Source organism: Ekhidna sp. (assembly GCF_039960695.1).
Classification (GTDB): domain Bacteria; phylum Bacteroidota; class Bacteroidia; order Cytophagales; family Cyclobacteriaceae; genus Ekhidna.
Window position 1 is genome coordinate 173,014 of sequence record NZ_JBDVKP010000004.1, and the last position, 460,106, is coordinate 633,119.

General features: G+C 39.1%; 409 protein-coding genes and 1 tRNA gene (1 of these 410 running past the window's edge). 235 read left to right on the plus strand and 175 right to left on the minus strand.

Annotated elements, in window-relative coordinates; genetic code table 11:
- Both ABJG98_RS01505 and ABJG98_RS01510 read right to left on the minus strand, forming a co-directional pair.
- Nucleotides 1-1,522, minus strand: the 5' portion of a protein-coding gene (locus ABJG98_RS01505; RefSeq protein ID WP_348277686.1) for a carboxypeptidase-like regulatory domain-containing protein. It extends 854 nt beyond the left edge of the window; the window shows 1,522 of its 2,376 coding nt (coding positions 1-1,522); its start codon is at nt 1,520-1,522; its stop codon lies off the left edge, out of view.
- On the minus strand, nt 1,519-1,941 hold the full coding sequence (locus ABJG98_RS01510; protein WP_348277687.1) for a transcriptional repressor: 423 nt from the start codon (nt 1,939-1,941) through the stop codon (nt 1,519-1,521). Before ABJG98_RS01510 ends, ABJG98_RS01505 begins: the two co-directional genes overlap by 4 nt.
- Before the next feature lie 82 nt (nt 1,942-2,023).
- On the opposite strand from ABJG98_RS01510, the gene ABJG98_RS01515 reads away from it, so the two are divergent.
- Together ABJG98_RS01515 and ABJG98_RS01520 are read left to right on the plus strand one after the other, a co-directional pair.
- A complete protein-coding gene (locus ABJG98_RS01515; protein WP_348277688.1) occupies nt 2,024-2,227 on the plus strand; it encodes a DUF6728 family protein in 204 nt (67 codons plus the stop codon).
- Between the two features lie 18 nt (nt 2,228-2,245).
- Nucleotides 2,246-2,971 (plus strand): transporter, encoded by a 726-nt coding sequence (locus ABJG98_RS01520; protein WP_348277689.1) that lies wholly within the window; start codon nt 2,246-2,248, stop codon nt 2,969-2,971.
- On the opposite strand, the gene ABJG98_RS01525 is transcribed toward ABJG98_RS01520, so the two are convergent.
- From ABJG98_RS01525 to ABJG98_RS01535, 3 genes are read right to left on the minus strand one after another with little or no spacing between them, the layout of a single operon-like run.
- Nucleotides 2,968-4,224, minus strand: a complete 1,257-nt coding sequence (locus ABJG98_RS01525; RefSeq protein WP_348277690.1) for a hypothetical protein — start codon at nt 4,222-4,224, stop codon at nt 2,968-2,970. The genes ABJG98_RS01520 and ABJG98_RS01525 overlap by 4 nt on opposite strands.
- Complete coding sequence (locus tag ABJG98_RS01530; RefSeq protein ID WP_348277691.1) at nt 4,221-4,649, minus strand: Rieske (2Fe-2S) protein; 429 nt, start codon at nt 4,647-4,649, stop codon at nt 4,221-4,223. Before ABJG98_RS01530 ends, ABJG98_RS01525 begins: the two co-directional genes overlap by 4 nt.
- A gap of 1 nt (nt 4,650) precedes the next feature.
- Nucleotides 4,651-5,844, minus strand: coding sequence for a di-heme oxidoredictase family protein (locus ABJG98_RS01535; protein WP_348277692.1), 1,194 nt, complete (start codon nt 5,842-5,844; stop codon nt 4,651-4,653).
- A 356-nt stretch (nt 5,845-6,200) separates the two neighbouring features.
- On the opposite strand from ABJG98_RS01535, the gene ABJG98_RS01540 reads away from it, so the two are divergent.
- From ABJG98_RS01540 to ABJG98_RS01600, 13 genes are all read left to right on the plus strand, one after another.
- Nucleotides 6,201-13,874 carry a DUF6443 domain-containing protein gene (locus ABJG98_RS01540; protein ID WP_348277693.1) on the plus strand — a complete coding sequence of 2,558 codons (7,674 nt, stop codon included), beginning with the start codon at nt 6,201-6,203 and terminating at the stop codon, nt 13,872-13,874.
- 4 nt (nt 13,875-13,878) lie between these two features.
- On the plus strand, nt 13,879-14,331 hold the full coding sequence (locus tag ABJG98_RS01545) for a hypothetical protein (RefSeq protein ID WP_348277694.1): 453 nt from the start codon (nt 13,879-13,881) through the stop codon (nt 14,329-14,331).
- Nucleotides 14,332-14,390: 59 nt separating this feature from the next.
- Entirely contained in the window at nt 14,391-18,764 is a 4,374-nt protein-coding gene (locus ABJG98_RS01550) for a PKD domain-containing protein (RefSeq protein ID WP_348277695.1), read from the plus strand.
- Between the two features lie 189 nt (nt 18,765-18,953).
- A complete protein-coding gene (locus tag ABJG98_RS01555) occupies nt 18,954-19,388 on the plus strand; it encodes a hypothetical protein (RefSeq protein WP_348277696.1) in 435 nt (144 codons plus the stop codon).
- A 16-nt stretch (nt 19,389-19,404) separates the two neighbouring features.
- Nucleotides 19,405-26,307, plus strand: a complete 6,903-nt coding sequence (locus tag ABJG98_RS01560; protein WP_348277697.1) for a DUF6443 domain-containing protein — start codon at nt 19,405-19,407, stop codon at nt 26,305-26,307.
- Nucleotides 26,285-26,929 (plus strand): hypothetical protein, encoded by a 645-nt coding sequence (locus tag ABJG98_RS01565; RefSeq protein WP_348277698.1) that lies wholly within the window; start codon nt 26,285-26,287, stop codon nt 26,927-26,929. Before ABJG98_RS01560 ends, ABJG98_RS01565 begins: the two co-directional genes overlap by 23 nt.
- Nucleotides 26,930-27,182: 253 nt before the next feature.
- Entirely contained in the window at nt 27,183-27,308 is a 126-nt protein-coding gene (locus ABJG98_RS01570; protein ID WP_348277699.1) for a hypothetical protein, read from the plus strand.
- Between the two features lie 6 nt (nt 27,309-27,314).
- The gene (locus ABJG98_RS01575; RefSeq protein WP_348277700.1) at nt 27,315-27,953 is read left to right on the plus strand and encodes a hypothetical protein; all 639 of its coding nucleotides are present in this window, start codon (nt 27,315-27,317) and stop codon (nt 27,951-27,953) included.
- Between the two features lie 65 nt (nt 27,954-28,018).
- Nucleotides 28,019-28,426 (plus strand): hypothetical protein, encoded by a 408-nt coding sequence (locus ABJG98_RS01580; RefSeq protein WP_348277701.1) that lies wholly within the window; start codon nt 28,019-28,021, stop codon nt 28,424-28,426.
- Between the two features lie 354 nt (nt 28,427-28,780).
- Entirely contained in the window at nt 28,781-28,987 is a 207-nt protein-coding gene (locus ABJG98_RS01585) for a hypothetical protein (protein ID WP_348277702.1), read from the plus strand.
- A 168-nt stretch (nt 28,988-29,155) separates the two neighbouring features.
- Nucleotides 29,156-29,707: a transposase gene (locus ABJG98_RS01590; protein WP_348277703.1), complete on the plus strand. Its 552-nt coding sequence runs from the start codon at nt 29,156-29,158 to the stop codon at nt 29,705-29,707.
- A 219-nt stretch (nt 29,708-29,926) separates the two neighbouring features.
- Entirely contained in the window at nt 29,927-31,780 is a 1,854-nt protein-coding gene (locus ABJG98_RS01595) for a hypothetical protein (RefSeq protein ID WP_348277704.1), read from the plus strand.
- 37 nt (nt 31,781-31,817) lie between these two features.
- Nucleotides 31,818-33,665 (plus strand): DUF3857 domain-containing protein, encoded by a 1,848-nt coding sequence (locus ABJG98_RS01600; protein WP_348277705.1) that lies wholly within the window; start codon nt 31,818-31,820, stop codon nt 33,663-33,665.
- A gap of 54 nt (nt 33,666-33,719) precedes the next feature.
- On the opposite strand, the gene ABJG98_RS01605 is transcribed toward ABJG98_RS01600, so the two are convergent.
- Nucleotides 33,720-35,021 carry a hypothetical protein gene (locus tag ABJG98_RS01605; RefSeq protein WP_348277706.1) on the minus strand — a complete coding sequence of 434 codons (1,302 nt, stop codon included), beginning with the start codon at nt 35,019-35,021 and terminating at the stop codon, nt 33,720-33,722.
- Between the two features lie 413 nt (nt 35,022-35,434).
- On the opposite strand from ABJG98_RS01605, the gene ABJG98_RS01610 reads away from it, so the two are divergent.
- The 16 genes from ABJG98_RS01610 (at nt 35,435) to rplT (ending at nt 50,655) form a co-directional block, all read left to right on the plus strand.
- A complete protein-coding gene (locus ABJG98_RS01610) occupies nt 35,435-35,782 on the plus strand; it encodes a hypothetical protein (protein ID WP_348277707.1) in 348 nt (115 codons plus the stop codon).
- Between the two features lie 411 nt (nt 35,783-36,193).
- Complete coding sequence (locus ABJG98_RS01615) at nt 36,194-39,709, plus strand: PKD domain-containing protein (RefSeq protein ID WP_348277708.1); 3,516 nt, start codon at nt 36,194-36,196, stop codon at nt 39,707-39,709.
- Nucleotides 39,710-39,712: 3 nt separating this feature from the next.
- Nucleotides 39,713-40,939 (plus strand): hypothetical protein, encoded by a 1,227-nt coding sequence (locus ABJG98_RS01620; protein ID WP_348277709.1) that lies wholly within the window; start codon nt 39,713-39,715, stop codon nt 40,937-40,939.
- A 28-nt stretch (nt 40,940-40,967) separates the two neighbouring features.
- Nucleotides 40,968-41,327 (plus strand): MmcQ/YjbR family DNA-binding protein, encoded by a 360-nt coding sequence (locus ABJG98_RS01625; protein WP_348277710.1) that lies wholly within the window; start codon nt 40,968-40,970, stop codon nt 41,325-41,327.
- Entirely contained in the window at nt 41,328-41,612 is a 285-nt protein-coding gene (locus tag ABJG98_RS01630; protein ID WP_348277711.1) for a GNAT family N-acetyltransferase, read from the plus strand. It begins immediately after the preceding gene.
- Between the two features lie 101 nt (nt 41,613-41,713).
- Nucleotides 41,714-42,514, plus strand: a complete 801-nt coding sequence (locus ABJG98_RS01635; protein ID WP_348277712.1) for an energy transducer TonB — start codon at nt 41,714-41,716, stop codon at nt 42,512-42,514.
- A gap of 63 nt (nt 42,515-42,577) precedes the next feature.
- Nucleotides 42,578-43,264: an SGNH/GDSL hydrolase family protein gene (locus ABJG98_RS01640; RefSeq protein ID WP_348277713.1), complete on the plus strand. Its 687-nt coding sequence runs from the start codon at nt 42,578-42,580 to the stop codon at nt 43,262-43,264.
- 96 nt (nt 43,265-43,360) lie between these two features.
- Entirely contained in the window at nt 43,361-44,173 is an 813-nt protein-coding gene (locus ABJG98_RS01645; protein WP_348277714.1) for a hypothetical protein, read from the plus strand.
- Nucleotides 44,166-45,158, plus strand: coding sequence for a glycosyltransferase (locus tag ABJG98_RS01650; RefSeq protein ID WP_348277715.1), 993 nt, complete (start codon nt 44,166-44,168; stop codon nt 45,156-45,158). Before ABJG98_RS01645 ends, ABJG98_RS01650 begins: the two co-directional genes overlap by 8 nt.
- Nucleotides 45,159-45,216: 58 nt before the next feature.
- A complete protein-coding gene (locus ABJG98_RS01655) occupies nt 45,217-45,501 on the plus strand; it encodes a hypothetical protein (protein ID WP_348277716.1) in 285 nt (94 codons plus the stop codon).
- Nucleotides 45,501-46,277, plus strand: coding sequence for a LexA family transcriptional regulator (locus ABJG98_RS01660; protein ID WP_348277717.1), 777 nt, complete (start codon nt 45,501-45,503; stop codon nt 46,275-46,277). The genes ABJG98_RS01655 and ABJG98_RS01660 overlap by 1 nt, the downstream gene beginning before the upstream one ends.
- A 39-nt stretch (nt 46,278-46,316) precedes the next feature.
- Nucleotides 46,317-47,384, plus strand: a complete 1,068-nt coding sequence (locus ABJG98_RS01665; RefSeq protein WP_348277718.1) for a hypothetical protein — start codon at nt 46,317-46,319, stop codon at nt 47,382-47,384.
- Nucleotides 47,384-49,327, plus strand: coding sequence for a threonine--tRNA ligase (gene thrS / locus ABJG98_RS01670; protein ID WP_348277719.1), 1,944 nt, complete (start codon nt 47,384-47,386; stop codon nt 49,325-49,327). The genes ABJG98_RS01665 and thrS overlap by 1 nt, the downstream gene beginning before the upstream one ends.
- Before the next feature lie 71 nt (nt 49,328-49,398).
- A complete protein-coding gene (gene infC, locus ABJG98_RS01675) occupies nt 49,399-49,953 on the plus strand; it encodes a translation initiation factor IF-3 (RefSeq protein ID WP_348278093.1) in 555 nt (184 codons plus the stop codon).
- Between the two features lie 23 nt (nt 49,954-49,976).
- A complete protein-coding gene (rpmI, locus tag ABJG98_RS01680) occupies nt 49,977-50,171 on the plus strand; it encodes a 50S ribosomal protein L35 (RefSeq protein ID WP_348277720.1) in 195 nt (64 codons plus the stop codon).
- A 142-nt stretch (nt 50,172-50,313) separates the two neighbouring features.
- Entirely contained in the window at nt 50,314-50,655 is a 342-nt protein-coding gene (gene rplT / locus ABJG98_RS01685) for a 50S ribosomal protein L20 (protein ID WP_348277721.1), read from the plus strand.
- A 168-nt stretch (nt 50,656-50,823) separates the two neighbouring features.
- On the opposite strand, the gene ABJG98_RS01690 is transcribed toward rplT, so the two are convergent.
- The 3 genes from ABJG98_RS01690 to ABJG98_RS01700 form a co-directional block, all read right to left on the minus strand.
- Complete coding sequence (locus tag ABJG98_RS01690; RefSeq protein WP_348277722.1) at nt 50,824-56,814, minus strand: T9SS type A sorting domain-containing protein; 5,991 nt, start codon at nt 56,812-56,814, stop codon at nt 50,824-50,826.
- A gap of 216 nt (nt 56,815-57,030) precedes the next feature.
- Nucleotides 57,031-58,077, minus strand: a complete 1,047-nt coding sequence (locus tag ABJG98_RS01695) for a response regulator (protein WP_348277723.1) — start codon at nt 58,075-58,077, stop codon at nt 57,031-57,033.
- Nucleotides 58,078-58,378: 301 nt separating this feature from the next.
- Nucleotides 58,379-59,671 (minus strand): PAS domain-containing sensor histidine kinase, encoded by a 1,293-nt coding sequence (locus ABJG98_RS01700; protein WP_348277724.1) that lies wholly within the window; start codon nt 59,669-59,671, stop codon nt 58,379-58,381.
- A gap of 120 nt (nt 59,672-59,791) precedes the next feature.
- Between ABJG98_RS01700 and ABJG98_RS01705 the strand changes: the two genes are divergently transcribed.
- Nucleotides 59,792-60,217, plus strand: coding sequence for a universal stress protein (locus ABJG98_RS01705; protein ID WP_348277725.1), 426 nt, complete (start codon nt 59,792-59,794; stop codon nt 60,215-60,217).
- A gap of 1 nt (nt 60,218) precedes the next feature.
- A complete protein-coding gene (locus ABJG98_RS01710) occupies nt 60,219-62,591 on the plus strand; it encodes a heavy metal translocating P-type ATPase metal-binding domain-containing protein (protein ID WP_348277726.1) in 2,373 nt (790 codons plus the stop codon).
- On the opposite strand, the gene ABJG98_RS01715 is transcribed toward ABJG98_RS01710, so the two are convergent.
- The 3 genes from ABJG98_RS01715 to ABJG98_RS01725 form a co-directional block, all read right to left on the minus strand.
- Complete coding sequence (locus tag ABJG98_RS01715; RefSeq protein WP_348277727.1) at nt 62,584-63,420, minus strand: sulfurtransferase; 837 nt, start codon at nt 63,418-63,420, stop codon at nt 62,584-62,586. The genes ABJG98_RS01710 and ABJG98_RS01715 overlap by 8 nt on opposite strands.
- Nucleotides 63,421-63,429: 9 nt before the next feature.
- Nucleotides 63,430-63,723 (minus strand): thioredoxin, encoded by a 294-nt coding sequence (gene trxA, locus ABJG98_RS01720; RefSeq protein WP_348277728.1) that lies wholly within the window; start codon nt 63,721-63,723, stop codon nt 63,430-63,432.
- A gap of 80 nt (nt 63,724-63,803) precedes the next feature.
- Entirely contained in the window at nt 63,804-65,192 is a 1,389-nt protein-coding gene (locus tag ABJG98_RS01725) for an MBL fold metallo-hydrolase (RefSeq protein ID WP_348277729.1), read from the minus strand.
- Nucleotides 65,193-65,331: 139 nt separating this feature from the next.
- On the opposite strand from ABJG98_RS01725, the gene ABJG98_RS01730 reads away from it, so the two are divergent.
- Entirely contained in the window at nt 65,332-65,787 is a 456-nt protein-coding gene (locus tag ABJG98_RS01730) for an OsmC family protein (RefSeq protein ID WP_348277730.1), read from the plus strand.
- Nucleotides 65,788-65,821: 34 nt separating this feature from the next.
- Here ABJG98_RS01730 and ABJG98_RS01735 read toward each other — a convergent pair whose 3' ends face one another.
- From ABJG98_RS01735 to ABJG98_RS01745, 3 genes are all read right to left on the minus strand, one after another.
- Nucleotides 65,822-66,211, minus strand: a complete 390-nt coding sequence (locus ABJG98_RS01735) for a hypothetical protein (protein ID WP_348277731.1) — start codon at nt 66,209-66,211, stop codon at nt 65,822-65,824.
- A gap of 90 nt (nt 66,212-66,301) precedes the next feature.
- A complete protein-coding gene (ric, locus tag ABJG98_RS01740) occupies nt 66,302-67,036 on the minus strand; it encodes an iron-sulfur cluster repair di-iron protein (protein WP_348277732.1) in 735 nt (244 codons plus the stop codon).
- 11 nt (nt 67,037-67,047) lie between these two features.
- Nucleotides 67,048-67,509, minus strand: coding sequence for a hypothetical protein (locus ABJG98_RS01745; RefSeq protein ID WP_348277733.1), 462 nt, complete (start codon nt 67,507-67,509; stop codon nt 67,048-67,050).
- Between the two features lie 181 nt (nt 67,510-67,690).
- Between ABJG98_RS01745 and ccoS the strand changes: the two genes are divergently transcribed.
- The 16 genes from ccoS (at nt 67,691) to ABJG98_RS01825 (ending at nt 84,334) form a co-directional block, all read left to right on the plus strand.
- A complete protein-coding gene (gene ccoS, locus ABJG98_RS01750; protein ID WP_348277734.1) occupies nt 67,691-67,900 on the plus strand; it encodes a cbb3-type cytochrome oxidase assembly protein CcoS in 210 nt (69 codons plus the stop codon).
- Entirely contained in the window at nt 67,876-70,044 is a 2,169-nt protein-coding gene (ccoN, locus tag ABJG98_RS01755; RefSeq protein ID WP_348277735.1) for a cytochrome-c oxidase, cbb3-type subunit I, read from the plus strand. The genes ccoS and ccoN overlap by 25 nt, the downstream gene beginning before the upstream one ends.
- An 11-nt stretch (nt 70,045-70,055) precedes the next feature.
- Entirely contained in the window at nt 70,056-70,247 is a 192-nt protein-coding gene (locus ABJG98_RS01760) for a CcoQ/FixQ family Cbb3-type cytochrome c oxidase assembly chaperone (protein WP_348277736.1), read from the plus strand.
- Nucleotides 70,234-71,208 (plus strand): cbb3-type cytochrome c oxidase N-terminal domain-containing protein, encoded by a 975-nt coding sequence (locus ABJG98_RS01765; RefSeq protein WP_348277737.1) that lies wholly within the window; start codon nt 70,234-70,236, stop codon nt 71,206-71,208. The genes ABJG98_RS01760 and ABJG98_RS01765 overlap by 14 nt, the downstream gene beginning before the upstream one ends.
- On the plus strand, nt 71,209-72,636 hold the full coding sequence (ccoG, locus tag ABJG98_RS01770; protein ID WP_348277738.1) for a cytochrome c oxidase accessory protein CcoG: 1,428 nt from the start codon (nt 71,209-71,211) through the stop codon (nt 72,634-72,636).
- Between the two features lies 1 nt (nt 72,637).
- Nucleotides 72,638-73,096 (plus strand): FixH family protein, encoded by a 459-nt coding sequence (locus ABJG98_RS01775; RefSeq protein ID WP_348277739.1) that lies wholly within the window; start codon nt 72,638-72,640, stop codon nt 73,094-73,096.
- Nucleotides 73,093-73,773, plus strand: a complete 681-nt coding sequence (locus ABJG98_RS01780) for a sulfite exporter TauE/SafE family protein (protein ID WP_348277740.1) — start codon at nt 73,093-73,095, stop codon at nt 73,771-73,773. The genes ABJG98_RS01775 and ABJG98_RS01780 overlap by 4 nt, the downstream gene beginning before the upstream one ends.
- Before the next feature lie 66 nt (nt 73,774-73,839).
- Nucleotides 73,840-75,975, plus strand: a complete 2,136-nt coding sequence (locus ABJG98_RS01785) for an ATP-binding protein (RefSeq protein ID WP_348277741.1) — start codon at nt 73,840-73,842, stop codon at nt 75,973-75,975.
- A 78-nt stretch (nt 75,976-76,053) separates the two neighbouring features.
- Nucleotides 76,054-77,397, plus strand: coding sequence for an oxygen-independent coproporphyrinogen III oxidase (gene hemN / locus ABJG98_RS01790; protein WP_348277742.1), 1,344 nt, complete (start codon nt 76,054-76,056; stop codon nt 77,395-77,397).
- Between the two features lie 121 nt (nt 77,398-77,518).
- Nucleotides 77,519-77,983 (plus strand): cytochrome c, encoded by a 465-nt coding sequence (locus ABJG98_RS01795; protein ID WP_348277743.1) that lies wholly within the window; start codon nt 77,519-77,521, stop codon nt 77,981-77,983.
- 18 nt (nt 77,984-78,001) lie between these two features.
- Complete coding sequence (locus ABJG98_RS01800; protein WP_348277744.1) at nt 78,002-78,568, plus strand: fasciclin domain-containing protein; 567 nt, start codon at nt 78,002-78,004, stop codon at nt 78,566-78,568.
- A gap of 16 nt (nt 78,569-78,584) precedes the next feature.
- Nucleotides 78,585-80,546, plus strand: a complete 1,962-nt coding sequence (gene nosZ / locus ABJG98_RS01805; protein ID WP_348277745.1) for a Sec-dependent nitrous-oxide reductase — start codon at nt 78,585-78,587, stop codon at nt 80,544-80,546.
- 74 nt (nt 80,547-80,620) lie between these two features.
- On the plus strand, nt 80,621-81,637 hold the full coding sequence (locus ABJG98_RS01810; protein ID WP_348277746.1) for a nitrous oxide reductase accessory protein NosL: 1,017 nt from the start codon (nt 80,621-80,623) through the stop codon (nt 81,635-81,637).
- On the plus strand, nt 81,634-82,860 hold the full coding sequence (locus ABJG98_RS01815) for a nitrous oxide reductase family maturation protein NosD (RefSeq protein ID WP_348277747.1): 1,227 nt from the start codon (nt 81,634-81,636) through the stop codon (nt 82,858-82,860). The genes ABJG98_RS01810 and ABJG98_RS01815 overlap by 4 nt, the downstream gene beginning before the upstream one ends.
- Complete coding sequence (locus ABJG98_RS01820) at nt 82,857-83,555, plus strand: ABC transporter ATP-binding protein (protein WP_348277748.1); 699 nt, start codon at nt 82,857-82,859, stop codon at nt 83,553-83,555. The genes ABJG98_RS01815 and ABJG98_RS01820 overlap by 4 nt, the downstream gene beginning before the upstream one ends.
- Complete coding sequence (locus tag ABJG98_RS01825) at nt 83,552-84,334, plus strand: ABC transporter permease subunit (protein WP_348277749.1); 783 nt, start codon at nt 83,552-83,554, stop codon at nt 84,332-84,334. Before ABJG98_RS01820 ends, ABJG98_RS01825 begins: the two co-directional genes overlap by 4 nt.
- 8 nt (nt 84,335-84,342) lie before the next feature.
- Here ABJG98_RS01825 and ABJG98_RS01830 read toward each other — a convergent pair whose 3' ends face one another.
- Complete coding sequence (locus ABJG98_RS01830) at nt 84,343-84,882, minus strand: cysteine dioxygenase family protein (protein WP_348277750.1); 540 nt, start codon at nt 84,880-84,882, stop codon at nt 84,343-84,345.
- A gap of 278 nt (nt 84,883-85,160) precedes the next feature.
- On the opposite strand from ABJG98_RS01830, the gene ABJG98_RS01835 reads away from it, so the two are divergent.
- From ABJG98_RS01835 to ABJG98_RS01845, 3 genes are all read left to right on the plus strand, one after another.
- Complete coding sequence (locus tag ABJG98_RS01835; RefSeq protein WP_348277751.1) at nt 85,161-86,072, plus strand: universal stress protein; 912 nt, start codon at nt 85,161-85,163, stop codon at nt 86,070-86,072.
- 10 nt (nt 86,073-86,082) lie between these two features.
- Nucleotides 86,083-86,928, plus strand: coding sequence for a universal stress protein (locus ABJG98_RS01840; protein WP_348277752.1), 846 nt, complete (start codon nt 86,083-86,085; stop codon nt 86,926-86,928).
- Nucleotides 86,929-87,001: 73 nt separating this feature from the next.
- Nucleotides 87,002-87,484, plus strand: coding sequence for a hypothetical protein (locus ABJG98_RS01845; RefSeq protein WP_348277753.1), 483 nt, complete (start codon nt 87,002-87,004; stop codon nt 87,482-87,484).
- Here ABJG98_RS01845 and ABJG98_RS01850 read toward each other — a convergent pair.
- From ABJG98_RS01850 to ABJG98_RS01865, 4 genes are all read right to left on the minus strand, one after another.
- Entirely contained in the window at nt 87,478-88,407 is a 930-nt protein-coding gene (locus tag ABJG98_RS01850; protein WP_348277754.1) for a hypothetical protein, read from the minus strand. The two genes, ABJG98_RS01845 and ABJG98_RS01850, sit on opposite strands and share 7 nt — an antisense overlap.
- Before the next feature lie 117 nt (nt 88,408-88,524).
- Nucleotides 88,525-89,406, minus strand: coding sequence for a M91 family zinc metallopeptidase (locus tag ABJG98_RS01855; RefSeq protein ID WP_348277755.1), 882 nt, complete (start codon nt 89,404-89,406; stop codon nt 88,525-88,527).
- Nucleotides 89,407-89,523: 117 nt separating this feature from the next.
- Nucleotides 89,524-90,039: a hypothetical protein gene (locus tag ABJG98_RS01860; RefSeq protein ID WP_348277756.1), complete on the minus strand. Its 516-nt coding sequence runs from the start codon at nt 90,037-90,039 to the stop codon at nt 89,524-89,526.
- Between the two features lie 173 nt (nt 90,040-90,212).
- Nucleotides 90,213-90,286: transfer RNA gene (locus tag ABJG98_RS01865), tRNA-Asp, on the minus strand.
- A gap of 130 nt (nt 90,287-90,416) precedes the next feature.
- Here ABJG98_RS01865 and ABJG98_RS01870 point away from each other — a divergent pair.
- Genes ABJG98_RS01870 through ABJG98_RS01880 form a run of 3 tightly spaced genes read left to right on the plus strand, consistent with a single transcriptional unit; the run spans nt 90,417 to nt 92,586 of the window.
- A complete protein-coding gene (locus ABJG98_RS01870; protein WP_348277757.1) occupies nt 90,417-91,361 on the plus strand; it encodes an acetyl-CoA carboxylase carboxyltransferase subunit alpha in 945 nt (314 codons plus the stop codon).
- Nucleotides 91,362-91,366: 5 nt separating this feature from the next.
- Nucleotides 91,367-92,035 (plus strand): hypothetical protein, encoded by a 669-nt coding sequence (locus ABJG98_RS01875; protein WP_348277758.1) that lies wholly within the window; start codon nt 91,367-91,369, stop codon nt 92,033-92,035.
- Complete coding sequence (locus ABJG98_RS01880; RefSeq protein ID WP_348277759.1) at nt 92,032-92,586, plus strand: lysophospholipid acyltransferase family protein; 555 nt, start codon at nt 92,032-92,034, stop codon at nt 92,584-92,586. Before ABJG98_RS01875 ends, ABJG98_RS01880 begins: the two co-directional genes overlap by 4 nt.
- Before the next feature lie 68 nt (nt 92,587-92,654).
- Here the strand turns inward: ABJG98_RS01880 and ABJG98_RS01885 are convergent, their stop codons facing one another.
- Both ABJG98_RS01885 and ABJG98_RS01890 read right to left on the minus strand, forming a co-directional pair.
- Nucleotides 92,655-93,440: a C4-type zinc ribbon domain-containing protein gene (locus ABJG98_RS01885; RefSeq protein WP_348277760.1), complete on the minus strand. Its 786-nt coding sequence runs from the start codon at nt 93,438-93,440 to the stop codon at nt 92,655-92,657.
- Nucleotides 93,441-93,448: 8 nt separating this feature from the next.
- Nucleotides 93,449-94,570, minus strand: a complete 1,122-nt coding sequence (locus ABJG98_RS01890) for a Nif3-like dinuclear metal center hexameric protein (protein ID WP_348277761.1) — start codon at nt 94,568-94,570, stop codon at nt 93,449-93,451.
- Between the two features lie 123 nt (nt 94,571-94,693).
- On the opposite strand from ABJG98_RS01890, the gene ABJG98_RS01895 reads away from it, so the two are divergent.
- Together ABJG98_RS01895 and ABJG98_RS01900 are read left to right on the plus strand one after the other, a co-directional pair.
- Complete coding sequence (locus tag ABJG98_RS01895; protein WP_348277762.1) at nt 94,694-96,550, plus strand: putative porin; 1,857 nt, start codon at nt 94,694-94,696, stop codon at nt 96,548-96,550.
- Nucleotides 96,550-97,149 (plus strand): tRNA-(ms[2]io[6]A)-hydroxylase, encoded by a 600-nt coding sequence (locus ABJG98_RS01900; protein ID WP_348277763.1) that lies wholly within the window; start codon nt 96,550-96,552, stop codon nt 97,147-97,149. Before ABJG98_RS01895 ends, ABJG98_RS01900 begins: the two co-directional genes overlap by 1 nt.
- 43 nt (nt 97,150-97,192) lie before the next feature.
- Here ABJG98_RS01900 and ABJG98_RS01905 read toward each other — a convergent pair whose 3' ends face one another.
- Nucleotides 97,193-98,449 carry an asparagine synthetase B gene (locus ABJG98_RS01905; protein WP_348277764.1) on the minus strand — a complete coding sequence of 419 codons (1,257 nt, stop codon included), beginning with the start codon at nt 98,447-98,449 and terminating at the stop codon, nt 97,193-97,195.
- A gap of 60 nt (nt 98,450-98,509) precedes the next feature.
- Here ABJG98_RS01905 and ABJG98_RS01910 point away from each other — a divergent pair, with 60 nt between their 5' ends.
- Nucleotides 98,510-99,748, plus strand: a complete 1,239-nt coding sequence (locus tag ABJG98_RS01910) for an ABC transporter permease (RefSeq protein ID WP_348277765.1) — start codon at nt 98,510-98,512, stop codon at nt 99,746-99,748.
- Here the strand turns inward: ABJG98_RS01910 and ABJG98_RS01915 are convergent, their stop codons facing one another.
- The 3 genes from ABJG98_RS01915 to ABJG98_RS01925 all read right to left on the minus strand — a co-directional run bounded on the left by ABJG98_RS01915 (nt 99,749) and on the right by ABJG98_RS01925 (nt 103,177).
- A complete protein-coding gene (locus ABJG98_RS01915) occupies nt 99,749-100,981 on the minus strand; it encodes a pyridoxal-dependent decarboxylase (protein ID WP_348277766.1) in 1,233 nt (410 codons plus the stop codon).
- 93 nt (nt 100,982-101,074) lie between these two features.
- On the minus strand, nt 101,075-102,724 hold the full coding sequence (locus ABJG98_RS01920) for a hypothetical protein (protein WP_348277767.1): 1,650 nt from the start codon (nt 102,722-102,724) through the stop codon (nt 101,075-101,077).
- 66 nt (nt 102,725-102,790) lie between these two features.
- Nucleotides 102,791-103,177, minus strand: a complete 387-nt coding sequence (locus ABJG98_RS01925; protein WP_348277768.1) for a hypothetical protein — start codon at nt 103,175-103,177, stop codon at nt 102,791-102,793.
- A 115-nt stretch (nt 103,178-103,292) separates the two neighbouring features.
- Here ABJG98_RS01925 and ABJG98_RS01930 point away from each other — a divergent pair, with 115 nt between their 5' ends.
- Nucleotides 103,293-103,823 carry an adenine phosphoribosyltransferase gene (locus ABJG98_RS01930; protein ID WP_348277769.1) on the plus strand — a complete coding sequence of 177 codons (531 nt, stop codon included), beginning with the start codon at nt 103,293-103,295 and terminating at the stop codon, nt 103,821-103,823.
- Here the strand turns inward: ABJG98_RS01930 and ABJG98_RS01935 are convergent.
- From ABJG98_RS01935 to ABJG98_RS01965, 7 genes are all read right to left on the minus strand, one after another.
- Nucleotides 103,817-104,188, minus strand: a complete 372-nt coding sequence (locus ABJG98_RS01935; RefSeq protein WP_348277770.1) for a hypothetical protein — start codon at nt 104,186-104,188, stop codon at nt 103,817-103,819. The genes ABJG98_RS01930 and ABJG98_RS01935 overlap by 7 nt on opposite strands.
- On the minus strand, nt 104,185-105,024 hold the full coding sequence (locus ABJG98_RS01940; RefSeq protein WP_348277771.1) for a metal ABC transporter permease: 840 nt from the start codon (nt 105,022-105,024) through the stop codon (nt 104,185-104,187). The genes ABJG98_RS01935 and ABJG98_RS01940 overlap by 4 nt, the downstream gene beginning before the upstream one ends.
- The gene (locus ABJG98_RS01945; protein ID WP_348277772.1) at nt 105,024-106,310 is read right to left on the minus strand and encodes an iron chelate uptake ABC transporter family permease subunit; all 1,287 of its coding nucleotides are present in this window, start codon (nt 106,308-106,310) and stop codon (nt 105,024-105,026) included. The genes ABJG98_RS01940 and ABJG98_RS01945 overlap by 1 nt, the downstream gene beginning before the upstream one ends.
- On the minus strand, nt 106,310-107,125 hold the full coding sequence (locus ABJG98_RS01950; protein WP_348277773.1) for a metal ABC transporter ATP-binding protein: 816 nt from the start codon (nt 107,123-107,125) through the stop codon (nt 106,310-106,312). The genes ABJG98_RS01945 and ABJG98_RS01950 overlap by 1 nt, the downstream gene beginning before the upstream one ends.
- A 21-nt stretch (nt 107,126-107,146) precedes the next feature.
- Nucleotides 107,147-108,055, minus strand: coding sequence for a zinc ABC transporter substrate-binding protein (locus ABJG98_RS01955; protein WP_348277774.1), 909 nt, complete (start codon nt 108,053-108,055; stop codon nt 107,147-107,149).
- The gene (locus tag ABJG98_RS01960) at nt 108,056-108,733 is read right to left on the minus strand and encodes a metal-dependent transcriptional regulator (protein WP_348277775.1); all 678 of its coding nucleotides are present in this window, start codon (nt 108,731-108,733) and stop codon (nt 108,056-108,058) included.
- A 96-nt stretch (nt 108,734-108,829) separates the two neighbouring features.
- On the minus strand, nt 108,830-109,927 hold the full coding sequence (locus ABJG98_RS01965; RefSeq protein WP_348277776.1) for a hypothetical protein: 1,098 nt from the start codon (nt 109,925-109,927) through the stop codon (nt 108,830-108,832).
- Between the two features lie 23 nt (nt 109,928-109,950).
- Here ABJG98_RS01965 and ABJG98_RS01970 point away from each other — a divergent pair, with 23 nt between their 5' ends.
- Genes ABJG98_RS01970 through ABJG98_RS01980 form a run of 3 tightly spaced genes read left to right on the plus strand, consistent with a single transcriptional unit; the run spans nt 109,951 to nt 112,223 of the window.
- Nucleotides 109,951-110,763 carry a 2,3,4,5-tetrahydropyridine-2,6-dicarboxylate N-succinyltransferase gene (locus tag ABJG98_RS01970; protein WP_348277777.1) on the plus strand — a complete coding sequence of 271 codons (813 nt, stop codon included), beginning with the start codon at nt 109,951-109,953 and terminating at the stop codon, nt 110,761-110,763.
- Nucleotides 110,764-110,813: 50 nt separating this feature from the next.
- Nucleotides 110,814-111,599 carry a DUF3108 domain-containing protein gene (locus ABJG98_RS01975; protein ID WP_348277778.1) on the plus strand — a complete coding sequence of 262 codons (786 nt, stop codon included), beginning with the start codon at nt 110,814-110,816 and terminating at the stop codon, nt 111,597-111,599.
- 33 nt (nt 111,600-111,632) lie between these two features.
- Complete coding sequence (locus ABJG98_RS01980; protein ID WP_348277779.1) at nt 111,633-112,223, plus strand: tetratricopeptide repeat protein; 591 nt, start codon at nt 111,633-111,635, stop codon at nt 112,221-112,223.
- Between the two features lies 1 nt (nt 112,224).
- Here the strand turns inward: ABJG98_RS01980 and ABJG98_RS01985 are convergent, their stop codons facing one another.
- Complete coding sequence (locus ABJG98_RS01985; RefSeq protein WP_348277780.1) at nt 112,225-113,640, minus strand: Na+/H+ antiporter NhaC family protein; 1,416 nt, start codon at nt 113,638-113,640, stop codon at nt 112,225-112,227.
- Nucleotides 113,641-113,643: 3 nt separating this feature from the next.
- The gene (locus ABJG98_RS01990) at nt 113,644-114,195 is read right to left on the minus strand and encodes a DUF4136 domain-containing protein (RefSeq protein ID WP_348277781.1); all 552 of its coding nucleotides are present in this window, start codon (nt 114,193-114,195) and stop codon (nt 113,644-113,646) included.
- Between the two features lie 227 nt (nt 114,196-114,422).
- Between ABJG98_RS01990 and ABJG98_RS01995 the strand changes: the two genes are divergently transcribed.
- On the plus strand, nt 114,423-115,232 hold the full coding sequence (locus ABJG98_RS01995) for a hypothetical protein (protein ID WP_348277782.1): 810 nt from the start codon (nt 114,423-114,425) through the stop codon (nt 115,230-115,232).
- Here ABJG98_RS01995 and ABJG98_RS02000 read toward each other — a convergent pair whose 3' ends face one another.
- The 3 genes from ABJG98_RS02000 to ABJG98_RS02010 form a co-directional block, all read right to left on the minus strand.
- Entirely contained in the window at nt 115,233-116,621 is a 1,389-nt protein-coding gene (locus tag ABJG98_RS02000) for a sodium-dependent transporter (protein ID WP_348277783.1), read from the minus strand.
- Between the two features lie 79 nt (nt 116,622-116,700).
- Nucleotides 116,701-118,131, minus strand: a complete 1,431-nt coding sequence (locus ABJG98_RS02005) for a TonB-dependent receptor (RefSeq protein ID WP_348277784.1) — start codon at nt 118,129-118,131, stop codon at nt 116,701-116,703.
- Nucleotides 118,132-118,247: 116 nt separating this feature from the next.
- Nucleotides 118,248-120,056, minus strand: coding sequence for an acyl-CoA dehydrogenase family protein (locus tag ABJG98_RS02010; RefSeq protein WP_348277785.1), 1,809 nt, complete (start codon nt 120,054-120,056; stop codon nt 118,248-118,250).
- 234 nt (nt 120,057-120,290) lie between these two features.
- On the opposite strand from ABJG98_RS02010, the gene ABJG98_RS02015 reads away from it, so the two are divergent.
- From ABJG98_RS02015 to ABJG98_RS02050, 8 genes are all read left to right on the plus strand, one after another.
- The gene (locus tag ABJG98_RS02015; RefSeq protein ID WP_348277786.1) at nt 120,291-120,707 is read left to right on the plus strand and encodes a DUF2141 domain-containing protein; all 417 of its coding nucleotides are present in this window, start codon (nt 120,291-120,293) and stop codon (nt 120,705-120,707) included.
- Between the two features lie 5 nt (nt 120,708-120,712).
- Complete coding sequence (locus tag ABJG98_RS02020) at nt 120,713-121,750, plus strand: histidine kinase (RefSeq protein WP_348277787.1); 1,038 nt, start codon at nt 120,713-120,715, stop codon at nt 121,748-121,750.
- Nucleotides 121,747-122,499, plus strand: a complete 753-nt coding sequence (locus ABJG98_RS02025) for a LytTR family DNA-binding domain-containing protein (protein ID WP_348277788.1) — start codon at nt 121,747-121,749, stop codon at nt 122,497-122,499. Before ABJG98_RS02020 ends, ABJG98_RS02025 begins: the two co-directional genes overlap by 4 nt.
- Nucleotides 122,500-122,581: 82 nt before the next feature.
- The gene (locus ABJG98_RS02030; protein WP_348277789.1) at nt 122,582-123,685 is read left to right on the plus strand and encodes an acyl-CoA desaturase; all 1,104 of its coding nucleotides are present in this window, start codon (nt 122,582-122,584) and stop codon (nt 123,683-123,685) included.
- Nucleotides 123,686-123,688: 3 nt separating this feature from the next.
- Complete coding sequence (locus tag ABJG98_RS02035) at nt 123,689-124,261, plus strand: uracil-DNA glycosylase family protein (protein WP_348277790.1); 573 nt, start codon at nt 123,689-123,691, stop codon at nt 124,259-124,261.
- A gap of 45 nt (nt 124,262-124,306) precedes the next feature.
- On the plus strand, nt 124,307-127,438 hold the full coding sequence (locus ABJG98_RS02040) for a T9SS type A sorting domain-containing protein (RefSeq protein WP_348277791.1): 3,132 nt from the start codon (nt 124,307-124,309) through the stop codon (nt 127,436-127,438).
- Nucleotides 127,435-127,902: a hypothetical protein gene (locus tag ABJG98_RS02045; protein ID WP_348277792.1), complete on the plus strand. Its 468-nt coding sequence runs from the start codon at nt 127,435-127,437 to the stop codon at nt 127,900-127,902. Before ABJG98_RS02040 ends, ABJG98_RS02045 begins: the two co-directional genes overlap by 4 nt.
- Before the next feature lie 81 nt (nt 127,903-127,983).
- Nucleotides 127,984-128,163 carry a hypothetical protein gene (locus tag ABJG98_RS02050; protein ID WP_348277793.1) on the plus strand — a complete coding sequence of 60 codons (180 nt, stop codon included), beginning with the start codon at nt 127,984-127,986 and terminating at the stop codon, nt 128,161-128,163.
- 36 nt (nt 128,164-128,199) lie between these two features.
- Here the strand turns inward: ABJG98_RS02050 and ABJG98_RS02055 are convergent, their stop codons facing one another.
- The 3 genes from ABJG98_RS02055 to smc all read right to left on the minus strand — a co-directional run bounded on the left by ABJG98_RS02055 (nt 128,200) and on the right by smc (nt 133,330).
- Complete coding sequence (locus ABJG98_RS02055; protein ID WP_348277794.1) at nt 128,200-128,802, minus strand: DinB family protein; 603 nt, start codon at nt 128,800-128,802, stop codon at nt 128,200-128,202.
- A gap of 62 nt (nt 128,803-128,864) precedes the next feature.
- A complete protein-coding gene (locus ABJG98_RS02060; protein ID WP_348277795.1) occupies nt 128,865-129,794 on the minus strand; it encodes a hypothetical protein in 930 nt (309 codons plus the stop codon).
- 14 nt (nt 129,795-129,808) lie between these two features.
- Nucleotides 129,809-133,330 carry a chromosome segregation protein SMC gene (gene smc, locus ABJG98_RS02065; protein WP_348277796.1) on the minus strand — a complete coding sequence of 1,174 codons (3,522 nt, stop codon included), beginning with the start codon at nt 133,328-133,330 and terminating at the stop codon, nt 129,809-129,811.
- 301 nt (nt 133,331-133,631) lie between these two features.
- Here smc and ABJG98_RS02070 point away from each other — a divergent pair, with 301 nt between their 5' ends.
- Both ABJG98_RS02070 and ABJG98_RS02075 read left to right on the plus strand, forming a co-directional pair.
- A complete protein-coding gene (locus ABJG98_RS02070; protein WP_348277797.1) occupies nt 133,632-134,000 on the plus strand; it encodes a response regulator in 369 nt (122 codons plus the stop codon).
- 48 nt (nt 134,001-134,048) lie between these two features.
- Nucleotides 134,049-134,549: a hypothetical protein gene (locus tag ABJG98_RS02075; RefSeq protein WP_348277798.1), complete on the plus strand. Its 501-nt coding sequence runs from the start codon at nt 134,049-134,051 to the stop codon at nt 134,547-134,549.
- Here the strand turns inward: ABJG98_RS02075 and ABJG98_RS02080 are convergent.
- Nucleotides 134,546-134,935: a cytidine deaminase gene (locus tag ABJG98_RS02080; RefSeq protein ID WP_348277799.1), complete on the minus strand. Its 390-nt coding sequence runs from the start codon at nt 134,933-134,935 to the stop codon at nt 134,546-134,548. The genes ABJG98_RS02075 and ABJG98_RS02080 overlap by 4 nt on opposite strands.
- A gap of 91 nt (nt 134,936-135,026) precedes the next feature.
- On the opposite strand from ABJG98_RS02080, the gene ABJG98_RS02085 reads away from it, so the two are divergent.
- The gene (locus ABJG98_RS02085) at nt 135,027-135,512 is read left to right on the plus strand and encodes a nuclear transport factor 2 family protein (RefSeq protein ID WP_348277800.1); all 486 of its coding nucleotides are present in this window, start codon (nt 135,027-135,029) and stop codon (nt 135,510-135,512) included.
- Nucleotides 135,513-135,818: 306 nt separating this feature from the next.
- On the opposite strand, the gene ABJG98_RS02090 is transcribed toward ABJG98_RS02085, so the two are convergent.
- The 6 genes from ABJG98_RS02090 to ABJG98_RS02115 all read right to left on the minus strand — a co-directional run bounded on the left by ABJG98_RS02090 (nt 135,819) and on the right by ABJG98_RS02115 (nt 147,301).
- Nucleotides 135,819-136,520, minus strand: a complete 702-nt coding sequence (locus ABJG98_RS02090) for a LytTR family DNA-binding domain-containing protein (protein WP_348277801.1) — start codon at nt 136,518-136,520, stop codon at nt 135,819-135,821.
- Nucleotides 136,521-136,525: 5 nt separating this feature from the next.
- A complete protein-coding gene (locus ABJG98_RS02095) occupies nt 136,526-139,321 on the minus strand; it encodes a histidine kinase (protein WP_348277802.1) in 2,796 nt (931 codons plus the stop codon).
- Between the two features lie 89 nt (nt 139,322-139,410).
- Nucleotides 139,411-140,697 (minus strand): citrate synthase, encoded by a 1,287-nt coding sequence (locus ABJG98_RS02100; protein WP_348277803.1) that lies wholly within the window; start codon nt 140,695-140,697, stop codon nt 139,411-139,413.
- A 70-nt stretch (nt 140,698-140,767) separates the two neighbouring features.
- Nucleotides 140,768-141,592, minus strand: coding sequence for a prohibitin family protein (locus ABJG98_RS02105; RefSeq protein ID WP_348277804.1), 825 nt, complete (start codon nt 141,590-141,592; stop codon nt 140,768-140,770).
- Nucleotides 141,593-141,654: 62 nt separating this feature from the next.
- The gene (locus tag ABJG98_RS02110) at nt 141,655-144,015 is read right to left on the minus strand and encodes a penicillin acylase family protein (protein ID WP_348277805.1); all 2,361 of its coding nucleotides are present in this window, start codon (nt 144,013-144,015) and stop codon (nt 141,655-141,657) included.
- A gap of 58 nt (nt 144,016-144,073) precedes the next feature.
- Entirely contained in the window at nt 144,074-147,301 is a 3,228-nt protein-coding gene (locus tag ABJG98_RS02115) for a hypothetical protein (protein ID WP_348277806.1), read from the minus strand.
- Nucleotides 147,302-147,349: 48 nt separating this feature from the next.
- Between ABJG98_RS02115 and ABJG98_RS02120 the strand changes: the two genes are divergently transcribed.
- Entirely contained in the window at nt 147,350-147,853 is a 504-nt protein-coding gene (locus ABJG98_RS02120; RefSeq protein ID WP_348277807.1) for an OmpA family protein, read from the plus strand.
- Here ABJG98_RS02120 and ABJG98_RS02125 read toward each other — a convergent pair whose 3' ends face one another.
- Nucleotides 147,854-148,429: a hypothetical protein gene (locus ABJG98_RS02125; RefSeq protein WP_348277808.1), complete on the minus strand. Its 576-nt coding sequence runs from the start codon at nt 148,427-148,429 to the stop codon at nt 147,854-147,856.
- A gap of 2 nt (nt 148,430-148,431) precedes the next feature.
- Here ABJG98_RS02125 and ABJG98_RS02130 point away from each other — a divergent pair, with 2 nt between their 5' ends.
- Entirely contained in the window at nt 148,432-149,574 is a 1,143-nt protein-coding gene (locus ABJG98_RS02130; protein WP_348277809.1) for an AI-2E family transporter, read from the plus strand.
- Here the strand turns inward: ABJG98_RS02130 and tyrS are convergent, their stop codons facing one another.
- Nucleotides 149,575-150,852 (minus strand): tyrosine--tRNA ligase, encoded by a 1,278-nt coding sequence (gene tyrS / locus ABJG98_RS02135; RefSeq protein ID WP_348277810.1) that lies wholly within the window; start codon nt 150,850-150,852, stop codon nt 149,575-149,577.
- Nucleotides 150,853-151,025: 173 nt separating this feature from the next.
- Between tyrS and rimK the strand changes: the two genes are divergently transcribed.
- From rimK to ABJG98_RS02165, 6 genes are all read left to right on the plus strand, one after another.
- Nucleotides 151,026-151,910, plus strand: coding sequence for a 30S ribosomal protein S6--L-glutamate ligase (gene rimK / locus ABJG98_RS02140; RefSeq protein ID WP_348277811.1), 885 nt, complete (start codon nt 151,026-151,028; stop codon nt 151,908-151,910).
- A 170-nt stretch (nt 151,911-152,080) separates the two neighbouring features.
- Complete coding sequence (locus ABJG98_RS02145) at nt 152,081-152,926, plus strand: Ku protein (protein WP_348277812.1); 846 nt, start codon at nt 152,081-152,083, stop codon at nt 152,924-152,926.
- Complete coding sequence (locus ABJG98_RS02150; protein WP_348277813.1) at nt 152,926-153,537, plus strand: tetratricopeptide repeat protein; 612 nt, start codon at nt 152,926-152,928, stop codon at nt 153,535-153,537. Before ABJG98_RS02145 ends, ABJG98_RS02150 begins: the two co-directional genes overlap by 1 nt.
- Nucleotides 153,534-153,902, plus strand: coding sequence for a hypothetical protein (locus ABJG98_RS02155; protein ID WP_348277814.1), 369 nt, complete (start codon nt 153,534-153,536; stop codon nt 153,900-153,902). Before ABJG98_RS02150 ends, ABJG98_RS02155 begins: the two co-directional genes overlap by 4 nt.
- Nucleotides 153,903-153,961: 59 nt before the next feature.
- Nucleotides 153,962-154,654, plus strand: a complete 693-nt coding sequence (locus ABJG98_RS02160) for a TIGR04283 family arsenosugar biosynthesis glycosyltransferase (RefSeq protein WP_348277815.1) — start codon at nt 153,962-153,964, stop codon at nt 154,652-154,654.
- Nucleotides 154,655-154,697: 43 nt separating this feature from the next.
- Nucleotides 154,698-156,050 carry a hypothetical protein gene (locus ABJG98_RS02165; RefSeq protein WP_348277816.1) on the plus strand — a complete coding sequence of 451 codons (1,353 nt, stop codon included), beginning with the start codon at nt 154,698-154,700 and terminating at the stop codon, nt 156,048-156,050.
- A 2-nt stretch (nt 156,051-156,052) separates the two neighbouring features.
- Here ABJG98_RS02165 and ABJG98_RS02170 read toward each other — a convergent pair whose 3' ends face one another.
- Complete coding sequence (locus tag ABJG98_RS02170; RefSeq protein ID WP_348277817.1) at nt 156,053-156,709, minus strand: alpha/beta family hydrolase; 657 nt, start codon at nt 156,707-156,709, stop codon at nt 156,053-156,055.
- Between the two features lie 16 nt (nt 156,710-156,725).
- Here ABJG98_RS02170 and ABJG98_RS02175 point away from each other — a divergent pair, with 16 nt between their 5' ends.
- Genes ABJG98_RS02175 through ABJG98_RS02185 form a run of 3 tightly spaced genes read left to right on the plus strand, consistent with a single transcriptional unit; the run spans nt 156,726 to nt 158,405 of the window.
- Entirely contained in the window at nt 156,726-157,457 is a 732-nt protein-coding gene (locus ABJG98_RS02175) for an MBL fold metallo-hydrolase (RefSeq protein WP_348277818.1), read from the plus strand.
- Nucleotides 157,457-157,819, plus strand: a complete 363-nt coding sequence (locus tag ABJG98_RS02180; RefSeq protein WP_348277819.1) for a VanZ family protein — start codon at nt 157,457-157,459, stop codon at nt 157,817-157,819. The genes ABJG98_RS02175 and ABJG98_RS02180 overlap by 1 nt, the downstream gene beginning before the upstream one ends.
- The gene (locus ABJG98_RS02185) at nt 157,812-158,405 is read left to right on the plus strand and encodes a pseudouridine synthase (RefSeq protein WP_348277820.1); all 594 of its coding nucleotides are present in this window, start codon (nt 157,812-157,814) and stop codon (nt 158,403-158,405) included. Before ABJG98_RS02180 ends, ABJG98_RS02185 begins: the two co-directional genes overlap by 8 nt.
- Here ABJG98_RS02185 and ABJG98_RS02190 read toward each other — a convergent pair.
- The 4 genes from ABJG98_RS02190 to ABJG98_RS02205 form a co-directional block, all read right to left on the minus strand.
- The gene (locus tag ABJG98_RS02190; RefSeq protein ID WP_348277821.1) at nt 158,391-158,771 is read right to left on the minus strand and encodes a DoxX family protein; all 381 of its coding nucleotides are present in this window, start codon (nt 158,769-158,771) and stop codon (nt 158,391-158,393) included. The genes ABJG98_RS02185 and ABJG98_RS02190 overlap by 15 nt on opposite strands.
- Nucleotides 158,768-161,956, minus strand: coding sequence for an ATP-binding cassette domain-containing protein (locus ABJG98_RS02195; protein WP_348277822.1), 3,189 nt, complete (start codon nt 161,954-161,956; stop codon nt 158,768-158,770). Before ABJG98_RS02195 ends, ABJG98_RS02190 begins: the two co-directional genes overlap by 4 nt.
- A 64-nt stretch (nt 161,957-162,020) precedes the next feature.
- On the minus strand, nt 162,021-162,836 hold the full coding sequence (locus ABJG98_RS02200) for a hypothetical protein (RefSeq protein ID WP_348277823.1): 816 nt from the start codon (nt 162,834-162,836) through the stop codon (nt 162,021-162,023).
- A gap of 92 nt (nt 162,837-162,928) precedes the next feature.
- Nucleotides 162,929-163,345: a DUF2061 domain-containing protein gene (locus tag ABJG98_RS02205; protein ID WP_348277824.1), complete on the minus strand. Its 417-nt coding sequence runs from the start codon at nt 163,343-163,345 to the stop codon at nt 162,929-162,931.
- A 119-nt stretch (nt 163,346-163,464) separates the two neighbouring features.
- Between ABJG98_RS02205 and ABJG98_RS02210 the strand changes: the two genes are divergently transcribed.
- The 19 genes from ABJG98_RS02210 (at nt 163,465) to ABJG98_RS02300 (ending at nt 183,714) form a co-directional block, all read left to right on the plus strand.
- Nucleotides 163,465-165,168 (plus strand): DEAD/DEAH box helicase, encoded by a 1,704-nt coding sequence (locus ABJG98_RS02210; protein WP_348277825.1) that lies wholly within the window; start codon nt 163,465-163,467, stop codon nt 165,166-165,168.
- A 70-nt stretch (nt 165,169-165,238) separates the two neighbouring features.
- Entirely contained in the window at nt 165,239-165,454 is a 216-nt protein-coding gene (locus ABJG98_RS02215) for a cold-shock protein (RefSeq protein WP_348277826.1), read from the plus strand.
- Nucleotides 165,455-165,571: 117 nt separating this feature from the next.
- On the plus strand, nt 165,572-166,150 hold the full coding sequence (locus tag ABJG98_RS02220; protein ID WP_348277827.1) for a chemotaxis protein CheW: 579 nt from the start codon (nt 165,572-165,574) through the stop codon (nt 166,148-166,150).
- 36 nt (nt 166,151-166,186) lie between these two features.
- On the plus strand, nt 166,187-168,706 hold the full coding sequence (locus ABJG98_RS02225) for a methyl-accepting chemotaxis protein (RefSeq protein ID WP_348277828.1): 2,520 nt from the start codon (nt 166,187-166,189) through the stop codon (nt 168,704-168,706).
- Between the two features lie 298 nt (nt 168,707-169,004).
- Complete coding sequence (locus ABJG98_RS02230; protein ID WP_348277829.1) at nt 169,005-170,129, plus strand: porin; 1,125 nt, start codon at nt 169,005-169,007, stop codon at nt 170,127-170,129.
- 9 nt (nt 170,130-170,138) lie between these two features.
- Entirely contained in the window at nt 170,139-170,627 is a 489-nt protein-coding gene (locus tag ABJG98_RS02235; protein WP_348277830.1) for a YfiR family protein, read from the plus strand.
- A gap of 68 nt (nt 170,628-170,695) precedes the next feature.
- Entirely contained in the window at nt 170,696-172,837 is a 2,142-nt protein-coding gene (locus ABJG98_RS02240; protein ID WP_348277831.1) for a methyl-accepting chemotaxis protein, read from the plus strand.
- Nucleotides 172,838-172,853: 16 nt separating this feature from the next.
- On the plus strand, nt 172,854-173,597 hold the full coding sequence (locus ABJG98_RS02245; protein ID WP_348277832.1) for a ParA family protein: 744 nt from the start codon (nt 172,854-172,856) through the stop codon (nt 173,595-173,597).
- 7 nt (nt 173,598-173,604) lie between these two features.
- Nucleotides 173,605-174,408, plus strand: a complete 804-nt coding sequence (locus tag ABJG98_RS02250) for a chemotaxis protein CheW (protein ID WP_348277833.1) — start codon at nt 173,605-173,607, stop codon at nt 174,406-174,408.
- A complete protein-coding gene (cheB, locus tag ABJG98_RS02255) occupies nt 174,405-175,439 on the plus strand; it encodes a chemotaxis-specific protein-glutamate methyltransferase CheB (protein ID WP_348277834.1) in 1,035 nt (344 codons plus the stop codon). Before ABJG98_RS02250 ends, cheB begins: the two co-directional genes overlap by 4 nt.
- On the plus strand, nt 175,440-177,152 hold the full coding sequence (locus tag ABJG98_RS02260; protein ID WP_348277835.1) for a chemotaxis protein CheA: 1,713 nt from the start codon (nt 175,440-175,442) through the stop codon (nt 177,150-177,152).
- Nucleotides 177,153-177,172: 20 nt separating this feature from the next.
- On the plus strand, nt 177,173-177,985 hold the full coding sequence (locus tag ABJG98_RS02265; protein ID WP_348278094.1) for a protein-glutamate O-methyltransferase CheR: 813 nt from the start codon (nt 177,173-177,175) through the stop codon (nt 177,983-177,985).
- Between the two features lie 9 nt (nt 177,986-177,994).
- A complete protein-coding gene (locus ABJG98_RS02270; protein ID WP_348277836.1) occupies nt 177,995-178,357 on the plus strand; it encodes a response regulator in 363 nt (120 codons plus the stop codon).
- Between the two features lie 75 nt (nt 178,358-178,432).
- Nucleotides 178,433-179,029 (plus strand): hypothetical protein, encoded by a 597-nt coding sequence (locus tag ABJG98_RS02275; RefSeq protein WP_348277837.1) that lies wholly within the window; start codon nt 178,433-178,435, stop codon nt 179,027-179,029.
- Between the two features lie 66 nt (nt 179,030-179,095).
- Nucleotides 179,096-179,458: a response regulator gene (locus ABJG98_RS02280; RefSeq protein ID WP_348277838.1), complete on the plus strand. Its 363-nt coding sequence runs from the start codon at nt 179,096-179,098 to the stop codon at nt 179,456-179,458.
- A 15-nt stretch (nt 179,459-179,473) separates the two neighbouring features.
- Nucleotides 179,474-182,080 carry a nitrate- and nitrite sensing domain-containing protein gene (locus ABJG98_RS02285; protein WP_348277839.1) on the plus strand — a complete coding sequence of 869 codons (2,607 nt, stop codon included), beginning with the start codon at nt 179,474-179,476 and terminating at the stop codon, nt 182,078-182,080.
- Complete coding sequence (locus tag ABJG98_RS02290) at nt 182,077-182,448, plus strand: response regulator (RefSeq protein ID WP_348277840.1); 372 nt, start codon at nt 182,077-182,079, stop codon at nt 182,446-182,448. Before ABJG98_RS02285 ends, ABJG98_RS02290 begins: the two co-directional genes overlap by 4 nt.
- On the plus strand, nt 182,438-182,905 hold the full coding sequence (locus tag ABJG98_RS02295; protein ID WP_348277841.1) for a chemotaxis protein CheX: 468 nt from the start codon (nt 182,438-182,440) through the stop codon (nt 182,903-182,905). The genes ABJG98_RS02290 and ABJG98_RS02295 overlap by 11 nt, the downstream gene beginning before the upstream one ends.
- 8 nt (nt 182,906-182,913) lie before the next feature.
- On the plus strand, nt 182,914-183,714 hold the full coding sequence (locus tag ABJG98_RS02300) for a hypothetical protein (protein WP_348277842.1): 801 nt from the start codon (nt 182,914-182,916) through the stop codon (nt 183,712-183,714).
- Here the strand turns inward: ABJG98_RS02300 and ABJG98_RS02305 are convergent.
- A complete protein-coding gene (locus ABJG98_RS02305; protein ID WP_348277843.1) occupies nt 183,711-185,321 on the minus strand; it encodes an ATP-binding cassette domain-containing protein in 1,611 nt (536 codons plus the stop codon). The two genes, ABJG98_RS02300 and ABJG98_RS02305, sit on opposite strands and share 4 nt — an antisense overlap.
- Before the next feature lie 244 nt (nt 185,322-185,565).
- Here ABJG98_RS02305 and ABJG98_RS02310 point away from each other — a divergent pair, with 244 nt between their 5' ends.
- The 4 genes from ABJG98_RS02310 to ABJG98_RS02325 all read left to right on the plus strand — a co-directional run bounded on the left by ABJG98_RS02310 (nt 185,566) and on the right by ABJG98_RS02325 (nt 191,848).
- Entirely contained in the window at nt 185,566-189,006 is a 3,441-nt protein-coding gene (locus ABJG98_RS02310) for an ATP-binding protein (RefSeq protein WP_348277844.1), read from the plus strand.
- Between the two features lie 192 nt (nt 189,007-189,198).
- On the plus strand, nt 189,199-190,335 hold the full coding sequence (locus ABJG98_RS02315; protein ID WP_348277845.1) for a hypothetical protein: 1,137 nt from the start codon (nt 189,199-189,201) through the stop codon (nt 190,333-190,335).
- 7 nt (nt 190,336-190,342) lie between these two features.
- Nucleotides 190,343-191,086, plus strand: a complete 744-nt coding sequence (locus ABJG98_RS02320) for a hypothetical protein (RefSeq protein ID WP_348277846.1) — start codon at nt 190,343-190,345, stop codon at nt 191,084-191,086.
- Nucleotides 191,087-191,224: 138 nt separating this feature from the next.
- Nucleotides 191,225-191,848 (plus strand): hypothetical protein, encoded by a 624-nt coding sequence (locus tag ABJG98_RS02325; protein ID WP_348277847.1) that lies wholly within the window; start codon nt 191,225-191,227, stop codon nt 191,846-191,848.
- Between the two features lie 137 nt (nt 191,849-191,985).
- Here ABJG98_RS02325 and ABJG98_RS02330 read toward each other — a convergent pair whose 3' ends face one another.
- Nucleotides 191,986-192,540 (minus strand): pyridoxamine 5'-phosphate oxidase family protein, encoded by a 555-nt coding sequence (locus ABJG98_RS02330; protein WP_348277848.1) that lies wholly within the window; start codon nt 192,538-192,540, stop codon nt 191,986-191,988.
- A gap of 281 nt (nt 192,541-192,821) precedes the next feature.
- On the opposite strand from ABJG98_RS02330, the gene ABJG98_RS02335 reads away from it, so the two are divergent.
- Nucleotides 192,822-193,214 (plus strand): hypothetical protein, encoded by a 393-nt coding sequence (locus tag ABJG98_RS02335; RefSeq protein WP_348277849.1) that lies wholly within the window; start codon nt 192,822-192,824, stop codon nt 193,212-193,214.
- A 77-nt stretch (nt 193,215-193,291) separates the two neighbouring features.
- Here the strand turns inward: ABJG98_RS02335 and ABJG98_RS02340 are convergent, their stop codons facing one another.
- From ABJG98_RS02340 to ABJG98_RS02370, 7 genes are all read right to left on the minus strand, one after another.
- Nucleotides 193,292-194,644 carry a tetratricopeptide repeat protein gene (locus tag ABJG98_RS02340; RefSeq protein WP_348277850.1) on the minus strand — a complete coding sequence of 451 codons (1,353 nt, stop codon included), beginning with the start codon at nt 194,642-194,644 and terminating at the stop codon, nt 193,292-193,294.
- A 242-nt stretch (nt 194,645-194,886) separates the two neighbouring features.
- Nucleotides 194,887-195,843, minus strand: a complete 957-nt coding sequence (locus ABJG98_RS02345; RefSeq protein ID WP_348277851.1) for a hypothetical protein — start codon at nt 195,841-195,843, stop codon at nt 194,887-194,889.
- A 55-nt stretch (nt 195,844-195,898) separates the two neighbouring features.
- On the minus strand, nt 195,899-196,117 hold the full coding sequence (locus ABJG98_RS02350; RefSeq protein ID WP_348277852.1) for a hypothetical protein: 219 nt from the start codon (nt 196,115-196,117) through the stop codon (nt 195,899-195,901).
- A 173-nt stretch (nt 196,118-196,290) separates the two neighbouring features.
- Nucleotides 196,291-197,013: a carboxypeptidase-like regulatory domain-containing protein gene (locus tag ABJG98_RS02355; protein WP_348277853.1), complete on the minus strand. Its 723-nt coding sequence runs from the start codon at nt 197,011-197,013 to the stop codon at nt 196,291-196,293.
- Between the two features lie 20 nt (nt 197,014-197,033).
- Nucleotides 197,034-197,669: an outer membrane beta-barrel protein gene (locus tag ABJG98_RS02360; protein ID WP_348277854.1), complete on the minus strand. Its 636-nt coding sequence runs from the start codon at nt 197,667-197,669 to the stop codon at nt 197,034-197,036.
- Between the two features lie 293 nt (nt 197,670-197,962).
- A complete protein-coding gene (locus ABJG98_RS02365; protein ID WP_348277855.1) occupies nt 197,963-198,724 on the minus strand; it encodes a LytTR family DNA-binding domain-containing protein in 762 nt (253 codons plus the stop codon).
- Nucleotides 198,714-199,772: a histidine kinase gene (locus ABJG98_RS02370; RefSeq protein ID WP_348277856.1), complete on the minus strand. Its 1,059-nt coding sequence runs from the start codon at nt 199,770-199,772 to the stop codon at nt 198,714-198,716. Before ABJG98_RS02370 ends, ABJG98_RS02365 begins: the two co-directional genes overlap by 11 nt.
- A gap of 319 nt (nt 199,773-200,091) precedes the next feature.
- Between ABJG98_RS02370 and ABJG98_RS02375 the strand changes: the two genes are divergently transcribed.
- From ABJG98_RS02375 to ABJG98_RS02410, 8 genes are all read left to right on the plus strand, one after another.
- Nucleotides 200,092-201,624 (plus strand): M20/M25/M40 family metallo-hydrolase, encoded by a 1,533-nt coding sequence (locus tag ABJG98_RS02375; protein WP_348277857.1) that lies wholly within the window; start codon nt 200,092-200,094, stop codon nt 201,622-201,624.
- A 263-nt stretch (nt 201,625-201,887) separates the two neighbouring features.
- Nucleotides 201,888-203,060: a hypothetical protein gene (locus tag ABJG98_RS02380; protein ID WP_348277858.1), complete on the plus strand. Its 1,173-nt coding sequence runs from the start codon at nt 201,888-201,890 to the stop codon at nt 203,058-203,060.
- 31 nt (nt 203,061-203,091) lie between these two features.
- Nucleotides 203,092-204,072, plus strand: a complete 981-nt coding sequence (locus ABJG98_RS02385) for a hypothetical protein (protein ID WP_348277859.1) — start codon at nt 203,092-203,094, stop codon at nt 204,070-204,072.
- On the plus strand, nt 204,073-204,480 hold the full coding sequence (locus ABJG98_RS02390) for a hypothetical protein (protein WP_348277860.1): 408 nt from the start codon (nt 204,073-204,075) through the stop codon (nt 204,478-204,480).
- Nucleotides 204,480-205,385, plus strand: a complete 906-nt coding sequence (locus tag ABJG98_RS02395) for a hypothetical protein (RefSeq protein WP_348277861.1) — start codon at nt 204,480-204,482, stop codon at nt 205,383-205,385. The genes ABJG98_RS02390 and ABJG98_RS02395 overlap by 1 nt, the downstream gene beginning before the upstream one ends.
- A gap of 1 nt (nt 205,386) precedes the next feature.
- Nucleotides 205,387-206,679, plus strand: a complete 1,293-nt coding sequence (locus ABJG98_RS02400) for a carboxypeptidase-like regulatory domain-containing protein (protein WP_348277862.1) — start codon at nt 205,387-205,389, stop codon at nt 206,677-206,679.
- On the plus strand, nt 206,679-207,692 hold the full coding sequence (locus ABJG98_RS02405; protein ID WP_348277863.1) for an OmpA family protein: 1,014 nt from the start codon (nt 206,679-206,681) through the stop codon (nt 207,690-207,692). Before ABJG98_RS02400 ends, ABJG98_RS02405 begins: the two co-directional genes overlap by 1 nt.
- A complete protein-coding gene (locus tag ABJG98_RS02410; RefSeq protein ID WP_348277864.1) occupies nt 207,689-209,452 on the plus strand; it encodes a hypothetical protein in 1,764 nt (587 codons plus the stop codon). The genes ABJG98_RS02405 and ABJG98_RS02410 overlap by 4 nt, the downstream gene beginning before the upstream one ends.
- A 3-nt stretch (nt 209,453-209,455) precedes the next feature.
- Here ABJG98_RS02410 and ABJG98_RS02415 read toward each other — a convergent pair whose 3' ends face one another.
- From ABJG98_RS02415 to ABJG98_RS02435, 5 genes are all read right to left on the minus strand, one after another.
- Entirely contained in the window at nt 209,456-214,141 is a 4,686-nt protein-coding gene (locus tag ABJG98_RS02415; protein ID WP_348277865.1) for an IPT/TIG domain-containing protein, read from the minus strand.
- Nucleotides 214,138-214,524, minus strand: a complete 387-nt coding sequence (locus ABJG98_RS02420; RefSeq protein WP_348277866.1) for a hypothetical protein — start codon at nt 214,522-214,524, stop codon at nt 214,138-214,140. Before ABJG98_RS02420 ends, ABJG98_RS02415 begins: the two co-directional genes overlap by 4 nt.
- Nucleotides 214,521-214,796: a hypothetical protein gene (locus tag ABJG98_RS02425; protein WP_348277867.1), complete on the minus strand. Its 276-nt coding sequence runs from the start codon at nt 214,794-214,796 to the stop codon at nt 214,521-214,523. Before ABJG98_RS02425 ends, ABJG98_RS02420 begins: the two co-directional genes overlap by 4 nt.
- Nucleotides 214,797-214,798: 2 nt before the next feature.
- Nucleotides 214,799-215,401, minus strand: a complete 603-nt coding sequence (locus tag ABJG98_RS02430) for a hypothetical protein (RefSeq protein WP_348277868.1) — start codon at nt 215,399-215,401, stop codon at nt 214,799-214,801.
- A gap of 107 nt (nt 215,402-215,508) precedes the next feature.
- Nucleotides 215,509-215,976, minus strand: coding sequence for a LytTR family DNA-binding domain-containing protein (locus ABJG98_RS02435; RefSeq protein ID WP_348277869.1), 468 nt, complete (start codon nt 215,974-215,976; stop codon nt 215,509-215,511).
- A gap of 336 nt (nt 215,977-216,312) precedes the next feature.
- Here ABJG98_RS02435 and ABJG98_RS02440 point away from each other — a divergent pair, with 336 nt between their 5' ends.
- Complete coding sequence (locus ABJG98_RS02440; protein ID WP_348277870.1) at nt 216,313-216,774, plus strand: DUF4440 domain-containing protein; 462 nt, start codon at nt 216,313-216,315, stop codon at nt 216,772-216,774.
- 175 nt (nt 216,775-216,949) lie between these two features.
- Nucleotides 216,950-217,543: a hypothetical protein gene (locus ABJG98_RS02445; protein ID WP_348277871.1), complete on the plus strand. Its 594-nt coding sequence runs from the start codon at nt 216,950-216,952 to the stop codon at nt 217,541-217,543.
- 5 nt (nt 217,544-217,548) lie between these two features.
- Here ABJG98_RS02445 and mnmE read toward each other — a convergent pair whose 3' ends face one another.
- On the minus strand, nt 217,549-218,910 hold the full coding sequence (gene mnmE, locus ABJG98_RS02450; protein ID WP_348277872.1) for a tRNA uridine-5-carboxymethylaminomethyl(34) synthesis GTPase MnmE: 1,362 nt from the start codon (nt 218,908-218,910) through the stop codon (nt 217,549-217,551).
- Between the two features lie 147 nt (nt 218,911-219,057).
- On the opposite strand from mnmE, the gene ABJG98_RS02455 reads away from it, so the two are divergent.
- From ABJG98_RS02455 to ABJG98_RS02475, 5 genes are all read left to right on the plus strand, one after another.
- Nucleotides 219,058-219,384: a helix-turn-helix transcriptional regulator gene (locus ABJG98_RS02455; RefSeq protein ID WP_348277873.1), complete on the plus strand. Its 327-nt coding sequence runs from the start codon at nt 219,058-219,060 to the stop codon at nt 219,382-219,384.
- The gene (locus tag ABJG98_RS02460) at nt 219,381-222,020 is read left to right on the plus strand and encodes an ABC transporter permease (protein ID WP_348277874.1); all 2,640 of its coding nucleotides are present in this window, start codon (nt 219,381-219,383) and stop codon (nt 222,018-222,020) included. The genes ABJG98_RS02455 and ABJG98_RS02460 overlap by 4 nt, the downstream gene beginning before the upstream one ends.
- Nucleotides 222,021-222,096: 76 nt before the next feature.
- Nucleotides 222,097-222,414 (plus strand): metalloregulator ArsR/SmtB family transcription factor, encoded by a 318-nt coding sequence (locus tag ABJG98_RS02465; protein WP_348277875.1) that lies wholly within the window; start codon nt 222,097-222,099, stop codon nt 222,412-222,414.
- Nucleotides 222,415-222,422: 8 nt separating this feature from the next.
- On the plus strand, nt 222,423-222,944 hold the full coding sequence (locus ABJG98_RS02470; RefSeq protein ID WP_348277876.1) for an SRPBCC family protein: 522 nt from the start codon (nt 222,423-222,425) through the stop codon (nt 222,942-222,944).
- A gap of 21 nt (nt 222,945-222,965) precedes the next feature.
- Nucleotides 222,966-223,490, plus strand: a complete 525-nt coding sequence (locus ABJG98_RS02475) for an SRPBCC family protein (RefSeq protein ID WP_348277877.1) — start codon at nt 222,966-222,968, stop codon at nt 223,488-223,490.
- Here ABJG98_RS02475 and ABJG98_RS02480 read toward each other — a convergent pair.
- Complete coding sequence (locus tag ABJG98_RS02480; protein WP_348277878.1) at nt 223,483-224,688, minus strand: sterol desaturase family protein; 1,206 nt, start codon at nt 224,686-224,688, stop codon at nt 223,483-223,485. The two genes, ABJG98_RS02475 and ABJG98_RS02480, sit on opposite strands and share 8 nt — an antisense overlap.
- Nucleotides 224,689-224,699: 11 nt before the next feature.
- On the opposite strand from ABJG98_RS02480, the gene ABJG98_RS02485 reads away from it, so the two are divergent.
- The 8 genes from ABJG98_RS02485 (at nt 224,700) to ABJG98_RS02520 (ending at nt 232,643) form a co-directional block, all read left to right on the plus strand.
- Nucleotides 224,700-225,161, plus strand: a complete 462-nt coding sequence (locus tag ABJG98_RS02485) for a hypothetical protein (RefSeq protein WP_348277879.1) — start codon at nt 224,700-224,702, stop codon at nt 225,159-225,161.
- 224 nt (nt 225,162-225,385) lie between these two features.
- On the plus strand, nt 225,386-227,251 hold the full coding sequence (locus ABJG98_RS02490; protein ID WP_348277880.1) for a DNA topoisomerase IV subunit B: 1,866 nt from the start codon (nt 225,386-225,388) through the stop codon (nt 227,249-227,251).
- Nucleotides 227,251-227,757: a hypothetical protein gene (locus ABJG98_RS02495; RefSeq protein ID WP_348277881.1), complete on the plus strand. Its 507-nt coding sequence runs from the start codon at nt 227,251-227,253 to the stop codon at nt 227,755-227,757. The genes ABJG98_RS02490 and ABJG98_RS02495 overlap by 1 nt, the downstream gene beginning before the upstream one ends.
- 63 nt (nt 227,758-227,820) lie before the next feature.
- Nucleotides 227,821-228,438 (plus strand): SatD family protein, encoded by a 618-nt coding sequence (locus tag ABJG98_RS02500; RefSeq protein ID WP_348277882.1) that lies wholly within the window; start codon nt 227,821-227,823, stop codon nt 228,436-228,438.
- A complete protein-coding gene (locus ABJG98_RS02505; protein WP_348277883.1) occupies nt 228,431-228,748 on the plus strand; it encodes a hypothetical protein in 318 nt (105 codons plus the stop codon). The genes ABJG98_RS02500 and ABJG98_RS02505 overlap by 8 nt, the downstream gene beginning before the upstream one ends.
- Entirely contained in the window at nt 228,749-231,343 is a 2,595-nt protein-coding gene (locus ABJG98_RS02510) for a DNA gyrase/topoisomerase IV subunit A (protein ID WP_348277884.1), read from the plus strand.
- On the plus strand, nt 231,344-232,006 hold the full coding sequence (locus ABJG98_RS02515; RefSeq protein WP_348277885.1) for an RNA methyltransferase: 663 nt from the start codon (nt 231,344-231,346) through the stop codon (nt 232,004-232,006).
- Nucleotides 231,999-232,643 carry an ElyC/SanA/YdcF family protein gene (locus ABJG98_RS02520; RefSeq protein ID WP_348277886.1) on the plus strand — a complete coding sequence of 215 codons (645 nt, stop codon included), beginning with the start codon at nt 231,999-232,001 and terminating at the stop codon, nt 232,641-232,643. Before ABJG98_RS02515 ends, ABJG98_RS02520 begins: the two co-directional genes overlap by 8 nt.
- On the opposite strand, the gene ABJG98_RS02525 is transcribed toward ABJG98_RS02520, so the two are convergent.
- Complete coding sequence (locus ABJG98_RS02525) at nt 232,640-232,963, minus strand: Hpt domain-containing protein (RefSeq protein ID WP_348277887.1); 324 nt, start codon at nt 232,961-232,963, stop codon at nt 232,640-232,642. The genes ABJG98_RS02520 and ABJG98_RS02525 overlap by 4 nt on opposite strands.
- Nucleotides 232,964-233,093: 130 nt before the next feature.
- Between ABJG98_RS02525 and ABJG98_RS02530 the strand changes: the two genes are divergently transcribed.
- From ABJG98_RS02530 to ABJG98_RS02540, 3 genes are all read left to right on the plus strand, one after another.
- Entirely contained in the window at nt 233,094-233,555 is a 462-nt protein-coding gene (locus tag ABJG98_RS02530; RefSeq protein WP_348277888.1) for a hypothetical protein, read from the plus strand.
- Between the two features lie 68 nt (nt 233,556-233,623).
- The gene (locus ABJG98_RS02535) at nt 233,624-234,169 is read left to right on the plus strand and encodes a rhomboid family intramembrane serine protease (RefSeq protein WP_348277889.1); all 546 of its coding nucleotides are present in this window, start codon (nt 233,624-233,626) and stop codon (nt 234,167-234,169) included.
- 28 nt (nt 234,170-234,197) lie between these two features.
- On the plus strand, nt 234,198-235,247 hold the full coding sequence (locus ABJG98_RS02540; RefSeq protein ID WP_348277890.1) for a PA0069 family radical SAM protein: 1,050 nt from the start codon (nt 234,198-234,200) through the stop codon (nt 235,245-235,247).
- A 72-nt stretch (nt 235,248-235,319) separates the two neighbouring features.
- Here the strand turns inward: ABJG98_RS02540 and ABJG98_RS02545 are convergent, their stop codons facing one another.
- From ABJG98_RS02545 to ABJG98_RS02555, 3 genes are all read right to left on the minus strand, one after another.
- On the minus strand, nt 235,320-235,676 hold the full coding sequence (locus ABJG98_RS02545) for a DoxX family protein (RefSeq protein WP_348277891.1): 357 nt from the start codon (nt 235,674-235,676) through the stop codon (nt 235,320-235,322).
- 92 nt (nt 235,677-235,768) lie between these two features.
- Nucleotides 235,769-236,434 carry a hypothetical protein gene (locus ABJG98_RS02550; RefSeq protein WP_348277892.1) on the minus strand — a complete coding sequence of 222 codons (666 nt, stop codon included), beginning with the start codon at nt 236,432-236,434 and terminating at the stop codon, nt 235,769-235,771.
- Nucleotides 236,431-237,444 carry an AMP-binding protein gene (locus ABJG98_RS02555; protein WP_348277893.1) on the minus strand — a complete coding sequence of 338 codons (1,014 nt, stop codon included), beginning with the start codon at nt 237,442-237,444 and terminating at the stop codon, nt 236,431-236,433. The genes ABJG98_RS02550 and ABJG98_RS02555 overlap by 4 nt, the downstream gene beginning before the upstream one ends.
- A gap of 5 nt (nt 237,445-237,449) precedes the next feature.
- On the opposite strand from ABJG98_RS02555, the gene ABJG98_RS02560 reads away from it, so the two are divergent.
- From ABJG98_RS02560 to ABJG98_RS02570, 3 genes are read left to right on the plus strand one after another with little or no spacing between them, the layout of a single operon-like run.
- Nucleotides 237,450-238,007, plus strand: coding sequence for an RNA polymerase sigma-70 factor (locus ABJG98_RS02560; protein ID WP_348277894.1), 558 nt, complete (start codon nt 237,450-237,452; stop codon nt 238,005-238,007).
- The gene (locus tag ABJG98_RS02565) at nt 237,997-239,403 is read left to right on the plus strand and encodes a carboxypeptidase-like regulatory domain-containing protein (protein ID WP_348277895.1); all 1,407 of its coding nucleotides are present in this window, start codon (nt 237,997-237,999) and stop codon (nt 239,401-239,403) included. Before ABJG98_RS02560 ends, ABJG98_RS02565 begins: the two co-directional genes overlap by 11 nt.
- 58 nt (nt 239,404-239,461) lie before the next feature.
- On the plus strand, nt 239,462-240,382 hold the full coding sequence (locus tag ABJG98_RS02570) for a FecR domain-containing protein (protein WP_348277896.1): 921 nt from the start codon (nt 239,462-239,464) through the stop codon (nt 240,380-240,382).
- Between the two features lie 17 nt (nt 240,383-240,399).
- Here ABJG98_RS02570 and ABJG98_RS02575 read toward each other — a convergent pair whose 3' ends face one another.
- From ABJG98_RS02575 to ABJG98_RS02590, 4 genes are read right to left on the minus strand one after another with little or no spacing between them, the layout of a single operon-like run.
- A complete protein-coding gene (locus tag ABJG98_RS02575) occupies nt 240,400-241,248 on the minus strand; it encodes a 1,4-dihydroxy-2-naphthoyl-CoA synthase (protein ID WP_348277897.1) in 849 nt (282 codons plus the stop codon).
- Nucleotides 241,229-242,869, minus strand: a complete 1,641-nt coding sequence (gene menD, locus ABJG98_RS02580) for a 2-succinyl-5-enolpyruvyl-6-hydroxy-3-cyclohexene-1-carboxylic-acid synthase (protein WP_348277898.1) — start codon at nt 242,867-242,869, stop codon at nt 241,229-241,231. Before menD ends, ABJG98_RS02575 begins: the two co-directional genes overlap by 20 nt.
- On the minus strand, nt 242,870-244,033 hold the full coding sequence (locus tag ABJG98_RS02585; protein ID WP_348277899.1) for a chorismate-binding protein: 1,164 nt from the start codon (nt 244,031-244,033) through the stop codon (nt 242,870-242,872). It abuts the gene before it with no gap.
- Nucleotides 244,033-244,467 carry a hotdog fold thioesterase gene (locus tag ABJG98_RS02590; RefSeq protein ID WP_348277900.1) on the minus strand — a complete coding sequence of 145 codons (435 nt, stop codon included), beginning with the start codon at nt 244,465-244,467 and terminating at the stop codon, nt 244,033-244,035. The genes ABJG98_RS02585 and ABJG98_RS02590 overlap by 1 nt, the downstream gene beginning before the upstream one ends.
- Nucleotides 244,468-244,496: 29 nt before the next feature.
- Here ABJG98_RS02590 and ABJG98_RS02595 point away from each other — a divergent pair, with 29 nt between their 5' ends.
- Entirely contained in the window at nt 244,497-245,108 is a 612-nt protein-coding gene (locus tag ABJG98_RS02595) for a histidine phosphatase family protein (protein WP_348277901.1), read from the plus strand.
- Here ABJG98_RS02595 and ABJG98_RS02600 read toward each other — a convergent pair.
- The gene (locus tag ABJG98_RS02600) at nt 245,083-247,242 is read right to left on the minus strand and encodes a helix-turn-helix domain-containing protein (protein WP_348277902.1); all 2,160 of its coding nucleotides are present in this window, start codon (nt 247,240-247,242) and stop codon (nt 245,083-245,085) included. The genes ABJG98_RS02595 and ABJG98_RS02600 overlap by 26 nt on opposite strands.
- A 191-nt stretch (nt 247,243-247,433) precedes the next feature.
- Here ABJG98_RS02600 and ABJG98_RS02605 point away from each other — a divergent pair, with 191 nt between their 5' ends.
- The 3 genes from ABJG98_RS02605 to ABJG98_RS02615 all read left to right on the plus strand — a co-directional run bounded on the left by ABJG98_RS02605 (nt 247,434) and on the right by ABJG98_RS02615 (nt 251,165).
- Nucleotides 247,434-248,303 (plus strand): hypothetical protein, encoded by an 870-nt coding sequence (locus ABJG98_RS02605; RefSeq protein ID WP_348277903.1) that lies wholly within the window; start codon nt 247,434-247,436, stop codon nt 248,301-248,303.
- 57 nt (nt 248,304-248,360) lie between these two features.
- Nucleotides 248,361-250,673 carry a non-homologous end-joining DNA ligase gene (gene ligD, locus ABJG98_RS02610; RefSeq protein ID WP_348277904.1) on the plus strand — a complete coding sequence of 771 codons (2,313 nt, stop codon included), beginning with the start codon at nt 248,361-248,363 and terminating at the stop codon, nt 250,671-250,673.
- Between the two features lie 108 nt (nt 250,674-250,781).
- Nucleotides 250,782-251,165: a response regulator gene (locus ABJG98_RS02615; protein ID WP_348277905.1), complete on the plus strand. Its 384-nt coding sequence runs from the start codon at nt 250,782-250,784 to the stop codon at nt 251,163-251,165.
- On the opposite strand, the gene ABJG98_RS02620 is transcribed toward ABJG98_RS02615, so the two are convergent.
- A complete protein-coding gene (locus ABJG98_RS02620) occupies nt 251,158-253,572 on the minus strand; it encodes an ATP-binding protein (protein WP_348277906.1) in 2,415 nt (804 codons plus the stop codon). The genes ABJG98_RS02615 and ABJG98_RS02620 overlap by 8 nt on opposite strands.
- A 36-nt stretch (nt 253,573-253,608) precedes the next feature.
- Here ABJG98_RS02620 and holA point away from each other — a divergent pair, with 36 nt between their 5' ends.
- From holA to ABJG98_RS02660, 8 genes are all read left to right on the plus strand, one after another.
- Nucleotides 253,609-254,631: a DNA polymerase III subunit delta gene (gene holA, locus ABJG98_RS02625; protein ID WP_348277907.1), complete on the plus strand. Its 1,023-nt coding sequence runs from the start codon at nt 253,609-253,611 to the stop codon at nt 254,629-254,631.
- A 53-nt stretch (nt 254,632-254,684) separates the two neighbouring features.
- Nucleotides 254,685-257,618: a tetratricopeptide repeat protein gene (locus ABJG98_RS02630; protein ID WP_348277908.1), complete on the plus strand. Its 2,934-nt coding sequence runs from the start codon at nt 254,685-254,687 to the stop codon at nt 257,616-257,618.
- On the plus strand, nt 257,619-259,274 hold the full coding sequence (locus ABJG98_RS02635; RefSeq protein ID WP_348277909.1) for a hypothetical protein: 1,656 nt from the start codon (nt 257,619-257,621) through the stop codon (nt 259,272-259,274).
- Between the two features lie 57 nt (nt 259,275-259,331).
- Nucleotides 259,332-260,570 carry a hypothetical protein gene (locus ABJG98_RS02640; RefSeq protein ID WP_348277910.1) on the plus strand — a complete coding sequence of 413 codons (1,239 nt, stop codon included), beginning with the start codon at nt 259,332-259,334 and terminating at the stop codon, nt 260,568-260,570.
- Between the two features lie 74 nt (nt 260,571-260,644).
- Nucleotides 260,645-261,319 carry a MotA/TolQ/ExbB proton channel family protein gene (locus ABJG98_RS02645; protein ID WP_348277911.1) on the plus strand — a complete coding sequence of 225 codons (675 nt, stop codon included), beginning with the start codon at nt 260,645-260,647 and terminating at the stop codon, nt 261,317-261,319.
- Complete coding sequence (locus tag ABJG98_RS02650; protein ID WP_348277912.1) at nt 261,319-261,708, plus strand: biopolymer transporter ExbD; 390 nt, start codon at nt 261,319-261,321, stop codon at nt 261,706-261,708. The genes ABJG98_RS02645 and ABJG98_RS02650 overlap by 1 nt, the downstream gene beginning before the upstream one ends.
- Nucleotides 261,708-262,508 (plus strand): hypothetical protein, encoded by an 801-nt coding sequence (locus tag ABJG98_RS02655; RefSeq protein WP_348277913.1) that lies wholly within the window; start codon nt 261,708-261,710, stop codon nt 262,506-262,508. The genes ABJG98_RS02650 and ABJG98_RS02655 overlap by 1 nt, the downstream gene beginning before the upstream one ends.
- Nucleotides 262,505-263,722, plus strand: a complete 1,218-nt coding sequence (locus tag ABJG98_RS02660; RefSeq protein ID WP_348277914.1) for a folylpolyglutamate synthase/dihydrofolate synthase family protein — start codon at nt 262,505-262,507, stop codon at nt 263,720-263,722. The genes ABJG98_RS02655 and ABJG98_RS02660 overlap by 4 nt, the downstream gene beginning before the upstream one ends.
- On the opposite strand, the gene ABJG98_RS02665 is transcribed toward ABJG98_RS02660, so the two are convergent.
- Entirely contained in the window at nt 263,719-264,246 is a 528-nt protein-coding gene (locus ABJG98_RS02665; RefSeq protein ID WP_348277915.1) for a hypothetical protein, read from the minus strand. The two genes, ABJG98_RS02660 and ABJG98_RS02665, sit on opposite strands and share 4 nt — an antisense overlap.
- Before the next feature lie 32 nt (nt 264,247-264,278).
- Between ABJG98_RS02665 and trmB the strand changes: the two genes are divergently transcribed.
- A complete protein-coding gene (gene trmB, locus ABJG98_RS02670; protein WP_348277916.1) occupies nt 264,279-264,938 on the plus strand; it encodes a tRNA (guanosine(46)-N7)-methyltransferase TrmB in 660 nt (219 codons plus the stop codon).
- Here trmB and ABJG98_RS02675 read toward each other — a convergent pair.
- Genes ABJG98_RS02675 through ABJG98_RS02690 form a run of 4 tightly spaced genes read right to left on the minus strand, consistent with a single transcriptional unit; the run spans nt 264,935 to nt 268,552 of the window.
- Nucleotides 264,935-265,642: an NAD(P)H-dependent oxidoreductase gene (locus ABJG98_RS02675; protein ID WP_348277917.1), complete on the minus strand. Its 708-nt coding sequence runs from the start codon at nt 265,640-265,642 to the stop codon at nt 264,935-264,937. The two genes, trmB and ABJG98_RS02675, sit on opposite strands and share 4 nt — an antisense overlap.
- Nucleotides 265,643-265,668: 26 nt before the next feature.
- Nucleotides 265,669-266,343, minus strand: coding sequence for a LytTR family DNA-binding domain-containing protein (locus tag ABJG98_RS02680; RefSeq protein WP_348277918.1), 675 nt, complete (start codon nt 266,341-266,343; stop codon nt 265,669-265,671).
- On the minus strand, nt 266,340-267,368 hold the full coding sequence (locus ABJG98_RS02685; protein ID WP_348277919.1) for a histidine kinase: 1,029 nt from the start codon (nt 267,366-267,368) through the stop codon (nt 266,340-266,342). The genes ABJG98_RS02680 and ABJG98_RS02685 overlap by 4 nt, the downstream gene beginning before the upstream one ends.
- Nucleotides 267,369-267,373: 5 nt before the next feature.
- Nucleotides 267,374-268,552, minus strand: coding sequence for an acyltransferase family protein (locus ABJG98_RS02690; protein WP_348277920.1), 1,179 nt, complete (start codon nt 268,550-268,552; stop codon nt 267,374-267,376).
- A 158-nt stretch (nt 268,553-268,710) separates the two neighbouring features.
- Between ABJG98_RS02690 and ABJG98_RS02695 the strand changes: the two genes are divergently transcribed.
- Nucleotides 268,711-269,655, plus strand: coding sequence for a hydrogen peroxide-inducible genes activator (locus ABJG98_RS02695; RefSeq protein WP_348277921.1), 945 nt, complete (start codon nt 268,711-268,713; stop codon nt 269,653-269,655).
- Here the strand turns inward: ABJG98_RS02695 and ABJG98_RS02700 are convergent, their stop codons facing one another.
- A complete protein-coding gene (locus ABJG98_RS02700; protein WP_348277922.1) occupies nt 269,656-270,162 on the minus strand; it encodes a 3'-5' exonuclease in 507 nt (168 codons plus the stop codon). It abuts the gene before it with no gap.
- A gap of 195 nt (nt 270,163-270,357) precedes the next feature.
- On the opposite strand from ABJG98_RS02700, the gene ABJG98_RS02705 reads away from it, so the two are divergent.
- On the plus strand, nt 270,358-272,124 hold the full coding sequence (locus tag ABJG98_RS02705) for an ATP-binding protein (protein ID WP_348277923.1): 1,767 nt from the start codon (nt 270,358-270,360) through the stop codon (nt 272,122-272,124).
- A gap of 7 nt (nt 272,125-272,131) precedes the next feature.
- On the opposite strand, the gene ABJG98_RS02710 is transcribed toward ABJG98_RS02705, so the two are convergent.
- The 3 genes from ABJG98_RS02710 to ABJG98_RS02720 are packed head-to-tail and all read right to left on the minus strand — an operon-like array spanning nt 272,132 to nt 275,232.
- Complete coding sequence (locus ABJG98_RS02710; RefSeq protein WP_348277924.1) at nt 272,132-272,914, minus strand: hypothetical protein; 783 nt, start codon at nt 272,912-272,914, stop codon at nt 272,132-272,134.
- The gene (locus ABJG98_RS02715) at nt 272,895-274,553 is read right to left on the minus strand and encodes a transcriptional regulator (RefSeq protein WP_348277925.1); all 1,659 of its coding nucleotides are present in this window, start codon (nt 274,551-274,553) and stop codon (nt 272,895-272,897) included. Before ABJG98_RS02715 ends, ABJG98_RS02710 begins: the two co-directional genes overlap by 20 nt.
- 49 nt (nt 274,554-274,602) lie before the next feature.
- Complete coding sequence (locus tag ABJG98_RS02720) at nt 274,603-275,232, minus strand: hypothetical protein (RefSeq protein WP_348277926.1); 630 nt, start codon at nt 275,230-275,232, stop codon at nt 274,603-274,605.
- A gap of 63 nt (nt 275,233-275,295) precedes the next feature.
- Here ABJG98_RS02720 and ABJG98_RS02725 point away from each other — a divergent pair, with 63 nt between their 5' ends.
- From ABJG98_RS02725 to ABJG98_RS02785, 13 genes are all read left to right on the plus strand, one after another.
- Complete coding sequence (locus ABJG98_RS02725; protein ID WP_348277927.1) at nt 275,296-275,610, plus strand: thioredoxin family protein; 315 nt, start codon at nt 275,296-275,298, stop codon at nt 275,608-275,610.
- On the plus strand, nt 275,611-275,853 hold the full coding sequence (locus ABJG98_RS02730; RefSeq protein ID WP_348277928.1) for a hypothetical protein: 243 nt from the start codon (nt 275,611-275,613) through the stop codon (nt 275,851-275,853).
- Nucleotides 275,854-275,982: 129 nt separating this feature from the next.
- A complete protein-coding gene (locus tag ABJG98_RS02735) occupies nt 275,983-277,092 on the plus strand; it encodes an inorganic phosphate transporter (RefSeq protein WP_348277929.1) in 1,110 nt (369 codons plus the stop codon).
- A 40-nt stretch (nt 277,093-277,132) separates the two neighbouring features.
- On the plus strand, nt 277,133-277,471 hold the full coding sequence (locus ABJG98_RS02740; protein WP_348277930.1) for an arsenosugar biosynthesis-associated peroxidase-like protein: 339 nt from the start codon (nt 277,133-277,135) through the stop codon (nt 277,469-277,471).
- A complete protein-coding gene (arsS, locus tag ABJG98_RS02745; protein WP_348277931.1) occupies nt 277,471-278,508 on the plus strand; it encodes an arsenosugar biosynthesis radical SAM (seleno)protein ArsS in 1,038 nt (345 codons plus the stop codon). Before ABJG98_RS02740 ends, arsS begins: the two co-directional genes overlap by 1 nt.
- A gap of 30 nt (nt 278,509-278,538) precedes the next feature.
- Nucleotides 278,539-279,510: an arsenosugar biosynthesis arsenite methyltransferase ArsM gene (gene arsM, locus ABJG98_RS02750; RefSeq protein WP_348277932.1), complete on the plus strand. Its 972-nt coding sequence runs from the start codon at nt 278,539-278,541 to the stop codon at nt 279,508-279,510.
- A 201-nt stretch (nt 279,511-279,711) separates the two neighbouring features.
- Nucleotides 279,712-280,827: a tRNA 2-thiouridine(34) synthase MnmA gene (gene mnmA, locus ABJG98_RS02755; protein ID WP_348277933.1), complete on the plus strand. Its 1,116-nt coding sequence runs from the start codon at nt 279,712-279,714 to the stop codon at nt 280,825-280,827.
- 13 nt (nt 280,828-280,840) lie between these two features.
- Nucleotides 280,841-281,584, plus strand: coding sequence for a hypothetical protein (locus tag ABJG98_RS02760; RefSeq protein WP_348277934.1), 744 nt, complete (start codon nt 280,841-280,843; stop codon nt 281,582-281,584).
- Nucleotides 281,574-283,232, plus strand: coding sequence for a S8 family serine peptidase (locus tag ABJG98_RS02765; RefSeq protein WP_348277935.1), 1,659 nt, complete (start codon nt 281,574-281,576; stop codon nt 283,230-283,232). The genes ABJG98_RS02760 and ABJG98_RS02765 overlap by 11 nt, the downstream gene beginning before the upstream one ends.
- Entirely contained in the window at nt 283,232-283,885 is a 654-nt protein-coding gene (rpe, locus tag ABJG98_RS02770) for a ribulose-phosphate 3-epimerase (RefSeq protein ID WP_348277936.1), read from the plus strand. The genes ABJG98_RS02765 and rpe overlap by 1 nt, the downstream gene beginning before the upstream one ends.
- The gene (locus ABJG98_RS02775; protein WP_348277937.1) at nt 283,845-286,259 is read left to right on the plus strand and encodes a TonB-dependent receptor; all 2,415 of its coding nucleotides are present in this window, start codon (nt 283,845-283,847) and stop codon (nt 286,257-286,259) included. Before rpe ends, ABJG98_RS02775 begins: the two co-directional genes overlap by 41 nt.
- Nucleotides 286,260-286,302: 43 nt before the next feature.
- Nucleotides 286,303-286,887: a penicillin-binding protein activator LpoB gene (locus tag ABJG98_RS02780; RefSeq protein WP_348277938.1), complete on the plus strand. Its 585-nt coding sequence runs from the start codon at nt 286,303-286,305 to the stop codon at nt 286,885-286,887.
- A gap of 81 nt (nt 286,888-286,968) precedes the next feature.
- Nucleotides 286,969-288,363, plus strand: coding sequence for a hypothetical protein (locus tag ABJG98_RS02785; RefSeq protein WP_348277939.1), 1,395 nt, complete (start codon nt 286,969-286,971; stop codon nt 288,361-288,363).
- Here ABJG98_RS02785 and ABJG98_RS02790 read toward each other — a convergent pair whose 3' ends face one another.
- Nucleotides 288,364-288,657: a thiamine-binding protein gene (locus tag ABJG98_RS02790; RefSeq protein WP_348277940.1), complete on the minus strand. Its 294-nt coding sequence runs from the start codon at nt 288,655-288,657 to the stop codon at nt 288,364-288,366.
- Nucleotides 288,658-288,765: 108 nt separating this feature from the next.
- Here ABJG98_RS02790 and ABJG98_RS02795 point away from each other — a divergent pair, with 108 nt between their 5' ends.
- The 10 genes from ABJG98_RS02795 (at nt 288,766) to ABJG98_RS02840 (ending at nt 300,283) form a co-directional block, all read left to right on the plus strand.
- Nucleotides 288,766-289,377 (plus strand): hypothetical protein, encoded by a 612-nt coding sequence (locus ABJG98_RS02795; RefSeq protein WP_348277941.1) that lies wholly within the window; start codon nt 288,766-288,768, stop codon nt 289,375-289,377.
- A gap of 34 nt (nt 289,378-289,411) precedes the next feature.
- On the plus strand, nt 289,412-290,362 hold the full coding sequence (locus tag ABJG98_RS02800; RefSeq protein ID WP_348277942.1) for an FKBP-type peptidyl-prolyl cis-trans isomerase: 951 nt from the start codon (nt 289,412-289,414) through the stop codon (nt 290,360-290,362).
- Between the two features lie 20 nt (nt 290,363-290,382).
- Nucleotides 290,383-291,474, plus strand: coding sequence for a hypothetical protein (locus ABJG98_RS02805; RefSeq protein ID WP_348277943.1), 1,092 nt, complete (start codon nt 290,383-290,385; stop codon nt 291,472-291,474).
- A gap of 109 nt (nt 291,475-291,583) precedes the next feature.
- Complete coding sequence (gene gyrA / locus ABJG98_RS02810; RefSeq protein ID WP_348277944.1) at nt 291,584-294,121, plus strand: DNA gyrase subunit A; 2,538 nt, start codon at nt 291,584-291,586, stop codon at nt 294,119-294,121.
- A gap of 12 nt (nt 294,122-294,133) precedes the next feature.
- The gene (locus ABJG98_RS02815) at nt 294,134-295,318 is read left to right on the plus strand and encodes a tetratricopeptide repeat protein (protein ID WP_348277945.1); all 1,185 of its coding nucleotides are present in this window, start codon (nt 294,134-294,136) and stop codon (nt 295,316-295,318) included.
- 69 nt (nt 295,319-295,387) lie between these two features.
- On the plus strand, nt 295,388-296,008 hold the full coding sequence (locus ABJG98_RS02820) for a Crp/Fnr family transcriptional regulator (RefSeq protein WP_348277946.1): 621 nt from the start codon (nt 295,388-295,390) through the stop codon (nt 296,006-296,008).
- Between the two features lie 58 nt (nt 296,009-296,066).
- Nucleotides 296,067-297,791, plus strand: coding sequence for a sulfate permease (gene sulP, locus ABJG98_RS02825; RefSeq protein WP_348277947.1), 1,725 nt, complete (start codon nt 296,067-296,069; stop codon nt 297,789-297,791).
- Between the two features lie 61 nt (nt 297,792-297,852).
- Nucleotides 297,853-299,262 carry an MBL fold metallo-hydrolase gene (locus ABJG98_RS02830; protein WP_348277948.1) on the plus strand — a complete coding sequence of 470 codons (1,410 nt, stop codon included), beginning with the start codon at nt 297,853-297,855 and terminating at the stop codon, nt 299,260-299,262.
- Between the two features lie 34 nt (nt 299,263-299,296).
- Nucleotides 299,297-299,857, plus strand: coding sequence for a YeeE/YedE thiosulfate transporter family protein (locus ABJG98_RS02835; RefSeq protein WP_348277949.1), 561 nt, complete (start codon nt 299,297-299,299; stop codon nt 299,855-299,857).
- A gap of 12 nt (nt 299,858-299,869) precedes the next feature.
- A complete protein-coding gene (locus tag ABJG98_RS02840; protein ID WP_348277950.1) occupies nt 299,870-300,283 on the plus strand; it encodes a DUF6691 family protein in 414 nt (137 codons plus the stop codon).
- A gap of 6 nt (nt 300,284-300,289) precedes the next feature.
- On the opposite strand, the gene ABJG98_RS02845 is transcribed toward ABJG98_RS02840, so the two are convergent.
- Nucleotides 300,290-302,296, minus strand: coding sequence for a tetratricopeptide repeat-containing sensor histidine kinase (locus ABJG98_RS02845; protein WP_348277951.1), 2,007 nt, complete (start codon nt 302,294-302,296; stop codon nt 300,290-300,292).
- A gap of 299 nt (nt 302,297-302,595) precedes the next feature.
- Between ABJG98_RS02845 and ABJG98_RS02850 the strand changes: the two genes are divergently transcribed.
- Nucleotides 302,596-303,696: a serine hydrolase domain-containing protein gene (locus ABJG98_RS02850; protein WP_348277952.1), complete on the plus strand. Its 1,101-nt coding sequence runs from the start codon at nt 302,596-302,598 to the stop codon at nt 303,694-303,696.
- 78 nt (nt 303,697-303,774) lie between these two features.
- Here ABJG98_RS02850 and ABJG98_RS02855 read toward each other — a convergent pair whose 3' ends face one another.
- From ABJG98_RS02855 to ABJG98_RS02930, 16 genes are all read right to left on the minus strand, one after another.
- Nucleotides 303,775-304,797: a fatty acid desaturase gene (locus ABJG98_RS02855; RefSeq protein ID WP_348277953.1), complete on the minus strand. Its 1,023-nt coding sequence runs from the start codon at nt 304,795-304,797 to the stop codon at nt 303,775-303,777.
- 934 nt (nt 304,798-305,731) lie between these two features.
- Nucleotides 305,732-306,037, minus strand: coding sequence for a hypothetical protein (locus ABJG98_RS02860; RefSeq protein WP_348277954.1), 306 nt, complete (start codon nt 306,035-306,037; stop codon nt 305,732-305,734).
- 196 nt (nt 306,038-306,233) lie between these two features.
- Entirely contained in the window at nt 306,234-306,929 is a 696-nt protein-coding gene (locus tag ABJG98_RS02865; protein ID WP_348277955.1) for a hypothetical protein, read from the minus strand.
- Complete coding sequence (locus tag ABJG98_RS02870; protein ID WP_348277956.1) at nt 306,929-307,717, minus strand: tetratricopeptide repeat protein; 789 nt, start codon at nt 307,715-307,717, stop codon at nt 306,929-306,931. The genes ABJG98_RS02865 and ABJG98_RS02870 overlap by 1 nt, the downstream gene beginning before the upstream one ends.
- 3 nt (nt 307,718-307,720) lie before the next feature.
- A complete protein-coding gene (locus ABJG98_RS02875) occupies nt 307,721-308,113 on the minus strand; it encodes a hypothetical protein (protein WP_348277957.1) in 393 nt (130 codons plus the stop codon).
- 86 nt (nt 308,114-308,199) lie between these two features.
- On the minus strand, nt 308,200-309,315 hold the full coding sequence (locus ABJG98_RS02880) for a putative phage abortive infection protein (RefSeq protein WP_348277958.1): 1,116 nt from the start codon (nt 309,313-309,315) through the stop codon (nt 308,200-308,202).
- Nucleotides 309,316-309,329: 14 nt separating this feature from the next.
- Entirely contained in the window at nt 309,330-310,337 is a 1,008-nt protein-coding gene (locus ABJG98_RS02885; protein WP_348277959.1) for a hypothetical protein, read from the minus strand.
- Between the two features lie 72 nt (nt 310,338-310,409).
- A complete protein-coding gene (locus ABJG98_RS02890) occupies nt 310,410-311,135 on the minus strand; it encodes a phage Gp37/Gp68 family protein (protein ID WP_348277960.1) in 726 nt (241 codons plus the stop codon).
- A gap of 3 nt (nt 311,136-311,138) precedes the next feature.
- Nucleotides 311,139-312,314, minus strand: coding sequence for a three-Cys-motif partner protein TcmP (tcmP, locus tag ABJG98_RS02895; protein WP_348277961.1), 1,176 nt, complete (start codon nt 312,312-312,314; stop codon nt 311,139-311,141).
- Between the two features lie 1,141 nt (nt 312,315-313,455).
- Complete coding sequence (locus ABJG98_RS02900) at nt 313,456-313,698, minus strand: hypothetical protein (RefSeq protein WP_348277962.1); 243 nt, start codon at nt 313,696-313,698, stop codon at nt 313,456-313,458.
- A gap of 7 nt (nt 313,699-313,705) precedes the next feature.
- Nucleotides 313,706-314,101 carry a hypothetical protein gene (locus ABJG98_RS02905; RefSeq protein WP_348277963.1) on the minus strand — a complete coding sequence of 132 codons (396 nt, stop codon included), beginning with the start codon at nt 314,099-314,101 and terminating at the stop codon, nt 313,706-313,708.
- A gap of 52 nt (nt 314,102-314,153) precedes the next feature.
- Entirely contained in the window at nt 314,154-314,957 is an 804-nt protein-coding gene (locus tag ABJG98_RS02910) for an HNH endonuclease (RefSeq protein WP_348277964.1), read from the minus strand.
- Nucleotides 314,954-316,471: an ATP-binding protein gene (locus tag ABJG98_RS02915; RefSeq protein ID WP_348277965.1), complete on the minus strand. Its 1,518-nt coding sequence runs from the start codon at nt 316,469-316,471 to the stop codon at nt 314,954-314,956. The genes ABJG98_RS02910 and ABJG98_RS02915 overlap by 4 nt, the downstream gene beginning before the upstream one ends.
- Nucleotides 316,472-316,477: 6 nt before the next feature.
- Nucleotides 316,478-317,263 (minus strand): hypothetical protein, encoded by a 786-nt coding sequence (locus ABJG98_RS02920; protein WP_348277966.1) that lies wholly within the window; start codon nt 317,261-317,263, stop codon nt 316,478-316,480.
- Nucleotides 317,256-318,482 carry a DEAD/DEAH box helicase gene (locus ABJG98_RS02925; protein WP_348278095.1) on the minus strand — a complete coding sequence of 409 codons (1,227 nt, stop codon included), beginning with the start codon at nt 318,480-318,482 and terminating at the stop codon, nt 317,256-317,258. The genes ABJG98_RS02920 and ABJG98_RS02925 overlap by 8 nt, the downstream gene beginning before the upstream one ends.
- Entirely contained in the window at nt 318,457-319,380 is a 924-nt protein-coding gene (locus ABJG98_RS02930; protein ID WP_348277967.1) for a site-specific DNA-methyltransferase, read from the minus strand. The genes ABJG98_RS02925 and ABJG98_RS02930 overlap by 26 nt, the downstream gene beginning before the upstream one ends.
- Nucleotides 319,381-319,527: 147 nt before the next feature.
- Here ABJG98_RS02930 and ABJG98_RS02935 point away from each other — a divergent pair, with 147 nt between their 5' ends.
- The 8 genes from ABJG98_RS02935 (at nt 319,528) to ABJG98_RS02970 (ending at nt 328,295) form a co-directional block, all read left to right on the plus strand.
- The gene (locus tag ABJG98_RS02935; RefSeq protein ID WP_348277968.1) at nt 319,528-320,106 is read left to right on the plus strand and encodes a hypothetical protein; all 579 of its coding nucleotides are present in this window, start codon (nt 319,528-319,530) and stop codon (nt 320,104-320,106) included.
- A 587-nt stretch (nt 320,107-320,693) separates the two neighbouring features.
- Nucleotides 320,694-321,071, plus strand: a complete 378-nt coding sequence (locus ABJG98_RS02940; RefSeq protein ID WP_348277969.1) for a GntR family transcriptional regulator — start codon at nt 320,694-320,696, stop codon at nt 321,069-321,071.
- Between the two features lie 53 nt (nt 321,072-321,124).
- Nucleotides 321,125-321,994: an ABC transporter ATP-binding protein gene (locus ABJG98_RS02945; RefSeq protein ID WP_348277970.1), complete on the plus strand. Its 870-nt coding sequence runs from the start codon at nt 321,125-321,127 to the stop codon at nt 321,992-321,994.
- Nucleotides 321,994-322,668 carry an ABC-2 transporter permease gene (locus ABJG98_RS02950; RefSeq protein WP_348277971.1) on the plus strand — a complete coding sequence of 225 codons (675 nt, stop codon included), beginning with the start codon at nt 321,994-321,996 and terminating at the stop codon, nt 322,666-322,668. Before ABJG98_RS02945 ends, ABJG98_RS02950 begins: the two co-directional genes overlap by 1 nt.
- Nucleotides 322,665-323,300 (plus strand): ABC-2 transporter permease, encoded by a 636-nt coding sequence (locus ABJG98_RS02955; RefSeq protein WP_348277972.1) that lies wholly within the window; start codon nt 322,665-322,667, stop codon nt 323,298-323,300. The genes ABJG98_RS02950 and ABJG98_RS02955 overlap by 4 nt, the downstream gene beginning before the upstream one ends.
- 70 nt (nt 323,301-323,370) lie before the next feature.
- Nucleotides 323,371-323,685, plus strand: a complete 315-nt coding sequence (locus ABJG98_RS02960) for a YbjQ family protein (RefSeq protein WP_348277973.1) — start codon at nt 323,371-323,373, stop codon at nt 323,683-323,685.
- A 41-nt stretch (nt 323,686-323,726) separates the two neighbouring features.
- Nucleotides 323,727-324,614 (plus strand): ABC transporter ATP-binding protein, encoded by an 888-nt coding sequence (locus tag ABJG98_RS02965; RefSeq protein WP_348277974.1) that lies wholly within the window; start codon nt 323,727-323,729, stop codon nt 324,612-324,614.
- 33 nt (nt 324,615-324,647) lie between these two features.
- Nucleotides 324,648-328,295 (plus strand): M1 family aminopeptidase, encoded by a 3,648-nt coding sequence (locus ABJG98_RS02970; RefSeq protein ID WP_348277975.1) that lies wholly within the window; start codon nt 324,648-324,650, stop codon nt 328,293-328,295.
- 457 nt (nt 328,296-328,752) lie between these two features.
- On the opposite strand, the gene ABJG98_RS02975 is transcribed toward ABJG98_RS02970, so the two are convergent.
- The 3 genes from ABJG98_RS02975 to ABJG98_RS02985 all read right to left on the minus strand — a co-directional run bounded on the left by ABJG98_RS02975 (nt 328,753) and on the right by ABJG98_RS02985 (nt 331,190).
- Nucleotides 328,753-329,268 (minus strand): hypothetical protein, encoded by a 516-nt coding sequence (locus ABJG98_RS02975; protein ID WP_348277976.1) that lies wholly within the window; start codon nt 329,266-329,268, stop codon nt 328,753-328,755.
- Nucleotides 329,269-329,562: 294 nt separating this feature from the next.
- Entirely contained in the window at nt 329,563-329,997 is a 435-nt protein-coding gene (locus ABJG98_RS02980) for a hypothetical protein (protein ID WP_348277977.1), read from the minus strand.
- 5 nt (nt 329,998-330,002) lie between these two features.
- A complete protein-coding gene (locus tag ABJG98_RS02985; RefSeq protein WP_348277978.1) occupies nt 330,003-331,190 on the minus strand; it encodes a DUF2911 domain-containing protein in 1,188 nt (395 codons plus the stop codon).
- A gap of 566 nt (nt 331,191-331,756) precedes the next feature.
- Here ABJG98_RS02985 and greB point away from each other — a divergent pair.
- Nucleotides 331,757-332,272 (plus strand): transcription elongation factor GreB, encoded by a 516-nt coding sequence (greB, locus tag ABJG98_RS02990; protein ID WP_348277979.1) that lies wholly within the window; start codon nt 331,757-331,759, stop codon nt 332,270-332,272.
- A gap of 187 nt (nt 332,273-332,459) precedes the next feature.
- Here the strand turns inward: greB and ABJG98_RS02995 are convergent, their stop codons facing one another.
- The 4 genes from ABJG98_RS02995 to ABJG98_RS03010 form a co-directional block, all read right to left on the minus strand.
- The gene (locus ABJG98_RS02995; protein ID WP_348277980.1) at nt 332,460-334,058 is read right to left on the minus strand and encodes a hypothetical protein; all 1,599 of its coding nucleotides are present in this window, start codon (nt 334,056-334,058) and stop codon (nt 332,460-332,462) included.
- Nucleotides 334,055-334,570, minus strand: coding sequence for a hypothetical protein (locus tag ABJG98_RS03000; protein ID WP_348277981.1), 516 nt, complete (start codon nt 334,568-334,570; stop codon nt 334,055-334,057). The genes ABJG98_RS02995 and ABJG98_RS03000 overlap by 4 nt, the downstream gene beginning before the upstream one ends.
- A 92-nt stretch (nt 334,571-334,662) precedes the next feature.
- Nucleotides 334,663-335,754: a helix-turn-helix transcriptional regulator gene (locus tag ABJG98_RS03005; protein ID WP_348277982.1), complete on the minus strand. Its 1,092-nt coding sequence runs from the start codon at nt 335,752-335,754 to the stop codon at nt 334,663-334,665.
- Between the two features lie 80 nt (nt 335,755-335,834).
- On the minus strand, nt 335,835-337,604 hold the full coding sequence (locus ABJG98_RS03010) for a hypothetical protein (RefSeq protein ID WP_348277983.1): 1,770 nt from the start codon (nt 337,602-337,604) through the stop codon (nt 335,835-335,837).
- Between the two features lie 228 nt (nt 337,605-337,832).
- Between ABJG98_RS03010 and ABJG98_RS03015 the strand changes: the two genes are divergently transcribed.
- Nucleotides 337,833-337,946 (plus strand): hypothetical protein, encoded by a 114-nt coding sequence (locus ABJG98_RS03015; RefSeq protein WP_348277984.1) that lies wholly within the window; start codon nt 337,833-337,835, stop codon nt 337,944-337,946.
- 74 nt (nt 337,947-338,020) lie between these two features.
- Complete coding sequence (locus ABJG98_RS03020; RefSeq protein ID WP_348277985.1) at nt 338,021-338,461, plus strand: hypothetical protein; 441 nt, start codon at nt 338,021-338,023, stop codon at nt 338,459-338,461.
- A 140-nt stretch (nt 338,462-338,601) separates the two neighbouring features.
- Here ABJG98_RS03020 and ABJG98_RS03025 read toward each other — a convergent pair whose 3' ends face one another.
- A complete protein-coding gene (locus ABJG98_RS03025) occupies nt 338,602-339,102 on the minus strand; it encodes a hypothetical protein (protein ID WP_348277986.1) in 501 nt (166 codons plus the stop codon).
- A 366-nt stretch (nt 339,103-339,468) separates the two neighbouring features.
- On the opposite strand from ABJG98_RS03025, the gene ABJG98_RS03030 reads away from it, so the two are divergent.
- Nucleotides 339,469-341,463 (plus strand): DUF4493 domain-containing protein, encoded by a 1,995-nt coding sequence (locus ABJG98_RS03030; RefSeq protein ID WP_348277987.1) that lies wholly within the window; start codon nt 339,469-339,471, stop codon nt 341,461-341,463.
- Between the two features lie 35 nt (nt 341,464-341,498).
- Nucleotides 341,499-342,524 carry a hypothetical protein gene (locus tag ABJG98_RS03035; protein ID WP_348277988.1) on the plus strand — a complete coding sequence of 342 codons (1,026 nt, stop codon included), beginning with the start codon at nt 341,499-341,501 and terminating at the stop codon, nt 342,522-342,524.
- Nucleotides 342,525-342,585: 61 nt separating this feature from the next.
- Here ABJG98_RS03035 and ABJG98_RS03040 read toward each other — a convergent pair whose 3' ends face one another.
- From ABJG98_RS03040 to ABJG98_RS03060, 5 genes are all read right to left on the minus strand, one after another.
- The gene (locus tag ABJG98_RS03040) at nt 342,586-343,437 is read right to left on the minus strand and encodes an alpha/beta hydrolase-fold protein (protein ID WP_348277989.1); all 852 of its coding nucleotides are present in this window, start codon (nt 343,435-343,437) and stop codon (nt 342,586-342,588) included.
- A 7-nt stretch (nt 343,438-343,444) separates the two neighbouring features.
- Nucleotides 343,445-344,293, minus strand: a complete 849-nt coding sequence (locus ABJG98_RS03045) for a hypothetical protein (RefSeq protein ID WP_348277990.1) — start codon at nt 344,291-344,293, stop codon at nt 343,445-343,447.
- A gap of 54 nt (nt 344,294-344,347) precedes the next feature.
- Nucleotides 344,348-346,147, minus strand: coding sequence for a serine hydrolase domain-containing protein (locus tag ABJG98_RS03050; protein ID WP_348277991.1), 1,800 nt, complete (start codon nt 346,145-346,147; stop codon nt 344,348-344,350).
- A 63-nt stretch (nt 346,148-346,210) separates the two neighbouring features.
- Complete coding sequence (locus ABJG98_RS03055; protein ID WP_348277992.1) at nt 346,211-347,122, minus strand: hypothetical protein; 912 nt, start codon at nt 347,120-347,122, stop codon at nt 346,211-346,213.
- A gap of 112 nt (nt 347,123-347,234) precedes the next feature.
- The gene (locus ABJG98_RS03060) at nt 347,235-348,443 is read right to left on the minus strand and encodes an alpha/beta hydrolase-fold protein (protein WP_348277993.1); all 1,209 of its coding nucleotides are present in this window, start codon (nt 348,441-348,443) and stop codon (nt 347,235-347,237) included.
- A 159-nt stretch (nt 348,444-348,602) separates the two neighbouring features.
- On the opposite strand from ABJG98_RS03060, the gene ABJG98_RS03065 reads away from it, so the two are divergent.
- From ABJG98_RS03065 to ABJG98_RS03080, 4 genes are all read left to right on the plus strand, one after another.
- Nucleotides 348,603-350,288, plus strand: a complete 1,686-nt coding sequence (locus ABJG98_RS03065) for a histidine kinase (protein ID WP_348277994.1) — start codon at nt 348,603-348,605, stop codon at nt 350,286-350,288.
- Nucleotides 350,289-350,292: 4 nt separating this feature from the next.
- Nucleotides 350,293-350,991, plus strand: a complete 699-nt coding sequence (locus tag ABJG98_RS03070; RefSeq protein ID WP_348277995.1) for a LytTR family DNA-binding domain-containing protein — start codon at nt 350,293-350,295, stop codon at nt 350,989-350,991.
- 125 nt (nt 350,992-351,116) lie between these two features.
- Complete coding sequence (locus tag ABJG98_RS03075) at nt 351,117-352,238, plus strand: helix-turn-helix transcriptional regulator (RefSeq protein WP_348277996.1); 1,122 nt, start codon at nt 351,117-351,119, stop codon at nt 352,236-352,238.
- 96 nt (nt 352,239-352,334) lie between these two features.
- Nucleotides 352,335-353,534, plus strand: a complete 1,200-nt coding sequence (locus ABJG98_RS03080; RefSeq protein ID WP_348277997.1) for a lipase family protein — start codon at nt 352,335-352,337, stop codon at nt 353,532-353,534.
- Here the strand turns inward: ABJG98_RS03080 and ABJG98_RS03085 are convergent.
- The 9 genes from ABJG98_RS03085 to ABJG98_RS03125 all read right to left on the minus strand — a co-directional run bounded on the left by ABJG98_RS03085 (nt 353,471) and on the right by ABJG98_RS03125 (nt 361,044).
- A complete protein-coding gene (locus ABJG98_RS03085) occupies nt 353,471-353,776 on the minus strand; it encodes a hypothetical protein (RefSeq protein WP_348277998.1) in 306 nt (101 codons plus the stop codon). The two genes, ABJG98_RS03080 and ABJG98_RS03085, sit on opposite strands and share 64 nt — an antisense overlap.
- 64 nt (nt 353,777-353,840) lie before the next feature.
- The gene (locus ABJG98_RS03090; RefSeq protein ID WP_348277999.1) at nt 353,841-354,293 is read right to left on the minus strand and encodes a DoxX family protein; all 453 of its coding nucleotides are present in this window, start codon (nt 354,291-354,293) and stop codon (nt 353,841-353,843) included.
- Nucleotides 354,294-354,303: 10 nt separating this feature from the next.
- On the minus strand, nt 354,304-354,657 hold the full coding sequence (locus tag ABJG98_RS03095; RefSeq protein WP_348278000.1) for a SnoaL-like domain-containing protein: 354 nt from the start codon (nt 354,655-354,657) through the stop codon (nt 354,304-354,306).
- 113 nt (nt 354,658-354,770) lie between these two features.
- Nucleotides 354,771-355,355 carry a Crp/Fnr family transcriptional regulator gene (locus tag ABJG98_RS03100; protein ID WP_348278001.1) on the minus strand — a complete coding sequence of 195 codons (585 nt, stop codon included), beginning with the start codon at nt 355,353-355,355 and terminating at the stop codon, nt 354,771-354,773.
- A gap of 218 nt (nt 355,356-355,573) precedes the next feature.
- On the minus strand, nt 355,574-356,563 hold the full coding sequence (locus ABJG98_RS03105; RefSeq protein WP_348278002.1) for a hypothetical protein: 990 nt from the start codon (nt 356,561-356,563) through the stop codon (nt 355,574-355,576).
- Between the two features lie 123 nt (nt 356,564-356,686).
- Nucleotides 356,687-358,921 carry a tetratricopeptide repeat protein gene (locus tag ABJG98_RS03110; protein WP_348278003.1) on the minus strand — a complete coding sequence of 745 codons (2,235 nt, stop codon included), beginning with the start codon at nt 358,919-358,921 and terminating at the stop codon, nt 356,687-356,689.
- A gap of 1 nt (nt 358,922) precedes the next feature.
- Nucleotides 358,923-359,753 (minus strand): hypothetical protein, encoded by an 831-nt coding sequence (locus ABJG98_RS03115; protein WP_348278004.1) that lies wholly within the window; start codon nt 359,751-359,753, stop codon nt 358,923-358,925.
- Entirely contained in the window at nt 359,750-360,454 is a 705-nt protein-coding gene (locus ABJG98_RS03120) for a hypothetical protein (protein ID WP_348278005.1), read from the minus strand. The genes ABJG98_RS03115 and ABJG98_RS03120 overlap by 4 nt, the downstream gene beginning before the upstream one ends.
- 242 nt (nt 360,455-360,696) lie before the next feature.
- Nucleotides 360,697-361,044, minus strand: coding sequence for a hypothetical protein (locus ABJG98_RS03125; RefSeq protein WP_348278006.1), 348 nt, complete (start codon nt 361,042-361,044; stop codon nt 360,697-360,699).
- A gap of 254 nt (nt 361,045-361,298) precedes the next feature.
- Between ABJG98_RS03125 and ABJG98_RS03130 the strand changes: the two genes are divergently transcribed.
- Together ABJG98_RS03130 and ABJG98_RS03135 are read left to right on the plus strand one after the other, a co-directional pair.
- Complete coding sequence (locus ABJG98_RS03130) at nt 361,299-362,906, plus strand: hypothetical protein (RefSeq protein WP_348278007.1); 1,608 nt, start codon at nt 361,299-361,301, stop codon at nt 362,904-362,906.
- On the plus strand, nt 362,903-364,072 hold the full coding sequence (locus ABJG98_RS03135) for a radical SAM protein (protein ID WP_348278008.1): 1,170 nt from the start codon (nt 362,903-362,905) through the stop codon (nt 364,070-364,072). Before ABJG98_RS03130 ends, ABJG98_RS03135 begins: the two co-directional genes overlap by 4 nt.
- A gap of 53 nt (nt 364,073-364,125) precedes the next feature.
- On the opposite strand, the gene ABJG98_RS03140 is transcribed toward ABJG98_RS03135, so the two are convergent.
- A complete protein-coding gene (locus tag ABJG98_RS03140) occupies nt 364,126-364,761 on the minus strand; it encodes an SPOR domain-containing protein (protein WP_348278009.1) in 636 nt (211 codons plus the stop codon).
- A 224-nt stretch (nt 364,762-364,985) separates the two neighbouring features.
- Here ABJG98_RS03140 and ABJG98_RS03145 point away from each other — a divergent pair, with 224 nt between their 5' ends.
- The 10 genes from ABJG98_RS03145 to ABJG98_RS03190 all read left to right on the plus strand — a co-directional run bounded on the left by ABJG98_RS03145 (nt 364,986) and on the right by ABJG98_RS03190 (nt 370,776).
- Nucleotides 364,986-366,137: a helix-turn-helix domain-containing protein gene (locus tag ABJG98_RS03145; protein WP_348278010.1), complete on the plus strand. Its 1,152-nt coding sequence runs from the start codon at nt 364,986-364,988 to the stop codon at nt 366,135-366,137.
- Nucleotides 366,138-366,344: 207 nt separating this feature from the next.
- Nucleotides 366,345-366,803 carry a hypothetical protein gene (locus ABJG98_RS03150; RefSeq protein ID WP_348278011.1) on the plus strand — a complete coding sequence of 153 codons (459 nt, stop codon included), beginning with the start codon at nt 366,345-366,347 and terminating at the stop codon, nt 366,801-366,803.
- On the plus strand, nt 366,793-367,317 hold the full coding sequence (locus tag ABJG98_RS03155; RefSeq protein ID WP_348278012.1) for a pyridoxamine 5'-phosphate oxidase family protein: 525 nt from the start codon (nt 366,793-366,795) through the stop codon (nt 367,315-367,317). The genes ABJG98_RS03150 and ABJG98_RS03155 overlap by 11 nt, the downstream gene beginning before the upstream one ends.
- A 16-nt stretch (nt 367,318-367,333) precedes the next feature.
- Nucleotides 367,334-367,729, plus strand: coding sequence for a hypothetical protein (locus ABJG98_RS03160; RefSeq protein ID WP_348278013.1), 396 nt, complete (start codon nt 367,334-367,336; stop codon nt 367,727-367,729).
- Between the two features lie 11 nt (nt 367,730-367,740).
- Nucleotides 367,741-368,601, plus strand: coding sequence for a prolyl oligopeptidase family serine peptidase (locus tag ABJG98_RS03165; RefSeq protein ID WP_348278014.1), 861 nt, complete (start codon nt 367,741-367,743; stop codon nt 368,599-368,601).
- A gap of 128 nt (nt 368,602-368,729) precedes the next feature.
- Nucleotides 368,730-369,104 carry a metalloregulator ArsR/SmtB family transcription factor gene (locus ABJG98_RS03170; RefSeq protein WP_348278015.1) on the plus strand — a complete coding sequence of 125 codons (375 nt, stop codon included), beginning with the start codon at nt 368,730-368,732 and terminating at the stop codon, nt 369,102-369,104.
- Nucleotides 369,101-369,730: a mercuric transport protein MerTP gene (gene merTP, locus ABJG98_RS03175; protein WP_348278016.1), complete on the plus strand. Its 630-nt coding sequence runs from the start codon at nt 369,101-369,103 to the stop codon at nt 369,728-369,730. Before ABJG98_RS03170 ends, merTP begins: the two co-directional genes overlap by 4 nt.
- Before the next feature lies 1 nt (nt 369,731).
- The gene (locus ABJG98_RS03180; RefSeq protein ID WP_348278017.1) at nt 369,732-369,944 is read left to right on the plus strand and encodes a GDCCVxC domain-containing (seleno)protein; all 213 of its coding nucleotides are present in this window, start codon (nt 369,732-369,734) and stop codon (nt 369,942-369,944) included.
- Nucleotides 369,945-369,947: 3 nt separating this feature from the next.
- On the plus strand, nt 369,948-370,400 hold the full coding sequence (locus tag ABJG98_RS03185; protein WP_348278018.1) for a hypothetical protein: 453 nt from the start codon (nt 369,948-369,950) through the stop codon (nt 370,398-370,400).
- Nucleotides 370,401-370,410: 10 nt separating this feature from the next.
- A complete protein-coding gene (locus tag ABJG98_RS03190; RefSeq protein ID WP_348278019.1) occupies nt 370,411-370,776 on the plus strand; it encodes a glyoxalase superfamily protein in 366 nt (121 codons plus the stop codon).
- 48 nt (nt 370,777-370,824) lie between these two features.
- Here ABJG98_RS03190 and ABJG98_RS03195 read toward each other — a convergent pair whose 3' ends face one another.
- The 6 genes from ABJG98_RS03195 to ABJG98_RS03220 all read right to left on the minus strand — a co-directional run bounded on the left by ABJG98_RS03195 (nt 370,825) and on the right by ABJG98_RS03220 (nt 376,098).
- Nucleotides 370,825-371,802: a phosphotransferase gene (locus tag ABJG98_RS03195; protein ID WP_348278020.1), complete on the minus strand. Its 978-nt coding sequence runs from the start codon at nt 371,800-371,802 to the stop codon at nt 370,825-370,827.
- A 135-nt stretch (nt 371,803-371,937) separates the two neighbouring features.
- Nucleotides 371,938-372,132 carry a cold-shock protein gene (locus tag ABJG98_RS03200; RefSeq protein ID WP_348278021.1) on the minus strand — a complete coding sequence of 65 codons (195 nt, stop codon included), beginning with the start codon at nt 372,130-372,132 and terminating at the stop codon, nt 371,938-371,940.
- A 49-nt stretch (nt 372,133-372,181) separates the two neighbouring features.
- Complete coding sequence (locus ABJG98_RS03205) at nt 372,182-372,376, minus strand: cold-shock protein (RefSeq protein ID WP_348278022.1); 195 nt, start codon at nt 372,374-372,376, stop codon at nt 372,182-372,184.
- Nucleotides 372,377-372,631: 255 nt separating this feature from the next.
- Nucleotides 372,632-373,690, minus strand: coding sequence for a putative zinc-binding peptidase (locus ABJG98_RS03210; RefSeq protein ID WP_348278023.1), 1,059 nt, complete (start codon nt 373,688-373,690; stop codon nt 372,632-372,634).
- The gene (locus tag ABJG98_RS03215) at nt 373,687-374,658 is read right to left on the minus strand and encodes an alpha-E domain-containing protein (protein WP_348278024.1); all 972 of its coding nucleotides are present in this window, start codon (nt 374,656-374,658) and stop codon (nt 373,687-373,689) included. The genes ABJG98_RS03210 and ABJG98_RS03215 overlap by 4 nt, the downstream gene beginning before the upstream one ends.
- A 3-nt stretch (nt 374,659-374,661) precedes the next feature.
- Complete coding sequence (locus ABJG98_RS03220) at nt 374,662-376,098, minus strand: circularly permuted type 2 ATP-grasp protein (RefSeq protein WP_348278025.1); 1,437 nt, start codon at nt 376,096-376,098, stop codon at nt 374,662-374,664.
- A gap of 216 nt (nt 376,099-376,314) precedes the next feature.
- On the opposite strand from ABJG98_RS03220, the gene ABJG98_RS03225 reads away from it, so the two are divergent.
- The 4 genes from ABJG98_RS03225 to ABJG98_RS03240 all read left to right on the plus strand — a co-directional run bounded on the left by ABJG98_RS03225 (nt 376,315) and on the right by ABJG98_RS03240 (nt 378,623).
- Nucleotides 376,315-376,914 carry an EF-hand domain-containing protein gene (locus ABJG98_RS03225; RefSeq protein WP_348278026.1) on the plus strand — a complete coding sequence of 200 codons (600 nt, stop codon included), beginning with the start codon at nt 376,315-376,317 and terminating at the stop codon, nt 376,912-376,914.
- A gap of 151 nt (nt 376,915-377,065) precedes the next feature.
- On the plus strand, nt 377,066-377,578 hold the full coding sequence (locus tag ABJG98_RS03230) for a hypothetical protein (protein WP_348278027.1): 513 nt from the start codon (nt 377,066-377,068) through the stop codon (nt 377,576-377,578).
- A 23-nt stretch (nt 377,579-377,601) separates the two neighbouring features.
- The gene (locus ABJG98_RS03235; protein ID WP_348278028.1) at nt 377,602-378,030 is read left to right on the plus strand and encodes a PAS domain-containing protein; all 429 of its coding nucleotides are present in this window, start codon (nt 377,602-377,604) and stop codon (nt 378,028-378,030) included.
- A gap of 197 nt (nt 378,031-378,227) precedes the next feature.
- Nucleotides 378,228-378,623: a DUF1987 domain-containing protein gene (locus ABJG98_RS03240; RefSeq protein ID WP_348278029.1), complete on the plus strand. Its 396-nt coding sequence runs from the start codon at nt 378,228-378,230 to the stop codon at nt 378,621-378,623.
- Between the two features lie 24 nt (nt 378,624-378,647).
- Here the strand turns inward: ABJG98_RS03240 and ABJG98_RS03245 are convergent, their stop codons facing one another.
- From ABJG98_RS03245 to ABJG98_RS03275, 7 genes are all read right to left on the minus strand, one after another.
- Nucleotides 378,648-379,178 (minus strand): hypothetical protein, encoded by a 531-nt coding sequence (locus ABJG98_RS03245; protein ID WP_348278030.1) that lies wholly within the window; start codon nt 379,176-379,178, stop codon nt 378,648-378,650.
- 118 nt (nt 379,179-379,296) lie between these two features.
- On the minus strand, nt 379,297-379,695 hold the full coding sequence (locus ABJG98_RS03250) for a DoxX family protein (RefSeq protein ID WP_348278031.1): 399 nt from the start codon (nt 379,693-379,695) through the stop codon (nt 379,297-379,299).
- A gap of 49 nt (nt 379,696-379,744) precedes the next feature.
- Nucleotides 379,745-380,608, minus strand: coding sequence for a LytTR family transcriptional regulator DNA-binding domain-containing protein (locus ABJG98_RS03255; protein WP_348278032.1), 864 nt, complete (start codon nt 380,606-380,608; stop codon nt 379,745-379,747).
- Nucleotides 380,609-380,678: 70 nt separating this feature from the next.
- On the minus strand, nt 380,679-382,055 hold the full coding sequence (locus ABJG98_RS03260) for a hypothetical protein (RefSeq protein ID WP_348278033.1): 1,377 nt from the start codon (nt 382,053-382,055) through the stop codon (nt 380,679-380,681).
- A 94-nt stretch (nt 382,056-382,149) separates the two neighbouring features.
- Entirely contained in the window at nt 382,150-384,741 is a 2,592-nt protein-coding gene (locus tag ABJG98_RS03265; protein WP_348278034.1) for an ABC transporter permease, read from the minus strand.
- Nucleotides 384,738-385,073: a PadR family transcriptional regulator gene (locus tag ABJG98_RS03270; RefSeq protein WP_348278035.1), complete on the minus strand. Its 336-nt coding sequence runs from the start codon at nt 385,071-385,073 to the stop codon at nt 384,738-384,740. Before ABJG98_RS03270 ends, ABJG98_RS03265 begins: the two co-directional genes overlap by 4 nt.
- A gap of 158 nt (nt 385,074-385,231) precedes the next feature.
- A complete protein-coding gene (locus tag ABJG98_RS03275; protein ID WP_348278036.1) occupies nt 385,232-386,464 on the minus strand; it encodes a HAMP domain-containing sensor histidine kinase in 1,233 nt (410 codons plus the stop codon).
- 312 nt (nt 386,465-386,776) lie between these two features.
- On the opposite strand from ABJG98_RS03275, the gene ABJG98_RS03280 reads away from it, so the two are divergent.
- Both ABJG98_RS03280 and ABJG98_RS03285 read left to right on the plus strand, forming a co-directional pair.
- A complete protein-coding gene (locus ABJG98_RS03280; protein ID WP_348278037.1) occupies nt 386,777-387,121 on the plus strand; it encodes a hypothetical protein in 345 nt (114 codons plus the stop codon).
- Between the two features lie 9 nt (nt 387,122-387,130).
- A complete protein-coding gene (locus ABJG98_RS03285) occupies nt 387,131-387,589 on the plus strand; it encodes a globin domain-containing protein (RefSeq protein WP_348278038.1) in 459 nt (152 codons plus the stop codon).
- Between the two features lie 32 nt (nt 387,590-387,621).
- On the opposite strand, the gene ABJG98_RS03290 is transcribed toward ABJG98_RS03285, so the two are convergent.
- The gene (locus ABJG98_RS03290; protein ID WP_348278039.1) at nt 387,622-389,526 is read right to left on the minus strand and encodes an ATP-binding protein; all 1,905 of its coding nucleotides are present in this window, start codon (nt 389,524-389,526) and stop codon (nt 387,622-387,624) included.
- Nucleotides 389,527-389,990: 464 nt separating this feature from the next.
- On the opposite strand from ABJG98_RS03290, the gene ABJG98_RS03295 reads away from it, so the two are divergent.
- On the plus strand, nt 389,991-391,751 hold the full coding sequence (locus ABJG98_RS03295) for a hypothetical protein (RefSeq protein WP_348278040.1): 1,761 nt from the start codon (nt 389,991-389,993) through the stop codon (nt 391,749-391,751).
- Here ABJG98_RS03295 and ABJG98_RS03300 read toward each other — a convergent pair whose 3' ends face one another.
- From ABJG98_RS03300 to ABJG98_RS03310, 3 genes are read right to left on the minus strand one after another with little or no spacing between them, the layout of a single operon-like run.
- Complete coding sequence (locus ABJG98_RS03300; RefSeq protein WP_348278041.1) at nt 391,752-394,280, minus strand: TonB-dependent receptor; 2,529 nt, start codon at nt 394,278-394,280, stop codon at nt 391,752-391,754. It abuts the gene before it with no gap.
- Nucleotides 394,280-395,200 carry a FecR family protein gene (locus ABJG98_RS03305; protein ID WP_348278042.1) on the minus strand — a complete coding sequence of 307 codons (921 nt, stop codon included), beginning with the start codon at nt 395,198-395,200 and terminating at the stop codon, nt 394,280-394,282. Before ABJG98_RS03305 ends, ABJG98_RS03300 begins: the two co-directional genes overlap by 1 nt.
- 48 nt (nt 395,201-395,248) lie before the next feature.
- On the minus strand, nt 395,249-395,764 hold the full coding sequence (locus ABJG98_RS03310; RefSeq protein WP_348278043.1) for a sigma-70 family RNA polymerase sigma factor: 516 nt from the start codon (nt 395,762-395,764) through the stop codon (nt 395,249-395,251).
- Between the two features lie 153 nt (nt 395,765-395,917).
- Between ABJG98_RS03310 and ABJG98_RS03315 the strand changes: the two genes are divergently transcribed.
- The 4 genes from ABJG98_RS03315 (at nt 395,918) to ABJG98_RS03330 (ending at nt 402,326) form a co-directional block, all read left to right on the plus strand.
- On the plus strand, nt 395,918-397,069 hold the full coding sequence (locus ABJG98_RS03315) for a hypothetical protein (RefSeq protein WP_348278044.1): 1,152 nt from the start codon (nt 395,918-395,920) through the stop codon (nt 397,067-397,069).
- 68 nt (nt 397,070-397,137) lie between these two features.
- Complete coding sequence (locus tag ABJG98_RS03320) at nt 397,138-398,376, plus strand: hypothetical protein (protein ID WP_348278045.1); 1,239 nt, start codon at nt 397,138-397,140, stop codon at nt 398,374-398,376.
- Nucleotides 398,377-398,737: 361 nt separating this feature from the next.
- Nucleotides 398,738-400,318: a histidine ammonia-lyase gene (gene hutH, locus ABJG98_RS03325; protein WP_348278046.1), complete on the plus strand. Its 1,581-nt coding sequence runs from the start codon at nt 398,738-398,740 to the stop codon at nt 400,316-400,318.
- 10 nt (nt 400,319-400,328) lie between these two features.
- On the plus strand, nt 400,329-402,326 hold the full coding sequence (locus ABJG98_RS03330) for a urocanate hydratase (protein WP_348278047.1): 1,998 nt from the start codon (nt 400,329-400,331) through the stop codon (nt 402,324-402,326).
- On the opposite strand, the gene ABJG98_RS03335 is transcribed toward ABJG98_RS03330, so the two are convergent.
- The 6 genes from ABJG98_RS03335 to ABJG98_RS03360 are packed head-to-tail and all read right to left on the minus strand — an operon-like array spanning nt 402,323 to nt 408,156.
- Nucleotides 402,323-402,901, minus strand: a complete 579-nt coding sequence (locus ABJG98_RS03335; protein WP_348278048.1) for a hypothetical protein — start codon at nt 402,899-402,901, stop codon at nt 402,323-402,325. The two genes, ABJG98_RS03330 and ABJG98_RS03335, sit on opposite strands and share 4 nt — an antisense overlap.
- Before the next feature lie 43 nt (nt 402,902-402,944).
- Nucleotides 402,945-404,015, minus strand: coding sequence for an alanine/ornithine racemase family PLP-dependent enzyme (locus ABJG98_RS03340; protein ID WP_348278049.1), 1,071 nt, complete (start codon nt 404,013-404,015; stop codon nt 402,945-402,947).
- Nucleotides 404,016-404,017: 2 nt separating this feature from the next.
- Entirely contained in the window at nt 404,018-405,169 is a 1,152-nt protein-coding gene (alr, locus tag ABJG98_RS03345; protein WP_348278050.1) for an alanine racemase, read from the minus strand.
- On the minus strand, nt 405,162-406,298 hold the full coding sequence (locus tag ABJG98_RS03350) for an amidohydrolase (protein WP_348278051.1): 1,137 nt from the start codon (nt 406,296-406,298) through the stop codon (nt 405,162-405,164). Before ABJG98_RS03350 ends, alr begins: the two co-directional genes overlap by 8 nt.
- Entirely contained in the window at nt 406,283-406,729 is a 447-nt protein-coding gene (locus ABJG98_RS03355) for a GNAT family N-acetyltransferase (RefSeq protein WP_348278052.1), read from the minus strand. The genes ABJG98_RS03350 and ABJG98_RS03355 overlap by 16 nt, the downstream gene beginning before the upstream one ends.
- Nucleotides 406,726-408,156: a sodium:solute symporter family protein gene (locus ABJG98_RS03360; RefSeq protein ID WP_348278053.1), complete on the minus strand. Its 1,431-nt coding sequence runs from the start codon at nt 408,154-408,156 to the stop codon at nt 406,726-406,728. The genes ABJG98_RS03355 and ABJG98_RS03360 overlap by 4 nt, the downstream gene beginning before the upstream one ends.
- Before the next feature lie 184 nt (nt 408,157-408,340).
- Between ABJG98_RS03360 and ABJG98_RS03365 the strand changes: the two genes are divergently transcribed.
- The gene (locus ABJG98_RS03365) at nt 408,341-409,225 is read left to right on the plus strand and encodes a hypothetical protein (protein WP_348278054.1); all 885 of its coding nucleotides are present in this window, start codon (nt 408,341-408,343) and stop codon (nt 409,223-409,225) included.
- 48 nt (nt 409,226-409,273) lie between these two features.
- Here the strand turns inward: ABJG98_RS03365 and ABJG98_RS03370 are convergent, their stop codons facing one another.
- The 3 genes from ABJG98_RS03370 to ABJG98_RS03380 all read right to left on the minus strand — a co-directional run bounded on the left by ABJG98_RS03370 (nt 409,274) and on the right by ABJG98_RS03380 (nt 410,607).
- A complete protein-coding gene (locus ABJG98_RS03370; protein WP_348278055.1) occupies nt 409,274-409,837 on the minus strand; it encodes a carbonic anhydrase in 564 nt (187 codons plus the stop codon).
- A gap of 154 nt (nt 409,838-409,991) precedes the next feature.
- Entirely contained in the window at nt 409,992-410,243 is a 252-nt protein-coding gene (locus tag ABJG98_RS03375; protein ID WP_348278056.1) for a hypothetical protein, read from the minus strand.
- Entirely contained in the window at nt 410,236-410,607 is a 372-nt protein-coding gene (locus ABJG98_RS03380) for a rhodanese-like domain-containing protein (protein WP_348278057.1), read from the minus strand. The genes ABJG98_RS03375 and ABJG98_RS03380 overlap by 8 nt, the downstream gene beginning before the upstream one ends.
- 159 nt (nt 410,608-410,766) lie before the next feature.
- On the opposite strand from ABJG98_RS03380, the gene ABJG98_RS03385 reads away from it, so the two are divergent.
- Nucleotides 410,767-411,303 (plus strand): hypothetical protein, encoded by a 537-nt coding sequence (locus tag ABJG98_RS03385; RefSeq protein WP_348278058.1) that lies wholly within the window; start codon nt 410,767-410,769, stop codon nt 411,301-411,303.
- Nucleotide 411,304: 1 nt separating this feature from the next.
- On the opposite strand, the gene msrA is transcribed toward ABJG98_RS03385, so the two are convergent.
- Nucleotides 411,305-411,832, minus strand: a complete 528-nt coding sequence (gene msrA, locus ABJG98_RS03390; protein ID WP_348278059.1) for a peptide-methionine (S)-S-oxide reductase MsrA — start codon at nt 411,830-411,832, stop codon at nt 411,305-411,307.
- A gap of 313 nt (nt 411,833-412,145) precedes the next feature.
- On the opposite strand from msrA, the gene ABJG98_RS03395 reads away from it, so the two are divergent.
- Nucleotides 412,146-412,604: an SRPBCC family protein gene (locus ABJG98_RS03395; protein ID WP_348278060.1), complete on the plus strand. Its 459-nt coding sequence runs from the start codon at nt 412,146-412,148 to the stop codon at nt 412,602-412,604.
- A gap of 2 nt (nt 412,605-412,606) precedes the next feature.
- Here the strand turns inward: ABJG98_RS03395 and ABJG98_RS03400 are convergent, their stop codons facing one another.
- The 3 genes from ABJG98_RS03400 to ABJG98_RS03410 all read right to left on the minus strand — a co-directional run bounded on the left by ABJG98_RS03400 (nt 412,607) and on the right by ABJG98_RS03410 (nt 415,523).
- On the minus strand, nt 412,607-413,320 hold the full coding sequence (locus ABJG98_RS03400) for a hypothetical protein (protein WP_348278061.1): 714 nt from the start codon (nt 413,318-413,320) through the stop codon (nt 412,607-412,609).
- Nucleotides 413,321-413,406: 86 nt separating this feature from the next.
- Nucleotides 413,407-414,858 (minus strand): HD domain-containing protein, encoded by a 1,452-nt coding sequence (locus ABJG98_RS03405; protein WP_348278062.1) that lies wholly within the window; start codon nt 414,856-414,858, stop codon nt 413,407-413,409.
- A gap of 20 nt (nt 414,859-414,878) precedes the next feature.
- Complete coding sequence (locus ABJG98_RS03410) at nt 414,879-415,523, minus strand: TetR/AcrR family transcriptional regulator (protein ID WP_348278063.1); 645 nt, start codon at nt 415,521-415,523, stop codon at nt 414,879-414,881.
- A 93-nt stretch (nt 415,524-415,616) separates the two neighbouring features.
- Here ABJG98_RS03410 and ligA point away from each other — a divergent pair, with 93 nt between their 5' ends.
- The 5 genes from ligA to ABJG98_RS03435 all read left to right on the plus strand — a co-directional run bounded on the left by ligA (nt 415,617) and on the right by ABJG98_RS03435 (nt 421,389).
- Nucleotides 415,617-417,698, plus strand: coding sequence for an NAD-dependent DNA ligase LigA (gene ligA, locus ABJG98_RS03415; RefSeq protein WP_348278064.1), 2,082 nt, complete (start codon nt 415,617-415,619; stop codon nt 417,696-417,698).
- Nucleotides 417,691-418,170, plus strand: a complete 480-nt coding sequence (locus ABJG98_RS03420; protein WP_348278065.1) for a hypothetical protein — start codon at nt 417,691-417,693, stop codon at nt 418,168-418,170. Before ligA ends, ABJG98_RS03420 begins: the two co-directional genes overlap by 8 nt.
- A gap of 6 nt (nt 418,171-418,176) precedes the next feature.
- Nucleotides 418,177-419,058, plus strand: coding sequence for a 4-hydroxy-tetrahydrodipicolinate synthase (dapA, locus tag ABJG98_RS03425; protein WP_348278066.1), 882 nt, complete (start codon nt 418,177-418,179; stop codon nt 419,056-419,058).
- Nucleotides 419,059-419,165: 107 nt separating this feature from the next.
- Entirely contained in the window at nt 419,166-420,395 is a 1,230-nt protein-coding gene (locus ABJG98_RS03430; RefSeq protein ID WP_348278067.1) for a carboxypeptidase-like regulatory domain-containing protein, read from the plus strand.
- Nucleotides 420,396-420,645: 250 nt separating this feature from the next.
- Nucleotides 420,646-421,389 carry a hypothetical protein gene (locus ABJG98_RS03435; protein ID WP_348278068.1) on the plus strand — a complete coding sequence of 248 codons (744 nt, stop codon included), beginning with the start codon at nt 420,646-420,648 and terminating at the stop codon, nt 421,387-421,389.
- Nucleotides 421,390-421,732: 343 nt separating this feature from the next.
- Here the strand turns inward: ABJG98_RS03435 and ABJG98_RS03440 are convergent, their stop codons facing one another.
- The 5 genes from ABJG98_RS03440 to ABJG98_RS03460 form a co-directional block, all read right to left on the minus strand.
- Complete coding sequence (locus ABJG98_RS03440; RefSeq protein WP_348278069.1) at nt 421,733-422,209, minus strand: hypothetical protein; 477 nt, start codon at nt 422,207-422,209, stop codon at nt 421,733-421,735.
- 19 nt (nt 422,210-422,228) lie between these two features.
- Nucleotides 422,229-422,741: a hypothetical protein gene (locus ABJG98_RS03445; protein ID WP_348278070.1), complete on the minus strand. Its 513-nt coding sequence runs from the start codon at nt 422,739-422,741 to the stop codon at nt 422,229-422,231.
- Between the two features lie 212 nt (nt 422,742-422,953).
- Nucleotides 422,954-423,304 (minus strand): IS1 family transposase, encoded by a 351-nt coding sequence (locus ABJG98_RS03450; RefSeq protein ID WP_348278071.1) that lies wholly within the window; start codon nt 423,302-423,304, stop codon nt 422,954-422,956.
- A gap of 402 nt (nt 423,305-423,706) precedes the next feature.
- Entirely contained in the window at nt 423,707-423,883 is a 177-nt protein-coding gene (locus tag ABJG98_RS03455; RefSeq protein WP_047162768.1) for a hypothetical protein, read from the minus strand.
- A gap of 92 nt (nt 423,884-423,975) precedes the next feature.
- Complete coding sequence (locus ABJG98_RS03460; protein ID WP_348278072.1) at nt 423,976-425,238, minus strand: aminotransferase class I/II-fold pyridoxal phosphate-dependent enzyme; 1,263 nt, start codon at nt 425,236-425,238, stop codon at nt 423,976-423,978.
- A 97-nt stretch (nt 425,239-425,335) separates the two neighbouring features.
- On the opposite strand from ABJG98_RS03460, the gene accC reads away from it, so the two are divergent.
- The 4 genes from accC to ABJG98_RS03480 are packed head-to-tail and all read left to right on the plus strand — an operon-like array spanning nt 425,336 to nt 429,052.
- Complete coding sequence (gene accC / locus ABJG98_RS03465; protein ID WP_348278096.1) at nt 425,336-426,829, plus strand: acetyl-CoA carboxylase biotin carboxylase subunit; 1,494 nt, start codon at nt 425,336-425,338, stop codon at nt 426,827-426,829.
- The gene (locus ABJG98_RS03470) at nt 426,830-428,134 is read left to right on the plus strand and encodes a DUF1015 domain-containing protein (protein ID WP_348278073.1); all 1,305 of its coding nucleotides are present in this window, start codon (nt 426,830-426,832) and stop codon (nt 428,132-428,134) included.
- Nucleotides 428,118-428,687 carry a Maf family nucleotide pyrophosphatase gene (locus ABJG98_RS03475; protein WP_348278074.1) on the plus strand — a complete coding sequence of 190 codons (570 nt, stop codon included), beginning with the start codon at nt 428,118-428,120 and terminating at the stop codon, nt 428,685-428,687. Before ABJG98_RS03470 ends, ABJG98_RS03475 begins: the two co-directional genes overlap by 17 nt.
- Nucleotides 428,688-428,689: 2 nt before the next feature.
- A complete protein-coding gene (locus ABJG98_RS03480; RefSeq protein WP_348278075.1) occupies nt 428,690-429,052 on the plus strand; it encodes a DUF5615 family PIN-like protein in 363 nt (120 codons plus the stop codon).
- 19 nt (nt 429,053-429,071) lie between these two features.
- Here the strand turns inward: ABJG98_RS03480 and ABJG98_RS03485 are convergent, their stop codons facing one another.
- Nucleotides 429,072-430,901 (minus strand): OmpA family protein, encoded by a 1,830-nt coding sequence (locus tag ABJG98_RS03485; RefSeq protein WP_348278076.1) that lies wholly within the window; start codon nt 430,899-430,901, stop codon nt 429,072-429,074.
- A gap of 194 nt (nt 430,902-431,095) precedes the next feature.
- On the opposite strand from ABJG98_RS03485, the gene ABJG98_RS03490 reads away from it, so the two are divergent.
- Nucleotides 431,096-431,662, plus strand: coding sequence for a hypothetical protein (locus ABJG98_RS03490; protein ID WP_348278077.1), 567 nt, complete (start codon nt 431,096-431,098; stop codon nt 431,660-431,662).
- A 45-nt stretch (nt 431,663-431,707) separates the two neighbouring features.
- On the opposite strand, the gene ABJG98_RS03495 is transcribed toward ABJG98_RS03490, so the two are convergent.
- The 5 genes from ABJG98_RS03495 to ABJG98_RS03515 all read right to left on the minus strand — a co-directional run bounded on the left by ABJG98_RS03495 (nt 431,708) and on the right by ABJG98_RS03515 (nt 438,929).
- Nucleotides 431,708-434,536 carry a pitrilysin family protein gene (locus tag ABJG98_RS03495; protein WP_348278078.1) on the minus strand — a complete coding sequence of 943 codons (2,829 nt, stop codon included), beginning with the start codon at nt 434,534-434,536 and terminating at the stop codon, nt 431,708-431,710.
- 136 nt (nt 434,537-434,672) lie between these two features.
- Entirely contained in the window at nt 434,673-436,028 is a 1,356-nt protein-coding gene (locus tag ABJG98_RS03500) for an efflux RND transporter periplasmic adaptor subunit (protein WP_348278079.1), read from the minus strand.
- A 29-nt stretch (nt 436,029-436,057) separates the two neighbouring features.
- On the minus strand, nt 436,058-437,413 hold the full coding sequence (locus ABJG98_RS03505) for a TolC family protein (protein ID WP_348278080.1): 1,356 nt from the start codon (nt 437,411-437,413) through the stop codon (nt 436,058-436,060).
- A 1-nt stretch (nt 437,414) separates the two neighbouring features.
- Entirely contained in the window at nt 437,415-438,092 is a 678-nt protein-coding gene (sdaAB, locus tag ABJG98_RS03510; RefSeq protein WP_348278081.1) for an L-serine ammonia-lyase, iron-sulfur-dependent subunit beta, read from the minus strand.
- A 42-nt stretch (nt 438,093-438,134) separates the two neighbouring features.
- Nucleotides 438,135-438,929 (minus strand): thymidylate synthase, encoded by a 795-nt coding sequence (locus tag ABJG98_RS03515; RefSeq protein ID WP_348278082.1) that lies wholly within the window; start codon nt 438,927-438,929, stop codon nt 438,135-438,137.
- A gap of 106 nt (nt 438,930-439,035) precedes the next feature.
- Between ABJG98_RS03515 and ABJG98_RS03520 the strand changes: the two genes are divergently transcribed.
- Together ABJG98_RS03520 and ABJG98_RS03525 are read left to right on the plus strand one after the other, a co-directional pair.
- Nucleotides 439,036-441,231 (plus strand): efflux RND transporter permease subunit, encoded by a 2,196-nt coding sequence (locus tag ABJG98_RS03520; protein WP_348278083.1) that lies wholly within the window; start codon nt 439,036-439,038, stop codon nt 441,229-441,231.
- The gene (locus tag ABJG98_RS03525; RefSeq protein WP_348278084.1) at nt 441,221-441,670 is read left to right on the plus strand and encodes a peroxiredoxin; all 450 of its coding nucleotides are present in this window, start codon (nt 441,221-441,223) and stop codon (nt 441,668-441,670) included. Before ABJG98_RS03520 ends, ABJG98_RS03525 begins: the two co-directional genes overlap by 11 nt.
- Before the next feature lie 2 nt (nt 441,671-441,672).
- Here ABJG98_RS03525 and ABJG98_RS03530 read toward each other — a convergent pair whose 3' ends face one another.
- Nucleotides 441,673-444,126 carry an ABC transporter permease gene (locus ABJG98_RS03530; RefSeq protein ID WP_348278085.1) on the minus strand — a complete coding sequence of 818 codons (2,454 nt, stop codon included), beginning with the start codon at nt 444,124-444,126 and terminating at the stop codon, nt 441,673-441,675.
- A 213-nt stretch (nt 444,127-444,339) separates the two neighbouring features.
- Between ABJG98_RS03530 and ABJG98_RS03535 the strand changes: the two genes are divergently transcribed.
- Nucleotides 444,340-446,073 carry a hypothetical protein gene (locus ABJG98_RS03535; protein WP_348278086.1) on the plus strand — a complete coding sequence of 578 codons (1,734 nt, stop codon included), beginning with the start codon at nt 444,340-444,342 and terminating at the stop codon, nt 446,071-446,073.
- A gap of 63 nt (nt 446,074-446,136) precedes the next feature.
- Here the strand turns inward: ABJG98_RS03535 and ABJG98_RS03540 are convergent, their stop codons facing one another.
- Entirely contained in the window at nt 446,137-446,880 is a 744-nt protein-coding gene (locus ABJG98_RS03540) for a hypothetical protein (protein WP_348278087.1), read from the minus strand.
- A gap of 120 nt (nt 446,881-447,000) precedes the next feature.
- Between ABJG98_RS03540 and leuS the strand changes: the two genes are divergently transcribed.
- Complete coding sequence (gene leuS / locus ABJG98_RS03545; RefSeq protein ID WP_348278088.1) at nt 447,001-449,622, plus strand: leucine--tRNA ligase; 2,622 nt, start codon at nt 447,001-447,003, stop codon at nt 449,620-449,622.
- Between the two features lie 76 nt (nt 449,623-449,698).
- On the opposite strand, the gene ABJG98_RS03550 is transcribed toward leuS, so the two are convergent.
- Nucleotides 449,699-460,075 (minus strand): T9SS type A sorting domain-containing protein, encoded by a 10,377-nt coding sequence (locus ABJG98_RS03550; protein WP_348278089.1) that lies wholly within the window; start codon nt 460,073-460,075, stop codon nt 449,699-449,701.
- Nucleotides 460,076-460,106: the final 31 nt, after the last annotated feature.

Here is a 460,106-nt window from a genome sequence, read left to right on the forward strand (position 1 = left end):
TGAATGTGAAATTTTGATAGTTTAGGTTGTCTCTATATATGTCATTATTGGAATCTCTGCCGCGTACGTTCATATTCATCAGGTCAAAACGAATACCAGCCTCATAGGTGAGACTTTCTTTTTCAAGAGATTCAATGGCAAATAATCCGAGCGTATTGGTATTGTAGTTTGGCACAAATGGGATGGTATTCGTGCCTGGCCGATTGTCGTTGTTTTGATTGATAAATTGGGCACCTAACGTACCTGCTAAGAGGCCTTTGCTTGGATGATCCCAGTCAATATCGATTGTATGGGTCATGAGATTGAGGTTTATAGCTGGTCGTTCATTGTTGGTCCCTCTACGCACGTCAAATTCTTTGCGCTGATTGCGCTGCAGCGCATATTGAAAATCAAACTGTTGCTCACCAAGAAAAAGTGCCGATTCAAGCTTTAACAAGTCGTGGATTGTTTCTTGCCTGGGATTATTAATCTCGTAAGAGAAAGATTTAGTATTCGACGGAATAGGAGAGCGTATAGCTTCCGCAAGACCGGCTAAGTTATCACTTACCGACCCTCTGAGTATGCCCAGCGTTTGTTCAAAATGGCTTACATATACCTTTAGATCAACAATTGGAAAATGAAATTTTGCCCCAGCAGTAAGACTTATTTCCTCTTTTCCAGTATTTGTCAATTGGTAATCTGGCGCATTTAGATCTCCTTGTTTGGTTGCAGAGGCCGTAGCAATCCACGCTGCTCTTTCAAAACCTTGGTTAAGACTGATTTCTCCGGATAGTGAACGGCCATTGGATTGAAAACCTACGTTGGCCTCACCATTGAGTTTAGTATTAAATGAAGACTCAGGAGCATTCACTAAAATCACTCCACCCAATGCGTCAGATCCATAGCGAACCGTTGATGCCCCTTTGATAAGCTGAATTCGATCAATTTGAGAAGCATCGATTTCTACACCATGTTCCGCTCCCCAGGATTGATAGGAGTGACGTACGCCATTGTTGATTATGAGTACTCGGTTGGAATGTAGACCATGGACTACCGGTTTTACGATATTCTGTCCAGTTTTTAAGGTTGAAACTCCCGCACTTTGAGAAAACAAATCTCCGGCACTGGTTCCCAGAGACGCCAACTGATCCACCTTTATATTTATTGGCTCCAGTGTCTTCAACTCATGAGCGTTTAGTTCTTGTTCTACCACCACACTTTCCAGCAAAGTTTCATCGGCCGCCATATAAATGATAGGAGTATTGTGATGAAAGTCGTGATGGTGGGTGAGTGTTTTATACCCAACAAACCGAATTTCCAGATCCACCTCATCTTCACAAATTCCAGTAATCAAGAAAGAGCCTTCCTCATTTGATACAGCACCAAGAGAGGTTCCTACAATTTTAACGGTAGCGAAAGGAAGCGGCTCATTGGTATCTATATCAATCACCTGCCCTTTGATTGAACGATCACAGGGAGTGTCCTGAGAAAATCCTGACATAGATGTGACCAATAGCGAAACAAAAAGGAAATATCTCATCATATCAGGGCACACTTACCACAAATTCCGTCCACAATCATGTTGATTCCATCTACTTTGTACCCGGATGGAACAGTCACATGATGAGCTACTTTTTCTTCTAGGCATTCAATTTGTCCACATTTGTTGCATTTGAAATGCACATGATTATGTTCATGTTGGTCAGGAGAGCACGTATCGTGACAAAGCCCATAAGTCGCTATGCCGGTTTCATTGGGTATTCTGTGTAGAATTCCTGAGTCCAGGAAGCTATTAAGTGTTCGGTATAGGGTAACCCTGTCATATGTGGTAAGCTGATTTTCAAGGTCACTTTGAGATAGTGCACTTTTCTCATCTAAAAAGAATTGCATCACATCCATTCGACAATCAGTAATTCGAAGTTGGTGTGTTTTTAAGATACCTTTAATGTTTTCCTGAGACATAGGGCAAATATAGTTTATGCAACTAAATTGCATTTAATTTTTTAATGAACACTTTTCTAACTTTGTGAGTTGAATGAATAATATGTCAGAACAACAAAATCCAGATAAAGAGAAAGTCAATTATTTTGATTTCAGTGAAGTGCTGACGTATTTCTTCAGAAAGAAAGACCCTAATCGTCCCAAAAGTTTCAACTTAAAGGCTATGCACACCATCAATAAAATATCGATCCTGATATTTTTGGGAGCTGTAATCGTAATGATTGTAAGAGCGATCTCGAGAACGTAGCTTTGTATGATGAAAAAGATGCTCGCCTTATCGGCACTATGTGTTGCCGTCTCAACATTTGCTCAAGATTCAGATCCAATCGCTACGGATCGGCCCACGCAATCAGCCGGATCTACAGTTGTGCCAAAAGGTAGCGCTCTCATAGAATATGGATTTATTTACGAGAAGGCCGGCGATTTTTCAAATGTGACATTTGCTAATGTATTGGCTCGTGTAGGTTTATTGAATGGCGTTGAATTAAGGATCACTCAAAACATCCAGCAGGTAAAGAATGAGCTTACTGACACAAAGGTAGATGGATTGTCTCCGATCACTTTGGGAACCAAAATTCACTTGATAAGTGAACAGGGTGCTGTACCACAGGCAAGTATTATAGGGCAGGTTACCCTATCAAATGGAAATGAAGCTTTCCGACCCGATGAGGCTATCCCGGAAGTGAGATTGAATTTTTCAAATTCATTGTCTGATTTCCTTTCGCTGGGTTATAATATCGGTATGGCCTTTCCAGAAGACAATAAGGTTACGATCTACTCAATGGTTTTGGGTTATTCATTTTCTCCAGGATGGACCGTTTTTGCTGAGCCATACGGGTTTTTGCAAGAGGGTGTTTCAGATCACCGATTCAATACCGGCCTGATCTATCTCATCTCCGATAGGGTTCAATTTGATATCTCCGCTGGAATTGGATTGTCTGATGTTTCACCGGATTCCTTCATAGGTTTTGGTGCCGCGATAGGATTTTAGAAGTAGCTCGAAATTCCAAACTGTATTCCGCCAATTTTTGCAGGTGGGTTGCCTAAGATGTCTTGCTGTTGCATCATGCGGTAGTTGATTCGGATCACAGTTTGAGCCGTTGGTCGTAAACTGATGGCTGGAACGATTGCCCAAATGTCATCAGAAATATTCCCTCCTGTTTCATTGAAGTTTCCCACATTCCAGTCTACATATTCCAACCTGCACGCTACATTCAAAGTAGCTTCTTTAAAGTCGAAGATGTTCCCTTTAATTATTGGCTGTATAACATCCACAAAGCCACCTTTCTGACGATTACCAAATTGCTGGCTAAAGGTCTCGGGAACATCAATAGAAATCCAGGCAAACTCGCCTACTATATTCGTATTGGTCCAGGGTAGCGACGAGTTAATATCAATGGCATAAACATCTAGTCTTCTTTTTTCATCCAGTTCTAACCCATCTTCCTGGTAGGTATTGTATATCCCACCCATGTAGGAAAACCCAATTTCGCCAACTAAACTATGACGCACGGCAACTTTCCCTGTTAGTAGTGGTTCACCGTTACTACTTTCTTCAAACCGTTCTTTGTTTGCTTTAGATGCAGGTAGAAAGGTGCGGTTTTCACCATTATTGATAATGGCATCATTGAACCCATTGGTTAAATATGCTTCATAGCCAAAAGCCCAATCTCCTGAATAGTTTTTACCATATAGCCCAAATCCAACATTGCTCCATGTGGCTGGCAACATCTGTGTCGCAGAAATTGGACGGTCAACGAACTCCCATTTTGGACCATCGTGATTCTGATTGAACGCACCAATGGGATTCATGATCACTCCACCACGGAGATTGAGGAGCGGGTGAAAATTGAAATCCAGGGCTGCAAACTCAATGGCTACTTCTTCTCCACCTTCTTCCAGCTCTATTTCAGAAAGGAATTTGATTTTTGGATGAATAGATGATGCAATAAAAATAGTCATACGTGGCACTCTGAAAGAGTGTCCATCGGTAACTCCATCTTCGCCGATGTACTGATAATCCGCTTCTATGTAGCCACCTACTGACACAGGCAGTTTTCCAACCTGAAGAAATGGACGGTTGTATACGGCATCCATATTCATCGCCCCTTGCTTTAAGGTGTCTTGAGGAACTCGCTTAAGCAATGTACTATCAACTTGTGCAGTAGCAGAGAGTGCCATTACTAGAAATATCAACTTAAAGGGGCTGTAAGGGTGTTTTATGTTTTCAATAAATGATTTCACGAAAGGTCTATTTTGAGTATGTTGTTTGCTGAAGTCACAGGAAATGAGCGAAGGTTGGCGTCTGCTGGTCCATTCTGTACATTTCCTGTTTTGGTGAATTCACTGCCATGTGCAGGACATTGGAGCCTATCTCCAAATACCTGCAATTCAGTTCCCTGATGGGTACATCGCATATATAATGCGGTATATTGAGTAGCGTTTTCTCGAAATACGCTTATCGGATATTGTAACTGATCGTTCTGTACGATCACATACTTACGAACCGAATCACCATCGTTAAAGGCAGAGACATCTAATTCTAAGAAAGAATCTTTGATAGGCGCAGTAACGTACTTGGTGCCAGCACACGAAGAAAGCAGCATGCTTCCGGCCATCATGCCCAGACAACCTGTCCCGCATACCCGTATAAATTCTGTTCTTTTCATTTCAGAGTGATTTTAAAAAAGCAATTAGGTCCTCCTTTTCTGTTTCGCTCATCGCGCTATATGCATCTCTGCTTGCTTGCGCTTCTCCACCATGCAATAAAATGGCTTCCTCTATACTCTTAGCTCGTCCATCATGCATCAGGAAAAATTCACCTCCTTGGGAATTCGGAGATAGCCCCAGTCCCCAGAGAGGTGGTGTACGCCATTCAAATGTTTCGGCCGAACCTTCTGTCACACCATCATCTAAACCAGGTCCCATGTCATGCAGAAGTAAGTCAGTGTAAGGATAAATCGTCTTATTGGATAATGCTGCATTAGGGTTTTGAGGCGTTGTAAATGTTGGAATGTGGCATGCAGAACAATCTATATTACTAAACAAAGCTTTGCCTGAAATTACCGAAGGATCATTCTCATCTCTTGGCAGTGGAGCTTTTAATGTTTGAAGATAAAAAACAACATCTCTAACTGTTTGATCGCTTACTTCAGGATCAGTTGAAAAGCCTGAGTGGGTATCAACCGGCTCAAATGTGGACGTTACGCCCATGTCTTGATTGTAAGCACCTACCGTTTGTTGAAGCAAATCAATAGCTGCGCCCTTTTTACCAAAGCGGCCGATGTATTGACCGGCTACAGGTTGATGATCAGCTCGTGGATTAAAATAGGATGGGGGAGTGATGTAATTGGGAACCCCAGAAATACCGTCGCCATCTGTATCGTTTGGATCTGAATTAGCCAGGATCTGTTCATCTGTTAATGCTTCCAGAAATCCGAGTCCTGTAACGGCTGGGGGAGTAAAATTCATTGAAGGTGTACCTTCAGGAATTCTTTCCGGCTCAAACCCCGGTACTGCCCGTTGCTGAAGTTGAGGGCCACCAATCGTGAGGTCTGGAGGTGTATTTGGAAGTGTCTGACCAAATCGAGTCAACGTCGTAAAGGGATGACCTTTACCATCTCCAGCGTGGCAGCTACCACACGAAGTGGCTACAAATAACGGGCCCAGCCCAGTTTCTTTTGAAAAAACTTCGTCATTGAACGCAACATCCCCGGCAAGAAATTGTGCTTGCTGTGATTGAGTCAAACCCTCAGTTGGCCCATCGAGCAGTTCATTCTCTGCAGGAGCGACTGGAATGATTTTTTCACAACCAAACAATAGAAGCATGGTGGTAAGTAGTGAGATGGTTTGATTCAGATTCATATTTTCATATTCTTTTCTCTTGCGACTATGCAAAATTATAAATTAGTTTACACAAAACAAAAATTTAGATTACTCTAAAAAATAATGATATATGACCTGATCCTAATTGCTTCGTTCAACGAAACGATCATTTCGTCCAGAAAAAGCCATCCTTCATTCATTGGATGTGATTTCTTTTTTATCTGTATGGATAAACGATAACCTTTGTGACGGTAGAAAAATATTTTGTTTAGAAATAGTCTTCTGGAACAATTGAATATTTAGTTTATAGCTAATGCAGTTGTCTAGAAATTATGGATAATTCTTTCATATCGAAATGAATAGAAATATACTTGCCACTGTAACCTAATCGTTAAATGAAGATACTCACCACCAAGATAGTAGTGCTTTTAGCATTGCTAATTTCCATTAATACATACGGACAAGTACCTCTTTTACCTGTAGATGAATTACCGGATGACGATTGCGTTAGTTGCGGAACGGTTTCGGTTAACTTAGTTGGTGCGACTAATGTGAATTTGAATGGCACTTATAGTTATTCAGTAAGCGTTTCGTCCGGATTGCATGGTTCATCTACTTATACTGTTTCTGGTGGACAAATTATATCTCAAAGTAAAACTGCAGTATCGGTAAAATGGACCTCTACAGGATCCAAATATGTTAGAGTTACTGCAATTGTCAATAGAAAATCTTATTTGGCCACTAAATATGTAAATGTAAGTGCACCGCTTACAGGTGGGGGAGTATCAGCTTCAACTTCAACCACTTTTTGCAGTGGAGGAGACCCTGGCATAATCAATAATAGTCAAAGTCCGACCGGAGGAAGTGGCTCTTATAGCTATCAATGGCAAATGATGAATGAAGGTGGCTTGGTACCTGAATCTGAATCTGGACCTTCGCTAAGCTGGTTAAATGTAAGTGGAGCTACATCTTCTTCTTATAACCCACCGGTACTGACTACATCAAGAATTTATCGAAGAAAAGTTACTTCTGGGTCAGCTGTTGCATATAGTAATTCCGTTAGCTATTCCATTGCGGCGGCCGTAAATAAAGGGTCCATCAGTTACAGTGGTGGCGCGATTAACCCAGGCAGTCAGCCAGCTAAAATTACCGGCACCACAGCAACCGGTGGCGATGGAATTGCTTATAGATGGCAATGGAAGCGTGGAACAGAGAGCTCATTCACCAATATTCCAACAAACCTTGGTTCAAGTGTCACCTCACGAGACTATCAGCCACAGGCTTTAGATAAGAATACTGTTTTCAGAAGAAGAGTTAACTCTTGTGGTAAAAACTATTACACCAATCAGGTGACGATAAGTGTAAACCTCAAACCAGGATCCATCTCTGGCAGTCAAACAATTTGCTCAGGAGGAGATCCTTCTAACATATCCAGCACTGCGCTTGCTAGTGGTGGAAACGGCAGTTATTCATACAGATGGCAAAGACGAGAATATAAACCACTCACATTGCCATCGGAACCAACTCCTATCGGGGAAGAGCCTATATCAAGTGGTACAGAATACGCTTGGACCGGCTGGAGTGAAGTGGCATCGGGAACATCTTACAATCCAGGGGTACAAACATTTAAGACACAATATAGGCGTAAGGTCACTTCGAATGGATCGACTAAATACAGCAATGTAATCACGAAGAACATCTACGCTTCCGCAGATCCGGGAACCATTTCCTATTCAGGTGGAAATGTAAATCCAGGAGGCACTCCAAATCAGCTGACAGGAACAGTAGCTACCGGAGGCTCTTCAATCAGCTATCAATGGCAAAAGAAGACCACCGGAGGATACACCAATATAACTGGAGCAACGAATCAAAACTATCAATCAGGATCACTTACCCGAACAACTACATTCAAGCGAATAGCGACAACCAACTGCGGAAGCACTGCAGCATCAAACGCGATAAAGATTACAGTGAATCTAACTCCGGGTTCGATTGCATCAGGAAGTGAGACAATCTGTAGAGATACAGATCCTGCTGTAATAGCAAGTAACTCAGGAGCAAATGGAGGCGTTGGCAGTTATCAGTATCAATGGCAAATGTTTTCAGATTTAGTGCTGATAGAAGAAGGACCAATTGATGGTCCAAGTGCAGAAGAAGGTTGGACAGATATTACTGGAGAGACGAATCTTACGTTTGATCCTCCGCTATTAAACCTGAATCGAACGTATCGAAGAAAAGTTACCTCCGGCACTCAGACTGCTTACACTGCAAGTAAAACGTATACCGTAACCGCTATAGTCAAAAAAGGGTCCATCAGTTACAGTGGTGGCGCGATTAATCCAGGCAGTCAGCCAGCTAAAATTACCGGCACCACAGCAACCGGTGGCGATGGAATTGCTTATAGATGGCAATGGAAGCGTGGAACGGAGAGCTCATTTTCCCACATTCCGAGTAACCTGGGTTCAAGTGTCACCTCACGAGACTATCAGCCACAGGCTTTAGATAAGAATACTGTTTTCAGAAGAAGAGTCAGATCGTGTAGTAAAAACTATTATTCCAATTGGAAAACGATCATTGTAAACCTAAAGCCAGGATCTATTGCAGGTGATCAAATTATTTGCCCAGGCGGAGATCCAACAGACATATCAAATACCTCTATTGCTACAGGAGGTAATGGAGATTACGATTATAAGTGGCAAAAACGAGAATATCGTCCAGCTACTATCAAAGAGTTGGAAGAACCTGTTGAAGAGGGAGAACCGACCGGTCCTGTTAATCCTGAAATTATCTATGCATGGACAGGGTGGGAAGACATCACAGGTGAAGCAGGACTTTCATTAAATCCTGATAATCAAAGTTTTAATACCCAGTATCGCAGGTCCGTAACATCAGCGGGCACAACAAAGTACTCGAATGCAGTGACAGTGAATCTTGTGGATTTGTCAGATGCTGGCATAATCAGCTACGCTGGAGGAACGATTAATGTTGGTCAGATTCCAACAACAATTACGGGAACTTCAGTGGCTTCAAATGAAACTTTCACCTACCAATGGCAGCAAAAAATTGGATCTGTTTTTACAGATATCAGCGGGGAGACAGGCGTTAACTTTATCCCACAAGATCCGCTCACTACGTCTACATATTTTAAAAGGTTGGTGAGAAATGATTGTGGAATAGAACTTTCTTCAAATACCGTAAAAGTACGTGTTCGTCTCATCTCAGGTGAGATAACGACAGATGCTGTAACAATATGTCATGGATGCTCCTCTCCAATTATTAATGCCACTGATCCTCAAGGAGGTACAGGTTCATACAGTTATCAATGGCAGATTTTCACTCCTTTAATAAAGGAAGGAGATCCTCAACCACTCGAAGATGGATACACAGATATACTAGAAAATGGAAATGACGCTTCTCTAAGCTCACGCCCAATATATTTTAATTCCACCTTCAGGAGGGAAGTGACCTCAGATGGTCAGACAGTCTATACCGGTCCGATTACTATTTCAGTTTATCCGATTTTAAATGCAGGGACAATAACTTATTCAAGCAAGGTGTGTGAGAATAACTCACCTAATTTAATTAATGGTACTGCAGCTTCTGGAGGAAATAATAGCTATGAATATCAATGGCAATATTATAATGGAGCACAATGGGTACAACTAGTGAGAGGCTCTCAATATCAAAACTATGATCCAAGTCTACAGTTAACAGCTAATACGAAGTTTAGAAGACGCGTACGTTCTGCTGGAAGTACTTGGAAAAGCTCAAATCAGCTAACAATTGAATTACACGATCTGGCAACAAGTACAGGTCCATTATCTGCGCCAGCTGATAAGGTTTGTCCGGGAGGACAAGTAAGATTTACCTTCAGCCCGGAGAGCATCATCAACACCAATAAAACCTATCTCCAGGTATACCGAGACAACAAGTGGACAAATGTTGGTAAAATTCAAAGCGCTTTGAATGTGAAGGTGCTTGAGGATGATAAATACCGAGTTAAATACGATCAACCATGTAATGGTGATATCTTCTCTAACGTTGTGATTTTAAACTTTTTGGAAAATTGCAACCTGCCTCCTTCACTAGATCAGAATTTTGTAAGAACGGAGATAGCCAGTATCCCAATGTCATCCGAGCTGACCTTGTCAAAAGCTAATAACTATCAAAAATTAACAAACTATTCATACCTGGATGGACTAGGAAGGGAAGTAATGAATGTTTCTGTAGAGGCAGTAGAAGATCAAGAGGACTTGATTCAATACATTTATTATGATGAGAATACTGGAGAAAATACGATTTCGTATTTGCCGTATGCCAAGTCTGCACAACTTCCGGGAGAATTTCAAAGCAATCCAATTAGCGATCTACAGGATTTTTATGGAGGTACAGATAACGTAGCAGTTGACGAAAGATTTTTTAGCGAGACAATTACAGAACCATCTCCTTTAAACAGACCTAAAGAAACCATTGGTGCTGGCAAAGGATGGAAAACTGCTGATGCCAAAATGGAAGTTAAACACCTTTTGTATAATGCAACTGGCAATGAGGTACTTCCAAAATGGAGACTGAAAAGTGGTGGATACCCAGAACGAGATGGTGTTCATGCTGCCAAAACGCTAAACATAGAAGAGGTGATAGATGAAGAGGGAGTAAAATCACAAGTGCTGATTGATATGAGAGGTAGAAAAATTGCCGAGAGAGTATGGAATGAAGGAGAATGGTTTACCACTTACTATGCGTACGATTTACTAGATAGGTTGAGAGTGGTTCTACCCCCTGAGATTGCGACGGTAGCCAGTACCACGAATACAGAAGTAAATAAGTATGGATTCCTGTATAAGTATGATGAATATGGTCGGGTAATTGAAAAGCGACTGCCAGGACAGAAAGACTGGCACTATCTGGTTTATGATAAATGGGATCGATTAGTGCTCACACAAGATCCTAACCTGCGGAAAGACGATAAATGGTTATTTACTAAATATGACGAGCTCAACAGGCCAATCATGACAGGGCTTCTCACCAGCTCAATCGACGTTGCACAATTGAGGTCAAATTTAGGAGGTGGCGTATCATACGCACGGTTTGATACATACAATGGTACAGGTGTAGAAGGTTATAATAATGCCTCATATCCTGCAATTAATTCTTCCACGAAAGTCCTCACAGTCACTTATTATGATAACTATAGTTATTTGGCTCAAAGTGAATGGACAGGAATGTTCGATTTTAAGAACGCAGGTATAGAAGCATCTCATGGAGGTCATTCATACACCTATCCTTCGAGTAGAGATAACCGAGTGAAAGGGATGATAACTGGTTCCAAGACAAAAAATCTGTCTACAGATGAATGGTTGAAAGAATCCAATTTTTATGACCATAAGGCAAGACTCATCCAAAGTACTACAGCCAATGAGAATGGTGGATTTAACAGGATAAGCCACCTCCTTGACTATGGAAATAAAATACTAGCATCTCGAATCACACATAAGAAAGCCTCAAGTGGATCTGTTGTAAATATTTATAGGCGACTAGCATACGATCAAACAGGAAAATTACTAGCTGTTTATCATAAATTAGACGATAACGAAGAAGTACAAATTGCTTTAAATGAATACAATGGATTAGGGCAAATTGTGGGTAAAAATTTGCATTATGATTCTTCCGAAGATGACTTTGCTCAATCCATAGATTATAAGTACAACATCAGAGGTTGGCTGACCGGGATAAATGATTCTAACCTTTCGGATGGTGAAAATGATTTATTTGGTCTGGATATCCATTACAATACGAATGCTGGTCTAACTGGGCAAAACACACTGTTCGATGGCAATATTTCTGCGATGCGATGGAGCAGTTTCAATGATTCTGACACAAGATCATATGCTTATGCATATGATGGTTTGAAACGTATTAAAGATGCCAGTCATTTTAGCGGAGGTGCTGCTATTAATGACTATAGTTTGAAAAATATCCTATATGATAAAAATGGCAATATTAGTAACCTGACCAGATACGGTTCTTCAGCCGCGATAATTGATGAGCTGACGTACAGATATAAAGGCAATCAGCTCAAGTATGTGGAAGATACCAAAGGAGCCGAAGGGTTTGATAATAAACATGTTGGCTCTGAAAGTGATTGGGATTACCTGTATGATGATAATGGGAATCAAACCAAGGATCGCAACAAGCAGATTGCCACGATCTCTTATAATTTCTTAAACCTTCCAGAGCGAGTAGATTTTGAAAATGGTGATTATTTGCTCTTTGCCTACAATGCAAATGGAGAAAAATTGAGGCAAGAAGTTTATGAAGGAGGAAGCCTTTCAAAAAAGAAGGAATATTTAGGTTCGTTCTATTACGAAAATGATGATCTGAAATTCATCAAGCACAGCGAAGGACGAATCACATTTACCAGTGATGATGATCCAAATTATCAATACTACTTAAAAGATCATTTGGGCAATACCCGTTTAACCTTCAGTACCACGCCTGAGATTTATGAAATGAAGGAAACGTTTGAGAATGAAAACGGCCTTTTCATAGACCTTCACAGGCAAACAAATGAAGCAGCCAACACCACACCTGGTGGCAATCAGGTGGGACTTTTGGAAAGTATGCAAACAGGCGCCTTGGGACTTGTGAGTGTAAACAAGGGAGATAAAGTTTCACTGAGTGTAAATGCAAATTACTTAACAGAACCTGATGGAAATTCATTGGCTCGTACGGCATATGATGCATTATTCGGAACTTTTGATGCAGGCTACGGAAGTGGTGCAGAATCAGGTGGAGTATCAGGAGCTACTTCAGGTGCCTTTGACGATGCATTACTATCATCAGGTATGACCGGAAAGGACGCAGTAAATGAAGCTCCTCGTGCATTCTTGAATTTCATCTTTTTTGATAAGGACATGAAGTTTGAATATGCGGGCTTCAAACAAATATCTACAGCAGCATTTGGCTCAGGTAATCAGGAAACAGTGACAATACCAGAGTTCGAAATCGAAAAAGATGGATATATACTCGGCTATCTCAGCAACGAGAACTTCGAGGCAGTAGGTATACATTTTGATGACTTCATCATACATCAAGACAAAGTGAATGTGCTTTTTGCTTCGGATTATTATCCATTTGGTCTGCAGTTCAATGAGTTCACCCGGACAGCTTCTGAAAAAATGCGCTACAAATTTCAAGGGCAGGAACACGACCAAAAGACCGGCTGGGTTCAATTTAAATGGAGAAACCATCAGCCTGAACTTGGTAGGTTCTTTAATGTAGACCCTTTAGCTGAACAATATAGCTATCAGTCTCCTTATAACTTTTCTGAAAACATGGTTACAGCCCATGTAGAATTGGAGGGCAAAGAGGCTAAATACTTTATGATTGACTTCAATTCGGCTAACCCTCAATTGGAGTTATATAAAACAGTAGACTACTGGTTGATACCTAATTCCATGGAGCCGGATATTATTTCTGTAGAAGTTTTAGGGCCAAATCTATCTTATACATTTTCCGTCGCGGGTAGTGGGGGTGATCCTTATTGTGCTGGTTGCGGATCTGGAAATAATCTTGATCAATTTGAATCTTTTGCCAAGAACCCACTTGCTGCAGTTTATAGTAACGAATATGTGACCGACCAGGAAATAATGTCTGATGCCGCAAAAGATCTAATTGTTTCTATTGTTTTAGCAAGGACGATGAGGACATCTGTTCCACGAAGAGGTACTCCATCCATGACAATGGCAAATCGAACAAAAGGTTGGAAAGTTGGCGATCCAATTAATAATTTGACGAACAAAGGCAATGTGCCATCGTGGAGTACAGTAAGGCAAAGACATTGGAAAAACCGTGCCAATAATGCCCAGAGCGGTGAATTTAGTGATACTAATTTATCAAGAATGAAAAAAGGATTGGCTCCCCAAAGGTATAACCCAGAAACAGGAAAAATGGAAAGTATGGAGTTAGATCATAAACCTCCTCAAAGAGACGGTGGACTGTTTGATTTTGAAGAAGTTTGGCCGGATGAACATGCAGCGCAAGATCCGTTTAGACATACAGGAAATTAGTTAAATGGAAAAAATTAACATAGAACAATTATTCATTGATGCCAAAGGTGGTCCAATTGAGGTTAATGGAAGAAAGCTCATAAGCTTAGATAAATTTAAGATGCCTCAAAAAAAAATGTCTTTGAAATTCAATTTTTTGGAGATTGATAGTAAATGGAAACAAGGTTTTGTGATTAAAACAAAAGGAAGCTTTTCTATAGATGAACAAGAAGAAATTAAAAACGCTATTGTATTGTGGGAAGACACAGCCCCTAAAGAAGGGAGTGTTGAAATAAAATCAGTAGATGGGTTAATTGTTATATATAACGTATGGGATGTTGGGGATGGAGTTACACAAGCATGGCATAATGGAGCAGCTATGGAAGTAAAAATAGATAGCTCAACGCGTACTTATTATTGTAATGATGGATACCCTGATCTTGATTTTAACGATTTGGTATTTAGAATATCATGGTAATCGAACAAATGCTATAACACAAGATATCAACGCATTACAAAGGAATTAATAAAATAGAAATGAAATTCATCAAGACAGTAATCAGCATATGTACCATAATTAATGGTTTTTGCATTCAAGCACAGGAATTAGACCAGCAAGACACAATCACATATGACTTTATTAATTCTGTAGATCTTTTGATAAATCCTGATAGTTTATCTGAAGGCATGGTAAAGTTTAGACAAGCTTATCAGGAAATGCTCGGTTCATATGAATTCGATCCTACACTCATAAGTGAATCAGCGAAGGTTGAAATTTTTCAAGCGATCGACTCCTTACGCCAAGGATTGCTTGCAGCAGAGCAGGCTGCTCAGCAAGAGGAAACAACATCTGCTAGAACATCCAGCACTAGTTCAGCAAGCGCCACACCAGGTGAAAGTGGGACTTCTCAAACAGTAGTGGCTTTACCGTCACCATCTTCTTTAGGGAAAGTATCGATTGGTAGTGATATGGTTAATCTGTACACGGGTGATCTGAATTACAATATTCCTTTGTTTAATCTAGAAAGTATAGACTTGAGTGTGCCTATATCCATCAGTTATAATAGCTCGAGTAATAAAGTTGATAATATCTCATCTGAGATTGGGATGGGATGGAGCTTAGCTGCTGGCGGATTGATTACCAGAGTCATGAAGGGACTACCGGATGAATTCCAAGGATCTATAAACGCATCACCAACACCCGGTTCTACAAATACTTTTAATGGGTACGGATGGTTAAAAGTGAAATCACGAAAAATTGAGAATAAGGCTGTCACCATTTTAAGTCCAGATGATTTCAAATCTCGCTTCTCACTAGCTTCGAGAAAAAATATTATTGAAAATTCAGCATTAGGTGGAGATGTTACAAATCAGGTTACTAAAACCGAAGGATGGGATACGGAACCCGATGAATTTTATTTCAACTTTGGAAAGTATAGCGGGAAATTTGTTTTCTCCCAAAGTGGTGATGTTCATATAGTTCCTTCCCAAGAATTGACCATTGATAAAACAACTGGTACGGTGAATGGAAAAGATCAAATAATTGAATTTACAGTACAAACTCCAGAGGGTATTACATATACATTTGGAAGTTCGGATCCGGATTTATTGGATGAAGTTGAAATAAGTCAAATGTATACCTACAGTAATTCAACTTTATATGATTATCCTTTTCTTGATTATTTAAATGACAATGGATATTTAATTCCCTTGTATACTCCTGTTCCTTTCATGAATTGGAAATTCAATAGAGCTAATGAATGGATATATAATAATGATAACCGAAACCAATGGAAGTATCCAGAATTCACATCTACCTGGCATTTGAAAAAAATAGAGTCTCAGAATGATCAAATTGACTTTGAATATCAGGATGAAGGTGAAGTAACATACTTTCAGAATAAATCAGCAAGTGTGAGAATGCCAAATATTCCACGCATTGTTGTAAATGATGGTACGAACAATTTTGTAGTTGGTATTTCACCAGAAGAATACGTGATATCTGCGCAGCGTAAAATATTTCCTGAACTTTCAACCCATACACGAAGCTATCAATACATGATTCTTAAGTCTAAGAGACTTAAATCAATAAGTACTTCAACCGGGTCAGTAGCTAATTTCGATTCCTATGGTTCAAGAAAAGATTTAGTAGGCAGTTCAAGGCTAGGAAAAATTAGAATCAATCAAGGAAGCGATGAAATAGTTTCATATGATTTTGATCAATCGTATATACAATCGGAAGGTGAGCTATATACAATTCTTGAAGGTTTTCATGAGGGCGAACCGATGTTTTACATTGAGGATGACCTTGTTTATGGATTGATGAAAACGTTTGATGATGAAGTGACAGAAAACCACGTGTTAAAACTTATTGATTCAGAACATTTTAGACTAAGGCTAGATCGAATTGTTGAAAAAAGGAATGGAAATGAATTACCACCAACAATCTTGAGTTACAATCAAACCAAGCTTCCAAGGAGATTTTCGGCTGACCAAGATAAGTGGGGATACTATAATAATAATACAAGAAACACTTTAGTCCCTCGACCTTCATACAAAAACATTATAGATAACTCAACAATTAATAGCAGTTTGTTTTTATGGGATCAGATAAAAACCAATCTATCAACTACTGTTGATGATGTTGTCGAAAAGTGGGAATGTGAAAATAATGATTGTGCACGTTTGGGGGGTATCCGGAGTGTTCATTCAGGAAGGGTGCAAGCAGGCTTACTTACAAGGATTGATTATAGTTTAGGAGGTTTTACAAGTTTTACCTACGACCTTGAAAAGGCAGCATATGGAGGCAGCCTATATACTGTAAGTGGTGCCAAAGTTTCTAAAGTTACCTATAGCCCCAATGATGTTTCAAATCCTGTAATGACTCATTATAAATTTGAGGACGGAAGAGCTCCTAATAGTGTCTCATTCGGATATTCCTTAAAATCAAGTGATTATTTCCAAGATGAAATTCACAGAAGTTATACATTCTCCTCGCATCCTATAACAAGTTCATTCACAACTAGTGGTAGCTATGTTGGATTTGGTAAGGTTTCAGTTTATCAGGATAATAAAGGAAAAACCTCATACGAATTTATTACTCCTTTGGATATCCCCAATAAAAGGGCATCTATTTTAGAGTACAACCTAGGGAATCAGTCAGGCAATAATCAATATCCGTTTGCACCTGAAGATAACGATTGGATGAGGGGTAAAATTGATAAAGTTTCATCATTTAAAGAAGGTGAAAGTACTCCATTTATGGTTGTTGACTATGAATACGAGCTTACTGACAATAACCTTCTTTACGGCATGAAACCAGGTTTCTATGGATATCGTAGTCTGCTAGGTGGTGGTTTTCCAGCCTACGAGGCAGCATTCTATAGTTACAATTCGGCCGTTTATAGAGTAAGAGAAACCATCGAAACTCTAGCAGGAGATAGGGATGCAAGTACCTTTACTACCAAGACAGCCGCATTCGACTATGTCCCTGAACACCCTGAGTACACGCGTGGCGTTATCACTACTTATGAAGACGGAAGCCAGGATAGCGTATCCACCAAATATGTTTTTGATTATTTTGAAGAGGGGGATCAAATACCTACTATCGCAGCATTGGATGCCGAAGGCCTCTGGGATTTGAGAGACCATGGTTATGCGTTTACGCCCATAGAAATTATTAAACGGAGAAGACTGAGTTCAACCGATAATTGGTCCGTTGTTGGTGGTCAGATAAGCACATTTCAGAGAGGTACCCGATTCGATTCTAACAGCAGCACTTCAGAGGTCTACCTTAAAGAAAAGAAAGCACTTGTTTTAGACGCCCCAATATCCATGTCGTCATTCTCTGAATCGCATTTAAATAGCAATCAGACACTTTTCTTGACTGACAGCAGGTATAAAGTTCAAACGACATTTTTAGACTATAATTCAAAAGGTCGGCCATTGCGTTCTTCGGATCGAACAGGTGTGGAAACAAAAATGGCCTGGACACATTACAACTCATTGCTAAGTAGTATTACCTCGAATAGCAGTGGGAGTACTCAGATGAAGACTACTTATCAGTATGAGCCACTTGTGGGAATCACTCAGGTGAAAGATGAGAATAATAAGATCACCAACTATACGTATGACAATCTCAATAGGCTGTACTTAGTAAAAGACAATGAAGGAAATATAATGGAGCGCTACCGATACAACTATAGGAACCAATCCCAATCGAGTAGCTTTTACACCAATTTCAGAACAAGTGCAGGATACAATCAAACATGTAATCCGCTACGTTTCTCATCGACAGATATCGAAACTTTTGGAGCTTCAGAGTATACCTGGGATTTTGGGGATGGAGGCATTGAAGAAGAGTGTCCTACCAAACCTTTTCCTGGTGAAGGCCCAGAACCAACTCAGTCAACAATAGGGCAAAATGTCTATCATCGCTTTTCTCAGGCCGGCACATATGATGTGACTGTAACACGCTTCAATCCTGACGTGGGAAAAGAAGTAAGTAGAACTCAATCAATCACGATTTACAATTCAATAGCAACAGTTAAACTTTTTGCGCCCAATCAGGTTCAGGATTGCAGTAGCAATGATGACATGTATGCAGCTCAAGTAGTTCCTATTGATGACGATGGCGGTGACAACCCATCCATTTACGTCCGTGTTGGATATGATAATGATGGAGCGATATGCACCGACGGGGGCTATTCTCATGCGATGCTACGCTACAAAGACTATTATGGAAATTGGCAAGTGTTTAGCAATACCAATTCTGGCACCATTCCAGATGAAGCCTTTAACTATCAGTCCGCTCCTTTTGACATAGAGGTTGAGGGAACCTTCTCAGATAAATGCAGTGCGACTTCTCACGTGGTGACTAAAATTATTCAAGTTGTGCCTTGTTCAAATTAACCGAAGATCCATAGATTCATCAGCTTTTACTAAAACGATTTTTAATTATTTGATTAATCAAATACAATGGTTGTTTAAAAGACATTCAAAAGGCTTTCATATTCAAAAAATCCGCATTAGGTTTGGTCGCTGGTAACGCAACCTGGTTAGTTGCCACCCTACATAGTTTTAGTGAACCTAGCTTAATTAATGAAAACTTTCTCCTTCTTTATTGCATGCGCTTTTGCAATACTATTGTCGAATACGACGCATGCTCAATCTTATTCAGACTTGATCGGAAAATGGAAGATCGACACCGATCAGACCGTAGCCTTGATGAGCACAGATGCAAAAAGTCAATTTGACAGCCTGGATGATGCATCAAAAAATGAGATACTGAATGATCTCCTCAAGCAAAGGTTTACATTCAATGCTGATTCTACTTTTTTAGCCGGCTCTATAGGTGCCAATTTCTATGATGGAACCTGGAAGCTTGTGTCTGACGAATTGCAATTATCTTTTTACAACGGAGCCAACATCTCCCAACAAGTGTCTGTTCCTAATGAGAATGCACTTGTTTTAACGATTGCAAATTCCACTTCTTTCATCACCAATTTTTATCTAAAGAAATCATCAACCAACTAACGCCTACATTCTTCGGATGCAAATTTTAAAGACTCTCTTACTCACAAGCGTATTCGTATTTTTCACAAGCCTTGACGCATCGGCACAACGGTGTATCATCTGTCCTCCAGGCGATGATGGTGGAGGCGGTATAGGAGGCGGTGGCTCAGGTGGGGGCGGAGGCACATCCACAGTGCCAACGGCCGAACCTGCATCAAACATTACTACACAAAGTTTCAACGCTCATTGGTCAGATGTTTCAGGGGCTTCAAAGTATTATCTGGATGTAGCGACCAATAGTTCATTTTCAACGATGGTTTCAGGGTATAATAACCTTGAAATTTCCGGAGGTCTTGAAGGACCCAATGGGGGAGCCCAGCCGCCTTCAATGTATTCAGTTTTTAATATAACGCCTGGCAAAGATTACTTCTATCGGGTGCGTGCGCAGGTCAACGGTACCACCTCTTCCAACTCCAACACGATACAGACAACAACTAACATTTCAGCTCCATCCAAGATAGAAGAAACAAGCAGAACCAACACTTCATTTGTGGCGAGGTGGGGTAGTGTGTCAGGTGCTTTGGCATATCAACTTGATGTAGCAACGAATAGCAACTTTACCAACAAACTCTCCAACTACAATAACAAATCAGTATTAGGAACTAGTCATACGGTCTCAGGACTTACTCCAGGGAAAAATTACTATTACCGTGTACGGGCAGTTGGAGAAGATAAGACCTCATCCAATTCGTCAGCCGTAACTGCAAATACCTCCATTTCTACACCTTCAAAGATAGGAGAGTCCAATCGTACCAATACGTCATTTACTGCACGATGGGGCAGTGTTTCTGGCACACAATATTATATGCTTGATGTCTCCACTACGAGTAACTTTAGTGGTGGCATGATCCACACGAATTTGAACGTTGGAACTGCTACCAGTAAATCCATCACAGGGTTGACTCCAGGCAAAAACTACTACTACCGTGTTCGGGCCAAAGGTGAACACATCACCTCTGGCTATTCCTTAGGAGTAACTGCAAATACAAGTATTTCTGCGCCTTCACAGATACAGGAAAGCAATAATGCTTCAAACGCGTTTACAGCAAAATGGGGAGGAGTGATAGGTGCACAGTCCTACCGTCTGGACGTTTCCACGACGAGCAACTTCAGCAGCATAGTCTCTGGATACAATAACCTGAATGTAGGAAATGTGACCAATAAGTCGGTTACTGGATTGATTCCTGGCAAAAAGTACTATTACCGTGTTAGGGCAGTAGGTGAGCATATTACCTCAGGAAATTCCAGTTACGTAACCGCTAATACAACCATACCAGCCCCATCTCAGATTCAGGAGATCAGCAATGCCACCACATCCTTTACAGCGAGATGGGGAAGTGTTTCTGGAGCCAATTCGTATCGACTGGATGTCTCTTCATCGAGTAATTTTAGCAGTATTTTATCTGGTTATAATAACCTGAATGTGGGCACAGCCACAAGTAAAAGTGTGGTTGGACTAACGCCAGGAATTAAGTACTACTACCGGGTGCGAGCAGTAGGCGCGGATTATACCTCTGGCCATTCAAGCTATGTCGAAGCTCACACCACGATCGAGGCGCCTGCCGTATCGCAGGAGACAAGCAATGCCAACACCTCTTTCACCGCAAACTGGGGAAGTGTAAGTGGAGCACAATCTTACCGATTGGATGTCGCATCAAATTCAAACTTCAATACCATCCTAAGTGGATATAATAATTTATACGCTGGTGGCACCAGCATGTCTGTGAACGGTTTGTCTCCAGGAAAAAATTATTACTACCGGGTGAGAGCAGTAGGTGAAGATATCACCTCTGTGACGTCTTTTACAATCACAGCCAATACCACCATTGACACTCCTGTAACGCTAGATGGAACCAACATCACCCAAACTTCATTCCAGGCAAATTGGAATGCTGTTGCCGGAGCGAATTCATATGAGGTACAAGTTTCTGACGCCTCAAACTTTTCTAATATCATAGATGATGGACTAACCTTATCTGGAACTACACAGTTGACATTCAGTAACCTTACATACGGCAACACTTATTACTATCGTGTGAAAGCGGCAGGAGATGCAGTAGAGTCGGCTTATTCATCGGCAGAAACCGTCTTGCCGCTGCTGACTACTCCAAACATTACCTACACTGGAGGAATCGTATGTTCAGGATCTGATCCCGGCCAGATTTCTGGAAATCCTGCAGTAGGCGGAGACGGCAATTATACCTACCGGTGGAGGTACTACAATGGAACCAGTTGGGTCACATTCACTGACAATACCAATGCAGCCAATTTCAATACGTCCATGACCATCTCAGCTGATCTGACAGTCATGAGACAAGTACAATCAGCGGGAAGCGATTGGGTAAATTCCAATCAACTAGTGATTCCAATCCAACCAGTGGAGCCAAATCCCGGAACACTCAGTATGGCCGCAGGCTCTTACTGCCCGGGCGATGATGTCAGTTTTTCCTTTTCCGGTACAAATTCCAACGTGGACTTGAACAATACCTTTTTAGAAGTACTCAGAAGAGGGGTTTGGGTAAATCTGGGCAACATTCAAACCTCAAAATCATCAATTGTGGAAGATGGCGATGCATACCGGGTACGGTATGAGCAACTGTGCAGCTCGAGTGTGTACTCCAATACAATCACACCTTCACTGCGTACAGACTGCATCGAGCCTCCTTCACCAGACAAAAATTTTGTACGTGTAGAAATACCACGAACGCCAATAGCCGATGCTTCTTTGTTCAGCACCCTTTCGGAAACGGAGAAAGCAGTCAATTACAGCTATTCCGATGGAGCAGGTCGCACAACCATGACCATTAGTGCCAGCGCCGCACAAAATGGTGAAGACGTAGTGCAACACTACGTCTACGATAATGAAGGAAGACGATCGACGAGCTACATGCCATACATAGCAGCTGCAGTCATTAGCGGTGAGCATCGTACTGATCCAGCCACTGAGCAGATCGATTTTTACAACAACCAATCCGATATAGCTAACGATACGCACCCGTTCAGTATCAAGGAATATGATAATTATGGACGTGTGAAAAACATCATTTCTCCGGGACAAGCGTGGCACTCTGCCAACAAAAATTCCCGCGTGAATTATTTCATGTACCAAGCTTCGATGAACGGAACGCTCGATGAAGTGAAAAAATGGGCATTGGGAACGAATGATGTACCTGAAATACAGTCCGTATACGGCAATAACTTGCTATCTATTAGTGAAGCAATTTCACCCGACGGACGTAAAAGCCAGACCATCACCAACGCGCTTGGGCTACCGGTGGCCACACGCAAATGGGACGGAAGCGCCTGGAACACCACATACAATGTCTACGATAAATACGGACGTTTGAGATATGTCATTCCTCCAAAAATGGCCAACAAGACTTCACTCACTGATCTGGAAATCGATGGATTCCTTTTTGAGCAGAAATATGACTCTCGCGGCAGAGTGACCGAATCACGGGCGCCTGGCGCCGGATGGAACTATGTCGTATACGACCAATGGAACCGACCCGTGATGTCGCGACACGATGCGCAAAAGGATGCAAATGGCAATAACATCTGGTCATTTGTAAAATATGACATCTTCGGAAGAACCGTGATGACCGGGATTGTGGTGTCAGACAGTACGCGCAGTGGGCTGCAGGCCATGATGGCCGGTGGGCGTTATGAAGATGTAGCTGCGGATGCAGTAGGATACACCATCAACCAATCATTCCCTGATCTGACACAGGCTGATTTTGATGAGTATGAATTGCACTCCATTAATTATTACGACAATTATGATTTTCTCACGTATGCGGGCTGGGACGCTGAGGGGCACAATTTTTCCCCTTCTACACCTGCTGGCTTTGCTGTGGTTGATACAACTGCTGCGGTGCTGGGCATTACCACAGCATCTAAAGTACGCGTGCTGGGCACCAACCAATGGTTAAACTCCGTGGTGTATTATGACAATAAGCTGCGCGCCGTACAACTAATCTCCGAAAATCACCTCGGTGGTACGGACCGCTTATCGTATGAGATGGACTGGGAAGGGAAAGTCCTGCAAAGTATGATGGACCATCAGGGTACGGAATCCGTGACTGTGCTTTCCGAATACCAATACGATGCTCGAGGACAACACATACAAACATTCGAGACCATCGATGGCTTGAATCGTACACTGGTTGCTGAGTACAATTACAACGTGCTGGGCCAGCTGATGGAAAAAAATATTCACTCAACGGACAATGGAAACTCCTTCCTGCAGTCTGTAGATTATAGATACAACATCCGTGGCTGGCTTTCTTCAATTAACGATTCAGAGTTGAGCGACAGCAGCGAAACCAACACTGACTTGTTTGGTCAGGAATTGAATTATACCAATGCTGTGACCATCAGCGGGCAAGCAGTTGCACCGAACTATGACGGAAACATCACATCCACATCCTGGAACAGCGACAAATCCCCTCTTGAGGGAAGCACGGGTGTTTCAGGTGAGGCAGTCTACGGCTATACATATACACCTTTGAACCAGCTGACTTCAGCTAACTATGCCACCAAGAATGGCGGTAGCTGGAACGGTGATGCGGCCATGTACTCGATGAATGCCACCTATGATGCCAACGGCAACACGCAAACCCTCGAAAGAAATACCGACGGAGGACAGCTGGATGACCTGAGCTATACCTATGAGGCTAACTCAAATAAGCTTGAAGCTGTAGCGGATAACAGCTCAAATAGCGACGGCATGGAAGACTACTTTCCTGGAACAGACTATCAATACGATGCAATGGGAAATCGTACGGAAGACCTGAACAAGCAGATCACGAACATCCGTTACAACCACTTGCAGATGGTGGATCGCATTGAGTTTTTCGATAACACAACGATCAACTTTAGCTACACGGCAACCGGTGGAAAGCTGAGTAAAGAGGTGAAAGATGGTTCCGGTAAGTCCTTAGCCAAAGTAGACTATGTGGGAACTGTCGAATACCTCGACGATGAGATCAATCAGGTGTTTATTGAAGGTGGACGAGCCTACAAGCAAAACGGAGCGTACTTCAATGAGTACTTCATCACGGACAATCAAGGCAACAACCGCGTAGCGTTTGGTGTGTTACCAGACCGATTCATCTACACAGCAACAATGGAGCAATCGCGTAGCGCCTATGAAGAAAGTGAATTCTCGTTCCCGGCAAACATTAGAAGTACTACACAGAATCATACACCACTTGGAAGCGAGAGTGTAGCACTCAATGGTACGGTAGCTGGTAAGGAAGTAGGACCTGCAAAAGTGCTCAACATCACAGCAGGCGATGAAGTGGACATGCAAGTGTGGGCTCGTTACGATTTCACGGCTTGGAACAACACCTCTGTTGCCAACATTGCAAGTATTGTTTCTTCAGCGTTTGGAGGAGCCAGCGCAGGCACCGGCGGTGAGAGTGCAAGCAGTGCGCTAAACAATGCACTGAGCGATCCGGCAGCATCGGGACTGTTTGCAGGCAATGCCAGCGGAGAACCGGAAGCATACCTGCAGTACATGTTCTTTGATGCGAACCACGCGTATGTAGCTGATGGCTCTGGCTTCATAGCCGTAGGAGCAGATGCAGAAGGAGCGTTTGCGAAGCTGGAAAGTGGAACATTGTCGTACAATGAGCCGGGCTACCTGTTCATCTATGTAGTGAACGAAAGCAACCAGGATGCTGACGTCTTCTTCGATGATTTAAAGATCACGCACAGTTCGAGTAGTGTGGACTTCAAGGTATCGCAGGTGAACGAATACTATCCGTATGGTTTGCATACGGACAAAAGCTGGAGACATGAAGGCTATGTAGACCCTGGCATGATGTATCAGGCAGCGTATGCGGGCTATGATAGCTTGACAGGCTACTACGACTTCTTGTACAGAAGCTATGATCCAGCCTTGGGACAGTTCTTTGCTGTAGACCCGATGGCAGGTACACAGACGGCTTATTCACCGTATCATGCGAATTACAATAATCCTGTGATGTATGTTGATCCTTTGGGGTTAGCGCCTGATCGCTGGCCGAGAAAAGACTCAAATCCTAGTGTTAGCGGTGGAGGAGGTAGCAGTGGTGAGCCTGATTTGGGAAGTTGGGTGAGTGTAGGAATGGGAAGTAGTTGGGGTGGCCATGGATATGGAGCTGATTATAGCACATACGTTGAGAGTGATAGGGAAAGATTGATTTCAATGTTGGTAAAGGCGTGGGGTGGAACCGCTGAGGATTCCTATAGAGGATTTTCAATTAGCGGAGGTAATATAGGATTAAGTAGTGCTGTTTATACAATTACTGATTACTATACCAATGGTATTGAAGACGAAGAACACTATATATCTACCTCAGTGGAGTTTGAACACCCAGCTCTTGGATTTACGGAGGCAGATGTTATAGTTAGTTCACCATATGGATCGGGTGTGGAGAGTTATTTTCAAGGTGATAAAGAAGCATTTTATCAAAGAGCTATAAATGGTATGAAGCTGCCAAATGGTGTCACACTTAACAAGGAAAATGTTGAAGTAACGTTTGAAAAACTGCCTGGAAATGCTAGATGGGGAGGTATTACAACTGATGGCAAATATCACGTAAAATTTGATATCAAGAGTTATGAACAAACAGTTGGGAATATTAGAGCTGCCACATTTCATGAAGTCTATGGTCACGGGATATTAAATGCTTCTGCGGGGTATGACCCAGGTGGAACTCACTACAAAGCAGAATTTGCAGTTATACGTAGTAATTATTGGCAGCATACAACTGATGATTATAAGTCATATTCAGTTAGACTTGCATGGTACCTTTGGTCTCATGAAGTGAGCGAATTCAAAAGGATGCCTGAGGATATAATGGATCAATATGATAGATATAAGAATAGATAACCTAAAGAAAGTATTACTGACTGGAACTTTGTTTTCACTCACTTTATTCATTTCTACTAGAACATATGGAGGAGATTGTATTCCGCTTTCAAAGTATGAACGATATGAGAGTCACAACTTTATTGCTATAGTTGACATTAAGAATGTAGGTGAAAACTATTTTGAAATGTCAATCATTGAAACACTGAAAGGCGTGTTGAAATCTAATCCATCAAGGGGATTAATAAATGAGTATAGTATTAAGCCTAAGCAGGGAGAAACTTGGTTATTGTATGGTCAATTAGAAGATGATAATCTAAATGTTGATATATGTAGTGGCTCGAAGAATTTTCATTATCCAATTGCATTTGATCTGGAAGTAAAGGAGCCACCAAAGTTTAATCTTAGTGACGAAACTGTAGTGATCCTTGAAGAGATAAAAAAGGCCAATTTGAAGAATGAGCTTTATTTTGAAATCGAGAATATTAGAGAGTGGAATCGTAAGAAAGAATTACAAAGTAGTCAACAAGACGGGACTGATAAGATAGGTGAGGATTATACGACTTTGGAAATAATCCTTACTGTTTTAGTTGCATTATCATTTATTCTAAATTTCATCGTACTTATTAAAGTTAAACGCTAAGTAGCCTTATCTTCTAGCTTAATTAAGTAAACACATCAAAGCCCCCCAACTGGCGCGGAAGTTACTTCCGTGCCGTTCTGATAATGATAATAAGGTCAGATATCAAAAAGAATTTGGTGCTTCTGGAAATGTTCTCTTTGGTATACCAGCAGGATTTAGTTATACTAATGTTTTTGACGCAAGATCGGAATTAGGAGTTCTTGATGGTAACTATGCTTATGATCAACATTCATTTGAATTTGGAGTCGGACCAGTGGTAATTAAAGGAGAATGGGGAACTGAAGGTGGAAACTTATTTCTAGGAGTCTCAGGTGGAGGTGCAATTGGAGCTGGTGCAATTTTTGGAGGCGAAATATTCTCGGGATTTTTATTTGATTAGTCAGAAATGGTAAAAAAAATTGAATTCATATTGCTAATGATGATATCTGGGTTGATCATCTCTATTATTAATCCTTTTGATCTTAGTTCAAGTGTTATCTCATTTTCTAAATTGGTTAATATTTCAATAATAATATTATTGATTGCCATTTTATTGGTCAAAAATTACAGAGTAATTAAAGAAATTGAACAAATGGGATTTGAAATTATAACATCAAGGTTTACCCCGATTATGGGAAGAATTATACTTGTTTTTATAGTCTCAATTTTAATGACGACTATTTTTTTTAGCCTTTTATGGGATTTTAAGCTGTTAATTGCAACTGGTTTTGTGTTAATCTTTTTTTTGCCTCTTGGACTTTATATGTCTCGTATGAATTTAGTCTTTTATAATAATAGCGAGATAATGATTACCAACCTTTCATATAAGTATAGAATAAACGGAAGTGAGGTCACATTAATAAAAAAAATATTTTTTAGAGCATTTAAAATTGGATTCGAAATCAAAGGAAAGAAAATGGTCAAATTTTTTCACATCCCCTCACCAAGCTTCCAAGAAGAATATAATTCTTATGTTCCAGGCGAATTAACAACTATGATAGACGTTTTAGATATACATAGCAAGTTTATGTCGTCTAGTTTATGAGAGTAATTCATTTTTGATTTCAAAATATTTGTATTCTATACTTAGTATATCTTAAATTATAACTGATGAATCGATTTATTATTCAACTCCTTCTTTCATTAATGCTGGTTTCATGTTTTGCTCCAGATGTGAGGAGAATTGAATTTGAGAAAGAATATGGAATGATTACAAATGACCTTCAGAGATTAGAAGGAGTTATTCATGCTGATTTTGAAGTCTCTGCACGGTTGTTTAATGGGAAAGAGGAGCATACGCTTTTGATTAAGTTGATTAATGAGAATAGCACTTTGGTTAGTGATGAAACAAGGTTGAATAATTTGTGTGAATCTGCGTATCAAATTATTATTAATTCTATTTCAAATGAGAATGATTATGATCAAATTGAGGTAGAAGTGAGGAAGAAAGATGAAAGCACATCTCTGTTTTCGAAATCGTTTCAACCCACAGAGCGGGTACAGAAGAAAGTTTCTTAAGCCTGGATCTAGAGCTGATTTTACTACCAACTATTATGGAATGGGAGGCTTTATAATTTTTCAGAAAACTTTCCCAGCTGTACAACGATCTGTTAAACAAGCTAAAGATCTTAGTTCATGGACAGGTTTTGATTGGAGTCTATTTGATTATTGGGAAAGTAAATAGTATTTATGTTTAGATTATATGATTATCTATACTACAAAATACTGAGGTGCATTGAATTATTAGATGATCAAATGCCTTCGTTTATTGCGCTTTGTATTCTAGGTGTTCTAAATGCTTTTCATCTCGTTATTATATGGTCTATAGCTCTATATTTTTCTCCAGAGATGGACGTATATCGGACAAAAACAATGGATTTTATAATAGCTTTAGTGATTTTTGGAACAAATTGGTTTTTATTCGAATACAAAGCTAGATGGAAGGAAATTTATGATCGATTTGAAAATGAGTCAAAATGGTCAAATGCGATTGGAAGTGTGCTGGTTTTAGCCTTTATTTTAACAAGTATATTGGTATGTTTTAAGATAAGCGGACCTTGGATTGTGGATAACTTTTAGAATTACTCCAGCCTTGGGACAGTTCTTTGCAGTAGACCCGATGGCAGGTACCCCAACTGGCGCGGAAGTTACTTCTGTGCCTAATTGTTTAAAGTAAATAACAAAGCTTACCATAAGTAGACTTCAAATCCTACGGTTGTAATACTAAACTTGCTGTATTCTTGAAACATGAGCGAGAAATACAAGATCAGAGATCAAGAAAGAATCTATTTCATTACTTTCAGTGTAGTTCAGTGGATCGATGTTTTTACACGGTCTGAGTATAAGGATCTATTGATTGTTAGCCTTGACTTCTGTATTCAAGAGAAAGGATTAGAAATTTATTCATGGTGCATTATGACCAATCATTTGCATTTAATTGTTGGTCGTTGTGGAGAATCGAAGATCGAAGAAATTGTAAGGGATTTTAAGAAGTATACTTCAGTTGCATTGATAAAAGCGATTGAGAATAATCCAACAGAGAGTAGAAAGGAGTGGTTGTTGTGGATGTTTAGAAAACTAGCTGAGCGAAGTTCAAAACATCAAAAGTATTGTTTTTGGCAAAACGAATACCATCCTACTGAATTAAGCGATTCTGCTATGATGCAGCAAAAGCTAGACTATGTTCATGCTAATCCAGTAGAGGCAGGTTTGGTAGAGGAGCCTGAACATTGGAGGTATAGCAGTGCTGTCGATTATGCAGGAGGAAAGGGGTTGTTGAGTATTAAGTTTGTGGAGTAGATAGGAAGGAAGCACGGAAGTAACTTCCGCGCTAGTGGGGGGGTAGCAACAACATACGCCTAGAGGGTAATGCAATCTAAGCCAAAATAGTAAGGCTATGTACATATAAAGTATCTGATTTTTTGCGCACAGTAATTGATTTACATACATTTGAGGAACCTAATACCATCGCCGGATTTCGTCCAAATTTTCATAGATATATTTATTTAATCCTTTATTATGAGATTGATTTTTCATTTGCTGGTGATCGTTTCACCTTTAATTCTGTCAGCACAAAAAAATGTTAAGTTCGGGGATGTTTCGCTCGCGGAACTCCAATTGCAAGTATACGATCAGGACTCTTCCGCCAGCGCCGTGGTACTCTATGATAAAGGTGAATTTAAGACTAACGGAGAGTTTACAAGGCATAGAAGAATTAAAATTCTCACCAATGCAGGTAAAAGTTATGCGAATCTGGCTCTTAATATTCCTAGCAAGGGTAACATTAGCGCCTTTGTTTTCAATTTAGAAAACGGACAGATTGTGAAGGAGAAACTTAATAATTCTTCAATTTATTCTGAAGAAATATTTGATGGATTCCATATTTATAAAATCTTTCTCCCAAATGTTAAAGTTGGTAGTGTTATAGATATCCGCTACATGCATTACGGCATACCATTTGAATGGCGATTTCAGGAAACAATCCCCGTTGTTTACAATGAGCTAAAATTAGAGCGAACTCAATATGTAATATTTGAAAAGCAACAAAGAGGCTTTGGCGAAATTGAGAAAATTGCAGAAAATCATTATAAAGCAGAAAATGTTCCAGCATTTGTCATAGAACCAAATGTGTCACACTATTCCAATTATATAACCAAATTTGAATTTCAGCTCACTAAAATCACAGTCCCTGGTTATTTCTATGAAAATATTAGCACTTCCTGGCCATCCATCAGCGAAGAACTTATGGAACATTATCGGTTTGGCCAAATCATTGAAAACTCCGGATACCTCAAGGACTCAATTAAGATTTGGAATAAAAAGTTGACAGAAGATGAAAAAATACACAAGGCTTACTACCACATGCGTGATGAAATAAGTTGGAACAATCAAAATCGACTCTTTGTCAGCCAATTTCAAAACAAGAAATTGAAAAACGAAAAACAGGGAAGTTCTGCTGATATTAATTTGACCCTCATAGCAATGCTTAAGGCGATGGATGTGGAAGTCTACCCGGTCATTTTAAGCACTAGAGAAAATGGCCTATTAAATCCGTTAATTCCTAACCTTTGGAAGGTAAACTATGTCTTGGCATATGTAATAACTGACAAAGGCGGTATTTATTTAGATGCATCCGATAAGAATTTGGTTCCAGGGTTGATTCCTCAGAAATGTTTGAATGGGAATGGATGGTTGATACTTGGTTCAAATGATGGTCAATGGGTTTCGTTGAACTCATCAAATGTTGCTGAAACCTATCAGATGGTTAATATTTTTATGACAGATGTCCAATCACCTGTCGCAGAGGTATCTCAGAAAATATCAAGTTTGAAGTACCTTGAATGGATCAAACGCTATAAAGAATTTGAATCTGATGACAGATTTAGAATTCATCTAAAAGATAAATTTCAAGTAGATGTAGAGTCTTATCAGTCAAAGATTAAACCAGAAAAAGCAATTGTGACAGAAGTTTTTAATGCCGACTTGGATGAGGCTATAATAGACTTGGGTCAGGAACTATTACTGGATCCTTTCGTTTTTTGTGGTTTTGCAAGCAACCCATTTAAATCAGTTGATCGAACGGCTCCCATTGATTTAGTATCAAAACTAAGAGAACGATCAACGATCAATATTACGTTGCCAGATAATTTGATAGTTGGTGAACTTCCAAAATCCGAGGCAATATCAACATTGAATAAGGGAATTGTATTTGTGGTAAACTATTCCCAATTAGGCAATAAACTACAAATACAATATACTTTCGAAATAAATGAGACTGTTTTCCCGCAGGAAGACTATCAAACCCTTAAAAATTTCTACAGTCACATAATCGATAAAATCGAGCAACCGATTCGATTTGTAAAAAAAACCTAGCACAAATTATTCTCAGTTAAGCAAGCTGATCATAATAATGAAAAATCTACTCTACATAGTTTTAATTTTATGTATTCAAGAAGCGACGGGCCAGGCGCGAGAATTTGCAAGAATTAATAAGGAAACTTTGACAGTAGATATAAAGGGTCAGGAACGCCTCCAGGTTACCAATGAATATTCCATTACTATTTATAATGAAGCTGGCTATTCAAGTGCTCACTTCATTGACTATGAGGATCAGTTTCGAAAACTGTCATCCTTTGTTATGATCATCAGAGATAAGGCAGGAAAAAAAATCAAATCAATTGGATCTGGTAAGATTATGAGGTTTTCACTTTCTCAGTCATTTGAAACAGGCGATGCAAACTATGTGGCAGTTGATCCAGAGTACAAAAATTTCCCTTTTACCGTTGAAGTTACTGCTGTTTTTGATCAAAAAGGTTTTTTGAATTTACCGACTTGGATTCCTCGGGATCGGTTCAATGTTTCTGTTGATGCAAGCACACTGAAAGTAGTTATTCCTTTTGATTATCGATTAAGGTTTAAGGAGGAGAACCTTAAAAGTCATAATGTGGAATCTATCAACAAAGGAAAATCTAATCTTCATTCTTGGACTGTAAAAGATTTATCCGCGGTTGAGCGCGACGTGACTTATAAGTCATTTATTGAAGATCAACCTAAGGTATACCTGGCGCCAAGTTCCTTCGTACTTGATGGATATGTAGGTAAAATGATTTCTTGGGAAGGATTTGGTGATTGGTTCTTAGAACTTAATCAAAATAGAAATACTTTGCTGCCAGGAACCATGAAAATGCTGGATGATTTGCCTAATGATGATGTCGAAACTACGGTAGCTACCCTATATAAGTATATGCAAGACCGTACAAGATATGTATCCATTCAATTGGGAATCGGTGGGTTTCAGTCTCTTCCTGCCAAATTTGTAGATGAAAGAGGATATGGAGAGTGTAAGGCCTTGACTAATTACATGAAGGCTATGCTTCATTATAAAGGAATAAAGTCTAATTACATCCTGGCAAAAGCTGGTCAGGATGCTTCGAATATCAAAAACGAATTTCCAAGCAACCAGTTTAACCATGTATTTCTTGGTGTGGTGGACAATCAGGATACCATTTTTTTGGAATGTACAAGTCAAACAATACCTCCAAATTACATTGGAACATTCACAGATGACAGGCATGTGCTTTGGGTAGATAGCGCCAGAAGCCAAATCATAAGAACCCCAGTATATGATGAAAATGAAAATGTGCTTAAAAAAAATGCGAATCTAAATCTGGATGAAAATGGTAATGCCAACCTAGATCTTGATGTTAATTACAACGGTATATTTTTCGATAAATCTTCTTTGTTTAACACGTATACAAGTGAACAATTAGACGACTATAATCTTTCACAATTTGACTACAGAGACTTTACAATAACAAATTTTGAAGTCGATCAAAATGTTAATCTGGCAGAGTTAAATTGTAAATACACATTAGAGATTCAAAACCTCGCCAAGAAAGTCGCTGATCGGTTAATTCTTGTTCCTGCAATGTTACAGCCAATGGATTTCTACATCCATCCAAATGAGTTTACTAGATACCTCGAAATCCGAAGAGGGTTTACCTTAGATGAAACTATTATAGTTGATTTGCCTGAAAATTTCAGAGTTGATGTTAAACCTGAATCTGAAGCAATTTCAACACAATTTGGAAATTATGAGATAAATATTTCATACGAATTAAATAAGATTCGCATCCTTAGGAAGGTAATCATTAAAAAAGGCTCTTATGAGGCAGATACGTTCGATGCTTTTTTAGATTTTAAAAAGAAGATTGAAAAGTTAGACAATCAAAAAATTGTGCTTGGTAAAAAAACTTAATTTAACCTCCTATCGATGAGTCATGTTAGTAGATCACAGCGGAGGATCAAAAACTTAGTCAAATCTAATTATAGCAAATTGACCATTATTAAGATCGTAATTTGAAAAATATAAATTATTTCCAAGGCTAAATGTTTTTTGAAAACTTGCCGATTGAACCTCCGAAAAGTATCTAAAATAATTATCGTAAATAAACTGAGAATTTTGTTTTTTTGGAGATAGCTCATCATGAGATATTGGAAAAAGAAGCCACCCTTCAAAATATGTTTTTTCTCCAGGCTTAATTTCAGAACTTTCTACTGATTTTTGCCCTCCTAAAGCGATCATAATCTCATTACCAATCTTATTTACAATTATTCCTGCATAGCATTCTGATAGGGTAGATATTATATTGCTCATGCTTGTGTTAACTAGGAATTCATCACCATACAAGAAAGTGTTATTCCACGATTCGTATGCTGATGTAATAGTCCAGTCCATAAGTTTTTCTCCTTCTAATGAACTCGCCTTTAAGGCTATCCCATCTGAACAATATCTAGCAGTGAAAATTAAATTACCTGCAATAAATGAATTAGTGTTTTGATTAGTACTTATGCAGAATCCAGGATAACTAACCTTTTTTAATGAATATTTTTTTTCAGATAGTGAAATTGAAATAAGACTTGTGAAGCTATTGTTTGAATCAATTGTGATATGAACATTTGATTTATTAATAAATATCTTCGATGAATTGATCGACTCGAGCTTTCGTAATTCCAGCGAATTATTAATTGTTATTATGTCATTCGTTAGCAAATTTGAATTTATCGTTCCCGTCTGATCGAGTTTACTTTTTAATGCTTCGTAAAGTGAAGTCTCTAATTCATTTGAATTGGAGAAATCAAGTGACCATTTCTCCTTCAAGAAAACAGCGTTAAAGCAGTAAAAATTTAAGGTCGATGAGTTTTTAGTCACCGTCAGAATATAAAAGTCATTCATCGTTGAGAATCTCGAAATCACTTCTTCATTGCTGGGTAGCTTTAGGTTTACTCTGCCATACCTTTGTGTGTTTTTTTCAGTTCTAATAAGTTGGAAATCTATGTATCGATTTTTCTTTTCAATATAGAATGTAATGTCTGAACCATCAGATATGGAGTATCCGACTATATTTTTATTGTTTAATCCCTTTATGTTGTAGGTAGATATTTCGCTTTTTGGGTTAACCGGAATGAGGTTTATTGATTCTTTATCGAACACTGCAATTTTCGGGTTCGATGTATCCAATAATAAAGACTGACCTTTCCCAATTAATCCAAGATTTTCTTCTCTAACAACTTCTTGAGCCTTTGAAGAAAAATTAATTATTAGAACAACCACAAGGAAGTTGAGGAATTTTATTGAGGTTTTCTGTAGTGTATTTCTCATAGCTCAAGCATTTCATGATCAAATCGAAATTCGACCTTTTCTATATTTAGTCTGTTAAAAAAATGATTTTGTTCAGGATATAAGCCCTAAGTAAAACGACTTTTAAAAATATAAATAAATAAGATTATCATGATGGTTTGATATAAAAATTGAGATTGTATGTTAGATATTTTAATGGTAGCTGACATTAGAATGTGATTATTGATGCTTGTTTAAAAGCTCATTTAGAAATTGTCATTGTATAGAAAGGTGTAGCAACAAACTACACGAAGAGACGGAATTATTTCAAAGGAGCCAGCGCAGGTATTGGAGTGGCTGCTGAAGGTGTCATATGCAAGCGGTAAAAGCATTCTAAATTTAAGAAGATGAATTTTAAGAAAATTATTCAAGTTGGTGGAGTAATCACCATTGCTGGATTGATTGTAGGTACAATCTTTAACAAGATTGAACGAAGTAAAATTTATGATTTAGAATGCTTTGGCGTAATAGAGGATATTAGAATTAGTGATGAAAGAGCAGCTCCATACTTTCTAATTAATGGTGAATGGAGGTACTTAAGTTTATATGGTGTAAATATGGTTAGCGAGACAGAAAAATATGATTCTGTAGCTAAATCTAAAGGGGAGAAAGTTCTGTATTTGTATCGAAAAAACGATCTTAGAAGATATAGGTTAGTGCTTGAAACAACGCCTCAGAAACTGAAACTTCATTAATAGATTCTTATTAAACATTCGAAGCCCGCAGCTCGGACATTCTTGTGATTGCTAGAAATTGATTTGAGTTAGGTACGAGCTACAAGCTCGCACCAGTGTGGTTCTTAAACCCCAATTAGATGTGCGGGCGTCCACAAGAAGCAGACACTAGGCGTACGCATTTGCTACGCCTTTATATTTGCCTATCTTCCATAGCAAACAAAGCAATTTAAAGATTGAAAGGATATCGAAAGACGTGAGTGCGACATACCCCTGGAGAAGGATATCGGTAGCACATGAAAGATTCTTGATTTGGCTTTATTTTCCTTTCAATTACGCTTGCTCACATAACGGAAATCCCGTAAGTTTGAAACACTTTTTTTGGCATCGGTAACCTATTTTATTTTGCCTCCTTTTCATCATTGAATCCTTATGAAATCATACATTATTTCAGCAATGCTTTGCATTGCAACCATCTCATTTTCTTATGCTCAAACCTTGCCATCACCTGCATCTCAGGGGATCATTGGTAGTCAAAACAGTAACGGGGGTCTGTTCACAGGCAGTACCACTATAGGTGTGCCATTGTTTGCTGCTACTGCCAATAATGGAGCAACCATACCCGTGTCATTGAGCTACGGAACTTCAGGAATAAAGGTGGGACAAGTAGCTACCCCAGTTGGGCTTGGCTGGAACTTAAACGCCGGAGGTACTATTACGCGTGTGATCAGAGGGATTCCAGATGAATATGCCAGTATGGTAAATGATCCAACAGCTCTTAATCACACCAAACTTAATAATATACTTACAGGCAAAAAGGATGGTGAGAAAGACTTGTTCTATCTCAGCTTTCCAGGTGGAGGTGGTCGTTTCATATTTGAAGGTGATTTTAATGAATACTTGTTGCAAGATGTATGGTGCAACGATGCCTATACAGATTTGCAAGACTGCCAGCAAAACTGCTCTGGAGAAGCTTGCCAGTCGAACTGTCATGACTATACCATGTCGAGACTGGCTTGTGACAATACTTTTAGCTGGTCCAATTTTCAAACCCTTCCATATTCGGATATCAGCATTACTTATTACTTTGATGGCTTTACAGATGGCTACTGGGAAGTGACTGATATGCGAGGCGTAAAATATACGTTTGCAACAACAGAGACGACAACATCGAATAGTACGGAACCGGGTGTACTTACCTATGACCCAGCTAACGCATATGATTATGTATCATCCTGGCACTTGACATCTATCACCTATCCAGATTTGCCAGCAAGTCATGGCATCACATTTACGTACTCTGATTCGGTAAACTTGGTGCAGGAAACATTGAATAAGAAAAGCTACGCTACTGCACCAATATCTGGTGGGTCGCTAACTTTTGAGCATACAGAAATTGTGAGAAGCAAGACCGAAACTGGTGTTAGGTATCTGGAAGGTATTCATTTTACAAAAGGAGATATTGCATTTGGCTATACAGATGAACGCGACGACCTGCCAGGCGCGAAGCGACTAGCCTCTGTGACCTTGAGTGATAAATTGGGCAATGAGGTAAGCACGTATTCGTTTGTCCAAAACTATTTCTCCTCTCGATATTCTTACCTACAGGGAGGCACAAATCCAACGGTGAATAGACCAGAATGTAGCCGCTTAAAACTTGAATCTATATACAAGGACGGTGGCTTTGTACAGTCTTTTACCTACCGAAACGAATTGGATTATGTTCCAGGGTCAGGCATCAACTATTATGAGCTGCCACCACGAGACTCTTATTACACAGACCATTGGGGATATAATAATGCAGGGGATCACCAGGGAACTACCTTCGTACCTTATCCTGCGATAAATGGCGCCTCAACTGAGGAGCGTCCTTCCGCATCATTTACGATAGCTGGTATGGATAAAGACGCTACTGCATATACCCAGGCCAACATCTTAAGTAGAATAAATTTCCCAACTGGTGGATATACTCAATATACGTACGGCAACCATGCTTCCGGCGGCGGCGTGCGATTGGAGCAGGTAGAAACTTTTAATGAGCAGGACGTCAGAGTAGCTGGCAACTCTTTTGCTTATTCAGAACCAGCTGCTTTTTCAAACCCTGTCTATCACCGTACGGAGGATTTAGATTATGAGATAGGTTCAATTCCTTCAGGAAGAGATCGACTGGCTATTTATGAACAGTCGTTATCCAGTGTTTTTGATTTGAATGGAACATCCATTGGATATGGAAAGGTAACTGTGAGCGACCTGATGCGTGGGAATAAGTCAGATCACTACTTCAACAATGATTTACGATTGGACCTGGTAAAACCAGACAAGCATACTTATACAATTGCGGATGATGGTTCATTTATTGATCGTGGAGCTATTACTGATTCGAATCTTGCACCTTTTTCAACTAATTCATTGCTTTTTTATGATCGTGGAAGCTATGATCGAATGGAAGTTTTTGGCGAGGAAGATGCCATAAATCCTATTTTGGTTAGAACGTATAATTATGAGAGCATCAATTCAACTCCCTACTACACGATCCCGTCATTAGCTACAGAAGTAAAAAAGGATTTTGGCAGTTCTCAAGACGTCATGGTTTCCCAGTACGATGTTGTGGTGAAAACCTTTCGGTTGTTATCAACAACAGAAACAACTTATGAAAACGATGGAGAGGTATCGACAACCCGTTTAATCACTTATCACAATAATTTTCCTACACTTACAGCACAGGTAGATGCCAATAATAGCAGGGGTTATAATTCAAAATCATTTTATTCTTATCCGATAGATATTGGAAGCAGTACGAAACACCACATTGGCGCATTAAATACAATGATGTCAAAAGGAATGAATGGGGTCGTGGTACAGTCTGAATCTCAGGTAAATTTTGAAGGTACAGTATATGAAACAACTCAGGTTTCGTTAACCAGATTCAAAAGTGAACATTCACTCATTGTACCTCACCAGCAATTCACACTACTTGAAACACCAAAAAGCAACTGGTCGGAAGCGGATCTTACAAAGATCAATGAATACCTGGATTATGATCCTAATGGATTGTTATTAAGTAGAAAAGGATATGACCAGGTGACAGTCAATATTGAATATGATGCTTATGGGTTTCTCGAGAAAACCATAGTAAATCCTGGGACATCATACGAAAGAGAAACCATTTATGATAATAAAATGCTGGTAGGTTTGAATCAAATAACTGATGCCAATGGACGAAAGGTCAGTAATGAGTATGATGATAGAAATCGCTTGTTGCTTACCAGAGACAATGATGACAACATCACTGCCAGGTATAGATATCATTCTGTCAGCGATAACAATGAGCTGAATGCTGAGATCGCGGTGGATTGGCATCTGGATGGAAATTATGAAGACAGAAACCATCAATTCTCCCTTGAAACTATCAATTGTCCTTACGGTGAATGTAGCTATTCTTGGAATTGGGGAGATGGATCGGGCAATACTGCTGGCACCCAAGCGAGCCATGCATATGCCAGTGGTGGGTCATACCAGATCAAAGTCACCATATCAAATCCAGAATATAATGACGCTGTTATTATCACTAAGAACATCAGCATACAAGCACTTGAGTATTGGACCTTATCAATGAACGGACCATCTGAGCATTGCATCTACGATAGCAATGCTCCTCAGGATTTCGGTACGATTATAGGAAATGGAGTTTCTACCTGTTCTCCAGGTGGACAGTATACCTACGCCTGGTCATATCAGTACAACAGTTCTGGAAGTTTCGTGCCGTTTGGAACTGGTCAGCCGTCTGAGTCATGGCCCCAAAATACAAACGTGACAGGAAATCATAAAGTAAGAGTAACGGTGACCGATCAATGTAACAGAAGTTTAACGGTTACTAAAGATTTTGATATCATTGATTCTGGCAATGATTGTAGCTCAGGTGGTGGAACAGGCAACCCGCCAGAGTAGCAAATGTGGCGGTTAGTTTTTATTTATCTGTTTTTTGGTAGTTTTTCATCAAACGCCCAAATCAAGTTTGACGTCAAAGTCTCTGATAAGCACCTGAAGAAAGTGGAGCAATCAGATGACGCAAAATCTAAGCTCAAAAGCTACAAAGAGTTTTACCGAAAGGATAGCATCAAGGCAGCAAAGAAGGCCTGGAAAGACTATAAGAAAAACAATAAAGACAGCCTTAAGTCTGTAGGCAAGTGGAAGGAAGCCAAAGCCCATCAAAAAGAGCTTCTTCTGGGAAGATATCAACTTAAGAATCCAAAAAAGTATTTTGTAGACCCATCGCATTTCGGCGCTCCAAAAGACTCAATGGATTGGGCAATCCGGCAGCTTGCACGCAATGAAGATTTTGTCCAGGTTCAGAAAATCTATGAAGCCTACGGACAATATGATTCCGCCTATTTAGATCAGTTCCACCCCGATTCAGTTAAATTAGATAGTGCCACCCTTGCCAGTAGGTTTGATATGAAAAAACGACTCGAATCCTACCTACCTCCCGACATGGCCAAAGAAAGTGATTTCAAAGTTGCAGAGCAGATGAAGTACGGTGCAGTTAATGAATACGGTCAGATCATGAAAATAGATCGATCTGGGGTGTCTGACTTCTTTGAAAACATCTCACCTGAGGAATTCACTAAATCTCAACTTTCGCTTAAAACGGCCAAAGAAAAATATGCCATAATACCGGATCTGTCAAAAGAAGAAGAAGGAATCAAGCGTAATTCTCTAAAAGGAACACCCTTAAAAAATCGATTATTCATCAATGGTAATATCACCATTCAATCAACAATTCCGATCATTTTTGATTCCAATATTCAATTAGGATATAAATGGAATAAAGCATTCTCAATGGGTGTTGGCCTGATCATTCGCGAGCAATTGAGCAATCGGGATTCCACCTCATTGACCGGAGATGCACATGGCATCAGTTTATTTGCAAATTACGACATCATGAAAGGATTTTTTCTATACAGTGAATATCAGTTAGTGAAGAACAAATCGCTTTTTCAGGAATCAAGCACAAGCACAAGTTGGCAGTATGCTGCATTAGCAGGAGCAGGAAGACGATTCATCATATCGCGTAGAATGAGCTTAAGCGTATCGTTACTTTATGATTTCAACTACAAGAACAATACCCTAAACCAACGACCACTTACTCCACGAATTGGATACAATATTTCATTTTAGTTGAACAACAATTCTTAAATTGTACTCAATGAATATTGAAGAATTCAGAGACTATTGCATTACTAAGCCCGGAACTACAGAAGAAACGCCTTTTGGTCCAGATACGCTAGTTTTCAAGGTTTTAGGAAAAATGTACGCCCTTACAGGCATTGATACATTCGAGTTTATCAATCTGAAATGCGATCCGGAATATGCCATGGAGTTAAGGGAAAAGTATGATGGATCCATTCGGCCCGGCTATCACATGAACAAACAACAATGGAACTCTGTCTATACAGACGGAGTTGTTCCCGATACGTTGATCAGGCAACTGATAGATGATAGCTATGATTTGATTGTGGCTAAACTTCCTAAAAAAGACAAGGAACAATTAAAATCACTCAAGTAGATGAATTTAGAAATTCAAAATGAGGAAAATGAATCCAAGGGAGCTTATTTCTACAAAAGAGGCACAGAAAGAGTTGCAGAAATGACTTATTCCATTGCTGGAACCGACCGAATAATTATCGATCATACTGAAGTAAGTGATGCTTATCGTGGGGGCGAACTCGGACAGAAGCTAGTAAGAAAGGCGGTAGATGATGCTCGGCGAAAAGGAATCAGTATTGTTCCATTATGCCCATTTGCACGCTCTGTATTTAACAAAAATGAAGAATTGAGGGATGTCCTTTAAGGCATTTTTATTTGATGTTAATCAACTCTGAACCTAGCATAGGTCATAATTAAAGCATCTGATTATCAATAGGTTTACTAGTGTATAAAACCTCATTGATTATGAAGACCTCAGAAAAAAAAGATTCTTCAAACCTACATCTGGAGGCGATCCAGGAACTCTCAAACACTAATCAGCAGATAGTAGCCAAAAATAAAGAGCTCGAACTTTTTCAAGGAATTCTGGATATTAAGAATGAGCGTAGAGAAAATGATATTGCTTTACGACCCTTATTTCTAAATACAGGAATGGTATTGAGTTTACTGTTTGTCATCGTTGCAATTAATTGGAAGTCCTACAATGATAGTGATATTGTTGATCTGGGGAAAGTTGAAACAGATACCAACGAAATAATCGAAATACCTATTAGTAATCAGGAGCCACCACCACCACCTAAACAAGAAGTATTCAAAATCGAGGAAGTGAAGGATACCGAGATCATTAAAGAGATAAATATCAGCCTGGATGTAGAGGTAACTGAGAATGAATCCATCGAAGAAGTCGAAATTACGATTGATGATCAAATGGAAGAGAAGGTAGATGAGGTATTTGTTATTGTAGAGCAAGAACCTATGCCTGTTGGTGGTTTTGAGGCATTTTATTCCTACTTAGGAGATGAACTAAACTATCCGGCAAAAGCCTTAAGATTTGGAGTTTCAGGTCCGGTTTTTGTGCAATTCATCATTGAGAAGGATGGGAGAATCACAGATGCGCAAGTAGTAAAAGGCATAGGTATGGGGTGTGATGAGGAAGCCCTACGGGTAATTAAGGCTGCACCTTCATGGATACCTGGAAAGCAACGTGGTGTCTATGTACGTGTGAAAAAGATCATTCCGGTTAGGTTTACGCTTGCTGATGAGTGATTGAGGAAGGGATTTAAAGACGGTTTTCAGTCAAAATCCTTATTTTGCATAAAATCCCTAATCATGCGTTTCTTTATCGTTTTATGCTTCCTTATTTTCACCGCTTGTGCCACTCAAAAAACTGATTCTATGCCCGAAAATGGATACGTGCACTTAGCGCTTGGAGACTCTTACACCATAGGTGAAGCTGTGAATGTAAATGAAAGGTGGCCTGTTCAGTTGGCTCGTCGTTTACGCAAAGATTCGATTCAGGTAGATCCAGTAATAGTGGCAACTACAGGTTGGACCACAGATGAATTGGTATCAGGAATAGTGAAAGCAGACGTAGAAGGCACTTACGATTTTGTATCACTTCTTATAGGTGTTAACAACCAATACCGCGGATATCCCATCGATCAGTACGAACGAGAATTTAAAAAACTCCTCGATCAGGCCATTCAATTTGCGGGAGGTAATCCTTACAATGTAATGGTAGTCTCAATCCCAGATTATGGCATAACACCATTCGCCCAAAAGAAAATGCTCGATGCAAAGAAAATTTCGAAAGAATTGGACAATTACAATGCTATTGCAGAAAAGATAGCTAAGCTGAGAGATGTAAAATTTATTGACATAACTCCCGGATCAAGACAAGCAAAAGATAACCCTTCTTTGATAGCCTCAGATGGGTTACATCCCTCTGGTGAAATGTACAAAATGTGGGTAGATAGAATGTATGAACATGTGTTTAACAATCTTTCGTCCAGATAAATCTACTAAAAGTTCTATTTCGTCGTTGATTCATAGGTATATGATAAAATACACCTATTTTTGATCCAAATCACTGCTTTGTCACACTCAATCTCAATGAAGAGGCTGTTGCTCATTTTGTGTTATGCATCTTTAATGTCCTGCCAAGACAAGGTGATATGCCCTGCATTTCAGAGTACTTACATTTTGGATGATTCCACACGCAATGCATACTTTTCTTACGTTTGGCAACTTGACGAAAATACGCGCGCGCAATACCTCGCCACACAGCAAGGTGGTAACACTGAAGATACGCTAGGAGTTGTAGCACAGCCAAAAACTGATTATTATGCCTATGCAGGAGAAAAGGTGGTCCCATGGAGGGTTCAAAAGAAATCCAAGTATGGCATAATCAAACAACCCATCTACCCAATAAAGAGCTACCAGATGCGTACAGCTCCAATGGAGAATGTATTGGCTCCGGAACCAATCTCCAACAACTTCGTCGCATCCGACTTCTCAGATTCACTTGGTGTAGATTCTTTGACTATCGCAATGGATTCACTTTCACTTGATTCTGCAACCGTGAAGCCTGTAGTTGCCAAAGAAGAAACCAAATACTTATACGAATACGACCCGAGCGACAATTTCAACGTAGAGCAGGAATACTATAACAAATACTTTGGAGAGAAATTCATAGACAATCGTCCTAAACCAGAGCCCGTTCCTGTAGCCACAGATTCATTGGGTAACCCTTTGCCCGATTCACTTCAAACAAAAGAACCATTCTTCAAAGGATTATTCAAGAAGAAGAAAAAAGAAGAAACACCTCTCGATGATACACCAGAGGAAGCGACACCGCCTGAACCGGAAGAAGGAACCACCGAGGAAAACGGAGAAGAAGGTGGTGAAGAAGGAGGGAATGGGTAATTCCAAACCACTAGTCTCTATCATCCTTCCATTTTATAATGCGCCTTATTTGAAGGAAGCTATCGAAAGTATCCTCAGTCAAACATATCCCAATTTCGAACTTATACTGGTTGATAACGGAAGCACAGATCAATCAAAAGAGACCGCAGAGTCCTTCATTAATCATCCGAATGTAATTCTAATAAATGAGTCTGAAAAAGGAGTCGTACATGCAGCTAATAAAGGTATTGAGCTGGCAAGCGGGGAATTTATCGCTCGCATGGATGCCGATGACATATCTTATAAAGACAGGCTGGAAAGTCAGGTTCAAATGTTTAATGATGATCCTTCGGTTGGTGTAGTCTCCGGATTGATATCATATTTAGGAAATTCAAAAAATGAGGGCTTCATTCATTATGTTGATTGGCTGAATTCAATAAAAACAGCTGACGAAATCAATCTCAATCAGTTTGTAGAATTTCCATTGGCAAACCCAACACTGATGTTTCGTCGGGAGATATTTGCTCGATATGGGGGATTTAGAGATGGAGATTTTCCAGAAGATTATGAATTCTTTCTTCGGCTGCAGTCCTCACAAATAAAAATGACAAAAGTTGATGAAACGGTACTTTCCTGGCGAGACACGGAAACGCGGCTGACCAGAACAGATCCTCGATATTCACAAGACGCCTTCTTCCGATTGAAAGCTAAATACCTTGCCAAATGGCTGGCTCTCAACAATCCATTCCATCCGTACATCTTCCTTTGGGGTGCAGGCAGACGCGCTCGAAGAAGGAGTGATTACCTACTGTCAGAAGGGATAAAAGTGATTAAATACATTGATTTGAAAGACAATGATAAAGTGATGCATTACAAGTCAATCCCTGATCCATCTGATGCGTTCATAGTGTCATATGTTGGAAGTCGAGGTGCTCGGACTGAGATTCGTAGTTTCTTGAATGGAAAAGGATTCAATGAAGGGAATAATTACATCATTGCCTCTTAATAAATCTAAAAATTTTAGTATTTAATATTTTTTACTAAATTTAAGATCAAATTGAAACATGCAGTTAGCAAGAGATTTGATATTAGATGATTATTATAAGCTTAGAATTACTTCAAAGAAGCTAAGCTCAGGTCGCTATCAGGTCAAATTTTTTGCAACAATACGTGAAGAAAAGCAACTCTATGGCTATGTGCTAGTAGAAGCAGGAGAGACATTAAAATCCGTAATCAGTAGAATTAAGAAACGATTAAAGGAGCTTGATTATGGATATGAGAGTAATCATTTCCATTTATATAATGTAGGTCATGAAACTCAACCTACTAACCTTATGATCTTCGAATAATGGCAAGAATACCTAATAACATAAAATTCCTAAGAAAGAAGAAAGGCTTCACCCAGGAAACATTTGCTCAGGCACTAGGCATCAACAGACCATCAGTAGGTGCTTATGAAGAAGGAAGAGCAGATCCCAGGCTTACAACACTATCCAAGATGGCCGAGCTTTTTGAAGTTACCGTCGATGAGCTGATCAGCGAAGATTTGACTAAAGAAAATAGGATTCCGAAACAAAATGTCAAAGTACTTGCAATAACTGTTGATGAGAATGCCGACGAGGAATTCATTCAACTAGTGCCTACTAAAGCTGCAGCGGGATACACGAATGGATACTCAGATCCAGAATACCTAACTGATTTGCCCAGATTCCATCTTCCTGTTTTACCAAAAGGAGGCACTTATCGTGCGTTTGAAATTGCGGGAGACTCCATGTTACCCATCGTTTCTGGTAGCATAGTTATTGGTAAGTACATTGAACAGCTTGATCACATTCGAAATGGGAGTACATATGTACTGGTAACTCAATCTGAGGGAGTAGTATACAAGCGAGTTTTCAATTACATAGAGGAAAAAGGGAAGCTATTTCTTGTATCAGATAATAAGTCATTCAGTGCCTATGAACTCGATCCAACTGAGGTGGTAGAGATATGGGAGGCCAAAGCCTACATCTCCGTCGAATTTCCTGATCCCAATGCTACCAACGATTTATCTATGGATCAATTGATGGGAATGATTGGCAATCTTAGAAATGATGTAGAACGATTAAAGAAGACCACCGACTAGCTTTTATTCCATTTCTTTCGAGCTAACTTTGATCCTCATATGCGAGGATCTGTTTTTATTGTGATTCTGTTTTTAATTGGGTGCTCTTCACCCTCTAAAGACAGAATTATTGTACCTAAACTTCATGCTGGATTCTATTCTGATGCACTTAATAGAATCAACAAGGAACTAGATTCTTCGCCCGAAGATGAGCGTCTCATAGATCAAAAATTATTTTATTGTCAGCAGTTGGAATGGCCGACTACATGTATTTCTGCCCTTGACGCATACAAAGAAATTCATGGGATGACCAATCAATTGGTAGAACAATATATTGCCTATTACAAGAGACATGAGCGTTATCAACTTTTGCTTGAATTGATAGCACGTTGGGGTGAAGAATATGATTTAGGTGAAAAGTACATGGAAACATATATCGATGGCTTAACCAGACTTGGGAGAAATGAAGCAGCCAAAATTGAGTTAAAAGAATATTTAAAAGTCAATCAGTCGCAGACAACAATTTCATTTGCTTCGAAACAATATTTACGAATGAAAGACACTACCCTGGCCGCTTATAACTTAGGAAAGCTCTATAAGCTGGATAGAGGTAGTGATCTTATGTGGGATTACGGGAAGATACTGATATCCCTCGGCTATTATGAATTAGGATTTAGCGTGTTGGATAATTATGTAATCAAGCATCGTGATGACTTTGAAACACAATTTGTATACGCAAAACTGTTGGAAAGAACGAATCGAAATAAGAAGGCGCGAAATGTCTTGAAACTTCTCGTCAGCGAAGATACTGCAGCATATCTGATGGCTGATTTATTCAAAAAAGATTTGATGTGGGATTCAGCGGGCTATGTGCTTAATCGTGTAATTACTAGTGATTCATTGGCCAGAAAGCCTTTTTGGAAGTTGGGAAGACTCTATGAGGATAGAGGATGGTTTCTTTCTGCCATTCCATATTTCGAATATCTGACTGAATTGAATCCTCAAGACACATTAGCGAAGCAAAGAATAGATCTTATACAGCGAAAAATTGCATATTTGCAGCGCTTAAAATTTGAGGAAAATAAGATTCCTACAATAGAATTACAACCAAAAAAAATTGAAAATTAATGAGTGATCAAATCACCATTACACTGCCTGATGGATCCAAACGATCCTATACCAAAGGAGTAACCGCACTTGATGTAGCCACAAGTATTAGTGAAGGACTCGCTCGAAATGTACTTGCTGCTAAAGTGAACGGAGAAGTAAGAGATTCATTCCGTCCAATAGAAGAAGATTCAGAGCTTCAGTTGCTAACATGGAATGATGATGAAGGCAAGTCTACTATGTGGCATTCATCTGCCCACATTATGGCAGAGGCGCTAGAAGCTTTATACCCTGGCATTAAACTAGGAATAGGTCCACCCATTGAGAATGGTTTCTATTACGATATTGATTTTAACGGTGTCGAATTCGATGCAGATAATCTAGAGGTTATTGAAAATAAGATGCTAGAGTTAGCTCGTGAAAAAAATGAGTTTACAAGAAAAGTAATTTCAAAAGCAGATGCCATTACTTACTATAAAGAAAAAGGAGATGAATACAAGCTGGAGCTGATCGATGGGTTGGAAGATGGAAGCATCACCTTTTACAAGCAAGGCAACTTTACTGATCTTTGTCGAGGACCTCATATCCCGCATACTGGCTACGTAAAGGCGGTGAAAATACTGAATGTCGCTGGCGCCTACTGGAGAGGAGATGAGAATCGAAAGCAACTCACAAGGCTTTATGCCATCTCGTTTCCAAAGCAAAAAGAGCTAAAAGAACATTTAGAACTTTTGGAGCAAGCGAAGCTCAGAGACCATCGAAAAATAGGAAAAGAGCTGGAGCTTTTCACTTTTTCTGAGAAGGTGGGCAAAGGTCTTCCATTGTGGCTACCAAAAGGAGCTGTACTTCGTGAGCGTTTAGAAAACTTCTTAAAGAAGGCACAATTAAAAGCTGGATATGATCAGGTAGTTTCTCCTCATATTGGTTCAAAAGAGTTGTATGTGACATCCGGGCACTATGCCAAGTATGGAGAAGATTCGTTTCAACCTATTCATACACCGGCTGCCGATGAAGAGTTTCTACTTAAGCCAATGAACTGTCCTCACCACTGTGAGATTTATAAATCAAAACCCAGGTCTTACAAAGATTTGCCAATTAGGTACGCTGAGTTTGGTACTGTATATAGGTATGAACAAAGCGGTGAGCTTCACGGACTAACCAGAGTGAGAGGATTCACGCAAGATGATGCACATATTTTCTGCAGCCAGGATCAGGTGAAAAGTGAGTTTGCCAAAGTTGTAGACCTGGTGCTTTATGTATTCTCTGCACTTGGGTTTGAAGATTTCACAGCACAAGTTTCATTACGTGATCCAAATAACCCTGATAAGTACATCGGAAAAGATGAAGACTGGGAGAAAGCAGAAGCGGCAATAAAAGAAGTAGCGGAAGAGAAGGAGTTGAACTTTGTTATTGAATACGGTGAAGCAGCATTCTATGGACCAAAGTTAGACTTCATGGTGAAAGATGCACTCGGCAGGAAGTGGCAACTAGGAACCAGTCAGGTTGATTACAGTCTGCCTGAACGTTTTGAGCTAGAATACATAGGTAGCGACAATAAGAAACACAGACCAGTTATGATTCACAGAGCACCCTTCGGATCGATGGAGCGTTTCATTGCTATTCTTATTGAGAATTGTGCCGGAGATTTTCCATTATGGCTAGCGCCGGATCAGATTGCTATTCTTCCGATTTCAGAGAAGTACCACGATTATGCAAAACAACTCTTCATTGAAATGCAGGAGCAAGATATCCGTGGATTTGTAGACGAACGTGATGAGAAGATCGGTAAGAAGATCCGTGATGCAGAGGTGAAAAAAACTCCTTACATGTTAATCGTTGGTGAGAAAGAAGCTGAAGAAGCAACCGTTTCTGTTAGACAGCACGGTCATGGAGATATCGGATCCATGAAAAAAGAAGAATTTGCTCATTTTTTCCACAATAAAGTGGACGAACTTATCAATTGAGTTTTGTTAGGAGTAAAATATCACGATATTTGCGTTTTGTTTTTAATGTTCAACTTAAATAAAGGAGTACAATCGCTAAACTAAGAAGAAGAGGCCCTTCCAGAATTCGAAAAGAAGAGCCCTACAAGGTAAATGAAAAGATCACTGCACGAAATGTAAGGGTGGTTGGAGACAATGTAAAGGTTGATGTTTACCAGATTGAGCAGGCTATTAAAATAGCACAGGAGCAAAATCTCGACTTGGTGGAAATTTCACCCAATGCTGACCCGCCAGTTTGCAAAGTGATTGACTACTCTAAGTTCAAGTACGAGCAAAAGAAGAAGCAGAAAGAAATTAAGGCAAAAGCGCAAAAGACTGTCATTAAGGAAATACGCTTTGGCCCGAATACGGATGATCATGACTTCAACTTTAAGTTGAATCATGCCATCAAGTTTTTGAAAGATGGGGCTAAGGTGAAAGCATACGTTCACTTCTATGGAAGAACGATTGTTTTCAAAGACAGAGGAGAAATCTTACTTCTTAAGTTTGCTCAGGCACTTGAGGAGTTTGGTAAGGTAGAGCAGCTTCCAAAGATGGAGGGGAAACGAATGATTTTGTTCGTAGCACCTAAAGTGGCTAAGAAATAATTAAAACGTAGAATAAAGTAGAAATGCCGAAACTTAAAACAAACTCCAGTGCAAAGAAGCGATTTAAGCTTACTGGTACTGGAAAACTTAAAAGAAAGCATGCATTCAAAAACCACATTCTGACAAAGAAGGAAACTAAGCAGAAGAGAAATCTGCGATACTTCTCAGTTGTGGACAAGGCAGACGAACCAAACATCAAACGCCTGTTGAATTTATAATTTAACCTACACGTAGGTCAAATTTAATTCGGAATGTAATTTCTTTTAAACCCACAGTGTGGGTGGTTAAATGTAAAACCCGGTTATTGGTTGAAAGACGTTGATAAATAAGTAACGCACCAATCGCCAAAACAAAACAAAAATGAGATCAGTAAATCATGTAGCTGCCAGAAATCGTCGTAAGAAGATGATGAAGCATGCCAAAGGATATTTTGGCAGAAGAAAAAACGTTTGGACTGTGTCCAAAAATGCCATTGAAAAAGGATGGCAATATGCTTACCGTGATAGGAAAGCAAAGAAAAGAGAATTTAGAGCACTTTGGATTCAGCGTATCAATGCTGGTGCAAGAGAGCATGGAATGTCTTACTCTGTATTCATGGGTAAATTGACTGCAAAAGGAATCGAAATCAATAGAAAGGCGCTTGCTGATTTAGCGATGAATGAGCCTAAAGCTTTCAAAGCCGTGGTTGATGCAGTGAAGTAAGATTAATAAGTTATCAAGTGAAAACCCTGTCAGCAATGGCAGGGTTTTTTTATGTTTAGATAGAAGAGGTCATACTGGATGCTTATACTAAACGTAAAAACTTAGGTTTAAAAAAAGCCTGATGAATTTCTTCACCAGGCTTTCCTCATCATACTGACACTAATCTTCCTACTTAACTATAAGACGTTTGATTGTGTTTACATCTGGTCCTTGTACCCTGATGAGATACATGCCACTCTTAAGCTCTGTAACATCAAATGTATGATTGCTGATACCCTCTTCATATCTAAAGGATTTTAAAATAGTACCACTAAGTGTAAGTAATTCTACAGAAGTGGCTACGCCATCATTTACCTGAATAATGGCATGATGTTCTGATGGATTAGGGTAGATACTGATAGATACATCTTCGAAAGCGCCTAAGCTGATACGTTTGATTTCAGAGTATTCGAATTGACCATCAAAATCAACTTGTTTCAATCGGTAGTAGTTGAAACCACTCCTCAGGTTTGTGTGAGAAAATGAGTAGCTAGATACACTGTTCACTGTCCCATTTCCATCAACCGTTCCTATGCTTTCAAAGGTGAGCCCATCGTAAGAGTGCTCAATTTCAAAATAATCGTTATTAATCTCTTGTGCCGTAATCCAGGTAAGCTCTGCAGTGTTATTATTCAGTACCACTTTAAAACTGATAAGCTCTACAGGTAATGGTGATACATTGTTGTATAAATAATCAGGGACATTGGCAAACTCACCACTTTGACCTTGTGTAAAGTCATCGAAGTAGTTACCATTTCCATCAGTATCTTCAGCGATTGTAAGCGTTCCATCATCATCATCGTCATCATCTCGGAAGTTTGCCAGTCCATCACCATCAGCGTTTGGTAATGCTGCTCCAATACCTCCCTGATTAGGATCGAATGCATCTATGATTCCATCTCCATCAAGATCAATATTACCTTCATTGGTATCTAGTATCAAGTCTCCATCATCATCCCAGGAGGGTGTCCCATCAAAATTGGAATCATGTCCTTCAAATAAATCTCCCAATCCTGGACTTCCGGCACTATCACCATCTGAATCGGTATCTAGATAATCTGGGTTGGCGTCGCCATCTGTATTGACAATAGATAGGGCAGAACCTCCATTGTCTGGATCTACGCTATCGTGAAGTCCATCACCATCCGTATCTACGAAGTTATCGATGGCGCCATCTCGGTTGGTATCTGTACCATTGTTTTCAGCTGCATCTGTAATACCGTCATTGTCAGAATCTCTGTCTAGGAAATCAGGTAGACCATCATCATAGCCGGTTCCATTGTCAGAGTCTGGATTAGCAAGAGCAGTTCCTCCATTATCAGTATCTACGTCATTGGCGTGGCCATCATTATCCGTATCATTGGCAGATACATACGATGATAAGTATGCTCCTTCAGCAGACATATTTGCTGGTAGTGAACCACCATTTGCTTCTATGGCATCAGGAACACCATCATTGTCTGAATCTAAATCCTGGTGATTAGGGACACCATCCAAATCTTGATCAAAAATGTCACTGATACCGTCAGAGTTTGCATCAGCATAACCAGCAAAGTCTGAATCTTGAAAGTTCAAAATACCATCCGCATCTGCATCTGCAGTAGGGTCGGTGCCATTACCTTCTTGTAGGTCAGTAAGCCCATCATTGTCACTGTCATTATCTGAATCGTCCTGAACGCCATCATTGTCAGAATCAAAGGCGCATGCATCGAATACTAGCCCATCTACAGCGACTGTTCCAGAGTTTCTTTCAAATCGAATATAGCGTACTGCATCAGTTATCGTTGTATATGTGAATGTCTCTTCTGCAGTAAAGGCAATTGTACTCGCATGGGTAAATAAATCACCATAGGTAACATTGTCAGATGAACTTGTAACATTGATTTCATCTCCAATATTAGCGGCTGTAAAATGTATAGTTATTACAGTGCCGGCATCTAAATTATATCCGAGATCTAGGTCTAGTTGATCTCCTGCTCCTAGAACAGCCAGCGGACCTGTTCCATCACCTGGATCATACTCAGGTACACCAAGAGCTGCCGTAGCACCTCCACCACCAATTCCATTCGAAGACTCTACAGCCAAGGCGTTTTGATTAAGGACGGTAACTCTTCCAGTCCCACATGTATTGCCATTTGACTCTAAATAATCAGGTGTTCCATTCGCAGGATTGATATCCACATTTTCATCAGCAGTAGGGGTTCCGTCTCCGTCATCATCATTATCTCTATAGTCCGGTTCGGCATCTGCATCAGTGTTTTGCACTGCAACCGCCGAACCTCCATTGTCAGGATCAAATGAATTGTCAATTCCATCACCGTCAGTGTCTATTCCTGCTAATGCCGCATCAGCCACACCGTCGGCATTGTTGTCATTCCCTTCAATCAAATCAGTAATGCCATCATTATCACTGTCAGAGTCCTGAAAATCTGGAGTACCATCGGTATCGTGATCGTTACCAATAATGGCTGTACCGCCATTATCAGCATCAAAATCATCAGAAATACCGTCACCGTCTGTATCTGTTGCTGTTGGTGCTCCAATATATCCTGCTGTAGTTTGCCCTTCTCTCAGGTCCAGAATACCATCGTTGTCTGAGTCTCCATCTCTATAGTCAAGATTCCCATCGCTATCAGTATCTGTAAATGAGTCTGGGATGCCATTGGCATTGGTGTCTGTCCCTACGGATTCGATAGAATCTGGGATGCCATCTCCATCCGCATCCGCGTCTTCAAAATCATCCAGTCCATCGCCATCAAAATCATTATTTGGCAGAGGTGTTCCACCGGTAAATGCGCCGCCCGTATCATCAATATCGTCTACAAGTCCGTCACCATCTGAATCATTTGCTGTTGCATAGGTTGAGGGATATTGACCGTTTTCATCCATGTTAGCAGGTAATGTACCGTCGTTTGCTTCGTAAGCATTCGGTATGCCGTCACCATCAATGTCTAAATCATATCGATCTACAATGCCATCACCGTCAAAGTCGGTAACATCAGATTGTTGTGTATCTGGAATGCCATCGTTGTTATCGTCAAGGTCAGAAGCGTTAGCAACACCGTCACTGTCCGGATCATCTGTAAATTGTAAGTAATCAGGATTTGGTCCGCCTTGTGTCATGTCATCAGCGAAATTGGCATTTCCATTAAAATCTTCAGAAGAGCTTATTAATCCATCGCCATCGTCATCGGTATCCCGATAATCTGGTCGGGTATCTACATCCAGATCCTGAGTAGGGGCAGTGACTCCAGTTATCGATCCACAAGGAGCGCAATCTGTATCGTAGGCATCATCAAGGCCATCACCATCTGTATCTGTTCCAGAAGCCAGCTCATCAGCGACTCCATCGCTATCATTATCTCTTCCTTCAGTAGAATCGTTGATTCCGTCACCATCAGAGTCTGTATCCAGATAATCTGGAGTTGAATCTCCATTGGTATCTGTTCCTGGAGGAGTGGTTCCTCCATTGTCTGAGTCGTAGCTATTGTCCCAGCCATCTCCATCACCATCTGCACCGGCAGGTGCTACAAAACCAGTGCTTGATTGAGCTTCTACATTATCAGTAATTCCATCATCATCTGAATCAATATCGATATAGTTAGCAAAGCCATCACCATCTGTGTCTAAGGCAAATTTGGAAATACTTCCACTGAGTAGTGTGGTGCCGAACACATCCGGGTCAAAGTCATCATTAAAGCCGTCTCCAGTTGCGTCCGCAAAATTGTCTATTGTTCCATTACCATCAGAATCAGTGCCACCTGCTTCAACTAAATCAGGAATTCCATCACCGTCTGAATCAAGATCTCTGAAATCGTTGACAGCATCGCCATCAGTATTTGGATTGGCAAGTGGCGTACCAGCTGTGTAAGCGCCACCAGTATCATCAACATCATCAACCCGACCGTCATTGTCTGAATCGTTGGCTAACGAGTATGCAGGAGAGTATGCTCCATCTTCATCCATGTTTGCAGGAAGGAGGCCTCCATTGGCTTCCACTGCATCTGGAATTCCATCATTATCAGTGTCTTTGTCCACATGGTCTGGAATACCATCCAGGTCTAAATCTGCATTGTCATTTACCCCGTCTCCGTTAACATCTGTAAAACCAGCAAAATCTGCATCCATGTAATCCGGAATTTTATCACCATCTGTATCTAATGAATGATCAACACCACCACCTTCGGTGATATCGGCAATACCGTTATTATTATCATCAGGATCATCAAAATCTAGTATTTCATCATAATCAGAATCAATTCCGCACCATGAAAAATCATCGAGACCTACAGCTTGATTACCAATAGGAACGGCATTTCCGTATTTGATGACCAATGAATCTACCGATTGCAATAAGCAAAGCCTGACATTACCCAAATATTCATCATCTTCAGAATTATTAGTTCCTGCAATGAAATTATTGGAGTTGAGTTTATTGTAAGCACCGTTGATTATGTTGCTTCCATCCAGGACGATCACATCTCCATCTCTAAAAATATTTACCGCCATTGAGTCCAGATGATTTCCGACACCATAATCAATGTCAAGCAAATCGAAACAGAATCCTTCCAAAGGCTTATCAAATTTTACTCTTAATAAGGTGAAGGCAGTATTAGAAGCTACCGTTTGAAGTACTCTGACGTAATTGTCTGATTGAATTTGATCATCAATTTCATATTCTTGACTAACATTTGATGGATCTGTAAAACTGAAAGTAATATCAACCCCATCAACAGTAAAAACGGGTCCTGGTGTGGTTCCATCTGCAAAGCCATTGAAAGTTAGTACTGAGCCATCATCACAAGCAGAAATATAATCTGGAATACCGTCGGCATTGGCATCTGGGATTTCTGCGCTTGTGAGTGTCCCGTCACCATCGTCATCAGTGTCGCGGTAATCTTCAGTGGTATCATCATCGACAAGATTTGCTGCAACTGCCGCTGCGCTTCCTGTTGAATTGCCTGTTTCATCAAGGCCGTTTACTGTATCCAGGTTGTCATCTATTCCGTCACCGTCTGCATCTGTTCCAGCGAGAGCAAGGTCTGCAACACCATTGAAGTCAATGTCGTTGCCTTCAATGAGGTCACTTACTCCATCATCATCAGAATCATCATCTAGATAGTCGTCTGTTCCATCACCGTCGGTGTCTTCAGGGAAGCCTCCGGTAGCGGGTAAATTTTCAATGGCATCTAATATACCGTCATTATCAGAGTCAAGATCCAATGCGTCTGGCGCTTGATCATTGTCAGAATCGTAACGATCATCGGCGTTATCTCCATTGACATCTACCCTGCCAGGAAAATCGCTATCATATACGTTTGGAATTCCATCGGCATCTACATCACCCGGTGTGTATCCTTCCTCTACATTACTGATACCATCTCCATCTGAGTCAGTTTCCAGGTTATCTCTGGTGCCATCATTATCAAAATCAAAGGAGCAGTAATCAAAATCTCCAATACCTAAATCCTGCTCACCAAAGTCTGCATCTGTATTTGTCCATGTTATTTCTATGCGCTGTATAGGTTGAGCAAAGCAAATTTGAACAGTTGCAGCGTCTGCACCAAAAAATGCAAATTCAATACCTATTCCTTCAAATTGATTGGTTCCATTGTATTGGGTTGTTCCTCCATTATTAATGGTGTAGCTGGCATCCGCAGCATTACCTAAATCAAGTGGTGCTACAGCAAGAGCACTTGTATATGCGTCAACAGTGACAATATCATTAGCAACGACATTGAAGAATCCTGTAAAATCTTGATCTACATCCAATAAGTCGAAACAAAAATCATAGAGTAGATCACCTCCAAAATTTATAGTAATTGTGTTGCTTTCTGTCCCATCGACGAGATCTTGGCTGAGTTCCCAAGAAGTGGACTGTACAAAAGGGTCAGTATACAAATTCCCCGCTACTGCGTCGTTGGTTATCCCGCCACTTCCTGCGATTGAATAGGTAAATCCTACGGTTTCGTCCGTGTGGGTATCACCGTCGATTGGCGCACTGGCAGTATATTCATCCCAGTCAAAATCGGCTCTGGCAGCACAAAGATCTTGTGAAAATGCGGATTGGCCATAAAACATTACCCCCAGCAAGGCGGTGAATTGTAGTAGGTTTTTCATGAAAACAGGTCTCTGATGGTATTAATATTGAGAATTTGTAACAACGCTCATTAGCATATCTATACTTTATCTCGAATTAATTATATCCGCGAATATATCATGATAGACATTATCAATTGATAATTTTTCGATGAAATGTAATTTTTAGTGTTATTTACGATATTATAGGCTGCGATGGATTCTACCCACAGATTTTTTATACCAAGGGTTGATCTCTTAAAATTTCACTTGCTTGATTTTCTCTGGCCTTAGAATGGAAATAGCGCTTCCATTTATTTCTATCCACTCATCTTTCTTGAATTCAGAAAGTATCCGTATTACGGACTCTGTAGCTGTACCGACCATTCCTGCCAGATCTGCTCTGGAAATGTCTATTGTTACTGATTCTTCCGAACCAGTGTAGGTTTCATAAAGCTTGTATAACGAGTCAGCGGTACGCTTTCTTACGGTATTGTATGCCATTTCCATTAGTTCGTGCTCTCTTTGAGACAAATTGTTTGACAGCATTTTTATGAATTGCCCTGAGACTTCTCTGTTCTTAAAAATAAGCTGCTGAAAGTCGCTTTTTGGAATAAGAATTAATTCGGTTTCTTCCATCGTCTCGGCAAATTCGGTTCGAGAAGTATCTTGAATCGTAGATATTTCTCCTAAGAAATCACCTTCTTTCCTTATGTCATAGATAAATTCTTTACCGTCTTCATTTATACGGTATGTTTTTACCTTTCCTTTTTTGATTTTATATACGAAAGAGCCTAAATCACCCTCTCGGTATATAATCTCCTTCTTTTTGAAGCTTTGTGATCTCCTTTCCTTATCTAACTCTTCAATGTTGTCATATTTAGATGCATACGCCACAAGCTCTTCTACTTCAGAGACCTGACTGAGCTCACTATATTTTGTTAGTCTTCGCTCAATTGCCCCTAAGAGTTCCATTTCTTCAAATGGCTTGGTGATATAGTCATCGGCACCCATATTCATGCCTTTTCTAAAATCTGCCTTTTCTGCTTTTGCCGTCAGGAATATAAATGGGAGCGAAGCTGTAGATGGATTTTTTGTTAGTAAATAGAGAACTTCATAGCCATCCATCTCGGGCATCATGATATCGCATAGTATCAGATTTGGATGAGTGGTGAGTGCCTGCTTTACACCTTCTTTTCCATTGGAAGCTGAAGAAACCTTATAATTAGAAAGTTCTAGTAGTTCTACGATGTTTTCTCTCACATCAAGCTGATCTTCGATGACAAGAATATGCTGTTGACTCATATAAGCAATTGCTTTCTTTGAAAAACCAAATTAGTAAAATTGAGTGACGATAATCACTTCTTAGGCTAAGTAAAGTCATTAATGAAGCCAATTGTTTGCTTTTTCTTTGACTTAAAATTTACGATTATGAATATATGGGTTTATTTCAGTGTATTTGCAGCAGCAATAGCTGTTTATGCCATGATTAATATTTTGATGGCACGATTTTCCACAAATAAAAAAATGCTTTGGTTTGCGATCGTAGTTTTAATTCCGGTCCTGGGACCAGTTGTTTACATGTTTAGCCGCAAATCATTAGATGCTAGTTCAAAGGAAGTGAGAAACTGAAGGTGCTGCCTTTTCCCTCTTCACTTGTAAAGGTTATTTGACCGTTGATAAGTTGGACATATTTCTTTACAATGTTCAATCCTAGTCCTGTCCCTTGAATGTTGGTAGCATTTCCAGCTCTAAAGAATCGTTCAAACAATCGCTTTTGTTCAGACTTGGGTATTCCGATACCACGATCTTTTATCTTTATATTCAGCGTATTACCCGAATCAATTATTATTTCTATTTGATCATCTTCTCTCGAATACTTGCTGGCATTTGATATAAGATTTATCAGGATATTCCTTAAAATATGAGCATCAGTTTTGATTTTAGGTGCTTTTCCCTTTACCAAAATCTCTTGTCCTTTTTTTAGACTTGAGCTCATATTCTCGATTATTTCAGTGATTATTTCATTGGGATCAACTTCCAGTGCTTCAACATTTTGTGAGCCACTTTCTAATTTTTCAAGAGATAGGAAATCATTTAGAATGTTTGTAAGGTTATCGACGCTTTTCCGTATTCTTTCCACATGTTTTTCTCTCGCACTTTGCTGATCGCTTTCCTTATACTTTGCAATTAAGTTTGCTGATGATAGAACAGTCGTCAAAGGAGTTCTGAATTCATGACTTGCCATGGATACAAACCTAGATTTTAGTTCTCCCAGTTCTTTTTCTTTTTCAAGGGAAATTAAAATTTCTCGTTCAGCTTTTTTAAGATCCTTTAAGCTTTCCTTGAGTGCATCTTCGGCAAGCTTTCTTTCTTGAATCTGGCTTTCAAGTCCAAGATTCATATGTTCGAGTTCGCTTGTGCGACCTTTTACTTTTTTTTCAAGCTCACTTGTATATTCCTCAAGTTTTTGACGTTGCTCTTCAAGTCTAAATTCATTTTCCTTTCGTATGGAGATATCGGTAATGAAGGCAAAGACCATTTTTTGGTCATGATGCTGTATGTAACTTAGACTTATTTCTAGCGGAAAGGAGCTACCATCTTTTCTAAGTCCAGAGAGATCGCGACCAATACCCATTCGTCGGGGTTGTGGCTTTTTGATGTAGTCATTTCTATACTTTTCATGTTTATGCTGAACACTTTTTGGAACAAACTTTTCAACTTTTGCTCCAATGAGTTCACCTTCTTCATAGCCAAACATTTCCCGGGCTCTGGGATTGACCATTTCTACCTCACCTGTTTTATTAAAGACCATTATGCCTTCTCCCGAGCTCTCAAATAACTTTTCAAGTAGTTCTAAGCCTTGTTTAGAGACAATATCCTTACTGCTTAACTTCATAATCTTTACTTAGAGAAGTAAACCTATGGTGGAATGTGACAAAATTCAATAATAGCCTTGATGAATGTCAATGTTGAGGATAAAAAGACCCTCTAGTTTTGAATCTTAAACTAGAACTGCGTGATCTCAAGTATACTTATTCCTACAGATTTTTCTCCTGCTTCCTGGAACGCTACTCAAGTAGGTTTGGAGTTGTCAAGACTGAATACGGAGGCGATTCTATCATTTCTTCATATCTATCCGCTTGCCGCCCGACATACGCAGAAAGATATACAGGTTATTAGTAAGCAGAAATTGGAGGAAGTTGAAAAACGAATGAATCAACTTGCCGTAGACTTAATAGAGCAACCGGAGCAGCGCATCAAAAACATGGTCTTGTCTGGTAATGTAGAGGAAACCATGATTCGCTTTATCCGAGAAAATCATTTTGATCTTGTAATAGTAGGAATTAATGGAAATGGTCAGAATAATGAGATAGGAAGTCATACTGTAAGTGTGATAAAGGAAAGTGGTATCCCAGTAATGATCGTCCCAAATCGACTCTAAGATGGAGACATTGTATTCTGAAGAAATTGTTTGCCACCATTGTGGAGATTCATGTGATGATTCTATTCAAAATGTAAATTTTAGTTTCTGTTGCTTTGGCTGCAAAGCGGTGTATGAGCTTTTAGATCAGAGTAATCTCAACCAATACTACTCCGAGACTTCTTTAGAAAATAAATCTTTGTCTGAAATAAAAGCAGAACGTAAGTATGCGTTCCTCGACAATGAAGACATTAAAAAGCAACTTTTGAGATTTAAGAATGAAGAATTATCTGTAGTGAAGTTGTTGCTTCCGGGCATTCATTGTAGCTCATGTATTTATTTGCTGGAACACTTGCCAAGATTGGAAAATGCCGCTATAAGATCTGAAGTAAACTTTGTGAAGCGAGAAGTAATTATCACTTTCGATCATAGGCAAAAGTCATTGAAAAATTTGGCAATCTTGCTTTCACAATTGGGCTATCCTCCTGATATCTCACTGGATAGTCTTGATAAGACAAAGAACCAGGTTTCAAAATCTAATATCGGGACAAAAATTGCAGTCGCAGGTTTTTGCTTTGGCAATGCTATGCTCATGAGCATGCCCGAATATCTGGATCAAAACTTTCTACTTACAGATGATTTCAAGGCGGTTTTCAGCTGGGTGAATTTTGCGCTGGCTCTTCCAGTAATGCTGTATTCTGGAAGTGACTACTTCAAAAAGGCCTGGAAAGGCATTCGCTATAGAAATTTAAACATTGATGTTCCCATAGCTATTGGCATTTTTACATTATTCATGAGAAGTGCCTATGAGATAATTTCAAGTACTGGCATGGGATATGTTGATTCTTTATCCGGCCTGGTATTTTTTCTCTTAATCGGCAAATGGTATCAAAGTAAAACCTATCAAGCGCTTTCATTTGATAGGGACTTCACTTCATATTTTCCAGTGTCTGTCACGTGTAAAGTTGATAATGAGGAAATACAAAGACCATTAAAAGAACTGAAAAAGGGTGATCAGGTAATCATTCATAATGATGAGCTTATTCCTGCTGATGGCTTACTGAAGGTGGGTAGAGGCAATGTCGATTACAGCTTTGTTACAGGTGAATCAAAACCTGAAGGTAGAGAACCTGGACAGCAAGTCTATGCTGGGGGAAGACAAAAAGGTGGTGAGTTGGTCGTTGAATTAACAGAAACTGTTAACAATAGTGAGCTTACTAGCTTGTGGAATTCTCAATCCTTCAATAAATCGAATCAGGCTGATTTACATACCTGGGTTGATAAGATCAGCAAGTACTTCACGGCCACAATTATTATCCTCGCCATTTATACGGCTTTTTTTTGGTGGTTAAATGATCCTTCACTCATTTGGAATTCGGTAACTGCCGTTTTGATTGTGGCTTGCCCATGTGCCTTAGCGCTTGTGTTGCCATTCGCCTATGGACATGCAATGCGAAAGCTTGGAAAGGAGGGATTGTACCTTAAAAATGCTGAAGTGATCGAATCGCTGGCCAAGGTGAATTCAATTGTATTTGATAAAACGGGGACATTAACCACAACCGAAGCTGGGTTTGGGTATACTGGAGATGTCATAAAAGGAAGAGAAATGGCGTGTCTGAAATCAGCAATTGGCAACTCTGCACACCCTTTAAGTAGATTAATCCATAATGAACTTCCTGTTTGCATGAAACTACCAATTTCAAGCTTCATTGAGGAGACAGGCAAAGGATTTACTGCTGAAGTAAATGGCCTGCAAGTAAAAGTTGGTTCTGCTGAATACCTGCAAATCTCCACCGAAAATTCTACCATCAATCAATCTAATGTGTTTGTAAGCGTTGCAGATAGGATGGGGCATTTTACGATAAAGTCTGCTTATCGAAAAGGAATTTTTGATATGTTAAAAAGCTTGAAAAGCAAATATTTGTTGACGTTGCTATCTGGTGACAACGACGCTGAGAGACAAAAACTAGCGTCTTATTTTGATGAGTCTTATTTTAAGCAAAAACCAATGGATAAATTGGAATATCTCAGATATGATAATTTGAATCAGTTGATGGTAGGAGATGGTTTAAATGATGCCGGTGCATTGAAGGAAGCATCCGTTGGAATAGCCATATCAGAGGATATACATCAATTTTCACCTGCTTGTGATGCGATATTGTCCGCTGATAAAGCCACCTCTCTACCTGCGATTTTGGGGTTTTCAAAGCGTGTAATGTGGGTGGTCTTTTTTGCATTTGGTATTTCATTCCTCTACAACATTGTAGGTCTTTCATTCGCCATGTCCGGGCGGTTAACTCCACTAATTTCGGCAATTCTGATGCCTATTAGTTCAGTCACAGTAGTAGGGTTCGTAACATTGATGGTGGCCTGGTTGGGCAAGAGGTTCAATTAGTTGCAACTGGCAAATTGGATGGCTGTCCCCATTCACTCCAGGAGCCATCATATACGGCTAAATTTCTGTAACCAACAAGATATGCTGCCAACAAGATGATGCATGCGGTTAAGCCTGAGCCACATGAGAATATCAACTTCTTGTCTTGAATATTTATGGCGTCAAAAACATTCCATAATTCATCAACTTCTCTCATACGGTATCCATCAATGACTTTTGTAAATGGGAGGTTGATGGAATTTGGGATATGACCACCTCTCAAGCCAGCTCGCGGCTCTGGTTCTGTTGCAATGAAGCGGCCATTAGATCTGGCGTCTAACACCACTGCTTCGGGATTACTGATTTGTGCCAAAACATATTCTGAACTCACAAAGCAACTTTTGTTGAGGTTCGGCTCGAACTGTCCTTCTGGTCTCTCAAGTCTCTCTTTTGATTCTGTTGGAAAACCATTTTCGACCCACTCAGGTAATCCTCCATTAAGCACTGCCACTTGCTCAAGGCCCATTGACTTAAACATCCACCAAGCTCTGGGCGCTGAGTAGACGCCATGATTATCATAAATTATAACGATGCTGTTTGTATTGATTCCAAGTTTTCTTGTCTCCATTTCAAACTGTGGTTTGTCACACATCATATGTGGTAAGTCAATGGATGTATCTGAGAAAACTCCGTCGATATCAAAAAAAAGTGCGCCAGGGATTTGTACTTCTTTACTGGGTACTTCTCCAGCAGACTTTGGCTTTGCCAGAGTGGCATCCAGAATAATTAAGTTAGGATTAGCTAAATTCTGATTTAGCCATCCTGATGATACCAATGTTGATATTGACATACCTGAAATTTAGGCACTTTCGATGGCCTGTTCAAGCGTATGTTTTGGAATAGCTCCTGACTGCCTCCAAATCTGTTTACCACTTTTAAACAAGATAAAAGTAGGCACACCTCGAACATTGAATTTGTGAGCTGCCGCTTGATTCTTGTCAATATCAACTTTAATGATCCGCGCTTTCTCACCTATTTCTGACTTCAGTTCTTCTAAAATAGGAGCCATTGTTTGGCATGGTCCGCACCAGGTAGCATGAAAGTCAACCAATACCGGTTGATCTCCATTAATTAATTCATTGAATTTTGACATATCAATCTGCTAACAATGCATATTAATTATTTAGTTCACGGTGTGAAATACATTCTTCTAGCTCTCCATTTGTTATATCGTCAGATATGATCAAAAAGTGTATAGCTTTCGAGATAGTCTGGTATCGTAACATTCCATCCTTTGCCTGCCAATCTTCCCCTTAGTTTCATTGCTTGCTCTCTTTCACCGTGAATGAGAAATGTCATTTTTGGCGGCTCATGAATGTGACCACTCCAAGCTATCAATTCGTCCTGATCTGCATGAGCAGAAAGGCCATCAAGAATGTGAACCTTGGCAGATATTTTCACCTCCTCTCCAAAAATTTTCACACTGTCGTTTCCATTTACAATGTCTTTTCCGCGTGTTCCTTCCGGCAAGAATCCAGTAAATAGTATTGTATCCTGCGCATTTGGGAGCCTATGATAAAGATGATGAAGGATCCGTCCCCCTGTAGCCATTCCACTGGCTGAGATTATGATTGCATGTTCTTTTATGGTGTTTAGAACCTTGGATCTACGCCGTTCGGTTACATAATGTACAAAAGGAGCGTCGAAGATGTGATGTCCAAATTCACTGTCACTTTCCAGGCGGTGATAATTAGTAAACCGTTTATACAATCTTGTTACACTTATTGCCATCGGACTATCCACATAGATTGGACGTGACCTCATATTCTGAAAAATCTTCCATAGATGATACAGAATCAATTGAGTCCGACCGAGCGAAAAAGCCGGTATAAGAAGGCATCCTCCTCGTTCGTCACTTTCCTGGATCAGTTGCCGAAGTTCCATTTCAAGGTTTTGATCTCTGTGATTTCTCCCGCCATAAGTTGATTCCATGAAAAGAATATCTGCCTGAGGTGGTTTTGAGGGCGCAACATGTAGTGGACTGTGTTCGGGTCCTAAATCGCCTGAAAACACAAGAGATTTGACTCCTTGACTCGTATATATTTTTAATTCAATGCTTGCCGCACCTAAGATATGACCTGCATGAAAAAAACGGACTTCTATTACGTCATGTATGCGAAAGGTTTGCTCAAAAGGATGCGTTTCAAATGCATTCAGTGCGTCTAATGCATCTTGAACTTTATAAAGTGCTTTTGCAGGATGGTGTTTGGAGTATCCTTTCTTATTGGCAAATTCAGCCTCTTCTTCTTGTAATTTAGCACTGTCCGAAAGTAGTATCTCAGCAAGTTCCAAAGTTGGTTCAGTGCAATGAATCTTGCCGTTAAAACCATTTTTGTAAAGCAGCGGAAGATAACCTGAATGGTCTATGTGCGCATGAGTTAGTAAGACTGCATCTATGGTCGCCGGATCAATTGGCAGCTCGTCCCAGTTTCTAACTCTCAAATCTTTCAATCCCTGAAACAATCCACAGTCAATAAGCAAACTGTAGTCATCAATTAGTAATAGGAATTTGGAACCTGTAACAGATCCTGCTCCACCGAGAAATTTGATTCGAATATTCACCCAATGAAATTAGGCATTTATGGTCGTAATTCATTTTTATATCCACTGATCATAATCCGCTCATTTGCTGATGAAAATCAGAAGTAAAATGACCTTAATGAGTCTTTTTTGTATCTAAAATCAAAACAATTTAAAAACAATGGAAGCTCACATTTATAATGTAGATATCAATTGGAATGCCGACAGAAAAGGAGTTATGTGTTCACCAGAATTGAATAAGGATGCCAATAGTTGTATTGATGTGGCCACTCCACCCGAATTCCCCAAAGGCATCCCAGGGATTTGGTCACCTGAGCACTTGTTTACAGCAGCGGTAAGTAGTTGTTTAATGACTACTTTTTTAGCTATTGCCGAGAACTCCAAACTCAACTTTGAAAGTTTTAGTTGCAGTTCAAAAGGCAAACTTGAGCAAGTGGATGGAAAATTTTTAATGACGGAGATCTTCTTAGGACCTAAGGTTACAATCACTGATGAAAAGGATAGGGAGCGTGCAGAGCGAGTTCTTCTGAAGTCTGAACGAGCATGCCTGATTTCTAATTCAATTAAATCAGAAGTCATTATGAAAATGACAATTGAAGTAGCGGAAACAGCTTAAAATAAGTATCTCCAGAATAATCTGGAGATACTTTTTATTGAATAAATCCTAAGTAGCAAAAGATTGCTCCAAAAATCACAATTGCAAGGGTCAGGCCACGGCCTTTACGTACTTGCAGAATACCCCTAAATAATTCCAGATAAGCGGGTGCTAGCATTAATAGGATTCCTTTGATCAATGCGATCCAACCAATAATAGTTATAATCACTCGCCAGTCATTTACCCACAAATTGTGATAGGTAACCATTGCCATACCTCCCACGACAGCCATAAATCCACCGAGTAGAGCAGAACCTGGACTATCAACCAATTTCCTAAAAGCAAGCATATATGCTTCTCTAAAAAGGAATAGTCCTATACCAACAGAGAGATACATTACTCCGAGTACGCGTGCGATAAAAATTGAAAGTTCCATGTTATCCATAGTATCCAAAAATTAGTTTATTTCGTGAAACCTAATATCCGTACTTTCACTCCAAATTTGAATGATACTTGTCAGTACTTATACTGATCTTTAGTTGCTCAATTCCATCAATTCTTTTTCCAGTTTTAGGGCTTTAGGAAACAGGATATTATTCTCCAGGTGAATGTGTCGATGTAGGTCATTTTCAAACTCCTGAAGCATAGCATAACTAACGCGATACGTATTGCAGGCATGCGTGGGAGGAGTATAGTTGTTACTTAACTCTGCTATCTCTCTGAATCTATCACCTTCGGTAGCATGCTCATGCTTCATCATATTGATGGGGTTTTCCGCTGTACCAAAATGTGGTGGGATCAATGGTTCGCCACTTGCTTTGGCCTTCATCATCTGTCTAATGAAAGGAAACAAGATCATTTCTTCTTTCTTCATATGCATAGCCAGCTCACCAGCGGAGGCTTCAAATAGCTCATGGATTTTAATCACCTCTGGGTTATGTTCTCCATGCACTGCAGCTACCTTCTTAAGATAGGCTTTGAGTTCAGGGAGTTTTTTCTCTACATAGGTATGGTGTGTTTCTACAATATAATCGGCAAGCACATCTGGGGTCATGTCCTTGGGATGATCGGTAGGTGTATTTTTTCCATGTATTACTTTTTCCAGTGCATTCAAAACTTCGTTCTCATCGATTTTCTTTAGGGCACAAGCTTCACCAATCGTTCGGTCTCCATTGCAACAGAAGTCGATGTTTCTTTCCTTAAATACTGTGGCAGCTCGGTAGTCTTCCGCTACCAACTCCCCAATAATTTGCTTAGATGTTATTTCCATATTGATATGATTTATAAAGTTCTTGTTTTAAAATGCTGAAGCCCATAGGTAAACAGACTGAATACCTTGATGACTTCTGCAATGACGTAAGAGAGGTGAAGATTGGAAGACATGGGTGGATGATTGAGCATGTATAATTCAGCTCTGGCATCAAGTGCAGGTAACAGCCAAATGGATTGAATAAAAAGAATCAGAAGAGGGATAACCAGGATGGCGAAGGCCTTGGTTTTGATTTCCCTATCTAAAGCAGTGCTGATCAGTAGAGAAAGTGCAAATACAATCTCTACTTTATTGAGCGCTCCAAATACTAGCCGCCCAATACCTAAACCGAGGGATAATGTAATCCCCGGTGCTTGAAACTTTAACCATGCTTCCATGAAGCTGATGGCACAAACAAATCCAATCCACAGAAATACGATACTGATGCGTAGTGGGCTCTTCACCACCGCCTCATTCATTGTGGTTGTTTCCATGCTGCAATAGTCAGCATAGGGGGGTAGTTAATGAATGACCTTTGTCTATTTGAATGATGATATTTGTCAGACGCGACCAAAGAGTTGTCTGTCGCAGTTGGCGACCTGATAAAAATCATCCATTCCGCTAACACCTCTCATTATCCAGTCTTTCACTCTCCGCTAATCTTGTCATCGGATTATGAGTGTCATATTTATTCTTATCGCATGTAGCCTACTTCTCGCAGGCAGCTTCCTCGCAGCGTTCTTATGGGCGTCTCGTTCGGGGCAGTTTGAGGATGACTATACACCATCAGTTCGCATTCTTTTTGAAGACGAGGGACCAACGGTCTCTTCAAATAGCATCAATAACAAACCTAGTGACCAATGTCAGAAAACAGCCAAAAAGTAGGTCTTGAGACCTTTCATTATGACAATACCACGGTTCGAAATTTCCTAATCGCCACCACGATCTTTGGAATTATCGGAATGACTGTGGGACTTCTTGTTGCATGTCAGTTTGTGTGGCCAGAAGCCAACTTCGGATTGCAGTATACCACCTTCGGACGCGTAAGGCCACTGCATACCAATGCAGTGATTTTTGCATTTGTGGGTAACGGAATTTTTGCCGGCGTGTACTATTCCCTTCAGCGATTATGTAAAGCTCGAATGTACAGCGATCTTCTTAGTAAGATTCACTTCTGGGGTTGGCAGCTAATCATTCTTTCCGCAGCTATCACGCTTCCATTGGGAATGACCTCCGGAAAAGAGTACGCTGAATTGGAATGGCCCATTGATATAGCAATCGCTTTAATCTGGGTTGTGTTTGGCCTGAATATGTTCATGACTATCATCAAACGTCGTGAGCGTCATCTATATGTAGCCATTTGGTTCTACATCGCTACGTTCGTGACAGTAGCCATGCTGCATATTGTAAACTCATTTGAGTTGCCAATTGACTTTATGAAGAGCTATTCCTGGTACGCTGGCGTGCAGGATGCTTTAGTGCAATGGTGGTATGGACATAATGCAGTGGCATTTTTCCTTACTACACCATACCTCGGTTTGATGTATTATTTTATTCCGAAAGCATCAGGACGTCCGATCTACTCATATAGATTATCGATCATTCACTTCTGGGCCCTCATCTTCATCTACATCTGGGCAGGCCCGCATCACTTATTATACAATTCACTTCCTGACTGGGCACAGTCATTAGGAGTCGTGTTCTCAGTCATGCTGATTGCTCCGTCATGGGGAGGTATGTTAAATGGACTTTTGACATTGAGAGGAGCCTGGGACAAAGTGCGAGAAGATGCCATCTTGAAGTTCATGGTGGTGGCAATCACCTGCTACGGTATGGCCACTTTCGAAGGTCCAATGCTCTCATTGAAGAATGTAAACGCAATCGGTCACTTTACAGATTGGATTGTCGGTCATGTACACATTGGTGGATTGGGATGGAACGGCTTCCTGACTTTTGCAATGCTTTACTATCTCATACCTAAGCTTTATGGAACAAAACTTCACTCACAGAAACTGGCAAATGTCCACTTCTGGATCGGAACCATGGGAATCCTTTTCTATGCAATTCCGCTCTATTGGGCAGGTTTCACCCAAAGTTTGATGTGGAAACAATTCAACCCGGACGGAACACTTGTTTACAGCAATTTCCTTGAAACGGTTACTCAAATTATGCCAATGTATGCTCTGAGAGCATTCGGCGGATTACTCTATCTGTCTGGTGTATTTGTCATGGTTTACAACCTTGTGAAAACGGCTCGCTCTGGTAGCTTCCAGCCAACAACTGAAGCACAAGCAGCTCCTTTGATGAAAGATTACAAACCAGAGAAGAGCGAGCACTGGCACAGAAGAATATTTGAATGGAAACCAATGCGAATGCTTATTTGGAGTTTGATTATAGTCGCCATTGGAGGGGTTATTGAAATTGTGCCAACGTTCCTGATTCAGAGCAATGTGCCAACAATCTCGACGGTAAAACCTTACACACCTCTGGAATTAAATGGGCGTGACATTTATGTAAGAGAAGGCTGCTATACCTGTCACTCACAAATGATTCGTCCATTCCGATCAGAGGTGATGAGATATGATCCTGTGGATTTAGAATACTCTAAAGCAGGAGAGTTTGTTTACGATCATCCATTCCAATGGGGATCAAAACGTACGGGTCCGGATTTACATAGAATAGGAAAGAAATATCCCGACAGCTGGCATTTCTACCACATGTTGGACCCTACCAGTATGTCACCAGGTTCAATAATGCCACCATATCCTTGGCTCTTTGAGCAGGAGTGGGACAAAGAACGAACACCGGCTAAAATCAGGGCCATGCAAACACTTGGTGTACCGTACCCCGACGGGTATGATCAGCAAGCTGTGTCAGACGCAGAAAATCAGGCCGCTTTGATTTCCAAAGGACTTGAGCTCGAAGGAATCAAAATGAGCAGTGATACAGAAATCATGGCTTTGATTGCCTACCTGCAAAGACTTGGGACTGATATTAAAAATGTAGAAGGTGTAACTGAAGGGAAGTAAAACATACAACTATGCTGAAATTTATCAAACATCATATGGAGACTATCGCTGGAATAGAAATTTATCCAGTGATCTCCTTTGTCATCTTCTTTGTCTTCTTTATCGCATTGACGGTATATGTTTTGAAGGTAGATAAGAAGCTATTCAAGGACATATCAAATATTCCATTAGACTCAAACGATACCAATCATGATGAAGCTTAAGTGTACGCTAATGACTTTAATTGTTTTTTTACCAGGAGTATCTTTCGGTCAAGATGCAGGTGCTCAGCAAAGTTTCTTTGAGCAATACCAAGTTGAGTTAATTCTAGGATTGACTGTTCTTATCAGTATTGTTGCAGTAGCAGCTATGTACGTGCTTTTGGTAGCTCTCAAAGTGGTGCTTAAACTTAAGCGTGCTGAGATGGGGATTGAGGAAGAGGAGCAAGAGTTAATTCGAGCTCTGGAAGGAGAAGAGAACGTCGGATTCTGGAGACGATTTTGGAATCGATTGAATGCTTCTGTTCCAGTAGCTAAAGAACATGAAATAGTAACTGATCATGAGTATGATGGTATTCGAGAGCTGGATAATAGACTTCCGCCTTGGTGGCTTTATGGCTTTTATGCTTCCATCTTATTCGCCGTAGTTTATTTTATCAATTATGAAGTACTTGGAACCGGCCAATCACAAGATGAGGAGTTTCAGGCTGAGATGATTCGAGCTGAAGAGGATGTCGAAACTTATTTGGCATCACTGGGTGATTTGATAGATGAAAGCAATGTCACTCTGGCAACAGAGGCATCAGATATCAATGCAGGAAAGGCGATCTATGATGCAAATTGCTCAGTATGTCATGCAGCTGATGGTGGTGGAGGTGTTGGACCGAATTTTACGGACAAATACTGGCTTCATGGCGGAGATATGCCGTCGATTTTCAAAACCATAAAGTATGGTGTCCCATCCAAAGGTATGATTGCCTGGGAAGCACAGCTTTCTCCTAAGAAAATGCAGCAAGTAGCCACCTACATCTACATGATGGAGGGAAATACTGCAGCCAACCCTAAGGAAGTCCAAGGCGATTTATTTGAACGTAATGACACTGAAGAAGAGGGAAGTGAAGATCTTGAGTCCAATCCAAACTACGTGGACGATGAAGCTGCTCTTGAAGGAGATGCGTGCTGCTAAATGGCTGATGTAAAGGATATATATCAAGAACAGGAAAGTGCAGAAGAGACTTTTCGAGACCATCTATCTACGGTAGATAAAGAAGGTAAGCGCGTGTGGGTTTATCCTAAGAAGCCGAAAGGTAGATTCACAAATTATAGAACACTAGTTAGTTACTTGCTGCTTGCGTTTTTATTTGGCGCACCATTTATCAAAGTGGATGGACAGCCATTCTTACTATTCAATATTTTAGAAAGGAAGTTTATCATCTTTGGCCAGATTTTCTGGCCACAAGACTTCTTCCTTTTCGTAATTGGGATGCTCACATCTCTTGTTTTTATCATCCTGTTCACAGTAGTTTTTGGTCGCATTTTCTGCGGATGGATTTGTCCTCAAACCATTTTTATGGAAGGCGTATTTCGTCAGATCGAATACTGGATTGAGGGAGACTATATGGCTCAAAAAAAGCTAAATAAGCAGCCGTGGGATAAAGAGAAGGTTATTAAAAAATCGATTAAGCATATACTTTTCGTTTTAGTCAGTATGCTAATCATGCACACCTTCATGGCTTACCTTGTTGGAGTAAATGAGCTGTGGAAAATAATTGAAGGTGGTCCTGCAGAAAATACTGGTGGTTTCATAGCGATGATGGTATTTACTGGTCTTTTTTATGGAGTTTTTAGTCAAATGCGGGAGCAGGTTTGTACGACGATTTGTCCCTATGGAAGATTGCAAGGGGTGTTGCTAGACAAGCAGAGTGTGGTGGTAGCTTATGACCATGTTAGAGGAGAGAAGCGTGCTAAATTTCGGAAAGAAGAAGATCGTGATGCATTAGGCAAAGGAGATTGTATAGACTGTAAACAATGCGTTTTTGTGTGTCCGACTGGAATAGATATTCGAAATGGAACACAACTGGAATGTGTCAATTGCACCGCATGCATAGATGCGTGCGATTCCATCATGGATCGAATTGGCAAGCCAAGAGGATTGGTACGTTACGCATCTGAAGAGAACATTGCAGATAAGAAACCTTTCCAGTTCACGGCACGAATGAAGGCTTATACAGGTGTTTTGATTGCTCTCGTCGGCGTGCTTGTAACACTATTGCTTGTTCGTTCTGATTTTGAAGCTACCATATTGAGAACGCCAGGTATACTTTATCAAGAGAGGGAAGATGGTATGATTACCAACCTATATCAAGTAAAAATGGTGAACAAAACCAACAGTGCTTTGGATGTAAGGTTCAAGCTATTGAAACCGGAAGGGCAAATAGAAATGATAGGTGGAACGATTGATTTAGAAGAACAAGGTATCGGAGAGGGAGCGTTCTTTGTGGTCATCAATCCGTCTGAAATCGATCAGATGAGTTCAGTAATTTCGATAGGCGTGTACTCTGGAGATAAGTTAGTCGAAACTGTCGAAACTAAGTTTTTAGGGCCGACTAACTAAGTTGATAATTAAGAATGGACAATTAATAATTGAAGACATGAATTGGGGACATAAAATCGTTTTAGCATTTATACTCTTTGCTGCATTTATAGGGTATATGGTGGTCAGAGCTTTTCAGGAAGACTTTGATTTAGTAGCTGAAGACTACTATGCCCAGGAGATCAACTACCAGCAAAAGCTAAATAAGCTTTCGAATACAGCGGAGGATGGCAAATCCGTGGTAGTAAAGCAAAAGGCGGGAGAAATCCTTCTGACTTTTCCCGATGAGATAGCGACTGGAAATATCCATTTTTATCACCCTTCACGGAAGATTTTTGATCGAACCTTCGAAATTTCTCTGACAGATTATAAGCAGAAGATTGAGCGATCCGAGCTAGTGGCTGGAAGCTATCGGGTGAATATCACCTGGAGAAGTAACGACACAGATTATTACCAACAATCAAGTATTTACATCCAATGACGGGAGCATTCCTAATCGGCCTGCTTGGAAGCCTTCACTGTGTGGGTATGTGTGGACCCGTGATGATTGCATTTATGGGACCCAGACAGTCTAAAACTGGATTTTTACTTTATCATATGGGTAGAATCCTCATCTACGTATTTATCGGAACATTGCTTGGTTTAATTGGAGCAACTGCAACGCTATTGGAGATTCAAAAATTTATGGTTTTCGTGCTAGGGATTGGATTAATACTCCTTTACGGTATCCCATCTATAAGGCATGGCCTGGAGCGCTTCTATTATGAATCCAGATTCTATCAATTGCTGAAATCATTTATGTCAAAGAATCTATCCATGCGTAAGCGATGGTTTCTAAGTGGAGTTGCAAATGGGTTTTTCCCATGCGGGCTTACCTATGTGGCTGCTGCAGGTGCCGTAGCGCTAGCTAGTCCACTTCAGGGAGCATTATTTATGGTACTATTTGGTCTGGGTACCTTGCCCGCATTAATCATGGTATCCTTCACGGGTAATATGTTTTCACGAAAACTAAAATCACTTATTCCCAGATCCGTTTCAATTGTCGCCATTCTTTCAGGCTCAATTCTTATTTTGCGAGGATTGCTGACAAGCTTTCCACAATTTAACCAAATGGTACAAGCCAATGCTGCAGGTTTGATCACCATTTGCGGGCTTTAATTCAACTTTTGAGTAGGCTACAAGTTTTTCATTCATTTTTCCATTATCTTTTCCTAAAGGTCTGTTTTGAAAACAATATCAGAAATAAAATCTCTTCGGAGAATTTTTTTTCTTCTCATTGTTAGCTTAACAACCTTAGCTGGTGCCGCCTTTCTTTACATATTGAATGATACCAAGAGGGATAGGATCAATGATCTGACTTATACAGCTAAGGTGATAAAAAGCTACTATGAGTTGAGTTTCCATCAATGGGAGCTTAGTTTGATAAGCTTAGGAAATCGACTTGCTGAAATCGATGAGCCTCAGACAAGACTTGATTATGCAAATCAGGCCTTAGAGGTTTACGAAAAGGAATTGCTAGCATTTGGATTCGCGGATCCTACAGGTCAGGTCATCACTTTCACAGGTCGTTCGGTTAATGATTCTCTCCCCAATTTGGCCTTGTCAGAAAAGACCAGAAGATCCTTCGAATACGCATTGGGCAATGGAGGATTGACATTAGGAGAATGCTACTACTTCGAAAATGTTTCCGACTGGATTCTTCCCATTAGAGTACCAATTTATAATGAAGATGGAGAAATAGTAGCAGTGAACACCTCAGCCATACGCTACAGTTCCATGATTGATGAGCTCAATCAATTTGGTTTTGATCCTCATTATAAAGTTCATTTAATCAATAATGAGTTTGGAACAACACAATTGCTGTACCCACTATCGTCTAAGCAATATGATGGAATATTAGGTTCCGGAAGTCTTTCCTATACCAATCTCGATACAATTAGTTCCTCAGAAGGTGCTTTTTTAGCGATAAGTCTTGATCCACTGTCTGGAGCTAAAATTCTATGTTCCTCCACCATGATTGGACTCATAAATCACCAACTTGTTATTTCAGTAGATCAGTCTTTTCTAATCTATGAATTTATAGATCGATTCAAGCTTGTGTTTATCATCTATTTATTACTCGTGATTTCATCGATTTTTTTGCACAATTACATGAAACGAAATCTTGAAAAATCTATACTTAATTTAAGAACTGAACGAGCCAATTTAAAATCTATCATAGAAAGTACATCTAACATTATCGGGCTTTTTGATAAACAAAAACGACTCGTTGAATTCAATCGTGCATTTAACCTTTCATCAAAAGTCTCGGACGAAATGAAATTAGAAAAAGGCATGGACGTGCTGCGGCAGATCAAGCATAAAGAACGGGCGCTATTGTTTAATGATTATTTTGATCGAGCTTTGAATGGGGAAAAATTCAGTCAGGAAATTAAATTCCCGGGATTAAATAGTGATATCATTCTGAAATTTACTTTCAATCCAGTCTATGATGGTTCAGAGATCGTTGGAATCACATTCTTTGCAGAAGATATTACTACCATTCAAGGATATCAAAAGAAACTAGAGTCTTACAATAAAGATTTAGAGGGAGAAGTTGAAGTGCGAACCAAGGAACTTAAAGCGAAAAATAAGGAACTGGAAGCCGGATATAAAAAGTTACAATCTACTCAACAGCAACTTATTAGAGCGGAGAAAATGGCTTCTCTGGGAATACTCTCAGCAGGAATAGGCCATGAAATTAACAACCCGTTAAATTTCATCAAACATGGCGCGCTTGCATTGAAGGATAAAATGACTCCATCCGGTCAAGATCAATTCAATGAATATTTCTATGCAATAGAAGAGGGTGTAAATAGAGCATCGAAAATTGTAAATGGACTCTCTCATTTCAGTAGAACAGGCGAGTCCATGGAGGAATCGTGCAATATTCATGAAGTATTGGCAAATAGCCTTGCATTGTTGGCCAATCGATTTAGGCAAAAAAATATTGAAGTAAAGACTTCCTACAACGCTGAAGACCCAATGGTAAAAGGCAATGAAGGAAAATTACATCAGGTGTTTACCAATATCATTACCAATGCAGAACAGGCAATTGAAAAAACTGGCGTAATTGTCATTTCAACTAAAAACAAAGAAAATTGGATTCTTATTGAAATCACTGATTCAGGTTGTGGAATGTCTAAATCCACTCTCAAGAAGATTTTAGATCCTTTTTTTACAACCAAAGAACCTGGAGAAGGAACGGGTCTGGGTCTTTTCATAACTCAAATGATCATTGATGAACACGACGGTCAAATGGAAGTTGAGTCTAAGAATGGTGATGGTACGACTTTCACTATCACATTGAATTCCATGTGATATAAATCAGTTCATTAACTCCAATTAGTCATTTAGCCTCGCATTGCACTCAGGTAGTTTTGAGTAAAATTTTGATCGATGCAAGACTTGAGAAAGTACAATCAACCCGTTCCCAGATACACCAGCTATCCCACAGTACCCTTTTGGGAGCCACAGAACTTTTCCATTGAAGCTTATAAGAAAACGGTTCAATCTGCATTTTGGGAAAGCAGCAAAGAGATAAGTATCTATATTCATCTTCCATACTGTGAAAGTCTCTGTACCTATTGTGCTTGCAATACGCGCATCACAAAAAATCATGAGGTAGAAGGTCCATATCTGGATCATGTATTAAAAGAATGGAAAATCTACCTCGATATGTTGCCGGAAAAACCACTCATCAGAGAAATCCATTTGGGTGGAGGCACACCTACCTTCTTTTCACCAGAGAATTTGGATAAACTTTTATCTGGCATCATCAGCAAGGCATCATTAGCGAATGGCTTTCAGATGAGCTTTGAAGGTCATCCTGCCAACACCACCGCCAGACATCTGGAAGCTTTACACTCTATCGGTTTCGACCGGGTAAGCTTTGGAATCCAGGATTTTGATTTGAATGTTCAGAAATTGATCAATCGAATGCAATCGTTCGAGCAAGTAAAATACATAACATCAAAGGCAAGAGAGATTGGCTATAAGTCTGTAAACTATGATGTTGTATACGGTTTGCCAGGTCAAACATCAGCGTCTGTTAAAAACACTTTGGATCAAATCATCGAGCTCCAGCCTGAACGAATAGCCTATTATAGCTATGCACATGTACCGTCGATGCGCCCTGCTCAAAAATCATATGAATCCCACCTGCCAAAGTCAGATGATAAGTGGACGTTTATGCAGTTAGGCAAAGAAATGTTCTGGCAAGCTGGATATGAGGAAGTAGGTATGGATCATTTTGTATTGGCAGGAGATGAACTCTTAGATGCCAGACTGCAAGGTGAGCTCCATAGAAATTTCATGGGTTATACACCATTTACAAGTAAGTTGTTGGTTGGACTAGGTGTCAGTGCCATCAGTGATAGCTGGTCAGGCTTCACTCAAAATGAAAAGAGTATACCCACATACTATGAGCAAATATCGAATGGAAAATTGCCAATCATTAAAGGACATATTCATTCAAGAGCTGATTTGTTTTTTAGAAAGCACATCCTAAATCTAATGTGTGAGTTTAAAACCAGTTGGCTTGAATCAGAATTCATGGAATATGGGGTTTTGTTAAACTATGAATTGCTTGATCAATTGAAAGCCGAGGGCTTTATCACCTACAATGAATCTGGTATAAAGGTGCTCCCTGAAGGAAAAGAAATCATTCGGGTAATTTGCTCTGCGCTGGACGCACGAATGATTGAAAATCATGCAACACCCCAGTTTAGTAACGCGATATGAGAATAATTTTTAGTTGTTAAAACAACTATCAAACAAATATCATATTCCACGCTGACCCAAGTCATAGCTCAAGGTCAATTCCAGAAATACCTTCGAATCATTATTTCAAACCAATAAGATTATGAAAGGTATATATGTAATTGCTTTTTTAGCACTCTTTGCTTTCGCCTGTGGCGGAGGTGATGGTAAAAGCAAAATTGATCAGATCAAGGAACAGTCCAAAATGGAACCTACTGATCCTTATGAAAGCTGGGAAAACAACCACGGAGTTGGTCCCATAAAGGCATTCACACTTCCCGCTGAAATTGATCAAGATTTAGCTCTGAAAGGACAGGAAGTTTACGAAGCCAAGTGCACAGCATGTCACAAAGCTGAGAAAAGATTCATTGGACCTGCACCAAAAGGCATTCTTGAAAGAAGAACACCGGCATGGGTTATGAACATGATTTTAAATCCGGAAGAAATGGTTCAGAAAGACCCAATGGCGAAAAAGCTACTTATAGAATATAATGGTTCCCCAATGGCCAATCAGAATTTAACTCAGGAAGAAGCAAGGGCTGTGCTTGAATACTTCCGAACTCTTTAGCAACCAAACTCTATGAATATGAAATATCTCAGTAACCTAATATTGATCCTGTTCATGACAGTCATGATAGGATCTTGTACTTCACCACAAAGTGAAACGACTGAAAATGAGGATGAGCCAACCAGTCATCCAAGAGGCCAAGCTTCAGTGGAAGATGATGAGTCAGCTAAGAACATCCTGCAAGTAGCCATGTCATCGGAGGTGCATACTACCCTCGTTGCGGGTGTTCAGGCAGCAGAAATTGAGCATGTCTTGGTCAATGCAGGCCCATTAACAGTGTTTGCACCAACCAACGATGCATTTGCAGCATTGCCAGAAGGTGTACTTGATAATCTGTTAAAGCCTGAGAACAAAGGTGACCTGGCAACAATAATTACACGGCATGCAGCTCCTGGATCCTACGATGTAGACGGATTGAAGAAAGAAGCAAGAAAAGGAAGAAAGCTCTACATGGCCACAGGAGATTACCTGGAAGTCGTAGTAAATGGAGATGAGATCACCGTCGGAGGAGCCAAAGTGATTGGCACGATTCAAACTTCCAATGGAGTGATTAATGTCGTGGACAAAGTGATTTTACCTAACTAATTAAATATCAATTATCATGAAGATTAAAATGCATATTCTATTTAAGGCATTTGTGATTACAGCTCTTCTCATTGTCACATCATGCGGACAGAGGGGCAATCAATCAGGTGCGTTAAGCAGCAACATGGCTGAACGTTCTTTTGTGCCACCTGGAGAGCATGATGAGTATTATGCTTTCATCTCTGGAGGCTACAGCGGTCAGCTTTCAGTATATGGACTGCCATCCGGACGTTTGTTCAGAGTAGTTCCTGTATTCTCCGTTGATGCGGAAAAAGGTTACGGTTTCAACGAAGAGACCAAGCCAATGTTAAACACATCATTCGGTCCTGTGCCGTGGGATGATGCTCACCACCCTGATCTTTCTCAAACCAACGGAAAGGTTGATGGTAGATGGTGCTTCATCAATGGTAACAATACACCTCGTATTGCACGAATCAGTCTTTCTTCTTTTGAAACAGAAGAGATTATAGAAATTCCAAATAGCGCAGGTAACCACAGTTCATCTTTTGTAACTGAAAACACCGAGTACGTTGTAGCTGGAACAAGATTTTCCGTACCTGTACCACAACGAGACCTTCCTATTGATGAGTATAAAGGTAATTTCAAGGGAGCCTTGACATTCCTTAGTGTAGATCAGGAGAGTGGAGAGATGGATCTAGCCTTTCAGGTGATGATGCCTGGTTTCAACTTTGATTTGGCTCACCCAGGTAGAAAAAAATCACACGGTTGGATGTTTTTCTCTACTTACAATACAGAGGAAGCTAATACGCTATTAGAAGTAAATGCGTCGCAAAATGACAAAGATTATATCGCAGCAATCAATTGGAAAAAAGCTGAAGAACTGATAGCCAACGGACAGTTCGAAACCATGGAAACTGAGTATGCTCATAATATCTACAGTGAGTCAACGCACATGGCAACTACCACAATGAAGAAAGAAGTGAAGATTCTAGATCCCTCCAAGTATCCGGGTTTGGTTTACTTCTTGCCTACACCAAAATCACCTCATGGCTGTGATGTTGATCCTTCTGGTGAATACATCATTGGTAGTGGTAAACTAGCGGCGGCATTAACAGCACACTCATTTACTAAAATGCTCGATGCTATTGAGAATGAAAAATTCGATGGTGAAGCTTATGGTATTCCGGTACTTAACTACGACGATGTAGTAGCTGGTGTAGTTCAGGGTGCAGGATTAGGTCCATTGCATACAGAATTTGATGCCAAAGGAAATGCATACACTACGTTCTTCATTAGCTCTGAAGTCGTGAAATGGAAGCTCGGTACTTGGGAGGTTTTGGATCGTCAACCAACCTATTATTCCGTGGGTCACTTAATGATTCCAGGGGGTAACTCTCAAGCACCTTTTGGTAAGTACCTGGTAGCAATGAATAAGATCACCAAAGACAGATATCTTCCTACCGGACCTGAGCTTGCTCACTCGGCACAGCTTTATGACATTTCGGGCGATAAAATGGAATTGATCCTTGATTTTCCAACAATAGGTGAGCCGCACTATGCTGCCGGTGCACCAGCTGATTTGATCAAACCAAATCAAACCAAGTTTTATAAGCTAGAGGAAAATATGCACCCGCATGCCACAAAGAGTGAAAAAGATGCTAGAGTAGAACGAAATGGGAATGAAGTCCATGTATATATGACTACTATAAGGAGTCACTTTGCTCCTGATAATATTGAAGGAATCAAAGTAGGAGATAAGGTGTATTTCCACATTACCAATCTGGAACAAGATTACGATGTTCCTCATGGAGTGAGTATGATTGGCGCAAATACTTCCGAGTTACTAATCATGCCAGGTCAAACAGAAACGTTTATCTGGAATCCTAAAAAAGAGGGAGTTTGGCCATTCTACTGCACTGACTTCTGCTCTGCGCTACACCAGGAAATGCAGGGATACGTCAGGGTTTCTGCAAAAGGTGCGGACGTACCATTGAAATGGAGTTTAGACGGGGAGTAGGAAGTTAGGTTTTTTATGTGGCTGTCTCACGATTCGTGAGGCAGCTCACTATTTCCATCAAAAAAGTAAGTATTATGAAACGATCTCAGCTATATATGTTGGTCGGAGCAATATTGCTCAGTGGACTATTTCTTTGGCCTCTTTGGAATATCACCCTGGAAGCACCTCAATACCCGGATGCGATTGGGATGGATATCCACATCAACAAATTCGAAGATGCTAATCCTAATGATATCAAGAATATCAACATAATGAACCACTATGTGGGGATGAAGGATATACCTGAGACCATTCCCGAGTTTAGCATATTCCCAAAAGTCGCACTAGGAATGATCATTCTGGGTGTAATCATTGCATTCATCGGCAAAAGGCCACTCTATATAACCTGGTTTGCCCTTATGCTTGTTTTGGGAACCATGGCTATGTATGATTTTTACCAATGGGAATACGATTATGGGCACGACCTCAAAGAAAATGCTGCAATTAAATTTACAGACGATAAGGGCCAACCGATGGCTTATCAGCCACCACTGATAGGTAGCAAAATGATCTTAAATTTCAGGGCAATCTCTATGCCCAGGCCTGGTGCTTACCTGATGTTTCTTGGTATGGCTCTCTCGGTATTGGCATTCATTAAAGCAAAAAAAGAACAGGTGAGCATACAAGCTGTAGCAGCATTACTTGTAATGGGACTTATTAGTGGATGCTCCTTTGATCCACAACCCATTATTTATGGGCAGGATGCCTGCGTTTACTGTAAGATGACAATCGTAGATAAGCAACATTCAGCTCAAGTGGTGACAAATACCGGGAAGGCCTTCAAATATGACGCTATAGAGTGTATGTTGAACGACCTGAAAGAATGGGAACGCCCTGAGGTGAAATACTACCTCGTTGCTGACTATACAAATCCAGGTCAACTGGCAGATGCGATAAACGCACACTATCTAATATCTGAATCAATCCCAAGCCCAATGGGGGAGTTTTTGACAGCTTTTGAAAATGCAAATGATCGGCTCGAAACAATGGAAGATGTTTCAGGACAGTCACTAAGTTGGACGGAGCTCAAAGCTGAATTTGATGTTCCATGAGAGGCCTGTTTGTTGTATTTATATTCTTTGTTGAAGTAGCAGTAGCTAAGGAAATAAACATCTGCGAAACGTGTGAAGTATCAGATGCCAAGACAGCTGTTGCCTTAGCTAATCCATTTGATACCTTGGTATTTAAAGCTGGAATGTACACCTGCGAAAATCTTGAAATCAGAAAACCATTGACCATTGTTGGACAATTAGGAGCGATTCTTAATGGAAATATGAAAGGCTATGTGCTCAAGCTTTTTGCTGATAGCATCAACATTATTGGTCTAAAAATCATCAATGCTGGGAGGAGTTATACTAAAGACTATGCTGCTATTTATAGCTTCAGAGCGAATCATTTTTTGATTGAAAATAATATAGTGGTTGATCCATTTTTTGGCTTACTTATCGAGAAATCCAAACATGGAATCATCCGCAATAACATCGTCTATGGCACTTCTGTCAAGGAAGATGAAACGGGGAATGGGATTCACGCATGGCATTGTTCCAATCTTCAGATCTACGGCAATGAGGTCTATAACATGCGAGATGGCATTTATCTGGAGTTTGTCGACGATAGTGAGATTAAAAAAAATCACACGCACGACAACATTCGTTACGGTCTGCACTTCATGTTTTCCAACCATGATCAATATTTAAATAATCGTTTTGAAAGAAACGGAGCTGGAGTGGCAGTCATGTTTTCCAAGTTTATTGTGATGAAAGAAAATCAATTTGTGAACAATTGGGGACCAGCTAGCTACGGACTCCTCTTAAAAGAAATTTACGATGCAGAGGTAATTGATAATGAGTTCACAGAGAATACCATGGCCGTTTTTATCGACGGAACCACACGCATCAATTATTCGGGCAACGTATTCAAAAGAAATGGATGGGCAATCAAAGTATCTGGAGGGTGCTACGCCAATCGCATTTACGGGAATGACTTTCTTGGTAACTCATTTGATGTCTCCTATAACTCAAAGATGAATGATAACACATTTGATGGAAATTATTGGGGAGACTACACAGGCTACGATCTGAATAAAGACGGGGTTGGAGATGTACCTTATCGGCCGGTCAAGTTGTTCTCTTATATTGTAAATAAAACACCTGAAACCATCATTTTACTTAGAAGTTTGTTTGTAGATATTATGAATTTTTCGGAAAGAGTTTCACCTGTATTTACGCCAGATAACCTGGTAGATCAGTCACCTTCAATGCAATCATTCAAATGATACAGGTTGAGAATCTTAATAAAAGCTTCGGAAAGCTGGAAGTACTGAAAGGTGTAAGTTTTGTAGTAAACAGGCCTGGGGTTTTCGCAATCCTTGGTCACAATGGATCTGGCAAAACCACGCTACTTAAGATTATTTTGGGCATGGTAATGCCAAATAGCGGAGAGCTGACTGTAAATGATACTGCGATCAAGAAAAGCTGGGAATACCGTAAGGATATTGCATATCTACCACAGATTGCTCGCTTTCCGGATAACCTTACCGTAAATGAATTGATCAATATGATCTTAGACATTCGCAATCAGAAAGCAAGAGAAAAGGAACTCATTGCACGATTTGGATTGGAACGATTTCTCGACAAAAAACTCTCAGACCTTTCAGGCGGAACCAGACAGAAAGTAAATATTGTACTGGCTTTCATGTTTAATGCTGATATATGCATTTTAGATGAACCAACAGCTGGATTAGATCCGGTTTCACTTCTAGAATTAAAACAGTTAATAGAGGAGGAGAAGCAAAAAGGAAAGATTATCCTGATTACCACCCATATTATGAGCTTGGTAGAAGAGCTATCTCAAGAAATAATTTTCTTACTTGATGGTAAGATACATTTTCAGGGCTCAATTGATGAGCTGAATAAGAAGACCAACGAAACAGATTTGGAACACGCAATCGCGGCAATGCTGAAGACATGATAAAAATCTTAAAATATAGCTTTTATGATTTGATGCGCAGTAGGTGGAGCTACGTGTACCTGGCATTCTACATGGCCTTGGGCTTTGTATTGCTCTTCCTGAATTCCGATTTGTCAAAAGCGACGATCACCTTGATGAATATTATTGTGGTGCTTACACCAATGATTGGAACCATCTTCGGTATCATGTATTTCTATAATTCACGAGAATTTACAGAACTTTTACTCTCACAGCCAGTGAAACGTTCGACCATTTTTGCAGGACAGTATTTAGGCCTGTCTCTTTCATTATCTATGAGTTTGATTATCGGATTAGGCATCCCATTTCTCATGTACGGCATAGGTCAGTCGGACGCAATAGCAAACTTTCTCACCTTGCTGATGTCTGGGACTTTCCTGACTTTCATATTCGTGGCCTTATCACTCAATATCGGACTTAGCAATTCAAACAAAATCAAGGGTTTTGGTTATGCCATTCTGATGTGGTTATTTTTTGCTGTGATCTATGATGGCCTTTTCATGATTTCATTGGTTGTTTTTGGCGATTATCCGTTGGATAAGTTCGCCTTGGGTGCATCACTTTTCAATCCCATAGATCTGAGTAGAATAATGATCTTATTGAAGTTAGAGATTTCAGCACTTCTGGGCTACACTGGCGCATTGTTTCAAAGGTTCTTTGGAACCAGCATAGGTTTTATTGCATCAGCATCTATTCTATTGATTTGGATAGCCATTCCATTTATGCTAATCATTAGAAAAGCAGAACGAAAGGATTTTTAAAAGGAGGCCTAAACCTCCTGACTTAATATATTGTAACTCTTGTTTTCCCAAGTATCCATCATGGTGCTATCTGACTTATCTTCATCATAAACATGCCATTTGGTTACAGGCTTACGGTAGATATTTAAACTGACAGATCTGGCTGAATAGGCATTGGAATATCTGTGAATACCTATTTGTTTCATGTAAGAAAATTCATCAGTACCAAGTAGAACATTGCTGACTTTCTCTAGTCGATCATTATCCACATTGATTTTAAAACATTCTTCTCTTAGCACTCCTTCGATGGGATGTACCCAAGCTTCTTGTGTGTTAAAGTCATGAATTGGAGAAGATTGTCCCTTTTCCCAACAAACGAGTAATACCTCAAAATCGTCATTTCGAGCAAGAACATTTCTTGTGTACTTTTCATCGTCCCATGAATAGTAACGTTCAAATTCAGCCCGAGGAACTTTCACTTTATTCATTACATCCAATACATGAGTGCCACTTTCCTTGCATTGATTTAAAGCGTGCACCAATCCTTCAACAGTTGTTATAGTTTCCATATTCTAGTCTTTTTATTTAGTGTCAATTTAAACTGAGCATGCCACTTAAATGATGACGATTCATAGGTCGTGGAATGATATTCATCATCGGGATGATGAAAGTCAATCGGCAAGGCTGTAAAAGTCATTACGATCCAAGCTGACAAATAATAGCTTTGGATAAACCAAAATTGAAAGTGCATGAAGTGATAATAAACATTCGAGGGCTAAAATATGCTGCCCTCTAGAAGGATGTTTGTTGGAATTCCACGTGTACCATTGAATAAAACTATACACAGATGAAAAAGATACTAGTACCTGTCGATTTCTCACATGTAAGTAAACATGCTACTCAGTTTGCAATTGAATTGGCCGAGAAACATGATGCTGAAATCACCCTTTTAAATAGTGTTCATTTTGATTATTACACTGATTATCAGTTTACATCTTTCGCAAGTGCAAAGACACTTATGCAAGATGTTAGAGATGCCATGGTAGGTAAGATGAAAGAATTTGTTTCCAAGTTTAATACTCGAAGAAAGATCAATACCAAAATTGATGAAGTCTACTTGGTAACTGCGGTGAAAGAAATGACCAAAAAGGAAGGTTATGATCTGGTAGTGATCGGAACAAGAGGTTGCTCTGGACTGGAAGAGGTGATCATTGGCTCAAACACAGAGAAGATTGTTCGAAATGCAGCCTGTCCTGTTATTTCAGTTCCTGATAAGATACAATTGGCGGAGATCAAGAAGATTTTGATTCCGCTGGATATTAGAGAGATCAAGAGCAGTTTCTTGAAAGAGGTAGCTAAACTGCAAAGAGACTTTGGAGCAAAATTGGAGTTCCTGTGGGTTAAAACACCTCATAACATTGAGAATGAAGAGATGGTAAGCATAGATTTAACCAAGCAAATTCAAACTCATGGAATCAAAAACTTTGAGTTTACTATTGTGAACAATGTATTTCCCTCAGATGGAATTCTATATCGAGCCGATGAAATAGGCGCGAATATGATCGCAATGCCTACTCACGCAAGGAGAGGGATTTCCCATTGGTTATCTGGAAGCCTTACAGAGGACACTGTAAATCATATTAATATTCCTGTATGGTCATTTAAGATAGATAAAAGCGAAAAATCGATAACTTTAGATAGTGTGGTGCATGCTCATGGGAAACCAGAGTATAAAAAAATCGAAATCTTAACCCATTAATCAAATCAGCATGAAAAAAATATTAGTTCCAGTTGACTTTTCTGAATTAGCCTCTCACGCACTCAATTTTGCTATTGAGTTCAATGCGAAGGTCAAAGGAGAAATTCTCCTCGTTCATGTAGTCGATATTCCTGTCGGCCATGTAAGTTTTACAGGCGAAGTAGATAATCCGTCAGTAGAGAATTTCTATACGGGAGAATATATTAAAGCAACTAAAAATAAACTTGATGAGTGGGCAAAAAGAGTGGAGGATGTTGGGCAGAAGGTTTCAGTACATTTAAAGTATGGAAATGCTTTTACGAGTATTAGCAAAATCGTTGCAGAAGATCCTTCAACCTGGATTATCATGGGATCAAAAGGAGCTTCCGGTTTGAGGGAAGTATTTATCGGTTCGAATGCTGAGCGAATGATCCGATATGCCACTTGTCCTGTGATAATAATTAAAGGAGAAACTCATCTGAAAGATATGAAAAGTATGGCTTTTGCCTCTGACCTAAGTCAAGAGCAGGATCTGATAGCAGATCATGCAAAGGACATTCAGGAAATGCTTGGGTTGAACATGCATCTGGTGAAAGTAAAGACTCCTTATAACTGGTTGGATGATAGCCAGGCAAAAAAGCAATTAGAGCATTTTGCGGAACGCAATTACCTAAAGGATTTTACAGTGACTAGTGTAGATGCGGACTTTACCGATGAAGGGGCCGTGAAATTCGCTGAAGAAGTGGGAGCAGGTCTGATCGTAATTGGCACTCATGGCAAAAAAGGCATTGCACACTTGTTAGGCGGGTCTATTGCTGAGGATATTGTAAATGAATCTAAAGTGCCAATCTTAGTTTTTAAGATTCCTGATTTGTAATTGATAGAAGCGTTTTCAAATTATGTAGATCTTTTGTTGCTTGGCAGCACATCTGATTACTTTTAGGGGGTCAATGAGAAGAGGATTATTGCCATTTTTAATTTGCATTTACGGCTGTGCTGTGCAAAATGCTGACCTAAATGAATCATTAGATGATTCGTATGTTCAACTCAACTTTCAGAATTGTGAACCAGCTAATGAGTATAAATTTCTGGAATTGATTTTACCGCCAGGTTATCGCATGACAAAAGCTGAAGAACACGGATTCTGTGAGTATCGGTTTGAATACAAAGATGAGTCAATTCTTTACATCAGCTCGAATACCTTTTCCGGATCTAAACTCAACTATGAAAACCGGCTTAAGTACAATATTAAGACGTACTCAAAAAATCGTAGTAAAAGTGACACAATAAGAAACGACGGAGTAGAAGAAGATAAGAAATATTGGTTGGAATGGATCAATGGTAGCTATACGGTAGGCTATATCAATGCCGTTGATACAACAAAATTTATTCAAGCACTTGAGAGTGTGCGCTTAATACAAAACCCTCAATAGCGAGCTGGTACTGGAAGAGGATAGGTATAAGGAACCCCTTTCCAAACCAAAGCACCACCCGTATTGGCTTTGAATTTCAATTTCATTTCCATTTCTTTTCTAATAATGTTTTCATGATAAAGAGCCCGTATTTCCCTTGCGGACATAACCTCTCCATAGGCAGGCATAAGTTGATCATCGAGTAAACCATAATTAGCATCATAGGCATGAGCCAGTTCATGAGCTAGTTTGATTATACCTAGAGCTGGTGTCCACCTAATTTCCGCTCCACTGCCAATCTTATCAAATGGCGCATAGTTCACAAGCAATTGGCCTTTATCAATGACTTGAAAAGCATATGCATTGTTATTCAAAAAGCCCAATCGATTATCTGGTAGCGGTACCAAAGTATAACTTTCAGTGATGTTGGAAAGTGATATGACAAACTTGTTTTCTGAGTTTTGAAGTGTCTTGATGATATTTTTAGCATATGGCGACTCTGTTTCTAATCTATTGAGAATTCTAACAGCTTTTTTAAGCACTTTTTTAGTCTCATTGACATCAGCCGCAATAGACACACACTTTTCATTTAAGACCCAAATCCTTTGATTTTTATATTGAAATGTTACATTATTAAATTTTATCCAAAGTCCTCTTTCTAAATAGCATAGATCAGGATCTTTATGCGTGAAGGATGACTTATGAATTAATTGAGCCCTCGGCCCTAAAGGATTGAAGGAGTCAATGAAAACTTCGTCTTTGCAGCAAGAGTAGACTGAGTCATATTCAAGAGTGCTCAGTCGTTTGAATACGCTAAATAAAAACTCCTGTGATATTGTATCAGGTGCAGTTGATTGTTTATGCGCTTCCTGAGCATTTGTGCAATTGTAAAACTGAAGGGTAACAATAATGAATAGTGAAAAAGATAGATTTCCTCTCTGCATGGGCTCTTATTAGAAATAGCATGCAAAGATTTAGTGAGTAATACGTCTATGTAGAATGTCAACGTGTACTTGATGTATACAGAAATACCTACCAGGTGCACAGGAAGTATATTATGATCAATATCGAGCTGGAACTGGAAGAGGATAGGTATATGGCATTCCTTCCCAGACCAAGGCACCACCAGTGTTGGCTTTGATTCTCAATTTTATGTTCATCTCTTTTCTGATCATGTTTTCGTGGAAAAGTGCACGTATTTCCCTTGCCGACATAATCTCTCCATAGGCTTGCATCAGTTGGTCGTCAAGCAAACCGTAATTAGCATCATAGGCATGAGAAAGCTCATGGGCTAGCTTGATTTTCTTATGCTCTGGAGCCCACCGAATTTCTGCGCCGCTGCCAATTTTATCAAAAGGAGCATAATCTACAATCAGGCTTTCTTTTTCGATGACCTGGAATGCATAAGCGTTGTTGTTCAATACACCCAGCCGATTATTTGGTAGAGGAAATAACGTATAACTATCAGTAGTATTGACAAGTGAAATCACAAACTTGTTGTCCGAGTTTTGAAGTGTTTTGATCATATTTCGTGCGTAAGACGATCGTTTTTCTAAGTTCTTCAATGCTTTCACTGTCTTTCTAAGTGCCTTGTTGAATTGGAAATAATCCACCTTGACTAGCTTAGCGTTTGCATCTAGCAAACGAATTCCTTGATCCTCATAAAGAAAGCTTTTGCTACCAAGTTTTATCCATAGGCCCTTTTCCAGCTTTGATGGTGGTTCATTAATACACGAATAAGATTTGTTGCGCATGGATTGGGCATTGGGTCCAAGTGGGTTGAAAAGATCGATGTAACTTATGACTTTTGCTTCCTTGCGAGGTTGGTCAATATTTGAAGTAGCCAAAGCGGCAAACATATCTTGATACTGACCAGCTGCTGATTGAAGCGCTCCCATTAATATCACCAAAATCAAGCCTCTACGTATCCGTTTTAATGTCATTATGTTTTTAAGTCCTAGTTGAGTTGTAAGACTTAAGAAACGGTCATGATGAACCTGTAGCTAACAAAATGAAAGAAAATTTGGTTTTTTGTAAAAAAGAAGATTAAAAAATAACTTCTAATCGAGTTTGAGGTGATGGATATGCTCATCAATGATATCAATGCGATAGGTAATGCTGTTCAGATACTTCACGAGTTCTTTTTCGAACTTTTTGATGTCCTTCTCATATTGTTTTACCGTCTTCTTGTCAAATGTATCATCAATCTCCTTGATCATTGTGCATTCATTCAAAATAAACGTCTTAAAGTTAACTGTAGAATACTCTGTTTCTAATTTTTCAATATCCTCCAGTGTGGCAGCAGCTTCGGCATCTTGAGTTCCCTCGTATTTAGCTTGAACAATGAAATAAAGTGTGGTGTCCCAATGATGTATTTGGTCGAGCAGTCCAGTGGTTTCAGTTTTGTATTTTTCTGAAGAGCAAAAATTTTGAATGCCCTGATAGTCTTTCAATGCTATCGCTGTTTCATCCCATCGCACAGTCAATGCATCTATCACTTTCACAATGTTTGGTGACTGTTGAGCGGTTGTGAAAAAATTTAAAGCAATCAGGACAAAGAAGAATAGTTTTTTCATGGCGGTGAAAGTTATACTTAGAAAGTTGGAAGATATAGAATATTCATGAAGTAGGTCTGGCTATTAACGATCGACTGGCGTTGTTCCCCTATTCCAGAATAATTCTGTTAGAATTGAAAAGTTGGTATAAACAAAAAAACCCATCTCAAAAGAGACGGGTTTTGTGCTTTTAGCGGTCCGGACGGGACTCGAACCCGCGACCTCCTGCGTGACAGGCAGGCATTCTAACCAGCTGAACTACCGGACCGTGCTACAAAAGCGTTGCAAAAGTAAAAGCTTCTATTTTCCTAAACAATAGCTGAATCTTATTTTTCTTAAGAATATTTTAAACCCGTTTAATCCTTTCACAGTAAGTTTGTCCCTGCAAATTCAATCCTATGTTATTAGACTTTGAAAAACCAATTGCCGAGCTAGAATCCAAACTCACAGACATGAAGGAACTGGCCAAAACCAGTGATGTCGATGTGTCGGCCACAGTAGACCAATTGGAAAAGAAAATAGTGAAATTGAAAAAGGAGACGTTTAGCAACCTGACCAGGTGGCAAAGAGTGCAACTCTCTCGTCATCCCGAACGACCTTATACCCTGGATTACATTTATGAGATTACCAATGACTTTATCGAGTTGCATGGTGATCGCACAGTCAAGGATGATAAAGCCATGGTTGGAGGGTTTGGTAGCATCGGTAGTCAGACGGTAATGTTTATTGGCCAGCAAAAAGGAAGATCTACCAAGCAACGCCAAATGAGAAACTTTGGAATGGCTAATCCAGAAGGCTATAGAAAAGCGCTGCGATTAATGAAAATGGCGGAGAAGTTCAACAAGCCTATTGTGACGTTAATAGATACTCCGGGAGCATTTCCCGGCTTGGAAGCAGAAGAAAGAGGACAGGGCGAAGCAATCGCCAGAAACCTGAAGGAGATGACGATGCTCAAAGTGCCAGTGATCTGTATCGTCATAGGGGAGGGCGCCTCAGGAGGTGCCTTGGGTATAGCGATTGGTGATCGCGTCCTGATGATGGAAAATACCTGGTATTCAGTAATCTCACCGGAATCTTGCTCATCCATTCTATGGAGAAGCTGGGATTATAAAGAGCAAGCAGCTGAGGCATTGAAGCTTACAGCTGACGATATGCTAAAGAACAAGCTAATAGATGGTATCATTAAAGAGCCTTTAGGTGGAGCTCATATGGATCTTAACAAAAGTTCTGCTGAGTTAAAGAAAGTTATTCTGAAAGAGCTAAAAGACCTATCAGCGTTGAAACCTCGGGATCGAATCAATCAACGTATAGAGAAATTTTCTTCGATGGGTTCCTATAAATAGAACAAATGAAATCATCTCGCTGGACAGATCACCTCCTTAATTTTCTAGCAGTAATACTTGGTGTATCATTAGCGTTTATCATTTCGAATAAATCGGAGCAAGCCAGGGTTAATAAGGAATTTGAACAGAATCTTGAAGCAATACTAGATGAAGTAGAGTCAGATATCTACACATTTGAGTCATATCAAATACCAGATAATAAGAAGAAATTAAATCAAATGCAGGAAACCTTGCAGATGATTTCCAACAAAGTAGGTGAGGATAGTCTGAATAGCAAGTTGACCGTTTTTTTTGATGTCAATAACTATGCTCCAACAAATATTACGATCAACAGCCTTATTTCGTCAGGCAAGCTCGATTTAATCAATGATTTTGAACTGAAAAGGAAGATATTAGCATATCAAAATACTTCAGAAGAATTGACTGCTCAAGGAAAATTCCAGATTGACTTTCTCATGGATCAAGTCACCCCATGGTTTATAAGAAACAGTAAATTTTTTGTAGGAGTAAAAAGAGGGTGGTACCTGGAAGATAATTCTGAAGCAATAGTCATCTTTTCACTCTATACTTCTTTCGTTGCTAGCAAAATTGGCAAATACGAATCTGCTTTGGAGGAAGCTGAAGTTCTGAAAGACCTGATAAACAAGTATCAATTAGATAAAGGATTGAAATGATTAGGTGGGTTTTATCAAGCTTATATAAGTTGGCAGGTTGGAAAGTTCAAGGAACCAAGCCAGAATTAAAGAAGTATGTCATTATTGTGGCTCCACATACCAGCAATTGGGACTTCTTCGTGGGTTGGGGTGCTCGAAACGTCATTGGATTTTATCCTAACTTTTTAGGTAAAAAAGAGCTCTTCAAAATACCAATTATCGGTTGGTTTCTAGCCTCAATTGGTGGAGTACCAGTAGATCGAAAGAATAAAAGAAAAAGCACCCAGATTGTTCAGCAAGTCGTAGATCTTTATAAAGAGCGTGATGAATTTATCATGACAATTACACCTGAAGGGACCAGGAGCTACTCACCAAGATGGAAAACGGGTTTTTATCGTATTGCCACTGAGGCTAACGTTCCTATTGTCAAGATTGCTTTTGACTATGCTACAAAAACGGTGTATGTAGACGAACCTTTCTATCCGTCGGGAGATATGGATAAGGAGATGGAGGAAATTAAAGATTATTACAGACAGTTTGTTGGAAGAAATCCAGAAAACGGAGTCCGATAGATGCAATGAATGACAAATAAAAAAGGCTACCAATTTTGGTAGCCTTTTTTATTTGAATCTTATGCTATCTAGTCTTTAGTAGCTGCTTTCTTTCTAGTCGTTCTTCTTTTAGGCTTCACTTCCTCCTCAATCACATCTTCAACATCTGAAAGAATTCTTCCACAATGTTCACAAACGATAATTTTCTTCTTTTCCCTAATCTCAGCTTGTTTTTGAGGTGGAACTACGTTGAAGCATCCTCCACATGCACCACGCTTGACAGGCACTACAGCCAGACCATTACGCATGTTGATTCTTACTTTTTCATAAGATTTTAAAAGTCGCTCCTCTACGCCTTTAGTTGCTTTGGTTCGATCTTTCTCCATCTTCTGCTCATCAGCTTCAGACTCTTTTACTATATTCTCAAGCTCTTCTTTTTTACTCTTCAGATCTTTTTCTCTTTCAGAAAGGATAGCTTTTGTTTCGCCCATTTCTTCTTTCTTGCCATCGATCTTCTCGTGTGACTCTTTGATTCGCTTTTCAAGAATTTGAATCTCTAATTGCTGCAATTCCATCTCTTTGGTGATAGCGTCGTACTCACGGTTGTTCCGTACGTTCATTTGCTGCTCTTCATACTTCTTGATTAGCTTTTCAGCGTCCTTGATTGCAGTTTTATTAGCAGAGATCGCATCTTCAAGTGCTTTCTGCTCCTCGTTTTGCTTTTCAATTCGAGTCTGGTATCCTGCTATCTCATCTTCCAGATCCTGAACCTCCTCAGGGAGTGCGCCCCTGATCTTTTTTATCTCATCAATTTTTGAGTCTAGTGCTTGTAGTTTTTCTAAAGCTTCCAGCTTTTTAGCTACTGTATTTTCCATTCAGTTTTCTATAGATATTTGATCGGATTCGTGTCTACCTTCGACAAACGGAACGCAAAGTTAGTGAAATTTTTAGTTAAAGCATCTAGTATTAATTCTTTCGTGAATACTTCACTTTCGTAGTGCCCAATATCCGCAATTATTATATCTCCATTGGCTTCAAAGAAGTCGTGATATTTGAAGTCTCCGGTAATAAAAATGTCTGCTTTTCTGCGAATAGCCTGACTCAAGAGAAAACTGCCTGAACCCCCACAAATTGCGATTGTACGTACTTCTTTCTTTACCAACTTTGTATGGCGAATGATATGAAGATTCATCTGCTTTTTTAAATGTACCAGAAAATCTTTAATCGTCATTTCTGTAACTAATTCTCCAATCATTCCAGAGCCTATTTCCTGATTTACATTGGTAAGCGGATTAATGTAATACGCTACCTCTTCATATGGATGTGCATGAGTCATGGTGCTAATGACATCATTCAGACGAAAGTCTGGGACTAACACCTCAATTCTAGTTTCATTTACCTGCTGTTCTTCACCCGCTTTCCCAATAGTAGGGTTACTTGTTTCATTTCCTCGAAAAGTTCCCATACCTTCCAATTGAAAACTGCAACGATCATATTTGCCAATGTTGCCAGCACCAGCAGCAAACATCGCATCCAGAATTTTTTGCTTGTCATCTGTCGGTACAAAAACTGTGACTTTGGAAAGAGTTGATGTTTTTGGGTTGAGAATAGATACTTTTTTCAAACCTATTTTTTCAGCAATCTTATGATTCACTCCTGTATGTACATTATCCAAATTGGTGTGAATGGCATAAATACCAATGTCATGCTTTATTGCTTTACGAATACATCGATCAATCCAATGTGAATTTCCGATGCCCTTGATCCCCTTAAATATGAATGGGTGATGAGCAATGATAAAATTTGAGTCAGTCTCAATGGCTTCATCTATCACGTCCTCAGTAATGTCCAGTGTGATCAAAGCCTGACTAACTGGATCACTTTTTTCACCAATGAGCAAACCTGAATTGTCATAGGGTTCTTGCAGACTGAGCGGAGCCCATGATTCCAAAAAAGTAGTAATGTCTTTGATTTGCATGAGGTTGTGCAATATTCGTTCGTACAATAATAGTTGATCTAAAAGCGAGTTTTAAATCGGATTTCGAATAATTCGTTCATATTCGGAATGCTTTTTGTAAATGACTCTGAAAAGCATCTTATCCATAAAAAGCAATCATTAAATTTGCGCGTGCGAATATTTTTATTTCTCATAACGTTTTGCTTAATAGCTGAACTGTCTGCACAGATTGTGGACGATTCTACTAAATTGGTGTATGGACCCAAAACCACCGAGTACACCTCTGAAAATAACCTCCTAAATAACTTAGAAGCTTTTCAAAATGTAGATACCTCCATTTATCTATTTGAGCGACAATCATTTTATGATCGATCTGGAAGGCGATTTCAAGATCTGGGAAGTTTCGGTACTGCACTTTTCCCCATATTCTACACCCCGCAAAGCCTTTTTGGGCGCACGTCAGGTTTTGACGCATATGATAGGTATGCATATCAGCCAACCGATGTAAAGTACTACGACACTAAGTCTCCTTTCATCAACCTATTTGTCTATTTGGGTGGTGGAAATAGAAATATTGTATCTCTTGGCTTTTCAAGAAATGTGAATGAGAACTGGAACATTGGATTTGACCTTAGGAAAATTACAACCAATAAACAGCTGGCACCTGAAAACAGAACGGATAGACAAGTTATTGGGACATCTTTTGTTGGCTATACGCATTATAAACATTCAAAAGTACCCTATCAATTAGCAGCGAATTACTCAAGTATGAGTCACAAGGTGGTAGAACTAGGAGGTGCAAGGCCAACTGCTGATTCTTTGCGGACAGATTTCTTTTTGTTCGATAATGCCTTACTAAGGCTGGATGATGCGCAAGGCATAATTAAAACTAATCGGTGGCACTTATATCAGGATTATCAGATAGCAAAACAGTTTCAGCTATATCACATTTTTGATTATCGAAAGGAAACAAACATTTATAAGGATTTTGCGGGAAGTACTGGAGTAGGAGGTTACGATCCATACAATGATTTTTATGAAGACTTCTTAATTGATCCTGATTCCACACAAGAAAGAAACGTGTTTACTTCTTTATCCAACGAAACAGGGATTAAAGGAGATTTTTCATCTGTTTTCTATCGATTTTATGCGCGTTTGCGATCCATCGATTGGCAATATCTTCTATATGATCCAGGAGAAGCAACAATAGAGAAGTACCTCGGTGGGTATGTTCGATTTAATTGGAGAGAAAAATTTGCAGTAACAGGAAATGCTGAATATCTGGTTGGTGGAGAATATCAGTTTGGAGGAACTTTATCTAGTAATTTGATCAATGTTTCATACAATTCCATGAAATTCAATGTTCCTTTTGTCTATTCAGATTACTTCGGAAATCATCATGAATGGCACAATAATTTCACTTCAGTATTTAGCAATAAACTGGTTGGTCAGCTGAATTTGCAAGTGAAGTCATTTGAATTTAAACCCAAAGTGAGTTTAACTGCTTACAACAATTTCATTTATTTTAATCAGGATATTGAACCAGCTCAAGCGAGCGATGGAGTGCTTATCTCTTCTTTTGGAGGAGACTTTAATTTCCGTTTTTTTAATGAAAAAAAGGAAGGTTGGCATTTGGAAAATGAAGTGCTTATATCTAATGTTTCGGGCGGTGATTCTGATAAATTGAGAGTGCCTGATTTGTATTACAATGGCAGATATTTCTGGCGAGGCAACTGGTTTAAAGATCTGGTTCCTGTAGAAGTTGGTATCGATATGCATGGAAGGTCATCGTATTTTGCTAATGCTTATGCACCAGAAATTCAACAGTTTTATCTCCAGGACGACCAAGAGGTTTTTGGATATCTAGCCGCAGATTTATTTGTAAACATGCAAGTGGACAAGTTCTTCTTCGCTTTAAAATGGACACATTTAAATCAGCCGCAGGATGATGGGTATTTCGTGACTCCAAACTATCCGGGTCAGCGAAAAGTTATTGATTTGACAGTTAGATGGATGTTTTTCGATTAATGGAACCTTCAAAAACAACACTTGGACTTGAGTTGCCAACAGATCCACGTTGGGTAAATATCGCAGAAAAGAACATTGAAGATATTTTAGTAGATCACGCATATTGTGAGCAAAAGGCAGCCTCTTCGTGTATTTCACTTATCATCATGTTTCCTGAGCGTGAGAAGCTCATCGATGTGCTAACACCTGTTGTAGCTGAAGAGTGGGCGCATTTCGAATTAGTAATAGAACATTTAAAGAAGCGAGGCTTTAGTTTGGGAAAGGCGCGTAAAGATGAATATGTATCTCGTTTAAACGGTGTAATGAGAAAAGGCGGAACTAGAGATGAACAGCTAGTTGAACGCTTACTGTTAAATGCCCTGATAGAAGCTCGTAGTTGTGAGCGGTTCAAGTTGCTTTGGAAGAATATTGCCGATGAAGAGTTGCAACGTTTCTACTATGATTTAATGGTCTCTGAGGCAGGGCATTATCATAACTTCATTGAGCTGGCAAAAGAGTATTTACCTGAAAAGAAAGTAGAAGTGCGTTGGAAATACTTCTTGAATGAAGAAGCAAAAATCATGAAAGAGCTCACACCGAGAGCTGATCGGATGCACTGATAATCAATTGACTAATTCTAATCCACGATTACTTATTCACTAATCATGTTTTCTGCTTCTTTTTCTTAGCAGCCGGAAACAAGATGTTATTCAATATCAATCGATATCCGGGAGAATTTGGATGTAAGTTTAAATCTGTGGGAGGTTCGTTCACAAAATGTTGATAGTCTTCTGGGTCGTGTCCACCGTAGAAAGTCCAAAAGCCTCTGCCCAAAATTCCATGGACATACTTGGCTTCACTTATGCTAGGTGTTTGTCCCATTACAATCACATCACCTTTTACCAGTTGCTTTTTAAATCCAGTTGTTTGCCCCATGAAACCATGAACAATCTTTTGATGATTTTGAGTGAGCATGGTTGGTATCGGATCCCATTTAGCGGAAAACTCAAAAAGTGTGAAGTAGTCATTGTTTTCAACTAAGCCACGCTCGTTTGCCTGATTATCAATGTTTGAATATTCATACCTCATAGGATCCCGCTCGATGGTGAAATTTTCGAAAGCCATTGTTTTCGAAAAGTCTAACTTAGACTGTGCCCGCGGATCTGCAGGATCTCCATCATAAATGCTTTCCACGATATCCAATCCTTCTGCTGCCAATGCTATGTCATAAGTATCTGTTGCAGAGCACATAGCAAATAGAAAACCACCACTAGCGACATACGATTTAATTTTTTGAACTGTGGCAAGCTTCAATTGAGAAACTTTACTGAAGCCATTGTTTTTAGCTGACTCCTCGTATTCCCTTTGTTGCTGCTGATACCAAGGAAAATGATGATAGGCTCTATAAAACTTACCATATTGGCCGGTAAAGTCTTCATGATGCAAGTGGAGCCAATCATACTTTGGTAGCTCTTCACCCATTATCTCATCATCGAATATCACATCATAAGGTATCTCTGCATATGTCAATACAAGCGTAACTGCATCGTCCCATGGCTGCTTGCTTTTGGGAGAGTAGACGGCAATTTTTGGGAATTTTTCAAGCTTCATCACATCCATATTAGATGAAGGACTGGCAATTACGTTTAAAATTTGATTGGCTTCAGCATCGGAAATTACTTGATAGGATACACCCCGAATGATACACTCATTTTCAAAAGCCTGTAGATGCTTCACCATGAAACTGCCACCTTTATAATTGAGCATCCAATCCACTTCAACCTCTTTAGTTAATATCCAATAGGCTATTCCGTAAGCTTTGAGGTGATTAGATTGGGTCTCATCCATTGGGATAAGGATATACGCCGCCTGACTGGCTATACAGACATTTAAGAAAATTAGTAACAATATTCCCCTCATATGCATCACTTTTGTATATACAACGTTAATCAAAACCTTGTGTTTTACTAAAGTCAACCGATGAACATTAAAGAAAACATCAAAGAAGGGATCAAATCGATCAAGGCCAATAAATTAAGAACCTTCCTTACTGCTGCGATCATTTCTATAGGTATCACTTCATTGGTTGGTATTCTCACTGCGATTGACGGAATCCAGAGCTCAATAAATAGTAGCTTTTCAAGCTTAGGCGCTAATACCTTTGATATCGAAGATAAGCGAAGGTCTAGAGGCTCTTCAGACGGGAAAAAAGAAAAAACGTATCCAAAAGTCACCTATCACGAGTTGCTGACATTTAAAGAAAAGTATGAAGGACCCGGCGTTGTTTCAATATATACGGTAATCACCGGACAGGCTGAAGTGAAATATGGTTCTAAAGTCACCAATCCAAATCAGATTGTAAGGGGAGGAGATGAGAACTATCTAACCGTAGATGGCTACGACGTTGATAAAGGGCGACCTTTTTCGGCTAATGAAAGTTTGAATGGAAGCTATGTGGCTTTGGTTGGTAGTGATGTAATCACTGAGTTGTTTGACGATAACGAAAGTCCTGTAGGTAAGAAGATCAGCTTAATGGGTTCAAAATTTAGAATCGTTGGGACAATTGCCGAGCAGGGCGGTGCAAGTGGAAATTCGAACATTGATCGGACGATCATTATACCTATGCAGACTGCAAGAATCATTGCTCCCGAAAGAAATTTCGGGTATGAGATTGCAGTGTCTGTCCCCGACCCAACTCAAATGGATAATGCAATGGGTATTGCTAGAGGTTTGATGAGAGCAATTCGTCAGGACAGGCCAGGCGAGGAAGACTCTTTCGAATTGTCGGCCAGTAAATCTTTGGCGGAGCGAATGGGAGAGATCACGGGCTACCTAAGAGCTGGTGGCTTCACTATTGGATTTGTCACTCTTATAGGGGCATCGATTGGACTAATGAATATAATGCTGGTTTCCGTTACTGAGAGAACCCGAGAGATAGGTGTAAGAAAAGCACTTGGAGCTACACCTCTCAAGATTCGTCAACAATTTCTTATTGAAGCAATCGTAATTTGTCAAATGGGTGGTATCGGAGGTATCGCTCTTGGAATGGCCATAGGGAACCTTACCTCAATTTTTATTTTTAAATCTGGCTTTGTAGTCCCTTGGCTTTGGATGCTCGTGGCGGTAGCAATCGGAATTGTTGTAGGATTACTTTCCGGATACATTCCTGCTTACAAAGCTTCTAAACTTGATCCAATAGATTCACTGAGATTTGAGTAGTCAGGCATGAGTTACTGGTTGGATTTGCATCATGAATCGATCCAGCTGCCCCTGAGTTACATGATCCATGACTACTATCTTATACCAATTGGGATTCTCATCATGTGTATCCGGTACTAGCATAAATTCTCTGGCCACCTGAGGATCTATTTGTGAAGCTTTAATTGTGACAATATTCATGCGAGGGTCTCTGTAATATTCAATTCCCATATCTGACAATTGATCACACAATCGGTTTGTTTTTTCAAGCAGCTTATTGATTTTCATTTTCCAACCCTCTGAACCGTACGTGCGCATGATCATCCAAACGGCAATTGCATTTGCTCCTGACCGACTACCAACTAGTGTGTAATCCTTGCCTTTTACATAGTTGGCTTCCTCGGTGAGTGCGTATTCCATAAACCCCTTTCTAGTCAGGTAGATTCCGGTTCCATATGGTGATTGTAGCATCTTATGTCCATCCAATGTAAAAGAATTGATCTTAGGATGACTGAAAGTCAGCTTAGAGTTTGAATCTGAAAATGGATAAATAAAACCACCAAAAGCACCATCAATGTGGATTTTATAGTTGAGGTTTAGTTTGTCCGCCCATTCGGTGATCGGATCAATATTATCCACCGAGCCAAACATAGTAGTGCCCATGTTGAGGACTATGATGAAATATTTTTTACCATCAGTGTGAGCACTTTTGAATAGCTCCTGAGCTCCTTCCGAAATTTGTCTGTTTTGCTTGTCTACTGGGAGGACTAGATTGGAGAGGCTCAATAATGAAGCCGCTTTAGGCATGGAGTAATGCGCATCTTCAGTATAAACAAGAGAGATATCCTCTGACTTGGCATTGAATTCTTGTTCATAGTAGCGCTTCAATACCCAAATTGCCTGAATGTTTGCTTCAGTTCCGCCTGACGCAACGTATCCATCATAGCTACTATTCTGACCGCCGAATATTTCCTTTGCACATAGATTAATTAACTCTGCTTCAATTTTCTGAGTCCCTTCAAATGCTGCTTCAGATTCATTCAATGTATGACAGCCAATATGATTGGGATTAGCGATCATAGCAGATAGGAAAGGAGCATCCTTTAGAAAAGGGGCATCGTGATAAAAGACTTCTGTATCTAAGAAAGAAGCCGGAAGGCCTAGAACGGTCTTTTGCCGATAATCTAAATTCTGCTCTAGCGCATTAAATATCGTTTGCTTAATTTTCTTGTGACTATATGATTCCCAGTGCATAATCGTACTTTTTCACAAAAGTAGTTGTTAATGCAACTAAATTCAATTTTCTACCTGAGTTTATGGTTATGTTTGAATTTTCAAGTGAGTAGCCTATAGAGAAATGCTTACACCAAAGTATGGCATCACATATTTGGTTGCTTCATAGCCACCTTCAGCAGTGGGCGTAAACAACCAATAATAATCAACACCAGTCGCTAGGAATTTATTCATGTGATAAATGAATCGCATTTTGGCAAGTGATCGCTCATCAAAGCTGAATGCATCTCCAAGATCATCTAAATCACCTTTTACATAACTGCCATGAAAGGAGAATTTGTTAGCCAGTCTTTCCATATCAGCGGATAACTCAACAAAGGCAGGTGAAGCGGCAGATATATCATCAGGTATCATAAGACTCCCGCCAAGAGAGACCTTTTTCAAAACATGACCCCTCAATGAGCCATAAATTCCATTTTTTCCATCTGTGGTCACAAGTGAAGCAATCCTACGATCCTTATTTATCTCATACATCGAGTTAAAAAATTGTGGAATGTAGTGATCTGAATTATTCAATCGTTCAATTCTAATATCTGTGCTAAATACATCAGCAATGAAATGCATTCTGAAATTCATTCCAATGGAAGTTCCCGAGCCTGTTTTAAAATCACTTTCTCCAAGTACAGAGGCAAATGCTGATAACGTATCACTTTTGATGTTTAATTTAGAATAGGAAGCAAATAAATCAATTTGAATAAATGGTGAGCTTAATAAAGTAACACCCATATCTACACCAAAACCTTTGACGCCAGATTTGGTAAACGAGTATGTTGTACTTGTTGAGTCGCTGGTAATTATACTTGTTTGATCCTTGTCGGAGATAAATGATGCACCTACTTCCAGGGTATTAATCACTTTAATTGGAAAAGCAGAGAGTGGCCTGATGTAGGGTCTTGCAGCAAATAGGTTGAAAGATTCAGGATTTAGATCGCTATAGAGCAATTCAAGGCCGATGAATCTGTCGTAGTTGAAATCAGCATGTATTCCCACTTTACGTTTTTCATAGCTTGTGGAGTTTGTGTAATTATTCATAAGTCCACCATAGCCAAGCATAAGCCCGGAAATTTCACCAGCCTTCACGTAAACAGGATCATTTTTCTGAACTCCATATCTTATGTAGCGAATTAATCTGGCGACACCCACACCATCTTCGAATATTTCTGTTCGTATTGAATTATCATCCAAGCCGTATAAAATTGGCACATTTAAGCCTACGCCAACTTTCCCAAATTTAAACTCAGGAGATAAGACTAAACCGACATAGTCTTTACCATCAATTTGGGTATAGGTCATACCTCCGTTTATACTTCCATCTTCGTTAGGGAGCACCATGGGTTCTCGGAAATCACTAATTGGTGGACGCTCGACTCGCTCTCTTTTTGGCTTAGGTTCTTCCAACTCTTCTGAAGTGAGAGAATCGATCTGACTAATTGTGGATATTGAATCGGGTTTGAGTGTATCTGATTGAATAAGTAGTGACTGCAGCTTTAAGCTATCCAGAGCTAAACTGTCTGACGGGATTTGCAAAGAGTCAATTTTGATTTGCTCATCTTTCTTCTTGCGCTTCTTCTTTTTCTTCTTCTTGTCATCCTCTTCCCATAAATAAGAATAATCCGAATATTTGTCTGAAGTTTCCTGAGAATAACTCTTTGGGAGAAATAGCAATAAGAAGGAGATTAAAAATAAAGCTGACTTGATATTCATAAATTTCAAATGGATTCTTATCTATGTAGACACAGGATAAAAAAAAAGCCCCTAAAAGGGGCTGGATTATTTTAGATAAACTTTCTCTTTCTTATTGTATTTGTTTCGATAAGAGAGCTGGAAGCCATTTTTACCCCATTTCTTGATTTTGTATACGTATGGTATTCTACGTCTTTCCTCAGTAAAAGAGTCATAAGTCAATATTAGTTTGCTGCCGTCAAGCGACCACTCTCCACCAAGTTTAGCGTAGTTGTTTCTATCATGATAAAACTTACGATCAATTCGGATGGTAAACGTTTCACCAATTTCGAAATATGGCCGTTTACTTTTTACGTCCATTACAGACCATTTCTGCTTGGATTGAAGAATCTGCTCCAACTTAGAAAGCTTTTGAGCATTTGCTGAGCCAAATGCCGCAACGGTAATAATGAGTATGATGTATAGCTTTTTCATATCAATTAGTTTGTGGTTAAATGAAACATGTTGTTTGTTTCATGTTGTTTGAGTTCTTTAGCAATGTGTTTTCAAATACTGTGCCTCAATTTTAAAACCTATTTTTTTCCCGCCAATGAATCTTCAAAAAAGAATTACAGAAACTATTCGTACAGTTCCTGATTTTCCTAAACCCGGGATTATGTTTAAGGATATCACACCACTATTAAAGGATGTTGAATTGAGCAAAGAAATTACCCAGGTATTTGCTGAATACTGGGATTCACATGAATTGGATGCAATTGTAGGAATCGAATCGCGAGGCTTTATCTGGGGGAATTCTCTGGCACAACAGTTAGGAATTCCGTTTATTCCTATCAGAAAAAAAGGAAAACTCCCTGCTGAAACGCTCGCCTTCAAATATGATTTAGAGTATGGATCAGCAGAAGTAGAGATTCATAAAGACGCCATTCTTAAGGGTCAGCGTATCTTGATACACGATGATTTGTTAGCAACAGGGGGTACAGCTATTGCTGCAGCGGAACTGGTGAAAATGTCCGGCGGTGTGGTTGCAGGATTTTCCTTTCTGGTAGAGTTGGGGTTTCTAAATGGAAATGAAGTATTGAGAAACTACAATACAAACATTCACTCCCTAATCACTTATTGAGGTTCTCTAAGCATAATCTGAACGAGATTAGCACGGCCAATTGCATTAAATCTGATAGATAGGTATTTAATAGTCTCACTTTTTTCACATCCGTTTGGAGGTGTAAGGCGATAGTGAAAGAACTTTTGGTTACGATCATACAATTCATGTTCTGAAGCTTTGCCCAAAACACTTTCTACTGCATTTTGTGTTCCTTTTAGGAGCACTTCCTGATTGTCTATAATTAGCTGGACTTTGTCAAGTCGATATGTACTGCAGTTCTTTTCATAATTAACCCATTGGTTTTTGTCAAAACCATCTATTGATAGAGAATCGTAGCACGAAGAGAGGAAAATCAAGCTGCAGATAAGTAAACTGTTTTTCATTTTTTTAAGCGAATTATGACATAACAGATAGTGAAAATAATACCTGAAACTGTAACCATAGCACCTGCAATTGATCCATCAAGTAGATAACTGAGCCAATACCCAAAAAACGAGCTCAGTATACCAAACACAGAGCTTAATATTAACATCACTTTGAGTTGATTGGTTATAAGATATGCAGAAGCAGCTGGAGCAATCAATAATGCTACAACCAGAATTGCGCCAACAGATTCAAATGATGCAACAGTAGTAAGAGAAACGAGCCCCATAAGTGCATAATGCCATTTGTTAGTTGAAATACCGACCGCTTTGGCAAATGAAACATCGAACGTCGTGATGAAGAGCTCCTTGTAAAACAGGATTACAAACAGAAGTATTAGAACAAAAACAAAGCTTAGTATAATGACAGCTTTCGGCCCAATTGGATTCCCAGAGGAATCATATATCAAATCGATGGGAACATAGGCAATTTCACCATGCAAAATGCAATCCTGATCTATGTGGGCATTGCCTGCATAATAGGTAACTAAAATTACTCCAAGAGCAAACAGCCATGTAAAAGTTACACCTATAGAAGCGTCTGTTTGCAGTCTTCCTTTCTGATGAAAAAATTCAATCAAGAAAGTGGTGAGTATCCCGAGTATTCCTGCACCTATCAGCATCCAAACTGATTGCATGCTGCCAGCAATGAAAAAGGCTATCACTATTCCAGGCAAAACGGAATGTGAGATTGCATCACCAACCATTGACATCTTTCTCAAGATCAGAAATGAACCCAATATAGCACAGCTAACCGCGACTAAAGAACCTGTCAATATGATCCAAAATGCGTCCATTATTTTGGTATTTCTGAATGGTGTGGATCCGAAGTGGGATATTCCAATAATTTCTCTAAACGAGCCTCAAGTTCTGGCGTAATGACGTGTTCAATAGTATCTGCATCCTCATGTACATGATCTGGTGCTATTCGTAAATACTTAGTTAAATAGAGTTCCCATAATCGATGAAGCCTGGTAATTCGTTTACCTTTTTCAAATCCTTCATTTGTTAAGAACCAGGAACCGTCTGTACGACTTACGTATCCATTAATACGAAGCTTCCTTAAGCCTTTAGTGAGCTGAACAGGAGAAAAATTTCGAATGAGCTGTAGGTCATTCATTGCTACTGTGTTGAAATGCTCTCCGCTATTTTCCCCTATGCGATAAAATGTTTTCAGTAAATTCTCCTCCAGCAATTGTCTTTTAATAGAATACCTTCTCCATTGGCGAATCATTATTCCCTTACTCGGTGCGAAAAAAAATGAGAACAATGCAATGATGGAAAGGACCATTACCATCCATGGGCCGGTTGGCATGGATGGGGCACTGTAGGAAATAAACGCTCCACTGATTCCAGAGAAAGCCCCAAAAGCAGACGCAAGGATAATCATACGTGACAATCTATTGGTCCAATACCTAGCGGCGGCAGCAGGTGTGATTAACATAGCAGCCATCAAAACCACCCCAACGGCCTGTATACCCGTAACAACTGCCAAGACAGTTATAGATGTTAAAAGCACTTCTAAGCGTTTGATTGGCAGGCCAATGACCCTGGCAAACTGTCGATCAAAACTGATGACCTTAAACTCCTTGTAGAAAAAGAAAACAGTAATTAGCACAACGATTGCAATGATGCTGAAGGCTAGCAAATCCTTACCGACAAGCGCTGCTGCTTTCCCGAAAAGGAAGGTATCCAAGCCACTTTGGGATGCATTGCCAGAATGCTGAATGTAGGTCATCAATAATATTCCTACACCAAAAAAGACGGACAGAGAAAGGCCAGTGGCAGCGTCTTCTTTAATCTTGGTGTTTTGTATGATTGCGTCCATAACAAGGATGGAAATCCATCCAGATATAAAAGCACCAATAATGAGCAAGAATGGATCTTTACTTCCTGAAATCATAAATGAAATGCAGATTCCAGGTAACACCGCGTGAGAGATCACATCACCTACAAGTGATTTTTTTTTGATAAAGGTGAAGCAGCCAACTACAGCTGAACTGATAGAAAGCAAAATGGTACCAAAAACCACATATTTGATATTTGGATACTGGAAAGAAAAGAATTCTATCAGAGTTTCCATTATTGCTTTTCTCTTGCTTCAAATTCTCCTTTTTGAACCAGCTCACCAACTTCTGTAAGTAGCGTAAGCTTGCCACCATAAGTTTCTTCAAGAAGGGTAGGAGTAAACACTTCTTTTGTAGGTCCAGAGGCTACCAATCTTAAGTTCAATAAAATCACCCACTCAAAATATGTTTCTACTGATTGTAAGTCGTGGTGAACAACAATAATAGTTTTCCCGTCTTTGGACAGATCTTGCAGAATCTTGAAAATTGCTTTTTCGGTTGCTGCGTCGACTCCGGCAAATGGCTCATCCAAAAAATAGATGTCAGCATTTTGAGTTAGGGCCCGCGCTAAAAAGACGCGTTGTTGCTGACCTCCGGAGAGTTGTGAGATCTGACGTTTGGAATATTTATCCATGCCAACCATCTCCAGAGCTTTCATGGCCGCTTCCTTGTCAGCTTTTCTTGGATTCTTAAATAAGCCTAAATTGGTATATCGTCCCATCAATACTACGTCAAGAACGGAAGCAGGAAAATCCCAATCTACTGATTCTCGTTGAGGCACGTAGCTAACGCGTTTTCTAATATCATCAAGTGATTGATCAAATAGCTTTACATATCCCGAGTTCATATCCACCAAGTCCATGATCGCTTTGATAAGTGTAGATTTACCTGCACCATTTGGTCCTATAATACCACACAGCGTACCAGCTGGAATGGACAAATCTATTCCCCACAACACTGGTTTTTTATCATAGCTAACAGTCAAGTCATGAATCTCCAGAACTGGATTTTCTACTTGTTTAACAAAACTGTTTGACATTGAATCTTTCATAGTATTCAATTATTTTTTGAGCTATTTTAGCGCATTAACAATGGTTTCTACGTTCTTTTTGAACATCCCCACAAATGTTCCTTCTTCTGTTCCAAATGTACCCATCGCATCAGAATAGAGATATCCGCCAATACGCACATTGTGACCTTTTTCTTTACAGCCTGTGACTACTGCATTAATTGATTTCTCAGATACGCTTGTTTCTACAAAAATGGCCTTGATGTTATTTTCAATGATTAGATCAATTAACTCCGCAATGTCCTTGAGCCCAAAGTCAGCAACTGTTGAAATTCCTTGTAAACCTTCCACGCGCATACCATAGGCATCACCAAAGTATGTGAAAGCATCATGAGCTGTAATCAGAATTCGCTGATTTTCTGGAATTTCACTTAATCTATCTCGTACATATTGATCAAGGCTGTCCAACTGTTTAAAATATGTAAGCGTATTCCTTTCATAGAATTCCTGATTAGTAGAATCAAGTTTGATTAACGCATGACTAATGGATTTTACTGCGTATTTCCATCTGCTTACATCAAACCATACGTGTGGGTCATAGGCATCTTGATATCCGATTGCCGATATGAGCATTTCTTTGGGAATAGATTCTGCTGCTGCAACGGTTGGCTTTTGACGTCCAAGCTTCTTCAGTATTTCGCCCATCTTTCCTTCCAGCAAAATTCCATTGTAGATGATTAAATCTGCTTTATTAAACTTAGAAAGATCCCCTTGAGTAGCTTTATATAGGTGAGGATCTACCCCGGGGCCCATGATTGCTTCAGCAGATACTTTATCTCCAGCTATGTTGATGACTGCATCGTAAAGCATGCCTGTGGTTGCTACAACATGTGGTTTATCAGTTGCTTGCTTTGGCTGAGTAGTGCAGCTGGCCAATATAATTACGACAAATAGTATTCGTATTTGATTCATCTATTTTTTATCAGTAAGAGTAATCATCAAATTTTCTGCGACTGGTTTGGATAGGAATTGCTCCGGACCTTCATCTATTGATATTGAAACTGAGCCATCAAAATCAGTTCGATCCAAAACAGTTATTCTGGACCCTAATTTGATGCCCAAAGAATCAAGGTGCTGAAGAAGTAAGGTATCATCATCATTGACGGCTACAACAATTCCTTCTGAATGTATTGTCACTTCAGCAATGGATGCACGTCTTGTTTCTTTCATCACACCATCTTCATTGGGAATTGGATCACCATGCGGATCCATGGTTGGGTATCCCAAAAATTTATCTAGGCGCTTAATTAAACCTGGCGATTTTATATGCTCTAGTTGCTCAGCAATTTCATGTACCTCATCCCACCTGAAGCCCAACTTATCTACTAGGAATACTTCCCATAGTCTATGTTTTCTCACAATGGTTAGCGCAATTTTTTTTCCCTTAGAGAGTAGGGTAGTCCCTTTATATTTCTGATAGCCAATTAGGTTTTTGTGCGCCAATCTTTTCACCATGTCATTAACCGACGCAGGTGTAGTGTTCATGCTTTCAGCGAGAGAATTAGTGTTGACACTTTCATTGCCTTCTCTTGAAAGGTGATAAATGGCTTTGAGGTAATTTTCCTCAGTAAAACTTAGTTCTGAAACCATGATACAAAGCTATAATATTTTTAGATTAATCTAAAAATAAATTTAGAATTGTATTTTTACTCAGTTATAAATAATTGTTAATCAGTATGTTTATGACTAATTAATTAAACTTTCTAATGATGAAATCACTTTAATTGATTCAGCTTCCCAAGTGGCTTCATTCGGATATGAATTAGGAAATAGTTGAGCTGGATTATTTAGCTTTTTGAAGATGTGATTCACATCGGGGTTAGATAATTCTATAGGAATAGCACCGCCAAGATTGATTCCAACTCCACTCCATGTCGTATTTTCTTGAACCACATATGGAAGCTGATATCTTGAATATTCGTAAAGTTTTGTAGGTATTTTATTCTTATTTGCTAGGGCTGGTTTGTATCCAATTACACCAAGATTTGCTTGAGTAATTGATTTTAATATTTCTTCATAAGGAATTGCTTTTGTTGCGATATTCAATTCGAGTGTTGGATACTCTTGTTGCAGACCTGTTAACCATTTTCTTAATTTTTGATCATGTATCTGACCAATAATTGTAAGAGTGGAATCAGCTTCGATTCCCTGAATTTTCTTGAATAGATCGATTGCTTTCCTGACGCCTCCATATTCTGAAATTGTTCCGGAAAAGAGCATCTTCATGGGTTGATGATCGCGCTGTTTGAATTCAAAAAAAAGCGCTTTATTTTCTACTACTAAATAGTTCTTTCTGGAAAATGGTAGTTCATCTAAATAGCAGCTTTCCGCCAACCAATATTGATCAATAAATAACTTGCTTATATTTTCTTTGCATCGAACAATGGTCGCTAAACTCTTTCTGAAAATTGATGAATTAATATGAGCAAGGTTTCGACTGTAGTTTTCCTGAACATCATAGATCAACTTACAGCCTGTAAATATCTTTCCTATAAGTGCAATCATGATCAATTCATGAGTGGAGATGATGAGTAACTTAGGCCTTATCTTAAGAATTTTAATTAGTATGGATCCTCTGATTAGAGCACGTTTTATCCAATTACTTCTCTTTATAGTATGTGTATGAAATAAGATGTTTTCTTCTGCCGATTGTTTTTTCCCACTATTTCCTATGATATTAACTTCATATTTGTTTGTTTTCGCCATTGATTGAGAGAGCTTCCAATAGGCACGTACATCGTCTACTGGTTTAAGAACAGAAGCAATCACAATCTTTTTCTTCATATACTGTAAATATTAGTTATTAGATGGAATTAAAAAACCTCATTGAGGAAGCCTGGGAAGATCGATCGCTTGTTAACAAGAAAGATGTCTCTGTTGCGATTAAAACAGTAATTGAAGAATTAGATAATGGCAAACGAAGAATTGCAGAGCCATCAGGTGATGATTGGGTTGTCAATGAATGGTTAAAAAAGGCTGTGCTCCTCTATTTCCCGCTAATGAAAATGCAGCTGATTGAAGTAGGCCCATTTCAATTTCATGATAAAATCAAACTAAAGTCTGGTTACGATCAGCTTGGGGTTCGGGTAGTACCGCATGCAATTGCGCGCTATGGAGCGTTTATTCAAAAAAATACCGTGTTGATGCCTAGCTATGTCAATATCGGCGCATATGTAGATGAAGGTACGATGGTCGATACTTGGGCAACAGTTGGAAGCTGTGCGCAAATTGGAAAAAATGTTCATTTAAGTGGTGGTGTTGGAATTGGTGGAGTTTTAGAGCCCGTTCAAGCAGCTCCGGTAATAATCGAAGATAATGCCTTTATAGGTTCACGATGCATTGTAGTAGAAGGAGTTAGGATTGGAAAAGAAGCTGTATTGGGAGCAAATGTTGTGTTAACGGCTAGTTCCAAAATTATAGACGTGACAGGAGCTGAACCCAAGGAATATAAAAGTTTTGTACCTCCAAGATCTGTCGTGATCCCTGGTACAATACCTAAAAAGTTTTCTGCTGGAGAATTTCAAGTCCCATGCGCGCTTATTATCGGTCAAAGAAAAGAGAGCACCGATAAAAAGACCTCATTGAACGAAGCTTTAAGGGAAAACAGTCTTTCCGTTTAAACAATGGCATCTTAGTTGTAGTGATGGAAAGCGTACCAACTTTTAAAGTCATGAAAACTTTAGCATTGATTCTCCTGGGTCTTGTTACCAATGCCCAATCACTTGTAGTTAAAGAGAAACCTGTAAGTAAGGGTGAAGAGCTACAGTTTAAACTATCCTATGGCTGGTTTACTATCGGAAGAGGCACTTTCAAAATTTCTGATAATTACGTGATGCAAGACGGTAAGGAATGTATAGAGATTAATGTTCATGGAAGAACAGCTGGTCTTGCTGGAGTGTTTTCAAAAGTAGATGATAGGTGGGGAGCAGTTATTGACAAAAACACCTTGTTACCATACTATTCTTATAGAGACCTTTCCGAGGGCTATTATGACCTGGATGAAAAAGTATACTTCGATTATGATTCTATGGAGGTACGTGTAGAGAGTTCTTCTGCTTCTGATGTGAGACCAACAAAATATTTTGATCTTGAAAAAGGTAATTACTTTGATATGATGGGCGGACTTATGTATGCACGTAGTATTGATTACCGAGGCTTAGAAAAGGGCGATACCATTCAACTCGAAGCATTTTTTGATAAGAAATTCTATGATTTCAGAATGGTATATCACGGAATAGAAATGACTAAAACTAAAGTAGGAGATATCTATTGTCATAAAGTGGTACCAATCATGCAAGAGAATAGTGTCTTCGATGGAAAAAACGCTGTGAGGTTCTGGATTTCTGCTGATGCTAACCGTCTTCCTCTGAAAGTAGCAGCTGATATGAATTTTGGGACAGCCTATTGTGAGCTAACTGCGTATAAAAATGTAAAAAGCGGCATTGATTTTGAATAATAAATCTACTTTTGCCGACTTTATACGACTTACATGAAATACATAGCAATAGCTTTTATCGTTTTAGGTGCCTTGGGATGCAATAATGAAGATTCAATCAATGGAGATGATCTTTTCGATGATGGTGAGTATCAAGAGGCGATTGATGCTTACAGTTCCTATCTATCCACCCATCCTGACCATAAGAAAAGCATTTACAATAGAGGACGCTCTTATGAGGAAATTGGTGACCTTCAAAAAGCGATTGATGATTATAAACAGTTATTGGAATTGGATCCTAAATACATCAATGCATATTTAAGTCTTGCCAAAGTCTCATATAATAATCATGAATACAATAAAGTGCTTATTTATACTGGAGACGCCATAGATCTAAATGAGAACCTTGCTCAAGCGCATTTCTTAGCCGGTAGAGCAGAACATCAATTGGGTTACTTTGATCAGGCATTGGAATCGTACAACAATGCGATCACAATTAATCGTGATTTTGGCGAAGCGTACTTGTACCGGGGAGCAGTTAAAGTAGGTCAGGAAAAACTCAGATCGGCATGTGAGGATTTTAAGTTTGCTAAATCGCTTGATGTTCCTGAAGCTGACAAAGCCATTAAGGATTATTGCAAGTAACTCAGAAAATAAATCCGGCAATTAGGTAAAATACAATTGACAAACCTCCTGTAAAGAGGGCATACGGCAATTGCGTTCTTACATGATCAATGTGATCACAGCCAGAGGCAACAGAAGCAATCAGCGTAGTATCCGATATAGGAGAGCAGTGATCTCCAAAAACACCTCCTCCGAGCACAGCGGCTATGACAAGGTAAATATTGGCGTCTACTGCAAAACTGAGTGGTACTCCAATCGAAATCATAATAGCAAAGGTTCCCCATGAAGTTCCAGTTGCAAACGCAATGAAGCTGCTTATGATGAAAATCAATGCAGGAGCCACCTCAGGAATCAGCCAAGAAGAGGTTACTCTTGAAACGTAAATTCCCGTTCCTAGCTCATTGCACAAGTTGCCAATCGCAAATGCGAGTACCATCAGTACAGCCATTACAACCATATCATTCATTCCTTTAAATGACTCGTCAATAAATGTTTTTATCGTCAACATTTTTTGAAAGAAGTACATAACTGAAGCAACTATAAAACCAGTAAAACAAGCATTTAAAACTGCTTCAGATCCTGATCCGTTGCTTATGCTATGCCAAACTCTATCTGAAAAGCCTCCTTCCAATGTCGAATCCCACCCTCCATAAATGAGGAATATGGGCATGGTGAGTACCATTACGGCTATTGGGATAACCATATTCATGGGAGACGATGTTTTCTCGTCGATAGCTAATTTTTCTTCCGGCAAGGTCTGTTTTCTTTCTGCGAATTTTTTCATCTCTCCAAACTCTTTGCCAGAGAAGGCCAGCCAGAATACAAAGATTAGGGTTAGGATGGCATAGAAGTTAAAGGGGATTGAATAGACCAGCGTCTTGAATGGATCTAAACTTGGAAATGCCAATAGTAATCCCATGACATATGCACCCCATGCATTCAGCGGAAAAAGGACACAAGATGGTGCAGAACTGGAATCAGCTAGGTAAGCCAGCTTCTCCCTAGGTATTTTGTGTTTGTCAAATAATGGTCTAAAAATAGTGCCAACCGTCAAAATGGAAATGTTTGACTCTACGAAAATTAAAAAACCAGTAAGTGCCGATGTAGCTTGAATTTTGCCTTTGAAATTCTTTTGTCCTGAGAGTCTTCTTTGAACCCAATTGATAAACCCATTGATCCCACCTGAATATTTAATGAGCTGAATCATAGCCCCAATAATCAAAGTAAGAATGATTGTACGAGTATTTCCTTTGCTTTGAAAAACGTCAACAAATGCAGTTATAGTAGATAGAAACCCTTCAAATACATTTCCACCCTGGATAATTAGATATCCAACAAATATTCCGAGAGAGAGTGAGAAGACAACTTGTTTAGTTTTAATTGCTAAGCCTATTGCAAGTAGCGGTGGTATTAGTGACCAAAAACCATAATCTGTCATTACTTATTGTCTTACTTTTTTGTTGTCAATCGTTTTTAGTGTCTCATCTACTTCAGCAGAATTTGCACGATAAGGATAGCTGGTAAAAATGTGTCCAACTCCCTTTTCAATGGCTTTGGAAGCCTTTTTTTCCTTTCTCTGTTGGCTCAAATCGTAGCTGCTCTGCCAAACTAATTTTTTATTTGGATCGTAAAGTTCGATCAAAAGTATCGATTCATATATTGTACGGGTGGTCACCTGTGGGTTATAATATGGTCCAACCTGATTTGTATTACTTTCAACGCGCGTACTGGATGTTACTTCATATCTCAAGGTCAGGTCGGGCGAAATATTAGAAACCTCATACGAACGTTTGCTCATTTCCTTTGAGATAGATTTCCTGATTAGATCAAACACTAATGTATTTTCAGGCGTGATGTTTTTCGAATCTGCTTTTGTACTTACTAAACGATACGTTTCAAACTGACTGAAATTAGCGTTTGAATTAACATAGGAAACTACTTTTGGGCTGCAGCTGGATAATAAGACAATGATAAGAAAAAACCACTTTTTCATTTGTGGCTAATTTATCAATTTAACCGGATTAAACGTCGTTGAATTATAGTTTTACAGACCGAAATCCTAACTCATATTTAAAGATGTCTGTGAAAATATGAATATTGAATCTTCATTTAGTTCAAATCAGTAAAAATTAGCTGAGTTATTACGCATACTCATCGAAATAATTAATACTTTTCATTGATATAGCATCATGTTTGAGGAAAGAGATACCAAAAATCGAAATGAATAAACGAACGTGTTTTTTTACACTTAGCGTTTTGGTGATTAGTTCGACTTTCGCTCAAATTGCTCCAAAAGTTGAAACCAACTTAGCTGGAGTTTTTCAGGGGAAAACGCTTTTTATTCAAAATCCTTTTGATAAAACGGATCGGAAGTTTTGTGTCGACAATATTTACATCAACGAAAGGTTTATAGACATAAACTATAAATTAAGTGCAATCAAACTAGACTTTGATGGATATGATCTGTACACACCAGTTAAAATACGAATCGTTCATAAGGACACACTTTGCGCTCCTACTATTATAAATCCAGAGGCTATTCTTTTTCATACAATATTTCGTTTTGTTTCAGTAGCTCTAACTGATAGTGCGTTAATCTGGAGCACAAAAGGAGAAACTGGAGTTGGAGAATTTGAGATTGAAAAACTAACAAACGGTGTTTGGATAGATCAAGAAGTGCGGCAGGGGCTGGGAAGATATGAAGGAGCAGATTACACGTATTTTCCTAATCTCGAAGAGGGTGCAAACAAGTATAGAGTAAAATACAATTTTCCTCGTGGATCTAGAGTGAAATACTTATTCTCCTGGGAAGTAGATTTTGATCATTACCCAGAGCCAGTTGAGTTTAAACCTAAATCAGCTAAAACTAAAGTCTACTTATCAAGGTCTACGCATTACGAAATTTATGATGCAGGCAGCAAGCTGGTACTTGAAGGGCAAGGGACAGTTATAGATGTTACTGTTCTTAGGCAGGGCCAGTATGTCATTTATTTCAATGGAAAAGATCCCGGAACGTTTATTAAGGAGTGATTATCCTAACAAGTTTATTCCAAAGAAGTTATTTAAGATTACTACTATAGATAATATTGCTAATACAGCAGGACATAGGTAAGAAATGCAAAAATTCAACAACTTCTTAATAATGCTGTCATTGAACCCTGGATATCCTTGAGAAATCTCTTCAGCAAGATTCTCCTTTTTCCAAATGTAGGCAGCAAACGTTACGATTAGGAAACCGCCAATCATTAATAGAACGTCAGTAATATATCCTACCAAAGTCATGAAATCACCAGATCCACCAGGAAGCTGAAAAGCATTGGTGAAGAAATCGCTGTACCCATTACCAACCAATGAAGGGATACCAATCACAAAGATTATTAATGACATTATCACTACGGCACGTGACCTTTTCACTTTATACTCGTCTACCACATAGGAAACAGGTACTTCCAGAAGTGATACAGTAGAGGTTAACGCCGCGAAAGATAAAAGAAGGAAGAAAAATCCACCTACAATTACACCTAGGGTACCACCTAGAGTTTCAAATACACCCGGCAGTGTTACAAAAATTAAACCGGCACCACCCTGAACATTACTCATTTCTCCACCTAGATTGTATGCTACAAGTGGAAACATCATTAATCCTGCTATGAAAGCTATTCCAACATCAAATAAGGTGATGAGCGCAGATGACGTAACAATATTTTCTTTCTTTGAAAGGTAAGATCCGTATGTGATAAGTGCACCCATGCCGAGAGATAGTGAGAAGAATGCTTGTCTTAGAGCACCTCCAATCGTGTCAACATTTGTCAGCTTTGAAAGATCAGGAACTAAATAATACTTGACTCCTTCCATTGCATTAGGGAGTGTGAAAGAATAGACAACCAAGGATAAAATCATAATGATTAAGGTTGGCATCAAGATTTTGGCAAGTTTTTCGATACCGCCAGAAACCCCTTTTGAGACAATATAAGCAGTTGTAATCATGAATACGATTGCATAAGCACTCACTTTTAGAATGTCCGATGTGAATGAACCGAATACTTTTCCGATTCCGAAATTACCCATGAGCATTTCTAAGAAATATCCAAAAGCCCATCCAGCAACTACGTTATAGAAAGAGAGAATTAATACACCGCAGAGAATTCCGAATTTGCCAATGATATTCCATCTCTTGAAGCCTAATGAGTTAAACGCTCCAATCGGATTTTTTTCTGTCTTCCTGCCAATAGCCACCTCAGTAACCATCACAGGGAAACAAAGAATAAAGGCAAATATTAAGTAGATAAAGACAAAAGCAGCTCCTCCACCGTCCGCTACCTCAAATGGAAATTTCCAAATATTACCAAGACCAACCGCCGATCCAGCGGCAGCTAAAATAAATCCCAATCTGCTGGAAAAATTTCCGCGAGCACTCATACAAATGTTTTTTAGATTTTGCTTAAAACGCCAAATATAGCAAAAGGAGGGTACCTACAAAGTGCTATGTTATTAGTGGTCAAATCAAATCCTCACCATCAACCTCAATTTCATATGGATAGTTGAAAAGATGATTGGATTTGATGGCTTCAGCGACACGATTTGGAACCAAATCTTCCCATCCATCTTCATCATGTTCAATCATATCTAAGACCTGATCAGAAATAATATGGAGATTGTCTGTTTTAGCATCTGGAATGCTCAGTATTTTATGATTCTCTATAAAATAGTAGAAGAGACTTTCCAAATGACGATCGGGTGTAAAGTCGTTTCCTGTTTTAATTTCTCCTGAGCTTGAATCAATTATTGGATAAACAAATAACTTCACATTGCTTCCAAAAAGACGGGCAAATGATTCCAGTATTCCACCATCTAAATTTTGATAATACTTCTCATCGAAAATTTGAGTCATGTTGTTGAGTCCAATAATGATTCCCAACGTTTTATCTTTTATAAACTGCGAAAGGTATCCAGCTAACTTGTAGTGCTCTTGATAGTTGGATATCATTACATTCTGCCCCAGCGAACACAATAAGTCTACTCTATCTAGGTAGTCTTGCTCGTCAAGCTGCCCAGCAAGTGTGAGATCCTTAAGAGTAATTTCAACTACAGAGACGATATCTTTAGTATGTCCAAGCTCTTTCTTGAAGGCGCGCATACCAGTTATCATCATATCCACATTTACATGAGTAACCGGTCGAAATCGTCCACGCAAAACAATAGCGTTCTTGCGATAAATAATATCGGAAGGTAGAATTACGTTCTTATCTGGTCCGAACATGGCAACCTTTGTAAGTCCGTTTTTCACCAGCTTCAAGGTCATCAGACGATTATCTACATGATGAAAGTCAGGACCTGAGATACTGAACATGTCAATCTCCAGGCGATCTTTCCGAACATTGTCTACCAAAGCATCGATAATTTCTTCTGGTGTATTGTAAGTGTAGCACGAATGAATCAGGTTTACACCAACAATTCCCAGAACCTGCTGCTGCCATTCAGCATCTCGATCTTTTAGGCTTACGTGAATAATGCATTCATTTGGCTTTGAATTGGTATGACGTTGAAACCGGAGTCCCATCCAGCCATGTCCAATATTGCTTCTGTTGTAATTGATAACCTCAACTGTATTCGCAAAAGCAAAGAATGTGGACTTCTTTGCTCTTTGTGTTAGACGTTGATCTAATAGTGTATACTCTCGATCCAACATTCGCAACAGCTTTTCTTGTGATACATATCTATCACACTTGCCATAAATGGCATCACTAAAGGTCATGTCATACGCGGACATGGTTTTAGCAATGGTGCCAGATGCGGCTCCTGCTTTAAAAAAATATGCGGCTACTTCCTGTCCTCCACCAATCTCGGCGACTGTGCCGTAAATCCTCGTATCAAGATTGAGCTGTAAAGCTTTCTCTTTAGTGGTTAGTTTCTTATTGAATTCTTCCATTTGTGGATGCTATGCGTCCCTCTACAAAGCTATTTTGAATTGTGTCCAAAACAAACTGTATATAAAAAAAGCCGACCTAAAGGCCGGCTTTTATAATTTACGAAATAGAATTCTTATTAGTTGTATAAAGAATAAGGGAATTTATTCTCCTTGATCATAACATCTGCAATCGCTTGTCTTAGCTCTTTGGTATTTACAGGGTCCATTTTCGTAAATCGTTTCATACCCATAAGCATTACACGAAGCTCGTCACCTTCAGCAAAGCAGGCAACTGCCTCATCTCCGGAGTTCCTAATTTTTCTAACAGCTTCATACAAGTATAGTTTTGCCATATTTTGATACAACGTGCTTCCCTCTTCTCCGTATTTATTCATCAGTTTCTCGGTTCTGAGTAGGGTAGACTCTGCAGCGTATACTTCAATCACCATGTCAGCAAGGTTCATCAACACTTCTTGTTCGTGATCTAGCTTTGGACCAAATTTTTCAGCCGCTTTTCCAGCAGCCATCAATACTGCTTTTTTCAAGTTTTTAATGACCTCTTTCTCTTTGGCAAGAGGTGCCGATAAATCGGGAGTATCAAATGATGGAACACCAGTCAACTCCTTTCCAACGGCCATGGCTGGTCCCAGTAGATCGATTTCCCCTTTCATGGCTTTTTTGAACATCATCCCAACAAGAAGCATTCGATTAATTTCGTTGGTGCCTTCGTAAATTCGTGTGATACGGGCATCTCTAAAAGCTCTGGCCATTGGAGCTTCTTCAGAAAATCCCATTCCGCCATATACTTGTACACCCTCGTCTACACAGTAGGCAAGTATTTCAGAACCATGAATTTTAATCATGGCGCATTCTATTGCGTATTGCTCTACACCTTTAAGTTTTGCATCGCTGGGGCTCAACCCATCTTCTTGCAGCTTCGCAATTAAGTTCTCGATATCCTGACCAGCTCTATACGATGCTGACTCTGTTGCATAAGTTCGTGTAGCCATGTTGGCTAATTTTTGCTTGATTGCACCGAAATTTGATATTGAAACCCCAAATTGCTTTCTTTCATTGGCGTACTGAGTTGATTTGGTTGCCACGTCCTTACAGCCGTTAATACAGCCAGCGCCTAATTTTATACGTCCTACGTTTAAAACATTCACTGCTATTTTAAACCCATTTTCACGTTCGGAAAGAAGATTTTCTACTGGAACTTTCAAGTCATTGAAAAAGACCTGTCGTGTAGAAGAACCTTTTATTCCAAGCTTCTTTTCCTCATCATTCATGGTAATTCCATCCCATGTTCGCTCAGCTATGAATGCAGATAATTTTTTATCGTCATCAATTTTGGCGAAGATGATTAGTAAGTCTGCAAAACCGGCATTGGATATCCACATCTTTTGTCCATTGATGACATAGTGCTTGCCATCATCAGAGAGTATAGCTTTTGTTTTGCCTGAGTTAGCATCGGATCCTGCATCTGGCTCAGTAAGACAGTAACATGCCTTCCACTCTCCACTTGCAAGAAGCGGAAGGTATTTTTTCTTTTGAGCTTCAGTACCGTAATAGAGTATTGGAAGAGTTCCTATTCCAGTATGAGCTCCGTATGCTGTTGAAAATGATCCTGCTACTGCCATGATATCTGCGATGAGCATTCCAGTATTGAAACTCATGCCTAGCCCTCCATATTCTTCTGGTACATTTACTCCCAAAAGACCCAATTCACCGGCTTTATCCATTAGACCAGCCATTACGCCTTCTTCCATATTCTCAATTCTTTCAGTAATTGGAGTGATTTCTTTGTCTATGAAATCCTGTGTAGCCGCAGCCATCATTTTTTGTTCTTCCGAAAACTCTTCAGGAATGAAGACACTTTCCGCTTGAGTTTCCTTAATGATGAATTCACCACCCTTTAACGCTCTATTTTCTATTGCTGCTTCCATTTTTTGATATCTATATTCTGGTTTATTTTAAATAAAATACGCTGCATGCATAACAAATATACGGATATTTACTCTGCATGCATAACAATTTAGAAATAATTTTAATTCATCTATGCGCTATTATTGTTCTCGGAAAATCGAATAACAGTTCAGACCTAAAAAATGACAGTTGAGTCATGAAAAATTGATGCTTTGATCTGGTTGGTATCAACTTTGATTCAAACAAAAGCAATTATGAAAAAAATATTACTATCAGTTTCTATTATTCTTTGTAGCATTTTATCATATAGTCAAAACTCTTGTGATCTGGTCGTAAAAGTGGAGAACATAAAAGAAGTGAAGGGGTCGCTTAAGATTGCAATTTATAATCAGGAAGATCATTTTTTATCCAAAGAGATGATGAGCGATGGAAAAATGATTGATTCAAACCAAGTAGAATTTATTTTTAAAGGACTCGGTGAAGGAACATATGCAATTTCCCTATATCACGATGAAAATGATAACGGAAAACTTGATGCTAACTTCATTGGAATTCCATCCGAGCCATATGCTTTCTCAAATAATGCGAAGGGAATGTTCGGCCCGCCAAGCTTCGCAGAATGTAAATTTGAAGTTAAAGGTCCTGCTCAAGAGATAGTAATTAGCTTGTAGATCAAATGGTAAAACTTTTTGATACTACATGGCAAAGGCAGCTCATAGAAATAGGATTAATTTTTCTATTCGGAGGAGTTTTACAACTTGTACTTTGGGGGGATCTCACCCGGGTTGAAATGGATTATTACGTAATCAACTTTAGCTATAGTGGTTTTTTTTGGGTGATGCTTTGGAAGGGGAGTGAATATATGGTAGCCCCATTAAATGCACTTTACAGTTGGTTTGAATACCCAGTTAAACGTTTTATCACTAGTGTTTTGGCAATTGTCGTGTATACAAGTTTTGTGGTGTTTCTGCTTGATCTATGTTATGATTATTTTGTTTTTGGGAAAGACTTTAAATCTGCGATAAAAGATCTTAATGGATCACCTCTGACGACAACATTAATGATCAATCTTGTGATAAACACTTTTATGCATGGGAGAGGATTTTTATTAGACTGGAGACAAGCTTCTATTGATCTTGAGAAGTTGAAAACTGAACAGTTATCTTCTCAATATAACAGTCTTAAAAATCAGGTAAATCCTCATTTTTTATTTAATTCTCTTAATGCACTTAGTTCACTGGTTTATGATAATCAGGATAAAGCTGTTGAGTTTATTAGGAAGCTATCACAAGTTTATAGGTATGTCCTGGATTGTATGGATGATGAAGTTGTCTCTTTAGAAAGGGAAATGGCATTTGTAAAGAATTTCATTTTTCTTCAAAAAATACGGTTTGGAGACAATTTGAGAGTCAATATTACTGATGATATGCCCAATTTATTTGTTCCTCCTTTAGCCATTCAAATATTGGTTGAAAATGCTATTAAACATAATGTGGTAAGCGAGAAGGATCCTTTAACCATTGATATTGATCTACAGGGTGAGTATTGTGTGGTTAGAAATAACCTAAAGGAAAAGAATGTAAAAGATTCAATGGGAGTGGGCCTGGAAAATATCAAAGCTCGATACCAGTACCTCACAGATCTCGAAGTTATGATTGCAAAATCTCAAGGCTATTTTGAAGTTAAAATTCCATTACTAAACGTAACAAAATGAGGTTTATAATTATTGAAGATGAACAGCTGGCTGCTAAGCGACTAAGGTTGTTGATCGAAACCCTTCGACCAACCTATGAATTTGTGGCAAAGTTTGATTCAGTGGAATCTGCTTCTATTTCATTGCCTGCACTTTCTTATGATGTCCTGTTCATGGATATTCAGCTCGCAGACGGCATTTCATTCGATATTTTCGATCAGATAAAGGTTGAAAAGCCGATCATTTTTACGACTGCATATGATGAATTCGCCTTAAAGGCTTTCAAAACAAATAGTGTTGATTATTTACTAAAGCCAATTGCTGAAGAGGAATTAAATACAGCAATTGAAAAATTAGAACAGAACTTTAGCAAGCAACCAACCTCTACACCAATTGATTTAAACGACCTTGTAAGATCTATGCAGCCTTTAGGTAAAGAGAGATTTGTTGTTAAGGTAGGAGATCATTTAAGAACGGTAGAAACCTCTGATATTCAATTGGTTTATAGTCAGGACAAAGGCACCTACCTTTACACGAACAGCGGAAAACGTTTCTTGATTGATTACACTTTGGATAAAGTGGAAGATTTGCTAAATAAGGCTCAATTTTTTCGAATTTCGAGGAAATACATGATTAACCTAAACTATATAAAGGACATTATAGCTTTCACAAATTCAAGACTAGAAATTATCATCGATCAATTTGATGAAGATCAGATTATAGTTGCCAGAGAGAGGGTAGGAGATTTTAAATCATGGCTTGATAGATAAAAAACTGCCACTGATCAAATTTATAGCGTAAGTGAAGCGTTTCTTCTGTAAATTTGGTGGTTTCAGATTTTCAAATTTATTTATGTCAGTAGAAACGATGAGCCGTAAGGTTATAAGATTCAAGAATAATTTACACGAGGAGTTTAATAAAACTCTGAACCAACGTGTAAATCAGTATTTTAAAACTTCAAAGTACAGCAGATATGCAAATATTGAAATGGTAATAAAATCCATTTTCATGTTTTGTCTTTATTTGGTGCCGTATTTCATGTTCTTATTCGGAATAGTCCAAAGTATTTGGGTTTTCTATTTAATGGCTTTCCTAATGGGGCTGGGTAAAGCTGGAATTGGGCTTTCTGTAATGCATGATGCTAATCATGGAGCGTATTCCAAAAAGAAATGGATTAACAATTTAGTAGGCTATTCATTGAACTTAGTTGGCGCAAATGCAACCAACTGGAAGATTCAACACAATGTGAAGCATCATACCTACACAAATGTGTCAGGGATGGATGAAGACATTTCTCCTAAGGGTGGTATTTTAAGGTTTGATCCAAATTCTCCAGTTAAACCGCATCATAAATGGCAACATATATATGCATGGTTTCTGTATGGTTTGATGACCATGAGTTGGATTATAGTGAAGGATTGGAGTCAGTTAGCTGAATACACAAAAGATGGACACTTAAAAAAACAGACAAAAAGTATCACAAGGGCCTGGGTGTGGTTGGTAGTTACTAAGGTTTTCTATTATTCGTACATTTTGGCACTTCCAATATTGTTTACATCACTTCCATGGTATCATATCCTTCTAGGATTTATATTAATGCACTATGTAGCAGGTTTCAGCCTTGCATGCATTTTCCAACCGGCACACGTAATGGAAGATCATTCATTTGAAGATGTTGAAGGAAAAGATTTTGTAGAGGAAAATTGGGCAGTTCATCAATTAAAAACTACATGCAATTTCGCACAGAGAAACAAAGTTCTGTCGTGGTTTGCAGGTGGACTTAATTACCAAATTGAACATCATTTATTTCCGAATATATGCCATGTTCACTACCGAAAAATAGCAAAAATTGTGAGGAAAACTGCTGAAGAATATAACATTCCGTACAGGCAATATCCAACATTCAGATCAGCGCTGTTATCTCATGGTAAAATGCTTTATATACTCGGTCGATAGCAGATGAAAGACTTATTAAAAGAAATTAAGAGTTGCACAGTATGCAGCTCTTTTTTTTTGCATGAACCACGTCCCATTGTTAGTATATCTAATACCGCACGCCTCTTGATTGTTGGCCAGGCACCTGGAAGAAAAGTACATGATTCTGGTATTCCATGGGATGATGCAAGTGGAAGGAATTTGCGAAACTGGCTTGGAATCTCTGATGAGACGTTTTACGATACGTCAAAAGTAGCCTTGATACCAATGGGGTTTTGCTATCCTGGAAAAGGAAAATCTGGTGATCTTCCCCCGCGCCCCGAATGTGCACCACTGTGGCACGAGCGTGTATTGAATGAGTGTAAATCAATAAAGCTTACGCTGTTAGTTGGACAGTACGCACAAAACTATTACTTGAGAGATTCGGCTAAAAACAAGCTAACAGACACTGTTCGATCATTTAAGGAGTATCTTCCTAAACATTTACCACTTCCACATCCTTCGCCAAGAAATCGTATCTGGATGAAAAAGAATGAATGGTTTGAAAGTGAACTACTCCCCGAATTGAAGAGTCACATCGAAAAACTGAAATTGTAAAAGCTAGGTTTGGTTATCTTGCCATAATTACCATTATCAGATGTTATGAGAAGAGTCACACCCTATGTCGCAATTTGCGTCATCTTGATTACCGTTTTCTACACTTTTAAGCCCAATAATCAAAAAAGAGAATGGGTCGATTACATTCAAAATCATCCATACAGTCAAAAAGCCGATTTAGGCAAAATTGAAGGTCTTCCAAAGCAAGATCGTCCGGATCTGGCTAGTCAACAGAACTTTCTTATGACCGTGGATCCTGAATTACAATACGTCCCTACGGAAAGACTTTTGAGCGCATTCCAGACCCAAAAGAAATTACAATCAAGGATGTCTGCAGACGCCATAGCTGGAGTTACATGGGAAGAACGTGGGCCAAATAATATTGGAGGAAGAACAAGAGCTCTAATGTGGGATCCGAATGATGCCAACAATGAAAAATTATGGGCAGCTGGAGTTGCTGGAGGTATCTGGTTTAATAATAATATTACTGACGCACAATCCTCATGGCAAAATGTAGATGATTTTATGGCAAACCTGGCCGTTACAACATTGGCTTATGATCCCACAAATACGCAAGTTTTTTATGCAGGTACTGGTGAGGGGTACTTCAATGGAGGTTCTGTACGAGGTGCCGGGATATTTAAGTCCACTGATGGAGGAGCCAATTGGTCTCAGGTTAGCTCTACTGCAACAAGTACATTCAATTTTGTACAACGAGTGGTAGTAACATCGTCTGGAACAATTTTAGCGTCAACTAGAGATGATGGAGTTCAGCGATCCATTGATGGTGGTACTAGTTGGACCACAGTACTTAATGCAAGTTCAACTGGCGCTAGTACCTCTAGAGGAAATGATTTAGAAATAGCCGCGAATGGAGATGTTTATGCTTCACTTGGAATTTTTTCAAATGGTAGCATTCACAGGTCAATAGATGATGGTGCAACTTGGACAGCAATCACTCCGTCCGGGGGATCTCCAGAGCGGATTGAATTAGCAGTCGCTCCATCAGCAAGTAGCAGTACCGCTACAACAGTGATTTATGCGGTTGCTTCTTTCGATGTAAATATCGATTGGTTTAAAAAATCTGTGGATGGGGGAGATACCTGGTCAGATATCACAATCCCAAAATACAGATCTCAGAGCTGTTCAGAAAGCTCGGATGATTTCACAAGGGGTCAGGCATGGTATGACTTAGCACTTGCTGTTAATCCTACCGATGCTGACGTAGTTTTGGCTGGAGGTATCAACGTTTCAAAATCTGCAGACGGTGGAACTACCATGGCAGAGGTTTCCTATTGGACCGGAGGATGCGACGATTACGTCCATGCGGATATTCATAACATTGTATTCAGACCTGGGAACTCTAATGAAGCTGTTATCGGAAGCGATGGTGGTGTAAGCTACTCTGCAGATGTTGGCTCCTCAAGTGACCCATCATTTGATGATAGAAACAAGGATTATAATGTTACTCAATTTTATGCGGTAGCAGCTCAAAATACTGCAGAGGTTGATTACTTTATTGCAGGAGCTCAAGATAATGGAACTCAGCAATTTACGGATGCTAATGGCCTAGCTACTGTTAGTATTAATGGTGGAGATGGAGCTTTCTGTTTCATTGATCAGGATGATAATAATTTTCAAATTAGTTCTTATGTCTACAATGTCTATGATAGGCATGATGCTACAGGAGGGTTCACTGGAAGCCTTGTGAATAATCAGAACAAAGGGAGGTTTATTAATCCAGCTGATTATGACAATTCTTCGGATATTCTTTATTCAGCTGGCGATAGTGACGAACTAATGAGGATTAGCGGCATTACAACAACTCCAAATTCTCAAGAAGCATTAGCAGTTGCATTGGATGGCGGACAAGTATCAACTATAAGAGCCGACGCTTATGCAGACAACAGAGTATTTGTTGGTACTGGAAGCGGTAATATATATCGAATTGATAATGCTGATGCTACACCTTCTGTAAATAATATTACCTCCAACATTACAACGAATGGCTATATTTCTTCAATAGATATTGGTGCATCTGACGATGAAATCATAGTCACTTATTCAAACTATGGAGTGATTTCAGTATGGTATACAGAAGATGGAGGTACTTCGTGGGTAGATAAGGATAACGATGCAAGTTTGCCAGATATGCCAGTTAGATGGGCGCTTTTCAACCCAAACAATTCACAAGAAGTTTTACTCGCGACTGAATTAGGTGTTTGGTCTACTTCAGATATTACAGCTGCCAATCCAGGTTGGCAACAATCCTCTGACAACTTAGCAAACGTACGCTGTGATATGCTACAATATAGATCTAGTGATAACTTAGTAGTTGTTGCTACTCATGGACGAGGAGTTTTCACGTCCAATACATTTGATGGACTTGCGGCACCAACAGATTTTAACGTAACTCAGGATGCGGACTTTATCACGTTGAGTTGGTCAGACAATTCTGCCGACGAAGACAACTATATCGTTGAGAGGTCGATAGGAGATGAAACTTCCTATTCTGTTATTGCTACATTGAACCCAGATACAGAGACCTATGCAGATGCAACTCCAGAAACCAATGAGCTAGTGTATTATAAAGTTTATGGCACATCGGTTTTAGAAGGAGATTCAAGGGTGTTGGAAGCAGAAGTACTGAGTCTTCCAGCAGCCCCTACATTTGGAGCAACAACTGATGCAACCACTGCCGAATTCACAATCAACTGGACAGTTGACGATGGGGCATCCATATTTTTTCTAGATGTTTCGGAGAGCGATGATTTTTCAGATTTCCTCCCTGGATATGAAAGCAGACTTGTTTCAGGTCTATCAAGTACAATTAGCAACAGGCCAAGCGGAACATATTACTTCAGAGTTGCTGCATCTAATACTTCAGGATTATCGGATTTTTCTGCTGTTGGCACTATAATATTGGATCCTTTATCCATTACTGAAAACGAAATCATTGGCTACCCAAACCCAAGTACCGGGCATTTCACGATTAGGGGACTAGATTCAAAAGTTGAGTTTGAGCTAATTGATATGTTAGGACAAAAAGTAGACTTCAAGGTTGTTAATAAAGAGGGAGGGTTTGAGTTTGATATATCAAGTTTAATGAACGGCTCTTATCTACTGAGAATTTCACATGAGTTTGATGTAATCACTAAAACGATAGTCAAGAAATGAGATATTTAATATTAGTTGCTATTGTGGTAATAAGCTGCAAGACCACATCAAAAAACAGCCAGGTTCAAGCTCAAGAGCAAGTCATTTTCGAGGAAGTAGAGAGGGAAGTAACTGATCGCTATGTGCTAGTAAAACTTAAAAATTTGACAAGTGTGAGTCAGATTATACTAGATCCGATGGAAAAGTCAATTGAAAAAGAAGTTAATGGTGAATGGACCAAAGTTGGTGTGCTGTATTGCGATTGTGGCGGACCTCCATGTCCAGCTCCAGCTAACGAACGCTTGATCGAGGCGAGTGCTGTATTTAACTTCAGATGGGATTTGATGATAGAGGATTGCAAGACAAGTGAACAAGGGCAAATGACTGTAAAGGAAAAAGCTCCACAAGGATCTTATCGTGCTACATATAAATACAAGTCAGAAAGTGGTGAAATTCAGCAAATGATCATCAAATTTACGTTGTAATGTAGGTAGACAATATACCCAAAAATGGGTATTGATATTCATTATTTATCGTGAGAAATTAGCAGAATACTTATCACTAATATGAATATTTCAATTATATCTACTTATAAGAAAGAGGTTTCAGAAGAACAATTTGTAGCCAAGAAAGTATCAAGAGTATTGCTTGAGCTTGCAGAACTGCATCTAAAGTCTCCAGATACAAGCCATTTGATATCTGAAGATGGAATAGAAAAGTTGAGAAAGAAGCTTGGAAATAGATAAAGTAAAAAGGGCCTGAATGTTCAGGCCCTTTTTTGGTTAACTTGGAAAATCAGTATTTTCCATTATTTCTCTTATTTGATCGGTATGTCTTTGAGTATGTCCTGACATAAACAGAATCCCCTGATAGGTATCGATTAATCCAAATGGAAACTGCAAATAATGATTCCTAAGATCGGCATCAGTGGACTTAACAAATTTCATATTTGATTTTCTTCTTTCCTTAAAGGTTTTTAGCGTACCATCAAATCCATCAAAACTGTTTGTTGGTTCAAATTCTTTTCGTGTTTTCACTTTTTGCTCACGACTAGTAATCAGTCCAAGAATTTGCTCGTCACTCATCGCCACTTCAGATCTTTTGGAAGGATCACTGTCTCCTTCTAGTCCCATTTGAATCATTCCGATAAGATTTTTCTCGGAGATTGCAATGTGTTCAAGACATTCAGCAATTGACCATGAGTTTTCATCTGGTTTAAAGTTCTTCTGACTTTCAGTAAGCCCATTTACTAATGAAGTAAGTTCACTTTGGGTTTTCTTTAAGTGACTAAGTGCTTTTTTTCTTTCTTCAGTGCTTATGGTTGTTTGGGCTACGGCTGCCGCAACCAACAGAACACCTGTCAAGGTTAGGACTATCTTTTTCATTGTTATAGTATTTTAGTTTGTCGCTTGACGAATAAAGGTATTGGATTTGGACAAATAGTATATTATTTGTCGAGACTAATCAAATAACCGATCGAAAAATTGGATTGGCTGTCAAAGATATATGAGTAGGTTGGCTCTAGATATAACGCATTATAGATCACATTTGCCGCTCTTAGTTTCTCATTATCAGAAGGATATTCTCCTGGTGATTTTAAAACGAAATACCTATTTTCATTTTGTTCGATTTCATCCTTTATAAATTCATAAATCATTCCGCCCAACATAAAGCAGAGGGTTCTGTTTTTTTCAGGTATTTCAAGAATGGCATCTCTAACTTCTCTGAAAACAGTTGTATCCTGAACATCTCCTAGAAAGTATTTAGAACCATGAATATCAATGCTGAGTGTATCATCCTCTTCAATCCATGAAAGCTTAGTATTGCCAGAGCCTATATCAACTAAAAATGATTCATTGATAAACTCGCGAGGTATGGTTGCAATAAGTGCGTATTGTCCTTCATCCTTTGAATTAATGTAATCAAGGTGACGTTTTTGCTTAGAAAGTTCAATCTTCAATTTATCGACTATAGATGCTTGTACAGCGCTCGAGCTGGCAATTATGTGAATGTTCGCCGGACTTACGCCGTACTCTATGATTTCATTTCTGAATTCAGAAATTTTAGTAATAATCTCATTTGTCGTATTTACACCGTAAATGATATTACTTCGACCATAGGAAGATGCTTTCAAAGACCATCTGTTTTGATCGTCAATTTCTACAATGAAATAATTTAAACCTAGCGCACCCAATTCAATAGCTGCAAATAACTTTCCGTTTACTGGTATTGGGGGTTGGTAATCAAAATTCCTTGCTGTCAACTTTGGAGTAGCTGATATTTGAGTTTTATTCTCGCTATTTGTGCTTTGATTTTGTGTGTTACAGCTAAATAGTAACAGACTGAATATGAAGCAGCATTGGACTAGAAATCTCATTAAGGCAATCTAAATTAAGCTAGTTCACGCAAATCTACAGGAACTACCTTAGATACACCTTGTTCTTGCATGGTAACGCCATAAATTACATCTGTGCTAGCCATAGTCCTTTTGTTGTGTGTTACAATTATAAACTGAGAATCTTTAGAGAACTTTCTAATGATTTCGTTGAATTTATCAATGTTTGCATCATCCAATGGCGCATCAACCTCATCGAAGATACAGAATGGTGCTGGCTTAAGCAGATAAATTGAGAATAGGAGAGAAGTAGCTGTCAATGTTTTTTCACCACCTGAAAGCTGATTTATTGTCAAAGGCCTTTTTCCTTTTGGTTTGGCAATGATATCAATTGCACTTTCTAGAGGCTGTTCTGGATTTGTCAGAATAAGGTCACAGTCATCTTCTTCTGTAAAGAGTGTTCTAAAGACTTTTATGAAGTTGTCTTTAATGTGCTGGAAAGCTTCCATGAAGGTTTCTTTTGCTACTTCATCGATCTCACCGATAGTTGTGAGCAAAGACTCTTTGGCATTAAGTAAATCTTCTTTTTGACTGATTATAAATGTATGCCTTTCTTGTATTTCTTCGAAAGCTTCCATTGCCATGGGATTGATAGGCCCCATATTATCAAGCCTATTTCTTAGCTTGTCTACTTTCGTTCGCAGTTCTTCTTCTGTAAATTTTTCATAGTCTGAAATGTCTTCTTTCTTGATTTGCTCTAAATTGATATTAAACTCCACTGATAAGCGATCTTTGACGGAGTTAAGGCCAATCTTGGCATCATTGAGCTTGTTTTGCCACTCCATCAACGCATTGTCAATTCCTTCGCGAGTTCGTTGAGTCTCTCTTAAGTTTTTTTCCTCTTCATCAATGATGCCACGAGCTTCATAATACTCTTTTTCAGCCTCGTTAACACCATTTTCCAAGGCTTCTTTCTCTTCATACATCCCAACTAACTCATCATCACTTGCTGTGCTCTTTTTTACAAGCTCATTGAGATTTGTGGTAGCGTCTTCTAATTCTTCTCTGTTTTGTTCAATTCTATCAAGAGAGGATTGATAGGATTCTTCTTTGAATGATATTTCCTGAAGAATACTATTTAGTTTGTTTTGTTGCTGATGGAAAAGCACATTTTCTTCATTGTAGGAAGTAGACTTCAGATCTAAAGCTTCTTGTAATGTTCCAACCTCTTCTTTTTTGGCTTCTAAGCTGCTTTCAAGTTCACTTAGTTCAGATTTTTCTTTTTCGGCTTGTGGTCGGATGTCTTCAAGCTCTTTTTCCAACAGAATAATTTGTTGCTGTATATCTTCCCTTCTATTCTTATTCGAAGTAAGAAGTTCAACGAATTGCTCTTGTTTGGTTTGAACAGAAATCTCTCTCTCCTTTATTCTGGAAAGAACTTCTTTCACCTCATCAAGTTGTGCTATTTTGGATGAAAGACGTAGTTCATTTAGCTGAGATTGATACTTAGAGACTTTTTGCTCAGAGGCGGCTTGTTGTTTCTTTAGATCTTTTATTTCAACTTCAAGCTTTTCTAAATTTTTGGCACGACCAATACGCTTTCCTTCAAATAACCCTATTGAACCTCCTGAAATACTGTATTGTCTTAAAGTTATTTTACCCTCTGTATCAAGCAATACAGGATTGGAATTTTCAGAATAAGAAGGATTAGGAGATATGTAGACATTCCATAGAAGATGCCTAATTAGGTTTTCATACTTGGCGTCATAGTCAATGAGGTCGAGTGCTGCCAGGCTACCTGAAGGAGTTTCAATATCTTCTGCTTTGTATCCATTAAGCTGATCTAAAATAAAGAAATTAGCTTTTCCTCTAGTTGATTCACTCAATAAATTAACCGCTTTGAGCGCGTCATCTTTCGTTTCTACAATGTAGTAGTTCATGAAAGGTTCGAGGAAATTTTCGATGGTAACCCGATACTCTTCAGGGCAACTAAGTATATCTGAAAGGAGCGGAGCATCTTTCCATTGTGTATTCTTCTTAAGGAACTTGATAGCTTCTGGAAATCCTTCCAAATTGTCAACCAAAGATTTGGTTAGATTGTATTCATTTTGACGTGCATCAAGGGTTCGATTGGTTTTGGCGAGTTCTTCTCTGGACTTATTAAGTTGTGATTCTGTATCTGTAATTTGTTCCTTGAGGCTTTCTTCTGACGACCTTAATTGGTCATAGATTAATTGCTTTTCATTTTTTTCATGTGTTATCTCTGCCAATCGAGTTTTGAACTCTTCCAGATTGGCACTCTTCTCACTAGAGTCTTCACTGGTTTTACTGAGTTCATTCAGCATAGATTTTAGCTGAATGTCCTTAATCTCAATCTCCTTTGTAAGCTGAAATTGATGATCTTTCTTTTCCGAATAATATAGATTGAGTGAACTTAGTTTTTCCTGAGATTCAGTAGTAAGATTTTTTTGTGATTCATAATCATTTTTTAGTGCCTCAACTTTCGAAAGGATGGTAGTTACATCTTTCTCTGCTTCTCTAGCTTCATTTCTTAACCCTTGCAGAGAAATTGCAGCTCTCTCGCTACTTTGTTTGTCATGACTGATTTGTTCCTTTAGCGTGTCAATCTTGTCATGTAAGAATTTTTGTCTCTCATTTTTAATTTTTTTATCACTCTCATATTGACGGATGGTACTTACATGTTCATTCAATGATTTTTGGCGAGAGGATAGGAGCTTTTCTTTTGAAATTAAATCAGCTTTTGCTTTTTCAATGGCTGCTTCTTTTTCATTGACCAGTGCATTTAATGCGAGTTTTTTATCATTTTCTCCTTGAATGTGTTGTTGTATTTCATCGAAATGTACTTGCTGATTGTTCATTGCCTTTTGGGCTAGCGCAACACTTGAGTTTTTATAATCATCCTTAAGCTCATAGTATTTTTTAGCTTGAGAAGCCTGACGTTCAAGGGACTTTAGGTTTTTTTCAATCTCAAATAACAAATCTTCAACTCGTTCTAGGTCCGCATCCGTATCACTAAGCTTTTTGAGTGTTTCCTTTTTACGAATTTTGAATTTAGAAATACCGGCAGCTTCTTCAAACAACGCACGTCTCGAATTGTCCTTATCATTTAATATGTCATCCACCATCTTCAACTCAATGATGGCATAGCTGTTGGACGCAATTCCTGTATCTAAAAACAGATTGGTAATGTCTTTTAGGCGGCAAGTGACACCATTGAGAAGATATTCACTTTCCCCAGAACGATAGTACCTACGAGTGATCGTAACCTGAGAATATTCCGTCGGTATAAGGTTTTTGGTGTTATTGAAAGTCAGAGAAACTTCGGCAAGCTGAGTCTGTTTTCGCGCTTTGGTTCCGTTAAAAATTACATTCTCCATTTTATCAGATCGCAGCACTCGTGATTTTTGTTCACCTAGCACCCAACGAATAGAATCAACCACGTTTGATTTACCGCAACCATTGGGGCCTACTATGCCTGTAATGCCCTCATCGAAGTTTATAACAACTCGATCAGCAAAACTTTTAAAGCCCTTTATTTCTAATTTGGTTAACTGCATGTGGAGTACATTCGGTCATTAAAGGTGAAGCGGACAAAAATATAAGATTCGACTGCAACTAGGTGTTTAGAAATTAAAATTGTTGCTGTGATTTATCCACCTTTTTTCCCCATAATAGCGATTCACTCGTTAAGATCATTTATTCATGTAATTATTTAAAAGATTAATCGAATGATTAGAGGGTAATTCAAATGTTCGTTGCATTATTGTAACAAACACATACCAAATGTGAGAATAACTTAACTTTTTGATAAAAGTCATTTATTTTTAATTAACATAGACTGCAAGGAAAATTCTTAATATGGAGAAACCCACAATTCTGTACGTGGACGATGATCAGTTCAACATTACTCTTTTCGAGTTCAATTTTAAAAATGAATTCGAAATACTTAATGCTACGTCGGGTTCGGAGGCTCTTAGTCTTATTAAAGAACATGATGAAATCGCTGCGATTGTGAGTGATGTGCGAATGCCAGAAATGGATGGAATTGAGTTCATTACCAAGGTGAAAGAAACCAAAGAGAGTTTGCCTTGCTTTTTACTGACTGGTTATGGTGGTGCCCAAGAAGTAGTTGATGCGATTGATCAAAACCTTATCGTAGGATATTTTAGCAAGCCTTTTGACAAAGAAAATATCATTACTACACTAAAATCAACTATTAACGAATAAGAGTGCTCAAAAGCACCGATTTCATTTCTCTTTTTTTAACTTAGCTGCATGGACGATTTTAGTTTCTGGTGGTACATTATTGCGGCTGTAATTTATTTTCTCACTCGAGGAAAGAAGAAAAAAAACCAGCCCAATTCACGTCCCGGATCTGAAAATAACCCTCCAACGAGTCAGCCAAAATCTTTTGAAGACCTCCTAAAAGAAATTACTGAGGGAAGACCAGCGCAGGAGCCAACCATCCAGCAAGAGCCGGTAATTATCGATACCGATGACTCAGAAAAGGAAAATCAAAGATTTGAAGGTGATAAGAGATTTTTTGCTGATGATGAAAGTCGCAGAGTTTATGAAGAGTCTATTAAAATGGCTGAGGGTGCAGACATAGAATTTGCGCCAGATGAAAACTTTCAAGAACCACGACTATTCAAGGGTGTTCAAAAGGATTCAGAAGATGAGGAATGGTCGATAGTTAATGAGATTCATGATGGATTGAATACATCTGAGGCGAAAAAAGCAATTATATATAGTGAAATACTTTCTCGAAAGTATTAGTCTTTGCTTAAGTCAAATGCATTGGGTAGAAGCTCACTCATCTGATGTGAGGTAAAATCGTCTGTTTCACAGAAGCTGAAAACCTTAGGATTACCAAATTCATGAATAACTTGTCTACAAGCTCCACATGGTGGAGTTGGTGTAGGAGTTGGTGTATACACGACGATCGTTTCTATTTCAACATTACCTTCCTGATTGATTGCTTGTGCAATGGCATTACGTTCTGCGCAGATCGTAAGTCCATAAGATGCATTCTCAACGTTGCATCCAGTATATACATTGCCGGATTTGGTAAGCAGTGCGCATCCAACTTTAAACTTGCTGTATGGTGCGTAAGCTTGTTTTGCTACCTTTTTTGCTACATCTTTTAATTGAGTTTCAGACATCTGATTTTGTTAATGATATTTAAATTAGGTTATCCTTTAATTTCAAACTACGTATTTTTTGTAGTTTGCATTTATAAACAAGAAACAATTTATGAAATATTTATTGCTAGGATTACTGGGTGTTGTAATGATCAGTTGTACAGCTCCAACCGAAAAATCTGTAGTAATCACAGATAATGATGAAGCTATACTTAGAGAGTTTAAAACGGTACTGTGGCCAAAAGCCTACGGTCAGCAGGATACGGTCTTGTTGAACGAGCTTCTGCATGAGGATTTTCAGATGATAGATGATAATGGTGATTCATATACAAAATCTGATGAGCTAACGTATATAGCCAATTATGGACCAAGCTACGATGATTTTGATTTTGAAATTATTCGTCTGGATATTTTTGATAATGGAACCGCTATTGTTTCTGGCGTTGGAACAATGAAGGGAGTGGAAGCTGGTGAAGCTTATATCACGAAATATAAATCGAGTAATGTGCTTGTAAAGATAGATGGGCGATGGAAGGCAATTAGTAGCCACGTGAGTGGTGTAAAAGAAGAAAGATTTCCAATGGCACCTACGGAATAAAAGGAATCCTGACCAACTAAGGTCAGGATTGATAGGTCATTAGGTGAATCTAAGCCTATCATAAGCTATATTTAGAATTCTTGTTTGAATTAAGAGAATGAACTTGAGAGCATTGAAAGAATAGCTACTAAGAGAAAGAGCTTCCATGCAATAGCATATAATGGTGGTGCATCGGTGTCAGTGCTTCGACTCATCAATTTATTTTCACAAAGATATTGTTGGTAATCCTCCTGCAAGGGAGATTGTGATTTAAATGAACGAGGGTGCTTTTTTAAGTGATGAATGTGCCGTTTCAATGAACGAAGGTCAGAGAAATTTCTCCATAAGTTCATCTTTTTTACTCTTGGATACTTCTAGAATGTCTCCATTCGAAAGAACTGCTTGAAAGATTTTTCCTTTTTTTAAGTGCTTGATTTGATTAAGATTAACTATATATGAGCGATGAATTCTCAAGAAGGAGCCATGTAGAAGTTGCTCGTAATAACCAAGAGACTTAGATGAAACAAGGGTCCCTTCCTCCGTGTGAAAGACGCTATAATTTTTGTCTGATTGGATATAATGAATTTTATTAAGCTCCATTATATGCATTCCGTCAGCTGTATTAATAGTGATTTTTTGTGCTTCCAATACAGGTTGCTCAGCGTAGGTTAATTCAAAATATCTATTGATGGCTCGCTTTAACTCAGATTTATCAATTGGTTTCAATAGATAGTCCAGGACTGAAAGTCTTAAGGCTTCGATGGCATGTTCTTGATACGCCGTGGTAAGTATTACTTTCACACTTAAGCTTTTTATACGCTCTATCAACTCTAGACCTGTTCCATTAGGCATATTTACGTCTAAGAAAACAAGTTCTGGCTTATCATCTCTTATAATAGTAAACGCTTGCTGAATATTATTTGCAATACCTATCACATTAACTTCCGGGACATGCTTTTCGAGCAACAATTTGAGTGTCTTAATCGCTCTTGGTTCATCATCGACAAGTAGTGTTTTGATTATACTCATACTCATTAATTAAGGCTGTCTGAAAAAGTAAGTTTAACCGTGGTACCAAGTTTGGGAAAACTTTTTATTTCAAAACCGGATGTAATTCCATTGATATTGCCTAACAGTGCAAGACGCTCAGCTACAAGTTTTGTCCCTTTGGAGTCATGCTTAGGTTTATTGATGGATTCATTCACATCAAAACCAATTCCATTATCAATCACACATACCTGAATTCCATTATCAAGTTTGTTAAATTCTATACATATCTCTCTAAATCCTTCTTTCAAAGAGAGGCCGTGCCAAATAGCATTTTCAATAAACGGTTGAATCACCATAGAGGGTATTTTGCTTCTCCTAGGTTCAATGTTCTGATCAATTGAAACTTTGTAATTAAACCCTTTATCAAATCTAAGTTTTTCTAAAGCAACATAGAGTTCGAGCATCTCCAATTCATCGGCTAGAGATACTGTAAGTTGATCAGAGTGATCCAGGACTTTTCGGATCAATCTTCCATATTTTACAAGATATTTATCCGAACTCTCAAGATCGCCCTCTAATACAAATGATTGTATGGAGTTGAGTGCATTGAATAAAAAGTGAGGATTAATTTGGGCTTTAAGTGCTTTTATCTCAGCTTGGGCCTTAGATCTTTCGAGTTCTTTCTTGAAATTTTGATTTCTGTAGTACTGCCGTGTCAAGATTGCTGTGATTAGAAGAAGTGCTAAAGAAGCAAGCACATAGAAAGAGTTTCTTTGCCAGAAGGCGGGTACTATTTCAAATTGATACATTATCGAAGGGGACCAATCACTATTTTTGGTTTTTGCTCGTACCAAAAATGAATATTTGGCTGGTTCTAAACTTGAAAAATTTACTTGATTAGTTTTCGTGTTTATCCAATTGTCATTGAGGAGAGAATCTTCTGGGTCAGTGAGTTGATATTGATACTGAAGACTGCCATGATTTCTATAAACGAGTGCTTTATATTCAATGAAGACAGACTTTGTTTCATGATTTAGTGTCCCTCCAGCGTAGTTGATATTATCAACTAAGATCTTATCAAAATAGAACTTAAAATTATTTGGTTCCCTTAGCCGAATACCTGTAGGAAAAGAATATAGCCCGTCACCAGTTGCCAGATAGATGCTATCATTGAAAACAGCTATGTCATTGATTTTATAATCCTTAAGACCGTCAGATTTATCAAGCAGTGAAATGGACAGTTGGCCTCTCTTCCATTTTAGTTTATTGATTCCCTTTGGTGTTGCGATCCAAAAGATTGAATCTGAAATCAATAACTTGTTGCAGACATTGGATACCAATCCATGTTTGGTGGAAACTTGTGTAACATGTGATCCATTTTTGGTGAGCAAGCCATTCCCATCTGTAGCCAACCATAGTAAATTTTCATGGCATATTTTCATATCATTGATTCGAGCAGTTAAGAGGGGTGATGAGCCTGCACGCGTAATCGAATCAAAATGAAATTGCTGAAGCCCGGTATCTGTACCCAGATAAATGGTGTCTCTTAAAATGGAAATGCTTTTAACATATCCTGGAAATCTAATCACATTTCTTCTTGGATTGGAAAGATTGCCTTCACTGACGTAGTATCTTCCACCTATAATGAAATTACTTGTGTCCCTAAAAGAAATAGTCAGGGCACTTGACGAGATTTTTTTGGAATTAAAGTACGTGCCGCTGTGGCCAACAAACCATAGATCATTATTTAGGTCACGCCCAATATAATTAATACTGTTTTTTGGGACATATCTGATGGTTGAGCTTATTCGATTGTTACGACCAATCTCAGTTATAAATTGAGTACCATGCGTAACAATTAATTTATTGTCTTTTTTTCTTAGTGCAGTGACATTTTTACTATCTAATTTTAATTTAAGTTCTGTTTTTGGTTTAAAATAGATTCCTGACTTTATGGACGTAAACCAGATATTCCCTTCTCTATCTTTGAGAAGTGAAGAGATAAATTGTAATTGTGAGTATTCTTCAAAATGATAAGGTCTTTCAGAAATTGACGATTGTATTTTTTCTGGCCTGAAGAGTAGCAATCTATTTTCTAGCTGCTGAAGATTTAAAATTGTATGAGTTTTGGTAGTAATGATTAGTGAAATCGTATCTTTTAACAAAATTCTGACTAAGCGACCTCTTTCCAAGCGTCTATCATAGGAGATAATATTGCCATCATAGCAGAGAGGATAGGTGTATTCAATTGAAAATTTAGGAGTAACTAATTCTTTGAGTTGTAATGTTGCATCTAGTTTATAAATCTTACTTAATGATAAAATATACACTGCATCATTGCATTTGCATAGTGAAATAAACCTGCTTTGTTGGAGATCTAATTCAACAATATTATCACCTTCAAGAATTTTTATTTTATTTGATACTGAGGCAAAAAATATCTTTCCATATGCTTCGATTATGCTCGTAATTCGCCCTTTAAGATCAAGTTTTTTTAGCCAATCGGTGTTCTTGGAACTATGAATAGATCCGTTTTGCACAAATCCTACTTTGCCATTTAAAGTAAAAAACCAAATCCGACTTTTTGAGTCTTTAAAAAAATGTAAAATCTCTGTATCTGGAATGCCATCATCTAGAGTATAGGTAGTGAACTCATATCCATCATACCTTACAAGTCCGGAATCTGTTCCAAACCATATGAATCCATCATCATCCTGTTCCACGCAATAAACCATATTTGTTGGTAGCCCATCGTCAACAGTATAATTGATAATGCTAGTCTTCTGAGGGAAGATATGTAAGGAGTTCAGGAGGAATAAGATGTATACTAAGGATTTCACTTCGTGAAATTTACAATCTATTATGATTGAAATGCATAAAAAAAGCCCACCAAGATCTAATTAGTGGGCTTTTATTTTAATATGTGAATCTATCTTTTCGAAAAATCTTTATAATCTCGCTCGTTCATTCCCGTGTATACTTGTCTTGGTCTCCCAATCGGCTCGCCATTTTCTCTCATTTCTTTCCATTGTGCAATCCATCCTGGAAGTCTACCTAATGCAAACATTACAGTAAACATATCAGTTGGAATACCAAGGGCCCTGTATATGATTCCGGAGTAGAAGTCTACGTTGGGGTAAAGCTTTCTTTCTACAAAATATTCATCTCTTAATGCTTCTTCTTCCAAACCTTTCGCAATATCTAGTATAGGATCAACAACGCCTAGTTTCTCTAACACGTCATCTGCTGCTTTTTTGATGATTTTTGCTCTAGGATCAAAGTTCTTATATACCCGGTGTCCAAAGCCCATTAATCTGAATGGATCATCTTTGTCTTTAGCTTTACCCATCCATTTTTTGGTATCACCTCCATCTGCTTTGATGTTTTCCAGCATTTCGATTACTGCTTGATTAGCTCCACCATGAAGTGGTCCCCATAAAGCATTGATTCCAGCTGAGATAGATGCCCACAAGCTTGCCTGGCTTGACCCAACAATTCGTACGGTTGAAGCTGAGCAGTTTTGCTCGTGATCGGCATGCAAGATTAGAAGTTTGTCCAAGGCGTTAGCTACGACTGGATCAATTTCATATTCTTCAGCAGGAAGTGCAAACATCATGTTCAGGAAGTTTCCACAATAATCCATTTTATTGCTAGGGTAAATCACTGGATGACCTACCTTTTTCTTATAAGCCCAGGCTGCGAATGTTGGCATTTTAGCTAATAGTCTAATAATGCTTAGTTCTGTTTCTTCTTTAGATCTGTTAGGGTCAAGACTGCTAGGGTAGAAGGCAGTTTGTGCCGTAATCAGAGATGAAAGAACACCCATTGGGTGAGCAGCTGAAGGGAAGCCATCTAGAATTTTCTTGATATCCTCGTTGACAAGTGTATGATGAGTGATATCGCCCGCAAATTTGTCAAATGTTGCCTTATTTGGAAGCTCACCATAAATCAGCAAGTAAGCAACCTCAAGGAATGTGGAATTATCAGCAAGTTGCTCTATTGGATAGCCTCTGTATCTAAGGATTCCTTTTTCACCATCCAGAAATGTGATGGCACTTTCACATGAGCCCGTGTTTTTGAATCCTCTATCAAGAGTGATAACGCCAGATTGACCTCTAAACGAGCTAATGTCTATTGCCGTTTCGTTCTCAGTCCCTACGGTTACAGGTAACTCATATGTTTTACCATCTACGGTTATTTGAGCGGTTTTTGACATGTTATTTATTTCTAATTTGCTGATTTAAAATTTCCACGAAATTAACGATTATAATCCAGATTTTGAAGGTTTAATTGCCATTCAAGATCAGTGGTAGACCTCCATCACCAGCTCCTATTACAATCACTTTTGCATTAGGCGAGTTAGCAAGCTGTTGTGTAGCTTCAATTCCTCTCATTTTCAGTAACTCATCTGTCAAACTGCTATTAATGATTTTATTGGCAGCTGCTTCACCTTCCGCAGCAATACGCTTACGTTCAGCCTCACTTTTTTCACGATCCAGTCTAAATTCATAAGCTAAAGCTTCTTGCTCTTGCTCTAGTTTGTTTTCAATTGCATTTTTAATTTGCTCTGGAAGTTTAATAGATCGTATTAGCAAGCTTTTCATTTCGACTTCATTGCCTGATGCACCCAGCACTAATCGAGTTTCCTCTTTTATGGCTGCTTCAACTTCTGGTCTTTTGGTAGAATAAATTTCTTCGGCGGTATACCTACCCATAACTTGTCTGACAGTAGATCTGGCTTCTGGAATAACCAGTCTTTGAATATAATCTCCTCTGAAGTTTTCCTGAATGGTACCTATGGCATCGTACTTAGGGTGGAATCTTATGGTAACATCAACACTAATACTTAGTCCATTTTTATCCAGCACGTCCATGGTCTCTTCGATTTTGCTCTCAGAGACCTCATATATGTAAATGTCATTCCATGGAGCCTTTACCTGCCAGCCAGGACCAATGATGTTATCTTTTTCTAAAGTTCCGCTGAGTGATCTAAATAGCACTGCTCTTTCTGAGGCTTCAATTCGATAAAAAATTCGGTTGAATGCTGAAATCAGCACAATGAATGCGACGATTCCAATAATGATAAATGGTAAGTACTTACGGTTATCCATATTCTTAAGATTAAGGTTGTCTTATTTTGACGTAAAGATAACATTATGCGACTGTCCGAGGTTCAGTCTGATGGTTTCAAGACAAGTTTATTTTTTGATTGGTTTATACTGTCATAATTCATTTCCATTTTACGGAATTCGCCATTAGCAAACATCAATGCTTGGTCGTCATAGTATGGGCTGAAATAGTTTCCGGACTGACCTGTTGGTAGTATGCTCCAACTATTGTTTCGCACATCACCAAAATCTACAATCCGTCTCGTTGAAGGCCCAAATAAAATGGTTTGTTCTGGAACTTCTTGATACGTATATCCCATGTTATTAATTACCTCATTTGCCCCAGATACCGAAAACTTACCAACGTTTAGAAAACTAATCACGTCACCCATTGCATGTTTGTGGTTAAGGGTATGAGCATCTCCCCATTTCCATTGAGTATAATCTTTACCCCAAATTTCCTCTAGATGACTAAGAGTTATTTCAAATGCTTTTTGGATGATTACAGAACGAGTTTCTTGTTCTTCAGTGTTGAGATCATCCCACCATAATGTTTTTTCATTTTTGATTAAATATTCAGCCGAAACTTTATATGTATGTGATTTTTTGTAAACTGGCCATAAGCTTTCTCCAATCTCATCCTTCATTGCTGCTTTTAAAATTTCATTCACCCATTTTTGAAAAATGAGGGGGCGAGAATCGTCCTTATTGAAATCACATTTCCATGTTAAGAGTGATCGAAGGATATCTCCCCGTTTAGTGTCCTTAATCGCATGCAGGAGAATTCCTTTGATTGCTTCCTGCATCATAGATTTATCATCTAGAAACATCATCTTCATATCTTCTACCGTTGCATTAGAAGAAGGATTGAGGATTTCAGTAATTCTTTCGGATCGATCATCAGGTAAATAATATCCTGAATATAGAATACCTTCTACTGTGTCAGGCTGATTATTGGCACTGTGTACATATCCCCATGGTGGATTGATGGCATGTGGGTTTTTGTTGAAGGCATAAGTTGAATCTGGATCATCCAGTCCTGAAGTGCCATCATAGAAGGTTTTGCTTGTTCGTTCATCTCTACGTCTAATTAGCTTACCAACGGCCCACCAAGCGATATTACCGGCCGAATCACCGTACATAATATTGAGTCCAGGTCCATGAATTCTAGAAGCCGCACTTTCCAGTTCATTAATATTCTCAGACGTAACAAAACCGTAAATAGCCTCTATCATGTAGTTTGGATAGTTGGAAGTGACCCAATGCATACTGACTATGTCATCCAATGGTTCGTCTTGTAAAATGTCCGAAACGATTGGACCATGAATTGTTGAGCGAATGTTAAAAGTGTAATCATTTTCACCTTTCACCTTTATGACTTCCTCTACCAATCCAACTTCTTTCCATTGGCCTTTGTGGAGATACATCATTGAGTCTTCGGAATGGATTTCTTCAACATAAAAGTCCATGTCATCATTTTCAAACATGGTGAGACCAATTGCTTGTTTTTCGGAGTGCATGAGTAGGGGAAAGGGTGCACCGGGGATGTGATATCCATAGTATTCATTTTCTGGCGAAACTAAATGGGCTTCATACCATACAGCTGGTTGCGAGAAAGCAATATGAGGGTCATTAGCTAGAATAACTTTACCGTTCTTGGTTTTTTCTCCTGAAAGTACCCAACTGTTACTGCCTATAAATTCAGGAATATTAAGTTGGCTAAGAACTGTGATTGTTTGTTTTGCTTGTTTTGAATACCTATCGTCAAATGACTGAAGAGTAGATTCACCTTTGTAGTGATAAATGTTTAAATCTTGTAAATACGCTGAGTCAAGTTTTGTTGAAAGTTCAGTTAATACGGGATCAGTGATATGGGCATTCGAAAAGCTAAACGCCATATATGTAAGTGTTTCAAACACATTTTGAACCTCAAATGGTTGGACTTGTAAACCGAGAATTGTATGTTCAAATGGTTTAGGATTAGTGGCTATGTAGTGATTGATGCCATCGAGGTAGGCTTGAATAAGCGGCAAGCTTTCATGATTTCGTTTGATATAACTTTCTGAGGATGCTTTAGCATAGGAGCTAAGTCCCATGGTTCGGAGAAACTTATCTACCTGAATCATATCCGGACCAAAAAGCTCAGATAGTCGTCCACTACCCACATGACGTAATAAATCCATTTGCCACAGCCTTTCCTTGGCATGTATATATCCAAGTGAGCGATAAGCATCTGCTTGATTTTTGGCGTAGATATGTGGGATGCCGTAGGCTGTAAAGTAAATTTCTGTGCTTTCAGTTAATCCATTAATCTGAACTTCTCCAGAATAGGATGGAGTAAGTATGGATTTAATGTAGAAGGCATATGAGGCAACAGCTATAATTAATAATAAAATAACAGTAGCCAAAATTTTAAGAATCTTCATTTATATGATTTTGGTACAAAATAAAAAAGCCGTCTCTAATAGAGGCGGCTTTTTTGTGTTACTCTTCTTTTATTTCTTCATAATCCTTGAAAGGGGAGGTATCTAAACTTTCCACGGCAGATCGGAATTCCAGCCATTTTTCGGCGTAGTAACCGTTGACCATTTCCATTGCTTTGCCTAGATCTTCTTCAAATCTCTTGATGAGTTTGTTTTCAGTTGGCCCCGGTGCATGAAGTGCATTATCTGTATACCTCATAGCTCCAAAGTATGCGCTATTTACGCTATTTGGAGTGCCACGAGTAATCCCTTGTCGATCATCTTCCTCTCCAAGAAATACATCCAGCATATTATTCAAAGTGTCTATAGTAGACTTGCATAAATCCAACTGTTCTTTATACCCTTCTTTGTCTTTATCTTTCAAATCACTTTGAATGCCCTTAGCAATATCTAAGCTTTCCTTGAGTCGATCAACAGCTTTAACACCAGTTGCATATTTAGACTCAAGTGATTTAAGTGCATCATATTGAGCTTTAATCGCTGCATCTGACATTTCTAATCTGGGATCGTATCTAACCTCTATATTGGTGGAGTCCTTTTGATCTCCGAATGTGAATCGTACTTTATAACTTCCTGGGAGTACAGTAAGGCCGCCTGGCTCTCTATTACCTCTTCGATCTCTTCTGCTCATATAGCTAGTACCTTTTTCATCCATGTACCAGAAGGTTCTGTGGATTCCATTCTCCTTTGGTGCTTTTGATTTCAATGTTCGAATTACAGCATCACCTTTGATTATTTCGATAAGAAGGGAATCATACGACACTTTTTCTTCCTTTTTTTCTTCGACTTCTATTGCTTCATCTTTCTTCTTTTTTCCCTTCTTTTTATCATCCATTTTCTCTTTTTTCTCTTCTTCAGGACGGTTTATAGAATAGGTAAGCATCGCACCGTAAGGTCTATTCTCTCCGTTGTATAGTGCATCTCCTCCGAACCTTGAACCTTTAGGTTGCTGATTTGCCGCGAAGTATGCCACAGGTGGATTATAAACGCTAAGTACTTTATCCAGTGTTGATTTTCCGTTTTTAGCAATTTTACGAAGAGGGCGAATATCGTCCAGCACCCAAATAGATCTTCCAAATGTTCCAATAACCAAGTCATGCTCTTCTGGATGAATAACCAAATCATATGCATTTGTTGTTGGAAATCCTTCTGTCCACTTTGTCCAGTTAGATCCGGCATCTATCGAAACATAAAGTCCATCGTCAGTGCCAAGGAAAAGTAGTCGAGATTCTTCAGGATCTTCTACAATTGAAAGTGAGTAGCTTACAGCATCATTGCTGTCTACAATTCGTTCCCATGTTTGGCCATAGTCTCTCGTTCGATAAGCATAGGGTGTGTAATTGAATCTCCGGTAATCATTAGCAACCAGAAGCGCTTCACCTTGATTCTTATTAGAAGCTTTTATTTGAGTGATCCATGTTCCCGGTGGAAGTCCTGGAAGATTTCCACCCACATTGGTCCAACTGTCACCTCCATTGCGAGAAATTTGAACATTACCATCATCGGTACCAACCCAAAGCAAGTCCGAGTTTAGTGGTGAAGGTTCAATTACAATTACTGTGCAGTAATTTTCAGCTCCGGTTGCATCCATTGTCAAACCACCGCTTTCTCCTTGTTTCTGTTTTTCCGGATCATTGGTGGTTAGGTCAGGTGAGATGATCTCCCAATTTTGTCCGCCATCTGTACTTTTATGCACAAACTGACTCCCAAAATATACCACAGAAGGATTCTGCGAATCTCTAGCCATCCCTGCATTCCAGTTGAATCTGAGTTCTTCGTCACCCTCTGGGTAGGTTGGTCTTACTGTTTCATTGTAGCCTGTTTTTCTATCATAAATAGAGGCATATCCCTGCTGAGAGGTTGAGATGCCATATCTGCTATCTCTAGGATCAGGTAAAACATCGAATCCATCTCCAAAGGATATTTCTTGCCAGTAGTGGTTTCTTATTCCTTGGGCTTTCCAAACATATGCTGGGCCTGCCCACGAGCCATTGTCTTGCATGCCGCCATACACATTATAAGGAGTTTCATTATCTACATTGATGTGGTAGAATTGACCGACGGGGAGATTTGAAACGAATCTCCAGGTTTCACCTCTGTCTCTTGTGATATTTAACCCTCCATCATTTCCATCCATCATGAAGTTTGGATCTTTTGGGTGAATGTACCAGGCATGGTGGTCAGGGTGAACACCGTTATCTACACCATATGCTCCCATCAGCTGTGAGAAAGATTTCCCCCCATCGACAGATACATTGACGTATGTGAAAATGCTGTAAACACGATTTTCATTAACGGGGTCTACATAAATTTCAAAGTAGTAGAAAGGCCTGTTTCCAATGTCATTATTATCGTTGATCTTTCTCCATTTGAAGCCTCCATCATCTGACCGATAGAGCGCGTTTTTCTTAGACTCAATAATAGCGTAAACTACGTTTGGTCTTGATGGAGCTATCGCAATTCCCATCCTGCCGAGTTCACCCTTTGGCAGACCATCTTCTTCAGTGCGCTGTTCCCAAGTTTCACCTCCATCGTGAGTAACATACAATCCAGATCCAGGTCCACCCGATTTGAAAAACCAGGGGTCACGTTTGTGCTCCCACATTGCAGCCATTAACTTATTTGGATTGCTTGGGTCCATTACAAGTTCTGCTGCTCCCGTACGAATGTTTGTGAATAGAATTCTATTCCAGGTTTTACCACCATCTGTTGTTTTGTAGACACCACGTTCTTCGTGCTCTCCCCACGGAGAACCGATTGCTGCTACAAATACTGTATTAGGGTCATCCGGGTGTATGATAATTCTATGGATGTGTCGAGTCTTTTCAAGTCCCATCTTTTTCCAAGTCTTACCTGCATCCAGTGTACGGTAAATTCCATCTCCTCCATTGAGTGAGTTTCTTGGATTGCCCTCTCCGGTACCAACCCAAACCACTGAAGGATTTGACTGCTGAATAGCAACTGCACCTATAGAGGCAGTCGTTTGATCATTGAAGATGGGCTTCCAGTCTATCCCTCCGCTGGTCGATTTCCAAACACCGCCTGAAGCAGATCCTACATACATCACATCAGGTTGATTGGTAACCACATCAATAGCGGTGACTCGACCCGACATACCAGCAGGACCGATATTTCGAGGTGCCATGTTTTTGAATGCTTCCATGTCCAGCTTTTGCGCGAAAGCTACGGAGCTGATTGTGAGAAGCAAAGTGAGTAATTTGTTCTTCATATCTTTTAGGTTTCTGTTATTAAGAGTTCCAGTAATTTAAATAGGATAGTGGAGATAGAATATCTGATAATTGATGAATGGTTGAAAGGAAAGATGGATGTTCGAAACAAGGAGTCCCTAAGTCCGTTTATTCTAAACATGCGATTTTTCGCGACCATATTACTTGCATGCAGTATATCCTTTTGCTGTGCCCAAGATCAGCCACAGGCATACATCCTTAAAAGCATCTATTTTGGTGGAGGCAGCTATTACATCGATGATTATCAGCTGGATGAATTAAAACAATTGATAGATTCGGTAGCGGATATCAGGGATTATACGATTACAATCCACAGTCATACCGATAATATTGGTGGAGCTGAGTATAATGAGTGGCTTTCTGAAATGCGAGGAGATGCAGTAATTGAGAGACTTTTGAACTTAGACTTCAAAAGCAACCAAATAGAGAAAAGAGATTTCGGGCAATTCAATCCTGTTTACGACAATAGAACCTGGGAAGGAAGACGGAGGAATAGACGCGTTGATATTATTTTCTGGCCGGTGGTTATGTAATCAGTTCTTAGGTGGATTAATCATAATGTGTGCCCGATGTGTGCCCGGATCCATTATCCAAGGAGCACCGGGAGCTGGGGGACTTAAAGGCATTCCTGTTGATTCTTCTGTGGCGTACGGAATATAGATTACGTATCGAGTATAGAAGTTGTCAATTTCACCTGTCTCCTCATTCAGATCACCTGTAGAAACGTAAAGAGTTGCCTTGTCAGGCATCTCTAAAGTACCAGCAGCAACTTCTTTTTCACGTTTATCAAAAACTTCTTTGGCATTCAGTCCTTGAGCTTTCAATTCTCTTCCTCGAGTCATAAATGGTTCAAGACTTTTGTGATAGGCTGCTACGCTAAATCCCTCCTTAGTGGGATTGTCAGCAATGCAAACGAAATCATTGGTACCTTCTCTCAACATGACCATTTCCCCATTGCGATTATATCCAAGCACTGTTGCTTCTGCTCTCTGATGTTCAGGAGCAGCCAAAACTCCGGTTTTGATTTGGTAGTCTTGATCCGAAACCTCCTGTCCCGTACAACTAAGAAGTAGGATGAAAAGAAGGGAGAGTGATGCGAAATTTTTCATGAATGCAGGATTTGAATCTGAATAAAGATAGCCGATTCCTGTCTGAATTCAATTATTTTGCGATCATGAATTCACCTACTGAGATGGAACGTTCTCTGCGCCACATTAAGATTATCATGATGATCTTTTTGGGTATCGCTGTATTGTATTTGATGCGGGAATTAGCCAATCTGTTGATTCCATTATTCTTTGCTCTATTTTTCGCGGTTCTATTCCAGCCTCTTGTCCAGCTCTTTCAGCGAATTTTTTCTGTGAGCATCAGTATAGCTTTGACCACCTTGGTTACAATGACAGTCTTTTTCTTCATCGGCTTTGGATTGTTTAATGTCATTCAAGCACTAATTGAGAATGGGGATGCAATACTTGATAGTATTTCCAATGACTTACGACCGTTCATTAACGCTTACACTTCATACTTTGGCTTTACATTTGAACGAGGTGAGTTAAGGGGCTTAGTAACCAATATGTTGCAAACCAGTCATTTTTGGACGGTCTCTGGCTCTTTCATCAATACTGTAAGTGGGAAAGCAGCAGAACTCTTGATGACAATCCTATATTTTGCAGGATTGCTAGGTGCGATAACTCAGTATGATCAAACGATAAGTTATCTCATAGGAACATCTAGTAAAGACACTAAGAAGTCTCTTGAAGTCTTCAATCGAATCAAAGATTCAGTTGGATCTTATATCAAAGTTAAAACACTTGTAAGTGTAATGACGGGTATTGCGGTTGGGCTTATCTGTTGGTTCTTTGGGATTGATTATGCCGTGTTGTGGGGATTCTTGGCCCTCGTACTTAATTACATTCCTTACATTGGTTCTCTGATTGCAATTATTCCGCCGCTGGTTCTTGGCATTATAGATTCAAGCTCAGTTTCTCAGGTATTGGTGATCTTCTTCTGTCTGGAAGGAGTGCAGCTGATCATGGGGAATATTGTAGAACCCAAACTGATGGGAGATTCCTTCTCTATGAATACAGTAGCTGTTCTTTTTGGATTCGTATTTTGGGCATTCTTGTGGGGCACAGCAGGTATGCTACTTGCAGTACCATTAACATTTCTTTTCAAAGTCATACTTGAGAATATGTCCGATGCAGGTGTAGTGGTGCGTCTGATGGAGAAGAAAGAACTGGTGAAGAAGAAGTGATTAATTCACTTTGATTAAATAGTAATTCTTCTTTCCTCGTTGAGCTAGTAGATATTTGTCCTGAAGTAAACTAAAATTGACTTCCTGATCCGGCGCTTCTATCTTAGTCTTATTGATACTGACACCACCTCCCTGAATCATTTTTCTTGCTTCCCCTTTAGACTTAAAAATGATATTTTGGGTGGTTTCACTTAAGAAAGTAGTAACATCGGTACCAGACAAATCAGATTTGCTTATCTCAGCTTGAGGCACACCTTCGAATACCTGTAGCAATGTTTTCTCATCCAGACTTTCAAGGTCTTCCGTCGTAGACTTTCCAAATAGGATGGAGCTGGCCTTTATAGCGGTTTCTAACTCTCTTTCCGAGTGAACTCGCGCAGTAATTTCTTCAGCAAGTGTTCGCTGTAGCATTCGTTGATGTGGAGCTTCGCGGTGCTCAGCAATCAGTCCTTCGATTTCTTCACGCTCTTTTAAACTGAATATTTTGATATATTTCTCTACATCCTCATCTGAGGAGTTGATCCAATATTGATAGAACTTATATGTTGAGGTTTTCTCAGGATCTAACCAAATGTTTCCTCCTTCTGATTTTCCAAATTTGGAGCCATCCGCTTTGGTAATTAATGGAGTTGTCATTGCAAATGCTTCTCCCTGATCCTTTCTGCGAATAAGTTCTGTACCTGTCACAATATTGCCCCATTGATCTGAACCGCCGAGCTGTAGTTTAGCATTCTTATTTTTCCATAAGTAATAGAAATCATAACCTTGAACTAGTTGGTATGAAAACTCGGTGAAAGAAAGGCCTGTTTCCAATCTAGATTTAACCGAATCTTTTGCCATCATATAGTTTACAGAAATGTGCTTTCCTACATCTCTGATGAATTCAAGAAAGCCGAATTCTTTAAACCAATCATAGTTATTTACTACCTCTGCGGCGTTTTTACCTTCAAAAGATAAGAATTTCTCCAGCTGTTTTTTCACACATGAGAGGTTATGATTTAATGTATCCTCGTCCAAAAGATTCCTCTCAGAGGACTTCCCAGACGGATCACCAACCATTCCTGTAGCACCACCTACCAATGCAAGTGGTTTGTGTCCACAATTTTGAAGATGAACCAATGTCATTATTTGAACCATATTACCAATATGGAGTGAGTCTGCTGTGGGGTCAAATCCGATATAGGCTGTCGTCATGCCTGTATTCAATTCTTCCTGAGTGCCCGGCATCATATCGTGCACCATTCCTCGCCATTTCAGTTCTTCTACAAAATCTTTCATTGTGTTCATTTAAAGCTCGCAAAAATAGAGGGGATGTTGGTTCAGGTCAACATAATTCAAAGCTAATATTATCTTGGCAGTAGCTTTCATGAATAAAGTTATGAATGAGCCTGATTCAAATAACACTAAACCTATATTTGTTGCTATTTTTAAATAAGTAAATCAAAAGAAAAATGCGCATTGCTGTATTGTCGAGAAATCCAAAATTATACTCCACACAAAGATTAATTGAGGCAGGAGTGAGCAAAGGTCATGAGATGCTTGTCATTGATCATTCTCGGTGCAACATTGAAATAGAGAAAAAGAAACCTAAGATTTATTATAATGGAGAACAAATAACTAACCTAAATGCAATCATTCCCCGAATTGGTGCTTCGGTAACATTTTTTGGAACAGCGGTAGTTCGCCAATTTGAAATGATGAATGTGTTTTCCACAACAGAGTCGGTTGCCCTGGTACGATCTAGAGACAAGTTGAGAAGTCTACAGATTCTCTCCAGAGCTGGTTTGGGATTACCCAAAACTGTGTTTACTAACTATTCGAAAGACGTTGAAACTCCAATTAAGGCTGTAGGTGGTGCGCCATGTGTAATCAAGCTTTTGGAGGGTACACAGGGATTAGGTGTTGTATTGGCTGAAACGCAGAAGGCAGCTGAATCTGTGCTTGAAGCATTTAATGGTCTGCAGGCACGAGTGATTGTCCAGGAATTCATAAAAGAAGCAGGCGGGGCGGATGTTCGTGTATTTGTCATCGGGGATCGGGTAGTAGGTGCAATGAAACGTCAAGGAAAAGAAGGTGAGTTTAGGTCGAACCTTCATCGAGGAGGGAGTGCCGAGATCATAGAGCTTTCTGATGCGGAAGAGCGCGCGGCGCTGAAAGCTGCTAAAGCCATGGGGCTTGGTGTAGCAGGTGTGGATTTGTTGCAATCGTCGAAAGGGCCTTTAATCCTTGAAGTTAATTCTTCACCAGGCCTTGAAGGAATTGAGGCTGCAACTGGAAAAGATATAGCAGGAGAGATTATAAAATACATCGAACGCAATGCAGATTATGATGATTGATAAAGCGCTGATTATCAATTAATTAATATTCATCTTGTTAAGAATAATCAGTGGTTTTGTTGAATATATTTTAAATCATAAAAAATTAATAATCAATAAGTTAAGTTGCTTTACTTTGATTAAAAGTTAAAGATTTTTAATTTTCTGCCTAATTCATTAAATTCATACCAATGCGGGCAATCTGGAAAGGACATATTCGATTCTCAATGGTGACAATTCCAATTAGGATTTATAATGCTATTGACACGGCTCAAAAGGTTCAATTCAACCTTCTTTCAAAGGAAACCAATAATCCTGTCAAGTACGAAAAGCGTGACAAGGTAACCGGCGATGTGCTTCGACAGGAAGATATTGTCAAAGGCTATCAATATGAGCCAAGTCAATTTGTAATTATCGAGCCAGATGATTTTGAAAAGGTTAAGCTTAAGAGCACTAAAGTAATTGAAATTGAAGGCTTTGTTGATGCTAAGGAAGTTCACGAGACACTTTATGACTCACCATATTTTGCTGGACCAGATGGTGATGTTGCAAGTAAGACCTATGCACTTTTAAGCCAAGCTTTGAGAGAATCAGGTAAAGTAGGCGTTGGTAAAGTAGTACTCAGAGATCGAGAAAGCGTCGTTTTACTTACACCTCATGATCGTGGCATTATGATCTACAAATTACGTTATCCAAATGAAGTAAGAAGCATTAAAGATGTTCCTAACGTGAGAATAGAAGAGGATGCCGAAGAGGAACAATTGAAATTGGCTAATATGCTGATCAAATCCATGACCAAAAAGTTCAAAAAAATTGAACTTGAGGACAAGTATAATGAAGCTCTGCGGGACATGATTGACAACAAGATTAAGGGTAATGAAATTGTATCGTTTGTAGAGGAAGAGCCTGAAGTAGTGGATATTATGACAGCCTTGAAGGCAAGCATTGATCAGGCAAAAGAATCTAAGAAGCCAATGAAAAAGGCTGATAAGAAAGATAACGAAGAAGCTAAAGAAGTGAAGCGAAAAGCTAGCTAATGACAAAAGTTGTTCAATTTCCAGTTAATCCTCCTCAGAAACTCGGCCCTAAAAAGGCTAGGAGGAATAAAAAACCAAATCTGGAAGATTATGGACAGCTAAACATGTTCGATCAAATACCAGATAAAACTCCAATAGTATCCTTACCAAAAGCAGGATCATTTTTTGAGGAAGCTCTTGAACTAGATGAGACCGGTCAGGATGCTGCCGAAAAATATTATCTACTTGCGATTGAAAATGATCAATCCGTTGAAGATGCTTATTGTAATCTTGGAATTTTAAAATCAAACCGAGGGGACCTCACGAAAGCCATTGACTACCTCACGCAGTGTTTGAAGAAGAATCCAAGGCATTTCGAGGCACATTATAATTTAGGAAACGTATATTCTGATTTAGGGAATCTTGAGCTAGCAAAAGTTCACTATGAACTTTCGGCTCAAATAGAACCTGAATACCCCAATAGCTTTTATAATCTTGGTTTAGTACTTATTTCAATGAAACGATATAAGGACGCAATCCAAAGCATCAATAAATTCGTAGAATTAGCACCCAGCAATGAACATCAGGTTGCTAATGAACTCATAAAAACCTTAAACGCCATAGCCAAATGACCAGAGACAAACACCCAATACTGAGTGAGCATTTCGAGCGATTAAAAGAGCTAATGCCAGATGTTTATGCCAAGCATTTCAGGGAAGAGAAGGAGACGAAAAATCAAAAACTCTTTAGAATGCTGAAGCATTCATTGGGAGTTATTGAAGCTGTTTATTTACAAAATAGTGATGACTTCTCACTTTCTAAAGCTGAAGAGTATAGCAAAATAATAGAAGAACTGAAGGAATTAGGGTATAGTTATTCAGGCCAACCTGAGTTGATGAGTCTTGCTGCACAATTCATGATTATGAAATCCAAGAAACCGATGGAAAAAGCCAAAGGAGGCGTTCAGAGAGAGAATGACGATCGTAAAGCGATCTAATTGCTAGACTCTAAGAGCCAATCTTTTAATTTCTTCGTAAATAGCTGAAACTAAGTATTGTGTTGATCAGCATTATCATACCTACTTTAAATGAAGAAGAGCATATTGGTTCATTGCTTGAATTTCTTACAAGTCATCCACAAAAAGATCAGTTTGAAGTTATTGTTGTAGATGGCCACAGCACAGATCAAACAATTTCGATAGTTGAGTCCTTTAAAATTCCCCTATTTAAATCTAATCCTTGTTCCAGAGCACGCCAGATGAATGAGGGAGCCACACGTGCCGAAGGAGAGGTATTATACTTTGTTCATGCAGATGTTCAATTAGTTCCAACATTTGTCAATGATATTTATGATGCTGTAAGTCGTGGAATTCAGAGTGGTTGCTACAGATTCAAATTTGAACAACCGACCAATCCATTGTTACACATCAATGGATTCTTTACACGCTTTCCTTTCAAATGGTGTAGAGGAGGTGATCAGACACTTTTTATTGCTAAAGAAGTTTTTAAGAGAATTAATGGATTCGATGAACGTTTTGTGATAATGGAAGATTACGATCTTTTAGACCGTATAGAAAGCCATGGAATTTCATTTGAGGTCATTCCAAAGAGTATAAAGGTTTCGGCAAGAAAATATGAACTAAACTCATATCTAAAAGTGCAGCTGGCAAATCTCAAAGCTATGAAGATGTACAAGAAAGGAATAAATCCCGCGGAGATTAAAAAATTCTATAGCAGCACACTTAATTAAAGTATGCATTCAATCGCTTATTTTTAGGTAACTGAAAAAAGACATGAGCGATATCCCAGAAGATCAGATTGAAGGTTGGCTAAAGAAATTGGAGCGTGAAAGTTGGCAATTGGAATTGCTCGTCTCTGCATTCACTATATTCTTATTGATTGGCGCCAATTCTCAGTTTGGAGAATTTATTGTAGATCTACAATTTCAGTACAATCTTTCGGGAGCCATTTCTGTAGCATACATTTTCCTCATTTTAATTCAAAAATCCATTTTAGCATTAACCATTTGTCTGGTTGTTCATTTAATGCTACGAGGTTTTTGGATAGGAGCTATTGGCCTCAGATCCGTACAATCTACCATTGACTTTGATAAACTCAATTACAACGACTTTTTTACAGATAAACTCAAAAAGAAAGTAATCAGCCTGGATAAGATGGTGATTCTGCTAGATGAAATCTGTAGTGTGATTTTTGCCTTTTCTTTCCTTATTATTTCAATACTTCTTGCCTTTGGAATGTTCCTGGTATTTCTAGCAGTTAGTGGATTTGTTTTAACTACAGCCTTGAGTGCGCTGCCGATTGGAACTTTAAGCACGGTAATTACCATTTTTGTAGCGTCCATCTACTTTGTTTTAATCATAGCTGGGATGATCTACATGATTGATTACTTCACCCTAGGTTTCTTTAAAAAGATTAAATGGTTTTCAAAGATTTATTATCCATTTTACTGGTTTTATAACTTCGTCACTCTATCAGCTCTTAGCAGGAGTATCTACTATTATCTAATAAGCAAGTTTTCGAAGAAACGAATTAGAATCGTATACTCTATAGTTGGCCTTTCCGTGCTTTTCATGATATTCTTTTCATTCGATCAATATCAATATTTCCCAGGCAGCTCAACTGGCAACATCATCAACACAAATTTTTATGATGATCAACGTCCAGAGCATAAATATATAAACTCCATTAGTTTGGAATCAAAGTTTATTGATAAGCCACATTTCCAAGTATTTCTAAGGTACGATCCATCTGACAACCCCTTAATTGCTACTCAATGCCCAGACTTTAAACCTTTGAAAGACGATGGATTGAATATGATACTTCGATTTAAGACGGAAGGAGCAAATTTTCATATAACAGGAATTGATTTTTCAAATGAAGATCAACAACAACTTCTTGAGTGTCAAAAATCAATCTATCAGATCAGCGTAAATGATTCGATCTACTCATCACTTAAACATCATTTCTACATACATCCGGCTAAAGAGCAGAAAGGACTATTGACAACAATCCCAACGGATGCTTTTATTATAGGTGAGAACTTATTGACTATTGAGAAGATCTCCAATGATTCAACTACCTATGCTGACTATGTAAGTGTGCCCTTTTGGTTCAATCCTAACTAGTATTATAGCTTACTTTTCATCCAGTCTGTAGAAGATTGCACTAGAAGTTTCATGACATCTTGTTTAGTCATTCCACTTCTTTTAGGAACATTGAATGAATGATCTCCTTCTTCAATTACCTGCATATCAGCATTTTGCAAAGTTTCTATTACTTCATTCATCAATTCAATATTAGCAAGTTTGTCATTTGATCCTTGAATAAACAATTGAGGTACATTAACCATTTTCAAATGAGCCGCACGATCTTTAGAGTCTCTACCTGGGGCATGTAATGGGAACCCAAAGTAGACAATACCTCGGACGGTTTCAGGATAATCTTGGGCAAGTAAATGAGATGCCATTCGGCCTCCATACGACTTACCTGAAATAAATATTGGAAGGCGGGGATATGTTTTAGAAATATGTTCTACAATAAGCCCCCAGGTTTCAATATTCGCCTTAGGAGATCCTGGCGACTTGCGACCTTGCTCCATGTATGGAAAGTTGAACCTAATTGTTGAAATATTCGCAGCCGCAATATCGCTAGATATTGAAACCATAAAGGGATGGTGCATGCCAGCGCCGGCACCATGAGCGAGAATTAGTATCGCTTCCGGGGTATTGGCTTCTTCAATTTCAATACTGATTTTTCCAAGTTTATCATTTAAGAATAGCTCCATTAGGTAAATTTAGCCAATGGAATTGACTGTACTTGGCTGTGGTGATGCTTTTGGAAATAACGGAAGGAACAACACTTCTTTTTTAATTTCTGAAGATGAAGAACACGTACTACTTGATTGTGGCGCTAGTACATTGATTAGACTAAAACATGAAAAAATCGATCTTGAAAATATCTCGACCATAATTATCTCTCATTTTCACGGTGATCATTATGGAGGAATACCATTTATTCTTATTAGCAGCTTATTTGAAAACCCACGAAATAATCCTCTCACCATTATTGGACCTAAAGGAGTGACTAAACGCATCCATGAATTGCAAGAAGCTATGTATGCTGGAACATCAGCTAAGCTCTCAGAACTAGACCTTGAATTTTTAGAATATGAAGAAGGAAAAAACTTAACAGTAAATGATAAAGTAATTAAGGTATGGTCAGTAGAGCATAGTCCACCTTCACTTCCGCATGCTATTCGTCTGGAATGGAACGAAAAGAAAATCGCTTTCTCTGGAGATACATCTTGGTCAGATAGTCTAATTCCTCTTTCAGAGGATACTGATCTTTTTATTTGCGAATGTAACTTCCAAAATGAAGTCAGTTTTGGCCATCTGAGCTATGAAGAACTCTTTGAGAAGCATGTGTTATTTAACACGAAATCATTATGGCTTACACACATGGCAGACGAGGTGATTAATGCGACTGATTTTGAATTGAATCGATTGTCCGATGGTCAAAAAATTAGCTTTTGATGAATAGTAAAACAATCTGGTTCATCCCAGCAGCGATGGTTGCTTTGGGCATTTTTCTATTGTCAACCTTTCTCTCACTTCCAATACAAGTTGATGGTGTCGGCTATTTAGATAAGATTGAACATTGTTTCGCCTATTTTGTACTTATTGTCAGCTTTTTACTGGCATTCAGGAAAGCTGAATTATTAACACCAAAAAGATCGATTTATTTGCTCATAGGAGCATCAGTCTATGGTTTTGGATTAGAAATGGTTCAATTCATTTTTTTCGATTATCGGTACTTTGAATGGGTGGATGCGCTAGCGAATGTTTTTGGTGTTTTAGTTGGCTTTGTACTATTCAAATTAATATATCGTGGCTAAGAAAAAGCTTTATTTCATTATTCATAAGCCATTTAAGGTGCTAAGTCAATTTACAAATGAAGGAAATAACGTTGGTCTGGGCGAGGTATTTAAAAACCTGCCCAAGGACGTCTATCCCGTTGGACGATTGGATTTAGATAGTGAGGGGTTACTTATTCTTTCAAATGATAAAGAGCTAAATCACAAACTGTTAAATCCAAAGCATAATCACAAACGAACGTATTGGGTGGAGGTAGATGGTAAGCCTGATTCGGAAGCTTTAAATAAACTGAGGAACGGGTTGATAATAAACATTAATGGAAAAGCTCATCATACAAAATCTGCTGATGTAAAAGTTATAAATCCCAATTTGCAGGAACGAAATCCTCCTGTAAACTACGTCAAGCATCCCGAACGTTCTTGGCTGCAAATATCCTTGACTGAAGGAAAGAACAGACAAGTACGACGTATGACTGCCAAAGTAGGCCATCCGACCTTAAGGCTCCTTAGAGTTGCTATAGAAGAATTAAATCTCGAACCACTTAAGTCAGGCGAGATTATACAGATCAGCGAGAACGTGATATGTAAAAAACTAAATCTTCTTTAGTTTCCAATCGAGTGAATATTCCCCACTTCCAAGAAGATAAATAGCTGAAAAACCTAGAAAATATAGCAACGGAAATTCTTTATTATTCCAAGGATCGTCGGCGTGAACTATAAACGCGGCAACAATCATGGTGAGGGCTGGCAAAACTGCTGATATGCGGGTCTTATATCCTAAGATCAACAAAATCGGGAAAATAAACTCGGCCAAAACTGCTAAAATCAAAGTGGGTGTTTCACCAATTCCTACTGGATCAGCAAATGAAAAATCTCCAGACATAAGACTGTTAAATTTACCCCACCCATGTGTAAGCATCATTCCGCCAAATCCAACTCTTAGAATCAGAGAAGTAAGGTTTGTATGTGTCATTGATTTACTGATTTTTTAATCTTTCTAGCACGCTTATATACTCTCGGGGAGCCAATCATAATTAGAAAAGTATCCCAAATTTTAATCCAGGCACCAGGCCTACTTTCATCCTTTTCTTTAGACTCAAAAAACTTAATGATCTTCTTCAAAGTGTTATCCAGTAATGCGAGATAGAGTACAATGCACATGAACCAGATAAAGGCTATGTTGAAATAGAAAGTGGACACTTCCCATCCAGCCAATATTTTTATTGGAGCATAAAAATGAGCTCTGCCTATATTAGAATAAGGCCTCATAAATATCGGATCCTTCTTTTGGATAAGCTGATCATCACCACGATAAACCATATCAAGGTGTGCTCGATTCATCAGGAGATCTGCCAAAAATTCATTGTGATACTTTTTTTCAAGTTCAACAAAACCGTCTTTACCAAGTTCATTGACTAAACTTTGGTACAATTGATCTCGTTTTTGCTGGGCAATTAAATATTCACTAGCAAATTGGTCTTTGGCATATTGCAAATAATCATCAAGTTTTTCCGCAATTGATGTACTGTAGTATTCTGATGTAATCTGTTCAAGATAAGGAAACGTTCTCAAGCCATGTAGATTAGATAAATTTGCGACTTCATTTTTAAGAATTAAGAATGATTGACTTTTATCACTCCAGTCGGCACTGTCCCGAATAATTTGCCTATTGATATTGAATAATTCAGGAACCATGAAAGAACGATAAACAGAGTTTTTGCTTATGTCCTTGTTTACTTCGAAGAAGTGTTTCTCATAATCATTGTATCTAAACTGTGCCACCGCTAAGGCTTCATATGCCCATCTTGATGCCATCATGTCTCCAACAATGGGAACATTTTTTTGATTATTAAGTGAATGATGTAGCTCATCAAACTTGATCATTGCGCCACCAAGCAATAGTTGTGGTACCAGAATAAACGGAATAAGGATATAGATATTTATGACCGAATTTAGAGCGGAGGAGATGTTAAGTCCGATCATATTAGCGAAACATGAAATTGTAAACAACACCGCCCAATAATACATTGTCATCCCGTGGATTTCCAGAATGTAGTTTCCAATGAGAACAAATGTCAGTGTTTGAATAGCTGACAATACAAACAAATAAACCACTTTCGAGTTAATGTAGCTCATTCGTGATAGATTCAGAAAAGATTCCCGTTCAAGGATTTGCCGATCCTTGTATATCTCTTGAGCACTGACTGTAAGCCCCATAAAAAGAGATACTACAATTGACATAAACAGATATACTGGTAGATTAATGTTTTCTGAAAATGCATAAACCTTTTCAGGCGAATATTTTGAGAAATAGCCAAGGATAAATGCCAATAATGGTGCTTCAAGAAGGTTGATAAGCACATATTGACGATTTGATATTTTAGACAATAGATTCCGCTGACTGAAAATCTTAAACTGATTCAAACTATCAGGAATCCGGAAGTTGGTAGGAGGTAAGACAGAGTCATATTTCAGTCGCACCAGTTTTGGAAGAATATTTTCCTTGTATTTGGAGTACCAAACAGATGGATTTACCCGTCGCTTTTTGGTAGATCTTCCACGCTCATCAATTTCTCTTGCTTCAATGATTTGAAGAATTTGCTCTGGGATCACATTGCCGCAACGGGGACACTCACTTTCAGCCGCATTCACCTGAGTATTCATCGTTTTGAAGTAAACTACAGCGTCGATAGGGTTACCATTATAGATAGGGTAACCTCCCTTATCTAGAATCCAAAGCCTGTCAAAAAGCTTAAATATTTCAGAGGAGGGTTGATGAATAATCGCTACAACAAGCTTGCCTTTTCGTGTAAGATCCTTAAGGAGCATCATCATTTTTTCAGAATCCATCGATGACAACCCGGAAGTGGGCTCATCAACAAATAATACGGAGGGTTCTCGCATGAGCTCTAGCGCAATATTAAGTCGCTTTCTTTGTCCTCCCGAGATTGTTTTATTAAGTGGATCACCTACTTTCAAATCCTTAATGTCCTCCAGATCTAAGTCATCCAGCACTTTATGAACTGTTTTGTCTATTAGGTCATCTGAAAAATCACTAAAGCATGTTTTAGCATTGAAATATAGATTTTGATATACTGTAAGTTCCTCGAAAAGTAAGTCGTCCTGTGGGACATATCCTATTACTCCTTCTGTAGAAGCCTGCTCTAGTGAAAATCCATTAATATGCAATCGACCTCCATTCAGTCTCAATTTTCCATTCAGAATATTCATTAAGGTGGTCTTACCTGTTCCAGACCCACCCATGATTCCGATCAGACGACCAGAATCTTCTGAGAATGAAAAAGGTTTCAGTCCGTTGCTGCTATTCCTGAATTTGAATTCAACGTTATCACCTGCAAGAACAATACGTGTACTCGTCTGATCCTGGATAAACTGTTTGGTGATCTCGGATTCGTAGATTGATGAAATATTTGGCCCTTTAATGATGGACCCGGGCTTTAAAATATATGATTTAGCAGGAATTACTTTTATCCCTTCAAGAAATAGATTTAATGGTCCATCGTAACGAAATACAAATGTTTCTACACTTCTAAGGTAAAGTACTGTGATCTTACCAAATAGATTTTGTACAAAAAGGTGTCTTTCTAAATTCCTTGATTTTTTCTTGCGAATAATCCAAGCCATTTCCTCAGGCCATTCTGTTTGCTTGTTGTCAATGATTAGGACGCGCTCTTTATTTATTTCTTTCTCATCGGGCTTGAGAATGAAGTTCTTAAGGTTTACAACATCTTCCTGGTCCAAGTTGAAATTTAATGCCACAAGAGCTGCAAACTCCTCTTCTTTAGCTGTAACTTTTTCATCAGCCCGGATTAGTTCTACCAGTTGCATGAAGACGATAAGTCGCTCCGATCTAAGAAGTTCCTTATTTAATTGATTACAAATCTTTGCGATTTGAAGAATACTGGTACTATCGATGCTGATTCCCTCACTGTCTTTAGCTGTCGGTTGTTCCTTATAAAAATTGAGGTAATCGTAAAATAATTTGATGTACTCAGCTGTTAACGTCTCATTATTTAGGTTTTTTTGTAGATATGGTCGTATGACTAATTCCCCAGAATCAACTACACCGGTATCCTCTTTAGCGCTTTCTATTATAGCGAATAGATGTACAAGTGCATTAATGATGGATTCGGTCATGTGTTTTTAGTATAAAAAAAGCCTCAACTAAGTTGAGGCTCTAAAAATATAGTTTCGTTAATGATTATCCAACGATGTGATCTCTCATCTCTTTCACACTATTGGCAATATCTGAAAATTGTCCGTCTGTCATTTCCACCCCTTCACCTAGTTGTTCATATGTCAGGTTGATAAATCTTAAGTTTGGCAATACTTTACTGACGTTTTCATCGTCCTGATGATTCTCCATCAATTCTACCAGCTTTACAACCTGAGATTTTTGATTAGATAATACAGCCCTAAGTTCACCTTTATTTTCACTCATTTTCACAAGCTCACAAGTAATGTGCAACCCTTCTATCACGCTCCCCGCTATTACGAGGATAGAAGTTTTTTCTTCGCCGTTTTGATTGAGGTAATTATAAGTATCGTAAAAAGATTCTGTGACAATAAAAATTAGTGAGTCAACATTATCCATATTATTCTCGATTCGCTGAGCCATGGAGGAATTGAATGCTGATGTGATGTTCAGATCATCAATGAGTCGCTTAGAAACATCCAGATAATCAATGGTTTCCTGAGTTTTGTCGAATGTAGCTGCATAACTTAAGTCTGCACCATAAACTCCCAAATTAGCAGCTTTTTGCCAGGTCGCTACATACTGGTCAACTTTTGCAGGATCGTTGACTATATCCGCTGAATATGAAGTGTTAGCATTTCCCAGCATTTGAGAAACTTCAAAAGCTGTAGGTAGTGGGTAAGTGAACTCCTTTTCCACAAAACTTTCAATTTCTTCTTTTTTCTCCGCGGTGGACTCTTCAGAGGCTTTGCTTCCTCCTCCACAGGAGATTAGAAAGAATGCCGAAGCAAAAAGCGAAACGTATATAATATTCTTTTTCATGAGATTGGTTTGTTTATCGTCAATTCAAATTCAAGATTAATCTTTTAATTACTTTCATCAAACACTTATCGTGCCTAATTACCCTTAAATCCTTACTTAAGTCCAAATTTAGAGGTATGCCATATTCTTTCATGCAAATAATAGAAGAGCATTTTTATAAAGATCTCAACAAGTGCTATTCCTGAAGCCTTTTCCATTGCATTGGGATCTTCACGAAAAATAAAAAATGCAATTAAGAAAGTAGTTAACGATGCTGTAAACCTCCAAGTTATACTTTTAAACAGGTGTCTTACACTACTCTTAAGATCAATTTTATAATTGAACCATATGCGTTCATGATAATAGTATATGATCATTTTCAAAACAGTTTCTATTGTTGCTACCCAAGATGCTTTTGAGGTGGCATTGGGATCTTCCCGAAAGAAAATCATTGTTAAAATAAAAGTTGTAGCCGTAGCTATGATACGCCAGGTTATTGTTTTTGCTATATGTCTTTTTCTGCTTTGCATCGTTAATTTGTGAGCAGCAAAAATATGCTTCGATTGATTGATGAACTATATTTTAAATAAAAACATATAAGAATCAGCTCAGTTGAGGTAACTTTGCGGCTCATATTAATTAAAGCTCTTTGAACAATTTTGAAAAACTAGGACTTTCACAGTCAATAATTGAAGTCCTGGACAACATGGGTTTTACAGACCCAACCCCTGTACAACAACAATCAATTCCTTTATTACTTACAGAAAACCCAACTGATTTTATTGGGTTGGCACAAACCGGAACCGGTAAAACTGCAGCTTTTGGCTTACCATTGGTTGATTTACTTGATCCGAAGAATGAGCATACGCAAGCTTTGATCATGGCACCTACACGTGAACTTGGTCAGCAAACTGCAAAGCAATTAAAAGATTTTGCCAAGAGTAAATCACGCCTCAACGTTGAGGTAGTTTATGGTGGCGCAGCAATCGTAAATCAAATAAAAGCGCTAAGAAGACCTACTCAAATAATAGTAGCTACACCTGGGAGGTTATTAGATTTAATAAAGCGTAAGGCAGTAAAGTTGGATCAGGTTAAATACGTGATTCTAGACGAAGCGGACGAAATGCTAAATATGGGCTTTCAGGAGGCCATCGATGACATTCTTTCTCATACCCCTGATGAGCGGGTTACCTGGCTGTTTTCTGCTACTATGCCTTCAGAAATACGAAGGATCGTTAAGAAATACATGTCTAATCCTAAAGAGGTTTCAGTCAATACCTCAGAGAAAAGCAATAAGGACATTACTCATAAGTATGTAGTAACAAAGGTCAGTAATAAGCTTCCAGCAATCAAAAGATTCCTTGATAGAGAGCCAGACATGAGAGGGATTATGTTTTGTCGAACGAAGCGTGAAACCCAGGAAATTGCAGATCACCTTAGCCAAAAAGGATATGGCGTTGAGGCATTGCATGGTGATCTTTCACAATCTCAACGAGATGCGGTGATGAAGAGATTCAAGGCTAAATCAATTCACCTTTTAGTAGCCACAGATGTAGCAGCAAGAGGAATTGATGTAAATGACTTGACCTACGTCATTCATCATACATTGCCTGATCAATTAGAAAGCTATACACACCGAAGTGGACGAACAGGTAGAGCAGGAAACAAAGGAGTATCCTTAGCACTTATTAATCCCAGGGAATCAAGAAAGATATCAGAGATCGAGCGAAAGATAAATGTAAAATTTGAGCGTGTAGAGGTGCCTAGTATTGATGAAATGCAAACATCACGCATAGAAAATTGGGCAAGTAATCTGGCAGAAATTGAAATTGATAAGTCAGCGGAACTATTGTTGGAACAGGTAAAATCCAAGTTTTCTCACCTGGAAAAAGAAGATATTCTTAAGAAACTTATAAGTCTACAATTAAATCAACTCACTGTTGAATCTGGCGAAGATACTAACCTGAATGAATCTGCGGGTCGATCTTCAGATCGACGTGAAAGTGGTAATTTCCGAAAATTCTTTATTAACCTTGGTTCTGTAGATGGATTCATTAAGAATGATATGGTTCATTTACTGGCAGACCTTACAGGAATAGAGGCGAAGAATTTTGGCACTATTAAGCTTCTTAGGAATCGTTCATATTTCGAGGTAGATAAAAAGTATGAAGAAAACCTAAGTAAGAAATTTGAGGGTGTCGAGTTCGAAGGTAGAGAAGTGAGGGTACATCCTGATAATGGTTCTTCAAATGAGCGAGAAAGGTCATCAAGCCATCATCAGAAAAAATCAAAAAACCGGCGTTCACATGATAAGAGGGATAGTCGAAAATCTAGCAGGAGGAAGAGAAGATAGTGAATTTTAACTAACTTTGAGTTCTCTAGTAGAAGCATTTCTACATTTTTTACATTACTAAAATTACTACATGTCCAGTTCACAGAACAAATTCATTAAGAACCAAAAGGAAAAAAGGAAACAACAAAAGAAGAAGGAAAAAGAGGAGCGTAAAAAAGAGCGTCAGGAAAACAATACTAAAGGTGGAGACCTTAATGATATGATCGCCTACGTTGATGAATTCGGAAATATTGTTGATGAAAAGCCTGAAGAAAAGCCTGAGAAGAAACCAGGTCAAAAAGGTTAAAATCTATTTATTTTAGAAATGCGCAACCTGCCTCATTATTTTACTGAGTCATATTTAGGTAAAATCCATTCTTATTTAGTTTATTAGATCACTCATTTTTACATCTACTACCGAGTGATGGCGTTAGGACAAAATCTTACAAAAAAAACCGCAAACGAAAAAGCCCCTGTAACACAGGAGGTTATTGATAATAATTCGACTTCTGAAACCGAAGTGTCTGACAAAGAAGAGACTGCAAATCAGAATGAAACGTTTCATCAATTCTGTGTCTTTAAATCCAAAGGCGAAGAATATGCAATTCCAATAAATCTTGTAAAAGAGGTTGTGCCTTTCCCGAAAACTGCACCCGTAACTCAAATGCCAAGCTATATCATTGGTATGGCTAATGTAAGAGGTAATATATACGGTGTTATGGATCTGGGTCGTTTCTTTAATATTCAATTAGAAGAAACTACTGAAAGCAAATATTTGCTCGTTTTAGAGCATGAAATATATCATATGGCAATAGCAATTCCTGATGTGCCTGATACTCTAATGGTGACAGAGCGCATGATTGAAGAGCTTTCTGCAACAAGACTGAAGTCAGTAATTGGCCAAAAGTATCTCAAAGGAATTATTAAAAAAGATCGACGAATGATCATCCTATTTGATATATTAGGAATGATTTCCAGCGACAAGTTCACCGAAACAGACTAAGGTGCTTCTTTACTAGATTAGTTAACCGCAATCAAGATGCTAAAAAACTTTACAATTCGGAGAAAAATGATGTTGTTTATCCTTGGATTAACAGTCATTATCTATGTAATCACGCTAGGATATATTAGCTACAATCTCCGTGGAAACGCCATTTCTGAAGCTGAGAAGCTTGCGGATTCATATGCAATGCAAAAAGCGAATGTCATCAAGACAATCATTGATGAGGATTTGGCAGTGGCTCGAATAATGGCTGAAGCGGTAGAAGAGTATACCTACATGCCTGATGCTCAGCGAAATGAATTACGGAAAACATTTTTGGAAAAAGTACTTAAGATGTATCCCAAATATGACGCTACGTGGATGAGTTGGCAGTTGGAATTCATAGATCCTAATTGGGATAAAAGCTATGGACGCGAAAGATTTAATTCTTACATGGATGGAGATGAAATCAAATCCTCACTAGAACTGGCAGAACTGGATGGTAGAAAGGCAAGTGTAATTTACGAAGCTTTTAAAGAAGATAATAGTATAAAAGAGCTCTTGAGTGAACCATATTGGTATCTTGACTATGACTATTCATCGAACACTCGCGACTCTCTTTTGGGAATTTCTCCGACCGTACGAATGGAAGTAGATGGAAAATTTGCGGGTGTTATTGGGACAGACATGTCAGTGGATGACTTTCAGGGAGTAGCAAAGGTTGATTTTTATGAAAACGCGTATGCTCTGTTAGTATCGAATGGAGGTGTTATAACAGCTCATGCCAATCCTGGACTTTTTAATCAACCAGTTGACACAATCAATGTTGTGAAAAGAAGTCCGATTAATATTTTGGAAAAAATTCAAGCCGGGGAAGCTTTTTCTTATCGCTCTTTTGACGAAAGTATAGATGATGAAGTGTATGTATCATTTGCACCAATACCTGTTGGAAGATCTGGTAATTTTTGGTCAGCAGTTATTGTTGTTCCCGTTTCTGAAATAACATCAACCTTTTATTCAACCTTCAGATTCACAATTCTTATAGGCTTCATTGGATTAGTTTTCTTGACATATACAATTTGGAAATTGGCAAATAGAATCACCGATTCATTAGACATGTCAAATAGCCTTCTTAAAGACCTTGCGAAAGGTGAACTTGACTCTGCTAGACGAATAGAAAAGATTTCTAAAGACGAGTTGGGAGAGATTGCTCACTCTGTGAACACACTCATGGATGAACTGAATAGTAAATCCGAATTTTCAAGGAAAATAGGTGAAGGAGACCTGAATGCTGATTTTGATATAGCGGGAGAGAACGATGTACTAGGCGCTTCACTAATCATGATGAGGAATAACCTAAGGGCCGTGATAGATGAAACCAATGACGTGGTGACACACGCGGAAGGAGAAGGTGATTTAAGTTCCAGAATGAATCCTGAGGGCAAGATGGGAGCGTGGAAAGAGCTTAGCGACTCAATCAATAGCCTGTTAGAGTCAGTTTCCAAACCATTTTCAGAATTAAATGAAATAGCCAATCGTATGGCTGAAGGAGATTTGTCTGTTAGATATACGGAGGAAGCTAAAGGTGATATCCTTAATTTGGCTGAAAACCTTAACAAGGCCCTTGATAATTTGGATGAGTTGCTCAATGGCATTGTTAAAAACGCAAATATCATTGGAGACTCATCAATGGAAATGCTATCTGCAAGTGAAGAGATGAATACGAACACCGGAGAGATAGCTTCAGCCATTGCCGAAATGAGCAGCGGAGCACAGACTCAGGTTAGCAAGGTGGATGAGTCATCTAATCTCGTAGAAAGCATACAGCGAGCTGCCAATATTATGAGTAATCAAGCGGAAGAAATTAATGTGGCGGCACACAAAGTTTCAGAGAGTTCTGAAACTGGGCTTAAGATGGTGAACAAAGTTGGGTTCAGCATGAAAGATATAAAGGCATTTGCCAATGACACCAATCGATCAATCCAGGTACTTACTGAGCGGTCTAAAGAGATAACTAGAGTTCTGGGTATTATCACAGACATTGCTGCTCAAACTAATCTTCTTGCTTTGAATGCTGCAATTGAAGCTGCACAAGCGGGAGATGCAGGCCGGGGATTCGCTGTGGTTGCAGAAGAAATTCGCAAACTAGCTGAAGACTCACGAAACTCCGCGCGCGAGATCGAAAAACTGATTACAGATGTGCAGAATGATACCGCTGCTGCTGCGAAAGTCATAGAGGTGATGAATGAAAGTATTCTTGGAGGGGAGAGCGCTTCAGACGATGCTTCAGAAGCCTTCAGAGAGATTGCTTCCTCTTCAAACCAAAACCTTGAAATATCAAAGCAAATTCTAGAAGCTACTAAGGATCAAATGGACAGTATCAAAAATGTGGTAACCATAACTGAAGGCATTGTTGTAATTGCTGAGGAAACTGCTGCAGGAACCGAGCAGGTTGCTAGTTCAGCAACTGAACTTTCTGCCGGCATGGAAAGCTACACTCAGAAGTCTGAGGAGGTAACTGAGATCGCCCGAAACCTCAAAGAGAAAGTGAGCATGTTTAAATTAAGTAAGGAGTAAGACTTAAGCTCACTGGCTTAATCAAATAACGCATTGAATTTTAATAGTACGGTCGATCCAATCCCTATCTGTTTTTCCGTACCCCAAGGCTTTAAGTCATTCATACCATTCACCTAGCATTTATATTCATCCACCTAGCATTTACCTTCATTCAACTGGTATTCATAGTTACTGAACTGGCATTGATAGTTAGCTGACGAATAATCAGAGGTCTTATAATGCAGGGAACTAAATTGAACATTATTATCATTTGATAATGTTTCAATTAACCACATTATAACTATCAAAACCTAGAGTCATGACGAATCTTTTTTCAAGTAAAAAACTTGTTTTAACCTTATTCTTATTTTCATTAATATCTTGTTTAATAGCTCAAGAGAATGATTTTGATGCCACAGTTGAAGAAGACGATAAAAAAACAGCAACTGGTGGTTTCGGTGCTGACTTAGCTAAAAACCTCAGTTTCGTAAACTTTAATGGATATATCACCAATGAATTTTTTGCTGGAACAAATGGTGGAAATTCCACATTTGATAATCATTATTTCAACGTATTTATCTCTTCCCAATTAACTGACAAAATATTTATAGAAGGCCAGTTGGAGTATGAACACGGAGGACAAGACATCGATGTACGATATGCTTACGCAGATTACAAAGTATCTGAAGCTTTTGTAATTCGCTCAGGTAAGTTCCTTGTGCCTGCCGGACAGTTTAACGAATACCTCTACCCGGAATATCTAAACAAAACTGTAAGCAGAGCTTACGTAAATAGGGAAATCTCACCATCAGCTTGGGGAGAAGTAGGTGTACAAATTAGAGGAAGATTTGATTCAGGCGGCTCTGCAATACCATTTTACTCTGTATACGCAGTAAATGGTCTAAATGGCAATTCAGGAGATGGGATAAGAAATTTAAGAGGAAATGCACGCGATAGCAAAGGAGGTAATGAAAACAAAGCCTTCGGTGGAGCATTTGGAGTGGATATCGGTAAGGATATTACAGTTGCAGCTAATTATTATTCTGGTAAGTACTCTACAGACAATGAATTGAACTTGTCAATAATGGGTGCGTCCTTCTACATGGACAAGGAGAAATTCAGTATCTGGAGTGAGATGCATTTAGCTAAACAGGAAGCCTATAATGATGCTGCAGATGTAACACAAGGAGTTTCAGATCTGGACAAAAGCGGATTCTATATTCAAGGCGGTTATATGATCACAGAAAAACTTGAACCAATAATAAGATACGATGCAATTAAATTAGACGGTGCACCTGATGCTGATCGTTCCCGAATTACATTAGGAGCAAACTACTACTTAGCAAAAACTGCAGTGGTAAAAGTGAACTATGAGCTTGTCAGTGATGATGGCGCAGATCCAGATGATAACTTATTTGGAGTTCAATTATCTGTTGGATTTTAATCAGGAGTCATGCGAAGAATAATTTTTTTAATAACTATTCTATTGATCTCCAGTGCCGGAACCAGGCTCTATTCACAGGTAAATAAATTTCAGGCGTTGTACTTGATCAATTTCACAAAGAACATTAATTGGTCTTCCGATAACATTACAATTGGTGTGGTTGGTAATACAAAGACATTAATTGAGCTGGAGTCATTAGTAGCAAAGTATCCCAACATCTCGTTGAAAAAAATTGCTGGTACAGAGTCAATCGATAAGTGCCAAATTATTTTTTTACCGTCTGCACAATCAAGAAATTTTGAACTCATTCAAAACAAGATTGGAAGTCTGCCAATAATTCTTGTTTCAGAAGATGAGAGCCTTGCTGATAAAGGAGCAGAAATAGCATTTTATATGGAGGGAAATAAGCTAAAGTTCATATTGAATAAATCTGCATTGAATAGTGCGGGTGTCAATGTTGGCGAAAAACTATTTGCTATCGGAAAAGTTATAGAGTAATCAAGTAATTCAGGGCATTTAAGCGATAAGTGCCCTGTTTATCATTTCCTAATCGACACCTACCATCCATGAAGAATATTTTAGCAACCATTGTAAAGAGATTTACTATCTCTAAAAAACTAGCGTTAACAAGTTTCATAGTTATATTTTTAGCCTCATTTAGTGGTATTTATAGTTTGGTCACACTGAGATCCAGCAGGATTATCGATGATCAGCTTTCAAGCGGCTACTATCCACTTACAAGCCAGTTGAAAGATTTCGAGGATATGATAAATCAGGCCAATAGCTTGACTGTCAATTGGATATACTTGCCAAATCCTGAAGATAAGAAGGAGCTAGGTAATATTCAAACTAAAAAATACGCTCAACTAAAAAAAGAGATCATTAAATCCTTAGAAGCCTGGAGTGATTCAAGTCAAGTAAAAGTCTTGTCGTTTCTTGCAGATTTTGAGAAGGTTTTACCTAAAATCCAAGAGATTAAATCGAGTTTAGATACGGAAGAGAGCTATCAGGATGATTTTCTATTGTTTGAATTAATTCCCCTGCTTGATGATGATATTTCTGCACCCTTAAAAGACCTGGAGTCTCGAGTCGCTACTCATATTGAAGATTTGGAGCAAGAAACCACAATGCTCATTGCAAACAAGTTTACTGCATTCGATGGAGTTGAAGTGGTCATTATTATAACAACCCTAATGGCAATTGTAATTGGAACAATCGCAACATATCTATCTACAAGATCAATTGTTGGGCCTGTCAGCAAAGTTAATGCGCTAGCAAGAAGCTTAAGCAAAGGAGATTTAACAGACATTGAAATAAAAGAACGAAATGATGAAATCGGTGATATGGTTTCATCAATTAAAACACTGCGAAAGACGTTGGAGGAAACAGCGAAATTTGCCAACGATATTAGAGAAGGCAATCTTGATACTGATTACCACTTGCTTGGTAAAGATGATGCACTAGGCATCTCCCTTGTTGAAATGAGAGATAACCTCAAGACGGTTATCAATGAAACTAATTCGATTGTTACCGAAGTGACCCAAGATGGTAGGCTCAATAAGCAGTTGAGTATCGAAGGCAAGGAAGGCGCTTGGAAGGCTATTAGCCTATCGATTAATAATCTCTTTGAATCAATTTCGAAACCAATAGAGCCGATGAAATCTGTTTTAGAATCAATGGCTGCAGGAGATTTATCTGTACGATTCGAAGGTCAACTTCATGGGGACTTTAAGCAATTAACTGACAGCTTAAATTTTGCTTTAGACAACCTCAATACCTTTCTATCCAACATACGCGAAAATGCCAATATAATTGAAGAGTCAACGACCGAAATGCTTTCGAGTGGTAGCGAAATGTCTAACAGTACAAGTGAAATTGCGAGTGCAATAGCACAGATGAGTAGTGGTGCTCAATCTCAAGTACAAAAAGTAGATGAGTCCTCCCAATTGGTAGAAAATATTCTTAAAAGTTCAAGTGAGATGGCAACACGCTCAGACGCCATTAATACAGCAGCAAACAAAGGAGTAGATGATAGCGAGCGCGGAACAGAAATGGTCAATAATGTGACCGCAAGTATCAATGAAATAATGGGAGTCTCCTCTTCAACTAACGAATCAATGCAAATTCTAGCTCAGAGATCTGGCGAGATAGGTCGTGTGTTGAGTGTGATTACCGATATAGCTGCACAGACTAACCTTTTGGCATTAAATGCTGCTATTGAGGCAGCTCAAGCCGGTGATGCAGGTAGAGGATTTGCTGTAGTTGCCGAAGAAATTAGAAAACTTGCTGAAGATTCAAGAAACTCAGCCAAGGAGATTGAAAGTTTGATACATGATGTGACGAGTGATACGACCAAAGCAGCAAAACTAATGGAAGCAATGAGTCAAAGTGTCGCTAAAGGAGTTGGAGCTTCTCAGGAAGCTTCTAAGGTATTTACCGACATGGCAGCTTCTTCATCTCATACATTGGATTATTCAGAACAAATATTATCATCTAGTAAAGAGCAATCTGAGAAGATAATGAGTGTGGTCAATATCACTGAATCCATAGTTGTAATTGCAGAGCAAACATCCGCTGGAACAGAGGAGGTAGCATCATCTGCGTCCGAACTATCCGCCGGAATGAACAATTACATCAAAAAATCTAATACTCTGAACGATATTTCTGTGAAATTGAAAGATGGATTGAGTAAGTTCAAGCTATCATAATTTTTTCAGACCTAATATGGCAATTTTCTCAGTTGTAAATCAAAAAGGGGGAACCGGAAAAACTACCACTTCGCTTAACCTGGGAAGTGCACTTACAATGCTGGGTAAAAACGTTTTACTCATAGACATGGATTCTCAGGGGAACTTAGGATATAGTCTCGGTTTAGAGGAAGGACCCACTATTTCTGATGTATTTGAAGGAAGTGCTGAAATAAAGGACATCATCCAGCAAAGAGAAAATATGGATATCGTTCCATCCGACATGCGGTTGGTAGATATTGAACTATCATTGATGGATTTGGACGACAGACACAATATGCTGAATTCCAAGATTAAGCATTTGTCCAAGAAGTACGATTATATCCTAATTGACTGCCCTCCATCCCTTTCAATATTGGCAGTTAATTCATTATATGCCTCTGATAAGGTAATCGTACCGATGCTGATGGAAGTATTAAGTCTCCAGGGTTTGGATCAGATCATACAGACTATAGAAAAAATCAACGCGAGTTATAATAAAAAATTAAAAATACTCGGAATACTACCTGTTATGGTAGACAAGAGGAGAAAGCTCAGTCAGGAGGTGAAAGACCACATCCTTGAAAACTATGACGTGAAGATTTTCGATTCAATGATTAGAAACAATGTAAAGGCTTCAGAAGCACCGTCGTTTGGGCAAAGTGTAGTTGAATATTCACCTTCATCCAATAGTGCCAAGGACTACATGGATTTTGCAAATGAAATTGTAAAGTTAAATTGAAGGAAGTATGGCGTTGGGAAAAAACCTAAAGAAAAGAAAACTGATTGCAGAAAAACAGGCTGCTCCTAAGAAGACAACTTCCAAAAAGAAAAATGTTGTTAAAGCAGATAAAGAATTGATTGAAAAACCGAAAGCAAAGAAGCCTACAAAAGCTTCTAAGCAGAAAGTTCAACCGAAGCCTTTAAAAAAAGTCACCACAAAGAAGAAAAAAACAGTTCAAAATATTCCTAAGGAAAAACCTGCTGTTCAAGACACTGGACTTCCAATTTATATTGCCAGAGAGCTGCATGATCTCAAAACCACACTCAGAAATAGATATAAGGAAGAGGTAGCCAAGTTGAAAGGTGCAATTGTCCAACTTGTAATCATTGAAATCGGCGGCGAACGCTATGCTGTTGATATAGATTGTGTAAAAGAAGTCGTCCCAGCATCCAATCTTTCTAAAACCCCAAATACGCCAAGCCACATTCAAGGTATTGCCAATGTGAGAGGCGCTACATATGTAGTTTTCGATTTGTCTAAGAAATTCAAGTTAGAAGAAGAGGTTACTCATAATTACTTACTGGTTTTGGAGCATGAGAGTATCTCAGCAGCGATCTCGCTCAACCTTCTTCCAACCACTCGTAAAATAAATGGAGACCATATTTCGAGTGAATTGCACATCATAGAAAATGCATCGCTAGACGTTTCTTATATAAAAGGATTGATTCGTGATGAAGAACAATTAATCTATTACCTGGATATCATCGAACTCTTAAAGAATGACAAGGCCATTGTCGTTCCTGATAACCTTATTGACAGCAAGAAATGAGTTCAAGCTTAAAAATATTAGTTGTTGATGATTCTGCATTTATGCGGCTGCTTATAACCGATTTACTTTCTGAAGATTCGCAGATAGAAGTCACTGGAACAGCAATGAATGGCCTTGAAGCTGTGAATCAAGTAAAAGCGTTAAAGCCAGATATCGTATTGCTGGATTTAAACATGGCAGAATATGATGGACTGTATGCTGTTCGAGAGATCATGAAGCAGCAGCCTACACCTATTTTAATATTAAGCTCAGTTGGTAATACAGACTTACAGCCTGTCTTTGAGGCACTTAAGAATGGAGCCGTAGATTACATCAATAAGCCTGATAGAAATAAATCGAAAATGAGAGAGCTTCAAAAAGAGCTCATTCAGAAGATAAAAAGCACATCTAGAGCCAAACCCAGGCAAATATCTGTCGCAAAATCTAAAACGGAGGTTGTTACAAGAAAAAGACGCACCCGTTCGAAATATAAATTAATAGCCATAGGAGCATCCACAGGAGGGCCCACAGCAATCGAACGTGTCATTTGCTCTTTACCAAAAGACTTTGATATTCCGATTATTGTTTGTCAGCATATGCCTGCAATGTTTATCCCTCAATTCGTCCAACGCCTGGGTTCACTTACTAATTTAGAAGTTGTTTCTGCGACAAAGGGAATGAAGCCGACCCCTGGGATTGTAATGTTTTGTCCAGGGCATGCCAATCTTATTTTAACGGAAGAAAAGGGTAAGGTAGTAGTTGACTTTACAGAAGAGGTCTTCAAGGAATACAATAACCCATCGATCAATGCTATGCTACTCAGTGCATCTAAAGTGTATAAAGATAAAATGGTAGGAGTGCTTCTTACCGGAATGGGGAAAGATGGCGTAAACGGGATGAAATCAATTCATAAGGCAGGAGGAAAAACAATTGCACAGAACAAGGAAAGTAGTGTAATTTATGGGATGCCGAAAGCGGCTTCCGAAGCTGGAGCAGTAACTATTGAACTTGATATAAAAGAGATTGGTAATTATTTGGTAAATGGAATCTAAATGAAATCCAAAGAAGAAGAATATCGCCAATTATTTCTAACTGAAGCTCTTGAAAATTTTGAAGAGCTAAATCGTTTATTTGTTGTGCTTGAAAAAGACATTTCCAGCAAGAAAGCGATTGCCAATATTTTCCGTATTGTCCATACCCTAAAAGGAAATGCCATGGGCATGGGATACGATAAAATCGCTGATTTGTCACATGTAATGGAAGATGTGTTTGGAGCAATTAAGAATGGTGAAATTGCTGCAGATAATGAGTTGGTAGATAGCCTTTTCCGCGCCAACGATAAACTTGGAGGGCTTATCAATGCAATAACCAGCAATGAGCGAGTGAGCTATCTAGGCATCAAAACCAAACTGGCAGTTTACCTTAAAAATGCCAAAGAAGAGTTTGCAGCAGGTAGTAAACCTAAAGAAGACCAAGAATTTGAAGAATCTGAAGAATCAGAAACTACAGAAGAAAAACAGGAACAAAGTACAGGGATAAAGTTCGCAGATGTCGTACAAATACCGGTCCGGAAAATGGATGACCTGCTCAATATGGTAGGAGAGTTGGTTATAGAACGAGACAGACTGATATCACTTTTTGGTTCTGAGGGACAAAGCACTTTAGAATTTGAGAGAATTAAACGTATTTCATCCAACCTGCACTATGGAATAATGAACGTGAGGATGGTCCAAATGGGATTCTTGTTCAATAAATTCCATAGAGTGTTAAGAGATGCAGCTTCTACCGAAAAAAAGGAAGTAGAATTGGTTCTCAAGGGGACAGAAGTTGAAATAGACAGAAACATTCTGAAAATCATCAGTGATTCGATGGTCCATCTTGTACGAAATGCAGTAGGACATGGAATAGAATCAGCCGAAGAAAGAAAGGATTCTGGTAAACCAGAAACCGCAACAGTCACACTTTCAGCAGCTCTTGAAAAGGATAGCGTAGCTATTACCATATCTGATGATGGTAAAGGAATTAATACGGAGAAGATTAAAGAAAAGATCGTAAAGCAAAATATGGTCACGCAGGAAGTAGCAGATAAACTTTCTGAAAAAGAGATCATCAGATACATATTTGAACCAGGTTTTTCAAGTGCGGATAAGGTGACTGAAATATCTGGAAGAGGAGTGGGTATGGATGTTGTGAAGAAAGCAGTAGAATCTATCGGAGGTCAAGTGTTTGTCGATACTGAACTAGGGATGGGCACCTCAGTTCATCTAGTCTTACCTTCCTCACTTGCCTTAAAAGGAGCACTCTTATTCGAAGTAGGTGAACAGGAATATGCGATTCCACTCACATATATTGACTCTGTAACGTATCTAAAAAAAGAAGACATTCATCAGGTAGCGGATAGCCTGATGGTAGATTACCAGGACCAATCGATTCCCATTGTTTTCTTGAAAGGGTTGCTTGCCATCAATAGCTTGACTAACGTAGATCAGGCAAGTATTGGGCAGGGAGTATTGCAGGCAGCTAATAAAGATCAAGAGCTAAATGTAATTGTTACCACGCATTCCGGTCGTTTACTTGGATTGGTTGTAGATAAACTTCAAAGACAAAAAGAGATTATAGAAAAGAAATTACCAAAGCCTCTCGATAATAGTAAGCTGCTAAGTGGTACAACTATTTTAGGATCAGGCCATGTTTGTCCTGTTCTTGACGTAGCTTCTATCATGGATGTCTTATTTCAATCATCAACTAAAAAAGTAGAGTCATAGCAACGCTAACAACAGATAGTATAAGCGATGAGGAACTCACCGCCCTTATGCAAGCCATAAACAATCGTTATGGGCTGGATTTCACGAATTATGAACGCACCTCTTTAAAGAGAGGTATCATTCGTTTGATGATGAAGCACAACATGGAATCAATCATTGAGCTTTGGTCCTCAGTGCTGAGAGATAATGAATTTTTCTTAAATGCAATCGATGATCTTTTAGTAAACCTGACAGAACTCTTCCGAAATCCTGATGTTTGGATTAAACTCAGGGATACCGTATTGCCAGAAATTCCCAACAAATCACTGAAAATATGGCACGCTGGATGCTCTACTGGCGAAGAGGTTTATACGATGAATATTGTCCTTGAAACTTTGAATCTACTCAACAGGACAAAATTGGTTGCATCAGATTTAAGTAACAAAGCATTGGCAAAGGCCAAGAAAGGGGATTATTCGTTAGTTACTTTAAAACAATATTTGGTACCATTCCTTAAGTTTTTGCCTGAGAGGGACATGGAAGACTACTTCGACTTTCAGGATAAACACGCAACGATAAAATCAAAGTACAAATCAAATGTAACTTTCAAGAAACACAACCTGGTAATGGATACAATGGAAGATAAATTTGATATTATCTTCTGCAGAAATGTGATGATTTATTTTGATGAGACACTAAAGCACAGAGTATTGGACCTTTTGCATAATTGCTTAAAGGATGATGGCTATTTAATAATAGGTTATTATGATATAATGCCGGATTATGGAAAAGACAAATTCGGCATTTACGACGTGAAAACACGCATTTATAGAAAGATCTCCACAACAAATTAAAGAGAAACTATGCGAGTACTTATAGTAGATGATTCAACGTACATTCGATCAAGTCTCAGGACATTGCTGGGAGAGGAAGGATTTGAGGTAGTCGGCGAAGCAAAAAATGGTGAAATGGCTATTGACCTTGCCATGGAGTTAAAGCCGGACGTGATTACATTGGATAATATCTTGCCAGATATGACAGGTTTGGACGTACTAAAAACATTAAATACAGGTGAGTTTGACTCTTCAGTTATCATGATTAGCGCAGTAGGCCAGCAATCTGCAATAGTAGATGCAATGAATAACGGAGCGAAACATTATCTGGTAAAGCCATTTGACAACTCAGAGTTAATCGCCATTTTAAGGCAACTCGATGAAGAAAGCTAATCGTTCACCTAAAACATTAATTAGATTGAAAATAATAGACTATTTTGACCACAAAACCACGAAACCTAATATTCTATGATGGCAGATTTGAATGATAGCGAAATGAAAGTAGCAACCAAGCTCATTTTCGATGGCCTATCCATGGCAAAGTCCTCTATGGAGCAGATTCTCCAAAGCCCAATCAATATCGAACAGATCGATTATGTAAATGCAGAATTAGATCTAAATCGATTTGGCGGTCCAAACCAGGATGTCCACCTCATTAAAACCGAATTAATGGGAGAGCTTAAGGGAACTAGTCATCTTATTTTTTCTGAAAGAGAAGTAGCTAAGCTATATGAGGCCTGTCTACCGGAGAAAATTGCAAAAGATGACTCCAAGGAAAGTATGATCATGAAACTTGGTTTTCTAACCGAGATAGACAACATGGTTTCGGCAGCTGTAATCACCGAGTTTTCCAACTTTTTAGATGTTGAGATATACGGAAATGTGCCATCTTTGAAAGTGTTAAAAGCAACAGAACTAAATGAATTCATCGTCAAAGAATCCAGCGAATTTGAATCAATTATTCATTTTAAAGCAGTTTTTCATGGAAAAGAACTAGATATATGTCCCGATTTTATATGGGTATTTCACAATAAATTTGTGGACAAAATTAAGAAACTGGTATAGTTACTCATTATCACCCTACCATCGTCAAATCGTTAAATAAGTGATAAAACAGTAATAAAAAGTAAAATGAGCAAGACAGTATTAATTGTTGATGACTCCATCTACATGAGGTCATTAATTAAGACCGCAATGGAAGGTGCAGGTTTTGAAGTTGTAGGAGAAGCGCAGAATGGTGAAAGTGCCATCGATCTGGCTGTCCAGTTGCAACCAGATTTAATTACACTAGACAATATTCTTCCCGATATGATGGGATTTGAAATATTGAAGGTGTTGAAGGATGAGGAAGTACCCTCAAAAGTAATTATGGTAAGTGCCGTAGGCCAGCAAACAGTTGTAAATAAAGGGCTATCATTAGGTGCATCTGAGTATATTGTAAAACCATTTACCGAAGAAGATTTACTTAAAGTGGTAGAAAAAGTACTTGCCTAACCGCATGCATATTTCATGATAAAAAGATTAACCAACTTACCGATACGCCAAAAATTTGCGGTTATTATTATTCCGCTGATCATTATCATTTTGGCATTTGATTACCTTCAAGTCAGATATCACTACCTGGATTATTCAGATAGTGTGAGATTAAATAAGGCAATACGTGTCGGTATAGAAATCAATCACGTAGTACATGAAATACAGAAAGAACGAAGCATTTCCTCAGGATTTTTAGCGAATGAGGGAGAGAGCTTTGGTGTAAAGCTGAACAAACAGAGAGAGAGGACAGACAGTACGCTTCAGCAGTATTATAGCGAGTTGACTAATGGAGAGCTTGATGAATTAATGAGTCTTCATCGAACCGATCTTGATCAATTAAATGCCTTTTTCGATAAGATATCAACCTTAAGAAAAAGTATTGATCAACACCGAATTTCTTCAGAAGAGTCAATCGATCGATTTTCAGAAATCAATAACAACGCGCTTAATACCGTCATAAAGTTAATTGATGAAACCCGCGACAAAGAGATCGCACAACAGATTCATGCGATCATTTATTTTCTGAAATCTAAAGAGTTCGCAAGTATTGAGCGAGCAATAGGAACGCAGGCCTTCTCGCATAATCATATAGACTTTGATTTATATAATCGATTCACAACTCTAGTTGCTCGTCAAAATTCATACCTGGATGCCTTTAATATTATTTCCAATGATCAATCCATTACCTACTATGAACAAATAGTGGCAGGAGAAGAGATAGAAGAGGTTGATCGCATGCGTGAAGTGCTTTTCGCAAATGACACACTCAATGAAAATCCAGATCATTGGTATGAGTCTAGCACAACCAAGATCAACCGACTGAAAGACGTAGAAGACTATATGTCTGACAACATTCAAAAACGGACTCAGGATATTGCACAAACGTCTGTAAAGAATTTCTGGACGTTCTTAATTCTGGATGTTACGATCGGCATCATCGCATTTTGGTTGATGACCACTATTGTCACAAATCTTCTTAAGAATGTAAAGATTCTAGAAGCGTATACACGTAGAATATCAGCCGGTGATATGACTAAGAAAGTTGTCATACCTACTAGGGACGAATTGGGTCAATATGCCAATACCTTTAATAGGATGGTATTGGAAATCAGAAAATCTCAGTTTGAGTTAAGGAAGCAACGTGATAAAGCCAAATTCCTCTACAAAAATATCTACGGTGTTTCTTTAGTCGTATTTGAAAATATTCAGCAGGGAATTTTTCTTTTGGACAAAGAATTCAAAATCTCAAAGTTTCATTCCAAAGCAATGAAAGAGATTTTTAGCAATGAGCGAATAGCAGGAGAGAACTTTGCCAACTTTATGCGCCCATTGATCCTTCCACGAGAATTGGAAGCGCTTGAGATGTTTATGAGACATCTCTTCAATGAAGACATGGATGAGGAAGTTGTCAATCAACTTAATCCGATCGATCAGGTAAAAATACATACGGAGCAAAATGGCATTGTCGCCACAAAATATATCCGAGTAGATTTCACGCGCATCTTTAGAAAAGATAAGATTCAAAATATTATGGTCTCTGTTTCTGATGAAACTGAATCAATCCTACTTCAGCAGCATTTAAATGAAGCTGAGAAGAAGAAGCAACAAGAGACAGAACGGGTATTGAGCATACTTAAGATTGATCCATCAATACTACGTGGATTCCTCCACAACTCACGTAAAATGCTCAAAAGCATCTCGGAGCGTTATGAAAAGAATGACAACGATGAATATGCAGACCTGCTTAGCTTCACATTTGACATTATTCACAACCTGAAAGGAAATGCTGTTGTTATTGGCATGGAACTGATGGCCAATAAATTCCATGAGATTGAGGATTCCATCACAGCACTTCAATCCAAAGAAGTGAGAGGAAAAGATTTCTTAGCTATTCTTTATGAAGTAGACGAGGCAGATCGCATGATTGCTGAAATAGCCGATATGCTATATAAGATCATCAACATCTATAAAAAGTTCCCTGCAGAAGGTGATTCGGTATCAAATATTATGGTCATCGATTCACTCGAGAGAGGCGCGGAACTCATCGCCAAAGAAGTTGGAAAGACAATCAATTTTACTTTTGATAATATTGACAATGTCGTGCTGCCTGAAGCATATATCAATCCATTTAAGGATATAATGATTCAGCTTATTCGTAATTCTGTGGTTCATGGAATAGAGGATCCTAGCGTTCGTATGAGTGAAGGAAAAGTCATTATGGGCGAGATACTTATTGAGCTTTCAAAAAGTGACGATGAAATGTTTATCCGATTCAAAGATGATGGTCGTGGGCTTGATTTAGAACGAATAAAGAGACAAGCGTTGGATCATGGATTGATTACAGATACAGATTTAAAAACCATGGAGGAGTTTGAAGTTATGGGACTTATATTCCGTGAAAACTTCTCCACCGCCGATAAGTCAGACACTCATGCTGGGAGAGGACAAGGCATGCACTTGGTGAAGCGCATTCTAGATGAATATAAAGGAGCCTATGATATTACATCTGTTCCTGGCAAATCATTTGAGATGATCATTAAGCTGCCTGTGTTGAACGTAGATAAAGGAGATGAAGAATGAAGAAGCTTTTGATTGTCGATGACTCATCAGTGATGAGAAGAACCATCGAGAAAAACCTGGCAAACTATGATCTTGAAATAGTTGGGCAAGCATCTAACGGTGTAGAGGCTGTTCAGATGGTCATGGATAAAAAGCCAGATGTAGTCACATTAGATATAACTATGCCTGAAATGGATGGTATAGCATGTCTTCAAGAAATAATGAGGATAAATCCTGAAACTAAAGTGATGATAATCACAGCATTGGCTGATAAACTGACCGGATTAATTGCGCTGGATAAAGGTGCTAGGGGATTTATGTACAAGCCTGTGAATGCTGATGACTTAGCAAAGTCGTTTGACAAACTTTTGAAAAGGGATGGAGAGTAGGAAAGAAGAATTCGAAGCAACATGTAATCTGTTCATTAATTCGGTGAGCAATTACTTCAAGCACCTCACAGAGATAGACTCAGATATGAAAGTACCTTACCTAAAGGAATCTGAGGGTTTGGTTTTGAAGGACTTTACTGGGATGATAGGAATTTCAGGAAGTAGAAAGGGATTTGTTTATATATCTGCAAACCGTGAAATGTTTGCTGATTTAATTAACATGTTTATCGGAATTGAAGATCCTTCGGAAGAGGATATTTTAGACATGGCCGGTGAGATTTCGAATGTTGTTGCTGGTAACGTTCGAGCAAATCTTGGTGCCAATTTTATGATATCCGTTCCTACTGTATTTGAAGGAATGCCTGACGAACTAAACATTCCTGAAAACGTTTCCATGTATGTAATCCCAATAAAATGGAATGACCATGAAGCTTTTGTAGTGTTAGGTTTAGACTGATAGATGAGATGAGCGACCAGCGAAAGGAGAAAAAATTAAATGAGACCAACTGGATCATCAATTTTGACAAAATTGAAGACAGTACAAGGCGCAACTATTTCTCAGTTCTCCCTCAAGAAAATAGGCTCATGGAGCATTTTGCTGAAGCTTTTGTTATCAATAAACCCAAAGGCAGAGTAGGCGGAGACGGATTTTGGCTACACAAGCATGACGATGACGTATATCTGGCGCTTTTCACATGTGTTGGCGAAGGTCACCTGGCTTCCATGATGATTCGAATCTATATGAATGCGCTCAAGAAAATGGTGGAAGGTTATTCCATTGATTTTCCTGGTTCAATACTCCAGTTTTTACATCGTGAAGTGCAAGCTCGCTTCAAGGATAAGAACAACATTCTCTTAAATACCAATGCCAATGTGGGCATTGTAAAGCTTAATACATCCTCCAAGAAAATGGAATTTGCTGGGGCAAACATGGATTTACTTCAGGTGATTAATAATGAAGTGAAGATTGTAGAAGGCGAGAAGAATCAAGTAGGTGAAAATACAGAAACGAGACATAGTTATAGTTCAAACTCACTACAAGACGCAGAGAACTCTAGTTTCTACCTGTGCAGTTCAGGTGTATTTAACCTCATAGGTGGCCCTGACTTCAAGAAACTGTCAATGAATCAGCTTGGCGACTACTTGCTTCAGAACAAAGAATTAGATCTTACCAGTCAAAAACAATTGGCAGAGCAGTACCTAACAACCTGGACCGGTGCAAATCGTCAAAATGATGACATCATGGTCATCGGATTCAGAGCTTAGACACCTGCCGAAATTAGCTTCTTCTTTTCTAAAAATTCATCATACGTACTTAGCGTATCAGTATATCCATCTGGTCGGATCTCCAAAATACGATTGGCCACTGTTTGAGTAAACGTGTGGTCATGCGAAGTGAATAATATCGTACCTGGAAACTCTTTGAGTGAATTGTTCAATGCAGTGATTGACTCCAAATCAAGATGATTTGTTGGCTCATCAAGGATCAATAAATTGGCTCCTTGAAGCATCATTCTTGAAAGCATACAACGTACCTTTTCACCTCCAGAAAGAACACTACATTTCTTGAGTGTTTCCTGCCCGGAAAAAAGCATTTTGCCTAGAAATCCTCGAATGTACACTTCGTCCTTATCCTCTTCTCCGTCAGCGTATTGCCTCAGCCAATCAATCAAATTGTCATCAGAATTGAAATACTCAGAATTGTCATTCGGTAGATGGGCATGTGTGATCGTCTGACCAAACTTGAAATTACCGGAGGATGCCTGTTGTTCTTCCATTAAAATTTGAAAGAAGGTAGTGACAGCCAAGCTATCATCACTGACAACAGCAATCTTATCCCCCTTGTTTACAAAAAGGTCCACATCCTTGAACAGGTACTCTCCATTCAATTCTTTACTCAAACCTTTCGTTTCTAAAATTTGATCACCAGCAATCCTATTTTGAGTGAAAATGATCGCAGGATACTTGCGATTGGATGGTTGAATGTCTTCAACATTGATCTTGTCTAAAAGCTTTTTACGACTGGTTGCTTGCTTTGATTTAGATGCATTGGCGCTGAACCGGGCAATGAATTCCTGAAGTTCTTTTTTCTTTTCTTCAGCCTTTTTATTAGCGCTAGATCTTTGACTAAGTGCAAGCTGACTGGACTCATACCAAAATGAATAGTTACCGGTAAATAGCTTTATTTGACCAAAGTCGATATCCGCGATATGAGTACATACGGTATCTAAAAAGTGCCTATCGTGAGAAACAACAATTAGCGTATTGTTAAATTCCAGTAGATAATCTTCCAACCATGAGATTGTTTGGATGTCAAGGTCATTGGTAGGCTCATCCAGGATCAGGATGTCAGGATTACCAAACAAAGCCTGCGCAAGCAAGACGCGTACCTTTTCAGTTCCATTAAGTTCTTTTACTGTTTTGTAGTGGTCTGCTTCAACTATTCCCAATCCACTGAGCAGGGCAGCTGCATCAGACTCAGCATTCCACCCATCCATATCTGCAAATTTTGCTTCTAGATCTGAAGCTCTATTTCCATCAGCTTCTGAAAAATCGGGTTTGGCATATATTGCATCCTTCTCCTTCATGATGTCCCAAAGTTCTTTGTGTCCCATCATTACCGTATCAAGAACCTGCACCTCGTCATATTCATGATGATTCTGCTTGAGCACAGCCATTCGCTTACCAGGCTCGATTTTGACGTGACCAGCGTTTGCTGCGATTTCACCAGATAGGATTTTAAGAAATGTGGATTTCCCAGCTCCATTTGCGCCGATGATTCCGTAGCAATTGCCAGAAGTGAAATTGATATTCACTTCATCAAAAAGTACTCGTTTGCCGTATTGGAGAGATATATTTTCAGTAGAGATCATAATCAAACAAATTGAGCCGCGAAGTTAGATATAAACTTGACCAGAATGAAGTATATGTCTGAATTTGCATACAATAATCATATTGTGATTATCTTGAAAGTCATTAAGAATGGCTGGTCTGTGACGGAGGCTGCTACATCGTAGGTGTAATTTGATACATCGAAAGCAATGTGTTTGAATCGTTTTGATGTCGTAATTTGCAGTAGTCACCATGGAAGAAGCTACTCATGGTTAGCTCTACTTAATGGAAAAAAGCACACAGAATTTTTCCGAACTAAATGTTCGAAAACTGACGATTAGAATCGTCCTTGCATTCATAGCAGGGGTTACCGCTGTACTTATAACAACATTTTTCGCGCATCGCCAAGTTCAACGCATAGCTGGAGTCAATACACAAATTGACGAAATTCTTAATACCTGTCAAAAACAGCGTACGCTGAGCCAGTATTTAACCAAAAATGCATTGCTGCTTGAATCAGATTCTGTACGTCATAATCTGACTATTCAATTATTAGATTCCTCATTGGCGAGATTCCATCAGAATCATTTGGAAATTGAAGCTGCTTCCGTGCAATTATCAACCTATGATATTGATGTAGCAGAGGTAGATAGTCTGTACAATCAGGTAACACCTTCAATCTCAGCACTCATACGCAGTAGTTATGGTATTCAAGAAGCAGCGAATGCAAGTATTTTCAGGTCCAATATATTGAAGCACGAAGACCATTTTCTCCCGGCAATGAATCTGCTTATTGAAGGGTATCAAGGACTTTCTAAAGTTACTAACCGTCGACTTGTTGAAGCAATTACCACTCAATATTGGATGATTGGAGGTTCAGTAATATTGGCTGCGTCCCTCGTACTGATCTTCACTATACAACTGATGCAGGCCAGGATACTCCGTCAGCGAAGGCACTTTAAGGAAGTGTTGCAATCTAAAGAACGATATGAGCAGGTGGTTAACGGCACTCATGATATTATTTATGAGCTTAATGAAGCTGGCGAATACATTTATATCAATCCAGCATTTGAAAAATTCATTGGATATACGCTAGAAGAAATAAATACTAAAAACTGGTTTGATAATGTGGTGCCAAGTCATCGGGCGAAAGTAGTTGAATTTTATACCAAGGTGATGCGCGACAAGATTGCAGCCAGTTATTATGAGTTTCCTATAGGTACAGCGACCGGGGAGACGAAATGGATTGGTCAAAGTTCTGACTTTGCCTTTGATGAAAACGGAAGAGTTATAAATATTTATTGCATTGCCAAAGACATTACAGAGCTGAAAACATCCACCAGCAAAGAAGAAAAATATAAAATAGGACTAAAGCTCCTTAACGACCTCAATACTTCCCCAGATTTAAACATCCAGCAGCGAATGGAGCACGGGTTGAAATTATGCCTGGAGTATTTGGGACTTGAAACTGGGATCGTGAGTACCATTTGGATGGATGAGTATCGTGTTTCCGCTTATTACCCACAAGACTGTGGCCTCACGTTGAATCAAAAATTTAAGCTTGGAGATACCTATTGTGATCTCACATTAGCGCAGCAGGGTAGAGTGCTTGGTATTAGTAAGATGAGCGAATCTGATCACCTTGGACATCCATGTTTTGAAAACTTTAATCTTGAATCGTACATAGGTGCTGCCTACAGGGTGGATGGAAAAATTATGGGTACGGTCAATTTTACAAGTGCAAAACCACGCCAAGAGCCATTCTCTGAATATGAAATAGATTTTATTTCGCTCGTAGCCCGATGGGTTGGAGGCCTCATGGAGCAACGAGCAAATAGTAGTAAAATTCAAGAAGAGCAAAATTTGCTTAAGACATTTATCTCAAGTGCTCCAGCCGCCATTGCTATGCTGGATAAACACATGAACTACATATCTGCAAGTAAGCGATGGTATAAAGATCAAAATATTGTTGGCGATATCATTGGTAAATCTCATTACAAGATATTTCCGGAAATAACCGCAGAATGGAAAAAAATGCATCAACGTGCATTGGAGGGTGAGATTGTAAAGCCCGGCATTGAAAAGTTTGTGCGGGCCAATGGCGAAGAAAGATGGATGCAAGGCGAGATACACCCCTGGTACACGAGCAAAGATAAAGTTGGTGGTATTATCATTTTTACCAATGATTTAACAGAAGTGAAACGTCAGGAAGCGGAATTGAGATTGGCTAAAGAAGTAGCGGAAGATGCTAGCAAGGTCAAGGAGCAATTCTTGTCTACGATGAGCCATGAAATCAGGACACCTCTCAATGCGATAATTGGTACTACCAACTTGCTGGAAATCGAGCACCCTGAGCTGGAAGGGAGTAAGCGTCTTAATATGCTAAAATTTGGTAGTAATAACTTACTGACACTTATCAATGACATCCTCGATTTCCAAAAAATGGAATCAGGCAACTTTGAGATCATTGCCGAGGACGTAAACCTGATAGAGCTGGCAGAGAGTATAGTGGAAACATGGAAGGCCGTTCCACAATCTGAAAACGTACAGTTGAAAAGTCAGTACGCTATTGGACTTGCAGATCATTATATTTTTGATGGAATCCGACTCACACAAGTCCTCAATAACCTGATTAGTAATGCCCTCAAGTTTACCGAAAAAGGAGAAGTGGAGCTGAGCATTCAAACAGGAGACGAGGGAATCGTCCAGTTTAGTGTAAGGGATACAGGAATCGGGATTCCACCAGACAAGCTTAAGATCATCTTTGAGTCTTTCAAGCAGGTAAACAATGCTTATACATCCAAAGCAGGTGGTACTGGATTGGGCCTCTCTATTTCTAAACGATTAGTTGATATGATGGGAGGTAAGTTGGAAGTTGTATCAGAAGTAGGTAGCGGAACAACGTTCTATTTCTCGTTACCATTAGGTGAGTCGTCAACTAAATCAAGTAGAAAGAAAAAATCAAGAGCTGTCAAGTCAAAACTTGACCTTCATGTATTGCTTGTAGAGGACAATCGGGCAAACCAAGAAATCGCTAAAGGCTTCCTTACGCGTTGGGGCATATCTGTAGATCTTGCTAACAATGGTGAAGAAGCACTCGAAATGGTGTCAGGTAAAGGTTACGACCTGATGATCATTGATGTGCGCATGCCGGTAATGGATGGCTATGAAGCCACTCGCCAGATTCGGGCCATGAATGATGAGTACTTCAAGAAGCTCCCCATCATTGCGCTGACAGCAAGTACACTACTTGAATCACGTTCCAAAATGGAACGCAGTGGCATGAATGAAATCGTTTCCAAACCATTTGATCCGGAGGATCTATTTGAGAAAGTAAGCAGGCTTGGGAAAAAGTCACTTCGCAAGCTCCTGGCTAAAAAGAAGCCTACTGATACCATTCCTCTCAGCAGAAATATTCCATTTGCCTTCTTGCATGAGCTACTGGGAGGTGATGAAGAGAAGGTACGCCTGATTGTAGATATGGCTGTTAAGTCAATCAGCGATGGTATTGTTGGTTCGCGTGAGATGATGTTGGAAGAAGATCGTGAGCGAACATATGACCATCTGCACAAAATGAAATCCAACCTGGCCAATCTAGACTTACGTGACCTTGCCAACCGGATGCCAGACTATCGAGCCGATGATTTCTGGAAGCGCTTGCCCGACTTTCTGGATCGGGTAGAAGAGGAGATAGAAAAGATCAACCAGGAGCTGGTGGCTGGGTGATTCGTCCAGTATTGGTAGATTTTTTAATTCAAAACCAACTTTTTACTTCTTCCTTTTGGCTATGTAGCTAATGCTGCTGCAATTGAGTCACCGAATTTGTTGGGTGATTAGATGCTAAATACCCCCCTGTAGGTATTGTAAATGGGTGACAACTGTATCACCTTTATATGATCAACTAATCATTTATCTATTATGAAATGGAAAAACCATTGCACATATCCTCTACTCGTTCTTTTTTTGGTGTTACTGATATTGCCAATTGAAGCATGGACGCAAGTATCATCCCGTGGGATATCTAATCGGGGTAAAAAGACCGAGTTTTTGGAATTGAAGATTGTGGAAACTGATGCTAATTTGAAATTCGCAAAATCAACTGTCCCATTCGATCGATCCTTTTTTATAAAAGTCAAGCGAAAATCTACCGGGAGTCCAGGTAAAAAGTTGGGAGTTGTCACGCAACAAACCGACACGATAGTAACCTTATTGAGAGACTCTGTCACCTCCTCAAATGATACCCTTCAAACTAAAATTGTGGACACTAGCTCATTGAAGAATGAAGATGCCAAATACAGAAAGAATTCAAGTAAAAAACCTGCAACGATTCAGTCTTTAGTTCTGACTAGAACTACTCAGCGTGTACTCTTACCTGAAAATAATTTTTTAGGTTCAGATTATTCTAACAACATTGATTCAAGTATTTATAGCTACTCCAATCAATCGGGCAAAGTGTATCAAGAAAAGGCTGATTCGGAATTTATCTTTGTGGAGATTCCAAATTTGCTACCGGGAAGCAGCTACAGTTTACGAATTACCTGGGATGTTGCTGGTAAAACTGATATTGAGGAATACTTTTTTACCACTGTCCCTGCTAAGTTAGAATCTCGGGCCAAGGAACGTTTATCGCCACAGTTTGGGGTAGCTTCTGCTTTTTTTAAAGCAGGTGATGGCCAATTTGCCAAAGTAAGCCTCATGTTTGGGGTCTATTACCACTTGCGACCAATCGATCCGAATATCCCTGTTCGTACCTACTCTGCTTTTTCTACTCAAAGGTTATCCATCCTATTAGGAGTTACATTGAATTCACTGGCAGAAGAAGGGTCACGATCCGACCTTTTTGGAAAAAGCAATCTCATGCTAGGGATGGGATATCAGGTATTTGATGGAGTGAAGTTCTCCGTAGGGCAGCTGTTTTTTAATGAGTTGAATCCAAACCAGTTGGTTTCGGATGATCAAAGAGAACTCAAGTCGACACTCTATGTATCAGCCACCGTTGATCTACAGCTGAAAGACTTGTTTGGAGGAGTTATTTCTACTTTAGGCTTTAATTAAAATCATCATGAAAAAATTATTAATAATACTCTTATGCCTCCCACTTGGAGCATGTTATGATACATTCGATCGATTGGATCAGTTTAATACAGATCTTTTACCAAAAGTCAGATTTGAACCTTCTGCATCTGTGCGTGCGAACGGAGTAGACACTGTTACACTCAAACTTCTATTTCCTCTTGCTTCTGACAGAGACAAAATCAAAGCGATGTTCACTACAAAGGTGAGTTCATTTGTTGAAAACGGAGAGATGAAATACACGGCAAGTAGAGTCACAGTCGAGGATATTGATGGGCTTCACTACGTGTTAACTGCACGGATGGTAAGCACTACATCGCCAGGTGAATTTGAATTGTTGTTTGAGGCTACAGAAATCAACTGGTGGGCCTCTAGTAATCTTACTTTCCGCCGTGCACATCCAGCAAGTATCAGCACTAGTGCGAGTAAATTTTCAGTTGCAATCGGTTTTACAGATGAGATACAATTGTCAGCAAACCTAAAATCTGGATCAGGAATAGCCAGCAAAGGAACAGAAGTAGAGTATATTGTTGCTGATTCATTGTCATCAGCAAGTTCCAATCGGTTTCGGGCTCTTACTAAGTCAAATGCATCCGGCGTGAGTAGCGTGTTTTTCACTCCTGGAACATTTGGTGGATATACGGGACCTGTCTCGTATGAGGTTGTTACTATTGATGAAGATGGAGCGGAATTAAGGACAAGCGGAACATTCCAGGTAATTGATCCATCGTAGCAATATTTAACTAAACTCGGCTAATAAACATATAATAGAATAACAAAAAAAGCCACCCTTGTCAGCTTCCCTTTCCCTTAATCTTATGAGATTGATGGTTTTTACTTAATCATTCACAATTGCTAGCTTAGCCTTCTAATGGAAGAAGAAGAAAGAATAGCCCAAATCAATCATGTTGTTTCCAGCTACTTTGAAGAAAAGAAGACGGAAGACACTGTCGCTGTGAAGGAACTGATGCCTTACTTCATAGAGGCCGGGATATTTACTTCGGATCATAAGAAAGGTTTACCGATAAGAAAGGTGCTTCGAGCATTAGATGAACAAAATGCCCTGGACAAGATCCCTTTCGTACATCCGGAGCGAAAGAATAAAAACACGAATTGGTATTTTGTAAGGGAGGGGAGTACTTACGTTTCTAACGCGCCTAATGATACGGGTGTCACTAAATCGCAAAAAAGAAGAGCCTCCGTAATTAACAGTGACGAATACTATGTCATCAACCTGTGCGATGAATTGCTGCAGGAGCAAGCTTCAAGGCAGCACAAATTCAAGTTTTTGCTGGGTGACTATCACAGGGACGGTAGGACCAGAAGTGCTTTACCCGTGGATGCTTATTACCAGAATCACAACCTGGTTATTGAGTTCATGGAAGGGCATCATGCTGAATCTGTGGAGACGGGCAAAAGGGAAAAGAGGACCATCAGCGGCGTGACCTTTTCTGAACAGCGAAAAATATATAGCGAGCGAAAAGAAAGGGTCTAATGACCAACGAGATTAACCTGTTAGTGATTTCACATTCATCTTTTGAATGCAACAGTGAAAAGCGTTTGATAAGAGATCAGGAGAAGGATATGGTCGTTTTAAAAGCGCTCTTAAAGGACCATTTGTAGGCGGAATCTCTAATCTTCAGATTTGAAATCATTGGGCTCGAACCAATGGATTTGACCAAATCCTCCAATGTAGCGGATCGACACAGGAGCCAATCGGTAAAATAAAAAATCGTGCGTAGCGTCGTATGACCTGGACTTTGGAAACTGTGCATAGTAGCGTTCCATTATTTCCTTTTCCTCAGAGAGAACCTCCGTCATGTGACCAATGAGACATATCCTTCCATTTGCTTGTACGTCTTCGCCATCCATCACGATTGTGAGTGAGCAGCGATTGTCTGCTTTGATGTTTTTGGTGTGCTCAGCGATGGTAGAGATAAGTATAACCGGCCATCCTGCAGTGTCGAGACAATAGGGGACCACAGAACCAAAGGGAAACCCATCCAACTTTACAGAGAGGGTAGAGAGCACTCCGTCCTTTTTGGATTTGATGAGGGCTGCTGCATTATCAATGGCTTCTTTATGCATAGTGCTTGCTTGCGAATTTGATTGGGTGAAGATATGTAAATCGGATGGAGCGTGTTTTGAAATGGAGTACAAAAAGTGTTTGCCAAATCGGGGATTCATGGAGGGTTGTGTGGGATGGATGTGGGTATGATTAGCCTTACTTTTTGACACCAAAAAGTAACAAAAAGTGTTTACCAAAATCAATCCAGCCTTTTCACACATGCCATCACGTGATTTTGGCGGAGCTCGCTGTGGCGAACATTGGGTAGAAACGTATATCTCTCGCTAGGCGTAGGTGGTAGCTAACGCCTTTCATTCTAATCAATTAAGCGTTCAATCTGAACTTTTGCTTCGCGTAGTATGTATGAGATTCCGGTATTTGTCGTCCCTCTAAAACCGGAATGACGGTCTTTGATTTATTGCGTCAGTCACTCTCCCTAGGCGTAGGTTGTAGCTACGCCTATCACAAGACCATTCCATTACTCCTCACAATCCTGTATCTTTCTCCTGCTATGGAAGTAAAAGTGATACATAAAAACTCTGCACGAGCATGTGAATGCTGCAGCTCGTGGCTCAAACATTGGGAACGCATCGCCAAAGAAGATGTAGGTACATGCCGGACAAAAAGCTGCACGAATCCAGCCAAGGTTGGCGCACATGTGAAGCGAAAAGCGGGAGATAATAGCTGGCGTATCCTACCTCTGTGTCATGAGTGCCACAAGAAGACGGACTGGCTCACACTCAATAAGAATACCAAGTCGGCAAGTGCGGAGCAGGGCTCATGTGGAAGGTAGTTAGCCCCTCCACTTAACTTAAGATTCCGGTATTTGTCGTCCACCAAAACAGGAATGGTGGTCTTTGTTTTATCACTTCAGTCACCGTTACTATCACTTAGCTTGTCATTGATGCTGCGCAGGGCATTGTCCAGCTCGGTGGCAGATTCTTGCAGGCTTTCGTTTATGAATGGCAGATTCACCGGGTCTTTGGGATCGTATAAGTCTACCAATCCAAGGATGCGAGCAAGTGGAGCTCGTACGATGTGAGAGTTGGAGGAAAGGTATTCTTTTAGCTGCCTGTTTCGCAACTTTAACTCTTCGGTGCGTCTATTTACAATCTTTTCCAGGTTGTTGTTCATCACAATGATTTCATGATTGGCGGCCTGCAGCTCTTCGGCTTGTTTTTCAATCTTCTTATTGAGTGCATGTAGTTTTTCATTAGCTCGTCGCTTACGTGTGTAGTTACGATAAAAAAGGTATGAGATGAGACTCATGGCCAGAAAGCCCACAATCAGCGTGTTTCGAATCCAAATGGCGTTTGCCAGCTCTGTCTCCTGTAGTAATTTTTCCTTTTCTTGTTCGATCTCTAGCTGCACTTGCAACTGCTGGTATTCGTATTCGGCCTCTTGCAGCGCGATGCGACGGGCCAGGTCACGGTTGAACAATGAGTCGTTGGTGGCTTGATAGATTTTATGAAATTGCAGAGCTTGCTCCAACTCATTTTGCTTTTCATATATGCTCGAAAGATGGCGGGAAGCGTCTCGTAATTCGGAGCGCATTCCGGCCGCTGCCGCTACATCATAGGCTTCGCGGAAAGCAGCTTCAGCCTGATCGAGTTCGTCTAGTTTGAGGTACATCTGCCCAAGGTCGATTTTGGTAAGGCTCAGAATGTATTGATTGCGCAGTTGACGAGATAGCTGCATGGCACTGTCTAAATAGATAGCTGCAGAGTCCAATTGATTCGTAAGCACATACGTACTTCCAATGTTGTAAATAGGATAGATGGTTCTTGAAGGGTCATTGGCATCATTGGCGCTGGACCAGGCGCGGCGCAGGTATTCCAGCGCCAGGGGATAGTCGCCTTCTAGCTTGTAGATATATCCGATGTTATTCAGAATGTTGCCTTCACGCGGGTCTTTAAGTTCAGCAAACTGCACGACGGATTGTTTATAGTAGTTCAAAGCACGGTCATGATCACCGATGAAGTTGTAGAGCCGGCCAATGTTGTTTAGACAAGCTGCAATGCGGTCTTTGGATTCATACTCAATATAAATAGCGTGTGATTCCAGGTAGAGTTGCAGCGCTCGGTAGTAGTTTCCCATGTTTGTGTGTGCAATTGCACGACGCATTTTTGCCTCTGCAATTCCCATGCGGTAACCAATGGAAATAGCTAACTCTTCGCTTTGAATGGCAAGTAATAAGGTACTGTCAGGATTCACCGACCGCATCTCATACGCGATTGTATTTAGCAAGTCAACTTTAACAATAGGATCCTCTGTCTCTTTTAGCGCATTCCATAAACTATCTACCAGGATTTGGGAATGAAGGGTTGTTGAAAGGCAACAAAGAACTGATATGGTAAAGACTCTCGGACTCAATAAGTTTATTGGTAGTTGGTTATTTAAGTTAGTAAAAAACTTACACCCCTACAATTCTTATTTATTTGCTTTTACCTGATTGATTGGCTTGTCTAAGTGTTCATCCACCGCCAAAATTTACCTAATAATGTTTTGGGCTGGGGACGTACTTCGGTTTTGATTTTTGGAGCCGTTGTTGATTCTTGCTTGACTTTTTGTCTGGTCTGCACAGCTTTTACCTGTTCAAGCTTTTGCTTATAGTGGTTTTCTTTGCGAGCCTTTCTTTGCTGTTCTTCCTTCTGAAGGCGTCGTTTGGTCTCACGTGCTTCGTATGCGTCCTTCTTACTCTTGGCTTTCAATCGACGGTTCTCCCTTTCTTCATCTGTTAATGGCTGTCGTTTTCTTGGAGGATTTCGGTATTCTCTAAGGTCTTTCTCTGTGATGATTTCCTTCGTCTTCTCTTCCTTTTTCTTGGGTTCAGGCAAGTCTACTTTACCCAAAACTTTAAGTCCGGATAATTCTTTCTTTGGGGCCTTAATGAGTTTGATCTTTTCCAGATCAGCATGAGCTTCTTCTGATTCCAACAGTTCCAGTAGCTTATCAGTCTGAATCACTTCATCCGGAGACGGTTCTACCTTTTCGGCTTTTACTTCTTCTTTGGTTTCCCGTTGCTTTGCAACTTTAATATCTTCTTCAATATCAGATTTCTCATTAGACCGCTCTTCCGGATTTTCTAACTCGCCTTCGACCGCAGCTATTTCTTCCTCTGGAGTAGCAGGCAATGGACGCTCTGCTGGTTTTTCGTTGATTTCTACCGGTTCTTCAATTAATTGAGACTTAGGTTCTTCAACTATTTCCAATACTGATTCTTCTGCTATTTCCAACTCAGCTTCTTCCGCTATTACAGGTTCTACCTCCGGGATCAATTCAAATGCATCAAATACCATGGATTCCAACGCGTCATAGAGTTTAGCATTCGGATGAAACTTTTCATTGGTTTCTTCTTCCAGGAAAGTAATAATCTCCTGAACTGGTATGTCGTATTTTCTGGCAAATTGTCCGATTCTCATTGTGAACTAGGTAGTTGAGCTCCGCAAAAGTAGTTGGTTAGTGCTTTTGATGGAACTATTTCCGTTTGAAAATAAACAGTCCAGCTGCAATGAGCACCAGTCCTATGTATTCAGACACCGGACTGATCCATGCTTTTGTGACAGAATAGTCTGCTAAAGATTCAGCATCTCCAAGGAAGGAGTGATAATAGATCCCCGCTTGTGCCATTAGATGAATGCCTACAAAAGCACCACCCAATAGGATAAGAACACTGGCTGGCTGCTCAGTACGCATCGATAAAATATGCTGGTTAGGTATTTTTTGAATGATACCCCTTCGTTCAAAGCATTACCCATGCCTCTTGCTGAGACATGGGTAGTTTGGAAATCCTATTTCCAAAAGCTCCTGCGTTTTTTGTGAGTACCAGCTAATGCCTTATCAAACTAATTGCAATTGAGCATTCAGTCTTAGCGCTTTTCATAGTGATAAGTGATGTACTCATCATTTTTAAAGAATGTAGCTGAGAAACTGTTGCTTTGAAGGCTGAAAACGGAATGAGAAACTACAGTTGTTCCTTCATCTAATAAAAGCATGAGACTGTTAATTCCAACACCCCACCAGCTTCCTTCTACTAATGAAGCTTCATCACAAGTGATACCCGTATCCTGCAACGTATAGGTTCCTGTCTTCTCAAAGGTTGCGACATTTCCCATGGCACATGAATAGGACGGATTGCCGGATAGATCGTTTCCGACTGAGTCTGAGATTCCGACAATTTCCCAACTTATGCCTGAGGCGCTGGAGATATATGCATTAAGATTTTCCTCTATGGTGGAATATGCGCCATTTATGTCACCATCTTCAACTTCTATGACCAAAGGGTATTGCCAATTGTTTCGATTATCCTTGGCAATATCCAAATAGTAGATTCCAGCTGTTAAATCTGTTATGACTATTTCACCCTCTGTGTCGGTCATATATTGACCTTTCATATTCGTTTCAAAATCCCAACCTTCAATATCTGAATAAGCTTTGATTGTTGCATTAGAGACGGGCGTACCTTCTCCATCTGTGATATCAATTACCATAATTGTAAGGATGCCTTGACTCTCAAATGTTGGCTCTTCGCACCCTGTGCAAAGCACTATAACTAATAAAGTGGTTATTAGATAAAATATTGAATTTTTCATAGCATTAGTTTTTAGTGATTTTAAAATCGGATTTGAGTAGAAATCATGAGCGTTCTGTTTTTCGCGTCAACATCACTTACCAATTGAGACTGACCCAATTGATACGTTAACAGCAGCTCAGTTTTTGAAAAAATTCGGTATCCCAACCCAATGCCAATGCTGATTTCAGAGTCATTGATTGGTGCATCAAAGCTCTCAGAAAAACCCGTGCAATTTCCGTCAAGACACATGACATTTGTAAACTTATGATCATCGTTGAGTAAGATTGAGATGGATGGTTCGCAAATAGCGAATAGATTGTCCATCAGCTGAAAGCTAAATTTCAATGGAATCTCCAGATAATTAAGTTTGGAAGATACTGTTACTTCATTTCTAATTTGTTGACCCGGAAATCCTTCAAATACATCCACCGTTTCAATTCTGGTACCTTTTTGATGATAGCGAAGACCAGGTGAAAACCGGACACTGTTTGATGAAGAGGATACGACTTGATAATTAAATCCCAGATGAAATCCGGGTCGGCTTTTCACTGTTCCGACTATATCATCGCCTTCCCACTTGGAAAGGCTTAGACCGGCGTTTAAGCTAAACTGGCTATACACTTCGTGTGAGCCAAGCATGGCCACCATGATGGTGATTGCTACAAAATGTTTCATAATTGTAAGTTTTTGGTGATACTTTGTTTGCTAACCTGTGTGAGTGTCCAGATCACATTCTCCAATCATCTTATCCTCTTTTACATGCAGTGCAGTCATCAAAAGGGATAACAGCATTATGAGACTGACTAAAATCAGCATTGAGCATATGATCAGATAAATGGAACTAGTCATTTCGCACGGGTTTTTTGTTTCGTCCAAAAGTCTGATAGCCAGACCGCACAGACTAAAAAAAGTGCGTGAACCCGATTATTTCAGGAGTGAGCCCGTAGACATAGGGCGTGCGAGTAATACTACCTATTCAACCATTTTTTGAAATCTGATGATTTTTCGGAACTGACGATTGCTTTTTCTTTAGAGGAGGGTGATAGTTCGATTTTTACTCTGCTCCTGGAATAGGCATACATTTCCTTAATAGCTTGGATACTAATGACGAATTGGCGGTTGATGCGAAAGAAAATTTCAGGATCAAGCAGTGACTCTAATTGGGTAAGAGAATGGTCCACAATGAATCGGTGGTCATCACGAGTGATGATGTATACATATTTGTCTTTTCCATAGAAATAGGAAATTTCATTAACATCAATTGATCTGATACGTTCTCCCGCTGTGACTAGAAATCGCTTTTGATAAGAAGGTTTTTCACTAGGTATTTTGCTCAAAAGAGCCTGAACGTCAGTTTGCTTAATTTCCAGCTTGCGAAATTTGATCAGACTTTGTTCCAGTGCTTCTTTTTGAACCGGCTTCAACAGATAATCAATGCTATTTACCCTGAATGCTTCAATCGCATAGTCATTATGTCCGGTTGTGAAAATGATCGGTGCTTCAAACTGAAGTTGTTCAAAAATCTGAAAGCTCAACCCATCTTCCAGATGGATATCCATGAAGATCAGATCTGGCTGTTGTCCATCAAACCATTCGATGGTATCAGCAATAGAAGTGAGATGTTTAATTACTGATATCTCTTGATCTAGCTCATTCAGAAGGTCCATAAGGTGCCTTGCTGCTGTCACTTCGTCTTCAATGATAATTACATCCATATCTTCAATCTTCACTTTTTAATAAAGGAAGGGATGCATGGAATGCATCCTCTTTTACTTCGAATACAGGGTTACGATCACTCAGTAGTTTATAACGTTCTTTCAAATTCGCTAATCCTACCTTTGTAGATGTTGATTCATCCACTGAAACAGGATTAAGTGTGTTAATCACCTCGACCGTGTCTTTATGGAAACGGAGGGTTATTATTAAAGGTGCGCTTGAAGAGATTTGGTTGTGTTTAATTGCATTTTCAATTAACAATTGAATAGAAAAAGGAGGGATTGAATGAGCGAAAAAGGCCTCTTCATTCTCAAACAAAACCCTAATCTTACCTCCAAACCTTATTTTCTGCAGAACGATGTAGCTATTTACAAACTCCAATTCTTCTTTCACTGACACAAGGGTATCTAAATTGGTGTCGAGAATTCTTCGATAAACGTTTGAAAACTCGCCAACAAAAACGACAGCTTTTGAAGGGTCTTTTTTTATCAAATCAGTCAATGCTGTAAGTGTATTGAATAGGAAATGAGGATCTACCTGATTCTTGAGTGCTTCAAATTTAGATAGAATGTTTTGACGCTGTGATTTTTCCCACGCCAGTTGTATCTCTTTTCTCTGTGTATTTAGGAATATGATTTCATATCCTACGATGAATAAGGCATTGATGGCAACCATGTAAAGAATGTTGTAATAGATGGTTATTTCCAGTCCGTCTGAGGGAAACTGATGGAGAGGAATTAACAGCCCGTGATCTACCCAAACCACCAAAGGAATGGTGATAAGAATGGCTATGGAAGTTGAGCATACAAATTCAATGGCACTTCGTTTGGTGAATCCCTGCTTCCATGGAAAATACTTCTCCAGCAGGTTGATAAGCTTAATGTTACAAAAGAAGATTAGGTAGAACTGTATGAAAGTGTGTAGCCAGAAGGTCAGGAATGCAAAGAGAAAATCTCCAATTAAAAGACTCGGTAATTCGTCATAAATGAGCATCTCCGTGAAGTATTCAGCCTCAACTAAAATGCTCAGGACGAGCGTCAAGATGGTGAGTTTTCTTGTCAAAATATTTGCCGGTTATAGCAGAAGTTATAAAGAATATGTTAGAACATTAAGTGTGACGATAGGTTGAGATGCATGAACTATAAAATGTGGCTGATGGGCTGATTCCAGACCTATGATGCGCCAGGTGTGGATTCTGCGTGCTTACATCCTATATTTTTAAAACAATCGCTATGTGCAAATTGTGACTTTTCAATTCACAGGCAATCAGTTCTTAATCATAAAATTCCGCTGATCAAAAAATACATAGTAAAGGGTCTGTGCTGTGCTATATTTGATATGCATAATTATTGGACAATTCAAAAACCTAAACCTCACTTACATGAAATTTAGATTGTTACTAATCCCAGTACTCCTTTTAGCTTTTATAGTTAAAGGGCAGGAATCCGTCGACACGGAAGCAATAGAAAAAATTAAGAAAGAAGGGCTTGAAAATTCTCAGGTGGAGCAGATCGCTTTTGAGCTCGTTGACAAGGCTGGCCCTCGTCTCTCTAATTCCAAAGGTTACGAACGAGCAGCTACATATGCTATCAATCAGCTGACTGAATGGGGACTGGAGGGTGCGCAGAAAGAAGCCTGGGGTGAATTTGGACGGGGATGGGAAGTGAATAAGAGCTATGTCGCAATGACCAAGCCTTATTACATGCCTTTCATTGCCATACCTAAAGCATGGACAGAAAGTACGGAAGGTCCCGTTTCTGGCAAAGTTCTATTTGTGGAAATCAATAATGAAGAAGACTTTGAAAAGTACCGAGGAAAATTGGAAGGTGCCATCGTAGCATTTAAACCACGTGGTGATCAATCACCAACATTTAAAGCTGATGCACTTAGATACACAGAAGAAGACCTCAACGAGATGACAGAGCCTCGTGCTGAGAGAAGGCAATGGACGGAAGATGAAATAGCAGCCTTCCGTAAGCGCAGGGCCTTTAGTCAAACACTAAACACATTCCTTACAGAAGAAGGAGTAGCTCTAATTATAAAAGGAGTGGGTGGCCGACATGGGACTTTGTTTACCAGTAGTCCTCGGGGGTACAAAAAGGATACACCAAGAGGAGCAAGTGAGCTGGAAATGGCACCAGAGCATGTGAATCTAATGGCCAGACTGGTTGAGAATGGCGTGGATGTAGCCGTCGAAGCGGAGGTAAAAACTACTTTCGATACAGAAGACCTGCAAGGGTACAATGTAGTTGCCGAGATAGCTGGCTCTGATCCATCCTTAAAATCTGAAGTGGTGATGCTTGGCGGACACCTGGACTCCTGGCATGGTGGAACAGGCGCGACAGATAATGGAGCCGGATGCATAGTTATGATGGAAGCAGTACGAATTCTTAAGGCTACAGGATTGCAACCCAAGCGTACCGTCCGAATTGCGCTGTGGGGTGGGGAGGAGCAAGGCATATTTGGCTCACGCAACTATGTGAAAAACCATTTTGGTGATGCAGAGACAATGGCATTGAAACCAGAGCAAAGCAAAATATCAGCCTATTACAACATCGACAATGGAACTGGAAGAATTCGCGGAATCTATCTGCAGGGAAATGAAGAAGTAGGTCCTATCTTCAAAGACTGGTTTGGACCATTTGATGACATCATGGACAATACAACAATTACGCTAAGAAATACCGGTGGTACAGATCACCTGGGTTTTGATGCGATTGGCATTCCTGGATTTCAATTCATTCAAGATCCAGTGGAATACTGGTCAAGGACACACCATACCAATATGGATACATACGAGCGATTGGTAATTGATGACCTCAAGCAAATAGCCACAATCGTTGCAGGATTTGTATATAATACAGCCATGCGGGATGAAATGCTGCCGAGAGAAAAGCTAGAAAAGACTGAATAGTAGCAAAGCAAATAGTACTTGTTAGGGAAATGAGATACCTCTCATTTCCCTAATTCATCAACAGACTCCCAGCCGCCACCTATCGCCGATTGTAATTTTCTGCTTTCCAAGCCAGAAATTAAAAGTAGGTACTCACAAACCAAAACAGCCTTTCCAAAAAAATCTCTTTCCTCCTGTGAGGTGGATAAATATCTTATTGATTGAAGTTATCAATAACTCAATTCTCATTTCATATTTATCACCCTTAACTCACCTCTCATATTATGTCTACTCAAAGTTCAATCGAGACGCATAAAGTAGCTGGAGCTATTGCCAGTATGGGCATAGACGAGCTCATTTTTAATATGGCCAAAGGAATTGCTGATGGTCAGGCCAAACTAGATGAAACATGCATGAAACTGGCGGTCCAAATGGGCGATGCACAAATAGAATTTGGTAAGATACCAGGTACAAACGAACCCGATCTAATCAGTCTGGTAGAGCTAGGCTTTACTCCAAATTTCTATCAGTTTGTTGATACTATATTGGAGATAAATGTATCCGTAACAAGCCAGTATGAAGAGGAAAAGGAAATTGTAAAATCAGACATTGACTCTCAAAGTGATGAAAAAGTGAGCCAAACACAATATGCCCATCAGCGAAATAATAATTATTCCGCATATGGGTATGGTCGCAGCTGGGGATATGGTTATGGTTATTCAAGGTGGGGATATGGCGGCTATGGTTATGGAGTATCTGGTGGAAGCAACACAAATATCAAAGAGAACACCGCTCAAAAGACCAAAACTGTAAAGGTAAATACCGTTGATGCTTCTTTTTCTTCTAAGTATGGATATGAAGTAGCAGCATCATCAGTTATCAAAACCAAGATTGTTCCTATACCACCACCACAGGTATTGGAAGAAGCGGTTCAGAATGCGGCTAAAGAGCGTAAAGAATGGGCCAAGCGCTTTGCTTTGTTGAGGTATTCGAAAATTGTTTTTTCTGATATTTCAGATTCTGCAGTCAAGAGCAAAGAGGTGATTGGTGGATTCCTGGAACATACAGAAGGAGGAGAAACCGTACCAGCATCAACACCTGATTATGGAGCAGCTAAAACCATACAAGATGATTTGATAAGTCTAAATGAAGAGTATGTTAAGCTGAACAATGATCATTGGTCAGTGATAGAGAAAGTTAAAGATCGCAGAAATTTGGATACCTACTTTGATAGCATCAATAAGTCTGTAACTAAGCTGATGGACAATTACGCTGAAGAGAAACTGAAAAAAGCCATTGACACCGATGCGTTAAATGCGGAGTTGCAGGCAAGTTTTGATTTGTTGATTAACATCAAAACCAAATTGGATGAAATTCAGGAAAGACTTCCTTTAACCCCGGAAGAGCAAGCCAAGAAAGATGAGGAAGAAGAAGCCAAAGCTGATTCGGAATCATAAATCGCTTAGACACTAAAGAATTTAAAAATATATGGCACGAGATATTTCACAAGAAACATTAAAGGTTGGCAATGCACTCGCCAGTGTTCGAATAGACGAAATGATAACCAACCTTGCCAAAGGTATTGCCTGGGGGCAGTATGAACTGGATCAGGTTGGAGTCAATATCACCAAGATGATGGGAGCACCTGGCACGGTTTCCATTGGAGGTGAGCAAATATCTATGCTTGAAGCAGGGTTTACTCCCTCATTTTATCATTTTGTAGATACCATTTTGGAGATGAAGATGGAAGTAAACATTCGTGAAGAAGAAGCTTCTTCGACGAGCGTCTCCACTAAGACCAGCAGGGAAAATGAAAGGTCATCCAGCTATAAATTCAGTGCTTCTGGATCTGCAAATCTGGGCTTTTTTAAAATGAAAGCGAGTGCATCGGGTGGTGGAAGCACCAAATCAAAATCAGCTTATTCCAGAGCTGTAGACTCCACGCAATCTCAGAAGTACAGTCAAGATCTCAGTGCTTCAAGTCTAATGAGAACAAAGATTGTCCCAATTCCACCTCCTGAAATATTACTTGAACGGATCAAAATTTTACTTGAAAAATTAAGGAAAGAAGCAGAAGAAGCAGAAACTGCCAGCGAACAAGAAGCACTTGGACTTGAAAAGCTAAATGAAACCAAGCTATTCAGTTTAAGCATAAGCACGGATGGTATAAATGAAGAGGCATTGGACAATCCAACCAAGGATGTTAATGGTCTACTTTATGAAGCCTTTTCGGATCAGGAAGATTACGACCTGCTGAAGTCCATGACAATTACCAAGAAAGATTCGGAAGAAGCTGGTGGAGTTACTGTGAAGAAATGGATTGTGAAGGACAAGATTGAAAATAAGTACATCATTTCTTTAACTCAAGAAATAGATAAAGACGATATTATGGCCGTTCATTCAGGTGGACAAACCCAAAACAGCGCCTTTGCCTTTGACGATCTGTTTGACCTAGATGTCCCACAGTAGATGAAAAAGCTTCAGGGAATATTTGATCGTATCTCCGAAGAATATCATTCTGATATATCTGACCCATCGAAAGTCATCAAAGACCAACTAGTTTATAATTCTAGCTCAAAAGAAAATAAAGAGTTTCCAATTGAGCGTTCAAACTTAAGTACACATTCACGTGACACGCTCAAGGCAATATCGAGTCAAAAGCAAAAAAAAACGACTGACCTATTCCAGCTTCCCGATTTTACCAATAATGATATGAATGTTGACACAAAAGAGATGCTGAATTCAGGAATTGACAAATTAGACACCAATGATGAGGCTATTAAAGCAAAAAAAGCTGTTGATTCTTTGGATGATGATTTAATGAAAGTAGAATCAAAGAAATGGCATTCAAAATTTAATAAAGGCTTTGATGTGTGATGAGGAAAGATAAAAAAAACATACCTGAGATTTCGATTGATGAAGCGCTACAATTGTACATCTCTATGGCCTTTCCTCAAGGAATGCCGGAAGGCGAAGAAGGGGAGCGTATCCTCAAAATTATCAAAGAAAAGATAGCTTCTGAGCGACCTGAATGGGCAAAAGCTTCTGGATGGCTAAGTGATCAAGACGAAGATACAGGCAGCTACTCACAACTTAAACAGCGAGTCGTAGAGGATGCTTCAAAAGAAGATCTTCCTGAAGATTCTGAAGAACGCTACCTCTATCTAAGAAGGCAGGAAGCTAAAGAAAATAGCGAACACAAAAAGATTGAGCAGCAGGAACAGCAGGCAAAGACCGATTTTCGAAAGGCACATGTAGAAAGCAAAGCCACAAAAGAGGATGAGTTGCTAAAACGTGCTGCTCTAATAAAAAAGGTTTTATTGGAGCGGGCAAGCAATAAAATGATGCCTGATTTCGGAGAAAACAAGGTAACGGCATCAACTAGTTCGTCTGTTTCCAAGCCACAAATCAGTGCCATTAAACACGAAACTATCCATCTGGACAAACCCACTTCAACTCAAAAGAGACAAGAAGTCGAACATGGCCGCACGATCAGCGCATCTCTAGATAAGAACAATGAGTTCCGATCAAAGAGAAAACCAGATGCTAAGGAATGGTTCAAAGATTTTAAAAGTCTTAATGTTGAAGACCGGGTGGAATCAATTAAATCCTACAATCAAAAGAAAAGAGAAATGCTTGAAAATAAGCTAGATCTGATGTGGGATGGCAGATCATCAGGCAAGAAGAAAGATGCCTTACGATTTAACGATGAATTTGAAATAAACCAAGGCCTTTCCATTGGACATGGTGGTGCTGACGAGCATGGTTTGACATTAGAATAATATGATTCTTACACAAAGCCCAGATCCGAACATAAGTACATGGGAGCTGGAAAACGCTCTGAAGGTGATCAAAGATCATGTACAAACGTCATCCAAATGGCAGTTGAGGGAAGAATACATTGATCGCGGCATTCTGGACCCATATTATATTCTCATGATTCGGAAAGCAGAAAGTGATAGGCTGGATGATGTCTGGGATCAAAAGGTATTGAAAACATCCACACCCAGTTTCTCATATGTTCACCGTACCAGCAAGTGCACAAAAGCTTATTGGTGCGACATTGATAATTATTCCCTTCAGGAGGTCTTGGATTGTTTCAAGAAGAACTATGATCTGAATAGGCTGCAATTGCCTGGTCTTAAAGGAGACTTATTCGATCCTAAAGATCCACATGAGGCATTCGAAAAGAGGCGCTACATCTACGAGATCATCAGTCCTGTGCATCGACTCACAGGGATTGGTCCAAGCATGTATGCTATCGGGCTTGGAGCGGTTTGCGGCACGGTTTATAATCTTGAAAATCAACCGCTGGATGATGTAGAAGTACAACTTCAGATGGGAGAAGACATACAAACAAGAAGCACCAGAGATGGCGGACACTTTTGGTTTTCTAAGGTTCGAGGTGGAGATTATAATGTGATTGTGAAGAATCGTTCATGCACTTTGCAAGTGATCCGCAGAGATGAATTTGGCAACATCAAAGGGTGGCTCACCGATCAGGACGGCTACCCGGTAGCGAACACGGATGTGCATTTTAAAGCTCCGGACAAAGAAGTATTTTCTGCAACGACGGATGGCACTGGCAAATTCAGTACGGGCCCAGTTCCGGCTTTCCCTGTCTCGGACACGCCACTGGCTAACTATCCTTATGTCATGGATGTGCCCGACTTCCTGTTTTCAATATCCAAGTCTGTTCTGGTGAAAGATGCCATTATCAGTGGGTTATTGCGAACACAAGAAGGGAAAATCATTTCGAATAAAGAAATCATTTTAATGAAAAAAGGGATTGAAGTCACCCGGACATCTACCGATGGCCATGGGAATTTTCAATTCTTTGGGCTAGAGGGTGGAACCTATAAATTATCGGTACCCGAACGTACCATCTATCTGAACCACTTGTCAAACGGAAAGATCACAGGGAAGCTGGAAAACGGAACGGTCAATGAGACACGCATAGAGCTAATTGCTCATGATAGCGTGGTTACCACCGAGCGACTTTCCAGAGATAAAGCATTCACCTTTGACAGGGTGCCGCCTGGGAAGTATGAAGTAAAGACAAAACTTTCTGAGTGATGGCTGCTGTAACCGAAAGTGGAAAAACATATAAGATCACCAAGGGGAGCATCAATGCTCACACAGACTATCAATTGCCGCAGAATCTCGATTCGCAACTCCGAGGTGAATCGCTAAACGCTGCGTTTTCCCTTCAGATCGGTGATAAAATCACTATTGTAGAGATGGTTCGCAGAGTAGAGGAGGCTGAGCCCGACGCGAACGAACCAAAATCCCCAGAGGGAGCAGCAAAGGTAGTTTTCGAAGTTGTAAAGGCGACAGTAGCAGGAAAAGAAGGAGAATACTACATATGGGTTGTGTATAATGGGGTAGAAAAAGTGGAAGAATTTGTAGAAGAGAATGTAGAACCTCCCGAACCTGATCCAATCCCTGATCCACCAGACCCTCCGCAACCAATAGAAAATGAAATCCAAAATGGTGCAGAGGTTCATGTATCCGCAGGGGAGACGGTGGTCTTGGAGGTGAAGTCAGACGGTGAGAAGGGGGAAGAAGAGAATGAGGAAGTTGTAACAGGAAGCATTGAAGTGGAATTGCTGGATGAAGACGGAAAGCCATACGTGAGTGCAGAAATAGTTCATCTGATTGGAGAGCATTCAATACATACGATCGCGATTGATACGCAGGGCAAAGGAGACAAGATAGACATCCCTCCAGGAGAGTATGAGATGGCCATGCAGCTAGGCACGGTTTATTTTGATCAAAATAGGGATGTTTTGATTGGAACTGAGCAAAGCAAACTTGCTGATATATCTAATAAACTTACTCAAGCGAAAGTAGATTTTGAAACAATTCGTTGCATAGGGTATGCGGATAGCGACGGATCACAGAAGTACAATGAAAACTTAAGTTTGAAACGAGCTATACATGTGAAAAGTCTTTTAGCTAAAACTCAAAGTAAAATTAATGGAAGTAAGATTTTAACAAGGATAGGAGGTGTTTTAAAAGGAAGGAGTGAAGAAGAAAAGAAAGTAAATAGAAGGGTCGACATACTAGGATTGATTCGTGAAAAATGACTGATTGGAATCAAAAATATTGTACAGTTAAAAAAAATAAGTCCATAAAAATTAAGTGTGCAATTATTAATGGTAAGACAAAGATCACCTCAACAAAAGTTAATCCAGGTTATTGGGTAAAAGGTGCTTTTGTCAAAAATGCACCTAATGATAATAGTGACGGTGTTATTTCTAGAATTAACCATCTAGGTAATGCCCTATATTATATTTACTTAGATATTCTGAAACTGGCGAACCCGCTTAATCCGAAAGATATTGCTTCGGTTGACCTTAGAGAATTTGTTGACAAACAATATAAAATTTCAAAAAATGGAGATTTAGTAATCCCATCATTTGATTTAGTTAAGCAAGTACTGGGAGTCAGTAGTAATGACATAGAAAGTAGAGATTTTGATAAAGCATTTCTAGAAATTCGCTATTCAATAATTCATGAAGAGCTTTCAAAAACAACATCTGAGGAGGAGGAAAAAAGGATTATAGCAGCATTATCTGATCTTTCAGTAGAAGAATTCTATCAATTAATGAGAAAGCTTGCGTCAAATTCAATGAATAACTGGAGGGGAAAGAAAATGACATTATTAGAATTTCTCTACACTGACCTAAGTGGGGACAATTTGAATGTCTACTTACAGCTTTATAGGACAAAAATGATTTGCTACAGAGCAAATAGTTTAGAAGGGTTTGAAAAATTTTATAATGAAGCATTGGATGGACAACATATTGTTGGGTCTTATCAATATAGGACTGGATTTAAATATATCCGTAATTACCCAGAAGATTCTAAATATGATCTTAAAGGAAATGTAATAACTACTTGGAATCATCACGAAGGAATAGTCCCCCCTTGGAATTCTTCTACAGCAACTATGTCACCTATATCTCTAGCAAGAATTAATTATGAAGACAATGCTCCATACGCTATTATTAGCGCTCCTGAGATGCACGCACTACAAGCAAGCCATGCATTAGATGCATGGTTAGATAAATTAACGATAGTAACACTAGTATCAGGTATTTCAGCAGTTTCATTAGCTAGGACAGTGGCAGGTCGAACAGCAGCTGTTGTCTTAGGAATAGTTCATCCAATTGCTGATGCATTAATTAGAAAATATCAAAAGGAAATTAGTGAAATGGAAAATGGTCCAGCTTTCCTGAAGGGGTGGGATATTTTCAACTACGCACTGTTGGGATTCGGAATATTACAAATTACTAAAGCAACAGGAAAAATTGTTGTAAATAGAATTAATAAGCATGCAAAAAATTTAAAAGCAAAAAACTCACAGCAGCAAAAAATCATCGATGAATTAGTTACAAAAATTGATGATCTAGCTTCAAATATTTTGAAGAAAAAAAATGAGATTGATGCGCTAAGAAGTCGAGTAACTGCTGTTCCGAATTCATTAGAAAATACTGTAAAAAGAACACACGTATATCTAGGAATTGACAATGGAGAAATTAGATATGTTGGAATAACAGTTCAAGATCTATTAGCTCGACAGGCACAACATGTGGCCAAAGGAAAAACTTTTACAATAGCAAGAATTACTACAAGAGAGGCACTAAGTAGAAGGCAAGCAAGGGCGATTGAACAAGTTATCATTAACAAAAACCGCATTGAAAATATTACAAGCTTTGGTGGCCTCCGTATGTTTAATTTAGAATTTGCAAACGCAATTAATAGTATATCACCATCAAGGAAATGGTATGCCGAAGCAGTAAGTTGGGCGGAGAGCTGGTTGAAACTTCACAATTATTTATAGCCCTTAAGAGCTCGGCGAAAACTGCCACATCTGCTGCAGTCTGCCCAGTGACTTGTTGCCTGTGGTACGCGATTCTCCATATCCCTTGCCTCCATACATCATCAGCCAGCCTGTAGGGTTCAGCCAGCAAGCTGCACCATAGCGTGACGAAGGCCAGCTGTCTGGATATGGAATTTTTGGTGCGGTCGCATTTCCCATGTCTCTCATTTCCAAAGGACCGTCAACGTATGACCATTGACCATTCGTGATTTTCCAGAGGTCATTGAGGGGAGCTTCGCGGGTAGAGTCTGTGTTTGATCCTTCACCTCCAAACATCCAAACCACACCATTGGTGTCTTTCCAAACGGAGGCATAGGCACGTGGGCCCGGTCGTTTATTTTGCTGTACGAAGCTATCATTCAAGACCAAGTGGTTGTCCTTTACCATGGTCCACTTGTTCTTCTTAAAGTGCCACAAATCATTCAAACTCCGAACCTGGTTACCAACCACACCATACCCGCCAAATAACCACAACTTACCGGAATCATCGGTCCAGGTGGCGGCACCGCTTCGTGCGGAAGGTCTTTTGTTTTGAAGGTCTGGTGTGTAGTTCTGTGTACCATCTCCATTTTTCAACTCCCATGTGTCACCGTCAAACGTCCACAAGTCGGAGATGTGATATTCTGGCTTACCCGACTCTCTATATTCTCCTCCAAACAGCCACAGCAGGCCGGTCTCGTCATCATACCAGAATGACGGATGCACGCGAGTTAGCGGCCAGTATTCGGTAGTAAATTCTCTTTTATGTTCATCGAGCATAATTAGCTCATCTCCATACGTACCGTGCGCGTCATCATCTTTCCAATCATTGCTAATAGCCATCATTTCCCAACCATCGTCCTCTGTAAACTTCCACAAGTCATTGAGTGACCTTTGTCGGCCGCTTATGTGATATCCGTGACCACCAAACATCCAGAAAACACCTTCACTGTCTTGCCAGAAAGCTGTACCATGACGACCTCCTGGTGTGGTTATCTCCCCAGGAGTGTTGCTGAATTTCGAGAAGCCATTGGTTGTTGACAGGCCTTTGACCCACGTCCAATTGTCTCCATCATACGTCCATAAGTCATTCAGTTGACCACTTCTTGGGTTGGCGTCGTTTCCATACCCACCAAACAACCAAATCTTACCTTTGAGGTCCTGCCATACCGCAGAAAAGCTGCGTGCTCCCGGCATATTTCTGGCGTCTACTTCATTACGCGTCCCGGGGATCGTAAGCACATTGGTTTTATCCGAACCAAACAGCATGGTCCACCCGTCCACCACATGAGTGAATTTTAGTTCTGCTTTCACAATGGCCAGGTGGTCATCAAAACCGGATGATCCCGGTTCCACTCGTATGACCAATGTTCCTTTCTTACCTTCGCCTTGATACGAGATGGTGAATTTTGAAAGTGCGTCCCCGTATGTTTCAAAAGCTCGATCAATGAAAAATTGTCTTATTCCGTCTTTTTCAATAAAAACTGAGAATCTAACGCCATCAGTCTGACTTGCTTCCTGTAGGAAACCCAGTTCGAATGAGAGTTCACATGTACTTGGTAAATAGAAATCCTCAAAGCGGCCATCTATGTGCCTGAATTCCGAATTGGGACAGGTGATCACAAGAGCTCTCGCGTAGACATTATTATCATCCAGTGTCACATTGTCTTTTACTGCTACCGATCCAAACCCTTCGGAAATACTCGCCTCTGATGCAAATGGAAGAATTTCACCACTCGGCAATTGCCAATCTGCATGATGAGCATTTCTGAGAAAATTATAATTGTTTAAGGCACTGACATTGACAAGTGTCGGTGATATTTTGATTGTGTTTTCATCATACACCAATCGCAACTTCGCATTTACGATGGTGAGTTTAGGAGCTATCACCTTTATCAGTTCATTAGTGATTTCAAGAACTTCTAATGGTCCGAATTTTTCAACATAGACACTTGGCAGTCCATTTTCTGTGAAGTGATCACCTCGTAGGATCATTGGGTCACCAGCAGCAATATGCTCGGGTGAGGAATAGATTTCAGCTTCCTGAATGATCCTGAAAGTGACAGATCGCGATCTGAGATTTGGATTGAGATAATCAAAGACATATAGTTCTCCATTGGTGAGCGGTGAATCATGAAGATCTACTTCTAGTTCAGTAGTAGAATTGAAAATGGTGTCTAACCTGATATCATTAATCATCACTGCGGAGAACTTTGTAAACCCTGATCCGGTGATTTTAAACACACGATTTGCTGTAGTCGGGAATTTTTCTATGTCATCTAATTCATACCCAACTATCTCTTTTAGCAGTGCCTCTGTATCGAAATCCCAAACAAATTTTGAAAAATCTGGTAATACCAAGGAGTCGTATTTGCTAAGAATTACAGCACTTGTAAATGATTCTTCGGAGGGGATTAAATGCAATTTTCGTGCTGTCTGCAATTGCATATAGTCCTTCAAAAGGACTGCAACGTCAGAATCAGCATCGTTCAAAAACCAACCGAACGCGTGCTCATTGATGGATAGCGAAAACTCAGCTTCGTTAAAGTGCAACCTGAGAAACAGTCGGTCAAATCCATTCCCTTCCATGATAAGATTAGTAGGGTAGGAGATCGTAGCGTTTGTGTGACTCAGATGAAAAACAATGGACTCATTATCGAGAGATATCTTTAGGTGACCGTGAGCAATTTGGGAATCATCAAGTAAGTCTAATTGGACTTGCAAGTTGTCAATATTGTAAAACTCCCCATAAAATGAAAAGCTGACTGGGAGCGCCTGGTTTAACGAAAGAATACCGTTTTCTTCTCTTTTCTTAATGATTTTATTGGGAAGTAATTCAAACCCTTCGGTACCCCAGTGTTCACTCAGTCCATTCCAAATAGGAGAGCACCAAAGGATGTGTTCATCAAATGTTCCTTGCCTAAACACCGGAATTTTCCGGTTCCAAAGCGTGGTTGTTTCATCGTACTTCTCATCTGAGGCAATGTCTGCACGGATAATGCGTACTTTATCAGTAAATGCACCTGGTTTAAGACCAAAGCCAAGAACCTGCTGTTCATCCGTTTTATCCACATAGGAAGCTTCGATAATACTGACCTCATTTTGCTCAAATTCAAGGTAGAGTCCTTGATGAGATTTACCGAAACCATAGCCATGAATTAGACTTTCGGTCCCTACTACTACGTATTCTGGCACGCCAGTGATGCTTGGTACCTGATAGAAGAATGTATTGGTATCCCACCATTTGTGATGACTGAATAAATACAACCGGCCATCACCCGCATTATCGGGAATGGCTATTAATAACGATTGATCAGATTTAATTGCGTACAGACTGCCTTCTTCCTCGGTGTTATGAGAAAGGTTAAAAGACTGGTCACCAATTTTCAGTTGGGTAACGTTCGAGAAGTGATTTCCAGTGATTCTAACTAGCTCGTTGTGACGGGCTTCTTTAGGTGTGATGCTTTTGATGAATGGTCTTAAATAAAAGATTTGTTCCATTCCTAACTCTTCGTCCCGTGTGAGGAAACTCACCGGACCGGACCTTGCATTTTCCGGAACACGAAATTGAGCTAAAGTTGATGTGTGTGATTCTAAGTGTGCCAACTCTCCATTGGCGAATTTGAGTTTTGTTTCTGGAGAAATATTCTCTCCGACGATTTTGATGGTACTTCCCAGCTTGTTTTCGGGGTTGAAATACCCATAGCTGGAGTTCGTTTCAAATCGCAACGGTGTTGCGTTGATAACAAGCTGGTCAAGGTGCTGAAAAGTTCCTTCTGGTGTGGTGACTTTTAAGTAGCCACTGGTTAAATCAGGTGTTATCTTAAATGTGATTTGCTCGAATGATACTTCTAATGGGGTGATCTTCTTTCCATCTAGGGTGATAGTGGTATCAGCCATATTTAAGGCCCCTAGGTTTTCTCCTGTTATGGTCACTGTTTCACCAGAGGTCGCTCGCTGCTTGTTGACACTAGATATGATCGGGCTGGCAAGCTCAGAAATATCATCAATAGTTCTGTTTTTGGGAGAAAGAAGCAGGAGCTCTAAAAATTCTCCGGAGGTGTCATCGAAGATAAGAATGGCAAAAATTTCATCAGCATCTAAAGTGGATACATACCATTTTCTAGAGTCTCTAATGTACTCCAGCGTTAAGCTGGTGTATTCGATTTTAACTTTACGCTTATCATTATGTTTATTTATTTCTTCAAGGGCCTTTGCACGAATGTCTTCGATCCGCTGTTTGCTGGTCGGTTTAGGTATATTGTTTTCATTGATCCCTTCGTCAGGAACCATTGCAAACTTTAAGGAAATCTTAGAAGACACTTCTTGATTTACATTGGATTTTGCCTGCGTTTTTGCATTGTGAGGTTTAGTCTCTATTTTGAAACTTCCGACCGAGTCATATTTTCCCTTGACTTGCATATTGAGGTCAAGTTTGGCTTCTGGTAGCACAAAAGAAGATGCCTGCGGAAGAATCAATTTTGGATTGGCAAGAAGCTCTTTCAATCTTAATTGCTGTGACTCTATTAAGATTTCGTCCAACTTTTCCTGACTTTGCGAAAGCGCCTGACCAATTTCTTTAACTATATCTTCCATATAGCCAGCACCGTCACTTCCTGATGTAGTTATTACCGATTTCTCGTTTTTCTTTTGATTTAGGTAGTGTTTCATTCTTCTGAATCTGGAATGTTAGCAATCTTAAATTTCAGTCGTACGAGTGGTGACTCTTCGGTTACACTCTTAATGTTTGGCAGCATCAGCATGGGCTCATCTTCCCCGCGTTCTGCTATGAGAGGCAGCGCAAAATCTACTTCCAGGTCCTGTATGATATAATCTTTGATTGTTTCGCTTTCCGCACCTTCCAGTGTATTCGAATTTATGGCCTTGGCCATTGAATTTTGAAAACCATTCATTAAGTCACTGGTTTTAACAGCGATTCCAGTGATCTTCTGACTTTCAGTCTTTGAGGTTTTAAGCTCATTATACAGGTCAAATACAAGATTTCGTAGACTGGTAATTTCGTTCTCCAGTTCTGCTATTGTTTTATCACTCATAAGGCTAGTATAATTTCTTGATTATCAATTCCGGTCATTCCTGTGGTGATGTCAATATTAAATTCCTTGATATCCAGTTGATGGATGCGAATCGCAGTATTAACCGATTTAACATTTTTAACTAATACGATATAACCTCTCAGGAAGTCCGAAAGTCTCGGAGTTTGATCGGGCTTCATTTTTATGGTATGCTTTCCTTGCAGGAAATCAATCTTCCGTATTGGAAGTACAGGCTTTGTTTTTATAGATCGACTAGTGGCCAATTTTTTCATTATCAATCCTCTCGGTATTTAGCTGTAATAATGTCTCCAGACTCATCATCGACAATCAATAATGCACGAAGTATTAAGCCTGATGCCTGCTTGGAGTTTTCTGCTGGCGGATGAACTACCTCGATATACCAGTTCCCGCCTTTATAGGCTTTGTGATTATTGAATGGCCGGAAAAATACATTAAGAAATGCATGGTCATACTTGTGGAGAAGTTGCGCCACTTTTCGCAATCGTGAAATTTCCGAAATCAACACATGTTCATTCCGAACGGTTAGATTTAAATCCTCTTCTATAGGTACCCGCTTCACCTTCAGGTTGAAATCGCTTGAAAGTGTGGTGTCTACACTGTATTTCGAAGTGTATGCTGCGTCAATCATTTGTGAGCGTAGTTCTCGATCCTTATTGATCTCTAGCAACATTTTAACTGCAAGTTCAGCCTCTGGAATTGCATACCAATGCGATGACAATCCAGTTTGTTCTGTTATGCCACTTTCCAATAGTCGGACCGCCGTTTTAATGGAGTTTCTGTCCATCTCATATTGAGATCGGGCTACTGAGGTTATTAAACCAATAATTAAGGATCGTAAATCAATAGTGTCTTGCATAGCTATACTGTTGACTGTTTTAGAGCTGATCTAAATACCGAATGAAAGGATTGATTTTTGATCTGTTTGGTGAGAGTGGTGGGCTTCATAAGAATGGTGATTTTGGGTTACATCCGATTGAAATATGCCAGGAGCTCTTTTCTGTAAGGCTCGCTTACTGGGATGCGTCTATCCATGTAAAAAACATTGGCCTCCGAAAAAGAATCGATATTTTCTAGATTGATCGTGTAGGAGCGATGTACTCGCATGAAAGGATAACTCAGCTCTTTACAACATTGCGTAAGATTTCGTGAGATTGTATAATCCTTTTTGTTGGTTCTGATGAGGGTATAGGCACCCTGCGCTTCCAGATATAGAATGTCGTGATATTGTATTTTGTCGAACCTTATGCCGTTTCGCACAAAAATACCCGGTACATACAGGTTATTTTGATAATTACCAGTACTTAAGGTTTGCTGCTTTTTAGTAAGCAGATTGAAAAGTGGATCGCTTGCAGATAAACTAATTTGTATTTGTACGCCATTCTCCTCTTCCCTCCAAGCGATCTCTGCGTTGGTGGTTTTGAGTTGGTCCATGCTTGGTGAGCTGGTTGTTTATATCTTATTCAAGATACCTCAAAGTCCAACTGAAATAAACCAAAATCGCAATTGATTTAGAAAAATACCCAAAATTGGGTAGACACAAATGAAGTAAATTGTACTATCTCAACATATAACTGTATTGTTCTGGTAGATTCGGGCAATAACTGGAGCTGTACTTGAGCGGCATAAATTCATTTTGTCCTTGTAGCGATCCATTCAGATAGAAATATCTCACCCAAATGAAATAGGAAAGTGCAGATGTTCTTCGGCCAAAGAGGATGAAGCTTTTCTGCTTTTTGACTAAATTGTTTTATATAAAATCGCATAACTATGAAAAATCTAACTACCCTTTTGATTGTGCTTGTTTTTGTTGTGGGATGCCAGCAAACCGGGCCACCTATGTTGACAGATGCCGATATTGCCGACATAGCAACACGTCGTGACATTATTGTAACAATGGTAAAGACTGCTGACTTTAGTCCGGCAGCAGATGTTTACGATCCAAACTGTATCGTACTTCCTCCAGGGATGGACGCCACTAAGGGGATAGAGGCCACCACAAATTCAATGAGTCTGAGTCCTCCTGCAGTTGATTTCAGTATTACCAACAACACTATCGAAGGGAATGGTACATATGCCTTCGCTACAGGTACCTATAAATTTTCCTTTATGGTCAATGATAGTACACAAATGGATGACATTGGAAAATATATTGAAGTCTGGAAAAAGCAAGAGGATGGAACATGGAGGTTGTATCAAGACATTTGGAATTCCAGTGTCTCAATGAACTGATTCTAAGGGAGATAAAAGGAAGGCGCTGAAATAAGGTTGTTAATGAATCAGTCTGAGGGGATTGATTGTTTTAGTGTTACTTCCCCCATTCAAAAATGAAGTAGATGCTCCCCAAACTTATCAACATGGAAATGGTAGAAATAGCTTCTGAGTGAAGATTTAGTATCTATGGATTATGAATAGAAATGCATACCTGGCAGGGATCATTTGGCTCTCGATAATTGCTATATTTAGCTGTTTTTGGATAGCCAATAGCTTAATTCACGGTACAGACTTCAATGAATTCGTCTCTTTTCCAAAGTTGGTAGTCATTGATGGGATTAGCGTACTCCTATGTGAGATAATCCTTCTCATATATTTTCATGCAAAAAAGTATAAAATCACGTTTGCATTCAGTTTGTTATCCACGATCACTTTTTTGGTGCTTTTTACGACCGTGTATCTGTTTTATAATGGGATAGGAACAGGCGTTTTTATCAATCTCATTGTTACAATTCATCTACTGGCAGTGACCATGTTCTCATTGACTCTCATGAGCTCCAAAGCTTCTGATCGACCTCTGTTAAAGACAGCAGGAAACCTGGGAGCTATCGCGGGATTCATTATTCTTCTCACTCATGTTGTTGGGGTTTATATGCCGGAAGGCGCAACTCTGGATTTAATTATCAACATAAATATGTGGGTCGGCAGGCTGGGAGGGCTGATTGTCATCTTCTATATTTTGAACTTCTATCAAGAGATGAAGCAGAAACAGACTTTTGGAGTTTGAAAGTCTCACTTCCCAATACAAAACTTACTAAAGATATTCTCCAGCAAATCATCAGTGGTTACCTCCCCAGTGATCTCCCCCAGATGGAATAGAGCAGAGCGGATGTCCTGAGCGACCAGGTCATTACTCATCTGCCTATTGATGCCTTCGATCACACGATTGAGAGCGTCATCGGTTTGTTGCAGGCTCTCCAGATGTCTGGTGTTGGTTACAATCACATTGGATTGAGCTGGTTTATCCACAAGGGTTTTAAGCTCCTGCTTTAACGTATCGAGATTGTCTTTTTCCTTAGCGGAAATGAAGACTGCTCTTTCTTTCGCTAGTCGATCTTTTAACAAAGCATCTGCTTGATCTACTTTATTCCCTACAATGATGTAAGGCACGTCGGAAGCGTGCAATCCTTGCAATTGCTTATCAATGGATTCAATGGATTCGTTCACCAAATCAAACATGTAGATGACAAGACCTGCTTGTTTCATCTTCTCCAATGTACGCTTCACACCGATACTCTCCACCTTATCTTCTGTCTCACGGATGCCGGCTGTGTCTATGAATCGGAAGGCGATACCGTCCAGGTATATTTGATCTTCAATGAAATCACGTGTGGTTCCTGCCACCTCAGAAACAATCGCTTTTTCCTCATTGAGCAATGCATTCAAAAGGGTCGATTTCCCAGCATTGGGTTTCCCAGCAATGACCGTGGGAACACCATTTTTCAGCACATTTCCGTATTCAAAGCTGGCAATCAACGACTGAATTAATGTTTGAATCTTGTTGATCAAATCGATGAGGCCTTGGCGATCAGCAAATTCCACGTCTTCTTCCGCAAAGTCGAGTTCCAGCTCAATCATCGAAGCAAAGTGCACCAACTGTTCACGCAGGTTTTTAATCTCATCAGAAAATCCACCTCTCATCTGATTCATTGCGGTTTGCTGCATGCCAGCATTTTCCGAGGCGATCAAATCAGCTACTGCTTCTGCTTGAGCCAGGTCAAATCGGCCGTTAAGAAATGCTTTCTGTGTAAACTCACCAGGCTTGGCCAGACGGGCACCTTTAGTTACAATCAAAGTCAAAATTCTCTGGAGGATGTATTGGGAACCATGACTCGATATTTCGATCACATCTTCTTTAGTGTAGGAGTTAGGCCCTTTGAAGATGGATACCAATACCTCGTCTATAATTTCGTTTTGATCATTTCGGATTGTCCCCAAATGAATGGTATGCGAATCCACTTTCGTTAGGTCCTTACCTTTAAAGAGCTCATTCACGATAGGTATGGTCTGAGTTCCGGAAACGCGTATTATGCCCAATGCGCCTTGGCCAGGCGGCGTAGCAAGCGCAGTAATGGTGTCGTTGATCTGAGACATGCTGCAAAGATGATAAAAGGAACGGAGTTTAAGGCATTTGATTAATTGATCTACCCGGGTTTGATAAATTAAATAACATATTTGATTTGCAAATAGGAAATAAATAATTATATATTTGTTTTGTAAATAGGAAATAAATAAGATTTTATGAAACTAGGAGCTTTCGAAGAATTGGTTTTACTCGCAGTAGGTGTATTAGGAGAGGATGCTTATGGGGTTACAATAAAGGAAATTCTCAAAGAGAAAACAGAAAAGAACCCAAGTATTGGTGCATTGCACTCCGCGCTCTACCGACTCGAAGAGAAAGGTTATTTGGAAGCTTCTGAGGGAGGAGCTACTAATGAAAGAGGAGGTAGAAGGAAAAAGTACTACCGACTTACATCTCATGGAATTAAAGTACTGGAGGAAGCTAATGAGCTAAGGATGGCATTCTCAAGAGAAGTGCCAGGACTAAATCTGAATACAAGCTCATGAATATAAAATCAAAACCGCCCAGACTAGCCAGACGAATCCTTCAATGGTTTTGTGATGAACGTGTCCTGGAATTTTTGCAAGGAGACTTGGAAGAACTCTATTTTATCAGACTCAAGCGCTATGGAAAATTCAAGTCTGCTTTTCATTATTTCCTGGATGTGTTCAGCGCCATTCGTCCATTTGCATTTAAACAATCTAGGTCAAACTCAAATATTGCTATGCTTAAAAACTACTTTTTAACCTCAGTCAGAAACTTCGCAAGGAATAAGCGTTACTTTCTGACCAACCTTACAGGACTTACCATAGGGTTAACATGCTTTTCACTTATTGCTTTTTATATCATAAATGAGCTCAGTTACGATCGCTTTCATTTGGATTCAGACAGAATTTATCGCGTAAGTAATGTGGCAGTTATCAATGGAGAGGAAAATAGGGATGCACCTGCCAGTGCCCCACTCGCTTCGGTTTTACTTGAAGAATATCCAGCTGTTGAGCAAGCCGTCAGAATTGTAGAAAGTGATCCAGTCTTACTGGAAGAGTCTGGGAGGAAGTTCATTGAAGATGGGCTACTCTATGTAGATCCATCGTTCTTTCGCGTATTCAATTTCCCATTGATAGATGGCACAGCAGGGACTGTCTTAGAACACCCTCGATCATTGATTCTAACGGAATCCTACGCTAAGAAATACTTTGGAGGGGTGAACCCCATTGGAAAAGAAATAGCTGTGGATACTGATTCCCTCTTTTATATAGTTACCGGCATAATCGCGGATCCAGTAGCTAATTCTCACATTCAATTTGACATGCTGGCTTCATTAAGCACTCTGCCTGATGTAGATAAAGGCAATAATTGGATTGCGAGTCATGCACATACCTACTTAATCCTGAATAATAAAGTAGCCATAGAAGAGATAGAGAAAGACATGAGAAGCATATTCTATAAATACATGGCTCCTCAGATTGAATATTATACCGGTGCATCAATAGGAGAGTGGGAGGCTGCTGGCAATTGGGTAGGATATGAGCTATTCCCTTTGGAAGACATTCATCTCAAGTCCGATTTCGCAAAAGAACTGACTCCAACAGGTAATCTGTCCTATATGTACATCTACGGCGTTATTGGCTTGATCATCTTATGCATTGCCATTTTTAATTACGTAAACATGGCAACGGCACACTCAGCGACTCGAGCGCGTGAGGTTGGTGTTAGGAAAGTGATGGGCTCGACTTGGTCCATGTTGATTAGGCAGTTCATTTTTGAATCAATCTTACTTACCTTATCCGCAGGAATATTAACATGTCTCCTTTCATATACATTAATGCCTTCCTTCCAGGTGATACTCCAAAAACAACTTGCTTTTGGTATCCTTTCGAGCTTTTGGGGTCCCACTGCACTACTGATACTATCAGTATTCGTGGGAATCTTAGCGGGTTCTTATCCGGCATTGGTGTTGTCAAGGTTTCATCCTGTATGGGCCATGAAAGGAACATCTTCATCTTCTAACACCACCGGATGGTTGAGAAACAGTCTAGTGGTCATTCAGTTTGCAGCTTCAATCGTGATTATAATCGTCACTCTCGTGGTTTATAATCAGATTGACTATATGCTCACCAAAAATCTTGGGTTCGACAAAAATCAGGTGCTGGTAATACGCAGGCCTGATGCATTAGGAAATCACCTTGAGGTCTTTAAAAAAGAGATTAAATCGATAGCTAATGTTCAAGATGTTGCCCACACAAAGACTTTGCCAGGAAAGGGATATGACATTCGATCATATCGTCCCGAAAGTCGCTCAGAGACGTTTCTGTTTCCTAATAATTTAGTTGGTTATAAGTATCTGGATGTAATGGATTTAGAATTAGTAGCCGGTCGATTCTTTGAGGAAGAGCATAAGCTGGCAGATATTCACAATGTTGTCCTTAATGAAACTGCTGTTGCTGCACTAGGATTTGAGAACCCTGTCGGTCAAAAACTTACGTCTCCGTGGCACATGGGAGAACCCATTACAATCATAGGTGTGATAAAAGATTACCATGTTGAGTCTCTCCATCAGCCAATAGTCCCTGTTTCATTGGAGCTGATTACCGATAATTCATCGCAATACATAATTGTTAAATTGAGCAGCAGCCAGAATGTAAGAGAAATGATAGAGCAGGTTGATGAACTATGGGCAGACTATACAAATGATCATCCTTTTCAATATTTCTTTTATGATGAAGAATATGAGAAGCTCTATCACAATGAGACAGCTACCGCTAATATTTTTATGGTTTTAGCTTCACTATCAATACTTATTGCATGTCTTGGATTAATTGGTCTCGTTTCGTTTAATATCTCAACTCGAAGGAAAGAAGTAGGTATTCGTAAGGTTTTGGGCGCAAGTACAGCAGCATTGGTTTGGTTACTTTCAAATGGCATGATCAGAACAACCGTTATAGCGACGCTTGTATCTTGGCCAGTCGGTTATTTCTCAATCAATTATTGGCTTCAAAATTTTTCCGAACGTACAGTAATTAATCCATGGAGCTTCATTGTTTCTACGATTATAGTACTTGTTGTTGGAGCAGCAGCAATCAGTTTTCAAACTATCAGAGCCTCGCTTAGTAATCCTATTGAGAGCTTGAGACAAGAATAGTCATCTAAATTAATCTTTTAAATACGTAACCATTTGGTTTCTTTTGTGTATACTTGTAACCAAAAGGTTTCATATTATGCGACGAGACGTATTTCAGGCTATAGCTGATCCTACCAGGCGAGAGATCATCGGATTGGTTTCTCATCACTCAAGGAATGTCAATGAGTTGGCTGACAATTTTGAGATGAGCAGACCAGCTGTTTCAAAACATGTTCGCATTCTCAAAGAATGCGGTTTGGTAACCATTGAAAAGAAGGGAAGGGAGCGCTATTGCCATGCGCAGCTAGATAAGCTTGGAGAGATCGCCTTATGGGTACATCAATACAGACGCTTCTGGAATGCAAGTCTGGATACGTTGGAAGCCTTATTAAAAGAAGATTCAAACAAAAAGTAATAGCTACTATGAATACGTACGGAAAACTAATCAATGACCACACGCTGGAATTTGAACGATTACTACCCGGACCGATAGATCGGGTCTGGGAATATATAACGGATGCTGATAAGCGCGCATTATGGTTTGCCGGTGGCAATATGGACAGTCATCATGGAGGGAAAGTAGAATATCAATTCGACCATAAACGACTTTCTCCGGAACCTGACCCGATACCGGATAAGTACAAAGACCTTGAAGGTGGCATGACATCAGTAGCTGACGTACTTACGTACGATCCACCTCATTTACTAATTATCGGATGGGAAGGAGGAGAGGTCACCTTCAAGCTTGAAGAATTTAATGATCAGGTAAAGTTGACATTAACGCATTCCAATTTACCAACGGATAGAGAAAAGCGTGTCGGAACAATGGCTGGCTGGCATACCCACTTGGATATTCTGGTTGATCGTGTAACCGGAAAGGATCCCAAAGGATTTTGGGGAGTACATGCGAGAATGGAAATAGAGTACACAAAGAAATTCTTCTAAAACAACATAAACTAATGTGAAATGATGAATAAATACGGAAAGCTGGTAGCGCCAACAACTCTACAATTTGAGCGGTTACTACCAGGACCTATCGAACGCGTTTGGGACTACCTGACCGATGCTGAAAAAAGAGCCAAATGGTTTTGTGGTGGATCGACAGGATTAAGCCCAGAAGATGAGATTAAATTCATTTTTTATAACTCTCAACTCGGGTCGCCTACCAAGCCAACTCCGGAAAAGTATAAAGATTATGGAGATGGATTTGAATCTAAGGCTGTCGTCATCCGATCTGAGAAACCCAATCTCTTTGTCATTGAATGGGAAGGTGTGGTCACTTTTGCACTCATTGAGGACGGAGAAATGGTGAAATTGACACTTACTCACGAAAAGCTGCAAGACTTAAAAGAGACTCGAGTTGGAACTTTAGCAGGTTGGCATACTCATCTGGATATTCTGGTTGATCAGCTAAATAACAGGGAGTCTAAAGGCTTCTGGTCTACTCATATGGACTTTGAGGACGAATATGCTTCAAGATTGACTAACTAAGCCTTTGTGCGCTATTTAGCCATATTCCAAACAGCAACACGAATCCTCCTGCAATCAAAAAGGAACTTGTGCCCCCAATTAGAAATACAATGATGACAGCTGAAGCCACCAGCCTTAGATACTCTGACGGAATCCACTTTCTGCGATTCTCCATAAGAATGCCAAGCTGAGCAATGGACCACATGATATAGCCAACCAAGGCAAGCTTCGTATTGAAATCATAATTAGCTTGAGTGAATAGAAATAACGCGGTAAAGGTGAGAACCAAAACGAACTGCACAAATACATACCGGATCATGGGCATGTGTGGGTGCACGTCATATTTGCGATAAGTTTCTTTGTCAACTTCCGGTGCTACCTGGTAGCCTCCTAGTTCTGCTGGCTGCCAGCCAGGTTTGTAGAAAAGCACTTTAAGCTTGTTCCAAAATCCAGGTGTCACTTTTACCTGATTGGTCATATCTACAATAGGAAGTACGTTTGCCCAAACCGGATTCCAGGTATTCGTAGGTTTGGTTACGCCGTATGTTGGCTTTTCTTCTTCCGCCTGAAATGTACCAAACATGCGGTCCCATATCATCAATGTTCCCGCATGGTTGCGATCGATGTATTTTGGATTACGTCCGTGATGAACCCGATGATGAGAGGGTGTATTAAAAAGGAATTCAAACCATTTCGGGAGTTTCTCTATTGCTTCAGTATGTATCCAGAATTGATAAATCAAGTTGATTCCTTTCACCGCAAGAAACGCATACGCGTTGAATCCAATCAATGCCAATGGCAAATAAAAGACCATCGAAAACGCACCGCCGAAGGAAGACTGCCGAAGTGCTACAGACAAGTTATAATCTTCACTTTGGTGATGTACTACATGTGCTGTATTCCAAAGAAAGTTTATCTCATGGCTTGCGCGATGGAACCAATAATAACAAAGGTCCACCAACAGAAAGAGAACCAGGTAGCTCCACCAGGTGTTGGGTATTTGCGAGATAGACCAATAGGTATATACATACTGATACATACCTACCGAAATAACTCCCCATATGGCATTGGTTACTTGTGAAGATATCCCACAACTGATGTTAGAAATCGCATCGTTTGTTCGATAAATTTTGGCCTTCTTAATCAGCTGATAGACCAACTCAAAACCGATTAGCAAAAAGTAAAGAGGAATGGAAAGAATAACTGGGTTGAGATCCATATTCAAATTTAATGATTGAGCGCCATTATGTTCTACTGGTCATTACATTTGCAGCCATGATCAAAGCGATAAAAGTTTTTAATTCCATTTCGGTTTTACTATTCTCGGTCATTCTCCTTTTAGTGTATGCTTACTTACCCATAATGGTCGACCTCAATGTAGAAGGAGTGAAGGACCTGCACAAGCAAACATTCTTCTATTATGCTTTTGGAAGTTTCGTCATAGTCAACCTCATTGTTCGAATTGGAGTAACGCTTGGCTCACGGAAATTACCTGAAAATTTGGCGGCCTGGATACGCGCAATTCTATTCATCATTAATTTCTATTTAGCCTCAATGATTGGCTTCATTGGAGTGATAAATAATACCGGACATATCAATCCTTCCAGCTTCGGCTACCTCAACTTTATAGGCCCAATTTTTTTACTGGTCTGGGGTGTTGGACTGATTTTTTTTCTCTTTAAAAAGAAATAGAACTCACTCTATTTCAGTTTATTAAATTGACTTATTTCAAGTAAAGGTACCTTCGAAGCTTAGGTTGTTACGTGTAAGTGTTGGATTTTTATCATTACTTTGGATTTCGATTAAAACTTGATTGATGTCGCCCAGAGCTTTTTGAGAGGTTTGATCGAAAACAACGGATTTAATAGATGCTGAAATAAATTCAACACGACACAATACAAAGAAAGTACACGTAGATGGCTGAAGCGATATATACCGAAGATAGTATCAAATCACTGGACTGGAAAGAGCACATCCGACTGAGACCAGGTATGTACATTGGTAAGTTAGGAGACGGCAGCTCTCCAGACGATGGGATTTATGTTTTGGTAAAAGAGATCATTGATAATAGCATTGATGAACACATGATGGGACATGGCCGCACCATTGATGTGAAGGTGACCGACCATCGAGTGACGGTTCGTGATTATGGACGAGGTATACCTCTTGGAAAAGTTGTAGACTGTGTGAGCAAAATTAACACTGGAGGCAAGTATGATTCAGGTGCTTTTCAAAAATCAGTGGGGCTTAATGGTGTTGGTACCAAAGCCGTAAACGCACTCTCGAATTACTTTAAAGTACAAAGCTACAGAGACGGTGAAACTAAGGTTGCAGAGTTTGAAAGAGGAGTGGTTACAACCGATTCAAAAGTTCAAAAAGCGGAAGGTAGAAATGGAACTCAAATCATCTTTGAGCCGGACGATTCAGTCTTTAAGAATTATCATTTCATTCCTGAGTATCTGGACAATTTGATGTGGAACTATGCCTACTTAAATGCCGGGCTGACCATTGTGCTAAATGGTAAAAAGTATCACTCCGAAAATGGCCTTAAGGATCTTCTGACCAATAAGGCAGATATTGAAAATTTGCGTTATCCGATCATTCATTTGAAAGGCGAGGACATTGAAGTTGCAATAACCCACGCGAATCAATACGGCGAAGAATATTACTCATTTGTGAATGGTCAGTACACCACGCAAGGAGGTACACATTTGGCTGCTTTTAGAGAGGCATTAGTAAAGACCGTACGTGAATTTTATGGAAAGAACTTTGAGGCTTCTGATGTGAGAAGCGCCATCGTTGGTGCAATCGCCGTGAGAGTACAAGAGCCTGTGTTTGAAAGCCAGACCAAAACCAAGCTTGGTTCTCAAAATGTGGGACCGGAAGGACCTACTATGCGAACGTTTGTCAATGACTTTGTAAAAAAAGAGCTTGATAATTTCCTCCATAGAAATTCCGATACTGCCGATGCGCTACTCAAACGGATTCAGCAATCTGAGCGTGAGCGCAAGGAAATAGCTGGAATAAAGAAGCTTGCCAATGAGCGAGCAAAGAAGGCCAACCTTCACAATAAGAAACTACGAGACTGTCGTATTCACTTCAATGACAAGAAAGGAGATGATGCGATCAAGGATGAGACAATGGTCTTCATCACCGAAGGTGACTCAGCCAGTGGATCCATTACCAAATCAAGAAATGTACAGACTCAGGCAGTCTTTTCCTTAAGAGGTAAGCCATTCAACTGTTTCGGACATACAAAGAAGGTAGTTTACGAAAATGAAGAATTTAACTTACTACAGCACGCGCTGAATATAGAAGACGGACTTGAAGGTTTACGCTATAGAAAGATCGTAATCGCCACAGATGCGGATGTAGATGGTATGCACATCCGCTTGCTTCTGCTTACATACTTCCTACAGTTCTTTCCAGAGCTAGTTAGAAATAACCATATTTTCATCCTCGAAACACCTTTGTTCCGAGTTCGAAATAAGAAAGAGACGATCTATTGCTACTCAGAAGAGGAGCGTAGAAAAGCGATAGCTAAACTTGGAAATAAACCAGAAATCACCCGATTCAAAGGATTAGGAGAGATTAGTCCTGGAGAATTTGCTGAGTTTATTGGTGATAATATCAGACTAGATCCGGTTATTCTGCAGAAGGATACAAGCATTCAGGACTTGTTGACTTTCTATATGGGAAAGAATACACCTGACCGTCAACAGTTCATTATAGATAAACTACGAGTAGAAAAGGATTTGATGGAAGAGGTTGAAGCTGCTTAATGGAGCGCTCTAAGTCCTTGTCGATACAATCAATAAAGCGTTACAAGATATTCACAGCCAGTGTGCTTTCGCTGATAATGCTGGCTTATATCTACATTATGGGGTTTAGTGATAACTGGACTAGTAGGCTGATTGCAGTCAGTTACATCGTGTTGGGTGTTTTTGTGTACTGGCCAAGAGTAAGGGATTTTCTAAAAAAGATTAAAGAAGTGTCCTACGATAAGGAAAATCTTTATGTGAGGGAAGGAGAATATGAAATACAAATACCTTTTTATGAGGTTAAGGACATTGAAATCATGAGTTTAGATGGGTTATATAAGTTTACCTTATATCATTATGATCAATTTGGCAATGAAGTGATCTGCAAACCGTCGCTTTGGTATCCTTTAAACTACAAGAAAATTGATGCCGAACTTAATCGAATTAGGTCTCTAGTTCGGAAAGCTCATCACGACTATAAAGATAAAATAGGCTCTGATCACGGTTTACCCAGTCATTTATTGTAATATTTATGCAAATAATTACTTTTTGTAAAAAAAACACAATAACTTGGTTTTTGTAAATAAGTTATGAATAGGTTCATTCTAATGGCGGATATCGTGAGTAGTCACGAAAAGGATGGTAAGGCATTAATGTCGGACTTCCAGGTGCTTGTCCAGTGGACTAACAAGATATATGGCGATTCAATTGAATCGCCGTTGACAATAACCCTTGGAGACGAGTTTCAGGGAATCGTATCATCAGCATCTAAAGGTTTGGATATCATTCTAGCGATGGAAGAGTATATTCTGGAAGAGGAGTTTGATTTTAAGCTACGCTATGTTCTGAATGAAGGTGAAGTTGAAACGCCTATAAATAAAGACAAAGCCTATGAAATGCTAGGCCCAGGACTTACAGAAGCTCGCAAGATGTTAAATGAAATGAAGAAAGAAAACGGACGTTTTTTACTTTCTATCGAAGCGAGTGATCAGATCAATAAGATGATGAAGATCACGCAGCATTTCATTGATGGTTGGCATCCAAAAGACAGAAGTACAGTTTCAGGATTCTTGCAGGGGCATGATTATAAAGCAATGGCTAAAATCGAATCGAAAGATGAATCCACCTTGTGGAGAAGAAGGAAAAGCCTGGCGATAGATGAGTATATATTATGTAAGGAAGTCATACACCACTTGATAGATGGATAGTTATTTGTATCAAAGTGCCATTTTCGTCATCGGCGAGCTTATAGCATTGGTGATCTTTTTTCTGGTTACTAAAATGTTTAGACGTTCGCTTACGCTAAGCAGCGTATTGCGTGGTGCATTAGAAAGAGGATTTCTATTCATCATATTGTTGGTGAACCTGCCACAAGGGATGGCATTCTTCGGTGCGCTTAAAATAGCCACTCGTCTCAAAGACGATGACAAGATTTCAAATGACTATTTCCTGGTAGGAAATCTAGTCTCAGTTTTAATAGTAGTAGGGTATTACCTAAAAAGTCAATATTTTTTTTAAATGGGAGAAGAACACGAAAACGAGAAAGAAATACATGACGTCATTCCGATATCAGGAATGTATGAAAACTGGTTTCTGGATTATGCATCTTATGTAATCCTGGAGCGAGCCGTCCCGGCAATTAATGATGGATTGAAGCCAGTACAACGGCGGATATTACATGCCATGAAAGAGATGGATGATGGTCGATACAATAAAGTCGCCAATATCATAGGTAGTGCCATGCAATATCACCCACATGGGGATGCTTCCATTGGAGATGCCATCGTGAATCTTGGTCAAAAGGATCTTTTGATAGACACTCAAGGTAACTGGGGAGATGTACGGACAGGCGATTCTGCTGCAGCCGCTCGATACATTGAGGCGCGCCTTTCAAAGTTTGCGCTGGAAGTTATTTTCAACCCTCAGACCACTAAATGGCAGCTTTCATACGATGGACGAAAGAAAGAACCTGTTACATTCCCAGTTAAGTTTCCACTGCTATTGGCACAAGGTGTTGAAGGTATTGCGGTTGGTCTATCTACGAAAATGCTGCCCCACAATTTTTGTGAAATATTGGAAGGATGCATAGCTACATTAAAAGGTAAGAAGGTCAAATTATTCCCAGATTTTCTAACAGGTGGAAAAATTGATGTCAGCGATTATAACGATGGAAAACGAGGCGGTAAAGTACGCGTGAGGGCTGCGATAGAAGAATTAGATAAATCTACGTTGGTAATCAAAGACATCCCTTATGGAACCACCACTACTTCGCTCATCGAATCTATTGTTAAAGCCAACGACAAAGGCAAGATCAAAATCAAGCAAGTAGTCGATAACACTGCCAAGGATATTGAGATATTGGTAAGCCTGGCTTCCGGAATATCTCCAGATATCACCATGGATGCACTTTATGCATTTACAGACTGTGAAGTATCTATTTCTCCAAACGCTTGTGTAATCGTCGATGATAAGCCAATGTTTTTGGGTATATCCGAAATTCTAACACAATCGGTCGATCAGACAACAGATCTGCTAAAGCAAGAGCTTGAAATCGAAAAAGCAGAACTGAAAGAGAAAATTTTCTTCAGCAACCTGCTCAAGATATTCATTAATGAAGGCATGTATAAACATTCGGATTATGAAAATTCGGGTGACTTGCAGAAATGCTATGAAGTCTTAAATGTCCTATTTACCCCATTTTTTGATACGTTCTATCGTGAGATTACCAATGAAGATTACAAACGTCTCATTGATAAACCACTGAGCAGTATTACCCGATTTGATACCAGCAAGGTAGATGCGCAAATTCAGGATCTTTCAGATCAAATAGGAAAGGTTGATCATCACCTGGATAACCTCACGGATTACGCCATTGCCTACTATCAAAACTTGTTGACCAAGTATGGAAAGGACAGAGAGCGCAAAACGGAGATTACCAACTTCGACACCATCAATGTAACAGTGGTTGCAGCCAACAACGCCAAGCTGTACGTAAACAGACAGGATGGTTTCATAGGTTATGGGTTGAAAAAAGATGAATTTGTTAGTGACTGTTCCGATATAGATGACATTATCGCCTTTACGAAGGACGGCAAATGTGTAGTCACCAAGATTCAGGATAAGACCTTTGTGGGGAAAGACATTCTGCATGTAGGTGTTTTCAAGAAGAACGATGAACGCATGGTCTACAACATGTCCTATGTAGATGCAAAGTCTGGAAATTCATACGTGAAACGTTTCCAAGTGCTATCTGTGACAAGAGATCGCGAGTATGACTTGACCAAAGGAGGAAAAGGAAAGGTGCATTACTTTACCGCTAATCCAAATGGCGAAGCTGAGATTGTCACAGTTTCTTTAACTCAAGCCAGTAAAGCGCGTAAGAAAGTATTTGATTTTGACTTCTCAGAAATAGAGATCAAAGGACGGGGAGCTGGTGGTAATATTCTTACCAAGCATCCGGTGAGAAAAGTAGTATTGAAAGAGGAAGGAAAGTCGACACTTGGAGGTGTTGACATCTGGTATGATCCAACAGTAGGTCGATTGAATAGAGAAGAGCGAGGTAACCATCTTGGAAACTTTATGTCTGATAATCAGATAGTTGCTTTTTACAAGGATGGGAGCTATGAAACTACCTCATTCGAGTTGACTAACCATTATGATTTCAACAATGTGATGGGCATTTACAAGCTGGATAATGATGACTCTTTTAACGCGATTCACTACGATGGTGATTCCAAAACTTATTTTGTGAAGCGCTTTATTATCGAGACGAATACCCCGAATAAAAAATTCCCGTTTGTGACAGAAGCAAAAAGTTCTAAACTGGTATTCATTTCTAAAGGCATAGAAACCGACGTGGAAGTGACCTACAAGGATGGTCGAAAACATGAAAAAAAGAAGCTGGACCTCATGAGTCTCATAGACATCAAAGGCTGGAAAGCGATCGGTAACAAGCTTCCTGTGCAGCAAGTAATAACTGTTGATCTTATTAGAGATGAATTGCCATCTGAAAAAGTAAAAATTGATTTGGAGGCGATAAAAAGCACAATACAGACTGAAGTGGAAGAAGAAGAAAATCAGTTGGGTCTATTCGGAGGTGAAAAGAAAGAGTAGATGGATGCCAAGGCGATTATTGATACGCTGGAAGAATTTGTTTCCGACAATAAGCTTGCTCATATTGAGCGGGTCCTGAATCGCCGAACACGGCATATTACACTGATATTCGAAGATATAGATAAGCCACACAATGTGAGCGCTGTTTTGAGAACAGCCGAATGCATGGGCATTCAGGACTTACATTTCATCAAAAACAAAAACGAGTATTCAGTCAATACCGCGATCACTCAGGGAGCAGCCAAATGGGTAACAATGCATCATTACAGTCGGTCGAATGATAATGTAGCAGACTGCTTTGAATCTTTAAAAAAGGATGGATACAAAGTTTATGCTACATCTTTGAATGAAACCTCCAGATCTATCTCTGATTTAGATCCCAATCAAAAAACAGCCATCGTATTTGGTACAGAAGCAGATGGTATTACAGAAGAAGCAGGGGAGAAAGCAGATGGATTTGTTCATATCCCAATGAGTGGATTTACTGAAAGTTTCAACCTATCTGTAAGCGCCGCTATATGCTTGACCGTACTGAAATCAATGCTAGGAGAATGGCCATCACTTTCGGCACAAGAAAAATTGAACTTGCGAGCTGAATGGTACCGCAAGATTGTTCGTGAGGCAGACCTGATTTTAAAGTCCAAGGGGGTGGTTTATGAATAATAAAATAAGAAAACTTATTCGTTTAGCTATATGGATTGGGATTAGCTTATTCTTGTTCATTCTAGCTACAAATATCTGGGTGGTACAATCAACGAAAGACTACATTCATAGCGCAAAAGAGGCGCCTGAAAATGATGTAGCGTTGGTACTTGGAACAAGTAAGAGAACTTCAGAAGGCAGGCCCAACCGTTTCTTTGTAGAACGGATGAATATGGCAGCTACGCTTCACTCAATCGATAAGATCAAGCATATACTTGTGAGTGGAGATAATAGAACCAAATATTACAACGAACCTCGGGATATGCTGCTGGCACTTGGTGATCTCAACATCCCAGAAGAAGATATTTCACTTGATTTTGCTGGTTTAAGAACACTTGATTCAGTTGTGCGGTGCAATGAGGTTTTTGGCCAAAATAGAGTAACAATTGTTACGCAAGAGTTTCATTGTTATCGATCGCTTTTCATTGCCAGATATTTTGGAATGAAGGCCATTGCAGTTTCTGCAGATGATGGCGGTCCTATAGGGAATACCCTAGCACTGCGAGAGGTGCTTGCTCGTACAATGGCCGTTCTTGACCTGTATATCTTACAGCGTAAACCCAAGTATCTCGGAGAGGAAGTTAAACTCCCGATTTAAAGATTAGCCCAATCTTTCAATTGTGAAAGAGCATTCTCACATTGTGAAATGATATCTTTAATTGCTTCATCAGTAGCTTTTTCAGGATTGTGTTGGATCTCTTCCAGAGTTTCTGAGCATGAGAGCTGAATCATCTTTGCTGAAGGCTTTAACTGGTGAGCAGACTTAGAGAGATTATCTAAATCATTAGCTGCTAGCTCATCTTTCATTTTTTGAGTTAGCGATTTGTAGGTTGTTTCAAAGGTCTCAATAAATTCAGCTTTGAATTCCTCATCATCTTCACTTAATACTTCTAGATACGTTAAATCAATTTTTTCCATAATTCGCTTAATCCGAAAGATAAAAGTAATAGCATCTAGGTAAAAAACATACCAAAATTTAGGTATCATGTCAGCATCTTCACAGAAATAATTTTGTATTTTCGAGCCGAAAATTTGAAATCCCAAAGGAATGATCCCAGAATTTGAACCACTAAGAGACGATGAGATTCAGGTAATGCTTCAAGCACCTGTATATGTAGCTATTTTAATAGCCGGCGCAGACGGTAAGATTGATAAATCTGAACGACGAGAGGCCATTGACGTGGCACGTAGTAAGCAAAGTAGATCTAGAGAGCAGTTGCACGAGTTCTACAAGCTTGTAGGTGAGCAGTTTGAAGAAAACTTTAATAAGTTGATTGATGAGCTTCCATCAGGTACTGATGCTCGAATCTCAGCGATAACGACTGAGCTAAGAAAATTGAACTTCATTTTACCAAAGGTTGACAAAAACTTCGCCGTAAAATACCAGGCAAGCTTGAAGGATTTGGCTAAGAGAATAGCTGAGGCGTCTGGTGGTGTTCTTGGATACTTATCTGTAAGCTATGAAGAATCTAAGCTCATGGAATTGAAAATGATCAAAGATCTAGCTTAAGCAACTCTAAGATATAATGACCCTGACCTCAGTAATGAGGTCAGGGTTTTTTATTTTAATTTACCCAAATGCATAAGTCAGGAATCGTACCACCTCTCAGGCTCTGCTTCTTTATGTGGCTTGTGTTTACAATTGAGTTTTATTTGAAAGTCGATTTGGGATACCTGGGAATCTACCCAAGATCAATAGCAGGATTGATAGGTGTTGTGATGGCACCATTGCTACACGGAAATTTCAATCACTTAATGTCTAATACCGTACCGCTTTTGGTCTTAGGAGGAAGCTTATTCTTCTTCTTCCCCTCAATCGCATTACGCGTATTTCTGCAATCATATTTTTTTACAAACCTGCTGGTCTGGATCTTTGGTAGACCTTTTTATCACATAGGTGCAAGTGGGCTTATTTATGCCTTGGCATCATTTTTAGTCTTCTATGGGTTGTTTAAACGCAACTTCAAATCTGTAATTATAAGTGTAATCGTCATATTTTCTTATGGTGGAATGGCATATGGCTTATTGTCGCTTGATGATCGCATCAGTTGGGAATCTCATCTCATGGGAGCCATTGTAGGCTTAGTTTCTGCATATACCCTCCGTAGAAATATTAGGATCTAATTACTAATATATTTAGTAATTTTATTTCATGGAATATTTAAAAGGGAAAGGGGCGCAAATCAATGTTGCGAACAAGTTCGCTCAGCAGAGTATTGAAACCGAAGATTTTGATGGTCTGGACGAAGAGTTGATCAATGAGAAGCCACCTATTCAGATTTTTAATGAAACTCCTAAAAAGATTATCTCTACCAATTCCAGTCCCGATATAGGGATGAATGCTTCCATTAATCCCTATCAAGGGTGTGAGCACGGATGTGTCTACTGCTATGCGCGAAACTCTCATGAATATTGGGGATTTAGCGCTGGGCTTGATTTTGAAACCAAACTTATTGTAAAGCCAAATGCTCCTAAGTTATTGGAAAACGAGTTTTTGAAGGCATCCTATAAACCCCGGACCATCATGCTGAGTGGCAATACGGATTGCTATCAGCCAATTGAAAAGAAGTTTGAATTGACAAGAAAGTTGCTAAGGGTATTTCATAAGTATCAAAATCCGGTTGGGATTATCACTAAAAATGCCCTTGTCATACGTGATATAGACTTGCTGAAAGATCTTGCTGCTAATAACCTTGTTCAAGTAATATTTTCAATTACTTCTTTGGATGAAAGTCTTAGGCAAAAACTTGAGCCTCGAACGGCCAGTGCGACCAAGAAACTAAAAGCGATGGAGTTGCTCGCCAATGAAAATATTCCTGTAGGAGTGATGAATGCACCAATAATACCAGGTCTAAATCATCATGAAACACCCGAGATTCTTAAAAGCGCTGCCAGTGCAGGCGCTTCGTTTGCTAGCTACACCGTAGTGAGGCTAAATGGTCAGATTGGTAAAATATTTTATGATTGGTTGATTAAGAATTTTCCAGACCGTGCAGAAAAGGTTTGGAATCAAATTCAGGACCTTCATGGAGGAAACGTTAATGATACAAATTTTGGAAGAAGAGTGAAGGGTGAAGGGAAGACTTCAGAAGTTATTCGGAGATTGTTCGAAGTGAGTAAGCGCAAATATTTCGCAGAAAGATCCTTTCAACCACTCGATACAACTCACTTTAGAAAGGGAGGAAGCTACAGCCTTTTTTAATAAAAAAACCCTGACAATAAATGTCAGGGCCTCTCTTCATACTTATCTAGAATCTAGATTAAGGTTTTTCTTTTAGTCAGACAGATGAGCGCTCATAAACCAAGCGCCACCAGCCAATGCCATGTCCTTTAAAAACATGGACGAACTTACTGGATCTTGACTTAAAAATCCAGATAAATGAATGAGCACAGCAAACAATGCAAGCATTAAGCCCAATAGCTGAGTTGCTAGTTTGGCCTTTTTACTAATAATGATTGCCACAGCTGCCAAAATCAGCGCAATACCAGTGAGGTAGACAAAGAAAATAGGTGCAGGTAAAAAATCGGGAACCATTCCAGTCATGTCATTTGCTCCCATTAAGTGAAAAATACCGAACATAGCCATCGGCCCTGCATACATGAGCTTTCCAATAAATCCTAAGCTTTTCATAAGGTTGAGTTAAAGGTTGAAGTTTCAAAAGTTAATCATCCTGAATTTACCTTTTTCACACATCAATAGCAAAACATAGAGGGCTGTGAAACCTAGCTATTCAAGCCAATAATCAGTTTATCTAGTTCTTCAAGAACCTTTCGTTCTCTGATCTCATACCACGTGCCGTCACCAAGGTTTATACCATTTTTTTTAGGTTTTTTTTGAGGAGTTAAGGACTCGAAATCCAAGCGATAGATAGTTTTTAGCAACTTACGTCCAGTGTCCCAATTATCACTAATCAGATCATTGTATCTTATGACTCTTTCTGAAAAAGTCCATGTCAATTGATGTCTCTGATCATTGATACAGCATTCTAAATGAAGAGGAGCCTCTCGTTCAGCTTTTTCTAAAATTGCTTGCATCAATTCTTGAAAGATTAACTCTGCTCTTTCAATATCTCTAGGGAATCCGTATTCTTTACCATCAACTCCAACATGCAAATAGGTTTCTGAGTTTGGCTCATCATCAAAAGGGAATTGATGAAAAGATTCAGAATCGGTTTTCCAGTTTGAACTTATTTCACCATTCCAACTAAAGTCATCCGTTCTTGTAAAACCCTCTGAGTGAAGTTCATCGTCAGAAATAGTATCTCGTCCTAGATATTCAAGGTTAAATTCAACCTTCAATTGATTTGCAGTGCTGTCAATCTGCATTACTGTGGCATATGCAAATGGTGGTGACAACAATTGGGGTTGGTACGAAAGAATGATTTTCATAAGGATTGTTCTAGCAGTTCCTGAGTTTTAAGCCGATCTAATTTCCCACTGGATGTTCTAACTATCTGCCTGTTAAAATAGCTTGCTTTTGGTCGATGATATTTTTCCAATTGGCTGAAGTCAATTCTTTTTTCGTCCCCATTGGTAATTAGAATAATTTTTCTACCTAAAATCTCGTCCGGGAGCGATCCAATCATAAATTCACCCGTAACTATAGATTTAAGCTGTCGCTCAATGTCTTCAGGATTTACCTTGATTCCTCCTGAGTTTATCACAAAATCATATCGACCAATCCATTGAAAAGTATTGTTTGAAATAACAGTAACTATATCATTGGTAGTTAGCCACTTGAAATCCGTAATTGCTCCTCTTATTTTCAATAACCCTTTGCTATCCGCAGCTACTTCGTTGTCACCAGTGGTCATAAATAACTCTTCATGCAAAGGCCTTAAAGCTATATGCGAAATGGTCTCAGTCATACCAAATGTTGAATATATGCGTGCATTACTCTGAACGTTTTGAGTAGCTATTGGTGCACCACCAATCAAAATTGTTTTAAACCTGTTCATTTGAGATTCGTCTAATTTTTTAAATTGGAGTGGCACCAGTGAAACAAGGTCGAAAGATTCGTTAGCGAATTCCTCCGAAGATTCGGTTGTTGGATCGACTATGGTTAAATCGTGATCAAAAATTAAACTCCGATAAATAACCATTGCGCCTCCAATATGAAGAGGGCTTAAACACAGGAGGGAAGTCTTGATTTTGTTTTCTGGATCTATGAATGAAAGCGTGGCTCTAGCACTAATTTCTATCTTATCCCTACTAATATTGATTTTCTTGGGTCTTCCTGTTGAGCCAGAAGTTCGGTGCGTAAATACTTGCTTATTTGCATACCACTGACGAATTATTGTCAACACAATATTTTCATGCTCGTTATATCTTTCTGTTGGAAGTTCTTCTTTTAGAATTTCTTCTAACTTTAGGACGAAATTTTTTGATCTTATAATCACTGCGCTTGGAAAACGAAGAGGTAATTGTACATCGGTTAATAAACAAAGATAAACGGGCTTTTGAACTCGTGTTTAACCAATACTACAACATCATGGTTTTGTATGCAGCTCGTTTCATGAATACCCGTGAAGAAGCAGAAGAAATAGCGCAAGATGTCTTCGTAAAATTTTGGGAAAAATGTGATTCACTCTCAGAAGATTCGTCAATTAAGAGTTACTTATACAGATCTGTTCATAATTCGTGTTTAAACACAATTAAACATGAAAAGGTAAAAGATGGATATCGTCAGCACATGATTCACTTCATGGAATCAACGTATCAGAATGAATTTACTGAAGAAGACCCTGAGCTTCTCAGAAATCGAATTACTTCTGAAATTAACAAACTGCCACCCAGATGTTCAGAAATATTTAAACTAAGCCGTTTTGAAGGCCTTAAATATCAGGAAATTGCAGATCACCTTGAAATATCTGTAAAGACTGTTGAAGTGCAAATGGGTAAAGCGTTAAAGGTCCTCCGCGAAAGCCTTCAGGATCTAAAAAACCTCAGAGATGCGAGCTAGTCTAATTGTAGCTTTTTGTATAATTCTATCTCAAGGATACTGTCAAAATCGAAAGAATGATCTTGTAAACGGAAATTTTAATAACCTTCCTCTTGAGGTTATTTTCGACAGTCTAAGTGCTCAAACAAACTACTTCTTCAGTTACAATTCAGATCTTTTGCCCAAGGGTAGTCTTTATTCAATTTCAGCAGACAATACACCCATTGATAAGTTTTTATCGCGTCTTTTAGTAGGAACTGGACTCAAATATTCCTTCTTCAAGGATCAGATCATATTGAATTATCTACCGGTAGAAGCACGAGTAATTAAGAAAAAGAATTTCTTCTCAATTTCAGGCACAGTTTATAATGAAAATGGAGAGACATTGAATAATGCCAATGTCTTTTTAGATGGCACTACAATCGGGGTTTCAAGTGATATAGATGGGAATTATAAACTTGAATCCATTCCACCTGGATTCTACGACATTGTATTCTCGCACGTGGGATATGAAAATGCAGTTTATCAGATTTCTGAGATGAATGGTGGCTCAAGAATCCAGACACATCAAATGGAACTTGACCTTGGACAGTTGGAAGAGGTAGAAGTTATATCAAATCGAATCAATAGGGCTGAAACAAGCTGGCAACGACATTATGCAGTTTTCAGGAAAGAAATTCTTGGTCAATCAGAAAATGCTAAAGAGTCGGTTATAGAGAATCCGGAGGCCTTGGACTTCACATACAATTCTGAAAAGAATTCATTGAGTGCTTTCTCACAATTTCCATTACAGATTCGCAATGATGCCTTGGGATATCGTGTAAGTTATTTTTTAGAGTCTTTTAAGAAAGAAGAATCGGAATTAAGATTTAGAGGTAAAATTAGATTTAGAAATCTGGAACCCTTAAACTCAGTAGAGAAGAGGGAGTGGAGAAAAAACCGCAAGAAAAGTTATTTTGGCTCATTCAACCACTTCAAACAATCACTACTAAGCGGAGAATTGAAAAAGGAAGGATTTAGAATTTACCGGGTAAGAAGTTTAGATAAATTCGAAATCAAGAAAGAAAATGAGCTATCGGTGACTGATATTTTGGTCTTTAAAGGAGACCATTATGAGTTAGATTTTAATAATTACTTGGCAGTGGAATACCGGAAAGAAAAAGAAAGTGAAGACTTCCTGAGGAGTAGCAATTTTGTGCAAACATTATATGCTGAATATATTACTTCGGATGGTATTTTAATAAAAGATCCAGGTAATCAAATTTCTGTGATTCGCCTGCTACGTAATTCTGTTAGGTTAGATTTGTCAGGTGAAGTAATGGATAGATTTGGTTTAACGACATACGGATACTGGGCTTGGGAAAGGACGGCAGATTTAGTACCTATAAATTATGACCCAAAATATGATAATTTGTAAAAAAGCTTTAAGGGGGAACAGACTTCTAAGTTGTTAATAACCAGACGATAACAAGAAAATGGAAGAAGTACTAGCAAAATATTTTTCTGGAGAAGCAAGCAAGGACGAAATATCCTTAGTTGAAAACTGGAGATCGGAATCGAAAAGTAATGCAGAATCATTTTTCGAAGCTAAATCTGCTTGGTTGATTTCGGAGCCTGAGACACCACCACCGTCTCATATTCTATCAGAAATTTTAGAGGAACCGCATGGAAAGCAGGTTCCATTTATTTTACAAAGCTGGGTGAAGTATGCCAGCGCAGCAGTTTTGGTCTTAGCGATTTCATTGCTTTTTATTCTTAATCAAACTGGAGAATCCAATGTTACAAATGAATTTCTTACAGATGGAAGTGAGATTGTTCTTCACGAAGATTCAAGATTGGAGATCATTGCATTTGATGAAAGTATAAGAGAGGTTCGTGTCACAGGAAAAGCCTATTTTGACATAGAGCGCGATGAATCACGTCCCTTCGTTATTCATACACCAAATGCGAAAGTTGAGGTTCTAGGCACATCGTTCGTTGTTGATGCATATGGTTCCAAGACTGAAGTAAGTGTTGAAACGGGTGTGGTCTCTTTGTCTAAGAATTTGAATGGATCTGATGCAGTTTCAGTAAAATTGGAAAAAGGGGAGACAGGCCTTGTTACGAATACCAATACCGGAATTATTAAGAAGAACAATAGAGATCTAAACTACCTGGCTTGGAAGACAAAAGTTATTTCTTTCGATGAGTCAAGCATGGCCGAAGTAATACAAGTAATTGAGGATGTGTATGGAATTGATGTCACATTCGAGAATCCTTCATTTAAAGAATGTAAGCTTACTGCCAAGTTCAATAAGAAAAAAGCGAAGGATGCTATTGAGATTATAGCACGGACGTTCGGAATTGAATATGAGTATTCAAATGGAAAAGCGATACTAAAAGGAAAAGGGTGCTAAACACTCTTTTCCTGTTTTCAAGGAATCCACTTAATGTCACTAAAGTTTGGTTTACGTTTCTCTAGAAAAGCATTTCTTCCTTCCTTAGCCTCATCTGTCATGTAAGCCAGTCTGGTCGCTTCTCCGGCAAATACTTGTTGACCAACCATCCCATCATCTGTTAGGTTAAAGGCAAATTTCAACATTTTGATTGAAGTAGGTGACTTGGCTAAAATCTCTTGAGCCCACTGAAAAGCTTCATCTTCCAGTTTCTCATGTGGTATTACCGCGTTTACCATCCCCATTTCAAAAGCTTCCTGAGCTGAATAATTACGTCCCAAGAAAAAGATTTCTCGAGCTCGTTTTTGACCTACCATTTTGGCCAGATACGCAGATCCGTACCCACCATCAAAGCTAGTAACGTCGGCATCAGTCTGTTTGAAAATAGCATGTTCCTTACTGGCCAGCGTAAGGTCACAAACGGTATGAAGGCTATGGCCACCACCCACGGACCATCCGGGAACTACTGCAATCACCACTTTGGGCATGAAGCGTATCAATCTTTGAACTTCAAGAATGTTCAATCTTGGCATACCATCTTCATCCACGTAACCCTGATGTCCGCGTGCATTTTGATCACCTCCACTGCAAAATGCCCAACCTCCGTCTTTCTTTGAAGGCCCTTCACCACTTAAGAGTACTACGCCAATATTGACATCTTCTCTTGCATCGTGAAAGGCTTTATACAATTCAGCCACTGTTTTTGGTCTAAAGGCGTTTCTTACCTCTGGTCGATTAAAGGCTATACGTGCAACTTTACCTGATTTTTTATAAGTAATATCCTCAAACCCTTCTGCTGAAATCCAGTCAATTTTTGATTCGCTCATTTATGTATGTTTTTAATTCTTTATAGACTCGTTGATTTGTTTCGGGATCAGTAAAAACCTCCAAAATTTTAGGTGTAGGTGAAGGCTGATAAAGTGTAGATAAATTTCCTTCTAAACTATTTAGATCATCTGCTTTTATATATTCTAAGCCATTTTCAGCACAAATATATTCTGCCGTTTTATTATGCCTTGTTTCAAAGTATTCCTCTAGCTCAGGAAGCTTTGATGGACCGTCAATCAGCCTGAAAATTCCTCCACCTTGATTGTTGAGTACAATAACACGCAAGTTTGGCACCTTGTAGTTATTGAAAAAAGCATTGCGATCATAAAGGAATGCTAAATCCCCCGTAATAAGTGTATTAAGTTTCGATGAGACCAGAGATGTCCCAAATGCAGTAGAAGTACAGCCATCGATTCCACTGGTACCTCGGTTGCTAAAGCACTGTATAGTGGGTTTGACTCCAAACATATCAGCGTAGCGAACTGGCATAGAGTTGCTCAAATGAAGATTAGAATCTTTTGGTATCGAATTGATTATTTTTTTGGCAGCCTGAGATTCACAAAAATCAGATTGACCTATAAAATCGGCTAAGGCACTATTGGCCTTCTTTTCGAGTGAAAACCAATCATTTCTAAATGAAACATCGGCGTTTGCTGCGCTCCATTCTTGTAAAAAATCGTTTAAAGGAAATTTAATTATAGATGGATTCGATTGAAATGTATCCACATGTACTCCAGCAGGATCAAAATGAATATGTTTTTTTGGTTTATGAGCTCTCAGGAAAAGTTTGACCTTTTTAGATAATACTGAAAGCCCGCAAGTAATGAGTAATTCCGGTTTTAAATTTTCTTGTTGATGAATGAAGAGATCTGCAAGTTCTATTCCGGCTGTAAGATTATTGAGTGGAAATCTTAATACTGGAACATTTTCTGATAACTTTTCTAATTTTTGGTTGAGTTCAGGATCCGCTGGTTGCTGTCCAATGAGTATAAGTACTTTAGTGTACTTAGATAGCTCATCGATCTCCAATCTTTCAGATTTAGCAGATTCAGATTCTTCCATTTCAACATTTTGGTACGCTAGCTTTTCTGTATTGTTGGGATAGAATGGTTCTTCAAAAGGTATGTTGATGTGAACAGGACCAGTTGGAAGGTTTCCGCATTCAGTAAGCATTTTTATTAAACCTTGATTGTATAGCGTTGCATCCTGTGTGGAATTAACTAAAGGAAGCTGAACAGACTGTTTTACATGATTTTTTAATGCTTCAAACTGACGAATGGTTTGACCATCTCGCTGATCGATAAGATTTGGTGGTCTGTCCGCTGAGAGAACAATAAGTGGTATTTCTCGATAGTAAGCTTCAGCAATTGCTGGTCCATAATTAAGTAGAGCCGTGCCACTTGTACAGCAGAGTACTACGGGTGTTCCGGTTTCTTGTGCTATTCCTAGCGCAACAAACCCAGCAGACCTTTCATCTGGAATAATCCATTTTTTTATCTTCTCGTGCCTGGCGAATGAAATAGTAAGTGGAGCGTTGCGTGATCCGGGAGACATTACAGCGTGAACTACTCCAAGTTGATGGCAGATCTGTGCGGTGTTGAATACAATTGAGTGTAGCACTTATGTAAGCATTGACATCAAAACATCCATTTTTATTTCTGTTTCCAGAAACTCCTTATCTGAAACAGAATCTTCTGTAATACCAGCTCCTGCATAGAAGCGAATAATGTCATTTGCTACTTTCATGCATCGCAAATTAACAAACAGGTTTGTGGAGCCATCAAAATTAACTGGACCCAAAAATCCCGAGTAGAATTCTCGATCGTAGTTTTCTACATCTGCGATCCATGGCTTTGTGTGTTCAATAGGCATTCCACATACGGCCGAAGTAGGATGGAGGAGTTCTAACATCTGGTCAGCTAGATTTTCAAATGCCACTTCCTTATAATCAACGATAAATTCGGTCTTTAAGTGAGCCAAATTCCCTGCTTGAATGGTCTTGGGACCATGTTCATGAAATTCCCGAAGCCTAATTTTCTTGAAACAGTTAATTATGTATCTACTGACGAATGCTTGCTCTTCAATTTCTTTTTGTGTCCAGGCAATTTCACTTAAATTTTGTCCTTCTTCTAGCGTCTTAGTACCTGCCAGTGAAACTGTCCTAAACTCTTCCTTATTGCTGGATAGTAAAAGTTCCGGTGTAGCTCCAATCCAAAGACCTTTGCCAGGGACAAACGTCATATTAATAAAGCCATTTGTATACTTGGTGGCAATAGATTGAAAGAAAGTCCATGGTGAAAAGTTTGCGGGTAATTTTTCATCCTTGAATCTGGACAATACAATTTTTTCGAATTTTCCAGCTTTAATTTGAAGTACTGCATCTTCAACCGCCTGTTCAAAATCATTGGATTTTGTATGAAAAGGACTTTTTGAGTCAGAATCAGAACTGACGCAAGTGTCTGCTAAATCTTCTTTAAACCTGTCAATTTGTGAAGATTTAACCCTAGGATCGATCAGCAATTCATCATTACGGATGACTATATCCGCCGAAATGAAATGTGGCTGTACAGGGTGATTATCAATAAATTCATTGATGAGGAAGCCAGAATGGAGCTTTGAGAGATGAAATTCTTTCAGCTTGTCAATGTCGCTCAATGAAATAATGAGTTGAGTTTGAGATGTATTTGGCATTCGCCAGGCCGCAAACGCATATCCGGCAAGTTCTAACTTCTTGATCAATTGATCCTTTTGGAGAAGATCTAAGGCTTTTTGAATTTCAATCACTACTTTCTATCTAAAATCGCTAAGGTAATCCGACTTACTGCTACGATATCATCATCATCGTTTCTTATTTCAATACCCCACACTTGTGTACTTCGTCCTAAATGCACCGGCTTGGCAACACCCGTTACAACGCCACTTTTTGCTGACTTGATATGGTTGGTATTAATTTCTAAACCAACTGCATACTGTTTATTTAAATCTATTGTGACAGTTGAGCCAATGCTTCCCATAGTTTCAGCTAAAGCAACCGATGCTCCTCCATGCAACAAACCCATTGGCTGCTTTGTTCGATGATCCACTGGCATTGTAGCTACCAGATAATCTTCACCTATTTCGGTAAATTCTATACCCAAATGTTCGACCATACATCCTTTAGACATACTGTTGATCGCGTCCAATTCCAGGTATTCGGGGAAAATTCGTTCTTTTGCCATTATTATAGGCAAACCAAAGTAAAGCAGATTTGAAAAGCAAGACCATATTCATACTTCGACATGGAGAGACTGATTTTAATAAGAAAGGCATGGTGCAAGGAAGAGGTGTAAATGCTTCGCTCAATAGTCAGGGAATAGCACAGGCAAAACAAGCAGGAAACCATTTGGCGAATGTTTCTTTTGATGCTGTTTTTACTTCGGCTTTGATTCGAACCAAAGAAACAGTGGCTCAATTTCCCCTTAATGGGACGCCATTAGTTTCTCACGAAGGATTTGATGAAATAAGCTGGGGCAATCAAGAGGGACAGGTAGCTTCGTATGACGCTAAAACTTTATATGCAGATACTGTGAAAGGATGGAGAAGAGGGGATCTACATCTGAACGTTGGGGGTGGCGAAAGCCCACTTCAAGTGATGGAAAGGCAAAAAGAAGCAATGAGAATAGTTGTTGAGAATGAAGGTGAAAATATGCTTATATGCATGCATGGAAGAGCTTTAAGGGTGCTTCTTTGTTGGACACTTAATTACCCGCTCAACTATATGGACGGGTTTCCACACCAGAATTGTGGCTATTATGTGCTTGGCTATAGAAATGAATCCTATTATTTGAAAGACTTTAATCAAGTGGATCATTTGAGGTAGCATACGCCAATCCCATTTTTATATCACCCCAGGTATAACTATCAGGAAGGGCTGATTTAATTTCACCCGAATTGGTCATTCCTTGTGCGTAACATTTTAAAATAGCTTTGAGCTTGGTTGGTTTTAAGAAATCATTAATGTCAAGGAGTCCTTTTTCAACGTACTGAGCTAGATGACTTTCAATGGTTCCTTGCACAAGGCCACGTTCCTCAGCAATTACCCTTGTTGATTTCCCTGTTTTGTACATTTCATAGGTGATCTCAGCGGTTGGTGTTTTATCCTTAGAAGTTGATTTAGAAAGTTCTTTGATCTTAGAACTTTGCTTAAGCTTTTCCCTTGTCAAAGGAATGCCCTCGTTGATGTGTTGTACGAGAAGATTTAGTTTTACTATTTGCCGCAATTGATTAGCTACTAGGTCTTTGAGTTCTACAAGTTCCGCTCGATAGGTTTTTGCTTTGGTCTGTGTCTTTAGGGTCCGATGTTGCTTAGAAATTAGATCGATCAATTCGGCAAGCTTCTCTCCAAAATATTCACATGCCTTAGCCATGCGTTCTGCCAATAGATGCATGTCTTGTGCCTGCAATATTTTTCTAATTTGACGAAGAAAGTTTTCACCAATTTCTTTTAGAGGGAAAGCTTCATTAATCAAGTCATCCGTCCAGGGCAAATGCTTTTGTTTAAGCGAACGATTTTCATCTTTATTAAACGTTTTTTTATGCTCAACTAATTCTTTCAACATTGGATCAAGCAAAAAGGCCCATTCTGCAAACTCAGCTAGAAATTGCATCCGATCGCGTTCAAATTGCTCCACAAGCTTTTCTTTGCCTTCAAAACCCTGAATATAAAATTGAAGCTGCTCGTCAATAGAAGGTGTTTTCTCAGGAAGTGGACTCGATAAAATCAATCCATCCAATGAAGTAAGCCTTGACAAGGCTACATAGAGTTGTCCTGATGCAAAAGTAGCCTCAAGATCAAGAATTGCCTTTTCAAAGGTGAGACCCTGACTTTTGTGAATAGTCACTGCCCACGCAAGTTTTAATGGATATTGCTTAAACGTTCCGATTACTTTTTTATCAACTTCTTTGCTTTCCTTATCTAAAATGTACCGTACATTTTCCCAGATATATTCTTCGACATTCACTTCGGAATTATCCTCAAAGACCACTTTAATTCCATCTTCCAGGCTAGAAACTGTACCAATTTTTCCATTGAAGAATTGACCTTTACCCGTTGGATCATTTTTTATAAACATCACCTGAGATCCTTCTTTGAGCTTAAGGTCAAGCTCATTTGGATAGGCATTTTCAGAGAAATCACCATCCATTGAAGCGGAAAAAATGACATTGCTACCAGCTAGTTTGGCTAGCTGATTGGAATTGATCTTATCAGCTTTATGATTGTGTGTGGTGAGGTGTATATAACCTTCTTTATCTAAATCAGACGGTCTGTAATGCTCATTTAAAATTTCAATATCGGTCTGGTTTAAAGCATTATGTCTAAGTCTATTCAGAAGATCGATAAACATCTGGTCGCTTTGTCTGAATACCTTATCCAGCTCTACTCTAATAGGAGGATTTTCTTTTAAAGCTCGTGCCTCAAAAAAGTATGGTGAAGGATAAAACTGTCTAATAAGTGCGGCTTCATCATTTCTGACAACAGGAGGTAACTGCATCAAATCCCCGATAAAAAGAATCTGCAAGCCACCAAAAGCATCAAATTGTCGTTTTCTAAGCTTACGTAGTGTATGATCAATGCAGTCAAGTAAATCGGCACGGAGCATACTTACCTCGTCTATTATGAGCAGTTCTAATTCATTGATCAACTTTCTTTTTTGAGCTCCGAATTTGGCTTCCTTAAATAAGGTAGATGGTGTGTTTACTTGAATGTTCCATTCCGAAAAGGAAATCTCCTCTGGTATGAAAACCCCAAATGGAAGCTGCAAGAGAGAGTGTAGAGTGACACCTTCAGCATTGATAGCAGCAATACCTGTCGGTGCAGCCACTGCAGCGTTTTTATAGGTATTTGCGACTATGTCTCTCAAAAAGGTGGTCTTGCCTGTCCCGGCCTTTCCCGTTAAAAAAATGTGACGGTTTGTATTGTTGACGTAGTTGGCTGCTAATTCTGCTGGTTCCATTAAGAGTATTGGATGCTTTAAAACTTAAATTTTATCAAATGAAATGAATATGACTATGTAAATAATGAATATCACTCTTTACACATAACTAAATGATTGAGAATGAAAACATCAAAATTCTTAAGTATTCCACAATTTAGTCACTACATTAAGAGTGATTTTTAAAACTGATCACAAATAATACACCTGCTATGAGGAACCACTACCTCAACCTAAGACGATCACTTAAAGCTTATGCGCTACCAGATACATCTTCAGAGAGTGTTGCTATGCTTTTGGAAGGTAAGTATGAGCTCATTGAAAGGAAAAGTGATTATCCCACGGCCGATACAGATTATGCACATATTAAAACCAAAGAAAGTCAAGAAGTCTGGATCTGCTACAGATGGAAAGATCATATATATGCTGATGTCGAAGAAGTATCGTTAGACCTTACGGATTTTACTTTAGATCAAAATGCGATTGATGAATCTCACTTAACAGATCTTTTGCCATCATTCAGTGAATTTACCTATCATTTACGTACAGCTACTTATCCTTTCAACTTAGAAGGAGTCAATGTTCCGCAGGCACCTCCTGCATCAAACAACTGCTGCACATTTGTAGAGGCTATTACTGTGAAAGCATGGCAAAATTCATATTCAGACTTTAGATGGAATAATAAGAAGCATGGCCAAATGATGATATTTTCTGTAGAAGATTACTTTTCACCTGTAACATGCTTAGTAGAATCAGAAATGGCAATAGCAATTAATGATCAGGATGCAATACCGCATAAATGGAGTGTGATACAAGGCTGGCGAAAAGAATGGTCAGGAGGGCATACTTTCATCATTCTAGATCATCATAAGGAAACGGACAGAATACTTACATTAGAATCTAATAAAGCTTTCGGATTGAATGGTGTGGGGTATAGAATGCTTGGTAATTTTCGCGATATCAATAAGCCATCATCTGATTGGTGGACAGAATCAAAACTTCCAACCTGGGAGAAAATAAAAAACACATACAAATTTAGAAGACAATGTGTGTTGAAAGTGAAAAATGTGAATTGGATCTAGCTTTCTAATAGGATTTTTAGTTGATAAATCATTCTTCAAAGTATCTTCGAAAAGAAGATGGCCAAGCAGAAAATACACGCCGAAGTTGGAAAGCGAGTGATCGAACTCTCTAATCTGGATAAAGTTTTGTACCCGGAGGATGAGATTGTGAAAGCAGAGATCATCGAATATTACCTAAAACTGGCGCCAACCATACTTAATCATATTCGAGGCAGAGCGTTATCGCTCGTACGTTATCCTGATGGGATTTACGGAGAACAATTTTTTCAAAAACATCGCCCTGATTGGACACCTGATTGGATCGATTACAAGCGGTTGGGAAAGGAACGTAAGAAAGAATACGTGGTTGCTAAAGAAGAAGCTACTCTTGTTTGGCTTGCCAACCTTGCTTGCTTAGAGATTCATCAAATTCATAGCTTCTCTGAATTGAGTGATAAGCCAGATTATATCGTTTATGATCTGGATCCTCCGGAAGACGGATCGTTCCCGTTAGCGGACTTAAAAGATATTGCCTTTGCTTTGAAGGAGCATCTTGAGAGATTCAATTATCATGTATTTGTCAAGACGACAGGGGGTAAGGGTCTGCATTTACTTACACCGATTGAGGCTCGTTATTCATTTGAAGAGTGCTTTCAAGCAGCTAAAATGATTGCTTCAGATTTCATTAATAAAGACAACCGAACCACGCTACACATTAAGAAGGAGTCTAGAAAAGGCAGAGTATTGGTGGATATTTATCGCAATAGACCTTCACAAACCATTGTCTGTCCTTATAGCCTTCGTGGAAGACGCGGAGCTCCGGCATCCACGCCAATCACATGGGAGGAGCTTGAAGATCTCCATGACTTATCTCAATGGAATATAAAAACAACCTTAGATCGTGTCTTATGTGAAGGAGATGCCTGGGAGCAAATCAGAGGATGGGCGGTTCCGCTTCATACTGATAAGCGATCAATTCAGGCCAGGGAGCTGCCGCCAAACGATCGACATAAGACACCGGAGCAATTAGCTGATTATGAGAAGAAAAGGGACTTCAATAAGACGCCAGAACCGTTAACCTCGGAAAATGAAACGCCAGGTAGCCGATTCTGCATCCAGCGTCATCATGCCTCACACTTACACTATGATCTTCGATTGGAACAGGATGGCATCCTCAAATCTTGGGCAATACCGAGAGGCATGCCCCCGATGCCCGGTGTAAAGAGACTGGCAGTGCAGACTGAGGACCACCCACTTAAATACCTAACATTTGAAGGAGAGATCCCAAAGGGTGAATATGGTGGTGGTATGATGTGGGTATATGCTACAGGCAAGTATGAGATTACAAAAGAGAAAAAAGATGGGTTCTATTTTCGACTTTCCGGCAGACAACTCAGTGCAGAATATCGCATGCACTTAATGAAGGATAAGGAGTGGTTATTGGAGCGTGTAGATGTACCTCAGCAAAACCTGCTTGAACAAGTATTGAAACCGATGCTGGCGGATGCTTCCAAAAGAGTTCCAGTTGGTGAGTACTACTATGAGTTAAAGTGGGATGGCATTCGGGCACTTATTTATCTAAACGAGGGTCAGCTTAAAATTTATAGCAGAAATGGAAATGATATCACCGAACAGTTTCCAGAATTGAATGTACCAGAACAAGCTTTTAGAATAAACAATGCAATTTTTGATAGTGAAATAGTTTGCCTTGATTCAGAAGGACGAGCCAATTTCAAAAAAGTAATTAAACGTCTGATGAGCAAAAAGAACTTTGATTATGAATCAAAGCGATCCCCAGCTTATTGTTACCTATTTGATTGCCTATATCTAGACGGAAGATCACTTATGAATGATCCTCAAGATCGTAGAAGATGGTGGATGATTGATTCGGTACGTATAGGAGAAACCAACTATAGAGTCAGTCAAACCGAAGAGGATGGGAAAGCATTATTTGCAGCAACAAAAGCACATGGCATTGAAGGAATAGTTGCAAAAAGGATAGATGCAAAATACACTCCAGGAAGGCGAAACGATGCATGGATTAAGGTGAAAGTAAAAGAAACCATGGATTGTCAAATTATCGGATATACAAAGGGTGAAGGAGAGAGGGAGCGCTATTTTGGGTCGCTACAGCTTGCTGAAGAGCAGGACGGAAAACTTATTTATCGTGGTAGAGTAGGGACAGGTTTTGATGATGCCTTGCTTAAATCGCTCACCAAGCTATTTGTGGATTTCATTTCATCAGACAAGCCACTGGAAGCAGAAGCGCATGAAGAGAAGAAGACTGTTTGGCTAAAGCCAGAGTTACTTTGTGAAGTTGAATATTCTATGATCACTGATAATGGTACGTTTAGAGATCCTGTATTCAAAAAGCTTGTTGAGATCGATTGATCATAATCTTTAAACCATCAATCGAATATATATTTTCATCTCTTTGATAAGTCATTAAAATAGGCAATATTGTATGCTTATTTTCTACCCCAGCCGATGGAGAATGCAATGAAGAGAATCGTGTTGATAGATGATGACGCCACTACCAATTATCTAAATAAGTTGATAATTGAGCGTTCTGCGTTAGTTGACGAAGTGCTCACTTTCGACTCTGCGGAAGATGCCCTCAATTTTTTCAACCAAAACAATGATCCTTCTGACGAGGCACTAGTCCTTTTAGATATCAATATGCCAATCATGAATGGATGGCAGTTTCTTGATCAATACAGAGCAATGAGCACTGCGCAAGCAAATAAAATTGTAATGCTTACTTCTTCAATTAATCCGGCTGATAAACAACTAGCTGATGAAAAAAATGAGGTCGTTGATTATAAATCCAAACCTTTATCTGTTGATATGTTAAAAGATTTGGTGTCCTCATATTTTAACTGAGCGATGGGACATACTTTGGAAATTCAATTGTAAAGGCAGTTCCAATTCCCTCTTCACTTTCAACGTTAATGAGACCATTTAAGACATTGATTCTGTTTTTCACAATAAAAAGTCCAATGCCTCTTCCCTCTACATCAAGATGGTAGCGTTGATACATTTTAAATATTTTATCACCAAAACGGCCTAAGTCCATCCCACGGCCATTATCTGAAATTTTAATGTATTGTTTGAGTTCATCTTCGTAGCTATGTATTTTAACATGTAATCTTTTCTTGGGATCAGAAAATTTAATGCTATTCGAAATCAGGTGATAAATAGCATCTGATAAATATGATTTATAAGACTTTAACTTGACTACTTCTAAGTTCTGTTCGATCGTTACTTGATAAGATTTTATTTCATTCTTCAGAAGATCTATTACTTCCTTTATTAATCGCTCCAATGACAATACTCTAAAGTCGGCAGGGACAGGATCATTTTCATTTAGAATAATGCTGAGTTCCTTTATCACCCGATCTACACGATTAGATGAATCAGCAATTCGAGATATGATTTCTTTTGATTCCCCATTTGATTCGAGATTATCGTCTTTAAGAATTTCAGAAAGACCAATGATTTGGGTTAGTGGTTCTCTGAGGTTGTGACTAATGACACTATTGAACTCCTGAAGACTTTTATTTCTGGTTCTCAACTTTTTAATAAGCTCAACTTTTTCCAATTCAAGAATATTTCCTCGCTTCTTCGCGATCGCCACAACTATCAAATCAGCAAGTGATGCAACATAGCGTTGTTCATGAACGTCCCATTCTCTGACCTTATTTTTTGTCATTGTGAATGAAATAAAACCAGTAAAATCACCATCAATAAGAATTGGACCATTCAGGATGGATTCAATACCAAATGGTTTGAAATACTTCTCATAAATATTAGAGAGTCTTCTTTCCTTACTAGCATTTGTAACGGCCACCGTCCTATTGGACATAAATTCTTCAAAAAACTCTACATAATCACTTCTGTCAAATGTAGTAGGTGGAATCTTTGTTGCACTTCTACTTTCCGCAATTGAATGGAGACTAATGGAGTTTTCCTTTTCATCTAAAACCCAATACGTGGCACGATCACAATGAAGAATTTCTTGTGAAACGGAAAGTAATTGACCTAGAAAACTATCAAGACTAAAATTGCTTTCATTTAATTTTTTGGATAAAGACAAAAGCGTTTGAGTGAATCTCGATTCATTCTCTGCTTCTTTCGTGGCCTTCTGTCGCATTCTATATTGATAAGATGCTATAGCTAATCCAAAGACTATTAAGAATGCCAAAGTGATTACTATTAGTCGCGCATCTTCCTCGGCCTGTCTTTGCAAACCCTCTTGACGTAGAAGTTCATTTTCAGCATTTATCAACTCTGATTGTAAGGCAGACTTGATTTTACCCACATTCGAAATAAATTCTGCATTCCTAATGCTATCTCCCAGGTTTTTATGCCGTTCTAAATAGATAGCTGCATTATTTATTTCTGATCTCTCTAAATAGAAATTGTAAAGTTTGTCATATACATCATTCAATAGATCATTCGCCTCATTTCTTTTAGCTAATTGCTCAGTCTTACCCCAATAGTACAAAGCGCTATCTGGAATATTTACTGCATCAGAATTAAAGTAACTACCCATTTTTAGATAAGATCGTATTGCCCCTCTTTGATGTTTGGCTATCAATCGAATGTTGATTGATTTTCGCATCAGATTAATGGCTTTGAGCCAATCTTTTTGAAGGAAAGCACACTCAGCTAATCCATAGTAGCCGTAGCCCTGCCCCCTAAAATGGTTAGCTACTATTGCATTGTTCAGGCACTTACTGAAATATTCTTCTGCTTTGATTATATCACCTTGCATCAAGCTCACCTCTCCTAAGTTGGAGTAAATAATTACCGGTTGGTATTGGCTTATTTTTTCGATTGCGAGTGAGAGGGCTCGATTGAAATACTTGAGACTGGAATCATAAACCTCTTTTCTCCGATACAATTCTCCTATGTTATTATTAAGCCGTACGTACTCGAGCGGATATCTTTCAGGGTTGTAATTCATCGCTTCTAAGTAGTATGAAAGAGCCTGATCTGGCATGCCTATGATAAGAAAGCTATTACCCTTGATAGTTACTGCTCGAATAATTCCTCTTTCATAGTTGAGATCTTTGGCAACAGATATAGCGAGGTTTATGTAATAAATAGACTCTTGCTGGTCAGACATACTAAGTCGGAATGCAATGTCATTAGCCACCGTAACATAGGTTGTATCTCTCAAGTCAAGCCGTGATAAGACAGCCTGTAGACTGTCAATTTTATCTTGCTGAGCGATTAATTGGTGGCTACTCAGGCCAATAATTAAAAGAAATAGAAATTTCCGCATTATAATTTTCTAAGGTAGCCTTTACCTTTGAAAAATATGGCATCAGATTATACTGAAATCCTAAAGGATATTAAGAGCGGCACATTCGCTCCAGTTTATTTTCTTCAAGGTGAAGAAACATTCTTCATCGATAATATTATTGAAAACATTGAGACTTTAGCATTGGATGAAAGCCAGCGAAGCTTTAATCAGATCATACTTTATGGAAAAGATACCAGCCTGACAGATGTCATTGGGGCTGCTCGTAGCTATCCAATGATGGGGGAGCGCCAGGTAGTTATTGTGAAAGAAGCTCAGGAAATGCGTGATTGGACCAAAGATGATAAACAAACTTTGGTGATCAACTACCTTGAAAACCCGTTGGCAAGCACCATTTTGGTGTTTGGGTATAAGTATAAGTCTGTAGATAAACGCACGAAGTTTGGAAAGGTAATTGAGAAGAATTCGGTCTTTCTAAACGCAAAGAAGCTTTATGATAATCAGGTTCCGGATTGGATTAGATCCTTTTGCAAGGCAAAAAGTGTTAAAATCGATGATGGAGCTGTAATGATGCTGTCAGAGAATATTGGCAACAATCTGCAGCGATTGGCAAATGAAGTAGAGAAGCTATTACTTAATGTAAAAAAGGGCCAGGAGATTGACTCAGCAATGGTCCAACGTTATGTTGGTATAAGTAAAGACTACAACATATTTGAACTTCAAAAGGCATTGAGTGCTATGAACAAGCTTAAAGCCCATAAGATTGCCGATTATTTTGCTTCGAACCCAGGTAATAATCCCCTCGTTTTGACGATTTATAGCTTGTTTTCATATTTCAGTAAACTTTTGCTTATTCATCATGCGGAAAATAAAAACGATAAGGCAATTGCATCGTTAATTGGAGTCAATCCCTTTTTTGTTAAAGAATATTTACAAGCAGCACGAAATTATCCGATTCATAAAGTGGCTCAAAATATCAAGCATTTGCATGAAGCAGATATGCAATCAAAGGGAATTGGATATGCTACAAAAAAAGAAGGTCCTGTTTTAACAGAATTGGTATATAAATTGATGAACTAATACAATTTCAAATTAAATATTCGTTCCACTTGATGGTCAAAAACTATTCAACATTGAGAAAATACCTTGTTTTAATCTTTGGGATTTCACTTCATCTATCTGCCGCGCAAAATTCAATTACCAGTGATTCATTCTCAGGGCTTTCAGCTTTTGAAAGTTTTCAGGCTAGAAAATATCAAAGTGTCATCGGAAGTCTGAAGTCGAAAGAGAATAAATCGAAGGATGAGGAAATACTCCTACTACTCAGCGAGTTAAAAACTGGTAATGGAGATGGGGAGCGAATTGAAAAATGGTTGTCTGATAATCCGAAACATCCTATAAAGCCATTAGTAAGTTATCACATCGGAGAATATTTCTTCTATGCAGATGACACAATAAAGAGTGAAAAGTATTTATCTGGTGTGACGGCTACAGATCTTACCAAAAATGATCAAGCATCCTTCGGCTATGTCTATGGTTTATTAAAGCTTAATGAAGCCAATTATAAAAGTGCCAAAAATCTGTTTCAATTTTCACGTAAAAGTGGATTTGATCAAATCAAAAAGCTAGACTATTATGAAGGCTTTGCAGCCTATCATTTGGGAACTAGAGATGAGGCTTTAGTATATTTTGAAAAGGTCAAAGACTCTCAAGAGTTTGGTAATTCTGCTAAATTCTTCATCGCGAAAATGAAGCTTGAGAATAAAGAAGCTGAAGAAGTCATCGCCATGACGCAGAGTGAACTTTCGGATGAAAAGACCTTGACAAATTCAGGGTTTCATCAGTTGATTGGTGAAGCTTATGCCCTTAAAGATCAAGCAGCCAAAGCAGATGCCTTTTTTGAACGTGCAATTGAGTTGCATCCATCTAAACCTTCTGCCGCTTTATACTATCAGGCTGGCGTTTCTAAGTTTAAAATTGGCAATGAAGACTTAGCAATTCAGTTTTTAACTGAATCAGGTTTACAAGGAGGTGAGTATGCACAGTTGAGTGCATTTCAATTAGGAAGGCTCTTCTTGAAGAAGAAAGATTATGAAAAGGCTCTGAGTGCCTATGTGGAAGCGTCAGTATCAAAAGATGAAGTAATCAAAGAAGAATCATATTTCCAGACAGCCAGTATCAATGCGAAATTGGAGCAGTATGCACAAGCTATTAGCTATGCGATTGACTACTTAAGCTTTTTTAAAGACTCTCCAAGGCGTGAAGCCATGCAGAACTTAATTGCGCAATCCTATTTAAGGACATCTAACTATGATCTTGCCATTGACCACTTAAACAAGGTTGGAGAACTTAATGCAACACAAAAGGCAGTTTATCAGAAGGTGACCTATCAGAAAGCAGTTCTGTCATTTAATGATGGCAGATTCGCTGAAGCAGATAATTGGTTTAGACAATCTCTAAAACACACTACAGATCAGTCGCTAAAAAACAGTTCATATTATCATTTAGCTGAAATCGCAATGCGAAATAATCGATACGATGACGCAATTAGTAATTATAAGAAGCAATCTACCTTAAATGCAATCACTCATTATGGAATTGGGTATGCATTCTACAACAAGCAACAATACATGGAAGCACTTCCTCATTTTAGAAGTGCTGGACAGGTCTCAGACCTGAGCACACAGAATGACGCCAAAGTACGTCTGGCAGACTGCTTGTACGCTACAAAATCATATCAGTCAGCTTTCAATATATACAAAGAACTTTCCGGTAAACTAAGTTCTCCCTATTTGACTTTTCAAAAAGGTATGGCATTAAAGAATATGGGGCAGGGAGTTGATGCAATTAGCACGTTTAAAACCCTGTTTACAGATAGTAGATATGCAGCACAGGCAACGTTTCAATCGGGGATGATTCAATTTGAATCAGCGAATTTCGCGTCTGCAGACTCCTATTTTTCACAAGTTGTTGATAACCATCCGACTTCTCAATATTTAGTAGAGTCATTATTGAATAGAGGAGTTTCTAAAAAGAATCTGGGTGATTTGGAAAATGCCAAATCTGATTATGAAACAATTTTAAAAAACCACCTTGCTTCTGATATAGCCATAAACGCAATTTTAGGCCTTCAAGAACTTCAACAGGCTGGAACAGAAGTCAAAAATCTGGATCAATACATCGATCAGTATAAAAAGACCAATCCTGAAAGTGGAAGTTTAGAGGTGATTGAGTTTGAAGCAGCCAAACGGCTATATTTTGATTTTTCATATCAAAAAGCAGCTAAATCATTTGAAAAATACTTAAAAGATTATCCTTCTAGCAGCAATAAAATTGAAGCTAAATACTACCAAGCTGATTCATACTATAGAATAGAAGAATTGGAAAATGCAAAACCAGTTTTTGATGACTTAAAGTTTATCAGAAATCCGCTGACAGGTAGAATTTTGAATCGACTAGGTGAAATCAACAAGAGGCTAGACCTTCCAAAAGAAGCCGAAGAAGCTTACAAGTTATTGATTGATCTAAATCTGAGCACTAAGGACACCTACAATGCAAGACAGGGATTAATGCTCCTTTATTTCAAAATTAAACGATTCAGTGACGCAATTGTGGCTGCCGATGAAATCATAAGTTCCGATTGGAAACCGCTTAATGCTGAACAAGATGCCATTTTAATCAAAGCAAAGAGCTGGTTTCAGCTCGGGAATATTGAAAATGCTAGGATAAACTTCGAATTGTTAGCTACTGGACAAGATGCAAATGGAGCAGAATCGAATTATTATCTGGGACAATTGGCTTATAAAAACGGCGAATACAAGAAATCTCTTGATTTACTTTTTAACCTAAATTCAAATTACGGAAGTTATACACAATGGGTGGACCAATCCTATCTATTAATCGCTAGAAACTACATTGAATTGAACGAATTATTCCAAGCAAAAGCTACTTTAAGATCTATCATTCAACACTCTAATAATGAGACTATTAAGCAAGAATCAAATATACTTTTAATAGAAATTGAACAGAATTCTATTCAATCTGATTCAACTCAAATCAAGGACTAAATGAGGATAATATTAATATTGGCATTCGTGATTACAAACCTGAGCCTTTGGGCGCAGGGTGATAGTACCAAAACTCAGGGAGAGATTATTACCGGAGAGATTGTTATTGAAAAAGACAATAAAATTCTTCTTCCTCAAGCGGATAAAATCTATATCAGAAGTACACCCAAAAACTTTACCAGTCAACCGGTGGAAATAAGCTTTCAAGTAAATGAACCATCATTCCAGTGGCCTGATTATAAATCAGAGGTCCCCTTTAAGTCATTGAAAGAAAGCTATCCCAAAGAAAATTATCAGAACTACGTAAAACTGGGATATGGCAATTATAGCTCACCACTATTTGAGGCAGGTCTCTTCAAAACTTTCGGTGCTTTTGATACTCAAGCAAAGCTTTTTTATGAAAGCTTCAAATCCGGGCCGATTAATGGAGATAATAGTGGCAGTGCAGCAGGAGGAGTTGATCTTGCAGCAACATATAAAAAAGAGTTATTCTCAATTACGCCAGCAATATCATTCAAAAACAGCCAATATAGTTTTTACGGCAATTCCGATAGATTCAATAGCGGTTTTGACACAAGCGATCCTGATGAAATCTCTTTAAACGAATTTTCATTCAACGTGGAGTTAGCTGGTGGCAAAGATGATGTTCGATATACACTGAAGCCTTCAGTGGTTAGTACCAATCAAAATTTAACTGGTCAGTCAGGCCTTAATGAAGAAACCGATCTGGGAATTTCAGGTTCATTAGACTATAAAATAGATGACGCATTTAAAACAGGTTTTAATGTAGACGCTAATATGGCGTCATACAGTGGAGGTCTTAAAATAGACCGGTCTTTGATCAATATTAATCCATGGCTTACACATTCAAGAGATAACCTCAGTATTACGGCAGGTTTCCAAATTTCATCGGGTAAAGTTGGAGACAATTCTAAAACAGGCTTTTATCCCAATGCAAGGGTTAATTATGGTTTAAACAATAAATGGTCAGTTTATGGGCTGCTTTCGGGAGGACAGACATGGAACAATCTAGGCCAATTGATAAATGAGAACCAATTTCTGGATGATTCTTTGGCCATTGTTCAGTCTGAATATACGCTTCAGTTTGGGGGCGGATTCAAAGGAACACCTATAAAAAACGTCCTATTAGATGCAAGTTTGATTTACAGCTCTGTAGAAGGTTTACCTTTTTATATACCATCATCTTCAGATTCATCCAGATATACTTTGGCATATGATACCGAATCAGTAGGTGTTGTCACACTGCAAGCTGGTCTTTCTTTCATGCCCAATACTACAAGCACATATGGAGTAAACATTGAAATAAATGGATATTCTATGGAATCACTTGATCGACCATGGCATAAACCAGCCTATGTATTTAAGGCTTTTACAAGCCATAATATTCAAGAGAAATTGATTGTTTCTGCTTATTTAACAAGTATGGGAGGCATACGAGGACCTGCTAACGTAGATTTTGGGTATGTCAAGCTCCCGGCATTCACAGATTTAGGATTAGGTGCCAAATACTTAATTACTGCAAGGGCATCTGCATTCATTGACGTTAATAATTTGTTGAATAGCGAATACGAACGATATTTGGGGTACCCAACTAGAGGAATTACATTCAAACTAGGAGGTCAGTACCGTTTCTGATATTTTATTTCCTAGTATTGAATTTTATTTTATCTTGGTTCGGTCAAAAAACATACTATGGCTAAAGACGAAAACACCAACGACAAAGACCAGGACGATTTCTTCGGAGATGATGAAGATTTCGGTTTGCCGGAATTAGATTATGAGGCATTAGATGACGATGATGATTCCTCAGAAGAGGAAGAAAGCAAATCAGAGGAACCTACTGCTGAAGAAACGCCCGAAGAATCAAAAGAAGAGGAAGTGTCCGCTGAGGATGAATCTTCTTTTGAAGAAGAGTCAATGGATGATGAAGAGATTCCTGATCAAATTTCAGATGAAGAATTAGAAGCTTCTTTTGAAGATGATGATTCAATGGATGATGCGTTCGATGATGACAGCTCAATAGATGATGCGTTTGACGATGATGGTTCGGACGATGCGTTTGAGGACGATAGTTCAATGGACGATGCGTTTGATGAAGCCGGTGCAGATGATGCGAGTGCAGATGAAGCATCTGATAAAGGTGATTCAGATGAGACTATGGAGGATTTCTATGAAGAAGAATCGTTTGATGATTTTGATGCTACATCCTCTGATTCTGATGAAAGTGGTGAAGAGGTCCCAGATTCAGTATTTGACAGTGATGTCTTAGATGAAGATGAGTTCGCTCAATTCGAGAAAGAGCTAATGGATACAGAAGAGGAAAAAGTAGCCGATATGGATACTTATCAATCTGATTATTCTGACGCACCAACTGAAAGTAAAAGCAAATTTGCAAAAGTAGTAATCATTGGCATAGTGATTTTCGCCGCATTGGGAGCTATTTTTTGGTTTATGTCACCTTTAGGTGGAGGTGAGGAAGCAAAACCTATAGCTGAGAAAAACACACCTAAACCTGCTACTACAACACCAGAAAAGAAGCCAGAAGAAAAACCTGCTGCTACTGAAACAGAAACAGAAACACAAAAGCCTGCGAATAATACAAGTAATCAACCTAAATCAAATACACCAACAAATAGACCAGCAGCTAAGCCTACGACTGTTGCTGCTACTCCCGGCACTGTAAATTCATTAAGTCAAAGAACAGGAAACTTCTATATAGTTGTTGGAAGCTTTTTGGACGGTGATATGGCCATGGATTATGCAACAAAACTCTCAGGCCAAGGCAAGAGCCCTTCAATTATACCTCCGTTTGGTAATGCTGTTACTCATCGGGTGGCTATAGCTGGATATGGCTCTTTGGCTGAATCACAACAAGCTGTGGGTGGTTTCAAAGCTGAATACGGTAATGATATTTGGATTTTAAGGTACTAGACACTAATCCAAGAGATAATACGTTCAGTTTGTTTGAATGGTAATTCGTTCAATTAACTCAATAAAAAGAACATATGCTTATTAGTGTTATGCAAGACCCTATACTCGAGGGTTTAGAATCAGAAGAAACAATCTCATTATTGGAACTCCTGACAAATGGAGGCTACATGATGATACCCATCCTTCTATTGTGGATGGTGGCAATCTACATTTTCGTTGAGCGCACGCGAACCTTAAGTGCTGCAGCAAAAACGCCTGAGTCCTTTAAAGATCAAATCCGTTCACTAGTAATTTCAGGAGATATAAATGGAGCTATGATGCTTTGCAGTAAAACTGAAACACCTGTGGCTCGCATGATTGAAAAAGGAATCAGCAGAATTGGTAATCCTCTTAAAAACATTGAGGTCAGTATTGAGAATGTTGGAAAACTTGAAATCTATCGCTTAGAGAAGAATTTGAACTTGCTGGCTACTATTTCTGGTGCCGCACCAATGATCGGGTTTTTAGGAACCGTCACAGGGATGATTCAAGCATTCATTGCAATAGCGCAGGAAGAAGGAGCAGTAAGTCCGAAATTGCTCTCTTCTGGCATTTATGAGGCTATGATCACTACAGCGGCTGGTCTATTTGTTGGGATTTTAGCGTATTTAGGGTACAATTACCTTGTCTCGAAAGTTGGAAAAGTCATCCATACCATGGAGTCCAACGTTATCGACTTTATAGATCTACTACAGGAACCTAAAAAGTAATGGATTTAAAATCTAAACATAAGGTGGATGCAAACTTTAGCATGTCATCGATGACGGATATTATATTCCTGTTGTTGATCTTTTTCATGCTCACTGCTTCGTTTATCACACCTTCCGGACTTCCAGTGAATTTACCTTCCTCCAAGTCCTCAGAGATCGTTATGCAAAAAGTGAGTGTGACAATCACTAAAAATTTAAGCTATTTCGTGAATAATCAGCGAGTGAATCGATCTTCGCTGGAATCCGTTTTAAGAAGTAACCTTTCAGGCAATGAAGGAATAGTAGTGCTTCACTGTGATGCTTCAGTGCCTGTAGAAAGATTGGTCGAAGTAGCGGGCATAGCTACAGCACTAAAAGCTAAAGTTTCAATTGCAACGAAACCAGAGTGATGGACGAAAGAGAAAAGAAAGAAGAACAAAACAAACGGATCGGTTGGCTAACCTCAATTGGTGTTCAGTTGTTGTTGCTTATTCTGTTCTATTTCATTGTCGCATGGAGAGAGCCTTTTCCGCCCATTCCAGAATATGGAATAGAACTGGGGTTCACTACATCTGCTGGAGCAGCAGCAACCTCATCTCCATCGCAGCAAGCACCTCAAACCAATGAAGTACCTGATGAAACTCAGCATGAGCAAAGCAATGCCGAACCTGTGCAGGAAATATTAGACGCTGAGGAAAGTGTGCAAGAGGAAGCAATAGCTAATGAAGTACAATCTCCGGTGAAAGTTGAAGAGTCTAAACCTGCGGAGCTCAAACCAGTAGAAGAAAAACAGGAAGTTGACTCGAGAGCTGTGATGACACCTTCAGAAACAGATTCTAATGAATCCAGCGATAATCCTTCGGATGGAAAGACAGAAGAAAAAGAAGTTGATCAGCGCGCAATCTATGGAAGTCAAGGTACAAATACCGGAGATTCAGAAGGTGCCAATTTAGCACTTTCGGGTTGGGTTTGGGATAAGAAACCAGAACCAGATGATCAGTCAAGTCAGTCTGGGAAGATCGTGTATAAGATAGTAGTGGATGGAGATGGATATCTGGTAAAAATAGAAACCATTACATCAACTGTTTCTCCCGTTGTTGAGAGAAAATATAGGCAAGCCGTCGAAAAACTTACTTTTAGTAAGACGGCAGATTATAAGACCGCACCGGTCTCTTCCGGTACAATTACTTTTATTATCAAATCTAAATGACGTATTCTGATACGCTCGAGTATTTATATGCTCGATTACCAATGTATCAGCGGGTAGGCCAAGCGGCCTATAAGAAAGATCTGACGAATACAAATAGGTTGATGAGATACCTCAATGAACCTCACACTAAATTCAAAAGTGTACACATCGCGGGTACTAATGGTAAGGGTACCTCGGCCCATAGTATAGCTGCCATATTACAATCTGCCGGTTATAAAACAGGGCTATATACTTCGCCTCATCTTAAAACCTTCACTGAACGAATACGAATAGATGGAGATAATATTTCAGAATCGAAGGTGATTGAATTTGTTGAAAGGATTAAGCCTGCAATTGAAGAAATAGAACCATCCTTTTTTGAGATAACAGTGGCCATGGCATTTGATTACTTCGCAAATGAAAAAGTAGATATAGCTATCATAGAAACAGGACTAGGTGGTAGATTAGATAGCACCAATGTGATTAAGCCAGAAGTTAGCCTGATTACGAATATAGGGTTTGATCATACCGATATGTTGGGAAATACTTTAGCTGAGATTGCTCGAGAAAAAGCAGGCATTATAAAAGATAGAATTCCAGTAGTCATAGGCACAATCCAACCTGAGACTATGCCTGTATTTAAGGAAGTAGCTTCCACACTAAATGCCCCATTGATAGAAGCTGGAGCATCCGATTGGACTCCAAAAAGTCTAGCTCCAAATTACTTAACTAAGAATTACCCTGGCATAGTAGCGGTAATCGAGACATTGAAAAAGGAGGGATGGCAAATTCATGAGAAACATATAGATGTCGGTATTGAGAATGTAAATGAACTCACTGGCCTTAAAGGAAGACTACAAGTTTTGGAAGAAAAACCAATGATAATTGCAGATGTGAGTCATAATGTCGATGGGATGAAGGTACTATTTGACCAAGTGGCGGGACTTTGTAAAGGGACTTTACACCTTGTCTTTGGAACCGTTAAGGATAAAGACCTAAAACCTATTTTTATGAGTTTCCCCAAAATGAGTAAAATCTACTGGACTGAGTCAAATGTACCCAGATCGTTGATTGTGGAGGAACTTGCCATCCAAGGTGTGGTAAATGGAATAGAAGGGGAGTGCTTCAAAAACGTAAATCAAGCCATCAGTCATGCAAAGCAAAAGGTGCAACCAGATGATTTAATATTAATCACAGGAAGCACCTTTGTGGTAGCGGAAATTGAAGAACTTTAGTCTTCGCCTAGATGTAAATGATGGACGTGTTCGTCGATCAAATCAATCTGTTTTGTAATCTCAACTACATATTTCTTCAACTCAGTTTCTAAAGCCTTTACCTCAGCCTTATATTCTGATCCTCCTGCCGCACCAAGATTCTTCTCAATATCATTGTAAGTGTTGCATTCCTGGTGAATAAATCGTCTAAATGATTTGGTTGTATAATCGCTCTCTAATTTTTCTATATCATCAAGTGTAGCCTTTGCTTCTTTATCACCATTGGCATTAAATTTTCTGGTTACAATACCATACAGCAGCGTGTCATAATGATGAATCTTATCGAGCATTGAAATGATTTTTTTTCTGTACTGAGATTCACCGCAAAAACTGCCCAAGCCTGCATAAGTTTGCAGCGTCTTTGCTTCATTATCCCAATTAATAGTGAGGTCATCAATAGCCTTCACTACATCTGTTTCATTTTCCTGTGAAAACGAAAAATAGGTGATGAAGCAAAAGACAAATGTTAGAAGTGTAGATTTCATGGTTGATAAGGATTTACTAGATCAAATAAAAATTGGCAAAAAAAAATAAGTTAACGAAGTTTTCCGAAAACATGGCAAGTAAAAATGTCATAGAACCCGGAAAAGAAAATTTCGAATCAATTCATGGTAAATGGAATGAATTCTTTGGTAATGATAATGAAATAGTCATTGAGTTGGCATGTGGCTGGGGAGAATACACCATTTCATTAGCTGAAAAATTTCCAAACAAAAACTTTATAGGAATTGACCTAAAGGGCGATAGAATATGGAAAGGCAGTCAATATGCACAAAAAAATGACATGTATAACGTAGCCTTTCTTCGCGCACATATCGTCGAAATACTAAAGTCATTTGATGAGAATGAGCTTGATGAAATCTGGCTAACCTTCCCAGACCCAAGACCTAAAGAAAGGGATGAAAAACACAGGCTCTGCAACAAAAGTTTTCTTGAAAAATATGAGCAAATACTAAAGCCTGATGGATGGTTTAGATTCAAAACAGACAATACGGAACTTTTCGAATACGGCCTCCAGGTACTTACTGAGTTTGACATCAAAGATCATGAGTTCACATTTGATCTATACAACTCACCATTGCTAGAAGAGCATCATGGAATCAAAACCAAGTATGAACGTATTTGGACTGAGAAAGGAGAGAAGATCAAATACATGAAGTTCAGATTTTCGAATTAGCGATACTCAGGATTTTCAAAGTTCCACCGCGTACCATCGTCCCAGTCTTTTCTAGAATTTCCGTATGCAGGATAACCCCCGTTATCAAGCATTTCAGCTAAGTGCATAAGATTATATGTCATGAACGTGGTGTTTCTATTGGTAAAAGCATTCTCAAATGCCTTCGATTCCTTATCCATGTAACTAGGTCCAGGTCCAGCTTCACCAATCCAACCACAATCTGCTTGAGGTGGAATGGAATAACCAAGATGCTGAAGAGCATATAAAGTACTCATTGCACAATGCTTAATACCATCTTCATTTCCTGTGATCACACAACCGCCGACTTTACCATAATAGATGTATTGGCCTTTAGCATTTTGATCACCGCTCATGGCGTACAAGCGTTCAATGAGTTTGGTTGCAACTGACGATTTCTCTCCAAGCCATATAGGTGTACCAATTACCAGTATATTGGCCTTTTGTACCTTCTTATAGATTGCTGGCCACGCATCATTTTCTGCTCCGTGTTCGGTCATATCGGGATAAACTCCGTAGGCGACATCATGATCAACAAATCGAATAGATTCTACTTTCACACCTTCTTTTCGCATTATATCCATGGATACATCCATAAGACCTTGTGTGTGACTTTGACGAGGCGATCGCTTAAGTGTGCAATTGATAAAAAGTGCTGATAGTTTGGAGAAATCTGGTTTACTCATAATTTAGGGTTATTATTCTAAGTTAACTAATCCCCTAGAATAGTGTTTAACGCACCCGAACGATGTGATCTGCTTATCGGGAGTTTGACATTTTGTATCAAAACCTGATTGCCTTCTATGGCACTGACCCGACTATTATTAACAATATACTGTTTATGAATTTGAGAAAAATTTGATTTTGGAAGTAGGTCAAAAATTGATTTCAGCGTGTTATGAGTGATGAGTCTTTTGCTGGCACAATGAATAATCACATAATTCTGCATCGACTCTAAATAGAGGATGTCATTAAACTTAACTCGTTCCATTCTTTTATCTGTTTTCACAAAAAAAGAATCGTTTTGTTCTTTAAAGAATGATTTTGCTCTTTCGGTAGCTTTCAGAAATCGATCAAACGAGATTGGTTTCATGAGATAGTCTAGCACATCGAGTTCAAAACCTTCCAAAGCATATTGATCATACGCTGTGGTGAAGATCACTTTGGGTGGATGTTTCAGGTTTTTAATAAGCTCTAGTCCGGTTAGGTGAGGCATTTCGATATCTAAAAACAATAAATCTGGGTTCAACGCTTCCATTTCTGAAAGCAAATCAATCGCGGAGTTGAATTCTCCCATGCAATTGAGATAAGGAATCTTAGCTATATAGCCGACTATTCCAGCACGTGCAAGGGGTTCATCATCTACTACACAACAACTGATGTTCATTTAGCTGGTAATTTTAATTCTATACAATATTCTTCATTCTTCTCCGAAATATTAAGCTCGTGATCGTTTGGATAGAGTAGTTCTAAGCGTCGTTTGAGATTCTTTATGCCAATACCATTGCTATCTGAAGTATGTCGAATATCTCGCTTGCTGTTGCGTACTTTAAAGATCAAATATCCCTTCTTTGCATAAGCAATTATCTCAATTACGGGTTTAGTCCCCTCTACATATTTAAATGCATTCTCCACTAATGGAATTAACAGGTGTGGATATATTTTTCCGGTTAACATTTCATATTCAGTTAATAGTTGCAATGCATCATCTTTTCGCGTTTTATGCACTTCAGCATATAGATTTATAAAATCAATTTCCTGCTGTATATCAACTAACTTTTGCTGATCTTGATACAAACTGTATCTAAGTAGTTCAGATAACTTCTCTACACTTTTTTTGGCATCTGGGACGCTTTTGTCCATCAGAAAATAGATGTTATTGAGGCCATTAAATAGAAAATGGGGACTGAATTGCTCTTTGAGAAAATTCAACTCTGAATTTAAGCGATCATTCTCGACCTTCTGCAACTTCATTTTGCTACTTATAAATTCCTTGACATAAAAGTCACCTCTTCGGATAGCAAAGTATAAAACTATGTATAAGGTTGGGATAATATTAATTTGAACAAAATCGCTAAGAGATAATCCATCGTCTGTAACTGCCGCCATCGGGATAATGGTACAATTAACTACCAGGAGAGCTATTCCAATGACTCTCAACAACTCCTTCCCAAATCGCTTGATTGTAACTTCACTTGCATCTTTTACAAAGTATTTACGCTCCTGAGTACGAATAATGTATGTGAAAATATAGCCAACCAATATGACACACGAGAACTCTATAACATTGATAATCAATGGGCGTTCCCAAAATTTAAAGCCCTTACCCATTGTGTCGTTGACAATGCGTAAGGTGCCATAAATGATAAATCCATAGATCGCAGGAAATATTTTACTCCAAAGTGAATGCATAATTATTAAGCTGCCTTGTATTCTGCTCGCTCTTCCAATTTAGTAAAGTCTTTTTTCTTCGACTTTGCCTGCAGCTCCTTTACACCGAACAGGAATCGCATAATTCGAAATGGACGGATCAGGTATTCGTACCCTGCTACTGAAAGAATGAAGCTTGCGGTACTTACGAATATGTATTTAGCAAGTATGCCTTCATCAACCAGAGTGACAATGTAGTATCCAATGATTATGATAATCGTTTGATGTAGGATGTAGAATGGATAGATGGCCTGATTGGCATATGCCAGAATTGGGTGATTCTTGTTTAAATATTTCTTACCAAATGAGAGCATCGACAGTAACCATAGCCAGCCTGATATTGGGAGTAAAGCCAGATACGCTATTTCGGTAAAACCTTCAATATCCAATCGATTCCACCTGAAATAATTTAATATTATGGTGGATAAAAGGGCTAAACCAATGAGGGTTCTGGTGTCCTTTTCGATTCTCTGCCACATGCTTGGTGCAATACCAGCGAAATAGCCTGCCAAAAAGAAACTAGCCCAGTAGCTCATCCAGCCCCAATCACCAATAAGCGCATTGGTTCTGTTGGTGTATACAGTGAAGCACGTGTAAACAATTACAGAAGGCACAATTAAGATCAAATAAGTAATCGAGCTATGTTTATTGATAAGCTCATTTATATAATCGCGTACTTTGCTTCTCTTTAGTACCAGGAATATTGGTAATAAAACTGCTGAGTAAATAAACAAGTATAAAACAAACCACATGTGATGCCAGGATAAACTTCCTTCCGGATAAGGTATCATTTGGAAAATTGTAGGCCAAAATTCTGCATAGCTAAACGTGGCTCCATTAAATACTCGCTCAAAGTATACTTGTGGCGGCACCACCACAATCATTGCAAATAGAAGTGGTATGACCAATCGATTGTGACGCTCTTTTAAATACCTTAATGGTGAACGCTTTCTCAAGGCGAGAAAAGTACCATAGCCTGAAATGAAAAAGAGCAACGGCATTCTGAATCGACTCAGCCAGAAGTTAAATTCTAGCCACAAGTAGCTAAGCTCGTCGTTTTTAATGTGCCAATCCCACTCGGCGGTAAAGATCATTGCTGTATGAAAATACAGGACCAATATTATTGCAATAATCCGTAGCCAGTCAATGTCATGTCTTCGTTCCATAATATTCGTTTTTATGTTTCGAAGATTGACCACACTATTTGTGGTGAGAAATTATATTGATGACTTGCTTAAAAATGTTGATGAATGACTTTGGCTTTAGCTACAATGAAAGGTAATATGATATATTTATGACTTATTCGTTTTGATTTAATTTACTTATGAACCTCCTGCAATTAGAATATGCTTTAGCATTAGAAAAATTAGGGTCATTCACCAGAGCAGCTCACGCGCTCAATATGACTCAACCCGCTTTGAGTCTGCAAATCAAAAACCTTGAAAATGAAATAGGAATATCACTTTTTGATCGTTCTAGATCACGAATAGAACCAACAGAACAAGGACTAAAATTCCTCCTGAAAGCTGGAGAAATAGTGATGGCTGGCAAGCAGCTAAAAGAGTACGCCATTACTCTTGCAAACCAATTTGGTGGAGAAATAAAGCTGGGTATAATTCCAACGCTATCACCCTATCTGGTTCCTTTATTTCTGGACCAACTACTTAATCAATATCCAGAATTATCATTGGAGATACATGAGCTTTTGACAGAAGAAATACTCCAAAAAATAAGACTAGGCGATCTGGATGGAGGTATTATTTCAACACCACTTGCGAGACAGGGTATTACTGTTTCACCGCTTTTTTATGAATCATTCTACATGTATCATAACTATGAAGATGGTATTCATGCAAAATCATTGAAAGTATCAAACCTGGATTTAAAAAACTTATGGCTCTTGGAAGAGGGTAATTGCTTTAGAGATCAGGTTAGCGACATTTGCTCATTGAGAAATGAGAAAGCATATGCACAAATCTCCTACCACTGTAGTTCCATAGATTCACTGATTCGAATGGTTGACCATCAGGGTGGTACAACTATTCTACCGGAGCTAACAACTTTATGCCTTGATTCTGATCAAGAACAAAATCTGATTTTACTGGAAGACAAAGTTCGAGAGGTTGGGTTTGTTACTCGAAAACTAACAGGTAAGGAACACTTATTTGAAATTATAAATGAAAAGATAATCGAAAGTGTACCGGCCCCTATGCGTGAGAAGCGTGGGAGAGAGGTGGTAGATCCTGGCATCCAGGAAGGATGGAAATGACTAGAAAAGCGAGCCGGTTTTTGGTAATGCTTGTCTTTTCAAGTGCTTTAAATACAACTCAGCGCAAGCGTTTGCGTCGCTCAAAGCATCGTGATGATTCAAAGGGATTTTGTATTTTTTACTTAGGTAAGCTAGGCCTCTACGATAGATAACCCGTGTACAGCGAACTTCAAAATGCGGCTGGACAATATCGTAATAGGCCAAGGCATTCTGCAGGCAATTGACATCAAATGCAGCATTATGTGCCACTACTACCTGATCTTCAATCAAATGCTTGAAATCAAACCAAACCTCCTCGAAAGGTGGAGCGTTAAGCGTATCTTCTGGCTTGATTCCATGAACCTCAATGTTTTTATAGAAGTACTCATTTTTTGGTGGTTGTACCAGCTCATTTACTCTTTCAGTTACGATTCCGTCTTCAACCCGAACAAGGCCAACTTGACAAATACTTGCTGGATTCCATGTAGCAGTTTCAAAATCAAGCGCTGAAAAAGATTCTAAAGACATGTTTTAAAATTACTGTTTAGGAACATATTTTTTGCTGTTTTTAGTATTTAGGCCCTAAGTCTTAACGTTTGAGAGCAGACATTCATCCAATTCTTGATATACTTCGTAGTTTATCTAATTACCAATAGTTTCAAAGTGAGTATTTTGAGGCATAAGATTTCTAATTTTTATTAGAGTTGACTACCGCTAAAATTCATGTTTAAGAGGATCAGCATATTTCTTGTCTTTGTAAGTTTAGCTCTACTGCTTCATGCCAATGGAGATAGTTGGGAGAAGATTCTACGTGATAAAAAAGGTGTTGTAGAATTCTATTGGTATCCCAATAATATTGTAATTGAAAATTCTTTAGATATTATTGATGGTGTTGAACACGATCTGGCCAACGCATTTATCGGGTTTATCAATGAAACGTATGGTGTGGAAATTGAAATGCAATGGATAGAGACTGATAGTTTTGGCGAAGTGCTGGAAACGATAAAAAATGGCAAAGGAGGCACATTTGGATCATCATCAATTTCTATCACACCAGATAGGAGAAAGCTATTCAACTTTACGCCACCATACTTAGCTGATGTAGCCGTATTAATTACAAACGCTAATTTGCCGATAGCTCTTACAGATGATGAGCTAAGGAAGATTTTAAATGGAAGTACAGCTATATCTATCACAAACACTACACTGATACAATCTCTTGAAAACTTAAAAAAAGAGCTCTCAATTGAATTTGAAATAGAAGTCGTAAGAAACAGCGGCAATATCATTAAGAAAATCGGTGAAGAGTCTAATAGCTTTGGCTACATCGATATTGCAAACTTTTTGGTTGCCATAGAAAGTAATACTTCAGTAAGACGCCAGTTTTATTTTCCAGTAAAACTCGAAGGATTAGCAATGATCTTTCCCAAAGAAAGCGATTGGTCTGAGCCTGTAAATGTCTATTTTAAGAGCGAACAATTTCAAAATGATAAACGCAAAATCATTGAAAAATACCTTGGAGCAAATGCTACTGGGATAATTGAGCAAATATCAAAGTCTGCGGAAATTGGGCCATTAGAAGAGATTGTACTTTCCAACAGGGAAAAGGAATCGCAATATGAACAACTATTAGATGCTGCGCGTAGAGATCAGGATTCAGAACGCTTAACCATCATACTTGTTTCCATCATCATTGTTGGCTTAGTTATTCTCTTTTTACTTTTAGCTCTGTATCGAATCAAATCACAAAACACGAACAGATTACTTGAGCAACAACGGTTAGTTGAGGACACAAACAATAAGTTAAGAGGTCTAAACGAAGAGAAAAATAATCTTATTCAAGTGCTGGCACATGACCTTAGATCACCACTATCAAACATCTTAAACGGCGCACAAATTATTGAATCAAATGAAAAACTAAGTGACCAGGGGAATACACTGTTGGGGTTTATACTTCAGTCATCTGAAAAGATGCGTTCATTGATTGATAAAATACTTGATGTAGACGCTATTGAAACCGGTAAGCATAACATCAATTTGGAAAAGCTAAATGTGGAAGGCGTGATTGAACAAGTGCTAAAAGACAACCGGTCAAAAGCCAAAGGAAAATCAATTACATTGGCTAAAAATCTCGAAATTGGATTGTATGTAAAAGCTGATAAAGTCTACACTGCCCAGATTCTTGATAACCTTATTTCTAATGCGATAAAGTACAGTAAAGAAAAGTCTACTATTGAAGTGTCCACTAGTTCTGTTGGCAGAATGACAAGGATATCGGTCACAGATCAAGGGCCTGGACTCACGGAAGAGGATAAAATAAAATTGTTTAAGAAATATCAAAGACTAAGTGCAAAACCGACACAGGGAGAAGCTTCCATTGGTCTTGGATTGTCTATTGTAAAGCTCTTCACTGAAAGGATGGGAGGGACGGTCTCTTTTGATACACAGCTAGGAGTTGGGACTACATTTCATGTAGATCTTCAAAATTGAATCCCGATCAATGACCAATCTCTATTTGATCACACGTTCCAACAAAAGGGACGCCGGTAGAGTGAAATGCATAAGTTATTAATCCAACGTACACTGCAGATTCGAAAGCAGGAGCATTTCCGGGCAAAGTTCCTGTCTCGTTATAAAGCGTCCAATTATCTGCTTGATTTGAGCTGAGATTTGGTTGTTGCCAATACACTACGATCGTTCGATCTTCCATACCTACAATCCGAATATCCGCACGACCAGTAGGAACTGTATTTGCACCAATATCATTGACAGATGAAGATCCATTGAGTGTATTTTTGCCTTCAATAGTAAAACCAGTAGGCCCGCGATGACCAACGACAACATGCGATGAATTTGGTGAACTCAGGTCTAAAACATGAACTTGTACACCACAAAAATTGTAAGGCTCATTTTCATGTCCTGGAGATTCTTGTGAATTGTCAATCGTTCCTATTCCGATATTTCTAGCGATGAATTCAAATGGAAAAACGACACGTTTTGCATCTAATCGTCCTTGATCTTCATTGAAATGTAGCGTAACATTATTGGTGTTTTCGGTAAGCTCTGCTCGATACTTCCCGCCGATCTGTACGACATTAGGAAGAGCAGCTTCATTATTGACAACATAGTCTTCCAATTCTCCACTTCCATTGAATGAATCTATAAAAACATCTTCATCATCCTGATCATCTTCAATTGGTTGAGGATGATCACCTCCGGAAGAACATGAGATCGTGAGAACGAGAGCTACTAGATAGAAATTACTTTTGAATTTTGTCATATAGATTTGGCTGGGGCTTTTCAAACTGGATGAGGAAGTCGATTAGGTTGTCTTCCGTTTTTAGTCCGAGCTTTTTGCGTAACCTATAGCGCGCAGTTTTTACACTATCGGCTGCAATACCTAAAATCTTAGCCGATTCCTTTAGGTTCATGTTCAACCTCAGGAGTGCACACAGTTTCAATTCTGCATTACTGATATCAGGATATGCACGTTTTAAATCTTGGAAGAAACCATCATGCATTTGGTCGAATGTGATTTGGAAGGTTTTCCATTCTTCATCAGACCTAAACGTATTGTCCACAATTCTATTAATACGCGTAAGTTCCTTGTTGGTGCTGATATCTGAATTTTTCTTCAACTCATTAATTTGTGCTTTCAGCTCTTCCATCAACTGGTTTTTTTGCAAAAAACTCATTGTATAAGAAGCTATTTCTTTGTTCTTGACATTGATCTCATCAGACATTTTTTGGAATTGCAGTTGTGAAATGACCTTGTCTTTCTTCCTTTTCTGATAACTGTAAAAGATGAGTAATATGGCTATGAGTATGACGGCCGCTACTCCGATTATGAGCATATTTTTTATGCCTTCATCGATAGCTTTTTGCTTCTCCAACTCAGCAAGTAATCTCTCTCTCTTTGCAGTTTCATACTTGATATTTAGCTCCTCTATTTGCTCATTTATTTCAGCATTTCGCAATTCTTTGTCGATAGCAACTTCTTTTGAGGAGTACTCCAAAGCTGTTTTGTAATCGTTTCTTCGCTTATATAATTCAACTGAATACTGATAAACCCATTGTTCAATTACTTTAAAGTCATGCTTTTGTGCAAGTTTAAGAGCTACATCAAGATGCACCTTTGCTTTAACTAATTGTCCAAGAAAGATTAGCGTTCTTCCCATATTGGCATTAATAGTTGCATATAACCTATTATCTGTACCTTCTTCCAAATAAGCTAGCGCAGAGCTTAAATTATCTTGGGCTATTACAGCATCTTCTCTTTCAGTGTCAGATCCTTTTTCTAGAAAGAGAAGTGCTATGTTATTATATGTTCTAGCTATTCCAACTGAATCATACATCGCTTTTCTTAGCGCCATCACTTCTTTGTAATAATAGAAGGCCGAATCCCGCTTATGTGTCCTTCTGTATGCTACTGCCAGATTATTAAGCACCTTGGCCAGATTAGATGAATCACCTAATGAACGTATTATTTTTTCGCTTGCGAAATAATACGTCTTTCCTCGTTCAGTTTGATCTAAGTCATCGTAGATGATACCAATATTCATATTAATTATCGCCATTCCACGTTGGTTGTTCAGCAAATCATAATACTTAAGAGCGTTCAGGTAATATTCAATCGCGACTGTGTAGTTATCTCGCGCCCAATGTGAAACTCCTAATACATGATTGGCTCTTGCAATTCCAAGATCAGAATCCCATTCTATTGCCTTTTGGAGTGCCAATTGAGCTATCCGTTCAGTTATAATTGGGTATGTATTATAAAGTGAGAAAGCAGTATCGCATAGCCAGACAACAGTCTCCTCAGATTTTGCTTTTGTCTTGAGCTGTTCCTTAATTTCATCAATTTGAGCGTAGGTGGTAATACTTAATGCGCACCAAACAATAAATAAGAATTTTTTCATAATTATCATTTGATAACAATTTAATCAATAGAATTAAATTTAGTTAGACTCAATCTTCCTCTATCAATTCAAGAACATCCATTATTTGACCATAATCTTTAAAGCCAGGGCGTTCTTCCTTCGTTGCTTCAAGCTCAAGTCCTGGAAATTTGTCCAATGCCCTTTCAGAATTAATTGCGTAGCCTTTTAATAGCTTGAGGTTACCATTATAATAGCAAATTTGTGAATCAATCTTTTCAAACAAATCTGGGTTGCTAGACTTTATGAGTACAATCTCAGCAAGTTCATCTAAATAACTCAACGTCGATTTCAATTCATTAAACTCAGCTTCAGTAGTAATACTTAACCTTACAATTAATGGTTTTCCTAAGAGCCCAACTTTCTCAACAAGATTTAGATTAGCGATTTCAATATAGTCAACGGGATATTTCTTAACTGTCTCGCGAATTTGCTCTTCATTGGCACCATGAAACTCACCTGCAAAAGATACACCTGCAACCCAATCAGTAATCTCACCAAAGTCAGCTTCAGTTACAAATGATTTTGCAGTAGGGTCAATTGTGAATCCAATGACATCTACCATCATTCCTGCACAATAGCGAGCATCTGAAAGATTAGATACATTACTAATTTTTACGAACGTTTTTAAGCCCATTGATTTTTTTGAATTTCCTCTCACAAAGAAAACCTTCTGAACGAAACAATTTGAATTATTTTGCTGTTTTGCACAAAAAACATTCTAATGGCAGTAGAACCAAAGACAGACCAGGATTTTAAGCAGGCACTTGAGAAAAGTGAAAAAGTAATCGTAAAGTATTTTGCAGATTGGTGCGGAAGTTGTCGGTTATTTTCCCCAAAGTTTAGAAGACTATCAGAAGACAACCAATATTCGAGTATCACTTTTCTTGATGTAAACGCTGAAAAGAGTCCGGAGGCTAGGAAATTAGCTGGAGTAACTAATCTTCCATTTTTCGCCACATTCAAAGGAGGAAAATTACTATCCGCAGTAGCAACAAGTAAAGAAGAAGTAGTAGTTGAAATGATAAACGCGTTTTAGATGAAAATCCCTGTAATTAAGCAACTGGTAGAAAGTTATTCCAAAGAAGAATTGGTCGAAGCAGAGGCAGCAATTGCTGAAGAAAAAGCTCCCAAAATTGATATTCCCGGAGATGATGAGGGAGAACAATTAACACATGCCTATGCAGCTGTCCAAATCAAAAAATCAATGGAGGTCAATAATGTCGACTTTAAGACAGCACTAAGAGAATATACTGGTCGAGTGAGAAATTCAATATCATAGACTTCCAGCCGACTATTGGATGAAGAAATCCATTGGTGAGAGACTTTACGTAATTCAAGTCACTAGTTTTGATTCCAGATTATTTTCTGAGTCAAAAGACAGGATAACTTAAATTGATACTCACCAAAAATGATTCTACTTGTACTTTTTATAGCTGCGTGTTTGCTCGCTTATGCAAATGGTGCAAATGATAACTTTAAAGGAGTGGCTACCCTCTTTGGCAGCGGTACAACCAATTACAAAAAGGCTATTAATTGGGCCACAATAACAACATTGCTAGGGTCAGTATCAGCTTTCTTTTTAGCAGGCGAACTGGTAAAAAATTTTTCAGGGAAAGGATTAGTTCCTGACTTATTAATTCAATCACCAGAATTCGCTATTTCCATTGCATTAGGAGCCGGCCTTACGGTATTGCTAGCTACAAAAATCGGAATGCCAATATCCACTACGCATTCACTGGTTGGCGCTCTTTTAGGGAGCGGTTTGGTTGCTGTTGGCAGCTCATTCAACTTTGCTAAGCTTGGAGGTACTTTTTTGTTTCCATTGATGATAAGCCCATTGATGGCCGCAATCGTAAGCTTAATAGGTTATGTGATTTTTCGTCAATTGAGATTGATGTCAGGTATTACAAAAGATACTACTATTGAGCTAGGAGACGAGATTGTACAGACAACTGCTGCAGTCGCTTTAACAGAGGGATCTAGTCAAAATCTAAGCTCAGCAGTAATTCATCAATCAATGATGGAAAAATACAACGGCAGGTTGTTGGGGATAAGTGCTCAGAAGCTGCTGGATTTTGCTCACTATTTGAGCGCAGGCATTGTTTCTTTTGCAAGGGGCCTTAATGACACACCAAAAATTGCTGGGTTGCTACTATTCATTCATGTGCTTGATATTCGAGTATCACTGATATCAATCGGATTGATGATGGCAATTGGCGGTCTTATCAACGCTAAAAGGGTTGGACACACGGTGAGCAAAAAGATCACAAGAATGAATCACGGCCAAGGCTTCACTGCTAATTTATTCACAGGAATATTGGTCACGACTGCAAGTATTCATGGAATGCCAGTTTCAACAACTCATGTTTCAGTAGGGTCTATTTTTGGAATTGGCATGGTGACAAAGAAGGCAGATACACGGGTGATAAGAAATATTTTGCTTTCTTGGTTGTTAACATTACCAGTTGCCGCATTATGTTCAGCATTGGTATACCTTGTAATAATAAACTTATACTAGGCTCAACTTTATCAGTGTGCTAATTGTTAACACTTTAACTATGAAAAACGAAACATATTATAATTCCGAAGATCTGAAGAAGTTCGGTGATATAACCGAATGGCAAAAGGAGTTAGGAGACAAATTTTTCGACTATTACGGGAATGTTTTTAAAGACGGTGCGCTTACTGCTCGTGAGAAATCACTGATAGCACTAGCGGTATCACATGCTGTTCATTGTCCTTACTGTATTGACTCATACACCTCTGATTGTCTGAAAAAAGGTGTGGATGAAGAGCAGATGATGGAAGCCGTGCATGTAGCGGCAGCCATTAAAAGTGGTGCCGTACTCGTCCATGGCGTTCAGATGATGAAGCAGGTTAACGATAAATTGATGTAATGTTAAAATCACTTCAAAAGCAAAAACATAAGTTAGGAACTCCTGAAGGTCAAATTGAGGTGCTCGATAATCATGAAGTAATCAACATACCTTCATTTGAAAGCAAACTAAAAGAGCTAGATCAGCTACCTCTTAAACCCACATCCATCGATATATTTCAAATCAATGTAGGCAAAATGTGCAATCAGGTTTGTACGCATTGTCACGTTGATGCAGGCCCCGATCGTAAGGAAATTATGACGCGCGAAACCATGCAACTATGTTTAGATGCTTTGGAAGGCTCAGATATTTCTACTGTGGATCTAACCGGTGGAGCTCCAGAAATGAATCCTGACTTCAGATGGTTTGTTGAAGAGTTGAGTACGCTTGGAAAGCAAATAATTGTGCGCTGTAATTTGACGATCATTCTCGCCAATCCTAAATACAACGATTTGCCAGAGTTCTTTAAGAAGCACAATGTCAATGTGGTTTCTAGCTTGCCTTATTTTACAGCAAAACGAACCGATGCTCAGCGCGGAGATGGAGTATTCGAAAAATCCATCAAAGCCTTACAAATGCTAAATGCAGTCGGTTATGGCCAAGAGGATAGTGACTTAAAACTTGATCTGGTATATAATCCTGCCGGAGCATTTTTACCTGGAGATCAAATGACTTTGGAAAGCCAGTTTAAAAGAAAGTTGCTTGAATTCGATATTGTATTCAATGAGCTCTTTGCAATTACCAATCTTCCAATTAGCCGTTTTCTTGAGTACCTGGTGAAAACAGAGAAATACGAAGACTACATGGATGAGTTAGTAAATGCGTTCAATCCAACAGCTGCTTTAGGTGTAATGTGTAGAAGTACAATTAGCATTAGCTGGGATGGTTACATGTATGATTGCGACTTCAACCAGATGCTTGAATTGAAAGTGAACGGACCTCAACATATTAGTGATTATAATGCCAAGGCTTTAGAAAGTAGAGATATTATCCTCAATCAGCATTGCTATGGCTGCACAGCGGGCGCAGGGTCAAGCTGTGGCGGAACAACTACATGAAATTTTAATTAAGAAGTTATAACCAAAATAATGGAAGCATACTTAGATACTACAAAAGACATTTATAAAAGAGCAGCTGAAACCCCAGATGTAGGATTATGCTGCACGACCACACCAATATGGGCTTTCCCAGGGCTTGATATCCCGAAAATCATGCAGCAAATGAATTACGGTTGTGGAAGTACGGTGCATCCTAGAGATTTAATCAACAACCCTAAAATCCTTTATGTCGGTGTCGGTGGTGGTATGGAGCTACTCCAGTTTTCATATTTCAGTAGGCAAAAAGAAGGAGTAATTGGAGTAGATGTCGTAGATGAAATGCTGGATGCTTGCGAAAACAACTTCAAGGAAGCAGAAGCCTCTAATGATTGGTTTCAGCCAGATTTTGTAAGCCTTAGAAAAGGGGATGCCCTGAACCTTCCAGTTGAAGATGAATCCATTGATGTCGCAGCCCAAAACTGCTTATTTAATATATTCCATGAAGAAGACCTCAAAACAGCACTAAAGGAAATGTACCGTGTGTTGAAGCCTCATGGAAGATTGGTACTTTCTGATCCCATCAGTGAAGATACAATGCCAGAAAACCTGAAGAATGATCCAGAACTTAGAGGTCTTTGTCTAAGTGGGGCATTACCGCTGAAGGATTATATTAAAATGATTACGGACATTGGGTTTGGCACAGTAGAAATACGAGCCAAACGACCGTATAGAATCCTTGATACAAAACATTACGATACAGATCAGCCAATACACATAGAGAGCGTGGAAGTGTGTGCTATTAAAGACCCAATGCCAGTCGATGGGCCGTGTGTGTTTACCGGAAAAACAGCTATCTACACAGGCGGGCAAGAATATTATGACGATCATGCAGGTCACGTGTTGATGTATAACCAACCACTTTCTGTTTGTGATAAAACTGCTGGAAACCTTCAAACACTTGGCAATGATGATGTATATGTAAGTGAAAGTACATTCTTTTATGATGGAGGCGGATGTTGCTAGATATCGCTGATGCAACTTAGCGGATGTCGCATAGTATATATCGCTGATGCAACTTAGCGGATGTCGCATAGTATTCAGAAAAATGAGTTAGTGCTTTACGAGTATACTATTTACTTAATACTAGTCACTAATAACTTATCCATTACCTTTGCACTTTGATGTATAAACCGTGGCTGTGAACCCGGCAGAAGTACGAAACTAATGAGTAAAAAAGGACGAATTTTAGTCGCTATGAGTGGCGGCATTGATAGCTCACTCGCTGCAGTGATGCTACATGAAGAAGGATACGAGGTAATAGGCATGACCATGAAGACATGGGACTATCAAACCTCTGGAGGGAGTTCAAAGGAAACAGGCTGTTGCAGTCTGGATTCCATTAATGACGCAAGAAATATTGCGGTAAACCTAGGATTTCCACATTACATCATAGATATCAGAGAAGAGTTTGGAGATGCTGTCATCGATTATTTCACCGATGAATATATAGCTGGCAGAACACCCAATCCTTGTGTAATGTGCAATACACACATTAAATGGGATGCGTTACTCCGAAGAGCTGATAAGCTTGACTGTGAATTTATCGCCACCGGTCACTATGCAAAGATACGTGAGGAGAATAGCCGATTCATTGTATCAAGAGGAGCAGATGGCTACAAAGATCAGTCGTATGCTCTTTGGGGAATCTCCCAAGAGAGTTTAAGTAGAACCAAGTATCCGCTTGGTCATTTAAAGAAATCCGAGATTTACGACATGGCTCGAGAGCGAGAATTCTATGAACTTGTTACAAAATCAGAATCATATGAAATCTGTTTCGTACCAGACAATGATTATAGAGGTTTTTTGAAGAGACGCGTTGAAGGCATAGAAGAACAAGTAGCGGGGGGAGAGTTTGTGTTAGAATCGGGCGAAGTTGTCGGTAAACATGAAGGATATCCATTCTACACAGTTGGTCAGAGAAAGGGTCTAGGAATTGCTTTAGGTTACCCTGTATATGTCACTGAAATACAGAAAGATACAAACCGTGTTGTATTAGGAACTTTTGATGAATTGAGTAGAGATGGCATGTATGTAAAGCAGCTCAATATGCAAAAGTACACATCGATTGAAGGAGAAAGAAAAGACACCATCACTAAAGTTCGTTACAATGACAATGGCAATCCAGCCGTTATAGAGCAAGCAGGTGATACCATGAAAGTGTTTTTTGGAAATGGCGTAAGTGCCATTGCACCTGGGCAAGCAGCTGTTTTTTACGAGGGTGATGATGTAATTGGCGGTGGTTGGATAACTTCAAGCTTTCATCAGAATAGGGAAAATTGAATTTAATTGAAAGTTGAACAAAATTGACACATCTCCTTTCTACCCTTTTAAGAGGAAATATTCTCTTACAGGAATTATGGGGATGTTAATAATGCTGTTGGCATTGTTAAACACTTCATGTAATGAAACCAAAGAAGTAGGCCCTGAGACATTGGGATATGAGTATTATCCTTTAAATGTTGGCCAATATCGAATCTATGATGTAGAAGAAATAAAGTATCTGGTCAGCGGATTCGATACTACCATCTATCAGCTACGCGAAACCATCTTCGATTCTATTCCATCCGCTGATCGCATTATCTATTTGTTGCGGAGAGACATTAGGCCTGATGCATTGAGCAATTGGGAGAGTGATTCAATTTGGACAGTAACACGTACAGCTAATTATCTATCCATCACAGAAAACAACATTCCTTTTATCAAATTAACCTTTCCTGTAACAGCAGGGAGAGAATGGGATGGAAACAGTTTAAATACAAAGAGTGCGCTCACATATTACTATCAATCAATCAGCAACCAATTAGTCGATTCAATTAGTGCAGATAACCATATTCGATTGATCATTGAGGATATAGAAGAAAATGTAACTGGAGTAGATCTGAGAAGCGAAGTATATGTTGATGGCATAGGTTTAGTTGAAAAAGACTATTTGACACAAAAAAAGTGTACATCCAGCGATTGTGGAGCTGATTTAGGCGAAGTGATTGGTGGGCGTTCATTGAAGCAAACACTAACAGAAATAGGAAATGAAGAATAGTTTACTTCTTGTATACCTCTTGTTTATCAGCTTTAAAATGCTTGCACAGGACGATCCGGAGATAAGCCAGGTCAATCGATACTTTATCTATTTATCTGATAAAGCCGGAACCAACTATCCGTATAGTGTTTCAAATCCAACCGAGTTCTTGACTCAGCGAGCGATTGATAGACGCAGCAAACAAGGTATTGCTGTTGATGAGTCCGACTTGCCAGTAGATCCCAGCTACATTCAGGGACTCAGAGATGCAGGATTGGAGGTTTACTACACTTCAAGATGGCTTAATGGAGTGCTCGTGAATGCTGATACCACTTTACTTGATGAGGCTGCAATGCTCTCATATGTCGATAGCATTGCTTTAATTGCTGACACCACACGTTTAAGTAATGAGAAGACTCCTATTGAACCACCAACAGAGTTTACTGCTCCAGCTTCAGTAGAAGGTGATTCTGACATACAGCTTATGATGCTGGGTGCAGATCAGATGCACACAGAGGAAATCAAAGGTCAGGGAATGCTTATTGCTGTATTGGATAATGGATTTACCGGAGTAAATCTATATACCCCATTTCAGCATGTGTGGGAAAATAATCGGATCGTTGCCACAAAAGACTTTGTTCAAAACTCAGGCAATGTGTTTCAATTTGGGAGCCATGGGACATCTGTTTTCTCCATTATTGCTTCCAAATATGAATCTGGTGATGATCACCTTTTCGGAATAGCCTATGAAGCTGATTTTATCCTTTGCATCACTGAAGACAATCAAGCTGAAAACACCTTGGAGGAATATAATTGGCTGCTTGGAGCAGAATATGCTGATAGTTTAGGTGCTGATGTAATCAATGGATCGTTAGGCTACCGTTTATTCGATATTCCAAGCCACAATTATGACTTTGAAGATATGGACGGGAAAACCACTATTGTTTCAAGAGCCGCTGCTTTGGCTGCAGAAAAAGGAATCATAGTAGCAGTAAGCGCAGGGAATGAAGGAAATAAAAGTTGGGGTAGAATTACTCCGCCAGCAGATGCTAAAGGCATACTTACTGTTGGAAGTGTAAATCCAGATTTCTCATATTCAGCATTTAGCTCTGTGGGTAATACTGCTGATGGAAGGGTTAAACCAGACGTTTCTGCTTTTGGATCAGCCACCACTGTTGTTCGAGGAAATGGAACAATAATGAGAGGTAGTGGCACCAGTTTTGCATCTCCATTAATAGCAGGATTCGCTGCTTGTATATGGCAACTAAATCCAGAAAGAACAGTAAATGAAATAATAGCCTCAATTAAAAATTCTTCTCATCAGTCTGGCAATCCTGATTCACTGTTAGGATATGGAGTACCTAATTATGCATTTGCTAAAGATGTGAGGGCGCTAAATGTAAATGATATCCTGCAAGACAAGGTCACTTTCTATCCCAATCCTTTCAATGGAGATACACTTTACCTTACCGCAGATGGCAAGTTTAAGGATGGAATGAGCATTAAGATTATGGATCCCAAAGGAAGTTTAATTTTTAAAAGAGAATTTAAGCGAAGAGAGATCGAGGAAAATATGGAATTGACGATCGATGGTAGTCAACAAGGAGTTTATTTCTTATTCTTGCAAATAGGAAATAATCAGAAAGTCGTCAAACTCATAAACTTCTAATGTCTAAGAAATTAATTGCTCCGTCATTTCTCGCTGCAGATTTCGGTAATGTGCAGAAAGAGGTAGAAATGCTCAATCAAAGTGAAGCAGACTACATCCATATCGATATCATGGATGGGGTTTTTGTTCCAAATATCTCATTCGGATTTCCTGTGTGTCAGGCTATTTATAAGCATGCAAAAAAGCCAATGGATTATCACCTCATGATTGAGCACGCTGACCCATACCTTGAAGATTGCATGAAAGCAGGAGCAGAGATCATTACTGTACATCAAGAGGCCTGCAGACACTTACATCGAACTGTATCTGAGATCAGAAGGCTGGGAGCGAAGGCTGGGGTAGTCATCAATCCTCATACGCCTGTAAGCTCACTTGAAGAGATTCTACCATTCGTAGACTTAGTTTTATTAATGTCAGTGAATCCTGGTTTTGGTGGCCAGAAGTTTATACAAACCACATTTGACAAAGTTCGAAAGCTTAAAAAAATGATAGATGAGGTAAATCCTGAAATCATCATTGAAATAGATGGTGGAGTGAATGATCAGAATGCCGGAGAGCTTTTTAATGCCGGCGCAGATATGCTTGTTGCCGGAAGTTTCGTTTTTAAGTCGGATGATCCAGCTCAAACTATTGCCAATCTTAAAAAAACCTGATCAGTTGAGGCAGCTGATTTTCCTTATACTGGCAATTCTCATCACACCCTTGATCGCTCAACAGGATCTCATAGAGGGTAGAATTGTGGATGAAAAAGGAGTGCCAATTCCTGCTGTTAACATCATCGTTAAGTCTGATCGCTCAATAGGTACTGTTTCTAATGCCGAAGGTTACTTCTTGCTTGAACTAAAAGCGGGCAGTTATGATCTTATCTTTTCACACATACAATATGGCACATACGAACTGAAAAATATAGCTACAGGTGGTGTGAGTGATTTCACCGTGACATTCAAACCACAGGCAATAAAATTGGACGATGTACAGGTAGAAGGACAAAGAGAACGAGACGCTATAGATCCTGCAGCAAAAATTGATGCAAAGTCTGCCCAGAATCTGCCTTCAGCTTTTGGAGATTTTAATAAAGTCCTTTTGACTTTACCAGGCGTAGCAGGTAACAATGAACTTTCTTCCGCATACAATGTGCGTGGTGGAAATTTTGATGAAAATTTAGTTTACGTGAATGACATTCCTGTTTATCGTCCGTTCCTGGCAAATGCAGGGCGACAAGAAGGATTAAGTTTCATCAACCCAGACTTAGTAGGTGATATAAGTTTCTATGCCGGAGGCTGGGAATCTAAGTATGGAGATAAGCTTTCATCCGCATTAAACATCGATTACAAAGAACCTGAATCGCTAGAAGGGCAAATAAACTTCGGATTGCTTGGCGGCTCGGCGTACATAGGCAATCGCATTAACGACGATATTCAATTTCTTTTTGGTGCTCGTCACCGAGACTCGAGGTATTTGCTGAACACGCTGGAGACAGATGGCCAATACTTGCCCTCTTATACAGACGCCCAGGCATTCTTCACATTTGATCTTACAGGCAAAAACAGTCAACAGATAAATAAGACAAAACTAAACTGGCTTCTCGCTTATGGTCGTAACAGATATTTGACGCTTCCCGAATCCCAAACGACAGAGTTTGGATCCGTTTCACAAAATCTACGAATCCAGACAGCATTCGCAGGAAGAGAAGAGTTAGATTATGATACTTATCAAAGCGGTTTCAACCTCTCTCATCGATGGTCTGATAAGTTTCTAAGTCGCTGGATATTTTCAGGTGTATATACTTCAGAAAGAGAAAATTACAATGTAGAAGGAGCCTATAGAATCTGCGATGTGGACAATAACCCAGGTTCCAATAGCTTCAATGAGTGCGTGGTTGTCAGAGGGATTGGTACCAATTTCAACTATGGTAGAAACAGACTGGAAGCTCAGATTTATAATACAGAGTGGCGCAATGAATACTTACTGTCAGATTGGTCTATTCTAGAAATGGGAATTGGTTATAATCGAAACATCATTGACGATGAACTAAACGAGTATTCATTTTTGGATTCAGCAGGTTTCGTAAGTATAAATGAAAGCACGTTCAACCAATTGGAACTAAATACTGCATCAATTACTGCTTACTTACAGACCACCATTTACAGTAAAGATTCGATGCACGCGGTTAACGCTGGAGGGAGAGTCAACCACTTGGATTACAATGGAGAATTGCTCATAAGTCCCCGATTGATTTATCGATTTAAACCAAACTGGGAACGGGAGACATCTTTCAGACTATCTATTGGGAAATATAGCCAACCACCATTCTACCGAGAACTTCGAGATCAAGCAGGGGAAATTAGAGAAGATGTAGAAGCACAGCAATCCATCCACATCATCGGAGCTATGGAACGAGTGCTGACCTGGTGGAATCGTCCATTCCTATTTACTACTGAAGTGTATTATAAATCGCTTGATCATGTAATTGCTTATGATATCGATAATGTTCGCTTACGCTACTTTGCTAATAATGATGCTAAAGCCAATGCTTATGGGTTTGATTTTAGAATTAATGGGGAATTCATCCCCGGAACCCAGTCGTGGTTCAGCCTAGGAATCCTTAATACTCAGGAAGATATAGCAGAGGATGATAAAGGCTTTATCAGGAGACCATCTGACCAGCGAATTAACCTGGCTTTTTACTTTGAAGACCATCTGCCGAATGATCCAAGCATGAGAGTATATGTGAACTCTGTCTTTGGTTCAGGTTATCCACTTGGTCCACCCAACGAAATAAATGCAAGAAATATTTTTTCGGGAGATGAATATTATAGAATTGATATAGGACTATCTAAATCCTTTGAGCTACAGAATCATAAATACCTGAAAACCTTATGGTTAAGGGCAGAAGTATTGAATGTGCTTGGAGCAGATAACACCTTGTCATATTCATGGATTCAGGACGTAACCGGCGCTCAGCTTGCCATACCCAATTCATTATCGGCAAGGTTTTTGAATTTCAGAATATCAGCGGACTTTTAGGTGAAGGATCACCTATCTTTGTTTCACGATATAGCTTAATAAAATGAAAAAAATCACTCAATTATCCATGCTAGTACTTGCTGTTGTAGTGCTGGCTTCTTGCAATAGGCAAGTTACACGTATCAACCCTGATCAGCAGGTAGACCTCAGTGGTCGTTGGAATGATACTGACTCTAAATTAGTAGCTGAAGAAATGATCCAGGATGTAACTGGTAGACCTTGGCATAATAATTTCAAAATTGAAAACGATCGAAAGCCAGTAGTCATCGTTGGATATGTTCAAAATAAAAGTTCAGAGCATATTGAATCAGAGACATTCATCAAAGACATGGAAAGAGAATTTATCAACTCAGGTTTTGTAAGAGTAGTATCTAACTCTGAATTCCGCGAAAAACTCCGTCAGGAGCGTGCAGAGCAGGGAGAATTTGCTTCCCCGGAAACTCAGGCAAAATGGGGGAAAGAGCTTGGAGCGGACTTTATGATGTTTGGCGTGATCACCGCTGTTACCGATTCTTACAAAAAAGAAAAAGTAGTCAACTACAAAGTGAACCTGGAATTGGTAAGCATAGAAACCAATGAAAAAGTATGGTTAGGAGACAAAGAAATCAAGAAGTACATTAAGAACTAGTGCTATTGATAAGCCGTGAGTTCCTTGCATGGGAACTTACGGTTTTATATCCTCTTTTGTAAAAAATCACCACATCTATTCATGGTTTCAATTAAGACCATATTTTCAATTGCGATCCTTATTGCACTCACAAGTTGTGCTTCATTTTATCAGCTCAATTACGAATTCAATAAGAATTTTGAGCAAGGTAACATTGAGCAAGCAGCAACTATTCTGGATCAGAATAAGAAAGCAGCAAGAAGTAAGACACGTTTTCTATATTATGCCAATCAAGGTGTAGTTGAGCATTTATTAGGGAATTATCAAGAGAGTAATAATTGGCTGGAACAAGCCTATTTATTCGGTGAAGATTACCACAAAAATTATTTAAACTTTGCTGCTTCCTACTTTTTGAATCCAAACTTGATCGTATATCCAGGAGAGGATCATGAGCACCTGATGCTTCTATATTATAAGGCGCTCAATTATTTGAAGATGGAAGATTATGAATCGGCATTAGTAGAATGCAGAAGATTAAATCAGCGTTTGTTTGAGTTAGGAGATAAGTACGTTTCCGAAAGCAAATATCAGAAAGATGCTTTTGTTCATAATCTAATGGGAATCATTTACGATGCGGCAGGTGACTATAACAATGCATTTATCGCATATCGTAATTCCTTGGAAATTTATCAAAAGGAATACACCGAAATGTTTGCTCTTGTAGCTCCTCAACAACTTAAGAAAGACTTGTTGCGAACAGCTTCACTTGCTGGTTTTCAGGAAGAGAGAGATAAGTTTAGTGAAGAACTGGGAATGGAATATGTTCAATTGCCACCTGCGGAAGGAGGCGAATTAGTATTCTTTTGGCACAATGGCCTTGCCCCTGTGAAAGATGAATGGTCGATTAACTTCGTTGCTATTAAAGGTTCTGGTGGTCAGGTATTCTTTCAAAATGAAGAATATGGCTTAAACTTTCCCTTTTATTACGACACCAATGAAGATGGAAATGCCAGTATTACAGACCTGACTGGAACACGTGTCGCATTTCCGAAGTATGTGGAGCGGGAGCCTTTCTTTTCGTCTGCAAGTCTGGAGATCGATAACTACTACTACCCTTTAGAGAAGGCAGAGGACATAAATGCAATTGCTTTTAAGACACTAAGAGAACGAATGTTGGAAGAATTGGGAAAAGGGTTGTTACGGGTAGCGCTAAAAAAGATGGTAGAAAAACAAGTTCGAAAAGAAGATGAAACATTAGGCTTCCTTGTAGGCTTAATCAACTTTGCTTCTGAACAAGCGGATACCAGAAACTGGCAAACCATTCCTCATAGCATATTCTACAGCAGAGTCCCATTGAAAGAAGGTGAAAATCAAATCATTCTGCATACAGATAGTCACAAAGCTGCGGAAAGTCAGCAGACCTTCAAATTTGTAGGTCAGAAAGGAAAGACCCAGTTTCAAACCTACCAGTCTTTGGAAAGCAACATTGCTTTTTAATTACCGATCCAGTCTTTTTTCTTCTACTGTCACATCTCTGTCTGTCCGAACATGCATTTTTATGTTGACCAGAAATTCTCTGCATCCAACATTTATAAGTGCCTCTTGAGCATTGCGAGCTATTTCCTGCAGTTTGTCATAGGGACCCGTCATCACCGTTTCCATTGGAGTGATCATATAATCAACACCGGATTTTTGAATAACCTCGATAGCAGCATCTATTTTATCATAAACATCACCTTCGCGATCCAATGGAACGACCTGAATAGCAAGCTGAATATTCTTATCTATCATCTTTTTGTGTTTTCAGCGAAAATAATCTTAGAATTATTTAGACCCGTACTTTTCCCTATTTAGTTAAAAGGGTTTATTTTGAGGCTGATTAATTAACCGCACCCTAATATGTTCACCGAGTACGAAATAGAGTCCATGATCGAGTATCCCGAAGTTAAAGAGGCTACTATAGCACTGAAAAAGGACTTTTTAAAAACCGAAGCACCATATCTGGAAATCAATGATGAGGATTTTTTCTCATTGATCATCATGGCGCCAACCATTGGTATTGCAATGGCAGATGGAAAGATTACACTATTTGAAGAAATGGCTTTGAATAAGAAAGCCAGGAAACTCTCAAAGGGTGGCTATTTTATGAAGAAAGATCCGGTAGTCTATGCCATGAAGTTTTTGATAAAAAACTACTACAACTGGTCAGACAAATTCATGGGTGTTTTGAAAGAAACAATAAAGATCACTTGCGGGATTAATGAACTAGATCTTGGAAGGCCACCAGGAGATGGAGATATAGATTACAATGAATACAGACAAGCCGTTCTTCATTCACCATACTTGCTGATTCGATTCATTGCGAGTTTTTTCTTGGAAAATGATGAAGACATCATTAATCAGAATCACAAAATAGGGAAGGCAGAATACCAGCGGATGATATTGATTGGAGAAAAACTGGAGCTAGATAAAATTCCTGTTTTCCAAATGTTTTGTAAGACCTTCAAATAATCTATCCAATTCTAACGCGTTGTTGGTGGTAGTGATGAGATACATAGCCATATTAATCTTTGGTATTTTGATTAGCTCTTGTGGCAATGACAATAGTGTCAGGACCACATCAGATGATGAAATACAAGCATGGTTAGATTCCATGAATGTAACAGCCGCTCGCGATGACAATACGGGAATTTACTATTATGCAGACAGCTTAAATCCTTCAGGAAATCAAGCAACTGACGGAAGTGTAGCAGCTATTTATTATACTTTACAAGATCTAAATGGAAACGTAATTGCACAGCATCAAAGGGCAAATGGAGATTCGCTGCTTCACAAAGTAGGAACTTCAGCAATTTATCCCTTAGGCGCTGACTTTGGTGTCAGTTTGATGCGAGTGGGAGAAACCTACAATTTCATCTTACCTCCGAGTCAAGGTTATCAAGATCTAACCTCTGGTGCTATCAATGCAGATCTAATTGCTCACCTTAAGATAACACTTGCAACCGTTCACAATGAAACAGATTTGTTTACTCAAGAGCTGGTAGATATTGATAATTACATTACTTCTAATAACCTCAATGATACCGTTACCAATCCACTTAATACAGTAAAGCAATTTCCAGCCTCGGGTATTTCATTCAAGCGCTTACGTGCTGGTGCTGGCCCAGTGCCTTTAAATGGAGATACTATGATTGTAGATTATACCGGCCGATTCATAGATGATTCTTCATTTGGAAGCGACAATGGATTTCAATGGGTGTATGGATCCGGAAGTCCAAGAGAGCTATTAACCGGTTTTGAGTTTGCCGTTTCCATGATGCAAACAGGCGAACAGTCACTGGTCATGATCCCATCGTCTCAAGCCTATAGAGAGAGTGCTTTAGTAATTCCCAGTTTCATAGTTGATGACCTGATAGCCGATGGAATCATACCTGATTATGTCACTAGAATCCCACCATACCGAACATTATTATTTGAAATCACTCGTGTTGATTAATGGTTTAATTTTGGGATAATTTGCTCGCTGCTGCCAAACGATATAGCCTTTTTATTTTACTAGCACTTCTCGCTGCTGAGGTGGCGGGGCAGGATATCTATGAACGCTACAATATCTATCGAAATCCAGTTAAGGTAATTTTAAATAAATTTAGCATTACCGCAACAACAGGTGTTGGGATTACCAGCTACTCGCACCAGCTTCGAGGCGTTTACTTTTATCAGGATGCTGAAAGCCAATTCATATTTTCAAATGATATTGAAAATCTTGGGAGTAGCTTTTCTGGATATACCGATTGGCTCAACGATCCACAATTGGGGTTTGAAACATCACTGGAAAACCCGTTTGATCTCCCTTTCGAATACCTGCCAAATCCTGTGTATAACCCAAACCTGGGTGACCAAACATTTTTAGTTGATACCGATACAACAGACTTTGGATTTAAAGGTGGGTCTCGTGGAATTCCAATTTCATTAGCTATTCATTACAACTATGATAAGTTCAGATTTGGTCTTGGTTATTCTTATGAAATTCATTTTTTAAGACCCTTGAAGCCTACAGCCTATGGTGATCAGGTTAGAAACTATCAACCCAATGTTGTACGCAGTAGGTACTCCAGATTGTTCGCGACAGCAGGCTATAAATTTTATTCGTTTTGGAGCTATGATTTTGTTGCAGAGCTCCAGGTCGGGAGAATTACTGCTGGTAAGCAGTTTAATAGTGGGGCCATATCAAGAGGTATCTACACCAATATCGGTGTAAGTATCGAAAATAACTGGTCGGAGTACTTCCGTGTAATAATCAAGCCCAGTCTGGAATTTAAATCCTACACAATTAATATCCCGGATGGTTCATCAGTTCAGCATAAATACCCCACATTTTTCATTCAAGCTGGTATAAGTATCAATATTCCGGATATTCGTCGTTCACCAATGAAAAGTGATCACGTACAGTTGAAACATGTTTATACCGACCCCAGAACCGGTCGCAGAGAAGAGGTGAGAGGACAGCCAATATGGAAGAGGCAAAACCCAAAAGTTGGTGAAAATCATCGTAATATTTGGCGCACAAAGAGAAAGAATAGACGCAAGCTAAATCCCACCAAGAATTAAGTTTTTCGAACCTATTTTTAATCCAAATTCTGTTCACCTAAAACCAGTGTTTTCAGCTAGAATTTTGCTAAATTGCGGGTTGATTTTTGGCTAACCCTAATAAGCATAAATGGCAGACGGAGATAACGACAACTTACCCCCACAAGGGAATATCATTCCGATAAATATAGAAGAAGAGATGAGAGGAGCTTACATCGATTATTCGATGAGCGTAATCATTTCACGGGCATTACCGGACGTAAGAGATGGCCTTAAACCTGTTCACAGACGTATTCTTTACGGAATGGACGAATTGGGTGTCAATTACAATAAGTCGTATAAAAAATGTGCGAGAATCGTCGGGGACGTTCTGGGTAAGTATCACCCGCACGGTGATACTGCGGTTTATGACACGATGGTTCGTATGGCTCAAAGTTGGTCTATGCGATATCCGTTAGTGGATGGCCAAGGAAACTTTGGCTCTGTCGATGGTGATTCACCGGCAGCTATGAGGTATACCGAAGCGCGACTGAGACGGATTTCCGAAGAACTACTCTCTGATATTCGAAAGAACACAGTAGACTACGTCCCTAACTATGACGATAGTACCGAGGAGCCAAGCGTATTGCCTTCGAAAATCCCAAACCTATTGGTGAACGGAGCCAGTGGAATCGCCGTAGGTATGGCTACGAATATGGCACCACACAACTTATCAGAAGCTGTGGATGGAGTCATAGCTTATATTGATGATCGTGAGATTACTATAGAAGGTTTGATGCAGCACATCACTGCTCCAGATTTCCCTACAGGAGCGACCATTTATGGATATCAAGGTGTCAGAGCCGCATTTGAAACAGGAAGAGGAAGGGTTGTATTACGAGCCAAAGCCGAATTTGACACTACCAGTAGCGGACGTGAGCAGATCATTGTAACTGAGATTCCATACCAGGTAAACAAAGCAAGCATGATCGAGAAGACGGCTGCTTTGATCAATGACAAAAAAATTGATGGAATTGCAGACATCAGAGATGAATCTGATAAGCAAGGAATGCGCGTAGTATATGACCTGAAGAGAGACGCTATTCCGAACATTGTACTTAACAACCTGTACAAGCAGACTGCACTGCAATCTTCATTTAGTGTTAACAATGTAGCACTTGTAAAAGGACGACCTAAGACATTAAATCTCAGAGACTTAATCGTTCACTTTGTCGACCATAGACACGAAGTTGTGGTTCGAAGAACAGAGTATGAACTAGAAGAGGCAGAGCGTAGAGCGCACATCCTCGAAGGATACCTGATAGCGCTGGACAACTTAGATGAGGTAATCAATTTGATTCGATCTTCAAAAGATCCGGATGAGGCACGCATTGGATTGATAAAGAAATTTAGTTTGTCTGAAATTCAAGCCAAAGCAATTCTGGATATGAGGCTGCAACGTCTTACCGGACTTGAAAGAGATAAAATTCAGAAAGAATACGAAGAAATTCAACAGTTGATCAAAGAGCTTAAGGACATCCTAGGTAATGAAGCTCGGAGAATGCAAATCATTAAGGACGAGCTTCTTGAAATCAAAGAACGCTACGGTGACGAGAGAAGGTCTGTGATTGAGCACAGTGCCGATGAGTTTACAGCAGAAGATATGATTCCGGATGAAGACATGGTTATCACCATTTCACATCAAGGATACATAAAACGTACACCTTTGGTTGAATATAGGACACAAGGTAGAGGTGGAGTTGGTAGTCGTGCGGCCAAATCAAAAGACGATGACTTCACAGAACATCTATTCATTGCATCTGCACATAATTACCTACTGATCTTCACTGAGTTTGGTAAGGTATTTTGGATAAAAGTTTGGGAGCTGCCTGAGGGAAGCAAAACATCTAAAGGACGCCCAATTCAGAATGTAATCAATATAGAGTCTGATGATAAGGTGCGATCTGTGATCAACGTAAAAACACTGGATGATCCAGATTACATCAACAACAACTTCTTAGTAATGTGTACGAAGCGAGGAGTGATCAAGAAAACATCCCTAGAAGCTTACAGTAGACCAAGAAGAAATGGAATCAATGCCATTACAATCCGCGAAGACGACAAATTGCTCAATGTACGACTGACTGATGGCGACAATCATATCGTGATAGCATGTAATTCTGGACGCGCAATTAACTTCCATGAGTCTGATGTAAGATCTATGGGCAGAATGGCCTCTGGTGTGCGTGGAATGAAGATTACAGACAAAGAATTTGTAGTTGGTATGGTTTGTGTAGACAACAAAAACCCTCCAAACCTATTAGTTGTATCTGAAAAAGGATACGGTAAACGATCTAACCTAGAAGATTACAGAATCACCAAAAGAGGTGGTAAAGGTGTTAAGACACTCAATGTAACTGAGAAAACAGGAGAACTTGTTGGAATAAAGGATGTCGTAGATGGTGATGAGTTGATGATTATCAATAAATCAGGTATTGCCATTCGAATGTCTGTTGACAATCTCAGAGTAATGGGGAGAGCAACACAAGGTGTTCGACTTATTAAGCTAAATGAAGATGATGAGATCTCTGCGGTAGAAAAGATTTCCAACATTGGAAATGATGAGGATGAGAACCCGGAAGGAACTGAATCTTCAGAACAAAATGAAAACCAAAAGGATAACGAATAAAAACTAAGAACGATGAGAACATTTTTAACCCTAATGTTAGCGGCTATTTGTGTGGTTGGATACGCGCAGAAAAAGCCGAAAATCAATCAGGCACTTTCTGCTTTGGAAAGCGGAGAATTAGCTGAAGCAAAGTCTATCATTGACGCTGCTATCGAGCACGAAAAGACCAAAGATGATCCAAAAACATGGTATTACAGAGGTCAAATTTATGCGGCACTTGATACGGCAAATAATGAACCTGGCGCACTTGATACATCACTAAAAGCTTTCGATAAAGCGCTGGAGCTTGATCCCGAGCAAAAATCATTTCAGTCTGTTGATTTTAGTACAGGTCAAATAGCTAATGTAGAATCAAAAAGACAGGGTTACTACGCGTTTTATTACAATGGTGCAATCGAAGCCTACAATGAGGATGATTTTAATGGTGCTGCAGATAATTTTGAAACGGCCTATTACATCATGCCTAGTGATACCAATGCGATATTAAATGCAGCGTATGCGGCATCCGCAGCAGGCGATGCTAAAAGAGCTGAAGCTAACTTCAAGAAAACGTATGAGGCTGGAATGAAGGACAAAACCGTGTTCTTACAACTGTATAATTATGCTGTGAAGGATGAGCGACTGGAAGACGGACTGAGTTACATCAAAGAAGCTAGAAACGCTTTTCCTGACGATTTAGAATTCTCTAAGTATGAAATCAATCTATTGATCCGTTTGGAACGCATTGATGAGGCAATGACAGAAATTCAAAACTCGATTGAAAATGATCCTAATAATGCCGATCTATTATTTAGCCTTGGCGTACTGAAAGATGAGACGGGAGAAAAAGAAGCAGCCATGGAAACATACAAGAAGGCTATAGCTGCAGATCCTAATCACTTCAATTCTTACTTCAACATTGGTGCAATGCTTTTCAATGAAACAAACGCACTAGTAAAAGAGCAGGGAAGTCTTAACTACTATCCTGGTAAGTCTTCTGGCTACAAGGCTGATGAGAAGAAAAGATATCAAACGCTTGAAACACAAATTGAAACCAAGCTTAAAGAGTCATTACCTATTTGGGAAAAGCTACATTCACTCAAAAGTGAAGATCCTGACGTTATGAATAGCCTTATCTATGTATACAAAGGATTAGATATGACTGACAAAGAAAAAGAATTAAAAGCGAAATTGGCTGCTGTGTCAGGCGATGAATAACCTTTTAGTTTAGAAAAATATTAAGGCCGATCTTTTTGATCGGCTTTTTTGTTGTACTTCCCATTAGAAATGATACAGGATATACTTAGCATTCATGGCTTTGAGCCAGGCTTGATTCAGGAGATTGAGGAAATCGGATACCTTAAAAAGGTTCAATCCGGTGATCACATCATTGACTCTAATAATCATGAAAAAGTGATCCCATTTGTTTTAGACGGATTATTGAAGGTCTATAGATACAGATCTGATGGAAGTAAGATTCTCTTATATTACTTGGAACCGGCTGAGACATGTTCCATGTCTATCACGTGCTGTTTAGAGAAAAAGAAAGCCAATATACAAGTGGTCGCCGAAGAGGATTCTAAGATTTGGATGATTCCAAATAGCAACTTAGATCGTTGGTTGGTAAAGTATCCTGCCTTTAGGCGATTCATTTTCAGCTCTTACCAGCTCAGGTATGACGAACTCATAGAAACAATTGACAGCCTGGTGTTTACAAATATGGAAGAACGTCTCTTCAAGTATTTATTAGATACGAAGCAAGCAACAGAGTCATTTGAAATTCATAAGACCCATCAACAAATTGCCGATGAACTCAATACCTCACGAGTAGTCATTTCCCGGCTTTTAAAGAAACTTGAATTGGACGATAAAATCTCTCAGCAGAGAAATAGAATTGAAATTCTGTAGTTTTCCGTGTAACAAATGTTACGAATCGCTAGATTGACTTCTGCTACTTTTGCTGCACATGAATCGTCTTGAAAATTCACTTCCTATTTTGCAATGGCTTAAAGGCTACAAACGTGAAAACCTTAACGGTGATTTGTTTGCTGGTATAACTGTCGGGGTAATGTTAATCCCACAAGGTATGGCCTATGCACTTATTGCCGGCTTGCCGCCTGTTTACGGTTTATATGCTTCTATTGTACCACAAGTGATATATGCCATTCTAGGCACTTCCAGGCAGCTCTCTGTCGCACCAGTTGCTATGGATTCTCTGTTGGTAGCTACAGGCGTTTCTGTTCTGGCTACTGAAGGTTCAGATGCATACATCTCATTTGCGATACTGTTGGCATTTTTTATGGGAGCCTTTCAATTGCTGCTAGGTACATTCCGACTTGGATTTATCACCAACTTATTGTCAAAGCCTGTAATCAGCGGGTTTACCTCAGCAGCTGCATTAATCATTGGATTTAACCAACTCAAGTACCTGTTAGGAACTGATATTGAGAAAAGTAATCGTTTTTACGAGGTGGTGATCAATGCATTCAATCACATGGATCAAACGCACCTCATTACCCTGATCATTGGTATTGCAGGCATTGTGATTCTAAAGCTCATTAAAAAGATAAACAAGAAGATTCCAGCTGCACTAATAGCTGTGATAGTAGGTATTGTGGTTGTCTATTTACTGAAACTCGATCAGCAAGGGGTAAGCATCGTACAAAGTATCCCCAAAGGATTGCCAGCTTTTCAAGTACCTGACTTTTCTCTAGGCAGATTTGGAGAGGTGCTTCCGTTAGCATTTACAATATCTGTAATAGCCTTCATGGAGGCATATTCAGTAGCCAAAGCCATCGAGGCAAAAAAGAAAGATCACAAAGTCATTTCCAATCAAGAGCTTATTGGTTTGGGTGCTGCAAATGTGATTGGATCCTTTTTCCAGGCGTATCCCGTTACTGGTGGATTTTCACGCTCTGCCGTCAACTATGAAGCCGGCGCGAACACACCATTATCATCGATTATAAGTGCCATATTGGTCGGATTGACGCTGCTCTTTCTTACACCACTCTTTTATTACCTGCCACATGCTATTTTAGCTGCTATCATCATGGTAGCTGTAAGCGGATTATTTGATTTCTCTTACATGAAGGAGCTATGGCGGAAAAACAGAAAAGAATTTACTGTATTGCTTTTTACCCTCCTTGTTACACTCAATATTGGAATGGTCAACGGTATTGTCACAGGGATTGCCTTGTCTATTCTCTTGTTTCTTTATCGAGCCGCATATCCTCATATTGCACAGTTGGGACGTATCAAAGGGCATCATGAATTTAGAAATATCACCCGCTTCGATGACCTGGAAACCTGGCCTGAGCTTGCCATTTTACGAATTGATGCTCCATTGAGCTTCATAAACATTCAGGGAATCCGAGAGTATATCCAACAAATGAGCGATACCGATCAATCGATTAAAGAAATCATCATTGACTGTGGTCCCGTCAGCCACCTGGACGCTACAGCTTCCGAAGGATTGCATGACCTGCTCAATGAATTGAACCGGAAAGGAGTGAGGCTGGTTTTATGTGACATCATCGGACCCGTAAGAGATACCATGAAGCAGACGGGGTTAACAAAGATTATAGGAAAGAAAAACCTATTTTCAAGTTTAACCGACGCGGTGGAAAATGCTTTAACCGACGCAAAAGACCCACATAAGAAGGTGACACTTCAAACAAATGTGAGAACGTAACAAATGTTACAAACTTGAAAAGCAAAGCACACTACTTTTGTACTGAATTGAATTTAGAGATATGAAAATTGAACAGATATATACAGGATGCCTCGCACAGGGCGCTTATTTTATAGAAAGTGAAGGAGAAGCTGCGATCATAGATCCGCTGAGAGAATCAGCGCCGTATCTGAAAAAAGCGGAAAAAGAAGGAGCAACAATCAAATACATTTTTGAAACTCACTTCCATGCGGATTTCGTATCCGGGCATGTCGATTTGGCTCATAAGACAGGAGGGAAGGTTGTGTATGGTCCCGGAGCTAAGGCTGCATATGATTTTCATGAAGCTACAGATGGAGAAATATTTGAGTTGGGGAATGTGAAAATTAAGACGCTACACACGCCCGGACACACACTTGAAAGCACCACATATCTGTTAATCGATGAGGAAGGTAAAGAACATGCCATTTTCAGTGGCGATACGCTCTTTATCGGTGATGTTGGTCGTCCGGATTTAGCGCAGAAAGGGGCATTAACGCAAGAAGACCTGGCTGGAATGCTCTATGAAAGCCTGAGAAATAAAATCATGACACTTCCGGATAACGTGATCGTATATCCAGCACATGGAGCAGGTTCAGCGTGTGGCAAGAACATGAGCAAGGAGACGTTCGATCTGCTGGGAAATCAGAAGCAAAACAACTATGCGCTGAGAGCTGATATGTCGAAAGAAGAATTCATCAAAGAAGTAACAGATGGGTTACTACCACCGCCTCAATATTTCGCACAAAATGTGGCGATGAATAAGTCCGCTGCAGTAGGGATTGATGCTGTTTTGGAAAAGGGCAATGTGGCACTTGATGTAGACACTTTTGAAGCGATGGCTAATCACGAGGGAGCCCTTGTTTTAGATACACGCCACCAGCGTGAGTTTATCAAAGCACATATCCCTAATTCGATTTTCATTGGCATTGATGGAAGTTTCGCTCCATGGGTGGGCGCGCTGATTCCAGACTTACAGCAGCCTATCGTATTTCTAGCGGATGAAGGTCGGGAAGAAGAAGTTGTGACTCGTCTTTCACGTGTAGGCTATGACAACACCCTGGGGTATCTGAAAGGCGGCATTGAGGCATGGAAAGCAGCAGAGAAGGAAGTTCAGGATATGGAGTCTATACCAGCAGCAGAGTTTGCAAGCCGATATAGCAATGGAAACATACACGTGATGGATGTACGTAAGCCTGGCGAATTTGAAGCAGAACACGTAGAAGATGCTGAAAATATTCCATTGGACTACATCAATGAGCAGATGGATAAAATAGACGCTGACAAGACTTACCACATTCACTGTGCAGGTGGATATCGATCCGTCATTGCTTCTTCCATCCTTAAATCTCGTGGCTTTCATAAGCTCGTGGACGTGGCAGGAGGATACAAGGACATTAAGACCACAAACATTCCAGTTACCAATTTTGTGTGCCCAACCACACAGAAATAAGAATCAAATAGGGAAAATTTAGCAAAATCATTGAATGGAATTTTTAAGCCAACCATGGCCGTGGTACGTGGCAGGACCACTTATTGCCTTTATTATGTTTAGTCTGCTGCTCAGCGGCAAGCGATTTGGGTTGAGTAGCAACCTGCGTAGCATGTGTGCCATCATGGGTGCAGGTAAGCATTGTGAGTTTTTTGATTTCAACTGGAAAGCCCAGAATTGGAACCTTGTTTTTGCATTGGGACTGATCATTGGCGGAGCAATTGCCAGCCAATGGATGTCCGCAGGGAGTGTCAATTTAAGTAAAGAGACAGTGGAAGAGCTCACCGGAATGGGAATTACCAATCCAGGAAAACAACTTATACCAGAAGAGTTATTCAGTTGGAATAACCTGCTGACTATCAAAGGGTTAATATTTGTTGTTTTAGGTGGGTTTTTAGTAGGATTTGGCGCTAGATATGCGGGTGGATGTACTTCCGGTCATGGAATCAGCGGGCTCAGTGATTTACAAATTCCTTCACTCATCGCAGTGATTGGCTTCTTTCTCGGTGGACTGACCATCACCTATCTGTTGCTGCCATACATCCTCAATATTTAAAGCCATATCCTTATGAAGTTTATAAAATTTTTGATTTTTGGAATACTGTTTGGCATAACGCTGACCAAAGCAGAGGTAATCTCCTGGTATAGAATCTATGAGATGTTTCGATTCCAATCTTTCCACATGTATGGCATTCTAGGATCTGCAGTGGTATTGGGAATGATCATCATTCAAATAATTAAGCGTAGGAAGCTTCGATCTGTCGACGGAACACCCATAACGATAGCACCCAAGGAACGCGGCATCTCCCGATACATTCTGGGAGGTTTCATCTTTGGATTGGGCTGGGCACTTACGGGAGCATGTCCGGGACCTTTATTTATACTGGTGGGGAATGGTGTTTCTGTTTTCATTGTCACCATTGCGGCAGCTACTTTGGGCACCTATACCTATGGACGAATCAAGCATAAGCTGCCACATTAGTGGATATTAGGCGAGTTTGAGCTGAACGTAAAAGCTGGTGCCTTGCTCAAGCTTGCTCTTGCACCAGATTTTTCCGTACATGGCATCCACATATTTCTTTGCAATGGAGAGGCCAAGTCCGCTTGAATGTTCATCTGCAGTAGGAGTGGCGCTCAACTTTTGATACATCTGAAACAACTGCGTTTGCTCCTTATCTGAGATGCCGGGACCTTCATCTTTTACTTCCACTTTTGCGAGCCTGTTGTATGATTTTAGTACAACATGAATGTTCTTTTCAAAGGGAGAATACTTGATGGCATTGGAAACAATGTTTTCAAGTACCTGATAGATATAGGTTTTGTCTCCTAAGACAATAATACCGCTTGATAGGTCTCGATGTAACTTAATGTTCTTAGCAAACGCCTGATTATCAAGGTCATCACAGATGTCAGATAAAATATCTGAAAGATTGACTGGCACTAACTTTAAGTTGGTCAATCCTTTTTCAATAGCCTCAACGTCAAGTATTTTGGTGATCATATTAGAAAGACGAATCGCACTTCCCTCGATGATCTCCAATGGAACATCGCTTTTTTTCCGATCGGAATCTTTGATAAGCTGGACAGAACTGATGATGTTAGATAGGGGGTTTTTCAGGTCATGCGCCACAATGTTGATTAGGTCATTTTTCTCGCTGTTTAGGGCTCTTAGCTTTTTATTCTTATTGTCGATCAGTTCATTTTGATTGGTGATCTGTTCATTCACCTCGGTGAGGTAGATACCAAGCATTTTTTGCTTTCTATAGTACCGATAGATAAGTCCGGCAAAAAGTATGGTGAGCACCGTAAATGCTACAAAAAAGTTGGTTTCAAAAGTCTTTTGTTCCAGCTCGATAGATTGGCTATTCAATTGCTCCCGTATGTGCTCATCTTTCATCTTAGCAAACATCCCCTGGATGCTGAGCAGGTTGTTTTCTTTTCTTTTAATGCTTTGAAGTTCCTGATAAACAGCCAGATAGTATTGGAGACTGTCAAAGTTTCTTTGCGTCCCAAAATGAGTAATCAGCAACTTATAGTTGTCAATCAGTAGATCTTTTAAGCCCAGTTCATTAGAAATGGATAGGCTTTTTCGAATGAAATAATAGGCAGAATCAGGTTCTTCATACATTTTCAGATTACCTAAATCCATGTTGATTTCCGCCAGATATGCTTTATCGTCCAGCTCACTAAATAATGCGTGCGCACGCGCCAGATGCAATCGGGCATACCCGGAGGCTTCCAGGGTGGTATACAGCTTGCCCAAACCCTGGTTGGCATACGCTGCATATCTTTTGTCTCCAATTTTTCTGCTGATGTTTATAATGGTTGTGTAATGTTTTTGAGCGAAATCCAATTCATTTTGAGCAAGTTTGGAGCGAGCCAGCGCATTTAATGTCAGCAGGTGACGAGAAGTGTTTGGCTGCAAGCTTGTGATATCCACGGCCATGTTCGCGTAAAAAACTGCACTGTCATACTCAGCTAAATCGTAATAAATTTCTGATAGGTTAGCCAGAATAACGGGGTAGCTCGGATAGTCAAATAGCTGTTTGACGATTAAATAAGCTTGATAATAATAGTTTAACGCTTCGACGTAGTTTCCAACCGTCTGCTCGGTAACACCCAGGTTATTGTAAGAGGAAGCCAGGAGGATTGAATCCTGGAGCTTTTGAGCAATCTGCAAGGCTTTTAGCTTGTAATATTTGCCCGAATCAATCTCGCTCATGTAGTTGTACAGCCCACCGAAAATACGATACGATATGGAGAGAAGTCTCTGATTTTGTTGTTCTTCGGAAAGGCGAATGGCTTCACGGCCAAATGGAATGACAAGCGTGGGATTAGACGTCCAGGCAGATTTGACGATCTCATGGAGTAGGGTGATCCGGTCTTCTTCAGCGGTTTGAGGAAGGAGAATAAGCAAGCTGTCTAGTTTGCTTGACTGAGCAAATGCATTCAATGTAATGAATTGAATGGCGATGATGGTAATCACTTTCTTCATGCAGCACTTACGCGTGACTCAACTAAAGGTAGGTTATTTAACTGGCCGATAGAAATAAGAGCTAACTGTTCATAGACCAAATCATAGGCGTATTTCGACGATTCAAGTGTATTTGATGAGCAATCCAAAATATCGAATTGGTGGTGCATAAAGCTGGCTTGTCGCAGCGAAAGAGTCATTCTTTTTTGTCTTCCAGGGGACGTCAGGGTGGATTGAAAACGGACGTCAGACTTTTGAAGATTTGGATTTACGTATGTCCCAAAGACTGAAATTAAAGAAGAGAATCCAGCAGTTACCAAATGAAAAAAATCAACTACTTATTCGGGCTTTTGATCATCTGTTTTGCAGTGGGCTGCGGTCGTACCGATACAGATCATCCCTCCAAATATGAACAAGCCATTGCGCGAAGCAAGAAGCTTTTAGACTCGATTCAGGTGGAGCGACGAGTGCCCGGACTGGATATCGCTGTTTCCATTGATGGATCGGTGGTTTGGTCTGAGGGTTTTGGTTATGCCGACCTGGAGCACCAGGTACCGGTTATGCCAGGGGTGACCAAATTTAGAATCGGCAGTGTTTCCAAATCGCTGACGGCTACTGCGATAGGCAAGCTTGTTGATGAAGGGAAAATGGATTTGAAGAAAGAAATACAGACCTATGTGCCTTATTTTCCTGAAAAGAAGTACAATCCTACGATAGCGCAGGTTGCAGGGCATCTGGGTGGCATTCGGCACTATCAGCAGTACGAAGAGTACTATCAGATGAATCATTTTAAGAGCTTAGAAGCAAGTCTTTCGATCTTTAGCGAGGATACTTTGCTCTTTGAACCCGGTAGTCGCTATCGATATTCAAGCTTTGGCTATAATCTGCTGGGAGCGGCTATTGAAGGCGCCAGTGGGTTAGATTATCTCACATACATGGAAAAAGAGGTGTTTGCGCCGCTTGAAATGTCCAATACTTGTGCAGACAGAAACAGTGAGGTTATCCTGAATCGTACTTCATTTTATGAGGTAGACACGCTCGGAAAGCTGATAAATGCACCATATGTCAACAACAGCTACAAATGGGCTGGAGGTGGATTTATATCTACGACCACAGATCTGATCAAGTTTGGTCAATCTTATTTAGAGCAACGAATACTTTCAGAAGAAACGATCCGCGAGTTTACAACAGCACAGCAGCTAACCGATGGTACACGAACCAAGTATGGATTGGGGTGGTATGTGGAACCCACAGGCTACAGTCACCCGGGAGGATCCGTTGGGGGAATTGCGGAGTTTAAGATCTATGAAGAAGAGAAGCTCGTGATCGTGTTACTTTCTAATTTGTCCTGGATGAACTATGAAAAGGAGGTGGAGTTAATCGCTGAGGATTTTATTGCAGCGGATATAAAGATGGAATAATAATAAATCCAGAAGTTGGTTGTTTTAGGCAAACTTCAAGACTTATGGCAAAAAAGTGATTTGATATAGAATGGATATTTAGGGCTTTTCTATATGAATGTATTTTTTAAGAAATTCTCTTTGATAGTTCTTAAATGAGGAAATCATTCCTATTTTATTGAGGCAATAAATATAAATCCATGCAAGGTCTAATTGATAAGGAAGAAACCCTGCGCGGGCACTTGTGGGGTAAAGGTGATGATTGTTGTGCCATTCTCCTGAAAACCATCCAGGTCTTGTTTGATTGATGGACAGGTTACTTCTATCAAAATCAATACCATCCTTATGTGCCTCATCACCCTTGCCATGGCCTGTATAATTAAAAGCTCTCACCAACACAAACCAGAACATTGCTGCACTGAATGCAGCTGTAGCGATTGCATGTCCTCCAATAAAATAGAAAATAGCATACCATACTGACCAATTTATAATCCAAAGTAAAATGGTGTATGGGAGTGTGGCAACAGAACCCCATTTCTGATATTGCTCATACGAATTTATTTGGACTCCTGTATGAGTCATGAAATTAGCTGCTCTTTTATAGTCTGATTCAGTCAAATCTTCGGCAATGCTTTGGTGATTTACATCCGACATCATGCAGTACATAAGACCGCCTTTCGGGTTATAAGGATCGCCGGGCTGATCAGACTTTGCATGATGAACATGGTGCGAAATAACGTAAATCTCTTCAGGAAACGTCTTAATGACCAAATTTTGAGTAATAATCCTCCAAATAGGATGTGAGAATGTATATGCTCTATGCGTACAATATCTATGAAACCAAATGGTGCCGTGGGTACTCATTATTATCATCGCATAAAGAACAAAAAAGGTAAGAGTTACAAAACTCAAATGATACACAACAAAAGGAATGAAAAATAGAAATAGACAGAGAACCTTGACCCAACTGATTGCTGAGATCCAGTTTTTCTTATTCTTGAAAAAGTTTAGTCTAAAGAAGAACTCTTTATATAGTTGCTTCTTACTTGGCACTATCAGTTCACCATTTTCGTCTGCCCAACCATAAGTAGGAACTTTGAGTACTTTATCAATAAAGGCCATTTTTTTTGAATTCTTTTTTATGGGCTAGAAGCAATGTAAAGGTAAAGGAATTGGTTGTCTATAAGGTAATAGCCTCAAATAAGACAGAGGATTAAATGGAACGTATAAAGTCTTCTCTATAGATGTTTCTTTGTCAATAAATCATTTCAATGAAGCAGTTAAAAATATTTTCTCAGATCACAAAAAGAACCCCAACACTTGAAAAGTATTTTCAGTAAATTGATAAAGTTCAATTAATAACTGCTGATGAAGAAGTAAAGCTGACTCAGCGGATACGTAACCCAGTCTTATTCGCACAAAGTCCGCTCACAATTGAGGTTATCTCTTAAACGATTTCAAGGGTAAGTAGGGAGAGATTGAAAGCGGCATCTCAAAAAAGTCAACCTTCAAAAATTTATTAATAATGTTGATATACATAATAGGTGTGCTTTGCGCATATTTCTATTTAACATAATATAAATTATATAACAAAGCTGTTATTTATTACTGCTGTGACTTTTGACGATAATCCCGCAGCTTAGATTATATAATGATATTATGTTAACCAGCAAAGCTGGACTGTGACGTGACTACATCTGATTGACATTCTTTTAGATTGTGCTTCTAGCTAAGGTGTTATATAATTTGACGTTAATGTTAAATAGCCGCTCGGCCAGCGCTGCAATCCTTGCGCGCGCCCGTGCCCTGGCCGATCGCCTATTAATAGTTGCCAACGCTCTGTCCCGCTTGTTGCGGGATGTCCACCCAAAGCAAAAGTTTTCCAGCCAACATGCGTCGTTCAAATTTTCAGTATTCGGGTAATTGTTCAGATTTTTTTCATACCCGTCCGAATGGCTTTAGCCGGGCGGATACGCCATTCTCAGCGATTAGTCCCGATAGCTATCGGGATTGGCTGTTCAAACACTTGCAGGCCAGCGCTCTGTTTGGCACGATCCTATTCCATTAAATAGCAATGCTCAAAGTCTTGATCAAATACTCTTTCTAGAGTTTTTATATTAATAACTCGTTTGTTGGATTCTTCAATGATGGGTACTAATCCAAAATAGACAGCTCCAGCTTTGTGACTGTCTTCGGTGATGTTAACCAGAATCATGTGATCTGTATCTCCGGGAAGCTCAGTAAGTTGGTAATCAAAGTATTTATCATCTGGATGCATGTCACCATGATTCATTAATCTTATTCTAGTTCCTCTCCAGAATTCCTTTGACTCATCGATTTCACTTAAGCTGGTAAGTTTCATAATCGCTCACAATTTAATGTCTTTCAGCGGTGTTCGCTATTGCCCTCGTGCCGGGCAGGCAAATACTTTTTTCATTGATAAAAAAGTATTCAAAAAATCTAGCCAAAATAAAACCTCAGCCCACAGCCCAACCCACGCTCGTAATTTTGGCTTTGCCACCGCTCCTAGATGGAGACGGTTCTATTTAACATAATAATTAACTGCCTATAATGGCTGCTTTAAGTTTCAACCTCTTTTGGACAGTAGCCATTTGAATAATTCTTATTCCAAGGATAGCCTCAATAATACTTTTGTTTTTCAGTAGTTCATCAATTATTGATTCTATCTCCTCAGGTTGTCTTGTGCTAGTAATACTCAATACTGGATCTTGTTCAGTGTAATTGTAGAGTACACCTAATGAATCTAAACCCGTATCAAATTCATTAAGAATGTTCTTAAGGACGCTTCTGGTTTGTATTTTAGACCAATATCTTTTTGTATCAACTGTTCGATACGGATAAACTGGTAAAAAAGAGAATTCTCCTGACCTTAATTTCTCAATATCATATGGACAGTATCCGCCAGTAAATGCCATCATATCTTCTTTTAGCATCTCCAACTTTTCTAGTGCTTTCCTGTTAATTTCTTCTAATCTCTTGAGATCATTAAAATATGGTTCAATGGATAATGAGCTATCCACTTTGGAATCTGAATGTAAAGATCTAGTACTATCATCAAGCGATTCGATCAATTGCATTTCTTTACAAATAATTGTAGCCTCTGTGCAATATTGATCATCTACTTTGAAACTGACAGGGGTGCGATTTTGGTTCTCAGGTTTTAACCAGTATTCTGTAGTCTTTTCTGAGCTGCAGGCTATTAAAATCAGACCAATGAAAAGTGCTCTAATCATTACTGCAGTTTTTTGATATTAAAGGTATCTAACTTCGAAAGTGCGTCACGATACTTATCAGTAGTCCAAATTGTGTATCCATTGTTCTGGGAATCAGTACCAAATACCATTATGTTAATTCCCATGTCAGCAAAAGCAATCTGGACTTTATTCATTGAATTGATTTCACCTGAATCGACAAGTTCTTCTGGGATTTGGATATAGAATTCATCTCCTTCCAATTCCTCAAAAAAAGGTGGAAAAAACCCGCTCAAACCATCATCATTATATAGATTAATATCAGGTCGAAGCTGGTGATAGTAAAGAGGATGTAGAGAATCTTTAAGTTCTTCCCTACTCTTAAGACCAGCTTCTTTACCATATACAATTGTTGTTAGTTGCGGAATCATATAACTATATGACCACTCTGATGGGTCTATTTCTAGAGCGGATTTATAGAAGATTATTGATGAATCTATTTTGCCTATTCGTTCATAAGCCCAACCTAGAAAAGCATGATTGTATGGTTCTGACGGATCCATTGCTATAGTTCGGGTAAAGTACTTGATAGCTTCGTCTAGATTCCTCGAGTTAAACGCAGCTAGACCTTTCGTACTTAGAGCTTGATAATTGTCTGCATCCAATGCTTGCAAACTGTCGGCAAGCGGTAGAAGTTCTCTGGCTGATGTGAATTTTCCTAAAGAATCAAGTTGAGCTTCAAGAGAATTAATGATTTCTTCTTCTGTATAAGATTCCGTGGAGCATGATAGAAGTAAGACAGTTAGTAGAACGTAAATGTTCTTTTTCATAGTTTAAAGTGAATTAAGCTGACTCTCAAAACTAAACTCTTGAAGCATTTCAATTGTATTCTTATTGAGATTAATCCCATATTCTGGATTCTTGACTGCTGTGTCTGTAAACAATTGATTTGGTTCGTTCCAGACGGTTGAAGGAAACAGATACTTCGTTGGTTTCTGATTGTCTACAAACAAGACCAACCCAATCCAGAGATCATCTCTCAAACCTCTTTCTAAATCCTTTTTAGAAATGAAGGCATAGTTGGTTTTCTCAATATTGACTTGACGGAATAGAATATCATACTCTTGCTCCCCTACTCTGTTTTGAACTTTGAAATGCGCTCCATAATGATTCAAGTAACTCTGAATAACATGGTGATTTTCAGAAAGCAAGAAAGCTGATTTCATGATGGTCTCTGCTAGTTGATCTAGTTTTGATAGTGGACGAAGTTTAGACCATTGACTATTCAAAATAAAGCGTTATGCGAACTATATCAATCTTCTTCCCATTCAAAAAGCTTTGGTAGCTCTTTCTTAATTCTATCTTCATCATAATTTCTGAATTTCATTTGTTCAATGAATTTCTCCTTTGGAGCAATTCCAAAGCTGGCCAGATTGTAAGGAATGTTTTTAATTATAGCCCAATCCATGAAATAACTAATCAGGGAACCATCAGCATTTCTCTCTTTGATTTTGTTATCTCCCCACCAAATCTTGCCAGGTTCAAAAAAGGAATTGTAATAAATCATGGTTTGCTCATGATTTGATAACTGCGCTCGAATGGTCTTAATATAGGAATATTTTATTTCTCTGTCTTTTTCCTGAACTTCTTCAAATGATGGACTTAGAATTACCATTTTCAACATTTGATAAAGATGTCTAAAATAGTGACCCAATTTCGCGGAGTGTCCATCAAATGGGAAATAATCGATTTGAAAAGAGTACGAATTACTTTTCCCATTAACTCTTAATTTATGATAGTCAGTAGGTCTTCTTTTTTCTTCATTAAAATATGTACTCCTGATGAACCATAACCGACTTTTACATTCCTCCGTGAAGTCATAGTCAGACGGTTTTACATCCTCGTTCTGCTCTCTTGGTATACCAATGAAGAATAAATTGTATGCTACACTAAGTAGATCTTCTCTCTTCAATTCCTCAGACAGAGATTTCTTTTTCAAATTACTACTCTTTGCCAAGTTATTCCATTCGTCTTCAACCACCTTGTAGATGAACTTGAACTCCCCATAAATTCTTATAAGAGCTTTCCTTCCAAAATATCTATTTCCGATTTCAATTTCATTCACATTTTCTTTGTGAAGTTTCAACAACTCATAAAATCGATTTTCGAAGCGATCCAGTCGTATATCTTTTTTAAGTTGCTGATTAGCGTCATATTGAATGTAGAAAGCAAGAAATGTCATTAATACACCAGCGAAACCGATAAATGGAGCCGTAGTTCCTCCAATTGTATCTCCAATTGAACCATCTGATGAACTGAATGTAAGCTCAGGAAACCATGATTGAGTTATCGTTATCGGCATTATTATCAATAACAGTCCGAAAATGAGGAATATCCAATAAAACCAAGGCGGCAATTTTATTTCCATTTATTATCTCCCATTTAAAGCTTGTAACTAGAAACTCTAACCCAGTTGATAATATTTCCTTTGAAAGGCCTATACCATTTTGAGACTTTTTTCCCCTCTCCAATTCCTAATTCGTTTATTCTCTCATCTAACTGCTTAATTGTTGGAACATTATGTATGATCATTTCAATCAACATTCGAGATGCAATTATTTGAGCATAATCGAGATAATTATCAAAATACTTGTAGTCTTCCTTTTTCATTCCAAAGTGAACAAGCTTCGACCTATAGTTATATAATTTTTTCACTTTTTCAAGAATCGACTTACCAGTTTCCAAGTTTTCCCCGCACAAGACGGCAAGATTTCTTCTAAATCTAAATGTTAGTTGCTCTGCTGTTGGCACAATACTCTCTAAACAAATGCAAAGACTAACAAATGACATTTCAAGATCATTGACCCTGAATGACCCAGAATAGTATCTCATTGAGTTTGCCACATACTGGAGTTTCGGAATCCTTTCCTTGATCACCCTCAAGAATTTGCTACTTAGTTCTAGCTGATCTTCGGGGTAGTTAAAATGATACTTATACCAATCTTCATCAGATGGCCATCTAGTCCTATTATTATAGGTACTTAATCCTCCAATATGCATTGAATTGCCATCAAATATTTGAACATCTATAATGTGTTTAATAGATATTATTGATGGATGCATCAAACGTATTGCCTCGATTACATCAAAGTAATCATTAACCTCAACTGGCTTCTCAAAATTTAGTGGAACTAGAATATTAAACTCATCATACCCCCCTACATAGCCAGCATCATTACCACCTCTTAGAACCCACTTTTCAAAATACTCCCAGTTGTACTCAAAACTATCTCCTTTTGATAGAGACTTAATAAAATCTTTAAATTCATCATTCTTGACGTGAAGGCTTCTTATCCCCCAGGGAGATAAATCCAACTTGGATAGCTCAACTAATGAGCCATCAACAACAGCAATCGAAATAAAATGATAATCTTCCTTACGCTTTGACAAACTTACTTTCTTAGTTATGTAATTCTAATTAAAAAGAAGGACGACCAAGTTAAGATCATTGATCATTTAAAATCAAACACTCAACTGCAACTCAATTTCTGGCATCTCGTCATAGGTCTTCCCATTAAGTACTCTCCCATTTTTCTTCTTATTCTTACCACCCCATTGTTTAAAGAAGAAAGCTACCTCGCTTTGCTCGCATTGCTCTTGAATATCTAACACCCATTCTGATTTCATTGGTCTTGGTTTACGACCACTTTCACCACCAACGATTACCCAATCCATCTTTTCAAGGTTCAATTTGGACAAGGGACCAATAAGTGGTTCCAAAGAAAGAAACTTCACTTTTGCATCCGTTTTTCTAAGACAATCTATCCTTGATTCTACCCTTTGATCTTCAACTGAAACACCCATCCATATATTGTGAGACCACTTCAACTTTGGGCTTAATTCAAGAAGTCGCTCCGCTCTTTTAGTAAGTACTTGAAAAACGTGTTGAGGATTTTCACGCATTACCGTGAAAACCTTTTGAATAAACTCAAACGGAACACTCTTATGAAATAGATCACTCATGGAATTAACAAATACGACTTTAGATTTTTTCCATGTATAAGGTGTTTTCAATGCTTCTTCATGTGTTCTAACCATGAAGTTATCTTTATACTTTTCAATGCCCATTGCCTGAAGCCTTTTAGACATAATCTCAGCGTAGCAGAATTTGCATCCTTGTGAAATTTTGGAACATCCTGTTGTTGGATTCCAAGTCATTTCTGTCCATTCTATTGATGATTTAGCCATATGTTAATTATTCAGTTTCAAAATATAGTAAACTTTGGGTTCCTGACTTTTGTAATTTCTATAGTTGATATAAAAGGCTCTCGGAGGAGCTTCAGTATCATCGCTCACGAAACGAACCTCTAGTTGTTGTTTAGATTGCCAACCCCTAAGAAGTTCATTAGTATGCTTTGGTAAAAAGCTCTTCAGAAGCGTAAACTCATATAATCCTCTATTTGACCTCTTCTTCTCAGCAAGAAATTCGGTTAAGTCTTTCTTCAGTACTTTCAATTTCTTCTTGTACTTCGCTTTATTATCAACATCATCAAACAGCCCCAACTGGTCTCCTTCCAATTTGTATCCCTCACCTCGATATTCGTCCAATTGCCACTTTGCTCCTAGAATTTTTTCTAAGCCAAATAAGTTTGGAGTGAGGAAAAACAAGGCGTAGTAGTTTGATTTATCACGTTGGATGTAGTAGGAAGAAGAGTAATATTTCCCTAGGGTTAGTGCTGATTCTATTTCTGAAATGTAGTGAAAAATGTCGGTGATTTGATTGTTTCTAATAGCGTGAGTCTCATGGAAAAAATCTTCTATAAATTCCTTAAGCCTAATATATCCTGTGTTAGTGGTATTTTCTTTTTGAGCAACGGTACTGAAACGATACATCTGAGCAACTGGAAGAAATAAGAGTATTTCGGTATTCTTTTTTCTCATGAGAGAATCAATATCCCCTTTGTGGATTTCCTTATAACCATATGGATCAATTAGAATTAGATTCCTAATTGTTGATGATTGCTTAGCAATTTGTTTCTTAAGAATTCCTATAATTTCCTCTGAGTCTTTGTTGTGAAATTCGAAGTTGCAAACTTTAGTCATACGCTCAAGGTAATTTCTCACCTTGTCAACTTTTTCGGCTTCTCCGTCATTGATAATCAATTTTAGTGGCTTCAGTTTCCAATTTCGACTATTGAAGAGTCTTTTAGTTCTGACAATGCTGTTGTAAGCTAGAATTGGGCTGCCAAATTTTTCATCCTTATAGATTCCTGTACCACAAAAAATATCATATATATTGACTGCAGTAGTGAATTGCGCTAATGACAAAATAGTTAAGAACTTACCCAAATAGGTCTGGTACAAATCCAATTTTGCCTGCGAATGAGGTAATACTAATTCTTTTGCTTTCTTCTTACGAGGTTTCATTCTTATTTGGTGGGCAATGAATGAAGTCTCAATCTAACCAAATTTGGCATTATTACAGAAAACGTAAAGATGATAATAGTTGATTCTAAGACGCACACATTCACCACTCTCCTTCCCTCCTGGCCAACATCCCTCGCTGCGGCATGGTAATTCCTCGCTCGGTAGGAGTGGCGAAAGAGTGCTCCACTTCTACAATAAATTGATATGACTACTCTCTAGTACGAAACCCTGCGCTAACTATTAATCCTGCCCAACACCAAAGCTATCTTAACATAACGCAGAGACATTATATAACACCGCTAGTGATTTGCTGTTTGTGAGCTTTAGCGAACAATTAACATAAAATCAGATATGTAATGTGCGACTGCCTGTGCGCTTGGTCAGTTACATATCGGTTACGATTTTATGTTGAAAGCAAATCACGGTAAGCTTTCCATAAACTCCTTTTGTATATCGGTACAGATCTTATGTTAAGGCAAATCACGGCAATCTCGATCCTGCTCTTAAAATACGAAAGCAATCACGGCCAACTCCAGAACCCATTGATTATATAATTAGACGTTTAATTAGACGTTATATTAACCGGGCCGACGTTTCGGTAGCCGCTCGGCCAGCGCACAAACCCTGCGCTCTGCCGTGCCCTGACCAAACGGCTATTAATAGTTTTCCCTACGCTATTTCAGGCTCTGGCCTGATGACCAACCCAAATGCAAGAGAATCTCAGGCAAAGCTTATCGCTCTATTTTGAAGTATTCTGTACCAATGTCGATTTAATCTTAAATATTGAATTCTCAGCGATTAGAAAACGCCTGCCAAACACTTGTGTTTTCCCGACCCATCGTATCGTAGATCGAATAGCTCACAAATTGATTGATTGGTTTTCGTATGGTGTTCGCTTGATGCCCTCATGCCGGGCAGGCAAATACTTTTGGCATTGGCCCAAAAGTATTCAAAAGCCCTAGCCAAAATAATCACCTTCCCAACGCTCATGCCATCACACGCCCCGGGCATTTTGGCTTTGCCATCCCACCTGGGCGTAAACTCGAGCCGTGGTGGCTTTCATCTTTTTTCATTGCCGGGCCGACGTTTCGGTGAAAAAGTAAACAAAAAATCTAGACAGAAGACTCTACTTAACATAATGTTAGGTCAACATAACTTTATCAGGTTCTATAAATTTAAATAGATGGCTATACTGCTTTCCTGATTTGGTATTTGGGTGAGTTCGTATTCTGATTTGTTCAGGTGGTGCAAATTCACCTGATTTCTTTCTATAAAGATTTCTATCAGCAATCTCTCGACTTATTTCTTCTAGACTGGCAGTCCTATCATCTTTAGAAAGTAAAATGATTGCGATTGCTTCATGAAGTTTCAATAGATTTTCCATTTGTGTATCATATTTTGTTAACCATTACCTCAAATCCATACTTCTCAACAAATTCTTTCATAGTATGCTGATTCAAATTGATACCATACTCGGGATTCTTGACGGCAGAGTCAGTGAACAGCTGATTAGGTATATTCCAGACTGTTGAAGGAAATAAATACTTAGTTGGTTTCTGATCATCTACAAACAGAACTAGCCCAATCCAGAGATCGTCTCTCAAACCTCTTTCCAAATCCTTCTTTGAAATGAAAGCATAGTTGGTTTTCTCAACATTAATCTGACGACATAGAATATCGTACTCTTGCTCCCCTACTCTGTTTTGTACTTTGAAATGCGCTCCATAGTGATTTAGATAGCTCTGGATAACATGATGATCTTCAGAGAGCAAAAAAGCCGATTTCATTATGGCCTCTGCTAGTTGATCTAGCTTGGAAAACGGGCGAAGTTGAGACCATTTATTCTTCAAAACTTTCAAAAATGTTTTCTCGATGGAATTTTAAATATTCTTCCTTCATTTGATACTTTTTTGGAGATGCTATCTTCTTACCTTGAACACGTAGCAGGGCTCCTCTAATTTCGGAGCTGAGGGTATTTGCCCTCTTTGTAATAACCACCTTGAGTTTTTCATCTAAGGTTAAGTAACCCTTATCAAATAATTTGTCATACAAGATTGAAAGACAAAGTCCGTTTCTTGGATCTAATCTGGACTGAATTTCTACACTCCAAGGAACGATATGACTTGCAACCAACAAATCCATCTCTTTGACATCTGATATGCAGCATTTCAAGTTGAAATTATTTACAACTCTACTCCTAAAGAGCGACTGTTTGGTTCTTAACTTTATTACTCGTTTTGCATTTTCAATTGAATAATCATTATTGTCAGCAGAAGAAACTAGAACCTTGTTTTTTTTCAATGAAAATGGTAAACTATAAAACTCAGATACGCTTCTTTTTACCTTAGAAATCCTGAAATTGATTGTATGATATTTTATATCTCCAGCCCACCTCTTTTGCTTTTGATATAAGTTTTCAGGAATTAGCACATCGGAAATGAAATCATATGGAATTGCATAATAATCTGTTTCTACATCTTCATCGCCATAGAAAATTATGTTAAAACTTGTTCCTTTTCTCTCTTTATAACCTTCGAGTTCTTTTCTATAGATACTGAAAAAATAATTGGAAGAAGTAGATGCTTTCCTAACATAGTGATGCTCTGATAAAAACTCTCTATTTAGAGCTACAAAGTTTTTCATTCATCTTCGATGTTTTGCTCAATGTTAAAAGCAACTCTTAGTAGCTGATCCTTCAATAATTTTATTGTGTTGGGATTTACGGTGCCTTTCTTGAACCTTGCCATATGCTCTGAAACTCCATCGTATGTACAATGTCTGAGATAATTTAGAGTTCCATGATCGCCAGTGACTTGATTCCAATGCGGATGAGATGCGTTAACGATGATTATTACTTCATCTCTTTGAGTAGCTTCTACTAAGACGTAGGGGTCATTGGGAGACATTTCTGCATCGATATAGACTTTGACAAATATTCCACCAATCTCTCCTTCAACCTCAGGTTGGGCTCGTTCTTCTATCGTTTCCGCAATAGCATGAATTTGTGCATTAACCTCTTCATCACTTGGAACAATGGTCAGCGAAATTTTATCAACCATTTCAGGAGAAAAGAGCTCTCTCTTCAATTCATCAATAGCTACATCAGTCTCAGCCTGCGAAGGCCCTCTCCCGTCATCCAGAGCCTTTTTCGGAATTTTAGCTATATCACGATAGTCTTTGCAAGCTTCATAAAGTTTGTTTTCTACTTCTTCTTCTTGGCCACCAAACCATTGAATGTCATCCTTTGTGTGACTTACTTCGAAACCGTCAAGATGTATTTCCCCAATTAAGCGTTGGTTTACTAAATCATTGGAACCCTCTTCTTGCCCATAAATAGTACTTGGTCTCCAAGCCTTAGGCCAACCTTTAATTACTCTGTTTGACTGTAATATTGAAAAACCTGCACTTGCTCGACTGCCACTATTTAAAATCCCAACCCAACCTGCAACCGTTTTTGATTCTTCAGTTTCTTCATCTATCGTGAACTCAAAAGTTTTATGATAGGAATTACCATCTCTATCTGATAAAAACTCTGGTTCTTGCCAAGTTAATAACTCACCTTGCCACTCAAGACTTAACCTTTCCTCTCTGATGTCAATTCGATACATGGAACTTAGATAATCACGAATCTTACCAAGAGTTCTTCCATGAAATTGACGATTCAAGTCAGTGATTTCAACAATGGTGTAAGATTTATCAGCTAATTTATCTCCCGTCTCAATATGCTCTAGAGTATTATTTCCACTAGCGACTTCTTCAACATCAACTTTAATATAGTGTTCAATAGTTTCTCCTAGTTTCTTCGTACGAACGCTCCATTTGTTCCCAAGCCAACATGCAGATGTCTTTAAACCTAATCCGTATTTAGATCTTCCTGAAGTCCTGCTGGTGGTCTTCCCAATATGTAAAGCATCTTCGAGTTCATCACCTGTCATTCCAATTGAGTTATCTGAAACTCTCAGAACATCGGAATTTTTGTCATAAACCACAACTACATGTAATCTTTCTCCGCTCTTGTCAAACTTCTTAGTCAATTCCTCTAAGTGATTGAAGAATGATTGAGTTGAATTATCCACTAATTCAGCCATTGCATGCCACGGAGAATATGACAATCGTTTATAAGACTTAATTATGTCAGGCCCTACTTTAAATTCCATATGTACTTATTTATGTTCTTTTATGTGATATCTACTATCAGGCTCTTTTAGCAAAACGTATTCTTTTTTTATATCTAACGGATTATAACTTATCGGATAAAGATAAACTGCATCCATAATATCCATTCTTTTCCATTCAGTTATTGACCCATCAATTTTAATAGTAACCTTTTCCTTATCCGGAACACTCAGAATGCTTGGAGAATCAATTTTCAAAAAATTAGTAAGCAAATGGGCGAATTGGCACTTAGATCTACCCATTCCAAATTTGTGTGGATAATCTCCATTTACCCTATAAATATGATTTCCACTTTCGGATCTAAAGATTTGGAATACTGAAAGTATTGCATTGTGTTTTTCAAGTTTTGCTCCCCAATCTTTCTTTGGAATATCCAATACTACCATTACTCGAGGCTGCTTTCCTTTCATCAATACTTTTAATTTTTCAATATCGAGTGCAGGACATTTGCGGTGGAAATAGGAAGCTACATCAGCTCCATAGACTCCAGCGGAAAGGCAATGAACCTGCGGTAACACATGTCCATTCAATGAATGCCGACTCATCTCAACTTCGATGACCCACCAGTTTAAATACTCCTTATCAATAAGCGCTAAATCTGCCTTGGCAGTTCCGTATTCGGATTCAATAATGATGCCCTTAAACGGAATAGTGTAGTAATCAGGATAAAGCGTTTCAGCATTTTCTAAGAAAAAGTTTTCAAACTCAGATTCTCTCAACGCCTTTGCTGAAACTTCATCGAACCACTCGTTATTTATCAGTAGCCTAGCCATTCAATTGAAATTCCGATTTGATCCACTTTACGTCAATGTGTTCCTGCAACTTCAGGTATTCCTTCATCAATCGTTGCTTTTCTTGGAGAGACGCATATATTGTATAGACATAAGCCTTTTCCTTCCCTTCAGCTGGTCTTAGGACACGGCCTAATCTTTGAATTCTTTGTCTGTTACTGGCTGTAGAACTGGCTATAATAGCAACTGATGTTTTTGGGACATCCATACCTTCATCAAGTGCCTTACAAGTCACGAGAATATTAAAGATGCCTTTTTTAAATAACCTTAAGTTATCCCTTCTTATTTCTGCACCTACCCCAGAATGATATATTACAGATGTCTGCCCTCGCTCGTTTAAAACCTTAAGAATAGCATTCGCACCGTCAATACTTTCATGAAAAATTATTGTTTTTCGATTTCTATTTTCTTCTAATAATTTGACTGCCACTGGAACTCTAACTAAAGCTTCATTGGATATTCTTGACCTTTTGATGAGAAGCATCTCAATCTTGTGTCTATCTCCCTCACCTTCCTCTTTCTTACTTAAAAGAAATTTGAGTCTTTTTGAGATCTTGTCATACTCTTTTTTCTCATGAGGCAATAGATCAATTTCCACATTGATTAGTTCAAAAGGAGAGATGACATTATCATTCAGAGCTTGTAGGTAGTTATACTTATAAATAACCCGTCCTAATCTCGGTATTATGTACTTTTTTAATCCTAGGTCGTACTCTCTATCAGGAGTTGCAGATAAGCCTAAAGTTGCAGCATAAGAGCCCTTAATAGATTCACTGTTGGCCGGACTTCCAGCTCTATGACATTCATCAACTATCAATAAATACTGTTCTTTGTTTTTGAGATTTTTGAGGACATTTCTAGCAGTATTAATCACTAGAAGATTTACCTCATTAAATTTCTTAGGTTTCTCCTGACCAGAAAAACAACTGATATGTTCTCTTGATACTGATAAATCTTCTTCGAACCCCAAATACCATTGATCAAGCAGAGTTATTGTTGGAACAATAACTATGAGTTTCTTGTCGGGAAATGCTTTCTTGAATTCACTAATGCAGAAAAATGCAAATAATGTTTTGCCACCACCAGTTACAACACTAACAATGCCTTTGAAATCCTGTTTCCATTTCTTTAAAGCCTGTTTTTGCCATCCTCTTGGAGTATACTTTGGTTTCCAACTATTTTGCCGCTTTTGCTTTATAATATTTTAATTTATTTCCTTTATCAAACCTACCCACTGATCCCTTTATGTATTCTTCATTAGGCTCGGTTGCTAACCAATTTCTACCTAATCGTTCAGCAATCGCTCCTGTTGTATTACTTCCTCCGAACGGATCCATAACAAGATCGTCTCTATCGGTCAAGAACTTTATGAAGAATTCAACCAAGGACTCCGGCATTCTCGCTGGGTGTGGGGTAAGGTTATTTTTTTTACAATATAACTGATATGGAGTTCCAGATTGGGTATTTGCAGAAGAAATTACATTTGACGGAATAGCCCCTTGATTATCACTTAAAAAAGATTTCTCTCCGATGCTGTGTTCTGATGGTCTCGTGCCCGAATTGTAAGTACCGTTTTCAAGTAGCTTTTTCATAGAATCACTATACTCTACTAAAACGTTCTTGTTGTTTGCTTTGGGCTTTGGAGTCTTGCTCATCCACCAAATATGTGTAAATGAATCTTTTACTCTTATTCTATCAATATTAACCCATTGAGCTGGTGTTGGCAGTTTAGCTGTATTATTCCAAATGAACTGTTGGCACAAATAGTAATTCCCCATTTCTTGAAATTCAAGCAAAGATTTCAATGCTAACGTAGACATGACTGGTTGACCTTTTTCCCATGAATTGCCTACTTCCATTACAATTGAGCCATCATCTTGCAAGTAGTCTCTAAACTTAAGTGCTAACGAAGAAATCCACTTTAGATATTCTTCACCTTGTAGGTTACCATACTTTTTCTTGCGATTCAATGGAAACGGAGGTGAAGTCAGGATAAGATTTATTTTTCCCTTGTATTTATCAAATTTCTTAGATTCTAATGCCTTTTCAATTTTGCAATTGTAAAATATTCCCAATTCTGTCTTATACGCAATCCTCATTAGATCGAAGAATTTTTAGTGTGAAATTAGACGATCGAAGAGCTTTATGCTAAAATAAAATTGCTTTTCTGAATTCACTTGGGTATTATGTCCAATAGGTCAGAGTTCTGAGTAAATATTTTCAAACCATATATTTATCTTTTAAAGATGAGTTGGGAGATTATTTCCGAGAAAAAGAAAACTTGTCCCTGTAAAAGTGGATTCTATACGGTCACACTGAAATTGGATGATTGGAATAGAATGGAGGAGTTTTGGAACATGAATTGTTCACATTGTGAGGATGACTACATTCTTCACCATGATTTTGTAACAAGTTCTGGTTTGAATGAAAAACGGTACTTCTGGATCAAGAAGTCTCAATGGTTGAAATTTGAGAATCTCAAATCGGAAGCAAAAAAGTTTCGTGATTTGTCTGTTGAGATTGCTCGCCGAGAATATCAGGAATTGTGGAATCAATACTTCTTTAAAAAGAAAAAAAAATTCATCTGGAAAGCATTAACCAACAATGGTTCTGTGTATCCTTCCCTATCCACGTTCTACACTCATATTAAAGAATGGGGTATTGAACAATACTTGAGCGATTTTTTCAAGAACTACAATTCACTGGCCCTTCAAATCCTCAATGTTGAGAACAAAGAAATAAGTTCTCTTAGAGAAAAAGCAAATAGTTTGGAGGAAGAAGCCAATAATCTTCTTGAAACAAATAAGATATCTGGTATTAGGTAAATGAATTCTCATTTTGATCGCACACATTTTCAGCCCCTCTTCCCATACCACACCAAAGCTTCAAATGAGTGCTCCACTCCTTCTAGAAATTGACATGACTACATCCTAGCACGAACCCTGCGCTAACTATTAATTCCTACCCAGAACCGAAGCTATCTTAACATAACGCAGAGACATTATATAACAAAACTAGTGATTTGCCGTAATACGAGCATTTGCGAGTATTTAGCATAAGATCAGATATATAACTGTGTGTCGGCTCTGGCGTGGCTGAGTTGTATATCGGTACAGATCTTATGTTAAGGCAAATCACGGCAATCTCGATCCTGCTCTTAAATGAGAAAGCAAATCACGGCCAACTCCAGAACCCATTGATTACATAATGATATTATGTCTGCGTTCATTCTTCACTTGCTTGGCTCAGCTTGCACCCGTATCGAAACTGCAGACAGCAATTCGATAACGTTAGCGTTTCAACTTTTCTACTCCTGATAGTTGCACATTAAAACTAAAATTGTATACTTGCGTATATATACAGTATATACAGTATGAACGATAGTTACAATTTTGTCCCTATTCAAGAATAAATGAAAGTCATTATCTCAAATTCTTCGCCTGAGCCTATTTATGAGCAAATAGGCAAGCAGATCAAATCCCAGATAATCACTGGAGATCTGGAGGAAGGTGCTGCACTACCATCGATAAGAAAGCTGGCGCAGGAACTTCACATCAGCGTGATCACCACCAAACGAGCCTATGAGGAACTAGAAAAAGAAGGCTTTATTGACACGGTTGCAGGAAAAGGAACATTCGTGGCTATCCAAAACAAAGAAATGCTCCGCGAGAAGAAAATGAAATCCATTGAAGACCAAATGACCGACATGGTCAGTGAAGCTCAAAAAATGGGAATCAGTCTGGAGGAGTTACAGGAAATGCTACTCATCCTTTACAGTGGAGATGATTGACAATAAAAAATTAAATATCGCCCTTAAACATTAAAAAACTCATTTCAAAAAACATGACCAATACATTAGAAATATCAAATCTTTCCAAAAGCTACAAAGGATTTCATCTCAACAACGTCTCTTTTACATTACCTACTGGCTATATCATGGGCTTGATAGGCCCCAATGGAGCTGGAAAGACCACCATCATCAAAACCATCATGAATTTGGTGATGAAGCAGGAAGGATCTGTAAAGGTCTTTGGGATGGACCATCAAGAACAGGAAGTAGCTATCAAGAAACGTATTGGGTTTGTATACGATACCCCTGCTTTTTACGCGCACCTCAACCTCAAGCAACTTAAAAATGTTGTTGCTCCTTTCTATGAAAAATGGGATGATGCCGTTTTCAATGATCTCGTTGATCGATTTGGACTGCCTGAAAACAAGTCTCTGAAGAAATTTTCACGGGGCATGACCATGAAGGCCTCCATCGCCATCGCCCTTTCGCATGATGCAGATTTCATCATCATGGATGAGCCTACCTCTGGTCTGGACCCTGTGGTACGCAGAGAGATGCTGGACTTCCTTCGAGGGATCATGCAAGATGAAAACAAATCCATTTTATTCTCTTCTCATGTGACCACTGATATAGAGCAGGCAGCTGATTATATCACTTATGTAAATGACGGCAAAGTGGTTTTTTCCAAAACCAAAGACGAAGTAAATGAAGCATACGCACTGGTAAAGGGAGGAAATGATTTGCTGGATGATGACACAAAAAAGAGCCTGATTGCCGTAAGATCGGGTGACTATGGTTTTGAAGGACTGACAGCAGATTTGAAAGCTTCCAAAATGATCTTTGGTGATAAAGCTGTTTATGACAAAGCGTCTTTAGAAGACATCATGTTTTTTCACAATCTTCAGCTTAAAAACACTCACTAATGCTAAAGCTGGTAATAAAAGATTTCCGAGCTAATACTATGTACCTGCTTTTACTATTGGTAGTCATTGCTGGCATCAGTGTGGGATTCAATTTCTCCATCATTTCAGAGCTGGACATAGAAACAGAATTGTACGTAGTAGCTGTCATTTTAAGTACTACAGTTGCTTCTAAAGTATTTGCAATCAGCGATAATGAATCAAATGCAGACCTGTTTTTTGCAGGACTTCCTGTAAATCGCAAGCAAATGGTCATTGCCAAATACATTTCATCAGCGATGCTTGTTTTGATCACATTGGGTGTTCATTATCTGGCAATTTTATTAAGTTCAAATGAAACGCTAAGGATGGAGCATGCTTTCATGTATCAGCCACCCATTTGGATTTTAACCTTCCTCCTTCTTACCTTTTCTGATGCTTTCTCATTCCCCTTTTTCGTCCGATTTGGACTAGCAAAAGGAGCTATGGCTTATGGCACCTTCCTGCTCACATTGATGATAGTGACCGTACTCACCATCAACATGCTCAACCCGAGTGATCTCCTTTACGAATGGTTCATCATCCTGACGAATCAACACCCAATCGCACTTATTTCAGAGCTAGCAATTTTCGGATGCTTGATTTTAGGCAGTTCGATGATCATCTCCATAAACGCATTTAAACACAAAGACCTATGAACAAAGACATGATCACCCAACTCATTTACCGAGACTTCAAGGTTTATAAAAAAACCATACTTGCACTCTCTTCCTTCATACTGATATTCAGCATGTTCATCACCTTCATCAATACCAACACCCTTGGAATATTCTCTTCCGGACTAGGAAACATCATTATGATTATCCTTGGTGTTTTTGCAGTAGAACAATCCAATAGCGTCGTGAGGATGCATACAGCCAGCTTGCCGGTGACTAGAAAAGAAATTGTATTTGCGCGATTCCTGTCTTCTTCAATCATTGTTTTGGTAAATACTGTTCTTCACTTCATCGTATTTAACACCATTACCATGACAGTGCATGAAGAGCCGGCCACCACGAGCATTGGTTTGTTCATTTTTGCTTTGGTCTATGGAATCTTTCAGCTTGCGCTATACTATTTCGTTTTCTATCGAGTGAATTTGATTGTTGCTGTAATCATCTTCGTGATGCCAGCCCTACTATGGACATCCATTTCACCAGGAGCTGGATTCTTAAATGATTATATCCCAGGAAATCCTAACTACTTACTGCTATTCACACTAGCTACGCTGATGCTAGTATGCTTGTCATTCTTCACCACAGTGATGCACTACAGAAAAAAGGATCTCTAAAAAACGAAAATGATAACTACAGGATTGGTTTCTATTCCACACAAAACAGTTAATTATAAATAATAATAAAATGATTATTTCAACAACAGACTCAATACCCAATAAAGATATAATAGAAATCACAGGGATCGCCAAGGGCAACACCGTACGAGCCAAACATGTGGGAAGAGACATTTTCGCAGGGCTGAAAAACATCGTGGGTGGTGAAATTCACGAATACACCACGTTGCTTTCTGAGGTTAGAGATGAAGCCATGAAACGCATGATGGACGATGCGAGGCAAATGGGAGCTGATGGAATTATCAATGTACGACTTACCACCTCGGTGGTGATGCAGGGAACTTCAGAGATTCTGGCCTATGGGACGGCAGTGAAGCTGTCTTAGTCAAGATTACCATTGAAAATTCAAAAATATAAACCACAACAATGAAACTGACAATCAAAAATTTAACGAAAACCTACTCCAATGGGGTAAAAGGCATCGACAACCTCAGCCTGGAAATTGGTACGGGAATGTTTGGGCTGCTAGGTCCAAACGGGGCTGGTAAATCATCACTGATGCGCACCATAGCAACACTACAAAGACCAGATACCGGATCACTCACCTTTGGTGATATTGACATTCTCAAAGATCAGACTGAGCTAAGAAAATGCCTTGGATACCTACCCCAGTCCTTTGGGGTGTATCCAAAAATGTCTGCGGAAGACTTGCTACATTATCTAGCCACGCTGAAAGGGGTCAAATCAAAAACTGATCGTAAAAAACTGGTGGATGAAACGTTGGAAATCACCAATCTTTTTGATGTGAGTAAGAAAGATGTATCAGGCTACTCAGGCGGCATGAAGCAGCGTTTTGGCATTGCTCAGCTGCTGCTAAACAATCCAAAACTCATCATTGTGGATGAGCCCACTGCCGGCCTGGACCCAGCGGAGAGAAGTCGATTCCTTAATGTCATTCGTGAGATAGGAACCACTAGCACGGTGATTTTCTCCACCCACATAGTTGATGACGTGAAAGAGCTCTGCACCGACATGGCCATTTTGAATGGAGGACGAATACTTAAACACGCCATTCCTCAAGATTCCCTGAAAGAACTTGAAGGAAAAATTTGGAGTGGCACCATTGATCCGGAGGAGTTAGCAATTACTCAATCAACCTTTAATGTATTGTCTTCGAACTACAACCAAGATAATCGTCTGAACATTCGAATTTATTCAGAATCTAAGCCAGTTGGGGATTTCAAAAAGGCTGTACCCGATTTGGAAGACGTGTATTTCTATACGCTAAAAGAAGATGAGGCAGTTCTCGCCTAAATCTTTCATTACTTCATCAAAAACAAACCCAACATGTTCTATTCCATTTTCAAGCAGGAACTTTCCTATTGGTTTACCAAGCCTCTGTTTTATATCTATTGCACCATTTTCTTGATAGCAGCATTGATGGTGGCATCCATATCAGCAGGAATTTTTGACGAGGTAAGTGCCGCGGTGGATTCTACCCAAATCGTCAACTCTCCCTCCGCTATCACCGGCATGTTTAATACGCTCTCCACGTTGATCATTTTCTTATACCCTACCATTTTTGGAATGTCCGTGTATCGAGATTTCACCTGTGAGATGCATAAAATCCTGTACTCCTACCCTTTCACCAAGGCCAACTACTTATCAGCAAAATTTCTCAGTGCGCTTTTGATCGTTAGCATCATTGTCCTATTTATTGGAATTGGCCTAGCGGTCGGATTTGTGTTGCCAGGCACCAATGATCAATTGACCATTCCTTTTGATCTAATCGCTTATGTTCATGTCTATGCCGTATATACACTACCTAATGCGTTGCTGTACGGATCAATCGTATTTGCCGTGGTTTTGTTTTCGAGAAACCTTACCGTAGGATTTGTCACTGTCATTGTACTATCTCTTATCCAAGGACTAACGGATGTCCTGTTACAAGATCCGGAAAACAGGATATTGGCTGCTTACTTCGACCCATTTGGGTACTCAGCCACCCAATACTACGCTCAGTATTGGACGGTTGCTGAACGCAACGAACTTTATCTTCCGTTTACCGGCCTTATCCTTTACAACAGAGCGCTCTGGCTAAGTATAGCCGCTCTGGTCTCATGGCTTGTCTATCGGTCTTTCTACTTTGGGCAGCAGGCGCTTTCTTTCTCCTTTCGGAAAAAGAGCAGCAAACGTGGATTAAAAAGCAATTTTGGAAATATCACTCAAGTGAGGCTGCCGAGGGTAGTATATGACTTTTCATTTCTGCAAAATTTAAAGATGATGTGGAGGCTATCCAATGTGGATCTGAAATTCATCATAAAAAGTAGACCGTTCATTCTGCTTTCAGCCTTTGGACTCATTATGATCATCGTGGAGCATTCGCAAGCAAATGTTGTGCGAGGCACTGGAATGTTACCCGTAACATCGAAGATGCTCCGCTACAGTGAAGCATTCCAATTTGCTATGATCGTCTGCACCTTCCTGTATACTGGGTTGCTTATTCAGCGTGCAAAAACAACCCAAATGCTCCATTTAGTTGATACCACACCCGTTCAGAATTGGATGTTGATTGGCTCCAAGTTTATCGCCATAACCAAAATACAATTAGTCATGCTGCTGATGGTCATGGTCTCGGGAATTGTGTTCCAATTATATAAAGGCTACTATGATTTTGAAATTGATTTGTATGCGATAGGATTATTTGGAACCAATTTGTGGCAGTTTGTAATCTGGACATTGCTTGCATTCTTAATTCAGACCCTTGTACGAAACGCTTACGTTGGCACTTTTATCCTTATCACACTATTCATGGCTTTTGCCACTCCTTTACTAGCCATGATCGGTATAGAGCAAGATGTATTTGTGTATGGTAGAGGTCCGGGAACATGGTACTCAGACATGAATGGTTTTGGTGAAAGTCTGTCTGCATTTTATGCATACATCTTTTATTGGCTGCTGGCGGGAATACTCCTGCTAATCGGTGCGGGACTGCTGATGGATCGTGGGGTTCCTCAATCCTTTCAGGAACGATTAAAAATGCTGAAATCACGTTTTCATGGTGGAACAAGAATAACTTTCGCAATTATTCTAATTGGGTTCTTTGGGATGGGATTTCGAATTTATTATGAAAACAACATTGCCAACCCATATGCCTCCTCAAAAGAGATTGAGCAGTACCAGGCAGACTGGGAACTGAAATATGGCAAGTACTTAGACGCTGTGCAACCGCGAATTACCGCCATCAATACCTACCTAGATATTTTTCCAGAGTCACTTGATTTCAAGGCAGGCGGTACGTATCAAATGGTGAATAAATCAACCATCCCAATTGATACCATATTCATTAAGTACACAAACTATCGCACCTCCCTTTCATTGGACAAATCCTCTCAATTATTGTCAGAAGACACGATTTTCCGATTCAACAGTTATCTACTCAGTGAGACACTCCTACCGGGTGATTGTCTTGCGTTGACCTTTCATGTTTGGAACAAACCCAACACCTTCTTAAGAAAGCACTCTCCGGTATTGAGCAACGGCACCTTCCTCAACAAACACAAACTGTTTCCATCGATTGGATATCCGGGTGGTGGACTTGAAGATGATCAGATCAGAAAAAAGTACGGCTTGCCAGCAATGGCAGCTACACCATTACCTTCTGACACAGCTGCATTAGCAAATCATTCCCTCTCCAAAGATTCGGACTGGGTTGATTTTGAAACAACCGTCAGTACTTCGCTAGACCAGACAGCCATTGCACCCGGATATTTACAGAAAGAATGGGTGGAGAATGGACGCAGATACTTTCATTATAAAATGGATAGCAAAATGCTCAATCTCTACTCTTTCAATTCTGCCAAGTATGAAATCAAAAAAGACCGTTGGAATGACGTTAGTTTGGAAATTTACTATCACAAAGGGCATGAATATAACCTGGATAGAATGATGGATGGAATGAAGGCCGCCTTAGCTTATTGTTCCAAAAATTTTAGTCCATATCAACACAAGCAGGCGCAAATTATAGAGTTTCCCAAAACTTTTGGGAATTTTGCACAAGCATATCCCAACACCATTCCCTTCTCCGAGGGGCGCGGGTTTATAGCAGACGTAGATGACTCGGAAGATGGAGGCGTTGACTATGCGTTTGATGTCACGGTGCATGAAATGGCGCATCAATGGTGGGCACATCAGGTAATTGGTGCAGACGTTGCTGGTGCAGGAGTATTGGCAGAGGGGTTGGCTGATTACGTTCGGTTGCAGGTGCTGAAGCAGCACTATGGAGAAGACAAAATGCGTAAGTATTTAAAATACGCAACGGATAAGTACCTGAGGGATCGAGGGGATGATCGTAAAGGAGAAAATCCTGTCATTCATGAAGACAATCAGCCCTACATTCGGTATTCCAAAGCGTCAGTAGTGCTATACACCCTCAGCGACTACATCGGTGAGGAGACCATGAATGCAGCGTTAAGCAGCTATGTGGAACATGTAAAATTTCAGGAGGCACCTTACACAACCTCATTGGAATTGGTGAAATTCCTCAGAGCCACAACTCCGGATTCTCTCCAGTATACCATTACGGATATGTTTGAGACCATCACTTTGTATAATAACAAAATGATAAATGCGACTTCCAAAAAGCTAGAGAATGGACAATATCAAGTGGAACTTGAATTTCAAGTAACTAAATACAGAAGCGATGAGACAGGAAATCGAAGCTATGGAGAGCAGATGGAAGAAACAGAGCAAAACATCCGTTCAATTGCTTTAGCCGACTATTTAGATATTGGCATTTTTGGTGAGCAAACGGAGAATGGAATTACAAAAGAAATAACACTCTACTTGCAAAAACATAAAATCACTTCTATAGACAATAAGCTCACCATTACGTTGGCCCAAAAGCCTGTTACAGTGGGTGTAGATCCGTACAATAAGTTGATAGATACGGATTCGAACGATAACAGCATGAAAGTAAAAGAAATAATGCGCTAGAGAGGAAACGCTTTTGACTCCATTTACTATCTCTAATACACCGTGTATGCAAAGTAGGAAAGTGACGTTTACGGTTCTTTGTTTGTCTTTTTGCTAACAAGAATTGTACAGATTTCATTTCTGAAAGGTCTCGAAATTTCTTCAAGTCTAATTCGTAAACTATAGAGTGAAATTTAATAGGTACTTCTCGACTTCCAGCAGTACATGCCGTGGAAGCGTTCTGTACTTTGCCTCAATCCTTAAAGCGTATCTCCCCTTTCTTCCACACACATTTGCCATCCGCTCAAATCCTTCACTGAACCCAAGATGTCAAATCAAAGATTCACGAGGGGTTTGTGCGGTATGCATGTGCGTATGAGTAAAATAATCACCTTCCAAACACAAAATGGCCAGCCCACACCCGGGTATTCTGCCTTCCCATCGCGCCTAGATGGAGAAAGTTCTATTTAACATAATATCAACAAGGTGAGTAATATTCAAATCTGGAAAGATTACCAATGCCATTGAATGTGAACACTGCTCCATCATCACTATTGTTTGAATATAAAAGAATTGATCTCTTATCGGGATTGGTCTTAAAAAAGGTGGCTATTGAAGAACCTAACAATTCAGATAATGAATCAATTGTTGTAGTTCCGTCTATTCTTGTGCCTTCATATTTAATGAATGAGTTTCCGTCTGGATCAAATCCAATCTTTTCAATTTGAAACTCTTCTTTATCACTTCCAATAAAATTATACCCTAAATACACTAATTGATAATATGGCCCACCGCTTTGTTCAGGCGAGTGAAAACCGCACTCATAATCAGGATAGACAATTTTAGCCACCCCGCAGATTTCTTCAATTTCAACTCTGGTAGAATTAAACTCTAAACCTTTGAATTCTATTTTATTGAGGTCAAAATCGTAATTGATTTGACAAAAGGCTGTAACGCTTAGTACCGTTAGTAGAGTAGATATCGTATTTCTCATGTTTAGATTTTATGAATCTGTTTTTCAAAACTATACTCTTGGAGCAATTCAATGGTATTCTTATTCAAGTTGATTCCATACTCAGGATTCTTGGCTGCAGTGTCCGTGTTTGCCTTTCATTACACAGTTCTTCCACCCTATTCATCTATTCCTTTTCGTCATTACATAGACTTTTTTACTTATTCTCATTTGCTAAAATTTTTAGTGAATGTAATCTTCCTTATTAGAATAAAGAGAATGTCATGTGGGATTTTTAAAATAAAGTATTAATCATGGCCAATAAATAATGATACATTATGTGGTCGATGTATTGTAATAGTAGATTCCTAAGAAAATCCCTACAAACCCTTCAAATGAAAATGTAAGATTATTCAGTTGAGCAAGATGTTCTACGAATGTGTCGTAATACTTTGGGTCAATTATTTGATAGTAGATTACTATAGAGATGAGATAAAGTAAATACGTAATTGAAACAATTAGTGTCGCTATAAATGTATATGTTGGTATTATTTTTGAAGAGGGTTTTCCATTTACTTCTTTTATGAAAGTAGCGCCTATAGTAGATAATGGAGGTATAATCAATGGAATAAACCAAGATGTAAATCTATTTTGTAGGTCATAATCATTTTCAAAACCAGTTATAGTAATACCTGTACAAATAACCAAAAAGATTCCACCTAAAAAGAACCAAAAACAAGATAGGATAATCTGACTCTTTCTTAATCTCATCTCTCTTAACGATAAAATAGATCAGCTTTATTCAAATGAATTTTAGCTTTAATTTCCCCTGGGTTTACGAATTTCGCTTCTTCTGATTCTTTTGATTTTCGAAACTCGTAGACTAAGACATTTACATAATGGTCATCAGTAAAGGGCTTGCTCTCTACCTCCGAACTGATTTTATTACTTCCTTTTGTGTATTCCATTATTTGTTTATATCTAGCCTTCTCAGAGGAAAATTTTAATTGATCATCGCTAATTACAAACACTAAAATTCGATACCTTCCAACCTTAGCATTAAACAGATACCTTATTATTTCCTTTAAGCTGAATTCGCTTAAACCTTTCAAAGTGAGATTAAATCGATGAGGATCATCCTCAGGACTGCCATCTTCCTTGAATTGTTCAACTGGACATACAAACACAAAATCGTTTTCTTTATCGAAGTAGCTCAAATTATTATAATCAGCCTCGGCTAAAGCTTCGAGTAGAATTTCATTTATATCTTTTAATGTACTAGGCTTCCTTTCTTGGAATAAGACTTTAGATAAAAAAAGCCTATCTGAAGGTTGGGGAATACTTGACCAAGGAAAACTTCTAACATCACTAGATGAATTTTCACTATTATTATTATCACTATTGGTTAGTTCTACCGGTAGTGATACTTTCGTTTCACCCCACATTAAATCGATTGTGACACCATTTATTAGAGATAGTTCTGAGTCAATTTGGTTTATTTCGATAGTAAAAATGTCAGTTTTATTGTTCAAACTAGGCTTTGCCGGCGTTCTCAAGACATCTTCTTCACTTTTATATTCAAATGCTCCCCAACCGTCAAATTTTTTATTGAATATAACTATCCATTCATCTTTGTCAGGAATCGTAAAAAGACCGTATTTACCTGCTGGTAATCTTTCACCATTGATTATCACATCGTTATTGAATTCGATAGTGGTTGATTCGTTAGCTCCCGTTCTCCATACGTTTCCATATTCAACTAAACCTCCAAATATTGCTCTTCCTTTGGTTGATGGTCTACTGTAATCAATAGTAATCTTATTCACGCCATTTTCATAATTAGCTATTGCTGGAGGGGATGGGCGCTTCGAATTATCTTTTTGTGCCTTGGCCTTGGTAGAGCTTAAGCACAACAATACTGAAAACACTATTAGATAGAGAATAGTATGATATTTGGTTTTCATGGTGATTGAAGATGAAATAGTAGTTCACTATTTAAGTTATTTATGATAAATGATAAATACGAATATTGAAGGCCATTTTAAATGATGGTCTTAATTATTGACCTTCAATACTTGGCAAAGCAAAATTTCTAATTGGAATAGTTATACTGGGTTTTGATTTCAGGACACTAATCAGTCTTTTAGCTTACCCAATAAAATTTAGTGGCGCTACCCTTTGGGTCGGGCTTTCAGCAGTACATGGTACTTTGCCTCAATCCCTAACGCTTATCCTCCCTTTCTTCCACACACGTTTATCATCCGCAAAACCCATCGCAAAACCAAGGATGATAAAAGAGTGTGTCTCTCCTACCCAACAAAACATTTCCATCTTATTTTCAGCAAACTAGCCTTCCCCTAAACCCAAGCTATATTAACCCGCAGCAAGTGCGGGGCAGGCCATAACGCAGGATAGTATCGGTCCGACGTTTCGGTAACAAATCACGGCAATCTCGCTCCTGCTCCTACAATCAAACTACCCATCATTATAGTATCTTGCGAAAGTTTTCAAAAAACAAGATCATTTGATTATGAGGCGAAAAATTCCAGAATCAACACTACCAAAAATAATCCGCTCGCAAATGATTACTGCTGAAGGCTTGCAAAAATTAAGGGACGAACATGATCACTTGTGCCGAGGTGAACGCCCAGACGTTACCGCTAAGGTTTCATGGGCCGCAAGTTTGGGAGATCGCTCAGAAAATGCCGATTACCATTACAACAAAAAACGTCTTCGAGAAATTGATAATCGCATTCGCTATCTGTGTAAGTGTGTTGACGACTTAAAAGTGATTAATTACCATCCTAACCAAGAAGGCAAAGTGATGTTTGGCGCTTGGGTAGAAATTAAAAACGAAGAGAAAGGTCTTCAAAATCGATTTCGAATTGTAGGTTACGAAGAGCTCATCGGTAATAAAAATTACATATCTATGGACTCCCCAATGGCTAAAGCGCTTCTTGATAAAACTGTTGGAGATGAAGCTATAGTTAAAACCAAAATGGGTGATTTTGTATGGAAAATTCTTAAAATAGAGTATCAGAAGTAGTCTAACCAAAGTAGATCTCTGGCCATTACGCTATCATTTTTTAACTACTTTCTAGCTTATACAAGTTATTATTTAGTTGGGCGAAAAAGGCTTTCCCTAAACTATTAATCCCGACCCTGAACCCCTAGCCGGGCGCCAAAGCTATCATATCCCCGAATCAAGGTCGGGATAGGCATAACGCAGAGCGCTAGTTTATTTCCTTTAGATCACTCCTGGAATAGTTGGTTATGCTTTCACGCTCGCTTGCGGAAAGGTCTGGATCATTTTCTACTAATGACAATGCATTCTTGTAATGCTTAATTGCCTTTGCATTTTGACCTACCTGCATCGAGTAATAAGCCAGGTAATAATTCATCCGGGCTGATTCAGGATAGCTGTCGTAACCCAGTTCGTAGAGCCTTTGTCGGTAGACATAATCTTCATCCTTTTGCCAGGCCAGCCAGCTCCGATAATCTTTGTAGAAGAACATAGCATATGGTTGGAGATTCCCGCCCTCTTTTAACTCCTTATAAATACGCTCGATCTCATCAAACCCTTCTTTCAGGAATCGATCTTTCAGTATTGCAATGTTCGGTGGCGCTGGAATCTCATCCAAAACAAACGTGCTGTCAAGTTCAGTCAGGGCACTCAAGAAGTTCGCCTCAAAAACCTCGTCAGTTCCACCGTTGATTTCTTGATCCAGGAACCTCAATACTAGTTCGTGTGCTTCTTCGAATCCTTTTTGGGTGTTGCCCTTATGCTTGCCGAGAATATCAGGAACAAAAACGTCGAACATACCATAATTGAGCATTACCCATTCTGACATATTCGAAAATCGGGCGTAGTATCTATCCGCGTATTTTAGCTGAAATGTGTATTTCGGATCAATGGACGGATGAGATGAATAAATGAATAACATGGGAGCTGTAATGTTTTCTGCCAAGTAAAAAACCGACTCATTTAAAAGGCCCTGCTCAAAAGCGCTTGGAAGTCCTCCCTCCAGGCTGACCAGCGCTTTGAGCTTGTCGTTTCTTGAGATAGCAGCGGCACCAACAGAAGACGAGATGGCATTGGCTACAATAGCTACTTTGTCCATGTCAACATTGGGTTGTTCACTCACTTTTCCCAACACAAACTCAAAATCATCAACTGCCACTTCTAATCCTATCGTGGACACTTCCAATCCGGAAGAAAATCGACCTTTTGGGGTAAAGGCTATCACTACATAACCATGACTCGCCAGGTATTCACACGTGATACTTTGAAAGGCCGGACTGCCGCCGTTGGGGTAGACAACTACCGGAAATTTTTCCTTGACAGGAGTGGCATTGAGTCGACCATATACTTCCAACTCAAGCAGCTGATCAAGATGGTCACTTGTGAAATCTTCCTTCGTACTCCCGAGTACTCCAATGGTAACATTTCCAAGGCCCTGGGTCTGTTCAATAAACGTCTGCTTAGCAGATTCCTTCTGCCCTTCTGACGCTCCAAAATCTGTTTGTCGACCTCTTAGATACACATAGTGCGAATAGTTGATTCGGTCGCCCGAACCGCTCTCTGCCGGGTACCAAACGTTTATCTGAAACTGGCGTCCCAGTTCAGGGCTATGATTATTTGTCAGGTTCCCATCCCAATCGGAATATGGCACACCATTTCTTGTGCGATCGTACGTGAAGATTGTTTTATAGCCTACCGCATAGTCACCCAAAACAAGATCTCCCATCATCTGAAGGTCTCGTGGAGTTTCTGGAACAGTGCAGCCAATGGCGAACACGATCAATAGGCAATGGGCTACAGAGTTTTTCATTTTCTAGTTGCTACGTCATTGAATATTTGCTTCCACTCTTTATCGTCCAGCCACTTGCTCGCCCACCCGTTCCATACCAACTGATTTTTGTCGGCATATGAAATCGTCGCTCGAAAAAATCGATCTTCGGTTACATTTTTTGGCGTGATGGCTAAAATCTGCTGGTTCTCTTTATCTAAAAACCATTTGAATTGGCCGTGAAGAGGGAAGTCATTAGCAAAGTTGGTCGCTCGAAAACAGTCTTCTCGTTTGTCGTAGTTGATCAGGTAGGCATAGAAACGTTCTTTGCCGCTGGTAGAAACAACTGTTGAGGATTCACATTTTATATAGCTACCGTTTAGATAGTACTCGCAGACGCGTGTTCCCTTCTCCTGATATTCTTTGTCTGTTCCCGGGTAGATGGTCTCCAGCACATCCCATGATCCGATAAGGAAATCCAAATCCTTGATTGATTGGCTATGCAATGAAGTGGTTACCACGAGGCATACAACCATAAGCAGTTTTCTTTTCATGTCCTTTACTGTTTTTGAATTTACATCCAAAATAGAAGGACATCCCCATGCAAAGGTCTCACTTACGGTAAACAGGTCTCATTTTCAGTATGCTAAGAACTTTGAGATTTAAACTCTTTGGGTGTCATCCCGGTGAATTGCTTAAAAACTCTGTTGAAGCTCGCTTTTGAGTTGAATCCCGCATCGAAGGCCATACTCAGGATCTTCAGGTGATCATTGCCAGGGTCTTGCAACAACATTTTAATTTCTTCTACCCGGTATTCGTTAATCAATTGATAAAAGTTCTTATTTAACTCCTGATTAATGGTGTCAGAAATTGAACGTTCAGATATGTCAACAGCTCGACTTAAATCTGTAAGTGATAGTTCTGGATTTCCATAAAGCTTTTGAGCTCGTATGATCTCATCAAGTTTCTCAACAATTTCAGATGGTCTTTTTGATTCATTTTCCTCAGCTTCATGTGCAGGAATTTTGTGGATTTGAGCTTGCTTGAATCCGCTGATACTCATCCAGTATAAGATGCCCGCGTAAGCGAGCAATAGAAAAGACCGTGGATCATCCCAAGCTTCTAATGTGTATCTACCACCCGCAAGGGTGCTCGCTGCTAAGAAGAAGATAAACAGTAGACAAACACCCGCGATTATGTAAATGATTTGACTGACCCATCTCAAATCAATTCTTTCGGTATTGGAAACATTGTCAAACAACGATCTTCGGTACGGTTCGATTAATCGATAGGACAAGATCAAGTATATAACAATGGAAAGAATGGCCGCTGATTCTAATACTTCTGCAACATGATGAAAATATGGCCATGGGTCTGCGTTTGACAAAGCCGCATGATAGGCACTGTGTAAGTAGTTAAGGACAATTGGCGAGAAGTGCCAAAGGTCTTTTTTTCTGAATTTTGGGCCTCCTGTGAGGATCTTTATGTAGAAATAAAAGGACGGCCCTATCCAATAAGAAAGTGAAAACGGGAGCCATGCTAACCATTGGTAAGTATTCCAAATGGCCATATCCATAGCCAAGGGAGTCAACGTTAAGCACATGGACAAAATCATCAGTGAAAGAAACTGATTGGCCTGTCGATTCTCCTTCTTTTCAAAAAGAAGGAAGGCGAATACAATTCCATTGATAACGGCGCAAACGGTTATGAGCTGAATAAGTGAAACCTCAACGTGCATCTTACAATAGTACGCATAGATGGGATTTATTCCCTTTTTATCATCCTTCGAATAGCTTTTGCTGTTTTTAGTCTAAAGCATTAAATGTCTGCTTTTAAGATGTCCCAGTAGTAGTGTTCGTAGGTTTCATCCACAAATGGAATTGGAGATCGAATGATTTCGGAACTGAATAATCTCAAAGTGGAGTCGGATAATATCAGATCAGATATTCTGGTATGCGCATTCATTCCCATGCTTCCAAAATGTTTGTAGCTCACCAATTGGCCTGATTTTCGATCTACTTTGCAGACCAGACCGATATGAAATGGCACCTGCCAAAAGTAGCGCTTGATTTCAGAATGACTTTCACCTACTATATACAGATGACGATCATCGAAGGACATTCTGAAATACTCGGAGAAATCTGAGGAAATCGTGAATGTTTCTTCCCATTTAAGGCTGCCATCACTTAAATCAAAGCAATGCAGAAATGATGTATTCATGCTATCATTTGGTAAACTGTAGAGCGTAATGACCTCACCTGCTTGCTCGTTTATTGCATACTGGGGCGGTACGACTGGGTTGTAGGAGTTTATTTTATCGTACGTAATGTGGTGCCACTTTTCGTTTAAGAGGCTGTCCAACACAACTATCCCAAATGTTCGATAATGACGATCACCAAGCTCTACTTTAGCGCCAATGTACTCATTGGCACCTACCCTTTGAATGTTCAGCAGTGAATGCCTTGAACTGAGAAATAACGATGTTGAAGCTTCCCATTCACCATCACCATTTTTCAAACAACGAACCCTCACATACGTGAATGTATCGTTTTCAGCTTCCATGGCTGACAACAGTAAATCCAGTTGATTACGTTCTTCGTTGATGATCTGATATCCATTTTTAACAAATGAGCCTGGAATGATTATTTCTTGCACTTTAGCTCCTTCAAAGGAGTAAAAATTTAATTTGGAGTTAGGCTCACCATGAATAACGGTGTCTCTGGTAACAATAAGCAATCGATTAACTTCTGAAACCAAAAAGGGCCTGTTGAACGAAACGTTATGTTGCCATTTCAACTCTCCATCTCTATCGAGCAAGCCAATGTTTGTACCAAAATCTGAAAAGAAAACACCGTCGGAAGTTGGTTCAATTTTGATTACATATTCCACATCAGCATGCAATCGCTTTTCCTGGACGAATAGCGCTTTATCATCCGAAGTAACCTCAATTACCCGATCCGGTTGGTTTAATACTGTGACGAAAGAGTGTGTAAGAAAAGGTTCAAAAAAGGCAAGCGAGATGAATCCGGTTATAATAACGAGGATGGCTTTTGGTCCTGATAGGTACCATCTATTATTCGAGACCTGAACATAGTAATAAATGGTATACAAAGGGAGCATCAATAGGGCTATATCATCAACATCGACCTGAAACAAGTAATTGATAATGGTGAGTATGCTTATCAATATAAAAACCAGTGTGACCAGATAGATTGAAGTACCGAATTGACCCGCTTTGTTTTCTTTTTTGAAAAACAAGAGCCTCGATGAAAGCCAAATACCGGGTAAGATGCTTGAGATGAGAATAAGCCCCATGAAGTCTTCCGAGATTTCATCTTCTAAATCGGACAGCATTTGAAGGCGATAAGGAATGCGCCAATGGACGGTAGACAATTCTTCAAACACCAAGTACTTATCCAGAAAAACGATCAGAAAAATCAGAAATCCCACCACGCTTAGCATGAATCGAAAAGGAGAAACGTACCCATCTCTGGTGCTCACAACTTTGGCAGGGCGCAGTAGTAAGTCTCTAAGCGTTTTGAATGCGACAAAGTCGTTTCCGAAATATTTCTTAATTCCTGTTTTCATGAAACTTCTATTGCTGCTGAAGACAATAGTATTATCAGAGAATCTTGAAAGTAGATGATTTTATCAACATAGGCAATTAAGTTTTGGCCTATGAAACCCACTTGTATACTCCCTTATCTCATCCATTGATTCCTTTACTTTAAGCAGATTTCTGTCGGATTGCATGTCATGAAAATGAAAATGAAAGCCGGACTAAGCATTGGTAATTCTCTTTCCTAATTTTGCCACGTGGAGAAAACAAGGATCTATAGGTCGCAGCTGATTACACCAGAAGGTATGGAGCGTCTGAAAGATGAGCTTAATCATTTATGGCGTGTGGAGCGGCCGGATTGTAGTGACTAAAGTTGCAAAATTTGTCTGAAGAATTCTTAAATAGAGTACGTGAAAAGCTAACTAAGCCGTAAATATGACCACTGATGATTAACTCGCGTCCCAAATCAAGCATCATGATATCCATTGGGGTATTCCTTTTTGCGATCCTTCTCGCTGATGCTTGGCTGTTTTATACATTGGTCAAAAATCCAACGTCTTACCTGTGGTTGAAAATGATGCTCACTCCTACGCTGCTGGTGATTGTCATTGCTATCGCCAGAAAGGGCTACACGTCTGCGCTTAAGTTGACGATTGGCAACAATCAACTGACCTACCGCTATTTTCTCAGCTCCAGCAAATCTCACAAAATATCAGATGTTAAAAGCTGGCACGAGGATGTAGTGAAAAGCAAAAATGGGGACTACAAACGGTTGTCCATTTTGTTAGCTAGCGGCAAAATGCTTCAACTCAGCAACCATGAAAACAGCAACTACCAACCGGTGGTCAACTACCTGAAGAAGAAAGTGAAGCTTTCGAAGAAATAGCTAGTTTGACTCTCGTCCGGAGCGATGAACGGGTGTGCAGTCATTTCCCAGAATTGATTGCCTCGCCCATCAAAACTGGCTCCTGCCGTTTGCCATCCTTGACTTTTGAGATGCAGATAGCATCACCAGTTTTATAATCGTCAAACACATAGGTGCCCTTGGCAGATGCTGAGACGTATAATGCCCCAGTCTTCCCGATTAATCATCGGATCCAGAATTATTAGTTCAGACCAGCCATCACCTTCACGGTCATTATACCCCTTGGCCATGTGCATACGGTTACCGTCCGGTGAGAAGGTTATTTCACCTCTGCGTCTGAATTCAATGAACTTTTTCCAAAGGTTGTTTTCCTGACGAAAACCAACAGTGGTTGGGTGAAAATTGTCGGGATCATAGCTGGTATAAGCACCTCTGTCGATGGTGAAGTAGAATTCAATCATTCCCGGGGCAAACACCGCCTCAAGTTCCCAGTCTTCTCTGGAAATGATGCCCGGTGCAAATGGTTCAGCTACCATACCCGGAGGCTTTTGTCCCATATACGGTCCCTCCAACGTTGGAAACTCGCTCTCCTTGTTATCTTGAGCAAAGAGGCTATTAAGTGATATAGCTACCGTTATTATGAAGATTTGTGTTGTTTTCATGTTTTTAGTCTTTTGTTAGGGAAATAAATAAGCAGCACTAATTCTCCAGATTATTTTTATCAGTATCAACTTTAGCCAACGGATAATTACAAAAGCCAACACATTGACTATGCCTGTGACGATTAAGGCTACATGAGCCCATTTTAGCTTTACCAGTGCGATAGAAACCCCAATTGTAAAAGTAGTAAAGAAAGGTTCCAACGAGATTTACTATGAGCTTTAGCGAGCAATTAACACGAGCGGCTAGCGATAAAATCAATGATAGCTAGTGTCTGCTCCAATGCAGCTAAAAACCCAACCAGATAAATATTCTCGTATGTTAGTGAAGATTAAAAACTCACTACACCTTAATTAATCACACTAAACATGAAAAATTTATTTTATCTATTAATTGCTGCGCTCATTTTTGGAGTTGTGGCATGCGATGAAGATGATCACATCAGCCCACAGGCTCAAGGTTTCTTGCAGCTGGGGGTGGCCATCGCTATTGAAGAGGATGCCGGTGGAAGAGTGGAAAGTGTAAATACAGACGACTTCCGTGTTACAATTTTCAACATCGACAGTACGGTCGCACTAGACATTCCACGTTTTGTGGATGCCCCCGACAGCATATCATTAGCTTCTGGCGAGTATTTCGCTGAGGCCAGTTCCAACAACCTTGCAAATGCTGCTTTTGAAAGCCCCTTTTACTTTGGGCGAACTTCGAGCTTTACAATCGCCAAGGAAGAAGCTAAAAGTGTAAGCATCGATACTGAACTAGCCAATGTGCAAGTGTCGTTTGTGTTTTCTCAAAATGTAATCCAGGATTTTGATCTATATGAAGGGATTGCTAAGCTTCAAACAACCAACGATTCCCTGTTTTATGCAACGGGTGAAACAAGGTCAGGCTATTTCATTACTGATCCTTTGGATATTTCTGCGCGCTTGCGTTTTCAAAAAACAGATGGAACTGTACTGGAAAGAATTTTTATTGGTAGCATAGCTAATCCACAACCAAGAACCCACTACAGAATCAATGTGGATGCTCTGCTTGAAAATGGTAGAATTGGGTTGATCATCAATGTAGATGAAGGCGTAAATATTGAAGAAATAGATCTTTCTGCACCCATCCCCACTTTTCAAAAAACCTTTGGTGGTTCACAAATTGATCAGGCAAATTCGATCGTTCAGACGCAAGATGGAGGTTTCATAATTGCGGGTGAAACCATATCTACGGATGGCGATGTGAGTGAAAATCTAGGTTTAAATGACTTCTGGGTAGTAAAAACCGACGCGAATGGCGGATTGGAGTGGGAAAGAAGTGCTGGAGGAACTGGCTCTGATTTTGCGACCCAGGTGACTCAATCGTTTGACGGAAGTTATGGAGTAATTGGCACAAGCAATTCAAGCACTGATCCGTTTGGCAATACAGGAAATAATGGACTGAATGACGCCTATTTTGTCAAGCTAAGTTCAAGTGGGAATATTGTTGGCAAAAAAATGATCGGTGGCGGATTAAACGATCAGGGGCATTCGATAAGTCCAACCGCCGATGGCGGATATGTTATTGGAGGAGCAGCAGGGTCAGGCAATGGTGATTTTTCTGTAAACAGAGGAAATTTTGACTTGTTTGTAGCTGAACTGAGTCCTGTTCAATTTGGATTTACCGCTATTGACAGGTTGACGTCACTTGGTGGATCTCAATTTGAAAATGCAGAATCGGTAATGCAAACCGCCGATGGCGGATACATTGTCGCTGGAAGAACTTCATCCATTGATGGAGATGTGATCGGGGCGAACGGAGGAGTACAGGATTTCTGGATATTGAAGCTTGATCGGTTTTTGACTATCAGCTGGCAAAGGACCTATGGCGGCTTTGATGTAGACATTGCTTATGAAATCAAACAAACAACCGATGATGGATACATTGTGGCTGGTTCCACAAAATCTGCTAATGGAGATGTGATCAATAATCAGGGAGATTTTGATTACTGGGTTGTGAAATTGAACTCTCTGGGAAATATTCAATGGCAAAAAACTTTTGGAGGTTCAGGTGAAGATCAGGCTCGGTCGGTCGATCAAACCACCGATGGTGGCTATGTAGTTTCGGGACATAGCAATTCGACCGATGGAGACGTAGTTGGAAATCATGGAGCTTCTGACTTCTGGATTATTAAACTGTCAGGCACTGGTGACTTACAATGGAATAAATCTCTTGGTGGATCAGCCGAAGATCGATCCTTTTCGATTCAGCAAACCGATGATGAAGGGTTTATAACTGCTGGATTTACGACATCCTCAGATGGTGATGTTACCAATTCCAAGGGTAGTACCGACATCTGGATTGTAAAACTGGATCAAAATGGCAACCTGAAGCCATAAACTGAACATTACGAAACCCTCTAAACTTCACAATGATGCAAAAATTCCTAACATGCATAATAATTGTTATTTCCTGCTTGCAAAGTGCTGCGCAGGGAGGAGCTACGGTATTAAAATTTGATTATAATGTAAAGATTGAAATTATAGACGCGACGCTTGGCCCTCTCACGTTGCCAAATTTTGTAAAACGCGAGGAAAATGAACAGAAAATTCCGTGCGAAGAAGAAATTCAGATTAAGATAAGAGTCACCAATGTAGGAACGAAAGCCGCAAGGAAGATTCCCTTGACCGGAGCTTACTTTCTAAATGGGAAAAAGGTTAAAGACCTTGAGTTGTATGAAACATCGCGGGAGCTGAATTTAACAAATACCATTGAAACTGAAAGCGGATTAATTGAATATGCCTTGATTCCTTTCTATGAATTCATCAATCCATATTCACTCTTAATTGGGAACCTGCCCTCCACCAAAACGGCACCAAGAATTCATTATTTGGGCGCAGGAAAATCGAAAGATATTATTGTAACTGCGCCCTTTGTTCCGAGCGGTTCGGAACAATCAAAAGAACTGAATATGTACAAATTCCAGCTTGGAGAAAAATTCTATACCGGAATGCTCCAAGACATTGAAGTAAATGACTCGTTTGTGAGTAACAACAAAGCTGAAATTAATTATTGGAAGCATTGTAAGACTGATCGATACGTAGAAGGAGATACTTTTTTTGAAGATTACTTCTATGAAGACGATAAACCAGAAATTGTAGCTGATCTGAAGAACCGAAAAATCGTAAGCACATTTTCACCAAATCCTGTTCTATTTAAACAGTGGATTCGAATTGCGCTAAATCCCGAGATACCCAATCCGAGAGGAGTAAAAATTCACATCAGCGGGATAGATAAGCAGACGTTTGGCATTCAGTTTTCACCGGTTCAGAGTAATCCATCCGGTCACATTTTTTTCATCAAGACAGATCAACTTAGAAACGTAGGTATGTACCAATGCACATTTACTTACCCGGGTTGGAATGCTGAGAAGGTCAAATTCTTTTTCTTTATTCCTTGATGCGGAAGGCAAAGGGATCGGACGGTGCGATCCCTTTTGAATTGCTTTTATGCTTTGATCGTTAGTCTTTTGCTAAATCAGATAACCAGGTCACGCTACGCACTGCCGTCAGTGGAAAAGCGGTCTGGTGACTGCCTTCAATCACAACCGGATTCAAATTCAGACTTTGATCAGTTCTACTTCTAAGCAAGGAAATTAATTGCTCGGCAAGTGCTCCAAGTCGCTCTTCCTGTGAACCATAGGAGATGAAAACATTCGCATTCAGGTTATTAGTTGCCTTGGCATTAAGTGCAGCGAGATCTGGAATATCATCACCTCTAAGCGAAGGACTGCCAAGGATGTAGTTGTTAAAGGTGTCGGGTTGGCTCAATAAGATATATATACCAAACTCCCCTCCCATTGAGTACCCAAAATAAGTACGATTTTCCGGATTCGTTCGATAGTTGTTTTCCATGTATGGAATCACATCGTTACGAATAAAAGCCAAATGTTTGTCTGCCTGGCCAAACTGATACTTCGCCTGGTGTTCCTGGTTGCTCGATTCCTTCATGGAGTAATCACGATATCTGCTGACCTGAGGCCCCACTTCTTGCATTAACGCTTCATCAAGGTCAGTCTGCCACGAAATTCCTACCAGAATGACGTCTTCCATGATGTATTCAGCAGCACCTGACAACATCTCAACGTGCCACACTGCATCGGTGTAGTAAATCACCGGATGCCTCGTGGTATCCGAATACCCCTCCGGAAGCTTGATAAACAGGTCATATTGTCTGTCATTTACAGTATCAGTGATGGGTACTACCTGAATACGAGGTAGTTCCAACGCCTTTGATTCGGGCTGTTTGTCCTGAGCGAAGGCAGTGATTACCAGCAGTCCGCAAACCAATGTAATCAGATTAAATCCTTTCATATTTGTTTTATTGAGGCCTTAATGTTTCGATGAAGCTTGCATCTACCCAGTAGATGTCTACATTATTTTCATCTATGCTTCTGTTGAAAAGCATGTATTTACCGTCAGGAGTGATGGTTGCATACGAATCTCCTCTTTCGGAATTGATCTTGTCGCCCAGATTGATGGAAGGCCCCCACGTACCGTCTTCCTTTTTAAAACTGATATAGATATCAGCCTTACCATATCCTTCTTCCCTTTGGTCATCCCAGATCAAATAGGATTCATCCGGAGCAATGAATGGATGAGCATTATGTTTTCCAAGGTCAATATTCAGTGTTTTCGGTTCGCCACGCTTGTCGTCAGTCAATAATGAATATCTGATGGGCTCCTCTCCCGCTGTATCAAAAAAGTATGTTCCCCTGAATGAAGCGGTAAGGCGCATAATAGAGAAGTCTTTGAAGGGAGCGTCAAGGGTTTTGATGGTTGACCAGCCTGTATCGGTACGTTCCATGTATCGCCTGCCTAAATGCATGATCTTGCCATCCGGTGAAATAAAAGGCTCACCCACCCTTGGCCCTGTAATGGACTTTATCCATTGATTGTTTTGGTATTGATAGACGATCATGCTTGGCTTATCATCTTCGTCGTATCGAACAAAATAGAACTCCTTCATATCAGGAGTGAAGGCACTGAATAGCTCATAAAGCTCTGTGGAAACAATACCTGGGGCAAACACTTCAGCCGTAGAACCAGGGGGTTTTTGCCCTAGGTATGGTCCCTCCAACGTTGGAAACTCGCCCTCCTTGTTATCTTGAGCAAAGAGGCTATTAAGTGATATAGCTACCGTTATTATGAAGATTTGTGTCGTTTTCATACGCTTTTCTTATTTCGTTTAATACGCAATTAATAGTGTTACCTGAAGCAGGCTTTACTCGCTTTTTTGTAATTCCTTCAGTTTATTCCTCGCACGATTGTTTTGAGGGTTCAATTCAAGTGATTTCGAATAGTTTAAGATTGCCAAATCTGTTTCTCCTGCTTTCATACAGGCTTCAGCATAACTATCATATACCTGGTAGCTATCAGGATAGAGCATCATATTCACCTTGAAAGTGTTTAGTGATAGTGTCATTCTATCCGTGTGGTAAAAATCATAGCCGATATCGTTTATGTAGCCTTCGGTCACCATGGGATGATTAGGATCGTTCTCCTTTAAGTTCTTATAGGCTACAAGTGCATTTTCAAAGTCACCTTCAAGCAAGAATTCAACTGGACTTTTTTCATCATTAGCGACCTTAACTAAGGCTGAAATAATTACTCCATCGTTTCGATTCAGATACTGTAAATTGATTGCACCATTTTCAGCATCTGGTTTAAACTGAATAAATCGACTGGAATTTCTTCGAACAAAGAGGCTATCTGATACTTTAATGAGTTCTACTTCCTGTTCATCAAGGATGTTTTTATAAAACAATTGACTGTCCTTTTGGTAGATTTCTACAATCACATCGTCGGATTGGTATCGACCGGCAATTTCATCTACAGCCACCTGTTCGATTTCCATCTTTTGATGTACCGGAACATAATTACTCCAATCATACGCCAGGGCTACAGCGCGCATCACTTCAGCATTGAACTCGGGAAAAGTTGAATTTGTTAACACCACCACACCGTAACCCTTATCTCTATGTGCCGCTATCTCAGCATAAAAACCTCTATTCCATCCGTGATGCCTTAAGTAGATTTCATCGTTTCTATTTAATAGTTGAAACCCTAGCCCGAGTGTAAATGACCATCCAGAATTACGCACTCCATATGGTGTACCCATCAATTCTGTCAGATCTTTTGAATGCTGTACGTGCGTTATAAATTTTGCATAGTCCTCAGCAGTTGTCCATAATCCATATGAAGCCATTACAGGATAGGTATGTCTTCTGCCTTTTACCATAGTGCCGTCTTGTAAATAGCCTGTTGCTACCTTCTCTAGTTGCTCTGCTGTAAGCGTTTGATTAAACGTGCTGTTGTTCATTTCCAGGGGTTGTAATACAAGTTCATGCATGATCTCAGGGAATGATTCCCCCTCAACATCCAACATCAATTGTTGAATGGGCACATAGCTGGCGTATGCAAAACGAACACTTTCACCAGGCTCCTTATTTACTGTAATTGGCTCGTTTGAGGCTGGAGGAGTTCCGTTTAGTATCTCTACAAGTGTTGGAATTTTTGAGTTTATACCGTATGATCCGGTTCCCCGCGGATGTATCCCGGCAGAGTGATTTAAAAGATTCCGAACGGTAACCTTTTTTTCCTTAGTAAATTCATTTTCTGGTACTTGCCAGGATTTTAAGTAGCCATTAATATTTTCATCTAAGTCTAATTCATTTTGGTCAACAAGACGCAATGCTCCGTAGGCCGTTACCGGCATGGTGGTTGCCGCTGCTTGAAAAAGCGTTTGTGTTGTTACCGGAGTTTGACTTTCCTTGTCCATCACACCGTAAGCTTTTGTCCACGCAATTTCACGGTTATGTATCACTGCAATACTCACTCCTGGAATGCCATAGTGTTCCATGCGTTCTTCTATAGACCAGGTTGAATCACCGGTTATGTGAACCCAAGTGGTGAGACCAGATTCTACCTTTTTCACTAAATCAGCTGTAGCATCCTCATTTGGTTTTTCTATACAGGATTGGAAAAGAATGAAGAAAAGGAGAATTGAGATATTATTTTTCATTATTTATTCTTTGATAGTGGTTGAAGTGCTTTGTCTGTTGTTAGACTCAGTATCTAACATGCTTTATTTGGGTCTAAGATTCTCAATCACCTTAGCATCAACCCAATACGATTTTCCCACCCAATTTTCACTTCCATCTTCTTTTACCTCCCACTGTCCCCTTGTAAAAAATAGGTATTTACCATCGTCTGATACCCTTGCGCCACTTTCACTTAATGCTGTATTAATCTTATCTCCTATGTTCATAGCGGGGAGCCATGAACCATCCTTTTGCCGGAAGCTGATGTAGATATCAGAGCCGCCATATCCATCTTCTCTTCTGACATCCCAAATCAAATACGATTCATCCGGTGCAATGTGAGGGTGGGCAATCCAGGTTCCGGTATTGATCTCCTTGCCTAATTTTTGGCGAGGTTCATATTTACCGTTTATAAGGCGTGAATAACTGATGGCACCAACTGTATCAGGTCTATCAAATTCATCAAAGCTAATTTCATCAAAATAAGCAGTTCTATTATCTGAAAAAGATAACCCCATGATGTGTTTATCTGAAAAAGGAGCACCTAGACTTTTGTATTCCGACCAACCAGAATTAGTTAGAATTTTATATTTATTTCCCCGGTATAATGTATCTCCTCCTTTAGAGAATTTAGGCCATTTTAGATCGGTTTCAGATTCGTTTCCCCAACGCCCATTTTCATATCGAATCACAAAAAATGTACGCTCTTTATATTTCCCATTTTTCCTTGTGAAATAGTATTCCTTATTATCTGGAGAATATTTACCTCCTTCAAAAAGTCCATCAGGAGACAGGATTTCAGGAGCAAACAGTTTAGGGATTAAGCCTGGTGGTTCTTCCCCAAAATAGGCGGTTTCTATTGTAGTGAAATTATTGCCTTCTGGCTGATTTTTGGAATTGCAAGCATTCAATATCAGTACAAATACAAGTATCAAAAAAAAATAGATTTCTTTCATTGTGCCTTTTTTAATATTCTTTAGGGTCTGAGTTCTCTATCACCTGAGCATCTACTCAATAAGGTCTTCCTTTGTGCTTACCCAGTAGATCTTTGATGATTAAAGCCAGATTTCATTTCTCGACTCTTTTTAGCCACCTTTTAGCAAGGGAAAAATCAGGGTCAATTGCCAATGCTTTTTCGAACATGAGCCTGGCATTTTCAAGTTGACCTTGATTTCTTCGTACAACACCCATTCCGACATATAATAGCTTACCTTCAGGGTACACTTCTAAGGAATATTGATAGATTTCTTCTGCGACAGCTAAATTTTTACTTAATATCATGTCAAAACCAAGGTCCATTAAGACCGATATAGGTGGCTGGATTTCATACCCGTATCGTTTTGATAGCATTTCGAAATGTTGTATCACTTTATCCAGGGAGTCCAGATTTTGGATGGGATTAAAGTCAGGATAGAGTGCCAGAAGAAACATGGTGAAATCTATTGCTGGCACATGGCCCTGGTTCACCAATTCATCCACCTTATAGGTAAAGCTCTCTGGTTTATGCTCCTCTATAGCACGAGAGAATTCAGAAACAATATCATTCAACCCTTCATCATCACTATAAATGATGTGTAACCATCTGTTTTGCCCAAGCGTTTGTATCGGACCTGATTTTATTTTTTGTTGAAGCACCTCAGGTATGTGCATAATTGATGGGCTGCTTGCGAAGTAGCCATTAAACAGAAGAGGCTTGTTGAGCAGCGTGTAAACAGTGAAAAAACCACTGTTAGAAGCGCCATAAAGTACATTGTACGGAGCAGTCCTGTATGTATTACCCACATGCGGTATCAGCTCTGTCTCAAAGAAGTCAATATAACTATCCGGAATTGTTGTGTCTTTATCTTCTCTTGTTGGTAACAAAATTCCATTTCCTTCGGGTAGATCTATTCCAATAAGTATCATCTCAGGAATTTGTCCTTCGCCCATGTAGTCTAGCGTAGAAGCTAACATGGCAAACCGGGCTCGGTAATCTGAACCCAACATATACAACACGGGGTAGGTTTTCCTGGAACTATCGTAGTTCGCCGGTAAATGGATTGATAGTGGAACAGTCTTGTTTAACACTTTTGACTGAAGTGAAGATTTTTGGCCCAAAGTAACCGCAGGTTCACTGCGTGCTGTTGAATGAGGAGAATCAAGATCGTTCGCTGCCTTAGCTTGAGCAAAGACCGTGTTTAGTGCCATCATATTCGCTACGAGTAGCATCATCAGGATCTTAACTCCGCTATTATTGTTACCGACTTCTTCTCTGCGTTCAGTTAAAGAACTATTCATATTGTTTAGGTTTTGATGGGTGTACTGTAAACTTCCTGGGTTGGTTGTGTTTAACCACCGTTTAACATGCCAACTGCTCTATGCATGAATGAACTGCTCTTCTCCCGCCTTCAAAACCATTTTTATACGGTTAATTTACATGTCAAAACCACTCCATAAATGGATTTAAGGTCTTTCCCAAGTTTACTTTTGATAGGCATTTTATTGCTAGCAACTTCCTGTGTGCAAAAGCCAGCTATATTCAAAGAACATCGGACGGTATTCAAGATAGGTGACCATCCAACGTGGGCCAAGAAGGTCTGGAATGATAGCAATTGGGAAAGGAGGATAAAACGCATTCCGGAAGGTGAGATTTTCTGGTCCAGAACCGGGATTGATATTCTGAAAGCCCCCAAGGAGTTTCAGTCCTACGTACTTCAAATAGACGCTTACGGGGAGTATGAAATCTTTTGGGATGGGGTGTTGATTGGGAAAAATGGAAATCCGGGGCAAGAGGCAGAACTTTCTCCTGAGGGCGAATTGTGGGTTACCTACAGTATTCCTACGCATCTGGCAACAGAAGGAGCTCATGTACTGGCCTTACGATTAAGTAACTACTATTTCCCGGATCATGTAGGGTACTATGAAATAGAGATTGCGGATTATGAAGATTTGCTTACGGATCAGCTCATCAAGACTTCCTACATGCACGTTTTCGCAGGAGCATTTCTTATCATATCCATCTATTTTCTTTTTCTATTCCTAAACAATAGAAAAGAGTATCCCACACTTATTTTTAGTGTTTGTTGCTTTCTGATTTTTGCTCTTGTTCTTACGGTCTTTAGCGAAGATTACGTGTCCATACATTACAGTGTGCATGTCATAAGATTACACATTATTAACTCGTTTTTGTTGGGTATTTCATTTTTGATTCCTTACTACTTCTCCATACAATTTCCCTATTCAAGGCGCAGATTGTCATTAATTCTATACGCGGTGTTGCTCATTTTCTTTTGGCTTATAAGTGATCACGCTTTTAATATCAAAACAGTTGGTATGGTACTGAGTATGTGGTGTTTTTCTTTTGGAGTGGTCGCTTATGGAGCTTATAGAAGAGCAAGAGGAGCACGCCTTGTTCTTGTGTCCTTACTTCTGTCAGTAGTCGTATTTCTTGCCTCTGGATTTGTCATTAGTTTGTACACTGGGTTGGGACTTATTCTGTTAGGCATGTTGTATTTATTAACGCTCAGAATCAAAGATCAACGATTGGCGTACGAAAATTCGCTCGTTCAATCCACGCGTCTGCGTCTGGAATTGTTGAAAAAGAATATTCAGCCCCATTTCTTAATGAACACCCTGACCTCACTGATAGATTGGGTGGAAGAGTCACCAAAGAAGGGGGTATTGTTTATCGAAGCGTTGGCCAGGGAATTTGATCTTTTTAATCAGGTGGAAGATCAAACATTGATCCCGATTGAACAAGAGATAGCCCTTTGTCGTACGCACCTTGAGATCATGAAGTACCGGAAGGAAATAAACTATTCCTGGCAGGAAGAAGGCATCGATCCTGAGGAAAGAATCCCGCCAGCCATTTTTCACACCCTCCTGGAAAACGGAATTACGCACAGTCTGCCTCAGCAAGACAACAGTATCCATTTCAAACTAGTCTTTGAGTCGAATAGTGAGTACAAGTGCTATATGTTTTTAACCTTTGCCGCTGGTGTTCGTGATGCAACAAGTAGAGAAGAAGGTACTGGACTAAAATATGTTAAGGCTCGGCTGACAGAAAGTTATGATGCGAAATGGGGCCTTACTTCTGAGCCAACAGATCACGGTTGGAAGAACACCTTAAAAATTTACTCCTGAAGAAATGAACATCTTAATTGTTGAGGATGAATCCAGAATAGCCAAGCGAATTGAGCGTATGACGCGTGATATTTTTGGTGATGCGATCCAATCGTTAGCGCACATCAGCACGCTCCAGGAGGCTTTGAAGTTTATTGAAAATAGCTCTTTAGATCTTGTTCTCCTTGATTTGAATCTGAATGGGGCCGATGGTTTTAACTTGCTGACTACAGCGGTTTCTGAATCGTTTCACACCATCGTTATTTCAGCATACAAAGATCAGGCAATTGCTGCTTTTGAATATGGGGTTTTAGATTTTGTGCCTAAACCTTTTAACAGAGGTCGGTTGGAGCAAGCCTTAAGTCGGACCATCTCAAAGGAAAAATCACGTACCAATGAGGTAAAACTTTTGGCAGTTAAAAAAAGAGGCAGGATACAGCTAATACCTATTGGGAGTATACTTTACATCAAAGGAGCCGGTGCCTATTCCGAACTATTTCTAAAAGACGGAACAAAGGAACTGCATGATAAATCGCTCGAGAAGCTGGAACAGTTGTTATCATATTCTTTTGAACGTATTCATAAATCATACCTGGTGAAGATGTCTGAAGTAAGTGAAATCATCGTTAAATCCGGGAGCAAGTATATGGCCGAGCTAAAAAATGGAGTTAGTATCCCTATCGGAAGAACCAAATACAAGGACGTAAAAGCGAAGTGGGTTTAAAAAAATGAAAGAATACCTAAAACAACCTTGCTTTAATATAATCTGCATTATTTTAAACTGATCTTTGAACGATTGAAAATCGCCTTTAATATTGCTGTTAGCATCTAAAATTTTTCTAAGCATTCGTGAACCTCAGTTTCGTAAACCTTATTCTCCTGATAGCCGCCTTTCATGGTGCAGTTCTTGCTTCAATAATCCTACTGTCCAAGCGATTCGATCATCGTGGAAAGGTGTTTCTTACAATGCTGATTTTTGTTATGTCGATTCTGGTGGCTAGAAATGAACTTGAAGAAATACAATTAATTCAGAAATACATTGTCATATATATTCTCTCCTGGGGACTCCCTATTTTCATAGGACCGCTCCTTTACCTATACATCAGAAAACTTATAGTTGGAAAAACTTCCCTGCGAAAGCATTTGATCGTTCCACTTCTTTATTACACTTTCCTGGCATATGGCCTTTTAAATGGCATAACCACCGATGAGGCTGTCGTCAGCAAGCCGATGATATTGAATTTCTATCTTGCGTTTCAACTGTTTATAGTTCTTCAATTACCCTACTACTTATATCGTTCATGGCAACTGATAAGAGCATATCAGTCCGATATCAGAAACCATTATTCTAACCTTAATAAGATCAGCCTTCGCTGGTTACTGTATATAGTATCTGCCACTTCAATACTATATTTAATCTGGATGATTGTCTATGGCGGAGATGTCATATTGTTTGACGGAGTTGTACCATTGCCAGATGTGAATATCGTAACATTTATGTTTGCCCTTCTTATTTTTTCTATCGGATACCTCACTATGCTGCGTCCAGAGTTATTTCAGGTAACTCTTCAAAGGCTAAAAAATTCACCAAATTCGTTGATTACTTTTAATGAAGAAGATGCAGTCGCTTTTAAATCGAAAATCGAAGAAGCACTCAACAGACAATGTGTATACCTGAATCAAAAATTGACAGTAAATGATCTTGCTGAAAGCATCAACTTAAGCCCTAAAATCACTTCTCAATTGATCAATAAGATTTATAAAATATCTTTTTATGATCTAATCAATACATACCGCCTAGAAGAAGTAAAGAAGAACTTGCTTGACCAAAAGAATAAGCATCTTACTATCGAGGGGATAGCCCTCAATTCTGGATTTAATTCTTCGTCGACTTTTAATCGGCTTTTTAAAGTGCACACCGGCCAAACTCCCAAAGCCTTCAGATCTTCAGCATTCAGTAAGATAATTTAGGTATTGCCCAATTCCGGAAATGGGCATTTTTGAATTACCAGGGTAGTTTTTTGGCAATTACATTCGTCTCAAATGTAAAACCTAAAAAATTAAATAATGAATATTATAAGCTTATTAATCCCAATATGTACTGCATTGCTGATCTCTTCATGTAGTAAAGAATCAATCAGCGCTGAGCCAAATTGTGATTCAAGAGGTTGTACCACCTCTGTTGAATTAGTCGGGACCTACTCACCCCAAACCATCAGTCAAATCATTGCTTCTTCAGGAGTTAATGTTTCGATGTTGGGTGAGCTTACTTACTCAGTAGATCTTAACCGTGTGGTTTACCGAACGATAGATGCGCTGGGAAATGAAGTCGAAGCATCAGGTGTCATTCTTGTTCCAAGAAATACAAATCACATACCTATGTTAAGTATCCAGCATGGAGCCGTATTCCATAGGAATAATGTATGCTCAGAAAGTATCTTAAACGGTGGTGAAGGACTCGTCGGAATGCTAATGGCATCTAAGGGATATGGTGTAGTAATCCCTGATTACCTTGGATACGGAGTATCTGAGATGATCCACCCCTATCTCAATGAACAATTGTCAGCTTCAGTTACGATTGATGCAATAAGATCAGCCAGACATCACATCCAATCGCAGGGAGTGTCGCTTATTGATCAGTTGTTTTTGTATGGTTACTCTGAGGGAGGTTATGTAACACTTGCTACGCAAAAGGTAATTGAAACGGATTATTCTGATGAATTTTCATTGACTGCTGTTGCGCCAATGGCCGGCCCCTACGATCTCGAAGGCACACTTAGTCGGTTGTTTGAGGAACGAAATTATGATCATCTGCCAAATCTGGCATTTGTTCTCACCTCATTCGATGCTGTGAACAACTGGGGAAAATTGGACCACATGTTTAAAGCCCCTTACAACCAGCTTGTCACTGATTTATTTAGCGGCAATCATAACAATGACGAAATAAGAAGTGCTTTACCTAACAATTTACCAGAGTTGATCAGAGAGGAATTTATTGTTGATTTCTTAACTGGCCAAGAGTCTGAAGTGTCATTGGCCTTCTCAAATAATTCTCTATTGAATTGGTCGCCTGTTGCACCTGTCAGGTTGTATCATGGTGATCTGGATGAAGAAGTACCTTTTCACAATGCTCAAACTGCACTTGATCGTCTCAAAGCAAATGGAGGAAATGTTGAGCTTTTTACTATTCAAGGTGCTGATCATCAAACCGCCAATGTTCCTAGTGTATTGGCTATGATTGAATGGTTTGAAACGTTAAGGTTATAAGTGATTGATTGGGGAAGGAGTTTTTTATGCATTTGATGCACCTCACAATCTTCCGGTATTGTAAGGTGCATCAATATGACTTCTGTACCTATAACTACTAGACTGGTATGCCCTTGTATTTGAATAGCATAAGATTCATTACCAAAAGATTTGATGTGTTCTTCCATGGATTTTTGTTGTGCATTTACTTCCAGCGAACTGAAAGCCATGAGTAAAGAAAGTTTTATAAATAGGAATTTCATATCTATCCAATTCAACAATCACAGATACTCAGTGACTATGCTTTCACTGAATATTTACGATTAATTATTCAGGTTTATCATAAGGGATTTTGTTGTCGACAGAATGGATTCCAGCACCAGTAATAAACAGACTGATGGCCATGCCTATCCACAACAGAAAAAATTCATACCCTTCACCTGCTTGGCTACCTATCCAATTCATGTAAAATCCATTTTGGATATGTGAAGTGAAGACTATACCCAATGCAAGTATTACATAACTGGCTGCGATAATTCTTGTGGCTGCACCAGCTATTAACGCTATAGCACCAAACGACTCAAGGATTATTACAAGAAATCCGATTATCCAAGGTAAATGCATCACATCTGTGAAAAAATTCATAGTCCCAGAAAAACCAAAACCACCGAACCATCCGAAGAGTTTTTGTATCCCGTGTGCGAAAATTATCAAGCCCAAAACGGTTCTGATCACCAATGGAGCATATGAAGCCGACGTTTTAAATATTAGTGTTTTCATGCGTAGTGATTTATGAACAGTAATAAAATTTTTCGCTAATGATTTGTCCATTTTTCCATTCCTGAACGGAAATCTGTGTATAGTTTCGATCACCCCATTCTTTATGTGTGTAATCATAATGCCATTCGACCATAGAAATACTTTCTCCAACGGTCACTTTTAAAGGTTTGGCTGCCCTAAACTCAATAATGTTGTTTAGAAATTCTTCCTCACGTTTTCTATTCGCATCTTTTCCTTGGGTGGGATTTAAATCATTTTCTTGCATGATTACATCATTATGATAATACGTTTCAAACGCTTTCATAACCTCACCTTGCATGACGAGATCATTTAGATCATTGATTTTTTGAAATAATTTTGACATAAGCTTTGTAATAAGATTTTAAATTTTCACAAAGCTCTGGATAGAAACCTCCTTAAAAATTCATGTAGAAGTAAAAAGTATGTTCAACTAGATTAACAAATGTGCCTTCTACATTACTCTTCATACACAAGCTGTGCCCTAATTTTGGAGAGGAACTGCTTGCTGATGCCTAAATACGAGGCAATGAGGTATTGTGGTACCCGCTGCTCTATTTCAGGATATTGCATCCTAAATTTTAGATACCTTTCTTTGGCAGGCACACTGTGGTTAAGAATGATCCGTTTTTGAGAGGCTGCAAATGCCTTTTGAAGGATAATTCTAAACAAACGTTCAAAACCTGGCACTTCATCATAGAGTCTTTCCAGGGCCTCATAGGTAAATTGAGCAACCATTGTTTTTTCGAGACATTGAACATTATAGTCTGCTGGTTGCTTTGAGATTAAACTTCCAAGATCAGAAGTCCACCAGTTTTCAATTGCAAACATGACCACATGTTCTCTCCCATCTTCATCTAAAAAAAATGTTTTTGTGCACCCGGAAATAACAAAATTTTCATACCTACAAACGTCACCCTGCTGAACGATGTACTGACCTTTTTGATAGGTTCTGCATTTGACATGCTCAATTAAAATATCAGTTTCCTTTTCTGATAATGTAATAAAGCGGGTTATGTAGCTTATAAGAGACGTTAATTCCATGTGGTAATTGTGCGTGGCAATTCACAATGCGTAAAACGTATGCAAAAAGTAGACAGCTAACTTATAACTTAAAATTATTAGTATGGATTTCAATAGGATCATTTACGCCAGGTTTAAGGAAATGATGAATTCTCTTGCTTTTACGAAAGTGAAGTTATAAAGCATAGGTCATAGAATAGAATATACATTCTATATCTGATTTATCGCTTGTACTTATTCTAATCAGCATCTTCCTTTTTCGCAGAAGTATCTTTCTGGCCAGGCTGAATTACTCGTGCAATTCGCTCTGTAAACCCGGCAATAAAAGCAATACTTACGTGGTAGTTGAACGAGTAAATAAGGCCGTTCCCTTCTTTCAAACGGTCAGAGATATTTCCCAAATTTGAATCTTGAAGAAGCCCGGATTCCAACATAAAGAATGTCAAATGAGCAAATGATAAACCGATGAAGGGCCTAACGAGTGCGTTAATAAACAAACTTATGTTATCAGTATTATTTGCTATTTTCTCAAACCTTCTCAAACTCAACAACATACTAATCACACTTCCCTGCATTCCTACGATCCCAATCCATCCTAGCAATTTCATTCTTTCTGAATTCATCATATTCTCGTCCAGTAACACACCCCCCAAAAGGTAAAGCACTGCGCAAGATGGAATAGCAACTACAATACTGGTGAAAATGCCTAGTAAGAAAGCTATCCTTCGGTCCAGGCCATTGATATAGGCGACAATTACACTCAGATTGACTTTGATATCGAAAGCTTTAGCGTGTCCATGACCATCCAGTGAAGTGTCCTTAATATAGGCGGCAGCAACCAGAAGAATAATACTGAAAGTGCCTGTGATGCATGCTTCAATGATGGAAATATGTGTTTCCCAACTTCTGCTGAAGACTTCCATCTCTACATCAAAAAGGATCACTACTAGCTGGATCATAGTGACCGCTGATAAAAATCCACCTGTGACAAGCATGGCGAGTTTGTGTTTACTATCAGTCACAATAGAGTAAATATTGGTGCTGACAATTAAAAGTATAAAGAAGATAAGCAGCAGGCTTTGTAGGTCATCGAAACATGCCTCATTGATACAAAATGTCTCATTAAGTGCCAATTTCAAAATATGAGTTGTGATTGGTACCGAGAAAATATAGATGGAGACTAGATGAATAATCATCTTTAGTGCTCTGGAGTCTGGTGAGATTTTCATTTCTCTACTTTGTATTTAGAGTGTTGATAATCAATTAAATACCAAAAATCTGAGGACAGAAACTTGAATAAATTTAACAATTATTGCTAAAAACGGATTTAAGAGCAGAAAACAATTTATGATTCATTTTCGGATTCTATTGATCTCTGAGGTTACAAACTGCTTTTGTTTTAAAGTTAGGTTAGAGCCTTCGAGCCAAGTTTCAAACGAATAAAAAGACCATGTTGAAGACCTGCGATATGTATTAAGAAGGCTTTTTAGCGTTGACAATTCTTCATCATAGGATTCTTTGTTGAGACCCTTAGCCAATATGGTTAAATGTAAGGTCATGATCTGAAAGCTTTTTAAGTAACTAAACCTCGACCCTTTTTCTAAATTTTCGATTGCTTCCCCATATTTCCCTAACATGATTTGAACTTCAGCCAGATTCTGATAGTTAACAACCTCTCTCTTGTTTTCCTTCAAAGCTTGGTTGTAAAACAGCATTGCTTCCTCTAGTTTTTGTAATTCTCCGTTGACTATGCCGAGCATTCTATATCCTTGTTCCTTGTTTTCAATATCGTTTTGGTTAATGTATTGGGTAAGATATTCAAGTGACTTCTCCAGATAAACTTCTTTATCGGCAGATGCCATTCCAATTCTTCTGAGATCCTCACCCTGCAAAAGATATATTTCACCGCTGTAAACACCACTATCTAACGCTTGTTTGATGAGCTTATCGCTACGTTCAAAATCCTGAGAATAATTGAATGCGCTTCGTTGATAATCTAGCAATTCAAGGTCGGGCGAAATTGAATCCGCTTTTTGAAAATAGTCCGCGGCAGATATGTAATCCTTCTTGTCAAACATTTCTAAAGCGATATCTCTATAAACCTCTCGGAGCGAAGATCTTATCTCATCATTGTTACTATCCAGATTATATGCTTGCTCCAAATGTTTGCGAGCCAGCACATTGTCATTGTTGTCCATGGCAATTTTACCCAGGAGCATTAAGGACTTACTGTACCCTTCTTCTTTACTCACAACAGATTTCTCCAGATAAGATTTGGATTGTTGATAGTCATCCAATAGATAGTATGCTTTTCCCAACTGATAGGATAGTTTAGGATAATTGGGGTTTGCTTCGAAAACACGATTGAAAAATGTAAGTGAATGTTTATAATTTCCGCGAGCCAACTCCAACGCCCCTAGCTCATAGCTAATTTCAATATTTTCCGGATCTAGTTTCTTTGCTTGATTTAGCTTCTCCAACGCCTTCTGTAGCTCATTTGTCTGAATTAACGATCTTGACATGATCAGAATCGGTGATATTTCCTCTGGTTTTAATTCACTTGCCTGTTGAGCATAATCGAACGCAAAAACGTATTCACCTGCTTCAAAATAGGCTTCTGCACGTTTCAAATAGGATTGAAAATTTGATATAGACAGCTTATTTTTGAGCGGCTCGAAGTTCCAGTTCCCTTCATTATCAACCAATCCTTTCATCATATTTTGTGCTCTGAAACTTACCGTCCTCACGATATCATTGGTCTCATAAATACTGCCCTTAGCTTCGGTTAAGGAATAAGGTTTGTTTCTGGTTTTGACATATAGCAAAACCTCAGCCTGAAGGGAATCGGATTGGATAGAATCCAGATAATAGTTTCCAGTAACAATTGCATCAAGGCCTAATTCATCAAGTGTTTCTTTAGCATCTCCTCCACAAAATTGGGTCATAGAAACCCATGATTTAAGGCTAAACATGTTTGAATTGATGGAAAGCGCATGATCAATTTCATTTGTGAGTTGTGATCCAAAAGAGGGTTCGTAGGAAGCGGTAAAATTGTCCACAGGATTGAAGCATAAAACTCCAATTTGTTTCTTTATTCTTCCCAGTAATGTTTCATTGAGTTGAGCTTCCAATTTCACATATAAATCTTCTACCATTTGAAGTATCCGCTGAGAGCTTTGGAAACCTGATGCAATTCGATAGGTTTCATCTTTCTGATCATCCTTCAATATAAGGTTAATGCTAATTTGATTCGAATATGCCAGATAACTTCCTGTAAGCATAAATCGCACAGGTACTATGGCATCATTCTGCAAAGACCTTCCGGATTTTAATCGTTCATATGTTGCGTTTCGAAATGACTCTATTTCATTAGATTGTCGATCTACAAAAACAGGATCTACCAAGTCACCCAGAATTAGTTTCAAACTAAGCATGGTGATGATCTTTTCTCCAAGTATATCCTTAGTCCCCGTGAGTTTGTTTTCCAAATAGTCGATCTCAATTTTGGGTCGAGTTGATTTAGCAACCTGAGCATATTCAGGAAGTGCTATAAGACAAACGCAAAAGAAGATTACAGTTCTTTTCATTTCAATCAATTATATCAGGACAATCACTAATACTTAAAACAGCTGCTTCACCTAAGATCTTGTATATGGTAGGATGGTCTTTTGCAATCTTGATTTCCTGCAGTTGACAGGTTTCGTTTAGTTCAAATTCTATGGCTACAATCAGAACCTTATCCTTTATGTGATAATACCCATGTAGAGCTCCGTCGTATTCCGGATTATCTGCATAATCTTCGTAACCTTTAGGTAGTGAAAAGAAGTGGAAATCAGAGATGGATTCTTCCTTATTCCTAACTTTATGAAGTATTGATATCAGGTTTTTGGGAATCTTGAACCTCATATGCTCTGTTCTCTTGTCTATTTCTGTATTACACTTGTCTTTTTCCAGCATGAAATGCAAAACCGATATTTTCTTTCTTTCCTGTCCGTTTTTCCTGATAAAGTATTCGGCGTCACTGGCAATTTCAGCAGACCAGGTTTCTGCTGTGTTGACATCTCTAAACGCATTTTTCCACAGCTTTTTCTCTGCAATTTTTTTGTAATCCAGATTAATGCTGATATGAATTTGTCCGTCTATTTTTTGAACAAATACTGATATAATAAAATCTGTATTGGCTTTCAGGCCTTCTAACGTTGTCGCGTCAGCAGCATGCGCCCACTTGTAAATAACCTTTCCCTGGAAAATCTCACTTTTTTCAAATTGGTTTTCAAGGGATGTGAATACTGCAAATTTATAGTCATCCACATCTCTTGCTTTTTCAACTACAATCAGCCCATCTTGACTCATTCCCAAAAAAGTCGTCAAATAAAGAAGACCAAAAACCAAACGTCGGTGGGTGAGGAAAGATCTCATTTTAAATCTGATGAGTTACTGATGACCATCAACTTTGGTAAAATATTTGCCCTGAAATCATTCACAATCGGGGCAAATGCTGGCTTAGTTGCTATTTCAGGATCCTGATAATCAACTACCAAATTCCTAAGCTGAAGGTACAACTCCTGATCTCTAACTTCTAGTTCTTCAAGTAGTTGTATGTAATTAATTAATGCATCTACTTGTAAATTGAGGATACCCTTTTTCATCTCTTTTTTAAATAAGTCGAGGGTTGTATGTTTTATGGTGCCAATCAGAGATTCTGAATTCTTCTTGTTAATCACATTCTTTATCAGAATAATAATTGAATAAGCATTACCAGTGCTGCTCTTTTCAAGTTTGTATAGGAAGATTGGAACGGCATCAAATTCGAAATAAGAGAGCATCATTAATGCGAGTTCTCGTTCATCTTCTTTGTCTGATGACAATTGATTGACAAACTGAACCATTCTTGCATTAACTGTCCGAGTGTAGGCAGCTTGTTGTTGATCTAAATACTCCCCAGACTTAACCCATATCGTTACAATAGAGGCTATTATTGTCACTATTGTTAAAAGCTGCTGAAGTGTGAATCTTTCGGGTTTCTCGTCTTTACTATCCAGCCTATCTATTCCCGCTTTAAGAAGATTTATCTTGTTTTCAAGCTCTTTTTTTTTGAGATCTTCAATTGAATCAGACATAGGTGATAATATCTTACTAGTAAGTTCGATGTTAGTTATCACAAAGTCAATACCCTGAATTGGGTAATTTTAATTGACGGTTAGATATAACTGGGAAATAATTGCAATGTGCTAAGAAATTCCGCTTATAGACTTCAATTAATTAATCCGATTGGAATCCATTAGATTACCCCTAAACAAACTGGTTAAACGCTTCAATTATATCATTGCAGGGAAAATTGGTGTTAGTGAAGAACGCTATATCACATCGTTTCTTCCTCGCTGTTCACTTCTTCATTGGCTTTTAGAAATAGATCTTCAAGTTGTCGAATATTCTTATCCATCTGTTCTGCCAGGATGATATCCCCGGGTCCGTTCTTTTTTATCAATCGATCTCTTATAGCTTTCAACCTTCTAATTTCTTCCCTAAAATTCTTGTCGATTAGTTCAAGTGCAGCTTTTTTGTCATTTCCCTTCACGGCTTTCACCTCTGCACCAATAGCTTCACCCTCCTTTTTCAATTCTTCCAGTTCTTCCTCTAATTCCTCAATTAGTCCTTCAATGATCTCTTCTTGCTCTTCATTTCGATCCGGCGATTTGCATGATTTCAAGATTCGAGTGAGTAATTATTCCAATAAGCTCTACTAATTTAATTAATTATTATGGCAAATAATGGCTTGTAACTTTGTGAATAGTATATAACACTTAAAGTAATACAGTCAATTATCACGATTTACATTTTCCTCATTATCAAATTTGTGAAAAATCTCATTTTTCCCTAAATTATGTAAGCTAACACACCAAGTTTGTCATGAAGAATATCCAAAAAATTCTTCGTCAATTTCCTCGAGGTTTACAAAAATCGATGTTGCGTCGAAGTATCGCTTGGTTTTTTATTCTACTTACTTTTCTACTATCCTATCAATGCACGTATTTCAAGGCTAATGAGTCCCAACCTCAAACGCTCGCTGAGAAAATGCGAAGCAGCAAAATAGAAAAGCGATTTATCCTGCATGCCGGAAATCAATTGTACGAATTAGAGAACATTGAAATAGACGAAAACAACTTAAATGGGACATTAAGGACTGCTGTGGATTCGATCTTTTACAACGAGTCTCGCAAAGAAAGATATACTCCTTTAGAAAAGTCCATTATCCATGAGGTACATATATATCTGTTGAATGATGCAACAATTCCTCAGGAAGGAAAAGCACAGATTTCGTTCACTGATATTCGAGAAATTCAAATTATCAATAAGGATACAGGAAGAAACATTGCTGCCATAATAGGTAGCGCGTTTGTGTTGTTTGCTTTCATATTAATCATTGCTATTCTAACTAAAAGCTCGTGCCCATATGTATATAGCTTCAATGGTGAGCGCATGGTATTTGAGGGAGAAATCTTTGGAGGTGCATTAGGCAAAAACGTGGAACGAATTGATTACCTACCTCTCCCATCCATCAAATCGACGGACCAGGAATATCGTCTTCAAATTAGCAATGAATTAAAAGAGCGACAGTTTACAGACATGGCCAATCTCTTAGTGGTCTCCCATCCTGTAGGAGAGCAAGTATTATTGGATGATCGTGGAATTCCGCGATCAATTCAAAATCCTGTTGCCCCAACTGAAGCTACCTCTTTTCAAGGAAAGAATCTAAACGACATCATTAAGGAAAGGGATAAAAATGCATTTGCCTTCAACGAACCAAACCATACAATTGGAGGCCTTACGTTAAAGTTTGACCGACCCAACGACAGAAATGAAGCTAACCTCATTTTGAAAACCAAAAACACGCTTTGGTTTGATTATCAAGTTGGGGAACTGTTCAAAAAGTTTGGTGGGTCATTTGACGAATGGATGCGAAAGCAGAGCGAACTTGAAGGTGCAGAACGAATTCAACGCACGATTGATCGCAAAATCCCTCTATTCATCTACGTGAAGAAAAATGGAGAGTGGGAACTCGTCGACTACATTAATACCATCGGTCCAATGGCATATCGTGATCTGGTCATCCCCATCGACCTCATAGATAACACTAGTACCACTGTTGAGGTCAAGATCGAAACAGGATTTATGTTTTGGGAAGTTGACTATGCGGCAATGAGCTTTGAGAGCACCAACAATTTTCAAACAACTTACCTAAAACCAAGTACAGCGATAGGTACAGGAAATATAGATTTTACAGCTGCCCTGGCGTCTCCCGACGATCAATACATGGGGCAACTATCTACCGGTGACGTTGCAGAGCTGATCTTCAAACAACCACCTGTTCCTCAAGGCTACGAACAAACTGTCTTCTTGTGCACGAAAGGATACTATGAACTGATTCGCGATTATGAAGGTGAGCCAGATCTGACCTCCCTATATCCATATAAAGATCCGATTTGGATGGCTGAAAGTTCCAGAATTGAGTACCTGATCAACTTTGAATCTGGCACGTTTCTAACGGCTAAAATTGATAGCAGAGAATGAATGCCTCTCACATTAGCTCATCTATCGTATCTAATAAGCTTGAAAGACGATGGGTAAAACTTCGAGTCTTCCGTCAATTGTTTCGAGTGTTTTATGATAAAACCAAAAACCTTTTTCATACCGTACGATTGCTTCGGGAGGTAAAGAAAACCTATACCCGAATATTTGGTGATCAATTAATCACGAAAATTGCCAGGGTAGATAATAGGTATTTCTGGCGGCTAGGAGCTCCTGGATTCCCTTCCATGGCGTCTTACCAAATGCATAAAAATGAAGCTAATCATCTGGTACCTACCCTCCCATATAGTGGTCAACGCTCGGTACTTTTTGCGATCACAAAAAGGTGCCCATTGAATTGTGAGCATTGTTTTGAATGGCCCAACTTGTCCAAATCTGAGTCACTCAGCCAGGAAGAACTCATTGATATCGTTCATAAGTATCAGCGGTTCGGTACAACACAAATGATGTTTAGCGGCGGGGAACCCATGTTGCGGGTCACAGATGTTCATGCCATCCTAAAAAGTGCCTACGCAGGCACGGATTTTTGGATTATCACCTCTGGATTGGGGCTGGATGACAAGCGTGCGCAAGCTTTGAAATCAGATGGGCTTACAGGTGTCATGGTGAGTCTTGATCATTATGACGAAGAATCTCATGATCACTTTCGTGGATATTCAGGCTCATATCAGCACGCAATCAATGCATTAAAAAGTGCCAAAAAAGTAGGATTGGCAACGACCATGGCCTTGTGTGCTACAAAAGAATTTACTACTCATGAAAATCTGGAAACGTACCTTGAATTAGCCAAAGCTATTGGAGTTTGCTTTGTACAGTTGATCGAGCCTAGAGCTTCGGGCAGATATAAGGATCAGGATGTCTTACTTCCTTCAAGTCAAACGGAGCTACTAGAGTCTTTTTATCTCACATACAACTCAGAACCTAAGTTTAAGGAATATCCCATCATCAACTACCTGGGCTATCATCAACGACGAGTAGGTTGTTTTGGCGGCGGAGATCGCTTCTTCTATATTGATACGGACGGAGACGCCCATTTATGCCCATTTTGTACGGGCAAATTGAAGAATACTTTGTGCAATTCTCCGGAACAAGTGATTGACACCTTGCAAGAGCACGCGTGTCATTCCTATTCAACTCATGAGAATTAGCTTCAGCACACCTATATTAATGCACAGACATTACCTCAGTTTAATGTGGGCATCTAATACTTCAATATCCAAACTCCACTTCCATAGCTACTGAAAGATGAAAGCGAGCCTTGGGCCTGCTCCAGCGTGGCATAATCACCAAGAGCTACCCGATAATATAGATTTTTGCCTGAGTCGTGTTCAATGATTTGAACATCATTGCCCTCTTTGGCCAACTTCTTAGCATAGTCCATGGCTAAGTCTTCATCTATACTGCTGGATACAATTATGTAGTATCGTCCGGTGGGAGTTGAAACTGACTCCACTATACCAGCTGCTTTCTTGGCCTCTAATGCGGCTAGTTCATCCAGTTTTGCATTCACTAATGCCAACTGGTCTTTGGGATATTGTTGATTTGGTAAGAGAGATGATGCTTCCTGATAAAGAGACCGGGCCGTATCCCAATTCTCTTGTGCGAATTCAGTATCCGCATTTTCTATCAACTGATCATATCTGGCTTTGTCTTGCGCTGCTTGCTCTATTCTTTTTTGCTCAGCCTCTGCTTGTGCTATTTGCTCCAGACGTGCTTTTTCTTTTGCTTCCTGTTCAGGCTTATATATCCCCAAATACCATACCGATCCTGCGAGTACAAGTACAATGATTACAACGATAATTATGGTCTTGCCACTTCGATTAGAATGCGCATTCATAAGTTTAATTAATGTTTAAAATTAAAGGTAACCAAATGGCAATAAACGGCCATTTCATTTATTGTATTGGGACAGATCCATTTGTTTTATTGATAAAGGTCTTCTACTATATGATTTAGATAAACCTTGATATGATATGATCTTGCATAACTTGTTCACGACTTCAATCGGATATATTTATTTTTGAATGCTTCTCATTGAGGACGTAAAACTATTGTTTCCGCATGGTGAACTTGGATGTATGGTCGGTCATTTTAGGCTTTGGTGCCCTCAACGGATTTTTCCTCACTACAATCCTCTGGCTTAACAAAAAAGGGGTGGTTAGGTCTAACAGACTGCTTGCTGCTCTTCTTTTCTGCATTGCTATTTTTACGTTTGAGCTGGTTTTATATAGAATGGGTCTCTACCAGAGCACCCCTGAATACAGCATGTTTTCTTTTCCATTTGCTTATTTTATTGCTCCCCTGTTTTACCTGTACACAAGGTCTTTCATTGTCAGTAATAGCATTTTTCAGAAAATCGACCTTGTGCATTTGCTCATCCCCTTTTTGGCGCTTGCGGCTTTGATCCCTTACTATTTCTGGTCGCCTGAAGATAAGCTTGCATATTTTAAACTTTTTGAACAGCCAGCAGATCTGACTTTGAGGCACCTATGGCTTGGAGGTTTATTTTTAGTGCAATCAGTAGCATACTTATGGATAACGTATCGCTATTTGAATAGCTATCAACGCGATTACAAACTGAGCTCATCAGGCACAGGAGTGCAGCGGATTGAGTGGCTCAATAAGCTTATGCTCACGTTTATGATCTTTATTTTCATCAATGCGATCATATCCTTATTCTACCTGATTATACAGTTTAAGCAAATTGATTTCTTTGAAACCATTATAATACCAGCAGAAGAAATAAACATGATCATCCTAACGTTTTTCGCTCATCTGGTAGGTTACAATGCCATCAATCATCCAACCAAATTATTTCCTGCTAATGCGAGCGAGCCTAAATATGCTCGTTCCAGAATGACTGACGAAGAGAGCCAGAGATACCTCAACTCACTGCGTAAGGTCATGAGCAATGATAAACTATTTCTCAACCCAGACTTGACACTTCATGGCCTTGCTCATGCGATAGACTTATCAAACGATCAGGTGTCGCAAGTAATCAACAAAGAACTCTCGTTAAACTTTTATGATTTTGTGAATCAATATAGGGTACGAGAAGCCCAAGAGAGGTTAGTTGACCAACAGTACAACAACTTATCTATACTGGGTATTGCACTAGATTCAGGTTTCAGCAGCAAAAGTTCATTCAACAGGATTTTTAAAAAACATCTTGGCATCACTCCTTCTGAATATATGTCAAGACAGGAGGCTTGATTTCTAAAACAAGTCCCAATCGGTCTGATGAGACGTCCCAACACACCGGATAGGTCGCTTGAGTCAGTGGCATAAGCCAGTTTTGGCCACATGATCAATAAGAATGATTTGGGGAAACGTCACAATTTATTTGGGTTCTAACAGGAATTCTTGTGGCGATAGCTATCCTACTTCACATAATGTCTCATTTACATTAATACAACTTCAATGAATACACCATTTAAAAAACACGAAATAACAGTGGTAGCTCCCCAAAATCTCATTTGGTGGGTAATTAGTGACTTCAGTCAATTTTACTTATGGAACTCTGTGGTGCCCTATGGAAGTGGTAGTCTTAAGCCTGGCAGAACATTGCGAGTGAGTCTCCGGATGACGAGTGGAAAGGTTAGCCTCAGCTCCTGCTTTGTAAATAAGGTTGAGCGTAATCATTTTTTTGTTTTATCACGAAGACTCCTTTCCAAGCGACTACTTTATTTGGAACATGCCTTCATCATTGAACCCATTAATGAGCCTGAAAATGAATTCAAATTCACACAAACACTAAAAGCAGAGGGAATTCTGTGTCCATTTTTCATTCGCAGATTAAGAGCGCAATGGGAATTATTCAATGTGATGAACCATGACCTAAAATATTACATCAACAAACTTCAAAATCATGGAACTTAAACAAGACTGGAAAAAAATCAGGAAATGCTTCAAACGATATGGTGCATCCTCATTTCACTTTGCTATGGCCACCGTAAAACCAGATGGTTCTCCATGGGTCACACCTATTGGCTCGCTACTACTTAACAAAGATTGTACGGCCACCTATTTCGAAATTTTCACGCGTGGTATGCCTGGCAATCTTGAAACTAACAATCGAATAGTAGTAATGGGTGTTAACAGCAATTTTTGGTTTTGGCTCAAATCTGTTATCACAGGTCGTTTTTCTCAACCCCCAGCATTGCGAATGGTTGGTACGGCACATGAGGCACGAAAAGCAACTGATGAAGAAAAGCACCGACTCAGAAAATACCTTGCTCCTTTTCGTCGGACGTCTGGGTATAAGAAAATGTGGAGTCGATTAGAATATGTACGAGATATTACATTTGAAGAAGTGGTGGAAGTGAACCTTGGGGCTATGACACGCCAAAAAAATGGAACCGGAGCTATGTCGAATCGTATAAAAACTGTCTAAAAACAGCAGATATCCGATGACAAGCGCTACCAAATACATTGGAAAAATCATAGTGCCAATTATACTGCCCTTACTTGTTGGGATAATGGGACTTTTCAGTTGTCAAGAGCATGAAGGCATTCAACAAACGTCAAACATGGATGTACTGCTACCCGGTGACATCATTCCATTGAATAAGAAGGTTTGCATTAAGAGTTCTGGTATCTATAAGCTTACCTCTGACGCCAGTTTACTCACCACGAGATGCTATGGTTCTATAAGCTTTTCATTTGAGTTACCTGATAGCACTGGCCAAATGAATAGTTGTAATAGTCCATTGGGTCAAACCACTCAAACCAACAACATCAGTGGAATTAGTGAAGTGTATTACTCAATACAATCCGAAGCATACGCAGAAATATTATTACAATAAAATGAAAGGTTATGAAGAATAGAATATTACAATATATGATGGTAATGGCAGCCTTTGTGGTCGCATCATGCAGCGATGACGAGCCTCGCCCTCAAGGCGAATTCATACCTATTGTTAGTGGTGATATAACGCTCGCTGCAGAACTTGATGTACCAGTAGGTGCAGGGCCACATCCTGCGCTGATAATGATACATGGGTCAGGAGAACAGGATCGGCATATATATGCAGGTGCGGCCAATAACTACCTAAGAGTAGGGATAGCAGTTTTAAGGTATGACAAAAGAGGTGTTGGGCAATCAACAGGGCAATACCTTGACGTAAATACTGAAAATAGCACTGAAGTATTTCCTATTCTGGCTGATGACATAGTGGCAATTGCTAATTTTTTAGCCAATCACCCAGAGATTGATGCGGAACGTATTGGTTTGCTCGGACCCAGCCAGGCAGGTTGGATTATGCCTCTGGCAGCCGTTAACACTTCACTGATATCGTATATGGTCAGTATTTCAGGAGCTACAAGTTCAGTGGGTATTTCGGACTTCTATGATGTTATCGCAGAACTCAGCCTTTCAGATCAGGAAATTGCTGACGCGCTAGCAGATTATGACGGAGTACAAGGCTATGATCCACGAGCTGACCTGGAACTTTTGGATATCCCTGCGCTTTGGATTTATGGTGGCAAAGACAAAAGCAATCCAACGGCTAATGACGTCATGATCATCGATCTGGTGAAAACTGAATTTGATAAGGACTACACGGTACATTTATTTCCTAACCTGAATCATGATTTAGTAGATGTCAACACCAATCAGACAATACTAGATACTCAACTTTGCCTAAATGATTGGCTTAACGAAAAGTTAGGGCTCTAGAAAATAGCAGGTCACTCGATTTAGCATCCTTAATACAACTTATAAAAAATCATATGTTTTAGTATTTACTTAAATACTGAATCTTTTTCGTTTATATTACGTTTTAGTAGTTTCTAAAATATTAAAACATGAGTAACACTTGTATAAGAGTATTGGCTGATCCCGTACAGATCAAAGATTGTAAAGATGCACTCACTAGATTGGATGAGGATCTTTCGCTTACTACCCAGGTTTTTAATCTTTCAGGAAATGCAGCAAGACTAAAAATTCTTTTTTTGCTGCATAAAGAAGGAGAAATGTGTCCTTGTGATTTGAGCGATATATTAAACATTTCCGTTGGTGGTATCTCCCAACACCTCCGTAAGCTGAAAGACGGTAAGCTCATTAAGGATAAGAAGGTGGGACAAACAGTCTTCTATTCACTGGTCGATGAGAATATTGAGATCCTCAAACCTGTCTTAGAGAACTTATCCAGGCAGAATCATAAAACTACAGTATCATGAATACTTCTAATATTTCTTCCAGAAGCGCAAGTGCTGGACTATTTGCTGCCATTGTAGCCTCATTATGTTGCATTACACCTGTGTTTTCACTGCTTGCAGGCATTGGCGGGATAGCTGCCACTTTTTCCTGGATGGAACCATTCCGCCCGTATCTCATAGCATTGACCATTGGCGTTTTAGGCTTTGCATGGTATCAAAAATTAAGATCTAGAACAGCAGAAGAAATTGCGTGCGCTTGCGAGGACAATGAGAAGCCTTCCTTTTGGCATTCGAAAAGATTCTTAGGAATCGTTACCGTATTTGCAGCATTTATGCTCGCTTTCCCTACTTATTCACATATATTTTATTCCAATGGAGGAAGCCCTCAGCTTTCATTCGTTGCAGCACAGGACACAACCAAAACGTATAAAATAATATTGGAAATAGAAGGGATGACTTGTGCTGGTTGTGAAAACCATATCGAATATGAGGTTGGATTGCTTGATGGAATCAAATCGGTAGATGCTTCTTATGCTACAGGTTCTGCCATCGTTGAATATCAAGTTTCAAAGATTAAAGAAAAAACAATAATAGAAACTATTGATAAAACTGGATACACCGTATTACAAAAGCCCAAGGATCAATAATATGGAAAAGAATATAGTATTGGAATCGACCATCACATGTCCACATTGTGATCATCAGAAAGTAGAAAATATGCCAACTGATGCTTGCCAGTATTTCTATGAATGTGAAAACTGCAATGAAGTGATTAAACCCAAACAGGGTGATTGTTGTGTGTATTGCAGCTTTGGTTCAGAAAAATGTCCTCCAGTTCAAGACGAAAAATGTAATTGCTAAACTATGAATACCATTCCTAATACTCCCACTAAATCACGCCTTGTAGGTAGAATATTTAGATTTTGCCTAGGATTGTTTTTCGTTTCAGAAGTTTGGCCAGTTTATGTTGATGTAACCTGGAATGGTGTTATTGTAAGAATGTTATGGGCATTTGGACTTCTTGTTATTTATATTATTCTTCATTTCATAATTGTCCGATATACGCCTAAAATAGATCGAGTGCTTGGAGCAATTTTAGCATTTGGACCATTCCTTGCTGTTTTCATATTTGGATATGGAGGACCGGCAGCTACTGGAGCTCTAACTTTTCTTTCTGTATCTTTAATACTAGCAGCTATTCGTGCAGATCCTGGCTGCGAAGTGATGACAATCCCTGCTATCTTTTCAGGGAAGCATACTCACTTAGCTTGCCTACTCTTCTCTCCGATTGACTGGTGTGAGAAAAAAATACATTAAACGAATCAAAATGGAAGCTTACGGAGTAATCCCAATTCTTAGAATTTTTGATTATCAAAAGGCAACCGAGTTTTATATTGATTGGTTAGGGTTTACAATTGACTGGGAACATCGTTTTCATGATGATGCGCCAATATATCTTCAAATTTCCAACGGTGATATGATACTTCACTTATCAGAGCATCACGGTGATTGTTCGCCTGGAGCTAAAATTTTAATCAATTGCAACGGGCTTAAAAGATTTCATAAAGGTCTTAAAAAGAAGAAATATAAATACAACAACCCGGGTATTAGCAAGGCACCGTGGGAAGACCTCTGCATGGAAGTCACTGACCCATTCCATAATAAATTGGTCTTTAATGAGAAGAGTAAATAAACTGACCTAGTTGCTTAGCAATATTTAATTGCTGTTAAATAATCTTTATTAAAGATTGATTTGAGACATTTCCTCAAGCACTTCATTTGTCAAGCGTTCGCTGTATTTGTGCATTTTCCAGTGGCCGGGGTTCCAGCCATCAAGGAACCGATAGAAATCAGCCCAAGCGTATTTGTATAGTAGTCGCCACTCTTCTATAACTACCTGTATATCAGTAAATTCATCTAATGTCTGTTCAAGTTGCTTGAAGTAATGATTTAGCAACTCTTCTTCATATCTTTCACAATCGGAATCATCAAAACAACTGCTGATAAAGTAGGCCACGTCTTTGATGCCGCACCCCTTCCCTGCATATTGAAAGTCAACAGCGGCCACCTCTCCCATTTCATTGAAACAGAAATTAGCCAGCTTTGCATCTCCATGCACAAGTGTTTGATGAGTTGCATTGTTAAGCTTAGCGTCTATTCCCTTTGCGGCCAACTTAAGTCGAGCATTTTGCATCTTCTCGAATTCATCGGGTCTGGTGTCCAAATGCCAGTACGTACCGATTGGCCATAACTCATTGATTGTATTACCCAGAAATTTCGCATGAAAATGTGCCAACCAGGAGAGCGCACTTTTAGCCTGAAGCAAGGTAACTGTGTAGGGATTTGCTCGAAATCGATAACCACTCGCATCTAAATCTTCCATAATCAGGAAAATCTGATTCTCCGATTCTAACGAATGAACACATTCAGGGACTCTGCATTGTACATTGGTTTGAGAGGCAAACTGTACATACCAACTCTTTTCTACCTGATAGGAAGTAAGCTTACGCTGGTGTGAGTTTTTTGTATTCCAACCCTTCGGGTGATCAATTGACTCAGGCCATTGAATATGTTTGACAATGACACTAGGATATTTCCCACCTGCTAAGAAATACCGCTTTATTTCTCCATAGCCACTCCAGAGTTTTTGAATCTGTTCTGATCGAATGATTGCCGTAGCGCCGGTTTTTTCTAGTATTTCATCAGGTAATTCAATCATACTGAGTCAGTGTTGACATTTTTAGCCATATCAGCAAAGGATTGTATCAAGGTGAGTATTTAATCATCGCTGCAAATAAAAAAAGGTGGGTCTACCATTGTAAACCCACCTCTTTATTCACTGACAGTGATTCGCTTAGTTCAAAACTTCTACGTTCACAGCATTTAAGCCTTTTCTTCCTTGCTCAGTCTCGAATTGAACTTTGTCATTCTCTTTGATTTCATCGATAAGTCCGTTTACGTGTACGAAAATATCTTCGCTTGAATTATCAGGCGTGATGAATCCAAATCCTTTTTCAGCGTTAAAAAACTTTACTTTTCCTTCTTGCATAATTGTATTATTAATTGTCTTTAAAAATTATTTTTTATTGATGTGGCGCTTAGTCAATGCGCTCTACATTTACCGCATGTGGCCCTTTTTTGCCTTCTTCTATTTCGAATGCCACCTTGTCATTTTCTATGATCTCATGGATCAATCCGCTGAGGTGTACAAAAACATCTTTTTTAGAATTGTCGGGTGTAATAAACCCAAAACCTTTTTCGCTATTGAAAAACTTTACAGTTCCTTCTTGCATTGTAATCTGATTGTATTGTTATTAATATTTACTTCAATAATGAAGGAAAGACGATTGAATTTGACTTTTGCCAAATCAACTTGAGTGGACACGTTGCGAGGAAATTTTCTATGGAAATTGCTACTTAAACGGATACTACCTACTGCGTGGAGCAGCGTATTTACTTAATTATTGCACTCAAAATTTTCTTGAGCAATGCAAAGATATAGTATTTATATTGAAGAATAGCTATTTATTACAGCAAACACATAACATTCACTTAGACCTCAATGAACTTCCTAATATAATCTCATGCATGAAGGTCATTTTATTGATTACAGACTGATTAATAACAAAAGGATAAACATCTGGAATACCCATGGATCTATTTACGGCATTGGCAGCAAATAGCAATGGAATGCAGACTTCCACAATTTCGTTAAAGTCTTTCATAAGATATGGATCAAAATTCACTTCGCTGGTCATGCCTGAAAATCCTTTAATCGGTGCTACTTTCAACCCAAAGTAATAGGCTGTCTCAGTCACATCCATGATGTGTAAATAGTGAGCCCATGATTCTGCCCAGTCTTCCCACGGATGGGAAGTAGCGTACTTACTTATGAAATAGTCAGACCACTGCTGATTGCCTCCTGTGGCATAATACAATTTAAGTGCTTCCCCATAGTCTCTTCGTTCATCTCCGAAGACGGTTCTGAAGCGCTCAAGTAAAATGGTGTTGTTAGCAATTAATCTATCCCAGAAGTAATGTCCAACTTCATGCCTAAAGTGTCCGATCAATGTACGATAGGGTTCTGACATTTCCATTCGCATCTGCTCACGCAACACCTCATCAGCTTCAGAAAGCAGAATAGTAATAACCCCATTTGCATGACCGGTCATTGCATTAACTCCCTCGCTTTGAGCTAGAAAATCAAAGCATATTCCGCTCTCTGAGACCATCTTACTTGGAAGTTCCAATCCAAATCGCTGAAGTTGGTATATTAATCGATGTTTAGCAATCTCAAGTTTATTCCACTTTTCATGATTGGTCTTATTCGATAGGTTTGGAATGGTTCGGTTTAGTGAACAGGCAGTACAATAATCATTGGAAGAACCAGCTTCAATTAGCCAATTGCAAACTCCATGTTCTTTGTTTTTACAAAAGCGATATTGTTTATTATCTCTATCTGCAAATAGCAACGAGTCCATAGATTGATCGAATGTATTCATGATCACCTGGGTATCATTATAGCCAACCGTATGATCGCAGTTCTCGCAATAGATGTTCTCAAAGAACAAAGGATGACCACAATGGCCGCATTGAAAAATTTTCATGAGGTCGTATGCCTTTTCAGTATGTTTTGAGAAGAAAAGAAGGTTTCAAAAATAGCTACGGAGACTTTATTGAGATTTAGCTGTATCTCATCAAGAAACTCGTGCAAGCCACTCGCTAGAACCTCGGTGACATCAGTATACTCGAGGTGTGCTTTTAGCAGTCCTAATTGTTTATTTGCAAGATTTAATGGTCCTTCTTCCGGGCCTGATATTGTTTCTAGCGATTGATGTGCTTGTTCAATGCAATTCATGATGGACCGTGGAAAGTTCTTATCAAATATGAGGAACTCACAAATGCTGGGAGGATTAATCTTACCATATTTTTTTCGATACATATCATAAGCACTGACTGACTTTAACAGCGCTGACCATTGAACTAAGTCAATAGGTGTACCTACCGAATTGGCGCTGGGTAGTAGCATATGATATTTAACGTCGAGCACTCTGGAGGTTTTGTCCGCTCGTTCGATGAACTGTCCCAATTTCCCAAAGTGCCAACCCTCTGTACGTGAGATGGTGGTATCATAAATGCCCGCAATCATTTGGCAGCTTTCTCTAACTTCCATGAAGAACTTTCTCGGATCCTTTCTCGTCCATACCTTTTTCTCGACACCTTCTTTCATCTTGTAGTAGAGTCCATTTACTCGCTCCCACACTTCTCTGGTTATTTCAGGTCGTACAGCTCTGGCGTTTTCTCTGGCATTATTAATACCATTGAGAATGGAATTGACATTATTAAGGTCGAAGCCCAAAAAGAAGATAATCTTTTTCTTATCAGCTGCTCCATGAATTTCTTCATAAAGTTCCCAGTCACCGGTGGTCACTACCAAGGGCTTCCATTGCTCTGAAATATCAGGATGCATTTCTAATGATAAGTTATAATTAACATCCATGAAGCGAGCGTAATTTTCTGCACGCTCCAAATATCTATTCATCCAATAAAGTGAATCTGCTACTCTACTCAACATATCTTAAGAATCTAATACCCAGGTATCTTTACTCCCCCCACCTTGAGATGAGTTTACCACAAGCGAGCCTTTCTTCAAGGCTACTCTAGTTAATGCGCCTGGCACAATTTTCATTTCTTTGCCATACAGAATATATGGACGCAAATCCACGTGCCGCCCTTCAATTGTATCATCCGTAAGTGTAGGTACGCGAGAGAGATTAATCGTCGGCTGCCCGATGTAGTTCCTTGGATTAGCTTTGATTTTTTTAATAAATTCAGCCTGCTCCCCTTTAGTCGACTTAGGACCAATCAACATACCGTACCCACCAGATGCATCCGTTTGCTTTACAACCAGCTTATGAATGTTCTCAATGACATATTTTAAATGGTCTCGTTCATCACATATGTATGTTTTCACATTTTTCAGAATGGCCTCTTCACCAAGGTAATATTTAATGATTTTTGGAATATAAGCGTAGACCGCTTTATCGTCCGCCACACCTGTGCCGGGAGCATTTACCAGTACTACATTACCTTTTCTATAGGCTTCAAATAGTCCAGGTGTGCCTAGCATAGAATTCTTATTGAAAATCAGTGGATCTATAAAATCATCATCAACTCTACGGTAGATGACATCAAGTTTTTTAAGTCCAGATGTTGTAATCATATACACATAATCATTTTTAACCACTAAATCTTTGCCTTCAACTAACTCAGCTCCCATTTGCTGAGCCAGATACGAATGTTCGAAGTAAGCAGAGTTATAGATTCCAGGCGTTAGTACTGCTATACTTGCAGGAGATTTTGGAGTTAATGACTCCATCATATCACGCAAATAATGTGCGTAATTATAAACGGGTCTGACTTTGAGTTTCTCGAATAATTCAGGAAAAGTACGTTTCAAAATCTCTCGATTTTCCAGCATATATGATACCCCTGATGGACATCTCAAATTGTCTTCAAGCACGTAAAATTCATCATCATCACCTCTAATCATATCAGAACCGGTAATGTGACACCACACATTTTCAGGCGGCTTCAAACCTACGCACTCCTTCAGGTAGCATGCACTTGAAGTAATCAATTCTGACGGTATGATTTTATCCTTTAAGACTTTCTGATCGCCATAGATATCGGCTATAAACATGTTAAGCGCGGTTATACGTTGGCTAAGTCCTTGCTCTAGCTTATCCCAATCAGAACCTGAAATGATACGAGGGATAATGTCAAGGTGTAATATTCGTTCCATTCCTTGATTGTCGCTATAGACATTGAATGTCATTCCCAGAGAAAGCTGGGCACGGTCTGTTGCGTGCTGCAGGAAGTTGAGCTTTTTCCAGTCCATTTTCTCAATCCTTTTTTGAAATAATTCATAGTGTGGACGTGTCTTCATATCCGCATCAAACATTTCATCAAAATGATTTTTTGACTCGTACCCTTCAAAACTTATTTTATTCATACTCCTTGCCTTTGAGTGCAGCTATTAAAGGTAAAGTAATAATGTTGTTTGGATGGTTGTATTGGCGGCTACTGATCTTTTTATACAGGTTACAATTTTGCAGTCGGATTTATCCGTCCCCAATCCCACCCTGCCTGCTAAATGGAGCCATTGAACTAAAAGAGTCTCAAAAGTCCGTATACTTTGATAGCTTAGACTATCAGTAACGGATAAAACGTGCAACTCGAGGATACAATAAAAAAATGGATTTTCTTCTTCTACGTGCTGGACGCAAATCGAGATGGAGTATTAGAGCCTTCAGATATTGATGAAATTATCAATCGACTTTTAAATGCCAGGCCAGGGCTATTTAGCAAAGTTGAGGCTAAACACTTGCGGTACATCACTCTTAAAAGTTTTGATCGATTGCTCATCGAAGCTGGCACAGGTAAGCAAAGAAAAATCAGCATTCTTGAATGGGTTCGAATCATCAAAAAGAATAATGAGACGGACAAGGAATCTTATTTTATCCGGTGGTTTTCTGTATCAGCTGTCAGGTTTTTGTTCGACCTTTTTGATCATAATAAAGATGGCTTTATTGATTTTGATGAATTCGAATCGCTCTATCAAATCCTGGGTCTAAACAGAGGAAATATCATATTCGCCTTTAAACAACTAGATATTAATAAGGATGGAGTACTCAGCAAAGCAGAGATGTATGAGGCAATTACCGATTATTTTTCTTCCAGCAATGCCGCCATCAACAATTACGTCTTTGGTCAATACAAAGCTTTAAGTGCAGATTATATCAATAAGCTGATTACGGTCTTGCTGTAATAAATACTTTAACCATTGGATAAAACATCCCTTAATTAAAGAATGTGTTGCTGGTCATTTCGAACGATGACCTCCAACAATCGACCAAATTGGTTTTAATTATCCATGATTTGGCCGATATTGATCTATCATTTAATTAAAACCTTTAACCATGAGACGCCTATTCTTTTTTTGTTTTTGCTTAATAGCCTTTCTTTCATACGCTCAAGATGAAGATATTGTAGCCATAATAGATGATTTGACAATCAAATGGGACAAACAAGCCGAGTCGCTTGAAAAATATTCAGGAATGAAATATTACTGCACTTCGGAGCAATACCGTGACAAGACAATCAACTTACTCGATAAGATCCACCATTATGATACACTACTTTACAACATTGTCACCGAAAAATATAAAGATGTAAAAGATAAAGAAGCTCAGGCCACCATTAAAGACATATTAACGGTTGAAACGGATTACACTACTCCTAGCTTCAAGGCCTTTTTAAAAGATGAATGTGTAAGGTTTGCTGAGATCGAGGAAAAGTATGATAAGTCAAGCGGCTCTCCATATTTCAAGGAAGTTGAAAAGCTCGAAAAGGAACTGTCAAAATATGTAATCAATGTCACGAAGAGAATTGACCTCATAGATGAACATATTCATCATCTGAAGCTTGACTAGTAAAGAAATTATGCGGAAATAAAATGAATGCCCATCTGGATATCGATCGATTGGAGCAGGCTTATCAAACTGGCGAGGAAGCCTTTTACCAAGTGGTCAATGATCTGAAGATTGGAGTTGGTATCTATAATGCAAATGCTTCTCCAACTATATGCAATCAAGCTGCATATGAGTTACTTGGCTTGAGTAAAGAACAGTTTCTGGGTAATACAGCTATGGACCCATACTGGAAAGTGACTCATGAAGATGGAAGAAAATTTGAACAATACGACTTCCCTATAATTGATGCTATCACCAATTATAAACCTAAAACTGGTGTCATAATGGGTGTCTCAAGACCTCTGAAAAATGATAAAGTTTGGTTAGAAGTAAACGCACATCCAATTCTTGATACTGGATCTATCAAGTACGTCATCTGTACATATAAAGATGTGACTGATCAGTTTGAATAGCATGTCATTGCTGAAAAAATAAAAGTAGGTTAATAGACAAACAAACACATGACATCTCATTCGAGATTAAAAAATGAATGACTGAAAATCTTTATCAAGTCAAAGAAACCACTAAACGAACATATTTGACTTCTCACCTAAAAGGATGTGCGGTTCTCCGAATTTTTTATTCTATTTATACTTGAAGGAAGAAATCAATGGAGCCAATTAAAATATACCCTACTAGAAATACACCAGCAGTTTTATTAGATCCAAATAGAGGAATTTTTAAACTATACGGAAGATCTAGTCCAGAAAATTCCATTCAATTTTACGAGCCATTAAAAGAAGTAATATCCAAAAAGGTAAGTAGTGATAAATTTGATGTGAGAATAAAAATGGAGTACTTCAACACAAGTTCTTCCAAGTGTATTTACGATATTTTAAAAGAGCTAAAGTCCCTCAAGAAAAAAGGCAAAGAAGTGATTATTCGTTGGTACTATGAAGTAGATGATGAAGATATGCTAGAAGCCGGTGAAGATTACAGCGACTTACTTGATCTATCATTTCGCTTTATAGAATTTCATCCAAAAGAATATCAAAAAACAGCTTAGCATTCCAGTATTACAACCCAGGAATTAGTTATTAAGCTTCCCTTCCCTATTATCTTCTGGTTTAAAGAGACTATCGTATATCTCGGCAAGTTTCAATGTAGCTCGATCTGAAAATAATCCTGAAAGTGCAGAAATAGTTAGAACTCCAAATAGATTCAAATCCATTGCGGAAGTATCTCCAGCAAACAAACCTCCCCTAAAAACCAGATAAAAGATCAACGCCAAGGTCATACCTACAAGAGGCCTCAAGATATACCACCATAACCAACTTGATTCGAACTTTCCGTTGCCAACAAAGTTGGAAAATGAAGTAGTGATGTGTACATAACTTCCCAGAAATCCTGAAATAATGACAAGTAGAATCACACGTTTTTCAGAGCTTATACACGTATTGCAACCAAATATTGTACTCGAGCAGACTTTCCAATTTTGCTTACCATTTTCCAAAACAGTTTCTGGCCATAGCTGATATATTAGTATCATTCCAATAATTGGTAAAATAACTAAAGAAACACCTATGATGAGCTTTAGAATGTCCGACTTTTTGGTTGACATGATTAGGTTCAGCTTTGATTATCAAATCCAAAACTAGTTAATTGCAATTACTTCTTTGGTGAGCATGCTTGTTATAAATCATCGGACTGACTTAATAAGCCGTGGCTTTGTTTTAGATTTAAGTTACTTTTTTTGACACCTTTTTATAGTAATGTGTAAGCTCTTCATCCATGCCATATTCAAGAGATAGGTATAAAAGTGTTATCATACTGAAAGCAATCCAAACTACATCGTCTATACTAGTCCCAAATACAATTCGAGTGATCATCGCTCCCAACATAACTGCAGCGAGTGTAAATGCACCATACTTATTCGCTCGTGGAATCAAAATGCTTATGCCACCTAAAAACTCAAGAATCCCAATAAAATACATAAAGTAAAGCCCGTATCCCCACCTTTCTATAAATGCCGAAGACCAAAACCCATTTGCATCAAACTTTTCCCAGCCATGTTGAATAAATGTGTTAGCAAAATTTGCAGACATTAAAAACAAGAGTACTCTTTTGAAAATTTTCATCCTTTTTTTGATTTAAAGATGAATGAATCAGATAGATATTTAAGAATCCTTAAGCTATGGTGGGATGAACTGTTGCTGATCTGGGATAATCTTTCACTTTGCCAGTAACAATCATCTTGCTTTTAATCTGACTGATAGCTGCTTTGTAGCTTTTGCTAGAAGTTAATGGTTTGTCATCCAGCATTACGATTAGATACTCGCCATTCCGCCAGTGCTTCAATTGCTTTATATGATTCCAATTTATAATCGATGATTTGTGTATACGGAAGAAATCTTCTTCTAAAATCGATTCAAGAGACTTCAGTGTATTTCTAGACCTATATTCAACACCTTCAGCATGTATGTTTAAATAGTTTCCATCAGCTAATAGATATGAAATGGACTCCTTCTTGATTGTATGATAAGCTCCATCTCGCGTACGAATAGTGAGTGTTTTATTTTTCCCTCGATTCAATTTATAATAGCAGACAACAGATAAGATCACCAACATCTTAAAAGCTGCTGTGGGGGATGAAAATAAAACGACCAACCAAACGTCATTTAAGATTTGAAATGGGTTCGCACTAATCATTCCTAACAAATTTTTAATACTGTAATCAGCCAAAATATCAAATATTCGAACAATTGGGCTTGACAATATTATTACCATACTAATCTTGAAAATAATCGATCTGAGCTTTTCATTTGAATGAATCCAGAGGTCGGCATATTTAATAGCAATTAAAGTGATGATTGCCCAACTCCCCAGTGGGATGAAATAATAGAAAGAAATATCAAATAATTGAATAGCTGTAGGAGTCTCATCACGGTGAATAAGAACTAGCCAATTGGATACAAACATGATCAAGGACAATGCCGATCCTATCAGTATAGACCAAAGAAATATTTTACGGTTTGAGATTTTAGATAGCATCACTTCTTGATAACATCCAGGAAAAATCGAATGCTATATCGTACGTAGATTAAATGGATAAGATTTACTGTCAGTCTCTAATACCAAATGGTTTTGGTTGAAAATCTACACTTTTTTCCTTTTCATCATGGTTTGGTGAAATTGACTGTGGTAAGATTGTCACATCTCTGTAAAATGGGATATCTGATATGGAGCTTTTAAAATTAGTATCTAAGTAGCTTGTCACTTGCATATGATGAATGCCCTCACTTAGATCACTAATGTCGATGTAAGTAAGGAAACCTCGCTGATTTGATTCGATCTTGTAGTGGAAATACCATCGTGGCACCCATACTTCTTTATAGTCGAGTCCTACTTTGAAATAATTTTGAACAACCATAGCTTCTAAGGCTGCATAAGCGGTATCCGGATATACATCCCGCAAAGAATCAATTGGTGTGTATTCCAACATTTTGTCTTCATAGTTAATATGTGCTGCGACAAATAGCTTGAGCACATTACCTGAAATAACGTCAGATGGAATTTGAGTTCTCCAAGAAGGATAATTTTCGTTTTGATCATCATAATATCCTGCATAAGCAGAATATCCTCGCGCTGTATTCCAAACCGACAGTCTAGATACCTTATCGCCAGGATAATTAGTATTGGCAATGTTTCCAGCACCTAGTATACTAATGAAGGCAAACGATGCAAGAAACAGAAAAAAAGCCCATTTATTAAAATTGGTTACCACGCCATAATAGATAGGGCGATAAAAACGCGATAGTGTGAGAATGCTAATAAACTGATGTAACGGCCAGTACAACTTTGCAAACCAGCTAAACTTTCGTAGGTATCCCAGACTTACAAAATCTAGCAAGCCTAACAAAGCAATTGATACTATAAATATCACATAAACTTGAAAAGCGTCAAAAAGTGGCCCTTGAAAACCCAGATCAAAATAGATATATGCAATGGTAAATGGAAGAATAACTAAAGCGAGAAAGAAGAGATATCCGCCTATCAAACTCATGAATAGCATGAACGAAATACTAAACAAAGAACTACTGATTTTCTCAAGCCTCATTACGATCTTTTCGTATGAAGGTGTGTTTTCAACACGTGCTTTGAATTTGCCTTTGTAGCTAATATTCTGACTCAAAATTCCTTTTGGAAATGTGTAGCTCAAGCCAACCATACCAATCCAGATACCTCTACAAATCAAGTGAAGTATCAAACCAGTTATCAGCCAATAAATACCCATTTTAAATAAGGCAACAAGGTTATTGATGTCCGATGAATTACCAAAAATGTTGAGTTTGAAAAAGACCAGAAAATCGTCCAGCAAATCAGGCACTTTGAACATTCCGTAAAGGACTATACCTGAAAGTAAGATTTCAGGCTCCCAACTTCTTTGTTGCAATTCAGTTAGCCATTTAGGTACAATTTGTTGATTGTTCTCATTCATAGTCGATAAAACTAATGAGAAATGAGTTTGCATCTAAAATGAATAACCAACAATGATTATGAGCAGCATCAATTTTTGATATTCCTCACAGCACCTATTCGTTTCTCAATAAATCTGCCGGATTGACATTAATAGCTTTATTGATCTGACCAGCCACAGTTATTATAAGAGTTACCAATATTATAGCCATAGCTACAATAAATGGTACTGCAGATACGGATTTCGGATCAGGGAATATTGAAATAACCAAATTCATCATTCCATAGGCACCCAATGGAGCTCCGACCATAAACGAGATAAATAACACCCAGAAATACTGCTTACTTACAATTTTAACAAGAACTTTAGGCTTCGCGCCCAGCACTTTTCGTACACTAAATTCTTTGAGCTTTCCTTGTACATTGAATGAAAGCAATCCATATAATCCAAGACATGCCAAAACAATTGCTATTGAAGAAATAAAAAGTAAAATTGAGGTATTAGTGTTATTTTCTTGGTAAAAATCATTGAATGCATCTTCCTGAAACACACGATCAAAAGGATCATTAGGAGCAATTTTTTGCCATGCCAATCGAGCGCTTGCTTCAAGCTCAGGTAGTTTATCTGGAGTAGTTTGCAGTGTTAGATAATGCACCTGTTTTGAATTCAGCCCCCTAATCATTACAGGCTCAATGGCTGAGAAAAAATCGTAATAATGAAAGTTCTCCACTACTCCAACTACGGTCATTCTAGTGCTATCATACAGGAAAGTTTCACCTATTGGTTCATCCCAACCCATCGATTTTACAAATCTTTCATTAATCACAACATTGCTCAATTGATCAGTAGCATTATCCGTAAGTGGCCGACCCTCAATTATTCTAAACCTGAATGTTTCAAAATAATTTTCCGAAACTGAAATCTGTCTGATTGGTAACTGCTTATCTCCTATTTCCAAAGAACTTTTAGCTATTCCACGGCCAATTAGATAATTAGAAGCAGTATGCATGTTTACTGATGGATGGTTAACTAACTCATTCTGGAGCAATTCGTACTGCTCAGTATTATTTACATAAACAGACATGGTACCAGATGGATCGTATCCCCAGTCCTTCTTGCCTAGATATATGTTTTGTTCAGTCATTATAAAACATCCCACAATAGTTGTTATGGCAAGAAAAAACTGAATACCGAGCATGATCATTGAGAATTTATTTCTAGATCCAAACTTTTGATTCCCTTTGAAAATCGTGATGGAATCAAATTTGGATATATAAAATGATGGGTACGCTCCTGCTATTAAACCAACAATGAACAAGAGTCCTATTAGAAAAACAGCAAGCATTCGCGGATCGGCAGTTCTAAACTCAATAGTCAATTCTGGTATTAGATGATCAAACCATGGAATCAATAAAAAATACGCCAACAAAGTACCGACGAGCAATGCGAAAAAACATTGAAGCAAATTTTCAATCATAAATTGCTTGATGATCTCTTTTCTAACACCACCCATTACTTTACGGAGTGCTATTTCTTTCAACCTTTTTGAGGCACTTACTACACTGATGTTCATGAAATTGAAACATGCCATACTTAATAGAAAAATAGCGATGACAGTTAACGCTATTCTTCCTGCAGGGTGACCACCTCCTGCTACTGCACCTACAATTTTGTAAGCATTCGTGCTTAATTCCTTAAGTGCAATGGCTTCAAAAGCTTCAATCTTCCATTCAGGGTTGCTATTGTTTTGGAGTAAAATATAATTATCATAAGAATCCGATATTGATGCAATGTTTTCTCCTTCCTTCATGAGAATGAAGGTAGCATCTGTCATAAATGCCCATCCTTTAGTTCCTTCAAAATCAAGATCAAAGAAATTATCCATTGGTAGGAAAAAACTATAATTAAGGCTTGTGTTGTAAGGGTACTCATCAAGAACAGCGCCTATTGTTAATCGCTTGATTTTACCGTTACTAAATTTGAATGAAAGTTCTTTACCCATCGGGTCTTCATCGCTGAAGTATTTAGTTGCCATGCGTTTACTTATCACGACATGGTTCTTGTTTTTAAGTACATCGTCATTGCCGTTAAGCATCGAAAAATCGAACATTTCAAAATAGCCAGGATCGACAAATAGAACCAGTTCATCAAATACATCAGAACCAGACCTGACACTTGAATTTCTATATTCAATTCGTGAGAAGTTCTCAACTGTTGGTTGAGTGGCGATAAGTTCTGGACCTAATTCTATGGGCGTATCTCCCCATAGCTCTTTATTTCCATCTTGATCAACATAATTGGTTAATTGATAGATTCTGTCACCTTTGGAATGATAACTATCCATGTTGACAGTCAAGTCTGTGAATATATAGATTGATACAGCAAAACAAATGGCTATTGCAAGGCCAAAAATATTTATTGATGAAGTGATTAGATTTTTCTGAATATTTCTAATCCCTAACTTCAAGTAGTTTTTAAAAAGCAAGAATTGATTCATAGTAGCATATTTTGATTTTGACTTTTTGATATTTGACCATCTGAAGAATCTAAATACATCCCAGATGAATTTGATCTTTGCCATTTTAGGATTTTGATCTACCACACGTCGATCAAAGAGTTCATAGATGTCCCCTTCTATTTCCTCTATAAATCGTGGATTACAGTACCACCTTAGAAACCGATCGGCCCATTTGGGTGGCTGGTTCATGCGGAGAAATTATAAGTGATATTAGGAATCCGTTCGTACAACGATTGTCGTAATGCGATGTTTTCATCAATTGCCAACTTACCTTCTTTTGTGAGAGTGAATAATCGTTTTCTTCTTCCTCCACGTTCGTTGGTTGATCCTCCCATTCTTGATTTTAAAAAACCTTTTTCTTCCAAACGCCTAAGAACCGCATGAACTGCACTTATGTTCATGTCACGCCCAGCTCTTTCTCTCACCTCATCCATAACCGCTACTCCATACGCTTCATCAAAGAGTGATCCGACCGTTAGCAGAACAAGTTCTTCTAGCTCGCCAATGTGTGTTCCTTTCATGTATATGTATAATTATTTGTTGTACAATACGTGAAAGTAATCAATTAGTTGTATAAAATATGAAACTAATGCGCTTGTCTTAGCTTTGTAATACTGATTCAGGTATGAGCCTCAGTGTTAGATCTTGCAAACTCCTGTATGGGTTGGTCTTTTTGAGTTTATTTTACTGGCAGATAACACTGAACCGAGGTTCCTTTACCAGGCTCACTTTTTAAGTGTATTCTCCCACCTATCTTTTGAATCTGATATTTTGACAAAAAAAGGCCCATGCCTAAGTTAGCATTGCTATTATTACTAAATCTACTTCCGGCTTTGAATAACTTACTACCATATTTTTTCATGTCTATTCCATCTCCAAAGTCTCGAACTCTTACTATCAGATAGTCTTCATTTTCAGAGTGATCAATTCTTATCCGTTTTGCTTTCTGGTTAGTTCCATATTTTATCGCATTGGAAAAAATGTGACTAAAAATATTTTCAAGCATTTCAAGCTGAGAGTAAATTGAGAGTCTTTTGGGAAGTAGATTTTCTACTTCAATTTCATTGACTTTAATAGCTTTCCTGTGCCATTCAATTATCTTTTTTATAACATCACTAACTTTAACTTTGCTAAGTTCTTCCGAGATCAAGTCATTTTCATGAGTTAAAATGCCATTAATATCCTCGATTGATCCATTCAATTTTTTTACAGAATTACTGATCATTTCAATGAAACGCTGCTCGTTGGGATTAATGAGGAGGTATTCAGTCAGGCTAGCCAGATTGCTACTAAAAGCCCTTAAATGATGAGACGTAATAAATGCAAATTCCTTTAAACGTCGATCTTGCTCGCTATTTTTTTCTACAAGTTTTTTGATAGTTAGAGACTGTTGCTGGAGAGCAATGAAATTTGAAGACATAGCAGCAAATGTTTTGATCAATTTAAGGTCATCTCCGTTAAGATTTGATTCTTCACAAAAACCTAATGTGATATACCCTAATTTTTTTCTACCGTAGTTTAGATTCAGTATTACTGCTGATTTGAGTCTCTTAATTCGGAGTAACTTCTTAAGTTGAGGTGGGGTTTGTTTATCTATGTTTCTAAAATAGAAAAGATTATCAGTTCTATTTTTAAATAAAAAGTTAATCAGTTCACCTTCTTCCTTTATAAGATTGCGGCGCTTGTCATCACTATCATGATACCAATTAATCATCGCCTTTTGTCTTTTATCAAGAGATTTTATCATGCTCTCTACTTGATCTAGCCCGAGGTAGTTTCCAATCATTGAAATGGCATTTTCAACGGTATTTTCCCAGTGCTCGGTAGGATTAGTAAAAACATCTGATATCTCCAAAATGAAAGACATTAGGCTGCTATTGGGCTGGTCTATTTCTAGTAGTTCTTCTGCCATTATTTACGCATTACATCAATCGTGAAAATGAGCGGGGCTCATAAATAGATTGTAAACTGCTATTGTATTTTCAAGGCATAAATCTAAAGTCGAATACTATTTCCATCGCAAAAAACAATGTTTACAATTGGTAAGCATCTTTTTTGTTGTATAAGGCTACAACCACTATTTAGTAAAAATTCATGCATTAATTTTTGTACACAATTAGTACACCTTGATTTGTTAGATATTTTAAGTCGCTTAAATATGTTAGCATAAGAAATACCACTAAACAATCAATACCTGCTACGTTAAACTTTAATTATTATTTCGATGAAGTTTAGAGCATATGCTATTAAGACATGGATAATGATGGAAATTTCTCCCATGGGATGGGCTTCTTTAATTACTAGGGCAATGCCTGAATTGCTTGAACACAACAATAAATTTTCAGCTTATTACATAAGTGAAAGGACCTCTTGGAGTGAGATGGAAGTGGATATTATCAATTGGTATCTCAGAAAGATGTATAAAATGGAACTGCCTTCTGAGGTACTGACAAGCAATGTCTATTTAAAAATCAACTACATGGAAAGTATGGGGTATTCCTTTTTTGAAACTAGTAAAAAATGGAAGAGAAGTGCTTTTAAGCTCTTGAGCTTCTTTCGAACTAATTAATCAACCTAGATGGCAGCGGTATTAAAAGAAGAAGAAATAAATTTGATCGATTATTCATGGGAGGTATTAAGCACCTCTCCCCAATCAATGATGCGTTTTTACGATCATTTATTTGCAATCGCTCCAGAAACCAGACATTTTTTTCCTGATGACATCAGTAAGCAAAGTGAGAAACTTGCATATACAATTGGTTTTATCGTAGGAAATTTGGAGCGATTAGAAACTATTAAAAATGCGATTGAAGATATAGGAAGGTTTCATAATAAGTTGCAAATTGAGGCATACCACTATACCAATTTGAAAATTGCCCTTGTTAAAACAATTGAGGAAAATATGGAAGAAAAGTATCATGAAGATATTGGAAAGGCATGGTATTCTGCGTTGGATTACGTTTCAAATCTGATGCTCAATGCAGCTACAAAAAAGCAAGGAAGATTTGTACGTTTTACGTCTAAATTGTTTCATTAAGCTATCTATTGATAAGAAATGAATCATTGATTTTATTTCTTAAGTGAATCAGAATTAGTCCAGTCTTTCATAGGGAGCACAAAATGAAATGTGGTTCCCTTCCCCTCTATTGAATCAAACCAAATAGATCCTTTATGAAGTTTTACAATTTTTTGGCAGTGAGCCAAACCAATACCACTCCCATCAAACTCTTTCCCATGAGCTCTTTCAAATAGCTTGAAGACTATATCCCTTCTATTTTCTGGAATCCCTACACCATTGTCCCTTATAGAAAACTGATGACGTTTAGCCTTTTTTAGAGATTTGTATGATATTGATAACAAGGGTGTTTGGTCAATACTTGAAAACTTTATTGCATTGGTTATAAGATTTTGAAAAAGTAACAACAGCTCTGTTGCAGATCCTTTCACCTTAGGTAGATAATTAACCTCAAGTTTAGTGTTGGTCTCTTTTATAAGTTGATGGAGGTCCTGACGTAAATCTAGAATCAAATTATTAAGATCCACCTCTTCAAAAACAATGTCTTTTCCTAACCGGCCGTGCTCTAACAAGCTATCAATCATAGATTTCATTCTGCTAGCGCTAGAATTAATGAATGATGCCATTTGTTGAGACTGGGTATCAAGCTTCTTGCCAATTTCTTCAGTAAGTAGATTTATACAACTAATTATTGTATTTAAGGGTGCTTTTAAATCATGACTTGCTACATACACGAACTGTTCAACTTCTTTATTTTTAATTTCCAAAAGGTGAGATTTCTCTTCAATTTCAAGTTGTTGTACTTTAAGATTATCCAGAAGACCTTTTTTCAGTCGGTAACTTTTATACACTACGCCAAAAAGTAATAGAAACAAAGCAGCCAGAACTATTGCGTAAAGAAATTTAAGATTGGCTTCAGAGCGTTTTTTTTCTAGAATCAGAATCTGTTTTTGCTTTTCATAATTTTCATTTTCTAGTTCAAGTATTTTGAACTGTCCTTCCACCTCTTTTCCTCTTAATTCTTTATCAATTTCAAATTCTTGAACTGCATGGTTATATGCCATTTCATAATCGCCTAACTCAAAATGGATTTCTTTACCCAATCGATGTATCCCTTGTCTGGTAAACTTATTGTCAATAGTATCATTACCTAAAAGGGCGGAATCTAGGTAGCTTAAACAGCGGCCATAATCCTGCTTTCGGGAATAGGCCCATATCATATTGGCCATTATATCATTCACCATAATTGGATCATCACTTGAAAGTGTCCTTGATTTTATCAAATAACTAACTCCTTTATCAAGTGTGGAATCACTTTCTAGTAGAATAATTCCCAGGTTGAGGTAATTCAAGCGTAATCCATAACTATCATTCAACTCGATTTTCAAATCAATGGCCATTTGAGAATGGCTCAATGCCTTGGCTATTTCGTTCTTGGTATAATAGTAGGAAGCAAGATTTGTATGAACTCTAGATAAAAGATTCAAATTATCTATTCCATTGGCTATTTCATGAGCCTTTTTAGCTGTATTTATGGCTTTATCATATTGGTGCATACCATGGTAAACTGTGCTAATACTTAGTAATGAACTTGCTTGTAACGAGTTGTCACCCAATTGACTAGCCAAATTTCCTGATTCAATTAAATGTTTAAGTGCTACATCAAATTTTTCGTAGACCAGACAGGTTCCAATGGTATAATGCGCTACGGCTTGACCGTAGAGGTACTCTTCACCAATTGCCAGATCGAGCGCGTGTTGGGCTAAATCTATGGCTAATGGAGGTTTTATTTTTATATAAAATGCTGCTTGTGAATTAAGCGTATCGATTTGTACGGTGATATCATCGGATCCGTCAATTGCTAATTTTATGATTGAATCAAAAGTGCTCTTATTAGTTTGAGATAATATGCTTAAAGAGCTTATCAGTAAAATGATGTATAAGTAATATCTAATCAATTGTCTATGATTTCGCTAATGCACTTCAATGAAGTGTCGTACTCGTGCTTCTGAGCAGGGCACCAAACTAGACATAAACTGGTTTGAGATTTAATAATTCAGTCATTCTTTGATTCGTGTATACCAATTGTAACCTTGCTTTTAAAGCATACTCCAAAAAGTTAAGAATTTGATCATCAAGAAATAGCTGTTGATTCAGTTGACCAAGTAATTTGATAACATTGGATATATCTTTGACTGTGTCTTTAGAAGCCAATCAACTTACTATATCATTGCGGTCAAAGTCAATGAATCAGATTTGAACAAGCCAATTCTAGTTATATTAATTATTCTATTATTTGGATCTCCTTATTTTTCATTGGCTCAAATAGATACTGTTAGAATAACGAGTAATCAGCTAATAATTATCGCTGATTCAATTATACGTACCCCAAAATGATACACTATTTTATATACCTGATAGTTTGGAATATCAGGTATTAAGTAACAAATATGTTTTATCAGATGGCTTTTATGATTCAATTTATTCGGTAGCCAAACAAAGTAGAGTAACGAAGGAGTTATTCAATTTGCTCATTTCTAAGAATCAGACACAAGATCCATTTACAACAAAAGGTCCAGTAAAAAGTGAGGAGTTTTTCAGAGCCTTCGAAAATAAAACTATATCGAACATTACATATGTTTCAGTTGATTTATTTGGAGGATCTATAAACGATACAACTCAAAAGGCGCAAAGTAGAGTTGGAATAGTAAGTAATGAATTGCATAGAAATACATCATTCGAGGTAATACAACAATACCTTTTATTTAGCACTGGAGATCTTGTAGATCCTTATAAAATGGCGGATAGTGAGCGGATTATCAGGTCATTAGCTTACATAGAAGATGCTCGTATACAATTAGTTCTAGACACGGCAAACAGCGGCTCAGTACATGCGATAATTATTGTGAAAGATCGGTTTCCATGGTCTACGAATGTGGCAATAGATGATAACGATGCTCTAAGAATCGGATTTACTAATAGAAACATTCTTGGCTCAGGAAATGAATTTGGAGTTGGGTATTTATATAACAAAGAAGAACTACCTAATCATGGTTACGATGTGCATTACACTGTCAGAAACATCGAAAATATTTTTATTGATGGGACGGTTTTCGCATCCAATAATTACCTAGGGAAAAGTAAAGGCCTCACTTTCAAGAGAGATTTTATTTCACCAGAAATTAAGTATTATGGTGAAGCAACTATTGAGCATATTCAACCTATCAATGACTTGATTTTTGCAGATTCCCTTTATGAAGAGAATTTTAATATTGACAGAAAAAGCTATGACGTTTGGGGTGCCCGTTCCTTCCAAATTGGTAAGCGGAAAAACTTAAGTTTTGCGTTACGATTACAGCATGATTATTTTTCTGAAAGGCCTGCGGTTAAGGCAGATAGTAATGAAATCTATCAAAATCATCATTTTTTAATAGGAGGTATTTCGTATAGTAAAATCAATTATTTGAAAACCAAGAACATTCTTTCCTTTAACATTACAGAAGACGTTCCAGTAGGTTTCATTTATTCAATCATTGGAGGTAAAGACTGGACTGAATTTGGCGATAGAGTATATCGTGGTTTCCAGACTAGTTATTCATTCTTTAATAAACCAATTGGATATTTTCTTTTCAATCTTGAATCAGGCTATTTCACTAATGAAAATAAGAAAAATAATGAAGTTTTTCAGGTAGACGGACGCTACTTTACTCCGCTTATTGATTTAGGAGGTGCTTACTCAAGATTGTTTGCCCGATTACATTTCTTTAATGGTGATAGACTTTCAATACCACAAGCTCAAAGTCTTCAAGGTGATAACAGAATTCGAAATATTACTGGTAACCAGATTGTTGGCAATAGAATCTTTTCTTTGTCAACCGAATATGTAGTTTTTCAACCTTGGTATTTCTATGGTTTCAGGTTTGCAACATATGCCCACACAGGCATCGGGCATGTGAGTGAATCTAGAATTAGTGATCCATACAGCAGGTTGTACTACACCATGGGCGGTGGAGTAAGAATAAGGAATGAGAGTCTAGTTTTTGACACCTTTGAGTTTCGGATTTCTCTTATTCCCAATCCACCAAGCGAAGGGCAAATCTTCTTTTTCAAAATTTCATTATCGGCGCCAAAGTTTTTTGAAAGTCCTAATGTATCCAAACCTAAAGTTGTTGGGCTTGACTGATTACCAAAATATTCTAAATACCAGATTTGGAGTGATTCCAAGTGAATAGACTTGTGTATCAACCAACTCATTTTCAAGAGATGGTGTTGTTCTAAACTCTCTATTTATCAAGTTTCTTCTATTGTAAAGATTAAGAATGGAAATGCCCGCACGGTATCTGACATTGGGTTTCTTTGCTGATTTAAATTCTTTCATTGCAGCGAAATCCATTCGATGATAATCTGGAAGGTTATTCGAATTTATCGCTTCATAAAAAATACGAACAGGACCACCTGCACCGTCATCAGCTAAAGAAACATCGGTATATAACTTCCCTGTATGCCACATCCATCCCAATGATAATTCCCAATCTTTCAATTTCACAATATTTGACCATCTGATCGTGTGTTCGATACTCCAACTTCCCGGAAATGATTCTTCATTATTGATTCCACTGAATGAATTTTCAGTTCGTATGTATGCATAACTCAGCCATGCCTCATAATTTAGCCATGTTCTTTTGAATAGTACATCGGTGCCATGTATTCGACTATTACCTTCTCTGAATTCATTTGCAAGGCCATTGAGATATCCAAAAATGAGTGTTGTTACTCCATCCAATTTTTTGAGGTAAACCTCTGATTCTGCATACCAACCATTCCATTGATAATCAACTCCAAATGTGAATTGATAGCTTTTTAAGATGGGAAACCTATCTGGTGAGGCGATCGCCCAAACTTTATTTTCTAGGGATAAATCACTAACTACTGATTCTTTGATTTGACTAGATACCTGTGTCCGATATTCTCCTGAAAATGAAGCTGAAATGAATTTTGAAAGACGTTTCATCACATACAATCTAGGTTCAATAAAGGCTTCACTTAATTGATGATAATAGCTAAATCTAACCCCAGGTTGAATGGATAATATATCATTATCATAATTATACTTTACATATCCGGCATGAGTTGTAACCTTGGAGTTATCACTATCAAGTACTATGGCATAAGAAGGTGACTCTGTTTCGTAGGCGTATCGAATTTTAGTATCTGTTAAATGATAGCCCACTTTTAAATGGCTATTTCCATTAAGCTTATAGCCTCCATTTAGTTGATACATCCCCTCTTGAACAAAATTTTTCTTACTTGATTGTGTTATTGTATCCGGAATGGATTCTATAAAATCATATCTAAGAATATATCGAGAATAGCTGCTGCTAGCATCGATTGTCACTTGAGGGCCAAAAATACCTTTCCACTGAAGGTTAAGACCTTCATTTGCATGCAAAAGTTTATCATTAAAAGATTGGTTCAAAAGTTGATTTTGAGATTTAAAGTCTAACTGATTTCTATTATATATCCCATTCAATATCAGCTTGTTATACTCATTAATTTGCCAAATAGAATTATAAGCCAAGTCCGTAAAATAGAAACTGTTTTGCTCAGCATCTGTTGAAGCAACGCCTATCTTGGTATTTTGAAAAACACGATCAGATATCTGTTGATAGGTTGGTGTTTGGATTAAATCTGTGAAGGACCTTCTACCAGATAATTGGATAGAAAATTTGTCCTTTACAATTGGGACATTAATATAACTATCAGTATAAAGCATGTTCGTTCCTGCCCCACCTGATATTGATTTAGCTACTTCAGCATTGGAGGAAATATCTATGACGGAAGATATACGATCTCCATATTCAGCAGGCGTGCCATGTTTAATAAACTTCACGCTATTTGTAATATATGGATTAAATGCTGAGATCATCCCGAAAAAATGACCTTGATTATACGTCTTAATACCATTCCATAAGACCAAATTTTGATCTGGAAGGCCACCTCGAACATGTATTCCAGTGGCGGTTTCAAATGGACTGTTTACACCTGGAACCTGTTGAATGCTTTGTAAGATATCAGGCTCCGCGAGACCTGCAAGTGTTTTGAGTGTATGTGGATCTATGCGGACTGTATTTCTATTTTTGGAAATACCGGCTGTGAGGTAATCACTAACTATGATTTCCTCCAATTCTTCCACGGACTCAGCCATTCGGATTTTAATGCAATCTTTGAAATCAAGTCTTGAAACTTTCAACCTCTTAGTTGAGTAACCTACATATCTAAATGTAAGCCACGAATCAAACGGGATTGAATCCAATGTGAAGAGACCCGAATCATCAGTAAATACACCTTCTGTAGGTGAATAACTAACTGAAACACCTAATAGATAGTCTCCGCTAAAATTTGCTAATCTCCCGCACAGTGATATCAAATCGTCTGATCTATAATTTCTAACAACGAAATAATTATGCTCCACTCTTTCAAATCTGAGCCTCGCGGTGAGTTCAAGTTGTTTGAGAGCTTCATTCAGCGAATAAGTAGTATCATATTGAACAAGCTTTCCCTCGACAACCTCATCAACATACGAAAATTGAATTTCGTATCTTCCTTGTAAATCATTAAGAATTTGCTTTAAATCCAATCGGACAAGTGAATCCTGTGACCAGGAAAAAACTGGTAGGAAAATAAGTAAATACAGCAGGCGGTGGAACTTCATCAGTTTTTGCTGAGAACTATTACATTACCTTTCTTTTCATAATTAATATCTATGGGATCTAGTACGATTTTAAGTGCTAAATCCAAATCGTCATGAGGAAACGATCCGTTAAATGACAAATTTTCCATAAAACCAGCACCTTCAAAACGAACTCCATACTGATTTTTCAATTCGAGTAAAACATAGCTCATGGCCACACTTTCAAAGGAAGACTCGTTGTTTAACCATGTAGGCTTACTTTCTTTTATCACTCTTCTGATCAATCCGGTCCTTCTAGTTTTGCGAACACTCGTTTTTGGCTTTAGGATTTCTTCCTCTTCATCGCTGTTGACTTTTACGCTCCCTTCAAAACAGATGACTTGAAAGAAATCGTCCAGTTCCTGTACTGTAAACTGAGTGCCTAAAACGGAGACGTCACCACTAGTTGTATGGATGATAAACTCATTGCCTTTTTCAACTTTGAAGTACCCTTCGCCACTAAGATTCAATTCACGGTTTTCTTCCCAATCATTTGATGAAAAAGACAACGAAGAGTTAGCATTAAGTTTCACTTTAGATCCATCAGGGAGTACGACATCCATTTTCTGCCCTATCGTGGTTTGATATCTTGTGATATCTGAAATAATGTATTCACTATAAATGAAAAAACTAAGCAAGAGAATAATTGAAGCTGCAGCCGAATACATCCACAATTTTCTAGAACGTTGTTTTGTTACTGCCTTCTTAAGTTGCTGACTATTTTTGATTTCTTGTAAGATCTTTTGCGCATCAAACTTTGCTGAATCAATCAATTCAGAAGCTTCTACGATCTTTTTGAATGTGTTATAATTCTCACTTTTTCGAAAGGCTGCTAGCTCATCCTGGCTCAGTTGATTGTTGATCCATCGGCTTAAAAAAGTATCGTCTTTGAATTCACTCATATTAGTTTCTTAATTAATCAAAACGCAAAAGCATACCTAATACCCTACCTACACTTCGCCAATTTTATCTCTAAGCTTTAATAACGCCTTATGCATTGATTTTTCAATGGCCTTTACTGATACACCTGAAATCTCTGCAATCTCTTTATATGTCTTCTTTTCTACTCTATTCATCAGGAAAACCTCTCGTTGCTTTTCAGGTAGCTCTGCTATGGCATTTGTAAGCTTTTCCATAAACTCTTTTTCCAGGATAATAAATTCAGGTGATTCTTCATCTCTATCAGATTTTACAGCTCTCTCTGTGTATTTGAGATGAACTTTCTCAGATCTTTTAAGGCTTGTGCTTAAATTGATTGCCACCTTGAAAAGAAATCCTTTTGCGGTATCAAGTGTCACCTTGGCGCAATTCTTCCACAGCTTTATGAATGACTCTTGCACAACATCATCTGCTTGCTCGGCATCACCAAACTTGTAATAAATGTAGTTTCTTAATGCTTTGACGTTTGCCGAATAGAAAGAATCAAATTGATCTTCTTCACATAATGGTTTATCAAATTCAGCCATATAAAAACTAAGCTATCTGATTTTCTGGCAATGCAAAAATGAAAGGCTTCAATAAATATTAAAAATCAGGGGTAGGGTCTATCCAATAGGTCAGCGTTTCAAATCCAAACGGGGAAAATCCCTACAAAACATTTGAAACTAAAAAAAACACCCATGAGATTATTTAAATCCTATAGCATGCTTACAGTATTATTTACTGCAATGCTTATGAGTGCTTGTAACACAGATGAAAATCCGTGTCCAGGAGTCGGTCTGGAGGTCGACATTGATAGCGCAAACCTTACAGCGAATGTAATTGCTACTGGTTTAGATGACATTGCTTTCGACCTGTATGTCAATGATCAACTCATTAAATCAGTCGGGGCTGGAGAGCTTGATTCTGTAGACCTGAACTTCCAGTTTGAACCGGGAGAGTATAAAATTTGTGTAAGCGCAAGGTCAGAAAGTTGCGACCGTGAAATCGAAGGATGCGTAGAATTTAAGATTGAGAATCCGAATAGAGAAGAATGTCTAGGCCTGGAATTTAGAAGTGACATGATAGACAATTACAACTATAAATTCTTTGCCGACTTTGAAGGTATTGAGACCATTGAATATGTATGGGTTGTAGATGGTGATGTGGTGAAAGAGGAGCCACTTACGGATAACCGAACTAATTTCTTAGAATGGGATTTTGAAGCTGGTGAGCACTCGGTTTGTATCGTTGCAGAAAATGACGAGTGCGGAGAAGTAAGCTATTGTGAAGAAATAGTGATAGAAAATGATTGTGTAGAAGAAGTAGCATTTGAAGCGGAACAGGAGAATCACTACACCTATTACTTCTATGCGGACTTTGCCGCTAAAGAGCATATTAAATATAAATGGTACGTCAATGACGATCTTGTAGAAGTAGAAATTCCTGGAGAAGAAGAAACAGATCACAAACTCATCTGGCAATTTGACACTGGTACACATAATGTTTGTATAGTCTCAGATCAAGATGGATGTGAATCAGTAGAATACTGTGAAACTATTGAAATTGAAGAAGTACAATGTGTAGAGCTGAATTACACAGCAGAATTGACAGAAACAGACTCTACAGACTTCTACACATTCACGGCAGATTTTGCAGAAAAAGAGGATGTAACATACATCTGGAAGGTATTTATCAATGACGATTTTCAGCACCAGGAGGTGAGACATGCAGACAGTGGTGATGATCATCAGTTTGTATGGCATTTCGAACCTGGCGTTGAATACGAGGTTTGTCTAAAACAAGATGAATGTCAGGATAATCAAATTTGCGAAATCTTTTCAGTGGATTAAACTCACTTTCTAGGTTAGTTGATAAGGGGAACCTGCCATTCCATAGGGCGGTTCCCTATTTTTAAAGTTTGAATAGAATTAATTTTAAGTTCCGAAACATATTTATGATACCAACTGCATTGATAAAAGAACTGAAAGTTTGGAGCCTGCTCCTACTCAGTCTATCAATGCTTCTGACGCAGTCTTGTGTTTCTGAGGATGAGTTAGATCTACCCACAGAGGTTGACACTACTGGAATTTCAGAAAGCGTAGCAATTGTTTCAGTTCTACGAGCAATCGAGCACGGTTCGTTGCGGGAAGAAGGTTGCGTTCAATTCCTTTATCCTTTGAAGCTCCAATTCAATAATAACCTATCAATAACAGTTTCGGATTTTATCGGTTTGAGTGAAGTTGCCATTAATTCAACAATTGATCAGCACATCAATGCAATCCAATTCCCTTTTATTGCTACGAAAGGTGGTGTGATAAAGAATATTGAAAATGAACAGGAATTCATCAACTTACTTGATGAATGCGAGATACTCACTTTAAGAGATGAGTTCGATCCTTTTTTCACGCAATGTTTTGATTTGATTTATCCGATTACCATGTTGGATATAGATAGTAATCAAGTTGTTATTGACAGTCAAAGTGCCTACTTCAGCTTTGAATTAGAACAAGGATTCGATAAACAGCCAAAATTCAGCTATCCTATCGAATTATTGGATTATGCTTCCAATACAAACATCTCGGTTGAAACCCCTTTCGAGCTTTTTGAAATCTTTGATACTTGTGAGAAGTGTCCACAATTGTTTTTCAGAATTGACACCGTCCAGGTGAACAGATTTCTCTTTGTTGCAGACTTTGAGCAAATCAACGACATAGCTTATGATTGGTACATCAATGACGACAAGATTGAAACCGACGGAGGAGCTGCTCAAGGAGATAATAGGCTGATCGAAACCTTCGCATCCGGGGAATACGAAATATGCATCAAAACTTCCTTGCCAGAGGGAGATTGCTTTTCTGGCACTGAATATTGCCAGATTATTTCTGTAGATGCGTGCCCATTTGTTTCATATGTAACGGAGGAGATAAACAGCAATACTTTTGAATTCATTGCCAATTTTGAAGCTAAGGACCTAATTGACTTCACGTGGGCTATTTATTCTAATGATGTACTTATTTTCTCTGAATTAGAAGATAGTGGAGGTGACAACAAACTTCAATACCAGTTTAGCGCCGGCACGTATGAGGTATGCTTAGAGGCCGAAATAGAGGAATGTCCCCAAGTACTAAGGTTTTGTACTGAAGTATTGATAGAATAGACTCCTATCAAAGTAGATATCACCCTCCACACTGAGTTTACTTTCCGTACACCTTTATTCATCTCATCCTTGATGCTACCATAATATCTATTCTTAGACGGCCAGTTCATTTTAGCCGACCATATTTCTTCAAATACAATTTTGTCCAGTCTCAATCTATTTTCGCCAATTGTAAAAAAGCCCGTAACCATTCTTCATTTCAGAAGTTATAGCTGTTAATAATCCTCTTCATAAGAGATTTCTTTTATTAAGGATTAGGTTACTAAAACTCCGAATGATCAAAGGATCATTCGGTTTTTTTATTTAACCGTTATCATTCCTTTCTTTAAGCCATTAACTTTGTTGTCTTAACAACTTTACTATGGCTGCAACACCTTCAATTTTTAATTATGGCGAAGATCATCTAACTGCCGGTATAGCCCTTTCTATAGCTAAAGGAAATACCAAAGGAATACTCTCCAAAAATGCACGAGAAGCTGTCAATAAGAGTGCTGATGCAGTAAAAGTGATCGCAGATGGTGAGCAAGCTGTCTATGGAATCAATACAGGATTTGGACCATTATGTACAACACAGATTTCAAAGGCAGAGACTAACACATTACAGAAAAATTTACTGATGAGCCATGCGGTAGGCCTTGGGGAACCTATTAGAGATGAAATAGCCAAGTTGATGATGATACTCAAGGTTCATGCCTTGGCTAAAGGATTTTCAGGTGTAAAGGAAGAGACGATTGACAGAATAATTTTTCACATTGACAATAACATTATACCTCTTGTACCGGAGCAAGGCTCCGTTGGAGCTTCTGGTGATTTAGCACCACTTTCGCACCTGTTTCTTCCTTTGATTGGACTTGGAAAGGTCAAAGTCAATGGATCATTCATTGATACGGGACAGTGGCTAGAAAAAGAAGGCATAAAACAACTTGATCTTGGAGCTAAAGAAGGACTTGGTTTAATTAATGGAACCCAGTTCATTGCTGCTCATGCCATTAAAATTGTAGAACAATTGCAGAATGTCCTGGTGCACGCAGACATTTCCGGTGCCATGATGATTGAGGGCTTGTTAGCTTCTGTCAAACCATTTTCTCCAGAATTACACCAAATTAGAGCTTATAAAGGGAATGGGCATGTGGCAGCATTCATCAGTAATTTATTGGATGGATCTGAAGTGGTTCACTCCCATGCGAGTTGTGCCAGAGTGCAGGACCCCTACTCACTTCGATGCATGCCTCAGGTTCATGGTGCCTCACGTAATGCATGGCTTCATGTAAAAGAAATGCTTGAAATTGAGATCAATTCAGTTACAGATAATCCAATTGTGTTCAGTTCAGATCATACCATCAGTGGTGGTAATTTTCATGGACAGCCAATGGCCCTACCGATAGATTATGCATGCCTGGCGGCAGCTGAAATCGGTAGCATTTCAGATCGTAGAATATATCTCTCACTAGAAGGTGATACACCTGGTGTACCAAAACTCTTGTTAAGCGAAACAGGTACCAACTCTGGTTTTATGATTCCTCAATACACTACCGCCGCATTGGCCAGCGAAAACAAAGGTTTATGCTTCCCAGCAAGTGCAGATAGTATTCCAACTTCATTGGGTCAGGAAGACCATGTGAGCATGGGTTCCATTGGCGGAAGAAAGGCTTTGAAAGTAGTTGAGAACGTGGAAAAAATTATTGGAGTAGAAATATTTTGTGCAGCACAAGCATTGGATTTTCATCGACCATTAAAATCCAGCAAAATTATGGCCTCCATTCATGATCATGTAAGGACTAAAATAGCGCACATTACCAAAGATGGCGTGATGAATGAAATAATGGAAACAGCCATTGAAATGGTGAAGAATAAAGAATTAATTGACGTGGCACGAGCAGCGGCCAAAAAGTATTCAATTTCACTAGAAACTGAGTTTAGCTCAGAGTTTGACCTCTATTAATGACCACACTATGACGTTCAAGGATCATATACTATTAGGAATACCTACCGATCTTCCATTGAAGAAAGCTCTAAACGGCGGAGCAAACCGAGCTCCAAAACGTAAAGACATTCTTACACGGGAAGAAAAAAAACTCGCCATAAGAAATGCATTGCGCTACTTCCCTGCCCATTGGCATGCAGAACTTGCGAATGAATTTGCTCAGGAATTAAACAATTTTGGTAGGATCTATATGTATAGATTCATGCCAGAATATAAAATGTATGCCCGACCAATAGATGAATATCCTGCAAAGTCAAGACAAGCAGCATCTATAATGTTGATGATTCAGAATAATCTTGATCCCGCAGTAGCACAACATCCGGAAGAGCTAATCACCTATGGTGGCAATGGTGCTGTATTTCAAAACTGGGCACAATACCTGCTCACGATGCAGTACCTGGCTACAATGACCGATGAACAAACACTCCATATGTATTCCGGGCATCCAATGGGGTTATTTCCATCGCATAAAGAAGCGCCCAGGGTGGTCGTTACCAATGGTATGATGATATCCAATTATTCTCAACCAGATGATTGGGAAAAATTCAATGCCTTAGGTGTTACGCAATATGGTCAGATGACTGCAGGATCGTACATGTACATTGGTCCTCAGGGCATAGTCCATGGGACAACAATCACTGTAATGAATGCTTTTAGAAAGAAACTCGGATCTGGCTCTCCTGCTGGAAAAATCTTTCTTACAGCAGGCTTAGGTGGCATGAGCGGTGCACAACCTAAGGCCGGAAATATTGCCGGATGCATTACTATTTGCGCTGAAGTGAATCCAAATGCAGCTTATAAACGGCACGAACAAGGCTGGGTAGATGAAATCATAGACGACATTAATGAGCTCATTGTACGAGTGAAGCAAGCCAAAGTGAAGAACGAAGTTGTTTCGATCGCTTTCGTGGGTAACGTTGTAGATGTTTGGGAACAGTTTTACGACCATGACATATTGATCGAACTTGGCTCCGACCAAACATCTTTACACAACCCATGGTCAGGTGGGTACTATCCGGTAGACCTTGGTTTTGACGAATCCAATGATATGATACGTAATAAACCTGAAGCGTTTAAGCTTAAAGTACAAGAGTCATTGAGAAGGCATGCAGCGGCAGTAAACAAGCATGCCGAGCGCGGAACCTACTTTTTTGATTATGGAAATGCATTTCTTTTGGAGGCTTCAAGAGCTGGTGGTGATGTAATGGCACAAAATGGCATAGATTTCAAGTATCCTTCCTATGTTCAGGACATACTCGGCCCTATGTGTTTCGATTATGGTTTTGGTCCGTTTAGATGGGTTTGTACATCTTGTGATGCTGATGATCTAAGAAAGTCTGATCAACTAGCACTGAAGGTGATGAATGAAATCAAAGATCAATCTCCACCAGAAATTCAGCAACAAATGATGGACAACATTCGCTGGATAGAAGAAGCTGAGAAGAATCAGTTGGTAGTAGGTTCCAAGGCCCGGATACTTTATGCTGATGCAGAAGGTAGATCTAAGATTGCTGAAGCTTTCAATAAAGCCATTAGATCAGGGGATATCTCAGCTCCCATTGTATTAGGCCGGGACCATCACGACGTAAGCGGTACCGATTCTCCATATCGTGAGACGAGCAATATCTATGATGGAAGCAGATTCACGGCGGATATGGCTATTCAAAATGTTATTGGTGATAGCTTCCGAGGTGCAACTTGGGTTTCGATACATAATGGTGGTGGTGTTGGCTGGGGTGAAGTAATTAATGGAGGTTTTGGAATGTTGTTAGATGGTTCTGACGCTGCTTATAGAAGGTTGAAAGCTATGCTTTTTTATGATGTGAACAATGGGATTGCACGTAGAAGCTGGGCAAGAAATGAGGAAGCACTTTTTGCAATCAGGCGCGAAATGGATCGAACTCCAAGTTTGAAAGTGACGCTTCCCAACTTAGTAGATGATTCTATTATCGACGGCCTGAACTAGATTTCAGCGTGCGGTTCAGAATCCCAATTTCCAAAAATCCAATTGCCCGGCAGTGTTGGGTCACTCGATGCAAAGAACTCCTCCACTGCAGTCATTAAATCATACCTTGAAAGTCTATAGCTCTGAGTCTTATCAAGGAGGCTAAATGCTTTGTCACAATAGGTTCTATCTATTCCAAAAGTATCGTAGAAGTCTTCGTATTCTTTTTTGGAGATAAATCCATCTCTATTCTGATCGAAGAAATCAAACATGAAGTTGAAAATCAGCTCTTTATAGTCGTCCAAAGTATCTTCATCTCCCGATAAAATCACTTTCTTAAGAAAAAAATCAACCCATTCTCTTTCAGTTACCTGATTGAAAGAAAATGGTTTGATATCCTTTACAAGAGAATTGAAAAGCTTGACTGCTTTGTCAGTAATTCTTTTATGTTCTTTGCTATTTGGCTCGTAATTCAGTCTTATGCGCACCTTTTCGACCATCTCAGTGAGATCATCCATTTGAAGACAACTATTGCTATTCAAATCTAAAATGCGAAAAAAGTAGCCAAGCTTTTTTCTTTGGAATTCTGCAGACATATTGGGTGATTTGCCGCAAAAGTAGGAAAGTTCATGCTAATAGTTAGACAACTCGCTTTTCGATATAATCTGAGTTGAAAATACTTAAGGCTCCCATGTATTTCAATTTGAATGAAATCAGATCTCCTACCTTATATTTTTGGCTGGAATCGCCCAAGTCAACTATTAGCATATCAGAGCTTGCGCCCGTTATTTCTATGGAATCATCTTCAGGCATTAAAAAATCCTCCGATACATCCAAAAGTCCAATGTCTAGTATGGCTCTATAGGACGTCTTACCATAATCCGCTTGATTGATTTCGAATACCTCTCCAGAAGGGTTGGCATCCATAAATCCAATAGGTACTTTAGGTTTTTCAGTAATTTCAATAATTTCCGAATGCAACCTAAAGACATCACTTTCCATTCCGGGTACAGTCTCTTGGGTGAATAGGTCGAGACCGAAGAATAACATTTCTCCAATCCTGAAATGATTAATCCCATCTGGTATTTGCTTCTTAAATAACAGTGGAACCACTACTGAGGTGCCTCCGGAAACCCATGGTATTTTCTTATTGAATTTAGCTTCTATAAGTTGCTCGTATAGAGAGAGTTGTATTAGTTTATCTTCAGAAGGCATCACACCATATAGACAATTCAAATTTGACCCAATTCCAGTGACCACAATGTTTGGAAGGTTAAATACTGATTCATAAAAATCCATCAAATGATCACCCATCACGCCTTCCCTCAAATCCCCCAACTCGATCATTATAATGACCTTATGCATCTTGTTTTGTTTCACAGCTTCATCTGATATCCATTTGATGGTTTTGTATTCTGTGTTGAAACTGGCATCTGCATACTTAACGAGACGGTGGATACTTCTCTTAGCCGGCGGCTTTATGTAAACTGTCTGCACCTCAGGTGCAATTTTCTTTACTACTTCTAAATTACTAATCCGTGAATCGCAAATTTCTTTAGCACCAAGGTTTACAACTTCTTGCAAATACTTTTCATTACCACACAGCAGCTTCGAAACCACAGCCCATTCGATTCCATTTTCCTTGAATAAGTCATCCAAGAACTGATAGTTCCGCTTCAACTTGTCTTTATATAGTTCTATAAATGCCATTGCTAGTTTATTAAACGGGGAATTTTAGCTGGCAATCTTGTGAGCAACTCATAGTTAAGCTGATCACTCAATTCGCCAAATGACGCTACACTAATCTCTACATCACCGTCCCGACCAATCAGCGTAACAACATCACCTTTTTTCGCATGCTCAATTTCAGAAACATCAACCGCCATATTGTTCATATTCACCATTCCTAACACTGATGTTCTAACGCCATTGATTGAAACCCGACCCGTATTGCTTAGCGATCTACTAAATCCATGTGAATAACCGATCGGAACAATAGCTATTTTCATATCTCGCTGGGCCAAAAAGGTTGTGCCATATCCAACAAACTCACCCATTTCTATTTGTTTTACACTCATTATTGTGCTTTTCCAGCTAATCAATCTCCTCAATGGTTCTGACTTGTCCTCTCTACTCTTAAGGTGTTCAATTAAGATTTCTGTACTCGGCCAAAAGCCGTATTGAAGAATGCCTATGCGAACCATATCACCATGCATTTCTGGAAATCGAATGGATGCTGCCGAACAACATGTATGCTCCATTTTAGCCTTAACACCACTCTTTTCCAACAATTGCTTTAGCTCCACGAACTTGATCTTTTGCTCCTGAACTCTGTAATAGTTGGCAATGCTTTCTGCACCAGCAAAATGGGTGCAAATACCTTCAATCTCAATGGATTGCTCGTGTTCAATTAACATTGGGATCAATCTCAGAACCTCGTCGTGATCAAAACCGGTTCTGTTCATACCTGTTTCCAATTCAATATGAATAAGTGCCTTTTTATCTAGCTCATTAGCAGCGTAAAAAGCAGCTTCGAGCCTGTCAAACTCAAAGACAAAGAAGGAGATGTTATTTTCTATTGCCCATTCAATATCTTCATTAGAGATATAGCCCATGATCATGATTTCCGTATCATCATTTTGCTTGGTTTCTAACACCTCCTTGGCCTCATCTGCGCTGTGTACAGAAAAATGATCAACTCCATATGACTCTGCCATTGGTACAAAGTCACGAATTCCATGACCATATGCATTGCCTTTTACAACGGAAGATATACGTGTACCTTTCTTTATAAGACGCTGTATAAAAACCAGATTATTCTCAAAAGCCTTACTATTTAATTCTATGTATGACGGACTATTCATTTATGGCTTTTTCAACAATTACTGTAAACATTTTAATCCCAGTTTCGGTAATCTCATCTGGATAATCATAATCAGGATTATGTAGGGCTGGACAATTTTCGCCTGAACCAATGCCAAACATGGCTCCAGGGAATTTCTGAGTAAACAATCCGAAATCCTCTCCCCATTTAAAAGGCCAGGTTCGCTCCTCGCTATTCAACAGATTAGCAGCGATTGCTTCCTTTATTATCTTTACTGCCTTGCTGTCATTCCTATTCGACTCGAACGCTTCTGTCCAGCTAATACTTGCCTGAATATCATACTTTGCGGCTATTGCATCAATTCTTACCATTATCCTGTTGGTCAGTTCTTCCATTATTTCATTGCTCCATGTCCGTAATGTATAGTGAACTTCTCCATGTCCAGCAGAGACTCCATAGGAGAGTTCTCCCATGTTTATAAATATTGGCGTTGTTAGCGCAAAATCATCACGCTTCCAATCAGGCTGCGCTTCTTCTTCAAACATTGTTACGAGTTCAGAGATCGTCATTGCGGGATTTATTCCCTTTTCTGGCTCGGCAGCATGAGAAGTTTTCCCGTCTAGTTTGATGATGATACTCTTAGCCGCTGAGGTGAAGCTATCTTCTTTCACCACTACCTCATGAAGAGGATAACCGGGTAAATTATGTAGTGCAAAGACTAAATCAGGATTGAAGTTGAATTGTTTATCAGCAAGGACGGCCTTTGCTCCTTCTCCATTCTCTTCTGCTGGCTGAAATATTAGAATTAAGCGTCCCTGTGATAGTGGGTTGTGTTTGAAATAATCAGCTACACCACACATTATAGCTGTGTGTCCATCATGACCACATTTATGTGACACTCCATCCTTTTTGGATTTATGTTCAAAATCATTAATCTCATGAATAGGAAGCGCATCATGATCTGACCTGAGCATGATTGTTTTTCCTTTACGACTGGTGTTAAAGTCTACATACACGCCTGTACCTCCGATTTTCCTTCCTTCAACACCTATTTTATTAAGGAATTCAATAATTCTTCGTTGCGTCTCAGTTTCATTTTGGGACACTTCAGGATTTTGATGTAGTTCTCTTCTAAAAGTTGTTAGGTCATCTATCATGATCTCTTCCATCTCATTTCTAAATATTTGTTTGTGAAGCCTAATTTTTCATACAGTCCTTTTGCAGGATTGTTTGGTTCCACATGGAGGGCTATGTCACCTACTGTTTCTTTAAATGCTCTTTCCATGAGTTGCCGTCCTATACCTTTTCCACGATAGTCAGAATGTGTTGCTATGTAGACAAGAATATTTTCAGGTATGTAACCGGCCATTCCGGTTTTATTGATAATGGTAGCTCCCACGATATTATCGTCATCCCAAGCTGAAAGGATAAGACCTCCTGGATGTTTTCCGGCGTTTAAAGCATATTCGATGCAGTTCCTGATGTCTTCCTTCGGGTCACCAAATTCATCAAGGAATCTATGTAGAAAACTCACTATTTCCTCTTTTTCGTATAAGCCTACCGTCTGTGCAGGTGCGTATTTCTTAATGGAGATATTCATTTTTGTTGAGATTTAATTAGTCCGGTACATATATAAAAGCATGCAGCAACAGATATTCCAAATAAGTTGGGATCCAGCCCAAACCATTTGATTTCAAACAAAGTAAGTAAGGTAGTGGTGGTACCGCCGAAAGTCATTGCCAATAGCGCTCCCAGCCTCGTTGCATGCTTCCAATAAAAAGCCCCGATTATAGGTACAAGTAATCCTGAAACCATAAAAGCATATGAAAAAAGCATGGCTTCCAATACGTTTTCCAAAGACAATGCGATCACCAGTGAAATGATTCCAAGGCTAAGTGTTGCAATTTGTGAAGCACGTAAAGATTTTTTATCCATTTCGAAATTGCCTTCAGGCTGGAACCGAAGTATGTCGGTTAGAAATGATCCTGATGAGGCCATTAGGCAACTATCCGCCGTGGACATTACAGCTGAGAAATACGCAGCTAACACCAATCCCATCAATCCATGCGGGAGTACTGTACGAAGCAAAATTGGTAGACCAAGCTCCGGATCTATACTGGCAGAAGCCGCAAATCCTATAGATTCAAACAGTCCTTGATCAAAGGCAACTCTTGCAAAAAGTCCAAGTATAACACCTAGGAATGCCATAACGGGCCACTCAAAAAGTCCAGCAATAAGCCATGCTTTTTTTGCTTGTTTCTCACCTCTGCTGGCGAAAATTCTCTGATATAGCGTCATACCTACGAACCATATGGGAATAATAGTGACAGACCAGTTAACTAAATCATGCCACGTGAGGTTTGTTAGGGTCAATAGATCCTTATTTAAAATATTGTCGAGTGCGTTCCAGCCACCAATAGCTTTAAAGCCAAATGGAATGCCCGCAAATAATAACCCTGCCATCAAAATAATCCACTGGAAGGTGTCTGTATAAATGACTGCTTTCAAACCACCTAAAATTGTATAACCAATAGCCACCAATCCCATAAGCAAGACTGCATACTCAAAGGAGAAGTTGGCGAATGTGCCCGATGCTAGTTTAGCACCAGCAATTATCTGAGAACTGGTAAACCCGAGATAACCAATAGTGGTGATTATGCCGGCAAGGATTGCCACATGTTTACCATAAAAATATTCAAATATTTGAGGAAGCGTTGTAAGCTTCCGTATACCAGGCAGTTGATATACCTTGGGAATCAGGAGAACAGCGGCCATCCATGCACCTATTAACCCAGTAAATAATAACCAAGACCCTGAAAGTCCTATAGTAAATCCTAAACCACCTAATCCTATAGAAAATCCACCACCAACATCTGTCGCAACTACTGAAAGTCCAATGTGCCAGCTAGAAACATTTCTTCCAGCAACATAATAGTCATCGCTGGTTTTATTTTTTCGATAGAAATAAAGTCCTACCGCGAAAACTAAAACAATATAAATGGCAAATATTGCTATATCAAAAATCACAGACCACTCCTTTCGCTAGGAATATGTACCGATTGCTGTATTGTGATCTTTTGGTTCTTGCTTAAGAAGATAGCTTCTTTGTTGCTTTAGTTATAGTGTATTGCAAAGGTAAAACATGACATGGCATGATAAAAGTTTTATATTCAATATCCCTATTAACTAAATAGTTGTGAGATTTAAGGAAATGAAAATTAGAACTGCTCTTTTAGGATTATCATTAACTATTCTCATTGGATGTGCTCCTTTGAGCAAGAGTCAATTAAAAATGTCTCATAACTATTTTCAGGCTATTGCTAATCACCCGAGGTACATTCAGGAATTAAATGTTCGTGTTGCAGATCTCAACCTTGAAGCGAAAAATCTTGAAAGTTCACTTCACAGCTCCGACTCTTTGAGGATTGCAACCATCATCAGATCAATCAATGAATATGAAGAGTCTATGCGTATTCCTGATAGTATTCTTGTTCATACCAAGGTCGTAGATAAATACATTCAAAATTATTATCTCCTGATACCAAACGGGTTTAGCATTTACCGAGCACTAAAAGGTACAACTGAAACAATCGGAGGAATTTTTGGACTTGGAGGTGTTGTCAGTGGCATTTTACCAAGCAATATCAATGGTATGAATCCAACAAAAAAACGAAAGATACAAGCGCACGTGCTTAATTCGGAGAGCGACTTAATCAATTCTCTCCAAATACTCAAGTCATACATTAACACCTCGTATCTACCTAGACTTAATCGAATAGATGACCAATCAATTGCAGACTTTGAATTATTGCTTGAAAGCATCAATAATAAGACTCCCCCACTCGAATATTACACGAAGCATAATAGAATGCTAACTGATTTTTACCAGCGACTTTATCATACAAAAAACCTTGTAAGGCATCTTTCCAAATCTATTGACACCTTCATATTGGTAGAAAAGGAGATAGCAAAGAGTTTTGAAGAAAAGGAAAAGGTTGATGTTGAGAAAACACATCTCAATGAACTTGTCAATGACATGCAGCGGATGAATTTTCTTCTTGTTGATCTAAATGAGCGAAAAAAAGGTACTAACTAAAAAAGTCCGCTGGTGCGGACTTTCTAATTGTATAAGATTGGTTTGATACTAGAGAAAATCCACCTTTCCACTTCCCAGATTATAAAAAGCCGTCACAATTTTTAGCTTACTGTTATCTACCGCTCCTTTTATAATAGATGACCTATTGTATAAATCTTTAGCAGATAGTTCCGCATTTTTTTTCACCACTACATTTACATCATCGCTTCCTGCTTGTGCTTTAGCTGGCGCTATTTGCGCTAGGAGATGATTTAAGTTATAACCATTGTCTCCACCAGCCAAAGCAGCTCCAACAGCACCACAGCTTTCGTGACCCATTACCACTATTACTTCAGTTCCGAGGTGAGCCACAGCGTATTCAATACTTGCTATAGTATCTGTATTTGCAATATTTCCAGCAACACGAAGCACAAAAAGCTCACCGAGTCCAGTATCAAAAGTAATTTCAGGAACAACTCTACTATCCGCGCAACTCAAGACGATAGCCCATGGTGATTGTCCTCCAGTGAGTTCAGATCGTCGCTGATCATTCTGCATTTCACCATTCAGTTTGTTCGAAATAAACCTTTCGTTACCTGATTTCAGTCTTTCTATTACTTGATCTTGATTCATATGATTGATTTATTAATTAACCGCTAATGTAAAATAATATAACTATTTCAATAAAATTTGCTCTCTTTACTTCAGGATTCATCTCTGACTATTAATCTTCTCATAATATAATTGTTGGATCCGAACCGCTTCGGCAAAACTGGAGCGGTTCTCTTTATCTTAACCTTCGCTCCCACTGGTTGGCTAATCTGTCTTTCTTGATTCTAGCAATTATCTCCGGATCATCAAGTAGTGCGTTTCTTCCTTTTGAGGTGAAATGCCAATTATCGCATTCGATACACTTATATACATCACATGGACCCTGATTGATAGGGTAATCATTTATGATGTGATTCTGCACCAATGCTTCTAGCGCCAGTTCCTCATCCACGAATGATCTCTTGCCTGTGACACAATTCTTATTCAATATCCAGTCCTTTTGATTTCCAGTCTGAAAAACCCCCTTTGTAATCATAAATCAGCTTAAAACCTGCTTCCTGCAACATTTCTGCTGCTTTTCTGCTCCTACCGCCGCTTGCACAATGTATGATCAGAGGGTTTGACGTATCCTGTTCTTTGATGCGCTCTAAAAAGTCCGATGAGAAAAAATCAATGTGAATTACCCCAGGCAAATGTCCTTGATCATACTCTTTTAGCGTTCGAATATCTACCACTACCGTTCCGGCTTTTTGCAACTCAATTAGCTTTTCTGCATTGATTATTTCAATGCCTTCTTGTGGTGGTGAGGAACATCCTATTAGGATTATTGAAAAATAAATAATTCGTATCATCGTATTAGTAAGAAAAAGTACTATTAAACTAGTAGTTGAAAATCAGGTTTTATACGTATAAATGCCAAAATACGAATAGTTACCTTAGCAATTGCTGTTTCAAAAGCAATTTTGGAGCGGAATTTGATACCATCAATTATTACTTTTAGCTTAAGAAATATGAAAAGCATTTTAGTAAGCGTATTTATACTCATCTCAGTGAGCCTTTTTGGTCAAGAAGACGAAAAAAGACTTGATGAAAAAATTGATGAGATAACTTACGATTGGGATTTGGAAGCAGACAAATTATCATCATACGAAGGACTGCAGGAATTATGCGCTGATGAAAATTATCGGACAAAGATCATTTCACTTCTTGATGATATCCATCACTATGATACAGTTTTATATAATGTGTTAACTAAACTCTCACGAACAAGTGAGGACAAGGAAATAAAAAAGACACTCAAGGACATTAAGAAATTTGAAAGCGAATATGACTCGAAGAGTTTCGTTCATTTTATGAATGAAGAATGTAAAGCGATGCGTGAAATCGAAAAAGAAGCAGATGAGACCGCTAACGATGTTGGAATCAATTCGTATTCAGGCCAAGTTTATATACTTGAAACTGAGCTATTCAAGTACGTGAAACATGTAACTGCCAGGGTTGATAAGATCAGATTACATGTTCATCATCTAAGTAAGCAATACAATTAGTTTAGCTTAATTTATCAGCAAATATTTTTTTGAATTTTTCAACCTTTGGAGTGACTACAAATGCACAATAAGGTTGACTACTGTTCTGATTGTAATAATCTTCATGTTCAATTTCTGCAGGATAAAAAATGTCTAATGAGCTTATCTCTGTAACGATAGCATCTGTCCATATATCTGACTCATCCAGCTTTTTTTTATACGCTTCTGCTAGCTTCTTTTGATTTTCAGTATGATAGAAAACAGCTGAACGATATTGAGATCCAACATCATTCCCTTGTCTATTCAAAGTAGTCGGATCATGGGTTTTCCAAAAAACTTCCAACAGCTCATCATATGATATTACATTCGGATCATAGTCGAGCTGAATAACCTCTGCATGTCCGGTTTTTCCAGTACAAATTTCCTTATACGTTGGGTTTTGAGTATGGCCGCCCGCATAGCCCGATTTAACTTGTGAAACTCCTTTTAAGCGTTGAAACATCGCTTCTGTGCACCAAAAACAGCCTGATCCAAAAGTGGCTTTTTCCATAGTCATATGTCTATCCAGGCAAATCTAACTTCTTAGGCAATCAATTAGTTCCTAGATTGTAATCGTTTAATTTAAATTGTTGATTTAGTTCCCTAACATCACTAATAAAATTGCAATGCTCGGCTGATAGCTTTACTGCCGCTTTAATCAATTTTAGAATAATTTACTTTGAAGGCTTTTGTACAGGTATACTACAGTTTAGTATACTTGTAACAAGTTGGTTATGACCTCCTGATTAATGAAGAAGGATAAAAAAAGGGGGCAGAAGATTACGAAGTTGAATAACTTAGCTCATCACCTTAAGTCACTACGCATGAAAAAGCTAAATGCACTTGCCCAGAAAGGAAAAATTAATGAGAATGCCGGTATTCGGGACTCCCACTCTACTATTATTAATGCAGACATTGATAAGGTATGGAATGTCCTCATCGACATGGAAAACTGGCCTTCATGGAATCCAGATGTAAAACAAGTGATATTGGAGGGTGAAGTAGCAGAAGGTGTCAATTTCAGTTGGACTCAAGGAAGAACTCACGGCAAGTCTCAAATTCAGACCGTAAAAAAGCCCTCTACTCTCTCATGGACGAGCAAGGCCAAATTAGTTAAGCGAATATATGTTTGGTCGTTGGAATCTGATGAAGGTCAAACAATAGCAACTGTTAGTGCATCTTTTCAAGGAGCATTTGTCGTATTCGCTGAAAATCACCAAAAAGTATACAACGAGCTGTTGAATTGGCTAGAACGCATTAAGGAGAAAACAGAAGGGGAATAAACCTACTCCCCTGTTTTTGGTTTAGTCAGATCTCTCAATTGTTGCTGCACAACCTGAAATCCTGGACGCATTTCAAGCACTTCAAGATATTTAGCCTTAGCACCTTCTACGTCTCCTTTTTCTTGTAAGATCATAGCCTTTACTCTATGTGCGGCCACTTTAAGCTTCACATCCTCACCTCTTCCATTGGTAGTAGGAAATCGAATGGTGTTGACATCAGATTTTGGATCACTAATTATAATATCAAGTGAAGTATTTGCTTCAGTGAACCGATCCAATTCCATCTGCAAAAATGAGATCTTGTAAAGTGTATTTATGTCACCACTTGCCAAGTATAACTTTTCATAAAAATCTAACGACCTGTCTTTAACGCCAAGATTGTCAAATCCTGTGGCAGCAATCTCCATAGCAAATTGATTTTGTGGGTCTATCTGAAGTGATTGTTGGGCTACCAATGCTGCAGAAGCACTCTGATTATACTGTAGATATAGTATTGCCAGAGAATCATATAGAGCAATGTTCCCCGGGTTTTCTGCCAATAGGTTATAAAGCGCAGTTCTTGCAACTACAGGATCATTAAACAATTTGGCAGTATTGTAAATGAAGGATTGCTTTCTCAGTTCCCAAGGAATTGAATCACCTTGAGCAACTTCCTGACTTTGTGCATTGACAAATCCAACAGACAATACGCCAATCAAAAAAAGAATATTTTTCATAATATGATTTATTTATTAGTCCTCTGAGGGATGATCTTTAGATAAAGTTTTCAAGATCATTTCTTTCAAACAGCCTGCAAACATAGCTATTTGTCTTTGGAGGCGGAAATGAATTTTGAAGTAGGAGTTAATCCATGTTTCTGTCCTATTTTGAGCATTAGATTAAAAGCTTCATTTTCGTCATTTTTAATTCTCCCATCGAGAATGGCTTCCTTAATTTCGTTCTTAATGTCACCAATAATTCTGGATGGTTTTATATCAAACACTTCAATGATTTGCTCCCCGGATACCGGCGGATGAAAATTCATGACATGGTCTCTCTGCTCTACTTCGCTGATTCTTTTTTCAACCTTTTTGAAATTGGCCTGATACTTTTTCACTCGTTCAGGATTTTTTGAGGTTACGTCAGCCTTACATAGGGTCATAAGATCTCTCACATCTTCACCTGCCTCAAATATCACTCTTCGTACGGCTGAATCTGTCACCTTATCATTCACAAGAGCGATAGGTCTTAAATGCAGTTTAACCAGCTTTTGGACGTATTTCATGCGATCATCCAATGGGAGTTTTAGTTGCTTAAAGATTTTAGGTACCCATTTGGCTCCTAGATCCTCATGTCCATGAAAAGTCCAGCCTACCTTTTCGTTAAACCTTTGAGTTGCCGGCTTAGCAATGTCATGGAGAATGGCAGCCCATCTAAGCCATAGATCATCAGTCATTTCACATATATTGTCGAGCACCTGAAGTGTGTGATAGAAATTATCCTTGTGGGCTTTGCCGTTGATTTTTTGAACACCTTGAAGCGCTGACATCTCAGGAAAAACTAATTTTAGAAGTCCGCTGTGAAAAAGTAACTGAAACCCGTATGAGGGCTTATCTGTCATGATAATTTTATTCAGTTCATCCGTGATACGCTCTTGAGATACTATTGAGATCCTTTCTACATGATCTATTATTCCTTGAAAAGTATCAGGTTCAATGTCAAAATGAAACTGTGAAGCAAAACGAATGGCTCTAAGCATCCGGAGTGGATCATCAGAAAATGTAATACCAGGCTCTAAAGGAGTCCTTAAGATCATGTTGCGGAGATCTTCTATCCCATTGAATGGATCTATCAGTTGACCTAACTTTGAACCATTAAGGCTAATTGCCATTGCATTTATAGTGAAGTCGCGTCGATTCTGGTCATCTTCCAGGCTTCCGTCTTCAACTGTGGGGTTTCGTGATTCCTTTCGATAGGATTCTTTTCTCGCTCCCACAAATTCATACTCGAAACCGTCATGATGAATAGCTGCTGTTCCAAAATTCTTGAAAGTTGACAACTTAGCATCTTTACCCAGCATTTTAGCAACTTCCTTAGCCAGGCCAATTCCACTACCGACGCATACAAAATCGATATCCTTCGATACTCTATTGAGAATCAAATCGCGTACATAACCTCCTACCACATAGGATTCAACCCCGGCGGCTTTTGAAGCTTCGGAAACTATTGAAAATATTGGCTTTGATTTTATATGCGCTGTTAATTGATCGTGCATGTGGCAAAGATAGGATTCAATCAACCATATGCTTTTGTCAAGTGAGGGAGATTATCAAAAAGTTCGTCAAATCGTGTAGTGCCTTCTTTTGATAGCAACCCACGAAAGAAGCTTCTCAATTGTTGTGACAAAAAAACATGAAATTCCTTTTCCAGCCTTGCTGATGGATAGTCTGTAGGCTTTCCGAATAAGAAAGCGCAAAGTGTTTCTCTATACATCATCAAGGATACCTTTGGTTCCACTCGATCGTCAATCATCTTTTCAGTATAACCTTGCTCGAGTAATATCGAAAATCTGTCAAATACAGCACTATTGATGTGATTAGACATAATCTCGGACAGCATACTGCTATCACTGGAAATTTCTCGCAACACGTTGATACTGATATGCCTTACATTTTCATGCATCATTTGCAGGTAGTCAATAAGCTTGACAATAAAGCATCGATTCGAATTGATTATTTCTTCCGACAGGTTTACGATCGTTTCGAGTTTAGCCTTTCCCACAGCAACATATAGCTCCTCTTTATTCTTAAATTGAAAATAGATGGTTTTTTTGCTCATTTTCAGTGAATTAGCAATATCATTTATGGTCGTTTTATGATATCCCTTCGTTGAAAAATGGGCATAAGCAGAGGCAAGTATACGTTCGCGTTTATCTAACAACTTCGCTTAATTTGCGCCAAAAATAGTTGGTCTTAATTCATGCGCAAGAAAAAATGATAATGATTCTCGCTGAATGAAATAGATTTGTTTTCAATGGAAAAAGAGCATGCTAAAAGGCAGATAGAATCATTGACAGAGGAACTGAATCACCACAATTACCTCTATTATCAAAAAAGCCAGCAAGAAATCTCTGATTATGAGTTTGACACCAAGTTAAAGGAGCTAGAAAAATTAGAAAGTTTATTTCCAGAACTTAAGTTGCCACACTCTCCAACAAGTCGTGTAGGTGGAGATATCACAAAAGATTTTAAAACAATTGCCCACAAATACCCCATGCTGTCTTTGGGGAACACCTACTCGAAAGAAGAACTTTTAGATTTTGATGGGAGAGTAAAGAAGGGCTTAGGGACAGAAGACTATGAATATATCTGTGAGCTTAAATTCGATGGGGTCGCGATAAGTTTAAAGTATGAGCATGGCTTGCTTGACAGAGGCATTACTCGAGGTGATGGAACCAAGGGTGATGATATAACTACAAATGTCAAAACCATCCGGACCATTCCACTAAAGATCCGAGGTGATAATTTCCCTGAATCCTTTGAAGTACGTGGTGAGGTGTTTATGCCGAAAGAGCAGTTTATCAAATTGAATGAGCGTGTTCATCAAGAAAACGAACAAAGGATAGTTGAAGGTAAATCTCCGATAACATTATACGCAAATGCACGGAACACCACTTCAGGATCACTTAAAATGCAGGATTCAGGAGTGGTCGCCAGTAGAAAGCTTGATTGCTACATCTACTCTTACCTCGATGAAAACAACACCTTTCGAACACACGAAGAATCACTACACTTTCTAGAGAAGACAGGATTCAATGTGTCACAGACGTATAGAAAATGTGAAAGCATAAATGAAGTTCTCGAATACATCAATCATTGGGACAAGGAAAGGCATAAGCTAAGTGTAGAAACCGATGGTATCGTAATCAAAGTCAATAGCATCGCTCATCAATCTGAACTCGGTTTCACTGCTAAAAATCCCCGTTGGGCCATATCTTATAAGTTTAAAGCTGAATCGGCAGCCACAATTTTAAACAACATCACCTATCAGGTAGGGCGAACAGGTGCCATTACTCCGGTAGCTGAGTTGGAACCAGTATTACTTGCCGGTACCACGGTAAAAAGAGCCTCCCTGCATAATGCAAATGAAATCGAACGCCTGGATGTGAGAATTGGCGATAGTGTTAACGTGGAAAAAGGTGGCGAAATTATACCAAAAATAACTGCAGTCAACCTGGATAGTCGTCAACCTGATGCCAAAAAGGTATCATACCTTACCTATTGTCCGGAATGTAATACAGCGCTTATCCGAAAAGAGGGAGAAGCACAACATTATTGCCCAAATCAGGAAACCTGTCCACCCCAAGTATTGGGAAGGATAGAGCACTTTATTAGTCGGAATGCATTAAACATTGAATCATTGGGCCCGAGAACCATCACGGGGTTCTTAAATAAAGGACTGATTCACAATGTAGCAGGATTGTATGCACTGCAATTTGAAGATATTAACAATTTACAATTTGAGGAGCTTGATGATGAAAGTGGTGAATCGACCAAGCGCTCAATTAAAGAAAAATCAGCTCGAAATATCATTGAATCGATTGAGAAATCGAAGGAAATTCCTTTTGAGCGTGTTCTATTTGGGCTCGGAATTAGATATGTAGGTAAAACCGTAGCTGAAAAATTAGCTCAACATTTTGGTACAATAGACCGTCTAATGAATGCGTCGTTTGAAGAAATAGTGGATGTTCACGAAATAGGTGACAGAATAGCCCAAAGTGTAGTTGCATACTTCGAGGATGAGGACATCAGGCGGATGGTTAATGCCCTAAAAGAAGCTGGCCTTTCATTTGAGATTTCGCAAACCGAAGGCTCGGATGATACTTTAAAAGGACTTACGTTTGTTGTTTCTGGTGTTTTTGAGGGATATGGACGTGATGAATTAAAAAACCTCATTAAGCAACACGGTGGTAAGGTAGCTAGTAGCATATCATCAAAGACCAACTACCTTGTAGCTGGTGCCAACATGGGGCCTGCTAAAAAAGAAAAGGCAGATTCACTTGGAATTACTATTTTGGACGAGTCATCATTTAGAGAACTTTTAGAAAATGATTAAAAACATTTTCCTCAACCACAAAGGCAAACCAACCATTGCCACTAAGGAACATTGCACGTATTCAGAAGCAACTAATATTGGTATTTTATATCATGCAGATGAGTTTAACAACGAAACGATCAAGAAGCTGGAGGAGCTTTTAAAAGGAGATGGTAAAACTGTAGCCAAAATCGGGTATGCGGACAAACCATCTGAAGATCCGCTTATCTTTTATAAAAAAGATATATCAGGCACAGGCAATATTAAGAAGGACAATCTGTCGTTTTTCATCAATCAAACTTTTGATTTCCTGATTTCGCTTGATACTTCAGAAAACATTAATTACAAATACGTTCTGGCGATAAGCAAGGCAACCTGTAAAGTGGGTTTTGAAACGGAACAGTATTATGATTTGTTACAGCTTTCATTGAAGATGGATGAAAGCAAGCCAAAAGCGGTGGCAAACATGGTCCGCTATCTTAAAATGATCTAGCTCAAAATGACACAAGAATTGCAAGGTACGGGCATCGCTTTGGCTACTCCCATGAATGATGATTATTCTGTTGACTATCACTCCCTGGGAGGGTTGTTGGATCATATCGTGACTGGTAATGGCGATTATATCGTGGTACAAGGAACCACTGGAGAATCACCGGTTTTTACCTGGTCAGAAAAACTTGACATTCTAAATTTTGTAATTGATCATCTGGGTGATAAAAAGCCGGTAGTATTCGGCCTGGGAGGTAACGATACTTTTGATTTGATTGAGAAATCAAAAGACTTAAAATCATTTGATCTAGCCGCTATTCTTTCTGTCAGTCCCTACTATAACAAGCCTTCTCAGGATGGTCTAATCAGGCATTATAGCATGTTAGCAGATGCCTTTCCGCATCCAATTATTCTTTACAATGTTCCTTCGCGTACAGCTTCCAATGTAGAAGCCAGCACAACAATCGAACTGGCAAAGCACGACAACATTATAGCCATGAAAGAAGCTTCCGGAGATCTTGTTCAATGTAAAACGATCGCTGATAACAGGCCTTCAGGTTTCATGTTATTGTCCGGAGACGATGTATTGACGCACGACATTATTCAGATTGGTGGAGATGGAGTCATTTCTGTTATAGGCAACCTAATGCCTCAGGCATTTACAGATATGGTCAACGCTTCTTTAAGACATGATGTCAATGCTGCCGCTCAGATGAATGAAAAGCTAAAAGAAGCATATGCACTACTTTCCGAAGAGGGCAACCCAACGTCTCTAAAAGCAGGGTTAGAAACCATAGGAATCGGTCGAAGAACGGTGAAACCACCCTTATATGATGCTTCTGATCTTTTAATGGAGAAGTGGAAGGCATACTTTGAGAATCAAGCCAAGTAATACTTTGCATTAATTATCGAGGCAAAAGCAACCATTTGTTGCTACTGAGCATTAATAATGAGAAGATGACTTGCCGACGGCAAGTAAAACTATTTAGGCAAAACTCGATGATAAAGAAAAACATGCTCATGATTATGCTTTTGGGCATGATATCAGTCACCGCACAAGAAAGCAAGCGTATATCCGGGAAAGTAGTTGATGAGCATTCAGGTGACCCACTCGCCTTCTCCCACGTGGGCATTTTTAACTCCAGCTATGGAACGGTCTCTAATCTAGCTGGAGATTTTAGCTTGATTGTGCCCGCACAATACGCTGACGCTCAACTCTCAGCTTCATATCTCGGGTATAAACTTAAATCTATTCCTGTAGCTTCAATAAGCACTGATAAAACACTGATAATCAAGCTGTCATCGACAGTTACTGAATTGCCTGAATTGATCATCAGCGTTAATGAAAAATCAATTATTGAAGAAGCAATAGAAGCAATTCCACAAAACCATGATCAAAATGAAATGCAACTTAGCGCCTTCTGGCGGGCTTCTATTTGGAACGAATCTACTGAATATGTCCAACTGACAGAGTATGCCTTTGACATGTTTAGACATGGCACCTTCGGTCAGCAAGAAAATTCAATGAAAATTCTTCGTGGGCGAGTGGCTAGAGACACTTCATTTTTCACTGATATAGGTAGTATGCAAATAGGAGTTACTCCTCCATCGCTATTTATAAGTTCACTGTTGATCGACCACCCTTTGCTTGACAAAAAAGTACTAAAGAAGCACACGTACAAGATTACAGATGCTACTTCTTACATGGAAAGAGCTGTGTTTGTTGTTAGTTTTCAACCGAAGAAAAACGCCAGAGGAAAGTTATTTGAAGGCAAAATCTTGCTGGACACTGAGACACTTGCATTCGTGAAAATTTCATACAAAAAGATGATAAGTAAAGAAAACCCAGAAAAAGTGTTTGATGGACTTAGCATGGCATCATTAGTTGTAGGCTTGGGGCAGAGCACTATGGATAGCTTTGAAAATGAGCTTAACTATCAATTTGTGAATGGAAAATGGTACTTAAGTCACGCTAAATACGATATAAATTGGACCATGAGGAGAGCAAAGCAAGGCGTGACCAAGCCAGTAACTTTCAAAGCTGATTTTGTTGTTACTGATATTCAAAAAGAGGATATTGTGGTGCCACCTGAAGAGGAGTTAGCTTCAAAAGCGATTCTAGAGCGGCAGGTTACCAAGAATACGGCTGATTTCTGGAAAGAATACAACTACCTGAAAGCCGATAACAACTTCGAGACGTTGTTTCAGGAGGTTTTGAATAGAGAATAGTTATTTGGAGGCTTAAGTAATATACTTGAACCAGCCTAGTCTAGGCGTAGGTTATAGCTACGCTTTCATACTATAAAGTCCAATCTCTAATTGACCCAGCCTACCGTAGGTAGAAGTTACGTTAGTGCTTTCCCCGTTACAAATTTGACTTATTTGGAGGCTCAAGTAACAGACTTAAACCAGCTGAGGGTAACCTTTTGTATAAATGGGTATAGAGTAATGGACACCTGACTGGTAAAAGAAGTTTGGATTGAAACAAGACAAACAACAACTCATCCCTAATCACAATCGATCAGTAGCTGCTTCCGTGGGAAGTCATTTGCGCAATCCAACATTTGGATTATTGTCTCCAACCCTTCAGAAGAAGCTCAAGGATGGCGAGCACATGAATCAGGTAGCACCCATCCAAAGGATGCTGGCAGTCGGTCATGGTGCAGCTGGCGCAGGCGGAAGCGGTGATGGAGGAGGTCGAAAGCCAATTAAGAATCCAATACCAGGACCTTTGGAACATTACGAGTCCAGCATGGTCACCACATGCGTTTTAACTATCTATTCTGCCGATGGTTCACGCTTGATTTCATCTAATGAATTTGTAAGTGGTGATGGTCTTCACGCAGAGGAACGTGCCATAGCTTATCTAACAACTTTGGTGAATAATGGAACCCTTCCTTCTGTCAGGGGAGTCGGTGATGATTACATTGTCCACTTCAGTGTCTCGAAGAGCCCATGTTCCTCAACGTCGGATCCACGGACCCGAACCGACGGGAAGGACGGTTGTGCAGAATTGCTCACGCATCTCAGGGACAATGGAATAAGAAACAGGCATGGTCACATCATTCGATTCTCTGTCCAAATCGCAGCTACTAAACCATACCAGCCATCGAAGAAAGGAAAAGGAGTGAAAGCGGCCTCTATTGATACCATGAGAAGATTTGATGAGGACAACTCCGGAGATGGAAGCGGAAGCGGAGCTTATCCTTTTGTACGTAAGTAGCGATTAACCGGCTAACCATGTTTTTTGTAAATCCATCACTGTTACTGCAGTGAAACCGTCTACTACCTCCCGCTAGGCGTGGGTTGTAGCTACGCCTTTCTAATATGAGTTTCTTTAATTTCAAATTCAAGATTAATTCATTAATTGTCATGCTTAGAAGGTAACCCCCTCTAGGCGTAGGTTGTACCTACGCCTCTATTAAAGTCAATCTCTAATTGACTGACTCTGAGAGGAAGTAGCACCCAGTTTGTTATTATTCTTAATCACAAGTCACGCCATCACACAACTCTAGCTGGAATACTTGCGGTAGCTGTGGAGCTGGTACTATTTACTATGTTAGGATCTACTCTTCGTTTTCCTCTTCATCATCGTCATCATCACCCCATGGCCATAAGTCAGAAACAAAATCCACGACCTTCTTTCCCACTTCCACAACTTTGTCCTTTACTTTCTTAACCCCTTCTGCCACTCCTCCTAAAAAACCCCTAAAGTTGTCCTCGAATTCGTTGGTAAAATTCGGAGGTCTTTTCATAATCAAATCCACTACAAGGTTGAACCAACAGTCCATGGCATTGAGAATGAACAGTAAAAACAAGAAAAGCAGGAACCATACAACAGATCCCCAGATCATAAACGACAAAATTCCTCCGGCTGTAATTCCACCTGGCAGCCCCCCTACTCCCTCTCCAAATATGGCCCCCAGACCAGCTAATAGTAAAGCAATGATCAAGAGGATAAATGCTCCTGACATAACTAAAGTGTAGATCTTCATATATAATTTACCGATCCAGCGAAAGCCGGCTCCTTTGATTACTGACATTTTCTATTAAGTTTAGTTATCAAAACCATCCAGGCATATTGGGAGCATTCTCTGGAGGATCAATTGGTTCTATTTCATCAAGCGTCTGCTTGCCGTCTCCATTGGAATCAATCCACCTCTTTTCAAACTTACCGTCCCCATCTCTATCATACTTACCTCGATCCCATTTACCATCACCATCTATATCCTCGCCAAAAGAATCCACTACATGGTCACCATCTGCGTCTACAAGCATCTTCACATTGACTTTCCAACTTCTGTCTTGAGTCTGGCTGATTTCAAAACAGTACCGAATCTCCTTAATGAGCTTACCATCTTTTTTGACGACTATAGGTTTGGAGTAAAAAGGACCATACTTGGAGGCATTGAGCAGTTCGAATAAAACAGGACTGGAAAGCACATCAAGGTCATTCAGGATCGAATCGTCAAAATCCGCCACTTCAGTCCATGGCTGACTTCCTTCGGGTTTATTCTGCTGGCATGATAAAGTAAATGTGATCAGGAAAATCACCAGGTATCGTAAATATCTCATGAGTATTTAATGTTAGGTTCAAATCAAATATCTAACCTCAAGATAATCAATGAGATAGGTTAATGTCAATACCTTGTTTTGGGTATTTTATGACGAAAATTTGCAGTTTTTTGTTTAATCTGCACCCCTCTAATCGTAGTTTACAACTACGATTCTATAGGTAATTCGGCAACCAATGAATATGAAAGCGCAGCGGATGTGTAGAGTTCGTTTTATCCCCACAAATAAATAGTCAGGCAGCTGTAGAGCATATCCATGTTTTTTGAATACGCAATAGTTCTTCTCGACAACCGCTTCAGATATGTTCTCAAATTTAGATTGAACCGCTCAATTTTATTCGTTCCATATCTTTCTAATCGATGCATCCCTTTATTGATGAGTCCTTTATAGTGTAGCAGACCATCGGTATAGATGGTTTTCGCGCGGGATGCGAGTAGGGTGTTGACTGCCATGCTTAAACTTCTCTGAGTTCGTGGTCCCCCCTCTAGGTGTAGGTTGTAGCTACGCCTTTCTAATATGAGTTTCTTTAATTTCAAATTCAAGATTAATTCATTAATTGTCATGCTTAGAAGGGTAACCCCCTCTGGGCGTAGGTTGTACCTACGCCTCTCTATTAAAGTCAATATCTAATTGAACCTGCACTAAACGTAGTTTTAAACAACGCTCCTATTTTGATCGTGTTAAAGTCAATATAAAGGCATAGCTGAAAGCATACGCCTAGTTTCTGCTTTTTTAGCAATCTGAATTTATGAGTTTAAACAGTTGTTTTAATGAAAAGTGACATTCTGATACCGAAACTGAGCCTTTTCACCTGGCTGGTGTAAATAATTGAGAATTAGCTACTTGAATAACCGGGAGTATTCATACCATTCGATGCTTTAAGCATGAGGTTTTCGAAATAGGCACAAAAAAAAGGGAACCAATTTTGGTTCCCTAATTTCTTTATCGGCTCGATTAATAATCGATTATCCTTTGTTCTTGATATCCTGAACTTCAAGTCTGATTTCTTGTGCAAGATTTTTCATTTCCTGCATACCTTTTCTTACTCGAGTACCGGCGGCATTATTTTTTTTATCGTAGAACTTTTCGAAATCAGCTTCTAGTGATTCAACCATTGACTTTAGTTGTTCAAATCTTTTCATGTTATGAGGTAATTAAGGTTATCGATAAATTTTAAAAGTTGAGGGCAATATAGCCCAAAATCGTAAATAACACAGTTTAAATGAAATAAATATTAAGATTTTGCCATCATGGCTCCTTCTACTCCTGCTTCTTTATATACTCCGCTATCAAGTTTTTCCTTGATTGCCTCAAAAGCTTTCAAGGTCTCTTCCACATCTTCCAAAGTGTGCATAGCTGTTGGGATGATTCTTAAAATCACCATGCCTTTTGGAATAACCGGATACACAATCATGGAACAGAATATGTGGAAGTTCTCCCTTAGATCCACCACCATATTGCAGGCTTCCATGACATCTCCATTCATTACTACAGGAGTAACCGGAGAGTCTGTTGTGCCAATATTAAATCCACGTTCCTTGAATCCATTCTGAAGCGCATCCACAATCGTCCACAGTTTTTCTCTAAGCTCTGGCATTGTACGAAGCATGTCCAATCGCTTCAATCCACCAATTACCAATGGCATTGGCAAAGATTTGGCGAAAATCTGAGACCGCACTTTATATCTTAGGTGGTCTATAATATTTTTCTCTCCAGCGATAAAGGCACCTATGCTGGCCATTGACTTGGCAAACGTGGAAAAGTAGATGTCGATTCCATCCTGACAATCATAGTGTTCGCCAGTTCCAGCACCAGTTTTACCCATCGTTCCAAAACCATGCGCATCATCAACAAGCAATCTGAAGTTGAATTTTTCTTTAAGATCAACGATCTTATCAAGCTTTCCAGTGTTTCCACTCATCCCGAAAACACCTTCTGTAATTACCAAAACTCCTCCGCCTTGCTCGTTTGCCAGCTTCTCTGCTCTTTTCAATTGTTTTTCGCAATTCTCAATGTCGTTGTGAGGGAAAACAAATCGTCGGCCAAGGTGCATTCTTAAAGCATCTATGATACACGCGTGACATTCTGCATCATATACGACCACATCTTTTCGGTCCACAAGCGCGTCTATCACAGACATAATGCCCTGATAGCCGTAGTTAAGAAGCATTCCAGCAGGCTTACTTACATATTCAGCCAGCTCTTGCTCCAATTGATCGTGATAATCAGAGTTTCCTGTCATCATTCGGGCACCCATCGGATATCCCAGTCCCCATTGCTCAGTTGCATCGGTATCTGCCTTTCTAATATCCGGATGATTTGCCAGGCCGAGGTAGTTATTTAAACTCCAAGCCAATACTTCTTTTCCTTTAAACGTCATGCGAGGCTTAATTTCGCCTTCGAGTTTCGGGAAGAAATAATAGTTTAAATCTTGATCCAGAAAGGAGTATTGACCTAACGCTCCCTTATCACTGAGTAATTTCTCAAATAAATCCATTTACTTGTGTTCTCCTATTTTCAAACAAGTTGCAAATTTAGCAGGAATACACATATAATGAATGTAGGCTTTTCAATAAACTTGCGCTAACGATTGAATTATGTCTATAAAGAAAATATTAGTAGCCAATAGAGGTGAAATTGCCATCCGTGTGATGAGGTCAGCCAAAGAGCTGGGAATCAAGACTGTAGCTGTATACAGTGAAGCCGACAAGCTGCTTCCACATGCTTCTTACGCTGATGAAGCGGTAAATATCGGACCTGCTGCTGCATCAGAATCTTACCTTGTTCAGGATAAAATAATTGCAGCTTGCAAGCAAACAGGAGCTGATGCCATTCATCCTGGCTATGGCTTCCTTTCTGAAAATGCCTCTTTTGCTGAAAGGGTGAAAAAAGAAGGACTGATTTTTATAGGGCCGTCGCCAGAAGCCATACGAATCATGGGTGATAAACTTACATCCAAGCAGACAGTTCAGAAATTTGATGTGCCACTTGTGCCCGGCATGGACGAGCCGATCAGCGATGTGGCCAAGGCTAAAAAAGTAGCCAATGACATAGGCTATCCTGTAATGATCAAAGCAAGTGCAGGTGGTGGCGGTAAGGGAATGCGTATTGTAAACGATCCCAAAGATTTTGAAGAGCAGATGGACCGAGCAATGAGTGAGGCCAGAAATTCATTCGGCAATGATGAAGTATTCATAGAGAAGTTTATTTCTTCGCCAAAGCACATTGAGGTTCAGGTGCTCGGTGATCAGCATGGCAACATCATTCATCTTTTTGAGCGTGAGTGTAGCATTCAGAGGAGACATCAAAAGGTCATAGAAGAAGCTCCTTCTGCCCTACTTACCACAGAGCGAAGAAAACAGATTGGTGAAGCCGCGGTGAATGTTGCTAAATCATGCAACTATTTTGGTGCTGGAACAGTCGAGTTTATTGCGGATGCGAATTTGGATTTTTTCTTTCTGGAGATGAACACACGTCTGCAAGTGGAACATCCGGTAACCGAATTGATAACAGGCATTGACTTAGTGAAAGAGCAAATAAGGATAGCCAATGGTGAGAAACTGAGCTTCAATCAAGATGATTTAAGTATTACAGGTCACAGTCTGGAAGTGAGGGTATATGCCGAAGACCCGGAGAACAATTTTTTGCCGGATACCGGTAAACTTTCAACCTATATCAGACCTCAGGGCGCAGGAGTTCGAGTAGACGATGGATATGAGCAAGGACAGGAAGTTTCGATCTTTTATGATCCTATGATAGCGAAGCTTATCACTTTTGGGAAAGATCGAGCGGAAGCCATACAAAGAATGCGACGCGCCATCAGTGAGTACCAAATTACCGGAGTGAAAACCACTCTTCCATTTTGCGATTTTGTGCTTACTCACGAAGAATTTATTGATGGCTCGTTTACTACCAAATTCGTTGAATCTCATTACGATGCTGAATTATTAAAAAAAGAACCTTCCGCTGAAGTTGCTGAAATAGCTGCTGTTATTACTAACGAGATCATAAGTAATCCCGCTAAGAAAACAGCTTCCTCTGCATTGAATCAACAGAGAAGCCGATGGAAAGATCGAATGAAGAACTAAATGGCAGAAATAAAACCTTTACGTGCCTGGAGGTACAACCCGGCATTACAAAAAGAAATTGACAAGTTGGTCTCGCCATTGTTTGACGTAGTATCGGAAAGTCAACGCGAAGCTTTGTATGAGGAAGAATACAATAGTATTCATCTTTCAGTGCCACGCGGAGAAGATTCCATACGTGGGGCAGCAAAAAAGCTTATAAATTGGAAAAATGACGGCATAATTAAGCAGGATGAGCTACCGGCCATCTATGTATATTATCAATATTTTACACTTCCAGGATCTCAAAATGAACGAATAAGAAAAGGTTTTATCGCAAACCTCCGGGTATATGACTGGAATGAAAAGGTGCTGTTAAGACATGAAAGCACCATGCCATTTTCAGTGAATGATCGGATGACCATCCTGGATCAAACGCAATTAAATGTAAGCCCTACTCATGGGCTGTATACCGATAATTCGCATGAAATAGAAAAATACCTGGATGACGCGATGATTGAACCTTTGTATGAAACGGAGGATTATCAAGGTGTAAGAGAAGTTTTCAGTGTAATTCACGATGTGAAAATCATTCGACGCATCGTTGAAATCATCAAGGAGAAGCAAATAATTTTAGCAGACGGCCACCATAGATATGAGGGATCATTGCTTTATCAAAAAGAAAGAGCCAGGAATAATCCCGCTCATACAGGCAACGAAGGGTACAATTATCACCTGATGTATTTCACAAACACAGAGTCTGATGATCTAAGAATACTGCCAACACATCGGATGGTTAATGGTTTAGCCAATTTTTCCAAACCAGAGCTACTTTCCAAACTGGAAAAATACTTTTTTATTAAACCGATCGAAGAAGCTCCAGATGTAAATGAGGTAATTCTTGGCAAACAATGGGCATTTGGATTGTTGATTGCGGATGAAGCTTATAAGATTAGGCTTAAGCCAGAGATGATCAATGAAATTACCTGGGATTTCCCGCAAGCGATTAAAGAACTTGATCTTACGGTAATGCACTACTTCGTTTTTGAAAAATGCCTGGGAATACCTGGTAAAGATCAACGCGGAAGTACGAATTTGACTTTTGAACGGAATTTCACTAAATGTTTGACATCAGTAACTAAAGGCGAGACACAGTGTGCCATTATCACCAAAGACATCTCCATCGAAACAGTGAAAGAAGTATGCTACAGTGGGTATACGCTACCGCAAAAGAGCACTTATTTCTATCCTAAAGTCATTTGCGGATTTTTATTCGGATCAATAAAAGAAGAAGAATTCAATTCATTTTTTGATGAGGCATTTCAATAACCTGATATTGGCTTCCAAGTCACCCCGAAGAAAGCAACTTCTGGAGGATGTCGGCTTAGATTTTGAAGTGAAGACCATCGATTTCGATGAGACGTTTCCAGAAGATATGGATGCAATGAAGGTTGCTGAATTTCTTGCCATTGAAAAGAATAAAGTGCATCGTGAAGCATTCGTAAAGGGAACCATCATTACGTCAGATACGATCGTCCTTTTTAATAATCGAATTTTAGGTAAACCGAAAGATAGGGCCGAAGCAAAAAGTGTATTGACACTACTCTCCGGAAAAATACATCAGGTGATATCCGGCGTGTGCATAAGTGATGGAAACAAGCAAATTTCCTTTTCCAATCTTACTGAAGTCAAGTTCCGACACTTAGACGAAGAGGAGATCAGCCATTATATTAAAATAGCTCCTCCGCTAGACAAAGCCGGTAGCTATGGTATTCAGGATTGGATTGGTTTGATCGGAGTTGAGTGGATAAAAGGCTCGTATTACAATGTAGTAGGGCTCCCTGTAGATGAGGTCTACGACGTTCTCAAAAATGAATTTTGAGCATGAAGTTTGTCATTGATGAAAACCTCACTCCAGAACTTGCAGCAGTATTTAGAGCACATAAACTGGACGCTTATCATGTCAATGAAATGAAGACTAATCAAAAACAACGAGTTGTTGATGATCAGCTTCGAAGATTAGCCATCAATAAGGGATATGTAATTGTCACTAAAGATGATGATTTTGTGAAAAGCTATGTGAGCAGAGAAGTACCTGAGAAACTCATTTTTATCTATGGATTGGATAAAAAAGAATCACTTCTTGCACGAATGAAAGAAGTGATTCCTGAATTAACGACTCTTTTAGCGAATTACAATTTTATCGAAGTGAATCAAAAGGAAATCAGGTTTCCATTTTCATCATAATAACTAAGCAAGACCTGAGTTAAAATTCAATAATAACGAACTCTGTTCTTCTGTTTTTAGCTCTTCCCTCCTTTGTGTTATTATCTGCAATTGGCACAGTTTCCCCGTATCCCTTTGCAACCAGACTTGTACGCTCAATTCCTGCAAGGACCATGTATTCTACTACCGATTGTGCGCGTCTTTGCGAAAGGCTCAAATTGGTGGCATCAGCCCCTTGACTATCGGTATGACCTCCTACTTCGATGACCATGGTCGGGTTCTTTTTCATCAGATCAACGGCCTTGTTGAGTTCTACATAACTTATCGGCTTTAATTCCGCCTTGCCAAGCTCAAAGAAGATGTTATTCAAGACAACCTTCGTTCCTTTCTCGATCGGCTCCAATGCTATATCATTGGTGATCTCGGCATATGTGGTATCCTTTGGCAGGTTGAAACTTTGCGAATAGAAAAAGAAGCCTTGAGAACTTGCTGAAACACTGTAGTCTCTACCTGCTGGAAGCACTACCAGGTACTCTCCCGTCTCGACGTTGGATTTGTTGGTGGCAATCAGCTCGCCAGAATTTATATCTTCAATAAGTACAAGAGCTCCTAATGGCTGTTGATTTATTGCGTTACTAACTACACCCTGCACAACGATGGTTGGCTTTGGTTTTAGCTCGTCGGGTAGCTCAACTTTGAATATGTCGTAGTTGTTTTCATCAAGTCTGGAGGACGCCATATACGCATTGCCAGAAGCTGATATGCTGAAGTTGGTGTCGTTTCCTCTGGAATTAATGGGCTTACCCAGGTTTTTTGGAGTAGACCACTTTCCATTTTCAAAAACAGTGTAGAAGATATCAGCACCTCCCATGCCCGGATGTCCGGTTGATGAGAAATAGAGCGTTTTTCCATCAGCTGCCAAAAACGGACTGTTTTCAGACAATGGAGTATTAACAATACTTCCGAGGTTTTGTGGGATTCCCCACAGTCCCAAATGATTTTTTTCAATCATATAGAGGTCCGAGCCACCATAGCCACCGGCTCGACGCGATGTGAAAATGATGCGGTTGCCGTCAGAATTGATAGTAGGCTGACTATCCCAGTCTTCATCATTCACTACGTTCCCCATATTTTCCGGATTGCTCCATGTATTTCCATTGAGTTGAGTGATGTATAAATCGCAGCTTCCTATGGCGCCTTTTTCATCGCAACGAACAAATACCATGTTCTGTCCATCACCGGTAAAAGCAGACCCAAAGTCATTAGACATAGAATTGATTGGTTTCGGCAATAGCTCAGGCATGCTCCACTCCGCTCCTACGAGTCTTGAATAATATATATCCTCTCCAAAATCCAACTCAGCGCTTTTCTCATCTTTGAAATCAAACCCACCCTGACGTACACTTGTGAAATAAAGTCTTGTACCTGTCGGATTTACTTGAGGCATAAAATCACCCGATATGCTATTGAGTGCTGCTATTGGTGTTGGCTCGCTGGTGTTTGGCTGCATCTCTCTCAATTCAGCACTAATATCCACGTAATTCAGTCGATTCATAGCCAGATGTATAAGCTTAGCAGCTTTGGGACTTTTGGGAGCTTTTTCTAAGTATCGTTTGATGTAAATACGCGCACTTCTAAGGTTATCAAGTTCTATGTAACATTTCGCTATATCGTAGTAAATCGAAATATTATAATCTGCATCAACGCTTTCAAGGTTTCGATAGGCGGTTATTGTTTCCTGATTTCGATTTAGAAAATCATAGGTTTTACCCAAGTAAAACCACGCGTCTGCATATTGAGGATTAATTTTAACGGCCTCTTGAAATTTCTCAATGGCTAAATCGTACTTTTGAAATTTAATCGCTTGCATGCCCTGATTATAGGAATCCCTGTGGGCCTGCGACATTAGACAAAAGGAGATCAACGATAAAATGATTGAATAGCTGATTCGGCGTAATTGCATGGTTGTTTTCTTTGATTATTACATGAAATTAGAAAAATAATGATAGAAATAAGATTCTTCGTCCATCATTAGTCGTTTAATTGCACATAAATATAACATTCATGAAAAAGGTAATATCCATATTAATAGTCACTCTCTTCTTTTGTTTTAGTCAAGAAGCAAATGCGCAAGTTGGATCTGCTTTCCCAGATATGGAGGCAGAATCACTTACAAATGAATTTGTAGACTTACCTTCAGACATTAGTGGTAAATACAGTTTAATTGGTTTGGCATATTCGAAAAAAGCAGAAGATTATCTTAAAGGATGGTTTGAACCGGTTTACAATCAGTTTATCTACAAAAACCCGAATCCAGGTCCATTTGATTTTTCATTCGATATCAATACGTATTTCGTTCCAATGTTTACCGGAGCAAAGCGCCCTGCCTATAAAAAGGTGATGAATAAATTAAAGAAAACCATTGACCAGCGAATGCAGCCTAATGTTCTGTTCTACAAAGGAACACTTAAAGAGTACAAGGATGCACTTAATTTCGATGGCAAGGACCTTCCGTATTTCTATGTTTTAAACCCGGAAGGAAAGATTGTTTATACTACTTCCGGAAGATATACACAGCGAAAAATGCAGGAGATCACAGATGCTGTAAGAAGTGCAATGGAACTAGAATAAGCAGAAAAAAGCCCGATTTGATAAATCGGGCTTTTCGTTTTTTATCTATTGCGAAATTGGATCTCCATTGATATCTAAAACGATAGGGTCTCCCATACCAAGCTTTCTGACTTCCTCCAACTGAGTGTCACCGTCTCCTACGATGAGGTAAATCATTTTACTTTCATTGAGATACTTTTTGATCATCTCTTTGTAATCTGCCAGCTTCATCGATGTTAACTCTTCCTGCTCTATTTCCATGAAGTTTGGTGACTTCCCAAACTTGCTGATATCATGCAGCATGTTGAGTTTTGCTCCCAGACTTTCAAAAGCCCGCGTATTGGCCTTCAACACCTTGGTTTGAGTTACGTCAACATCCTCTGCAGTGAAGTTTTCGCTATAGTTGGCCAACATATCCTTCATTATCTCTAAAGATGGAAGCGTGGCATTGGCTCTTACGCTAGATGTAGCTGTAAAGGGTGACACCTCAGTTCGCTGAGGGATGTAAGCATATGCTCCATACGTATAGCCTTTTTCAATTCGCAATGTCTGGAAAAGCTGTCCACTAGAGCCACCACCTAATTTTTCATTGGCATATGTCAATTCGTTGTATTCAGGATTCATCCCAGATATGGCTTGCTTTCCAATGTAAATCACGGACTGCTTTGCCCCGGGGAAATCGATGAAATACAAATTACCGGCATTTGAATTTTCAGGGAGTGGATAAGAGGCTAGTTCAACATTTTTAGACTCCCAATTAAGTCCATTCAATTGCTTCATCACTTCCTCTTGACTGATGCTTCCAGCTGCATGAAAACTTGCAATTGAAGGAGAGAAGTTTGTTTCGTAATAGCTTTGCAAATCATCTATTGAGATGTTTTGTGCTGTCTGAGATGTTCCAATTGTAGAATATCCTAGAATATGATCCTCACCGTATAAAAGCTTGTTATAAACTGTAGAAGCGATTGCTGTCGGGCTAGCTTCCCTTCCTTTCAAGCGCGTAATCAGTGATTGTTTCAAACGATCAAATTCCTTTTCATCCCACCTAGGTTCGAGTAAGATCTCTTTGACCAAACCAAAAGTCTCATCAAAGTTTCGAGCAAGACATGAAGCTGAGATCGTAATCTCTTCCGAACCTGAATACATGTTGATGGATGCACCCAAAAGGCCAATGGCCTCTTCTAACTCAGCCGGTGTTTTAGTCTGAGTGCCTTCGGTCATCAAATCAGCTAAAAGCGCAGCAGTTCCAGACTTATCAATTGGATCGTGGTAGTGACCACCTTTTAAGGTGACATCAAAATAAACAAGCGGTAATTCAGTGTTTTCAATACCAAAAACCTGCATTCCATTATCTAGATAAGCATTCCAGACTTTTGGAGATTTCAATAAAGGTAGCTCTCCAAAATCAGGCTCAGATCTATCGTAGGTTGATGGAGTCTTTTCGTATTCAGCCACTTCACCTCGCGACGTGTTTTCAGCAGCAACGTCAGCTACTATTTCCTCTATATAGACTTCTGCTTGTTTTCCACCTGCTACAATTAGTGACAGCTGACCTTTAGGCACGACACTTGTCATCACATAGTTTTGATCCTTGATGTATTTGTTGAAAACCCGCATCACATCATCTTCAGTTACTGCCTGAGTGAGTTTTGCAGTCTTTGAAATGTAACTTGGATCACCTCCAAATTCATTGTCTGTTACCAATTGAAAGGCTTTGTTTAAAACCGTGCTCACTCCTTGATACAAGTTTGTTTCAAGCTCTGCTTTTATGCGCTGCAAATCTTTGGAATCAATTCCATTCGATTCAAAACGCATCAATCCTTCTGCCACCGCAGCTTTTACTTCATCTAAATCAGTTTCGGCATTGGCTCTTACCCTAAAGACAAACTCACCTGCTACTTCATTAGAACTTTGGTACGTTGAAGCATTTGGTGCCAGTTTCTTTTCTTCTACAATCACTTGATACAATGGTGACTTCTTACTACCACTCAATAATTGACCGAGAATGTTGAGTGCATACATATCCTGATGATAATCTTCTACGGTTGGATATACCATTCGCAGTTCTGGAAGTTTAGCAAAATTATCTTCAAAATAGAGTGATTTGGTTTCCGCTAAGGTCACCGGCATAGGTTCAGGTTTTTCTACTTCCGGTCCTTTTCGGATTTCACCAAACCATTGCTCTACCTTTTTCTTAGCTTCAATCGGATCGATATCACCGGCAATTACCAAGGTAGCATTTCCTGCTCCATAATACTGCTCATAGAATTCTTTTACATCATCGAGGGTAGCGGCCTGAAGATCTGGTAAAGAACCAATCACAGTCCAGCTATATGGATGACCCTCCGGATAAAGATTTTTACGTATGATTTCATCTGTATATCCATAGGGAGCATTGTCTACTCTCTGGCGCTTTTCATTTTTCACGACCTGTTTCTCTGCTTCCAATGCATCATCCGTCACGGTATTGATCATGTAACCGAACCTATCGGAATCAATCCACAAAATCTTGTCAAAGGCATCTTTGGGAACTACCTCGTAGTAAATGGTTCCATCTGACCAGGTACCACCGTTTCTGCTTCCGCCCCACTCAGGAATCATTTTCCTATTGGCTCCTCTGGGTACATTTTCTGAGTCGTTGAATGACATATGTTCGAAGAAATGTGCAAATCCAGTTCTACCCGGTTTTTCCCGATTTGAACCAACGTGCATAAGTGTTGCTACCGCAACAATTGGATCTGAATGATCCTCATGCAGGACTACTTCCAATCCATTTTCAAGTGTGAATTTCTCATAGTCAATCTTAAATTCCTTGTTGTCCATTTCTGCTGATCCTCCAGTGCAACCAAATAATATGATCGCAGTGGTTAGTGATAAGATGTGTGTGAGTTTCATAATATGTTTTTAATTAATGCTCACAATTTGTTTTAATGTCATGAGAATAAAAAAGAAGATTTGATAATCGGTCAAATGCTTTCTTACAAAAAAACCCGCTAAGAGCGGGTTTTATACGATTGAATAAACTAAAAAACTAGTCTTCTGATGTCTTAGACTTGTTATCTTTTGGTTTTGCTTCGATATCTTCTCCGTCTTTCAGTCGCTTAGATACAGCTAAGAAAGGACCTGATACAACCTCAGTTCCTTCTTCTACCCCGGACACAATTTCAATTCTGTCAAAGTCACTAATACCTGTTTTTACTTCAGTTTTTACAGCCTTACCCTCCTTCATTACAAAAACAACTTCTTTTACATCTTCATCTTGCAAATCTTCGTTGGAAGATGAATCATCTTCATCATTATTCTTGGAGTCTTTCTTAGATCGTGTAGTAACTGATGCAAGTGGTACGGTAAGAATGTCCTTCTTCACCTCTGTTATGATATCTACACTTGCAGTCATTCCAGGTCTGAATGGATACTTGATGCCCTCTTCTTTTACCAAATCCTGATAAGAACTGTTAAGGATTTGAATGCGGACACCAAATTCAGTAACTGCGTCGGCTGATACTTTATCATTAGCGGTATTGGCAATATGTGTGACTACTCCCTTGAAGGTTTTGTCTTTATATGAGTACGAGTCAACATCAATAATTGCCGTATCTCCTACCGAGATTCGTATGATGTCATTTTCATTTACATCTACCTGAACCTCCATTTTTGATAGGTCTGCAATCCTCATCACTTCGGTTCCCTGAAATTGTGATGTACCCAAAACAGTTTCGCCAAGTTCGACTGGAAGTTTCGATACGATCCCACTCATTGGAGATGTTAGACTTGTTAATCGTAAATTCTCTTTCGCGTCTGACACTCGGGCTTCTGCGCTTTTCAAACTGTAGCTAGCAGCATTAACGCTTTCTTTAGCAGATTCATAATCCTGCTCAGCAATTTGATAGTTAGCTTCAGCAAGTTGATAGTCTGCTTCAGAAATGACTTTTTGCTCGAAAAGCTTTTTCTGACGAGTAAAATCCTGCTCAGCTCGCTTAAAATTTGCTAATGCTCGTGCTTGAGATGCTTTGGCTTGTGCCAAAGCTGCTCTTTGTTGATTAAGGCTTGCATCTGCTTGATCTAGCGCTGATTCGAAATTATCAGGTCTAATTCTCAATAAGAAATCTCCTTTGCTAACACTGTCTCCCTCTTCGATTGACATTTTAATGATCTCCCCAGATACTTCAGGGCTAAGTGAAACTTCCACAACAGGTTGTACTTGTCCTGATGCACTTACCTTTTCAATAATTGTATTCTTTTCTGCCTTTGCGATCTCAACTTGTATCTTTTTCTTCTGTCCTACCCATCCTTGTGATTTACCGACAATTGCAAAGAGTATAAGCACTCCTACTAACCCGCCGAGGATGTATAAAATTTTATTTGATTTCTTTTTCTTCTTAGCCATGATTTTAGATATAAATGATTGGGATCGGTTTAGAATGTTAATGATTTGCCTTGATAGAACTCAAGTACTTTTTGTTTGAATATAAAGTCGTACTTAGCTCGAGATAAGTCAGTTCTTGCCTGAAATAAATTGTTTGAAGCTACCTGATAGTCTGTAAAGTTGGCGGCTCCATTGTTGTATTGATTTTCTACAGCTCTTAATGTCTCCTCCAGGGAAGCTACTTGTTTTTGAGAAGCAGTAAATGTTTTTGCGGCAGCTACTGCATTTCTGTACGACGTTTCAATCGTTTGGTACAATGTATTTTCTTGTTCCTTCTTGCTGATCTCTGCTTGTTGCAATGATATTTTTGATCGCTGGATGTTGCTCCTGGTATTAAAGCCATTAAAAATTGGTATTCTAAGATTTGCTGACAAGCCTCTACTGAGATTATTGTCATACTGTGTAGAAAGTGGGATTGTAGAAAATTCCCCAGAAACAGGATCAAACTGCTGTGCTGCATCCGAGTATCGGGTGTCCATGCTACCTGATAATGTAATTGTTGGGTATAATCCTCCCTTGGCCACATCTACACCTACATCTGCACTTTGCACTCTCAATTCTGCACTTTGAATTTCAGGCATATTAGCTAATGCCTCGTTGTAAAGCTCTGCTATACTTGAGCTTTCAATCTCAGCCTGATCGATTGGCACATTTGGTACTTCCACATCTACTATCTGACCTGGGGGAAGAAGCAATGCTTGCTTCAATGAAAGAAGCGCCAAGTCCAGGTTATTTTGAGCATTGATCAGATTTACTTCATTCGTAGCTACCTGACTCTCTAGCTGTAGTTTATTAGCCAGTGGCAGTGCACCAGACTCTACGAGTTTGCTTGTTCGCTCCAATTGCTGCTTACTCGACTCCAATTGAAATTTAGCATTCTCTGCCAGCTCTTTATTGAAGATTACATTCAGGTAGAAGGAAGCTGTATTAAGTGAAATATCATTTTCAGCTTTTTCCAGATCCTTTCTTGATGCTTCCAGACTAAGTTTGTCTTGCTTAATTCCATTGGTAATTTGCATGCCCTGTATTACCGCCAAGGTGGTGGACGCACCTACGCTATTGAAATTAATACGTTGATCAATGAATTGGTTCGTAGTTGGGTCAATGCCTCTACCCCAATTAAATCCATAATTTCCACTCGCATTTAGCGAAGGATATCTACTTGCTTTTGATTGCTCCACATTAACCTCAGCAGTTTGAAGGTTAAGCTCACTTCGCTTTACATTTAAGTTATTCTTAACTGCAATTTCAATGCATTCTTCTAGCGAAAGCACTCGCTTTTCCTGTCCTATTGTAGCAAAGTTTAGCAATACAAATGTGGTGATTAGTCCTATTTTAGTTTTCATGTCATTTATCAATGTCTGGTATGTAGATGACTTTGTGCACCCACTTTCGCTTCTTTAAATATTGTAAGGTTATTTCATCAATGCCTGAGTCCATCTCAAGAATCAGACATGCTAAATCATTTCGTCCTTTTCTGGATACTGTCATAGTAGCAATGTTGCATTCATCCTGAGATAAAACCTCCGTAAAAAATGCTATGCTTCCTTTAACATCATTCGCTTCAATAATAAGTGTATGCAGACTCGCTGTAAAATTCGAGTCGAATCCATTCACCTCCTTTATCCTAATTACTCCTCCTCCTCTACTTTCTCCAAGTACTTCTACGTGGTTATCTCCTTTGTTCGCTATTACTCGCACTGTATTAGGATGCACAGTAGAAGCACTTCCTACAGATTTGAACTTATAGGAGAGTCCCACTTCCTCTGTCAATGCCAAAGCTTCTTTAATACGCTTATCGTCAGTGTGAAAGTCCATTAATCCGGCCAAAATAGCTCTATTGCTACCATGACCTTCGTATGTTCTGGCAAAGGAATTGTAGAATATTATGTCCGCATTCTCGGGCACTCCACCAAGTATTCTATTTGTCACCCTACCTATCCGAACTACACCGGCAGTGTGCGAACTTGACGGACCTATCATTACAGGCCCGATCATATCAAATATGCCACTACTTTCTGCCATCTCTTCTTTGCTACTTAGTTGACTACTTTAGGTTCTAAAATGTTACACAGCCACTGCACCTTTTATGTGCGGATGTGGTTCGTAATTAATCAGTTCAAAATCATCAAACTTAAAGGAGAAAATATCTTTTACTTCTGGATTAATTTTCATCACAGGAAGCTCTCGCGGTTCGCGGGTAAGTTGCAATTGTGTCTGCTCTAAATGATTAGAATACAAATGAGCATCCCCAAAAGTATGGACAAAATCGCCTGGTTTTAAATTACAAACCTGTGCTACCATCATGGTAAACAAAGCATAGGAAGCAATGTTAAACGGAACGCCCAAAAAGACGTCCGCACTTCGTTGATATAGTTGGCAGCTTAGTTTGCCATCTGCCACATAAAACTGAAACAACGTATGACAGGGCGGTAAAGCCATATTATCTACATCTGCCACATTCCATGCACTTACAATATGCCTCCTGCTATTCGGGTTATTTTTAATCCCTTCAATTAAATTCTGAATTTGGTCAATTTTTCTTCCATCTGGTGTTACCCAACTTCTCCATTGAACGCCATATACGGGGCCTAGATTTCCTTCTTCATCTGCCCAATCATCCCAAATAGACACGCCATTATCTTTCAAGTATTTGATATTTTGATCCCCTTGCAAAAACCAAAGTAATTCATGAATGATTGATCTAAGGTGAAGTTTCTTTGTTGTAACGCAAGGAAAGCCTTCACTAAGATCAAAACGCATCTGATACCCAAAAACACTTTTTGTTCCAGTACCTGTTCGATCGCCCTTCTCGGAACCATTGTCCAGGATATGTTTCATTAGGTTCAGGTATTGTTGCATTCTGTTCGTAGTTTGGTAACAAAATTAACTTTTAAACGAAGAAACTCTGAGCCCACGATTAGATAAATATGTCGAGCGGTTAATAACCCTGAAGGGAAAGGTGATAATGACCTGCTTATTGGTTGCAATAACTGCTACTTTAGGTTGGAATCTTCAATCCTTGTCGTTTGATTTCGAATTCGAGAAGTTTTTCCCTAATAATCACCCAGACAGTAAGGCATATGCCAAACATACCAAGCAATTCGGATATGACAATGACTATTTGCACATCATTCTTGAGAATAAAGATGGCATCTTCAATTCCGATTTTCTTAATCGGGCAAGTAAGTTTGAGCGGTCGTTGGTGAAGATTGAAGATGTTGAAAATGTGTACTCGCCACTTTCACTTCACCATGTAATTAAAAGCCCAACTGGTATCGTCATCTTCCCGTTGATTCATTCTGAAAACCCTAAAGAATATCAGCTAAAACAGGATAGCAGTCGCATCTTTGGGAATCCTTTTTATCGATCGGCATTTAGTGAAGATGGCAAGGCAATTAGTATTTATTTAAATCATGCGCACTTCGGGGATCAAGCCAGAAGCGAAAGGCTTCTGAATGCAATTAAAGCAAAAGCAGAAAAAAATGGAATTGAAGATATCAGGCTAGTTGGAAAATTAAGTGCGGCAGGTGTTTTTATTTCTTACATTCAAAATGATTTTGGAAAATTTCTTATCGGATCACTTGTCTTAAGTTTTGGCTTGCTACTGCTCATTTTCAGAAATTTTAAATCTGCACTTCTACCCTTTTTTATTAGCCTTCTTTCTATTGTTTGGCTTTTTGGATTAATCGGAATGATGGGTTTCAAAATCAATTTACTCAGCTCTTTACTTCCACCTATTCTTTTCTTTGTTTCAATGTCCGATGCTGTGCATCTAATGAATGCATTAAAGAAATCTTCTCATCTTGGAAGAGTTGATAAAATTAAGAATGCATTGAGCATCGTTTGGGTACCTACACTCTTAACATCCGTAACAACTGCCATTGGATTTTTAAGCTTAATGTGGATCAATACTGAACCCGTTCAGCTTTTAGGATTGTTTGCAGCAGCTGGTATTTTAATAGCCTTTGTGATGACCTTCAGCTTTGGGCTTTTAATGGCATCTATAACATCGTATAAGTCAAATGAAGCAACTATAGAAATACCCCACGGATGGCTCACGTTTATCACTGAAAAGAAGTGGTTGGTCATTTCGATGGTTTCATTAATTGTATTTATGTTAATCCCTGGAATTGGGCAACTTAAAATCAACTCCTTTCTATTGGATGACTTACCTAAGGATTCACAGGTAAGATTGGATTTTGAGTACGCAGATGCTCAGTTAGGTGGCTCAAAGCCATACGAAGTACGAGTGGAAGTAGCAGATACGGCACTTTCGATTTGGGATAAAAAGGTCATGGATGAAATTGTGAAAATTGAGGAATATCTTCTCAACCAGTATCCAATAGCCAAAGTCCAATCACCTGCCACCATCGTAAAATATCTTAGCATGGTAAATAATGGTGGATTAAACGAAAACTACGCTTATCCTGAGAACGAGCGAAACTATTTACAAACATTAAGGCTCAAAGATCGAATTGACCCAAAAAGATTGGATAAGATAGTGACAGAGGATAGTCAAGTCGGGAGGTTAATTGGTTTCTTTCCTGAGCTTGGCTCTTATGAAACAGGTTTAAGAAACGAGAAAATGCTTAAGTATTTAAGCAAACATGTAGATACAAGTGTAATTAGCTATCAAATAACAGGAACTACCTACTTAATAGACAAAAGTCATGAATTGCTATCTATCAATTTATTAAAGGGATTGTTTACAGCAATACTTGTAATAGGTATCATATTGGGTATATACTTCAAGTCTTGGAAGCTGTTAGTTATTAGTTTAATTCCTAACATCATTCCCCTAATTATGGTTGCTGGTGTCTTAGGGTGGCTTGGAATATCGTTGAAGATGACTACCTCTATCATTTTCACTATCGCATTTGGAATAGCTGTAGACGATACCATCCATATGATGAGTTATTATCTCAAAAACAAAGAAAAAAATCCTCATAAACGGATGCTGGAAACGTTCAACCATGCCGGAAGTGCAATGCTAATCACCTCAATAATAATGAGCGCTGGTTTTTCGCTGTATCTCTTTTCAAATTTTGGAGCCACCTACTATTTGGGTTTATTTGTCAGTCTTTCCCTCATCATCGCATTAGTTATTGATTTAACCATTCTTCCAATTCTCCTCATTAAATTTCAAAAGGATGTTAAGTAAAGGTGAGTCACTTCCTGACTTAGCTCTTGAGGCCAAAGATGGAAATATGGTTTCATTGTCAAATTATATTGGATCGCCACTTGTAGTTTACTTCTACCCAAAGGACAATACTCATGTCTGCACAGCACAAGCATGTGGCTTCAGAGATCACTATGAAGATTTTCAACTGTGCGGAGCTGAGGTGATTGGGATTAGCAGCGACAGTGCCAAATCGCACAAAGCTGTTAGTGAAAAACGAAAGCTGCCCTTTGTTTTATTAAGTGATCAAAATAAAGCTGCATTAAAAGCTTTTCGAGTACCATCAAGCCTGTTTGGCCTATTACCTGGCAGAGTCACTTTCATATTCGATAAAACAGGGAAGCTTATTCATAGTTTCAGAGCTGATTTCAAAGCTGATATGCATGTTCAAGAGGCACTAGCCATACTTAAAGGCATTTAAAACTACTCATCTTTCAATACCTCTGAAGGGTTCATCAATGAAGCTTTTGTTGTTTGGATTATTGAAATAGTCAATGAAATGATTAATAAGATAGTCAACGCTATCAAAAAGATATCCGGGCCGATATTTATATGATATTCAAAATCAGATAGCCATATATCCATAAAATAGTATCCCAATGGAACGGCTATAAAAAAGCCAATCATTAAGAGTTTTACGTAGCTTTTGGAAAACAAAATGATAAGGCTGGTAACAGAAGCTCCCAGTACTTTTCGGACGCCTATTTCCTTCAATTTTTGTTCGATGGAAAAGACTACAATACCAAACAGTCCGAGAGACGCTATGATGATCGTGAGAATTGAAAAGAATGAAAGCACATTTCCGAAACGCTCTTCCGTTTGATACGTGTTTTCAAAAAAGTCATCCATCACCACATGTTCAAAAGGTCTTCCAGGAGCAAACTCATTCCAAACTTCTTTTATTGATGCTTCTAAGTCTTTTAATTCATACTGATTGGCATGGGCTTTAAGCAGCACACGCTTGAGTGGTCGATTACCTTGAGCATTGGACTCAGAATGAAAAATGGCAAAAGGCTCGATAGGTGAATGAAGTGAAAAGAAATTAAAGTCTTTAGCAACACCAATAATATGATAGGTACCGCTCCAGTTAGTGATTTTTCTATTTAAAATGTCTTCGTTTACCTTCCAACCAATCGTCCGTGCAGCAGTTTCATTGATGATTATTCCATTCGTATCGTCGGAGTATGAAGGATCAAAACCTCTGCCAACAGCCATTTCAATCTTCAACAAGTCCACATAATTTTCGTCTCCCAGCACATAGTTTAATGGCAAAGAACCAGCATCAACCTTGTCTGGCACAAATTGGTCTCCATTGTAAATTCGCATCGGTACAGCATCACATACAGCTGTTCCAACAACACCATCAAGCTTTGCTAATTCATTTGCAAATTCATCTTGCGATCCTGTCCAGTGCACGTTTTCTATGGTAATTAAATTATCCCGTTGAAAACCAAGGTCAGCATTCATAAAATAATTCAGCTGCTTGTAGATGGTGATTGTACAAATAATCAATAAAAATGAAAGCATGTATTGAGTAACTAGCATTCCATTTCTTATCCTTGCGCCACCTTTTCCTGATTTCAACTCGCCTTTCATTGCTGCTACTGGCTTAAACCTATTGAAGAAAACGAATGGATAAAGTCCGGAAATAAAGCTTATGGCCAATATCAGACAAACAATAAATGTGGCCAGCAAAAACAAATTCATTGAGGCAAAGGATAGTTGAGTCCCAAGCGACTGATTAATGAAAGGAATTGAATAGACCAGTGCACCAACTGCCAGGCCAGTTGCCAATACACAATATGCAATTGCTTCACCAAAAAATCGTTGAATGAAAGAAGCTTTACTCCCACCCAAAACCTTTCTTAATGCAACATCTTGTGCCTTATTAGTAAACTGGGCAGTGCTCAGGTTGATAAAATTGATGCATGATAAAATGAGTAGAAATATCGCCGAGCCTGTCAGCGCTACAACAATGGTCATGTCTCCAACATCATTGAGTCTGTTGTAGATGTTTTGAGAGTGTAAATAAATATCCTGAAATGGCTGTAAATAAAGGTTCCACTCTTTGCCCGCAGCAATGTATTCATCATAGGTGTAGCCCATTACCTTAAGCGTCTTAATTGCATGCTTCTTTGGTAGTTCATCCAATTTCGCTTGAACTTGTTCTGGCTTGGCTGTTTCTTCAAGCAGAATGTATGTTTCAAATGTTGTCCACATCCAACTCCAATTACTTCTTTTCACCCGGTCGATACTTGACATTGAAATCAGGATATCAAAGTCTATATATGAATTCTCATCGCTTTCTCTAACTACTCCTGTTACATTATATGAATGCCTGATTGGTCCTCCCCCTAAATCGACCAGGCGGCCCATTGGATCTGCATCACCAAAGAACTGTTTTGCAACTCGTTCGGTAATCACCATAGTATAGGGTTCGGTCAAAGCGCTGGTTGCATTTCCATCACGCAGAGGAAAAGTAAACACCTCAAAGAAATTGGAATCAACAGCGAGCACATATTCATCATTAAAGAATTTCTCCTCATCGCCATCTTTAAATCTTACAGGCATTAGCTCAGGCGTATGAATCCGCACCACTTGATTTACTTCCGGAATGTCTTGCATTATTGAATAACCAACGCCTGGACCAGTTCTTGAAAACAAATTAGGGTTATCCTCACCCCAGATAAACGTTTGGTTGACCCGATAAATCTGATCACCATTTTCGTGGAACGTATCATAGCTTAATTCATTTTGCACATACATGTAAATAAGAATTGAAGCAAAAAAACCTATGGTAAGCCCTAGAATATTAATGGAAGAGAAAAGCTTGTTCCTTTTTAGGGAGCGAATAAATAGTTTGAAAGAGGTTAGCATATGGATATTGATTATCATCATTCATAGCCATAAAGAATGCCAAAAATCGTATCTATCTGTATACCAGATATATAATAAATTATGATTGTAAAAATGCGTACGGAAATGAACAAAAAGATGTACAATTTAAGAATGTTAATATAATTATATTTTTTCATTATATTATCTCATTTACTAACTTGCGGTGATCGTTTAAATATCACAACTACCACAATGTTAAAACTGACCGTTAAAAAACTAAAAAACAGCTTCATAGCGCTCATTTTAATCCTACAAATTAGTTGTACTGAAGATCCTGCGGAACCGATAGATGGTGTTGACGGCTTTAATGCTCTTGTAGAAGTACAAAATGAAAACCCAGGAGATAATTGCAGCTTGGGAGGAGTTCGGATTTCTGTAGGTCAAGACGTCAATGTAAATGGCATACTTGACGAAGCGGAGATTGTCTCTGTAAGCTTTATATGCAATGGAGCAAACAGTGAAAGTAGTTCCACACTTGTTGTTAGAACTTCGCCCGAAAATCCTGGAGAAGACTGTGCAAATGGTGGAACCTTGATTGAAATTGGTGCGGATGTTAATAGCAACAATTCATTAGATGACAATGAAGTACAAACCTCTTTTTACGTTTGTAATGGACAAGATGGATCTAATGGAGAATCTGGCGGAACAGATGGTCTCACAAGCTTGATTAGAGTATTTCCTAGTAGCACTTGTTCCAATGGAGGAATTACTATTGAAATAGGTTTGGATGCAAATAGCAATCAAGATCTAGACCCAGATGAAATTGATGCAAGCTATGATATCTGTAATGGAATCAATGGAGCCAATGGAGACGATGGATTAAGTACTCTTTCAAATATCACTATTGAGTCTCCAGGACTTAATTGTGAAAACGGTGGCCTTAAGATAGAACTTGGAATAGATACTGATCAAAATGGCTTCTTGGATAATGACGAAGTTGTTTCAGAAAATTACATCTGCAATGGAGTTGATGGAAGTGATGGGAGCAATGGAAATAACAGCTTGATAACAGTTTCATCTTTTTCTGGCAGTCAAGGTGGCTGTACTAGCGGTGGACTTATTATTAGATCCGGTATCGATGACAATGGAAATGGAGTATTAAATAATGAAGAAATAGATGCGACAGCCTATGTGTGTAATGGTGATGATGGAACAAATGGATCTGACGGAAACTCAGATGGAATTTTAGAGTTCTATTTTCAAGAAGGATTCGATGCTTACACTGGAGTATTGGATGCTTCAATTACTGATAAAAACCCAGCGGAAATTGGTGAATCGTTAAGCGTTGATAGAGGTTCAACGGATAGCCATGGATTGATTCAATTTCCTGGATTGGAATCTTTGGGTGCCATGGTTGGTGAAGAATTTCAAATAGTTGAAGCTATTCTTTACCTAAGGGGTTTATCTGGTAGAGTGGATGGTCAAACACAAGGAAATTGGATTGGAGTTAAAACACTCCTTTCATCAGCTCCTCTTTTTGAAGAAGATGCCGTTTCATGGACAACCGCGAATTCCAATAATGATACCTGGTCTATTGGTGGTGTGGCATCACAAGATGATAATGGAGATGCTAATGGCTATTCAGATATGTTTCAACTTCCTGCTACAGGGAACTTCGAATTTGATGGATATATTCCACTTCAACTGAATATTTCTGAAGTCACAGCTTGGACCGATGCAAACACTGGTAAGGACAACAATAAAGGGTTAGTGTTATTAATGGCAGACAATGGGATTCAATATGAACTTGACATTTATACTTCCAATTATAGTAAAGACAATAACTACCGTCCGCTGCTTTATCTCAAAGTTAAAACTGGTATAAAAGGAAGGTTATCAAGTATTTCGGAAAAAGAATATAGATCCAATTGGAAGTCAATGACTTACGAAGAAAAGCTAGCTCCCTTGAAAAGAATAACCGATTAAAACATAAATAAAAAAGCCCCTTGCTTATACTTGGGGCTTTTTTTTAATTTCATTCTTAAAATTCTAAAATCCCCCAATCTTCAGGGTAATAAAGTAATTCAGGTTATCAAATGCATCCACATCAGTATTGATCAATTCCATATCTTGAGTAAATCGCTTGCTTACTCCTAGAGCCAACCTGAAATTTCGACTTACATTGAATTCTAAATTTGCTCCAGGTTCGATGTACCAAAAGACATCACTATCTACCTCCTTATCAAGTGGTGAAGGCATTGTGTTATCTTCATTAGTTCTGTGATACCCTAACCATCCAGCTCCTCCAGAGACAGGAAATGTGACATGAACAACCTCATTGGAAAAGAAAATCATCTCTAAAAACATTCCCCCATAACCTCCTAGTATATTTACTTCACTACCAGTTTCAATATCATCAAATTTTGCAGTAGGAATGATTCCATGTCCTTCTATTCCAATACCCAAGGTTCTATTAATAATCCACCCACCTCTTAAACCTCCAAGAACCAATGACTCATCTCTAAACTTGGTACTCCTAAACGAAAGAGCACCAAATCCACCGCTATGACTCATAGAGCCGCTTAAAGTTTTAATATCTCTTCTTCTATCTTTCCTTCGCTCAGGTTCAGTGCTTTGATAGTAAATAATTTTAGGTGTATTTGTATTCACATCAGATTTGGGCAACGTATCATTAACTACAGGTTTTTGCTCCGTTTTCGTGGAGTCACTTTCTTGTGCCATTAAAGAACTTGAAATCATCAAGCTGATCACTATAATCCAAAGTTTTTTCATTCCTTCTTATTAATTGAGTTGTTTGGTCTAAAGACAGGAGAAATATGCAATGGTTTCCTCCATTGTAAACCTATTTCTTATTTGCATCTTTTACCTTTGCCTGCTTTAAAAATCACATAGATGGCCGAATACAATTTTCAAGAGTTCGAGAAAAAGTGGCAGCAGTATTGGAATGACAATAAGCTATACGAAGTTTCCAATGATTCTGACAAACCCAAATATTATATCCTGGATATGTTTCCATATCCTTCAGGTGCCGGACTCCATGTGGGCCATCCTCTAGGATACATCGCATCTGATATTGTTGCGAGATTTAAAAAACTGAACGGATACAACGTTTTGCATCCTATGGGTTTTGATAGTTTCGGATTACCCGCCGAACAACACGCCATAAAGACTGGTCAACACCCAGCCGTAAGTACAGAAAAAAATATAAAAAGATATATTGAACAACTATCCAGCCTCGGATTTGGATATGACTGGTCCAGAGTAGTGAAAACAAGTGACCCTAAGTTTTACAAATGGACCCAATGGATTTTCCTCAAATTATACACGGAAGGTTTAGCCTACGAAGAAGAGTCATTAATTAACTGGTGTCCTAACGACAAAGCCGTACTTGCAAATGAGGAAGTTAAAAATGGTCGATGTGATAGATGTAACTCTCCAGTAGTTAGAAAAAAATTAAAACAATGGGTACTCAAAATAACAGATTACGCGGACAGATTATTGGATGATTTGGACGACCTGGACTGGCCAGATTCCATTAAGCAATCACAGATCAATTGGATTGGAAAGAGTCATGGAGCTGAAATAGATTTTGAAATAAAGGGCTTCGATGAGAGCTTGAAAATATACACCACACGTCCTGATACGATATTTGGAGCAACGTATATGGTAATAGCTCCAGAACACAAGCTTGTAAATGAAATTACATCCGAAGAGAATCAAGTAGCAGTTGATGAATATATCAATGAAGCCAGCAAAAAAAGTGATCTAGAGAGAACAGAGCTAGATAAATCCAAGACAGGTGTTTTCACTGGCTCTTATGCGATAAATCCAATCAATGGCAATGAGATACCCATATGGATATCAGATTACGTTTTAATATCATATGGCACAGGCGCTATTATGGCAGTGCCAGGTGGCGACCAAAGGGATTTTGAGTTTGCCACGAAGTTTGAACTGCCCATAGTTAAAGTAGTAATACCCAAAGACCAAAATACTGATAGTGTTGAGGAAATATATAGCGGTCATGGCTTCATGATTAACTCTGATGAGTATAATGGAAAGGATAGTAAAGAATGTATCCAGGAAATAATTACTCGACTTGAAGCTGAAGGAAAAGGAAAAGGTGCCATTAATTATAAACTGAGAGACTGGATTTTCACTCGCCAGCGATACTGGGGAGAACCAATCCCAATCATTCATTGTGACAAATGTGGTACGGTACCTGTTCCTGAGGATCAACTTCCAGTGGAGCTCCCTGAGGTAGACTCTTATCTACCCACTGAAGATGGGCAATCGCCATTAGCCAAAGCAACTGCGTGGGTAAATACCAGCTGTCCAAAATGTGGGGGCAAAGCAAAGAGGGAGACGAATACAATGCCTCAATGGGGAGGTAGCTGCTGGTACTATTTACGCTACTTAGATCCAAAGAATGAAGATCAGATTGTTAAACCTGATCTTGAAAAGTATTGGATGAATGTAGATTTTTATATTGGTGGAGCAGAACATGCAGTACTTCATCTTTTGTATGCCAGGTTCTGGCATAAATTTCTCTTTGACCTTGGGTATGTGTCCACAAAAGAGCCGTTCCAAAAACTCATTAATCAAGGTATGATTCAAGGTAGATCTAACTTTGCTTATCGAATAGATGGCGAAAATAAATACGTATCTAAAGGGCTCATAGGTGACTATAAAACTACCCCAATCCACGTTGATGTTAATATTGTTAAGGACGATATTTTGGATGTTGAGTCATTCAAAAACTCGAGGCATGACGCAGTAGATGCCGAGTTTATTTTGGAAGATGGAAAATACCATTGTGGCTGGGAAGTAGAAAAAATGTCAAAATCTAAGTACAACGTAGTAAACCCGGATGATCTGATAGAAAAATATGGAGCTGACACGCTACGTATGTATGAAATGTTCCTCGGACCTATTGAGCAAAGTAAACCCTGGAATACAAATGGGATAGAAGGTGTTTATAAGTTTCTTCGAAAGTTCTGGACCCTATTCCACAAAGGCGATTCTTTTGAAGTTTCAAGTGAAGAGCCTACCAAGGAAGAATTGAAGATACTTCATGGAACTATTAAGAAAGTTTCAGAAGACGTTAAAAACCTCTCATTGAATACCTCAGTTAGTTCATTCATGATAGCTGTCAATGAGTTATCGAGTCTAAAGTGTAATAAAAGAGCTATTCTAGAACCTTTAACAATTGTTCTCTCCCCTTTTGCACCACATATTACTGAAGAAATCTGGCATCTTATAGGCAATGAATCTTCTATTGTTGAAACCATCTATCCTCAATTAATTGAGAAATATTTAGTTGAAGATTCAATCGAATATCCTGTTTCAGTAAACGGTAAAATGCGTGTGAAAATTAGTTTTTTGACCGATGCAACCAAAGAAGAAATTGAGAAGAATGTACTCTCAAACGAAATAGTACAGAAATGGATGGATGGCAAAGTGCCTAAAAAGGTAATTGTTGTACCGAAAAAGATAGTGAATATTGTACTCTAGCATTTAGAACTATTAAATAAAAAGGCCCCAGTTGAGTTCAACTGGGGCTTGCATTTATAAGCTAAACAGCATGTTCTTAATGGATAATCATAATTCTCTTCGCTCGCTGTTTTCGATCCTCTCCATATAAATGAATGAAATACATTCCTGATGGCATTTCAGTTGTTTCAACAGTCATTGTTGCAGTACCCTTCTTCAACTCACCTTTAAGTACTTCTCTTCCTGCCTGATCAAAAATCACCCATTCTGTATCTTCCTCCAGTCCACTGGCAAACTCGACAGTAACATCTTTATCAGCAGGGTTTGGATACACACCAAAATCAGCTAAGTCCTCTAATCCTAAAACGCTTGAAGAAAGTCCAGTTGCTAAATCAACTGAAGATGCCTGGTAGATCTGCTTCGTATTTAAGTCTTGTGCATATGCAATCACACGTATATTCGATGGATCGAACATATTATTGATAGGCCACGAAATACTTGTCAAACTTCTAGTTTCCCCTGCAGCTATCGGACCATTAACAAACTGGCCAGCAGCAGATGGCAATAATTTCCGCATAACATTTTGTATTGTTGCTCCCGCAGGGTATAGCCCCATAGGACTCGATAACGTAACTATTGGTTCTACCACTGCAACAAACAACCCTACTTTATCTCCGTTAACAAAAGGCGTAGTAGCAGTAAAGTCTGCATCCACAATCAAGTTTCCGCTACCATCAACAGAAGCATTTAAGGTAATATCAAACGCTGGATTGTTGAGTCTAGCATTAGCAAGTTTTGCATTCAATAGAGAATACGAATTTCCATTTATATCTACATAATTAGCATCACCTGCAATTGATAAACTTGGTACTTCACCAACTCCATAAAATGCAACCTTGGCTCCTGGGCCTGTCGTATTTTTTTGATTTATCTGATCCAGATTACTGCCACTATTGGCTAAATCTGTAAAATAGTTGATTTTTAAAATGTCAGTACCAGCGTATTGAGGACGCGTATTAACTGAATCATTAACGATTAAACTAGGTTGACTTAACGTTGAAGAAAATAACTCTAGCAAAACAATTTGATTTCGCTCATAAATTCTAACTAAATCAAATCCAAAACCATTGGTAGTTTTTGCACCCGCTTGTGCGGATAAAGCAAATCTGAATCGAACAAAACCACTTTGAGCAGGATTTATCGCGACTGGCGAAATAGCTTCTTGCCAATCGCTATTTAGCGCCCATCCTACCTGGTCACTATTGTTGGCAGTTGCTGCTGCCGGCGCCACACTTCCTGGCGAACTGGATATCGCTTCTCTATTATACCATCCAGGTGTAGAAGCTAGTCCTTCAGATTCCAAGGATGCATTGTACGTCCCAACGGTTTGCCATGAGCGCCCATCATCCACTGATACCTGGAATACGACCCCATCCCTAAACGTTTCAAAATCCTCATAGCGCAAGAAACTAACTGTCGGTGCAGTAAAACTGCTAAGGTCAAAGGATGGTGAATAAACAAAAGACACTTCTGATTGTCTGTATCCGTTTACTCCTCCCGGAGCTGTATAAACTGCTCCTGTACCATCAATGTTACCGGCTGTCCCAGGTATTAAAGATCCTCTTGTCCATGAACTAGCAGTATCATAATATGTTTTACCATCCAAAGACAACGAGTCTATCAACCAACCACCTTGAGCAGATGTTAAATCAAAGGAAGCGGCAGTTTCAAATGATTCTGAATAACTATTGGTAGAATTGAATCCTGTATAATGTGGTATTACTCTTACAGTTCTGTTTAGAGTTACGTCACATCCTGCGGTTGTGTTCATTGTAAGGTTGATGACATGGTCTCCAGAAGTCGCAAATGCGTGATTAAATGCCAATGGAAAGGTTGGATTTGGAACACTTAATTCAACCACACCATCAATTTCAAGCTCTACAAGATCTACGTCACCATCTGGCAATGTAGCATTGTCTTCGGTTATCGTGAAATCAGTTCCATTTGCGTTACCTGCAGTAATTCCAACCCATGAAATGGCTGGAATAGGTTCGGCTCCTACTGTTATTGATTGGTTTTGAATACTTGATACACAATTAGTGCTATATGCAGCTCCAATGTATGTAGCAGTCACACCAAAGTTGGCTGTTAATTGACCTCCGAAATTGTATGTGATTCGTTCATCATTGTTATTTCCGTCTTCATCAATAACATCAACCCCATTGACCTCCTGACCATTCACAAACCAAGTAAATGTGTAGTTACTAGCACCATCTGTCATATCAACAAATAATTCAACACTTGAGGTCGCGCATGTACTTGCCGTTTGAATAACATCACCAGTAAATCGTGGACGAGGGTTTACAAGAAAATCTCTTGTAATTGTTCTGTCACAACCGTTAGCATCTTGATAAACATACTCAATGGTATGTCTGGATTGAGCTAAAAATTCATCTCCTGGATTAGTTCCATGGTAAGTAGCAGCATTAAATGTGGCTTGACCATTAGAGGATACTTGTGCTCCATCAATACGGATAATGTTTTGGGCACCTCCATTCAATGAAAGTCCACTACCTAAATCAATTCCTTGCAAAGTAATGTTGATATCATCGTAACAAAACTCGAGATCGTCAACATCTTGGCTATTCAGAGTAATTGAAATATCTGGATCAGGGTGGACCGCAATGGTCTCTATAACTGTATTACTACACATTGTAGCAATACCCTGATAATTTCTACTTGGATCCTGATATACTATTGTTATCTGGTGATAGGTAGAAGGGCCACCAACAAGACTTCCAGGAGCCAATAATGCTCCATCAGTATGCCAAGCATCCAGATCAATGGTCGGAAGAGTTCCTGCACCTGATGCAATCTGAACAGGTGTAGAATTGTCATCACTATAAGAATCAACTGACCAGCTAACAACATCAGAACCAACAATAGTGTTCGTAGCTGAATTACCATCAAGTGTAGCGTCAGTTAATCCAATTGTAGGATCAGTTGCGTCTGCACAAAATGAAGATTCATTGTTAGAACCAACTGTGTTAAAATCTTGAATACCAGTAATATCTAAATTTGGAAGATTCTGCAGTTGGTGCGTCTCTGAAAATGTCTCTGGGCATCCATTTGGATCGGTGACTACTACAGTCATTACAAGACTGTTTTCATCTGCTCCCAAAACGTAATTCACCGTATTATCTCCCGCCTGATTGATCACGTTACCATTAATTGTCCAATCAAAGGTGTAACCTACATATGAATCTTCTTCAACCGTCGGATCCACATTTGGATCAAGTGGTTCGACAAACTGAATTTCAGCATCTATTGAAGCAGCTCCCCTGCAGAAATTGGTCACTCGTATATAATTTGTAGAACGAGATGCCGCTAAATCTGATGTCGCTAAGCCAGTTACCTCTAGAACTTCAGGTTCTGGATTAATAAACAAAATCTGAGATACTGTTCGCTCACAGCCAAATCCGTCAGTATAACTTAGGCTAACATCAGAACCTACAGTTCTATTTAAGAATTTAGCATCAGTTCCAGTCACTCCATGTGCAGCATTATGTTCCGTAGTTGGATTAAATGTCCCCTGTCCTACGTTAGATCCTAAGTTACCTGTAAGGTCACTTGAGAATTGTCCTGTAATAAGGTTGACGGTATCTATAATGCCAGTATTGTCATAAATGTACTGAACTCCTTGAATTGCCACATTGCCATTTTCATAGCAAAACTCATCTACTAACGCAATATCATTAATATCTATTCCGTTCACTTCAAAACTAATGTGCGGATCAGGATGTATCGTGATAACCTTGCTTGTGGTACCCGTACATAGTGTCACTGGATCAGTGTAGTTCATAGTCACTACATGAACCGTAGGTTCGCCACCAATAGCTTGAGACCCGGTTACTGCATCATGTAGAGCATCCCAATCTAAAGTTGGATTTCCCGGAGTTACTGCTCCATCAATTTCCGGAGAACCAGGAGTCGTGATATAGGTGCTTTCAAGATAAGAGTCTATATCATAATCTACATTGCCACTTCCTGCCGACACCCCTCCTGCATATAAATCCACTGTGATATCCCCAGAAGCATCATCCCTACAAAAATCGCTACCAAAAGTAAGATCAGTCGCATCATCTCTTAATTCCAAAGCATCTTGTGGTGAAATATCAACTCTAACGAACGTGCTTTCACTTTCAACACCGGCATATACATCATTATCAGTTACCTGTATAACTTCAAAATAGCGATTTATCGTTGATGGAGGATTCAAGCCTGATAAACCTAATTCCGAAAATGTAGCATTTCCGCTTCCATCTGTCAAAATCTCTCCACCTCTGACACCACCGGCTGTCGATTGATACCATTTAAACTCTCTTGCACCTCCAAAACTTAATTCACTCGCTACAAACCTAATATCTGCTTCTAACTGATCGCTACAAACCGAGAAGAAGTGATCTACACTATTATCTTCATTGGGTCCAGGATTGAGGTCAGTAAAATCTGGTGTTCCAAGTGCTCCAGGTGTGTTGTCTGAAACAACAGTAGGTTGAGGTTGAATTGCGTGAACGGTGAGGGTTATTGATGCATTATTACCACTTTCACAACCATCAAAACCACGACTTGATACCGAGTTATCTACTCTCGTTAGGAAGTAAGAGTAAACATCATTATTTCCATCATCATTTCTATCAGCAACGAATCCTCCTGAGGTAATCAATTGTTTCGTACCATCAACTTTAGCATCATCTAAAATGTCTTGAGTCATTTCATTACCGCTGGTCAATACCGAAATTGTGTCATTTCTAGATGCGTCTTCATACCAAACATAATTATCCATACCTCCTGTAAATGTGTGAGTTATATCCGTTAGAACATCACCTTCACTTACATGAAACTCCAATGAACCAGCAGACATATCAGCTATAGTTGGATCTGTTGGCGCTAATCTACCATATGTGTATACGTTGACTGCTGTCCCTTCACAACCTGCAAATGTTGAAGAACCATTTATGTTGGAGGTCTTGGTAACTGTATATCTGTAGTTTGGACTAAAATTGTCGAACGGAGAACTAACTGTCAATATACTTCCACTTGACCCACCTGTTACAATCTCCCCGGCCACAAACTGGGTGGTTGATGTAAATCTTAAAAAGATATAATTGGTACTATAATTTCTATAAACAACTGCTGTAGCTCCACTCGTACCTCCAGTTACTGTTTCGCCTATTGTAAATGGAACTGGAATAGCTGCGGATGAATATAAGTAACCAATGTGGAATATTGGAAGTGTTGAGAGAAATTCATTATTCAAGATTCTTCTGGTAGCATAGTCAGTTACTGTAGTGGTTGCGCCGCTTACAGAACCTGTGATTCCTTCACCAACAAATACACCGGAAACGTCCCTAATTGCAATCAATGAACCAGATCTATAATGCACAGTTGCTGTAGCACCACTAACTCCTCCGGTTACAATCTCTCCTGGGATAAATGTGCCAGCCCCACCACTTACTGTTAAAAAGTAAAGGTTAGCACCAATAATTCCACTGAAATAGACCGATGCATTGTAAGTTTCGTCACCAGCACTAATGGGATCAAAGGTTATAGTTGATGGGCTGACGCTTGAAGCTCTTGGCAAGCAGTAATCTAGGAAAATACTTGTACCAGAAACCACTTCAGCGGGCCATGCAGATATGTCTACATTGGGCGCATCAGGGATAGGATAAACCTCTACAGTTACTAATCTATAATCTGATTCACATCCCGTTGCGTCTGTGGATGTAAAGTAAAATACTTCAGTCTGCTCAGCATTTAATCGTCCAAATGAAACGGATAGTCCAGCCTGGGCTGGAGTAATACTTGTTACATTATTAGCAATTAGGTTAAAGTTATCATCATACCAACGTACCGTGTTAATGTCGCTAGTAGTAAAATTTGCAACTACATCTCCCACGCAATACTCAAGCAAATACTCATTATCATCAACACCTGCTGCTGGTGCTACATCATCTACAAACCCAACTGATCCACCACTCAATAATGTTGCCGCATCCAATACCGGGGTTGGGGTATCTGGATTAACCAATATATCAATTTGGTATGTACCTTGACAGCTATTTGGTGTAAGAGCTTCTGTTGTATAAATGATTCTAAAATATCCTAAATCCGTTGCTTCAGCAGTGTTTCCATCTTGATCTGGGTCGGTTGGATCAAAAGTGTTTGTTAAAGTACCACCAGCGGTAAAATCAGCGTATAGGGTTGGGTAGGTTGCTCCTGCATCGCTAGATCTATAAAGCAAATATCCATTGGCTATTGCTTGATCTGTCACCCCATTGTAAGTAGGAATAGGATCATCCGGATTACTTTGATCAATTGACTCAACATAACTGGTAGTTCTATTAATAGTAAATGCTGCATCATCTTCACAATAAGCAGTACCAACATTTGTAAGTGTTACAAATGGTGTTCCGTAAATAATAAAATAGTTAGTCGCATCAATTCTGCGAATCCCGACATTGTCAAAAATTTCTCTCTGGAACCTAACATTCTCAAATTGACCATCGGGAACACCAAAATTAGTAGTATTCCAATTATATTGATAAGCAGCGGGTCCATGAATACCTCCAGATTGTAGATTGAAACCATCTAACAAATCGGAGAATCCGTACCTTAATCCATTCACATATATCCTATTAATGTATGGAAGCACCCCGTATGATCCACTAAAGCTAGAATTATCAACAGTAATAACAGATAAGCCATCGTCTGAACAATATTCATCTGCTGGAGGCCCTGTGAAAATTTCAGTCTCAGGCTCTACTGTGAATGTTACAGACCTGCTTGTCGAAGCTCCCGTTGAGTTATTTGTAATTGAATAGGTGATAGTGTGTGCTTGAGGGTTACCTGCCCCATCGTCACCCGCAATCGCAGGATCAAAAATTACCAACAATGGACTTGGAGAAGCACCTGGATTAGTAACTGTTGTACCTGCTCCAATGATATTCACTGTATGACCTGCTGGATTACTGATATAGATAGTATCTGTATCATCAGTCACAATAAAAATTTGATCAACAAATGTGCTATCAGTTGGCCCGGTGGTCGGATCATCATCACTAAATAGCAATAATTCAAATTCCAAAGGATCGCTATCACAAGTACCATCATCATTGGCTACATAATAAGTATACAATCCCTCAGCAGTATTCAAGTCAGCTTGAGTGGCTGTAACACCGACATGTTCAGGTGTGCCATCAAATACATTTTCATACCAATTGACAGTCGTCGGTGCTTGATCTGTGGCATCAAGAGTGAAATTGAGACCAGATCTTATGGTTAGTGAAGTAGTGTTATTTGAAGAATAAACGGTTTCGTCTAATGTTACAATTTGACTAGGTTCGACATTGCTAGTCAGTGTAGCATAATTCGTATCTGTTGTTAATAGACTAGCTGTACCACCGGTTCTCTCTAAATCACCAGTTTGGCCTCCTGTGACGGCCATTACTTCCAAGCCGTTAATTAACAAATCATCAATTCCATCATCTACACCATCATAGGTTATCGTCAGTTGAAGTGTGGCAGTTCCAACATATGAAAGGCCAACTGTGATATCAGTAAAACTACTTCCTCCAGTATTTGGTGTAGCTCCAGTATTAAATTCAAAACCTGATGGGAGAGTTAGAAGAATTGTTCCTGAAGAACCAAAATCACCATTTCCAGTCTCCATCACTTGAATACTACCCAATGGTTGAAATCCATCAGAAATACATAAGTTCCCAGGCGTTGCTGCCGTAATAGTGGCTCCACCATTAATCGTTAATTCGCTATTAGTTACATCGGTGCTAGTGTTTCCAAAAGGGTCAACACCTATTACGGTAACTTCATAATTTCCTAAAGCGCCTAGCGTAAAGCCACTAGGTGCAGAACCTGTATTTGAAAAGGACCATGTTCCATCACCATTATTAGTGGCTGTTCTTGTGAACGTACTAACATTGACAAGAACAGTTGCGTTCGGATCATCAATATCTCCAGACAAATCCGGACTTGCATCAGGAGTAGCCAGTGCGTCTACTTGGCTGTAAGGTGCAGCCCCATCGGTGGTATTAGAAAAAGTCTGCGCTGGGTTGGGCGCTGTTCCTACACTTAAATCTTCTAACATGCCAGCTCCTCCAGGCACAATCGTAACATCAGGAACAATATCCGTATCAAAACCAACCATTTCATTTAGTGACAGAATGATATCAGGTGACGCAACTGAAATTCCTGAAATTGTGTAACTATCAGATAAGGAAAAATCTCCAGCATCGATATCAATATCACTAAAAGACTCAGAAAAGCTAACTGTAATTTGATCAATGTATCCATCTGGAGTAGCTTCCGTGTCTTCGGTTAGTGCACTTAGAATGACTGGCCCCGCCGCATCAACCGGAGTAATGGTTCCCCCATCATAAGCATTGCCACTTGGCAGATAAGAAGCATTTACTTCTGCATCATCCTCTAAGGTACCTGCCGTGTAAATCAGATTCCCTAGAACAGCCGTTCCGGAATAACTATCAAAAAGTAACCTAAATGTGTTATCATTTGGTGTGGTTCCTGTATCAAATCCACTTGGAAAGATGGAGTTAAACTGAAAGTCTGCAAGCGTAACAGTAGCATCTTCAATTCCATCTGGCATAACAACTTCCACCTCATCAATATTTCCATCAAAATCAACATCATAAGCTGTGGCAGTAGCATTATCAAAATCTTCAGCTACTTGATCTGGAAGTGTGAACACGAAAGTATAGGAGCCAACCATTGTTGAAGAGGACGTTCGACCGTTTATCTTACCTGAACTAGCGTTAGCAGGTCCGAAAGTATAAGTCTCTTCTCCTGTCCAGGGGCCATTATCAATATCATTGAGGTAGAAACGGTATTTTGAACCATCATAATTGCTTATATTATTGGCATTATTAACATCAAAAGTTATTTCCTTATCCTCATCAGTTGCTCCCCCGGAACCGTTATCTCCAGCTCTAAGCTCTATGTCATTATTGGAATCTGAGTTTACAAAAACAAGCGATCCATTTGCATTATACGAGGCACAAAGTTGATCATTGTTGTCACACAAGGCTGTACCATCGGTCCAATTGCCCTGCTCATAAATACCTCCGGATGAATTAGCAAGACGAACCGCTTTATCACTAGCGCTTCCAAAAACACCATCTGAAAATTCCAATTCAATGTAGCCTTCGAAATTTGCAGGTGCAGATGTTGTAACCCAAATTGCATCAACTACCGTAACAACATTGTTAACATCATTTACTTGAACAGGACCTATAAATTCACCATCTCCAAGTAGATTACCTACAGCATCTTCAAGAGTCGTTCCATCTGTATCAATAACTATATTATCACCGGCATCATATGTTGAAGGAACTGGCCCAACAGTTAAGGTAAATTGAATAGTATCCTCTGGGCTCGATAGAGTGGTACCAAGTGCATCTGTCAAAGCATCTATTGTAATAGTTGTTGATGGCGTTACATTCGCTTGATTTTGATTAAAATCAGCCAACAAAGGAGTTCCGCCACCTACACGCTGAATGGTTTCGGAAAATACAACTTCTAAAAAAGAGTTTGTCGGCTGTAGTGTAAATCCGTACATCACTGGTGGTGCACCATCCTGAGTAGTTGTAAAATCTTGAGCGACTGTTAGCGAATTATTAGAAGGCGCAAGGTCTTCAATATCACCAATTCCCAAATTTATATCTGGAGTAACTCCAGTATCTGGGCTACCTCTTTCCGTAACAGTTATATCAGCGGCATTTGAACCATTGGCGGCAACGCTTGTAACTATATAGGTATATGCACCATCGGTTACAATAAAATCATCCGACCCGCCATCGGTATCCAATGTTGCACCATCAATGTCTTCTGAAAAGGTTACTGTAATTTGATCTATTTCACCCGATACTCCACCAACGTCCGCTGTAGCTGCAGATATTATCACTGGAGGAGCTAAATCAATTGTGGTTAATCCACCATTGCTCAATGCTAAATTTCCTGCTTCGTCAGCTAGACTACCAGCCGTATACGCTATGGTTTGATCTGTAGTTCCCGTAATCGTAACAAGAAGAGTAATGTAGTTATCTGTCAAAGTTGCATCAACTCCGTTACCAGCAGGAAAGCCGGCATTAAATACGGTAAAAGAAGTAACTCCTAAACCTGTTCCTGCAATGTTGAAATCAACATCGCTTACTGTTGCCTCGTTAACATCTTCGGAAAATTCAACCAAAATCTCATCTATTGATCCATTATTGTCAGTATCATAGAATGATGCATCGACAAAAGTGGGAGGTGTTCCATCATATAGTATTGAGAACTGTGTTGCAGCATTGTTGTTATTGCCAGCAGCATCTGTTGCAACAGATCCCGCTATATCTACGGTTACACTTCCATCACCTGTTGGATCTATTGTAAAACTGTACATACCACCTCCATCATCACTGAAACTGGCAGCA

What these genes read in the sequence shown, in the direction of transcription:
- ABJG98_RS03170 (WP_348278015.1), top strand. Translation starts at nt 368,730, where the DNA reads ATGAGTAACACTTGTATAAGAGTATTGGCTGATCCCGTACAGATCAAA.
- ABJG98_RS03460 (WP_348278072.1), bottom strand. Translation starts at nt 425,238, where the DNA reads ATGGATTTATTTGAGAAATTACTCAGTGATAAGGGAGCGTTAGGTCAA.
- ABJG98_RS01585 (WP_348277702.1), top strand. Translation starts at nt 28,781, where the DNA reads ATGGATTTTATAATAGCTTTAGTGATTTTTGGAACAAATTGGTTTTTA.
- hutH (WP_348278046.1), top strand. Translation starts at nt 398,738, where the DNA reads ATGGCTGCAACACCTTCAATTTTTAATTATGGCGAAGATCATCTAACT.
- ABJG98_RS02205 (WP_348277824.1), bottom strand. Translation starts at nt 163,345, where the DNA reads ATGCAAAGCAGAAAAAGACATATAGCAAAAACAATAACCTGGCGTATC.
- ABJG98_RS02400 (WP_348277862.1), top strand. Translation starts at nt 205,387, where the DNA reads ATGATTCTTACACAAAGCCCAGATCCGAACATAAGTACATGGGAGCTG.
- ABJG98_RS02425 (WP_348277867.1), bottom strand. Translation starts at nt 214,796, where the DNA reads ATGAAAAAATTGGCCACTAGTCGATCTATAAAAACAAAGCCTGTACTT.
- ABJG98_RS03195 (WP_348278020.1), bottom strand. Translation starts at nt 371,802, where the DNA reads ATGATTGAATTACCTGATGAAATACTAGAAAAAACCGGCGCTACGGCA.
- ligA (WP_348278064.1), top strand. Translation starts at nt 415,617, where the DNA reads ATGGAAAAAGAGCATGCTAAAAGGCAGATAGAATCATTGACAGAGGAA.
- ABJG98_RS02525 (WP_348277887.1), bottom strand. Translation starts at nt 232,963, where the DNA reads ATGGAAAAAATTGATTTAACGTATCTAGAAGTATTAAGTGAAGATGAT.
- ABJG98_RS03000 (WP_348277981.1), bottom strand. Translation starts at nt 334,570, where the DNA reads ATGAAAAGAAAACTGCTTATGGTTGTATGCCTCGTGGTAACCACTTCA.
- ABJG98_RS01655 (WP_348277716.1), top strand. Translation starts at nt 45,217, where the DNA reads ATGCAGTTAGCAAGAGATTTGATATTAGATGATTATTATAAGCTTAGA.
- ABJG98_RS03280 (WP_348278037.1), top strand. Translation starts at nt 386,777, where the DNA reads ATGAAGTTTAGAGCATATGCTATTAAGACATGGATAATGATGGAAATT.
- ABJG98_RS01565 (WP_348277698.1), top strand. Translation starts at nt 26,285, where the DNA reads ATGATAGATATAAGAATAGATAACCTAAAGAAAGTATTACTGACTGGA.
- rimK (WP_348277811.1), top strand. Translation starts at nt 151,026, where the DNA reads ATGCGCATTGCTGTATTGTCGAGAAATCCAAAATTATACTCCACACAA.
- dapA (WP_348278066.1), top strand. Translation starts at nt 418,177, where the DNA reads ATGACACAAGAATTGCAAGGTACGGGCATCGCTTTGGCTACTCCCATG.
- ABJG98_RS02865 (WP_348277955.1), bottom strand. Translation starts at nt 306,929, where the DNA reads ATGATTAGAGCACTTTTCATTGGTCTGATTTTAATAGCCTGCAGCTCA.
- ABJG98_RS02860 (WP_348277954.1), bottom strand. Translation starts at nt 306,037, where the DNA reads ATGAAACTTACCAGCTTAAGTGAAATCGATGAGTCAAAGGAATTCTGG.
- ABJG98_RS01590 (WP_348277703.1), top strand. Translation starts at nt 29,156, where the DNA reads ATGAGCGAGAAATACAAGATCAGAGATCAAGAAAGAATCTATTTCATT.
- ABJG98_RS02460 (WP_348277874.1), top strand. Translation starts at nt 219,381, where the DNA reads ATGAATATAAAATCAAAACCGCCCAGACTAGCCAGACGAATCCTTCAA.
- ABJG98_RS03130 (WP_348278007.1), top strand. Translation starts at nt 361,299, where the DNA reads ATGTTGCGTCGAAGTATCGCTTGGTTTTTTATTCTACTTACTTTTCTA.
- ABJG98_RS03080 (WP_348277997.1), top strand. Translation starts at nt 352,335, where the DNA reads ATGAATATTATAAGCTTATTAATCCCAATATGTACTGCATTGCTGATC.
- ABJG98_RS02950 (WP_348277971.1), top strand. Translation starts at nt 321,994, where the DNA reads ATGCTAAAGCTGGTAATAAAAGATTTCCGAGCTAATACTATGTACCTG.
- ABJG98_RS01640 (WP_348277713.1), top strand. Translation starts at nt 42,578, where the DNA reads ATGCGTTTCTTTATCGTTTTATGCTTCCTTATTTTCACCGCTTGTGCC.
- ABJG98_RS03005 (WP_348277982.1), bottom strand. Translation starts at nt 335,754, where the DNA reads ATGCACGTTGAGGTTTCACTTATTCAGCTCATAACCGTTTGCGCCGTT.
- ABJG98_RS02190 (WP_348277821.1), bottom strand. Translation starts at nt 158,771, where the DNA reads ATGACACATACAAACCTTACTTCTCTGATTCTAAGAGTTGGATTTGGC.
- ABJG98_RS02485 (WP_348277879.1), top strand. Translation starts at nt 224,700, where the DNA reads ATGATTGAGCGCCATTATGTTCTACTGGTCATTACATTTGCAGCCATG.
- rpmI (WP_348277720.1), top strand. Translation starts at nt 49,977, where the DNA reads ATGCCGAAACTTAAAACAAACTCCAGTGCAAAGAAGCGATTTAAGCTT.
- ABJG98_RS02715 (WP_348277925.1), bottom strand. Translation starts at nt 274,553, where the DNA reads ATGAAAAAATTCTTATTTATTGTTTGGTGCGCATTAAGTATTACCACC.
- ABJG98_RS02310 (WP_348277844.1), top strand. Translation starts at nt 185,566, where the DNA reads ATGGAAAAAAGCACACAGAATTTTTCCGAACTAAATGTTCGAAAACTG.
- ABJG98_RS02870 (WP_348277956.1), bottom strand. Translation starts at nt 307,717, where the DNA reads ATGAAAAAGAACATTTACGTTCTACTAACTGTCTTACTTCTATCATGC.
- ABJG98_RS01860 (WP_348277756.1), bottom strand. Translation starts at nt 90,039, where the DNA reads ATGAAAAAACTATTCTTCTTTGTCCTGATTGCTTTAAATTTTTTCACA.
- ABJG98_RS03335 (WP_348278048.1), bottom strand. Translation starts at nt 402,901, where the DNA reads ATGTCTGCAGAATTCCAAAGAAAAAAGCTTGGCTACTTTTTTCGCATT.
- ABJG98_RS02075 (WP_348277798.1), top strand. Translation starts at nt 134,049, where the DNA reads ATGGACGATTTTAGTTTCTGGTGGTACATTATTGCGGCTGTAATTTAT.
- ABJG98_RS03205 (WP_348278022.1), bottom strand. Translation starts at nt 372,376, where the DNA reads ATGCAAGAAGGAACTGTAAAGTTTTTCAATAGCGAAAAAGGTTTTGGG.
- ABJG98_RS02415 (WP_348277865.1), bottom strand. Translation starts at nt 214,141, where the DNA reads ATGAAACACTACCTAAATCAAAAGAAAAACGAGAAATCGGTAATAACT.
- ABJG98_RS02600 (WP_348277902.1), bottom strand. Translation starts at nt 247,242, where the DNA reads ATGGAACCAGCAGAATTAGCAGCCAACTACGTCAACAATACAAACCGT.
- ABJG98_RS03540 (WP_348278087.1), bottom strand. Translation starts at nt 446,880, where the DNA reads ATGAAAAAACTTTGGATTATAGTGATCAGCTTGATGATTTCAAGTTCT.
- holA (WP_348277907.1), top strand. Translation starts at nt 253,609, where the DNA reads ATGGCATCAGATTATACTGAAATCCTAAAGGATATTAAGAGCGGCACA.
- ABJG98_RS03220 (WP_348278025.1), bottom strand. Translation starts at nt 376,098, where the DNA reads ATGAATAAAATAAGTTTTGAAGGGTACGAGTCAAAAAATCATTTTGAT.
- ABJG98_RS01915 (WP_348277766.1), bottom strand. Translation starts at nt 100,981, where the DNA reads ATGCACTGGGAATCATATAGTCACAAGAAAATTAAGCAAACGATATTT.
- ABJG98_RS03065 (WP_348277994.1), top strand. Translation starts at nt 348,603, where the DNA reads ATGGATTTAAGGTCTTTCCCAAGTTTACTTTTGATAGGCATTTTATTG.
- ABJG98_RS03045 (WP_348277990.1), bottom strand. Translation starts at nt 344,293, where the DNA reads ATGAAAACGACACAAATCTTCATAATAACGGTAGCTATATCACTTAAT.
- ABJG98_RS01985 (WP_348277780.1), bottom strand. Translation starts at nt 113,640, where the DNA reads ATGACAGATTATGGTTTTTGGTCACTAATACCACCGCTACTTGCAATA.
- ABJG98_RS03525 (WP_348278084.1), top strand. Translation starts at nt 441,221, where the DNA reads ATGTTAAGTAAAGGTGAGTCACTTCCTGACTTAGCTCTTGAGGCCAAA.
- ABJG98_RS02995 (WP_348277980.1), bottom strand. Translation starts at nt 334,058, where the DNA reads ATGAAAAACTCTGTAGCCCATTGCCTATTGATCGTGTTCGCCATTGGC.
- ABJG98_RS02430 (WP_348277868.1), bottom strand. Translation starts at nt 215,401, where the DNA reads ATGCAAGACACTATTGATTTACGATCCTTAATTATTGGTTTAATAACC.
- ABJG98_RS01710 (WP_348277726.1), top strand. Translation starts at nt 60,219, where the DNA reads ATGGAGACATTGTATTCTGAAGAAATTGTTTGCCACCATTGTGGAGAT.
- ABJG98_RS03250 (WP_348278031.1), bottom strand. Translation starts at nt 379,695, where the DNA reads ATGAAAATTTTCAAAAGAGTACTCTTGTTTTTAATGTCTGCAAATTTT.
- ABJG98_RS02590 (WP_348277900.1), bottom strand. Translation starts at nt 244,467, where the DNA reads ATGGCAAAAGAACGAATTTTCCCCGAATACCTGGAATTGGACGCGATC.
- ABJG98_RS03395 (WP_348278060.1), top strand. Translation starts at nt 412,146, where the DNA reads ATGAAAAAGCTAAATGCACTTGCCCAGAAAGGAAAAATTAATGAGAAT.
- ABJG98_RS01800 (WP_348277744.1), top strand. Translation starts at nt 78,002, where the DNA reads ATGAAATATCTCAGTAACCTAATATTGATCCTGTTCATGACAGTCATG.
- ABJG98_RS01965 (WP_348277776.1), bottom strand. Translation starts at nt 109,927, where the DNA reads ATGAAGAAAAAGATTGTGATTGCTTCTGTTCTTAAACCAGTAGACGAT.
- ABJG98_RS02620 (WP_348277906.1), bottom strand. Translation starts at nt 253,572, where the DNA reads ATGCGGAAATTTCTATTTCTTTTAATTATTGGCCTGAGTAGCCACCAA.
- ABJG98_RS03445 (WP_348278070.1), bottom strand. Translation starts at nt 422,741, where the DNA reads ATGAGATATTTACGATACCTGGTGATTTTCCTGATCACATTTACTTTA.
- ABJG98_RS02245 (WP_348277832.1), top strand. Translation starts at nt 172,854, where the DNA reads ATGGCAATTTTCTCAGTTGTAAATCAAAAAGGGGGAACCGGAAAAACT.
- ABJG98_RS02890 (WP_348277960.1), bottom strand. Translation starts at nt 311,135, where the DNA reads ATGGCTAAATCATCAATAGAATGGACAGAAATGACTTGGAATCCAACA.
- ABJG98_RS01730 (WP_348277730.1), top strand. Translation starts at nt 65,332, where the DNA reads ATGGAAGCTCACATTTATAATGTAGATATCAATTGGAATGCCGACAGA.
- ABJG98_RS02975 (WP_348277976.1), bottom strand. Translation starts at nt 329,268, where the DNA reads ATGAGAAATACGATATCTACTCTACTAACGGTACTAAGCGTTACAGCC.
- ABJG98_RS03495 (WP_348278078.1), bottom strand. Translation starts at nt 434,536, where the DNA reads ATGAAACTCACACACATCTTATCACTAACCACTGCGATCATATTATTT.
- ABJG98_RS03430 (WP_348278067.1), top strand. Translation starts at nt 419,166, where the DNA reads ATGATAAAGAAAAACATGCTCATGATTATGCTTTTGGGCATGATATCA.
- ABJG98_RS01845 (WP_348277753.1), top strand. Translation starts at nt 87,002, where the DNA reads ATGAGAAGAGGATTATTGCCATTTTTAATTTGCATTTACGGCTGTGCT.
- arsM (WP_348277932.1), top strand. Translation starts at nt 278,539, where the DNA reads ATGGAAGCATACTTAGATACTACAAAAGACATTTATAAAAGAGCAGCT.
- ABJG98_RS02105 (WP_348277804.1), bottom strand. Translation starts at nt 141,592, where the DNA reads ATGGATAACCGTAAGTACTTACCATTTATCATTATTGGAATCGTCGCA.
- ABJG98_RS02175 (WP_348277818.1), top strand. Translation starts at nt 156,726, where the DNA reads ATGGAATTGACTGTACTTGGCTGTGGTGATGCTTTTGGAAATAACGGA.
- ABJG98_RS02130 (WP_348277809.1), top strand. Translation starts at nt 148,432, where the DNA reads ATGCAGGATTTGAATCTGAATAAAGATAGCCGATTCCTGTCTGAATTC.
- ABJG98_RS02385 (WP_348277859.1), top strand. Translation starts at nt 203,092, where the DNA reads ATGGCACGAGATATTTCACAAGAAACATTAAAGGTTGGCAATGCACTC.
- ABJG98_RS03310 (WP_348278043.1), bottom strand. Translation starts at nt 395,764, where the DNA reads ATGGCTGAATTTGATAAACCATTATGTGAAGAAGATCAATTTGATTCT.
- ABJG98_RS02225 (WP_348277828.1), top strand. Translation starts at nt 166,187, where the DNA reads ATGCTAAAAAACTTTACAATTCGGAGAAAAATGATGTTGTTTATCCTT.
- ABJG98_RS03260 (WP_348278033.1), bottom strand. Translation starts at nt 382,055, where the DNA reads ATGAATGAGAACAATCAACAAATTGTACCTAAATGGCTAACTGAATTG.
- ABJG98_RS02260 (WP_348277835.1), top strand. Translation starts at nt 175,440, where the DNA reads ATGAAATCCAAAGAAGAAGAATATCGCCAATTATTTCTAACTGAAGCT.
- ABJG98_RS01955 (WP_348277774.1), bottom strand. Translation starts at nt 108,055, where the DNA reads ATGAATCAAATACGAATACTATTTGTCGTAATTATATTGGCCAGCTGC.
- ABJG98_RS01660 (WP_348277717.1), top strand. Translation starts at nt 45,501, where the DNA reads ATGGCAAGAATACCTAATAACATAAAATTCCTAAGAAAGAAGAAAGGC.
- ABJG98_RS03380 (WP_348278057.1), bottom strand. Translation starts at nt 410,607, where the DNA reads ATGATACGAATTATTTATTTTTCAATAATCCTAATAGGATGTTCCTCA.
- ABJG98_RS02705 (WP_348277923.1), top strand. Translation starts at nt 270,358, where the DNA reads ATGTTTAAGAGGATCAGCATATTTCTTGTCTTTGTAAGTTTAGCTCTA.
- ABJG98_RS03255 (WP_348278032.1), bottom strand. Translation starts at nt 380,608, where the DNA reads ATGCTATCTAAAATCTCAAACCGTAAAATATTTCTTTGGTCTATACTG.
- smc (WP_348277796.1), bottom strand. Translation starts at nt 133,330, where the DNA reads ATGCAGTTAACCAAATTAGAAATAAAGGGCTTTAAAAGTTTTGCTGAT.
- ccoS (WP_348277734.1), top strand. Translation starts at nt 67,691, where the DNA reads ATGAGTGTCATATTTATTCTTATCGCATGTAGCCTACTTCTCGCAGGC.
- ABJG98_RS03270 (WP_348278035.1), bottom strand. Translation starts at nt 385,073, where the DNA reads ATGAAAGGAACACACATTGGCGAGCTAGAAGAACTTGTTCTGCTAACG.
- ABJG98_RS03150 (WP_348278011.1), top strand. Translation starts at nt 366,345, where the DNA reads ATGAATACACCATTTAAAAAACACGAAATAACAGTGGTAGCTCCCCAA.
- ABJG98_RS01820 (WP_348277748.1), top strand. Translation starts at nt 82,857, where the DNA reads ATGATACAGGTTGAGAATCTTAATAAAAGCTTCGGAAAGCTGGAAGTA.
- cheB (WP_348277834.1), top strand. Translation starts at nt 174,405, where the DNA reads ATGAGTTCAAGCTTAAAAATATTAGTTGTTGATGATTCTGCATTTATG.
- nosZ (WP_348277745.1), top strand. Translation starts at nt 78,585, where the DNA reads ATGAAGATTAAAATGCATATTCTATTTAAGGCATTTGTGATTACAGCT.
- ABJG98_RS02085 (WP_348277800.1), top strand. Translation starts at nt 135,027, where the DNA reads ATGAAATATTTATTGCTAGGATTACTGGGTGTTGTAATGATCAGTTGT.
- ABJG98_RS02775 (WP_348277937.1), top strand. Translation starts at nt 283,845, where the DNA reads ATGATCCAGCTCAAACTATTGCCAATCTTAAAAAAACCTGATCAGTTG.
- ABJG98_RS02960 (WP_348277973.1), top strand. Translation starts at nt 323,371, where the DNA reads ATGATTATTTCAACAACAGACTCAATACCCAATAAAGATATAATAGAA.
- ABJG98_RS02835 (WP_348277949.1), top strand. Translation starts at nt 299,297, where the DNA reads ATGGAATTTTTAAGCCAACCATGGCCGTGGTACGTGGCAGGACCACTT.
- ABJG98_RS01795 (WP_348277743.1), top strand. Translation starts at nt 77,519, where the DNA reads ATGAAAGGTATATATGTAATTGCTTTTTTAGCACTCTTTGCTTTCGCC.
- ABJG98_RS01535 (WP_348277692.1), bottom strand. Translation starts at nt 5,844, where the DNA reads ATGAATCTGAATCAAACCATCTCACTACTTACCACCATGCTTCTATTG.
- ABJG98_RS02955 (WP_348277972.1), top strand. Translation starts at nt 322,665, where the DNA reads ATGAACAAAGACATGATCACCCAACTCATTTACCGAGACTTCAAGGTT.
- ABJG98_RS02035 (WP_348277790.1), top strand. Translation starts at nt 123,689, where the DNA reads ATGAAAGACTTATTAAAAGAAATTAAGAGTTGCACAGTATGCAGCTCT.
- mnmE (WP_348277872.1), bottom strand. Translation starts at nt 218,910, where the DNA reads ATGTCTCAGATCAACGACACCATTACTGCGCTTGCTACGCCGCCTGGC.
- ABJG98_RS02315 (WP_348277845.1), top strand. Translation starts at nt 189,199, where the DNA reads ATGAAATGGAAAAACCATTGCACATATCCTCTACTCGTTCTTTTTTTG.
- ABJG98_RS02570 (WP_348277896.1), top strand. Translation starts at nt 239,462, where the DNA reads ATGGAAGAAGTACTAGCAAAATATTTTTCTGGAGAAGCAAGCAAGGAC.
- ABJG98_RS02815 (WP_348277945.1), top strand. Translation starts at nt 294,134, where the DNA reads ATGAGAACATTTTTAACCCTAATGTTAGCGGCTATTTGTGTGGTTGGA.
- ABJG98_RS03505 (WP_348278080.1), bottom strand. Translation starts at nt 437,413, where the DNA reads ATGAAAACTAAAATAGGACTAATCACCACATTTGTATTGCTAAACTTT.
- ABJG98_RS01920 (WP_348277767.1), bottom strand. Translation starts at nt 102,724, where the DNA reads ATGAATATCAAGTCAGCTTTATTTTTAATCTCCTTCTTATTGCTATTT.
- ABJG98_RS02800 (WP_348277942.1), top strand. Translation starts at nt 289,412, where the DNA reads ATGAGATACATAGCCATATTAATCTTTGGTATTTTGATTAGCTCTTGT.
- ABJG98_RS02690 (WP_348277920.1), bottom strand. Translation starts at nt 268,552, where the DNA reads ATGGAACGAAGACATGACATTGACTGGCTACGGATTATTGCAATAATA.
- ABJG98_RS03240 (WP_348278029.1), top strand. Translation starts at nt 378,228, where the DNA reads ATGGAGCCAATTAAAATATACCCTACTAGAAATACACCAGCAGTTTTA.
- ABJG98_RS01610 (WP_348277707.1), top strand. Translation starts at nt 35,435, where the DNA reads ATGAATTTTAAGAAAATTATTCAAGTTGGTGGAGTAATCACCATTGCT.
- ABJG98_RS02270 (WP_348277836.1), top strand. Translation starts at nt 177,995, where the DNA reads ATGCGAGTACTTATAGTAGATGATTCAACGTACATTCGATCAAGTCTC.
- msrA (WP_348278059.1), bottom strand. Translation starts at nt 411,832, where the DNA reads ATGGAAAAAGCCACTTTTGGATCAGGCTGTTTTTGGTGCACAGAAGCG.
- ABJG98_RS01880 (WP_348277759.1), top strand. Translation starts at nt 92,032, where the DNA reads ATGATTAGGTGGGTTTTATCAAGCTTATATAAGTTGGCAGGTTGGAAA.
- ABJG98_RS02235 (WP_348277830.1), top strand. Translation starts at nt 170,139, where the DNA reads ATGCGAAGAATAATTTTTTTAATAACTATTCTATTGATCTCCAGTGCC.
- ABJG98_RS01645 (WP_348277714.1), top strand. Translation starts at nt 43,361, where the DNA reads ATGAAGAGGCTGTTGCTCATTTTGTGTTATGCATCTTTAATGTCCTGC.
- ABJG98_RS03450 (WP_348278071.1), bottom strand. Translation starts at nt 423,304, where the DNA reads ATGACAATTAATGAATTAATCTTGAATTTGAAATTAAAGAAACTCATA.
- ABJG98_RS03180 (WP_348278017.1), top strand. Translation starts at nt 369,732, where the DNA reads ATGGAAAAGAATATAGTATTGGAATCGACCATCACATGTCCACATTGT.
- ABJG98_RS02875 (WP_348277957.1), bottom strand. Translation starts at nt 308,113, where the DNA reads ATGAAATCAGCTTTCTTGCTTTCTGAAAATCACCATGTTATTCAGAGT.
- ABJG98_RS02055 (WP_348277794.1), bottom strand. Translation starts at nt 128,802, where the DNA reads ATGAAAAAGATAGTCCTAACCTTGACAGGTGTTCTGTTGGTTGCGGCA.
- ABJG98_RS02000 (WP_348277783.1), bottom strand. Translation starts at nt 116,621, where the DNA reads ATGAGTGCTCGCGGAAATTTTTCCAGCAGATTGGGATTTATTTTAGCT.
- ABJG98_RS01815 (WP_348277747.1), top strand. Translation starts at nt 81,634, where the DNA reads ATGAGAGGCCTGTTTGTTGTATTTATATTCTTTGTTGAAGTAGCAGTA.
- ABJG98_RS01760 (WP_348277736.1), top strand. Translation starts at nt 70,056, where the DNA reads ATGCTGAAATTTATCAAACATCATATGGAGACTATCGCTGGAATAGAA.
- ABJG98_RS03215 (WP_348278024.1), bottom strand. Translation starts at nt 374,658, where the DNA reads ATGTTGAGTAGAGTAGCAGATTCACTTTATTGGATGAATAGATATTTG.
- ABJG98_RS02935 (WP_348277968.1), top strand. Translation starts at nt 319,528, where the DNA reads ATGAGTTGGGAGATTATTTCCGAGAAAAAGAAAACTTGTCCCTGTAAA.
- ABJG98_RS02840 (WP_348277950.1), top strand. Translation starts at nt 299,870, where the DNA reads ATGAAGTTTATAAAATTTTTGATTTTTGGAATACTGTTTGGCATAACG.
- ABJG98_RS02550 (WP_348277892.1), bottom strand. Translation starts at nt 236,434, where the DNA reads ATGAAAATCATTCTTTCGTACCAACCCCAATTGTTGTCACCACCATTT.
- ABJG98_RS02910 (WP_348277964.1), bottom strand. Translation starts at nt 314,957, where the DNA reads ATGAAAAACTTTGTAGCTCTAAATAGAGAGTTTTTATCAGAGCATCAC.
- ABJG98_RS02855 (WP_348277953.1), bottom strand. Translation starts at nt 304,797, where the DNA reads ATGGCCTTTATTGATAAAGTACTCAAAGTTCCTACTTATGGTTGGGCA.
- ABJG98_RS03010 (WP_348277983.1), bottom strand. Translation starts at nt 337,604, where the DNA reads ATGAAAACAGGAATTAAGAAATATTTCGGAAACGACTTTGTCGCATTC.
- tyrS (WP_348277810.1), bottom strand. Translation starts at nt 150,852, where the DNA reads ATGAAAGATTTTGTAGAAGAACTGAAATGGCGAGGAATGGTGCACGAT.
- ABJG98_RS01530 (WP_348277691.1), bottom strand. Translation starts at nt 4,649, where the DNA reads ATGAAAAGAACAGAATTTATACGGGTATGCGGGACAGGTTGTCTGGGC.
- ABJG98_RS01625 (WP_348277710.1), top strand. Translation starts at nt 40,968, where the DNA reads ATGAATATTGAAGAATTCAGAGACTATTGCATTACTAAGCCCGGAACT.
- ABJG98_RS02970 (WP_348277975.1), top strand. Translation starts at nt 324,648, where the DNA reads ATGTTCTATTCCATTTTCAAGCAGGAACTTTCCTATTGGTTTACCAAG.
- ABJG98_RS03115 (WP_348278004.1), bottom strand. Translation starts at nt 359,753, where the DNA reads ATGAGATCTTTCCTCACCCACCGACGTTTGGTTTTTGGTCTTCTTTAT.
- ABJG98_RS02540 (WP_348277890.1), top strand. Translation starts at nt 234,198, where the DNA reads ATGGAATATTTAAAAGGGAAAGGGGCGCAAATCAATGTTGCGAACAAG.
- ABJG98_RS02965 (WP_348277974.1), top strand. Translation starts at nt 323,727, where the DNA reads ATGAAACTGACAATCAAAAATTTAACGAAAACCTACTCCAATGGGGTA.
- ABJG98_RS01545 (WP_348277694.1), top strand. Translation starts at nt 13,879, where the DNA reads ATGGAAAAAATTAACATAGAACAATTATTCATTGATGCCAAAGGTGGT.
- ABJG98_RS02420 (WP_348277866.1), bottom strand. Translation starts at nt 214,524, where the DNA reads ATGAGTGATAAAACAATAGCAGAACTGGAGAACGAAATTACCAGTCTA.
- ABJG98_RS02090 (WP_348277801.1), bottom strand. Translation starts at nt 136,520, where the DNA reads ATGAGTATAATCAAAACACTACTTGTCGATGATGAACCAAGAGCGATT.
- ABJG98_RS02285 (WP_348277839.1), top strand. Translation starts at nt 179,474, where the DNA reads ATGATAAAAAGATTAACCAACTTACCGATACGCCAAAAATTTGCGGTT.
- ABJG98_RS01620 (WP_348277709.1), top strand. Translation starts at nt 39,713, where the DNA reads ATGTGGCGGTTAGTTTTTATTTATCTGTTTTTTGGTAGTTTTTCATCA.
- ABJG98_RS02940 (WP_348277969.1), top strand. Translation starts at nt 320,694, where the DNA reads ATGAAAGTCATTATCTCAAATTCTTCGCCTGAGCCTATTTATGAGCAA.
- ABJG98_RS02640 (WP_348277910.1), top strand. Translation starts at nt 259,332, where the DNA reads ATGGCTAAAGACGAAAACACCAACGACAAAGACCAGGACGATTTCTTC.
- ABJG98_RS02100 (WP_348277803.1), bottom strand. Translation starts at nt 140,697, where the DNA reads ATGTCAAAAACCGCTCAAATAACCGTAGATGGTAAAACATATGAGTTA.
- ABJG98_RS02335 (WP_348277849.1), top strand. Translation starts at nt 192,822, where the DNA reads ATGACGGTCTTTGATTTATTGCGTCAGTCACTCTCCCTAGGCGTAGGT.
- ABJG98_RS03085 (WP_348277998.1), bottom strand. Translation starts at nt 353,776, where the DNA reads ATGAAATTCCTATTTATAAAACTTTCTTTACTCATGGCTTTCAGTTCG.
- ABJG98_RS01650 (WP_348277715.1), top strand. Translation starts at nt 44,166, where the DNA reads ATGGGTAATTCCAAACCACTAGTCTCTATCATCCTTCCATTTTATAAT.
- ABJG98_RS03120 (WP_348278005.1), bottom strand. Translation starts at nt 360,454, where the DNA reads ATGTCTGATTCAATTGAAGATCTCAAAAAAAAAGAGCTTGAAAACAAG.
- ABJG98_RS03110 (WP_348278003.1), bottom strand. Translation starts at nt 358,921, where the DNA reads ATGAAAAGAACTGTAATCTTCTTTTGCGTTTGTCTTATAGCACTTCCT.
- ABJG98_RS02880 (WP_348277958.1), bottom strand. Translation starts at nt 309,315, where the DNA reads ATGGAAATAAAATTGCCGCCTTGGTTTTATTGGATATTCCTCATTTTC.
- ABJG98_RS03145 (WP_348278010.1), top strand. Translation starts at nt 364,986, where the DNA reads ATGGTGAACTTGGATGTATGGTCGGTCATTTTAGGCTTTGGTGCCCTC.
- ABJG98_RS01715 (WP_348277727.1), bottom strand. Translation starts at nt 63,420, where the DNA reads ATGTCAATATCAACATTGGTATCATCAGGATGGCTAAATCAGAATTTA.
- ABJG98_RS02575 (WP_348277897.1), bottom strand. Translation starts at nt 241,248, where the DNA reads ATGAGCGAATCAAAAATTGACTGGATTTCAGCAGAAGGGTTTGAGGAT.
- ABJG98_RS03230 (WP_348278027.1), top strand. Translation starts at nt 377,066, where the DNA reads ATGAGACGCCTATTCTTTTTTTGTTTTTGCTTAATAGCCTTTCTTTCA.
- ABJG98_RS01600 (WP_348277705.1), top strand. Translation starts at nt 31,818, where the DNA reads ATGAAAAATCTACTCTACATAGTTTTAATTTTATGTATTCAAGAAGCG.
- ABJG98_RS02530 (WP_348277888.1), top strand. Translation starts at nt 233,094, where the DNA reads ATGATCCCAGAATTTGAACCACTAAGAGACGATGAGATTCAGGTAATG.
- ABJG98_RS01550 (WP_348277695.1), top strand. Translation starts at nt 14,391, where the DNA reads ATGAAATTCATCAAGACAGTAATCAGCATATGTACCATAATTAATGGT.
- ABJG98_RS01555 (WP_348277696.1), top strand. Translation starts at nt 18,954, where the DNA reads ATGAAAACTTTCTCCTTCTTTATTGCATGCGCTTTTGCAATACTATTG.
- ABJG98_RS01935 (WP_348277770.1), bottom strand. Translation starts at nt 104,188, where the DNA reads ATGAAAAACAGTTTACTTATCTGCAGCTTGATTTTCCTCTCTTCGTGC.
- ABJG98_RS01560 (WP_348277697.1), top strand. Translation starts at nt 19,405, where the DNA reads ATGCAAATTTTAAAGACTCTCTTACTCACAAGCGTATTCGTATTTTTC.
- ABJG98_RS03305 (WP_348278042.1), bottom strand. Translation starts at nt 395,200, where the DNA reads ATGAGTGAATTCAAAGACGATACTTTTTTAAGCCGATGGATCAACAAT.
- ABJG98_RS02330 (WP_348277848.1), bottom strand. Translation starts at nt 192,540, where the DNA reads ATGAATCCCCGATTTGGCAAACACTTTTTGTACTCCATTTCAAAACAC.
- ABJG98_RS02440 (WP_348277870.1), top strand. Translation starts at nt 216,313, where the DNA reads ATGAAAAATCTAACTACCCTTTTGATTGTGCTTGTTTTTGTTGTGGGA.
- ABJG98_RS03200 (WP_348278021.1), bottom strand. Translation starts at nt 372,132, where the DNA reads ATGCAAGAAGGAAAAGTAAAGTTTTTTAACGCTGAAAAAGGATTTGGA.
- ABJG98_RS02980 (WP_348277977.1), bottom strand. Translation starts at nt 329,997, where the DNA reads ATGAGATTAAGAAAGAGTCAGATTATCCTATCTTGTTTTTGGTTCTTT.
- ABJG98_RS02790 (WP_348277940.1), bottom strand. Translation starts at nt 288,657, where the DNA reads ATGATAGATAAGAATATTCAGCTTGCTATTCAGGTCGTTCCATTGGAT.
- ABJG98_RS02735 (WP_348277929.1), top strand. Translation starts at nt 275,983, where the DNA reads ATGATTCTACTTGTACTTTTTATAGCTGCGTGTTTGCTCGCTTATGCA.
- ccoN (WP_348277735.1), top strand. Translation starts at nt 67,876, where the DNA reads ATGTCAGAAAACAGCCAAAAAGTAGGTCTTGAGACCTTTCATTATGAC.
- ABJG98_RS02700 (WP_348277922.1), bottom strand. Translation starts at nt 270,162, where the DNA reads ATGTCTTTAGAATCTTTTTCAGCGCTTGATTTTGAAACTGCTACATGG.
- ric (WP_348277732.1), bottom strand. Translation starts at nt 67,036, where the DNA reads ATGGAAATAACATCTAAGCAAATTATTGGGGAGTTGGTAGCGGAAGAC.
- ABJG98_RS01735 (WP_348277731.1), bottom strand. Translation starts at nt 66,211, where the DNA reads ATGGATAACATGGAACTTTCAATTTTTATCGCACGCGTACTCGGAGTA.
- ABJG98_RS01905 (WP_348277764.1), bottom strand. Translation starts at nt 98,449, where the DNA reads ATGAGGGGAATATTGTTACTAATTTTCTTAAATGTCTGTATAGCCAGT.
- greB (WP_348277979.1), top strand. Translation starts at nt 331,757, where the DNA reads ATGAGGCGAAAAATTCCAGAATCAACACTACCAAAAATAATCCGCTCG.
- ABJG98_RS03490 (WP_348278077.1), top strand. Translation starts at nt 431,096, where the DNA reads ATGAAAAAGGTAATATCCATATTAATAGTCACTCTCTTCTTTTGTTTT.
- ABJG98_RS01745 (WP_348277733.1), bottom strand. Translation starts at nt 67,509, where the DNA reads ATGGAAACAACCACAATGAATGAGGCGGTGGTGAAGAGCCCACTACGC.
- ABJG98_RS03140 (WP_348278009.1), bottom strand. Translation starts at nt 364,761, where the DNA reads ATGAATGCGCATTCTAATCGAAGTGGCAAGACCATAATTATCGTTGTA.
- ABJG98_RS02650 (WP_348277912.1), top strand. Translation starts at nt 261,319, where the DNA reads ATGGATTTAAAATCTAAACATAAGGTGGATGCAAACTTTAGCATGTCA.
- ABJG98_RS03355 (WP_348278052.1), bottom strand. Translation starts at nt 406,729, where the DNA reads ATGAATATCTCCATTAAGAAATACGCACCTGCACAGACGGTAGGCTTA.
- arsS (WP_348277931.1), top strand. Translation starts at nt 277,471, where the DNA reads ATGTTAAAATCACTTCAAAAGCAAAAACATAAGTTAGGAACTCCTGAA.
- ABJG98_RS02605 (WP_348277903.1), top strand. Translation starts at nt 247,434, where the DNA reads ATGAGGAACCACTACCTCAACCTAAGACGATCACTTAAAGCTTATGCG.
- ABJG98_RS02465 (WP_348277875.1), top strand. Translation starts at nt 222,097, where the DNA reads ATGCGACGAGACGTATTTCAGGCTATAGCTGATCCTACCAGGCGAGAG.
- ABJG98_RS02150 (WP_348277813.1), top strand. Translation starts at nt 152,926, where the DNA reads ATGACAAAAGTTGTTCAATTTCCAGTTAATCCTCCTCAGAAACTCGGC.
- ABJG98_RS02380 (WP_348277858.1), top strand. Translation starts at nt 201,888, where the DNA reads ATGTCTACTCAAAGTTCAATCGAGACGCATAAAGTAGCTGGAGCTATT.
- tcmP (WP_348277961.1), bottom strand. Translation starts at nt 312,314, where the DNA reads ATGAAACCTCGTAAGAAGAAAGCAAAAGAATTAGTATTACCTCATTCG.
- ABJG98_RS02030 (WP_348277789.1), top strand. Translation starts at nt 122,582, where the DNA reads ATGTCAGTAGAAACGATGAGCCGTAAGGTTATAAGATTCAAGAATAAT.
- ABJG98_RS02080 (WP_348277799.1), bottom strand. Translation starts at nt 134,935, where the DNA reads ATGTCTGAAACTCAATTAAAAGATGTAGCAAAAAAGGTAGCAAAACAA.
- ABJG98_RS02395 (WP_348277861.1), top strand. Translation starts at nt 204,480, where the DNA reads ATGAGGAAAGATAAAAAAAACATACCTGAGATTTCGATTGATGAAGCG.
- ABJG98_RS02170 (WP_348277817.1), bottom strand. Translation starts at nt 156,709, where the DNA reads ATGGAGCTATTCTTAAATGATAAACTTGGAAAAATCAGTATTGAAATT.
- ABJG98_RS02250 (WP_348277833.1), top strand. Translation starts at nt 173,605, where the DNA reads ATGGCGTTGGGAAAAAACCTAAAGAAAAGAAAACTGATTGCAGAAAAA.
- ABJG98_RS03330 (WP_348278047.1), top strand. Translation starts at nt 400,329, where the DNA reads ATGACGTTCAAGGATCATATACTATTAGGAATACCTACCGATCTTCCA.
- ABJG98_RS02475 (WP_348277877.1), top strand. Translation starts at nt 222,966, where the DNA reads ATGATGAATAAATACGGAAAGCTGGTAGCGCCAACAACTCTACAATTT.
- ABJG98_RS03400 (WP_348278061.1), bottom strand. Translation starts at nt 413,320, where the DNA reads ATGAAAAATATTCTTTTTTTGATTGGCGTATTGTCTGTTGGATTTGTC.
- ABJG98_RS03055 (WP_348277992.1), bottom strand. Translation starts at nt 347,122, where the DNA reads ATGAAAGAAATCTATTTTTTTTTGATACTTGTATTTGTACTGATATTG.
- ABJG98_RS02565 (WP_348277895.1), top strand. Translation starts at nt 237,997, where the DNA reads ATGCGAGCTAGTCTAATTGTAGCTTTTTGTATAATTCTATCTCAAGGA.
- ABJG98_RS02045 (WP_348277792.1), top strand. Translation starts at nt 127,435, where the DNA reads ATGAGATATTTAATATTAGTTGCTATTGTGGTAATAAGCTGCAAGACC.
- ABJG98_RS01980 (WP_348277779.1), top strand. Translation starts at nt 111,633, where the DNA reads ATGAAATACATAGCAATAGCTTTTATCGTTTTAGGTGCCTTGGGATGC.
- ABJG98_RS02220 (WP_348277827.1), top strand. Translation starts at nt 165,572, where the DNA reads ATGGCGTTAGGACAAAATCTTACAAAAAAAACCGCAAACGAAAAAGCC.
- mnmA (WP_348277933.1), top strand. Translation starts at nt 279,712, where the DNA reads ATGAGTAAAAAAGGACGAATTTTAGTCGCTATGAGTGGCGGCATTGAT.
- ABJG98_RS03245 (WP_348278030.1), bottom strand. Translation starts at nt 379,178, where the DNA reads ATGTCAACCAAAAAGTCGGACATTCTAAAGCTCATCATAGGTGTTTCT.
- ABJG98_RS02470 (WP_348277876.1), top strand. Translation starts at nt 222,423, where the DNA reads ATGAATACGTACGGAAAACTAATCAATGACCACACGCTGGAATTTGAA.
- ABJG98_RS03340 (WP_348278049.1), bottom strand. Translation starts at nt 404,015, where the DNA reads ATGGCATTTATAGAACTATATAAAGACAAGTTGAAGCGGAACTATCAG.
- ABJG98_RS03455 (WP_047162768.1), bottom strand. Translation starts at nt 423,883, where the DNA reads ATGAAAAGATTTGAACAACTAAAGTCAATGGTTGAATCACTAGAAGCT.
- ABJG98_RS02510 (WP_348277884.1), top strand. Translation starts at nt 228,749, where the DNA reads ATGGGAGAAGAACACGAAAACGAGAAAGAAATACATGACGTCATTCCG.
- ABJG98_RS02020 (WP_348277787.1), top strand. Translation starts at nt 120,713, where the DNA reads ATGGTAAAACTTTTTGATACTACATGGCAAAGGCAGCTCATAGAAATA.
- ABJG98_RS03520 (WP_348278083.1), top strand. Translation starts at nt 439,036, where the DNA reads ATGACCTGCTTATTGGTTGCAATAACTGCTACTTTAGGTTGGAATCTT.
- ABJG98_RS02180 (WP_348277819.1), top strand. Translation starts at nt 157,457, where the DNA reads ATGAATAGTAAAACAATCTGGTTCATCCCAGCAGCGATGGTTGCTTTG.
- ABJG98_RS01870 (WP_348277757.1), top strand. Translation starts at nt 90,417, where the DNA reads ATGTTATTAGACTTTGAAAAACCAATTGCCGAGCTAGAATCCAAACTC.
- ABJG98_RS02985 (WP_348277978.1), bottom strand. Translation starts at nt 331,190, where the DNA reads ATGAAAACCAAATATCATACTATTCTCTATCTAATAGTGTTTTCAGTA.
- ABJG98_RS03060 (WP_348277993.1), bottom strand. Translation starts at nt 348,443, where the DNA reads ATGAATAGTTCTTTAACTGAACGCAGAGAAGAAGTCGGTAACAATAAT.
- ABJG98_RS01595 (WP_348277704.1), top strand. Translation starts at nt 29,927, where the DNA reads ATGAGATTGATTTTTCATTTGCTGGTGATCGTTTCACCTTTAATTCTG.
- ABJG98_RS02025 (WP_348277788.1), top strand. Translation starts at nt 121,747, where the DNA reads ATGAGGTTTATAATTATTGAAGATGAACAGCTGGCTGCTAAGCGACTA.
- ABJG98_RS02660 (WP_348277914.1), top strand. Translation starts at nt 262,505, where the DNA reads ATGACGTATTCTGATACGCTCGAGTATTTATATGCTCGATTACCAATG.
- ABJG98_RS02060 (WP_348277795.1), bottom strand. Translation starts at nt 129,794, where the DNA reads ATGAGATTTCTAGTCCAATGCTGCTTCATATTCAGTCTGTTACTATTT.
- ABJG98_RS02495 (WP_348277881.1), top strand. Translation starts at nt 227,251, where the DNA reads ATGGAGCGCTCTAAGTCCTTGTCGATACAATCAATAAAGCGTTACAAG.
- ABJG98_RS02920 (WP_348277966.1), bottom strand. Translation starts at nt 317,263, where the DNA reads ATGGCTAGGCTACTGATAAATAACGAGTGGTTCGATGAAGTTTCAGCA.
- ABJG98_RS03020 (WP_348277985.1), top strand. Translation starts at nt 338,021, where the DNA reads ATGATTAACTCGCGTCCCAAATCAAGCATCATGATATCCATTGGGGTA.
- ABJG98_RS02535 (WP_348277889.1), top strand. Translation starts at nt 233,624, where the DNA reads ATGCATAAGTCAGGAATCGTACCACCTCTCAGGCTCTGCTTCTTTATG.
- leuS (WP_348278088.1), top strand. Translation starts at nt 447,001, where the DNA reads ATGGCCGAATACAATTTTCAAGAGTTCGAGAAAAAGTGGCAGCAGTAT.
- ABJG98_RS01780 (WP_348277740.1), top strand. Translation starts at nt 73,093, where the DNA reads ATGACGGGAGCATTCCTAATCGGCCTGCTTGGAAGCCTTCACTGTGTG.
- ABJG98_RS02195 (WP_348277822.1), bottom strand. Translation starts at nt 161,956, where the DNA reads ATGACCGAATCCATCATTAATGCACTTGTACATCTATTCGCTATAATA.
- ABJG98_RS02455 (WP_348277873.1), top strand. Translation starts at nt 219,058, where the DNA reads ATGAAACTAGGAGCTTTCGAAGAATTGGTTTTACTCGCAGTAGGTGTA.
- ABJG98_RS02665 (WP_348277915.1), bottom strand. Translation starts at nt 264,246, where the DNA reads ATGAAATCTACACTTCTAACATTTGTCTTTTGCTTCATCACCTATTTT.
- ABJG98_RS02645 (WP_348277911.1), top strand. Translation starts at nt 260,645, where the DNA reads ATGCTTATTAGTGTTATGCAAGACCCTATACTCGAGGGTTTAGAATCA.
- ABJG98_RS02490 (WP_348277880.1), top strand. Translation starts at nt 225,386, where the DNA reads ATGGCTGAAGCGATATATACCGAAGATAGTATCAAATCACTGGACTGG.
- ABJG98_RS01990 (WP_348277781.1), bottom strand. Translation starts at nt 114,195, where the DNA reads ATGAAAAAGTGGTTTTTTCTTATCATTGTCTTATTATCCAGCTGCAGC.
- ABJG98_RS03315 (WP_348278044.1), top strand. Translation starts at nt 395,918, where the DNA reads ATGAGATTATTTAAATCCTATAGCATGCTTACAGTATTATTTACTGCA.
- ABJG98_RS01900 (WP_348277763.1), top strand. Translation starts at nt 96,550, where the DNA reads ATGGAACCTTCAAAAACAACACTTGGACTTGAGTTGCCAACAGATCCA.
- ABJG98_RS02340 (WP_348277850.1), bottom strand. Translation starts at nt 194,644, where the DNA reads ATGCGGTCGGTGAATCCTGACAGTACCTTATTACTTGCCATTCAAAGC.
- ABJG98_RS02930 (WP_348277967.1), bottom strand. Translation starts at nt 319,380, where the DNA reads ATGAGGATTGCGTATAAGACAGAATTGGGAATATTTTACAATTGCAAA.
- ABJG98_RS02280 (WP_348277838.1), top strand. Translation starts at nt 179,096, where the DNA reads ATGAGCAAGACAGTATTAATTGTTGATGACTCCATCTACATGAGGTCA.
- thrS (WP_348277719.1), top strand. Translation starts at nt 47,384, where the DNA reads ATGAGTGATCAAATCACCATTACACTGCCTGATGGATCCAAACGATCC.
- ABJG98_RS02685 (WP_348277919.1), bottom strand. Translation starts at nt 267,368, where the DNA reads ATGCATTCACTTTGGAGTAAAATATTTCCTGCGATCTATGGATTTATC.
- ABJG98_RS01615 (WP_348277708.1), top strand. Translation starts at nt 36,194, where the DNA reads ATGAAATCATACATTATTTCAGCAATGCTTTGCATTGCAACCATCTCA.
- merTP (WP_348278016.1), top strand. Translation starts at nt 369,101, where the DNA reads ATGAATACTTCTAATATTTCTTCCAGAAGCGCAAGTGCTGGACTATTT.
- ABJG98_RS03385 (WP_348278058.1), top strand. Translation starts at nt 410,767, where the DNA reads ATGAAAAGCATTTTAGTAAGCGTATTTATACTCATCTCAGTGAGCCTT.
- ABJG98_RS03035 (WP_348277988.1), top strand. Translation starts at nt 341,499, where the DNA reads ATGCAAAAATTCCTAACATGCATAATAATTGTTATTTCCTGCTTGCAA.
- ABJG98_RS01690 (WP_348277722.1), bottom strand. Translation starts at nt 56,814, where the DNA reads ATGAAAAACCTACTACAATTCACCGCCTTGCTGGGGGTAATGTTTTAT.
- ABJG98_RS02375 (WP_348277857.1), top strand. Translation starts at nt 200,092, where the DNA reads ATGAAATTTAGATTGTTACTAATCCCAGTACTCCTTTTAGCTTTTATA.
- ABJG98_RS03090 (WP_348277999.1), bottom strand. Translation starts at nt 354,293, where the DNA reads ATGAAAACACTAATATTTAAAACGTCGGCTTCATATGCTCCATTGGTG.
- ABJG98_RS02040 (WP_348277791.1), top strand. Translation starts at nt 124,307, where the DNA reads ATGAGAAGAGTCACACCCTATGTCGCAATTTGCGTCATCTTGATTACC.
- ABJG98_RS02730 (WP_348277928.1), top strand. Translation starts at nt 275,611, where the DNA reads ATGAAAATCCCTGTAATTAAGCAACTGGTAGAAAGTTATTCCAAAGAA.
- ABJG98_RS01540 (WP_348277693.1), top strand. Translation starts at nt 6,201, where the DNA reads ATGAAGATACTCACCACCAAGATAGTAGTGCTTTTAGCATTGCTAATT.
- ABJG98_RS02680 (WP_348277918.1), bottom strand. Translation starts at nt 266,343, where the DNA reads ATGAACATCAGTTGTTGTGTAGTAGATGATGAACCCCTTGCACGTGCT.
- ABJG98_RS01850 (WP_348277754.1), bottom strand. Translation starts at nt 88,407, where the DNA reads ATGCAGAGAGGAAATCTATCTTTTTCACTATTCATTATTGTTACCCTT.
- ABJG98_RS02780 (WP_348277938.1), top strand. Translation starts at nt 286,303, where the DNA reads ATGAAAAAAATCACTCAATTATCCATGCTAGTACTTGCTGTTGTAGTG.
- ABJG98_RS03040 (WP_348277989.1), bottom strand. Translation starts at nt 343,437, where the DNA reads ATGAAAGGATTTAATCTGATTACATTGGTTTGCGGACTGCTGGTAATC.
- ABJG98_RS03030 (WP_348277987.1), top strand. Translation starts at nt 339,469, where the DNA reads ATGAAAAATTTATTTTATCTATTAATTGCTGCGCTCATTTTTGGAGTT.
- ligD (WP_348277904.1), top strand. Translation starts at nt 248,361, where the DNA reads ATGGCCAAGCAGAAAATACACGCCGAAGTTGGAAAGCGAGTGATCGAA.
- ABJG98_RS02945 (WP_348277970.1), top strand. Translation starts at nt 321,125, where the DNA reads ATGACCAATACATTAGAAATATCAAATCTTTCCAAAAGCTACAAAGGA.
- ABJG98_RS01810 (WP_348277746.1), top strand. Translation starts at nt 80,621, where the DNA reads ATGAAACGATCTCAGCTATATATGTTGGTCGGAGCAATATTGCTCAGT.
- ABJG98_RS03165 (WP_348278014.1), top strand. Translation starts at nt 367,741, where the DNA reads ATGAAGAATAGAATATTACAATATATGATGGTAATGGCAGCCTTTGTG.
- ABJG98_RS03550 (WP_348278089.1), bottom strand. Translation starts at nt 460,075, where the DNA reads ATGTACAGTTTTACAATAGATCCAACAGGTGATGGAAGTGTAACCGTA.
- ABJG98_RS01925 (WP_348277768.1), bottom strand. Translation starts at nt 103,177, where the DNA reads ATGAAAAAGCTATACATCATACTCATTATTACCGTTGCGGCATTTGGC.
- ABJG98_RS02845 (WP_348277951.1), bottom strand. Translation starts at nt 302,296, where the DNA reads ATGAAGAAAGTGATTACCATCATCGCCATTCAATTCATTACATTGAAT.
- ABJG98_RS03025 (WP_348277986.1), bottom strand. Translation starts at nt 339,102, where the DNA reads ATGAAAACAACACAAATCTTCATAATAACGGTAGCTATATCACTTAAT.
- ABJG98_RS01830 (WP_348277750.1), bottom strand. Translation starts at nt 84,882, where the DNA reads ATGGAAACTATAACAACTGTTGAAGGATTGGTGCACGCTTTAAATCAA.
- ABJG98_RS02110 (WP_348277805.1), bottom strand. Translation starts at nt 144,015, where the DNA reads ATGAAGATTCTTAAAATTTTGGCTACTGTTATTTTATTATTAATTATA.
- ABJG98_RS02405 (WP_348277863.1), top strand. Translation starts at nt 206,679, where the DNA reads ATGGCTGCTGTAACCGAAAGTGGAAAAACATATAAGATCACCAAGGGG.
- ABJG98_RS01580 (WP_348277701.1), top strand. Translation starts at nt 28,019, where the DNA reads ATGAATCGATTTATTATTCAACTCCTTCTTTCATTAATGCTGGTTTCA.
- ABJG98_RS02355 (WP_348277853.1), bottom strand. Translation starts at nt 197,013, where the DNA reads ATGAAAAATTCAATATTTTATCTAATAACCACTTTATTAGTTATAGTG.
- ABJG98_RS01510 (WP_348277687.1), bottom strand. Translation starts at nt 1,941, where the DNA reads ATGTCTCAGGAAAACATTAAAGGTATCTTAAAAACACACCAACTTCGA.
- ABJG98_RS02445 (WP_348277871.1), top strand. Translation starts at nt 216,950, where the DNA reads ATGAATAGAAATGCATACCTGGCAGGGATCATTTGGCTCTCGATAATT.
- ABJG98_RS02145 (WP_348277812.1), top strand. Translation starts at nt 152,081, where the DNA reads ATGCGGGCAATCTGGAAAGGACATATTCGATTCTCAATGGTGACAATT.
- ABJG98_RS02795 (WP_348277941.1), top strand. Translation starts at nt 288,766, where the DNA reads ATGTTCACCGAGTACGAAATAGAGTCCATGATCGAGTATCCCGAAGTT.
- ABJG98_RS03155 (WP_348278012.1), top strand. Translation starts at nt 366,793, where the DNA reads ATGGAACTTAAACAAGACTGGAAAAAAATCAGGAAATGCTTCAAACGA.
- ABJG98_RS02725 (WP_348277927.1), top strand. Translation starts at nt 275,296, where the DNA reads ATGGCAGTAGAACCAAAGACAGACCAGGATTTTAAGCAGGCACTTGAG.
- ABJG98_RS01700 (WP_348277724.1), bottom strand. Translation starts at nt 59,671, where the DNA reads ATGAAGTTAAGCAGTAAGGATATTGTCTCTAAACAAGGCTTAGAACTA.
- sdaAB (WP_348278081.1), bottom strand. Translation starts at nt 438,092, where the DNA reads ATGGCAGAAAGTAGTGGCATATTTGATATGATCGGGCCTGTAATGATA.
- ABJG98_RS02240 (WP_348277831.1), top strand. Translation starts at nt 170,696, where the DNA reads ATGAAGAATATTTTAGCAACCATTGTAAAGAGATTTACTATCTCTAAA.
- ABJG98_RS03300 (WP_348278041.1), bottom strand. Translation starts at nt 394,280, where the DNA reads ATGAAGTTCCACCGCCTGCTGTATTTACTTATTTTCCTACCAGTTTTT.
- ABJG98_RS02290 (WP_348277840.1), top strand. Translation starts at nt 182,077, where the DNA reads ATGAAGAAGCTTTTGATTGTCGATGACTCATCAGTGATGAGAAGAACC.
- ABJG98_RS01695 (WP_348277723.1), bottom strand. Translation starts at nt 58,077, where the DNA reads ATGAGTCAACAGCATATTCTTGTCATCGAAGATCAGCTTGATGTGAGA.
- ABJG98_RS02545 (WP_348277891.1), bottom strand. Translation starts at nt 235,676, where the DNA reads ATGAAAAGCTTAGGATTTATTGGAAAGCTCATGTATGCAGGGCCGATG.
- ABJG98_RS02070 (WP_348277797.1), top strand. Translation starts at nt 133,632, where the DNA reads ATGGAGAAACCCACAATTCTGTACGTGGACGATGATCAGTTCAACATT.
- ABJG98_RS02390 (WP_348277860.1), top strand. Translation starts at nt 204,073, where the DNA reads ATGAAAAAGCTTCAGGGAATATTTGATCGTATCTCCGAAGAATATCAT.
- ABJG98_RS03105 (WP_348278002.1), bottom strand. Translation starts at nt 356,563, where the DNA reads ATGAAAATCTCACCAGACTCCAGAGCACTAAAGATGATTATTCATCTA.
- ABJG98_RS03420 (WP_348278065.1), top strand. Translation starts at nt 417,691, where the DNA reads ATGATTAAAAACATTTTCCTCAACCACAAAGGCAAACCAACCATTGCC.
- ABJG98_RS01515 (WP_348277688.1), top strand. Translation starts at nt 2,024, where the DNA reads ATGTCAGAACAACAAAATCCAGATAAAGAGAAAGTCAATTATTTTGAT.
- ABJG98_RS02320 (WP_348277846.1), top strand. Translation starts at nt 190,343, where the DNA reads ATGAAAAAATTATTAATAATACTCTTATGCCTCCCACTTGGAGCATGT.
- ABJG98_RS03365 (WP_348278054.1), top strand. Translation starts at nt 408,341, where the DNA reads ATGAAAATTAGAACTGCTCTTTTAGGATTATCATTAACTATTCTCATT.
- ABJG98_RS02500 (WP_348277882.1), top strand. Translation starts at nt 227,821, where the DNA reads ATGAATAGGTTCATTCTAATGGCGGATATCGTGAGTAGTCACGAAAAG.
- ABJG98_RS02295 (WP_348277841.1), top strand. Translation starts at nt 182,438, where the DNA reads ATGGAGAGTAGGAAAGAAGAATTCGAAGCAACATGTAATCTGTTCATT.
- ABJG98_RS02520 (WP_348277886.1), top strand. Translation starts at nt 231,999, where the DNA reads ATGAATAATAAAATAAGAAAACTTATTCGTTTAGCTATATGGATTGGG.
- ABJG98_RS02655 (WP_348277913.1), top strand. Translation starts at nt 261,708, where the DNA reads ATGGACGAAAGAGAAAAGAAAGAAGAACAAAACAAACGGATCGGTTGG.
- ABJG98_RS02125 (WP_348277808.1), bottom strand. Translation starts at nt 148,429, where the DNA reads ATGAAAAATTTCGCATCACTCTCCCTTCTTTTCATCCTACTTCTTAGT.
- ABJG98_RS03405 (WP_348278062.1), bottom strand. Translation starts at nt 414,858, where the DNA reads ATGCACGATCAATTAACAGCGCATATAAAATCAAAGCCAATATTTTCA.
- ABJG98_RS03265 (WP_348278034.1), bottom strand. Translation starts at nt 384,741, where the DNA reads ATGAACCAGCCACCCAAATGGGCCGATCGGTTTCTAAGGTGGTACTGT.
- ABJG98_RS02050 (WP_348277793.1), top strand. Translation starts at nt 127,984, where the DNA reads ATGAATATTTCAATTATATCTACTTATAAGAAAGAGGTTTCAGAAGAA.
- ABJG98_RS03475 (WP_348278074.1), top strand. Translation starts at nt 428,118, where the DNA reads ATGAGGCATTTCAATAACCTGATATTGGCTTCCAAGTCACCCCGAAGA.
- ABJG98_RS02155 (WP_348277814.1), top strand. Translation starts at nt 153,534, where the DNA reads ATGACCAGAGACAAACACCCAATACTGAGTGAGCATTTCGAGCGATTA.
- ABJG98_RS01975 (WP_348277778.1), top strand. Translation starts at nt 110,814, where the DNA reads ATGAAAACTTTAGCATTGATTCTCCTGGGTCTTGTTACCAATGCCCAA.
- alr (WP_348278050.1), bottom strand. Translation starts at nt 405,169, where the DNA reads ATGAATAGTCCGTCATACATAGAATTAAATAGTAAGGCTTTTGAGAAT.
- ABJG98_RS01835 (WP_348277751.1), top strand. Translation starts at nt 85,161, where the DNA reads ATGAAAAAGATACTAGTACCTGTCGATTTCTCACATGTAAGTAAACAT.
- ABJG98_RS01930 (WP_348277769.1), top strand. Translation starts at nt 103,293, where the DNA reads ATGAATCTTCAAAAAAGAATTACAGAAACTATTCGTACAGTTCCTGAT.
- ABJG98_RS03370 (WP_348278055.1), bottom strand. Translation starts at nt 409,837, where the DNA reads ATGAATCAAGATCAAGTAATAGAAAGACTGAAATCAGGTAACGAAAGG.
- ABJG98_RS03485 (WP_348278076.1), bottom strand. Translation starts at nt 430,901, where the DNA reads ATGCAAGCGATTAAATTTCAAAAGTACGATTTAGCCATTGAGAAATTT.
- ABJG98_RS03530 (WP_348278085.1), bottom strand. Translation starts at nt 444,126, where the DNA reads ATGCTAACCTCTTTCAAACTATTTATTCGCTCCCTAAAAAGGAACAAG.
- ABJG98_RS03515 (WP_348278082.1), bottom strand. Translation starts at nt 438,929, where the DNA reads ATGCAACAATACCTGAACCTAATGAAACATATCCTGGACAATGGTTCC.
- ABJG98_RS03285 (WP_348278038.1), top strand. Translation starts at nt 387,131, where the DNA reads ATGGCAGCGGTATTAAAAGAAGAAGAAATAAATTTGATCGATTATTCA.
- ABJG98_RS02915 (WP_348277965.1), bottom strand. Translation starts at nt 316,471, where the DNA reads ATGGAATTTAAAGTAGGGCCTGACATAATTAAGTCTTATAAACGATTG.
- ABJG98_RS01945 (WP_348277772.1), bottom strand. Translation starts at nt 106,310, where the DNA reads ATGGAAACTCTGATAGAATTCTTTTCTTTCCAGTATCCAAATATCAAA.
- ABJG98_RS01885 (WP_348277760.1), bottom strand. Translation starts at nt 93,440, where the DNA reads ATGGAAAATACAGTAGCTAAAAAGCTGGAAGCTTTAGAAAAACTACAA.
- ABJG98_RS03095 (WP_348278000.1), bottom strand. Translation starts at nt 354,657, where the DNA reads ATGTCAAAATTATTTCAAAAAATCAATGATCTAAATGATCTCGTCATG.
- ABJG98_RS01520 (WP_348277689.1), top strand. Translation starts at nt 2,246, where the DNA reads ATGCTCGCCTTATCGGCACTATGTGTTGCCGTCTCAACATTTGCTCAA.
- ABJG98_RS03275 (WP_348278036.1), bottom strand. Translation starts at nt 386,464, where the DNA reads ATGGCAGAAGAACTACTAGAAATAGACCAGCCCAATAGCAGCCTAATG.
- ABJG98_RS03235 (WP_348278028.1), top strand. Translation starts at nt 377,602, where the DNA reads ATGAATGCCCATCTGGATATCGATCGATTGGAGCAGGCTTATCAAACT.
- ABJG98_RS01630 (WP_348277711.1), top strand. Translation starts at nt 41,328, where the DNA reads ATGAATTTAGAAATTCAAAATGAGGAAAATGAATCCAAGGGAGCTTAT.
- ABJG98_RS03160 (WP_348278013.1), top strand. Translation starts at nt 367,334, where the DNA reads ATGACAAGCGCTACCAAATACATTGGAAAAATCATAGTGCCAATTATA.
- ABJG98_RS03100 (WP_348278001.1), bottom strand. Translation starts at nt 355,355, where the DNA reads ATGGAATTAACGTCTCTTATAAGCTACATAACCCGCTTTATTACATTA.
- ABJG98_RS03500 (WP_348278079.1), bottom strand. Translation starts at nt 436,028, where the DNA reads ATGGCTAAGAAGAAAAAGAAATCAAATAAAATTTTATACATCCTCGGC.
- ABJG98_RS03480 (WP_348278075.1), top strand. Translation starts at nt 428,690, where the DNA reads ATGAAGTTTGTCATTGATGAAAACCTCACTCCAGAACTTGCAGCAGTA.
- ABJG98_RS01855 (WP_348277755.1), bottom strand. Translation starts at nt 89,406, where the DNA reads ATGACATTAAAACGGATACGTAGAGGCTTGATTTTGGTGATATTAATG.
- ABJG98_RS03210 (WP_348278023.1), bottom strand. Translation starts at nt 373,690, where the DNA reads ATGAAAATTTTTCAATGCGGCCATTGTGGTCATCCTTTGTTCTTTGAG.
- ABJG98_RS02300 (WP_348277842.1), top strand. Translation starts at nt 182,914, where the DNA reads ATGAGCGACCAGCGAAAGGAGAAAAAATTAAATGAGACCAACTGGATC.
- ABJG98_RS02900 (WP_348277962.1), bottom strand. Translation starts at nt 313,698, where the DNA reads ATGGAAAATCTATTGAAACTTCATGAAGCAATCGCAATCATTTTACTT.
- ABJG98_RS02675 (WP_348277917.1), bottom strand. Translation starts at nt 265,642, where the DNA reads ATGAGTAAACCAGATTTCTCCAAACTATCAGCACTTTTTATCAATTGC.
- ABJG98_RS01825 (WP_348277749.1), top strand. Translation starts at nt 83,552, where the DNA reads ATGATAAAAATCTTAAAATATAGCTTTTATGATTTGATGCGCAGTAGG.
- ABJG98_RS02005 (WP_348277784.1), bottom strand. Translation starts at nt 118,131, where the DNA reads ATGGAAGAATTCAATAAGAAACTAACCACTAAAGAGAAAGCTTTACAG.
- ABJG98_RS02305 (WP_348277843.1), bottom strand. Translation starts at nt 185,321, where the DNA reads ATGATCTCTACTGAAAATATATCTCTCCAATACGGCAAACGAGTACTT.
- ABJG98_RS01970 (WP_348277777.1), top strand. Translation starts at nt 109,951, where the DNA reads ATGGAATTAAAAAACCTCATTGAGGAAGCCTGGGAAGATCGATCGCTT.
- ABJG98_RS02350 (WP_348277852.1), bottom strand. Translation starts at nt 196,117, where the DNA reads ATGCGTACTGAGCAGCCAGCCAGTGTTCTTATCCTATTGGGTGGTGCT.
- ABJG98_RS03350 (WP_348278051.1), bottom strand. Translation starts at nt 406,298, where the DNA reads ATGGAAGAGATCATGATAGATGACCTAACAACTTTTAGAAGAGAACTA.
- gyrA (WP_348277944.1), top strand. Translation starts at nt 291,584, where the DNA reads ATGGCAGACGGAGATAACGACAACTTACCCCCACAAGGGAATATCATT.
- ABJG98_RS03190 (WP_348278019.1), top strand. Translation starts at nt 370,411, where the DNA reads ATGGAAGCTTACGGAGTAATCCCAATTCTTAGAATTTTTGATTATCAA.
- ABJG98_RS02435 (WP_348277869.1), bottom strand. Translation starts at nt 215,976, where the DNA reads ATGGACCAACTCAAAACCACCAACGCAGAGATCGCTTGGAGGGAAGAG.
- ABJG98_RS01665 (WP_348277718.1), top strand. Translation starts at nt 46,317, where the DNA reads ATGCGAGGATCTGTTTTTATTGTGATTCTGTTTTTAATTGGGTGCTCT.
- ABJG98_RS02515 (WP_348277885.1), top strand. Translation starts at nt 231,344, where the DNA reads ATGGATGCCAAGGCGATTATTGATACGCTGGAAGAATTTGTTTCCGAC.
- ABJG98_RS02015 (WP_348277786.1), top strand. Translation starts at nt 120,291, where the DNA reads ATGAAAAAAATATTACTATCAGTTTCTATTATTCTTTGTAGCATTTTA.
- rpe (WP_348277936.1), top strand. Translation starts at nt 283,232, where the DNA reads ATGTCTAAGAAATTAATTGCTCCGTCATTTCTCGCTGCAGATTTCGGT.
- ABJG98_RS02830 (WP_348277948.1), top strand. Translation starts at nt 297,853, where the DNA reads ATGAAAATTGAACAGATATATACAGGATGCCTCGCACAGGGCGCTTAT.
- ABJG98_RS03050 (WP_348277991.1), bottom strand. Translation starts at nt 346,147, where the DNA reads ATGAAAAATAATATCTCAATTCTCCTTTTCTTCATTCTTTTCCAATCC.
- ABJG98_RS01840 (WP_348277752.1), top strand. Translation starts at nt 86,083, where the DNA reads ATGAAAAAAATATTAGTTCCAGTTGACTTTTCTGAATTAGCCTCTCAC.
- ABJG98_RS02345 (WP_348277851.1), bottom strand. Translation starts at nt 195,843, where the DNA reads ATGAGAATCGGACAATTTGCCAGAAAATACGACATACCAGTTCAGGAG.
- ABJG98_RS02360 (WP_348277854.1), bottom strand. Translation starts at nt 197,669, where the DNA reads ATGAAACATTTTGTAGCAATCACCATCATGGTGGCCATGCTTGGCTCA.
- ABJG98_RS03135 (WP_348278008.1), top strand. Translation starts at nt 362,903, where the DNA reads ATGAATGCCTCTCACATTAGCTCATCTATCGTATCTAATAAGCTTGAA.
- ABJG98_RS02410 (WP_348277864.1), top strand. Translation starts at nt 207,689, where the DNA reads ATGACTGATTGGAATCAAAAATATTGTACAGTTAAAAAAAATAAGTCC.
- ABJG98_RS02325 (WP_348277847.1), top strand. Translation starts at nt 191,225, where the DNA reads ATGGAAGAAGAAGAAAGAATAGCCCAAATCAATCATGTTGTTTCCAGC.
- ccoG (WP_348277738.1), top strand. Translation starts at nt 71,209, where the DNA reads ATGGCTGATGTAAAGGATATATATCAAGAACAGGAAAGTGCAGAAGAG.
- ABJG98_RS02480 (WP_348277878.1), bottom strand. Translation starts at nt 224,688, where the DNA reads ATGGATCTCAACCCAGTTATTCTTTCCATTCCTCTTTACTTTTTGCTA.
- ABJG98_RS01995 (WP_348277782.1), top strand. Translation starts at nt 114,423, where the DNA reads ATGAATAAACGAACGTGTTTTTTTACACTTAGCGTTTTGGTGATTAGT.
- ABJG98_RS02115 (WP_348277806.1), bottom strand. Translation starts at nt 147,301, where the DNA reads ATGAAGAACAAATTACTCACTTTGCTTCTCACAATCAGCTCCGTAGCT.
- ABJG98_RS02765 (WP_348277935.1), top strand. Translation starts at nt 281,574, where the DNA reads ATGAAGAATAGTTTACTTCTTGTATACCTCTTGTTTATCAGCTTTAAA.
- ABJG98_RS01950 (WP_348277773.1), bottom strand. Translation starts at nt 107,125, where the DNA reads ATGAAAGATTCAATGTCAAACAGTTTTGTTAAACAAGTAGAAAATCCA.
- ABJG98_RS02820 (WP_348277946.1), top strand. Translation starts at nt 295,388, where the DNA reads ATGATACAGGATATACTTAGCATTCATGGCTTTGAGCCAGGCTTGATT.
- ABJG98_RS01875 (WP_348277758.1), top strand. Translation starts at nt 91,367, where the DNA reads ATGAAATCATCTCGCTGGACAGATCACCTCCTTAATTTTCTAGCAGTA.
- ABJG98_RS01765 (WP_348277737.1), top strand. Translation starts at nt 70,234, where the DNA reads ATGATGAAGCTTAAGTGTACGCTAATGACTTTAATTGTTTTTTTACCA.
- ABJG98_RS02215 (WP_348277826.1), top strand. Translation starts at nt 165,239, where the DNA reads ATGTCCAGTTCACAGAACAAATTCATTAAGAACCAAAAGGAAAAAAGG.
- ABJG98_RS02850 (WP_348277952.1), top strand. Translation starts at nt 302,596, where the DNA reads ATGAAAAAAATCAACTACTTATTCGGGCTTTTGATCATCTGTTTTGCA.
- ABJG98_RS02905 (WP_348277963.1), bottom strand. Translation starts at nt 314,101, where the DNA reads ATGAAATCGGCTTTTTTGCTCTCTGAAGATCATCATGTTATCCAGAGC.
- ABJG98_RS02165 (WP_348277816.1), top strand. Translation starts at nt 154,698, where the DNA reads ATGAGCGATATCCCAGAAGATCAGATTGAAGGTTGGCTAAAGAAATTG.
- ABJG98_RS03440 (WP_348278069.1), bottom strand. Translation starts at nt 422,209, where the DNA reads ATGTCAGTAATCAAAGGAGCCGGCTTTCGCTGGATCGGTAAATTATAT.
- ABJG98_RS01910 (WP_348277765.1), top strand. Translation starts at nt 98,510, where the DNA reads ATGAACATTAAAGAAAACATCAAAGAAGGGATCAAATCGATCAAGGCC.
- ABJG98_RS02785 (WP_348277939.1), top strand. Translation starts at nt 286,969, where the DNA reads ATGGTTTCAATTAAGACCATATTTTCAATTGCGATCCTTATTGCACTC.
- ABJG98_RS03070 (WP_348277995.1), top strand. Translation starts at nt 350,293, where the DNA reads ATGAACATCTTAATTGTTGAGGATGAATCCAGAATAGCCAAGCGAATT.
- ABJG98_RS01940 (WP_348277771.1), bottom strand. Translation starts at nt 105,024, where the DNA reads ATGGACGCATTTTGGATCATATTGACAGGTTCTTTAGTCGCGGTTAGC.
- trxA (WP_348277728.1), bottom strand. Translation starts at nt 63,723, where the DNA reads ATGTCAAAATTCAATGAATTAATTAATGGAGATCAACCGGTATTGGTT.
- ABJG98_RS03185 (WP_348278018.1), top strand. Translation starts at nt 369,948, where the DNA reads ATGAATACCATTCCTAATACTCCCACTAAATCACGCCTTGTAGGTAGA.
- ABJG98_RS02740 (WP_348277930.1), top strand. Translation starts at nt 277,133, where the DNA reads ATGAAAAACGAAACATATTATAATTCCGAAGATCTGAAGAAGTTCGGT.
- ABJG98_RS02230 (WP_348277829.1), top strand. Translation starts at nt 169,005, where the DNA reads ATGACGAATCTTTTTTCAAGTAAAAAACTTGTTTTAACCTTATTCTTA.
- ABJG98_RS02275 (WP_348277837.1), top strand. Translation starts at nt 178,433, where the DNA reads ATGATGGCAGATTTGAATGATAGCGAAATGAAAGTAGCAACCAAGCTC.
- ABJG98_RS02710 (WP_348277924.1), bottom strand. Translation starts at nt 272,914, where the DNA reads ATGACAAAATTCAAAAGTAATTTCTATCTAGTAGCTCTCGTTCTCACG.
- ABJG98_RS02615 (WP_348277905.1), top strand. Translation starts at nt 250,782, where the DNA reads ATGAAGAGAATCGTGTTGATAGATGATGACGCCACTACCAATTATCTA.
- ABJG98_RS02200 (WP_348277823.1), bottom strand. Translation starts at nt 162,836, where the DNA reads ATGAAAAAGAATATTATATACGTTTCGCTTTTTGCTTCGGCATTCTTT.
- ABJG98_RS01575 (WP_348277700.1), top strand. Translation starts at nt 27,315, where the DNA reads ATGGTAAAAAAAATTGAATTCATATTGCTAATGATGATATCTGGGTTG.
- ABJG98_RS03535 (WP_348278086.1), top strand. Translation starts at nt 444,340, where the DNA reads ATGTTAAAACTGACCGTTAAAAAACTAAAAAACAGCTTCATAGCGCTC.
- sulP (WP_348277947.1), top strand. Translation starts at nt 296,067, where the DNA reads ATGAATCGTCTTGAAAATTCACTTCCTATTTTGCAATGGCTTAAAGGC.
- ABJG98_RS01960 (WP_348277775.1), bottom strand. Translation starts at nt 108,733, where the DNA reads ATGGTTTCAGAACTAAGTTTTACTGAGGAAAATTACCTCAAAGCCATT.
- rplT (WP_348277721.1), top strand. Translation starts at nt 50,314, where the DNA reads ATGAGATCAGTAAATCATGTAGCTGCCAGAAATCGTCGTAAGAAGATG.
- ABJG98_RS03470 (WP_348278073.1), top strand. Translation starts at nt 426,830, where the DNA reads ATGGCAGAAATAAAACCTTTACGTGCCTGGAGGTACAACCCGGCATTA.
- ABJG98_RS01635 (WP_348277712.1), top strand. Translation starts at nt 41,714, where the DNA reads ATGAAGACCTCAGAAAAAAAAGATTCTTCAAACCTACATCTGGAGGCG.
- hemN (WP_348277742.1), top strand. Translation starts at nt 76,054, where the DNA reads ATGCAAGACTTGAGAAAGTACAATCAACCCGTTCCCAGATACACCAGC.
- ABJG98_RS02010 (WP_348277785.1), bottom strand. Translation starts at nt 120,056, where the DNA reads ATGGAAGCAGCAATAGAAAATAGAGCGTTAAAGGGTGGTGAATTCATC.
- ABJG98_RS02505 (WP_348277883.1), top strand. Translation starts at nt 228,431, where the DNA reads ATGGATAGTTATTTGTATCAAAGTGCCATTTTCGTCATCGGCGAGCTT.
- ABJG98_RS02635 (WP_348277909.1), top strand. Translation starts at nt 257,619, where the DNA reads ATGAGGATAATATTAATATTGGCATTCGTGATTACAAACCTGAGCCTT.
- ABJG98_RS02695 (WP_348277921.1), top strand. Translation starts at nt 268,711, where the DNA reads ATGAACCTCCTGCAATTAGAATATGCTTTAGCATTAGAAAAATTAGGG.